430 protein-coding genes, 6 tRNA genes and 1 riboswitch (2 of these 437 cut by a window edge) are annotated in these 461,373 nt (G+C 68.6%); of the genes, 215 read left to right on the forward strand and 221 right to left on the reverse strand.

Annotated elements, in window-relative coordinates; translation table 11 throughout:
• On the reverse strand, positions 1-537 hold the 5' end (the start) of the coding sequence (locus tag R8G01_06285; GenBank protein ID MDW3213582.1) for a hypothetical protein. 780 nt of this gene lie to the left of the window's left edge; only the first 537 of its 1,317 coding nucleotides appear in the window; the start codon lies at positions 535-537; the stop codon falls past the left edge of the window.
• Positions 534-1,145: a nicotinate-nucleotide adenylyltransferase gene (gene nadD, locus R8G01_06290; protein ID MDW3213583.1), complete on the reverse strand. Its 612-nt coding sequence runs from the start codon at positions 1,143-1,145 to the stop codon at positions 534-536. Before nadD ends, R8G01_06285 begins: the two co-directional genes overlap by 4 nt.
• A gap of 284 nt (positions 1,146-1,429) precedes the next feature.
• On the opposite strand from nadD, the gene R8G01_06295 reads away from it, so the two are divergent.
• From R8G01_06295 to R8G01_06310, 4 genes are all read left to right on the forward strand, one after another.
• Entirely contained in the window at positions 1,430-2,257 is an 828-nt protein-coding gene (locus tag R8G01_06295; GenBank protein MDW3213584.1) for a sigma-70 family RNA polymerase sigma factor, read from the forward strand.
• A 106-nt stretch (positions 2,258-2,363) separates the two neighbouring features.
• On the forward strand, positions 2,364-3,716 hold the full coding sequence (locus R8G01_06300) for a 3-deoxy-7-phosphoheptulonate synthase class II (GenBank protein ID MDW3213585.1): 1,353 nt from the start codon (positions 2,364-2,366) through the stop codon (positions 3,714-3,716).
• Positions 3,717-3,724: 8 nt separating this feature from the next.
• Entirely contained in the window at positions 3,725-4,561 is an 837-nt protein-coding gene (locus tag R8G01_06305; protein MDW3213586.1) for a serine hydrolase domain-containing protein, read from the forward strand.
• Positions 4,561-5,016 carry a hypothetical protein gene (locus R8G01_06310; GenBank protein ID MDW3213587.1) on the forward strand — a complete coding sequence of 152 codons (456 nt, stop codon included), beginning with the start codon at positions 4,561-4,563 and terminating at the stop codon, positions 5,014-5,016. The genes R8G01_06305 and R8G01_06310 overlap by 1 nt, the downstream gene beginning before the upstream one ends.
• 45 nt (positions 5,017-5,061) lie before the next feature.
• On the opposite strand, the gene R8G01_06315 is transcribed toward R8G01_06310, so the two are convergent.
• Positions 5,062-6,264, reverse strand: coding sequence for an acetyl-CoA C-acetyltransferase (locus R8G01_06315; GenBank protein MDW3213588.1), 1,203 nt, complete (start codon positions 6,262-6,264; stop codon positions 5,062-5,064).
• A gap of 101 nt (positions 6,265-6,365) precedes the next feature.
• Positions 6,366-7,082, reverse strand: a complete 717-nt coding sequence (locus tag R8G01_06320; protein MDW3213589.1) for a PIG-L deacetylase family protein — start codon at positions 7,080-7,082, stop codon at positions 6,366-6,368.
• 40 nt (positions 7,083-7,122) lie between these two features.
• On the opposite strand from R8G01_06320, the gene R8G01_06325 reads away from it, so the two are divergent.
• On the forward strand, positions 7,123-7,590 hold the full coding sequence (locus tag R8G01_06325; GenBank protein ID MDW3213590.1) for a hypothetical protein: 468 nt from the start codon (positions 7,123-7,125) through the stop codon (positions 7,588-7,590).
• 2 nt (positions 7,591-7,592) lie between these two features.
• Here the strand turns inward: R8G01_06325 and R8G01_06330 are convergent, their stop codons facing one another.
• Genes R8G01_06330 through R8G01_06340 form a run of 3 tightly spaced genes read right to left on the reverse strand, consistent with a single transcriptional unit; the run spans position 7,593 to position 11,593 of the window.
• The gene (locus R8G01_06330) at positions 7,593-9,389 is read right to left on the reverse strand and encodes a hypothetical protein (protein MDW3213591.1); all 1,797 of its coding nucleotides are present in this window, start codon (positions 9,387-9,389) and stop codon (positions 7,593-7,595) included.
• Positions 9,386-9,988, reverse strand: a complete 603-nt coding sequence (locus tag R8G01_06335) for a thymidine kinase (protein MDW3213592.1) — start codon at positions 9,986-9,988, stop codon at positions 9,386-9,388. Before R8G01_06335 ends, R8G01_06330 begins: the two co-directional genes overlap by 4 nt.
• Positions 9,989-10,042: 54 nt before the next feature.
• Positions 10,043-11,593, reverse strand: a complete 1,551-nt coding sequence (locus R8G01_06340; GenBank protein ID MDW3213593.1) for an ATP-dependent DNA ligase — start codon at positions 11,591-11,593, stop codon at positions 10,043-10,045.
• A gap of 94 nt (positions 11,594-11,687) precedes the next feature.
• Here R8G01_06340 and R8G01_06345 point away from each other — a divergent pair, with 94 nt between their 5' ends.
• On the forward strand, positions 11,688-13,424 hold the full coding sequence (locus R8G01_06345; protein MDW3213594.1) for a DNA polymerase: 1,737 nt from the start codon (positions 11,688-11,690) through the stop codon (positions 13,422-13,424).
• Between the two features lie 3 nt (positions 13,425-13,427).
• On the opposite strand, the gene R8G01_06350 is transcribed toward R8G01_06345, so the two are convergent.
• On the reverse strand, positions 13,428-15,428 hold the full coding sequence (locus R8G01_06350; GenBank protein MDW3213595.1) for a DUF2207 domain-containing protein: 2,001 nt from the start codon (positions 15,426-15,428) through the stop codon (positions 13,428-13,430).
• 26 nt (positions 15,429-15,454) lie between these two features.
• Here R8G01_06350 and R8G01_06355 point away from each other — a divergent pair, with 26 nt between their 5' ends.
• Together R8G01_06355 and R8G01_06360 are read left to right on the forward strand one after the other, a co-directional pair.
• On the forward strand, positions 15,455-17,344 hold the full coding sequence (locus tag R8G01_06355) for a 2-oxoacid:acceptor oxidoreductase subunit alpha (GenBank protein ID MDW3213596.1): 1,890 nt from the start codon (positions 15,455-15,457) through the stop codon (positions 17,342-17,344).
• Positions 17,341-18,366: a 2-oxoacid:ferredoxin oxidoreductase subunit beta gene (locus R8G01_06360; protein ID MDW3213597.1), complete on the forward strand. Its 1,026-nt coding sequence runs from the start codon at positions 17,341-17,343 to the stop codon at positions 18,364-18,366. The genes R8G01_06355 and R8G01_06360 overlap by 4 nt, the downstream gene beginning before the upstream one ends.
• 30 nt (positions 18,367-18,396) lie before the next feature.
• On the opposite strand, the gene R8G01_06365 is transcribed toward R8G01_06360, so the two are convergent.
• The 5 genes from R8G01_06365 to R8G01_06385 are packed head-to-tail and all read right to left on the reverse strand — an operon-like array spanning position 18,397 to position 25,584.
• Positions 18,397-19,563 (reverse strand): DUF3048 domain-containing protein, encoded by a 1,167-nt coding sequence (locus R8G01_06365; GenBank protein ID MDW3213598.1) that lies wholly within the window; start codon positions 19,561-19,563, stop codon positions 18,397-18,399.
• Between the two features lie 16 nt (positions 19,564-19,579).
• Complete coding sequence (locus tag R8G01_06370; GenBank protein ID MDW3213599.1) at positions 19,580-20,494, reverse strand: hypothetical protein; 915 nt, start codon at positions 20,492-20,494, stop codon at positions 19,580-19,582.
• A gap of 10 nt (positions 20,495-20,504) precedes the next feature.
• The gene (locus R8G01_06375) at positions 20,505-21,152 is read right to left on the reverse strand and encodes a hemolysin III family protein (protein MDW3213600.1); all 648 of its coding nucleotides are present in this window, start codon (positions 21,150-21,152) and stop codon (positions 20,505-20,507) included.
• A gap of 52 nt (positions 21,153-21,204) precedes the next feature.
• Positions 21,205-22,497 carry a glycosyltransferase family 39 protein gene (locus tag R8G01_06380; GenBank protein MDW3213601.1) on the reverse strand — a complete coding sequence of 431 codons (1,293 nt, stop codon included), beginning with the start codon at positions 22,495-22,497 and terminating at the stop codon, positions 21,205-21,207.
• Positions 22,498-22,515: 18 nt separating this feature from the next.
• On the reverse strand, positions 22,516-25,584 hold the full coding sequence (locus R8G01_06385) for an ATP-dependent DNA helicase UvrD2 (protein MDW3213602.1): 3,069 nt from the start codon (positions 25,582-25,584) through the stop codon (positions 22,516-22,518).
• A gap of 161 nt (positions 25,585-25,745) precedes the next feature.
• On the opposite strand from R8G01_06385, the gene R8G01_06390 reads away from it, so the two are divergent.
• Entirely contained in the window at positions 25,746-27,695 is a 1,950-nt protein-coding gene (locus R8G01_06390) for a M15 family metallopeptidase (GenBank protein MDW3213603.1), read from the forward strand.
• A gap of 21 nt (positions 27,696-27,716) precedes the next feature.
• Here the strand turns inward: R8G01_06390 and R8G01_06395 are convergent, their stop codons facing one another.
• Entirely contained in the window at positions 27,717-29,369 is a 1,653-nt protein-coding gene (locus R8G01_06395; protein ID MDW3213604.1) for an FAD-dependent oxidoreductase, read from the reverse strand.
• A gap of 126 nt (positions 29,370-29,495) precedes the next feature.
• Between R8G01_06395 and R8G01_06400 the strand changes: the two genes are divergently transcribed.
• Both R8G01_06400 and R8G01_06405 read left to right on the forward strand, forming a co-directional pair.
• Positions 29,496-30,716: a sensor histidine kinase gene (locus tag R8G01_06400; protein MDW3213605.1), complete on the forward strand. Its 1,221-nt coding sequence runs from the start codon at positions 29,496-29,498 to the stop codon at positions 30,714-30,716.
• Positions 30,713-31,384, forward strand: coding sequence for a response regulator transcription factor (locus tag R8G01_06405; protein ID MDW3213606.1), 672 nt, complete (start codon positions 30,713-30,715; stop codon positions 31,382-31,384). The genes R8G01_06400 and R8G01_06405 overlap by 4 nt, the downstream gene beginning before the upstream one ends.
• 40 nt (positions 31,385-31,424) lie before the next feature.
• On the opposite strand, the gene R8G01_06410 is transcribed toward R8G01_06405, so the two are convergent.
• Together R8G01_06410 and R8G01_06415 are read right to left on the reverse strand one after the other, a co-directional pair.
• A complete protein-coding gene (locus R8G01_06410; GenBank protein ID MDW3213607.1) occupies positions 31,425-32,477 on the reverse strand; it encodes an NAD(P)-dependent alcohol dehydrogenase in 1,053 nt (350 codons plus the stop codon).
• A 153-nt stretch (positions 32,478-32,630) separates the two neighbouring features.
• Positions 32,631-35,486, reverse strand: a complete 2,856-nt coding sequence (locus tag R8G01_06415; protein MDW3213608.1) for a vitamin B12-dependent ribonucleotide reductase — start codon at positions 35,484-35,486, stop codon at positions 32,631-32,633.
• A gap of 489 nt (positions 35,487-35,975) precedes the next feature.
• Between R8G01_06415 and R8G01_06420 the strand changes: the two genes are divergently transcribed.
• Positions 35,976-36,689, forward strand: coding sequence for a dihydrofolate reductase family protein (locus tag R8G01_06420; protein ID MDW3213609.1), 714 nt, complete (start codon positions 35,976-35,978; stop codon positions 36,687-36,689).
• Here R8G01_06420 and nrdR read toward each other — a convergent pair.
• Together nrdR and R8G01_06430 are read right to left on the reverse strand one after the other, a co-directional pair.
• Positions 36,664-37,128 carry a transcriptional regulator NrdR gene (nrdR, locus tag R8G01_06425; protein ID MDW3213610.1) on the reverse strand — a complete coding sequence of 155 codons (465 nt, stop codon included), beginning with the start codon at positions 37,126-37,128 and terminating at the stop codon, positions 36,664-36,666. The two genes, R8G01_06420 and nrdR, sit on opposite strands and share 26 nt — an antisense overlap.
• Before the next feature lie 53 nt (positions 37,129-37,181).
• Complete coding sequence (locus R8G01_06430) at positions 37,182-37,556, reverse strand: LysM domain-containing protein (protein ID MDW3213611.1); 375 nt, start codon at positions 37,554-37,556, stop codon at positions 37,182-37,184.
• A gap of 186 nt (positions 37,557-37,742) precedes the next feature.
• On the opposite strand from R8G01_06430, the gene lexA reads away from it, so the two are divergent.
• Positions 37,743-38,375, forward strand: a complete 633-nt coding sequence (gene lexA, locus R8G01_06435; protein MDW3213612.1) for a transcriptional repressor LexA — start codon at positions 37,743-37,745, stop codon at positions 38,373-38,375.
• A gap of 7 nt (positions 38,376-38,382) precedes the next feature.
• Here lexA and R8G01_06440 read toward each other — a convergent pair whose 3' ends face one another.
• The 4 genes from R8G01_06440 to dapF are packed head-to-tail and all read right to left on the reverse strand — an operon-like array spanning position 38,383 to position 42,545.
• Positions 38,383-39,240 (reverse strand): hypothetical protein, encoded by an 858-nt coding sequence (locus R8G01_06440; protein MDW3213613.1) that lies wholly within the window; start codon positions 39,238-39,240, stop codon positions 38,383-38,385.
• 37 nt (positions 39,241-39,277) lie between these two features.
• Complete coding sequence (locus R8G01_06445; GenBank protein ID MDW3213614.1) at positions 39,278-40,414, reverse strand: aminotransferase class I/II-fold pyridoxal phosphate-dependent enzyme; 1,137 nt, start codon at positions 40,412-40,414, stop codon at positions 39,278-39,280.
• A 26-nt stretch (positions 40,415-40,440) separates the two neighbouring features.
• Positions 40,441-41,745 carry a GTPase HflX gene (gene hflX, locus R8G01_06450; GenBank protein MDW3213615.1) on the reverse strand — a complete coding sequence of 435 codons (1,305 nt, stop codon included), beginning with the start codon at positions 41,743-41,745 and terminating at the stop codon, positions 40,441-40,443.
• Positions 41,742-42,545 carry a diaminopimelate epimerase gene (dapF, locus tag R8G01_06455; protein MDW3213616.1) on the reverse strand — a complete coding sequence of 268 codons (804 nt, stop codon included), beginning with the start codon at positions 42,543-42,545 and terminating at the stop codon, positions 41,742-41,744. The genes hflX and dapF overlap by 4 nt, the downstream gene beginning before the upstream one ends.
• Positions 42,546-42,665: 120 nt before the next feature.
• On the opposite strand from dapF, the gene R8G01_06460 reads away from it, so the two are divergent.
• Positions 42,666-44,498, forward strand: a complete 1,833-nt coding sequence (locus R8G01_06460; protein ID MDW3213617.1) for a hypothetical protein — start codon at positions 42,666-42,668, stop codon at positions 44,496-44,498.
• Between the two features lie 15 nt (positions 44,499-44,513).
• Here the strand turns inward: R8G01_06460 and miaA are convergent, their stop codons facing one another.
• Both miaA and miaB read right to left on the reverse strand, forming a co-directional pair.
• Positions 44,514-45,437 carry a tRNA (adenosine(37)-N6)-dimethylallyltransferase MiaA gene (gene miaA, locus R8G01_06465; protein MDW3213618.1) on the reverse strand — a complete coding sequence of 308 codons (924 nt, stop codon included), beginning with the start codon at positions 45,435-45,437 and terminating at the stop codon, positions 44,514-44,516.
• 82 nt (positions 45,438-45,519) lie between these two features.
• Positions 45,520-46,953 (reverse strand): tRNA (N6-isopentenyl adenosine(37)-C2)-methylthiotransferase MiaB, encoded by a 1,434-nt coding sequence (miaB, locus tag R8G01_06470; GenBank protein ID MDW3213619.1) that lies wholly within the window; start codon positions 46,951-46,953, stop codon positions 45,520-45,522.
• Between the two features lie 60 nt (positions 46,954-47,013).
• Here miaB and R8G01_06475 point away from each other — a divergent pair, with 60 nt between their 5' ends.
• Genes R8G01_06475 through R8G01_06490 form a run of 4 tightly spaced genes read left to right on the forward strand, consistent with a single transcriptional unit; the run spans position 47,014 to position 51,181 of the window.
• Entirely contained in the window at positions 47,014-48,393 is a 1,380-nt protein-coding gene (locus tag R8G01_06475) for a mycothione reductase (protein ID MDW3213620.1), read from the forward strand.
• 57 nt (positions 48,394-48,450) lie between these two features.
• Complete coding sequence (locus tag R8G01_06480; protein MDW3213621.1) at positions 48,451-48,867, forward strand: hypothetical protein; 417 nt, start codon at positions 48,451-48,453, stop codon at positions 48,865-48,867.
• Entirely contained in the window at positions 48,867-49,970 is a 1,104-nt protein-coding gene (locus tag R8G01_06485; GenBank protein ID MDW3213622.1) for an alcohol dehydrogenase catalytic domain-containing protein, read from the forward strand. The genes R8G01_06480 and R8G01_06485 overlap by 1 nt, the downstream gene beginning before the upstream one ends.
• A gap of 2 nt (positions 49,971-49,972) precedes the next feature.
• The gene (locus R8G01_06490) at positions 49,973-51,181 is read left to right on the forward strand and encodes a mandelate racemase/muconate lactonizing enzyme family protein (GenBank protein MDW3213623.1); all 1,209 of its coding nucleotides are present in this window, start codon (positions 49,973-49,975) and stop codon (positions 51,179-51,181) included.
• 29 nt (positions 51,182-51,210) lie between these two features.
• On the opposite strand, the gene R8G01_06495 is transcribed toward R8G01_06490, so the two are convergent.
• Positions 51,211-51,618, reverse strand: coding sequence for a VOC family protein (locus R8G01_06495; protein MDW3213624.1), 408 nt, complete (start codon positions 51,616-51,618; stop codon positions 51,211-51,213).
• Positions 51,619-51,653: 35 nt separating this feature from the next.
• The gene (gene recA, locus R8G01_06500) at positions 51,654-52,718 is read right to left on the reverse strand and encodes a recombinase RecA (protein ID MDW3213625.1); all 1,065 of its coding nucleotides are present in this window, start codon (positions 52,716-52,718) and stop codon (positions 51,654-51,656) included.
• A 263-nt stretch (positions 52,719-52,981) separates the two neighbouring features.
• On the opposite strand from recA, the gene R8G01_06505 reads away from it, so the two are divergent.
• The gene (locus R8G01_06505; GenBank protein ID MDW3213626.1) at positions 52,982-55,222 is read left to right on the forward strand and encodes an EAL domain-containing protein; all 2,241 of its coding nucleotides are present in this window, start codon (positions 52,982-52,984) and stop codon (positions 55,220-55,222) included.
• Between the two features lie 20 nt (positions 55,223-55,242).
• Here R8G01_06505 and R8G01_06510 read toward each other — a convergent pair whose 3' ends face one another.
• A complete protein-coding gene (locus tag R8G01_06510; GenBank protein ID MDW3213627.1) occupies positions 55,243-55,662 on the reverse strand; it encodes a hypothetical protein in 420 nt (139 codons plus the stop codon).
• Between the two features lie 40 nt (positions 55,663-55,702).
• Between R8G01_06510 and R8G01_06515 the strand changes: the two genes are divergently transcribed.
• Positions 55,703-56,521 carry a hypothetical protein gene (locus R8G01_06515; protein ID MDW3213628.1) on the forward strand — a complete coding sequence of 273 codons (819 nt, stop codon included), beginning with the start codon at positions 55,703-55,705 and terminating at the stop codon, positions 56,519-56,521.
• Between the two features lie 8 nt (positions 56,522-56,529).
• Here R8G01_06515 and R8G01_06520 read toward each other — a convergent pair whose 3' ends face one another.
• The 6 genes from R8G01_06520 to R8G01_06545 form a co-directional block, all read right to left on the reverse strand.
• Entirely contained in the window at positions 56,530-57,267 is a 738-nt protein-coding gene (locus R8G01_06520; protein ID MDW3213629.1) for a hypothetical protein, read from the reverse strand.
• Entirely contained in the window at positions 57,264-58,235 is a 972-nt protein-coding gene (locus tag R8G01_06525) for an ABC transporter ATP-binding protein (GenBank protein ID MDW3213630.1), read from the reverse strand. Before R8G01_06525 ends, R8G01_06520 begins: the two co-directional genes overlap by 4 nt.
• Positions 58,235-59,095, reverse strand: a complete 861-nt coding sequence (locus R8G01_06530; protein ID MDW3213631.1) for an ABC transporter permease — start codon at positions 59,093-59,095, stop codon at positions 58,235-58,237. The genes R8G01_06525 and R8G01_06530 overlap by 1 nt, the downstream gene beginning before the upstream one ends.
• Complete coding sequence (locus tag R8G01_06535) at positions 59,092-60,021, reverse strand: ABC transporter ATP-binding protein (protein MDW3213632.1); 930 nt, start codon at positions 60,019-60,021, stop codon at positions 59,092-59,094. The genes R8G01_06530 and R8G01_06535 overlap by 4 nt, the downstream gene beginning before the upstream one ends.
• A gap of 118 nt (positions 60,022-60,139) precedes the next feature.
• Positions 60,140-61,498 (reverse strand): aspartate aminotransferase family protein, encoded by a 1,359-nt coding sequence (locus R8G01_06540; protein MDW3213633.1) that lies wholly within the window; start codon positions 61,496-61,498, stop codon positions 60,140-60,142.
• Positions 61,499-61,592: 94 nt separating this feature from the next.
• On the reverse strand, positions 61,593-62,822 hold the full coding sequence (locus tag R8G01_06545; protein MDW3213634.1) for an amidohydrolase family protein: 1,230 nt from the start codon (positions 62,820-62,822) through the stop codon (positions 61,593-61,595).
• A gap of 74 nt (positions 62,823-62,896) precedes the next feature.
• Here R8G01_06545 and R8G01_06550 point away from each other — a divergent pair, with 74 nt between their 5' ends.
• Complete coding sequence (locus tag R8G01_06550; protein ID MDW3213635.1) at positions 62,897-63,445, forward strand: flavin reductase family protein; 549 nt, start codon at positions 62,897-62,899, stop codon at positions 63,443-63,445.
• A 71-nt stretch (positions 63,446-63,516) separates the two neighbouring features.
• Here R8G01_06550 and R8G01_06555 read toward each other — a convergent pair whose 3' ends face one another.
• A complete protein-coding gene (locus R8G01_06555) occupies positions 63,517-63,957 on the reverse strand; it encodes a hypothetical protein (GenBank protein MDW3213636.1) in 441 nt (146 codons plus the stop codon).
• A 166-nt stretch (positions 63,958-64,123) separates the two neighbouring features.
• Entirely contained in the window at positions 64,124-64,858 is a 735-nt protein-coding gene (locus R8G01_06560; protein ID MDW3213637.1) for a hypothetical protein, read from the reverse strand.
• 147 nt (positions 64,859-65,005) lie between these two features.
• Here R8G01_06560 and R8G01_06565 point away from each other — a divergent pair, with 147 nt between their 5' ends.
• The 4 genes from R8G01_06565 to R8G01_06580 all read left to right on the forward strand — a co-directional run bounded on the left by R8G01_06565 (position 65,006) and on the right by R8G01_06580 (position 69,766).
• On the forward strand, positions 65,006-65,374 hold the full coding sequence (locus R8G01_06565; protein ID MDW3213638.1) for a hypothetical protein: 369 nt from the start codon (positions 65,006-65,008) through the stop codon (positions 65,372-65,374).
• Between the two features lie 18 nt (positions 65,375-65,392).
• Positions 65,393-68,380 (forward strand): BTAD domain-containing putative transcriptional regulator, encoded by a 2,988-nt coding sequence (locus R8G01_06570; GenBank protein ID MDW3213639.1) that lies wholly within the window; start codon positions 65,393-65,395, stop codon positions 68,378-68,380.
• Positions 68,381-68,495: 115 nt separating this feature from the next.
• Positions 68,496-69,569, forward strand: a complete 1,074-nt coding sequence (locus R8G01_06575) for an NAD(P)-dependent alcohol dehydrogenase (protein ID MDW3213640.1) — start codon at positions 68,496-68,498, stop codon at positions 69,567-69,569.
• Positions 69,566-69,766 (forward strand): hypothetical protein, encoded by a 201-nt coding sequence (locus R8G01_06580; GenBank protein ID MDW3213641.1) that lies wholly within the window; start codon positions 69,566-69,568, stop codon positions 69,764-69,766. The genes R8G01_06575 and R8G01_06580 overlap by 4 nt, the downstream gene beginning before the upstream one ends.
• A gap of 27 nt (positions 69,767-69,793) precedes the next feature.
• Here the strand turns inward: R8G01_06580 and R8G01_06585 are convergent, their stop codons facing one another.
• Positions 69,794-71,005: an acyl-CoA dehydrogenase family protein gene (locus tag R8G01_06585; protein MDW3213642.1), complete on the reverse strand. Its 1,212-nt coding sequence runs from the start codon at positions 71,003-71,005 to the stop codon at positions 69,794-69,796.
• 88 nt (positions 71,006-71,093) lie between these two features.
• Here R8G01_06585 and R8G01_06590 point away from each other — a divergent pair.
• From R8G01_06590 to R8G01_06615, 6 genes are all read left to right on the forward strand, one after another.
• Positions 71,094-71,170: transfer RNA gene (locus tag R8G01_06590), tRNA-His, on the forward strand.
• A 50-nt stretch (positions 71,171-71,220) separates the two neighbouring features.
• A tRNA-Lys gene (locus tag R8G01_06595) sits at positions 71,221-71,292 on the forward strand.
• A 243-nt stretch (positions 71,293-71,535) separates the two neighbouring features.
• A complete protein-coding gene (locus R8G01_06600; protein MDW3213643.1) occupies positions 71,536-71,814 on the forward strand; it encodes a hypothetical protein in 279 nt (92 codons plus the stop codon).
• A 63-nt stretch (positions 71,815-71,877) separates the two neighbouring features.
• On the forward strand, positions 71,878-72,105 hold the full coding sequence (locus R8G01_06605; GenBank protein MDW3213644.1) for a hypothetical protein: 228 nt from the start codon (positions 71,878-71,880) through the stop codon (positions 72,103-72,105).
• Positions 72,102-73,175 (forward strand): hypothetical protein, encoded by a 1,074-nt coding sequence (locus R8G01_06610; GenBank protein ID MDW3213645.1) that lies wholly within the window; start codon positions 72,102-72,104, stop codon positions 73,173-73,175. The genes R8G01_06605 and R8G01_06610 overlap by 4 nt, the downstream gene beginning before the upstream one ends.
• Before the next feature lie 198 nt (positions 73,176-73,373).
• On the forward strand, positions 73,374-73,598 hold the full coding sequence (locus R8G01_06615) for a hypothetical protein (GenBank protein ID MDW3213646.1): 225 nt from the start codon (positions 73,374-73,376) through the stop codon (positions 73,596-73,598).
• 47 nt (positions 73,599-73,645) lie between these two features.
• Here the strand turns inward: R8G01_06615 and R8G01_06620 are convergent, their stop codons facing one another.
• The 5 genes from R8G01_06620 to R8G01_06640 form a co-directional block, all read right to left on the reverse strand.
• A complete protein-coding gene (locus R8G01_06620) occupies positions 73,646-74,566 on the reverse strand; it encodes a cyclase family protein (GenBank protein MDW3213647.1) in 921 nt (306 codons plus the stop codon).
• A 22-nt stretch (positions 74,567-74,588) separates the two neighbouring features.
• Complete coding sequence (locus R8G01_06625; protein MDW3213648.1) at positions 74,589-74,981, reverse strand: cupin domain-containing protein; 393 nt, start codon at positions 74,979-74,981, stop codon at positions 74,589-74,591.
• Positions 74,982-75,015: 34 nt separating this feature from the next.
• Positions 75,016-75,789: an aldolase/citrate lyase family protein gene (locus tag R8G01_06630; protein ID MDW3213649.1), complete on the reverse strand. Its 774-nt coding sequence runs from the start codon at positions 75,787-75,789 to the stop codon at positions 75,016-75,018.
• A gap of 227 nt (positions 75,790-76,016) precedes the next feature.
• Positions 76,017-76,988 (reverse strand): PfkB family carbohydrate kinase, encoded by a 972-nt coding sequence (locus tag R8G01_06635; protein MDW3213650.1) that lies wholly within the window; start codon positions 76,986-76,988, stop codon positions 76,017-76,019.
• Between the two features lie 321 nt (positions 76,989-77,309).
• Positions 77,310-77,648 carry a hypothetical protein gene (locus R8G01_06640; protein MDW3213651.1) on the reverse strand — a complete coding sequence of 113 codons (339 nt, stop codon included), beginning with the start codon at positions 77,646-77,648 and terminating at the stop codon, positions 77,310-77,312.
• A 178-nt stretch (positions 77,649-77,826) separates the two neighbouring features.
• Between R8G01_06640 and R8G01_06645 the strand changes: the two genes are divergently transcribed.
• Positions 77,827-79,470: a tetratricopeptide repeat-containing diguanylate cyclase gene (locus R8G01_06645; GenBank protein MDW3213652.1), complete on the forward strand. Its 1,644-nt coding sequence runs from the start codon at positions 77,827-77,829 to the stop codon at positions 79,468-79,470.
• A 401-nt stretch (positions 79,471-79,871) separates the two neighbouring features.
• On the opposite strand, the gene R8G01_06650 is transcribed toward R8G01_06645, so the two are convergent.
• Positions 79,872-80,288, reverse strand: a complete 417-nt coding sequence (locus tag R8G01_06650; GenBank protein MDW3213653.1) for a CBS domain-containing protein — start codon at positions 80,286-80,288, stop codon at positions 79,872-79,874.
• Between the two features lie 196 nt (positions 80,289-80,484).
• Between R8G01_06650 and R8G01_06655 the strand changes: the two genes are divergently transcribed.
• On the forward strand, positions 80,485-81,624 hold the full coding sequence (locus tag R8G01_06655) for a glutathione-independent formaldehyde dehydrogenase (GenBank protein MDW3213654.1): 1,140 nt from the start codon (positions 80,485-80,487) through the stop codon (positions 81,622-81,624).
• Positions 81,625-81,952: 328 nt separating this feature from the next.
• Here the strand turns inward: R8G01_06655 and R8G01_06660 are convergent, their stop codons facing one another.
• The 8 genes from R8G01_06660 to R8G01_06695 form a co-directional block, all read right to left on the reverse strand.
• Complete coding sequence (locus tag R8G01_06660; protein ID MDW3213655.1) at positions 81,953-82,384, reverse strand: Hsp20/alpha crystallin family protein; 432 nt, start codon at positions 82,382-82,384, stop codon at positions 81,953-81,955.
• Between the two features lie 207 nt (positions 82,385-82,591).
• Entirely contained in the window at positions 82,592-84,298 is a 1,707-nt protein-coding gene (locus R8G01_06665) for a SpoIIE family protein phosphatase (protein MDW3213656.1), read from the reverse strand.
• 138 nt (positions 84,299-84,436) lie between these two features.
• Positions 84,437-85,486, reverse strand: coding sequence for a hypothetical protein (locus R8G01_06670; GenBank protein ID MDW3213657.1), 1,050 nt, complete (start codon positions 85,484-85,486; stop codon positions 84,437-84,439).
• A gap of 35 nt (positions 85,487-85,521) precedes the next feature.
• On the reverse strand, positions 85,522-85,896 hold the full coding sequence (locus tag R8G01_06675; GenBank protein ID MDW3213658.1) for a hypothetical protein: 375 nt from the start codon (positions 85,894-85,896) through the stop codon (positions 85,522-85,524).
• Positions 85,893-86,468 (reverse strand): vitamin K epoxide reductase family protein, encoded by a 576-nt coding sequence (locus R8G01_06680; GenBank protein MDW3213659.1) that lies wholly within the window; start codon positions 86,466-86,468, stop codon positions 85,893-85,895. Before R8G01_06680 ends, R8G01_06675 begins: the two co-directional genes overlap by 4 nt.
• Positions 86,465-87,604 (reverse strand): NAD(P)-dependent oxidoreductase, encoded by a 1,140-nt coding sequence (locus R8G01_06685; protein ID MDW3213660.1) that lies wholly within the window; start codon positions 87,602-87,604, stop codon positions 86,465-86,467. The genes R8G01_06680 and R8G01_06685 overlap by 4 nt, the downstream gene beginning before the upstream one ends.
• Positions 87,605-87,654: 50 nt before the next feature.
• The gene (locus R8G01_06690; protein MDW3213661.1) at positions 87,655-87,897 is read right to left on the reverse strand and encodes a hypothetical protein; all 243 of its coding nucleotides are present in this window, start codon (positions 87,895-87,897) and stop codon (positions 87,655-87,657) included.
• 97 nt (positions 87,898-87,994) lie between these two features.
• Entirely contained in the window at positions 87,995-89,419 is a 1,425-nt protein-coding gene (locus tag R8G01_06695; protein MDW3213662.1) for a trehalose-6-phosphate synthase, read from the reverse strand.
• A gap of 208 nt (positions 89,420-89,627) precedes the next feature.
• Between R8G01_06695 and R8G01_06700 the strand changes: the two genes are divergently transcribed.
• Positions 89,628-89,897: a Rho termination factor N-terminal domain-containing protein gene (locus tag R8G01_06700; protein ID MDW3213663.1), complete on the forward strand. Its 270-nt coding sequence runs from the start codon at positions 89,628-89,630 to the stop codon at positions 89,895-89,897.
• Positions 89,898-90,007: 110 nt separating this feature from the next.
• Here the strand turns inward: R8G01_06700 and R8G01_06705 are convergent, their stop codons facing one another.
• A complete protein-coding gene (locus R8G01_06705; protein ID MDW3213664.1) occupies positions 90,008-90,244 on the reverse strand; it encodes a hypothetical protein in 237 nt (78 codons plus the stop codon).
• 85 nt (positions 90,245-90,329) lie between these two features.
• On the opposite strand from R8G01_06705, the gene R8G01_06710 reads away from it, so the two are divergent.
• The 3 genes from R8G01_06710 to R8G01_06720 are packed head-to-tail and all read left to right on the forward strand — an operon-like array spanning position 90,330 to position 94,655.
• Entirely contained in the window at positions 90,330-92,732 is a 2,403-nt protein-coding gene (locus tag R8G01_06710; protein ID MDW3213665.1) for a phosphoketolase family protein, read from the forward strand.
• Complete coding sequence (locus R8G01_06715; protein MDW3213666.1) at positions 92,729-93,874, forward strand: acetate/propionate family kinase; 1,146 nt, start codon at positions 92,729-92,731, stop codon at positions 93,872-93,874. The genes R8G01_06710 and R8G01_06715 overlap by 4 nt, the downstream gene beginning before the upstream one ends.
• A gap of 13 nt (positions 93,875-93,887) precedes the next feature.
• The gene (locus tag R8G01_06720; protein ID MDW3213667.1) at positions 93,888-94,655 is read left to right on the forward strand and encodes a hypothetical protein; all 768 of its coding nucleotides are present in this window, start codon (positions 93,888-93,890) and stop codon (positions 94,653-94,655) included.
• Between the two features lie 3 nt (positions 94,656-94,658).
• Here the strand turns inward: R8G01_06720 and R8G01_06725 are convergent, their stop codons facing one another.
• Positions 94,659-95,318 carry a GAF and ANTAR domain-containing protein gene (locus tag R8G01_06725; protein ID MDW3213668.1) on the reverse strand — a complete coding sequence of 220 codons (660 nt, stop codon included), beginning with the start codon at positions 95,316-95,318 and terminating at the stop codon, positions 94,659-94,661.
• Positions 95,319-95,556: 238 nt separating this feature from the next.
• A complete protein-coding gene (locus R8G01_06730; GenBank protein MDW3213669.1) occupies positions 95,557-96,279 on the reverse strand; it encodes a GAF and ANTAR domain-containing protein in 723 nt (240 codons plus the stop codon).
• A gap of 290 nt (positions 96,280-96,569) precedes the next feature.
• Here R8G01_06730 and R8G01_06735 point away from each other — a divergent pair, with 290 nt between their 5' ends.
• On the forward strand, positions 96,570-97,436 hold the full coding sequence (locus R8G01_06735; GenBank protein ID MDW3213670.1) for a sigma-70 family RNA polymerase sigma factor: 867 nt from the start codon (positions 96,570-96,572) through the stop codon (positions 97,434-97,436).
• Between the two features lie 17 nt (positions 97,437-97,453).
• Here the strand turns inward: R8G01_06735 and R8G01_06740 are convergent, their stop codons facing one another.
• On the reverse strand, positions 97,454-98,218 hold the full coding sequence (locus R8G01_06740) for a VIT1/CCC1 transporter family protein (protein ID MDW3213671.1): 765 nt from the start codon (positions 98,216-98,218) through the stop codon (positions 97,454-97,456).
• Positions 98,215-98,679 (reverse strand): peroxiredoxin, encoded by a 465-nt coding sequence (locus R8G01_06745; GenBank protein ID MDW3213672.1) that lies wholly within the window; start codon positions 98,677-98,679, stop codon positions 98,215-98,217. Before R8G01_06745 ends, R8G01_06740 begins: the two co-directional genes overlap by 4 nt.
• Positions 98,680-98,757: 78 nt before the next feature.
• On the opposite strand from R8G01_06745, the gene R8G01_06750 reads away from it, so the two are divergent.
• Positions 98,758-99,759, forward strand: coding sequence for a 2-hydroxyacid dehydrogenase (locus R8G01_06750; protein MDW3213673.1), 1,002 nt, complete (start codon positions 98,758-98,760; stop codon positions 99,757-99,759).
• 7 nt (positions 99,760-99,766) lie between these two features.
• Here the strand turns inward: R8G01_06750 and R8G01_06755 are convergent, their stop codons facing one another.
• The 4 genes from R8G01_06755 to R8G01_06770 all read right to left on the reverse strand — a co-directional run bounded on the left by R8G01_06755 (position 99,767) and on the right by R8G01_06770 (position 105,791).
• Positions 99,767-100,594 (reverse strand): universal stress protein, encoded by an 828-nt coding sequence (locus R8G01_06755; GenBank protein ID MDW3213674.1) that lies wholly within the window; start codon positions 100,592-100,594, stop codon positions 99,767-99,769.
• Between the two features lie 97 nt (positions 100,595-100,691).
• Entirely contained in the window at positions 100,692-101,729 is a 1,038-nt protein-coding gene (locus R8G01_06760) for a dihydroorotate dehydrogenase-like protein (GenBank protein ID MDW3213675.1), read from the reverse strand.
• Position 101,730: 1 nt separating this feature from the next.
• Positions 101,731-105,327 (reverse strand): pyruvate:ferredoxin (flavodoxin) oxidoreductase, encoded by a 3,597-nt coding sequence (gene nifJ / locus R8G01_06765; GenBank protein ID MDW3213676.1) that lies wholly within the window; start codon positions 105,325-105,327, stop codon positions 101,731-101,733.
• 95 nt (positions 105,328-105,422) lie between these two features.
• The gene (locus R8G01_06770; GenBank protein ID MDW3213677.1) at positions 105,423-105,791 is read right to left on the reverse strand and encodes a hypothetical protein; all 369 of its coding nucleotides are present in this window, start codon (positions 105,789-105,791) and stop codon (positions 105,423-105,425) included.
• Positions 105,792-105,954: 163 nt separating this feature from the next.
• On the opposite strand from R8G01_06770, the gene R8G01_06775 reads away from it, so the two are divergent.
• Entirely contained in the window at positions 105,955-106,410 is a 456-nt protein-coding gene (locus tag R8G01_06775; protein ID MDW3213678.1) for a universal stress protein, read from the forward strand.
• Positions 106,411-106,444: 34 nt separating this feature from the next.
• Here R8G01_06775 and R8G01_06780 read toward each other — a convergent pair whose 3' ends face one another.
• Complete coding sequence (locus R8G01_06780; GenBank protein MDW3213679.1) at positions 106,445-106,900, reverse strand: universal stress protein; 456 nt, start codon at positions 106,898-106,900, stop codon at positions 106,445-106,447.
• A 69-nt stretch (positions 106,901-106,969) separates the two neighbouring features.
• The gene (locus R8G01_06785; GenBank protein MDW3213680.1) at positions 106,970-109,792 is read right to left on the reverse strand and encodes a cation-translocating P-type ATPase; all 2,823 of its coding nucleotides are present in this window, start codon (positions 109,790-109,792) and stop codon (positions 106,970-106,972) included.
• 133 nt (positions 109,793-109,925) lie between these two features.
• On the opposite strand from R8G01_06785, the gene R8G01_06790 reads away from it, so the two are divergent.
• The gene (locus tag R8G01_06790) at positions 109,926-110,741 is read left to right on the forward strand and encodes a universal stress protein (GenBank protein ID MDW3213681.1); all 816 of its coding nucleotides are present in this window, start codon (positions 109,926-109,928) and stop codon (positions 110,739-110,741) included.
• Positions 110,742-110,747: 6 nt separating this feature from the next.
• Here R8G01_06790 and R8G01_06795 read toward each other — a convergent pair whose 3' ends face one another.
• The 3 genes from R8G01_06795 to R8G01_06805 all read right to left on the reverse strand — a co-directional run bounded on the left by R8G01_06795 (position 110,748) and on the right by R8G01_06805 (position 113,781).
• Positions 110,748-111,965: a cytochrome P450 gene (locus tag R8G01_06795; protein MDW3213682.1), complete on the reverse strand. Its 1,218-nt coding sequence runs from the start codon at positions 111,963-111,965 to the stop codon at positions 110,748-110,750.
• Positions 111,966-112,077: 112 nt separating this feature from the next.
• Entirely contained in the window at positions 112,078-113,292 is a 1,215-nt protein-coding gene (locus R8G01_06800) for a cation:proton antiporter (GenBank protein MDW3213683.1), read from the reverse strand.
• 6 nt (positions 113,293-113,298) lie between these two features.
• Entirely contained in the window at positions 113,299-113,781 is a 483-nt protein-coding gene (locus R8G01_06805) for a cation:proton antiporter regulatory subunit (protein MDW3213684.1), read from the reverse strand.
• An 81-nt stretch (positions 113,782-113,862) separates the two neighbouring features.
• Here R8G01_06805 and R8G01_06810 point away from each other — a divergent pair, with 81 nt between their 5' ends.
• From R8G01_06810 to R8G01_06825, 4 genes are read left to right on the forward strand one after another with little or no spacing between them, the layout of a single operon-like run.
• A complete protein-coding gene (locus tag R8G01_06810) occupies positions 113,863-115,122 on the forward strand; it encodes an aminotransferase class III-fold pyridoxal phosphate-dependent enzyme (GenBank protein MDW3213685.1) in 1,260 nt (419 codons plus the stop codon).
• Positions 115,123-115,168: 46 nt separating this feature from the next.
• Positions 115,169-115,588 carry a pyridoxamine 5'-phosphate oxidase family protein gene (locus R8G01_06815; protein MDW3213686.1) on the forward strand — a complete coding sequence of 140 codons (420 nt, stop codon included), beginning with the start codon at positions 115,169-115,171 and terminating at the stop codon, positions 115,586-115,588.
• Positions 115,589-115,646: 58 nt separating this feature from the next.
• Positions 115,647-116,192: a pyridoxamine 5'-phosphate oxidase family protein gene (locus tag R8G01_06820; GenBank protein MDW3213687.1), complete on the forward strand. Its 546-nt coding sequence runs from the start codon at positions 115,647-115,649 to the stop codon at positions 116,190-116,192.
• A gap of 38 nt (positions 116,193-116,230) precedes the next feature.
• Complete coding sequence (locus R8G01_06825) at positions 116,231-117,496, forward strand: acetyl-CoA hydrolase/transferase C-terminal domain-containing protein (GenBank protein ID MDW3213688.1); 1,266 nt, start codon at positions 116,231-116,233, stop codon at positions 117,494-117,496.
• Between the two features lie 32 nt (positions 117,497-117,528).
• On the opposite strand, the gene R8G01_06830 is transcribed toward R8G01_06825, so the two are convergent.
• Positions 117,529-118,548 carry a PAS domain S-box protein gene (locus R8G01_06830; GenBank protein ID MDW3213689.1) on the reverse strand — a complete coding sequence of 340 codons (1,020 nt, stop codon included), beginning with the start codon at positions 118,546-118,548 and terminating at the stop codon, positions 117,529-117,531.
• 75 nt (positions 118,549-118,623) lie between these two features.
• Between R8G01_06830 and R8G01_06835 the strand changes: the two genes are divergently transcribed.
• Together R8G01_06835 and R8G01_06840 are read left to right on the forward strand one after the other, a co-directional pair.
• Complete coding sequence (locus tag R8G01_06835; protein ID MDW3213690.1) at positions 118,624-119,286, forward strand: response regulator transcription factor; 663 nt, start codon at positions 118,624-118,626, stop codon at positions 119,284-119,286.
• Between the two features lie 360 nt (positions 119,287-119,646).
• Positions 119,647-120,597 carry a class II glutamine amidotransferase gene (locus R8G01_06840; protein ID MDW3213691.1) on the forward strand — a complete coding sequence of 317 codons (951 nt, stop codon included), beginning with the start codon at positions 119,647-119,649 and terminating at the stop codon, positions 120,595-120,597.
• Positions 120,598-120,631: 34 nt separating this feature from the next.
• Here R8G01_06840 and R8G01_06845 read toward each other — a convergent pair whose 3' ends face one another.
• Together R8G01_06845 and R8G01_06850 are read right to left on the reverse strand one after the other, a co-directional pair.
• Positions 120,632-120,916, reverse strand: coding sequence for a DUF4242 domain-containing protein (locus R8G01_06845; protein ID MDW3213692.1), 285 nt, complete (start codon positions 120,914-120,916; stop codon positions 120,632-120,634).
• Between the two features lie 120 nt (positions 120,917-121,036).
• Complete coding sequence (locus R8G01_06850; GenBank protein MDW3213693.1) at positions 121,037-122,239, reverse strand: hypothetical protein; 1,203 nt, start codon at positions 122,237-122,239, stop codon at positions 121,037-121,039.
• Positions 122,240-122,366: 127 nt separating this feature from the next.
• On the opposite strand from R8G01_06850, the gene R8G01_06855 reads away from it, so the two are divergent.
• A complete protein-coding gene (locus tag R8G01_06855) occupies positions 122,367-124,769 on the forward strand; it encodes a xanthine dehydrogenase family protein molybdopterin-binding subunit (GenBank protein MDW3213694.1) in 2,403 nt (800 codons plus the stop codon).
• 23 nt (positions 124,770-124,792) lie between these two features.
• Here R8G01_06855 and R8G01_06860 read toward each other — a convergent pair whose 3' ends face one another.
• From R8G01_06860 to R8G01_06870, 3 genes are all read right to left on the reverse strand, one after another.
• The gene (locus R8G01_06860) at positions 124,793-126,994 is read right to left on the reverse strand and encodes an EAL domain-containing protein (GenBank protein MDW3213695.1); all 2,202 of its coding nucleotides are present in this window, start codon (positions 126,992-126,994) and stop codon (positions 124,793-124,795) included.
• 464 nt (positions 126,995-127,458) lie between these two features.
• Entirely contained in the window at positions 127,459-128,895 is a 1,437-nt protein-coding gene (locus R8G01_06865; protein MDW3213696.1) for a multicopper oxidase domain-containing protein, read from the reverse strand.
• 115 nt (positions 128,896-129,010) lie between these two features.
• Positions 129,011-129,865, reverse strand: a complete 855-nt coding sequence (locus R8G01_06870; GenBank protein ID MDW3213697.1) for a universal stress protein — start codon at positions 129,863-129,865, stop codon at positions 129,011-129,013.
• 140 nt (positions 129,866-130,005) lie between these two features.
• Here R8G01_06870 and R8G01_06875 point away from each other — a divergent pair, with 140 nt between their 5' ends.
• The gene (locus tag R8G01_06875; GenBank protein ID MDW3213698.1) at positions 130,006-131,175 is read left to right on the forward strand and encodes an ABC transporter ATP-binding protein; all 1,170 of its coding nucleotides are present in this window, start codon (positions 130,006-130,008) and stop codon (positions 131,173-131,175) included.
• Here R8G01_06875 and R8G01_06880 read toward each other — a convergent pair.
• Together R8G01_06880 and R8G01_06885 are read right to left on the reverse strand one after the other, a co-directional pair.
• Positions 131,151-131,807 (reverse strand): class I SAM-dependent methyltransferase, encoded by a 657-nt coding sequence (locus R8G01_06880; protein ID MDW3213699.1) that lies wholly within the window; start codon positions 131,805-131,807, stop codon positions 131,151-131,153. The two genes, R8G01_06875 and R8G01_06880, sit on opposite strands and share 25 nt — an antisense overlap.
• A gap of 25 nt (positions 131,808-131,832) precedes the next feature.
• The gene (locus R8G01_06885) at positions 131,833-132,741 is read right to left on the reverse strand and encodes a cytochrome c biogenesis CcdA family protein (GenBank protein MDW3213700.1); all 909 of its coding nucleotides are present in this window, start codon (positions 132,739-132,741) and stop codon (positions 131,833-131,835) included.
• A 120-nt stretch (positions 132,742-132,861) separates the two neighbouring features.
• On the opposite strand from R8G01_06885, the gene R8G01_06890 reads away from it, so the two are divergent.
• The gene (locus tag R8G01_06890; GenBank protein ID MDW3213701.1) at positions 132,862-134,112 is read left to right on the forward strand and encodes a DUF3179 domain-containing protein; all 1,251 of its coding nucleotides are present in this window, start codon (positions 132,862-132,864) and stop codon (positions 134,110-134,112) included.
• On the forward strand, positions 134,109-134,297 hold the full coding sequence (locus tag R8G01_06895; GenBank protein ID MDW3213702.1) for a hypothetical protein: 189 nt from the start codon (positions 134,109-134,111) through the stop codon (positions 134,295-134,297). The genes R8G01_06890 and R8G01_06895 overlap by 4 nt, the downstream gene beginning before the upstream one ends.
• An 18-nt stretch (positions 134,298-134,315) precedes the next feature.
• Here R8G01_06895 and R8G01_06900 read toward each other — a convergent pair whose 3' ends face one another.
• Positions 134,316-135,485: an aminotransferase class I/II-fold pyridoxal phosphate-dependent enzyme gene (locus R8G01_06900; GenBank protein MDW3213703.1), complete on the reverse strand. Its 1,170-nt coding sequence runs from the start codon at positions 135,483-135,485 to the stop codon at positions 134,316-134,318.
• Positions 135,486-135,560: 75 nt separating this feature from the next.
• Here R8G01_06900 and R8G01_06905 point away from each other — a divergent pair, with 75 nt between their 5' ends.
• From R8G01_06905 to R8G01_06915, 3 genes are read left to right on the forward strand one after another with little or no spacing between them, the layout of a single operon-like run.
• A complete protein-coding gene (locus R8G01_06905; protein MDW3213704.1) occupies positions 135,561-136,175 on the forward strand; it encodes a GNAT family protein in 615 nt (204 codons plus the stop codon).
• Positions 136,172-136,762: an NAD(P)H-dependent oxidoreductase gene (locus tag R8G01_06910; protein ID MDW3213705.1), complete on the forward strand. Its 591-nt coding sequence runs from the start codon at positions 136,172-136,174 to the stop codon at positions 136,760-136,762. Before R8G01_06905 ends, R8G01_06910 begins: the two co-directional genes overlap by 4 nt.
• Positions 136,762-137,346, forward strand: coding sequence for an NAD(P)H-dependent oxidoreductase (locus R8G01_06915; protein ID MDW3213706.1), 585 nt, complete (start codon positions 136,762-136,764; stop codon positions 137,344-137,346). Before R8G01_06910 ends, R8G01_06915 begins: the two co-directional genes overlap by 1 nt.
• Positions 137,347-137,367: 21 nt before the next feature.
• Here R8G01_06915 and R8G01_06920 read toward each other — a convergent pair whose 3' ends face one another.
• On the reverse strand, positions 137,368-138,273 hold the full coding sequence (locus R8G01_06920) for a pseudouridine-5'-phosphate glycosidase (GenBank protein MDW3213707.1): 906 nt from the start codon (positions 138,271-138,273) through the stop codon (positions 137,368-137,370).
• Between the two features lie 19 nt (positions 138,274-138,292).
• A complete protein-coding gene (locus R8G01_06925) occupies positions 138,293-139,489 on the reverse strand; it encodes a TRAM domain-containing protein (protein MDW3213708.1) in 1,197 nt (398 codons plus the stop codon).
• 60 nt (positions 139,490-139,549) lie between these two features.
• Between R8G01_06925 and R8G01_06930 the strand changes: the two genes are divergently transcribed.
• The 8 genes from R8G01_06930 to R8G01_06965 all read left to right on the forward strand — a co-directional run bounded on the left by R8G01_06930 (position 139,550) and on the right by R8G01_06965 (position 153,027).
• Positions 139,550-139,762 (forward strand): hypothetical protein, encoded by a 213-nt coding sequence (locus tag R8G01_06930; protein MDW3213709.1) that lies wholly within the window; start codon positions 139,550-139,552, stop codon positions 139,760-139,762.
• Between the two features lie 11 nt (positions 139,763-139,773).
• Positions 139,774-140,457 (forward strand): ribulose-phosphate 3-epimerase, encoded by a 684-nt coding sequence (gene rpe / locus R8G01_06935; protein ID MDW3213710.1) that lies wholly within the window; start codon positions 139,774-139,776, stop codon positions 140,455-140,457.
• Positions 140,458-140,615: 158 nt separating this feature from the next.
• On the forward strand, positions 140,616-141,608 hold the full coding sequence (locus R8G01_06940) for a hypothetical protein (GenBank protein MDW3213711.1): 993 nt from the start codon (positions 140,616-140,618) through the stop codon (positions 141,606-141,608).
• Between the two features lie 813 nt (positions 141,609-142,421).
• Positions 142,422-143,867, forward strand: a complete 1,446-nt coding sequence (locus tag R8G01_06945) for a hypothetical protein (GenBank protein ID MDW3213712.1) — start codon at positions 142,422-142,424, stop codon at positions 143,865-143,867.
• A gap of 494 nt (positions 143,868-144,361) precedes the next feature.
• Positions 144,362-144,985, forward strand: a complete 624-nt coding sequence (locus R8G01_06950) for a hypothetical protein (protein MDW3213713.1) — start codon at positions 144,362-144,364, stop codon at positions 144,983-144,985.
• A gap of 338 nt (positions 144,986-145,323) precedes the next feature.
• Positions 145,324-146,592: a DUF222 domain-containing protein gene (locus R8G01_06955; GenBank protein MDW3213714.1), complete on the forward strand. Its 1,269-nt coding sequence runs from the start codon at positions 145,324-145,326 to the stop codon at positions 146,590-146,592.
• 94 nt (positions 146,593-146,686) lie between these two features.
• Entirely contained in the window at positions 146,687-149,710 is a 3,024-nt protein-coding gene (locus R8G01_06960) for a PD-(D/E)XK nuclease family protein (protein ID MDW3213715.1), read from the forward strand.
• On the forward strand, positions 149,707-153,027 hold the full coding sequence (locus R8G01_06965) for a UvrD-helicase domain-containing protein (protein ID MDW3213716.1): 3,321 nt from the start codon (positions 149,707-149,709) through the stop codon (positions 153,025-153,027). The genes R8G01_06960 and R8G01_06965 overlap by 4 nt, the downstream gene beginning before the upstream one ends.
• Here R8G01_06965 and R8G01_06970 read toward each other — a convergent pair.
• The 7 genes from R8G01_06970 to rpsP form a co-directional block, all read right to left on the reverse strand.
• Positions 153,024-153,731 (reverse strand): hypothetical protein, encoded by a 708-nt coding sequence (locus R8G01_06970; GenBank protein MDW3213717.1) that lies wholly within the window; start codon positions 153,729-153,731, stop codon positions 153,024-153,026. The genes R8G01_06965 and R8G01_06970 overlap by 4 nt on opposite strands.
• Positions 153,732-153,903: 172 nt before the next feature.
• Positions 153,904-154,263 carry a YraN family protein gene (locus tag R8G01_06975; protein MDW3213718.1) on the reverse strand — a complete coding sequence of 120 codons (360 nt, stop codon included), beginning with the start codon at positions 154,261-154,263 and terminating at the stop codon, positions 153,904-153,906.
• 73 nt (positions 154,264-154,336) lie between these two features.
• The gene (gene rplS, locus R8G01_06980; GenBank protein MDW3213719.1) at positions 154,337-154,684 is read right to left on the reverse strand and encodes a 50S ribosomal protein L19; all 348 of its coding nucleotides are present in this window, start codon (positions 154,682-154,684) and stop codon (positions 154,337-154,339) included.
• Positions 154,685-154,741: 57 nt separating this feature from the next.
• The gene (gene trmD, locus R8G01_06985) at positions 154,742-155,476 is read right to left on the reverse strand and encodes a tRNA (guanosine(37)-N1)-methyltransferase TrmD (protein ID MDW3213720.1); all 735 of its coding nucleotides are present in this window, start codon (positions 155,474-155,476) and stop codon (positions 154,742-154,744) included.
• Between the two features lie 7 nt (positions 155,477-155,483).
• Positions 155,484-155,984, reverse strand: coding sequence for a ribosome maturation factor RimM (gene rimM / locus R8G01_06990; protein MDW3213721.1), 501 nt, complete (start codon positions 155,982-155,984; stop codon positions 155,484-155,486).
• A 205-nt stretch (positions 155,985-156,189) separates the two neighbouring features.
• Entirely contained in the window at positions 156,190-156,447 is a 258-nt protein-coding gene (locus R8G01_06995; protein MDW3213722.1) for a KH domain-containing protein, read from the reverse strand.
• Positions 156,444-156,707, reverse strand: coding sequence for a 30S ribosomal protein S16 (gene rpsP, locus R8G01_07000; protein ID MDW3213723.1), 264 nt, complete (start codon positions 156,705-156,707; stop codon positions 156,444-156,446). Before rpsP ends, R8G01_06995 begins: the two co-directional genes overlap by 4 nt.
• A 210-nt stretch (positions 156,708-156,917) precedes the next feature.
• Here rpsP and R8G01_07005 point away from each other — a divergent pair, with 210 nt between their 5' ends.
• The gene (locus R8G01_07005) at positions 156,918-157,367 is read left to right on the forward strand and encodes a hypothetical protein (GenBank protein MDW3213724.1); all 450 of its coding nucleotides are present in this window, start codon (positions 156,918-156,920) and stop codon (positions 157,365-157,367) included.
• A 44-nt stretch (positions 157,368-157,411) separates the two neighbouring features.
• Here the strand turns inward: R8G01_07005 and ffh are convergent, their stop codons facing one another.
• The 4 genes from ffh to ftsY form a co-directional block, all read right to left on the reverse strand.
• Positions 157,412-158,839 (reverse strand): signal recognition particle protein, encoded by a 1,428-nt coding sequence (gene ffh / locus R8G01_07010; protein MDW3213725.1) that lies wholly within the window; start codon positions 158,837-158,839, stop codon positions 157,412-157,414.
• Positions 158,840-158,905: 66 nt separating this feature from the next.
• Positions 158,906-159,874 (reverse strand): hypothetical protein, encoded by a 969-nt coding sequence (locus R8G01_07015; protein MDW3213726.1) that lies wholly within the window; start codon positions 159,872-159,874, stop codon positions 158,906-158,908.
• 5 nt (positions 159,875-159,879) lie between these two features.
• Positions 159,880-161,481: a hypothetical protein gene (locus R8G01_07020; protein MDW3213727.1), complete on the reverse strand. Its 1,602-nt coding sequence runs from the start codon at positions 161,479-161,481 to the stop codon at positions 159,880-159,882.
• 51 nt (positions 161,482-161,532) lie between these two features.
• Positions 161,533-162,666 carry a signal recognition particle-docking protein FtsY gene (gene ftsY, locus R8G01_07025; protein MDW3213728.1) on the reverse strand — a complete coding sequence of 378 codons (1,134 nt, stop codon included), beginning with the start codon at positions 162,664-162,666 and terminating at the stop codon, positions 161,533-161,535.
• A 57-nt stretch (positions 162,667-162,723) separates the two neighbouring features.
• On the opposite strand from ftsY, the gene R8G01_07030 reads away from it, so the two are divergent.
• Complete coding sequence (locus tag R8G01_07030) at positions 162,724-163,101, forward strand: hypothetical protein (GenBank protein ID MDW3213729.1); 378 nt, start codon at positions 162,724-162,726, stop codon at positions 163,099-163,101.
• 24 nt (positions 163,102-163,125) lie between these two features.
• Here the strand turns inward: R8G01_07030 and smc are convergent, their stop codons facing one another.
• The 4 genes from smc to R8G01_07050 all read right to left on the reverse strand — a co-directional run bounded on the left by smc (position 163,126) and on the right by R8G01_07050 (position 168,600).
• The gene (gene smc, locus R8G01_07035) at positions 163,126-166,605 is read right to left on the reverse strand and encodes a chromosome segregation protein SMC (GenBank protein MDW3213730.1); all 3,480 of its coding nucleotides are present in this window, start codon (positions 166,603-166,605) and stop codon (positions 163,126-163,128) included.
• A gap of 173 nt (positions 166,606-166,778) precedes the next feature.
• Positions 166,779-167,615: a bifunctional DNA-formamidopyrimidine glycosylase/DNA-(apurinic or apyrimidinic site) lyase gene (mutM, locus tag R8G01_07040; GenBank protein MDW3213731.1), complete on the reverse strand. Its 837-nt coding sequence runs from the start codon at positions 167,613-167,615 to the stop codon at positions 166,779-166,781.
• Complete coding sequence (gene rnc / locus R8G01_07045) at positions 167,608-168,303, reverse strand: ribonuclease III (protein MDW3213732.1); 696 nt, start codon at positions 168,301-168,303, stop codon at positions 167,608-167,610. The genes mutM and rnc overlap by 8 nt, the downstream gene beginning before the upstream one ends.
• Before the next feature lie 3 nt (positions 168,304-168,306).
• Positions 168,307-168,600 (reverse strand): phosphopantetheine-binding protein, encoded by a 294-nt coding sequence (locus R8G01_07050; GenBank protein MDW3213733.1) that lies wholly within the window; start codon positions 168,598-168,600, stop codon positions 168,307-168,309.
• An 80-nt stretch (positions 168,601-168,680) separates the two neighbouring features.
• Between R8G01_07050 and R8G01_07055 the strand changes: the two genes are divergently transcribed.
• A complete protein-coding gene (locus R8G01_07055) occupies positions 168,681-169,355 on the forward strand; it encodes a Pr6Pr family membrane protein (protein ID MDW3213734.1) in 675 nt (224 codons plus the stop codon).
• A gap of 72 nt (positions 169,356-169,427) precedes the next feature.
• Complete coding sequence (locus tag R8G01_07060) at positions 169,428-169,841, forward strand: CBS domain-containing protein (protein ID MDW3213735.1); 414 nt, start codon at positions 169,428-169,430, stop codon at positions 169,839-169,841.
• A gap of 20 nt (positions 169,842-169,861) precedes the next feature.
• Here R8G01_07060 and R8G01_07065 read toward each other — a convergent pair whose 3' ends face one another.
• The 3 genes from R8G01_07065 to R8G01_07075 form a co-directional block, all read right to left on the reverse strand.
• Entirely contained in the window at positions 169,862-172,012 is a 2,151-nt protein-coding gene (locus R8G01_07065; protein MDW3213736.1) for a hypothetical protein, read from the reverse strand.
• Positions 172,009-172,494 (reverse strand): sigma factor-like helix-turn-helix DNA-binding protein, encoded by a 486-nt coding sequence (locus R8G01_07070; protein ID MDW3213737.1) that lies wholly within the window; start codon positions 172,492-172,494, stop codon positions 172,009-172,011. The genes R8G01_07065 and R8G01_07070 overlap by 4 nt, the downstream gene beginning before the upstream one ends.
• An 87-nt stretch (positions 172,495-172,581) precedes the next feature.
• A complete protein-coding gene (locus R8G01_07075) occupies positions 172,582-173,151 on the reverse strand; it encodes an XRE family transcriptional regulator (GenBank protein ID MDW3213738.1) in 570 nt (189 codons plus the stop codon).
• A gap of 91 nt (positions 173,152-173,242) precedes the next feature.
• On the opposite strand from R8G01_07075, the gene R8G01_07080 reads away from it, so the two are divergent.
• A complete protein-coding gene (locus R8G01_07080; protein ID MDW3213739.1) occupies positions 173,243-174,838 on the forward strand; it encodes a bifunctional NAD(P)/FAD-dependent oxidoreductase/class I SAM-dependent methyltransferase in 1,596 nt (531 codons plus the stop codon).
• Between the two features lie 20 nt (positions 174,839-174,858).
• Here R8G01_07080 and plsX read toward each other — a convergent pair whose 3' ends face one another.
• The 6 genes from plsX to rsmD form a co-directional block, all read right to left on the reverse strand.
• Complete coding sequence (plsX, locus tag R8G01_07085) at positions 174,859-175,884, reverse strand: phosphate acyltransferase PlsX (protein ID MDW3213740.1); 1,026 nt, start codon at positions 175,882-175,884, stop codon at positions 174,859-174,861.
• A gap of 20 nt (positions 175,885-175,904) precedes the next feature.
• Positions 175,905-176,084: a 50S ribosomal protein L32 gene (gene rpmF, locus R8G01_07090; protein ID MDW3213741.1), complete on the reverse strand. Its 180-nt coding sequence runs from the start codon at positions 176,082-176,084 to the stop codon at positions 175,905-175,907.
• 119 nt (positions 176,085-176,203) lie between these two features.
• Positions 176,204-176,716, reverse strand: a complete 513-nt coding sequence (locus R8G01_07095) for a DUF177 domain-containing protein (protein MDW3213742.1) — start codon at positions 176,714-176,716, stop codon at positions 176,204-176,206.
• 6 nt (positions 176,717-176,722) lie between these two features.
• A complete protein-coding gene (locus R8G01_07100) occupies positions 176,723-177,346 on the reverse strand; it encodes a hypothetical protein (GenBank protein MDW3213743.1) in 624 nt (207 codons plus the stop codon).
• Positions 177,343-177,849, reverse strand: a complete 507-nt coding sequence (gene coaD / locus R8G01_07105; GenBank protein ID MDW3213744.1) for a pantetheine-phosphate adenylyltransferase — start codon at positions 177,847-177,849, stop codon at positions 177,343-177,345. Before coaD ends, R8G01_07100 begins: the two co-directional genes overlap by 4 nt.
• Before the next feature lie 13 nt (positions 177,850-177,862).
• The gene (gene rsmD / locus R8G01_07110; protein MDW3213745.1) at positions 177,863-178,414 is read right to left on the reverse strand and encodes a 16S rRNA (guanine(966)-N(2))-methyltransferase RsmD; all 552 of its coding nucleotides are present in this window, start codon (positions 178,412-178,414) and stop codon (positions 177,863-177,865) included.
• Between the two features lie 43 nt (positions 178,415-178,457).
• On the opposite strand from rsmD, the gene R8G01_07115 reads away from it, so the two are divergent.
• Together R8G01_07115 and R8G01_07120 are read left to right on the forward strand one after the other, a co-directional pair.
• Positions 178,458-178,652, forward strand: coding sequence for a hypothetical protein (locus R8G01_07115; GenBank protein ID MDW3213746.1), 195 nt, complete (start codon positions 178,458-178,460; stop codon positions 178,650-178,652).
• An 89-nt stretch (positions 178,653-178,741) separates the two neighbouring features.
• Positions 178,742-179,629: a CHRD domain-containing protein gene (locus R8G01_07120; GenBank protein MDW3213747.1), complete on the forward strand. Its 888-nt coding sequence runs from the start codon at positions 178,742-178,744 to the stop codon at positions 179,627-179,629.
• Positions 179,630-179,773: 144 nt separating this feature from the next.
• Here the strand turns inward: R8G01_07120 and nth are convergent, their stop codons facing one another.
• The gene (gene nth / locus R8G01_07125; GenBank protein ID MDW3213748.1) at positions 179,774-180,418 is read right to left on the reverse strand and encodes an endonuclease III; all 645 of its coding nucleotides are present in this window, start codon (positions 180,416-180,418) and stop codon (positions 179,774-179,776) included.
• Positions 180,419-180,625: 207 nt separating this feature from the next.
• Here nth and R8G01_07130 point away from each other — a divergent pair, with 207 nt between their 5' ends.
• The gene (locus tag R8G01_07130; protein ID MDW3213749.1) at positions 180,626-181,543 is read left to right on the forward strand and encodes a hypothetical protein; all 918 of its coding nucleotides are present in this window, start codon (positions 180,626-180,628) and stop codon (positions 181,541-181,543) included.
• A gap of 99 nt (positions 181,544-181,642) precedes the next feature.
• Complete coding sequence (locus R8G01_07135; protein ID MDW3213750.1) at positions 181,643-182,611, forward strand: hypothetical protein; 969 nt, start codon at positions 181,643-181,645, stop codon at positions 182,609-182,611.
• 70 nt (positions 182,612-182,681) lie between these two features.
• Here R8G01_07135 and recG read toward each other — a convergent pair whose 3' ends face one another.
• From recG to R8G01_07150, 3 genes are read right to left on the reverse strand one after another with little or no spacing between them, the layout of a single operon-like run.
• Positions 182,682-184,820, reverse strand: coding sequence for an ATP-dependent DNA helicase RecG (gene recG, locus R8G01_07140; GenBank protein ID MDW3213751.1), 2,139 nt, complete (start codon positions 184,818-184,820; stop codon positions 182,682-182,684).
• A 10-nt stretch (positions 184,821-184,830) separates the two neighbouring features.
• A complete protein-coding gene (locus tag R8G01_07145; GenBank protein MDW3213752.1) occupies positions 184,831-186,513 on the reverse strand; it encodes a DAK2 domain-containing protein in 1,683 nt (560 codons plus the stop codon).
• A 10-nt stretch (positions 186,514-186,523) separates the two neighbouring features.
• Positions 186,524-187,279 (reverse strand): DUF6226 family protein, encoded by a 756-nt coding sequence (locus R8G01_07150; GenBank protein ID MDW3213753.1) that lies wholly within the window; start codon positions 187,277-187,279, stop codon positions 186,524-186,526.
• A 120-nt stretch (positions 187,280-187,399) separates the two neighbouring features.
• Between R8G01_07150 and R8G01_07155 the strand changes: the two genes are divergently transcribed.
• The 8 genes from R8G01_07155 to R8G01_07190 all read left to right on the forward strand — a co-directional run bounded on the left by R8G01_07155 (position 187,400) and on the right by R8G01_07190 (position 195,367).
• On the forward strand, positions 187,400-187,996 hold the full coding sequence (locus R8G01_07155; protein MDW3213754.1) for a GNAT family N-acetyltransferase: 597 nt from the start codon (positions 187,400-187,402) through the stop codon (positions 187,994-187,996).
• A gap of 7 nt (positions 187,997-188,003) precedes the next feature.
• On the forward strand, positions 188,004-188,342 hold the full coding sequence (locus tag R8G01_07160) for a hypothetical protein (protein MDW3213755.1): 339 nt from the start codon (positions 188,004-188,006) through the stop codon (positions 188,340-188,342).
• A gap of 156 nt (positions 188,343-188,498) precedes the next feature.
• Positions 188,499-189,875: an HNH endonuclease gene (locus tag R8G01_07165; GenBank protein ID MDW3213756.1), complete on the forward strand. Its 1,377-nt coding sequence runs from the start codon at positions 188,499-188,501 to the stop codon at positions 189,873-189,875.
• A 201-nt stretch (positions 189,876-190,076) separates the two neighbouring features.
• A complete protein-coding gene (locus tag R8G01_07170; protein ID MDW3213757.1) occupies positions 190,077-190,274 on the forward strand; it encodes a hypothetical protein in 198 nt (65 codons plus the stop codon).
• A gap of 82 nt (positions 190,275-190,356) precedes the next feature.
• A complete protein-coding gene (locus R8G01_07175) occupies positions 190,357-192,714 on the forward strand; it encodes a DEAD/DEAH box helicase (protein MDW3213758.1) in 2,358 nt (785 codons plus the stop codon).
• Positions 192,715-192,885: 171 nt separating this feature from the next.
• Positions 192,886-193,077: a 50S ribosomal protein L28 gene (rpmB, locus tag R8G01_07180; GenBank protein ID MDW3213759.1), complete on the forward strand. Its 192-nt coding sequence runs from the start codon at positions 192,886-192,888 to the stop codon at positions 193,075-193,077.
• Positions 193,077-193,301, forward strand: a complete 225-nt coding sequence (locus R8G01_07185; GenBank protein ID MDW3213760.1) for a hypothetical protein — start codon at positions 193,077-193,079, stop codon at positions 193,299-193,301. Before rpmB ends, R8G01_07185 begins: the two co-directional genes overlap by 1 nt.
• Positions 193,302-193,576: 275 nt before the next feature.
• Positions 193,577-195,367 carry a phosphoenolpyruvate carboxykinase (GTP) gene (locus R8G01_07190; GenBank protein ID MDW3213761.1) on the forward strand — a complete coding sequence of 597 codons (1,791 nt, stop codon included), beginning with the start codon at positions 193,577-193,579 and terminating at the stop codon, positions 195,365-195,367.
• A 118-nt stretch (positions 195,368-195,485) separates the two neighbouring features.
• Here R8G01_07190 and R8G01_07195 read toward each other — a convergent pair whose 3' ends face one another.
• The 6 genes from R8G01_07195 to R8G01_07220 all read right to left on the reverse strand — a co-directional run bounded on the left by R8G01_07195 (position 195,486) and on the right by R8G01_07220 (position 200,365).
• On the reverse strand, positions 195,486-195,851 hold the full coding sequence (locus R8G01_07195; protein MDW3213762.1) for a hypothetical protein: 366 nt from the start codon (positions 195,849-195,851) through the stop codon (positions 195,486-195,488).
• A 10-nt stretch (positions 195,852-195,861) separates the two neighbouring features.
• Positions 195,862-196,626: a hypothetical protein gene (locus R8G01_07200; GenBank protein MDW3213763.1), complete on the reverse strand. Its 765-nt coding sequence runs from the start codon at positions 196,624-196,626 to the stop codon at positions 195,862-195,864.
• 88 nt (positions 196,627-196,714) lie between these two features.
• Positions 196,715-197,572 (reverse strand): PIG-L family deacetylase, encoded by an 858-nt coding sequence (locus tag R8G01_07205; GenBank protein MDW3213764.1) that lies wholly within the window; start codon positions 197,570-197,572, stop codon positions 196,715-196,717.
• A gap of 72 nt (positions 197,573-197,644) precedes the next feature.
• The gene (locus R8G01_07210; GenBank protein ID MDW3213765.1) at positions 197,645-198,805 is read right to left on the reverse strand and encodes a CaiB/BaiF CoA-transferase family protein; all 1,161 of its coding nucleotides are present in this window, start codon (positions 198,803-198,805) and stop codon (positions 197,645-197,647) included.
• On the reverse strand, positions 198,802-199,704 hold the full coding sequence (locus tag R8G01_07215; GenBank protein ID MDW3213766.1) for an alpha/beta hydrolase: 903 nt from the start codon (positions 199,702-199,704) through the stop codon (positions 198,802-198,804). The genes R8G01_07210 and R8G01_07215 overlap by 4 nt, the downstream gene beginning before the upstream one ends.
• Before the next feature lie 43 nt (positions 199,705-199,747).
• Positions 199,748-200,365, reverse strand: coding sequence for a PH domain-containing protein (locus tag R8G01_07220; protein ID MDW3213767.1), 618 nt, complete (start codon positions 200,363-200,365; stop codon positions 199,748-199,750).
• 23 nt (positions 200,366-200,388) lie between these two features.
• On the opposite strand from R8G01_07220, the gene R8G01_07225 reads away from it, so the two are divergent.
• Positions 200,389-202,263 (forward strand): ATP-dependent DNA helicase UvrD2, encoded by a 1,875-nt coding sequence (locus R8G01_07225; protein ID MDW3213768.1) that lies wholly within the window; start codon positions 200,389-200,391, stop codon positions 202,261-202,263.
• Here the strand turns inward: R8G01_07225 and R8G01_07230 are convergent.
• Positions 202,253-203,029 (reverse strand): exodeoxyribonuclease III, encoded by a 777-nt coding sequence (locus R8G01_07230; GenBank protein MDW3213769.1) that lies wholly within the window; start codon positions 203,027-203,029, stop codon positions 202,253-202,255. The genes R8G01_07225 and R8G01_07230 overlap by 11 nt on opposite strands.
• Positions 203,029-204,471, reverse strand: coding sequence for a histone H1-like repetitive region-containing protein (locus R8G01_07235; protein ID MDW3213770.1), 1,443 nt, complete (start codon positions 204,469-204,471; stop codon positions 203,029-203,031). The genes R8G01_07230 and R8G01_07235 overlap by 1 nt, the downstream gene beginning before the upstream one ends.
• A gap of 66 nt (positions 204,472-204,537) precedes the next feature.
• Between R8G01_07235 and R8G01_07240 the strand changes: the two genes are divergently transcribed.
• From R8G01_07240 to R8G01_07260, 5 genes are all read left to right on the forward strand, one after another.
• A complete protein-coding gene (locus R8G01_07240; GenBank protein ID MDW3213771.1) occupies positions 204,538-205,188 on the forward strand; it encodes an HAD-IA family hydrolase in 651 nt (216 codons plus the stop codon).
• Between the two features lie 102 nt (positions 205,189-205,290).
• Entirely contained in the window at positions 205,291-205,953 is a 663-nt protein-coding gene (locus tag R8G01_07245) for a hypothetical protein (GenBank protein MDW3213772.1), read from the forward strand.
• On the forward strand, positions 205,950-206,558 hold the full coding sequence (locus R8G01_07250) for a DNA polymerase ligase N-terminal domain-containing protein (protein ID MDW3213773.1): 609 nt from the start codon (positions 205,950-205,952) through the stop codon (positions 206,556-206,558). The genes R8G01_07245 and R8G01_07250 overlap by 4 nt, the downstream gene beginning before the upstream one ends.
• Positions 206,545-207,474, forward strand: coding sequence for a non-homologous end-joining DNA ligase (gene ligD / locus R8G01_07255; GenBank protein MDW3213774.1), 930 nt, complete (start codon positions 206,545-206,547; stop codon positions 207,472-207,474). The genes R8G01_07250 and ligD overlap by 14 nt, the downstream gene beginning before the upstream one ends.
• Positions 207,471-208,379: a hypothetical protein gene (locus tag R8G01_07260; GenBank protein ID MDW3213775.1), complete on the forward strand. Its 909-nt coding sequence runs from the start codon at positions 207,471-207,473 to the stop codon at positions 208,377-208,379. Before ligD ends, R8G01_07260 begins: the two co-directional genes overlap by 4 nt.
• A gap of 6 nt (positions 208,380-208,385) precedes the next feature.
• On the opposite strand, the gene R8G01_07265 is transcribed toward R8G01_07260, so the two are convergent.
• Positions 208,386-212,045, reverse strand: coding sequence for a multifunctional oxoglutarate decarboxylase/oxoglutarate dehydrogenase thiamine pyrophosphate-binding subunit/dihydrolipoyllysine-residue succinyltransferase subunit (locus R8G01_07265; GenBank protein ID MDW3213776.1), 3,660 nt, complete (start codon positions 212,043-212,045; stop codon positions 208,386-208,388).
• A gap of 78 nt (positions 212,046-212,123) precedes the next feature.
• On the opposite strand from R8G01_07265, the gene R8G01_07270 reads away from it, so the two are divergent.
• On the forward strand, positions 212,124-213,128 hold the full coding sequence (locus tag R8G01_07270; GenBank protein ID MDW3213777.1) for a hypothetical protein: 1,005 nt from the start codon (positions 212,124-212,126) through the stop codon (positions 213,126-213,128).
• A 30-nt stretch (positions 213,129-213,158) separates the two neighbouring features.
• Here the strand turns inward: R8G01_07270 and R8G01_07275 are convergent, their stop codons facing one another.
• Complete coding sequence (locus tag R8G01_07275) at positions 213,159-214,037, reverse strand: aldo/keto reductase (GenBank protein MDW3213778.1); 879 nt, start codon at positions 214,035-214,037, stop codon at positions 213,159-213,161.
• A gap of 159 nt (positions 214,038-214,196) precedes the next feature.
• Here R8G01_07275 and R8G01_07280 point away from each other — a divergent pair, with 159 nt between their 5' ends.
• A complete protein-coding gene (locus R8G01_07280) occupies positions 214,197-214,799 on the forward strand; it encodes a hypothetical protein (protein MDW3213779.1) in 603 nt (200 codons plus the stop codon).
• Here R8G01_07280 and R8G01_07285 read toward each other — a convergent pair.
• Positions 214,789-215,706 (reverse strand): DMT family transporter, encoded by a 918-nt coding sequence (locus R8G01_07285; GenBank protein MDW3213780.1) that lies wholly within the window; start codon positions 215,704-215,706, stop codon positions 214,789-214,791. The two genes, R8G01_07280 and R8G01_07285, sit on opposite strands and share 11 nt — an antisense overlap.
• Positions 215,707-215,827: 121 nt before the next feature.
• On the opposite strand from R8G01_07285, the gene R8G01_07290 reads away from it, so the two are divergent.
• Genes R8G01_07290 through R8G01_07310 form a run of 5 tightly spaced genes read left to right on the forward strand, consistent with a single transcriptional unit; the run spans position 215,828 to position 220,078 of the window.
• Positions 215,828-216,562: a class I SAM-dependent methyltransferase gene (locus R8G01_07290; protein ID MDW3213781.1), complete on the forward strand. Its 735-nt coding sequence runs from the start codon at positions 215,828-215,830 to the stop codon at positions 216,560-216,562.
• 40 nt (positions 216,563-216,602) lie between these two features.
• Positions 216,603-217,415 (forward strand): phytanoyl-CoA dioxygenase family protein, encoded by an 813-nt coding sequence (locus tag R8G01_07295; GenBank protein MDW3213782.1) that lies wholly within the window; start codon positions 216,603-216,605, stop codon positions 217,413-217,415.
• 58 nt (positions 217,416-217,473) lie between these two features.
• Entirely contained in the window at positions 217,474-218,943 is a 1,470-nt protein-coding gene (locus R8G01_07300) for a thioredoxin (GenBank protein ID MDW3213783.1), read from the forward strand.
• A 29-nt stretch (positions 218,944-218,972) separates the two neighbouring features.
• On the forward strand, positions 218,973-219,497 hold the full coding sequence (locus tag R8G01_07305; protein MDW3213784.1) for a UGSC family (seleno)protein: 525 nt from the start codon (positions 218,973-218,975) through the stop codon (positions 219,495-219,497).
• A gap of 56 nt (positions 219,498-219,553) precedes the next feature.
• Positions 219,554-220,078 carry a GNAT family protein gene (locus R8G01_07310; protein ID MDW3213785.1) on the forward strand — a complete coding sequence of 175 codons (525 nt, stop codon included), beginning with the start codon at positions 219,554-219,556 and terminating at the stop codon, positions 220,076-220,078.
• 15 nt (positions 220,079-220,093) lie between these two features.
• Here the strand turns inward: R8G01_07310 and R8G01_07315 are convergent, their stop codons facing one another.
• The 4 genes from R8G01_07315 to R8G01_07330 form a co-directional block, all read right to left on the reverse strand.
• Positions 220,094-220,936: an A/G-specific adenine glycosylase gene (locus R8G01_07315; protein ID MDW3213786.1), complete on the reverse strand. Its 843-nt coding sequence runs from the start codon at positions 220,934-220,936 to the stop codon at positions 220,094-220,096.
• Positions 220,933-222,210, reverse strand: a complete 1,278-nt coding sequence (locus R8G01_07320) for a lysylphosphatidylglycerol synthase transmembrane domain-containing protein (GenBank protein ID MDW3213787.1) — start codon at positions 222,208-222,210, stop codon at positions 220,933-220,935. Before R8G01_07320 ends, R8G01_07315 begins: the two co-directional genes overlap by 4 nt.
• A gap of 36 nt (positions 222,211-222,246) precedes the next feature.
• Positions 222,247-223,230: a serine hydrolase gene (locus R8G01_07325; GenBank protein MDW3213788.1), complete on the reverse strand. Its 984-nt coding sequence runs from the start codon at positions 223,228-223,230 to the stop codon at positions 222,247-222,249.
• 190 nt (positions 223,231-223,420) lie between these two features.
• The gene (locus R8G01_07330; protein MDW3213789.1) at positions 223,421-224,257 is read right to left on the reverse strand and encodes a DMT family transporter; all 837 of its coding nucleotides are present in this window, start codon (positions 224,255-224,257) and stop codon (positions 223,421-223,423) included.
• A gap of 86 nt (positions 224,258-224,343) precedes the next feature.
• On the opposite strand from R8G01_07330, the gene R8G01_07335 reads away from it, so the two are divergent.
• Positions 224,344-224,814 carry a sigma-70 family RNA polymerase sigma factor gene (locus R8G01_07335; GenBank protein MDW3213790.1) on the forward strand — a complete coding sequence of 157 codons (471 nt, stop codon included), beginning with the start codon at positions 224,344-224,346 and terminating at the stop codon, positions 224,812-224,814.
• A complete protein-coding gene (locus R8G01_07340) occupies positions 224,807-227,293 on the forward strand; it encodes a hypothetical protein (GenBank protein ID MDW3213791.1) in 2,487 nt (828 codons plus the stop codon). The genes R8G01_07335 and R8G01_07340 overlap by 8 nt, the downstream gene beginning before the upstream one ends.
• A 19-nt stretch (positions 227,294-227,312) precedes the next feature.
• Here the strand turns inward: R8G01_07340 and R8G01_07345 are convergent, their stop codons facing one another.
• Genes R8G01_07345 through R8G01_07355 form a run of 3 tightly spaced genes read right to left on the reverse strand, consistent with a single transcriptional unit; the run spans position 227,313 to position 229,839 of the window.
• Positions 227,313-227,666, reverse strand: coding sequence for a DUF6285 domain-containing protein (locus tag R8G01_07345; GenBank protein MDW3213792.1), 354 nt, complete (start codon positions 227,664-227,666; stop codon positions 227,313-227,315).
• Entirely contained in the window at positions 227,663-228,607 is a 945-nt protein-coding gene (locus R8G01_07350) for a phosphotransferase family protein (GenBank protein ID MDW3213793.1), read from the reverse strand. Before R8G01_07350 ends, R8G01_07345 begins: the two co-directional genes overlap by 4 nt.
• Positions 228,608-228,624: 17 nt before the next feature.
• Positions 228,625-229,839, reverse strand: coding sequence for a peptidoglycan DD-metalloendopeptidase family protein (locus tag R8G01_07355; protein ID MDW3213794.1), 1,215 nt, complete (start codon positions 229,837-229,839; stop codon positions 228,625-228,627).
• A gap of 75 nt (positions 229,840-229,914) precedes the next feature.
• Between R8G01_07355 and R8G01_07360 the strand changes: the two genes are divergently transcribed.
• Positions 229,915-230,706 carry an ABC transporter ATP-binding protein gene (locus R8G01_07360; GenBank protein ID MDW3213795.1) on the forward strand — a complete coding sequence of 264 codons (792 nt, stop codon included), beginning with the start codon at positions 229,915-229,917 and terminating at the stop codon, positions 230,704-230,706.
• Here R8G01_07360 and R8G01_07365 read toward each other — a convergent pair.
• Complete coding sequence (locus tag R8G01_07365; GenBank protein ID MDW3213796.1) at positions 230,684-231,148, reverse strand: SRPBCC family protein; 465 nt, start codon at positions 231,146-231,148, stop codon at positions 230,684-230,686. The genes R8G01_07360 and R8G01_07365 overlap by 23 nt on opposite strands.
• Positions 231,149-231,151: 3 nt before the next feature.
• On the reverse strand, positions 231,152-231,727 hold the full coding sequence (locus R8G01_07370; GenBank protein ID MDW3213797.1) for a DUF3499 family protein: 576 nt from the start codon (positions 231,725-231,727) through the stop codon (positions 231,152-231,154).
• 69 nt (positions 231,728-231,796) lie between these two features.
• Here R8G01_07370 and R8G01_07375 point away from each other — a divergent pair, with 69 nt between their 5' ends.
• A complete protein-coding gene (locus tag R8G01_07375) occupies positions 231,797-235,069 on the forward strand; it encodes a CotH kinase family protein (GenBank protein MDW3213798.1) in 3,273 nt (1,090 codons plus the stop codon).
• A gap of 72 nt (positions 235,070-235,141) precedes the next feature.
• Here the strand turns inward: R8G01_07375 and R8G01_07380 are convergent.
• The 6 genes from R8G01_07380 to R8G01_07405 all read right to left on the reverse strand — a co-directional run bounded on the left by R8G01_07380 (position 235,142) and on the right by R8G01_07405 (position 239,385).
• Positions 235,142-235,215 (reverse strand) — tRNA-Val (locus R8G01_07380).
• Between the two features lie 44 nt (positions 235,216-235,259).
• Positions 235,260-235,706 carry a hypothetical protein gene (locus tag R8G01_07385; GenBank protein ID MDW3213799.1) on the reverse strand — a complete coding sequence of 149 codons (447 nt, stop codon included), beginning with the start codon at positions 235,704-235,706 and terminating at the stop codon, positions 235,260-235,262.
• Complete coding sequence (locus R8G01_07390; GenBank protein ID MDW3213800.1) at positions 235,706-236,308, reverse strand: DnaJ domain-containing protein; 603 nt, start codon at positions 236,306-236,308, stop codon at positions 235,706-235,708. Before R8G01_07390 ends, R8G01_07385 begins: the two co-directional genes overlap by 1 nt.
• A 225-nt stretch (positions 236,309-236,533) precedes the next feature.
• Complete coding sequence (locus tag R8G01_07395) at positions 236,534-237,457, reverse strand: D-isomer specific 2-hydroxyacid dehydrogenase family protein (protein MDW3213801.1); 924 nt, start codon at positions 237,455-237,457, stop codon at positions 236,534-236,536.
• Between the two features lies 1 nt (position 237,458).
• Positions 237,459-238,886 carry a gamma-aminobutyraldehyde dehydrogenase gene (locus R8G01_07400; protein ID MDW3213802.1) on the reverse strand — a complete coding sequence of 476 codons (1,428 nt, stop codon included), beginning with the start codon at positions 238,884-238,886 and terminating at the stop codon, positions 237,459-237,461.
• A gap of 52 nt (positions 238,887-238,938) precedes the next feature.
• Positions 238,939-239,385, reverse strand: a complete 447-nt coding sequence (locus R8G01_07405; GenBank protein ID MDW3213803.1) for an Lrp/AsnC family transcriptional regulator — start codon at positions 239,383-239,385, stop codon at positions 238,939-238,941.
• Positions 239,386-239,446: 61 nt separating this feature from the next.
• Here R8G01_07405 and ald point away from each other — a divergent pair, with 61 nt between their 5' ends.
• Positions 239,447-240,577 carry an alanine dehydrogenase gene (gene ald / locus R8G01_07410; GenBank protein ID MDW3213804.1) on the forward strand — a complete coding sequence of 377 codons (1,131 nt, stop codon included), beginning with the start codon at positions 239,447-239,449 and terminating at the stop codon, positions 240,575-240,577.
• Positions 240,578-240,724: 147 nt separating this feature from the next.
• On the forward strand, positions 240,725-241,957 hold the full coding sequence (locus R8G01_07415; GenBank protein MDW3213805.1) for a cytochrome P450: 1,233 nt from the start codon (positions 240,725-240,727) through the stop codon (positions 241,955-241,957).
• A gap of 28 nt (positions 241,958-241,985) precedes the next feature.
• Here the strand turns inward: R8G01_07415 and arfB are convergent, their stop codons facing one another.
• On the reverse strand, positions 241,986-242,399 hold the full coding sequence (gene arfB, locus R8G01_07420) for an alternative ribosome rescue aminoacyl-tRNA hydrolase ArfB (protein ID MDW3213806.1): 414 nt from the start codon (positions 242,397-242,399) through the stop codon (positions 241,986-241,988).
• Positions 242,400-242,425: 26 nt separating this feature from the next.
• Here arfB and R8G01_07425 point away from each other — a divergent pair, with 26 nt between their 5' ends.
• The gene (locus tag R8G01_07425; GenBank protein ID MDW3213807.1) at positions 242,426-243,469 is read left to right on the forward strand and encodes an LLM class F420-dependent oxidoreductase; all 1,044 of its coding nucleotides are present in this window, start codon (positions 242,426-242,428) and stop codon (positions 243,467-243,469) included.
• A 145-nt stretch (positions 243,470-243,614) separates the two neighbouring features.
• Here the strand turns inward: R8G01_07425 and R8G01_07430 are convergent, their stop codons facing one another.
• A complete protein-coding gene (locus R8G01_07430; protein MDW3213808.1) occupies positions 243,615-244,268 on the reverse strand; it encodes a VOC family protein in 654 nt (217 codons plus the stop codon).
• 12 nt (positions 244,269-244,280) lie between these two features.
• On the reverse strand, positions 244,281-244,460 hold the full coding sequence (locus R8G01_07435) for a hypothetical protein (GenBank protein ID MDW3213809.1): 180 nt from the start codon (positions 244,458-244,460) through the stop codon (positions 244,281-244,283).
• Between the two features lie 78 nt (positions 244,461-244,538).
• Here R8G01_07435 and R8G01_07440 point away from each other — a divergent pair, with 78 nt between their 5' ends.
• Complete coding sequence (locus R8G01_07440) at positions 244,539-245,855, forward strand: MFS transporter (GenBank protein ID MDW3213810.1); 1,317 nt, start codon at positions 244,539-244,541, stop codon at positions 245,853-245,855.
• A gap of 20 nt (positions 245,856-245,875) precedes the next feature.
• Here the strand turns inward: R8G01_07440 and R8G01_07445 are convergent, their stop codons facing one another.
• Positions 245,876-246,850: a methanogen output domain 1-containing protein gene (locus R8G01_07445; protein ID MDW3213811.1), complete on the reverse strand. Its 975-nt coding sequence runs from the start codon at positions 246,848-246,850 to the stop codon at positions 245,876-245,878.
• Positions 246,851-246,875: 25 nt separating this feature from the next.
• Positions 246,876-248,183 carry a UDP-N-acetylmuramoyl-tripeptide--D-alanyl-D-alanine ligase gene (gene murF, locus R8G01_07450; GenBank protein ID MDW3213812.1) on the reverse strand — a complete coding sequence of 436 codons (1,308 nt, stop codon included), beginning with the start codon at positions 248,181-248,183 and terminating at the stop codon, positions 246,876-246,878.
• A gap of 24 nt (positions 248,184-248,207) precedes the next feature.
• Between murF and R8G01_07455 the strand changes: the two genes are divergently transcribed.
• The 3 genes from R8G01_07455 (at position 248,208) to R8G01_07465 (ending at position 251,211) form a co-directional block, all read left to right on the forward strand.
• The gene (locus R8G01_07455) at positions 248,208-249,290 is read left to right on the forward strand and encodes a D-alanine--D-alanine ligase family protein (GenBank protein ID MDW3213813.1); all 1,083 of its coding nucleotides are present in this window, start codon (positions 248,208-248,210) and stop codon (positions 249,288-249,290) included.
• 28 nt (positions 249,291-249,318) lie between these two features.
• The gene (locus tag R8G01_07460; GenBank protein MDW3213814.1) at positions 249,319-249,711 is read left to right on the forward strand and encodes a RidA family protein; all 393 of its coding nucleotides are present in this window, start codon (positions 249,319-249,321) and stop codon (positions 249,709-249,711) included.
• 78 nt (positions 249,712-249,789) lie between these two features.
• Complete coding sequence (locus tag R8G01_07465) at positions 249,790-251,211, forward strand: hypothetical protein (protein ID MDW3213815.1); 1,422 nt, start codon at positions 249,790-249,792, stop codon at positions 251,209-251,211.
• Between the two features lie 30 nt (positions 251,212-251,241).
• On the opposite strand, the gene R8G01_07470 is transcribed toward R8G01_07465, so the two are convergent.
• Positions 251,242-251,763: a tRNA (cytidine(34)-2'-O)-methyltransferase gene (locus R8G01_07470; GenBank protein ID MDW3213816.1), complete on the reverse strand. Its 522-nt coding sequence runs from the start codon at positions 251,761-251,763 to the stop codon at positions 251,242-251,244.
• The gene (locus R8G01_07475) at positions 251,763-252,359 is read right to left on the reverse strand and encodes a TetR/AcrR family transcriptional regulator (GenBank protein ID MDW3213817.1); all 597 of its coding nucleotides are present in this window, start codon (positions 252,357-252,359) and stop codon (positions 251,763-251,765) included. Before R8G01_07475 ends, R8G01_07470 begins: the two co-directional genes overlap by 1 nt.
• A gap of 88 nt (positions 252,360-252,447) precedes the next feature.
• Between R8G01_07475 and R8G01_07480 the strand changes: the two genes are divergently transcribed.
• The 4 genes from R8G01_07480 to R8G01_07495 all read left to right on the forward strand — a co-directional run bounded on the left by R8G01_07480 (position 252,448) and on the right by R8G01_07495 (position 258,842).
• A complete protein-coding gene (locus tag R8G01_07480) occupies positions 252,448-254,811 on the forward strand; it encodes an HAD-IB family phosphatase (GenBank protein ID MDW3213818.1) in 2,364 nt (787 codons plus the stop codon).
• Between the two features lie 172 nt (positions 254,812-254,983).
• Positions 254,984-256,180 (forward strand): medium chain dehydrogenase/reductase family protein, encoded by a 1,197-nt coding sequence (locus tag R8G01_07485; protein MDW3213819.1) that lies wholly within the window; start codon positions 254,984-254,986, stop codon positions 256,178-256,180.
• Between the two features lie 67 nt (positions 256,181-256,247).
• Positions 256,248-257,834, forward strand: coding sequence for a lactate racemase domain-containing protein (locus R8G01_07490; protein MDW3213820.1), 1,587 nt, complete (start codon positions 256,248-256,250; stop codon positions 257,832-257,834).
• Between the two features lie 3 nt (positions 257,835-257,837).
• A complete protein-coding gene (locus tag R8G01_07495) occupies positions 257,838-258,842 on the forward strand; it encodes a lysophospholipid acyltransferase family protein (protein ID MDW3213821.1) in 1,005 nt (334 codons plus the stop codon).
• Between the two features lie 42 nt (positions 258,843-258,884).
• Here R8G01_07495 and R8G01_07500 read toward each other — a convergent pair whose 3' ends face one another.
• The 5 genes from R8G01_07500 to R8G01_07520 form a co-directional block, all read right to left on the reverse strand.
• Positions 258,885-259,541 (reverse strand): LysM peptidoglycan-binding domain-containing protein, encoded by a 657-nt coding sequence (locus R8G01_07500; protein MDW3213822.1) that lies wholly within the window; start codon positions 259,539-259,541, stop codon positions 258,885-258,887.
• Between the two features lie 62 nt (positions 259,542-259,603).
• On the reverse strand, positions 259,604-261,055 hold the full coding sequence (locus R8G01_07505) for a glutamate synthase subunit beta (GenBank protein ID MDW3213823.1): 1,452 nt from the start codon (positions 261,053-261,055) through the stop codon (positions 259,604-259,606).
• 1 nt (position 261,056) lies between these two features.
• Positions 261,057-265,601, reverse strand: a complete 4,545-nt coding sequence (gene gltB / locus R8G01_07510; protein MDW3213824.1) for a glutamate synthase large subunit — start codon at positions 265,599-265,601, stop codon at positions 261,057-261,059.
• 154 nt (positions 265,602-265,755) lie between these two features.
• Positions 265,756-266,559 (reverse strand): crotonase/enoyl-CoA hydratase family protein, encoded by an 804-nt coding sequence (locus R8G01_07515; GenBank protein MDW3213825.1) that lies wholly within the window; start codon positions 266,557-266,559, stop codon positions 265,756-265,758.
• 18 nt (positions 266,560-266,577) lie between these two features.
• Positions 266,578-267,426, reverse strand: coding sequence for a class I SAM-dependent methyltransferase (locus tag R8G01_07520; GenBank protein MDW3213826.1), 849 nt, complete (start codon positions 267,424-267,426; stop codon positions 266,578-266,580).
• Positions 267,427-267,493: 67 nt separating this feature from the next.
• Between R8G01_07520 and R8G01_07525 the strand changes: the two genes are divergently transcribed.
• On the forward strand, positions 267,494-268,144 hold the full coding sequence (locus R8G01_07525; GenBank protein MDW3213827.1) for a nitroreductase family protein: 651 nt from the start codon (positions 267,494-267,496) through the stop codon (positions 268,142-268,144).
• A 100-nt stretch (positions 268,145-268,244) separates the two neighbouring features.
• Here the strand turns inward: R8G01_07525 and R8G01_07530 are convergent, their stop codons facing one another.
• From R8G01_07530 to R8G01_07540, 3 genes are all read right to left on the reverse strand, one after another.
• A complete protein-coding gene (locus tag R8G01_07530; GenBank protein ID MDW3213828.1) occupies positions 268,245-268,535 on the reverse strand; it encodes a PAS domain-containing protein in 291 nt (96 codons plus the stop codon).
• Between the two features lie 129 nt (positions 268,536-268,664).
• A complete protein-coding gene (locus R8G01_07535; GenBank protein ID MDW3213829.1) occupies positions 268,665-269,390 on the reverse strand; it encodes a GntR family transcriptional regulator in 726 nt (241 codons plus the stop codon).
• Between the two features lie 5 nt (positions 269,391-269,395).
• Positions 269,396-269,767 (reverse strand): glyoxalase, encoded by a 372-nt coding sequence (locus R8G01_07540; protein MDW3213830.1) that lies wholly within the window; start codon positions 269,765-269,767, stop codon positions 269,396-269,398.
• Between the two features lie 24 nt (positions 269,768-269,791).
• On the opposite strand from R8G01_07540, the gene R8G01_07545 reads away from it, so the two are divergent.
• Positions 269,792-272,059, forward strand: a complete 2,268-nt coding sequence (locus R8G01_07545) for an aconitate hydratase (protein MDW3213831.1) — start codon at positions 269,792-269,794, stop codon at positions 272,057-272,059.
• Between the two features lie 60 nt (positions 272,060-272,119).
• Here R8G01_07545 and R8G01_07550 read toward each other — a convergent pair whose 3' ends face one another.
• On the reverse strand, positions 272,120-272,971 hold the full coding sequence (locus R8G01_07550) for a phosphatase PAP2 family protein (protein ID MDW3213832.1): 852 nt from the start codon (positions 272,969-272,971) through the stop codon (positions 272,120-272,122).
• A gap of 171 nt (positions 272,972-273,142) precedes the next feature.
• Between R8G01_07550 and R8G01_07555 the strand changes: the two genes are divergently transcribed.
• The 3 genes from R8G01_07555 (at position 273,143) to R8G01_07565 (ending at position 276,246) form a co-directional block, all read left to right on the forward strand.
• Positions 273,143-273,607, forward strand: a complete 465-nt coding sequence (locus R8G01_07555) for a DinB family protein (GenBank protein MDW3213833.1) — start codon at positions 273,143-273,145, stop codon at positions 273,605-273,607.
• A gap of 123 nt (positions 273,608-273,730) precedes the next feature.
• Positions 273,731-274,210 carry a sigma factor-like helix-turn-helix DNA-binding protein gene (locus R8G01_07560; protein MDW3213834.1) on the forward strand — a complete coding sequence of 160 codons (480 nt, stop codon included), beginning with the start codon at positions 273,731-273,733 and terminating at the stop codon, positions 274,208-274,210.
• A complete protein-coding gene (locus R8G01_07565; protein MDW3213835.1) occupies positions 274,207-276,246 on the forward strand; it encodes a hypothetical protein in 2,040 nt (679 codons plus the stop codon). Before R8G01_07560 ends, R8G01_07565 begins: the two co-directional genes overlap by 4 nt.
• A gap of 3 nt (positions 276,247-276,249) precedes the next feature.
• Here the strand turns inward: R8G01_07565 and R8G01_07570 are convergent, their stop codons facing one another.
• Positions 276,250-277,698 (reverse strand): HAD-IB family hydrolase, encoded by a 1,449-nt coding sequence (locus tag R8G01_07570; protein ID MDW3213836.1) that lies wholly within the window; start codon positions 277,696-277,698, stop codon positions 276,250-276,252.
• Between the two features lie 262 nt (positions 277,699-277,960).
• Here R8G01_07570 and R8G01_07575 point away from each other — a divergent pair, with 262 nt between their 5' ends.
• From R8G01_07575 to R8G01_07585, 3 genes are all read left to right on the forward strand, one after another.
• Positions 277,961-278,899 carry a LysR family transcriptional regulator gene (locus R8G01_07575; protein MDW3213837.1) on the forward strand — a complete coding sequence of 313 codons (939 nt, stop codon included), beginning with the start codon at positions 277,961-277,963 and terminating at the stop codon, positions 278,897-278,899.
• 31 nt (positions 278,900-278,930) lie between these two features.
• Positions 278,931-280,280 carry a carboxyl transferase domain-containing protein gene (locus R8G01_07580; GenBank protein ID MDW3213838.1) on the forward strand — a complete coding sequence of 450 codons (1,350 nt, stop codon included), beginning with the start codon at positions 278,931-278,933 and terminating at the stop codon, positions 280,278-280,280.
• A gap of 174 nt (positions 280,281-280,454) precedes the next feature.
• A complete protein-coding gene (locus R8G01_07585) occupies positions 280,455-281,723 on the forward strand; it encodes a citrate synthase (GenBank protein ID MDW3213839.1) in 1,269 nt (422 codons plus the stop codon).
• 108 nt (positions 281,724-281,831) lie between these two features.
• Here the strand turns inward: R8G01_07585 and R8G01_07590 are convergent, their stop codons facing one another.
• Entirely contained in the window at positions 281,832-282,353 is a 522-nt protein-coding gene (locus tag R8G01_07590) for a hypothetical protein (GenBank protein ID MDW3213840.1), read from the reverse strand.
• A gap of 183 nt (positions 282,354-282,536) precedes the next feature.
• Between R8G01_07590 and R8G01_07595 the strand changes: the two genes are divergently transcribed.
• Entirely contained in the window at positions 282,537-283,643 is a 1,107-nt protein-coding gene (locus tag R8G01_07595; GenBank protein MDW3213841.1) for an acyl-CoA dehydrogenase family protein, read from the forward strand.
• A 28-nt stretch (positions 283,644-283,671) separates the two neighbouring features.
• Positions 283,672-284,544 carry an alpha/beta fold hydrolase gene (locus tag R8G01_07600; GenBank protein MDW3213842.1) on the forward strand — a complete coding sequence of 291 codons (873 nt, stop codon included), beginning with the start codon at positions 283,672-283,674 and terminating at the stop codon, positions 284,542-284,544.
• Between the two features lie 3 nt (positions 284,545-284,547).
• On the opposite strand, the gene R8G01_07605 is transcribed toward R8G01_07600, so the two are convergent.
• Positions 284,548-285,384, reverse strand: coding sequence for a DMT family transporter (locus tag R8G01_07605; protein MDW3213843.1), 837 nt, complete (start codon positions 285,382-285,384; stop codon positions 284,548-284,550).
• A 120-nt stretch (positions 285,385-285,504) separates the two neighbouring features.
• On the opposite strand from R8G01_07605, the gene R8G01_07610 reads away from it, so the two are divergent.
• The 4 genes from R8G01_07610 (at position 285,505) to R8G01_07625 (ending at position 291,562) form a co-directional block, all read left to right on the forward strand.
• Positions 285,505-287,292 carry a von Willebrand factor type A domain-containing protein gene (locus R8G01_07610; protein ID MDW3213844.1) on the forward strand — a complete coding sequence of 596 codons (1,788 nt, stop codon included), beginning with the start codon at positions 285,505-285,507 and terminating at the stop codon, positions 287,290-287,292.
• A 62-nt stretch (positions 287,293-287,354) separates the two neighbouring features.
• Positions 287,355-288,353: an aldo/keto reductase gene (locus R8G01_07615; protein ID MDW3213845.1), complete on the forward strand. Its 999-nt coding sequence runs from the start codon at positions 287,355-287,357 to the stop codon at positions 288,351-288,353.
• Positions 288,354-288,431: 78 nt separating this feature from the next.
• The gene (locus R8G01_07620) at positions 288,432-289,781 is read left to right on the forward strand and encodes a hypothetical protein (GenBank protein ID MDW3213846.1); all 1,350 of its coding nucleotides are present in this window, start codon (positions 288,432-288,434) and stop codon (positions 289,779-289,781) included.
• Positions 289,778-291,562 (forward strand): glycoside hydrolase family 15 protein, encoded by a 1,785-nt coding sequence (locus R8G01_07625; GenBank protein MDW3213847.1) that lies wholly within the window; start codon positions 289,778-289,780, stop codon positions 291,560-291,562. Before R8G01_07620 ends, R8G01_07625 begins: the two co-directional genes overlap by 4 nt.
• A gap of 153 nt (positions 291,563-291,715) precedes the next feature.
• Here the strand turns inward: R8G01_07625 and R8G01_07630 are convergent, their stop codons facing one another.
• From R8G01_07630 to R8G01_07650, 5 genes are all read right to left on the reverse strand, one after another.
• The gene (locus tag R8G01_07630) at positions 291,716-292,720 is read right to left on the reverse strand and encodes an ABC transporter ATP-binding protein (protein ID MDW3213848.1); all 1,005 of its coding nucleotides are present in this window, start codon (positions 292,718-292,720) and stop codon (positions 291,716-291,718) included.
• Positions 292,717-294,354 carry an iron ABC transporter permease gene (locus tag R8G01_07635; protein ID MDW3213849.1) on the reverse strand — a complete coding sequence of 546 codons (1,638 nt, stop codon included), beginning with the start codon at positions 294,352-294,354 and terminating at the stop codon, positions 292,717-292,719. Before R8G01_07635 ends, R8G01_07630 begins: the two co-directional genes overlap by 4 nt.
• Positions 294,355-294,361: 7 nt before the next feature.
• Complete coding sequence (locus tag R8G01_07640) at positions 294,362-295,378, reverse strand: extracellular solute-binding protein (protein MDW3213850.1); 1,017 nt, start codon at positions 295,376-295,378, stop codon at positions 294,362-294,364.
• A 9-nt stretch (positions 295,379-295,387) separates the two neighbouring features.
• Positions 295,388-297,973, reverse strand: a complete 2,586-nt coding sequence (locus tag R8G01_07645) for an AMP-binding protein (GenBank protein MDW3213851.1) — start codon at positions 297,971-297,973, stop codon at positions 295,388-295,390.
• Between the two features lie 76 nt (positions 297,974-298,049).
• Positions 298,050-298,427, reverse strand: a complete 378-nt coding sequence (locus R8G01_07650; GenBank protein ID MDW3213852.1) for a GNAT family N-acetyltransferase — start codon at positions 298,425-298,427, stop codon at positions 298,050-298,052.
• Between R8G01_07650 and R8G01_07655 the strand changes: the two genes are divergently transcribed.
• From R8G01_07655 to R8G01_07665, 3 genes are read left to right on the forward strand one after another with little or no spacing between them, the layout of a single operon-like run.
• Positions 298,426-299,526 carry a 4-oxalomesaconate tautomerase gene (locus R8G01_07655; GenBank protein MDW3213853.1) on the forward strand — a complete coding sequence of 367 codons (1,101 nt, stop codon included), beginning with the start codon at positions 298,426-298,428 and terminating at the stop codon, positions 299,524-299,526. The two genes, R8G01_07650 and R8G01_07655, sit on opposite strands and share 2 nt — an antisense overlap.
• A complete protein-coding gene (locus tag R8G01_07660) occupies positions 299,526-300,404 on the forward strand; it encodes an amidohydrolase family protein (protein ID MDW3213854.1) in 879 nt (292 codons plus the stop codon). The genes R8G01_07655 and R8G01_07660 overlap by 1 nt, the downstream gene beginning before the upstream one ends.
• A gap of 31 nt (positions 300,405-300,435) precedes the next feature.
• Positions 300,436-301,392, forward strand: coding sequence for a DUF4432 family protein (locus R8G01_07665; GenBank protein MDW3213855.1), 957 nt, complete (start codon positions 300,436-300,438; stop codon positions 301,390-301,392).
• 30 nt (positions 301,393-301,422) lie between these two features.
• Here the strand turns inward: R8G01_07665 and R8G01_07670 are convergent, their stop codons facing one another.
• The 8 genes from R8G01_07670 to R8G01_07705 all read right to left on the reverse strand — a co-directional run bounded on the left by R8G01_07670 (position 301,423) and on the right by R8G01_07705 (position 309,925).
• The gene (locus tag R8G01_07670) at positions 301,423-302,514 is read right to left on the reverse strand and encodes a Zn-dependent alcohol dehydrogenase (protein ID MDW3213856.1); all 1,092 of its coding nucleotides are present in this window, start codon (positions 302,512-302,514) and stop codon (positions 301,423-301,425) included.
• Between the two features lie 200 nt (positions 302,515-302,714).
• Entirely contained in the window at positions 302,715-303,515 is an 801-nt protein-coding gene (locus tag R8G01_07675; GenBank protein MDW3213857.1) for an SDR family oxidoreductase, read from the reverse strand.
• Positions 303,512-304,564: a class I mannose-6-phosphate isomerase gene (locus tag R8G01_07680; protein MDW3213858.1), complete on the reverse strand. Its 1,053-nt coding sequence runs from the start codon at positions 304,562-304,564 to the stop codon at positions 303,512-303,514. The genes R8G01_07675 and R8G01_07680 overlap by 4 nt, the downstream gene beginning before the upstream one ends.
• Before the next feature lie 50 nt (positions 304,565-304,614).
• Positions 304,615-305,388, reverse strand: coding sequence for a dipeptide/oligopeptide/nickel ABC transporter ATP-binding protein (locus R8G01_07685; GenBank protein MDW3213859.1), 774 nt, complete (start codon positions 305,386-305,388; stop codon positions 304,615-304,617).
• A 2-nt stretch (positions 305,389-305,390) separates the two neighbouring features.
• Complete coding sequence (locus R8G01_07690; protein MDW3213860.1) at positions 305,391-306,359, reverse strand: ABC transporter ATP-binding protein; 969 nt, start codon at positions 306,357-306,359, stop codon at positions 305,391-305,393.
• Positions 306,359-307,237, reverse strand: a complete 879-nt coding sequence (locus R8G01_07695) for an ABC transporter permease (protein ID MDW3213861.1) — start codon at positions 307,235-307,237, stop codon at positions 306,359-306,361. The genes R8G01_07690 and R8G01_07695 overlap by 1 nt, the downstream gene beginning before the upstream one ends.
• A gap of 25 nt (positions 307,238-307,262) precedes the next feature.
• The gene (locus R8G01_07700) at positions 307,263-308,291 is read right to left on the reverse strand and encodes an ABC transporter permease (protein ID MDW3213862.1); all 1,029 of its coding nucleotides are present in this window, start codon (positions 308,289-308,291) and stop codon (positions 307,263-307,265) included.
• A 47-nt stretch (positions 308,292-308,338) separates the two neighbouring features.
• Positions 308,339-309,925 carry an ABC transporter substrate-binding protein gene (locus tag R8G01_07705; GenBank protein ID MDW3213863.1) on the reverse strand — a complete coding sequence of 529 codons (1,587 nt, stop codon included), beginning with the start codon at positions 309,923-309,925 and terminating at the stop codon, positions 308,339-308,341.
• A gap of 194 nt (positions 309,926-310,119) precedes the next feature.
• Between R8G01_07705 and R8G01_07710 the strand changes: the two genes are divergently transcribed.
• The 10 genes from R8G01_07710 to R8G01_07755 all read left to right on the forward strand — a co-directional run bounded on the left by R8G01_07710 (position 310,120) and on the right by R8G01_07755 (position 320,261).
• Positions 310,120-311,094 carry an IS481 family transposase gene (locus R8G01_07710; protein MDW3213864.1) on the forward strand — a complete coding sequence of 325 codons (975 nt, stop codon included), beginning with the start codon at positions 310,120-310,122 and terminating at the stop codon, positions 311,092-311,094.
• A 157-nt stretch (positions 311,095-311,251) separates the two neighbouring features.
• On the forward strand, positions 311,252-312,046 hold the full coding sequence (locus R8G01_07715; GenBank protein ID MDW3213865.1) for an SDR family oxidoreductase: 795 nt from the start codon (positions 311,252-311,254) through the stop codon (positions 312,044-312,046).
• A 37-nt stretch (positions 312,047-312,083) separates the two neighbouring features.
• Positions 312,084-312,854, forward strand: coding sequence for an SDR family oxidoreductase (locus R8G01_07720; GenBank protein MDW3213866.1), 771 nt, complete (start codon positions 312,084-312,086; stop codon positions 312,852-312,854).
• Positions 312,855-312,978: 124 nt separating this feature from the next.
• Complete coding sequence (locus tag R8G01_07725; GenBank protein MDW3213867.1) at positions 312,979-313,782, forward strand: IclR family transcriptional regulator; 804 nt, start codon at positions 312,979-312,981, stop codon at positions 313,780-313,782.
• Between the two features lie 94 nt (positions 313,783-313,876).
• Complete coding sequence (locus R8G01_07730) at positions 313,877-315,610, forward strand: IlvD/Edd family dehydratase (protein MDW3213868.1); 1,734 nt, start codon at positions 313,877-313,879, stop codon at positions 315,608-315,610.
• 35 nt (positions 315,611-315,645) lie between these two features.
• On the forward strand, positions 315,646-316,494 hold the full coding sequence (locus R8G01_07735) for a phytanoyl-CoA dioxygenase family protein (GenBank protein MDW3213869.1): 849 nt from the start codon (positions 315,646-315,648) through the stop codon (positions 316,492-316,494).
• Positions 316,495-316,531: 37 nt separating this feature from the next.
• On the forward strand, positions 316,532-317,407 hold the full coding sequence (locus R8G01_07740) for an SMP-30/gluconolactonase/LRE family protein (protein MDW3213870.1): 876 nt from the start codon (positions 316,532-316,534) through the stop codon (positions 317,405-317,407).
• 397 nt (positions 317,408-317,804) lie between these two features.
• On the forward strand, positions 317,805-318,239 hold the full coding sequence (locus tag R8G01_07745) for a hypothetical protein (GenBank protein ID MDW3213871.1): 435 nt from the start codon (positions 317,805-317,807) through the stop codon (positions 318,237-318,239).
• Positions 318,239-318,472 carry a helix-turn-helix transcriptional regulator gene (locus R8G01_07750; GenBank protein ID MDW3213872.1) on the forward strand — a complete coding sequence of 78 codons (234 nt, stop codon included), beginning with the start codon at positions 318,239-318,241 and terminating at the stop codon, positions 318,470-318,472. Before R8G01_07745 ends, R8G01_07750 begins: the two co-directional genes overlap by 1 nt.
• 217 nt (positions 318,473-318,689) lie before the next feature.
• A complete protein-coding gene (locus tag R8G01_07755) occupies positions 318,690-320,261 on the forward strand; it encodes a glutamate synthase-related protein (GenBank protein ID MDW3213873.1) in 1,572 nt (523 codons plus the stop codon).
• Positions 320,262-320,284: 23 nt separating this feature from the next.
• Here R8G01_07755 and R8G01_07760 read toward each other — a convergent pair.
• Together R8G01_07760 and R8G01_07765 are read right to left on the reverse strand one after the other, a co-directional pair.
• A tRNA-Leu gene (locus R8G01_07760) sits at positions 320,285-320,370 on the reverse strand.
• 36 nt (positions 320,371-320,406) lie between these two features.
• Positions 320,407-320,745, reverse strand: a complete 339-nt coding sequence (locus R8G01_07765; GenBank protein ID MDW3213874.1) for a hypothetical protein — start codon at positions 320,743-320,745, stop codon at positions 320,407-320,409.
• 80 nt (positions 320,746-320,825) lie between these two features.
• Here R8G01_07765 and R8G01_07770 point away from each other — a divergent pair, with 80 nt between their 5' ends.
• Positions 320,826-321,758, forward strand: coding sequence for a PD-(D/E)XK nuclease family protein (locus R8G01_07770; GenBank protein ID MDW3213875.1), 933 nt, complete (start codon positions 320,826-320,828; stop codon positions 321,756-321,758).
• Between the two features lie 33 nt (positions 321,759-321,791).
• Here R8G01_07770 and R8G01_07775 read toward each other — a convergent pair whose 3' ends face one another.
• From R8G01_07775 to R8G01_07785, 3 genes are all read right to left on the reverse strand, one after another.
• Positions 321,792-322,397, reverse strand: coding sequence for a hypothetical protein (locus R8G01_07775; GenBank protein MDW3213876.1), 606 nt, complete (start codon positions 322,395-322,397; stop codon positions 321,792-321,794).
• Positions 322,394-324,433 (reverse strand): prolyl oligopeptidase family serine peptidase, encoded by a 2,040-nt coding sequence (locus R8G01_07780; GenBank protein MDW3213877.1) that lies wholly within the window; start codon positions 324,431-324,433, stop codon positions 322,394-322,396. Before R8G01_07780 ends, R8G01_07775 begins: the two co-directional genes overlap by 4 nt.
• Before the next feature lie 293 nt (positions 324,434-324,726).
• Positions 324,727-325,761, reverse strand: coding sequence for a PHP domain-containing protein (locus R8G01_07785; protein MDW3213878.1), 1,035 nt, complete (start codon positions 325,759-325,761; stop codon positions 324,727-324,729).
• A 108-nt stretch (positions 325,762-325,869) separates the two neighbouring features.
• Between R8G01_07785 and trxA the strand changes: the two genes are divergently transcribed.
• The 7 genes from trxA to R8G01_07820 all read left to right on the forward strand — a co-directional run bounded on the left by trxA (position 325,870) and on the right by R8G01_07820 (position 331,825).
• Positions 325,870-326,253 carry a thioredoxin gene (gene trxA, locus R8G01_07790; GenBank protein MDW3213879.1) on the forward strand — a complete coding sequence of 128 codons (384 nt, stop codon included), beginning with the start codon at positions 325,870-325,872 and terminating at the stop codon, positions 326,251-326,253.
• A gap of 195 nt (positions 326,254-326,448) precedes the next feature.
• Positions 326,449-327,771 carry a UDP-glucose/GDP-mannose dehydrogenase family protein gene (locus R8G01_07795; GenBank protein MDW3213880.1) on the forward strand — a complete coding sequence of 441 codons (1,323 nt, stop codon included), beginning with the start codon at positions 326,449-326,451 and terminating at the stop codon, positions 327,769-327,771.
• Complete coding sequence (locus tag R8G01_07800; GenBank protein MDW3213881.1) at positions 327,768-328,706, forward strand: UDP-glucuronic acid decarboxylase family protein; 939 nt, start codon at positions 327,768-327,770, stop codon at positions 328,704-328,706. Before R8G01_07795 ends, R8G01_07800 begins: the two co-directional genes overlap by 4 nt.
• Positions 328,707-328,719: 13 nt before the next feature.
• Positions 328,720-329,808, forward strand: a complete 1,089-nt coding sequence (gene ychF / locus R8G01_07805; GenBank protein MDW3213882.1) for a redox-regulated ATPase YchF — start codon at positions 328,720-328,722, stop codon at positions 329,806-329,808.
• A gap of 62 nt (positions 329,809-329,870) precedes the next feature.
• Positions 329,871-330,176 carry a DUF192 domain-containing protein gene (locus tag R8G01_07810; protein ID MDW3213883.1) on the forward strand — a complete coding sequence of 102 codons (306 nt, stop codon included), beginning with the start codon at positions 329,871-329,873 and terminating at the stop codon, positions 330,174-330,176.
• A complete protein-coding gene (rsmI, locus tag R8G01_07815) occupies positions 330,173-330,997 on the forward strand; it encodes a 16S rRNA (cytidine(1402)-2'-O)-methyltransferase (GenBank protein ID MDW3213884.1) in 825 nt (274 codons plus the stop codon). The genes R8G01_07810 and rsmI overlap by 4 nt, the downstream gene beginning before the upstream one ends.
• Positions 330,998-331,015: 18 nt before the next feature.
• Positions 331,016-331,825 (forward strand): HAD-IB family hydrolase, encoded by an 810-nt coding sequence (locus tag R8G01_07820; protein ID MDW3213885.1) that lies wholly within the window; start codon positions 331,016-331,018, stop codon positions 331,823-331,825.
• A 2-nt stretch (positions 331,826-331,827) separates the two neighbouring features.
• Here the strand turns inward: R8G01_07820 and R8G01_07825 are convergent, their stop codons facing one another.
• Positions 331,828-332,616, reverse strand: coding sequence for a thioesterase family protein (locus R8G01_07825; GenBank protein MDW3213886.1), 789 nt, complete (start codon positions 332,614-332,616; stop codon positions 331,828-331,830).
• Between the two features lie 79 nt (positions 332,617-332,695).
• Here R8G01_07825 and metG point away from each other — a divergent pair, with 79 nt between their 5' ends.
• The 5 genes from metG (at position 332,696) to R8G01_07850 (ending at position 337,146) form a co-directional block, all read left to right on the forward strand.
• On the forward strand, positions 332,696-334,216 hold the full coding sequence (gene metG, locus R8G01_07830; protein ID MDW3213887.1) for a methionine--tRNA ligase: 1,521 nt from the start codon (positions 332,696-332,698) through the stop codon (positions 334,214-334,216).
• Entirely contained in the window at positions 334,213-334,974 is a 762-nt protein-coding gene (locus tag R8G01_07835) for a TatD family hydrolase (protein MDW3213888.1), read from the forward strand. Before metG ends, R8G01_07835 begins: the two co-directional genes overlap by 4 nt.
• A gap of 62 nt (positions 334,975-335,036) precedes the next feature.
• Positions 335,037-335,588 carry a hypothetical protein gene (locus R8G01_07840; protein ID MDW3213889.1) on the forward strand — a complete coding sequence of 184 codons (552 nt, stop codon included), beginning with the start codon at positions 335,037-335,039 and terminating at the stop codon, positions 335,586-335,588.
• Complete coding sequence (rsmA, locus tag R8G01_07845; protein ID MDW3213890.1) at positions 335,585-336,397, forward strand: 16S rRNA (adenine(1518)-N(6)/adenine(1519)-N(6))-dimethyltransferase RsmA; 813 nt, start codon at positions 335,585-335,587, stop codon at positions 336,395-336,397. The genes R8G01_07840 and rsmA overlap by 4 nt, the downstream gene beginning before the upstream one ends.
• Positions 336,394-337,146, forward strand: coding sequence for a 4-(cytidine 5'-diphospho)-2-C-methyl-D-erythritol kinase (locus R8G01_07850; GenBank protein MDW3213891.1), 753 nt, complete (start codon positions 336,394-336,396; stop codon positions 337,144-337,146). Before rsmA ends, R8G01_07850 begins: the two co-directional genes overlap by 4 nt.
• A 65-nt stretch (positions 337,147-337,211) precedes the next feature.
• Here the strand turns inward: R8G01_07850 and R8G01_07855 are convergent, their stop codons facing one another.
• Complete coding sequence (locus R8G01_07855) at positions 337,212-337,304, reverse strand: AURKAIP1/COX24 domain-containing protein (GenBank protein MDW3213892.1); 93 nt, start codon at positions 337,302-337,304, stop codon at positions 337,212-337,214.
• A 159-nt stretch (positions 337,305-337,463) separates the two neighbouring features.
• Here R8G01_07855 and R8G01_07860 point away from each other — a divergent pair.
• From R8G01_07860 to mazG, 9 genes are all read left to right on the forward strand, one after another.
• Positions 337,464-337,534, forward strand: a tRNA-Gln gene (locus tag R8G01_07860).
• A gap of 52 nt (positions 337,535-337,586) precedes the next feature.
• Entirely contained in the window at positions 337,587-338,675 is a 1,089-nt protein-coding gene (locus R8G01_07865; protein ID MDW3213893.1) for an NTP transferase domain-containing protein, read from the forward strand.
• 30 nt (positions 338,676-338,705) lie between these two features.
• The gene (locus tag R8G01_07870) at positions 338,706-339,698 is read left to right on the forward strand and encodes a ribose-phosphate diphosphokinase (protein MDW3213894.1); all 993 of its coding nucleotides are present in this window, start codon (positions 338,706-338,708) and stop codon (positions 339,696-339,698) included.
• Between the two features lie 151 nt (positions 339,699-339,849).
• Positions 339,850-340,389 (forward strand): hypothetical protein, encoded by a 540-nt coding sequence (locus tag R8G01_07875; GenBank protein MDW3213895.1) that lies wholly within the window; start codon positions 339,850-339,852, stop codon positions 340,387-340,389.
• Between the two features lie 93 nt (positions 340,390-340,482).
• Positions 340,483-341,154: a 50S ribosomal protein L25 gene (locus R8G01_07880; GenBank protein ID MDW3213896.1), complete on the forward strand. Its 672-nt coding sequence runs from the start codon at positions 340,483-340,485 to the stop codon at positions 341,152-341,154.
• Positions 341,155-341,177: 23 nt separating this feature from the next.
• Entirely contained in the window at positions 341,178-341,798 is a 621-nt protein-coding gene (pth, locus tag R8G01_07885) for an aminoacyl-tRNA hydrolase (protein ID MDW3213897.1), read from the forward strand.
• Entirely contained in the window at positions 341,788-345,192 is a 3,405-nt protein-coding gene (mfd, locus tag R8G01_07890) for a transcription-repair coupling factor (GenBank protein MDW3213898.1), read from the forward strand. The genes pth and mfd overlap by 11 nt, the downstream gene beginning before the upstream one ends.
• 24 nt (positions 345,193-345,216) lie before the next feature.
• On the forward strand, positions 345,217-346,044 hold the full coding sequence (locus R8G01_07895; GenBank protein ID MDW3213899.1) for a peptidylprolyl isomerase: 828 nt from the start codon (positions 345,217-345,219) through the stop codon (positions 346,042-346,044).
• A 21-nt stretch (positions 346,045-346,065) separates the two neighbouring features.
• The gene (gene mazG, locus R8G01_07900; GenBank protein ID MDW3213900.1) at positions 346,066-347,529 is read left to right on the forward strand and encodes a nucleoside triphosphate pyrophosphohydrolase; all 1,464 of its coding nucleotides are present in this window, start codon (positions 346,066-346,068) and stop codon (positions 347,527-347,529) included.
• Between the two features lie 3 nt (positions 347,530-347,532).
• Here mazG and R8G01_07905 read toward each other — a convergent pair whose 3' ends face one another.
• A complete protein-coding gene (locus R8G01_07905) occupies positions 347,533-348,456 on the reverse strand; it encodes a hypothetical protein (GenBank protein MDW3213901.1) in 924 nt (307 codons plus the stop codon).
• Positions 348,457-348,571: 115 nt separating this feature from the next.
• Between R8G01_07905 and R8G01_07910 the strand changes: the two genes are divergently transcribed.
• From R8G01_07910 to R8G01_07940, 7 genes are read left to right on the forward strand one after another with little or no spacing between them, the layout of a single operon-like run.
• The gene (locus tag R8G01_07910) at positions 348,572-349,867 is read left to right on the forward strand and encodes a DUF4032 domain-containing protein (protein MDW3213902.1); all 1,296 of its coding nucleotides are present in this window, start codon (positions 348,572-348,574) and stop codon (positions 349,865-349,867) included.
• Complete coding sequence (eno, locus tag R8G01_07915; protein MDW3213903.1) at positions 349,860-351,137, forward strand: phosphopyruvate hydratase; 1,278 nt, start codon at positions 349,860-349,862, stop codon at positions 351,135-351,137. The genes R8G01_07910 and eno overlap by 8 nt, the downstream gene beginning before the upstream one ends.
• Before the next feature lie 57 nt (positions 351,138-351,194).
• Positions 351,195-351,695 carry a septum formation initiator family protein gene (locus R8G01_07920; GenBank protein ID MDW3213904.1) on the forward strand — a complete coding sequence of 167 codons (501 nt, stop codon included), beginning with the start codon at positions 351,195-351,197 and terminating at the stop codon, positions 351,693-351,695.
• 8 nt (positions 351,696-351,703) lie between these two features.
• Positions 351,704-352,279, forward strand: coding sequence for an NUDIX hydrolase (locus R8G01_07925; GenBank protein MDW3213905.1), 576 nt, complete (start codon positions 351,704-351,706; stop codon positions 352,277-352,279).
• Between the two features lie 60 nt (positions 352,280-352,339).
• Positions 352,340-353,332 carry a potassium channel protein gene (locus R8G01_07930; protein MDW3213906.1) on the forward strand — a complete coding sequence of 331 codons (993 nt, stop codon included), beginning with the start codon at positions 352,340-352,342 and terminating at the stop codon, positions 353,330-353,332.
• On the forward strand, positions 353,323-354,012 hold the full coding sequence (locus R8G01_07935) for an HAD hydrolase-like protein (GenBank protein MDW3213907.1): 690 nt from the start codon (positions 353,323-353,325) through the stop codon (positions 354,010-354,012). The genes R8G01_07930 and R8G01_07935 overlap by 10 nt, the downstream gene beginning before the upstream one ends.
• Positions 354,012-354,455 (forward strand): hypothetical protein, encoded by a 444-nt coding sequence (locus R8G01_07940; GenBank protein ID MDW3213908.1) that lies wholly within the window; start codon positions 354,012-354,014, stop codon positions 354,453-354,455. Before R8G01_07935 ends, R8G01_07940 begins: the two co-directional genes overlap by 1 nt.
• A gap of 34 nt (positions 354,456-354,489) precedes the next feature.
• On the opposite strand, the gene R8G01_07945 is transcribed toward R8G01_07940, so the two are convergent.
• Complete coding sequence (locus R8G01_07945) at positions 354,490-355,527, reverse strand: fatty acid desaturase (protein ID MDW3213909.1); 1,038 nt, start codon at positions 355,525-355,527, stop codon at positions 354,490-354,492.
• Between the two features lie 27 nt (positions 355,528-355,554).
• Between R8G01_07945 and R8G01_07950 the strand changes: the two genes are divergently transcribed.
• From R8G01_07950 to R8G01_07960, 3 genes are all read left to right on the forward strand, one after another.
• On the forward strand, positions 355,555-356,346 hold the full coding sequence (locus R8G01_07950; GenBank protein ID MDW3213910.1) for a PaaX family transcriptional regulator C-terminal domain-containing protein: 792 nt from the start codon (positions 355,555-355,557) through the stop codon (positions 356,344-356,346).
• Positions 356,347-356,458: 112 nt separating this feature from the next.
• Complete coding sequence (locus tag R8G01_07955) at positions 356,459-356,923, forward strand: (2Fe-2S)-binding protein (protein MDW3213911.1); 465 nt, start codon at positions 356,459-356,461, stop codon at positions 356,921-356,923.
• The gene (locus R8G01_07960; GenBank protein ID MDW3213912.1) at positions 356,920-357,744 is read left to right on the forward strand and encodes a xanthine dehydrogenase family protein subunit M; all 825 of its coding nucleotides are present in this window, start codon (positions 356,920-356,922) and stop codon (positions 357,742-357,744) included. Before R8G01_07955 ends, R8G01_07960 begins: the two co-directional genes overlap by 4 nt.
• Positions 357,745-357,866: 122 nt before the next feature.
• Here R8G01_07960 and R8G01_07965 read toward each other — a convergent pair whose 3' ends face one another.
• Positions 357,867-358,589, reverse strand: a complete 723-nt coding sequence (locus R8G01_07965; protein ID MDW3213913.1) for an SDR family oxidoreductase — start codon at positions 358,587-358,589, stop codon at positions 357,867-357,869.
• 57 nt (positions 358,590-358,646) lie between these two features.
• Between R8G01_07965 and R8G01_07970 the strand changes: the two genes are divergently transcribed.
• From R8G01_07970 to R8G01_07990, 5 genes are read left to right on the forward strand one after another with little or no spacing between them, the layout of a single operon-like run.
• Entirely contained in the window at positions 358,647-360,086 is a 1,440-nt protein-coding gene (locus R8G01_07970; protein MDW3213914.1) for an FAD-dependent oxidoreductase, read from the forward strand.
• A 19-nt stretch (positions 360,087-360,105) separates the two neighbouring features.
• Positions 360,106-361,005 carry a MoxR family ATPase gene (locus R8G01_07975; protein ID MDW3213915.1) on the forward strand — a complete coding sequence of 300 codons (900 nt, stop codon included), beginning with the start codon at positions 360,106-360,108 and terminating at the stop codon, positions 361,003-361,005.
• Positions 361,002-362,126: a VWA domain-containing protein gene (locus R8G01_07980; protein ID MDW3213916.1), complete on the forward strand. Its 1,125-nt coding sequence runs from the start codon at positions 361,002-361,004 to the stop codon at positions 362,124-362,126. The genes R8G01_07975 and R8G01_07980 overlap by 4 nt, the downstream gene beginning before the upstream one ends.
• A gap of 45 nt (positions 362,127-362,171) precedes the next feature.
• The gene (locus R8G01_07985; GenBank protein ID MDW3213917.1) at positions 362,172-362,489 is read left to right on the forward strand and encodes an XdhC family protein; all 318 of its coding nucleotides are present in this window, start codon (positions 362,172-362,174) and stop codon (positions 362,487-362,489) included.
• On the forward strand, positions 362,486-363,295 hold the full coding sequence (locus R8G01_07990; GenBank protein ID MDW3213918.1) for an XdhC/CoxI family protein: 810 nt from the start codon (positions 362,486-362,488) through the stop codon (positions 363,293-363,295). The genes R8G01_07985 and R8G01_07990 overlap by 4 nt, the downstream gene beginning before the upstream one ends.
• Here the strand turns inward: R8G01_07990 and R8G01_07995 are convergent.
• The gene (locus R8G01_07995) at positions 363,260-363,985 is read right to left on the reverse strand and encodes a C40 family peptidase (protein MDW3213919.1); all 726 of its coding nucleotides are present in this window, start codon (positions 363,983-363,985) and stop codon (positions 363,260-363,262) included. The two genes, R8G01_07990 and R8G01_07995, sit on opposite strands and share 36 nt — an antisense overlap.
• A gap of 182 nt (positions 363,986-364,167) precedes the next feature.
• Between R8G01_07995 and R8G01_08000 the strand changes: the two genes are divergently transcribed.
• Genes R8G01_08000 through R8G01_08015 form a run of 4 tightly spaced genes read left to right on the forward strand, consistent with a single transcriptional unit; the run spans position 364,168 to position 367,028 of the window.
• Positions 364,168-364,794, forward strand: coding sequence for a nucleotidyltransferase family protein (locus tag R8G01_08000; protein MDW3213920.1), 627 nt, complete (start codon positions 364,168-364,170; stop codon positions 364,792-364,794).
• Entirely contained in the window at positions 364,761-365,453 is a 693-nt protein-coding gene (locus tag R8G01_08005; protein ID MDW3213921.1) for an SRPBCC family protein, read from the forward strand. Before R8G01_08000 ends, R8G01_08005 begins: the two co-directional genes overlap by 34 nt.
• Positions 365,450-366,391, forward strand: a complete 942-nt coding sequence (locus R8G01_08010) for a DUF501 domain-containing protein (GenBank protein ID MDW3213922.1) — start codon at positions 365,450-365,452, stop codon at positions 366,389-366,391. Before R8G01_08005 ends, R8G01_08010 begins: the two co-directional genes overlap by 4 nt.
• Before the next feature lie 25 nt (positions 366,392-366,416).
• On the forward strand, positions 366,417-367,028 hold the full coding sequence (locus R8G01_08015) for a GNAT family protein (protein MDW3213923.1): 612 nt from the start codon (positions 366,417-366,419) through the stop codon (positions 367,026-367,028).
• 44 nt (positions 367,029-367,072) lie between these two features.
• Here R8G01_08015 and R8G01_08020 read toward each other — a convergent pair whose 3' ends face one another.
• Entirely contained in the window at positions 367,073-367,393 is a 321-nt protein-coding gene (locus R8G01_08020; GenBank protein MDW3213924.1) for a hypothetical protein, read from the reverse strand.
• A gap of 195 nt (positions 367,394-367,588) precedes the next feature.
• Positions 367,589-368,347, reverse strand: a complete 759-nt coding sequence (locus tag R8G01_08025) for an enoyl-CoA hydratase (protein MDW3213925.1) — start codon at positions 368,345-368,347, stop codon at positions 367,589-367,591.
• Between the two features lie 171 nt (positions 368,348-368,518).
• Here R8G01_08025 and R8G01_08030 point away from each other — a divergent pair, with 171 nt between their 5' ends.
• The 6 genes from R8G01_08030 to R8G01_08055 all read left to right on the forward strand — a co-directional run bounded on the left by R8G01_08030 (position 368,519) and on the right by R8G01_08055 (position 376,594).
• Positions 368,519-369,682: a BMP family ABC transporter substrate-binding protein gene (locus tag R8G01_08030; GenBank protein MDW3213926.1), complete on the forward strand. Its 1,164-nt coding sequence runs from the start codon at positions 368,519-368,521 to the stop codon at positions 369,680-369,682.
• A gap of 141 nt (positions 369,683-369,823) precedes the next feature.
• Entirely contained in the window at positions 369,824-371,368 is a 1,545-nt protein-coding gene (locus R8G01_08035) for an ABC transporter ATP-binding protein (protein MDW3213927.1), read from the forward strand.
• Positions 371,365-372,474 (forward strand): ABC transporter permease, encoded by a 1,110-nt coding sequence (locus R8G01_08040; GenBank protein ID MDW3213928.1) that lies wholly within the window; start codon positions 371,365-371,367, stop codon positions 372,472-372,474. Before R8G01_08035 ends, R8G01_08040 begins: the two co-directional genes overlap by 4 nt.
• Positions 372,471-373,868 (forward strand): ABC transporter permease, encoded by a 1,398-nt coding sequence (locus R8G01_08045; protein ID MDW3213929.1) that lies wholly within the window; start codon positions 372,471-372,473, stop codon positions 373,866-373,868. The genes R8G01_08040 and R8G01_08045 overlap by 4 nt, the downstream gene beginning before the upstream one ends.
• On the forward strand, positions 373,868-374,935 hold the full coding sequence (locus tag R8G01_08050) for an adenosine deaminase (protein MDW3213930.1): 1,068 nt from the start codon (positions 373,868-373,870) through the stop codon (positions 374,933-374,935). The genes R8G01_08045 and R8G01_08050 overlap by 1 nt, the downstream gene beginning before the upstream one ends.
• A gap of 177 nt (positions 374,936-375,112) precedes the next feature.
• On the forward strand, positions 375,113-376,594 hold the full coding sequence (locus R8G01_08055; GenBank protein ID MDW3213931.1) for a SulP family inorganic anion transporter: 1,482 nt from the start codon (positions 375,113-375,115) through the stop codon (positions 376,592-376,594).
• Positions 376,595-376,614: 20 nt separating this feature from the next.
• Here R8G01_08055 and queF read toward each other — a convergent pair whose 3' ends face one another.
• Entirely contained in the window at positions 376,615-377,001 is a 387-nt protein-coding gene (gene queF / locus R8G01_08060; protein MDW3213932.1) for a preQ(1) synthase, read from the reverse strand.
• Between the two features lie 68 nt (positions 377,002-377,069).
• On the opposite strand from queF, the gene R8G01_08065 reads away from it, so the two are divergent.
• The 4 genes from R8G01_08065 to R8G01_08080 are packed head-to-tail and all read left to right on the forward strand — an operon-like array spanning position 377,070 to position 381,241.
• Positions 377,070-377,939: a phytanoyl-CoA dioxygenase family protein gene (locus R8G01_08065; GenBank protein ID MDW3213933.1), complete on the forward strand. Its 870-nt coding sequence runs from the start codon at positions 377,070-377,072 to the stop codon at positions 377,937-377,939.
• Complete coding sequence (locus R8G01_08070; protein MDW3213934.1) at positions 377,936-379,015, forward strand: adenosine deaminase; 1,080 nt, start codon at positions 377,936-377,938, stop codon at positions 379,013-379,015. The genes R8G01_08065 and R8G01_08070 overlap by 4 nt, the downstream gene beginning before the upstream one ends.
• Positions 379,015-379,650, forward strand: a complete 636-nt coding sequence (upp, locus tag R8G01_08075) for a uracil phosphoribosyltransferase (GenBank protein ID MDW3213935.1) — start codon at positions 379,015-379,017, stop codon at positions 379,648-379,650. The genes R8G01_08070 and upp overlap by 1 nt, the downstream gene beginning before the upstream one ends.
• Positions 379,643-381,241 carry a glycosyltransferase family 39 protein gene (locus R8G01_08080; protein MDW3213936.1) on the forward strand — a complete coding sequence of 533 codons (1,599 nt, stop codon included), beginning with the start codon at positions 379,643-379,645 and terminating at the stop codon, positions 381,239-381,241. Before upp ends, R8G01_08080 begins: the two co-directional genes overlap by 8 nt.
• Here the strand turns inward: R8G01_08080 and R8G01_08085 are convergent.
• Genes R8G01_08085 through R8G01_08095 form a run of 3 tightly spaced genes read right to left on the reverse strand, consistent with a single transcriptional unit; the run spans position 381,228 to position 384,291 of the window.
• A complete protein-coding gene (locus R8G01_08085; protein MDW3213937.1) occupies positions 381,228-381,701 on the reverse strand; it encodes a GNAT family N-acetyltransferase in 474 nt (157 codons plus the stop codon). The genes R8G01_08080 and R8G01_08085 overlap by 14 nt on opposite strands.
• A complete protein-coding gene (locus R8G01_08090) occupies positions 381,698-383,293 on the reverse strand; it encodes a phospho-sugar mutase (GenBank protein ID MDW3213938.1) in 1,596 nt (531 codons plus the stop codon). Before R8G01_08090 ends, R8G01_08085 begins: the two co-directional genes overlap by 4 nt.
• A complete protein-coding gene (locus R8G01_08095; GenBank protein MDW3213939.1) occupies positions 383,290-384,291 on the reverse strand; it encodes an adenosine kinase in 1,002 nt (333 codons plus the stop codon). The genes R8G01_08090 and R8G01_08095 overlap by 4 nt, the downstream gene beginning before the upstream one ends.
• A 99-nt stretch (positions 384,292-384,390) precedes the next feature.
• On the opposite strand from R8G01_08095, the gene R8G01_08100 reads away from it, so the two are divergent.
• Together R8G01_08100 and R8G01_08105 are read left to right on the forward strand one after the other, a co-directional pair.
• Entirely contained in the window at positions 384,391-386,922 is a 2,532-nt protein-coding gene (locus R8G01_08100) for a M1 family metallopeptidase (protein MDW3213940.1), read from the forward strand.
• Between the two features lie 12 nt (positions 386,923-386,934).
• Positions 386,935-389,286: a transketolase C-terminal domain-containing protein gene (locus tag R8G01_08105; GenBank protein MDW3213941.1), complete on the forward strand. Its 2,352-nt coding sequence runs from the start codon at positions 386,935-386,937 to the stop codon at positions 389,284-389,286.
• Between the two features lie 5 nt (positions 389,287-389,291).
• On the opposite strand, the gene R8G01_08110 is transcribed toward R8G01_08105, so the two are convergent.
• Both R8G01_08110 and R8G01_08115 read right to left on the reverse strand, forming a co-directional pair.
• Positions 389,292-389,678 (reverse strand): HNH endonuclease signature motif containing protein, encoded by a 387-nt coding sequence (locus R8G01_08110; GenBank protein MDW3213942.1) that lies wholly within the window; start codon positions 389,676-389,678, stop codon positions 389,292-389,294.
• A 209-nt stretch (positions 389,679-389,887) separates the two neighbouring features.
• The gene (locus tag R8G01_08115) at positions 389,888-390,343 is read right to left on the reverse strand and encodes an Lrp/AsnC family transcriptional regulator (protein ID MDW3213943.1); all 456 of its coding nucleotides are present in this window, start codon (positions 390,341-390,343) and stop codon (positions 389,888-389,890) included.
• 100 nt (positions 390,344-390,443) lie between these two features.
• Here R8G01_08115 and R8G01_08120 point away from each other — a divergent pair, with 100 nt between their 5' ends.
• Positions 390,444-393,938, forward strand: coding sequence for an indolepyruvate ferredoxin oxidoreductase family protein (locus R8G01_08120; protein ID MDW3213944.1), 3,495 nt, complete (start codon positions 390,444-390,446; stop codon positions 393,936-393,938).
• Positions 393,939-393,953: 15 nt separating this feature from the next.
• Here the strand turns inward: R8G01_08120 and R8G01_08125 are convergent, their stop codons facing one another.
• The 9 genes from R8G01_08125 to R8G01_08165 form a co-directional block, all read right to left on the reverse strand.
• Positions 393,954-394,520, reverse strand: coding sequence for a dienelactone hydrolase family protein (locus R8G01_08125; GenBank protein MDW3213945.1), 567 nt, complete (start codon positions 394,518-394,520; stop codon positions 393,954-393,956).
• Positions 394,520-394,990 (reverse strand): SRPBCC family protein, encoded by a 471-nt coding sequence (locus tag R8G01_08130; GenBank protein ID MDW3213946.1) that lies wholly within the window; start codon positions 394,988-394,990, stop codon positions 394,520-394,522. Before R8G01_08130 ends, R8G01_08125 begins: the two co-directional genes overlap by 1 nt.
• A 74-nt stretch (positions 394,991-395,064) precedes the next feature.
• Positions 395,065-395,137: transfer RNA gene (locus tag R8G01_08135), tRNA-Ala, on the reverse strand.
• Between the two features lie 49 nt (positions 395,138-395,186).
• The gene (locus R8G01_08140; protein MDW3213947.1) at positions 395,187-395,825 is read right to left on the reverse strand and encodes a hypothetical protein; all 639 of its coding nucleotides are present in this window, start codon (positions 395,823-395,825) and stop codon (positions 395,187-395,189) included.
• Positions 395,826-395,984: 159 nt separating this feature from the next.
• On the reverse strand, positions 395,985-396,467 hold the full coding sequence (gene moaC, locus R8G01_08145) for a cyclic pyranopterin monophosphate synthase MoaC (protein MDW3213948.1): 483 nt from the start codon (positions 396,465-396,467) through the stop codon (positions 395,985-395,987).
• 47 nt (positions 396,468-396,514) lie between these two features.
• Positions 396,515-400,963 carry a PKD domain-containing protein gene (locus tag R8G01_08150; GenBank protein ID MDW3213949.1) on the reverse strand — a complete coding sequence of 1,483 codons (4,449 nt, stop codon included), beginning with the start codon at positions 400,961-400,963 and terminating at the stop codon, positions 396,515-396,517.
• Positions 400,964-401,261: 298 nt separating this feature from the next.
• Positions 401,262-402,239 (reverse strand): hypothetical protein, encoded by a 978-nt coding sequence (locus R8G01_08155; GenBank protein ID MDW3213950.1) that lies wholly within the window; start codon positions 402,237-402,239, stop codon positions 401,262-401,264.
• A gap of 4 nt (positions 402,240-402,243) precedes the next feature.
• Positions 402,244-403,242, reverse strand: a complete 999-nt coding sequence (moaA, locus tag R8G01_08160; protein ID MDW3213951.1) for a GTP 3',8-cyclase MoaA — start codon at positions 403,240-403,242, stop codon at positions 402,244-402,246.
• A gap of 43 nt (positions 403,243-403,285) precedes the next feature.
• A complete protein-coding gene (locus R8G01_08165) occupies positions 403,286-404,503 on the reverse strand; it encodes a molybdopterin molybdotransferase MoeA (GenBank protein ID MDW3213952.1) in 1,218 nt (405 codons plus the stop codon).
• A 46-nt stretch (positions 404,504-404,549) separates the two neighbouring features.
• Between R8G01_08165 and R8G01_08170 the strand changes: the two genes are divergently transcribed.
• Entirely contained in the window at positions 404,550-405,107 is a 558-nt protein-coding gene (locus R8G01_08170; protein MDW3213953.1) for a putative glycolipid-binding domain-containing protein, read from the forward strand.
• 23 nt (positions 405,108-405,130) lie between these two features.
• Here R8G01_08170 and R8G01_08175 read toward each other — a convergent pair whose 3' ends face one another.
• Positions 405,131-405,991 (reverse strand): UTP--glucose-1-phosphate uridylyltransferase, encoded by an 861-nt coding sequence (locus R8G01_08175; GenBank protein MDW3213954.1) that lies wholly within the window; start codon positions 405,989-405,991, stop codon positions 405,131-405,133.
• Between the two features lie 104 nt (positions 405,992-406,095).
• Here R8G01_08175 and R8G01_08180 point away from each other — a divergent pair, with 104 nt between their 5' ends.
• From R8G01_08180 to R8G01_08190, 3 genes are all read left to right on the forward strand, one after another.
• On the forward strand, positions 406,096-406,473 hold the full coding sequence (locus R8G01_08180; protein MDW3213955.1) for an FmdB family transcriptional regulator: 378 nt from the start codon (positions 406,096-406,098) through the stop codon (positions 406,471-406,473).
• 3 nt (positions 406,474-406,476) lie between these two features.
• A complete protein-coding gene (locus tag R8G01_08185) occupies positions 406,477-407,277 on the forward strand; it encodes an S-methyl-5'-thioadenosine phosphorylase (GenBank protein ID MDW3213956.1) in 801 nt (266 codons plus the stop codon).
• 79 nt (positions 407,278-407,356) lie between these two features.
• A complete protein-coding gene (locus R8G01_08190) occupies positions 407,357-407,947 on the forward strand; it encodes a hypothetical protein (protein MDW3213957.1) in 591 nt (196 codons plus the stop codon).
• On the opposite strand, the gene R8G01_08195 is transcribed toward R8G01_08190, so the two are convergent.
• Complete coding sequence (locus R8G01_08195) at positions 407,948-408,775, reverse strand: undecaprenyl-diphosphate phosphatase (GenBank protein MDW3213958.1); 828 nt, start codon at positions 408,773-408,775, stop codon at positions 407,948-407,950. It abuts the gene before it with no gap.
• Between the two features lie 34 nt (positions 408,776-408,809).
• Between R8G01_08195 and R8G01_08200 the strand changes: the two genes are divergently transcribed.
• Positions 408,810-409,619, forward strand: a complete 810-nt coding sequence (locus R8G01_08200; GenBank protein ID MDW3213959.1) for a sugar nucleotide-binding protein — start codon at positions 408,810-408,812, stop codon at positions 409,617-409,619.
• Positions 409,620-409,649: 30 nt separating this feature from the next.
• Here R8G01_08200 and R8G01_08205 read toward each other — a convergent pair whose 3' ends face one another.
• On the reverse strand, positions 409,650-410,993 hold the full coding sequence (locus R8G01_08205; protein MDW3213960.1) for a TldD/PmbA family protein: 1,344 nt from the start codon (positions 410,991-410,993) through the stop codon (positions 409,650-409,652).
• The gene (locus tag R8G01_08210; protein ID MDW3213961.1) at positions 410,993-412,399 is read right to left on the reverse strand and encodes a TldD/PmbA family protein; all 1,407 of its coding nucleotides are present in this window, start codon (positions 412,397-412,399) and stop codon (positions 410,993-410,995) included. The genes R8G01_08205 and R8G01_08210 overlap by 1 nt, the downstream gene beginning before the upstream one ends.
• Positions 412,400-412,498: 99 nt before the next feature.
• Here R8G01_08210 and R8G01_08215 point away from each other — a divergent pair, with 99 nt between their 5' ends.
• Genes R8G01_08215 through R8G01_08230 form a run of 4 tightly spaced genes read left to right on the forward strand, consistent with a single transcriptional unit; the run spans position 412,499 to position 416,708 of the window.
• A complete protein-coding gene (locus R8G01_08215; protein MDW3213962.1) occupies positions 412,499-412,885 on the forward strand; it encodes a hotdog domain-containing protein in 387 nt (128 codons plus the stop codon).
• Positions 412,867-413,934: a hypothetical protein gene (locus R8G01_08220; protein ID MDW3213963.1), complete on the forward strand. Its 1,068-nt coding sequence runs from the start codon at positions 412,867-412,869 to the stop codon at positions 413,932-413,934. The genes R8G01_08215 and R8G01_08220 overlap by 19 nt, the downstream gene beginning before the upstream one ends.
• 51 nt (positions 413,935-413,985) lie before the next feature.
• Positions 413,986-415,929 carry a 1-deoxy-D-xylulose-5-phosphate synthase gene (locus R8G01_08225; GenBank protein ID MDW3213964.1) on the forward strand — a complete coding sequence of 648 codons (1,944 nt, stop codon included), beginning with the start codon at positions 413,986-413,988 and terminating at the stop codon, positions 415,927-415,929.
• Positions 415,926-416,708, forward strand: coding sequence for an inositol monophosphatase family protein (locus R8G01_08230; GenBank protein ID MDW3213965.1), 783 nt, complete (start codon positions 415,926-415,928; stop codon positions 416,706-416,708). The genes R8G01_08225 and R8G01_08230 overlap by 4 nt, the downstream gene beginning before the upstream one ends.
• Positions 416,709-416,717: 9 nt before the next feature.
• Here the strand turns inward: R8G01_08230 and R8G01_08235 are convergent, their stop codons facing one another.
• Together R8G01_08235 and R8G01_08240 are read right to left on the reverse strand one after the other, a co-directional pair.
• Positions 416,718-417,206 (reverse strand): hypothetical protein, encoded by a 489-nt coding sequence (locus tag R8G01_08235; protein ID MDW3213966.1) that lies wholly within the window; start codon positions 417,204-417,206, stop codon positions 416,718-416,720.
• On the reverse strand, positions 417,203-417,553 hold the full coding sequence (locus R8G01_08240) for a VOC family protein (GenBank protein MDW3213967.1): 351 nt from the start codon (positions 417,551-417,553) through the stop codon (positions 417,203-417,205). Before R8G01_08240 ends, R8G01_08235 begins: the two co-directional genes overlap by 4 nt.
• 18 nt (positions 417,554-417,571) lie before the next feature.
• Here R8G01_08240 and R8G01_08245 point away from each other — a divergent pair, with 18 nt between their 5' ends.
• The 3 genes from R8G01_08245 to R8G01_08255 are packed head-to-tail and all read left to right on the forward strand — an operon-like array spanning position 417,572 to position 419,740.
• Positions 417,572-417,982 (forward strand): VOC family protein, encoded by a 411-nt coding sequence (locus R8G01_08245; GenBank protein ID MDW3213968.1) that lies wholly within the window; start codon positions 417,572-417,574, stop codon positions 417,980-417,982.
• Positions 417,972-419,138, forward strand: a complete 1,167-nt coding sequence (locus R8G01_08250) for a PLP-dependent aspartate aminotransferase family protein (GenBank protein MDW3213969.1) — start codon at positions 417,972-417,974, stop codon at positions 419,136-419,138. The genes R8G01_08245 and R8G01_08250 overlap by 11 nt, the downstream gene beginning before the upstream one ends.
• A gap of 5 nt (positions 419,139-419,143) precedes the next feature.
• Positions 419,144-419,740, forward strand: a complete 597-nt coding sequence (locus tag R8G01_08255; protein MDW3213970.1) for a TMEM165/GDT1 family protein — start codon at positions 419,144-419,146, stop codon at positions 419,738-419,740.
• 18 nt (positions 419,741-419,758) lie between these two features.
• Here R8G01_08255 and R8G01_08260 read toward each other — a convergent pair whose 3' ends face one another.
• Entirely contained in the window at positions 419,759-420,421 is a 663-nt protein-coding gene (locus R8G01_08260) for a NifU family protein (GenBank protein ID MDW3213971.1), read from the reverse strand.
• A 25-nt stretch (positions 420,422-420,446) separates the two neighbouring features.
• Here R8G01_08260 and R8G01_08265 point away from each other — a divergent pair, with 25 nt between their 5' ends.
• Together R8G01_08265 and R8G01_08270 are read left to right on the forward strand one after the other, a co-directional pair.
• A complete protein-coding gene (locus R8G01_08265) occupies positions 420,447-421,202 on the forward strand; it encodes a maleylpyruvate isomerase family mycothiol-dependent enzyme (protein ID MDW3213972.1) in 756 nt (251 codons plus the stop codon).
• Between the two features lie 60 nt (positions 421,203-421,262).
• Positions 421,263-422,036: a hypothetical protein gene (locus tag R8G01_08270; GenBank protein MDW3213973.1), complete on the forward strand. Its 774-nt coding sequence runs from the start codon at positions 421,263-421,265 to the stop codon at positions 422,034-422,036.
• Positions 422,037-422,042: 6 nt separating this feature from the next.
• On the opposite strand, the gene R8G01_08275 is transcribed toward R8G01_08270, so the two are convergent.
• A complete protein-coding gene (locus tag R8G01_08275; protein MDW3213974.1) occupies positions 422,043-422,840 on the reverse strand; it encodes an SDR family oxidoreductase in 798 nt (265 codons plus the stop codon).
• Between the two features lie 128 nt (positions 422,841-422,968).
• Between R8G01_08275 and R8G01_08280 the strand changes: the two genes are divergently transcribed.
• Both R8G01_08280 and surE read left to right on the forward strand, forming a co-directional pair.
• On the forward strand, positions 422,969-424,336 hold the full coding sequence (locus tag R8G01_08280) for an amidohydrolase family protein (protein MDW3213975.1): 1,368 nt from the start codon (positions 422,969-422,971) through the stop codon (positions 424,334-424,336).
• A complete protein-coding gene (gene surE / locus R8G01_08285) occupies positions 424,314-425,129 on the forward strand; it encodes a 5'/3'-nucleotidase SurE (GenBank protein MDW3213976.1) in 816 nt (271 codons plus the stop codon). The genes R8G01_08280 and surE overlap by 23 nt, the downstream gene beginning before the upstream one ends.
• A gap of 17 nt (positions 425,130-425,146) precedes the next feature.
• Here the strand turns inward: surE and R8G01_08290 are convergent, their stop codons facing one another.
• Entirely contained in the window at positions 425,147-427,039 is a 1,893-nt protein-coding gene (locus R8G01_08290) for a S9 family peptidase (protein MDW3213977.1), read from the reverse strand.
• A 117-nt stretch (positions 427,040-427,156) separates the two neighbouring features.
• Between R8G01_08290 and R8G01_08295 the strand changes: the two genes are divergently transcribed.
• On the forward strand, positions 427,157-427,687 hold the full coding sequence (locus R8G01_08295) for a VOC family protein (GenBank protein MDW3213978.1): 531 nt from the start codon (positions 427,157-427,159) through the stop codon (positions 427,685-427,687).
• A gap of 110 nt (positions 427,688-427,797) precedes the next feature.
• Here R8G01_08295 and R8G01_08300 read toward each other — a convergent pair whose 3' ends face one another.
• Positions 427,798-428,403, reverse strand: a complete 606-nt coding sequence (locus R8G01_08300) for a hypothetical protein (protein MDW3213979.1) — start codon at positions 428,401-428,403, stop codon at positions 427,798-427,800.
• Between the two features lie 254 nt (positions 428,404-428,657).
• Between R8G01_08300 and R8G01_08305 the strand changes: the two genes are divergently transcribed.
• From R8G01_08305 to R8G01_08315, 3 genes are read left to right on the forward strand one after another with little or no spacing between them, the layout of a single operon-like run.
• Complete coding sequence (locus R8G01_08305; protein MDW3213980.1) at positions 428,658-429,164, forward strand: MarR family transcriptional regulator; 507 nt, start codon at positions 428,658-428,660, stop codon at positions 429,162-429,164.
• Positions 429,165-429,207: 43 nt separating this feature from the next.
• Entirely contained in the window at positions 429,208-429,813 is a 606-nt protein-coding gene (locus R8G01_08310; protein MDW3213981.1) for a sigma-70 family RNA polymerase sigma factor, read from the forward strand.
• Complete coding sequence (locus R8G01_08315) at positions 429,810-430,487, forward strand: hypothetical protein (protein ID MDW3213982.1); 678 nt, start codon at positions 429,810-429,812, stop codon at positions 430,485-430,487. The genes R8G01_08310 and R8G01_08315 overlap by 4 nt, the downstream gene beginning before the upstream one ends.
• A 10-nt stretch (positions 430,488-430,497) precedes the next feature.
• Here the strand turns inward: R8G01_08315 and R8G01_08320 are convergent, their stop codons facing one another.
• From R8G01_08320 to R8G01_08415, 20 genes are all read right to left on the reverse strand, one after another.
• On the reverse strand, positions 430,498-431,886 hold the full coding sequence (locus tag R8G01_08320) for an amidohydrolase family protein (GenBank protein ID MDW3213983.1): 1,389 nt from the start codon (positions 431,884-431,886) through the stop codon (positions 430,498-430,500).
• Positions 431,886-432,980 carry a methyltransferase gene (locus R8G01_08325; protein MDW3213984.1) on the reverse strand — a complete coding sequence of 365 codons (1,095 nt, stop codon included), beginning with the start codon at positions 432,978-432,980 and terminating at the stop codon, positions 431,886-431,888. Before R8G01_08325 ends, R8G01_08320 begins: the two co-directional genes overlap by 1 nt.
• 50 nt (positions 432,981-433,030) lie before the next feature.
• Positions 433,031-434,065, reverse strand: a complete 1,035-nt coding sequence (locus R8G01_08330) for a zinc-binding dehydrogenase (GenBank protein ID MDW3213985.1) — start codon at positions 434,063-434,065, stop codon at positions 433,031-433,033.
• Positions 434,062-435,084, reverse strand: coding sequence for an aldo/keto reductase (locus tag R8G01_08335; protein MDW3213986.1), 1,023 nt, complete (start codon positions 435,082-435,084; stop codon positions 434,062-434,064). The genes R8G01_08330 and R8G01_08335 overlap by 4 nt, the downstream gene beginning before the upstream one ends.
• A gap of 28 nt (positions 435,085-435,112) precedes the next feature.
• Complete coding sequence (locus R8G01_08340) at positions 435,113-436,531, reverse strand: amidohydrolase family protein (protein MDW3213987.1); 1,419 nt, start codon at positions 436,529-436,531, stop codon at positions 435,113-435,115.
• 2 nt (positions 436,532-436,533) lie between these two features.
• A complete protein-coding gene (locus R8G01_08345) occupies positions 436,534-437,178 on the reverse strand; it encodes an HD domain-containing protein (GenBank protein ID MDW3213988.1) in 645 nt (214 codons plus the stop codon).
• Positions 437,179-437,211: 33 nt separating this feature from the next.
• Complete coding sequence (locus tag R8G01_08350; protein MDW3213989.1) at positions 437,212-438,402, reverse strand: mandelate racemase/muconate lactonizing enzyme family protein; 1,191 nt, start codon at positions 438,400-438,402, stop codon at positions 437,212-437,214.
• Positions 438,399-438,875, reverse strand: coding sequence for a VOC family protein (locus R8G01_08355; protein ID MDW3213990.1), 477 nt, complete (start codon positions 438,873-438,875; stop codon positions 438,399-438,401). Before R8G01_08355 ends, R8G01_08350 begins: the two co-directional genes overlap by 4 nt.
• Before the next feature lie 10 nt (positions 438,876-438,885).
• Positions 438,886-439,821, reverse strand: coding sequence for an ABC transporter permease (locus R8G01_08360; protein MDW3213991.1), 936 nt, complete (start codon positions 439,819-439,821; stop codon positions 438,886-438,888).
• Positions 439,818-441,068 carry a hypothetical protein gene (locus R8G01_08365; GenBank protein ID MDW3213992.1) on the reverse strand — a complete coding sequence of 417 codons (1,251 nt, stop codon included), beginning with the start codon at positions 441,066-441,068 and terminating at the stop codon, positions 439,818-439,820. The genes R8G01_08360 and R8G01_08365 overlap by 4 nt, the downstream gene beginning before the upstream one ends.
• The gene (locus R8G01_08370; protein ID MDW3213993.1) at positions 441,065-442,672 is read right to left on the reverse strand and encodes an ABC transporter ATP-binding protein; all 1,608 of its coding nucleotides are present in this window, start codon (positions 442,670-442,672) and stop codon (positions 441,065-441,067) included. Before R8G01_08370 ends, R8G01_08365 begins: the two co-directional genes overlap by 4 nt.
• Positions 442,665-443,903 (reverse strand): BMP family ABC transporter substrate-binding protein, encoded by a 1,239-nt coding sequence (locus tag R8G01_08375; GenBank protein ID MDW3213994.1) that lies wholly within the window; start codon positions 443,901-443,903, stop codon positions 442,665-442,667. Before R8G01_08375 ends, R8G01_08370 begins: the two co-directional genes overlap by 8 nt.
• Positions 443,904-443,947: 44 nt before the next feature.
• Complete coding sequence (locus tag R8G01_08380) at positions 443,948-445,156, reverse strand: aromatic ring-hydroxylating dioxygenase subunit alpha (protein MDW3213995.1); 1,209 nt, start codon at positions 445,154-445,156, stop codon at positions 443,948-443,950.
• Positions 445,153-446,673, reverse strand: coding sequence for an AMP-binding protein (locus R8G01_08385; GenBank protein MDW3213996.1), 1,521 nt, complete (start codon positions 446,671-446,673; stop codon positions 445,153-445,155). The genes R8G01_08380 and R8G01_08385 overlap by 4 nt, the downstream gene beginning before the upstream one ends.
• A gap of 3 nt (positions 446,674-446,676) precedes the next feature.
• Complete coding sequence (locus tag R8G01_08390; protein ID MDW3213997.1) at positions 446,677-448,272, reverse strand: hydantoinase B/oxoprolinase family protein; 1,596 nt, start codon at positions 448,270-448,272, stop codon at positions 446,677-446,679.
• Positions 448,269-450,368 (reverse strand): hydantoinase/oxoprolinase family protein, encoded by a 2,100-nt coding sequence (locus R8G01_08395; GenBank protein MDW3213998.1) that lies wholly within the window; start codon positions 450,366-450,368, stop codon positions 448,269-448,271. Before R8G01_08395 ends, R8G01_08390 begins: the two co-directional genes overlap by 4 nt.
• Positions 450,368-450,748 (reverse strand): cupin domain-containing protein, encoded by a 381-nt coding sequence (locus R8G01_08400; protein MDW3213999.1) that lies wholly within the window; start codon positions 450,746-450,748, stop codon positions 450,368-450,370. The genes R8G01_08395 and R8G01_08400 overlap by 1 nt, the downstream gene beginning before the upstream one ends.
• Positions 450,745-451,257, reverse strand: coding sequence for a VOC family protein (locus R8G01_08405; GenBank protein ID MDW3214000.1), 513 nt, complete (start codon positions 451,255-451,257; stop codon positions 450,745-450,747). The genes R8G01_08400 and R8G01_08405 overlap by 4 nt, the downstream gene beginning before the upstream one ends.
• A gap of 52 nt (positions 451,258-451,309) precedes the next feature.
• Positions 451,310-452,320: an aromatic ring-hydroxylating dioxygenase subunit alpha gene (locus tag R8G01_08410; protein MDW3214001.1), complete on the reverse strand. Its 1,011-nt coding sequence runs from the start codon at positions 452,318-452,320 to the stop codon at positions 451,310-451,312.
• Positions 452,321-452,484: 164 nt separating this feature from the next.
• A complete protein-coding gene (locus R8G01_08415; GenBank protein ID MDW3214002.1) occupies positions 452,485-453,174 on the reverse strand; it encodes an FCD domain-containing protein in 690 nt (229 codons plus the stop codon).
• 199 nt (positions 453,175-453,373) lie between these two features.
• Between R8G01_08415 and R8G01_08420 the strand changes: the two genes are divergently transcribed.
• Positions 453,374-453,874 (forward strand): VOC family protein, encoded by a 501-nt coding sequence (locus tag R8G01_08420; GenBank protein ID MDW3214003.1) that lies wholly within the window; start codon positions 453,374-453,376, stop codon positions 453,872-453,874.
• A gap of 10 nt (positions 453,875-453,884) precedes the next feature.
• On the opposite strand, the gene R8G01_08425 is transcribed toward R8G01_08420, so the two are convergent.
• Both R8G01_08425 and R8G01_08430 read right to left on the reverse strand, forming a co-directional pair.
• Positions 453,885-455,102 carry a hypothetical protein gene (locus R8G01_08425; GenBank protein ID MDW3214004.1) on the reverse strand — a complete coding sequence of 406 codons (1,218 nt, stop codon included), beginning with the start codon at positions 455,100-455,102 and terminating at the stop codon, positions 453,885-453,887.
• A 128-nt stretch (positions 455,103-455,230) separates the two neighbouring features.
• Positions 455,231-456,604 (reverse strand): hypothetical protein, encoded by a 1,374-nt coding sequence (locus R8G01_08430; GenBank protein MDW3214005.1) that lies wholly within the window; start codon positions 456,602-456,604, stop codon positions 455,231-455,233.
• A 55-nt stretch (positions 456,605-456,659) separates the two neighbouring features.
• On the opposite strand from R8G01_08430, the gene R8G01_08435 reads away from it, so the two are divergent.
• The 6 genes from R8G01_08435 to R8G01_08460 all read left to right on the forward strand — a co-directional run.
• A complete protein-coding gene (locus tag R8G01_08435; protein MDW3214006.1) occupies positions 456,660-457,046 on the forward strand; it encodes a nuclear transport factor 2 family protein in 387 nt (128 codons plus the stop codon).
• An 8-nt stretch (positions 457,047-457,054) separates the two neighbouring features.
• A riboswitch (TPP riboswitch) is annotated at positions 457,055-457,163 on the forward strand.
• Positions 457,151-457,843, forward strand: a complete 693-nt coding sequence (locus tag R8G01_08440) for a thiamine diphosphokinase (GenBank protein ID MDW3214007.1) — start codon at positions 457,151-457,153, stop codon at positions 457,841-457,843. Its footprint overlaps the riboswitch before it by 13 nt.
• On the forward strand, positions 457,840-458,883 hold the full coding sequence (locus tag R8G01_08445) for a thiamine ABC transporter substrate-binding protein (protein ID MDW3214008.1): 1,044 nt from the start codon (positions 457,840-457,842) through the stop codon (positions 458,881-458,883). Before R8G01_08440 ends, R8G01_08445 begins: the two co-directional genes overlap by 4 nt.
• A 47-nt stretch (positions 458,884-458,930) precedes the next feature.
• The gene (locus tag R8G01_08450; protein MDW3214009.1) at positions 458,931-460,472 is read left to right on the forward strand and encodes an iron ABC transporter permease; all 1,542 of its coding nucleotides are present in this window, start codon (positions 458,931-458,933) and stop codon (positions 460,470-460,472) included.
• Positions 460,456-461,082 carry an ABC transporter ATP-binding protein gene (locus R8G01_08455; GenBank protein ID MDW3214010.1) on the forward strand — a complete coding sequence of 209 codons (627 nt, stop codon included), beginning with the start codon at positions 460,456-460,458 and terminating at the stop codon, positions 461,080-461,082. The genes R8G01_08450 and R8G01_08455 overlap by 17 nt, the downstream gene beginning before the upstream one ends.
• Before the next feature lie 28 nt (positions 461,083-461,110).
• A protein-coding gene (locus R8G01_08460; protein ID MDW3214011.1) for a GNAT family N-acetyltransferase crosses the window boundary here: on the forward strand, positions 461,111-461,373 show its 5' portion. The gene runs 187 nt beyond the window's last position; 263 of the gene's 450 nt are visible here — the first part of the coding sequence; its start codon is at positions 461,111-461,113; its stop codon lies off the right edge, out of view.

Raw genomic sequence — 461,373 nt, forward strand, 5'->3', positions numbered from 1 at the left:
CGTCTGCCCCGACGTCCACTGCTCATCGGACGACGCGTCACCGAACGACACCGGCAGGACGGCAGGCAGATCGCCCAGCGGAGCGACCAACTGAGCGAACCGTGGCGGGTCGACGATTTCGACCACGTCGAACGACAGACCGGTCAACCGCTCGGAGGCGGTGAGGAACTCCTGCACACCACCGACCTCGTACACCGCCGCCAGCGGCGAGAGCGTGTCGAACGTGCCCGACGCGGCGTCGGCCGTCGCTGCCAACCCCACGATGCTGCCACCGACCCCGTTCGGTTCGAGGATCCACACGGCAGCCGACGTGAGCCGCTCGTCGTCGTCGATCACACCGACCAGCGCCGTCGACGTGAACGGCAGTCGTTGCGAACGCCGCGCCTCGCGCTGTCCGTCGGCCTGCCTCCCCGCCGTCGAATCGCTGAGCGACCGCACGCCGGACACCCCGAGGACCGCGGCGGCACCGAGCCCGAACACGGCCGCGGCGAACGCCAACGCCGTGCTCCGGGTTCGGCGCTGCTTGACCGCGGTCATGAGACGGGATCCTCGCCGTAGAGACCTCGCTCGCGGATCACATCGAGCACATCGTCGGTCACCAGGTAGTCGAGCGGCCGACCGTCGACCCACCGAGACCGCAGATCGGTGCTCGACACCTCGAGACGTGGCACCTCGACACGGATCCAGTCGATCTCCGGGTCGAGTTCGACCGGCTCGCCGGGTCGATCGACGACCACGAGCCGGGAGCGTTCGACCACCTCGTCGGCACGGGTCCAGGTTCGGATGCCGGCCGCGGCGTCGTCGCCGAGCACGACGAACAGTTCGGCGCCCGGATAGTCGACGGCGAGCGTGGCGATCGTGTCGGCGGTGTACGAGTGTCCACCCGCCCTGATCTCGTGGTCGCCGGCCACGAGGCGTGGCACATCCGCCACCGCCGCTTCGACCATCGCCAACCGGTCGACGGCCGGGGTGATCTCACGGGTACCGAGCTTCTGCCACGGCTCGTTGTTGACCATCAGGATCACGCGGTCGAGGTCGAGCGCGTGCCCGACGTTGATCGCCGTGACGAGGTGGCCGACGTGCGGCGGGTCGAACGTGCCACCGAAGACCCCGATACGCAGGGGTTTCGCGGAGGCTTGCTGCACGATCGCCAGTGTAGGCCGCACGAGGGGCGTGCGATCGAACCTCCCGCTACCACCATGCTTGACAGCTTTGTTACAGTGGAAAGCCGGTCAAAGCCCGCACGGCCACGAGACGATTGAAATCTCGCCGGAACGGGAACACTTTGTTCGGACGATGCGTTCTTCTATGCATCGCACGAGCCATGTGGGCCCGTAAGTACTCCTAACCCCCCAAGATCCGAGTCTGTGTCATGAGACACGTCTGCGCTCGGAAGAATCCACCACGACGAACGGTTGTAACGAACATCATGAATGACTCCATCGGTCTGTACCTGAACGATATCGGCAAAGTCCCGCTTCTCACCGCCGAGGACGAGCGTGAACTCTCGCGCATCATCGAAACGGGTCGCGAGGCCGCCGAACTCCTCGAGAACGGCAAGCGCAGCGCCGACCTCAAGGCGAAGGTCGCCGCTGCGGCCGACGCCAAGGATCGCTTCATCCGAGCGAACCTCCGCTTGGTGGTGTCGATCGCGCGCCGCTACCCGCTGCCGCAGGGCATGGATCTGCTCGACCTCATCCAGGAGGGCAACCTCGGCCTCGAGCACGCCGTCGACAAGTTCGACTGGCGCCGCGGCTTCAAGTTCTCGACGTACGCGACGTTCTGGATCCGCCAGGCGATCGGTCGTGCGCTCGACCAGAAGGCCAGCCTCATCCGCATCCCGGGCGACCGCTCGGCGAGCCTCCGTGCCGCCCTGCGTCAGGCGTCCGGCGACGGCGAGACCCTCGACCAGACCAACGCCGAGCTGCACCGCCTCACCACGCCGGTCAGCCTCGACAAGACGGTCGGCGACGACGGCGACGCCACCCTCGGCGACCTGATGGCCAACGGTGACGGCACCCCCGAGGATCACGTCATGACGCTGGTCGACTCCGACCTGCTCGACGAGCTCCTCGGCACGCTCGACGCCCGTGCCCGGTACGCGGTCGAGGCTCGCTTCGGCCTGCTCGACGGCGAGCGCAAGAGCTTCCGTGAAGTCGGCGAGAGCCTCGGCGTGACCGCCGAAGCCGCCCGCCGCCTCGTCAGCCGGGCCGTGGCCGGGCTGCGCGACGACGCCGAACGCATCCTCGCCGTCTGATCACGAGTTGTGCCTGGAGGATCGCACAACTCGTGACTCGCGATGACGAACACCGGCCCGGAAACGGGCCGGTGTTCGCAATTCTCCCCCCGATAGGCTGCGAGCCATGGCGAAGGACTGGTCCCCCGATTCATGGCGTGACCGCCCGATCAAGCAGCAGCCGGCCTGGCCGGACCCCGCTGACCTCGATCGGGCACTGAAGCAGATCTCGTCCTATCCGCCGCTGGTGTTCGCCGGCGAGGCACGCTCGCTCCAGTCCGGGCTTGCCAAGGTGGCGGCGGGCAACGCCTTCCTGCTCCAGGCCGGCGACTGCGCCGAGAGCTTCGAAGACTTCTCCGCCGACAACATTCGCGAGAAGCTGCGCGTGATCCTCCAGATGGCGATCGTGCTGACCTACTCCATGGGCGTGCCCGTCGTGAAGGTCGGTCGGATGGCCGGTCAGTTCGCCAAGCCGCGCTCCGCTGATTTCGAGCGGATCGGCGACGACGAGATCCCGTCGTTCCGCGGGCACATCGTCAATGCCGAGGGGCCGACCGCCGCCGCTCGCGTCCCCACGCCGGAGCGCCTCGTGCAGGCCTACCACCAATCGGCATCCACGCTGAACCTCGTTCGGGCGTTCACCAAGGGCGGCTTCGCTGCGCTCGATCGTGTCCACGCCTGGAACCAGGAGTTCGTCGCATCGAGCCCGGCCGGCCAGCGCTACGAACAGCTCGCGAGTGAGATCGACCGGGCGCTGCGTTTCATGCGGGCGACCGGCATGGAGACCGACACCAACGCCAACCTGCGCGAGGTCGACGTCTACACCAGCCACGAGGCACTGTTGCTCTCGTACGAAGAAGCGCTCACACGTCGCGACTCCACGACCGGCGCCTGGTACGACTGCTCGGCGCACATGCTGTGGATCGGCGAGCGCACCCGTGAACTCGACGGTGCCCACCTCGAGTTCCTCCGCGGTGTCGGCAACCCCATCGGCTGCAAGGTCGGGCCGAGCATGACCGGCGACGAGCTGATCCAGCTCTGCGAGCTCGCCAACCCGGCGCGCATCCCGGGACGACTCACGTTGATCAGCCGGATGGGCGCCGACAAGATCGAAGAGGGCATCCGCCCGCTCCTGCGAGCCGTCAAGGACAGCGGCCACCCGGTGGTGTGGGCCTGCGACCCGATGCACGGCAACACCTACACCAGCGAGAACGGTCGCAAGACCCGCGACTTCGAGTCGATCATCGCCGAGATCGAAGGCTTCGTGCGAGCCCACCGCGCCGAAGGCACCTGGCCCGGCGGCATCCACGTCGAACTCACCGGCGAAGACGTCACCGAGTGCATCGGCGGTGCCGACCGACTGATCGACGCCGATCTCGGCAACCGGTACGAGACGGTGTGCGACCCACGCCTCAACGGTCGCCAATCGCTCGAGCTGGCGTTCCGCACGGCCGAGCTCATCCGCAACCTGCAGGGCTGATCCGGCCGATGTCGGCGCTGCATCAGGTGGTCGACTGGCCGGTCGACCACGTCGCAGCGGCGATCATCACCGACTCCGGGGTCGACCACGTCGGCGAACTCGACCGTCGCTACGAGCTGGCGTCGCTCTCCAAGCCGATCACTGCATGGGCGATCATGGTGGCGGTCGAAGAGGGCGTGATCGACCTCGATCGGCCGCTCCGTCACGTCGATGCCCCCGCCGGCGCCACCATGCGGCACCTGCTCAGCCACGCCGCAGGGTTCGGCTTCGACGGCGACCAACCGATCGCCGAGATCGAGCGCACCCGCACCTATTCAAACACCGGGATCGAGCGTGCCGCCGACGAACTGGCCGCCGAGTCGACGCTGCCGTTCGAGGTCTACCTCGACGAAGCCGTCCTCGCTTCCCTCGGGATGACGTCGACCACCCTCGACGGCTCACCTGCGCACGGCATCACCAGCACGCTCACCGACACGATCGCGTTCGCATCCGAATTGCGACGCCCGACGCTGCTCGCGAGGACGACGGTCGACGAGATGATTCGACCGCAGTATCCGACTCTCGGAGGTATCGTTCCGGGCGTGGGCCGATTCGATCGTTGCCCCTGGGGACTGGGGGTCGAGCTGCACGGCGACAAGTCGCCGCACTGGATGGGGCGCGCCAACTCGGCGGCCACGTTCGGTCACTTCGGCGGGGCCGGCACGATGATGTGGGTCGACCCGCTGGCCGACGTCGCCGTCGTCGCGCTGACCGACCGCCGGTTCGAGCAGTGGAGCGACCAAGCCCTGCAGCTCTGGCCGGAGTTCTCCGATGCAGCTCTCGCCGAGGCACGGAGCGCCGCCTGATGTTCCAGCCCGGCGATCGTGTGCGTTGGGCCTCGATCGGCGACGACGGCTTCCCGATCGTGCGGTACGGATTCGTGCGCGGCGCCAACGGCGACCGCCGGCGCGTCGCTGTCATGCTCGACGGTGACCTCAAGGGCGACACGGTCGTCGACCTCGACCAACTCGAAGCGGTGACGATCACCAACATCGAACTCCACCTGAGCGGCACCGACCTGCTCGACGACGCATCGCTGCGGCAGGGCATCGTCAACCTCTGGACCGCCGAGGCCGATCAGGCCGGACTCGAAGTCCGCAGTCTCGAGTATCTCGGCCACAAGGGATGGGGATCATCCGACGACGGCTGCGCCCTCGCCGAACTCCGCGCCGGGGGCGCCCAGTACATCCTGCGTGCGATTCCCCGCACCGACGACTCGATCTGCGTCAAGGCCGACCTCCCCCTCCCCGGCGAAACCTGACCAGCCGCCGGGCGGTCCGGACCGCCAGCCAGGGCGGAAACCGGCTCAGCTGAGGCGTTCGATGATCATGGCCATGCCTTGCCCGCCACCGACACACATCGTCTCGATGCCGTACTGCTTGTCGGCGGCCTGCAGACCGTGGATCAGGGTCGTCATGATGCGGGCGCCGGTCATGCCGAACGGGTGACCGAGGGCGATCGATCCGCCGTTGACGTTCAGCTTGTCCATCGGGATGTCGAGGTGCTTGGCCGACGGGATCACCTGGGCGGCGAACGCTTCGTTGATCTCGACGAGATCGATGTCGGCCATCGTCATACCGGCGCGGGCGAGCGCCTGACGCACGGCTTCGATCGGGCCCAGCCCCATGATCTCAGGGTTCAGACCGGTGACGCCCGACGACACGATGCGGGCCAGCGGCGTGATGCCGAGCTGGCGGGCCTTGGTGTCGCTCATGACCATCACGGACGCCGCACCGTCGTTGAGCGGGCAGGCGTTGCCGGCGGTGACGGAACCGTCGGGGCGGAACACCGGCTTGAGTCCGGCCAGCGCCTCGGCCGTGGTGCCGGCGCGGGGGCCGTCGTCCTTCGACACGACGGTGCCGTCGGGCAGCGTGAGCGGAGAGATCTCGTGCTCCCAGAAGCCGTTCTCCTGGTTGGCGACAGCGAGCTGCTGACTGCGAGCGGCGAACTCGTCCATCTCCTCGCGGCTGACGTTCTCGTACTGCACGACGTTCTCGGCGGTCTGGCCCATCGCGATGTACATGTCGGGCAACCCCTCGGCCGGGGCCCAGGTGGGCGCGCCACCCTGCGAACGCTCGGCGGTGCGGGCGCCGGCCTCGGCGAAGATCGAGTTGGGAGCGGTGTCGGCGGCACCGTTGCCATAGCGGCTGACCGCCTCGACCCCGGCGGCGATGAAGCAGTCGCCCTCCCCCGCCTTGATGGCGTGCGCCGCCATGCGGATCGTCTGGAGGCTCGACGAGCAGTACCGGTTGACGGTGACGCCGGGGACGTCGTCGAGACCGGCGAGCAGTGCTGCGGCGCGGCCGATGTTGAACCCGGCCTCGCCCGCAGGCTGACCCGAACCCATGATGACGTCTTCGATGTCGTCGGCGCCGACCTGCGGCACCATCTCCATCAACGACCGGAGGTTCTGCGCCGCCATGTCGTCGGGGCGCAGGTCGACGAGCGAGCCCTTGACGGCCCGACCGATCGGGCTCCGGGTGGCGGCAACGATCACAGCTTCAGTCATGACCCCATCGTAGTTACCCATCGGTAGGAACGTCCGAATCGAGTCCGCGTTGCTCGCGATGCACCGACCGGTTGGCCGTCCGACCGGAGCGACAGGACGGATCAGCGCGAGTCGGCGACGAAGAAGCGCTCGGCGGAGCGCCCCTCGGCGAGACCGCCCTGACGCCCGAGTTCGAGGTACCACTCCCTGACACGCTGCTCCATGCCGGCGGGGTCGCGGTGCTGACTCTCGTGGCATCGCAGCGCGCGGATCTTCCGGTCGAGCTGATCGGTGATGTCGACGGTCTCGTCGGCGTCGACACTCAGCATGATCCAGATCTCGTCGACCGCCCACGGCTCGAGCCCCTCCTGGAGGAGTTCCGGGAAGGCGAACGGGTTACGGGCATCGGGATACACCGCCGCCCACACACCCTGACCGGTCGCGACGTGATCGGCGTGACTGCCGTACACCGAGCCGACGTCGATCACCGGCGACTGGGTGATCACCACCTGGGGACGAACCTGACGGATCACGCGTGAGAGCTGGCGTCGCAGGTCGAGACCGAACTCGACAGCGCCGTCCATGATCCCGAGGAAGACCAGATCGACGACGCCGACCTCGGCCGCCGCCCTGGTCTGCTCCTCACGACGGATTTCGGCCATGCGTGGCCGAGCGATCGTCTGGTCGAATCCGCCTGCCTGGCCATCGGTCACCAGGCAGTACGTGACCCCAACGCCCGCGTCGGTGAGGTTGGCGACCGTACCGGCCGCCCCGAAGTCGACGTCGTCGGGATGGGCGGTGACGACGAGGGCTCGTTCGATGTCGGAAGGCTGCAACACGAACCGCAGGCTACGTGCGATCGCCTGGTAGACACACGACGTGAGCGACCTCGAACGAGTGCGGTGGGCGAGGACACTCGCCCTGGCCGGCTGGTTGTTCGTGCTCGCCTACGTCGGGTTCATCATGTGGCAGGTGCGGCTCGCGTTCCGGATCTCCGAGGGCAGCTTCGAGGACGGCCTCTGGTGGCAGCGCATCGAGCAGATCTCGTTCCTCTCGCTCCCCCAGAACCTGGTGGTGCTCGCGCTCGCTGCGGCGTGCGCTGCGGTGGGGACGGTCCTCGTCCGCAGCCTCGTCGACCATTCCGTCGTCAATCTCTCGCAGCTCACGCGGATCGTCGCCGGCATCGCGTCGGTCGTGATCCTCATCGCCGTGCTCGGCATCGTCGGCATCTTCTTCCGCAACGCGGACAGCGTCGGCGACCTCGCCGCGTTCGTGCTCCGACTCGGCGGTATCGCGATGGCCATCGCGATCATCCGGATCTGTCTCGAAGCGGAACGGACCGCCTGAGATCAGCCCGGATCGACCCGCTGGGACCGACGATGTTCGCCCAGCGTTCGCTCGAGCGTCCGCATCGCCCCGAAGCCGATCACCCCGCCTGCCGTGATCAAGGCGCCCTGGATCACCGACAGCGTGGCGTACAGGCCGAGCTGCGCCGCCGCCCGGGCGAACAGGAAGTTGAGCACGACCCCCGCCAGGTACGTGAGCGTGATGCACAACGACCAACGGCTGAAGCCCGACAGATCGCCGCCGAGTCGGGCCGACAGCGCCATCAGCATCTGGTTGACCAGGATCAGGGCGAAGAACGCGACGGTCAGCGCGACGACGACCAGCCAGTACCCGAGCCGGCCACCGACCAGGGCGCCGGCGACGAGCAACACCGGTGTCGGCGCGAAGGCGATCGCGAACGTGCCGGGGTTCGGCGAGTGCACGGTGATGCGCCGGGCATTGATCGCGGCGAGGACCGCCCAGATCCCGTGGGCGACGATCGCGGCGACGTAGGCGATGCCGACCACGGTGCCGACGAGTTCGACCAGGTCGGCGTCGTCGCCGCTCAGCGCCAGGTCGTCGCCGAGGAACACCGGCAGGTCGGAGTAGTCGAACGCGAGCTTCGCGACCACGAGACCGAAGCCGACGAGGCCGACACCCCATGCCACGTGCAACCCGGCCACGGCCGCGCTGAGGGCGCGGGTACCGATCAGTGGTCGCCGCTGCGCCGGGGTGAACGTCGCACCTGATGCGGGTCCGGCGACCCCCGCCTGGAACCATTCCGGTTGCGGTGTCTCGTCGCCACGCCGCCGCGCCTCGAGCCGTCCGAGCCGCTCGAAGACCACCTCGCTGCCGCGCTGGGCGAGCCGGGCGAACACCAGAGCGTTCACCGCCAGCGCCGCCGCCGCACCGAACGCGACGTTCGACGTCAGCCGCGCCACCTCCCAATCGGAACCGCCGGCGGGCCACCCGGTCAGCCGCCACCAGACCAGCCCGATCGCGATCACGTCGATCGGGAACGCCAGCACCCAGACGATCGGAGGCCTGCGGGACAGGCCGCGAAACACACCCTGCAACCGGCCGTATGCGACCGCCATGACGATCACCCACCCGACGGCGGCGACGCCCGGCAACGGGTCGAGGTCGCCGTCGACCTCGATGCGCAGGTAGGTCAGGCAGGACACTCCGACCCACGCCACGACGGCGAGCCAGCTCCACACCATCGAACGGGGCGTGGCGGTGCGGGTGCGGAGGCGCCGCGCGTTGGCGGCCAGCTGGGCGCACCAGAAGGTCAGGCCGGCGACACCCACGGCGGCGAAGACCGCGGCCGACCACACGGTCGGCCAGAAACCTTCGGCGCGCTCGGTGCCGCCGACGCCGATCGCCCGGCGGGCGGCGATACCGATGACGAGCGCCGCCACGGCGAGCAGGACCCGCCCGACGAGGAGCGCGACGGTGGCATCACCAAGTGGGATCAGCTCGGGTCGCACGAACTCGGTCACCGGGTCGGCGCCGGGCACCGTCGATGATCCCGAGAAACGTGCCCCTGATCGTGCTGACGGTCGTGCCGGCGATGGGGCCGACGGCAGACCCAGGTCGAGCGGCTTGCGCGGTGCGGTCGGGACGTGACGCGTGGCGACCCGGTCGGCCGGCAGCATCCCCGCCCGTTCGGGTTCATCGGCCGCGGCGGCGGGCTGATCCGGCTCCGTCGCCGCCGGAACCGGCGGAACCGCCGGGAGCGTCGGGCCCGTCGGCACGGGGAGCGACGGCGCCGCCGGGAGTCGTGGCTCCGTGTCGTCGTCGCCCTCGTCCACCGTCAACCCCCGAGCTCTCCCAGGTTGTAGTGCCGGCGACACAGCAGCTCGTACCTCACGATGTCACCGAACATCTTCTGCGCGCCCGGGTCGGCCGTGTCGCCGACGACGACCGTCTCGCCCTCGAACACGACGAGGTCATTCACCACACGGGCGTTGTGCGTGGCATGCGCGCCGCACCAGCACCGCGCCTCGACCTGCAGGGGCACCCGCTCGTCGGCGATCTCGAGCAGGCGTTTCGTGCCGTCGAAGAGCAGGCCCCGGAAGTCGGTGATCAGCCCGAACGCGTAGACGTCGACCTCCATGTCGTCGACGACACGGGCGAGCTGATCGCACTGTTCGACCGTGTAGAACTGCGCCTCGTCGCACACGAGATAGTGCAGCGGCCAGTGTTCGACCGCGAGCTTGTGGATGTCGAGGTCGGCGTCGACCTGGATCGCCGGGGCGGCGACCCCGAGCCGGCTGGTGACCTGCATGCCCTCTCGGTCGAGCCGGGTCAGCAGGAGTCCGTAGAGATGGCGGGTGGACAGGTTGTGGTGGATCTGGAGAGCGAGGGTGCTCTTGCCGGAACCCATCGTGCCGAAGCTGAATCGGAGTGTCGCCATGTCGGAGTGCGACCCTACCCGCGCGGCACCTGGGCGACCGCGGACGTCCCGGCGTCAGCGATCGGACGACCCGGGACGCCTGAGCAGCGCTCGGACCTGGTCGATGCTGTCGGCATCGAAGGCCGTCTTGTCGTCCCGGTACCGGCGGACACGGGCGAAACGGAGCGCGACGCCGCCGGGGTATCGGGTCGACACCTGCACGCCGTCGACCGCGATCTCGACGACCTGTTCGGGGCGGACGTGCACCACGTGGGCGTCCCGCCCGGTGCAACGGCCGATCTCGAGGCGGAGGAACCGTTCGGTCTGCCAACGCAACAGCTCGTCGGTCAGCCCCTTGAACGTCTTGCCGACCATTACGAACGAGCCGTCGCCACCACGGGCGGCGAGATGCAGGTTCGACAGCCACCCCTGGCGACGACCGTGCCCCCACTCGACGGCGATCACGACGAGATCGAGGGTGTGTACCGGCTTGACCTTGCGCCACGCCCCGCCGCGCCGCCCGGCTTCGTACATCGAGTCGATCGCCTTGACCATCACGCCTTCATGCCCCGCCGCGATCGACCGTTCGAGGAATGTCTGGGCGGTGTCGGCGTCATCGGTCTCGATCGACGGCAGACGGTTGGCCGCCGGCACGATGTCGGCGAGCAACCGCCGGCGCTCGCCCAGCGGGTGATCGATCACCGATGTGCCGGCATGGAGCACATCGAAGAAGAACGCCTCCAACCCGCTCCCCCGGGCAGCCGGTCCACCGGAGGCGTCGGCACCGAAGTCGCTCATCGTGTCCTGGAACATCCGCGGAGCTCCGGCGTCGTCGACGCCGAGCACTTCCCCGTCGAGCACCAGATCACCTCCTGGCAGGCCGGCGACCACCTCGACCACACCTTCGAGCCGGTCGGTCACCTCGTTGAGGTTGCGGGTGAACAGACGCACCGACCCGTCGAGGCGATGCGCCTGGACGCGAGCCCCGTCGAGTTTCCATTCGACCGACGCGGGGCCGACGTCCGCCAGGGCTTCGGCAACATCGGTGGCGGCAGACGCCAGCATCGGCTGCACCGCGGTCGACGGGCGCAGTCCGACCCGTGCGAGGGCCTCCCCGCCGCCGGTCACCGCGATATGAGCGGCGATCGGCAACGATCCGGTCAACATCGCCGCCCGACGCACCTCCGCCACCGACACTCCCGCCGCTGCCGCTACCGACGCCGTCACCACGCCGGCGAGCGCACCTTGACGGAGTTCGCCGCCGAGGATCGCGATGAGCAGGTGCTGCTCGTTCTCGGTGGCGCGTGCGAGCACACCGTGGAGCAGTTCGCGCCGACGGGCGACCGAACCGGGGCCCGAGACCGCCGCGAGCTCGGCGATCACGAGCGCCACGTCGAGCACCGACAGCGTCGCCTCGGGCGCCGGCACCGGGCGGACGTCGCGGAGCGTCGCCCATCCCACCCCCAGTCTGCCCTCGAGGGTTTCGCCGGTTGCGAACGCGACGGCCGCGCCGATCTCGTCCGGGTCACAGCGCCGGATGACGTCGGCGAACAGGGCGACCTTCTCCGTACGTTTGGACGTGGCGGCGCTGGACGCCGACGCTTCGGCGAGATCGGCGAACAACATGACTCCAGTCTGCTGCCGGAGCCCTACCATGCGACGAGGCAGCGAGGGAGGGCCGGTTGACACAGGACGAACCAACGGCGGCTGCCGGAGCGCCGTGACGACCACGGGCGACATCGGTGGCTGGTTGCGTGAGCAACGGGTCGCACCGGGCGACCGGGTCGGTGTCGCGCTCCGACCCGGCGTCGGCCTCGGACTCGCCGTTGCCGACGCCCGGCGCGGCGTCGCCGACGCCGATCCGGTCGCGACCATCGCCGAACTCGACACGAGATTCCATCCCCGATGGGTGTGGTGGGACCGGGCGACCTCCGACGCCATCGCCGCCCGCGGCGTACAGATCGGCCGGTGCTGGGACGTGCTCACCGTGCATCGAATGCTGCACGGCGGGTGGCGGACGTCGATCGCCCTCTGCTGGGCGTGGATGCACGGGTTGCCGAGCGACAGCCTGCCCACCATGGGCCAACTCGACCTGCTCGGCTCCCACGCCGACGAGGGCGGCGACCCCGACGACCCGGTCCGCACCGACGGGCACCTTCGGCCGGAGTGGGTCAGCGAGGGTTGGGCACGGGACCCCGAACGTCTGGCGCGCTGGGCAGCACTCGCGTTGGGCACGGCGCTTCGGCAACAGGAGCGGTTGGGCGACCGCCCCGATCCCGAACGGGCGATCTCGACGGCGCACAGCGAGTCGGCCGCCGAACTGCTGTGCGCCGAGCTGGAGGTGCACGGACTCCCGATCGACCAACCCGAGGCGATCCGGATCATCAGCGAGGCCGTCGGACCCCGCCCCACCGACCTCGCCCACGACGACCGCCTCCGAGAACAGCGTGACCAGGAGGTGCTCCGACACCTCGACCCAGGCCCACGGGTCGACCTCCGCAACCCCGCCGAGGTCAAGTCGATGCTTCGTCGCATCGCGGTCGACGTGCCCGACACCCGGGCATGGCGGCTCGAACAGCATCGAGACACGCATCCGCTCGTGCCGGCACTGCTGACGTGGCGCAAGGCCGAACGCATCGCGACGACCTACGGCTACCGCTGGCTCGACGAGCACGTCCGCGACGGACGATTGATCGGCACGTGGAGCAGCAGCGACGGCGCCGCCGGACGCATGACGGCGTCGGCCGGTCTGCACAACCTGCCCGCCGAGATGCGTCCCGCCATCGCCGCCGAGCCGGGGCACCGGTTCGTGCGTGCCGACCTCGGCCAGATCGAGCCGCGAGTGCTCGCCGCCGTGTCCGGCGACCGGGCGCTGATCGCCGCGACCGCCGACGACGACCTGTATCAGCCGGTCGCCCGCCGGCTCCGGGTCGAACGGCCGATCGCGAAGGTCGCGGTGCTCGGAGCGATGTACGGAGCGACGACCGGCGAGTCGGCCCACGCGCTGCGTGGACTCGAGCGCGAGTACCCCGGTGCGATGGGACTCCTCTCCGACGCTGCCGCGGCCGGGCAGCGGGGCGACGATGTCTTCACGATCGGCGGCCGCCGGGTCCGCATGTGGGTCGACGACTCGATCGACGGCGACATCGACCGGGCGCGGCGCGTCGCAGCCGCCCGCGGTCGGTTCGCCCGCAACGCGCTGATCCAGGGGGCGGCGGCGGAGTTCTTCAAGGTGTGGGCGATCCTCGTCCGGGCTCGGGGTGCGGCGATCGGTGCCCGCGTGGTCCTGTGCCTGCACGACGAACTCATCGTGCAGGTGCCCGATGCTCACGTCGACGCCGCCGCCGCGCTCCTCACCGACGCCCTCGGCGAGGCCGCCTACCGCTGGTCGCCGGAACCCGACGTGCGGTTCGTCGCCGACGTCAGCGTGATCCGACGCTGGTCCGAGGCGAAGTAGCCGTCACCGGTCGACGTCGTCGGAGTCCGGTTCGTCGTCGGCCGAGCCGGCGGCCGAGTCGTCGGCAGCCGCCTCCGTGAACTGCTCCATCGCCTCGCTGAGCCCGCCGAGCAGACCGCCGATCAGCGAACCGCCGGCCGAGTCCTTGATCGCCGACGTCCCGCCCATCCGCTGCATCTGCCGTCTCGCCTCGTCGAGCCGCTCGCGCTGTGTGCGCCCGTCCTCGTCGCGTTCCTCCAGCGCCTCCTGCATCGCGGCACGCACCTCGGGGCGCTGCTCGCCGACGTCGGCCAGTTGCCCGAGGACCGCCCCGATCGCGGCACCACCCTTGCCGGTCAGGTCCTCGACCAGTTCGTGCGCGACGGGCGCCTCGGCGGAACGTGGAGGCGGCGACAACATCTCGATCTCGCTGACGTAGCCGAGCAGCGGACTCACCTTCATCCGCACGCGAGCACCCTGGGGCGCCTCGGCGTAGATCTTCGACCGAACCTGATGGGCGACGATCGAGTCGCGAGTGCCGTCGTCGACGGCGAGGTGATAGCGGGTGCGACGCCGATGGTCCCGCCGCATCCCGCTCTGGTCACGTCGCGACCAGATCAACCATTGGACCACCTTCGGGAGCCGGTGCCCCGTCCGCAGCGTGCGGCGGCGGACGACCTCGCCCTCCACGACCCGACGACGGAACAGGTCGGCCACACCGAGCACGACCTTGACGAGCGCGAACGTGGTCCCGATCGCAGCGACCGCCGCCACCCCGAGTGCGAGCAGTCGGATCGTGCGCTGACTCGAATCCGGTAGCGCCGACAGGTCGAACTCGTTGTCGGCCACCAAGAACGCACCGACGGTGAAGAACCCCATCACTGCCGCCTGGATCAGCCCGCCGAGTGCGGTCGACCAGGGCGCCTGACCCCACGCCGGTCGCAGCGCCAGGTAGCGGACCTTCACCCGCCGCCAACGGCCCGTGACGTGGCTCCAGGCCTGACGATCGTGCTCGGTCTCGAACGGCAACTGTCGCAGCACCCCCGGCGCAAGACCCATCGCCGTCGCGTACGCCAGGTTCCGTTCCCAGATCGCGACCGAGGCCGCCGGCGCCTGCTCGAACGAACCGCTGGCAGCCAGGTGGTCTCGGACACCGAGCCACCGAGCGGCGGCTGCGAGGCCGGCCTCGGTCTCCGCCTGCGCATCGGAACGGGTGAGACGCCCTGCGACGTACGACAGCCCGAGCACACCGATGCCGGCGACGGTGGTGACGAATCCGACCGCGCTGTCCAACGCCCGTTCCTCGTCCCACCCTCGCCACCGGAACCCGATGACGGCGGCGCCGAGCCAGCCGAAGGCCACCGCCGCCCACATCGTGACGATGTGGCGCACGTGGTAGCGGCGACGGCAGAGTCCCAGGTCACGACCGTGCCGATTGACCTCGCGGACGAAACCCTTCCACCAGCGTTCCGAAGCTCCTTCCGGGCCGAGCGTCAGCACCGCCGCCGGGGCGACACCCTCGCTCGCCTTGGACTCGATGTGCCGCAGCACGCGCTGCTCATAGGTGGTGAGTTCGTCGCGCCCGGTCCGGAGCCGGATGCGGACGTCGCCGCCGGTCTCCTCGATGTCGAGCCACCGTCGTGCCGCCAGATCGACCGCGGTCGCCGGCACTGCGTCGTCCTCGACGGCGAACCCGCCGGTGAGCAGATCGACGATGGCGGGCGGCTCGGGACCGAGGTCGATCGACGACGGTCCGACGGACGGCGTCGGTGGTCGAGTCGTGAGCCAGACGTACGCGATGGCGGCGGCCGGTACACCGACCGCGACCAGTCCGACGACGAGGGCGACGGCGAAGTTCATCCGCCGAGATTGCCACGAACGACGCCGGCGTTCGGCGAATACCCCGGCCGGGCGAATCCGTCGGGCGCGATCAGGGTCGAAGGACCCGGCGATGCGGGACGCTTGACCGGGATGATCCGCGACACGGTGACTAGGGTGACCTTCGACACACGCAACATCCGGCAATGTCGCCGGATGAGGGGGTAGATGACATGACCGACACGATCGACCGGTCGGGAGCGGACGAGGCAGAAGTCCTCGATCGGCTCGTGGTTCGTTTCGCCGGCGACTCCGGCGACGGGATGCAGCTCACCGGGGACCGATTCACCTCGGTCAGCGCCGCGTTCGGGAACGACCTCTCGACGTTTCCCGATTTCCCTGCCGAGATCCGGGCCCCGCAGGGCACCGTCAACGGCGTGTCGGCGTTCCAGGTGCAGATCTCCGATCACGACATCACGACACCGGGTGACGAACCCAACGTGCTCGTCGCGATGAACCCCGCCGCGCTGAAAGCCGATCTCCATCGGCTCGAGATGGGCGGCACGCTGATCGTCAACGAGGACGCGTTCGACGAACGCAATCTCGAGAAGGCCGACTACGACGCCAACCCGCTCGACGACGGCACGGTCGCCAACTACCGGGTGCTCCGGGTGCCGATGACCTCGATCACCAAGCAGGTCTGCAGCGAGCTCGGCGTGAAACCACGCGATGCCGAACGCTCCAAGAACTTCTTCGCCCTCGGCCTCGTCTCCTGGATGTACACCCGCCCGACCGAGCCCACCATGGAGTGGATCGCCGGCAAGTTCAAGAAGAACGAACTCGTGGTCGCCGCCAACCAGGCAGCGTTCAAGGCCGGGTTCGCGTTCGGTGAGACCACCGAGGCCGTCGGACACCGCTACGAGGTCCGTCCCGCCCAGATGCCGCCGGGCGAGTACACGAGCATCAGCGGCAACACCGCGCTCGCGTGGGGCCTGATCGCCGCCGGCCAGCTGTCGAAACTCCCGGTCACGCTCGGTTCGTACCCGATCACGCCGGCGAGCGACATCCTGCACGAGCTGTCCAAGCACAAGCACTTCGGGGTCCGCACCGTTCAGGCCGAAGACGAGATCGCCGCCGTCGGCGTCGCCCTGGGCGCCGCGTTCAGCGGCCACCTCGGGGTGACCACCACCTCCGGGCCCGGCGTGGCGCTCAAGAGCGAGACGATCTCGCTCGCGATCGCGATCGAACTCCCGCTGCTGATCATCGACATCCAACGTGGAGGCCCATCGACCGGCCTGCCCACCAAGACCGAGGCATCCGACCTCAACCTCGCGATGTACGGACGACACGGCGAGTCACCGCTGCCGATCGTCGCCAGCCACAGCCCCGCCCAGTGTTTCTACGCTGCGATCGAGGCGGCCCGCATCGCGCTCAAGTACCGCACACCGGTGATCCTGCTGAGCGACGGCTACGTGGCCAACGGCACCGAGCCCTGGCTGCTGCCCGACATCTCCACGCTGCCCGACATCTCCGTCCCGTTCGCGACCGAGTTCAACCACACCGACGACGACGGCGAGCCCGACTTCTGGCCCTACCTCCGTGACGAGAACCTGGCCAGGCCCTGGGCGATCCCCGGCACGCCCGGCCTGATGCACCGCGTCGGCGGCATCGAGAAGCTCGACGGTTCCGGGAACATCAACTACGGGCCCGAAAACCACGCCAAGATGACCGAGCTCCGCCAGGCCAAGGTCGACAAGGTCGCCGACGACTACACCGAGCTCGAGATCCACGGTGACCCCGACGCCGACATCTGTCTGCTCGGCTGGGGGTCGACCTGGGCGGCGATCGACTCGGCGATGCAGCGTCAGCGTCGAACCGGCAACAAGCTGGCCTGGATCCACCTCACCAACGTCAACCCGCTCCCCCACGACCTCGGCGAGAAGCTCGAACAGTTCCGAACCGTGATCGTTCCCGAACTCAACAGCGGGCAACTCTGCAACATCATCCGTGGCAAGTACCTGATCGACGCGATCTCGGTCGGCAAGGTCGCCGGCCTCCCGTTCACGGCTCGGGAGATCGAAGCCGCCATCGACGACGCACGCCAAGGAGGCGCAACATCATGAGCGACGCAGCGGTCACCCTGACCACCAAGAAGGACTGGGCGAGCGACCAGGAGGTGCGCTGGTGCCCGGGGTGCGGCGACTACGGCATCCTGCAGGCGGTCCAGCAGTTGATGCCCGATCTGGGCGTCGACCCGCACAACACGGTGTTCGTGTCGGGCATCGGGTGTTCGAGCCGTTTCCCGTACTACATGAACACGTACGGCATGCACTCGATCCACGGCCGCGCGCCGGCGATCGCCACCGGCGTCGCCGTCGCCCGACCCGACCTCGACGTCTGGGTGATCACCGGCGACGGTGACGGCCTGTCGATCGGCGGCAACCACCTGATCCACGCGCTCCGCCGCAATGTCAACCTGACGATCCTGATGTTCAACAACCGGATCTACGGGCTCACCAAGGGCCAGTACTCACCGACCTCCGAGGTCGGCAAGGTCACCAAGTCGACGCCGTTCGGTTCGATCGACCAACCGTTCAACCCGCTGTCGGTCGCACTCGGTGCCGAGGCGACGTTCGTCGCCCGCACGCACGACCTCGACCGCAAGCACATGATGGAGACGTTCCGCGCCGCCCACGATCACCAGGGCGCCGCGTTCGTCGAGATCTACCAGAACTGCAACGTGTTCAACGACGGCCAGTTCAACGACATCACCAAGCGCAGCGTGCGCGACGAGATGATGATCGATCTGGTGCACGGCGAGCCGATCCTGTTCGGCGAAGACCACCGCCGCGGCGTGATGATGGCCGAAGACGGCCATCTCCGTCTCGTCGACGTCGCCGATGTCGGCATCGAGCGGATCCTCGTCCACGACGTCCACCACCCGTACCCGTCATTGGCATTCGCACTCGCCCGCCTCAACAGCGACGACCACTCCCCCACACCGTTCGGCGTGTTCCGGCAGGTCGAACGGCCCGAGTTCGCCGGTTCGGTCGGCGCACAGCTGGCCGCCGCATCCGAGGCCAAGGGCCCCGGCGACCTCGAGGCGTTGCTGCGCAGCAACGGCACCTGGACCGTCGACGGCTGACCCACACCATCGGTGCCATCGGTACCGCCGTCAGTCGGCCGGGTGCACGATGAGCTCGACGTCCGGGTTGGCGACGTCGTCCGAGGCAACGGCCTCGGCGAGCTCGATCCACGTGTTGCCCGGGGTCAGCCCGAACGTCTTGCCGTTCTCGTTGAGCAGGCGAATCGGGTTCGCGCTGTCGTCGCGCACCCAGCGTGCCCGGCGCACGGCACCGTTGCTGAACACGTAGGCCGGGCCGTTGCCGACCGTCTGCGCCTCGGGGCTCCGGGCGTCGATCTGGCTCGGCAGGTACTCGACGACCATCACGATCACGTTGGTGGCGCCGATTCGGCCATGCAGCACGTCGTCGTGGGGTGCGCCCTCCTGTGATCGGAGGAACCGGGCCGCATCCGCGTCCCACGTCCACTCGACGTCGATGCCGCGCATCGCCAGGTCGAACGACGAGACCGGGTCGCCCTGGAAGCTCTTCGTCGGTCGGAGGTACTCGAACTGCTGCTGGGGAGCGACGCCGAGGAGATCGTCCGGCGTCTGCGACCACAGGGTCTCGGTGCCGTTGTAGAGGTTGTGCGGTGCAGAACCGGGGCCCCGGTAGTAGCCCTGGCCACCCTTCTGCCAGTTCAGGTCGGTCAGCGCCGACTCGGCGATCAGCCGCTCGACGCCCGGGTTGCCGCCACTCCAGGCGAACAGCGGGTGGTCGAACGACGTGAGCAGGTCGACGTCTTGCGAACGTCCCGATCTGATCGGGCCGACCTGCTCGGATCCCTGACTGTGGAACACCGCTGCGAAGCGCGTGATGTCACCTTCGACGATCTCCTCGAACACGATGTCGGCGACCGCGAGCCCGCGATGGTTGCGACGTGCCGGGGACTGGTTGTCGATCTTGACCGCGAGCGCCGGCCGACCGATCGGTTCCTCGCCGTCGGCGAGCGGCGCACCGGTGAGCGGCTGACGTGGGATCGGCGGCAAGGTCGTGGTCGGCGCGACCGTCGTGGTGGTGGACCGCACGGTCGTCGTCGTGGTCGACGCCGTGGTCGTCGGATCGGGAAGCGTCGTCGACGCCGTGGTGGTCGGGTCGACGGTGGTGCTCGGAGCGGCGTCCTCACCGCCGCTGCACGCCGCCAACAGCAGCGTCGCGGTGAGGGCCCCGACGATCGTTCGACGGCGCGCGTGTTGACGGAGATTTCGAGGTTCGATCATGTGATGTCCAGCGTGCTCAGCCGCCCGAGCCGCAGTATCGCACTCGCCGACCGGCGATGTGCGGCGGCCCGAGGATCCATCCCTCTTCGCCGACGACCGCGCTCGTCCCCGGCCCGTCCACATCGATCTCGAACCACCCGTTGAGTTCGCCGTCGTGGTCGGCGTCACGGAGCGCAACGCTCACCGCTGCGACCTGGGCCGCATCGCGAACCGTGCCGACCGGCACGTCGACCGCGAACATCGTGGGCCAGGTCTCGGCAACGAGCAGTTCACCGGGTGCGATCGGTCGCGCCGTCGGTCCGGTCGTGAACGGCCACACCTCGACGCCACCGCCGGCGAGCAGGGCGTCGAGCACCGGCAGCAACGTCAGGGTCTGCGAACCGACGCTGCCCGCGCCGAGCAACTGCCATCCGCTCGCCGGGCGCAGTCCGCGATCGCGCATCATCGACTCACAGGCGCGGAACTCGCCGACCGGGAACGAGTCCGGCTTGGTCGGCGCCAGGTGGGCGAGGTCGCGGCTGGCGGGGCGCCCCCAGAACGGTCCGGCGACGGTGCTGTCACGACCGACGTCGCCGACACCGCCGAGCCGATTGAGCGCCTCGGCCACCTCGAAGCGGTTGTTGCGGTTGTCGTCACCGTCGATCAGCAACTGCGAGATGATCCCCCACATCGCCCGCCAGGGCGGCCGCCCGTCGAGGCCGAACCACGCCGCGGAGCCGGTCGGGTACCCCAGGGACGCATCGACGGCGAGCAGGGTCCGGCGATCGGGGTCACGCACCAGCAGGGTTCGAGCCGCCGACCGGGTCGGCGGGTTCACCAGTTCGGGCGACCCGGCCCCGTCGAGCACGGCCACCCAGATCGAGTCGGCGCCGGTCGTGGGGCGCGACGCCGCGCTCCAGTCGACGACCACGTAGCGGTCGAACAGCGTCACGGGTGGCGGGTCAGGCGACCACGCTGGCGACCGCGCCGAAGTGCAACATCGCGGCCAGCACCGTGAAGCCGTGCCAGACCTCGTGGTACCCGAACGAGCGCGGCCAGGGATCGGGTCGCTTGAGCAGCAGCACCGGGAAACCGACCGTGTAGGCGATGCCGCCGCCCACGATCAGCGCAAGCTGGAGGCCGGTGAGCGAGTCCGCGAGCGCCGGCGCCGCGACGACGGCCGCCCAGCCCATGATCGGGTAGAGGGCGTAGCCGAGCCCCTGTAGGCGTCGAATCCCGGCGATCTTGATGACGATCCCCGTGATCCCGATCGCGGTCACCGCCGCCAACAGCGGGATGCCCCAGGCCAACGGCAGGGCGACGAGGCACAGTGGCGCATAGGTGCCGGCGATCAGCAGGTAGATCATCGAGTGGTCGAGCCGCTGCATGATCCGGCGAGCCCGCAGCGATTGCGCGAGCCGGTGGTACGAGGCCGAGGTGCCGAACACGAGGAGCAACGTCGCGGTGTAGATCGACGCAGCTGCCCGTCCGGCTGCACTGCTCGCGAACACGATCAGGAGCACTCCGGCGGGTATCGACGCGAAGAACGCCCAGCTGTGCAACACGCCACGCCACGACGGGCGCTCGAGCAACAGGTAGTCGGAGTTCACGTCATTGACCGTACCTGGACCGCGGGCCGCGCGCAGGTCGTTCCGGCAACGTTCAGACAGTTGTCGCCGAGACGACCCGGCGCGCCGTCCAGACGCGGGTGAGGAACGTCGATGCGACGAGGACCATCAGCGGTTCGTAGGGCAATCGGTACCGATAGTTGCCGTAGTACAGGAAGCCGTAGAGGAACAACGCGGTCAGGAACGTCGCGGCGAACACGCGGCCGATGCGCGTCGCCCAGAAACGCCGGCCGAGCACGATCGCGCCCAGCACGAAGAGGGTCAGCAGTCCGTAGTACCCGGTGTCGGCGAGCACGCCGATCCGCTCGACGTTGATCGGGGCGATCGGCGCCTCCCGCGGCGCGTCGTTGACCCAGTCGAGCGCGAACGAATCGCCGCGGTTCAGGTGGATCAGCTTGAGGGGGATCAACTGGAGTTCGTGCACCGGGTGCGTGAACATGTACTCGATCGCGTCGTTGCGCAATGCCTTGCCGGACTGCAACTCGCGCAGCGGCGGCTCCTGGTCGAACTGCTGGTAGTACGACTCGGGCGGGTAGGTCTGCCCACCCGTGGCCCCCGCATGGTGGCCCGACCACAGCGTGGCGCTGGCGTTGGTGGCGACCGGGACGAACGCGTCCATCACGATCGCGTTGCGGATCGTCCAGGGCGCGAGGCAGGCGGCGGCGACCACGCCGGAGATCACCAGCTTCTTGAAGAGTTCGAACTTGGGCAGATCACGCCAGAACAGCACGATCGGCAGCAGCGCCCACGTGAGCGCCTCGCCGCGCACGAGCGCACCGAGACCGATCACCGCACCGATCGCGACCATCCACCGCCACGTGGGCGTGGCGTGCGCGAGCACGAGCAGGAGCAGTACGAACATCGCCGTGTAGAGCGTCTCGGTCACCAGCAGATCGGTCCACAGGATCGGCCCCGGCAGCACGGCGAGCATCAACCCGCCCACGATCGCCGCTCGTCGGTCGACGACCCGCTCGATCAGCAGCATCAGCAGGACGACCGTGGCCGCGCCGACCACGGCGTTGAAGAGCTCACCCCAGAACGGGTTGATCCCGAACAGCCAGTAGAGGCCGGCGAGGATCGTCGAGTACCCCGGAGGCCACTGCGCCGACGGGCCACCCTGCGGCGGACGGAAGCCCAGGCCCTCGTTGATCGCCACGGCGTTCGCGTTGTAGAGCATCGCGTCGTTGAGCACGAAGCCGTCGCGATCGACCCACCACACCCACAGGACACGAAGCACCAGACCGAGCAGCCCGCACGCGGCGTACGCGAACCACGGACGCGCCGCGACGCCAACCACCGAGCGAGGGAGTCGATCCTGGACGGACATCACTGGCATTGTCGCAGGTCAGGTGGCTGACAGAACGTCTGCCACCAGCGCGATCACGTCGTCGCCGTACTGCTCGAGCTTGGCGGGGCCGACGCCCTTGACCCGGCCGAGGTCGGCGAGGTCGACCGGCAGCGCGGTCGCGATCCCGACGAGGGTCTTGTCGTCGAACACGGTGTAGGCCGGCTTGCCATCGCGGGCCCGGTCGCGGAACGACCGCAATCGATCGAACACGAGGGCGCTCGCTTCGGCCACGTCACCGGGTCGAGCACCCAGCTTGCCGCGCTGCTTGCCCGCCGTCTCGACCTTGCTCCCGAGACGAAAGCGACGAACGGAGCCGTCGCGGACGGCGACCGCCGACTCGGGTTCGAGTTCGGTCACGACCCATTCGTGTCCCTGGTCGACCAGCACGGTGCCGGGGACCGCCATGACCAGCGTCCGATCGAGCAGCGGATGATCGGGCGCGTCACGCTTGGTCGCCGAACTCGAAGAACGAACCGGTGTGCGTGGCGGCGGTTCGGGCGGGTGTTCGGGCGGCTCGGTCGTGAACTCGGCGACGAACGGACTCGGTGTCCGGCCACTGACGACGGTGACGAACTCCCGGCAGCGCGTGATCGCCACGTGCAGCAACCGCCGCTCCTCCTCGACGTCGTCGGCCAACCGGTGGGGATACTGGTCGACGTCGGCCAGGTGAGCGACGACGTGGGGCCACTCCTGGCCCTTGACCCGGTGCACCGTGCTCAACACGACACCCGCCGGGTCACGACGGACCATCAGGTGATCGCGGAGCCACCGCTCGAACGAGGCGACCTCGGGCTGCAGCAGGGCGAGTTGGCGGAGTGCGAGCAGATCGTCGCCCTGCGCTGACCGGTTCATGCCCTGCCGACCCTGGTCGAGGGTAGCGACGGCACCGCCGAGGCCGAGCCGGTCGATGAGCACGTCGAGGACCTCGCTCGTCGACGCCTTGCGCCGGACGAGGCCCGCCATCCGAGACAGGTCGACGGTGAAGTCGGTGATCTTGGTGGCGTCGCGCTCGTTGGTCAGCCGGGCGGCGAGACGTTCGAGCCCCGCGAGATCGGTCTGCTCACCCGCCCAGTCGCGCAGCCGCGGGCTCAGGCCCCGCGACGGGCGACGGAGCGCCTCGCCGATGTCGGACGCCGAGAACCCCGTGCCGCGTGCCAGGCGCAGCCAGGCCAACGCCGCTCGCACCGCCGTGCGCTCGACGTAGTCGCCACCCACGCCTCCCGAGATCGGCACCCCGGCCGCGCTGAGCGCGACCTGGACGGGGACGAGCGTGGCGTTGACCCGGGCGAGCACGGCGATGTCGCCCGGCGCCGCCCCGCCGTCGATCGCCGAACGGACGGCGTCGACCGACGCCGAGACCGGGTCGTCGGACGACACCGCGTTCCACCCGCCGGCGAGCGACGACGCCGCCCGGATCGTCTTGTCGACACGGCGGCGATTGTGGCGGAGGAGCCGGTCGGCGATCTCGACGACGCCGGCCGGGCAGCGGTAGTTGACCTCGAGCGGGTGCGACTCGGCTCCCGGGAACCAACGGTCGAACTCGATCAACCAGGCGGGGTCGGCGCCGTTGTAGCCGTAGATGGTCTGGTCGTCGTCGCCCACGCCGAAGACCGCACCGCCGGGCGCACCGAGCAACCGGATCAGCAGCAGGTGCGCGGGCGTCAGATCCTGGAACTCGTCGACCAGCAGCACCCGGCAGGCCCGCTGTGCGGCGCGCCGAGCTTCGGGCTGCGTGAGCAGCACCTCGATCGCGCGGTAGATCTGATCGTCGAAGTCGACGGCGCCGTCGCGCTCGAGCGCCGCCCGATACCCGGGCCACACCTCGGCCAGGCCGTCGACGTCGCCGCCGTAGCGGGCTTCGGCCTCGAACGGGGCGACGAGCCCGAGCCGGACCAGGCTCAGGGCGTCGATCCACGGTGCGAGCGGGTCGATGTTGAGCTTGCGGGGCGACTGCACGAGCTTGCCGAGGATGCGACGCACGTCGGGCTCGTCGATGGTGCGCCAGCGACGTTGCTGTGCGGCGAACGGTGCCGAGCCGTTGACGATGGCCAGCGCGATCGCGTTGAGGGTTCGCACGTGGAGGCCCGGCAGATCGGTCGTGCGCGCCTGCATCTCTTCTTGTGCCCGTTTGTTGAAGGCGACGAGCGTCAGCGAGGTGGGCGGGACGTTCCAGCGGGTGAGCAGGTGTCGTGCGCGCTCGGTCAGCACCCGTGTCTTGCCCGAGCCGGCCGGTGCGATGATGCGGGCCGCCCCACCGGAGTGGGTGACGGCGGCGAGCTGGTCGGGTGCGAGTTCGGCGTCGCTGTCGTTGTCGATCGGCGAGGCGAACCCACCGTGCTCGACCTGCACCCCCGGCACCACGTCGACGGCGTCGACCGGGGCGGTGAACCGCACCGGACCACCGTCGAGCCACACCGTTCGCCCGTCGGGTGTCAGCACGTCGCCGACTCCACCGTGGGCGACGACCGAGGCGCCCAACGCGCAGGCCCGGTCGATCAGGCGCCACCGACCATGCTGCCCGTGGCGGGCGTCGATCGAGTTCGACCACAGCAGATGGTGGAGTGTTTCGGCCATGAACTCATGGCCGACCCCGACCGCATGCGGCTCACGATCGTCGACGGATGCCGGCATCTCGTCGAATGCCGGATCGTCGGAGATCGAGATGACCAGGCTCTCGCGCCCGCCGACGGCCGCACGCAGTGTGTCGATCAGCGACGAATCGGGCGCCGTGGCATCGATCCGGCGGCAGTCGGCCCAATCGGCCGGCGGCTCCTGCCCGGCCGGCACCACGACATGGCGGCCCAGCGCGGCCGGGCCCCGGCGCAGCGGCACCTCGACCGCAGCGGGCTCGGCGGCGGCCGCCGGCACGCGCTGCGGCCGAGACGACGCCCGAGAGCCGGATGACGGCGACCCGGATGCCGGCGCTGGACCGGCCGCGGAGGTGCCGCTCCGTGGTGCCGACTCCTCGGCACGTGCCGCCGTCGGCGCGTCCTGGTGATCGGCCCAGCACTGCTTGACGTCGGCGGGGCGCTCGTGCTCTCCCCCGCAGTACACACATGCGATCACGGCGCCGACCCTACCGATGGGGTGCGCGATCACCGGCGCTGTGACCAGCACGACGTCGGATCTCAAGCCGGAGCCGCGATCTGCCGAGACAGTAGTGACGCCGTTGATGTTACGGTTACGTTACGGACCGCCGGCGGCGATGCGAGGAAACCCACAGAACCATGATCCGATCACTGCTGATCACTGCTGTCGTACTCGGCTCGACGGTCGTCGCCACCGCGGCGACCCCCGCCGCCCAGGCGCTCGACGACACGCCCTGGGCGCTGCCGTCGACGCCGGAGCGTTGCACCCAGGACGAGGCCGACTCGGGCGACGTCGCCCACTGCCTGATCGCCTTCTACCACGACCCGGCGGAGACCGGCTGGGGTCAGCCCCCGGCGCCCGGAGTCGGCGAGGGATGGTCGTGGAACGGCTACCGCTACAACGGTTCGGAAGCGCTCGAACAGTGGGAAGCCGAACGCATCACCGACAACAGCGAACCCGTGGCGACGCTCGCGGCCGGCCGCCTCGAGACCCACGTCGAGGCCCAGGTCTTGTTCGAGGGATTTCTCCGTGACATCGCCGCCAACGGTTACCGCGTCCGGGATGCGAGCGGCTACGGGTTCCGCTGCACCAGTGGCAACGGCGGCTGGAGCTGCCCGTCCGGTGATCCCGGCGACCTCTCCAACCACGCGTGGGGTCTGGCGATCGACATGAACGCCGGCACGAACCCGATCCGCAGTTACTCACGCCAGGACGGGGTGACCGCCTGCCAGACCCCCATGGTCACCGACCTGCCGAAGTGGGTCATCGAGACCGGCGAGAAGTGGGGTCTGTACTGGGGCGGATACGGCTGGAACAGCGGGTGCGCCGACACCGACACCGAACGCGACAACGTCTACCGCGACCCGCCGCACTTCGAGTTCCGGGGCACGGTCGAGCAGGCACGAGCGATCGCCGAGTTCAATCTCCGCAACGACCCCCGGTCGAGCTGCTTCCTCGTGATCGACGACGACGGCGAGGAACAGGAGGTCTGCAACCGGTCAGGCCGCCCCGAAGCCGACTGGCGCCTGCCGATCGACACCGGTGCACCCGAGGGCGCCACCGCCGTCATGGTCAACCTGACGGCGACCGAGGCGGCCGGACCGGGGTTCCTGACCACCGAGGACTGCGAGGCCCGTTCGGGCGATCGGACCACCTCGGCGCTCACCTTCGCGGCCGGCGACTCCCGAGCCGTGATGGCCGTCGTTCCCGTCGACGAGGCCGGACGCTTCTGCGTGTACCGCTCGACCGACGTGCACAGCATCGTCGACGTGCTCGGCTCCATCGGGGCCGACGGTGAGCCGCTCTGGTTCGAACCCTCGTCCCCGACCCGCCTCACCGATACCCGCACCGACGGCAGCTGTCAGCCGCTCCAGGAATGCGTCACCGGACCGGTGCCCGACGGCTCGGTCCATGCGGTGCCCACCGAGGACGACCGGCCACGGATCGCCAACCTCGCGGTCGTCGACGGCAGCGGGCCCGGGTTCCTCCAGGCCGGCGCCTGTGACGGCATCGGCGACGGCGCCACGTTCTCCAACCTCAACTACCTCGACGACGCCGCCCGTTCGAACCTCGCCCTGATCGCCGGGAGCGACTTCGGCAGTTGCGTCTACGCGCTCACCGAGGCGCACGTGCTCGTCGACGAGCTCGGCGCGCTCGATCCCGAGACCGGGTACGGGTGGGCCCTCGACCAACCACGGCGGGTACTCGACACACGCGAGTGCACCGACACCTGGTGCGATGATCGCCCCGAAGCTCACACCGTCATCGAGGTCGACCTCGGCACGGAGGCCCCCGGTGCAGCGATCGCCATCACCGCCACCGAGACCGCAGCCCCGGGCTTCGTGACCGTCGGATCGTGCGACGACTTCGACGACGTCGACAACATCCCGACGTCGAACCTCAACCACCTCGAGGGGCAGACGGCGACGAACCTCGCGCTCGTCGACCTCGACGAGGGGCGCATGTGCATCTACACGCTCGCCGCAGCGCAACTGATCATCGACGTGCAGGCCGAACTGACCGAGGAGCACGACGCCGGTCTGACCCCGACGGCGCCGGAACGGGTGCACGACAGCCGGGACGACTGATGCGGTTCGAGTGGCTCAGGATCAGACGACCGGGCCGCCGACCCGCGGCTTGTTCGCGACGTAGTCGGCGAGGCGTCGTTCGGCATCGTCGCCGAACAGGATCTGGGCGACCTCACGCAGCCCGGGACCGTCGTGAATGTCGTCGTCGTGCACCACGAGGTCGATCTTCGAGCGACGGCGCATGAAGTCGTCGAGCGTCACGATCATCTCGTGCTCGGCGGCCGTGTACAGCTCGGCGCGCAGATAGTCGGCCGACCCCATGATGTCCTCACCCATGGCCGGATCGGCCCGGATCGACTCCAACAGGTCGAACGCCCGCCGACCGTAACGACGCCACAGTCGGTCGGACAGCGGCTCGGTGTCGGGCTTGGTGCGCAACAGGTCGAGCTTCATCAGCTTCGCCTGTCGGAAGAACTCGGCGCGCGTTGCCGCGGCCGGCTCGCCGAACCAGTTCTCGAGATCCTTCTCGAGCGGGATGCCGAGGTGCTCGATCTCGGCGGCGACCTCTTCGCCGACGTTCAGGCAGTCGGTGAGCTTGCCGCCGAAGATCGTGACGATCCCGAGGTCGTCGTCGCATTCGATCTCGTGCTTGCGGCTGAGCGACGTCCAGTCGGTGTCGGTCTGATCACCACCGGACGTCTTGACCACGAGCGGCCGGACTCCTGACCGCTCGGCGATGATGTCGGAGGTGGTCAGCGGCGTGTCGAGGTCGAGACGGGCGTTGATCTGCTCGAGCAGGAAGGTCCGATCGTCGTCGTCGACGGCGGTGAAGGGTGTGTCGATCCGCGTGTCGGTGGTTCCGATCACCGATCGACGCCCCATCGGGATCACGTAGAACAGGCGCCCGGTGTCGTCGAAGAAGGCGAGCACCCGCTCGTGTTCGGTCGTGGTCAGCCTGGGCACGACGAGATGGATGCCCTTGGAGTACACGATCCGATGGTCGGTGCGGTTGCCCCACCGGTCGTTGAGGCCGTCGACGAACGGACCGGCCGCGTTGACGATCGTGCGCGCCGACGTGGTGAACTCCTCGCCCGAGTCGACGTCGCGCAGGTGCGCGACCCAACGGGTCCCCTGCGAGGTGACCACCCGCTCGGCCGACACCAACTCGACGTAGTTCGCGACGGCGGCGCCGGCCTCGATCGCCGAACGGACGAACGAGAAGACGAAGCGTGAGTCGTTGTCGATCAGGTAGCCGTCCTGGTACTGGATCCCGCCACGGACCGTCGTGGTGTCGATCGCCGGCTCCTCGGCTTTGATCGCCTCGGCATCGAACAACTTCGGCGGCTTGGTGCCGAACAGTCCGATCGCCCAGTAGGCGGCTGCGCCCAGTGCGGCGAACCACGGCCGGTACGGTGCCGATCGGTCGAGCGCGGCGAGGAAGCCGATCTCCTTGATGTTGTCGGGGTACGCCTTCATGAGGCGGTTGCGTGAACGGCAGAGCCCGAACACCAGCGGCAACTCGTAGTTCTCGAGGTACTTGAAGCCACCCCAGACCAGGTTCGACGACTCCTGACTCGTGAAGCTGCCGAAGTCGCCTCGGTCGACGAGCGCCACCGACGCACCGCGACCGGCGAGTGCCGCCGACGACACCGCACCGTTGATGCCGGCACCGACGACGAGCACGTCGAACAGTCCGTCACGCATTCGCTCGATGTTCGTGTCGCGCAGCGCCATGCCCACAGCGTCGCACCGGAGGGGCCCGTCGACAACAACACCCGGCCGATTTTCGTCCTCGCGGACGACGACCGATCATCCCTGCGATCGATCCTCCGCCGACGCGCTCGGGATACCGTGAGCCCCGTGACGTTCGCGATGCCAGCACGGCTCGGCCGTTGGGGCGCCGAGCACCCCTTCCGGGTCGACGTCGTCATCGCCGTCGTCGTCGGCCTGTTCACCGTGCTGGGCCTGGTCGCCGCCGAGCCGCAGGGATCCGAGCGAGCGGCCGATCCGCTCGCGGTGATGCTCGTCGCCGGACAGACCGTGTCGTTCGCGTACCGCCGCCGGGCCCCGCTCCTGAGCGTCGTCGCGGTCTCGGTGTTCACGGTCGCGTTCTGGGTCGCCGACTACGCCACCAACTTCGACGTGTTCACGCTGCTCGCCGTGTACGCGGCGACCGCACACGGCGGGGGCGACCGGCGGAAGGTCTGGAGGGTCGTCGGGGCGGTCGTCGGTTTCGTCTCGGTGATCGCAGTGCTCGGGGTCCTGAGCCCGAACGATGATCTGCCGGCGGCCGCCGTGCTCGGCATCGCGGCGCTGCACATCACCGCCGCGATCGCCGGCGAGGTCGTCCACGATCGGCGGCTGCGCCTCGCCGAACTCGAGCAGCGGGCGGTACGTGCCGAGACCGAGCGGAGCCTAATGGCCCGCGAGGCGATCCGCGAGGAACGAGCCCGGATCGCTCGCGATCTCCATGACGTCGTCGCTCACGGGATGAGCGTGATGGTGGTGCAGGCGGGCGCAGCCGAACGCATCGTGGATGCCGACCCCGACGGCGCCCGCAAGGCGCTCCAGCACATCCAGAGCGCCGGTCGCGAGGCCCTGACCGAGATGCGGCGCATGCTCGATCTGCTCCGAGAAGCGCACCCGGCTGCACTCGACCTCGCACCCCAGCCGACCGTGCACGACCTCCACCACGTCGTACAGCAATGCAGCGACTCGGGGATCCCGACCGAACTGAGGATCGACGGCGAACCGTCGAGCCAGTCGGTCGGCCAGGAGATGGCCGCCTACCGAATCGCTCAGGAGGCGCTCACCAACGTCATCAAACACGCAGGCGGATCCGCCCGGGCCATGGTGCGAGTGCAGTACCGGTCGGACGACATCCGCCTCGAGGTGACCGACGACGGCATCGGCGCCAGCGAGCGCGACCTCAGCCATGCCACCGGCCACGGACTCGTCGGCATGCGTGAACGTGTCGAGCTCTACGGCGGCGACTTCCGTGTCGGCCCGCGGCCCGGCGGCGGCTTCCGCGTCGCCGCCACCATCCCGTACGACCATCAGCCGAGCCGGACACGTCGATGAACCTCCGAGTCGCGATCGCCGACGACCAAGAGCTGGTCCGCACGGGCTTCGCCCTCATCCTCGGGTCGGAAGACGACATCGATGTCGTCGGCGCCGCAGCGGACGGTCGCGAGGCGGTCGAGCTGTGCCGCCGCGTCCGCCCGGACGTGATCCTGATGGACATCCGGATGCCGGAGATGGACGGCATCGCGGCCACACGCGAGTTGCTCGACGACGTCGATTGCCGCACACGGGTCCTGATCCTCACCACGTTCGACCTCGACGAGTACGTGTACGACGCCGTGACGGCCGGCGCCAGCGGGTTCCTCCTGAAGGACACGCCCGCTGACGACCTGATCAAGGCGGTCCGGGTCGTGGCGAGCGGCGACGCCCTGCTGGCGCCGTCGGTCACCCGCAGTCTCATCGAGCGTTTCACCAGCGAGACGACGTCGTACACGCCGACGCCGGGGCTCGACGACCTCACCGAACGCGAGACCGAGGTGCTGTCACTGATGGCCCGAGGTCACTCCAACCAGGAGATCGCCACCGCCCTCTTCCTCGGCGAGACCACCGTGAAGACCCATGTCAGCCGCGTCCTGATGAAGCTGGGAGTCCGCGACCGGGTGCAAGCGGTCATCGCCGCCTACGAATCGGGCCTCGTTCGCCCGGGCGGCGACACCCGCCCCTGAGCTGCACCGGCGGCGCTCACGGGCAGGTGGCCGGGTTCGGTCACGACTCGGGGACGATGACGGCGCGACCCAGCACCCGTCCGGCGGCGAGATCGCGGTACGCCTGTGCGCCGTCGTCGAGGGAATACGTCGTCGACTCGACACTCACCAGGCCGCGAGCCGCCAGGTTCAGCAACTCCACCAACTCGGGACGTGTTCCCCAGTAGGTGGTCTGCATGCTCACCTCGTACGGCTGCGAGAAGAACGAGAACGGCACCGCTCCACCGGCGATCCCCACCAGGGTGATGTCGCCGAGCGGGCGCGAGGCCGCCTGGGCGAGTTCGAGGGTCGATTGGGCACCGACGAAATCGAGGATGACGTCGGCACCGAGGCCACCGGTGATCTCCCGGATCGTCTCGGCGGCGTGCTCATCCGACATGACCGCGTGATCGGCGCCGTGCTGCGTGGCGAGCTCCAACGCATCCGCCTTGAGGTCGACGGCGATCACCGTCGCCGAGGTCGTCGCCCTCACGAGCTGCACCCCGAGGTGGCCCAGGCCGCCGACACCGATCACGACGACGTGCGAGTCGGGCGTCATCTTCGGCCACGACCGACGCACCGCGTGGTACGGCGTCAGGCCGGCGTCGGTCAGCGGCGCCGCGACAGCCGGTGAGAGCCCCGTCGGCAACGGGACGAGCAGTCGCTCGGCCGGAACGAGGAGATAGTCGGCCATACCGCCATCGAGTCCGAGCCCGCCGCCGCCTCCCGGTACCGGGGCGTCGGCCGGGTTCTCGCAGTAGATCTCGATGCCCAACCGGCAGCGCGGGCACGTGCCGCACCCCCACGGGCCGTAGACGGCGACGGCGTCACCCTCCGCGACCATCGTGACGCCGTCGCCGATCGAATCGACCCACCCGGCGTTCTCGTGGCCCAGTGTGAACGGTGGTGACCAGGGCAGCATCCCACCTTCGAAGTCGTGCATCAGGTGCAGGTCGGAGTGACAGGCGCCCGCACCGCCGACCTTGACCACCACCTCGCCCGGGCCGGGCGTCGGTTTGTCGACCTCGACCAGTTCGGGTTCCGACTTCCAGTCCATGAGTCGCAACGCGCGCATCTCAGTACCTCCCTCGGTTGGATCGACGACACCTCGCCGACACGTCCAACGGTACGGACCGACGTGTTCGGCGACCAGGGGAATTCGTCCCGCGCCCGGACGCGCAACGGCCCCGGGGCGAACCCCGGGGCCGTCGTCAGCGTGGGTGACGGGTCAGCTGCAGCCGCTGGTGCTGCCGCACGACGGGCAGGCGTGGCAGCTGCCGGCCCGCACCATGTGCACGCCGCACTGCATGCACATCGGCGCGTCGATCGGCTTCGAACCGGTGATGCCGCGGGCCGGGGTGTTGTCCTCGACCGTGGGCGCCAGGGCTCCCGACTCCATGCCGGCCACGAGCTCGTCGACCGACGGGATGCTGGCCGGATCGGGAATGATCTCGGAACCGTTGGTCGTCTCCGTCACCTGCTCCTCGACTCCGGGCAGGGTCGGCTGCGTGCGCTCGGCGATGGTGAAGATGCCGAGTTCGGCGCGCTCGTCGTAGCTCATGTACTCGAGCGCCATGCGACGCACCAGGTAGTCGACGATCGATCCGGCGAACCGGACGTCGGGATCGTCGGTCATACCGGCCGGCTCGAACTTCATGTTCGTGAACGCCTCGACGTAGGCCCGCAGGGGCACGCCGTACTGGAGGCCGTGGCTGATCGACTTGGCGAGCGCATCCATGATGCCCGACAGGGTCGAGCCCTGCTTCGACACCGTCAACCACACCTCGCCCGGCTGACCGTTCTCGTACTCACCGATGGTGGCGAAGCCCTTGAGGTCGGCGACCCGGAACTCGAACGTCTTCGACGTGCGCGTCCGCGGCAGCTTCTGGCGGATCGGCTTGTGGACGATCTTCTCGACGATCTTCTCGACGACTTCGGTGGTGGCGGCGACACCGTCGCTCGCACCCTCCTTCTTGGCGGTCGAGAGCGGCTGGCCGACCTTGCAGTTGTCGCGGTAGACGGCGACGGCCTTGAGCCCGAGTTCCCAGCTGAGCTGGTGCAGCTCCTCGACGTCTTCGATCGACGCCTCTTCGGGCATGTTGACCGTCTTGGAGATGGCGCCCGACAGGAACGGCTGCACCGCACCCATCATCCGGACGTGGCCCTCGTAGTGGATCGTGTTGTCGCCCATGGAGCAGGCGAACACCGACACGTGCTCGGCAGCGAGGTGCGGTGCACCCAGGATCGACTTCTGCTCGTCGATGTAGGCGATGATGTCGTCGACCTGCTGGGCGTCGTAGCCCAGCCGGCGCAGCGCCCGCGGGATCGTCTGGTTGACGATCGACATCGTGCCGCCGCCGACCAACTTCTTCATCTTGACCAGGCCGAGGTCGGGCTCGATGCCGGTCGTGTCGCAGTCCATCATCAGACCGATCGTGCCGGTCGGCGCCAGGACCGAGGCCTGGCTGTTGCGGACGCCGTGCTCCTGGCCGTCGCGCACGGCGTTCTCCCATGCCCGCTGACCGGCAGAGAGCAGGTCGTCGGGTACGACATCGTCGTTGTCGATCTGGTAGCTGGCGTCACGGTGCATGCCGAGCACTCGGAGCATGTGCTCCTCGTTGGCCTCGAAGCCCTCGAACGGACCGAGGCGGGCCGCGGTCTTGGCGCTGGTGGCATAGGCGTGGCCGGTCATGAGCGACGTGAGCGCACCGGCCCAGGCCCGGCCCTCGGCCGAGTCGTAGGCGTGACCGAGCGCCATGAGCAGTGCGCCGAGGTTGGCGTACCCGATGCCGAGCTGACGGAACTTGCGGCTCGTCTCGCCGATCTCGGGCGTCGGGTAGTCGGCGCGACCGACCAGGATCTCCTGGGCGGTGAAGACGGTCTCGATCGTGTGCATGTAGCCGTCGACGTCGAAGCTGTCGGAACCGTTGTCGGCGTTGAGGTCGAGGTACTTCAGCAGGTTGATCGACGCCAGGTTGCACGCCGAGTTGTCGAGGTGCATGTACTCCGAGCACGGGTTCGAACCGTTGATGCGGCCCGTGTTGTGGGCGGTGTGCCACTTGTTGATCGTCGTGTCGAACTGGAGGCCGGGGTCGGCGCACTCCCACGAGGCCTGGGCGATCTGACGCCAGAGGTCACGGGCACGGACGGTCTTGACGACCTCGCCGGTGGTGACGGCCTTCATGCCCCAATCGGCGTCGTCGACGACGGCCTGCATGAACTCGTCGGTGACCCGCACCGAGTTGTTGGCGTTCTGGTACTGGATCGAGTACGAGTCGGCGCCGTCGAGGTCCATGTCGAAGCCGTTGTCGCGCAGCACACGAGCCTTGCGCTCCTCTTTGACCTTGCACCAGATGAACTCTTCGACATCGGGGTGGTCGACGTCGAGGATGACCATCTTGGCCGCACGGCGGGTCTTGCCACCCGACTTGATGGTGCCGGCCGACGAGTCGGCGCCGCGCATGAAGCTGACCGGACCCGACGCGGTGCCGCCGCCCTCGAGCAGCTCGACGCTGGACCGGATCTTCGACAGGTTCACACCCGAGCCCGAACCACCCTTGAAGATGACGCCCTCTTCGCGGTACCAGTTCAGGATCGAACTCATCTTGTCGTCGACCGACAGGATGAAGCAGGCGCTCGCCTGCTGGGGGACGTCCTTGACGCCGATGTTGAACCACACCGGGCTGTTGAACGCTGCCCGCTGCGTCACCAGGATGTACTTCAGCTCGTCGCTGAAGGCCTGCTCTTCGTCGGCGTCGGCGAAGTAGTCGCCCTCGCGGCCCCAGGTGACGATCGTGTCGACGACCCGATCGATGACCTGCCGCAACGAGCTCTCGCGCTCGGGCGTGCCGAGCGTGCCCCGGAAGTACTTCTGGGTGACGATGTTCGTGGCGTTGACCGACCACGACGCCGGGAACTCGACGTCGAGCTGTTCGAAGGCGACCGTGCCGTCTTTCCAGTTGGTGATCCGTGCGTCACGGCGCTCCCACACGACCTCGTCGTACGGGTCGACACCAGGCGAGGTGAAGAGCCGACGGAGACCGATCCGACCGGTGGCGGACAGCCGTTCAGGCGCCAGAGACATAAGTGATTCCTTCCGAAGTGACGAGCAACCGTGGCGCCGGCGACGGCGACACAAGATGTTGTTGGGTTTCCCCCGTACCCGCCCCGGGAGCCACAACAGGTTGTGTGCACTCGGGGAGGGCTGCGTATTACACCACTGTAGTTACAGCGATGTCAACGGTTGGCGGCCGTTGGATCGAAACAATCCCCTGACCAGCCGCGACGCGAGCCTCACGGCATCCATTTCGATTCGCACCGTGGGCAGCGCGACACACAGGTTCAGAGCTCCGAGCTCCAGGTGGTCGGTTGCCGGTTCGCCCCCAACGCGTCCAACTTCCGGCCGTCTTCCACATGTTCGTCCGTGTGTCGCGCCACCTCCCGGCACGGACGCCCACCATACGGACACCTCCTTGTGGAACGGAAGGGGACAACCGTGTGAATTCGAAGGAGTTTCTGTGACTTGCCCTGTGGACATCGGTCGACTTACCCACAACCTGCCAAGATCGACGCCATGACGGCGCCGACGACCGCACCACCGACGCTGCGGCGTCTGCTCCCCCATCCGGCGGCCGCGATCTCGGTCCGAGCCGCCTACGACGTCGAACGCCCCGAACGGTCCGACCGCCCCTGGGTCGGGCTCTGCATGGTGACCAGCCTCGACGGGTCGATCGCCGTCGGCGGCACCTCGGGCACGCTCGGGAACGCGAACGACCTCGAGATCCTGCTCACGCTCCGGAGCCTGGCCGACCTGCTGTTGGTCGGCGCCGGCACGGTGAGCGGTGAGGGGTACGGCCCCCCGAAGAAGCCCGGCCAACGGATCGGCGTGGTCACCAATCGCGGCAGCGTCGATCTCGACAGCGCACTGTTCACGAGTGGCGCCGGCTTCGTGATCACCAGCGAGCGGACCGAGATCGACGACTCTCGGGTCGACGTGCTGCGCGCCGGCCGCGACCAGGTCGACATCGCGACCGCACTCGGCCGACTCGACGAGGTGACGCCGGGCGTCCGCTACGTCCAGGCCGAAGGCGGCGCCCGGTTCAACGCCAGCCTGCTCGACGCCGACGTCATCGACGAACTCGACCTCACCCTGTCGCCGCATCTGGTTGGCGGCGTGGGGCCCCGGCTCACGGCCGGGGCCGACGAGGCGATGCGCGACTACGCCCTCGCCCATCTCCTCGCCGACGACGAAGGATTCGTGTTCAGCCGTTGGCTCCGAGCTTGCTGAGCAGCTCGAGTTCGCTCTGGAAGTCGGACGCGGCGTCGAAGTTCTTGTAGACCGAGGCGAACCGCAGATACGCGACCTCATCGAGTCCACGAAGACGTTCGAGCACGGCGAGGCCGACCCGACTCGACGAGACCTCTCCCCCACCGGCCAGACGGATCTCGTCTTCGACCTCGACCGCCAACCGTTCGATCGCCTCGTCGTCGACCGAACGACCCTTGGCCGCCGAGCGAACCCCGTGGACGATCTTGGACCGGTCGAACAGTTCGGTCGCTCCGGTCGACTTCACGATGACGAGCGGCACTTCCTCGACCCGCTCGAACGTCGTGAACCGATGGGTACACGACACACACTGCCGGCGTCGGCGGACCGACGCACCTTCCTGGGCGAGCCGCGAATCGACCACCTTGGTGTCGTCGGCACGACAGACGGGACAATGCACGGCGCCAGGCTACTGAGTCGCCGGCCGGCGACGCGAACGGCACCGGAGCCGACTCAGGGCAACACGACCTGCTGGCCGGCCTGGATCGAGGCGCCGCCATTGAGATCGACCAGCTTGTCGACGTACCGGTGGACCGACACGTCACCCCGATGGGCCTGTGCGATCGACCACAACGTGTCGCCCGGCTGCGCCGTGACGGTCGATCGAGCCGGTGTTGGCCGACTCGCGGCGGCGGAGGCAGGTTCGCCACCGGAGCCGGCCAACACGTCGTGGGTGACCACGAGCCCGACGGCGACCACGACGGCCAGCAGGCCGCCGACGACGGCCCGCCGCCGCTGATAGGTGCGGGCGGTCGCCGGACGCCTCGGGGCGGTCTGCGCCCCGAACGTCGGCTCCACGTTCATCGCCGTGGTCATCGTTGTGGTCATCGTTGCGTTCATCTCGAAGGAACTCCCAACTCATTCGACGAGGTCGGCGCCCGGTGGATCGACCACCCGAACACCTGTACGGAGAACAGTTGTACCCGAACAATCGTTCGACGTCAACCCGAAGATCGAACAGATGTCCCCGAACAGGTGTTTGACTCTCCGACCGAACAGCCGTACGATGTCGGTATGGCCGACAAGAAGATCAGCGCTCGCCAACAACAGATCCTCGAGTTCATCTCCGAGCAGATGCGCGACCGCGGGTATCCCCCGTCGGTTCGTGAGATCGGCGAGGCCGTCGGCCTGACGTCGCCGTCCACGGTGCACAGCCATCTGAACACGCTGTCCCGCCTGGGGTACCTGCGCCGCGACCCGACCAAGCCCCGCGCGATCGAGGTTCGGTGGGATCCGAACTCCGGCGTGGTGATGGACCGCCGTCCGGTGCAGCACGTGCCGCTGGTCGGCGACGTCGCGGCCGGCACCGACGTGCTGGCACAGGAGAACGTCGAAGAGCTCTACCCGATGCCGTCCGACTTCACCGGTTCCGGTGATCTCTTCATGCTCCGGGTTCGAGGCGACTCGATGGTCGACGTCGGCATCCTCGACGGCGACTTCGTGATCGCCGCCCAGCAGAACACGGCCAACCAGGGTGACATCGTCGTCGCCGGGATCCCCGGCGACGAGGCCACGGTCAAGACCTATCGGGTCGAGGGAACCGAGATCGTGCTCGTGCCCGCCAACCCGACGATGGAACCGATGCGATTCTCTCCCGACGACGTGACCGTCTTCGGTCGTGTCGTCACCGTGATGCGACGCCTCTGACGTCGGGTCAGGTGCCCGAGGTACGTCCGGGGGTGTCCGGCAGCACCGGCGCATCCGAACCCGGCGGAGCAGATTCGCCCGCCGACTTCGGCGGCGCGGCCCGTGTGGGCAACTCCGGCGCCTCGGGGCCGTCCGACGCGTGACCCGACGGCGGCTCCCACGCCGCCACCTCGTCGGGCGTCGGTGGTGCGTGCGGGTTCACCGGTACCTGGCCGGTCGTGGGGCCACCCGACTCGGGGGCCGCGCCCTGCGCCCGTTGCGCCGGTCCCCAGCCGGGGCCCGAGGGTGTGGTCACCGCGGCAGCACGCTTGGAGCGGCGCCCCGAGAGGGTCAGCAACACCAGACCGAGCAACACCCCAACGACCGCCAAGATCAACGCTGCTCGCCGGAGGCCGTCGACGCCCTCGTCCGGATCACGGCCGATCGCCGCGGCCACCGTCAGGTCGTCGCCGGTCACGGCGATCGTGTACTGCCCCGGCTCGATGATCTCGACCTGCTGCACCGAGCGGCCGTCGAACCCGTCGACGTCGTAGCTGACGTCGTCGCCGTCGCTCGCGACCACCGCCGGTCGGAGTTCGCCCGTGAACTCGACGGTGAACCGTGCGTTCGGGTCGGCCACCGGTTCGCAGCCGTTGCCGATCTCGGTCGCGTCGGCACCGACCTCTTCGAACACGTAGAACGTGCCGGTCTCGGCGAACTCGAGCGTGGTGCTGCAACCGACGGGTGCCCGGGCGAAACCGTCGACGGTCTGGGCCGGTCGGCGCTGGGCGACGACGTACAGCACCGCACCACCGACGAGTCCGGCGAACAGGCAGAACAGCCCGAGCGTGGCGACGGTGCCGCGCCCTCGTGATTTCACAGCCATGTGTGGTCCTCGGTCATCGTGTGGCGATTCGTGGCGGTCATTCGTGTGGTCGGGGGCTCGTGGTGCCGACGCCCAACCGGCCGGCGACCAGATCGATTTGTGTATCCGGTTGTACCACGGCGACCCGCACGTACTCGGCACCGGCCTCGCCGTAGAAGTCGCCGGGGCTGACCAGTGCGCCGCCCTCGGTCGCCAGACGCTCGGTGAACTCCCAGGCGTCGCCCACATGGAACCAGAGATAGAAGCCGCCCTCGGGCAAGGGGATCTCGATGCCGCTCCACCTGCTGAGCACCGTCGCCATCCGTTCGAGACGGGCGAGGTAGCGGCCGCGCTGCACCTCGACGTGCTGGTCGTCGTCGAGCGCCACCACACCCGCGGCCTGCGCCGGCCCCGGCACCATCATCCCGACGTGCTTCCGGACCTCTTGGAGGTAGTGGACGAGCTCGGCGTCGCCGGCATAGAAGCCGACGCGCGTGCCCGCGAGGTTCGAGCGCTTCGACAGCGAATGCACGGCGACCACACCCTCGGTGCCGTGTTCGAGGATCGTGCGCCCCCGCCCCGTCCAGGTGAACTCCACGTAGCACTCGTCGGAGAAGACGGGGACCCCGTGCGAGCGTCCCCAACCGGCGGCGGCCTCGAGGTCGTCGAGCACGCCGTTGGGATTCCCGGGGCTGTTCACCCACAACGCGAGCGCACGTGCGGCATCGGCGGGATCGATCGAATCGAGTTGCAGACCACCGGTCGGCGACATCGCGACGGGCACCGCCCGACATCCGGCCAAGGTGGCACCCATCTCATAGGTCGGGTACGAAATGGCCGGGTACAGGATCGTGTCGAGATCGGGACGCCGTAACCGCAACCACTGCGGCAAGGTGCCGACGAACTCCTTCGTACCGATGCACGCGCCGATCTGGATCGGCGGCACGTCGAGCCCGAACCGGCGACCCATCCAGCGGTGAACCGCATCGCGCAGATCGGCGGTGCCGATGCTCGGCGGATAGCCGCGCTCGAGGCCCGAGTCCGCGAGGCGGGCGATCACCGCACCCGGTGGCGGGTCGAAGGGGGTCCCGATCGAGAAATCCACGAGACCGCCCTCGAAGCCCGCACCGAGCGGCTTGAAGCGATCGATGCGCTCGTAGGGATACGGAGGGGGGACGAAACCGGTCTGGTCCATGCGCCCCGGATGCTACCGAGGTGCGGTCACCCGGGCGCGACGACGAAGTCGGAGAGCCGCCCGGCGGACGCGTCGGACAACCTCGCCCTGACCCGGAATCCGTCCGCGTCCTCGGTCGTGGAGACCACTTCGCCCTCTCGATGGACCGACGCCAACACGTCGCCACGCTCGTACGGGATGAGCAGGTCGAGCACGGTCGTCAAGGCCCGGAGGCGATCGGCCAGTGTTCGCAGGAACAGTTCGATGCCCTGACCGGTGACGGCGCTGACCCCGACCGAGCCCACGTGTTCGTCCTCGAGGTCGCGAGCGGCGTCGGGCGCCAGGTCGACCTTGTTGAACACGAGCAGTTCGGGCACCTCGGCGGCGTCGATCTCGGACAGCACCTCGCGCACGGCGGCGATCTGGCCGTCGGGGTCGGGCGCGCTCGCATCGACCACGTGGACGAGATAGTCGGCGAGTGCGGCGACTTCGAGCGTGCCCTTGAACGCCTCGACCAACCCGTGCGGCAGGCTGCGCACGAAGCCGACCGTGTCGGACAACAGGACCGGCTCACCACCGGGCAGCGCGAGACGACGGGTGGTCGGGTCGAGGGTGGCGAACAGCCGGTTCTCGGTCAGGACGCCGGCATCGGTCAGCTTGTTCAGCAGCGTCGACTTCCCGGCGTTCGTGTACCCGACGATCGCCACGCTCGCCAGGCCGCTGGCCCGACGTGATTTTCGCTGGAGATCACGGGTGGCGGCGAGCGATTGCAGATCCGCCTCGAGTTTGGTGATGCGTCGCATGATGCGACGACGATCGACCTCGGTCTTGGTCTCGCCGCCGCCGAAGCGTGCACCGACGCCACCTCGCTGCTGGGAGAGGTTGGCCGACTTGCCTCGGCGGAGGCGGGGCAGCCGGTAGCGCAGCAGGGCGAGTTCGACCTGGGCCTTGCCCTCGAGCGTGTGGGCGTTCTGACCGAAGATGTCGAGGATCACCGCCGTCCGATCGATCGCCGTCCGGCCGAGGACCTTCTCCAGGTTGAACTGCTGGGCCGGAGCGAGCTCGTTGTCGAACACGACGGTGTCGGCGTCGACGGCGAGACAGATCTCTTTCAGCTCATCGACCTTGCCCTTGCCGATGTACCAGGTGTGGTCGGGCGCGTCACGGCGCTGCACCAGACGTTCGACCACGTCGGCACCCGCGGTGTCGACCAGCAACTCCAACTCGTCGAGGCTCGCATCGACCATCTCCTCGGTCGAACCCGGCAGCTGGACACCGACGATGACGATCTTCTCCCGGATCGACCGGTCGATGAGTGTGGCACCGAGTGCCTCCTGGTACGGCGTGTTCACGTGGTGCTGATCTCGATCGTCGCGATGTGGGTGGCCGGGCCGATCAGCGTCACGCTGCCGGGCTCCGGCCGGTCGAGTTCCACCGTGGCACGCCCGCCGTCCATGTGCACCACCAGTTTCCCGTCGAGCGGGGTGGCAAGGCCCCACTTCGCGGCGGCGTGCGCAGCCGCACACGCACCCGTGCCGCACGCCTCGGTGATGCCGGCACCGCGTTCGTGAACCCGCATCCGGATCTCGTCCTGTCGTTCGCCCGGGGCGACGATCTCGAGGTTCACCTGGGCGACCTTGGCCCCGAGGACCGCGAGGTCGACCTCGTCGACGTCGTCGACCCCGACCACACTGTGCGGATTGCCGAGGCTGACGTGGGCGACCGGGCGGTCGGGATGGCAGCCGAGATCGTCCCACCCGGCGGGTTGGGCGATCGGGTCGATCGAGCCCATCGACACCGACGCCATGATCGTGCGCGGATCGTCGGTCGCGTGGAGTTCGACGACACGGTCACCGGCGTCGGTCAGGATGTTCTGTCGGGTCAGCACACCGCGTCGCGCTGCCAGCGCCTGCGCAAAACAGCGGATGCCGTTCCCGCTCATCTCGGCGCGGCTGCCGTCGGCGTTGAAGAGTTCCATCCGGGCGGCGTATCCGTCGGCCGCCGTTGCGACGAGCAGTCCGTCGGCACCGATGCCACGCCGACGATCGCACAGCTCACGGGCCAGCGCCGGCAGGTCGTCGACGTCGGGATGGAACACGACGAGGAAGTCGTTGCCGAGGCCGTGGTGCTTGGTCAATGTGAGTGTGCTCATGCGCACTCCCAGCGTACGTGTTCGCCGGGGCGATGACGCTGCGCGTTCGATGCCCTTCCGACATCCGGACCGGTCCGGTGCCTCGGCACCGTCGACTCCGGCTGGTTAGGGTCACTCCACGTGCCACAACACCTCCCCGCCCATCGGGTCCTCGTCACCGTGGGCACCCCCTGCACCCTGTCGGCGGTCGGGAGCACCGAGACCGCGAGAGCACTCATGGAGGGCGCCCCCGAAGCCGTCGCACTCTCCGCGTTCGACGCCGGGCTCGTCGATCTGCGCGTCGACGAGCGCGGCTCGATCGTCGCCACCTGGCCGAACGGGTCTCCGGCATCGTTCGAACAGATCGCGGCCCGACACGGCGCCCGCCTCGCGGCCGAGCGGGGCATCCGGGCCGTCCCAGAACTCCTCGACCGAGGCGCGCCGGTCGACGTGGCCGCATCGCTCCCCCACGATCTCGCCACCGGCGGGTTGCGTCGTCTCGCCGGGCTGACCTACGGCGAGGTGCGCGCGTCCGGGTTCCGCGACATGCACGGTCTGTTCAGCGACGACCCCGGTCTCGGACCATCGCTGCAGGCCCAGATGTTCGCGTACGCCGGGCTCGGTGCGCTGGCGGCACTGCCCCGGCCGCTGGCGGAGATGATCGACGAGCCCGCCGACTTCCGCGTGGTCGCCGCAGCGACCTTCTCGGGTCTCGACTCGTGGGACGCGCTCGAATCGCCCGGTGGCGAGGGCACCCGCGACAAGTTCGCAGCTCGGCTCGCGAGTTCACTCCTCTCGCACGGTTCGGCGCTCGTGTCGACGATGCTCGCGCCGTCGTACCCGCTCTCCAAGGCGACCAAGCAACCCGACCTGTTGGCCTCGCTCCGCTCGCCGTCGGGGCTCATGCGCGTTCCGCAGGCACCGATGAACTCGGTCGGCGCGTGCGCGTCGAGCCTGATCTCCCTGGCCGATGTCGCACCGCAGATGCTGACCGACTACCCCGGATCGCGGCCGCCGCGCCTCATCATCTGGACCGCAGCGGACTCCAGCACCTTGCCGTCATGGGAGGTCCTGGAAGGATTCGGTCCGGCTGCACTGGTCACGACCGACAAGGTCGCGTCGCTCAACGCCGACCGCACGAGCGCCGAGCACCGGACCGTGGCCGAATCGCTCGCTCCCTTCGACGTCGACGCATGCGGCACGGTCGTCGGCGACGGCGCTTCGGGTCTCGTCGTGACCACGCTCGACGTCGCACTCCGCCACCGGCTCGACATCACCTCGATCATCGCCGGGTGGGGGCAGAGTGGGGAGACCGGCGGCAAAGCACACTTCGCCGGGGTCGGCTTCGGTGGCGAGAACGCCCTCGTCAACGCGTTCGGGATCGCCCGCGAGGCCCACGGCTACGGCGTCTCCGACTTCGCCTACCTCGCTGCGCACGCCACCGGGACCCGCACGAACTCGCGCACCGACCTCACGTCGGTCGGCACCGCGCGATCGATCGCCGCCGAGCTCGGCGGCGGCTCGGCGGTCCCGACGATGCGGGTCGGTACACCCAAGGCGCTCGGCGACGGCCACACGATGGGCGACGCCGGGCTGAAAGAGGTCGTCCACGCGCTGCGGTACGTCATGGGCGACACCGCGGTCGGGCTGCCGACCCTGCGCCACGTCGATCCCGACCTCGGACCGTTCGTCGATCAGTACGAGTTGAGCGGCGCCACGGTGCCCGGTGACGCCGATGGCGGCGCGATCTGCGCCACGCAGGGGTTCGGCGGCTACGACGGCGCCGTCGCACTGCGTGCCGCCAACCCCGACTCGATCGCCCGTTACGACTGCGATCGGGCTGATCTCGCGGCGTACCTGGAGCAATGGCCCGAGATCCGTCGGGAGCGCGAGCGGCGCGAGTTGGTCAGCCGCACCACCAGCGGCGACACGTTGCGGCTCGGGCTCGAACACCGTTGGCCCGGCGCCGAGTGAGCAGGCGTTCGACGCTCACGAGCTCAGTGCGGCAACCACCGTCGGCGTGGCTTCGGCCACCGGGTCGTGCTCGACGTCGACCCACCGGACGCGAGGGTCGCGCCCGAACCACCTGAGTTGGCGAACTGCGAACTGGCGGGTGCGAACCACGATCTGATCGACCGCCTCGTCGAGCGAGCACTCGGCGCCGAGGTGAGCGAGGAGTTCCTTGTAGCCGAGCGCCTGCCGGGCGGTCCGCGACAGGCCACGACCGGCGAGCGCCTCGACCTCGGCGAGCAATCCGTCGGCCATCATGCGGTGCACCCGGGTCTCGATGCGGTCGGCGAGCACCGACCGATCCCACCGGAGGCCGATCTGAGCGATCGGTGTCGGCGGGTAGGCGTCGAGGCCGGGCCCGAAGGAGCTGAACGGACGCCCGCTCCCCTCGCAGACCTCCAACGCCCGCACGATCCGCCGCTCGTTGGTCGGTTCCATCCGGGCGGCCGCCACCGGGTCGAGTTCGGCCAGCCGGGCGTGCAACGCGGTCGCGCCCCGGTCGGCGACCTCCTCGAGGAGACGGGCGCGCACGTCGGGCCACTCTCCCGGCAGGTCCAGGTCGTCGATCACGGCCCGGTGGTAGAGACCGGTTCCACCCACGAGCAGTGCCGAGCCGCGCCGGACGGCGATCTCGTCGACCGCGTCGCGGTACGCACGTTGGAACTCGGCGACCGTGAAGTCGGCGTCGGGGTCGACGAGGTCGATCAGGTGGTGCCGCACCGCCGCCCGCTCCGACGCCGACGGCTTGGCCGTGCCGATGTCCATCCCCCGGTACACCTGCATCGAGTCGACCGACACGAGGTCGACCCCTGGCACCTGGGACGCGGCGGCCATCGCCACCGACGACTTGCCCGAGGCCGTCGGACCCACCACCGCGACGCGCATCGGCCGGGGAGGACTCATCGCAGCGAGCGCTCGGTCGACCCGGTAGGTCGCGGCATCGCCCCCGACCCGACGAGCGGGCTGGAGGCGAGCACGATCGGGTTCACGACGCGTTGACCGGGATCCGGATCTTGTGGGTCGGCTCGGCCAGCAGTTCGACGAACCGCCCTTCGAGGAAGTGGGGGGCGCCGCGGGTGATCTCGACCGTCGCGTAGCTGCCGGTGCGAATCGGGAACGGCGGCGTGAAGTGCACCAGCTTGTTCTGGCGCGTCCTGCCCGAGATGACGTCGGGGTTCCGCTTGGACGGTCCCTCGATCAGGACCTCCTCGAGACGACCGACCCGGGCTTCGTGCTTGGCCAGGGCGGAGCGCTCGATCACGACTTTGAGCCGGTCGAACCGCTCGCGCGACACGGCCGGGTCGACGAAGTCGGCTTCCATGTCGGCGGCCTCGGTGCCCGGTCGCGGCGAGAAGATGAACATGTAGGCGAAGTCGTACTCGGCTGCGGCGGCTACCTCGAGGGTTCGTTCGAAGTCGGCGTCGGTCTCGCCGGGGAACCCGACGATGATGTCGGTCGACACCGCGAGGTCCGGAACGACCCGGCGGGCCTCGGTGAGCCGTTCGAGGTACCGCTCACCGGTGTAGCCGCGATGCATGAGGGCGAGCACACGGTCGCTGCCCGACTGCAACGGGTAGTGGAGGTGCTCGCACACGGCGTCGGTCTCGGCCATCGCAGCGAACGTCTCGGGCCGCATGTCCTTCGGGTGCGGGCTGGTGTAGCGGACCCGACGGATGCCGTCGACCGCACCGACGTCACGGAGCAGGTCACCGAACAGCGGGCGGAGCTTCGCCTCGTTGTCGCCGGCCTGGCGAGCCGCCAGCTGCAGGTCGCGGCCGTAGGAGTTGACGTTCTGGCCCAACAGCGTGACCTCGGTGACGCCGGCATCGGCGAGGTGATGCACCTCGTCGAGGATGTCGGCGTACGGCCGGCTGATCTCGACGCCGCGAACCGCCGGCACGATGCAGAACGCGCAGTTGTTGTCGCAGCCGATCTGGATCGTCACCCAGGCGTTGTAGCTGGTCTCGCGTCGGGCGGGCAGCGCCGACGGGAACAGGGCGTGGTCGTCGATGACCGCAGCTTCGAGGATCTCGGTGAGCGGGCCGCTCGCGTCGGCAGCCTCGTGCAGCAGTTCGGCCGCTCGATGGACATTGTGGGTGCCCATCACGACGTCGACGTGCTTGGCCTTCTGCGCGACGAGCTCCCGGTCCTTCTGGGCCAGGCAACCCGAGACGACGATCTGGCGGCCTTCTTTGGCGTCCTTCCACGGCTTGAGGTGACCGAGGTTGCCGTACAGCTTGTTGTCGGCGTTCTCACGGATGCAGCACGTGTTCAGCACGACGACATCGGCATCGTCCTCGGAGTCGGCGAGCACCATGCCGTCGGCCTCGAGCAGCCCGGCGATGCGTTCGGAGTCGTGTTCGTTCATCTGGCACCCGTACGTGCGCAGGGCGTAACGACGCGGGGCATCCGTCTCCATCCCGACCAGGCTAACGGGGGCATCGGAACAGAAGCTGCCGTCGCGGTGTTCACTGTCCCCGTGACCCACATCGACGCCACGACGGAGCAGTACGACCTCATCATCATCGGAAGCGGTTCGGGGAACTCGATCCCCGAGTACCTCTCCGACCGCAAGATCGCGATCGTCGAGCGCGGCACGTTCGGCGGCACCTGCCTCAACGTCGGGTGCATCCCGTCCAAGATGTTCGTGCTCCCGGCCGACAAGGCGGTGGAGGCCGCCGACGGGGCGAAGCTCGGCATCGACACCCAGTTCAACGGTGCCGACTGGCCGGCGATCCGCGACCGGATCTTCGGCCGGATCGATGCAATCGCCGAGGGGGGCCGGCGCTACCGCGACACCGGGTCCGAGAACGTGACGCTGATCCAGGGCACGGCCCGGTTCATCGGCGACAAGGTGTTCGACGTCGAGGGCCGGACGATCAGCGCCCCCAACGTGCTGGTTGCGGCCGGCTCCCGCCCGGTGATCCCCCAGATCCCCGGTCTGGTCGAGACCGGCTTCCACACGTCGGACTCGATCATGCGTCTCGACGAACTGCCCGCACGACTGGGCATCATCGGCGGCGGCTACATCGCGGTGGAGATGGGCCACGTGTTCTCGGCGCTGGGTTCGAGCGTCACGTTGATCAACCGTTCACCGCGGCTGCTGACCGCACAGGACGACGACATCTCCGAACGGTTCACCGAGGTGTTCGGCGAGCGTGTCGATCTGCGACTCGGTCACGTGCCGACGAAGGTCGAGCGTCGCGGCGGCGCGATCGTGATCCACAACGACGGCGTCGACATCGAGGTCGACGAGTTGCTCGTCGCCACCGGACGGGAGCCCAACAGCGACCTCCTCGATGTGGAGGCCGGCGGTCTCGAGTGCCGCCATCACGGCACCGTCCTCGTCGACGAGTACCTGCGAGCAGGCGTCGAGGGCGTCTGGGCGATCGGCGACATCGCCAACGAGTTCCAGCTCAAGCACGTCGCGAACCACGAGGCCGCGACGGCGTTCTGGAACATCGCTCACCCCGGCGACCAGCGCAAGGTCAACCATCGTGCGGTGCCGGCTGCGGTGTTCAGCAACCCGCAGGTGGCCTCGGTCGGACTGACCGAGCGGGCCGCGGTCGCCGCCGGGCACGACTTCGTCGTCGGGCGTCGCGACTACGCGGGCACGGCGTACGGCTGGGCGCTGGTCGACGAGACGTCGTTCGCCAAGGTGCTCGTCGACACCGACTCCGGGCTGATCATCGGTGCGCACATCCTGGGACCACAGGCCGCGACCCTGATCCAACCGCTGATACAGGCCATGCAGTTCGGCCAAACGGCCGCGGCGATCGCGGAAGAGCCGTACTGGATCCATCCGGCACTCACCGAAGTCGTCGAGAACGCGCTGCTCGAGGCCATCGAGCAGCTCTGAGCGGCCGCCGGCACGCGGCACGGGGAGTTGAACGGCTCCAGCGCTACCCTGCCGGACGTGATTGCCATCCTGCTCCAGACGACCCCCTACCGCATCATGGCGATGGTGCACATCCTGGCCGCCGTCGTCGCCTTCGGCCCGCTGTTCCTCTATCCGGGGCTGCGCAAGTCGGGTGAGACGCAGACGATGGCCGCCACCCACATGCGCCTCACCTTCCCGGCGCTCGTCGTGCTCTGGGTGGTCGGCATGGGCCTCGCCGGCATGTCGGAGGACGCCTACAAGATGTCGCAGCTCTGGCTGACCCTGTCGATCCTCAACTGGGTCGTGCTCGTGGCGGTCAGCTGGTTCCTGATCCGACCGGCGATCACCGACACGAGCGAGTCGGCATCGTCGAAGCTCGCCGCCGGCACCGGGATCACCCACCTCGGCTTGGTCATCGGTCTCGTGCTCATGATCTGGAAGCCCGGCCTCTGATGCCCACGACCGTCCGAGCCGCCGTGTGTCGCGAGTTCGACTCGCCGCTCCTCATCGAGGAGCTCACCCTGGCGGATCCCGGACCCGGCGAAGTCCTCGTTCGCGTCGATGCCGTCGCCATCTGTCACAGCGACGTCTCGTACGCCGACGGCGAGTGGGGCGGCGAGCTGCCGGCCGTGTGGGGCCACGAGGCCGCCGGTGAGATCATCGGCGTCGGCCCTGGCGTCGGTTTCGAGACCGGGGAACGTGTCGTCGTGACGCTCATCCGATCGTGTGGCGAATGCCCCCGCTGCCAGCGCGGCGCCGAGGTCGCGTGCGGTGAGACGTTCGCGCTCGACACCGTGACGCCGCTCAGTGATCGAGACGGTGCACCGATCGCGCACGGCATGCGCACGGCCGCGTTCGCCGATCACGTGGTCGTGCACGCGTCACAGATCGTCCCGATCGACGGCGAGGTCGCCGCGGCATCGGCGTCACTCCTCGCGTGCGGGGTCATCACCGGCGTCGGCGCCGTGCTCAACACGGCAGCGGTCGTCCCGGGCTCGACCGTGGTCGTACTCGGGTGCGGCGGCGTCGGCCTCAACGTCGTACAGGGCGCTGCGATCGCCAAAGCAGCAACCGTGATCGCCTCCGATCTCCAATCCGCCAAGCTCGATCTCGCGATTCATCTCGGGGCGACGCACGCCGTCGACCCGTCGTCCGAGGATCTGGCAGCGGTCGTGGCCGAGCTGACCGACGGCCAGATGGCCGACTACGTCTTCATCGCCACCGGGGCGCCGGCGGCACTCGCGAGCGCGGAGCACCTGGTCGGCACGATGGGAGCCATCGTGGTGGTCGGCATGCCGGCCACCGGCGTGGCGGGCCATTTCGACCCCGGTGCGCTCGCCGCCCGCAACCAGCGCATCCTCGGCAGCAAGATGGGCACGTCGGTCATCGCCCGCGACATCCCTGAGCTCGTCGCCAAGTACCACGACGGACGACTCGAACTCGACGGCCTCGTCAGTCGAACATTCCCGCTCGAGGACATCAACGACGCGATGGACGAAGTGCGCTCCGGCGCTGCGCTCCGCAACGTGATCGTGTTCGATCACGAAGGAGCGTGACGATGCGGATCGACGCCGTCGAGACCTTCGTGGTCGGCAACCCACCACCGTCGTTCGGCGGGCAGTACTTCGTGTTCGTCAAGCTGACCACCGACGATGGCATCGTCGGGTACGGCGAGGCGTACGGCGCCACGTTCCGACCCCAGGTGGTCGCGGCTGCGATCGAGGATCTCGCCGACCACTTCCTGGTCGGCGAGGACCCGCACCACATCGAACGGTTCTGGCGGCGCGCCTACAGCCGCGGTTTCACCCAACGTCCCGACGTGACCCTGTCGGGGTGCGTGAGCGCGTTGGAGATGGCGTGCTGGGACATCATCGGCAAGGCAGCCGATCGCCCGGTGTACGAGCTGTTGGGCGGCCGTGTGCACGAGTCGCTCCGGTCGTACACCTATCTGTATCCCCGGCCCGACGACACGGCGGACGTCTACGCCGACGCCACCGCTGCCGCCGCCCGCGCGGTCGACGAAGTCGAGCGCGGCTTCGACGCCGTCAAGTTCGACCCGTCGGGCCCATACACCGCGATGGGTGGCCATCAGCCGCGACTGGTCGACGTCGAGCGCACGGTGGCGTTCGTCCGTGAGATCCGAGCGGCCGTCGGGAACCGCGCCGACCTGTTGGTCGGCACCCACGGACAGTTCACCGCCGGTGGCGCTCTCCGGATCGCTCGCGAGATCGCTCCGTACGACCCGCTGTGGTTCGAAGAGCCGGTACCGCCCGACGACGTGGGGGCCATGGCCCAGGTCGCCGCCCAGAGTTCGGTGCCGATCGCGACCGGGGAGCGGCTCACGACGAAATACGAGTTCGCCCGCGTGCTCGAAGCTCGCGCGGCTTCGATCATCCAGCTCAACCTCGGTCGTGCCGGCGGGTTGCTGGAGGGCAAGAAGATCGCCGCCCTCGCCGAAGCCTTCGGCGCCCAGATCGCTCCGCACTGTTACAACGGACCGATCGGACTCGCCGCCAACATGCAGTTGGCGACGTGCTCGCCGAACTTCTTGATCATCGAATCGATCATGGACAACAGCGGCTTCCATGCCGACCTGCTGACGTCGCCGATCCAGTGGGAGGCCGGACGCCTCATCCCGTCGACGGCGCCAGGCATCGGCGTCGAACTCGACGAGTCGTTCGCCCGCGCTCACCCGTACACCGGCGATCGCACGCACTTGAGCATGTGGAACGACCCGATCGACACCGCCGGCGACGTCGTTCGCTGACCACGCTCGGGGTCGGTCAGCGACCGGGTTCAGTCGGGCAGCGGCATGAGCCCGTCGGCGTCGTTGGGTGCGTACGGATTGTGCGCGATCTCCCACAGGTGGCCGTCGGGGTCGGCGACGTACGACGAGTAGCCGCCCCAGAACACCGGCTCGGGAGGTTTGACCGGAACGGCGCCGGCGGCGACCCATTCGCCGAACACCGCATCGACCTCGTCGCGGTCGGCGCAATTGAGGCTCACCGTGACGCCGCGGAAACCGGTGCCCTCCGGATCGACACCGGCATCCTCCGCCAGGGCGGCGCGCTGGAAGAGACCCAACGCGCTGCCCTGCATGCGGAAGAACGTCACCGTCTCCTGCGATGCCGACGAGCGACGCCAACCGAGCGATTCGTAGAACGCCGTCGACCGGTCGAGGTCGACGACGCCCAACGTCACCATGGTCAGCCGTTGCGGGACCGACATCTCGATGGCCCTCAGTCGAGGCTGATCGGCTCGTCGTCGGCCTCGCTGAAGGCCTCGGCGTCGCCCTCGACCGGAGCGTTCGGGTCGACCTTCAGACCGCAGGCGATCATCACCTTGTCGCTGATCTCCATCATCACCTCGGGGTTCTCGGTGAGGAAGTTCTTGGAGTTCTCGCGGCCCTGCCCGAGCTGTTCGCCCTCGTACGTGAACCATGCCCCCGACTTGTTGACGACACCCAGGTCGACCGACATGTCGAGCAGCGCACCCTCGCGGCTGATGCCCTTGCCGTACATGATGTCGAACTCGGCCTGGCGGAACGGCGGCGACACCTTGTTCTTGACGACCTTGACCCTGGTCCGGTTGCCGACCACCTCGGCACCGTCTTTGAGCGACTCGATGCGGCGGATGTCGAGCCGGACCGACGAGTAGAACTTCAGCGCACGACCACCGGGGGTGGTCTCGGGCGAGCCGAACATCACGCCGATCTTCTCGCGCAGCTGGTTGATGAAGATCGCGATGGTCTTGGTCTTGCTCAGGTTGCCGGTGAGCTTGCGCAGCGCCTGGCTCATCAGGCGGGCCTGCAGACCGACGTGGCTGTCGCCCATGTCGCCCTCGATCTCGGCTCGCGGCGTCAATGCCGCCACGGAGTCGATCACGACGACGTCGATCGCACCCGAGCGCACCAACATGTCGACGATCTCGAGCGCCTGCTCGCCGGTGTCGGGCTGGCTGATGAGCAACTGGTCGATGTCGACCCCGATCGCCTTGGCGTACACCGGGTCCATCGCGTGCTCGGCGTCGATGTAGGCGCACACGCCACCGTTGCGCTGGGCCTCGGCGACCACGTGCATGGCCAGCGTGGACTTACCCGACGACTCCGGGCCGTAGATCTCGGTCACGCGTCCACGGGGCAACCCACCGACGCCGAGGGCGAGGTCGAGCGGCAGCGCGCCGGTCGAGATGGCCTCGATGCCCATCGTGGTCTTGTCGCCCATCTTCATGATGGAGCCCTTGCCGAACTGCTTGTCGATCTGGGCGAGTGCCATGTCGAGTGACTTTTCGCGGTCGTTGGGCATGTGATTTCGTCTCCCTGTTCTTGCTGCTGGTTGTTCGGGGCGAGTGACCCGATCCGTTGGAGTCAACGTGAGATGCACCGTACGGACGGGGTGTGACAGTGTTCCGAGACCCGCTCGCGTCGAGTGCTCCGGCGAATGACATCAGTGTAACCATCGAACAACCGTTCGGGCAAGCAACCCGCCGCGATCCGGTGTCGGTGACGGCCCGAACAAATACGCGCGTACTCCGTCAAGGCGACCGAACCGCCGTCCGATGAAGCGTGGTGCTCCAGCTCCGCCGTTCCCGCGCACGATTGGTCGTCGCATCGGTTTCCGCCCTCTTCCTCGTCGTCTACTTCGCACTCGACGGGCTCGCGGCGGAAGTCGTCTGGGACATCGCGGTCTTCACCCAACTCGTCGTGGCGTTCGGGGTCATCAGCGGCTTCCGGCGGCAACGCCGGGCCTGGTTGGCGATCCTCGGCGCGCAGTGCTGCTTCCTCGCCGGAGACGTCGGGTTCGCGCTCCTCGAATACGTGGTGAGGAGCGACGCGTACCCGAGCGTCGCCGATGCGCTGTACCTCGCCGGCTACCCGCTCCTCGCGGCAGGCCTCATCCCGATCGCCCGCACGCGACGCGGACGGCGCGATGTCGGCGGATTGATCGATGCGTCGATCGTGACGATCGCGAGTGCGGCGGTCCTCTGGGTGTTCATCATGGATCCGACCGTCGGCGACTCGTCCACGTCGGTCATCGCTCGCGTCGTGGCAGTCGCCTACACCGCCGGCGACGTGCTGGCGCTCGGTGTCCTCGCGCTGATGCTGACCCGCCGGACCGGCAACGAACGGCCGTTCTGGTACATCACCGCCGGCGTCGCCGCCATGTTCGTCGGGGACGTCGCCTTCTCGTTCATGGCCCTGCAGGACAGCTACCAACTCGGTGGCCCGATCGACGCGCTCTGGTATCTGAACTACACCTGCTTCGTCCTCGCCGTGATGCACCCCGGGTGCGAACATCTCGGCGACGGAGCCACCGGAGGCCACACGCGCCTCACCCCGTCACGCCTCGCCTCGTTGGCGGTCGCAGCGCTCGCAGCACCGACGGTGCTGATCATCCGGATCGAATCGGCCTCGACCTCCCAGGCATCGGTGCTGCTGGCAGGCACGTTGGTCATGTTCGTGCTCGTGATCGTGCGCCTCCAACTGATCGCGCACGACCTCGACGACAGCCGACGACAACTGTCGTACGACGCGTCCCACGACGCACTGACCGGGCTCGCCAACCGGACCTTGCTCGCCGACCGCGCCGGCGAGTTGCTCGCTCGCCCGGGCACGACCGGCACGACGGCGGTCCTGTGCCTCGACCTCGACGACTTCAAACCGGTCAACGACCTCCTCGGACACTCCACCGGGGACGAACTGCTGAGAGTGATCGCCAGGAGGTTGACGGATCTCGCCGGAGAGCGCGACGTCGTCGCTCGTCTGGGTGGCGACGAGTTCGCGATCCTGCTCGCCGACACCGACACCGATGGTGCCGTCGCCGTGGCACAGGCGGCCATCGAGGCGGTCCGGCACTCGGCCGACATCGGTGGACCGGTCGAGGTCTATCCCAATGTCTCGATCGGGATCACCATCGGCCGAACGGGTGATCCCGTCGAGGATCTCCTCCGCGACGCCGACATCGCGATGTACAGCGCCAAGCGGCGGGGCAAGGGCCAGTGGGCGCTCTTCGAACCGAACATCGCACAGCACGCGATGGATTGGCTCGAACTCCGCGCCGACCTGACCGAGGCACTCGCCGACGGCCAGTTGTTCGTCGAGTTCCAACCCGTCGTTCGACTCGACGACCGACGCGTCGTCGGCGCCGAAGCCCTGGTCCGATGGCAGCACCCGACCCTCGGACTGGTCCGCCCCGATCGGTTCATCCCCGTCGCGGAGGATTCGGGGCTCATCGTGCCGATCGGAGCCTGGGTGCTCGAACAGGCATGTCGCGCCGCCCAGTCGTGGAGCACCGACGCATCCGGCCTCGACATCTCGGTGAACGTCAGCCCGAATCAGTTCCTGGACTCGTCCTTCGTCGACACCGTCCGGTCCACCCTCGACGCCACCGGGCTCGCGCCGGGCCGGCTCGTCCTCGAGATCACCGAGACGACCCAGCTCGCCGACGAGGCTGCAGCGATCGGCATGCTGCGGGCGCTGCGCTCGCTCGGAGTCAGGATCGCGCTCGACGACATGGGGGCGGGGTTCGCGTCGTTGCGCTACCTTCGCTCGTTGCCGATCGACATCGTCAAACTCGACCGCTCGTTCATGACCAATCTGGACGATGACAGCGGCCTGCTCTCGGGTCTGATCGGGCTGCTCCGCTCACTCGACCTCAGCGTCATCGTCGAAGGTGTCGAACTCGAGATCCACGAGCGCACCGCTCGTGAGCTCGGAGCGCTCTACGCCCAGGGCTTCCGCTACTCGACGTCGATCGACAGCGAAGCCTTCCGCCGGTTCATCGACGCGCCGGCGCGCAGCGCCAGCTGAACGAGCCGCCACCACCTCGCTCAGAGCGTGGCGTCGCCCTCGCCCGCGAGTTCCTCGGGCGTCGGGCGCCGCATCCACAGGTCGACCGCTTGCCACAGCGTGAACGACACCGGGTAGAACAGCGCCGGCCCGAGGATCCCGATCGCCGCGGTCACGATCGTGACGGTGCCGATCGGTACGTCGGGCGCGGTGAACGCCACGAGCAGGAGGATCGTGAGCAGGATCGAGCCGAACGTGAGGATGATGTTGGCGGTCGTGGCGCCGAGCTCGAACGCCGAGTCGCCCCGGCGGTACCCGTGTCCACAATTCGCACAGACCTCCTGGCGCCGGAACCACCCCGTGAAGTACGCCCGCTGGTCGCCACACCACGCACACCGGCGGGTCAGACCACGGAACAACAGACGCGGTCGCGAAGGAAAGTCGTCGATCGGCTTCGCCACACTCGCAACTTATCGCCCGCGTTTGCCAGACTCTGCAGCAATGGAGCGATCTCTCGCCGGTGTCCTGTTCCTCGTGGCCGCCGTGGCTTTCAGTTTGTCCGCCGGCGGGTGGTGGATGCAGCGGATCGCGTTCACGCCCGACGAGGCCACCGACACCACGGCCGCGATCCTCGAAGCGCCCGACATCCGACTCGAGCTCAACACCGTGATCACCGGCGCCGCGGCACCGTCGCTCGACCAGCCGGCGACCGATCTGTCGTCGATGCTCGAGCGTGACATCCTGTCGACCCGACTCGGCGCCACCGTGATGATCCCGCTGATCCACCAGGCCCACGACCGCATCATCGGCCTGCGCGACGACGAGCCGATCCGACTCACCGGCAACGAGTTGATCCCGATCGTGCGCGACCAGCGAGCCGCCGACGTGTCGACGATCACCATGCCGATCCAGCCGATCGGCGTGCTCAAGACGACTCGGTCCGTGCTCGGATGGATGATTCCGATCAGTGCAGGTCTCGGCCTGCTCGCACTGGTGCTCGGCGTGTTCGCCCGACCCGACCGACGCGACCTCCTGCGCGGCCTCGGCGAGTTCTTCACCGCGCTCGCCGCATCGATGCTCGTCTTCGGCTACCTGATCCCGGTCCAGTTCCTCACCGCGATCGACAACCGGACCTGGACCCACGCGATCCCCCGGCTCGCGCTGCGCACGCTGCCGGTCGTGCTCGGCGCAGCGGCGATCTTCGCCGGGGTGGGCATCGCCCTCGTGCTGTCATCGCGTGCCGGTGGCAAGCGCCGACAGTGGTCGACCCCGCTCTCGGTCGCCCGCTACCGCGGTGGCGACAACCCCGGCTGGGGCTGAGCGGCCGCTCAGTCGACGTCCATCGAGCGCAGCCGGACGGCTGCCATCGCCAACGCCACCACGGCGGCGAGCAGCGGCATGACCACGCCGACGGCGAGCCCCAGGTCGCCGAGATCGAGATCGACATCGGTGATCGACGTGAGGATCGAACGGGTGTAGCCGCGGATCGCGAGCTTCGCGGCGAAGCTGCCGAACGCTGCCACGATGCCTTCCCAGATCAGGATGTATCCGAGCCCCCACACGATCGCGTTCTTGAGCATCAGCCCGGCGAGCACGAAGATCGCGGAGTAGGCGATCACCCCGACGACCGCTGCGAGCAACGTCGCCACGACCAGGTCGCTGCCACCGTCGACGACGATCGACGACACGGTCAGCGGCACGAGCGTGAGCGGCAGGCTGACCGTGACCGACGCGAGCCATCCGCCGACCACGACCGGCCAGCGGTCCATCGGACGCAGCCAGAGGTAGACCAGCGTCGAGTCCTCGCGCAGGTCGCCGAGCGCCGCCGATGCGAACACGAGTGCCACGATCGGCACCAGCGTCGTGAACCCGAGGTCGGAGATCAACCGCACACCGGTCTCGACCGGATCGGATGACGCGTCGGCGGCTCCGACGGCCACCGCGACGACGGTGACGACGACGCCGACGAGCATCAGGGCGGCCACACGGCCGCGTGTGATCAGCTGGCGGAGCACCACGCCGTAGGTCAGCCGGATCGCCGAAGCGACTCCCACCGTGCCGCTCATCGCCGCTCCACCAGGTATCGGAACACGGATTCGAGATCGTCGTCGGTGGGTTCGACCTCGCGCAGCCGCACCCCGCACTCGCGAGCGACCGTCGCGATGTTGCGGCCGAACCCGTCGACGTCGCTGGTGTCGATCATCAACGAATCGGCCGCGATCGACACACCGTCGACGACACCCAGGTCGACGAGTGCGGCAGCGAGCCGCCGCGGGGCATCGGTCGCGACGCGGATGCGGTGCGGACGGTCGTCCATCAGGTTGCGCAGGTCTCGGTAGTCGCCGCTCGCGGCGAGTCGTCCCTGCGCGATCACGAGCACGCGCGAACCGAGCCGGGCCACCTCGTCGAGCACGTGGCTCGACACGAGCACACACGTGCCGGCGTCACCGAGATCGTGGAAGAGGCGGATCATCCGGTTGCGCTGCACGGGGTCGAGACCCGTGAGCGGCTCGTCGAGGATGAGGAGTTCTGGCTCGTTCACGAGCGCTGCCGCGAGCTTCACCCGCTGCCGCATCCCCTTCGAGTAGGCGCCGACCGGTTTGCCGTCGTCGGCGTCGAGGTCGACCAGGCCCAGGACCTGGCGCGCCGCCGGGCCCGCTTGCTCGACGCCATGGGTCTGCGCCGCCATCTCGACGAACCGACGCGCCGACAGCCGATCGAACAGCGCATCCTGCTGCGGCGAGAGCCCGATCCGACCGCGGACGTCGCGATCGGCGCGGGCGTCGGCGCCCAGGACCCGAACGGTGCCGCGCGTCGGTGCGGTCAAGCCGCACATCACACGGAACAGGGTGGACTTGCCGGCACCGTTGGGGCCGAGCAGCGCGGTGACGCCGGCGCCGACGGTGAACGACACGTCGGACACGGCGACGACGTCACCGTACGACTTGGTGACGTTGACGACTTCGACGATCGCGTCGGCGATCGGCGTCGCAGCACCCGGTGCGGCCGGCGGTGGCGGGGCCCAGTTCGACATCAGACCGCCGCCAACTTCCGGTAGCGGCCGACCAACATTCCGGCGCCGAAGCCGGTCCACCCGAGGCAGCCGACGACGACGAGCCACGAGTCGAGTCGCCGCATGTCGTCGCCACGCTCGCCGAACAGCCGCGGTGCGACCTCGAGCGCCACCCCGAGCGGGTCGAGTACGCGCCACTGCTCGGCCAGCCCGCCCGCGTCGACCAGCAGGTTCGCGACGATCGTCGCTCCGAGCATGACGAACACGACGGCGATGCTCGCGAAGGCACGACGGTCGGTCATGCTCGCGACGCCGAGGCTGACCGACGTGTAGACGACGCAGACCACCAGCCCGGCCAGCAGCAGGCGGCCGACCACGCCGACCCAGTCGACGAGACCATCGGGCCCCTGGCTCTGGAACGTGTAGCCGAACACCCACAGCAGCGGCGGGCCGAGCACGATCAGGGCCATCGTGCCCAGCACCGCCAGCACCTTGGCGACCACGTACGTCGTCCGCGACAGGGGCGTCGACAGGTACAGCGCGAACATGCCGTCGCGCCGGTCGCGGACGATCGCCTCGGGCGCGACCAGCGCCACGAACACGATCGTCGCCACGAACGAGAAGCCGAAGAACTCCCAGTACTCGGGGCGGACTTCGTCACCGAAGTCGCCGAGCAGCACCGAGATCGCCAGGAACGCCACCGCCGGCACGAACGCGACCACCAGCACGATCACCGGGAACACCTTGTGGCGAGCCGAACGGCCGAGACCGAGAATGCTGCGTACCGTGTGCCAGGCGACCGAACGCACGGCGCCGACGACGCCGGACCGGTCGCCGTCGAAGCGCCGGTACCCACGGTCGTGGATGCGTGCGTCGCTCATCGCTCGACCCCGCCGAAGAGATCCTCGAGTCGGCGGCGGCGGCGGACGATCCGACCGACCCTGGCGCCGGCCTCGGCGACCGCGTCGCGCACCTGGTCGGCGACGACATCGGCATCGGCACCGAACACCTCGATCCGGGTGCTCGACCGATCACGCCGTACCTCGGCGCCGGCCTCGGTGAGCGCGTGGACGACCCGGCCGAGCGCGTCGGGGATGTCGGCCACCTCGACCAGTTCGACGACGAGCCCGTCGTCCTGACCCACCAGATCGTCGAGCCGGCCTGATGCGATGAGCCGGCCGGCATCGAGGGCGACGACGTGGTCACAGATCCGCTCGACCTCTTCGAGCAGGTGCGACGACAGGAGGACGTCGATCCCGTAGTCGGTGCTGATCTGTCGGATGAGCGCCAGCATCTCGTCGCGCTGCACCGGGTCGAGACCGTCGGTCGGCTCGTCGAGGAGGACCAGCGACGGGTCGGCGGCGAGCGCCTGTGCCAGCTTGACCCGCTGTCGCTGACCGGTCGACATCGTGCCGAGCGGGCGGAACCGCTCCTCCCCCAGCCCGACCAGCCAGAGGGCATCGCTCGCACGGCCCCGCGCCTCGGCACGTGGCATGCCGCGCACCTCGGCCAGGTGCTTCACGAAGTCGGAGGCCGGCATCTCGTCGGGGAACAGGTTGCGCTCGGGCCCGTAGCCGACCAACGATCGGAGCTCGGCGCCACGCTCGACCGGGTTCATCCCGAGCACCTCGGCGGTACCGGACGTCGGAAACCGCAGTCCGAGCAGGATGCTCATGAACGTCGTCTTCCCGGCACCGTTGGCCCCGACGAGCCCCGTGACGCCGCGCTCGACGGCGACGTCGAGCCCGTCGAGGGCGCGGTGTGACCCGAACTGCATCGTGAGCCCGCTGGCGGAGATGACCGGCACGGTTCAGATCATCGCAGGTGACGGACGCTCGCGCATCGGTCGCCCGGCCGATCGAGGGTCGTCCGAACGGCGGAGCGCAGCACGGAGCGTCGAGCGGACGACCCGGGCGAAGCGTCGATCAGCCGGTGAGTTCGTCGACGAACTCCTGGAACACGTCGGCGTACATCATGGCGGCGGTCTCGTCGTGCATGACCGAGATCAACCACTGTTCGTCGAGACCCGGCGGCAGCAGGACCCCGCGGTTGATGCCGTGGATCCACTGGGCGAACGCCAGATCGAAGTCGGTCGCCTTGTAGTCGCGGTAGTTGCGCACCCGCTGCTCGGACCAGGTGATGCACCCCTTGGCGCCGAACTGCACCGTGTGTGCCGGCAGACCGGACTCGTCGATGATGCCCTGCACCGCTTCGACGAGACGGGTGTTGCGGCCGATCGCCTCGTCGACGATCGGGCGCGTGCACGCCTCGGTCAGCGTCGCCTTGACGGCAGCCATCACGAGCGGGTTGCCGTTGTACGTGCCGAGGTGCAGCACGGTGCCCTGTGTGATGAGATCCATGTACTCGGCCTTGCCGCCGAACGCGCCGACCGGGAAGCCGCCACCGATCGACTTGGCGAGCGTCACGAGATCGGGCTCGACGCCGAATTTCCGGGTCGCGCCGCCGTACCCGGCGGTGATGCCCGTCTTGACCTCGTCGAAGATCAGCAGGGTGCCGTGCTTGTCGCAGATCTCGCGGACGGCCTGGAGGTAGCCCTCGTCGGGCAGGCAGATGCCGATGTTCTCCATCACCGGCTCGACGATGAACGCCGCGACCGTGCCGCCGGCGAGCGCGCGGTCGAGCGCCTCGGGGTCGTTGTACGGGATCACGACGACGTCGTCGAGCGTGCCCTTGGTGAGGCCTGCCGACTGCGGCACCGAATTGGGTGCGTCGGCAGGTCCCGCATCTTCGAGCGACGGCTTGTTGGACACCATCACCTCGTCGTGGTGGCCGTGGTAGCCGCCCTCGACCTTGACGAGCTTCTCGCGGCCAGTGGCGCCCCGGGCGAGCCGGATCGCGTCCATCGTCGCCTCGGTCCCCGAGTTGGTCGGGCGCCACATCGGCAGGCCGTACCGCTCGGCGAGCAACTCGCCCACGTCGGCGTTCAGCTCACAGGGGGTGACGTACAGCGTGCCGTCGTCGAGCTGCTTCATGACCGCGGCGCGAACGGCCGGGTTCATGTGCCCGGCGAAGAGCGCCCCGAACCCCATGTCGTAGTCGACGTACTCGTTGTCGTCGACATCGATCATCTTCGACCCGGATGCGTGCTTCACCACGACCGGCCAGGGGTCGTACGCCTGGAAGCTGGACGGCACACCGGCCGGCATGACCTTGCGCGCCCGCTCGGTCGCGATCTGCGAGTGATGGGTGCGCTGCGAGTACAGCTCCATCTCCCGCTTCGTGATGTCTTTCGCCTTGGCAACGAGATCGTCGTGGCTCGACACGGTTATCAGTGCTTTCTGTGAGTTGGGTGTCGCCACACTAGTCCGTGGGATCGACGCCCATCTCGTGCCTCCCCCGCGGCCCGGGCGGGCCTCGTCAGTCGCCCTTGCGGCGCAGGCCTCGCTGCCAGACCCCGGTGACCCGGTCGGGGTCGCCCCAGACGCTGCGATCGTCGAGGGGATTCGCATCCATCGTGATGACGTCGGCGTCGTAGCCCTCACGGAGCTGACCGGTGTGCGGCGCCTGGGGTCCGAGGGTCTCCGGACCGTTCGCCGTCGCGGCCTCGATCGCCTCGAGGTCGGTCATCCCGGCGTTGATCAGGTGCATCACTTCGAGACTGCCGGTGCCGTACATCTGCCCCGACACGAAGATGTCGCAGCCGGCGGCGATCTTGACGCCCTTGGCGATCGCGATCTTCATCGCCTGCTCGTGGACGGCGCTGACCATCTGACCCTTCTCGTACACATACCGGGGCAGCTGGTCCTCCTGCCGCAGCAGCGCCTCGCAGACGTAGCGGGTCGGCACGAGCCAGGTGCCCTGCTCGACCATCAGGTCGGCGGCCTCCTCGTCGAGGTAGCTGCCGTGCTCGATCGAGTGCACCCCGGCGCGGAGTGCCGCCATGATGCCGGCCTTGCCGTGGCAGTGCGCGGCGACGATCCGCTCGGCGCGGGCCGCCTCGGCGACGATCGCCGCCAGCTCCTCGTCGGAGAACTGCTGGTGCATCGGATGGTCGATCTCCGACATCACCCCACCGGAGGCGCAGATCTTGATGAGCTTGGCATTGGACCGCAGGTTGGTCCGCACGGCCTTGAGCACCTCGGGAACACCGTCGCAGAGGATCGAGAACCCGGCGTTGCAGGTGAGTTCGTGGGCGAAGTCGAGCGGCAGCGAGTGGATGTCGCCGTGGCCGCCGGTGGTCGACAGGATCCGGCCGGCGCCGTAGATGTGCGGACCGCGCATCCGGCCCTCGGCGACCACGGACGCGAGCCGGAGACCGATGCCGCCGACGTCGCGAACGCTGGTGATGCCGCCGTCGAGGACCTTGCCGGCGTCCTCGACCGCCCTGGCTGCGGCGGCGACGAGATCGAGCGTGGCGAGCGCCTCGAGGTTCGACAGCGCCATCCCGACGAAGTGGGTATGGCAATCCCACAGCCCGGGCAGCACGGCCGGCACCTCGAAGGTCTCGTCACCCGGCTCCGCTCCCGGTGCGCCATCGGTGGGGCCGGCGTAGATGATCGCGCCGTGTTCCATGACGACCGTGCCCCGCTCGATCGGATCACCTCGGCCGGGGATCAGGACATCGGCGACGACTCGGGTTGCGACCATGACGGCACGTTACGCGAGCGCAGCGCTCGCTCGACGACCCCGGTTCGTCGCCGCCCACCCCTAGTGTCGAACCCATGGCTGTCCACGACGATCTGAACAACGACGATCTGAACAACGACGAACCGATCAACGACGAACTGGTCAACAAGGTGACGTGGAAGATCCCGAATGCGCTCGCGCTCGTCGGATCGCGGGCCGGCGACGAATGGAACGCGATGACGACGAGTTGGATCACCCAACTCTCGATGGAGCCGGTGCTGATCGGCATCGGTGTCGACAACGACGCCGTCACGCATCGTCTGATCACCGACGGCGGCTCGTTCACGGTCAACCTGTGGTCGTCGGACGACACCCGGGTCTTCGTGAAGTTCTCCAAGCCGGCGACCTTCGACGCGAGCGAGATGACCCTCAACGGACGGGCGGTCCGTGAAGGTGCCAACGGCGCGCCGGTGTTCGAGGAAGCGATCGCTCACCTCGACTGCGCCGTGCGTCGGTCGCTCGATCTCGGCACGCACACGCTGTTCATCGGCGAGGTCGTCGACGCGGGGGTCCGTGACGACGACGCCACGTCGGCCGCCATGAGTGACACGCGGATGAAATACGGCGGCGTCAAACGCCACTGAGTTCTCGGGTCGGCACCCGACCACCGTGGACTCGGGTGGGGCTCCGACCGGGCACCCCACTCGAGCACGGTTCACGACGGTGTCAGCTCGTACGTCTCGGTTCCGTCGGGGACCTCGACGACGACCTCGACGACGCGCGGTCCGCTGCCGTCGGTGTCCTCGATGGCGACGGTCAGACGACCGACACGATGATCCTCGGTGAGGGGCTGGCGGGTGTCGCCGATCCGGCCGATGCGGACGTCGGCAGGAACCTCGGCCTCGGCGGCGCCGAGCAGGCCGGCGGCTCGAGCCCGCGCCACCTCGATGTCGACGACGGCCTCGTCGTCGACGGTGTCGATGCAGTCGGTCACGTCGGGCGGACACATGCCCTGCGACGGATCGTCCGCACAGTCGGGGTCGCCGACCAGACAGGCGTCGCTGCCCGGGCCGTCGTCGACGATGTCCGACGAGCCGCACGCACCCGTTCCGAGGGCGAGCAGTCCGGCGACGAACATGGCGAGTGGGAGTTTCATGGTGTTTCCTTTCGGCCCGGTCGGGCGTGATGACCAACCGGTACGGACGGTCGGTCGGTTGGTGTGTGCGTCGGTGCAGTGCCGACCCGGATCGGCGCTGCGCTGCTCGCAGCGCGGCGGGCGTCGACGAAGCGACGGGCGTGGTCGGCGCTGAGTGGCACGGCCGTCACCCCGCCCGGCGCGTCAGGACGACGCCGAACGCGATCAGCCAGACCGGCATCGTCAGCCCGGGGAGTCCGGGCAGCCCGGTCGCGGCTGCGGCGAGCGCCGGGAGGGCGACGAGCACGATCGTGACCACGCCGAGCCATCGGGGCAACACGCGCCGCTCCCCCATCGTCATCGGCAGGATGCAGATCGCTGCGAGCATCGCCCCCCACCACCCGATCAGTGCGCCGAAGTCGAGGTAGTAGTACGCGGCAGCGAGTCCCTCGATCCACATCGTGCCGTCGTCGACGCCACCGGGCAGGTAGAGGGCCAGCGAACCGGCCATGCACGCCGCGATCACGGCGAGCGTGGCGGTGATCGACAGCGCCGGGGGCACGACCGCGGCCGACAACCTGCCGCCGCCGCGCTGCTCGATCCAGGGCCGGAGCGCAGCGATCGCGACGACGAGCGATGCGGCGCAGGCGAGCCCGAGGACGAACGAGACGTGGTACTGCAGACGTGGCAGGTTCTCGACGACCTCGAGCGGGTCGGGATCCCGGTCGGCAGTGGTGGCGCCCATGCTGGTGAGGTTCGCGGCGAGTCCCGTGACGCCGGCGACGACGGCCCACCAGGGCCAGCGAGCGGCACGGGGCCCCATCGGTGTCGTCGGTGTCGTCGGGTCGGCGAGATCCGGCAACGCGCCGATGCCGCCGGCCGGTTGATCGGACCACGACGGCGTGTCGGACAGGGTGGTCATCTTCGGTTCCTCCTGGTTCGGGGCCGCTCGGGCGGCCGGTCGGGTTCATGCTGCGGACACGTGCTTGGCGTCGACTTGGCGGGGCGTTCCGATGTCGGGAGCCGCGTGCCATGTCGATGCCAAGCGGTCGGGATGACGCTGTGGTCGATGGACGACCCTGTCGAACCGGACGCCGACGCCTGGCCACCGGCCGTGTTCCGCCCGGCCGGCCCGTCGCCGACGAACCCGCCACGTCTCGTGGCCCGTCGCTTCGAACTCGTCGACGTCGGCGCCGATGCCGCCGATCGGACGGCGTCGATCGACATCGTCGTGCTCGGTCGGGTCTGGGTCGTGGTCGGGTGCGTCGGTCCCTCCGCCGAATGGATCTCGCGCCTCGTCGCCGAGGTCGCCGTCGACGCGGTCCGGCACGGGGCGGCCCGATTGACGGTCGGCCCCGGATGCCCACCCGAAGTGGAGGCGGTGGTCCTCGACCTGGGCGGCCACACCGACGAGTTCGGTGTCGTCATCGACCTGTGAACTGCGCGACGATGTGCGATGCACTTCGGTGTGCTCGGCCCTCTCGAGGTTGATGTCGGCACCGGCGGGGCGGCGCTCGGCCGTCGCAAGCAGCGTGGGCTCCTCGCCGTCCTGCTCACCGCCCGCAACACCACGGTGCCGATCGATCGGCTGATCGATCTGCTGTGGGACGACGAGCCTCCCCCGCAGGCCATGGCGTCGGTCCAGGCCTATGTCTCCAATCTGCGTCGGCTGCTCGAACCCGATCGCCGACTGCGCGCGCCGGCCACTCGGCTCGTGAGCCGACCGCCGGGGTATTCGCTGGTCGTCGCGCCCGGCGAACTCGACGCCGACCGCTTCGCATCGCTCGTCGAGGCCGGCGCTCGGGCACGTGACGCGAACGAACTGGCCCAGGCCCGACGACTCGTCGCGGAGGGCCTGCAACTGTGGCGAGGCCCGGCGTACGGCGAGTTCGCCCACCACTCGTTCGCGGTCGCCGAGGCGACCCGGCTCGAAGCGCTCCGGCACTCGGCGATCGAGGACCTCCTCGACATCCGGCTGGCCGAGGGCGACCACCACGCGGTCGCCGCCGATGCCGAGGTGCTCGTGGCCGAACACCCCCTTCGTGAGCGTGGCTGGGAGCTGCTCATGGTCGCGCTGTACCGGGCCGGACGCCAGGGTGACGCGCTCCGGGCGTTCCAGCGGGCGCGGGAGGTGCTCGGTGAAGAGCTCGGGGTCGACCCGTCGCCGCGGCTCCGCTCGCTCGAGGCCGACGTCCTCGCCCAATCCCCGATCCTCGACGTCCCCGCGCGGCCCGTGGCGGCGCGTTCCGTCACCGCGTCGACGCCCCCTGACGGCCTCGTCGGCGACGCCGATCGGCCGCCGATCGTGGGGCGCGACCTCGAGTTGGGACGCCTCACCGCGGCGCTCGACCGGGCCCGGACCGGGTCGGGGGCGGTGATCGTGATCGACGGCGAAGCCGGTGTGGGCAAGTCGGCGTTGGCGCTGACGCTCGCGAATGCCGCGGCCGCGAGCGGCATGTCCGTCGGCATCGGCCACAGCCCCGAGACCCGAGATGCACCGGCGCTCTGGCCGTGGGCCCAGGTGCTGCGCCAACTCGGCGGCGAGCGGGACGCCGGGGAGGATGCGGGCATCATCGGTTCGACCGGCATGATCGGTGACGACGACGCGGCGCCGGCCGCGCGCCGGACCCGAGTCGTGCGTCGGATCGTCGACCACGCGAAGGCGGCTCCGACGCTCGTCGTCATCGACGACGTCCAGTGGTCGGACGGGCCGTCGCACCACGTGCTGCGCCTGCTCGCCGACGAGGCGGCATCAGCGGCCCTCCTCGTCATCGCCACCCGACGGGTTCCGGCCGACGACGAGGACCCGGCGCTCGTGGAGACCATGGCCCATCTCGTGCGGGCGAGGGCGAGCGATCGGATCCATCTCCGCCCGCTCGATGCCGATGCCGGCACCCGCCTCGTCCGCGACATCGCCGGTCCGCTGTCCGATGAACTCGCCGCCACGATCCACGAGCGGTCGGGGGGCAACCCCTTCTACGCGGTCGAATTGGCACGGTTGGTCACGGCCGAGGGGCCGGCAGCCAGCGGCGGCGTTCCGGCTACGGTCCGCGACGTCGTCCGACGTCGACTCGCCCGGCTGCCCGAGCAGGCCGTTGCGGTCATCTCGATCGCGGCGGTGCTCGGCACCGACGTCGAGCCGAGGGTCGTCGCCCATGTCGCCGGCCTCGACCTCGACCCCGTGCTCGACCTGCTCGACCTCGCCGTCGTCGTCGGTCTCCTGACCGAGGGCGGCACGGCGACCACGTTCCGATTCACCCACGACCTGCTGCGCACCACGGTCGAAGCGACGCTCCCCGCCGCACGGCGGGCCCGTCTCCATGCCGCTGCCGTCGGCGCGATCGAGGCGATCCACGGCGACGCCCCGTCCCACGTGCACGCCCTCGCCCGACACGCGCTCGCGGCGGTCGTCGTCACCGGACCACAGGCGGCGATCGACCACGTCATCGCGAGCGGCCGTGCGGCGCAGTGGGCACTCGACCTCGACACGGCTGCGAAGCAGTATCAATCGGCATCCGAGCTCGTGTCGGCGCAACCTCGCCACGACGCTGCGCTCGCGTCGCGGCTGTCGATCATCGGCGCCCAGACCGGATTCCTCATCCACGGCCGGACCGCGGCGGTCGAAGCGAGTTTCCGGTCCGTCAGGTCCCACCACGAGGGGCGCGGCGGCGACCGTGAACTCTGGGCCGCGCTCGGGTGGGGCAGCTATGCGCCGCTCTGGGGCGACTTCGAGGCCGCGGCCGAATGCGCCGGGTGGCTCCGCAGCCTCGACGACGGCCGGGTGGACGTCCAGCGTGCGATCAGCGCGGCGCGGTATCTGGAGGCCTTCGGGGCCTGGACCGGATCGATCGAGACCGCCCGCCCCGGGCTCGACGCCTCGATCGGCGAACCGAACTTCGGTGTCGGCCCGGCGATCCGCCGCGGCCTGCTCGCCGTCCTCGACGTGATCGCCGGTCAGGGCGATGAGGCGTTCGGCACGGCGGCGATCGCGATGCGGGACGCGACGCTCGGCGGCGCCTGGTCGGGACGGGCGGCCGAGCCGCCGGGTACCGGACCGTGGGTCGCAGCGTGGACCGGCGCGTTCGCTGCGCTCGCGCTCGCACTGGTCTCCGACGAGGGCCTCCCGATCCGCGACGTGGTCCAGTCGGCCCGGACGACGGGCGCCGGCATCCGATTCACCGACCTGGTACTCGCCGCCGCGGCCCACGCCGCCGACGCCCTCGACGGAGACGACGGGGCGATCGAGCAGCTGGCCGACGCCCGGGCGGCGCTCGCCGCCGGCGACGACGGGTTGTTCGGCCTCCCTCTGAGCATCGTCGAGCTCCGGGTTCGACAATGCCACCGGCGGGCGGGCACCCGATTCGGGTCCGAGATCAGCGCCGAGATCCGACGCACCGGGCAGACCGGATGGCAGCCCGTCCTCGACGCCGTCCAGGGCGGGTGACCGCGCCCGCTCGCCATCACGGGTTGATGACCGTACATTGTACGGGTACAGTGTCCGAGTGAACCGTACTTAGTACGATCATGCCATCGACACCCACGACACCAGGACGCCAGCCATGACGATCATCAGCCACGACCTCCCGACCACCACCGACACCGACAGCAGCCGCACCACGAGCGATGCCGGAGCCACGACCATGCGTGCCGTCGTCCAGGACCGCTACGGATCGGCCGACGCGCTCGAACTGCGGACCGTCGATCGTCCCGTCGTCGCTCCGTCACAGGTCCTGATCGAGGTCCATGCCGCCGGCGTCGACCGTGGGGTCGAACATCTGATGACCGGCCGGCCGTACGCGGTCCGACTCGGCTTCGGGCTGACGAAGCCGAAGCAACCGGTTCCGGGCCTCGACGTCGCCGGACGCGTCGTCGCCGTCGGCGACGAGGTCACCCGGTTCCGCGTCGGAGACCGAGTGTTCGGCATCGCGATCGGCGCCTACGCCGAATACGCCGCCGCCGAGGAAGCCAAGCTCTCCACGATTCCCGACGGCATCACGATGGAGCAGGCAGGTGTCGCCACGGTCTCCGGCATCACGGCTCTCCAGGCCCTCACCGACGTCGGCCGGGTCGAAGCCGGTCAGCACGTCCTCGTGCTCGGCGCGTCGGGCGGCGTCGGCACCTACGCCGTGCAGATCGCGAAGGCGTTGGGTGCCGAGGTCACCGGCGTCGCCGGCACCGCCAAGGTCGAGTTGGTCCGTTCACTCGGCGCCGACCACGTCATCGACTACACCACCGACGACTTCGTCGACGGGCCCACCCGCTACGACCTCATCATCGACATCGGCGGCCGCAACAGCATCCGCCGCCTGCGTCGGGTGCTGACCCCGGCCGGCACCCTCGTGATCGTCGGTGGTGAGGAAGGCGGCACGTGGACCGGCGGCATCGGCCGTCAGATCCGAGCCACGCTGCTCTCGCCGTTGCTCCGGCAGCGCCTCACGATGTTCCTCAGCACGGAGCACCACTCGTTCATCGACCGTCTCGCCGATCACCTGGCCTCGGGCGAGGTCGTGCCGGCGATCGGCGATCGGTTCCCCCTCGACCGGACCGCCGACGCGCTCCGCCGACTCGGTTCCGGTGGCACGATGGGCAAGTCCGTCATCGTCGTCCGCGACGCCGCCCCGGCGACGTCGTGAACGCGGGCAACTCCGGGCGGTCCCGCCTGGCGCGGATCCTCCCCTTCCTCTGGCTCGGACTCTCGGTCGTCTGGGCGGCCGTGATCGTCGTGACCGACCACATCGCCTGGCCGTTGGCGCTGTGGATCGCGACCACCGTCGGGCCGTTGACGGCTCTCCAGTCCCGCACCGACAACTGTTCGCCGCCGTCGACCTGAGTTCGTGGACGACGGCGAGCGACCGATTCAGCTGCGCGGCACCTCGACCCAGGGGACGTCCTTGTCGACCCGAGGCTCGCCCGGCAGACCGAGCACCTGCTCACCGAGGATGTTCCGGAGAATCTCGGACGTACCGCCCTCGATCGAGTTGGCCCGCACCCGCAGGAACGCGTGCTGCATGCCCTTGCCCGCACCGCTCGCGTCGAGGTCGGTCGGACGCCGGAACGTGTAGTCGTAACCGATCTGACCGTCCATACCCAGCAGGTCGACGCAGAAGTTGTAGAGCCGCTTGTTGAACTCGGAGAACTCGAGCTTCGCCACCGACATCTCGGGGCCCGGGTTGCCCGCCTTGGCTGCTTCGGCCGCCCGCAGGTTGGTCAACCGGCCGACCTCGCCGCGCACCCACAGGCGCATCAGCTCATCTTTCCGGGCACCGGTGCGTTCGGACTCGTCGAGCTGTTCCCAGATCGCGACCGCGTCGGTCGCCGCTCCCCCGCGGCGCGGCTTGCTGCCGCCCGCCGAGCCGCCACCGATCGCCGACCGTTCGTTCATCAACGTGGTGAGCGATGCACGCCAGCCCTCGCCCTCGGCGCCGATCCGGTTGAAGTCGGGCACCCGCACGTCGGTCATGTAGACCTCGTTGAACTCGGCCTCACCGGTGATCTGCCTCAGCGGTCGCACCTCGACGCCCTCCGACTTCATGTCGAGGGCGAAGTAGGTCATGCCCTTGTGCTTGGGCAGATCGGGGTTGCTCCGGGTCACGAGCATGCCGAAGTCGGCCAGGTGGGCCAGCGTGTTCCACACCTTCTGTCCGTTGACGATCCACTCGTCGCCGTCGCGGACCGCCTTGGTCGCGAGCCCGGCGAAATCGGAACCGGCGCCGGGCTCGGAGAAGAGCTGGCACCACTTCTCCTCGCCGGTGAACATCGGGCGCAGGAAGCGCTCCTTCTGCTCGTCGCCGGCGTGGGTCACGATCGTCGGGCCGGCCAGCGCCATGAAGAACGTGGTCGGATCGGTCGGCGCCGCGCCCGCTTCACGCACCCGTTGCTCGACCACCTTGTTGAGCTCGGGGCGCAACCCGAGCCCGCCGAAGCCGACCGGGAAGTGCACCCAGGCCAGACCGGCGTCGTAGCGAGCGCCGCGGAACTCGATGTCGCTCATCGTCGTGGGATCGTTGGCCGCGAGGAGTGCGTCGAGCGCGGCCTCGACCTGTTCGAGGGGGGTCTGTGTCGTCGTCACCCCCAGAGTCTCGCAAACCGAGGGGTGTCGAATGCGATTCGAGATGGCAGAATGTGCGGCGCACGCGGGTCCTCGGTCCCGCGACATGGTGGCCGTAGCTCAGCTGGTGGTAGCGCCAGGTTGTGATCCTGGAGGTCGGGGGTTCAAGTCCCCTCGGTCACCCCAACGATCGGCGGTGTGGGGGTCGGAAACGACCCCTACACTGTTCGATCCAACCGTCTCTAGCTCAATGGCAGAGCAGTGGACTCTTAATCCATTGGTTCTGGGTTCGAATCCCAGGGGACGGACACCAAGACCCCAGCGCTCGCGCTGGGGTCTTGTCCTTTCTGGTGAAGAGCCCAGATGATTCGGTTCCGCCGATGTCGCTCCCCTGATGCTGTGCCGCACTCCGTCGCGGTCGGGACGGAACGCCCGTCTCCCCGCCAGCGTGGCCCGACCGTCGACGGCGGAGCGAGGCGACGGCGTCCGTTCTCAGGCCGCTCCGACGAGGAGTTTCGACGCACCGAACACGCCCCGGTACGGTGGGTGACATGCAGCAGACCCTTCGCATCGTTGTTCCCACCGGCGCCGCGCCCGCAGCGCAGGAGCAGGCCGGCAACGCGTCCGCGAATCGACGCGAAACGGTCTGGCTGCTCCACAACGGCAAGGCGCACGGCGACGTGATCCTGCGCACGGCTGGTCGGATCCTGGAGCGGGCGGGCTGGACGACGACGTCGGTGAGCAAGGAGCTTCCGTCCTCGCCGTGCCCGGATGACCTCGCTGCGGTGGGGCTCACACACGCAGGGGCGATCACCGCTCTTTCGGATTGAGGCTCGTGCACGTCGTGGAGTGTCCACGACTCCGTACGACTCGCTCGCAAAGGACTTCCGACGATGGTCGTGTGCACCGAACCGTTCGAGCCGCTCGCGCGCTCACTGCTCGGTGACGAGACCGCCGTCACGCTGCTCGTGCTGCCGCATCCCCTCCTCCCCCTCACCGCAGCGCAGGTCGCGGAGCTCGTCGAGAGCCACGCCGACGACATCGATCAGTGGGCACGATCGATCGCCGACGGGGTCGCTGACCGAGCCCAGCCCGGCGACGACGGTGTCAGCACTGGATGAGGTACGACGATCTTCCCGCCGACCTGGATGGTTTCCAGCGCGAGATCGAGCGTCGCGATTGGGGCGACGGGCTTCCGGTGATCCCGCCCACGCCAGAACGTGTCGAGGCCATGTTGGACGGTGCCGACCCCGACGTCGCCCTCGGGGTGATGCCGCCGAGCGGGCACGAGGTGCTCCTGGGAACGGTCGCCACGAATGCCGTGATGGCCGGTTGCCGACCCGGGATGCTCCCGGTGCTGAGGGCGGCGGTGACGGCGGTCATCGTGCCGCGTTTCAATCTGTTGGGGGTGCAGACGACGACACATCCCGCCGCGCCGCTCACGATCGTCAGCGGCGCCGGTCACCTCGGGGTCAACGCCGGTGCCGGCACGCTCGGGCCGGGCTGGGCCGCCAACGCGACGCTCGGCAGGGCGATCCGGCTCGTGCTGATGAACATCGGCGGGGCACGACCGGGAGGCACGGATCAAGCGACCATCGGACACCCTGGGAAGTATTCGTTCATCGTCGGGGAGAACGTCGACGAGTCACCGTGGGGTGAGTACATCGCCCCGGCGCACCTGCGCGTCCCGAGTGACGATCCCGACGCGGCCGAGGCGTTCCGCTCGGTGACGCTGGTCGCCGGCGAGGGTCCGCACAACATCTCGGATCACCACAGCTCGACCGCGAGCGAGATGATGACCAGCATTCTCGGGACCGTGAACCAGCCGGGGATGAACAACTGGCATTACCCGACGGCGCCGTTCGTGGTGTTGCTGTGCCCCGAACACGCCCACCTGTTCGCTCGTGAGGGGCTCCGGCGCGAGGACGTCGCGGACTGGCTCCGGCGCGAGGCCGGGCTCGAGATCGAGCGATTCTCGGCGGGGTTCGTCCCGATCCTCACCGAACGACGGTTCGGCGCACGCGACGAGTTGCCGCCGGGGACGGTGATCCCTGCACTGGCCACCGCCGAACAGGTGATCATCGTGGTCACGGGAGGCCCCGGTCGCCACTCCATGGTGATCCCGACGTTCGGCAACAGCCAGCCCGTCCAGATCGTCTCACCGTCGATGACCACGCAGTCGACGAGCTGACCTCGGCGTCGAGGGGGACCGCGTCGATGTCCGAGCGAGCGGACCTGCGAGCTAGCCTCGTCGACAACGCAGCGCCCCGGTCGCTCTACACCCGACGGCGAGTCGTTGACACCATCGGGGTCGACCCACGGTCGACCCGCTCGGACAGGAGGACGCATCACGACACAGGTGCAGGCCATCGAGACAGCGCTGGAGAGTATGCGACAAATGTTGGAGATCGACGGGTACACACTCACCGTCGGCGCCGATGAGTCGGTCGTCACCCTCACCGTCGCCGCAACCGAGGCAGCCTGCAGCGAGTGTCTGATCCCGAAGGATCTGTTCGCCACCATGGCCTCCGACTCCATCGTGAAGGGCGACATCGAGTTCGACGAATCACAGCTCCGGATCGTCTACCCCGTCGACCTCGAACGGGACGCGTAGCCCCCGAACCGCCGGCCACGATCCGCTCGGTGGGCGATCCGGGCCGGTTACCTGATCGCGTAGGGATTGACCGGCGAGCCCACGCCGCCCGAGACAGGCAGCGCCGGCGCGACGAACAGGAAGTCGTAGACGCCGTCGGCGGCGCAGTCCGACGCGAGTTCCTCCAGGTCGAAGATCTCTCCGAGCAGCAGTCCCATGTAGACCAGCCCCACGACGTGAAACGGGTTGGCGACCTCCGCGACCTGGTACGGCTTGACCTCCACCGCATAGGTGTCGGTCGCGACGGCAGCGACCTCGTGGTCGTGCAGCCATTCGAGCACGGACATCCCGAGACCCGGGGCGTCGCCGCTGAACCCGACCCAATTGCGCGCCCGGCAATCGGCCAGGAAGCCCGTGCGGACGAGCAGTGCGTCACCGGTGCCGACCGTCGTGCCCGTCCCATCGAGCAGGCGCACGATCTCATCGGCCTCGATCGATTCACCGGGCGACAACGTTTCGACACCACGAGCACGAGCGACATCGATCAACACACCTCGGGTGGCGAGACGCCCGCTGAAGTTGCGCACATCGTTGACTTCCGCACCGCGTGAGTCGACGAGTGACACCGGCCGGCCGCCGTACATGACGCCTCGATGCGAGACATGGGCGAGCGAGTCCCACTGGGTAGCGCCCTGTAGCGAGAGCAGCAGAACGTCGTCAGCGATTCCCACTTCACCGACGCGAACCCGCTCCTGGTGGAGAATCGTCATGTAGTGACGTGGATTGGCGCGGAAATCGACGTCGATCGCCGGACCATCCGAATCGAGCGGGACGGCGAGCGGGTGCACCCTCCCCGATCGCACCAGCGTCGCGGCCGCCATGGTGACGGCGGGCGTGATGAAGTTGGGCGTGCCGACTTCGTCAGCGGGGCCCCATCGGTCCCAGTTGCAGAGCCGTGACGCCAGCTCATCGACGTCGCGCGAGGTCATGCGCACCGGAGATCGTCCCGGCTCAGCGACGCAGTTCGACGGGTGGATCGATCTCGACGGTGCCCATCGTGCCCGGGCTCGAGATGACGAGGACCTCCATGTCATCGGAGTATCCGAGTTCGACGTGACCGTACCCCGGTGGGATGTTCACACACGACCCGGGTTCGAGCCGAACGACCCGGCCGTCCTCGAAGCCGAGGTCCTCCCAGCCGTTCAGGCAGTAGACGATCTGCAGGTCGCAGGTGTGATAGTGCCATCCGGTCACCTGATGCTCGCCGGAGCGGGCACGCACGACCTGCATGTTGTAGGCACCGTGGGTCGCTTCGCGAATTCCGACATCCCGATACTCGAAGAACGGCCGCCTACCGCTCGCACCGAATGCGTCGTCGGTGAGGTGGGAGACGGAGGGGTCCATGGGGGGTCTCACAGTTCCGCTCATGACAGCAGGCTTAGTCGATGAAGTCGGCAAGGTCCGAGACGAACGACCGATACTCGCCGAGCAGGATGGCCTTGTCGGTGCGCCACGTGATCATCCGAGCGCCCGAAGCGACGCAGTCGCCGATCTGCTCGCGCGACGACGCGGACAGGAACACGACGATGTCGCGTGCGGCACATGCGTCGACGACACGCCGAGCAGCGTCGACGACACGGGGATGCGATCGCTCGCCGGGGACGCCGAGTGAGATGGAGAGGTCTTGCTTACCGACCTCGACCGCCGTGATGCCTTCCACGTCGAGAATCTCATCGAGGTGCTCCAGGCCGATCGCGCTCTCGATCTGGGCGACGACGACGACGCGCTCGTTGCACTGCTCGAGGAACTCCGTGTCGATCGGCTCGGCCCGGTAGTCGGCTCCCGGCCCGCCGAGGGCGATGCCGCGCCCTCCGTGTGGCGGATAGCGAGTCATCGAGATCGATCGACGGAGCTGTTCGGCCGAACAGACGTCGTGCAGCACGATCCCGTCCGCTCCCGCGTCGAGGATCCGGTTGATCGAGTCCTGCGAGACATCGTTCGGCCGGACCAGTACCGAAATGCCGGCGGCCCGGCCGACCTCGCACATGTCGGCAACGGTCTCGAATCCGAAGCCCGAGTGTTGGAGGTCGACGACCACGAAATCGAGCCCCGCCGCCTTCGCCAGTCGGACGAACCCGGGCGTGCGCACGTACATCACGAACGTGCCGCAGGCGACGCCGCCACTCGCCAGACGATCCATCAGGGGATTCATCGTGGGGGTGGTTCCACTCGTCGACGCCAACGCCATGGACCGAGACAGTAGCTCCGCCGACGGCCACCGCCGGCTCTCGCCCGTGTCGACATCCGACGGCGCCGATGTCGCGTCGGACTCGTCGATGAGCCGGTCGGAGATGCCTCGGGACTCGTGCTGTCCGGCCGCGGATTCGGATCAGCGCGGCACAGGCCAAGTAGGCGTGCGCGTCATCGCACGTCAGACGATCAGCCGGGAGCGCAGTCGGAGTGCGCCAGGCGACGCAACGCCACCGAATCGGCGATCGAGTCGATCACCCGGGCTTCGGCGTTGCCCAGTCCGTGCCGGGTCACCGTCGCCGCTCCCGCTGCACACGCGAGCCGCAGCATGGTCGACACGTCGTCGCGTCGACACGTCGACACGCACAACGCAGCGGTCATCGCATCACCCGCTCCGCGATGGTCGACGGGTTCGAGCAGAGGGGGTTCGGCGTACCAGATGTCGCCCGAGTCACGGACCAGCAGCGCGCCCACAGGGTCGGACACGACGGCGGTCGAGACGCCGCGACCACACAATTGTCTCGCGACCTCAATCCGGGCGTCGACGTCGTGCTGTTCCGAGAGTCTCCCGTCATCGATCAGGTCGTCGTGGCTCACCTTCAACACATCGATCGCGCCGCCGTCGACGAACGCATCCAGTTCGGGGCCGTGGAGGTCCGCCACGACGACGACCCCGAGAGCATGGAGATCGTGTCCGAGACGGCGATAGAAGTCGTCGCCGAGGGCGTCTCCCGAGGCCGAACCCGTCACCACACAGCAACCCGCTGCAGCTCCCGTCTCGATGACCCGTCCGTACAGGTCGTCGATCTCGTGGCGGCTGAGCGTGCCGCCCGGCGACGACGCGACCTCGCGTCGACGTCCCCCGCGTCGATCGTGCACGTAGGCCGCCGACTCGTCGCTGGTCCGAGCGGCGATCAGGTCGACGTCCCACGTCGACATCAGTGAACTCAGCACGACGCCGGACTCACCGCCGATCGGGCCGACCAGCACCGACCGTGCGCCCAACCGGTTGATCGCCCGCGCGATCCAGAACGCCTGGCCTCCCGGATGGAAGTGGACGGCCGACGCACCGCCTGCTGTTCCCTCGATCGTGACGGTCGCGCACAGCGTCGGCCCGAAGACGCAGACCCGCTCATCGAGTCTCGGCCCGGAGTCGCTCATCGCACCTCCCACGACCAGACGTCAACCCTCGACGTCGGGACCTTCGACACGTGATCGTGCAGCGTCGACCCGGTCGGTGAACCTCGCGTCACCGGCACGATCGGCGCAGTGTGCACAGCAGAAGATTCCATCGTCGGATTCCACTCCGTGGCCGAGAATCCGTACACCGCACGCCGAGCACGACGGGGCCAACCAATCGGCGGCGCACTCGATCGAGTCGAACATGCTCGAAGCCCCGTCGTGCAAGGTCACGGAGAATGCCTTGTCATAGAAGTTCCCACACGTCGCACACGTGCCACCACCGGGTTCCATCAGCAGCTCCTACCAACCGAACGCGTCGTAGTACGCGTAGGGCTCCCGGTCCCAGTCGTCCCGGTCACGCTCGAGCGACTCATCGAGGTCGGGTGCCTGCTTGATCTGGTCCTTGTCCATGTTCACGAACACCTTTTCGGCGTCGTAGTCGATGCTGGTCACGACCCCTGCCGGCAGGAGCCGCTTCTTGCCGAAGATCCAGAAACCGGTGTCGACCACGAGGTGGTCGCGGTCGACGGTGTCTTCGTCGACCGAGCCGATGCTGCCGTCGGTCGCCTCCACGTCGAAACCGGCCAGGTTGCTGTTGGGGCGGTAGATGTCATCGCGGTAGGTCCAGATCGTGTCCATTGTCGAGATCCCTTCGTCGTCGTGGCTGATGCCGTTCTCCTACCCGGTCGAGGCCGCCCCGATACCTGGGGCGACACTCGATCCGTGCGGAGATCGGGCCGTTCCGCCGAGATCCGGATCCAGTGCGCATTTCGGGTCGAGACGAACGGCGAACTTGCCGATAGAACACAGACCGAAGATGTCGACTCCGATGCAGCACGCCGACCCCACCATCCACCTCGACGAACTCGCCGCCGCGGCGGCGTCGTCCTCGAACGGTGATCCTGCGGCTTCGGAACGTGCTGCTCGTGAACTCGCCGAGATCGCCACGACCATGGGCGACGAGACGCTGGCGCTCGAGGCGAACGTGTGGGCGTGTGTCCACCTGCTTCGTCGCGGCGAACTTCGCCAGGCTGTCGAGGAGTCGAACACGGTGCGCGTCCGCCTGCGTCGTGAACGGCCGGGGACGCGGCTGGGATCGGCGCGCATGGAACTGCTCCGCACGATCGCGCTGGCGGCCAGCGAGACCGGCCAGTTCGCCATCGCGCTCGACGCGGCGCAGGAGTTGGCCGGTGATCCGGCCGTGCACGCGGACGCCGGCGCTGCGTTCGACGCAGCATTCTCCCTTGCCGTCTGTCTCGAACGCATGGGCGACAGCTGGCAGGCGATGCGCATCCTCACCGAGGTCATCGACCGCCACGGTGACGCCGCTCCCTCGTTTCCGATGCTCTACGCGCTCAACGCCGTCACGGCAACAGCGATCGGCGCGTTCCATCGCACCAGCGACGAAGCCGATCCGAGCGGCGCATCCGAACTCCTCGACATCGCGCGGTCGGCTGCCGAACGAGCGCTGCTCCTCCTCGACGACTTCGCGAACCCGATCTATCGTGTGGCGGTCGAAGGCAACCTCGGCGAGGTGCTGGCCTATCAGGGTGATCTCGACGGAGCCGAACGGCTGTTGCGGGCCGCACTCCACGATGCCGAGGAGATCGGCGCGGCGGCCCACCGCGACCGCGTCCGGGCGTCGATCGGCGAGTGGCTCGTCTTGTCGCAACGTCACGGCGAGGCACTCGAGTTGCTCGACCGGCTGATCGTCGAACTCGACGCCGACGGTCCGCACAGCACTCGCATCCGAGCGCATCACGCCGCATATCTGGCTGCCAAGGCACTGGGACGGTCCGACACTGCACTCGCACACCTGGAGACGTACGAGCAGCTCGAACGTCACCGTACGACCGGGCAGCTCCGGTCACAGTCCGAGATGTTCGTCACCAAGTCGGAGGCCAAGGCGGAAGCCGACCGGCACCGCACGACCTCCGAGCGAGATCCGCTGACCGGACTCGGCAACCGCCGTCACCTGTCGCGCCTCCTCCGACATCTGCTGTCACCCGGGGACCCGACCCGTCCGGTCGCGCTCGCGATGATCGACGTCGACCACTTCAAGTCGATCAACGACGAACTCGGTCATGCGACCGGCGACACGGTGCTCGTCGAGTTGGCCCAGTTGCTCCGTGACGAAGTCCGCGACGACGACTCCGTCGTGCGCTACGGAGGCGAGGAGATCGTGGTGGTCATGCCGAACACCGGCGTCGACGAGGCATCCGACCGGAGCAACCGGCTTCGCGAACGGGTCGAACAGCACGTCTGGCCGGGACTCGACCCGAGTTGGCGTATCACGTTGAGCATCGGCGTCGCCGTCGCACCACCCTGCGACCCCGATGTGGTGGTGAGCGCTGCCGACCGAGCGATGTACCAGGCGAAACGGGACGGCCGCAATCTCGTGCGCACCGCCTCTGCCCACGACATCCGCGACGCCACCCCCACGGCGATCCTGCGACCCTGACCGACGCACGCGACCGCCGAGCAGCGGCGTGACGCACGAAGCCTGTCGCCATCCGATCGGCTCATTCGACCGGCGGAAGCCGCTGAGACGAACGACCGTGCTGTCGAGCACGGTCCGGGTGGTGTGATGCCTGGTGCGCTCAGCGGTCGCGGCGGTCGGGCACCGGGCCGCCGAGGGAGTCGAGCGTGATCAACAGCACCACGAGTCCCGCCGCTGCGAGGAGACCGAGCCGACGGCGGCGACGATCGGTGGTCACCACGCCCGAGGCGGGTCGGGGACCGCATCGGGTTCGGGCCCGCCGGGGCCGGGTTCGATCGGCTCCGGCACGATGGGCGTGGGGGGTTCGTCGGGGGGCATCGGCCGATGCGGCGGAGGCACCTCCGGCTGTACCGCCATCGGGTTCATCGATCGGGTGACGCACTGCTGATCGTGCCGAGCGCCGAATCCGAGTCGAGCCGCGAAGCCAGATCGCCGAGTGAGACGATCCCCACCAGACGCCTGTCGTCCAACACCGGCACCCGCCGCAGCGCACGGTCCTGCATCAACGAGATCACGTCCGAGATGTCGTCGCTCACCTGCACGCTGTGGAGTTCGCCCTCACAGATGTCACGGAGTCGAAGCGACCCGATGTCGCCGTCGTCGGCGAGGCCGCGGATGACGATGTCGCGATCGGTGACGATGCCGAACGGTCGACCGTCGGCGTCGTTCACCACGACATCGCCGATGTCGCGGTCCCGCATGACCGCTGCCGCGTCCTTGATGCTGCTGTCCATCGCGCAGACCACCGGGTCTGCCGTCATGACGTCGCGAATGTCCATGTCGATTCCTCCATGTGTCGTGAGTCCGGTGCGGCGAGGATCGTCCTCGCCGATGGACTCGTACCCGAGTTCCCGATGACGCATACGGGCGGTCGTCGCCGACCCGGCGCCCAGGAATGACTCCTCCGCAGCGCGGGTAGGGACGACATCACAACCCAACCGTCCGTCGTACCAACCCTTCCGAAGGAGATCCAGCATGCGAGCAGTCGTGTATCAAGAGCCCCATCACGTCAGCGTCGAGGAGGTGGACGACGCTCGGGTCGAGGACCCGACCGACGTCGTGATCAAGGTCACGTCGTCCGCGATCTGCGGTTCCGACCTCCACATGTACGAGGGACGGACCGGCGCGGAGCCCGGCATGGTGTTCGGTCACGAGACGATGGGCGTCGTGGAGGAGGTCGGCGACGGCGTGACGACGCTTCAGGCCGGCGACCGGGTCGTCCTCCCGTTCAACGTCGCCTGCGGATTCTGCAAGAACTGCGAGGCGGGCAACACGGGTTTCTGCCTGACGGTCAACGAGGACTTCGCCGGCGGCGCCTACGGGTACGTCGAGATGGGCCCGTACCGCGGTGGTCAGGCCGAGTACCTCCGCGTCCCGTTCGCCGACTTCAATGCGCTGCAACTCCCCTCGGGGGACGAGCACGAACTCGACTTCGCGATGCTGGCCGACGTCTTCCCCACCGGCTACCACGCCGCTGCGATGGCGGAGGTGAGTCCCGGGGAGTCCGTCGCCGTCTTCGGTGCCGGGCCCGTCGGGCTCATGGCCGCGTACTCATCGATGCTCCGTGGCGCCGCCGAGGTGTTCGTGGTCGACAAGGTGCCGGGCCGTCTCCAACTGGCGGACGACATCGGGGCGATTCCGGTCAACATGGACGATGTCGACCCCGTGGAACACATCGTCGACCAGACCCATGGTGACGGAACCGACAAGGGCATCGACGCCGTCGGCTATCAGGCGACGGCCTCCGACGGCGAGGAGCAACCGGCGATCGTGCTGAACCAACTCGTCCACACCGTCCGTGCAACCGGCCGACTCGGCGTCGTCGGCCTGTACGTGCCGTCCGATCCGGGCGCGCCGAACGACGACGCCGCTGAGGGGCGACTGCTGTTCGAGATCGGCAAGTTCTTCGAGAAGGGTCAACGGATGGGGACCGGTCAGGCGAACGTCAAGGCGTACAACCGGCAGCTTCGCGACCTGATCATCGCCGGCCGTGCCGAACCGAGCTTCGTCGTCTCCAAGACGCTGCCGCTCGACGACGCGCCGGACGCCTACGAACGATTCGATCGACGCGAGGACGGCTACACCAAGGTCGTGCTCCAACCCCACGCGGCATGACCGCAGGAAGTGGTTCGATGAGCGAACGGACCATCAGGAGGTCAACATGTTGACGGTGCTCGCCATCGCAGCGGTCCTGGGTGCGGCGCTGGTGATACTGGTCCGGATCGCCCTGGCGGGCAGGCGCCCGCCCGGTTCGAACGACCGCGAACGCCAACACCGAGTTCCCGGTGCTCACTCCGATCCACCCCCACCGGGTGGCGGACCGGGGTCCTGACCCCCGCCGTCGGCGTTCGGCCGACGACGCGACGAGCGATGCCTCGCGCACGACCGATGCTGCACGTGTCCCGGCACCAGGCGGTGCCGGGACACGGAGCCGGAGGGACCGTTACTCGTTGTCCGAGGTGGACGTGGCCTCGATCGCTTCCGACCGCGAGCCATCGCTCACGTCGATGCGCCTCGGCTTCGATCGTTCGGCGACCGGGATCGACAGCGTCAGAACGCCGTTCTCGGTCTTGGCCTTCAGCTCTTCGAGGTCGAGCGCATCGTTGAGGATGAACCGCCTCGAGAAGGTGCCCTGTGGACGTTCTCGAGCCAGCACCTCCTTGTCGTCGTCGTTCCAGACCCGATCGACCGACACCGTGAGTTCGTTCCGTTCGATCGACACGTCGATGTCGTCGGTGGTCGCTCCCGGCGCATCGATGTAGATCGTGATCTCATCATCCGCGCGCACCGCGTCCATCGCCAACATCGACCGCGATCCCCTGGTGATCTGCTCGGTCATCCGGTCGAGATCTCGGAAGGGATCGAATCGCAGCATGGGCATCTCCTTGTTGATGGCGGCGCCCCAGGCGCCGCAGCGTCTGATGACGAACTGCTACCCACCGAGGCGTCGGCTCATACACGCGCACCCGGACCGGATCTCGGAGCGATGCTCGCGGGAGGTCGACCTCGTGTCGATCCGGCAGCGGGCAGCGATGGCACCCGGCTCCGGCACCGTTCGGCGCGAACGGGGGCGAGCCACCCCTCAGACGGTCGCCGACCTGAGCACTACGTGGAGGAGGATCGTGTCGTCGGTCTGCCCGGCGAAGGATTCGAGTCCTGCGACCGTGAACCCGCCCGACGTGGACCGCAGCGCCTCGATGGCGGACGCGATCTCGGCGAGTTGGCCGTCGACGACCGTTCCGTCACGCCGATCGATCAGGCCGTCGGTGTAGAGCAGTACCGAACTCTCACGTCCGATGTGGACCGTCGTCTCCGGCTTCGGGGCATCTGGGACCACGGTCAAGGGGGCCGAGACCCGCCCGTCGAGCAGCGAGACGCCGTCGCACGACAGCAGGAACCCTGGCGGATGCCCGGCTGATGCGTACGTGAGACATCCGGTCGGCGGATCGAAGAATCCGACCCACACCGTCGAGCACGACGCGCCCGGGATCGTCGCGGCGATCTCGTCGGCCTGCGACAGCAGGGCGGACGGTCCCTCGACGTGCCGCGCGGTGACCGACATCGCCACGCGGAGCTGGTTCATCGTGACCGCTGCCTCGGCGCCGTGCCCGACCACGTCACCGACGCAGATGTAGACCCGTCCGTCCGGGAGTTCGGCGACGTCGTACCAGTCACCACCGATGCCGAGGCCGGACGCCGCCGCCATGTAGCACCCCTCGGCCGTGAACGCCGACCCGGCGAGCTGCTCGGGCGGCAGACTGAGTCGCTGGAACCGGGTGACCAGCCGGTGCTCCTCTGCAGCGGCGATCTGGAGGCGGGCCCGCTCGAGGGCGAGCAGGTCGCGCTCGTACATCTCTGCCGCCACCACGAGTCCGCCAGTCGTGAACACCAGGAACTTCAGCTTGATGACGACGAGACCCGTGGCGTCGGAGACACCGACCATGATCGCCCCGTCGCCGATCACGAACGCTGCGGCCGCGGTCAGCGCGACGATGGCCGACACGAACGCCACCGCACGGACACCGAACCAGGCTCCGGCCACCACGACCCCGGTCAGCACGATGAACATCAGCGGCAGGTCGGAGGTGGTGAGCACGGTCGCGGTCAGGACGACGGCACCGATGATCACCACGGCGCCGGGGCCCGACCAGAGGGACCGACGATCCGGCCCGGACCCCGCCGCCAGGAGCGGACCGCCGACCAGCAACACACCGAGGACGTCTCCCAGCCACCACTGCCAGAAGGTGGTGACGACCGAGTCGCCGCCGAAACCGCGATCCACGAGCGCTCCGATGGCGGCGCCGACGGCAGGGCCGGCGACGACACCACCGACGACGAACCACCGGACGTGCCACAGCCGCGACAGGTCGAGGCGGCCGCGAACCCTGGCGAGCACGATCGCTGCGCCGACCAGGGGTTCGGCCACGTTCGCTGCAGCGAAACCGACCGACTGGGCGACGGAGAGGCCGGCTCGGAGGTCTTGACCGAACTCGGCCACCGCGACGGCGAGCAGCACGACCCACCAATCCGCTCGACGCGACCGCACGAGGGCGGCGAACGTGATGCCCGACGGGATGAAGAAGACGGCCTGGAGATCGGTCGCTTCGGCGAAGCGAAAGGCGGCCTCCGATCCGAGCACGTAGCCGACGGCGACGAGCGAGCCGACCAACCAGGGTGACGACCGCGCCGAGCCCTTCTCGTCGCCCACGACGGGCGGAGCACCGAACAGCTTCATGTCGTTGGCATCATCCTGGTCGTCGCCGAGCGCTTTCGTTGTCAGATCGGTCACGGCGCCGGGGACCGGGGCGCTCGACGGCACCATGTTGGCAGATCGGACACGCGAAGACATGCGCCGAGGCCGCGTCGGGCCGGCGGGAACGATGCCGGGCGTTCGGACCAGGATTCAGACCAGGATTCAGACCAGGATTCAGACCAGTATGACGACGACGGCGACGACCCAGATCGTGATGATCGACCAACTCTCGGTGTCGGTGTTCCGAGCTCCGGTGCCCTGCCGGACCAGACCTGCGAGGAGCACGCCGTTGAGCAGCACCGCCAGGCCGGTCACGCCGGCCGCATCGACGCCGGCGCCGCCGAACACCGAGTCCGCCGAGACCAGATCGGCAGCGGCGACGAAGAGGGTGTCGAAGGTGTTCCCGCCGATGATGTCGCCGGCCGCCAGGCCGATGGCGCCGCGGCGCGCTGCCGCGACCGCCGTGACCAGTTCCGGCGTCGACGTCGCGACCGAGGTGAACACGACACCGACCGCGCCGGCGGACAACGACGTCGTGGCCGTCAACTCGCTCCCCGCCCATGCCAGCGCGAAGCCGGCGAGCCCGAGCACGACGGCGAAGGTGGCGAATCGCGACCAGAGCTGCGACCAGGGGCGCTGCTCCTCTTCCTCGACTTCCGGACTGTCCTCGAGCCCGCCCAGCTTGCCGCGCTGGCCACTCCGGCCACCTTCGACGTCGGACGCATCCGGTTCCGGACCGATCGCGGCCGAAGCGGAGATGTCGATCCGGCGCGAGAGCAGCAGCCCGACGACGTATGCCCCCACGATCGCCGGCGTGAGCGGATGGATGCGACCCACGACGACGTCCGGCGACGCCAGACCGATGCTGACGATCGACAGGAGGATCATCAACACGGCCGCCTGATAGGCGACCTGACGGGTCGGGACGAAGCTCGAGAGCGTTCCCGATCGGAAGGCGATGTCCGCGATCGCGAGGAACAGCGTCTGCGCGGCGACGCCACCGATCGCGTTCGAGACCGCCAACTCGGTCTCACCGCGCGAGGCAGCGGTGACCGTCAGGACGAGACCCGGCAACGAGGTCACCACCCCGAGCAGCACGGCGCCGACGAGGACCTGGCCGAGGTCGAGGCGGTTGGAGATCGCCTCGGCGACCCGCGCGAGTCGAGGCCCGACCGTGGCGACGACGGCGGTCGCACCGACGAGGACGACGATCAGCAGCGTCATTCAGCACCACCGCCGATCCGCCCGACGATGCGGCCTCAGGCTGCTTCCGATCGCCAGGCCGCCGGCCGTACCGAACGCCAGCCACCGCCGAACGACCCGCTCGTGTCCTGGCCGATCCACGCGGCCCCCGCGATCACGACCCCCGAGGCCAGGCTCGAACACCACGCGGCCGTCGCGCCGTACCCCAGCACCGCCGGCGCGGCGATCAGCCACACCCCCAGTGGCACGGTGGCCCACCGCAACGCTGCGAGGACCTCCCAACAGGCGACGAACGCGAACGCACCGGCGATCGGCCCGATGATGCGGTCGTTGTCGGCCGCCACCCCGCCGTAGTCGAGCACCGCGGGCGCGGCGATCAACCACACGCCGACAGCGGCCGCGACGAGTCGGGCGAGGAGACCTGCGCTCACGCGTCGAGCCCCCAGAACGCCCGCCAGACCGATCCGCCAGCAACCCGCTCACGGCGCAGGTGCTGCAGGCTCGCCAGCACTTCGTCGACGCCGGGACCGATCATCGCCAACGAGACGACGCCGGAGAACAGGCAGAGCGTGCAGAAGCTCCCGTACAGGACCGGTTGGAAGACGGTGAGCATCACGCTCATCGCGCCGAACGGCCCCACGAAGACGCCGAAGACGATGACGATCCACGGCATCTTCTCCCAACGGTCGGTGCCTCCGATCAATCCGGTGACGGCATCGGCCAGATATCCGAGCGCTCCGAGTGCGGCATCGCCGATCGGGAATCGTTCGAACGCCTTGGAGAACCCCGATTCCCGAACGATGTCGGTCGTCCCGTCACCGAAGAACGGTTCGAAGACGGTGTCGACGTACTCCTGCTGGTAGAGCGCCAGCCACGCGGCAGCGAATCCACCGAGCACGGCGAGCACCACGATCGGGACACGCTGCGACCACGCCGAGGGGTTGACCTCCCAACCCGGCGGCACGTGGGGGTCGGACCCGTCGTGATCGACCGCTCGCCTCATACCGGGAGCAACCGTCGAGGAGGAGTGAGACCGTTGCGCTCGTACCAGCCGTCCCGGTCCTCCTGCAGGCGGGCGATCATCTGACGAACCGTGTCGGTCACGTCGTGCCGTGGCACCCAGTCCAGCTCCTCGCGTGCGGTCGAGATGTCGATGTCGTAGTGGTCGGACGCCCGGTCCACCATCCAGGATCGGATGAACGGGTCTTCACCGATGGGATTCTTCTCGCGGACCCACGCCCCCACCTTGGCGACCAGCGGCGGGATGCGCAGGGTCGGCCAGTCGCGTCCGTACAGTTCGTTGCCGATGACGTCCTGCAGCTCGCCGTAGCCGACGGTCCGAGGCTCGGCGATCAGGATCGGCGTGATCCCGGTGAGCAGCGACCGGCGTTCGACGATGCGGATCAGCGCGTCGACCGCATCGTCGAGGTGCACGAACGCCTGCCCGCTGGCGGCGTCGGCGGGGTAGAAGTGACTGGTCGGCCAACGCCCGTCGATCCGCTTGATCTGATTGGTGATCGGCGGCGAGTTGCCGTCCTCGTCGTAGATGCCAGCGAGGCGAGCGATCACGGTCGACATCGACGACGACGACGGGTGTTCCCGAATCAGGCGTTCGGTGTCGACCTTCGACTCCGGATACGGCCACGACGCGTCGACCGGGTCGGATTCGTCGATCTCCTCACCGGGATCCACCGGTTCGTGGACCAACATCGTCGACGAGAAGACGAACTGCTCGATGGAGAAGTCGTGCAGCGCATCGAGGATCCGGCGCGTGCCCTCGACGGTGACCCGTTCGTACATGGGGCTGTCGCGACCGGCGAAGTCGTAGAACGCCGCCAGATGGACGAGCGACGCGATGTCCGTACCGAACTGGTCGCGGATCCGCTGGAACGCGCGGCCGACCGACGCATCGTCGGTCAGGTCGGTGCAGATGAACTCGACGTCTGCCGGAGATCGAGGGTCTCCCTCGAGGTCGAGGGAGACGACCCGATGGGAGCCGAGCAGTCGGTCGATCAGGGCCGAACCGATCATGCCCGACCCGCCCGTGACGACGACGACGGGGCGCTCACGCTCCGTTCCGTCTGCGGATGGCCGATCGAGGGCGTCGGGGGCGAGGTGGTGTTGACTCGTCGCTTCCATGGTCGTCTCCTACCCGTCTGTCACGGTCGCTACACGTGCCGGTTCGTCCGTCATGCCGTCGTCGCATGCTTGCCCGACGCGACGGTCAGTTCGCCGAGCAGGTCGTGACAACGGCGCGCCCGCTCGAGATCTTGGTCGCGGCAGAGCCTGATGAACTCGGTGACCGCTCCGAGATCCGGGTTGCGGGCGTCGTCCAGGTAGCGCCGGTACGACTCGACCGCCTGGAGTGCGTGGTACTGGATGCTGACGAGGTCGTAGACGACGTCGTCGGTCACTTCGCGTGTGCCTGCCATGGTGATGCTCCTCCGAGATCGTTGGGGTTCTGGGCACCGTGCTCCTACCCCACTCGCGCTCGGCGCAGACGCGCCCGTTCGCTGCGCGAACGGAGGGTCAGGAACCTGCGATCCGGATCGGGTCCACCGCTCCGGCGCGAGCAGGGAGATGCTCGACGAACGTCCGCGACCAGCGATCTGCCGTGAGCCGTGCCGCTGCAGCAGCGCGACGACGCGATCGGTCTGCCGAACTCGCGGACGCGCACGTCGGAACGACCGACGCCAGGGCTCCGGCGATGGCGTTCACGTCGATTCCGTCGACCAGTTCGCACCAGGGGCCGATGTGTTCGGCCGCGCCGGCACCACGCGAGAGCACGACCTCGCAGGGCCGATCGCCGTTGAGCACCGCGTACTCGAGCGCGACGAGATTCATCCCGTCACGCGCCGGCGTGATCAGCGCGATGTCGCCGGCGCGCATCAAACCCGCGACCTCGCGCGGTGACTGTTGCTCGTCGACCAACGTCACGACGGGACGGCCGTCGCTCCGAGGGAAATCGGCATTGATGCGCTCAGCCGCGCCCTTCATCTGCTGTGCCAGGTACGCGTACACGGGAATCGAGGTCCGGCTCGGCACGGCGACCTGGACGAACCGAATGTCGTCGGGACCGACGTCGCCACGCCCGAGGATCACCTCGATCGCGTGCAGCTTGTGCAACAGGCCCTTGGTGTAGTCGATTCGGTCGACACCGACGACCAGGACGCCCGACGGTTGCCGATGGCGTTCGGCGAGCGAGCGCACGACCTCGTCGTCGCGCCGCGCCTGCCATGCGGCGACGTCGAACCCGACCGGGTTGGCGATGATCGTCGGTCGGGGGCGGCCCGTGGGACGCTCGAGGTCGAGGAATCGAGTCAGCTCGGCCCGATCCGACTCGGTCTGGACCCCGATGAGCGAGAAGCCGGCCAGGCGTTTGGCCAGGTCGCGGGCACGCGGCAGCCCGGCGAGGACGTCGGCGACGACGGGCGTGTGGCACGACAGCCCCACGCGCAGGTCCGGACGATGACGACGAAGGATCGCGCCCAGCGCGAAATAGTGGTAGTCGTGCGCCCAGACGGCCCCGCCGGCGATCGCGGTCCCGGCGACCAACTCGGCCACACGAAGGTTGTGACGCTCCCAGGCATCCCACCAGGTGTCCGACGATTCGACGTTGCCGTCGAGCCCGTGCAGTGCCGGCCAGAGCGTGCGGTTGCAGAACCCGTCGTGAGCGGACGCGTGGTCGGCCGACGTCATCGGGATCTCGACCAAGCGGCAACGCCCGAATGTCGCCGGCGGGGGCGGCTGCCCGGGACGCGTCTGACCGAACCACGCAGTGACCGAGTCCAGCACCGGTTCGAGCGCGCTCACCAGCCCGCCGGGCGATCGCCGCCAGCCCTCGATCGGGTGATGATCGACCGGCAGTCGGGCGGCGACCAGGTACAGCGGCTGTGGGTCGGCATCGTCGCTGCCATCCGATCCGCCTGCATCGAGGTCGTTCAGTTCCGGCACCCGGGTTCCTCCTGCGATCGAACAGATGCCGCGGGGACCGGGCGAGCACCAGCCAGGGTATGGGCCCTCGATCCGGAACTCCAACCCATCGAGCCGAACGACCCGCCCGATGCGCTCCGTGACACGTTCGAGGCATGGCCGGTCCGGAGTTCGGGTAATCGAACCGTACGAGCGGTGCCAGCGACCGCCCCGATGAGGAGGAACCACGATGCCGAGACGATCGCCCGGACCGTCGGTGAAGGACGACGAGCAGTACGAGGCTCTCCGCGACGATGGCATGAGCAAGGAGAAGGCCGCCCGCATCGCGAACGCCTCCGCGAACGAGGGGCGGTCGAAGGTCGGTCGTCGTGGCGGTGAAGCCGACGAGTACGAGGACCGGACCAAGGACGAACTGCTCGACCGAGCTCGCGAGATCGGGATCGACGGGCGCTCGAAGATGACCAAGGGCGAGCTGATCGACGCCCTCCGCAACCATTGATCAGGGGTCTGATCACGCGTGAGTACGTGCGGGTGCCCGTGGCGCGGACGCCATCTTCAAGACGGTGAGCGCCAGAACCGTGAGCGCCAGAACCGTGAGGTCGCACCGGATCAGGAGGACCGTGGAGAGCGCTGGTCACCGCCGAGGTCGCCCGGACGCATCGTCTCGGCGTCGGGTCCCGCCGGGCGATCGACGCCACCGTACAACTCGTCGGACGGTGTGGTCGATGATGTGTCGTCGTGCGACGCCGTTCGTTCGGGGTGGCGCCGAACCAGCAGGAACCACGCCACGCAGGCCACCGTCGCCACGCAGGCAGCGACGATCACGATGATCGATCCGATGTTCATGTCCGACACCTACCCAGAAGATGTCGCTTCGATCCGTTCTCTCGGCCGTTGCGATGTGCGATCTCGAAAGCAGCGGTGAACCACCTTGACGGCTTCGAACCAACCCATCTCCGGACCCACGGCGATCGATGTCGCCACGCTCGACCGGCACTTCCGAGCGTCGAACTACCTGTCCGTCGGTCAGATCTACCTGGTCGACAACCCGCTGCTCGACCGGCCGCTCGAGCCGGACGACATCAAACGCAGACTCCTCGGGCACTGGGGAACCACCCCGGGCATCAACTTCGTCCTCACCCATCTCCAACGTGCGATCGTGACGCACGACCTCGACCTGCTCCCGATCATCGGGCCCGGGCACGGCGGGCCGTCGATGCTCGCCAACACCTGGCTCGACGGGTCGTACAGCGAGCTCTACCCCGAGGTTCCGATCTCCGCCGTGGGGATGCGCCGGCTGTTCCGTCAGTTCTCGTTCCCCCGGGGCGTCCCGAGCCACGTCTCACCGCACACGCCGGGCTCGATCCACGAAGGCGGCGAACTCGGCTATTCGCTCGCGCACGCCGTCGGGGCCGTGCTCGACAACCCCGACCTGATCGCGGCGTGCATCGTCGGCGACGGCGAGGCGGAGACCGGACCGCTGGCGGCGAGTTGGCAGAGCACCGCATTCATCGACCCCGTGGTCGACGGGGCCGTCTTGCCGATCCTGCACCTGAACGACTGGAAGATCGCGAACCCCACCGTGCTCGCTCGGCGGACCGAGGCCGAGGTGGTCGACTACTTCGGCTCGATGGGTTGGGACCCGCGCATCGTCACGGTGGGAGAAACAGCTGCCCGCCTCGATGACCATCGTTCGTTCGCGTCGGTGCTCGATCGTGCGGTCACGGACATCGAGCGGATCCACGCCATCGCCCGGGCCGACGATCGGTCATCCACCGGATCGGCACGTTGGCCGATGATCGTGCTGCGTTCGCCCAAGGGTTGGACCGGGCCGGACCTGGTCGACGGCGAGGCGGTCGAGGGCACCTGGCGGTCGCACCAGGTACCGATCGATCAGGTTCGCGACGAACCCGATCGACGCGAGGCGCTGGAGCGGTGGATGAGGTCGTACGACCCCGAGGAGTTGTTCGATCGGGATGGTCGGCCACATCCCGACGTCGTCGCCTGGTTGCCGACCGGCGAACGTCGGATCGGCTCGAACCCGCACGCGAACGGGGGGCGACTGCTGGCCGACCTGCCCCTCCCCGACCACCGGGACCACGCGGTGAGCTGCTCCCGGCCGGGCGAATCGACGAGCGAACCGACCAGCGTGCTCGCCGGGTACCTGCGCGAGGTGATGAGCATGACCGCCGACTCGCGCAACTTCCGACTGATGGTGCCCGACGAAACCGCCTCCAACCGGCTCGACGAGGTGTTCGAGACCACGGGCAAGCAGTGGCAGCTCATGCGCCGGCCGGTCGACGAGGGCGCCCACCTGCAATCGGGTGGTCGCGTCATGGAGGTGCTGTCGGAGCACCTGTGCCAAGGCTGGCTCGAGGGCTACCTCCTGACGGGCCGACACGGACTGTTCTCGTGCTACGAGGCCTTCGTCCACATCGTGGACTCGATGTTCAACCAGCACGCCAAATGGCTCGAGGTCCACCGACTGCTCGACTGGCGCGAGCCGATCGCATCGCTGAACTACCTGTTGACGTCACACGTGTGGCGGCAGGACCACAACGGGTTCTCGCACCAGGATCCGGGCTTCATCGACCTCGTCGCCAACAAGTCGAGCGAGGTGGTCCGCGTCTACCTCCCACCGGATACGAACACCCTGCTCGTCACCATGGACCGCTGCCTCGCCAGCCGCGACCTCGTGAACGTCGTGGTGTCGGGGAAGCACCCGACCCCCGACTGGTTCGACGCCGACGAGGCAGAGCGTCACTGCGAACGAGGCGTCGGCCGGCTCGACTTCGCTTGCAGCGACCACGACGGCGAGCCCGACGTCGTACTGGCGTGCGCTGGCGACGTGCCGACGGTCGAGACGCTCGCGGCCGCCGGCATCCTGCGCGATCGGCTCCCCGACCTCCGGGTCCGGGTGGTGAACGTGGTCGACCTGATGCGCCTGCAGCCGTCGGACGTGCATCCGCACGGACTCCCGGACGACGAGTTCGACCAGATCTTCACGACGGATGCACCCGTGATCTTCGCGTTCCACGGGTACCCGTGGTCGATCCATCGGCTGTCGTACCGACGCACCAACCACCACAACTTCCACGTGCACGGCTACCAGGAGAACGGGTCGACCACGACCCCGTTCGACATGGTCGTCCGCAACGACGTCGATCGGTTCCGGCTGGTGATCGACGCCATCGAACGTACACCGGCACCGGCGGGAGGGGCAGCCGACCTGCGCGCCGACATGGTCGACGCACGCGAGCGCCACGTGCGACACATCACCGAGTACGGCATCGACCTTCCCGAGGTCCGCGACTGGCGTTGGGCGTCGCCGTGAACGTGCTGACCGTCAACGTCGGCGCCGTGACCCTCAAGCTCTCGGTGGTCGACGACCACGACGAGGAGATCGCATCGACGCATGCCGATCCGTGGGAGGCAGGCGACCAGGGTCCGCTCCACGACCTCCGCGCACGTCTCGACACCGACGAGGTCACGGTCGACGCGGTCGCACATCGCATCGTGCACGGCGGCCCCTACGAACAGGCCGAGGTGGTCGACGATCGCGTCGAGGCGACGTTGCGAGCCCTCGCGCCGTTGGCCCCCATGCACCAGGATCGGACGCTCGACGCGATCGCCACCGTCCGGACCATGTTCGCCTCGGTCCCTCACATCGCCTGCTTCGACACGACCTTCCACCGGACGATGCCACCGGTCGTCACCACCTATCCCCTCCCTGCGGAGTGGCGCGATCGATGGGATCTTCGGCGCCACGGCTTTCACGGCCTCTCGCACGCCCATGTCGCTCGCGCTGCCCCGACCATCGCCCGGGTCGACCCCGGCGCTCGGATCATCAGCTGCCATCTCGGCTCCGGCGTATCGGTCTGTGCCATCCGCGACGGCCGATCGGTCGACACGACCATGGGCGCGACCCCGCTGGAAGGGCCGGCCATGGCGACCCGCAGCGGCTCGGTCGACCCGGGACTCCTCACCTGGTTGATCGAACACGGCGGGCTCGAACCGGCGAATGTGTCGAACGCGCTGCGACGACGCAGCGGTCTCGCCGCCCTGTCCGGCACCAGCGGCGACATGCGCGACGTCCTCGAGCAGAAGCGCCTGGGCGACGACCGAGCCACCCTCGCTCTCGGGGTCTACGTGCACCGTCTCCGATCGGCGATCGGGGCGATGGCAGCTGCCCTCGACGGGCTGGACGTCCTCGCGTTCACCGGAGGCGTCGGTCAGAACCTGAGTGAGCTGCGCAGAGCGGTGACCGATCGACTGACCCACCTCGGCATCCGTGTCGACCCGCTCCTCGACAAGGAGGCGCGAGAGGACGCCGACATCTCGGCACCGGCCGCGGCGAGCTCGACGGTCGTCGTCGCGACCGCCGAACATCTGACGATGGCCCGTGAGGCCCGAGCGCGAGTCAACGGCACGCAGAGCGCCGCCTCGATCCTGCGGCCACCGAGCCGCGTGGAATGATGGAGACGGCAGCGTGGACGAAGGGCACGCCAGGGAGCACATGGAGCAGGATCCGACACATCGCCGCGGCGATATCGATGCCGACAGCCGAACGGGTGGTCGGTCGGGCGAGTCGACCGAGCATTTCATGCTCCAGCTCCTGGTCTCGCTGGGCACCGACCTCCTGACCGCCCGACCGGGGATCAGCTTCACGTCGAGCGGGCCACGCCGGAGCATCCACGCGTCGTCGCCATCGGTCGAAGCGCTCGACCGAACCCAGGTGACCGAAGGCGGGCCGAGCGTCGACGCGTCGACGCTCGGGAACAACCAATCCATGAGCTTCTCGACACGGGCAGGAGCCGGCACGCTGGCCCGCCTGGTCGGCGAAGCGGGATACTCCTCGATCCACGCCTTCCCGCTCGGCGACACGGGCGACCCACTCGGAGCGCTGACGATCTACGCCCGATCGGCCCGGCTCTCATCCGCCGACGCGACCGTCGTCGAGGCACTCACGCGAGCCGCGTCGGCGGTGATGGCTCGACTCGGCCCCGGCGCTCCGGCCCTCGCCACCGACCGGACGCCACGCCCGATCGCCGACCTCGCTGCGATGCTCGGCTCGATCGGAGCGGGCAACGACGAACTGTTCCTCCGCTACTTCGCGACCGGCGGCACCAGTGGCCGAACGCACGTCGACGCCGTCATGGCCGGACAGGTAGAGGGCTCCGCCGACGACATGGACACGATCGAACATGCGGTCGACGAACTGGTGTCCGAGCACCGGCGGCCGCCCTCCGCCGGTTGACCGTCACTCGCCGTTCGGTAGGCGAAGCGTCCCGGCGACGATCCGCTCGGCGACATCGCGGAGATGGGAATTGGTGGACCGTGCGTGCCGCCGGAGCATCTCGAAGGCCCGATCGACCGTGACGGCGTGATCGCGACTGAGCATGCCCTTCGCCTGCTCGATGATCACACGACTGTCGAGCGCGTCCTGGAGCTGCGTGCTCAACTGCCGGGCCTCGGCGAGGTGCCCGGCGTGGAGCAGGTAGGCCCCGGCGATGTCGGCCAACACCTGCGCGCTCCCGAGGTCGTCGTCGCTCCACGTTCGCGTCACGTCGTACACGTTGACCGAGCCGATCCGGTCACCGTCGACCGTCAGCGGGATGCCGACGACCGTCGCGAGGTCCGCCTGCTCGATGGCCTTGCGATAGTGCGGCCAACGATCCAACTCGCCCGGCGACGAGGCGATGACGACGTCTCCGGTGCGGTACGCCTCGACGCACGCCCCAGCCTGGTGTTGATCCTGTATTCGTTCGATCGCCGTGATCCGCTCGCTCGTGGCCGTCACGAACCGCAGTTCGTCCGAGTCCGTGCGCACCGAGACACCGGCGCCGACCGCTCCGAGAATTGAGCACGCGTGGTCGGTGAGCTCGTGGAGGACTTCGTCGACCTCGAACTGGCGAGCCATCGTCCTCGCGAATCGCCGCAGCACGGTGAAGAGTTGTTCGGAATCCAAATGTCGTCGACCTCTCGAGATGGCATCACGCGCCCTGGTGGGTACGTGTGCTCCTCGACCCTGCGGATCGGGAGCGATGACCGTCCGAGGTCTGGGGACGACGGACCGCACGAGGCGGTCCAGCAGCCGAGCAAGCTACCAGACGACGCGTGGACGACCACATCCGGCTCGCGAGAGCACGAACACACCGTCACGGACCGCCCTCGGGGATCGGGATCGTCAGACCCGAGTCGACCACCCCGTGAGCGACGTCGCGCAGACCGAGGTTGTTGCTGCGCGCGTACTTGCGCAGGACCCGGAAGGCGGCATCGACGGAGATGGAGTGATCGCGGCTGAGCATCCCCTTTGCCTGCTCGATCACGATTCGACTGTCGAGGGCGTACTGCAACTGCTCGGTGAGCTCGCGGGCCTTGGCGAGTTCGCCGGCGTGCACGAGGTACGCCGTGGCCACGTCGGCGAGGACGGATGCCGAGGCCATCTCCCCCTCCGTCCAGGTCCTGATCTTGGTGTCGTAGACGTTGAGTGACCCGATGTGGTGGTCGTCGAGCACCAGGGGGAGTCCGACCACCGACGACAACCCGCTTCGGCGGGCCGCCTCGCGGTAGTGGGGCCATTGGTCGAGTTGTTCGATGTCGCTGATCGGCACCGTTTCGCCGCGACGGAACGCCTCGACACACGGCCCCGCCTGGTGCTCGGTCTGGACGTGCTCGATGTCGACGAGGAACTGACTCGTCGACGTGATGAAGACGAGTTCGCCGACGTCGTTGACGACCGAGACACCCGCACCGGCCGCGTCGAGAATGGCCATCGCTCCGTCCCCGAGTTCGTACAGGACGTCGCTGACGTCGAATTGTCTGGTCATCGTGGCGGCGAACCGCCGCAACAGGTCGAACAGCGGAGCTACGGACTCCATCGGATGTCTCCCACCAACGCGAACACAGCGGCGAATGCCGCCGCAGGGCGCGATTACGAGCCGACCTGGCCGGCTGTCCGGGGTCTGGGGACAGTAGAGCGTCGATGGTGCCTACCACGACAATCTCATCCGATTGTGATCCACACTACGCCGCTCACCCGACGCTCGAACGTCTTCACATCCGCCGGCGTGTGTTTGACGAGGATTTCACGAAGTACCAGGTTTCGGCTGCCCTGCGTCGGTGAACCGTGGAGGCGACCGACCGATTCCGGACCCCGATCGAGTCGTCGATGCGACAGCAGCGATGGCACGACGCTCGCTTCGCCCAATCCGCCGCCCAACCCCGTGCCGGAGACATCGTGGTCCTCGACACCCCTCCCGACACCCGACCCGACACCCGACCCGCAGGCCGAGCGTCGTCCTTCGACGTCGACCGCCTCGCTCGCCGGTATCGACGCACCGGCGCCGTTGCAGCCCGAAACCTGATCGTCGAAGAGTACTGCTGGCTCGCAGATCGCTGTGCCCGCCAGTTCGCTCACCGTGGCGAGCCGCTCCCCGACCTGATCCAGGTCGCACGCCTCGGACTGGTCAAGGCCGCCGAACGCTTCGACCCCGACCGCGGCTCGAAGTTCGAGAGCTTCGCCCGGCCGACGATCACCGGCGAGCTGCGACGGCATTTCCGAGATCGTGCGTGGAGCGTCTCGGTGCCACGTCGGTGCAAGGATCTCCGACCGCTCGTACGGAGCGCACGCGAACACCTCGAGCAGGAGCTCGGCCGACCGGCGACCGTCGACGAGATCGCCGACCTCGTCGACCGTGACCGCGACGAGATCGCAGCGACGATCACGGCCAACGCCGCCTACCGGACGCGACCACTCGATCGGCCGAACGATGACGACACTGGCGGCGGATGGCGACAGCGCCTCGCATCGGACGACACCTGGCCCGGCGACCGTCTCGAAGTGCTCGCCATGGTCAAGCGGCTCGACGACCGCTCTCGCATGATCGTCTACTGGCACTTCTTCGAGGATCGAACCCAGCGCGACATCGGAACCGAGCTCGGCATCGGCCAGGTCCAGGTGTCCCGGTTGCTCAAGGCGGCGCTCTCACAGCTCCGATCGACGCTCGAGCCGGCTGTGCCGGCGCCCGCTGCCTGAGCACCCACCTCGGCCGATCAGCCGATCGCGGTGCCGAACAGCGAACCGATGCCGTAGGTGACGATCGACGCGACGATCACGATCGCCAGCTGCCGCGACGCACCCTGGATCATCGGGCGACCGGACGACCGGCTCACCCAGCCTCCGACGACCAGACTCGCGAACGCTGTCGACGTCACCGAGGCGACGATCGCGGTGTTGCCGCTGGTGATGAACCACGGCGCGAGCGGCACGATCGCCCCGGCAACGAACAGCGCGAACGACGACATCGCGGCGACCACCGGTGAGCCGACCTCGCCGGGATCGAACCCGAACACGGTGCGAGCGGTGAAGTCGACGAACCGTTTCCCTTCGAGTGGCAGCTCGGTCGACACCCGCTGCGCGGTGTCGGTCGCCAGTCCGCTCGCTTCGAGCTTCGACGTGAGCTCGTCGAGCAGCAACTTCGGGTTACGGCGGGCGAGCCGGTGGAGTTCGTCCACGATGCCGTCGAACAGCTCGACCTGGCTGCGGACCGAGATCCACTCCCCCGCCGCCATCGAGAACGCGCCGGCGATCAAGCTCGCGAGACCGGCGATCCGCACCTCGTCGACCCCGGAGCTGGCTCCGGCGACGGCGAGGATCAAACAGACGTTGGTGACCAGCCCGTCGTTGACGCCGAGCACCGCAGCGCGAGCCCCGCCCCGCGTGACCGTCGCGACGCGCTCCTGGAGCTGCCGTGCATCACTCCCCGGGTCGGCCGCTTCGCGCTCGGAGACCGCCGTGTACGGCTGCGCGGCGGTCATGAACGGGCCGCCTGCTCGACGTCGGCGATGACGTGGTCGGCGTGTCCGGCGACGTCGGTGACGTCGTACGACCGATGGATCACACCGTCGGGGTCGATCAGGAAGCTGAACCGACGCGCGAACCCGGCGAACTTGTCGCCGGGGTCACGGGCGACGCCGTACGCACGGGCCACCTGCCGATCGGTGTCGCTCAGGAGCCGGAACGGGAACGCCTGCGCCTCGGCGAACGCGAGGTTCTCGGCGGGCGAGTCGAACGACGCTCCGAGGACGGTCACATCGAGTTCGGCGAGTCGATCGGCCCTGTCACGCAGGGCCTGGCCTTCGACGGTTCAACCAGGGGTTGCAGCCTTGGGGTACCACCACAGCAGCACCCAACCCCCGCGGAGGTCGGCCAGATCGACGACGTCGCCGTGCTGATCGGGCAGCGCAAAGGCGGGTGCGGGGCGTCCAGGCGTCAGCATGGGACGATTCTGCCACCAACCTCCCGCCGAGCGGCCGGGCCGATTGCGAACGCCCCGGTCGCGCGGCGAGACTGCCGCATGGCCGAGATTCGGATGTTCTCGTCGAAACCATACGACCGGGCTGCGTTCGAGCGGGCCAACGAATCGTTCGGCTTCGACCTCACGTTCCTGAGCGACCGACTGTCCGGTGAGACCGCGCAGCTCGCCAACGGCGCCGAGGCGGTGTGCGCGTTCGTCAACGACGTCGTGTCGAACGACGTGCTCGAACAGTTCGCGGCCGCCGGGACGCGATGCGTGGCGTTGCGGTGCGCCGGGTTCAACAACGTCGACCTCGACGCCGCCGACCGACTCGGGATCGAGGTGGTGCGGGTGCCGGCGTACTCGCCCAATGCCGTCGCCGAGCACACGCTGGCGTTGATCCTCTCGTTGAACCGGGGCATCCATCGGGCGCACGCCCGCGTGCGCGACGGCAACTTCTCGCTCGACGGTCTCGTGGGGTTCGATCTCGCCGGCAAGACCGCGGCCGTCATCGGAACCGGTCGCATCGGTGCGATCGTGGCCCGGTTGCTCTGGCACCTCCGGTGCGATGTCATCGCCGTCGACGACTACCGCGACGACCATCTCGTCGAACTCGGCGTCGAGTACACCGACCTCGACACGGCACTCGGCCGCGCCGATCTGGTCACCCTCAACTGTCCGCTGACCGCCGACACCCACCATCTGATCGACCACGACGCGATCGAGCGCATGCGGCCGGGAGCGATGCTGGTCAACACCGGCCGAGGAGCCCTGATCGACACCGCTGCCGCGATCGACGGGCTCAAGTCGGGACAGATCGGTTCGCTCGCGATCGACGTGTACGAAGAGGAGGGCGACCTGTTCTTCGAGGACCGCAGCGCCGAGGTGATCGGCGACGACGTGTTCGCCCGACTGCTGACGTTCCCGAACGTGCTCGTGACCGCACATCAGGCGTTCCTCACCCACGAGGCGTTGGCGTCGATCGCCACGACGACGTTGGAGAACGTCGCAGCGGTCCTGGGCGGCGACGAGTGCGCGAATCGGGTGTCGGCCGCCGGCTGACGGTCCGTCAGCTCGCCGGAAACGTGGGCGGCCGATGGAGGACCACCGGGCAGGTCGCAGTGCGCACCACGGACGACGCCACGCTGCCCGCCGTGAACCGCCGCAGCCCGGTTCGGCCGTGCGTGCTCATCACGATCATCCGGGCGTCCATCCGATGAGCGAAATCGGAGATCTCACTACCGGGGTGCCCACTGTGCAAGACCTCGAACTCGACCTCGTGGTGCGTCTGTTCCCGCAATCGCCGGGCGAGGCGCTGGGCGTAGGAACTCTCGAAGACATCGACGTCGACCGTCACCGGCTCGGTGATCACCTCGACGATCCATGGCCGGGCACCCAGTGCGATGCCCCATGCGCCGGCCAGCGGCAGGATGGTCTCCGCGAAGTCCGAGCCGTCGACGGGGACCACCAGGTCGCCGGAGAACGACTCGAGTTCGACCGCCCGCGGCCCGAGCACGATGATCGGGCCGAACATGCACCGCAGCACGTCGTCGGCGACGCTGCCGAGCACGGCAGCCGACCGTCCGCGACCCGTCGAGCTCATGACGACCATGGCGCCGCTGACCGATTCGGCGTGGGCCGCGATGGTGGAACCGACCGTCGTACCGTTCGCCTCCGAGGCGATCAGCGGAACGACGGTGACACCGGTGGCGAGGGGAAGTTCGGAGTCGAGCGCCTCGGCGATCTCGGCACCGACTTCGTCGGCTTGCCGTTGGTCGGCGACGACGCTGATGAGCTGCATCTCGGCGGCGCACGCGTCGGCGATGACGGCACCGGCCCGGGCGGCCGACCACGACCGTTCCGACCCGTCGACGGGAACGATGATCTGCTGGAACATGTGACTTCCTCCATGGTCGAGAACACCGCCATCGTGCGCAGGCCAACCGGTCGGCGACCAGAGCCCATGGTCACGAGTCGGGTGGGTCGCCGACCCGTCAGGCGTCGTGCAACACGAGTGGGTGAGCGTGCAGGAACGAACTCGTGTACGTCGCCAGGTTGCCGATGTAGTTCGCACGTTCGTACGCGGAGGGATCGGCTGCCGCCTCGCGGCTGACCGCACCGCGCATCTGCTCGACCGACTCGTACTCGTGCCGTTCCATCCAGTCGACGAGCTGCTCCTCCATCACCGTCAGATGCTGCGGGCCGTTGCGGAGCAGGGCCGAGGTCGTCATCGCGACGTCCGCTCCGGCGAGCACCACCTTGGCGACGTCCTCACCCCGGTGGACCCCCGTCGACGCCGCGATCGACATCGTCAGATGGTCGCGCAGGATGCCGGTCCACCGCAGTGGGAGCAGCAGTTCGTCGGGTGAGCTGAGCGAGATCTTCGGTGCGAGGTCGAGCGAGTCGAGATCGAGGTCCGGCAGATAGAACCGGTTGAACATGACCACGCCGGCCGCGCCGACCTGCTCGAGCCCGACCACGAACGCCGACAGCGACGAGTAGTACGGGGAGATCTTCACCGCGACCGGGATCGTGACCTCGCTCGCGACCACGGAGACGAGTTCCGAGTGTTCGCTCTCGAGCGTCCAACTGGTGACGGCGGGGTCGGCGGCCACGGAGTAGAGATTGAGTTCGATCGCGTCGGCGCCCGCCTCCTGGATCGATCGGGCGTAGCGGAGCCATGCGCCGATGTGCGTGCCGTTCAGGCTGGCGATCACCGGGATGTCGACGGCCTGTTTGGCTGCTGCGATCAGCTCGAGGTAACGGTCGTCGGCGGCGACGTCGTCGACGTCGAGCTCCGGCATCATCGAGGTCGCCTCGCCGAAGCTGTCCTGGTGGAGCGAGTACAGGCGGTCGATCTCGTTGGTGTCGTGCTCGATCTGTTCCTCGAACAGCGACGGCAGCACGACGGCACCGGCACCGGCACGTTCGAGTTCGGCGATCCGTCCGGGGTCACCGGTCAACGGACCGGCCGACGCCACGATCGGGCTTCGAAGCGGCATACCCAGGTACCGGGTGTGGAGGTCGGTCATGTCAGTGTTCCTCTCCGGGCCGTCGGATCTCAACGGCGATCTCGTCATCGTCGGCCCCGTACGTCGTCAGCGTGCGTTCGACCGAGCCCAACTGCTCGTAGTAGTGCCACCGTTCATCGATCTCGGCCTGGGCCATCGCCATCAGGTGCTGCGACCGCTCCGGGTTGCTCCGGGTGAGCATCGCGAAGCGTGCTTCCTCCATGGCGAACTCCCGGAACGGGATGCTCGGCGCCGACGAATCGAGGTGGAACGGGTGCTCGTGCTCGGCCGCCGTGGGCCGGTAGCGGTACAGCGGCCAGTAGCCGGACTTCACGGCGGCCTTCTGATGGGTCATCGACGTGCGCATGTCGATGCCGTGGGCGATGCACGTCGAGTAGGCGATCACCAACGACGGGCCGTCCCAGGCGTCGGCCTCCTGCAGTGCCTTGACGGTCTGGATCTCGCTGCCGCCGATCGCGACCTGGGCCACGTACACGTCGCCGTAGCGGCGGGCGATCGCACCGAGATCCTTCTTCCCCATGCCCTTGCCCGCCATCGCGAACTTCGCCACGGCACCGAGCGGCGTGGCCTTCGAGGCCTGCCCGCCGGTGTTCGAGTACACCTCGGTGTCGAGCACGAGCACGTTGACGTTGCGGCCGCTGGCGAGCACGTGGTCGAGACCGCCGAACCCGATGTCGTACGCCCACCCGTCGCCGCCGACGAGCCACGTGCTCGATCTGGTCAGTTCGTCGGCGATCGCATCGAGATGCCGTGCTCGCGGATCGTCGATCGAGCCGAGCGCCCGTCGCAGCTCCTCCACGCGGTCGCGCTGCTCGAAGATCGCTGCTTCGACGGGTTGCGTGTTGGTGACCAGCGCCTCGGCGAGTTCGGGTCCGATGGGGTCGGCGAGCTCGGTCACCAGGCGGCGGGCGTCGCGCTGGTGCTGCTCGACACCGAGCCGGATGCCGAGCCCGAACTCGGCGTTGTCCTCGAAGAGGGAGTTGGCCCAGGCCGGACCGCGCCCATCGGCGTTCGATGCCCACGGCGTGGTCGGCAGGTTGCCACCGTAGATCGACGAGCAGCCGGTGGCGTTGGCGACGACCAGACGATCGCCGAACAACTGGGTGAGCAGCTTCAGGTACGGCGTCTCACCGCACCCGGAGCAGGCACCGGAGAACTCGAAGAGCGGTTCGAGCAGCTGTGAGTTCTTGACCGAGTCGTGGCTCACGAGGGTTCGGTCGAGCTGCGGGATCTCCGTGAAGAAGTCCCATCGATCGCGCTCGACGGCGGCGTGTTCGACCGCCGGTCGCATGTTGATCGACTTGCGCTTGTGCTCCGACTTGTCGCGTGCCGGGCACACGTCGACGCACACGCCGCAACCCGTGCAATCGTCGGGGGCGACCTGAACGGTCAGCTGGTAACCGCCCAGTTCGCGGGACCTGAACGACTTGGTCGGGAACGTCGCCGGTGCCGACCCGAGCTCGTCGGGCTCGTAGACCTTCATCCGGATCGCGGCGTGCGGGCAGACGATCGCACACTTGCCGCAATCGATGCAGAGGTCGGGCTCCCAGATCGGGATCTCGCCGGCCAGCTTGCGCTTCTCGATGCGTGAGGTGCCGGTGGGGAACGTGCCGTCGACGGGCAACGCCGACACCGGCAGGAGGTCACCCCGTCCGGCGATCAGAGCCGCCGTCACCCGCTCCTCGAGCGACGCCGCCTCGTCGATGTCGGCCGGGGCGGACGCCTCGACCAACTCGTCGGCGCTCAGACGGTCGGGCACCTCGAGGCGGGACATCGCGGTCAGGGCTCGGTCGATGGCGGCGTGGTTGCGTTCGACGACCGATCGTCCACGTTTGCCGTATACGTCCTCGATCGACTGCTTCATCGCCCCGACGGCTTCGTCCATCGGAATCACGTCGGCCAGCGCGAAGAAGCACGCCTGCATGACCGTGTTGATGCGGCCACCGATCCCGAGTTCGTCGGCGATCGTCGCGGCGTCGATGACGTGCACCTCCAGTCCGCGATCGACGATCTCCCGACGAGCGGTCAGCGGCAGGTGATCCCACACCTGGTCGGGCGGATACGGCGAGTTCAGGAGCAGCGTCGCACCCGGGCGCGCCGTGGACAGCACGTCGAAGCGGTCGAGGAGCCCGAACTGGTGGCAGGCCACGAGATCGGCGTCGTCGACCAGGTAGGTGGAACGGATCGGGTCCGGTCCGTAGCGCAGGTGCGACACCGTCATCGATCCCGACTTCTTCGAGTCGTACACGAAGTAGCCCTGTGCGTGGTACCCCTCGTGCGATCCGATGATCTTCACCGACGCCTTGTTCGCTCCGACCGTGCCGTCGCTCCCCAGCGCCGAGAACACGGCCGAGCGGTTCCGCGATCCCATCCGGAACGACGGGTCGACCGTCAGGCTCGACCGGCTGACGTCGTCGACGATGCCGACGGTGAAGCGCCGCCGGGGTGACTCCGCCGCCAACTCGTCGAAGATCGCCTTGACCATGGCCGGGGTGAACTCCTTCGAGCCCAGGCCGTACCGCCCGCCGATCACCTGCACGTCGCCGCGACCGGCCTCGGCCAGCACCGTGACGACGTCCTGGAACAGCGGCTCGCCCACCGAACCGGGCTCTTTCGTGCGGTCGAGTACGGCCACCGACCGGACGGATGGCGGGATCGCAGCGAGCAACGCCTCGGCGGGGAACGGGCGGAACAGCCGAACGGTCACCACGCCGACCCGCTCCCCCTCCGCGGCGAGCCGGGCGACGGCTTCGCCGGCGGCACCGGTGCCCGATCCCATCAGCACCACGATGCGTTCGGGTTCGGCGTGGCCCTCGTAGTCGACGAGCGAGTACCGGCGCCCCGTCGCCTCGGCGAGTTCGTCGAAGACGTCGGACACGACGGCGGGGACACGTGCGTGCCACGGCGTCGCCGCCTCACGAGCCTGGAAGAACACGTCGGGGTTCTGGGCGGTACCGCGGATCACCGGAGCCGTCGGACGGAGCCGGCGCAACCGGTGGTCGTCGATCGCCTCGGCCGACATCATCGACCGGATCGTGTCGTCGTCGAGCAGTTCGACCCGGTTGATCTCGTGCGAGGTCCGGAAGCCGTCGAAGAAGTGCAGGAACGGAACGCGCGTCCGCAGTGTCGCTGCATGCGAGACAGCGGCGAAGTCGTGGGCCTCCTGCACCGACCCGGCGCACAGCATCGCGAAGCCCGTGGTGCGGGCGGCCATCACGTCGCTGTGATCGCCGAAGATCGAGAGCGCATGCGTCGCGAGCGCCCGCGCCGCCACGTGGATCACCGTCGGCGAGAGTTCACCGGCGATCTTGAACATGTTGGGCAGCATGAGCAGCAGCCCCTGTGACGCGGTGAACGTCGTCGCCAGCGAGCCGGCCTGCAGTGCGCCGTGGAGGGTTCCGGCGGCACCTGCCTCGGACTGCATCTCGATCACGTCGGGAACCGCGCCGAACAGGTTCGTCCGACCGGCGGCGGCCCAGGCGTCGGCCGCTTCGCCCATCGACGACGCCGGCGTGATCGGATAGATCGCAATCACCTCCGACATCCCGTACGCGACCCGTGCCGCGGCTTCGTTGCCATCGATGTATGCAGTGGGCATGTGTCCATCCTCGACCGGGGTCGAACGGGCCGGGGATGGTACAAAGTCCTGGATCCGTCGGCCGCGCGGCCACTTTCTCGCCGTCGTCGCCGCCCTCAGCGGTGCCGGCGCGGGCTGTGCCGCTCCTTGGCGTCGGTGAGCAACCGGATCATCTCGTCGCGGACGACGTTCAGTCCGTGGCCGAGATCGACCTCCGACGCTGAGGCGATCAGTACCGGCCATCGGTCGACGGTGGCCTCGAGCGTCAGGTGCTGACTCGGCTTGTCGCGATCCTTGATGTACAGATCGAGGACCACGGCCCCGCTGTCGAAGGATCGCAGCCGAGCGTCGAGCTTCGACCAGTGGTCGATCAATGCGTCGATCTCGTGCGGGTAGAGCTCGCCGTGCACCGTCAGGCACTCCTGAACGGTGGCGTGTCGAGCCGGGTCGGACGGTTCGTCGTGGACGGTTCGTGGTGTCGCCATGGGGTCATCGAACCGCGCCGCGAGGTCCGCCACCAGGGCCATCGGTCGCATGTTCGCACCGACCGGTCCGGGACCTCGGGCCCTACCACCGACAGACAGCGGTGACGTAGCGTCAGGACATGGACGCAGCACGTCTCCGCCCCCACCGCGATCGGACGATGCGATGAACGACCGGGTCGAACGTCCGATCGTCGTCGGCATCGACGGTTCCGCCGACGCCCGCCGAGCGCTGTTCGTCGCCGGCGACCTCGCCAGGTCTCGCGGCGCCCGGCTCGTCATCGTGCACGCCGTGGGACTGACCGATGTCGTCGAGGGACGGCACGTCATCGCCGAGCGCCACCCCGCCGAGATCTCCGAGCAGTTCGACGAGTGGTGTCGGACGGTGCGATCGGTGGGTGTCGACGAGTGGACGCCGATCCTCCGCCAGGGCAGTCCCGTCGACACGATGCTCGGCGCCGCTCGTGAGCACGACGCAGGACTGATCGTCGTGGGTCGTCACGGGTCGGGTCAACGGCCGGCGCTCCTGCTCGGCAGCACCGCCCACCAGGTCGCCGAACGGGCCGAGTGCCCCGTCTTGATCGTGCCGCCGGTCGGTCGCACGACCACACCGGCCGACTGAGGCCCGGCGACCGGACCTCGGCCGGTCGCGCCGTTCAGGCGGCGGCTTCGTCGTGATGGATCATCATCAGGCTCGTGCGAGCGTGATTGGCGATCCTCGCGGAGACACTCCCCCGGAGGAACCGGTCGACGCGGCCGAGGCCGCGTGTTCCGATCACGATCAGGTCGGCGCCGACGGCGTCGGCGACATCGAGAATGGCTGCCGCCGGATGCCCGTCGACGAAGTGGCCTTCGTGACGTATCCCCGCGCGTTCGAGTTGCGCCTCGGCGTCACGGAGGTACCCACGAGGGGTTTCTTCCAAGCTGGCCGAGTTCTGGAACTCGGGCGGGAGCTTCCGCAGCACCCGGTCGAGTTCCGCACGACTCGGAGGGTCGAACGCGGTCACGACGTGCACGATGCCGTCGTCCGAGACGTGGGCCATCGCGGCGTCCAGTGCCCTGCGGGCATCGTTCGAACCGTCGTAGCCAACCACCAGTGTCTGAGCTCTCATGGCCGCTCCTTCCTGATCGGACCTACCTACATCATCCGACTCGAACCGCCGGCGCACCAGAGCAGAAGGTCATCGACGCCGATCGGCGTCTCCCCGGCGGACCAGCCACTTCGATGCCTCGGCCGGCACCAGAACGGCGACCGCGAGCAGCGAGCACACCGCCCACTCGTTCCAGGACAGTGGTTCGGTCGCGAACGCCGATGACAGGAACGGCACGTGGACGACCGCCACCTGAGCCGCCACGGTCACCGCCGCCGCCAACCAGAGCAGACGGTTCGTGAACAGACCCACGACGAAGCTGACGCTGTCGGAGCGCGAGCAGAACGCGTTGACCACCTGTGCGAGGACCACGGTGGTGAACGCCATCGTTCGTGCGGTCTCGATGTCGCCGGAGCCACCCAACCAGCCGCCGGCCAATCGGAGGTCGAGCGCCACCAGCCCGACGATCGCCGTCGACGTACCGATCACCGCGATCGACCGGATCATCGACCGGTCGATGATCCGGGCCCCGACCGCGCGTGGCGGCTCCGACATCACGTCCTCGACCGCGGGGTCGACGCCCAGCGCCAGCGCCAGCGCACCGTCGGTCACGAGGTTGATCCACAGGATCTGCGTCGCGAGCAGTGGGACGGCGAGTCCCCCCTGGTCGAGGCCGAGCTGCGTCGCGAGCACCACGCCGAGGAAGACCACGAGCACCTCACCGGTGTTCGATGCGAGCAGGTATCGGAGGAACTTGCGGATGTCGGAGAAGATCTCCCGCCCTTCCCGCACCGCACCGAGGATCGTGGCGAAATCGTCGTCGGCCAGGATCATGTCGGCGGCCTCTTTCGACACCTCGGTGCCGTTGATGCCCATCGCGACGCCGATGTCCGCCTGCTTCAGCGCCGGGGCGTCGTTCACGCCGTCGCCCGTCATCGCCGTCACGTGACCGTGGCGCTGCAGGCTGCGGACGATGCGCAGCTTGTGCTCGGGGTCGACCCGGGCGTAGACGTCGACCTCGGTGACGACCGTCGAGAGCCGCTCGTCGTCCATCGCGTCGAGTTCGACCCCGGTGACGACCGACCCGGTCCCGCCGGCGCTGTCGCCGAGTCCGAGTTGACCGCCGATGCTCGACGCCGTGCGCGGGTGGTCGCCCGTGATCATCACGACGCGGATGCCGCCGGCGTGCGCCTGGCGGATCGCCTCGAGCGCCTCGGCCCGTGGCGGGTCGGCGATCCCGACGACCCCGAGCAGGATCAGTTCCGACTCCGATGGCGTCGGGTCCGCCTCGTCGCCGTCGACGGGGCGATACGCGACCGCCAGCGGCCGCAACGCTTCGTCGGCGAGCGCATCGACCGCCGCAGCGATCTCCTCGCGTCGTTGCGAGTCCAGCGGCTGCACGACACCCGCGACCCGTTCGGCGACACACCGGTCGACCAACACGTCGGGCGCCCCCTTCGTGAACATGACGAGCCGCGACGCGGCGTCGAGGAACTCACCGGCTTCACCGTCGTTCACGGTCGACATCAACTTGCGGTCGGCGTCGAACGGGATCTCGCCGACACGGCGTGGATCGCTGCGTGGATCGGTCGTCTCCAGCTTCTGTTCGGCGACGAGCAGGGCGATCTCGGTCGGGTCGCCCCGCACCTCCCACGTGCCGTCCGGTGCCAGATGGAGGGACGCGTCGTTGGCGATGCTGCCGGCGCGGAGGACGGCGACGACCTCGTCGTGCACCTGATGTGGGACGTCGCCGCCGTCCGCGCCGACGAGCCGCCCGATCGGTACATAGCCGACCCCGGTCAGCTGCACCCGACCGCCGGGCACGACCACGGCGACGACCGACATCTCGTTCCGCGTGAGCGTGCCGGTCTTGTCGGTGCAGATCACCGACGCCGCTCCCAGCGTCTCCACCGAGGACAACTGCTTGACGATCGCCCGCTGGCCCGCCATCCGTTGCACGCCGAGGGCCAGCACGATCGTGAGGATCGCCGGGAGGCCCTCGGGTACCGCAGCGACGGCCAGGGAGACACCGACCAGGGTCGCATCGACGTAGTCGCGGAACGACGTGACCTCGGAGGTCAGCATGATCGTGGCGACGACGATCGCCGCGAGCACCACGACGACGAGGCCGAGCATCTTGCCGAGCCAGTCGATCTGCACCTCGAGTGGTGTCGGTTCGGTGTCGGCCGCATCGATCAGGGAGGCGACTCGCCCGAGTTCCGACCGCATGCCCGTCGCGACGACGATCCCGATCCCACGGCCCGATGCCACGGCGGTCCCCTGGTAGGCCATGTCGGTGCGGTCGGCGAGCACGGTGTCGGCAGGCAGCGGTTCGGCCGATTTGGCGACCGGCGTGCTCTCACCGGTGAGCGGCGCCTCGGCGATCACCAACGACGCCGTCTCGATCAGTCGACAGTCAGCGCCGACCGCATCGCCCTGGGCCAGCACCAGGAGGTCACCCGGCACCAACTCGGTCCGCGACACCACCTGCGTCCGACCGTCACGGATGACCGTCGCATGGATGCCGGCGAGACGACGCAGTGCGGCGACGGCGCGGACGGCCCGTTCCTCCTGCCACGCCCCGATCGCAGCGTTGGCGACCACGATCGCGGCGATGACGATCGCTTCGATCGGGACGCCGTCCGCGCCGTCCACCGCCCAAGCCAGGGTGGAGATGCCGATCGCGGCGACCAGCAGTCCGACCAGCGGGTCGACGAACTGGCGCGCGACACGCCGCCAGATCGGCACCGGCGCCGACGAGTCGAGTTCGTTCGGGCCGACGGCCGACAACCGTTCGACGGCCGACTCGCTCGACAAGCCGCCGGCCGTGTCGGTCTCGAACGTCGCCGCGACCGACGCGGCAGGCTCCGCCCAGACTTCGAGCGAGCGGGCGGTTCCCGGTCGGTCGTCCATCGATGCCCATCTGACCCGATGCGGGGCTCGCTGTCCAGGGCCGTTCGGCCGTCGTGTCCGAGCCGGCGCCAACCGCCGAGCGATTTGACCAACGGCCCTGGCGCCGCCCGGATCATCGGTGCACGATCGAGGCATGAGTGAGCGTTGGATCGTCGGAACGGACGGCTCTGACCAGTCGCTGGCTGCGCTCCGGTGGGCCGTCCGACAGTCATCCGGCCGGCAGGTTCGGATCGAGTCGGTCCACGCCGAATCGAGCACCGTCGGCGACCGGCTCATGAGGGCCGTCAGGCGTCTGTGGCGTCGGGGTGCCCACGAGCCCGACGGGTACCGGGCCGACCGCGACGTGCTCGACGTGTCGGCCGACGGCCCGGCAGGTCCCGCTCTCGTCCGGGCGGCATCAGGGGCGGCGCTCCTGGTGACGGGGCGGCACGGAGCCGGGGGCGGATGGCGGAACGCCCTCGGTTCGGTGAGCCGCTACTGCGTCACCCATGCGACGACGCCCACCGTCGTGGTGCCTCCCGGCGTGTCCGACGTTCCGGTCGGCCGGATCGTCGTGGGCTTCGACGGGAGCGCCAACTCCCGTGCCGCGCTCGCGTGGGCGCTGCACTTCGCCGGAGCCGGGGTCGACGTCAGCGCACTGATCGCGATCGAGATCGCACCGTGGCTGCAGGAGGACATCGTGCACGTCAGGTTGAGCGACGAGCTGGAGGCCGAGCGCGAACGACTGCTCGGCCTGCTGGCCGCCGCCGACCCCGACGGACGCGCCCGTCCCGACGTGGTGGTCCGGGGAGCGAAGCCGGCCCTGGCGCGCTCGGCCGAATCGGCCGATCTCGTGGTCGTCGGTGCCCGGGGCACCGGTCTCCTGTCGGGTATGGGATCCGTGAGCACCTGGTTGCTCGAGGCCTCACCGTGCCCGATCGCCGTCGTGCCGCACCCGGCCGGGAACTGAGCCGCCTCAGAGCTGGTGCCGGACCGGGAAGCGCACCGGGATGGTGCGCGGACCCCTGACCTGCCCACCCGCCCAGGTGACCTTCGACGCGTCGACGACGTCGAACTCCGGGATCAGTTGCAGGAACTCCTCGATCGCGACGTTCATCTCCATCCGGGCGAGGTTCGACCCCAGACAGCGGTGGATCCCGGCACCGAACGCGACGTGCCGGTTCACGGCCCGGTCGATGATGACCTCCTCGGGATCGTCGAACACGGCGGGGTCACGGTTGGCTGCGGGGAACGTGAGCATCACCCGCTCCCCGGCTTTGACCTCACGATCACCCAAGGTCGTGTCCTCGGTGGCGATGCGCGCCATCGTCACCGGCGAGTAGGCCCGGAGGAACTCCTCGACCGCGGTGGGGATCAGTTCGGGTTCGGCGACGAGGCGTCGGCGGTCCTCGGGGTGCGTGGCGAGGTGCCAGAGGGCCGAGCCGATGGAACTCCACGTCGTGTCAATGCCGGCGATCAGCATGAGCCCGACGTTGCCGCGTATGACGTGCATCCCGACCGGGCGCCCGTCGATCTCGGCACCGAGCAGGAACGAGATGAGGTCGTCGCCGGGATGCTCCATGCGGTCCTTGATCTCACCGACGAAGAAGTTCCGGATGATCTCGGCGTAGTGCTCGCGGACGTCGTCGTCCTGCAACCCGAGTTCGAGCACACCCTGCACCCAGGTGGTGAACTCGTCGGCCATCTCCGGGTCGATGCCGAGGATCGCCGCGATGATCCGCGGCGGGATCTGGCGCGCGTACTGCTCGGCGAGATCGGCCTCGCCGTCTTCGACGAACTCGAGGATCAGCCGCCGACACAGCTCTTGCGTGTGCTCCCGGTAACGCTCGACCGACTTCGGCGAGAAGAACGGCAGCATGAGGCGACGTTCGGGTGTGTGATCGGGTGGGTCGGTGGTGATGACCGACCGCAACCGGTTGCCGTCGTCGTCGTAGACGGTCGGCGTCGGCGCGACGGTCACCGAGAACGACGACCAGTGATCGACGTCATTGGCGACCCCACGCACCCCTTCGAACGTGGTCGGCATGTAGGTGACGTCGCGTCGCTCGGTGCGCGCGAACGGGCAGCCCCGGTCACGCAGGTCCTTCCAGACCGGGTACGGATCCCTGACGAACGCGTCATCGAAGATCTCGAAGTCCTCGGCCCAATCGTCGACCGGGTCGGTCACACTCATCCCCCACCACCCCCATGGTGTCGGACCCCTACGGGCCACCGACCGCGAAGTTAGCGGCGGGTCACCCCGAGGTCGCTGTCGGAGCGCGTCTCGCGACGATCGACCGCTCTGGTCACACGGTCGTGACCGGCCGCTCGGAGCGGGACCGGTTCGCTGTGGAAAGTGCCGCAGAGATGCGGTCGGCGAACTTGGCGAGCACCGGCCCGGCCAGCGCCGTCGTCAGCACGTAGCAGGCCACGAGCGCTCCGAGTTCGTTGCCGTCGGCGAGCGTCACGCCGAGCGCGGCGATGACGATCGAGAACTCGCCTCGGGCGACGAGGGTCGCTCCGGCCCGGATCCGGCCACCGCGGCTGACACCGAGGCGTCGGGCCGCATACCAGCCGGACCCGAACTTGGTGAACGTCGTCACGACCGCGAGCACGACGGCGGGGACGATGACCGACGTGAGGTCGGCCGGGTCGACCTGGAACGAGAAGAAGACGAAGAACACTGCGGCGAAGAGGTCGCGGAGCGGGGCGATCAGCTCGGACGCCCGATGCTCGGCACGCCCCGACAGGGCGAGTCCGACGAGGAACGCCCCGATCGCTCCCGACACCTCGAGGCGCTGGGCGATGCCGGCGACGAGCAGGATCACGCCGAAGATCGCGAGCAGGAACGACTCGTCGCTGCCGCCGGCGAGCATGTTGCTGAGCCGAGGGCCGAACGTCAGCGCCACGACCATGATCACGGCGACCACACCGAGCGCCACGAACACGCTCGTGATCGTGGCCAGCAGCGTGCCACCCACGATCAACGCCGCGACGACCGGCAGGTACACGGCCATCGCCAGGTCTTCGATGACGAGGAGGTTGAGGACGGCCGGTGTCTCACGGAAACCCAGACGGCCCAGGTCGCTGAGCACCTTCGACACGACACCGGACGACGAGATCCAGGTGGCACCACCGAGCAGCACCGCCGCGAGCGGCGACCAGCCGAGCAGCAAGCCCATCGCGAACCCGGGCAGCGCGTTGAGGACCATGTCGACGACGCCGGACGACCACCCGGTCCGGAGGCCGTCGCGCAGTTCGGTGTCGGAGTACTCGAGGCCGAGCGCGAACAGCAGCAGCAGGACGCCGATCTCCGCCATGAGCGCGACGAACGACTCGCTCACGTCGAGCTGCACCAGTCCACCCTCGCCGAACGCGAGACCGGCGACCAGGTAGAGCGGTACCGCCGTCATGCCGATCCGGCCGGCGAGCCGGGCGAGCAACGACAGTCCGAACACGATCGCCCCGACCTCGACGAACGCGAGTGCGACCTCGGTACTGCCCGCGGCCAGCATGCCCATCTGCACCTATCCGGTCATCAAGCCGCGCAGCAGGGCGAGGCCATCGGTGGTCCCGACGGCCACGACGGTGTCACCCGTGTCGAACCGGTAGTCGGGTGTCGGTGCCGGGACGGTGGTGTCGCCGCGGACGACCGCCACGATTGAGGCGCCGGTCCTGGTCCGGTAGGTGCCGTCCTGGATGGTGGCTCCGACGGCCGACGACGTGTCCGGCAGCTGGATCCACTCGATCGCGAGTCCGTCGATCTCGTGCTGCACGGCCCCGACCGCCTCCACGACCTGACTGGATCCGAGCAGTTCGCCGAGGATCCGGGTGTCGGACGATGTCAGATCGAGCATCGGCGAACACGCGTCGGGGTCCTCGGAGTCGTACACGACGATCTCGCGTCGGCCCGAGCGGTGCACGATCACCCCGACCCGATCACCGTCTTCGGTGACGAAGTCGTGGCGGACACCGACACCGGGGAGTTTGGTCTCATACACCTCGGCCATGGCGACATTCTTCCACCCGCGGCCCCGATCCCCACCTCCCGGCTGCGATGGGCCCTCGACCGGTGCCGTAGTCTGGCGGCCGTGACGATCGATGCGATCCGCGATCTGGACGCCCGAGTCGCCTCCGCCCACGGGCGCTACGCGGCCGCACGACCACGCAGCGCGACGATGGACGCGAGGTCACGGCGGGTGCTCCCTGGTGGCAACACCCGCTCGGTCCTCGACTTCGCACCGTTCCCGTTCCGGGTCGTGTCGGCGGCGGGTGGCGAACTCGTCGACGTCGACGGCCATCGCTACGTCGACCTCTGCGGCAACTACACCGCCGGGTTGCTCGGGCACTCGCCCACAGCGGTCCGGGATGCCGTGGTGGCAGCACTCGATCGCGGTTGGGCGCTGGGCGCGGTCCACGAAGCCGAGGTCGACCTGGCCGAGCTCGTCTGCGACCGATTCCCCACGATCGAGCAGGTTCGCTTCACCAACTCCGGCACCGAGGCCAATCTGATGGCGATCGGCACCGCGCTCCACCACACCGGACGTCGAGGGGTCGGCGTGTTCGACCGCGCCTATCACGGCGGGGTGCTCGGTTTCGGCAGCGATGTGGCCGGGCCCCACCATCCCCTCAACGTGCCCCACCCGTTCCACGTGGCACCGTTCGACGACGTCGACGGACTCGACGACCTGTTCGCCGACGACGACCTCGGTTGCGTGCTCGTCGAAGCGGTCCAGGGATCGGGTGGCTGTCGGCCGGCGAGCAGCGCGTTCCTCCACGAACTGCGCCGACGCTGCGACGACCACGGTGTCGTGCTCGTGTTCGACGAGGTGATGACGTCCCGGCTCGCTCCCGGCGGCGCTCAGGAGCGGTTCGGGGTCCGGGCCGACATGACGACCCTGGGCAAGTATCTCGGTGGCGGCTTCACGTTCGGGGCGTTCGGCGGACGGCGCGACATCATGTCGGCGTTCGATCCGAGCGCCGGCGGCGCGCTGACGCAGGCGGGCACGTTCAACAACAACGTCGCATCGATGTCGGCCGCGGTCGCGACGTTGCGTCACGAGCTCACCGCCGACCGGATCGTCACCGTCAACGAACGGGGCGACCGGCTTCGGTCCGACCTGCACGCTGCGCTCGACACGCCACGCCTGTGGGTCACCGGGCTCGGCTCGATGAACAGTTTCCACGCCGACGACGACCGAGTGCTCGACCTGCTGTTCCACCACCTGCTCGCGGACGGCCTCTACATGGCGCGACGCGGCTTCATGGCCCTGTCGATGGAGATCACCGACGAGCACTGTGAGCGGCTGGTCTCGTCGACGCGACGCTTCGTCGATTCGCTCACCGCGTGACCGAAAGGCCCTGGCGCATCGGCCCGACGCCCGCGATGATGTCGACATGGGGAGCCAGATGGCCGAGACCCAATTGTCCGAACGCGAGTGCTGGGAGCACCTCCGGAACGAAGCGTACGGCCGCCTCGCGGTCGTCGGCGAAGACGGGCCCGTCATCTTCCCGATCAACGCGATCGTCGACCACGGATCCGTGGTGTTCCGGACCGCTGCCGGCGCCAAGCTCACAGCGATGCGGGCCGACCCACGGGTGGCGTTCGAGGTCGACGGCTGGAACACCACCGACGGTGTCGCCTGGAGTGTCCTGGTGACCGGACTCGCCCGTGAGGTCGTCGGGATGCTCGAGGGTGCCGACGTCACCGAACTCGGCGTGACGCCGTGGCAGTCGGGCCCGAAGCCGACGTACATCCGGATCGTCACCGCATCGATCACGGGCCGCACCTTTCGGCGCTCCGATCGCACGAACTGACTTCGGTCCGGGTCGATGGACCCTGGTCCCGAGCCGAGCGAGGCGGTTGAGTGGACGTATGAGCACTCCGGGCACCGTGTACCTGACCGAAGCAGAATGCTGGACGCTGCTGCATCGGCACGTCGTGGCGCGGCTGGCGGTCGACATCGCAGGTCGACCCGACATCTTCCCGATCAACTACGTCGTGGACGACGGCACGATCGTGTTCCGCAGCGGCGCCGGCACGAAGCTCGCCGGAGCGGTCCTCGGACGGCACGTCGCCATCGAGATCGACGGCCTCGAGATCGACGGCTCGGTCTGGAGTGTCGTCGTGAAGGGCATCGCCCACGAGGTGACCGAGATGACCGAACGGTTCGAGATCGACGAACTGCCGCTGTACCCCTGGGTGGCCTCGCAGAAGCCGAACTTCGTCAGGATCGAGCCCCACCTGACCACCGGCCGGCGGTTCCACGTCGTCGAGCGGGACCCGGTGAAGGAGTACGAGCTCGGGCTCCGAGCCGACGAAGCCGACCAGGCCGACGGGGCCGACCAGGCCGACCGGGCCGAAGAGCTCGAGCATCACGGCGAGCACCACCCCGGCGCCCCTCGCCTCCGCCCGGGCTGAGCGACGACCTCCGACACCGATCGCTAGGTTGCACCAGCATGCAGGCACCGAACGCACCGGCCGACGTCCTCGAACACATCGGCCCCAACACGCAGATCGTCACCCCGCTCGCCAACGGCGAACCGACCGCGGTGATCGACGCGATCGAAGCTGCCGCCGACGGGCTCGACGGGGTTCGGATCCATCAGATGCACGCGCTGCACGATCGCCCGTACCTTCGGGGCGAGTTCGGCGACCGCCTCCGGCACATCTCCTACTTCCTGTCGCACGTCACGAGACCGTATTTCGCTGCTGGTTCGGTCGGCCTGGTTCCGGCCCACTTCTCCGAGGTGTACCAGATCATGAAGTCGCGGATGGACGACCCGCTGGTCGTCGCCGCGGCGGCCCCGCCCGACCGACACGGCTATTTCTCGCTCGGGGTGTCGGCCGACTACACGTCGAGTTTCCTCGGGCGCGCTCGCTTCTTCCTCGAGGTCACCGAGCACATGCCGCGCACGTTCGGACGCAACCAGCTCCACGTGAGCCAGGTCGAAGGGTGGTGTCGATCCGACCGACCCCTCGTCACCGTGCCGCCCGCCGCCGCAACCGAGATCGACGACACGATCGCCGGGCTGGTCGCCGAGCGGATCCCGAACGGCGCCACGATCCAGACCGGCATCGGCGCGATCCCCAATGCGATCATGGCCGCGCTGCGCGATCACCGCGACCTCGGGGTGCACACCGAGCTGCTGTCCGATGGGGTCGTCGACCTGATCGAGCACGGCGTCGTGAACGGCGTCAAGAAGAACCTCAACCGGACCAAGACCGTCGGCACGTTCGCGCTGGGCACCGAACGGCTGCACGAGTTCCTCGCCGACAATCCGGCGGTCGAGCTGTGGCCCGTTCGGTACGTCAACAACCCCGCCATGATCGGCCGCGAGCGGGACTTCGTATCGATCAACGCCACGCTCTCCGTCGACTTCCTCGGACAGTGCGCGTCGGAGACGATCGACGGCAGCTACTACTCGTCGTCGGGCGGGCAGAACGACTTCGCCCGCGGGGCGATGAACTCGGAGGGCGGACAGGGTTTCGTCGTGCTCCACTCGACAACGAGTTCCGGTCGGAGCCGCATCGTGCCGCGCCTCGCCCCCGGAGACGTCGTCACCACACCCAAGAACACGGTCGACAAGGTGGTCACCGAGTTCGGGGTCGCCGAGCTCCGCGGCCACTCGATTCGCGAACGCACCAGGGCGCTGATCGAGATCGCCCATCCCGACCATCGGGCCGAACTCAGCGAGCAGGCCCATCGGATGAACTACCTCTGACACTCGGATCCCTCGCTCGGGACAGCGTCAGATCAGTACGGCACGCTCCACGTGAGGACTGCGCCCGCCCCGTCGCCCGGCGTCAGGGTGCACTCACCACCGAGCGCCGCAGCGCGAGCTTGCATGTTGATCAGTCCGTTGCCGCCGGTCGGCCGCCCGAGGTGCTCGGGAGGCCCGACGCCGTCGTCGACGACCCGCATGACGACGCGGTCACCGTCGACCGCGACGGTCACGTCGGCCTTGCCGGCGTCCGCATGCCGGGCCACGTTGCCGAGCGCTTCGCGCATCGACGCCACCATCTCGACGCTCATCTCGTCGCTGAGCACCGACTCGACCGGACCGTTGAGCCGAAGCGTCGGGGTGAATCCGAGCACCCGGTTCGCCTGCGCGACGACGTCGGCGAGGTCTTGCCCGAGCGCTCCCCGGTGCGCACTGTTGCCGAGCGTGAACACGATCGTGCGTACTTCGGTGATCACGCGGTCGATCTCGTCGATCACCGAATCGAGCCCGGCGCTGGTCGACGGATCGGCGCCGGCGCCGATCGCCTGCACCGTCAGCCCGGTCCCGTACAGCCGTTGCAGCACGACATCGTGCAGGTCGCGTCCGATCCGTTCACGCTCGTCGAGCAGGGCCAGCTGCTGTGTCGCCGCGACGAGACGTTTGGCGTCGCGTCGCCGTTCGGTGACGTCGCGGACGGTCGCGACCACGTAGGTGTCGTCGTCGTCGTCGAACGGGCTGAGCGCGATCTCGACCGGGACCTCGACGCCGTCGAGTCGCTCCAGCGACAGCTCGAGTCCGCTCCCCATCGGTCGGGTGGAGGGCGCCGAGAAGTACGAGTTCCGGAGTCGATGGTGGTGCCCCCGTACGCCGGACGGGACCAGGGCGTCGACGTTCGACCCGACCAATGTGCCGTCGCATCCCGCCAACGCACGAGCGGCCGCGTTGTCGTAGACGATCGTGCCGTCCTTCGAGACGACGAGCACGCCGTCGGGTGAGAACTCGACGGCGTGGGATGCCCACCGGCTGACGACATTCGGCACATCTGAAGACACGATCGAACGGTACCTCACGTCTCCTGGGCCGAAGGTCCCTTGCGCCGACACCTATCGAAGTGCTCGACTCGTGTGATGACCTCCCCGATCACCGTCTTCCTGATGGACGACCACGAAGTCGTCCGTCAGGGCGTTCGCGCCCTGCTCGAGTCGTCCGGCGAGATCGACGTGGTCGGCGAGGCCTCGAACGCCGGCGAAGCACTGGCGCGGATCCCGGCGGTGCAACCCGACGTCGCCGTGCTCGACGTTCGTGTGCCCGACGGGAACGGGATCGAGGTGTGCCGCGATGTCCGGAGCGCTCACGGCACGAAGTGTCTGATCCTCACCTCCTACAGCGACGACGAGGCCCTGTTCGAGGCGATCATGGCGGGGGCTTCGGGGTACGTGCTCAAGCAGGTACGCGGCTCGGAGTTGATCTCCGCGGTGAAGCGGGTGGCGGCGGGAGAGTCGCTGCTCGACCCGTCGGTCACCGGCAAGGTGCTGCAACGCCTCCGCGAACCGGCCCCGGTCGACGATCGGTTGCAGTCGCTGACACCTCAGGAGCGCCGGATCCTCCATCTGATCGCGGACGGCATGACCAATCGGCAGATCGCCGGCGAGATGTTCCTCGCCGAGAAGACGATCAAGAACTACGTGTCGAACCTCCTGTCGAAGCTGGGCATGCAGCGCCGGACCGAAGCGGCCGTGTTCGCGACCAAGCTCGAACTCTCCGGCCAGTCCATCGACCCCGAAGACTGACACCGCCGGCGCGACCTTCGTGCCGAGCAGTTCGATCGAGTGCTGCATCGCCTCGGTCTCGAGTGCGGCAGAACTCATCTTGAAAGTGAGACGCGAGATGCCACCGAGCACGTCGTCGGTGGCGAGGATCTCGTCGGCAACCGTCGGTGGGCTGCCGATCGGGAACGCACCGTGCAGGCTGCACATCGCGTCGACCTGCGCTCGCGATCCGGGCGCGAACCCTCGTTCTCGGCCGAAATCGGAGTCACCGATCGGGGTTGAGGATGTCACGCTCGAATCAGGGTTGAGTGGGTCTCGATGGTGGTACACCGGCACCGCACGCCGGAACCACCCGCGCGCATGACGACCGAGGAGCCCACCATGTGCAGAGTGCTCGCCTACACCGGGCCGGAAGTCTCGTGCGAGAGCTTGCTCCTGGCGCCGGAGAACAGTCTGATCAACCAGGCCTTGGATCCGGAGATGCATCCGCTCCTGCAGTTGGCGGGATGGGGTTTCGGCGCCTGGAGCGAACATCTGCTCAAGTCGGGGGAACCGTTGCGGTACCGGCGTCCGATGGCGGCGTTCTACGACGACAACGCCGAGGGCATCATTCCGAGCCTGCAGGCGAGCACGATGCTCGCCCACGTGCGAGCCGCCGCGTACGACGCCGGCACGGTGCTCGCCGACGAGAACTGCCATCCGTTCTCGTTCCGCGGGACACCCTTCATCATGGCGCAGAACGGATCGCTCCCCCAGTGGCAGTTGCTCCAGCGTGAACTGCTGGCGCATTGCAGGGACGAGCACCTCGAACAGATGCGAGGCACGACCGACACCGAGTTCCTGTACGTCCTGCTCCTCTCGCTCCTCGACGGAGACAGCGACGACGAGGTGCAACGCGGCTTCGAGGAGATGCTGCGCGTCGTCCGCGCCGCGATGCGGGAACTCGGGCTCGCCGCACTGACCAAGCTGAAGGTGGCGCTCGTCGCGCGGGATCGCATCATCGGGGTCAACTACGGCCTCGGCCACCAGGGTGAGGCCCACCCTGTCGGCGACTGGCGCGAGCTGCGCCACGCCGAGTCGGGCACCGACGACCACGCGCTGTCGATGCTCCTCGAACCGATGTACGTGATGACGGGACGGAACTTCGAGGAGTACGAGCAGTCCTACGACGTCGACGTGACACCGCCCGACGAGGCGACCTCGGCGATCTTCGCCTCCGAACCGCTGACCGAGGACACCGACGACTGGTCGGAGGTCGACTTCGGTCAGATGGTGGTGCTCGAACGCGTCGGCGGCGGCATCTCGAAACGGATCATCGACCTGGACACCTGAGATCCGACCCGGTCGGCCGCGCGCCGTCCGGCGATCAGCCGTTGGCGGTGGTCGGGTCGATCACCTTGCCGATCTCGGTCACGGTGGTCGCCGGGAACCCGCTGCGCTCCGCATGCTCCTCGATGTAGGCCACGCTGTCGGCGACGTACACGCAGACGGTCTTGTCGCTCGCGACGTAGCTGTGCTCCCACTGGATGCCCTTCCCCTCCGACTGCATGGCGCTGAGGACGCCATTCGATTGGGCCGCCGCCCCCTTCAGCGCTTCTCGGTCGGCGGAACCGATCTCGGGAATCGCACGCTCGATGAGGTACCGGTTCATGGTTGCTCCTTTGATGATGGGGACGCCAACACTAGTGCATTTGTGAAACTCCGAATACCTGCGAGTCGTCGGGCGGTGGGTGCGGTCAGCCCACCGGTGACACCCCTCGATGTTCCTCCGTCACACCACGATCCGTCGGCGACCGGGTGCTTCGTCGATCGGCGCGGCGTACTGCCGATAGATCTCGAAGTACGCAGGATCGAGGTCCGGCGAGACGTAGTCATGGACATAGTCGATCCAGTCCGCATCCCATTCGGGCGGAACCCGGCCGCGCACAGCGCCGAACGCCGGTTCGTCACGGTGACGCCAGATGATCGCACGCATCTCGCGGCTGATCGTCTCGCGAGCGTTTCGATACCCGAAGTCGGACGGATTCGCCTCCTGCGCGGCGACGAAACGGACCAACAACGTCTCCAGCAGTTCCTCGTCACAATGGTCGTCGTGGGCGATCCCGTGTTCCCGTTTCAGCAGCGCGACGTGGAGGTTCTTGTCAGACCGAGCGCCGGGCCGAACACTGGCTTGGCCGGAAGCCAGTTCGGGGTACCGCTCACAGAGAATCCGCTGCGTGATGTTGTACGGGAGCACGGAGCACGGAGCATGCATGTGGATGGTCGCTCCGAGTTCGCGGAACATCGCCGACCATTCGGCGAGCGCACGAGGCGATGCCATGTCGTAGTACTGCTGCCATGGAGTTTCGCGGTGCGCCTCACCGAGTCCACCTCCGAAATACAGGTGTCGGGGCACGTGCATCAGGCTCGGCATGATCCGGTCGGCGAGCATGCCCTCGGGCCGCGGAATCGAATGGGTGACCAACGCCATCGGCAGATCCGCCGGTGATGCTCCGGCCGTGACGAGTCGGGGCTCCGAACCCAGCTCGCGGGCCAACCCGAGGAGCAACCGGGAGTCCTTGCCACCGCCGAACGCGAGCACCGCTTCGTCACCGCCGGTCGACAGTTCCAGGTCGATCGACCGGGCGCGGACATCGATGTCGATGCCGAACTGCGCTGCCCGCCGAACATAGAAGTCCGCAACGACCTTCGAGACCGGGTAGTCGAAACGGATACGCGCTCGGTCGTGCTCGCGCTGGAAGAGCGGTCCGCCGTTCCGAGTGAGGTAGAGCAGCGGATACACGCTGTCCCAGACCGGATGGTGTCGTATCGCGAAGTTCGTCGCGACGAACCCGAAACGGATCTCGTGCGCTTCGGGCTCTCCGGGCTGAGCACCCGCCAGGCGGGAGCGCCACCGACGCACCGGGGAGACCGTGCAGCGAAACTCGTACCGTTCCGGCGTTCGAACCGGTTCACTCACGGCGATGTCGATCATTCGCGAGACGCTAAACGATCGACGGTCGCGACCCGGGTGAGTCCGCCACCGGTCAGCACGGCGACCGTGTCGGCACCTGCTCGCGGGGTGCGGCCCGGCCGACTCCGTCGCCGTAGAGTCGGCCGGGATGGACTCCCACGACTCCCCCACCGAGGCCCCGCACGGATCGATACTGGGCAACCGGGTCACCCGCACCGAAGACCCCGGTCTGCTCACCGGCTCACGGCGCTACGTGGGCGACCTCGAACTCGACCGCCCGCTCCACGCCGTGTTCGTGCGATCCGACATCGCTCACGGCACGATCAACTCGATCGACGTCGACGAGGCCCGGTCGATGCCCGGCGTCGTCGCCGTGTGGACCGCGACCGATCTCGACGTGGCCCCGCATCACGGTTTCGCGAAGATCGACGATGCGTTCGTCCGGCCCCCGCTCGCCACCGACAAGGTGCGGTTCGTCGGCGAGGCGTACGCGGTCGTGTTCGCCGAGACACAGCGGGCGGGCGTCGACGCGGCGCAGACCGTCTGGGCCGACATCGACCCGTTGCCCGCGGTCACCGACGCCGAACAAGCGCTCGCCGACGACGCCCCGGTGCTGTTCGAGGCGCACGGGTCCAACCTCGCGGTCGGCGACAGCCCCGATGCCCCGCTCGACCTCGATGCGATCTCCGACGTCGTCGTCCGCGGGCGCTACGTCAATCAGCGCGTCGCCGTGGCGCCGATGGAACCCCACGGCATCGCCGCGGCACCGGCGGCCGACGGTCGCATCACGGTCTGGACCTCGAACCAGTTCCCGCACTACGTCCGCGCCGGTATCGCCGGCGCCACCGGCATCCCCGGTGAGCGGCTCCACCTCGTGACGCCGCAGGTCGGCGGCGGTTTCGGCGGCAAGGCCGGGATGCAGCACGAGTACACCGTCGTCGTCGCCGCCGCCGATCGGCTGGCCCGCGCCGTGAGCTGGATCCCCAGCCGGAGCGAGGATCTGATGGCGAAGGATCACAGCCGCGGCCAGGTGCAGTACGCCGAGGTCGGGTGTCGACGTGACGGCACGTTCACCGGCCTCCGGGTCCGGCTCGTCGGGGACGGCGGCGCCTATCCAGGTATCGGCGCAGCGCTGCCCGGCGGCACCCGGCGCATGTCGCACGGCACCTATGACTTCCCGGCGATCGACTTCGACGTGGCGGTCGCCACCACCAACACGCCGCCGACCGGCGCCTATCGCGGGGCGGGCCGGCCGGAGGCCACGGCGCTGCTCGAACGGCTCGTCGACCAGGCGGCTCGCGAGCTCGACATCGACCCGATCGAACTCCGCGAACGGAACCTGCTCGCCGACGACGTGTTCCCGTTCACGACACTCACCGGCAACGTGTACGACAGCGGCGACTACCGACTCCCGCTCCGCACTGCCGCCGAGGCGATCGGTTACGACGCACTCCGAGGTGAGCAGGCGGATCGCCGGGAGCGCGGCGACACGGTCCAGATGGGCATCGGCGTGGCCTCGTACGTGGAGATCACCGCCGGCGGCGGCGCTTCGGAGTGGGGCAAGCTGGAGATCCACGACGACGGATCCGCCACGATGTACTGCGGAACCCTGTCGCACGGCCAGGGCCATCAAACCGCCTACGCGATGCTGGTCAACGCACAGACCGGCATCCCGGTCGACCGCATCACGCTGGTCGACGGCGACACCGACCTCGTGCCACAGGGTGGTGGCACCGGAGGCTCACGCTCGCTGCAACTCGGTGGCTCGGCCGTGAACGAGGCGACGACCGCCGTCGTCGAGCGGGCGAAGGAGCTCGCCGCTCACGTCCTCGAGGCGGACCCCGCCGACATCGTCGTCGACACGACGACCGGCACGGTGGGCGTCGCGGGGGTCCCCGCCAACGCGCTGACGTGGGCCGACCTCGCCACCAAGGCTGCCGAGACCGACGACGGGGCACTGGTCGCCGAGACCGTGTTCGAGGGCAAGGGCGCGTCGTTCCCGTTCGGTGCCCACATCGCCGTCGCCGAAGTCGACACCGAGACCGGCGAGGCCCGACTCGTCCGACACGTCGCCGTCGACGACTGCGGCACCATCATCAACCGGTTGCTCGTCGAGGGCCAGCAGCACGGCGGCATCGCCTCGGGCGTCGGTCAGGCGCTCTACGAAGAGGTGCGGTACGACGACGACGGCAACCCGATCACGTCGAACTTCGCCGACTACGCCCTACCCTCCGCGGCCGAGATGCCGAGCTTCGAGGTCCACTCGACCGTCACCCCGTCACCGAACAACCCGCTCGGGGCCAAGGGCATCGGCGAGGCATCGACGATCGGTTCGACCCCGGCCATCCAGAACGCGGTGATCGACGCCGTCGCGCACCTCGGGGTGCGCCACATCGACATGCCGTGCACCGCCGAACGAGTGTGGCGAGCCATCGAGGAGGCCCGAGCAGGATCGCACGAACCGTGGCGTAAGCCTCCGCCGGTCTTCGCGACGTTGCCGAAGGGCCTCGAGGCAGACGCCGACGCGGCCGAAGCCGCCGACGGCATCTGATCGGTCGCCGAGCGGCTCCCTGTTCAGTGCCGAGCGCGGCAGGCCCGGTCGGAGACCGGAAAGCCGACTGGCGGGCGCCAGGAGTCGGAGTCAACCGACACGCCTCGACATGAGCCCATCCCGCCGATCTGGCACCGGCCGGTGAACGGTGGATCGCTGAGCATCGCCGTCGCCTCGGCGAACGGTACGGCCGGACTCCACAGGAACCCCTGGCCGATATCGCAACCGGCGGCCATGAGGTGTTCGAGTTGCTCGGTGGTCTCGATTCCTTCGGCGGTCGTCTGGATCCCGAGAGCGTGCGCGAGGTCGATCACCATCTGCACGATGACCGAGCTCGCCGGTTCCGTCGCGAGGCTGGCGACGAAGCTGCGGTCGATCTTCAGGTAGTCCAGCGGGAACTGACTGATCCGGCTGAGTGACGAGTACCCCGTCCCGAAGTCGTCGATCGCGATGGCGACGCCGATCGCATCGAGACGGTTCAGAGCCTGCGAGGCCACGTCGGCGTCGATGAGCGCCGTCTCGGTGATCTCGAGGCACAGGTGTCGGGTCGGCACCTCCCACTTCTTCGCCAGTCGATCGACGGCGTCGGGGAAGTCGTGATCGAGCAGCTGCCGGGTCGAGATGTTCACCGCGACGGTCAGCCCGTCACCGAGACCGAGATCGAGCCAGGAGCGCATGGCCCGGCACGACTCGTCGAGCACCATGTGTCCGAGCCGGTGGATCAGACCACTCTCCTCGGCCATCGGCACGAATCCACTCGGAGGAATCAGGCCTCGCTGAGGATGGTTCCATCGCGTGAGCGCTTCGAAGAACGTCACCTTGCCGTCATGCAACGACACCTCGGGCTGGAAGTGGACCGTCAGTTCGTCGTCGTCGAGTGCCCGGACGAGCTCATCGATCATCGCTCGACGGTGACGCTTCCGTCGTCCGACCTCGTTGTCGAACACCTCGATGCGATTCTTTCCGACGTCCTTTGCCGCATACATGGCCAGGTCCGAACGACGCAGGAGTTCCTCGGCCAGTACCCCGGGACTCGACAGCGCGACCCCGGCGCTCGCAGACACCATCACGGTCTCGGCGCCGAGATCGATGGGCTGGGCGAGTGCGTTGAGGAGTCGCTGAGCGAACGCGATCCCGGAGTCCTCGTCATCGATGTCGGGGCAGTAGACGACAAACTCGTCTCCGCCGAAGCGTGCCGCCACGCACTCGGTCGACATGACCGTCCGAAGCCTGACGCCCACGGCCGCCAGCAGGGCGTCACCACCCGCGTGTCCGATGCGGTCGTTCACGGACTTGAAGTCGTCGAGGTCGATGAACACGACCCCGATCCGGCTGCCGGACCTTTCGGCTCCGGTCAGCGCGTGCTCGAAGAGGGGCACGAAGCGTTGCCGGTTGTACAGACCGGTCAGGGAGTCGTGCCCGGCCTGGAACGCGAGGTCCTCTTCCAGCTTGCGCCGATCGGCGATGTCGAACGAGATGCCGATCGTGCCGCGGAAACCGATCTCTTCGTCGTGGATGCGTTCGAGGATCAGCTGGACCGGCACCATGCGGCCGTCCTTGTGTTGCAGCTCGACGTCGCCCTCCCAACGTCCGCTCGTCTGGGCGGCGACTCGGATTGCCTCGATCGTCGCCGCCTCGATCGGCAGGAGATGTGCCTCACTGATCGCGCGCCCGACGATCTCCGCAGGGGTTCGGCCGAGTGTCGCCTCCGAACGGGGGCTGCAGTAGACGATCGTGCCGACGTCATCAGCGACGGTGACGACCGCCGGGAGCAGATCGAGCAGTCGATCACGCAGGCGGCTGACGATCAGTTGCGCACTCACGTTCGACACATCGGCGCCGGTGACCGAGATCGCGCCGACCGAGGGATCGTCGAACAGGTTCGCGATCGACAGCTCCAGCGTGTGGCGCAGCCCGTCTTCGTCGGCGAGTCGCACGGTCACCAGCTCCCGCGCTCCCGGGGTGGTGCTCACGCGCTGGTAGGCCGAAACCAGTGCCTCCCCCTCGACCGGGTCGAGGTAGGCGGCGGGATCGAGAACGATGGAGTCACCCGTGCGCAGACCGGTCATCCGCTGCATCGGCTCGGATGCCTCGAGGACGCGGTCCTGCTCGTCGACGAGCAGCAGCAGCGGCTCGGGACCGTTGAGTTCCTGCATGGAGCGGCTGGTCTGCTCGAACCGATCGGGTCCGGTGGGCTCTCCGTCGGTGACGTCAGCGTGGGCCATGATCGCTCGACCAGCCGCCGCGTGAGCGGCATCGGCCGCGAGCACAGCCCGATCCCGTGCCGAGTTCGTCGCGCCGATCACCGGAGCATCAGGCGTGGCCGGCGCCACCTGCCCGGTCAGCAGACGCTCACTGGACGAGCGGGCGGATGTGGCGGAATCATGCGGTTCACACAGACTTCATCGGCATTTTCGGGCCCGTTCTTGAGAGGGAGACGCCGGCGTCCGACCGCCGATTCCTGCTCGCGCCGGCCCGTGATCAGGCAGTGTCGATCGCACCGTCGACGGTGTCGTCGACCCGCCGGATCGTCGTCGATCGAGCAGAACGCACGTGATTGCATCGCTGTCCCTTCCAGGGCGCTGCGACAGATCGAGGCGGACGTCATCGACGCGATCGCCGTGCCGAAGTACCGAGCCGGTCAGCTCGATTCGACGGCACGGCACCACCGCACGGCTCGGACCCGACCTCAGCCTGTCGGCTCGGTGACGACCACCGCAGTCACCATGCCGAACATGCCTTCTTCCCGTTCGACGTGGGTGAGGATGTGGCAGTGCCAGACCCAGGTCCCGATGTCTTCGGCCTTGAACAGCACGGAGTAGCGCTCGCCGGCGGCGACGTTGATCGTGTCGGCCCAGTACGGGTGGTCGAGCGGGATGCCGTCCTTGGCGTAGACGAGCTGCGGCATCTGGTGCAGGTGCATCGGATGGTCGGTCAGCCCCTCGTTGTAATAGTGCACCGCCGCCCACTGACCCTGCTCGAGCACGAGCGGCTCGGTCGCCGGGAAGCTCTTGCCGTTGAGCGACAGACCGATCACACCGGCATCGTTGAGCACCATCGGCATGTCGATCGCCGGCTCGAGATCCATCGGGATCTCCACGCCGGAGATCGTCTCCCCGTACGGGAACGGACTGTCGCCGATGATGAACGACCCGAACATGCCGTTCGGCACCGAGATCTGACTGTGGAGATGGGCGTGGTACATCCCGATCGCCGGATCGTCGGCGACGAACTCGTACGTGTACGACGTCCCCGACGAGATCGGGTCCTGCGTGAACGGCGTCACACCGTCCTGGTCGTTCGGGGTGTGGATGCCGTGCCAGTGCACGTCGGTGCCCAACGGCGTCTCGTTGTTCACGATGATCTGCACCTTGTCGCCGAGGTCGACCCGGATCTGCGGCCCGGGAACCTGGCCGTTGTACGCCCAGGCGTCGACGACGTCGCCGGGTGCCCGCTCCCACGGGACGACGGCCGCGGTCAGTTCGAACTGCTTGGTGCCGTCCGGCAGCAGCACGAAGTCGAGCGGCTGGTTGCCGCGACCTTCGGTGTCGGCGGGGAACGCCAGCATCGAGTCGATCATCATCTGATCCATCGCGGCCGCGTCCATCTCGTCGCCGTGCCCACCGGCCGAGTCGCCGTCGTGTCCGCCGGCCGAGTCGCCACCGGCTCCTTCGGTGACCGTCAACTCGACGACCATTCCCGCCGATTCGTGCCCGGCGATGTCGCAGTAGAGCTCGTAGGTGCCCGGGGAGAGTGGGCCGAGGTCCAGTGTCTCGGTGTCGCCGACACTCAGGTTGCTCGTCCGCATGGACGAGCCGCGCATGACGACGTTGTGCTCCATGGTGCCGTCGTTGGAGACCACCAGGACGACGTTGCCGGCCGGTGCGGTGAAGTTGCCGTCGATCGCGAACTCGGTCAAGCTCACGTCGATCTGGGTCGTCGGAATCGCATCGGCGGAAGCGAATCCGCCGTCATCGTTCAACACCGCGGCGATCGCCACGGCTCCGATGATCGCCACGATCGCGAAGACGATGGCCGCCAACGCGATCACGACGAAGTTGCCGACCGGCGACTCTTTCGACTCGGGAGGTGCCGGCGGCTGCGGGGCGGGTTCGGTGACGGTCATGCTCGGTACTCGCGGATGGACATGCGCACCATCCAAGGCGAACCCGGTCGGCGTTCGGAGGGCCGAAAGTCCCGAACTCGACGCCGAGGGTCCCGACGCTCACCGCTTCGTCCGTCTAGCGGATCACGGCGACCGGAGCGTGGCTGTGCGCTGCCGTCTCGGCACTCGTCGAGCCGAGAAGAAGCTCGGAGAACCCTCCCCGTCCACGACGGCCGACCACGACCAGGTCGGTGTCACGAGACGCCTCGATCATGGCGAACCCACCCGTCCCCCTCGCGACGTCGGCGGTGATCGTCACACCATCGGGGATCGGGCCGACGGCAGCGACCACGCGGTCCGCCACCCGCTGAGCAGCCTCGTCCATCGCGGTGAGATCGGCCGACGCCGGGTGGTACATCCCGACCGCGAGCGGCGGAAGGTACCAGGCATGGACGGCACGCACCTCCTCGACGCCCGGCAGGTTCGCGGCCCACTGCAGGGCTCGAACCGACGGGCTGTCTTCGGGGTCGTCGAAGTCGTCGACGCCGACCACCACGCGACGTGGCGGTGCGGTCGGTTCGTCTCCCCGAACCACCACGACCGGTTGCTCGGTGTGGTGCAGCACGTAGTTCGCCGTGGAGCCGAGCATCAGCGACAGCCGACTGTTACCACGGTGGCCGACGACGATCAGATCGGCGTCCTCGCCCTCGTCGACCAGGGCGCGTCCGGCGTGACCACGGCGGGCGACCCCGACCAGCCGAGGGTCGTCCAGCTTGACGACCAGCTCGTCGAGTCCCTGCTTCGACAGCTGCTCGATCTCGTCGATGTCGACGGCGAGCACCATGTCGTATCCCGTCATCAGCGGGATCTCCCAGGCGTGGACGACGACGATGCGGTCGTCGGGCCCGGCGATCGACCTCGCCCAGGTGAGCGCCTGTTGGGATTCTTGACTGGCGTCGACGCCGACCACCACGGTACGGGGGTCACTCATCATGGACTCCTTTCACTCCACTTCGATGGTGCGCACGAACCGTGGCCCTGGTGAAGTGCCGAAGGTCCGTTTTCACCGTGCTGGTTGACGCACGGCTCGTCGACGGCGAGAGTGAATGCACCGGGGGCACGATGGCAACGGTGCAGACCAGGCATCTCACGAAGCGGTACGGCAGCGAGGAGGTGGTGCGCGACGTCGACCTCGACATCGCCACCGGCGAACTGTTCGTGCTCGTCGGCCCGTCGGGCTGCGGCAAGACCTCGCTGCTTCGCATCATCGCCGGCCTGGAGGCACCCTCGAGCGGCGTCGTCCTGGTCGACGGTGTCGAGGTCGCCGACGACCACCGGAACACCCCGGTGGTCGCGATGATGTTCCAGGAGGCGGCGCTCTATCCACATCTCGACGTTCGGGCGAACATCGGATTCCCCCTGAAGATCGCGGGCGAGCGGTCATCGGTCATCGACCGATCGGTGCGCTCGATCGCTTCGATGTTGGGGATTCGGTCACTCCTGACACGCCGCCCCGCTCAGATCTCGGGTGGACAGCGACAGCGGGTCGCGATGGCCCGGTCGTTGATCCGACGTCCCGAGGTCCTGCTCATGGACGAACCGATGTCCAACCTCGACGCGAAGCTGCGCGGCGAACTCCGAGCGACGATCGGTCATCTCCACGGGGCCAGCGAGATGACGATGGTCTACGTGACCCACGACCAGGTCGAGGCGATGGCGCTCGCCGACCGGTTGGCGGTGATGCGCCGTGGCCGGCTCATCCAGATCGGCACGCCGAGCGAGGTCTTCGACCGTCCCGTCGACGCGTTCGTGGCCACCTTCATCGGGGTCCCGTCGATGAACCTGTTCCACGGTCGGCTGGCGGGCGACGCTGACGGTCCGTTCCTCCGGGTCGGCGACGACCGGCTCGGTCTCGCCCGTTCGCGCTGGGCTGCGCTCGACATCGCCGAGGAACGGGACGTGGTCGTCGGCGTGCGACCGCGGTCGTTCCGATTCTCCGACGACGGACTCATCGTCGATGTGGAACGCGTCGAGACGGTCGCCGAGCGGTGCACCGTCACCGCCACGTTGCTCGCCCGACCGGTGACGATCGCCGATGACGGTGTCGTGACCGGCGCCGGGCGGAGCACGGTCACGATCGACGCCAAGGTGACCGACGACGTCGGCCGGGGTCGCTGGCAGGCGTCGCGGCTCACCGTGGATGCCGACGACATCCACCTCTTCGACCACCTGACCGGTCGGTCGCTCGCTGCAACCGTCGACCGGGGCATGGACCGTCAGATCGCTCGCGCGACGACGTAGTGGACGCCGATCGCGTCGGAGTACTGGTCGTTGCCCGGCAGGTAGGGCTGGGCCTCGGTCACCTCGATCGGTGTCCACACCCCCTCGTCCGACAGCGTGTCGATGACCGACCGACACTCGCGCTCGTCCCACAGGTCTTCGCGCTGGGTCACGACGACCACGCCTCCGGGGGCGACGACTCGGGCGAACTCGCGCCACGCCGCCTCCACGCCGGGCACGTAGGTCATCACGCCCACACAGATCAGACCGGCGAACGAGCCGTCGTCGAACCCGAGCGGCTGTTGGAGGTCGGCGGCCCGGGTCGCGCTGTACGCGCCGGTGCGATCGGCCAGCTCCAGCGAGGCTGCCGACACGTCGATGCCGACGAGTTCGCCCTCGTGACCCGCTCGCCGGAGCGCACGACCGACGAGGCCGGTGCCGCACCCGGCATCGAGCACGCGGGACGGGTTCGGCCCGTGCTCCAAGAGCATGCGAGCGGCGACGTCCGGTGCCTCGTAGGACCAATCGACCAGGTCGTCGTCGTAGCGACCCGCCCAGTCGTCGTAGAAACGTGTGACGTCGTCGACGTCGGCGCTGCCGCGCAGCAACCAGTCGCCGTCGTCGTCTCGGGTGTCGGCTCCTGGCTCGTTCATGCCATCCGTTGTAGCAGGATGCGACTCAGGATTCGACGGCGACCTCGGGCGCGACCTCGTCGTCGGCCTCGGCGGTCGATGCCGCCCCGCCCCTCCGGCGATACGCCCATGCGCCGACCGCTGCCAGCAGCAGGCCGACCACCAGCCCGAATCGCGGTGCGCTGTCGACGGTGGGGATCTGGTTCTGCATCCAGTTCTGGATGCGGATCGCGTTGTCGTACACGGGGTCGTCGCCGACAACGCCGTTGAGCACCCGGATCTCGAACCAGCCGTAGTAGGCGACGTAGGCACCGGCGATCACGAGCAGCACCCCGGCGATCTTGTTCACGCGGGGCAGCAGCGACCGGAACTTGGCGACGACGCCCTGCTTTGCGAGCGCGACGGCCAAGGTCAGGATGCCGATGATGATGCCCATGCCGAGGCCGTACAGCACGAACACGAACACCCCCGACACGTAGCTGCCCTTGCCGAACGTCTGCGACGTGACGACGAGGAACGGGCCGATCGTGCACGACAGCGAGGCCACGGCGTACGACACGCCGAACAAGTACATCGAGAACATCGTGCCGTCGGCCCCGCCCTTGTTGAGCTTGGGGATGTTGAGGATCAACTGTCGACCGGTCAGCAGATAGATGCCGAGCCCGATCAAACCGAACCCGATGACGATCGTCGCCCACGGCAGGTGCTCCTCGATTCCGTCGAACACCTTGGTGATGACGGCGCCGAACAGCGCGAACACGGTGACGAACCCGGCGGTGAGCACGGCGGACACCTTGAGTGCCTGCATGATCGCCTTGGCCGGGCTGGGACGCTCGTCACCGTCGTCGAGACCGACGAACGCCGACAGGTACGCCGGGAGCAGCGCGAAGCCACACGGGTTGACGGTCGCCACCATGCCGGTGGTGAGTGCGAGGGCGAAAGGTCCACTGAACACGTTGGGAGAACACGCTACGTCGGCGGCCGCATTCCGGGGCCGCGTCAGCGCGAAACAACCCGTGAACTCCGACGGGAGCGGATCGGGAAGCAGTTGCCGCCCAACCGGGTTCCGGCGGGTATGCGCCACTCCCTGATCGGTCTCGCCGGCATCTTCGTGGTCGCCGCGTGCGGCGCCGGCGACGACACCGTCGCCCCTCCCCCCACCGCGACGAACGAGGCACCGGGCGTCACATCGGAGCCGACCGCCGACGACGAGTCGCCCGAACCGGAGATCGTGCCGTTCGAGATCGTGCCGTCGTCGCCGGTCGACGTCACCGTGAGCGGTCTGACGATGCACCGAGAGCGGACCGTGCCCGATGGCGCACCGACCCCGCTGGTCGAGTTCGACGAGATCCGCAGCGGTGGCCCGCCACCCGACGGTATCCCCCCGGTCGACGAGCCGAAGTTCCTGAACGTCGGCGATGTCGACTTCCTCGCCGACAACGAACCGGTGCTCGCACTCGAGATCGACGGTGATGCCAGGGCCTACCCGGTGCAGATCATGACCTGGCACGAGATCGCCAACGACACCGTCGGCGGCGTGCCGGTCGCCGTCTCGTACTGCCCGCTCTGCAACTCGGCGGTCGCCTACGACCGACGGCTCGACGACCGGGTCCTCGATTTCGGCACCTCCGGGCTGCTGTACAACTCGGCGCTGGTGATGTACGACCGACAGACCGAGACGCTGTGGAGCCACTTCACCGGCGAGGGCATCATCGGCGAGTTGACGGGCACCGACCTCGACGTGTTCCCGCTCGCGACCGTCTCGTGGCAGACGTTCCGCGAGGCGAACCCGGACGGACTCGTACTCAGTCGCGACACCGGCTTCTCGCGCGACTACGGACGCAACCCCTACCCCGGCTACGACGACGTCGACGGCGTGCCGTTCCTGTTCGAGGGGGAGGTCGACGGTCGGTACACCGCGCTGACCCGCATCGTCGGCGTGGAAGACGGCGCGGCCGCGGTCGGCATCCCGCTCGCCGACCTGCGCGATGCGGAGGTGGTCACCGGGTCGATCGACGGACGCCCGCTCATGGCGTGGTGGGCCTCCGGCACCGCATCGGCGTTGGAGAGCTCGGCGATCGTCGACGGCGTCGACGTCGGGGCGACCGGCGTGTTCGTTCCGGTGGTCGACGGGACCCCGCTGACGTTCTCGGCGGTGGGCGACGGCACCTTCACCGATGCCGAGACCGGTTCGACGTGGAACCTGCTCGGCGAGGCCGTCGCCGGTGACCTGTCCGGTTCACGGCTCGAGCCCTACGTCCACGTCGACACGTTCTGGTTCGCCTGGTCGACGTTCCGCCCCGACACCGAGATCGTCACGGGATGAGGATCGTCACCGTCCGCGACCTGCTGCCCGCCTCCGACCGCGCAGCGGCACTTCAGGTGGCCGTGATGCTCGCGGCCACCGCCGGTGCGGCGTGGCTGCCCCGGCGCGAGCGAGCGCTCGTGCTGCTCGCGGTCGGTGTCGGGATGGTCGTGCTCGGCCTGATGGCGATGCGCACGCTGCACTGACGCGGATCACCGGGTCGGTCAGCCGGCCATCGCAGCGACGGTCTCGGCGAGAATGTCCGGGCTGGTCGCGAGGTTGATGCGGGCGTGTCCGAGACCTTGCGGGCCGAACTGCGGACCGGGGCTCAGCGCGACGCCGCGCGCCGCGAACGTCTCGGCCGGGTCGTCGCCGAGGCCGAGGGGGCGGCAATCGAGCCATGCCAGGTACGTGGCCGGGGGCGGTTCGTACACGACGCCGGGTAGGTGCTGCGCGAGCAGGTCGGTCAACGAACGGCGGTTCTCGTCGACGACCCCGACCACGGAGTCGAGCCAGTCGCCGCCGTCGGTCCACGCGGCCACGGTCGCCGTGACCGCCATCACGTTCGGGGCTCCGAGGTAGTGGCCGGGAAGTGATCGCAGCGCGGCGTGCATGCGGTCGCTGCCGGCGTGCAGCACCGCCCACCGCAACCCGGCGAGGTTGAACGCCTTCGACGCCGACGTGACGGTGACCGTGCGGACCGACACCTCGCCGCCGAGCGACTCGAACGGGATGTGCGTCTCCCCCGGCATGGTCAGGTCGGCATGGATCTCGTCGGAGATCACCGTCAGGTCGAAGCGCGCCGCGATCTCCGCGATCCGTTCGAGCTCGGCACGTTCGAACACGTGGCCGAGCGGGTTGTGCGGGTGGCACAGGATCCACATCGTCGCGCCCGTGTCGGTCGAGGCCAGCCGTCGTTCGAGGTCGTCGTAGTCGAATGCACCGTCGTGCCGGGTCACCGACACCAGCCGACGCTCCATCTCGCCGATCGTGTCGATGAACGGGTGGTAGGCCGGCATGTGCAGCACCACGCCGTCGCCGGGTGCCGAGAGGTGGTGCACCGCGCTGCGGACGCCCTGGATGACGTCGATCATGTCGTGCACCCGGTCGGGGCGCGCCTCCCACCCGAAGCGTTCGGCCATGCGAGGCACGAACAACTTCGCGGCCGGCGACTTCGCGAACGGGCCGCCCCAGTTCGGGTAGCCGAACTCGTTGCCGTCGAGCACCTGCTGGAGCGCCGCGGTGATCGCCGGAGCGACGGGGAAGTCCATGTCGGCGACCCACGCCGCGAAGCGGACGTCGTGTGCGCCCCACTTGGCTCCACGTTTGGTGCGGAGCCGTTCGACGTCGAGAGAACGAAGCCCGAAGCGGTCGTCGTCGGCCGAGCCGGTCATCGGCTCGACCCCGAGGATGCCCCGAACGGAAAGTGACGCATCGACCGATCATGCCAGGCGGCTACCTTGGCGTGCGTGCCCGAGCCCCTCGCCCCCGTCACGCTGACCGGAGCGCACGTGCGACTCGAGCCGCTGTCGCTCGATCACGCCGAACCACTGGCGGCGGCTGCTGCCGTCGATCGTTCGACGTTCGAGCTGACGTGGGTTCCCGACAGCGGCGATGCCGCCCGCAGCTACATCGCCGGGCTGCTCGACGATCACGCCGCCGCCCGTGTGCTGCCGTTCGCCCAGCGGCGACTCGACACGGACGAAGTCGTCGGCTGCACCCGGTATCTCGATCCACACTGGTGGCGGGGCCGACCCGAGCCCGACGAGATCGAGATCGGGGGCACGTGGCTCGGAGCGAACGCGCAACGGACGGCCGTCAACACCGAGGCCAAGTTCCTGCTGCTCGAGTACGCGTTCGAAGAACTCGACGTGTGGCGGGTCGCGATCTGCACCGACGCCCGCAACCAGCGCAGTCGCGACGCGATTCTCCGGATCGGTGCATCGTTCGAGGGGCTGCTGCGCAACCACCGGCTGCGGGCCGACACCGACGCACCGTCGCCGCGGCAGACGGCGGTGTACTCGATCGTCGGCGACGAGTGGCCCGACGTGAAGCGGTCGCTCGAACGGCGGTTGGGCCGATGAAGGCGCTGGTGGTGATCGCCCACCCGTGCGACGACAGCTTCTCCCACGCCGCGGCCGAGCGTGCCGTGACCGGCTTGACCGCCGCCGGACACCAGGTCGACACGATCGACCTGTACGCCGAGGGGTACCGCACGGCGATGTCGTACGAGGAGCGGGTGGCGTACCACGGTGACGACCCCGTCCTCGATCCACAGGTCGCCCGGCACATCGAACTCCTGCAGGGCTCACAGATCCTCGTGTTCGTGTACCCCACGTGGTGGAGCGGCCTGCCGGCGATCCTCAAGGGGTGGCTCGAACGGACGATGGTGCCCGGCGTCGGGTTCCGGTTCGACGAGAAGTCGGGCAAGGTGAAGCCGGGGTTGACGCACGTGAAGCGCATCGTCGGGATCAGCACGTACGGGTCGCCGCGCGTTGCGGTGCGGCTCGTCAACGACAACGGCCGACGCACGCTCACCCGCACGGTGCGGTTGTCGAGCGGCATCCGCACCCGCACGGAGTGGTTCGGGTTGTACGGCATGGACACCGCGAGCGCCGGCGACCGCACCGCGTTCCTGGCCCGCATCGAACAGCGATTGGCGGGCGTCTGATGCGCGTCCTCGCGGTCTACTGCCATCCGGACCCCGAGTCGTTCGTCGCCGCGGCACGCGACCGTGCGCTCGCCGGTCTCCGGTCGGCCGGACACGACGTCCGGTTCACCGACCTGTACGCCGACGGATTCGACCCGACGATGACCGCCGACGAACGCCGCACCCACAAGGAACCGGGCGTCGCTCCGGAATTGCAGCAGTACGCCGACGACCTCGCGTGGGCGGAGGCCCTGGTGCTGATCTATCCGACCTGGATGAGCGGCCAGCCGGCGATGCTCAAGGGCTGGATCGACCGGGTGTGGGTGGCGGGCGTGGCGTGGGAGATGCGCGACGGCGACCGGACGCCGACCCCGAAACTGCGCAACCTCCGGCGACTCGTGGTGGTCACCACGCACGGTTCGTCGAAGCTGATCAACTCGCTGCAGGGCGAGAGCGGCAAACGGACGGTCACCCGATCGATCCGGGCGATGTGTGCACGGCGGGCCCGCACCACCTGGTGCGCTTTCTACGGCGTCGACACTCGCGACGAGGCCGACAGGTCGGAGTTCCTCGACCGAGTCGAGTCGACGCTCGCCGGCCTCTGACCGACGGCGACCAGGCCGGCGTCAGGCGGCGGACGACACGGCGACGGCGATCTCCGTCGCGACGCGGGCGTTGTTCTCCGCGAGCGCCAGGTTCGCGGGCACGCTCCGGCCGTCGGTCGCCTCGGCGATGCGGCCGAGCACGAACGGGGTGACCTTCGCGCCGGTGATCCCGGCGGTGTCGCAGTCGATCAGGGCTTCGTCGAGCACACGGTCGAGCTCGACCGGGTCGAGTTCGTCGGCGACCGGGATCGGCACGCCGACGAGCACGCCGGCGCGGTCGCGGGTGCGGTTCACCAGGACACCGGCGACCTCGTCGGCGGTCTCCACGCGGTGCGGCACGGGGAGGCCGGACGACCTGGTGTAGAACGCGGGGAAGTCGTCGTGCTGCCAGCCGAGCACGGGAACGCCGACCGTCTCGAGATACTCGAGCGTGCGAGCCAGGTCGAGGAAGGCCTTGGCCCCTGCGCAGACGGTGATCACGGCGTGGTGCGCCATCGCATCGAGATCGGCGCTGATGTCGCCGGTCGTCTCCGATCCACGGTGCACGCCGCCGATGCCGCCGGTGGCGAAGACCGACACGCCGACCGCGGCCGACAGGGCGAGCGAGGCGGAGACGGTCGTCGCACCGAACTCCCACCGCTGCGCGACCGCCACGGCGAGGTCGCGTTCGGCGACCTTGCGGGCGGCCCCGAGGATCCGCTCGTGCTCGTTCGGGTCGAGCCCGACGCGGGCCACACCGTCGAGGACGGCGGTGATCGCCGGTACCGCTCCCCCGTCGCGGATGACGCCGATGCACCGGTCGAGCGCCTCGGCGTTGGCGGGCGACGGCAGGCCGAGGTTCGAGAAGATGGTCGATTCGAGGGCGACGACCGGACGGCCGTCGGCGAGGGCGGCGGCGACCTCGTCGGACACCTGAGGAGTGATCATGAGGCCAGTCTGCCAGCGGTCAGGCCCGGACGAACCGGGTGACGCATTCGACGTGATGTGTGTGCGGGAACAGGTCGAGGACCTCGGTGCCGTCGTGTCGGTAGCCCTGCCGGGCGAGCAGGTCGGCGTCGCGTGCGAGCGCAACGGGGTCGCAGCTGACGAGCACCAACACGTCGGGGTCGGCGGCGACCATCGCTGCGGTGCCGGGTCGGCCCAGACCGGACCGAGCCGGATCGGCGATCGCGACGTCGATCGTCAGACCGTGCCCCGGTCGCCAGGTGCTGACCTCGCTCTGTTCGATCCGGGCGTCGCGTCCCTCCAGGTTCACCCTGCAGTCCTCGACCGCGGCGCGGGAGGTCTCGACCGTGATCACCTTCGCCGTGGGCGGTGCGCAGGTCACGGCGAACAGTCCGACGCCGGCATAGGCGTCGAGCACGGTCGCGGCCGTCGCCAGCTCGGGAGCGGCGCGCCCGACGGCGTCGACCAACAGTTCGGCGGCAGCCGGGCCGCTCTGGAAGAACGAGCCGGCCGACACCTGCAGGTCGTGGCCGGCGACCCGCTCGACGAGGAAGGCGTTGGCGCCGGTGTAGACCGTCCGGGCCAGCCCGTGCACCTCGCCCTTGCGCTTGTCCCAGCGGGCGGTGATCTGACCGGTCGCTTCCGACACCCGGAGCGAGACCTCGAGTTCGGGGGTGATGCGGATCGCCTCGATCACCCGCTCCAAGGTGGGGTGGGCGATGAGGCATCCGGAGGCCGGGACCGTGTCGTGGGAGCGATCCTGGCGGTACGACGCCCGCCCGTCGGGGCCACCGACGACCCGGATGGTCGTGCGGTACCCGTCGGCCGGGACCGAGCGACCGAGGGTGAGCGTCGGCGAGTCGAGCTTGCCGGTACGGCGGAGTGCGTCGCGCACGATCTCCATCTTCGCCGGGAGCTGGGCCGCGACGGCGAGGTGTTGCCAGTCGCAGCCGCCGCAGCCTTCCCGCCGGCGCACGCACGGCGGTTCGACGCGGTCGGGCGAGGGGGCGTGCACCTCGGTGACGACACCTCGCGACCACTCGCCCTTCTGTTCGACGATCTGCACCGACACGTCGTCGCCCGGCGCACCGCCCCGGACGAACACGACGCGGCCGGTGTCGTCGTGGCCGAGCACCTCGCCGCCGGCGATGAACCGCTCCGGCGAGACGCGCAAGGTCGGGAACTGGTCGTCGGGCACGGCTGGAGGCTAGCGAGAGTTCGCGGACGAGTCCGGCAGCCGCCCGTTTAGAGTGGGGGCATGGAACCCACCGAGTGGTACTGGGATCTCGAGCGCAACGTCGCCGTGCCCGCCGAGCAGCGCGGACCGGGCGACCACATGCTCGGGCCGTACCGCACCAAGGGCGAGGCCGAGAACTGGAAGGCCACGTCCGAGGCGCGCAACGACGCCTGGGACGATGCCGACGAGGAGTGGGAGCAAGCGGGCACCGACCCCGACGACCGACGCGGTTAGGTTCTGGTCTCGTGGCCCGACCGATCCAGATCGCACCTTCCGTCCTGCCAGCCGACTTCTCCAAACTGGGTGAGGAGGTCGCCGCGCTCGAAGCAGCGGGCGTCGATCTGATCCAGTGGGACGTGATGGACGGCCAGTTCGTGCCGAACCTCACGTTCGGTCCCGACGTGATCAAGTCGGCCCGCCAGCACTGCACCGTGCCGTTCGAGGCGCACCTGATGGTGTACACCCCCGACGTGATGGCGCAGGAGTACGTCGACGCCGGCTGTTCCCGTCTGATCGTGCACGCCGAGGCCTGCACGCATCTCCATCGCACGCTCGGCAACATCAACTCGATGGGTGCCAGGGCCGCGGTCGCGCTGAACCCGGCCACGCCCGCCTCGGCGGTCGAGCACGTGCTCGATCTCGTCGATCTGGTGCTCGTGATGACCGTCAACCCGGGCTTCGGCGGCCAGGCCTACATCCCGACGATGGAACCGAAAATCGCCGAGATCAGGGCGATGATCGACGCCGCCGGCCTCGCCGACGAGGTCAATCTCGAAGTCGACGGTGGGATCGGCCCATCGACGATCGAGGGAGCTGCTGCGGCCGGCGCCAACATCCTGATCGCCGGGAGCGCGCTCTACCGCGACCCCGAGGGCCTGGAGCACGCCGTGACCGAGCTGCGCGCCCTCGCCGAAGCCGCCGCCCCCTGACGCTCGGCGCCGCTCGGTCGCGGCTCCCATTTGAGCCGGCCGAACGCTGCATCACCGCCGTCTGCACGGCCGCATCGAGAGCCGTCACCGCTGCCGTTGGTACTCTCACGGGTTCGAATGGTCGGACCGACGCGGTCGGGGAAGCAGGTTACGGAACGATGGACTCGACGGGTGGCGCACTCGAGGCAACGCTGAATCTCCAGCGAAGGGCGGCCATCGTGGAGGGCGGCGCCGTCGATCATGCCGGCAAGGTCCGCGTGGGCCGCATGGCCGACTTCGACATGGGGCGGACGATCTTCGGCGGCCTCACGGGCGTCGCACGCAAGTTCATGTTCGAGAAGCTCGTCAGGGAGCCGGTGTGGTCCGACGCGTCGGCCGCTGCGATCGAGGCGGCCTACGCGGCCCTCGAATCGGATCAACCGGCGCCGCCGGTCGACCAGCGGTTGATCGACTTCATGATCGAGGAGTGCGACTTCAGCATGGAGCACGCCGACGGCACGTTCCTCGAGCACCTGCTGTTCTGCCACGACTACGCGGCTCGTCACTATCCCGAGCATTCGCCGAACGTGGCATTGCTCCATTCGATCCTGGGCACCGCGACGAACACGTTCGCGATGGACGCCGCCAAGATCCCGAAGCTGAAGGCATTGCTCACCGAGTTCGAAGCGCTCCACGTCGAGACGTTCCCGTCGATCCTCCGGCTCCTGTACGACAACAGCCTGCTCGACGACCTCGAGGCGAACGCACATCGACTCGACCGACTCGAGGCTCTCCATTGCCACCGCGTGATCGACAACGAACCGCTCACGATCGCCGCCGACGACGTCTGGATCAACTTGAACTATCACCTGATGCACTTCGTCGATTTCATGCCGGCGGCGAACTGGTCGACACATCGGGCCGACCCGCTCCTCCAGATGTTCGAGCGGCTCTCCGAACTGTTGGACCGAGCCGGGCAACGCCAAGCTCACGTCGAGGTCTCGTTCCCCGATGCGAAGACCGCACCGGTCGACGAGGACCGCACGCTGTTCGGTCGGATCACCGACCTCCTCCCGGCAGCCGTCACGCTCAAGCTCGCCCGCAAGTCGATCCAGGACTACTCCGAGCTGGCCGGCCACGACCTGAGCTACCGACTCGACTGGACCACCTGACGCGGGCGTGCACCATGCCGCCGCGTCAGGTGGCCCAGTCCGATCGATGCCCCGGAGTCCGACCCCAACGGGTGGACGAACTCCACTAATTCTCAGTACGACCCTCGTCTGCTGCCATCACGTGGCCCCTTGGGGAGCCTCCATCCCGAACTCTTCGCCGGATCTCGAGTGGGCGCCGCCACGAATCGCGTGAGCGAAGTGTGCGACCCAGATCCGGCGTTCGGGGACGCGGCTCGCCAGAGAGCGACGAGCATTATGGGACGGTTCGCCGATCGCGTACGTGCCGATCACGCGCGGGTGGCACCTTCGCCGCCGACGCGCGATATGTGCTTCTCCGGGTTGTCATCAGCAGCCTCGGCTTTCCTCGGGCCCTTCTGTGGGCGATGCCATGGCTACCGTGTCCGGTGTGAGCGTTGCTGCCGCTGGACCGGGAACTGATGACCGCTGCGGAGCGTCCAACCCGCTGTGAGAAGGTCGGTTGGGCTTGTTGCGGTCGTCCTGGCGACGGCTTCGTGTGGGAGCAGCCCTGACTTGGGTCTGTCGACGGTGCCGGAGTCGTCGGTCGCCCAGGTGACTTCAAGCACGACGGCGCCTTCGACGGTGCCGGAGGTCGGCGAGCCAGCGAGTTCGACCACGGTGGCAGAGGTCGAGGGCCTTGCGCCAGGAGTTGAGTGTGATCCCGATCTCAGCGAGTTCGTCGATGCGCAGTTCGCGTTCGTCGGAACGGTGATTGATGTTCGCGGCGAGGTGCAGCCCTGGGACGTAGATCCGGAGAATCCGGACCGGCCCGACGATCCACAGCTAACGCGTTGGGTGACCTTCGATGTCACCGGCTGGTACACCGTCGATTGGGGAACCGAGTTCAGTGTGTGGATGCCGGTCCACGATGCCGAACCGGGTGATCGTCTTGCCGTGGGCGGCGATGCGCGGTACGTGTCCATCGACGGCTTCAGCGGGCAGTCAGGCGAGGTCGAGTTCTGCACCCCTGCTCCGGAGCCGACAGCGGAGTCGCTGGCAGCCTGGAACGAGTTCTTCGGGCCGCCGATCGAGGCGGGGGCTGCGATGCCGGAAGGCGATCCGGACCCGGCCCACCTCGCAGCGATCGACGAGGCGGAGGCAGCGTGGAACGCCGTGGCGGGAGACTCGTACTCGTACGTGTTCTCGATGTTCGACCGCAACCGGTCTGCCTGCGCAACGCCGACGCAGCGCGTCGTAGTCACGGCTGCTGGCGTCGAGGCGACCAGTCTCGATGCACCGAAGTTCTCATGTGAGTCGGCTGCACGTGCGGTTCCGACGATTCCTGAGCTGTTTGCGCTGGCCCGCCAAGTCGCTGGAGCCACCGATTTCGACTTCCGGAGCAATCTCGACAGCGGCATCGTCATGAGCTTCTACGCCTCGGACCGCAGCGTTGAGGTTCAGGTCAACGTCCGCCGGTATTCCGCGTCGACCGCACCGACGGTCGCGGGCTGGGAGGCGGTCGGCGTCGCGGCTGACGCAGCGGCCGCGACCTGGGCAACCGCTCCCGATGATCGGATCACGCGGATCCAGATCGGCGGAGGTGAGCGCGCCAGGTACGACCTGACGACGACCGAGGTCGGCGGCCGCGTGGTCGAGGTCCGTAACGGTGCCGAGCCGATCGACCCCACCACTCTCGATCAGCCGTGGAGCCCCTACACGATCGACGGTGTCTTCGCTCTGCTCGACGAACTCGACGGACAGGGTCACGTCGTCGCTGTCTTCGACCCGGTCACAGGTGCTCCCTCGGATCTCTACTTCGACCCGATGCCCGACGCCATCGACGACGAACTGAGCCTCCAAGTCGCCGTGGCAAGTCTCGGTGCGTCCGACACCTCACCTGTCGTCTCCCCGGCGGAACAAGCATTGCTCGAGGCAGGGGCTGACATCACCGTGTTCCCTGGCGACCTGTCCGATCCGCGGCTGGGCAACCTCTGTGGCGTCGACGTCGTCAACTTCGACGCTGACACGTCCAACCTCGCTTCGATCATCGACTGCCTTTCCGAACATGCCGATCGCAGCGTCGGTGCATCGGCGGTGCTCACCACCTACACGATCGAAGGCGACCCGATCGTGTCGCTGTGGCTCGTCGACACGGACGAGGCATCCATCTTCACCGACAGCTCGCAGGACAGCTTCGCCGGAGGCCCGTTCGCATGGTCACGGCTCGACTGCGCCATCAACCTCCCCCTCCCGAGACCTGTCTCCGAGTTCCCAGACCCATACGCCACCTTCGACTGCTGAGCGACACGCATGACGGCGACGAAGTAGACGCCGTTCGTGTCCGGCGGCAGCGGGTACCCGACCGCTCAGAACAACGCCCTGCGAGGCCCCGAAACCCACGCGCTATCCGGCAAACTGCTCACGGTCGGGTGTCCCATATCGCTCCGACAGGTTGCTCGGACGACCGTGGCCTATGTGCCGGTGGTGGGCACCCCATTATCGCCGCCCGGGAATCACTATCGGATTGAAGGAGCCGCGTCACAACACGGCCCAAGCGCGACACGCGATAGTCCGCGTCAGCGACTGACTCCCACGGGCTCTGCCTCGCAGACCCGACTACGCGGACTGAGGCGACGCCCAGCGCGTCGGCCCTGCCGAGCGGTCGGTCGACGTCGAGCGGTTGGGCACGTTGGTCGAGTTCGTCAGCGGTCAGGTCGTCGACGTGGTCGTCCATGTCGGCGAACATGACTGAGGGATGTCGCAGCGGCGACGCACCGCGCGCGAGCCTGAAACGTATGAGCGACGAACTACCGGGCCAGGAGCTGCTCTTCATCTCGGCTCGCGTGCAGTCGGTCGGCGAGCTGTACGCACGCATCATGGCGAAGTTCGAACTCGGGGCACTCATCGACGGACCGACCCTGAGAGCATGGCTGATGACCGCCTGGGCCGACGCTCGAGTGGTGATTGCATTCCTCACGAACCGCAGTTCGGGCGGCAAGTACAAGAACCAGCGGGTCGCGATCTTCATGGCGGGGTGGAAGCCACCGGACAAGCAGCTCAGAAGGCGACTGGACGACCACCACGAGACGGCTACGCACCACGTCGCTCACCTGTTCCAGCAGACCGATGTGTCGGGGGGCTTCGACTACCAGATGCCCTACGACATCGTCGACGCCGTTGATTCGCTCGTCGCCGAGATGGATGAGCGAGGCGACGATCTCGCAGATCAGGCCGCGTCGCTACGAAGCGCTGCGATCCGTGCGCGAGCATGTCTCGACGACCCGATTCAGTGGGCGCAGCTTGCGGACATCGTCTCGCTGGAGTCGCTCGCCGAGCAGCTCGGGCTCGACCGGTCCGCTGGGTCGCACCCGCAGCTGCGTCGGGCGCTCGCACTTCGGTCGATCCCCCGGAGCAGCTGATCTCCGTCGAGGCTCAGCTACGCAAGTCCACACATCGCCATTGCTGACGATCGAATGCGAAGGGTCTACCTTCCACTCCCAGGATCACGCCACCCAATCGGCCGGCCACCGGCACCTGCACATTTCGGCGCACAGAATCTCGATCGCCACGTCTGCAACCGCGCCACAGAACGGCCCAAGTCGCGCACCGCACTTTCACCGGCATAACGATCCAGCCGAGCACCCGATATTCACGTGAGCGAGACGGCAGCACCTCGGCTGACAACCTCAGTCTGCTCTATCTCATCTGCCCGACGAGATCGGAAACCCTGTCACACCCTTTCGTCAGGATGGGTGGCATGAAGGATCCGGTGCTCTCCCAGGCGTTGGCGGCGCTCGATGGCGCCGACATCGCGGCGAGCGACGACGCCGGGTGCGCTGCGCTGCTGGCGTCGATCACCAAGGTGCAGGGGTGGCTCTCGTCGACCGAGGCCCGGGTGACGTCCCGCATGCGAGAGCTGCACGCCACCTCGGGGTGCATGCCTGCTTCCGATCGGCACACGATCGAAGGTGGGGTGTCGTCGGCAGAGGGCAAGCGCAAGGAGCGTCGTTCCGAGGCGATCGACGACGTCCCGTCGTTCGGCGAGGCGCTGGCCGACGGCCAGATCGGCGCCGAGCACGTCGACGCGCTGGCCAACGCCTCGGCCAAGCTCGACGACGAGGTGAAGGCGCGGCTGTTCGAGGACGAAGACGAACTGCTGGCCGAGGCGGCGTCGATGTCGCCCGAACGGTTCGGTCGCTCCGTTCGTGAGCGGGCACGCCGGCTCGAACGCGATCAGGGCCTCGAGCGCAACCGCCGCCAGCGACGCGACACCTACCTCTCCCGCAAGCTCAACGGCGCGACCGGCATGATCGAAGGGCGGTTCGCCTTCCACCCCGAGCTCGCCAACCAGATCTTCGGCGCGGTCGACCTCGAGGTCGCTGCCATGGTGGCCGAGGGCGAGCAGCGGGCCGATCCCGAGTTCGCCGACCGTCGTGTCGATCGCAACCGGCTCGCCGCCGAGGCGCTCGGGCGCTTGGTCGGCGGCGGCCACCAGCAGATTCGACCAGCCGAAGCCGACATCACGGCGATCGTCGACGTCACCACCGCCGAAACCGGCGAGCTCCACGACCACAGCGTCTGCGAAACCGACGATGGCGCCGCACTGCCGCCGGCCAGCGTGCTCCGGCTCCTGTGCAACGGGCGGGTCACCCCGATCTACGTCGATGCCGACGGCAACCCGCTCGCCGTCGGCCACACCACTCGACACGCCAACCGAGCCCAACGCCAAGCACTGCGAGCGTTGTACCGCACGTGCGGCTTCGGCGAGTGCGACACGCCGTTCGCACGATGCGAGATCCACCACGTCCTGCCGTGGCAGCTCGGCGGGCCGACCGATCTGGCGAATCTGATCCCGGTCTGCAGTCGCCACCACCACGTCATCCACGATCACGGATTGATCCTCGATCTGCTCCCCGACCGAACGTTGACCGTGGCTCGCCCGGATGGCACGGCGGTCTTCACGTCCGAACCCGACGTGCCATCGCGACGATCCACTCGATCGCGGCGACGAAGGACCGCAGCGTGATGCGCGCTCACCGCTCCGGTTCCGACCGTCAACGCACCATCCGTATCGTCCTGCCCGCGCGTGCGCACGGCCGACCTGCCTACGATCCAGAGCAATGACCGTCCGGTGTACCGCTGTTCACGCCACCGAGGCGCTCCCCGCCTTGGCGGCCGCCGTCGCTGCGGCGAAGGGCGGCGACCCGCTCGCACCGGTCACGGTGATCGTGCCGACCAACGCCGTCGGTGTGACCGCACGTCGGTGGCTCGGCGCCAACGGCGGCATCGCGGCGATCGAGCTCGTGACACCCAGCCGCCTGGCCGAGCGCATCGCCGGCGCCGAGCTGGCCGCTGCCGGTCGCCGTCCGGTGTCCACTCCCCTGATCGACCTCACCGTGCGCGAGGTGCTGCGGGCGATGCCCGGCGACTACGAGCCGGTGGCCGAACACCCGTCCACCGTCACGAGTCTGCGAGACCTGCACCGTGAGCTGCGCGCCGCCGGCCCGCTCGCGGGCGCGGCGCTGCGGGGCGCTTCCCGACGCGGCCGCGAAGCCGCTCGGGTCTCGTCGATGGTCGCCGAGCGACTGGCCACCGGCTGGTACGACGAGGCCGACCTGTTCACGCTGGCCATCTCCCGGATCCGCGATGACTGCGAACTGTTCGAGCGAGCGGTCGCATTCCTCCCCCGTCCCGACCGAGGGCTGGCCACCGACCTCTTCCGGGCGATCGGTGACCGGTGCGATCTCCACGTGTTGGCCGACTGGACCGGCGTCGAGGTGGTCGATGCCGAGACGCACGCGTTCGCCGCTGCCATCCGCACCGAGATCACCGCACCGGCCGTTCCCGCACCCGCCACCTCGCCCTCGGCGCTGATCGTGTCGACCACTGACGCCGACGAGGAGGTCCGCCACACCGTGCGCCGCCTGGTCGACGCCGCCCGGTCGGGCACGCCGTTCGCTCGCATGGCCGTCGTCTGGCCGACCGACCGCCCCTACGCCCGCCTGGTCGAGCACCACCTCGATGCGGCAGGTCTGCCGTGGAACGGCCGCCCCGGCACGCTGGTCACCGAGCGCCTCGTCCCCCGATTCCTCCTCGACCTCCTGCAGATCGACCGCCGCGGACTCCGCCGCAACGACCTGTTCGACCTGCTCGCCGACGTACCGATCCACGCGTCCGACGGTCGCCGTGTCTCGGTGGCCCGATGGGAGCGCCTGGCGCGTGCGGCCGGCATCAGCCGCGACGACCACTGGCAGCCGCGGCTCGCCCGCCTGGCAGCGTCATACCGGGCACGAGGCGACGACCGTGAAGCAGACGCGCTCGAGGTCGAGCGCTTCAGTGCGTTCGTCGACGACCTCCGCAAGGATCTCGGCGATCGCCGTCGCACACGCACCTGGGCCGACTGGGCGGCGTGGTGCGAACGGCAGGTCCTGTACCGACTCGGCCGATCGGTCCTCGATCAACTCGACGAGGCCGAACGCCTGGCGTCCGATCACGCGAGCCGGGTCCTCGACCGCCTGCGTCATCTCGACGGCGTGAGCCGCCCGGTCACCCGCGGCGAGTTCCGGGCTGCGTTCGCTGCGGAGTTCGAGGTCGCTCCGGGGCGTCTCGGCCGCCTCGGCGACGGCGTCACGATCGGGTCGTTGGCCGGCACCGTCGGCCTCGACGCCGACCTCACGGTGGTCCTGGGCGCGGCCGAGGGGTTGCTGCCACCGACCCCGACCACCGACCCGCTCGTGTCCGACAGCGACCGCCGCGCCGCGGGGCTCCCCACATCCGACGCCCGCACCCACCGCGTGCACCGCAGCTTCCTCGGCCACATCGCCACGTCGAGCCAGGTGATCGTCAGCGCACCACGCGGCGATCTCCGAGCCACCACCGACCGGCTCGAGTCCCGCTGGATCGAGCAGCACCTCCCCGACGCCACGCGTGAAGTGGTCAGCAGCCACCACGCCGGTCTCATCGCCTGCGGGTTCCCCGCCGCCCACCACGAACACCGGTTGCGACGCCGGGCCTCGATCGCGGCCCAGGGGCCAGAGGCGCTCGGCGCGCTGTGCGCCGACGACACGGCCGCAGCCCGATCACTCCGTCTGCGCACCGCCCGTCGGGCCGCGGTACTCACCGAGTACGACGGCGACCTCACCGCGAGCGAGATCCAGCACTTCGTCAGACCGGTGTCGGCGTCGCAGCTCGAGTCCTGGCCGAGCTGCCCCCACGGCTACTTCATGCGGCACCTGCTCGGCGTGAAACCCCTCGACGACCCGTCCGACGAACTCGGTCTCTCACCGATGGAGCGCGGCAACGTCATCCACGAGACCCTCGACCGGTTCCACCAACTGGTGCTCGAGGGCGAGATCCCGCAGCCGGGGCCCAACGGCTGGTCGCCCGCCGCGACCACCAAACTCCTCGAACTGTTCGAGCGAACGGCCGACGAGTTCGAAACCTCCGGACGCACAGGTCGCGCCGCCAACTGGTTCCTCCAGCGGCAAGCGGTGCGGCGCGAGTTGCTGAACTGGTTCGCGGCCGATGGCCGCACGGCGGCGGGCCGTCGCGCCAGCGTGTTCCGGTCCGAGCTCCGCTTCGGGTACGACGACGAGGTCAGCCTGCCGTTGGCCGACGGGCGGCGCCTCCCCGTCTCGGGCTATGCCGACCGCATCGACCGGACCGCCGACGGCCAGTTGGTGATCATGGATCACAAGAGCGGCAAAGCCGACACGTTCAAGAAGATCAACCGTGACGACCCGACCGAGGGCGGCCACAAGTTCCAGCTCCCGATCTACGCGGCAGCAGCGCTGGCCGCGGTCGGCGAACGCGCGGGCGAGTCCACGACTCCGGTGATCGCCGAGTACGACTTCTTCGAGCGCGGCGACTACGACCGGTACGGCTACGCCTTCGACGCCGACGTGTGGGCCCAGGTCGCCACCGATCTCCAACAGGTCGTCGACGGCATCGAATCGGGCCTGTTCCCCGCCGTCACCGAGCCGCCCCAGTACCGGCACTACATCGGCTGCTGGTACTGCCAGCCCGATGGCCTCGGTGTCGACGAGCGCTACGCGGAGTGGAGCCGCAAGCAGACCGATCCTCGCCTCGCCCCCTGGTTCGCCGACGACGACGATGACGCCGCAGAGCAGGGAGCCGCCGCATGAGCACCCGTCCCCCGGCTCCCGACCAGGCCGCCCGCGACCGGATCGCGACCGAACTCGACCGAAACCTCTTCGTCGAGGCCGGTGCCGGCGCCGGCAAGACGTCGAGCCTCGTCGGACGCATCGTGGCCCTCGTCCGGAGCGGCGTCGACATCGGCTCGATCGCAGCGATCACCTTCACCGAGAAGGCCGCGGCCGAGTTGCGACACCGCCTCCGGTCAGAACTGGCAGCGGCCGGCGAACAGGCTGCGGTGGCCGGGCTCGATCATGCCCCGATCGGCACGCTGCACGCCTTCGCCCGACGCCTGCTCAACGACTATCCGGTGCCCGCCGGGCTGCCGCCCGGGTTCACCGTGCTCGACGAACTCGAGAGCCACCTCGCCTTCGAGGAGCGGTGGGAGACGCTCCTCGACCGCGTCCTCGACGAACCGCATCCGGCCGGAGGGGTGATCGACGGCGGCAGCGAACTCGTCGAGTTGTGCGAACTCGACAACTTCCGGATCGAGGTCGGCGGCCGCCGCGTCGCGACCTCGTTCCACGACAACTGGGACCTCGTCGACGGCAGGGTCGATCGCTCCGATCCCGGTCCGTGGACCTTCGAGACCGCACCGTTCGCCCAGCGGGTTCTCCAGCTGTGCGACACGCCGGTGCCCGACGACGACAAGCAGGCCGAACGCCTCGGCGAGCTCCGAAAGCTGGCCGACCAACTGGCCGGCGAGACGTCGCTCGGCAGCCGGGTCTCGCTGCTGTTCGCGCTCGAACACAAGTGCCGGACCGTCAAGAAGACCGGGTCCAAGACGAAGTGGAAGCAGGCCGGGTTCGACCCGGAGGGCCTCGAAACCCTCCGGGGCGAGCAACTCGCACTCGCCGCCGACGCGATCGGGCTCCTCGACCAGGTGCGCGAGCGGCGCGTGCGCGTCCTCGGCGCCCTGTTCGGGCGGTGGGTGCTCGAGTCGGCAACCGAACGAGCCGAACTCGGCACCCTCGAGTTCCACGACCTGCTCGTCCTCGCCCGACGCCTCGTCGCCACGCACCCGGGTATCCGACGCTCGCTCCACGACCGCTATCAGCGCATCCTGCTCGACGAGTTCCAGGACACCGACCCGATCCAGCTCGAGATCGCCGTGCGCCTCACCGCAGCCCCTGACGATCCGGCCCAAGACACCGACTGGCTCGATCTGCGTCCGCTCCCCGGGCGGCTGTTCATCGTCGGCGACCCGAAACAGTCGATCTACCGGTTCCGTCGTGCCGACATCGCCCAGTACATGCAGGCCGCCGATCAGATCGGTGCCGACGTGGCGACCCTGTCGGCCAACTTCCGCTCGTCCGCAGCGGTGCTCGGCTGGGTCAACGCGGTGTTCGGCAACCTGATCACCGAGCGGGTCGACGCCCAACCGCCGTACCAGCCGCTGATCGCCGGCCGCCCCCACCATCGCGAGCACGGGTCGGTCACGGTGTTCGGCGTCGACGAACACGAGGGCCTCGGAAGCCGCCGGGCCGAAGAGATCCGCTGGCGCGAAGCCGCCGACGCCGCCGACGCGGTCGACACCGCACTCGCCGACGGCTGGCAGGTGACCGATACCGACGACGATGGCGAGGCGATCCTGCGCCCGTGCCGACCTGGCGACATCACGGTGCTGCTCCCCGCCCGCACCTCGCTGCCCGCGCTCGAAGCCGCACTGCGCGAGCGGAGCGTGCCGTACCGGGCCGAGAACAGCTCGGTCGTGTACGCGACCACCGAAATCCGCCACCTCATGCTCGCCCTGCGCGCGGCCGCCGATCCGACCGACGAGTTGGCATGCGTCGCCGCACTCCGGTCACCGCTGTACGGCTGCAGCGACGTCGAACTGTACGACTGGCGGCGCCACGGTGGTCGCTGGTCGATCTGGTTCGAGGCCGACGACGACACTCCCGCCGCCCTCCGCGACCACCCGGTGGGCGAAGCCCTCCAGCACCTGGGGTCGCTCGCTCGCCGGGCGAGCCGGATCGGCCCGGCCGACCTGCTCGCCGCCCTGGTCGACGAACGCCGCACGCTCGACGTCGCGCTCGACGGCCCCGACGCCCGCGACGTGTGGCGTCGGATCCGCTACGTGATCGATCAGGCTCGGGCCTGGAGCGATGCCGGCGGCCACGGGCTGCGGCGCTACCTGGCATGGGTCCACCTGCTCGCCAGCGAGAGCCGCAACGCCGACACGATCCTGCCCGAGCACGACGACGATGCCGTGCGCATCATGACGATCCACGCCGCCAAGGGTCTCGAGTTCCCCATCACCGTCCTGTCCGGTATGACCACCAAACCGCGCGGTGCCACCTCCAACTCCGTGATCTGGCACCGCGACACCTGGACCATCTCCAACAAGCAGAGCCCCGACCCCGTCTTCGAAGACTTCATCCCGCTCGACGAACAGATGAGCGACGCCGAGCGACGCCGCCTGCTCTACGTGGCCTGCACCCGTGCCGTCGATCATCTCGTCGTCTCGCTGCACCGCTATCCCGACAGCGCCGCCACCTCCAAGGCGGAGTCGGGCATCCTGCTGCTCGACGCCGGGGCTGCGGATCCCGCCAACGGTGCCGCCGTGCTCTCGCCCACCACCGACCATTTCGTGATGCCGACCGCCGGTTCGACGACCCTCGAATGGGACGACGCCGACGAGTGGGACCGCGAGCGCCGTCGTGCGTTCACTGCGGCTCGCGTTCGGCCGAGCGTGAGCGCGACCTACCTCGCCGGTGAGGCCGACACCGACCCCGGCCTCGACAAGGGCGCCGTCGACCTCGATCTGCCACCGTGGCAACGCGGCCGGTACGGCACGGCCGTCGGGCGGGCGGTGCACGCCGTGCTCCAGTACGCCGATTTCCGCACCGGCGCCAACGTCGCATCCGAGGCGGCGGCGCAATGTGCGGCCGAGGGCATCATCGGCATGGACGACACCGTGGCCAGCCTGGCACGATCCGCACTCGCCGCTCCGATCGTGCAGCACGCCATCGATGCATCACACCACCGCGAACTGTTCGTCGCGGCACCGGTCGGCGGCCGCACCGTCGAGGGGTACATCGACCTGTTCGTCGAGACCGACGGCGGTGGCGTGATCGTCGACTACAAGACCGATCAGTGGCCCGACGACGGCGAGCGAGCCACCCGGGTCGCCAAGTACCGGCGCCAGCTCGCTGCGTACGGGGTGGTGCTCGAACGCATCCTCGGGCGCCCCGTCGAACGGGCGTTGCTCGTTCGGTGCCGCCCCGACGGGCCCGCCGAAGAGATCGAGATCACCAACTGGTCCGAAGCGCTCGACGAGGCCCGAGCACTCGCCGCCGCCGGTTAGCTGTAGCGCCGACGTCCGGTGCCGGTCACGCTGCGATACAGGCCCGAGAGGCTCAGCCGGAACGTGGCCAGCAGGAAGATCGCGGCGAACGCCACCCCGAACGGCAACAGGACCGCACTCAGAATCCGGATCCTGGCGTCGAAGAACGGCTTGATCACGCTGGTGGGGATCGCAGTCCCATCGAGTCGCAGGGTCCGCATCGGGTCCTCGTACGCCGGACAGTCCACGTCGGTCTCGGACACGCCGATCACCTCGTCACCGCCGAAGTTCTCCACGGGGTCGGACACCCGCGAGACGAGCAGACCGAGATCGGGGTCGACCACGGCGCCCACGAGGTACGACTCACCATCGTCGAGGTACTGGGCGTCCAGTCCGAAGCGCACGTCGATCAGATCACCCAGCGCGAACGGGTCGGACCGGCCGCTGCGGATGCGTTCGATCTCGAACCGGATCGTCCGGTAGTCGCGCTCGACCACCTCGCCCACGAACACGATGTGCGGCATCCGTGGTGCCGTACACCCGGTCGGAACCGGGACGAGCGGGAGGGCCGGCGGCGGGCCGGCAGGTACCTCGTCGCCGCCGGTCACGTCGCCGAGCGGGTCGTCGGGCACCGAGTCGGGCGGCGGTTCCTCCTGCGCGGCAGCCGGCGCAGCGGTCAGCACGGTCGCCAACACGACCAGACAGGCTCCGACGCGTCCTCGCACGCAGCGAGGGTACCGCTCGATGACGGTGGGCGAACGGCAGCCCGTCGGCGATACTGGTGTCGTGGGATACAGCCCCTACCGCAAGTTCCAGGTTCGCACCGCCGACTACGTCATGTTGGCGGCCACTGCGCTCATCGGCGCGGGCCTGGTCGCCTGGGCGTTCTTCGGCTGATCAGAACGCCGCTTCGAGGTGTGTCAGATGCACACCCTCGATGGCGATCACATCGAACCGGACCCGTTCGACGGCGTCACCGTGGAGACGCAGCCAACTCTCGGCCAGCGACCGGATCTGCTGCTGCTTGCGGTCGTCGACCGCCGCGGCCGCCCCGCCGAAGCCGTGGCGGCGACGGGCCTTGACCTCGACGAACACGACCACGTCACCGACGAACGAGACGATGTCGAGTTCACCGCGGACACCACGTTCGGGCGATCGCCAGTTGCGATCGACGATCCGGTGACCGACGCGTCGAAGGTGACGGTCGGCGAGGGCTTCGCCCCACCGCCCGCGGGCGACGTTGGAGTGATCGGGCATCGACGGGTACCTCCGACAACCTGGTGATGTCGGGGCCGCACGGCCCGATCGAGCCGCAGCGCGGCTCAGGAGCTCAGAACTCGCGCTTCTCGCGGACCTTGGCGGCCTTGCCGATGCGGTCGCGCAGGTAGTAGAGCTTGGCGCGACGGACGTCACCACGCTTGGTGACTTCGATCTTCTGCACGGTCGGGGCGTGGATCGGGAAGGTGCGCTCGACACCGACGCCGTAGCTGAGCTTGCGGACCGTGTAGGTCTCGTGCAGGCCGCTGCCCTGACGACGGATCACGTTGCCCTGGAACACCTGGACACGCTCCTTGCCGCCCTCGACGACGCGCACGTGCACCTTGAGTTCGTCGCCCGGGAAGAACTCGGGGATGTCGTCCCGGAGGGAGTCGTTGTCGATGAGGTCGGTCGTCTTCATGATGTCTCTCTCAAAAAGGGCCCCGAGTCGTCGGTGGGATGATCCCGTGGGGGCGGATCAAGGATACGGGACGGGTGGGAACTCTTCCAACAGCGCGCGCTCATCATCTGTGATTCCCCCGCGGGCTTCGATGAGGTCAGGGCGAGCGGCGATCGTGCGGTGGAGGGCCTGGGCGTGGCGCCAGCGAGCGACACGGCCGTGGTCACCGCCACGGAGCACCTCGGGCACGTCCCAGCCCCGGTAGCTGGCAGGGCGGGTGTAGTGCGGCTCCTCGAGCAGACCGGTCGGTCCGAAGCTCTCGGTGACCGGGCTGTCGGCGTTGCCCATCGCACCCGGCAGCAGACGGGTCACGGCCTCGATGACCAGGCACGCAGCGACTTCGCCGCCGTTCAGAACGACGTCACCGACGCTGAGTTCGCCGTCGACGAGATGCTCGCGCACCCGATGATCGACACCTTCGTACCGGCCGCACACGAGGCTGAACCCGTCGGATGCGGCGAGTTCGACGGCCATCGATTGATCGAATCGGGGTCCACCGGGGCTCAGGAGGTAGAGCGGCCGGGGCGGGTCGGCTGCTTCGACGGCCTCGAACAACGGCTCGGGCTTCATCAACATGCCGGCGCCGCCACCGAACGGGGCGTCGTCGACCGTGCCGTGGACGTCGGAGGTCTGGGCTCGCGGATCGTGCAGCCGGAGGTCGAGCAAGCCGTTCTGGCGAGCCTTGCCCAGCAGACTGTCGGCACAGAACCCGTCGACGAGCCCGGGGAACAGCGTGAAGACGTCGATCCGCATGGCCCGCTCAGTCGTTCAGGTCGAACAGACCGTCCGGCGGATCGATGGTGATCAGCGGAACGCCACCCGACACGTCGACGGACGTGACGAACGCGACCGGGACGAGGGCGCCGGACTCGAGTTCGAGCAGATCGGAGGCGGGGTTTGCGACGACCGACACGCACCGACCCCGGTCGATGCCGTTGGCTTCGATGACGGTCGCGCCGATCAGATGGTGCACCCACAGTGCGTCCGCGTCGTCGAGCGGTTCGGCATGGACCTTGACGCCGGCCAGCGCTTCGGCGGCGTTACGGTCGTCGACACCTTCGAGGTGGACCCGCCACTTGCCGCTCGCGTTGGAGGAGGCGGTCACCGTCATCCAGCGATCACGGACCCAGAGTCTCGACCCGACGGCCGCACGCTCGTCGCGATCGGTCGACAGCACGAAGAAGATGTCGCCACGGATCCCGTGGGCCCGCCCGAAATGCCCGACCTCCAACAACCCGTCAGGTTGCGTCGCCCTGCTCATCGCACCCTCCTCATGGTCTCACTCCGCAACGTAACCGCCTCGATCACGACGTATCCGCCGCAGCATGTCCGACGTCGAGCGCTCGCGTCCGATATCGATCCGATCGGAGTCAGATCGTTCGAGTGCAAGGCGCGACGAACCCGAGTTGTCTTGGGACAACGAGCGGTGAGGCGGAACGCAGCAATCGGGCGATCTGGCCCGGTCGTCAGTCGAGGAATTCGATGTCGAGGTCGATGCCGTCTTTGGACGCTGCGGCCCGGGTGACGGTGCGGATGCTCGCTGCGGTCCGGCCACGACGGCCGATCACACGACCGAGGTCGCCGTCGCCGACGCGCACGTCGAGGCGATGCTTGCCCTCGTCGGTGACCTCATCGACCGTGACCTCGTCGGGAGCGTCGACGATCGACTTGACGATGTGCTCGAGGACCGCGACTGCGGTCGGGGCCGAAGCGTTGTCGCTCACTTGCCGGCCTTGAACTGATCCATGGCGCCGGACACGGTGAGCAGCTTGGCCACCCGCTCGGTCGGCTGGGCGCCTTCCTGCAACCACTTGACGGCCTTGTCGTTGTCGACCGTGAGCGCCGAGGGATCCTGCAGCGGGTCGTAGTGACCGAGGATCTCGATGAAGCGACCGTCGCGCGGCGACCGCGCGTCAGCAGCGACGATGCGGTACTGCGGTTGCTTCTTCTTGCCGATGCGGGTGAGGCGCAGCTTGACTGCCATGTTTCATTGACTCCTGGACGTCGTATTCGAGAACCCCGAAAGGTTAACGGACCGGAGACCGAATCCCGACCGTTCGTCGGATACCCGCCGATCGCGGTCTGGGTGTGACCGACGTCTCCACGGCAGCGGACGGCGGTCATCTTCCATTCATCGTGCCGATACACGGCATCTCTACCGTGATCCGTCTCCCCCGATCACGAAGGAGTTCTGATGCACCGATCGTGCGATCACCCCACCGGCACCCGCTCGACCACGGTCGTGCTCGTCGACCCGACCAGCCCCGACGGCCACACCTCGCTCAGCGAACTCTGCGACCACGACACCGACGTGCTCGTCGTGGTGCTGCTCAGCGGGCGGGCGAGCAATGCGCTCCGCTCGTTCGCCCATCACGAGGACACCAGTGTCGCAGAGGCCGGCTGGATCTACCTCGATCAGGTCGCGGTCGGACTGGATCGCCCCGGCCGCACGGTGGGGACGATCGCCGCAGACGGCCCTGACGCCGCCGCGACCCTGGCCGACATCGCGATCGAGAACGACGCCGACCGCGTGGCACTGCCGTCGTCGATCCTGCGCCTCGACCGCGAGGCGCCGACGAGGTTGGCCCGGCTCGCTCCGGTCACGATCGCCCTCCCCCGGTTCCCGGCGCTGTCCGTCGGCTGAATCACGCCGGCGACGAACTCGAGCGACCGCGAGCCAACGGCGCGTCAGCGGGGTGGGTTGAAGCCGCCGGGGCCATCCTGGCCGGCCTGGCCGCCCATCAGCGACTCGAGTTCGCTCATGTCGGGCATGCCGCCGCCCATGCCGGGCAGACCGGGGAAGCCACCGCGCTTCTTGCCCTTCTTGCCGCCGCCGCCCATGCCCATCTTCTTCATCATCTTCTGCATGTCGCCGAACTGCTTGACGAGGCGGCTGACCTCGGCGGTCTCGGTGCCGGAGCCCTTCGCGATGCGGGCGCGACGGCTGCCGTTGATCAGCTGCGGGCGAGCCCGCTCCTCGGCGGTCATCGAGCGGATGATGGCTTCGATCGGCTTGAGGTCGTCGTCGTCGATCTTGGCGTTCTTCAACTCCTTGGGCATCCCGGGCATCATCCCGAGCACGCCCGACAGCGGCCCCATCTTCTTGAGCGCCTGCATCTGCTCGAGAAAATCGTCGAGCGTGAACTGGCCCTCCATCATGCGGGCGGCGGCCTGTTCGGCCTGGTCGGCGTTGAACGCCTGCTCGGCCTGCTCGATCAGCGTGAGCATGTCGCCCATGCCGAGGATGCGGCCGGCCATGCGGTCGGGGTGGAACTGCTCGAACGCGTCGAGCTTCTCACCGGTCGACGCGAACGCGATCGGGCGACCGATGACCTCCTTGACCGAGAGTGCCGCACCGCCGCGGGCGTCGCCGTCGAGCTTGGAGAGGATGACACCGTCGATCTGGAGCGTCTGGTGGAACGCCTCGGCGGTCTGCACCGCATCTTGACCGGTCATCGCGTCGATGACGAGGAACGTGTAGTCGGGCGACACGGCGCCGGAGATCAGTCGGACCTGCTCCATCATCTCGGCGTCGATCGACAGGCGGCCGGCGGTGTCGACGATCACGACGTCGCGACCCAGTCGCTTCGCCTCTTCGACACCTTCGAAGGCGGTGAGGATCGGATCTTCCGGGTCGGAGTAGACCGGCACGTCGACCTGCTTGCCGAGGGTGCGGAGCTGCTCGACGGCGGCGGGGCGCTGGAGATCGGCGCCGACCAGGAGGGGCTGACGGCCCTGCGATTTGAACCACAGCGCCAACTTGCCGGTGGCCGTGGTCTTACCCGAGCCCTGCAGACCGGCCATGAGGATGACGGTCGGCGGCTTGGACGCGTACTTGATCGAGAGCGTTTCTCCGCCCAGGATGCGGGTGAGCTCGTCGTTGACCGCCTTGACCACCTGCTGGCCGGGGTCGAGCGCCTGTGAGCGGGTCGCGCCGATCGCGTGCTCGCGGATGCGATTGCAGACCGACCGGACGACGGTGACGTTCACATCGGCCTCGAGGAGCGCCGAGCGGATCTCCTTCATGACCTCATCGACATCACCTTCGGTGAGTCGACCCTTGCTGCGGAGGCGTTTGACGATGCCGTCGAGACGGTTGGAGAGATTGTCGAACATCAGGCCGCCCAGGTTACCCGGCGCTCCCCCGGCGACTCGTGAGACACGAGTTGAGATCACTCGTGATCAGCAGTCCCAGTCGTAGGTGATCTCGTCGTCGACCATCCACGTGTCGAGGTCGCCGCTGTCGGAGACCCACCGGCCGACGCCGTCGGCCCAGATCACGAGCGTGCCGGTGTCGTCACCGGGGCCCGGCTCGACGACCGCCGGCGCGAACCCGCGCCAACCGGCGACGGGAGATGCTTCCCGGTCGGCGTCGGCGAAGGTCTCATAGATCTCGGCGTACTCGTCGTCGTACCCGTCGAACTGGTTCAGCTGGTACCAGGTCACGCCCTCGAACGTGAGCGTCTCATTGCCGCACGCCGGGTAGAACGCGACGTCCTCGTGGACAGCGACGATCGGCACCGGGGCCGCAGCCATTGTCGACGGTGTCACCTCGGGAGCGAGCGTGCTGTCGACAGGGAGGCTGTCTGGCGTCGTGGTATCCGGCGGCGCAGCCACCGCCGTTTCGGCGTCGACGGTGATCTCGGCGCAGAAGTTGTCGAGCGCGTTCTCGGTGCAGATCCGGGACGCTCCGGCGAACGCGTCGTCGGGGAGCACCAGACGGTCCGGACCCGGGCCACCGATCCCGATGTCATCCCAGCCGTATCCCTCGGCCGCATCGACCGACACGGCGGACGGCTCGCCGCCGTATCCATCGGTCGACGATGTCAGGTAGTGGGTCGTGCTCCACGTGTCGCCGGCGGCCACTTCGAGCACGTACGCGACGCCGCGTGCAGTCTCTTCGGGGAAGGTGAGTTCGATCGCGGCACCGGGCGCTGCGACCGCCGGCGTGACGGTCATGAGATCCGGTCGGGTACGAGCAGCAGCGTCGCTCGGCCGACCGAGACCCGGCACGTCGGTCGATGACGGAACCACCGAGTCGACGGTGTCGGACGACGACGGTGCCGGTAGCCCCTCGCCGGTCGGCTCGGTCGCGCCGCACGCCGTCAGGGCGAACCCTGCGACGGCGGCGACGACCGAGACGGAACGCATCACCATCACCCGATCGACTCGATCGCAACGACCACATCACCGTCGACGGCGACGTTGACCCGATCGGTGCGGTAGTCCATCGTGATGGCGAGCGGCTCACCGTCCTGCATGACGACCCGGGTCTCGAAACCGAGCCCCTTCGCTTCGGCGCTGAACTCCTCGACCGACAGGCCGATGAGGGCTTCGAACGGCTCGATGTCGACGGGGTCACCGTCGATCGGTTCGCCGGTCTCGCCGGGTACGGTCTCGGCCGGGGGCAGCGACTCGGGCGGAGCCACCGGCTCGGCGCCGTCGCCGATACCGCCGTCACCCTCGACCGGCATCGGCGGATCGACCAGTTCGGTCGGCTCCGCCTGGATCAGGAGCTCGTCGGTCACGGCAGGGGCGGTGTGCCAGCCACCGTCGCTGTCGATGAACCGGTACGCCGGGAGCAACCACACGGTGCCGTCGGCGTCCCACGCCCACCACAGGTCGGGCTGCACGTCGACGAGCGTCACGACGACCGGCTCGGTCGGTGTCATCGGGTCGACCGGCATTGGCTCGTCGACCGGCATCGGCTCGTCCGACGGCGGTGCCTCGTCGGCCGGCGGCTCCTCGGCCCCACCGGTGTCGTCGGCGAACGACTCGGCGGGGTCGGTGGCGTCGGCGGGCTCGGGCTCCGCCGCGACCTCGCTGACCGCGATGTCGGTCTCGGCGATCGCCACGTCGCTACCGAAGCCGCCGTAGAAGCCATCGCCCAGGCGGGCAACGGCCGTCTCGATGTCGACGAGCGGGTACGGCCCGACGGCCTGCGTCGGGGCGAGCGTGCCGCCGGCGTACTGGAGGACACCTTCGGCACCGAAGCCGAAGTGCCACGAGCGGGTGGCCGCCCGCTCGTCGGTCCGATCGGACACGTCGATGCTGGCGAACCAGTCGTCGGCGTACGTGTCGAACCGGAGCCCGTCAGTGTCGACGCCGAGCGCTGTCAGCAGGTCGCGCACACGCTGTTCGGCCTCGTCGCCGGTCAGCACGCCGGTGGGCGGCGTCGGCTCGGGGCAGTCGCTGGTCTCGTTGCCATCGGCGTCGACCGACACGGCACACGGCTCGTCGTAGACCGCGTCACCCCAGGCGGCGCTGTAGTTCCAGTTCTGCTGGGCGTCCTCGTAGACCCACACGCTCGGAGCGGACCCGTCGTCAGGCCCCACTCGCCAGCTGACGCCGTAGCCCTCGTCGATCTTCACGACCTCACCGGTCACACCGAGCGCCGCAGCGATCCCTGCGACCTGGTCCTCGGTGACCGCAACGCCGGTGTCGAACACGTAGCCGACGTCGTTGGTGGGCAGCGCCGGCATGCCGTCGCCGATCACGAACTCCGCGATCCACTGTGCCATCCGGATCTCACCGGCGGGGACGTCTCCTGCCGCCGACGCGTCGGCGGTGGCGACGGCACCACCCCCGCCGCCGTTGACGACCTGGATCGGCGTCGGTGCTCGCATGCCGTCGGCCACGGGATCGGACGTGTCGGTCGGGGCACCGACGGGCGAGCTGTCGCCGCCGTCAGCACCACAAGCTGCCAGGATCAGGACGGCCGCGAGAGCGGGCGCCCAGCGTGAGGGATGTCGCTTCATGCGTTTTGGACGCCTCGCCGATCGAATCGGTTCCCGTTCCGGGAAGAAAATTCAGCTGCGGTCGAACAGGGCGGAGACGAACTCGTTCGGGTCGAACGGGATCAGGTCACCCACCTGCTCACCCAACCCGACGAGCTTGACCGGAATGCCCATCTCGGTCTCGATCGCGAACACGATGCCGCCCTTGGCCGAGCCGTCGAGCTTGGTGAGCACGACACCGGTGACGTCGGTCGCCTCACGGAACTCGCGAGCCTGCGCCAGACCGTTCTGGCCGGTCGTGGCATCGATGACCAGGAGGGTCTCGGTCACGACGCCGGAGCCCTTCTCGGCCACTCGCCGCACCTTCTTCAGCTCTTCCATGAGGTTCGTCTTGGTGTGCAGACGTCCCGCCGTGTCGGCCAGGACGAGGTCGATCTGCTTCGACGCCGCCCGCTGCACACCGTCGAAGATCACCGACGAGGGATCGCTGCCCTCGGCGCCGCGTACGAACTCGGTGTTCGACCGCTCGGCCCAGGTGGCGAGCTGCTCGGCAGCGGCAGCACGGAACGTGTCGCCGGCAGCCAGGAGCAGCGTGCGGCCCGCGTCGGTCTGCTGCCGAGCGACCTTGCCGATCGTCGTCGTCTTGCCGACGCCGTTCACGCCCACGAACATCCAGATGTTGGGTGCGCCCGGCTCGAGCTCGTCGAACCGGAGGGTCCGGTCGGAGCCCTGCAGCCGCTCGACCATGTCGGCCTGCAGCGCGTCGAGCAGGGCGGACGGCTCGTCGATCTCACCGCTCTTCACACGGGCCTTGAGGTCGTCGAGCAGCGAGTCGGTCACGCCGAGACCCACGTCGGCTCGCAGCAGCGCCTCTTCGAGTTCGTCCCAGGTCTCGTCGGTGATCGACGTCCGGCCGAGCACCCCGGCGAAGGCCCCGGAGAAGGCCGATCGGGCCTTCGCGAGCCGGTCGCGCAACGACGCCGGCTTGACCGGTTCCGGCTGCGGCTCGGGTTCGGGCTCGACCCGCGGCTCGGCCTCGACCGTGGTCGTGTCGACCGCGGTGTCACGGGTCGGCGGTGGAACCGTCGGAGTCGGCCGTGGCGGCGCCTCGACCCCCTGCGATTGCCGACGCCCCAGGACGACGACGCCGATGCCGAACACCATGACGGCGACGGCGAGGATGAGAAAGATCCAGTACCACTCCATATCGACGACGACGCTATCTGGCGCTCAGCAGGCCCGACGTTGGCCTAGTCTCACGATGTGGGAGCCGTACCGAAGACCTCGAACGCGCAGGACCCGCGTTATACGTGGGATCCCGACGTCGAGACCTCGGCCCTCGCCCGGGCGTTGCGTGCACCGCTGCGGGTCTTCGGTGTCGGGGTCAACCGGCACGAGGGCGTCGTCACTCGCAAGGTCCGGCAACCGTTCAAGCAGCTCGTCCCCGATGCCGGTGTCGTGCCCGGTTTCGGGAGTCCACCGACGAATGCCACGTGGGTCTACCTCGACGATGCCGAACTGCCGGTCGGATGGGCCGGCCGGCCCCCGCCCAAGGCCCCGAACGTCGGTGACCGGGTCCGGCTCCACGTCAGCCCGATGACCGGCGCGCTCGTGCGCACCAAGGTCCTGAAGTCCGGCTGACCACGCCGGCCGGTCGACGTCGTCTCAGGCGCGTCCGGTGGCGGTGGCGGCCTTCTCGGTGACCACCTTGGACGAACCACCCGGCTGCATCGACACGCCGAGCAGCGAGTCGCCGGCTTCCATCGTGCGCTTCTGGTGCGACACGACCAACAGCTGTGCATCCTTGCGGAACTCGGCGATCAGGCCGAGGAATCGGTGCAGGTTGACATCGTCGAGCGCCGCCTCGACCTCGTCCATCACGTAGAACGGCGACGGGCGACTGCGGAACACGGCGAACAGGAACGCGAGCGCGGTGAGGCTGCGCTCGCCACCCGACAGCAACGACAGCTTCTTGACGTTCTTGCCGCTCGGCTTGGCTTCGACCTCGATGCCCGTGTTGAGCAGGTCGTCGGGAACGGTCAGTTTGAGCGCACCGGCACCACCGGGGAACAGCGTGCCGAACAGCGCCGTGAAGTTCATGCTCACATCGGCGAACGCACCGGCGAACACGTTCTGGATCTCCTGGTCGACGGCCTTGATGACCCGACTGAGATCCCGACGCGTGGATCGCACGTCTTCGAGTTGCTCCTCGAGGAACGTGTGTCGCTGCTGCAGCTCGTTGAACTCCTCGAGTGCGAGCGGGTTGATCGGCCCCAGCAGGCGGAGCTCACGGTCGAGTTCCCGGACACGACCCGCCGCCGACGCACCCTCGGGGAGTTCCGGCTGCTCGGCCTGCTCGGCGACCTGCGGCTCGATGTCGAGGTCTCGACGCAACGTCTCGATGGCGGTCTCGAGCCGGAGCTTGGCCTCGGCCTCTTCGATCTCGGAGCGGTGCGACTTCTGGCGGGTCTCGTCGAGCCGACGTTCGGATTCGCCGCGCGTGCGTCGCGCCGTCTCGAGCGCCGTGGTCAGCCCGCGAACCTGGTCGCTCTGCCGGCGCCGCTGCTCGACCAACTGGTCGTGTTCGACCTCGATCACCGCACGGTGTGCCTGCACCAACCCGTCGAGGCGTCCGATCGCGGTCAGCGACCGTTGGATCTGCTCACGCCGGTCGGCGGCCTGGGCACGAGCCTCCTGGTCGGCTTCGAGGCGGCGCTCGTTCTCCGCGATGCGTGACTCGAGGAACTGTTGCCGTTCGTTGAGCCCGGCGTTGCGAACCTCCAGCTCACGGCGGCGACCGGCCAGCGCACCGGCTCGCGCTTCGAGTTCGGCCCGGGCTTCTCCCCGTGCCTTCGCCGCTTCGGCTTCGGCTTGCTCGTCGGCGTCGAGCGAGGGCAGCATCGCTTCGAGCTCGGCGATCCGTGCCCGCTCCTGCTCGATGTGCCCGGAGAGTTCGGCGACCGACCGGTCGAGCCCCTCGAGTTCGGCCTGGAACTCGCGCCGTTGCCCGAGCGCCCTCGACAAGCCCTCGGATGCCGCGGTGAACCGGGCGTCGTTCTGGTCGAGTTGACGGGTCAGGTCGCGCTCGGTCGACCGACACTGTTCGAGCTCGGCTTTCGCGGCGGCCAACGCCGACTGCGCTTCGGCGAGCCGGGTCGTCGCCGCCTCGGCCTGCTCGGTGGCATCGGTCAGGGCCGACGCCGTGGCACCGCCGGAGGCGGCACCGACCCGCCACCCCGTGGCGGCGAACCGGTCGCCGCTCGGCGTGACGACGATGGCATCGGGGTGTGCGAGCGCCGCATCGACGGCGGCGCCGACATTCGGGACCCGCACGGCCCGACCGACGAGCGCGGCGAGCAGGCCGCCCAGGTCGGCTCGTGTGGATCGCACGTGCGGGAGGACCGCTTCGCCGACCGGCGGCGGGTTCTGCGTGCCGGCGGCGGCACCGGCGGCCAACACCGCCCCGCTCGTGTTGGACTCGTCGAGCGCGGCGAGTGCCCGCTGGGCCGATGCCGAGCCGTCGACGACCACGGCGGTCAGCGCTTCACCCAGCGCCGCCTCGACCGACTCCTGCCAGCCGTCGTCGATGTCGACGAGTTCGAGCAGCGTGCCGAGCACACCCTCGACGTCGGCGAGCCGCTCGGCGCCGGCGCGCTCGCGGGCCGCATCGAGTGCGAGTTGCAGCGCTTCGACCCGCGCCGCACTCCTCGACGCCTGCTCGGAGGCATCCTGTCGCTCGGTGGTGCACCGCTCGAGCGCCGCCTCGGTGGTTATGCGAGCCTGCTCGGCGGCCTCGATCCGGGTGACGAGTGGCGTCTCGACCGCTTCGGCCTCGGCGCACGTCGCCCGCAAGCGCTCCGACTCGGCGGTCAACGCCTCGAGCTTGGTGCGCAGGTCGTCGGCGCGGGTGGTGGTGCGCTGGAAGTCCTGTTCGTTGCGCTGGAGCCCGCCGCGAACCGACCGCAGCTCGCCCCGGACCTCGGCTGCGGCACTGGCCGCCTTCGCCCCGCCGTCGTCGGCCGAGAGCGCCTCGGTGACGCGCCGGCGCTCGATTCGGAATGCTTCTTCGTCGGCTGCCAACGCCTCGCCGTCGGGAGCGACCTGCTCGAGCGCGGCGAGGACCTCTTCGAGTTCGGCTCGGAAGCGGGCGCCGTCGGCCTCGAGGTTCGCGACGACACCGGCATCGATCAACTGGCCGTGATCACGTTCGAGCGACCGCTTGCGTTCGGCGAGCATGCCCGACAATCCGCGAGCCCGCTCACGGAGCTGCTCGACCTGCATCAAGCGGTCGCCGAGGTCGCTGGCGCCACGGGCCGACAGGTCGGCTTCGAGCGACATGATCTCGGTGTCGAGCTTGGCCAGCTGCGACTTGAGCTCGGCGTCGATCCGGACCGCTTCGACACGATCGGTGGCGATCGCTTCGAGCTTGCGGCGCAACGCGGTGATGTCTCGTCCGGCGACGTACACCTTGAGGGCGTGCAGCTCGACGACGAGTTCTTCGTGGCGGCGGGCCGCTTCGGCCTGACGTTCGAGCGGACGCAGCTGGCGTCGCACCTCGCGCAACAGGTCTTGCAAGCGGAGCAGGTTGGCCTCGGTGGCGTCGAGGCGACGCTCGGCCTTCTCCTTGCGCTTGCGGTACTTGAGGACGCCGGCCGCCTCCTCGATGATGCCGCGACGGTCTTCTGGCCGGGCGTTGAGCACGGCGTCGATCTGTCCCTGGCTGACGATCACGTGCTGCTGACGCCCGACACCGGCGTCGGAGAGCAACTCCTGGATGTCGAGCAGGCGGCACGGCACGCCATTGATGGCGTACTCGCTGTCGCCGCTCCGGAACAGGATGCGCGTGATCGTCACCTCGTTGAACTCGACGGGCAACAGCCCGGCGGAGTTGTCGAGGGTGAGGCTCACCTCGGCTCGACCGAGGGCGGGGCGCTTCTCGGTACCGGCGAAGATGACGTCGTCCATCTTCTGGGAGCGGACCGACTTCGGTGCCTGCGCGCCGAGGACCCAGGCGATCGCATCGACGACGTTCGACTTGCCCGAACCGTTCGGGCCGACGACGACGGTGACCCCCGGTTCGAGGGACATGACCGTCGAATCGGCGAACGACTTGAAGCCTTTGAGGGTGAGACTCTTCAGGAACACGGTGGCCCAGAAACTACTCCGCTCGCCGCCACTCCCCCACCATCTCGCGAGATCCCCCCGAGCGTCGACATCGCTCCCCGAACCGCCGGACCACCCCACTCCACCACCCACATGCTCGAACCGCGTCACCGAGGCGTGCACCAGAGAGCCGCGCAACAAGCCCGCTGAGCGGGTCAGCGCTGGCAGCGGGGGCAGAAGTGGGTGGACCGCTGAGCGGAGACGGTCTGGCGGATCCAACCCACGCCGCAGGTGCGGCAACGTTCGCCGGCGCGCCCGTACACGTGATGCGCGTCCTGGTACGAGCCGCGCTCACCCAGCAGATCGACGTACTGGGCGTCGCCGAGCGTCGAACCTCCGGCGGCGATCGCCTCGTCGAGGATGCGGTGGATGGCGGCGTGGAGTCGCCGCTCGGACGTGAGCGACAGTTCGTCGGAGATCCGGTCGGGCCGGAGCCGGGCCTCGTGGAGGATCTCGTCGGCATAGATGTTGCCGATGCCGGCGATGACGTGCTGGTCGAGCAGCAGCGGTTTCAGCAGGCGCCGGCGGGAACGCAGCACCTGCCGGAGGTCACGCAGCGTCAACCCATCGGAGATCGGATCGGGACCGAGTCGGGCGAGATCGGGGATCTCGACGGCGACGTTGGTCGGGTCGAACACCACGACCTCACCGAACGTGCGGGGATCGACGAACCACAGTTCGTTGCCGTCGTCGAGGTGCATCACGACGTGGGTGTGTGCCGGACGTTCGGTGCCGGCCGCTGCGACCAGCACCTGACCGCTCATCCGGAGGTGGATCATCACCTCGTCGCCCGAATCGAGCGGCAGCAGCAGGTACTTGCCGCGTCGGTTGGCGGCGATGATCGTGGTGCCGGTCAACCCGTGGATCACCGCTTCGCGCGACGTGCGTCGCACGGTGCGTTCGCGGCCCACGTCGACGCCGTTCACCCGGCGGCCGACGGCGAAACGTTCGAGCCCGCGTCGTACGGTCTCGACCTCGGGGAGTTCAGGCATCGCGGTCGGCAGCAGCGAGGAGCGACTCGAACGCCGCGCTCGCGGCCGCCTGCTCGGCCGCCTTCTTGGAGCGACCTTCGCCCTCGCCGATCAGCTCCTTCGCGACGAGCACCCGGGCGAAAAACCGCTTGTCGTGATCGGGGCCGGTCGATCGCACCTTGTAGTCGGGCGGCATCCGTCCTTCGTGGGCGAGCCGTTCTTGGAGTGCCGACTTGTAGTCGAGGGTGTCGAGGGTGTCGATGGCGGCGTCGAGTCGCGGCACGAACAACCGGCGCACCAGCTCGAACGCCGCCTCGGTCCCCGCGTCGAGGTACACCGCGCCGAGCACGGCCTCCATCGCATCGGACAGGATCGAGACCTTCTTGCGTCCCCCGGCTGCGTCTTCGCCGCGCCCGAGGAGCAGATGTGCGCCGAGGTCGAGTTCGAGCGCGACCTCGGCGAGCGCGTGTGCGTTGACCACGCTCTTGCGCAGGTCGGTCAACGCTCCTTCGGCGAGGTCGGCGTACTGCCGGAAGACCAGATCGGCGATGACCCAGCCGAGGACGGCGTCACCGAGGAACTCGAGCCGTTCGTTGCTGTGGAGGTCGCCGGACTCGGCCACCCATGATCGGTGGCACATCGCCCGCCGGAGCAATTCGGGGTCGTTGAACTCGTGACCCAAGCGCTGTTCCAGCGCAGCGAGACTCACGTATCAGCTGCCCGTGCGTTCGTGGACGTAGTCGACGGCATCGCGCACCGTCTTGAGGTCTTCGAGGTCTTCGTCCTCGATGCGGAACCCGACCGTGCGGTCGCTGAGCTCTTCTTCGAGCGACTCGACGAGTTCGATCAGCGCGAGCGAGTCGGCTTCGAGGTCGTCGGCGAAGGACTGTCCCTCGGAGATGGTCGACGGGTCGATCTCGAGGATGTCGGCCAGACGGTCGCGGACGATCTCGAAGATCTCGTCGCGCTCGATCGGGCCCTGGTTCACATGAGTTTCTGCAGGCACCCCATCAGGTTACCCGGCCGCCGCCGGGGCGGGTGGGGAACGCTCTCACCGATGCGGCCGCAGGGCTATGGTCACCCCCGATGAACGAGCAGGAACCGACGGGCACCTCGCTGATACGGCCCGAGCTGAGGTCGATCGTGCGGCTCGCTGTCTCGATGGCGGTCGTCGCCGCGATCGCCGCCCAACTCCAGTTCCTCGCCGACAACGACCTCTTGCGAACGGTCAACTTCTTCAGCTTCTTCACGATCGACAGCAACATCCTGGCGGCGCTGGTGTTCGTGGGGCTCGAGTTCGACCGCTCGTCACCGATCGGCCGGGTGGCTCGCCGATGCCGCGGTGCCGCCACGCTCTACATGACGATGACGGGCATCATCTACGCCGTCCTGCTGGCGCCGATCGCGGCCGACGTCAGCACGCAGCTCGACTGGGTGAACGCCGTGCTGCACATCATCGTGCCGATCTGGGCGATCGCCGATTGGGTGACCAATCCCCCGGCGCCGGCTCCCGATCGTCGCACGGTGCTCTGGTGGCTGTCGTTCCCGGTCGCCTGGCTGACATACACGGTGATCCGCGGCAACATCGTCGACTGGTATCCGTATCCGTTCCTCGACCCACGCGAGGACGTCGAGCACGCCGCCGGAAGCTGGCCGGTCGTGATCATCACGACGCTGGTCCTGACGGCCGCCGTGGTCGGCCTCGGCCTCGGCCTCGCCTGGATCGCCCGCCGACGCGTCGCGTCGATCGCCGCCGGCTGATCGTCAACACGCGGCGCCGAGATGCCGGGCCGCCAGTTGCACGCGGCGGTCGGGGCCGGTGAGAATCGGGTCGTGCGCACCGAGCCCATCTCCACCGTCATGACCACCTCGATCGTCTCGATCGACCGTGACCAACCCCTGTCCGAGGCATACCACGCCCTCCAGGGTGCGTCGTACCACCACATCCCGGTCCTCGAGAACGATCGTCCCGTCGGCATGCTGTCGTCGACCGACATTCTCCGACTCGTGTACGACGTCGAAGGCTCGAGCGACAAAATGCTCACCTCGATGCTCGATCATCAGTTCACCATCGATGATGCGATGTCCGACGATCTCGTCACGCTGACCGAGTCGGCCACGGTGCACGACGCCGCCGAGGCACTCGCCGATGGCAAGCGTCACTCCGTGCTCGTGCTCGGAGCCGACGGCGCGCTGGTGGGCATCGTGACGACCACCGACCTCGTGCGCTTCCTCCGAGACCTCTGAGGTGACGGACCGGCGACCGGTCAGTCGGCCAGTCCGACGCTGATCGTCACCGACGAGCGGCCTTGCGGGTACCAGACCCGGACGTGGTCCTGGTTCACGGCGAACACGACGCCGCCATCGCGGCGGACCCAGATGAATTCGCCGGCGCCGCAGCACTCCTGCGCGAACGTCTCGATGCCGGGCCACTGTTGCGACTCGTCGACCAACTCACCGGTGAGCGTGTCGATCAGCTCCCAGCCGTCGCTCGTGTCGTTGGTGATGATGGCGAAGCCGTCGCCGACCGCCGAGGCACCCCGCAGGCCCGACCGCTGCCAGAGCGTCTCGCCGGTCGCCGAGTCGATGCCGAACAGGTTGCCGTCGACGCATCCTGAGTCCGACTGCTCCCGGCAAGCGTTCATCACCGTCACCGCGCCGCTGACGTCGGAGAGGAACCCTTCCCGGCGGATGTCGAGCAGGTCGGGCCGTGACCAGACCACCTCGCCGAGGGCGTTGTGGCCCTCCCAGCCCCGCTCGTCGAACGCGGGCACGGCCCGAACCGGAATCGACGCGAGGATCGTCGCGTCGTCGGACTGCCAGGCGCCGTCGATCCAGACGCCGCGGACGGCCGACTGCCGTCCGTCGATTCGCTGCAGGATCCGGAACGCTCCACGCCCCTCGTCGATCACCTCGAAGACGTGCTGGAACGCCGGGATGCCGAGGTTCGGTGGGAACTCGATCTCTGCGATCGTCCCGGTCCGGAGGTCGAGCACAGCCAACCGGTCGTCGGCCGTGGTGATCCGATCATCGCTCGGGCCGAACACCGTGAACGGGCCGTCGACGATGAATGCGTCGAGGCCGGCTGGAACACCGATCGAGTCGCGGTCGAGTCCCGTGTCCAGAGCGAACGTGTGCCAGGTCGGCGCGGCGTCACCGCTGCTGGGCGCGTACTCACCGATCGTCACCTCGTCGGCGCCGGGTGCGGTCAGCATCGATCCGGCGAAGTTGCCGTCGAAACAGCGACGCCAGCGGACGGATCCGTCGTCGTCGACGACCGAGAGGATGTAGGCGTTCGTGTTCTCGCCGTCGTACGGCCGGGCCAGCACGGCGGTGCCGCCGTCGACTCGACCGACGGCGACGTTCACGGCCGCGGGCGCAGCCTGGTCGTTCGCTTGGAACGCCGGCAGGACGATGTCGAGCCCGGGAACCGCTCCGAGTGGCCCGAACCGGTCGAGGCCGGCATCGGCGGCCGGGGCATCGCCGCTGCCGATTCGATCGACACAGGTCGGCGTCCAACGGTCGTCCACCGCAGCTTCCGGCACGGTGCCGTCGGGATCGGTGGTCGGTGGCGCGGTCGGCGACGTCGTGGTCGGTGACGAGGTGTCGGTCGGCGCCGGCTCGGTCGTGTCGGGGTTGTCGGGTTCGACACCGGTGATCTGCGACTCCAGCACGTCGAGCGACGACAGGTCGAGGAAGGTCGGCGTCTCGATCACACCCCTGGCCGGACCACCACCGCAGGCGACGAACCATCCCTCGATGTCCGGTGTCCAGCCCGACGGAACGCCGTCATGCTCCGTCAGGAAGGCGATCACCTCGAGCCCGTCGAACCTGACCGGATCGGCGAGCGGGTCGTCTTCTCCGCGAACCGCCCACTGCGATGCTGTCTCGAACCAGGCGACGACAGCTGACGGGTCGCCGGAGAGCACGCGTGCCGACGACAGCGTGACGGTGGTGAGCCCGAGATCACCCAGGTCGGCGGGCGCCGAGCCGTCGGCCCGAACAGCGCTGCTGAGTTCGGCACGGACGAGCACGTCGTTCCTGGCGACGAGCTCCTCCAGATCGGCGGCGGGCTGGTAGTCGTAGGTCGGCAGACCGCTGCGCAGGAGATCGACGATCGCGTCGAGGTCCGACGCGTCGGCACACTCCGTGGCGACGGCGTCGGTCGCCGGTTGATCGATCGGGGTGACGCCGTCGTCGTCGCGGAGTTGCGTGACGACGACCAGCCCGCCGACCAGCGCGACGAACGAGGCCGCGGCAGCCAGGTACCAGCCGCGACCGCGGCGCATGGCCACCACGTTCGAACCGGCGCTGCCGCCGGTCTCGGCGCGGCGGACGATGTCGGCCCACTGATCGGGGGCGTCGACGGCATCGAACCGCTCAAGGCCGAGTCGGTCGTTCTGATCGGACGTGCTCATGACTGGTCCTCGCCTTCGAGAATCTCCCGTGCCCGGGCGGTCGCCCGGTGCAGCCTGACCCGCAACGTGCCGGCAGGGATGCCGAGCACCGGGGCCAACTCCCGCGGCTTCCAACCGCCCACGTGGCACAGCACGATCAGTTCACGATCGTCGTGTGACAGCGCGGAGAGCCGTTGCAGGAGGAGTTGGATGTCCTCGTCGTCACCGCCGCCGGCGGCGGATCGCCGGTCGTCCAGCGGGTCGCCGCTCGTTCGTCCTCGCTGCTTCAGCTCGCCACGAGCGATCGCGAAGGCGCTCTTCCACACCCACGCCGCCACGTCGTCGATCCGGTCGCCACGACGGAGGGCCTGGGCGAACGCTTCGGCGACCGCGTCGTCGGCCAGCGGTCGTGAGCCAGTCAAGGCGAACACCGAGCGCCAGAGGCGTGCGTGATCGGCTTCGTACACACGACGTACCCGTTCGACCGCGAGGTCCACCTGCATGACATCTGAGTCCATCACCGGTCAAGGGAGCGACGACGGCAATTCGTTACCGGTTCGAGCAAAGTTTCTCGGACGGCGATGTGCCGTTCAGTCGGACTCGTGGTGGACGTGGGCGCGCTGACCGTCGCGGTCGCAGATCATGATGAGTTCGGCCGGCCGGTCGATGGCGGTCATCGCATGGGGCGTCATCGTGCCGAACTCGGCCGCCTCACCGGTCTCGATCACCACCTCACGGTCGCCGAGGTACAGCAGAACGCGGCCCTCGATGACCACGAACCAGTCGTGGCCGGTGTGCACCCGCTGCTCGGGCGGATCCGTCCGGGGCTCGAGCCGCATCTTCATCGCGATCGTGTTGCCGGTCGGGCGGCTGAGCATCCACGTGGTGATGCCCTGGCCGACGGCGTTGGGTGAGGGGCGGATCACGACGTCGTGATCGCCGTCGTCGTCGAGCAGCGCGTCGAGATCGATCTGGAGCGCACGCGCGAGGGGGATGAGCACGTCGAGGCTGATCGTGCGGTTCCCGGTCTCGATCCGGCTGATCGTCGACGCGCTCAGATGGGTCCGGTGCGCGACCTCGTCGAGCGACAGACCCAGCGTGGTACGCAGACTGCGCAATCTCGTGCGCACGACCTGCTCGATGTCGGTGGTCTCGGCCATGGGTCCTCCTCGTTCGGGGCGCATGCAGCTGCATCTTGCGAATACTGCAAGTGCTCTTGCAAACGTTGGAAATCACTCTAACGTCGCCGACATGAGCACCCACACCTCACACAGCCGGTCCGTCGAGCGGGTCTGCGACGTCGCCGTCGTCGGCGGGTCGGCGGCCGGACTCGCGGCCGCCCTCCAACTGGGTCGACAGCGCCGGTCGGTGATCGTGATCGACGCCGGCGAGCCGCGCAACGCCCCCGCCGACCACATGCACAGCTACCTCGGCCACGAGGGCATCCCGCCGGCGGAGTTCGCGGCGATCACCCGTGAGGAGGTCCGCAGCTACGGCGTCGAGGTCCTCCCGGCACGCGCGACCGACGTCACCCGGCTGCCCGACGGAGACTTCCGGGTAGAGCTCACGGGCGGCCACGCGGTGATCGCCCGCCGGGTCCTGGCGGCGACCGGCCTGATCGACGAGCTGCCCGACATCGACGGGCTCGCCGAACACTGGGGCCGCGACGTGATCCACTGCCCGTTCTGCCACGGCTACGAGGTGCGCGACCGACGCATCGTCCAGATCGTGACGCACCCGATGGGGCTGCACACCGCCGGCCTGTACCACCACCTCACCGACCGGCTGACCGTCGTGCTACACGCCGAGGTCGCCCCCGACGCGCCCGAGCTCGCACCGCTGCGGGCGGCGGGCGTTCGGGTCGTCGCAGAACGTGTCGAGCGCATCGTGACCGGCGACGACGGCCGCCTCGCATCGGTCCAGCTCGTCGGCGGCGAGCGAATCGAGGCAGACGCCGTGGCCGTCGGCCCGCGGTTCCGACCCCGGGCCGACGTGTTCGCGTCGATCGGCATCGTGCCGGCGATGCACGTCTCCCGACTCGGGGAGTTCGTCGAGACGTCGCCGGCCGGGCTGACGTCGGTGCCGGGGCTCTACGCCGCCGGGAACGTCACCGACCCCAGTCAGCAGGTGCTCGCGGCAGCGGCCAACGGCAGTTGGGTCGGCGCCATGATCGGCTTCAGCCTGGTCGAGGACGACCTCGCCGCCGCCCGTCGGCCAACGGCGAACCAGGCCGACTGGGATCGACGCTACGGCGGTGAGCGGATGTGGAGCGGGAACGCCAACGGCTCACTCGTCCACGAGGTGACCGGCATGGCCCCGGGGCGAGCGCTCGACATCGGCGCCGGCGAGGGCGGCGACGCGCTCTGGCTCGATGGTCAGGGCTGGCAGGTCACCGCGTCGGACATCTCGCAGCACGGGCTCGACCAGGTCGCCGCCGAGGCGGCCCGTCGGGGTGTGCTCGTCGAGTGTCGCCACGCCGACGCGAATGGCCTCGCCCCGTTCGGTGGCGACACGTTCGACCTCGTGACCGCCCACTACGCCTCGATCCCCCTGACACCGGATGGTCGGGCGATCGACAACATCCTCGGCGCGGTCGCTCCCGGCGGGACGTTGCTCGTCGTCGGACACGACCTCGAACCGATGCGGCGTCCGGTCGACACGAGCCGGCACAGCCGGATGTACGACGCCGACGCCTACGTCACCGTCGACGACGTCGCCGCGGTGATCGTCGATGCGTCGGGCTGGCTCATCGAGGTGCACGAGCGGCGGAGTCGTCCTCCCGGGCACGCTGCTGCGTCACACCACGTCGACGACGTCGTGCTCCGAGCGCGTCGGATCAGCAGCTGACCGGGGGCGGGGCGGGCGACTCAGCCGCCGTCGGCGTCGAGACCGTCGGCGGTCTCGTCGGCCGGCGGGCGGATCGCCGTGGTGATCTCGCCGACCACGTCGGCCTCGACCATCTCACGGGCGACACTGATCGCGTTGACGATCGCCCGTTCGCTCGACGAACCGTGCGAGATGATGCAGACGCCGTCGACGCCGAGCAGCATCGCGCCACCGTAGGTCTCGGGGTCGAGCATCTCGTACAGCGGGAGCAGCGCCGGCATGAGTGCGTCGGCGTGCGGCTTGTACGACGGGTCGGAACCGAACGCGCCGAGCAGTGCGTTGACGATCGTCTTCAAGCCGCCCTCGAGCGTCTTGAGCACGACGTTGCCGGTGAACCCGTCGGTGACGATCACGTCGGCGGTGTCGGACATGACGTCACGACCCTCGACGTTGCCGATGAAGTTCATGGCACCGGCCTCGGCGGCCTCGACGAGCAGCGGGTACGCCTCCTTGCGGAGGGTGTCGCCCTTGCCGGGCTCCTCGCCGATCGACAACAGCCCGATCTTCGGCGAATCGAGACCGAAACGATGCCGGGAGAAGATCGAGCCCATCTGGGCGAATTGCACGAGCAACTCGGCCTGGACCTCGGCGTTGGCTCCCGCGTCGAGCAGCACGGTCGGTGCGCCGTCGGGCACCGGGATGATCGTGGCGATCGCCGGACGCTTGACGCCCTTGATGCGACCCATTCGCAACAGCGCGGATGCCATCGTGGCGCCCGTGTTGCCGGCCGAGATCATGGCCGAGGCCTCGCCGTCGCGCACGGCTTCGGCCGCGCGGACGAGGGTGGAGTCCTTCTTGCGACGGACGGCCTTACCGCCGTCTTCGTCCATCTCGATCACCTCGGACGCGACGATCATCGGCAGATCGCCGATGTCGACGCGTTCAGCGAGGTCGGCAGGCCCGACGAGAACGACGGGCGTACCGGATGCAGCGGCGGCTCGCGCCCCGGCGACGATCGCGTCGGGGGCGTGGTCGCCACCCATTGCGTCGACCGCAATGGGCAACATGCTCAGCGACGTGCTCCGGGTCAGCCGACGTCGATGACGACGCGGCCCTTGTACGTGCCACAGGACGGACACACCACGTGCGGCAACTTGGCGTTGCCGCAGCGGGGGCAGAGGCTGCGGGACGGAGCATCGAGCTTCCAGGCGGACGCCCGGGTGCTACGGCTCTTCGACTTCGACTTCTTCTTCTTGGGAACAGCCACGATGGGACTCCAGCTATCGAGAGATCAAAACGAGTTCGTACGATCGCACGAACGGCTGCGCCAGACTATCGGCGCTTGGCCGCAGAACGAACGTCGCCGACAATCGAGAAGTTCGCGCCCTACTCGTCGAGACGCAGGTCGTCGAGCGCCGCCCAGCGGTCGTCGCGCACCGTGGTGTCGCATTCACAGGTCGCTCGGTTGCGGTCGATCCCACACACCGGACAGATCCCGCCGCAGTCTTCGCGGCACAGCGGACCGTCGGGCAGCTCGATGAGCACGTACTCGCGGACCGGGGGCGCCAGATCGATCTGGTCGCCTTCGATCGGGAAGGCCTCGTCGTCGGAGACATCGTCCTGGTAGATCTCGTCGACGTCGACGATCGCGGTGCCGGTCACGTCGGTGAGGCACCGTCGACACGATGTGGTCCACGGGATCGTGATGTCGCCGCTGACGACGATGCCGTCGATGCTCGACACCGCGTCGAGCGCGACGCCGATCGGACCGGTGATCCGTGGATCGGGCACCCCCAGGTCGGACGCGTCGACCTGCTCGTCGATCCGCCGGGACGAGCCCGGCACACGCAGGAGTTCGCGCGCATTGACGCGCAACGCGTGCAGGGGGTTGGCGGGCATGACGGCTCAGCGATCCTGGTCGAAGAACCCCTTGGTGGGGTCGTCGGCATCTTCGATCTCGTCCATGGAGAGTGCTTCGCTCGCGTTGCCGATCGACAGCTTCTGGCGGCCGGCTCCGACCGTCTTGCCGAGCTTGTCGAGCAGGATCTCGAAGCTCGCGAGGCGCTGGTCGAGGAAGTCCTCGGTCTCGAGTTTGAGGCGGCGGGAATCGGACTCGGCGGTTTCGATGACCTGACGGGCGCGCGATTCGGCGGCGCGGACGACCTCGGTGCGCTGCACCATGCGCTCGGCCTGCACGCGAGCGGCTTCGAGCATCTCGTTGGCCTCGCGCCGCGTCTTGTTGACGAACTCCTGGCGCTCCTTGAGCATCCAGCGGGCCTGCCGGAGTTCGTCGGGCATGCTCGCGAGCGCCCGGTCGAGCAGTTCGACGACCTCGTCACGGTCGATGCGGGGCGACGACGACAGCGGCATGGTGGGCGCGTTGGCGACGATGTCGATGGAGCGACGCAGCCAGGTCTCGGCGTCGCCGACGTAGCCGGTGCCCTCGTTGGGGTCCGGGTACTCGTCGTCGATCTCCTCGTACGCCTCGGGCTCGTCGTAGTGGTCGTCGTATCGGTCGTCGTAGCTCATGGGTTCTGCCTCGCTCGATCGGCGGGAGGGGCGAATCTATCGGCGAGCGCATCGGCAACGGGTGCGGCCACCAGATGACTGATGTCTTCGCCGTGGGCGGCGATCTCGCGGATGAACCGGCTCGACACGTACCCGAGCGCGCTGCGGCAGGGCAGGAACACGGTCCGGATGCCGGTGACCGAATGGTTCATGTGCGCCATCTGCTGCTCGATGTCGAAGTCGTTGGGGTTCCGGAGACCCTTCACCATGAAATCGGCACCGACCTCGGCGGCAGCCTGCACCGCGAGGCCACCGAACGTCCGGACCCGGACCGCCGGTCGGCCCGCGAGGCTGGCCTCGGCCAGCGCGAGGCGCTCATCGGGCGAGAACAGGCCGGATGGTTTCTCGAAGTTGACCAGGACCCCGACGACGACATCGCCGAACAGATCCACCGCCTGATCGACGACGTCGATGTGGCCGAGGTGGAGTGGATCGAAACTGCCGGGGATCAGCACCGTTGCCATGGGTGAGAACACGCTACTGCTGTGAATCGCCCGGTGGGATGATGCCCGGGTCGTCGGCCCGCTCGAAGAACGTCACCCAGCTCCGGCCGTAGCGCTTAGCTCGCTGGGTCACCCAGCCGTCGATCGGCGGGAGTTCCCGACCCGACTCGGCCACGACGAACGGAGCCGCCGTTCGCTCGAGCAGGTCCGGCCACTGGTCGAACCCGTAGGGCGGATCGGCGAGCACGAGATCGGCCTCGATACCGCGGCCGAGCACCATCGCGTCGCCGGGAACAACCCGCGCACGATCGCCCAGATCGAGCGATTCGATGTTGTCGCGCAACGTCCGGAGCGCCGTGCGATCGCGTTCGATGAACGTGCAGTGGGCGGCCCCACGCGACAGCGCCTCGATGCCGAGCGCACCGCTGCCGGCGTACAGGTCGACCACGAGCGCGTCGCGGACGACGTCGAGGCTGCCCAGCGCGTTGAAGGTCGCCTCACGCACCTTGTCGGTCGTGGGCCGTGTGTCGGTGCCCGGAGGCGCTTCGATCCGACGTCCACGCAGTTCACCCGAAACGACTCGCATCCCCGCAGGCTACGGGAGGCTCGGGCGTGGGCATACTGGACACATGCTCGAACCCGCAGCTCAGATCACGTGCATCGACTGTGGCGGCCGGTGCTTCCTGCTCACACCACCTCGCGAAGACGGCGTGTGGCTCGAGGGCGACATGGTCGCCTACCGCTGCGAAGACTGCCTCGACCGGTGGGACCTCGTGCTCGAGGACGACGACGACGCTGCGCGCGGCGACGAAGCCCGACCGTGAACTTCTCGGACTGACGCATAGTTCGCGCCCGGAACGGGCACCCCCCTCGGGACCGGCTCGCATCCTGCGAGCCCTCGAGGAGGAAATTCATGAACCGACGAACCACCACCATCGGCGCATTCGCAGCGGTTGCGAGCGTCATCGCGATCCCGTCGATCGCCATGGGCAACGCCCGACGCGAGTCCGGCAGTCTGAGCGCCATGCAGGCAGCGGAGAATCCGTACATCGCGCAGCTCTCCGGCGCCAACGAAGTACCGGCCGACAGTGGCGACCCCGACGGTTCGGGCGCCGCCACCGTGTCGATCGCCGTGCTCAGCGACACCGAGGCCGAGGCGTGTTGGGATCTGTCGTACAGGGACATCGCCGACCCGTCGGCAGCACACATCCACGAGGAGGCCGCCGGTTCGAACGGCCCCGTCGTCGTCGACCTGGGCACGCCCGGAGCGACGTCGCACACCGGGTGCACCGACCTCGACGTCGATCTCGCCAACCGCATCGTCGCCGGACCCGCCGGGTTCTACGTCAATGTCCACAACAGCGAGTTCCCCGACGGCGCGATCCGCGGCCAGCTCGCCGACGGACCCGACGCAGCCGGATCGGCACACTTCCTGCCGACCTCGCTCCGTGCGTACGACTCCCGCAACGAGACGGCCGCGGCGCTGGCCTCGGGTGAGACCCGCATGGTCAGCCTGGCCGAGGGTGTCGACGGTGACGAGAACGTCGCCATCGCCGTACCGCCGGGCGCCACGGCTGCCATCGTGACCCTGACCGCCACCGAGACCGCCGGTCCCGGGTTCCTGTCGATCTTCAGCGCCGACAGCCCGGAGCCACTGACGAGCAGCTTGAACTACTCGACCGACGGCCTGTCCGTCGCCGTGACCACGCAGGTCGCCGTCGACTCGTCCGGTTCGATCAACGTGCTCGCCGGTGCCGCCGGAACCCACTTCATCGTCGACGTGATCGGCTTCTACTACTGATCACCGACGAGTAGTGATCACCGACGAGTAGTGATCACCGACGAGTAGTGATCACCGACGAGTAGTCACCGACGAGCGGACGATCGTTCGTTCGGTCGCCACATCACACCCGGTCGGGCCTCGTGTCCGACCGGGTGTGCCGCGTCAGCGTGTCTCGGCGGTGATCCGCTTCTTGGTGGCCGCCCAGCCGCAGATCGGGCACCCCCGGAGGTCGTGTCGCAGCGCCGGGCAGTACTCACGGCCGAAGAAGATAATCTGGAGGTGACGGTCGTTCCACGTTTCACGCGGGAACACCGCTTTCAGGTCGCGCTCGGTGCGCTCGACGGTGGTGCCGTTGGAGAGCCCCCACCTGGCGGCGAGACGGTGGATGTGGGTGTCGACCGGGAAGGCCGGCACGCCGAACGCCTGCGACATCACGACGCTCGCCGTCTTGTGACCGACCCCGGCCAACGATTCGAGGAACTCCCAGTCGGGCAGCACCTCTCCCCCGGCGTCGATGATCTGATTGGCGGCCGTCCACAGGTTCTTCGCCTTGGTGGGAGCCAGGCCGACCTCGCGGATCAGCTCGAGGATCCGATCCGGGTCGAGGGACGCCATCTTCTCGGGTGTGCCGGCGACCCGGAACAGCTCGGGCGTGATCTGGTTGACCTTCTTGTCGGTGGTCTGCGCCGACAGCGCGACCGCGACGAGCAGCGTGTACGGGTCGGTGTGATCGAGCGGGATCGGCACCTCCGGATAGATCTCGTCGAGGATCTCCCCGATGCGGTCGGCTTTGTCCTGGCGGCGCATGGCGAACAACCTACGGCGGGGGTGCGGCATCGAGACCACCGTTCGGCGAGCCGGCGTGCAATCTGCCGCGGACGTCGATCACGACTCGGCTCCGGCATCCACCGGACACCGTCGCCGGGTGTGCCAGCCTGGCCCGGCTGGCGACACGAAGTCGATCGGCGCGACCCAGGAGGAACAATGTCGGGTATTCGATCTCGTTGGGCAGCGGTGGGCGCCGCTGTCGCCATCACACTCGGGGCCGGAGGCATCGGCCTCGTCTCGGCCACGAACCCCGGCGACGCCGTCGCCTTCGTGCCGATCACGCCGTGCAGGGTCATGGACACCCGCACCGAATTCAACGTCGGGCCGAAGACCTCTCCCGTCGGGCCGGGCGAGGTCTACACCGTCAACACCACGACCGGCAACACCGGCGATTGTTCGGGGATCCCGACCACAGCGACCGGCGTGTCGCTCAACGTCACCGCCCTCGACGCGACCCTCCCCACCTTTCTCACCGTGTGGGCCACCGGCGAACCACAACCTGATGCATCGAGCCTCAACCCCGTCCCCGGAGCGCCACCGACACCCAACGCCGTGACCACCGGCATCAGCGCCGGCCAGTTCGACCTGTACAACCTGCAAGGCAACGTCCAGGTCATCGCCGACATCAACGGCTACTACACCGACCACGACCACGACGACCGCTACTACACCAAGAACCAGGTCGACCAGATCTCGATCCGACCGTTCGCCGTCGAGAGTGACCCGTCGACGATCCGTGTCGAAGCAGGACTGTTCGACGACCCCGATCTCGCCAACACACTCACGGTCACCGCGCCGGGCCCTGGCCAGTTGCTGGTGACCGTGTCCGGCAACTATTCCGCGATCATGTCCGGTGGCCTCCATCCGGATGTCGAGTGCTCCCTCAGCGACGACGGCGTGTTCGACGCCTCGTACCGGTCGCAGTACGAGGTGTGGAACGACGACGGGGCGACCGGTTCCGACCGGAGCGAGACCGACCTCTCGATCGTGCGGGTCGTCGAAGTCGACGCGGCGGGCGACCTGACGTTCGAACTCCTGTGTCGAGAGCGTTCGAGCGCGAACGTGCTCGTCGTGTCGCGGATCATCGCTCAGTACTTCCCATAGTCCGCCGGCGGTATTCGCCGAACGTCGTCGTCCGGATGTGCCAATCTTGGACCGGCCGGGCGGCACGGGTCGATCGGCGAGATCGGGGAAACCATGTCGATGATCAGAACTCGCTGGGCCGCGTTCGGCGCTGCGGTGGCCATCACGCTCGGCGCCGGGGGCATCGGGCTCGTCTCGGCGACCGATCCGGCCGACGCGGTCACGTTCGTGCCGATCACGCCGTGCCGGTTGTTCGACACACGACCGGACTTCCAGGTGGGTGACCGGAGTGCCCCGCTCGGGCCGGGCGACGTCCACACCGTCGAGGCCACCGGGAACAACGGCGACTGCACCGGCATCCCCGCCGACGCCACGGCGGTCTCGATGAACATGACGTCGACCGACGCCGCCGCGCCGACGTTCCTCACCGTCTGGGCGGCCGGCGAGGCACGACCCGAGGCATCGAGCATGAACCCGGTCCCCGGCGCGCCGGCCGTTCCGAACGGGGTCATCTCCGCACTCAACGGGGACGGGGAGTTCAGCGTGTACAACCTGGCCGGCAGCGTCCACGTGCTCGCCGACATCAACGGCTACTACGTCGACCACGACCACGACGACCGCTACTACACCGAATCCGAAGTCGACGCTGCGATCCAGAAGCGGAAGTTCGTGAACATCAACACGATGAAGGACGCCGGCGGCCGGGAGGCCAATGTGCCGATCGGTGGACCGCTGAGGTTCGACGCCAGCCTGGTCGTTCCCCCGGACTACACCGGAGGCGATCTCACACTCGTGCTGAATGTCATGAAATTGGACTTCTCGCCCCAAGTGAGCTGCACGGTCACCTTGACGAGCAACTACCTCTACGCGATGCGCCCATCGACCGGAGCGTCGGTGACACCGGCCCAACTCACCGGCAGTGGAACGGTCTCACTCGACGCGGTGTTCCGCGACATCGACACCTTGCAGCTCGCGATCACAGGTCAGTTCGAGCCGGGCGACAGCATGACCTTCGGAGTCTTCTCTGACGGGTCGACATGTTCGAGCACCGACGTCGGAATCCACAGCGCGGCCGTGTACTACGACTGATCCAGTCATCCACACCACTCGTTCGTGTCGCTCAGTCCCCGATACGGGACTGAGCGCGACATGAACGAGTTCAACTCTTGGCGAGGAAGCCTTCGTCTTCTTCGGTGAAGATGAGGTCGAGCTCGTCGAGCAGAATCGGGTGGTTCGCCAGGCCGGGGTCGGCGTCGACGATCTCGAACGCGGCCTCGCGGGCGAGCGCCACCAACTCCCGATCCCTCCGCAGGGAGGCGAGCTTCAGGTCGCTTCGGCCCTTCTGCGCGGTGGACATCAGCGTGCCCTCGCCGCGCAGGTCGAGGTCGACCTCGGCCAGCTCGAAACCGTCGGTCGAGGCAACCAACGCCTCGACTCGCGGGTTGCCGCCGTCGGCCGGGTCGTGCTCCTGGGTGACGAGCCAACACGTCGAGGCGTGCCGGCCGCGACCGACGCGTCCACGCAACTGATGGAGCTGGGCGATACCGAACCGGTCGGCGTCGAGGATCACCATCATGGTGGCGTTCGGCACGTCGACGCCGACCTCGATCACGGTGGTGGCCACGAGCACGTCGAGGTCGCCCTCGCGGAACCGGTCCATCGTCTCCTGCTTCTCCGCCGACGACAGACGGCCGTGCAGAAGACCGATGCGCAGGCCCTGGAGCTCCTGGTGCACGAGCCGTTCGAACGTCTCCTCGGCCGACGCCACCTCGAGCTTCTCGCTCTCGTCGATCAGCGGGCACACGACGTAGGCCTGACGCCCCTCCCCCACTTCATGGCGTACGTCGGCCCACACCTCGACCTCGAGCAGCGGACCGTTCGCCCACTTGGTGACGATCGGCGTGCGGCCCGGCGGCAACTCGTCGAGCACGCTCACGTCGAGGTCGCCGTAGACCGTCATCGCCGCCGTGCGCGGGATCGGGGTGGCCGTCATCACGAGCACGTCGGGCACGTGACCGGCCGACTTGTCGCGCAGCGCCGCCCGCTGCTCGACACCGAAACGGTGCTGCTCGTCGACGACGACCGCTCCGAGACTGGCGAAGTCGACGCTCTCCTGGATCAGCGCGTGGGTGCCGATCGCGATATCGACCGTGCCGTCGGCGAGGCCGGCGAGCACGTCCTTGCGCTCGCTGCCGGTCACTCGGTTGGTGAGCAACTCGACCCGTAGCGGCCGGTCGCCGAACAGGTTGCCGGGGTCCGGCACCTTGAGGTCGCCCAGCATCTCGCGGACACCGGTCGCGTGCTGTTCGGCCAGTACCTCGGTCGGCGCCATGAGGGCACCCTGGTGGCCGCCCTGCACCGCGGCGAGCAGGGTCGACACGGCGACGACGGTCTTGCCGGCACCGACGTCGCCCTGCAGGAGGCGGTGCATCGGGTGCGGCGAGGCGAGGTCGGCCTCGATCTCGCCGATCGCACGGGCCTGCGCCGTCGTGAGCGGATACGGGAGCGCGTCGTGGAAGCGACGGACCAGCTCGCCGCCGATGTCGTGCGACAGGCCTTGCGAGGAACGCTCGAGTTCACGCTTGCGCAACACGAGCGAGAGCTGGACCCGCAGCAGCTCGTCGAACGCGAGCCGGCGGCGGGCCTGCTCCTTCTCGCGGATCGACTCGGGTCCGTGGATCGACCACAGCGCCGCACCCCGGTCGATGAGCGACAACCGCCGGACGACCTCGGCCGGGACCGGGTCGGCGATGCCTCGCTCCTGGGATCGGCGCAGCGCCTCTTCGATCCACCCGGCGAGTTCCCAGGTGTTGAGCTGCGCCTTCTCGCTCTGTGGGTAGATCGGCACGATCTTGCCGGTGCGATCGCCGATCAGGTCGACGATCGGGTTCGCCATCTGCAGACCACCGCGGTACGTGTCGGGCTTGCCGAACAGGGCGACCTGGAGGCCCTCTTTGAGCTGCCGCTCGCGCCACGGCTGGTTGAAGAACACGAGGTCCATCCGCCCGGACCCATCCCCCACGTTGACGTTGACCATCGTGCGTCGGTTGCGGGTCGTGCGCTTGGTCACCGAACGGACGGTGACGAGCACGAGCGCTTCCTCACCGGGCACGAGGTCGGCGATGCGGGCCTCGTTGGTGCGGTCGACCCAACGGCGCGGATACGTCGTGACCAGGTCGAGCACCGTGTCGACGCCGACCGCCGCCAACGACGCATGCTTCTTCTCACCGACACCCTTGAGCTGACCGACGTCGATCGCCTGCCAGTCGCGGAACGTGATCGGTGGGCGTTCGTGCACGCCGACGTTTCTACTCGACGCCGAACAGGTATGGGTAGAGCGGCTGACCGCCGTAATGCACTTCGACCTGCACGTCGGCGTGCTCGTCGTCGAGCCAGGCCTCGAGGTCGGCGGTGACCGAACGGTCGGCGTCGGCGCCCGTGATCACCGTCAGGAGCTCACCGTCGTCGCCGAGCAGCAACTCGAGCAGCGAGCGAGACGTCGAACCCACGTCGTCGCCGACCGCGACGATGCCGTCGCCCTTGACGATGCCGATCCAGTCGCCGGTCGCGATCGCGCCGGCGTCGCTCTTCGAGTCGCGCACGGCCTGCGTGACCTCGCCCGTCGCCACGGACTCAGCGGCCTCGCGCATCTCGTCGACGTTGACCTCGCACTCGGCCTCGGGGTCGTAGACGACGAGCGCCGCGAGCGCCTCGGGCATCGTGCGCGTCGGGACGACACCGACCGACTTCGAGGTCAGGCCCGCGATCTGTTCAGCGACCGGGATGATGTTCTTGTTGTTCGGCAGGATCACGACACTGTCGGCGTTGACGTGCTCGACCACGTCGAGGAGCTCGGCTGTGGACGGGTTGAGCGTCTGACCACCGGCGACGATGCCCTGCACACCGAGGTTGTGGAACAGCTCGGCGAGGCCGTCGCCACTGCACACCGCCACCACGGCGGTGGTGACCCGTGGCAAACCGGCTCCGGCGCGGGTCGGGACGTGGTCACCGGTGATCGCCGCTTCGCGGTTGGCATGCTCCTCGGCGACCTCTTCGAACAGGTCGGTGACGCGGATCTGCTTGGGACGCCCGTCGAGTTCGAGGGCGACCTCGATGGCGGCGCCGATGTCGTTGGTGTGCACGTGACAGTTCCAGATGCCGTCGCCCCCGACGACGACGATCGAGTCACCGATCGCTCCCCACCCCTGCTTGAAGTCGTCGATCCGGTCGTCGAGCAGGTCCATGAAGTACATCACCTCGTAGCGCTGCTCGCTCACGTCGAGCTCGCCGTCGGCGCCCGACGAACGCGCCGCGACCGCCTCGAGCTGCTCGCTCGACGGGCCGTCGGACTCGTCGGGTTCCGGCAGCGGCTCGCCGTCGATGATGTGCAGCGCCGAGTCGAGGAAGAGCAGGTAGCCGGCGCCGCCGGCGTCGACCACGCCGGCGTCCTTGAGCACGGGGAGCAGTTCCGGCGTGTTGTCGAGCGCCGCCTTGCCGGCGGCGCGAGCGGCTCGCACGGTGTCGATGAGCGAGGCGTCGTCGGCGGATGCCGCCTTGGCGGCCTCGGCGCTCTCGCGCACCACCGTGAGGATCGTCCCCTCGATCGGCTTCAGCACCGCCTGGTAGGCCCCGGCCGACGCCGCGGTCAACGCATCGGCGACCTTCTGACCCGAACCCTCCGCCTGCTCCTTGAGGGTGGAGGCCAACCCGCGCAGGATCTGGCTGAGGATCACGCCGCTGTTGCCGCGGGCACCCATGAGCGAACCGTGACTGATCGCATCGCAGGTCGCAGCGAGGTCGTCTGCGTCGGCGGTCTCCATCTCGGCGACGACCGCGTCGAGCGTGCGTGACATGTTGGTGCCGGTGTCGCCGTCGGGCACCGGGTAGACGTTGAGCTTGTTCAGGCCGGCAGCGTGTTGGCGCACGGTGTCGCGGAACGTCGTCATCACGTCGCGGAGGGCGTGGACATCCAGCCGTTCGAGAGTTGGCACGGGCCACAGGTTAGTGGCGCATGTCACCGGGCGGTCCGGCGAGCCACGACGGCCCGGAACGTTCGTTCCACCCGGACGGGTCGGCGAGGATCTCGTCGACGACCTCCCTGGTTCGACGGCGGCGACGTGGCGCCGGGCCCGGGTCGAGGAACCGACGGTTCGACGGGGCGACGGAGAACCGGATCCCGGCGGGCAGCTCCCCCATTCCGATGTTGCGCGCCTGACGCCGACCGTCGTCGAGCACCGTGATCGACTGCCGACCCCGCCACAGGTGACGGAACTCGCCCGTCACGATCGGGCGCAGGTAGGAGTCCAGGTGGTCGATGACGTCCTGCGAACCGCTGTCGCACGCGTCGCAGCCGCAGTCGGGGATGAAGGCGATCCGGACCGCCGGGTCGCCCACGCCGAGCGTGACCCCGGCGTCGGGAACGTCCTCGATCCGACTCCGGCACACGACCAGCGAGAGCCCGCCACCGACCGAAGGCGTGACGAGACCCATCCGGGTGACCGCGGTCGCGGGCTGCTCGACCCACCGAGGTGCGGCGTCTCGATCGACGGTCGCGAGACCGAGCCCGACCAGGGCATCGATCCAGGCGTCGGCGCGGGCGCCGATGATCCGCCACTTCGCCGGGTTCGTCAGTCGCGAGTACTCGTCGTCGGCCACGGTCCGGTCGGGCGGCGGGTGCGGATCGTCCCAGCGCTCCAGCCCGGTGGCCGAGCGCGTGAACGCCGCCTCCACCTCGGCCACCAGATCGGTCATGTCCATCTGGTCCATCGTGACGCGCCGATCCGGCCGGCTCGCGTCGGGTTTCCGCGTCGACCGTCCGCTCTCACACCGGACGAAACGCCCGATGCCCGCACCGACACGGGATGAGAGCATGCCGTCATGGGCTTCCGGGACCGAGGGATCGAACCAGCGGACGGATTCGCCCGTCCGGGGTTCGTCGTTCGGCCGCTGGTACCCGGCGACGTGGTGCTCGACCACGAGGCCGTGATGTCGACGCGCACGTTCCTCTACCACTGGGAGCAGGACCCGCCGTACCCACCCGATGACTTCTCGGTGGACGACAACCTCGAGGACCTCCGGAAAATGGACGCGGCGCACCGCGACGGGACCCGCTACACGTACACCGTCATGAACGCCGACGAGACCGAGTGCCTCGGCTGCATCTACCTCCTGCCCAACGACGATCGCCTGTACCGGACCGCGGTCGTGACGTCGGTCGACGGCACCGATCTGTCGTCGGTCGACGCGACGGTTGCGTTCTGGGTGCGCGCCTCGACGTGGGACGACGGATTCGAACGCCTCCTCCTCGAGGCGGTCCTCGGGTGGCTCCGCGACGATTGGCCACTGGTGCGATTCGTGATCATGACGAACGAGCATCTCGACCACCAGATCGCGACGATCGAGTCGCTGGGCCTGACGCGTCGCTTCACCTACGCCCGCGACCGCGACATGTACACGTCGTACGCCTACGCCTGAGACCGGGTTGCTCGCCATCCTGCCCGGCGACCTGAGCTTCGGGCGCGGCGAACTGCCGCGCTACCGACCGAACGCTTTGCTGATCGGGTTCTCGATACGAGACATCCGTCGGCCGCCCAGCGCCCGGTTCTCCGAAGCGCTCGACACCAACCCAGTGCTGCTGTACCTGCTCGGCGCCCGCGTGCACATCGACATCCGGGAGGACGGCATGAACCTCGTCGACCAACACGGTTCGGCGATCGACGTCTTGACGTGGGCCGATCCGGAACGGCGACTCGTGCTGTCCCGGCGCTGGGCCGACGACGGTCCGAGGCTGGGTCTGTTCTTCACGAACGGGCAACGCTGACGATCAGCCCTCCATGTGGCACGGCCCTGGGCCACCTGCTGTGTCGACCTGCTGTACCGGCGTGGCCTCGTGCCGGCATGGCGAATGGCGGCAAGACCCCGGCAACATCGAACGTCAGTTCGAAACTCTGTCACACCCCTTCATCATGATGGGGGCATGAACGACGCAGAGGTGCGCACGGCGGTGGAGGCGCTGGTCCAGACCGACCTGTCGGTCGCCGGCCATGCCGAGCTGTCCGACGCCGGGCGGGCGGTGGCTCGGCTGCAGTCGTTCGTCGATCACGCCAAGGTGCAGATCGCCCGACGTGGCCGGCAGCTCGCCGCCGAGGGCGACACGTCGTCGGCCCACACCCTGATCGACGAGGGGCGGTGCACCGGCTCCGACGCCAAGCACACCGACGGCCGCGACCGGGTGTGCGGCGACCTGCCCGAGTTCGAGGACGCACTGGCCTCCGGCGCCGTGACCGGGGCCCACCTCGATGCACTGGCACACCACACGAAGTCGCTGACCGACGAAGAGCGCTCCGATCTCGCGGCGATCACCGACGAGCTGATCGCCGACGCCACCGACCAGCCACCGGCGCTGTTCGACCGGACGGTCAAGGGGCGTATCGACGCGATCCGCAACCAGCACCGCCCCGACGACGCCGCCGAAGAGCTCGACCGGCAACGCGCCGCCTCGTGCGTGAAGCGGTGGACCGATCGCGACACGGGCATGAAGAACACGATGCTGTCGCTCGACCCGATCCGAGACGCGTCGCTGTGGAACGTGATCGACCACCACCTGGCTCGCTTGCGGCACGATCCTGCCAACGCCGATCGGCCGTTCGCCCAGCTCCAGGTCGAGGCCGTGCTCGCATCGGTCGACGCGACGGCGGGCGCTCAGCGGATCCCCGAGATCGTCGCCCACGTCGACCACCGGTCGCTGTGCCATGGCCGCCACGCCGACACGCTCGCCGAAACCGCCGACGGCACTGGGCTTCCCGTGGCGACGGTCCAACGACTCTGCTGCGAGGCGATCATCCAAGCGGTCGTCGTACGACCCGACGGCACCGTCGATCGGCTGTGCGCCGAGCAGCGGACGGCCGATCGCCGTCAACGTCGGATGCTCGAGGCGATGTACTCGTCGTGCGCTCATCCGCACTGCGCGGTGTCGTTCACCGCGTGCCGCATGCACCACGTGACGTGGTGGACCAAGGGCGGCAAGACGGTGCTCTCGAATCTGCTGCCGTTGTGCGAGACGCATCACCACCTCGTCCACGAGGGTCGGTGGAGCCTCGAGATCGCCAACGACCGTGCGGTCACCTGGCTCCGGCCCGACGGCAGCGTCTGGCTCACCGACGCCGGCCCCGATCGCACGATGACGCCACGGGCCGGGCCACCGGCCAGGGCCTCGGCCGACCGGTGCGAGCGACCGCCCGGCCGGCCACCCCCTGCCGCCACCCACGACGAACCCGTCGGCGACGGTGGCCGCGAACCCGGCGAGCCGACCGGAAACAGACCGGCACCGGACGGACAGACGAGCCTCCTCTGAGGTGGCCGTTCCGAGGACCCGAACCACGACCCGACCGGCCCGACGCCGGCCGGGTTGTCCGGCTGCCCTCGAGCCGCCGGAGCCGCGAACTGCTCGGTTTCGGGTTGTCCCCACCATGAGACGGGGGGCGGCCGGGCTGCGGCGACGCCGACCGATCCCTACCGTGGAGACCGTCCCAGCCACTTGTGAAACGGACTCGTCATGACCATCGTGCTCTGGCTCATCCTCCTCGTCATCTCCTGGCCGCTGGCGCTGCTGGCACTGCTCGCCTATCCGATTGCGTGGGTGGTGTTGCTCCCCTTCCGGATCGTGGGCATCTCCGTCTCGGGGGTGCTCGAGTTCCTGCGCGCGGCCGTGATGCTCCCGGCACGCCTGCTCGGCGGCGGCCGACGTCGCTGACACGCCGAGCTCGACGGTCTGTCGCCGATTCCGCCGTAGGGTGGTGCGTTCCCGTTTTCCGGGACCGGTACAGAACGAGAGCATGATGGAACACTCCCCCGAACACGACGCCCCCGACGGGGACCAGCACCACGACATCGACGACGTGATCAACAACGCCGACGTGACAAACGAGCACGACGCGATCGACGACACGGCGAACCACGACACACCCGACGACACCAGCGTCAGCAACCCAGACAGCCACGACGACCCAGACAGCCACGGCGACCACTCCGTCCATGCCACCAGCGATGACAACGCTGACAGCCACGCTGGCGACGACGACCGCACCGACCCTGCCGCCGCCCGCCACGACAACGGGATCGACGCACCGTCGATTCAGAACGCGCCCGGCGGCACCAGCCCCAGCGCCGCCACCGACGACACCGACATGGACACCACCGATACCTCGGCCGGCTCGGCGACCGCGCCGGACGACAGCTCCCACCAGGCCGTCAACGACAACGACAACGACAACGACAACGACAACGACGACGTGACCGATACAGGGACTGCGCCGCACGACCACGCCTCGGGCACCGACACCACGGACACCGACACCACGGACACCGACACCACGGACACCGACACCATGGACACCGACACCACGGGCACCGATGCCACGGGCAGCGACGCACCGAGTACCGATGCTCCGGCGGGCAACCAGCCGGCAGAGCAGCAGCCGGCCGACGAACCCGCTGCGAACAGCGGGCCGGTCTTCGCCGACCTCGGGCTGCGGGCCGAGATCCTCGCTGCGCTCGACGACCTCGGGTACGAGGAACCGACCCCGATCCAGGCTGCGGCCATCCCGCCGATGCTCGACGGCGGCGATCTCCTCGGCCAGGCGGCGACCGGCACCGGCAAGACCGCTGCCTTCGCGCTCCCGATCCTCAACCTCCTCGAGTCCAACCGGGGGCGCTCCAAGGCACCATCGGCGCTCGTGCTGGTCCCCACTCGCGAGCTCGCGATGCAGGTCAGCGAGGCGATCTTCAAGTACGGCAAGCACCTCGGCGTCAAGGTCGTCCCGATCTACGGCGGCCAGCCGATCTACCGCCAGCTCCAGCAGCTCGACCGTGGCGTCGACGTCGTCGTCGCCACGCCGGGCCGAGCGGTCGACCACGTCGGGCGCGGCTCACTGCCCCTCGACGACGTGCGCATCGTCGTGCTCGACGAAGCCGACGAGATGCTCGACATGGGCTTCGCCGACGACCTCGAGACCATCCTCGATGCCACCCCGGAAGAGCGTCAGACGGTGCTGTTCTCGGCGACGATGCCGTCGCGCATCAACGCGATCGCGAAGCGCTACCAGCGCAACCCGGTCCGCATCCAGATCGGCAAGGGCGACAGCAAGCCGGGCAAGGCCCTGATCCGCCAGCGTGCGTACGTGGTGCAGCGGGCACACAAGGCGGCGGCGCTCGGCCGGATCCTCGACGTCGAATCACCGACCGCGGCGATCGTGTTCTGCCGCACCCGCGGCGAAGTCGACACGCTCACCGTCACGATGAACGGCCGGGGCTACCGCGCCGAGGCCCTGCACGGGGGCATGGACCAGATGCAACGCGACCGGGTGATGGGTCGCCTGCGTGACGGCACCGCGGAACTCCTGATCGCCACCGACGTCGCTGCCCGCGGCCTCGACGTCGACACGCTGACCCATGTCGTCAACTACGACGTCCCCTCCGCGGCCGAGAGCTACGTGCACCGCATCGGACGCGTCGGCCGCGCCGGACGCGAGGGCGTGGCGATCACGCTCGCCGAGCCGCGCGAGCAACGCCTGCTCGGCAACATCGAGCGACTCACCAAGCAGCAGATCAGCATCGAGACGGTCCCGACCGTCGCCGACCTCCGCGCCCGGCGCATGGCGGCCACCACCGACTCGATCCGTGAGGCGCTCGAAGCCGACGACCTCGAAGAACTCGGTTCGATCGTCGACGAACTGACCGACGAGGGCCACGAACTCCGGTCGATCGCACTGGCTGCGATCAAGCTCGCTCACGACAGCGCCGCCGATGACGACGACCTCGAGATCCCTGACGCCCGCCGCTTCGACCGAAAGGACGCCAAGCGCGACAAGGGGCGCCATCGCGACCGGGACAAGAAGCCGCATCGGGGCAAGGGCCAGAACGGTTCGTTCGACGAGCGCGGCAACGACAATGCGCAGCCCACCGGCTACCTGTACGTCGCCATGGGCCGATCGGCCGGGATGCGCCCCGGCGACCTCGTCGGTGCGATCGCGAACGAGTCAGGGCTCGAGGGCCGTGAGATCGGCCCCATCAGGATCGCCGACCACTACAGCGTCGTCGGCGTCCCCGAACGCGACGCCGACCGGGTCATCGGGATCATGAACGGCTCGACGATCCGGGGCAAGGCCACCAAGGTCCGCCGCTACAACGACTGAGCGATCGCGAGTTGTGCCAGGGCGCCCCGTGACGACTGGTCGCAGTTCGCCTGTCGGCTCACGCTCCTGGCACAACTCGTGATGGGGCCGGTTGGCGGGCGCACTTTCGCTGTTAGCATTCGATGGCTGTGTGGACGGACTACGTCCACGATCGTCTTTCAGGAGTATCAGATGGCATCGGTTTGTGAAGTGTGTGGCAAGGGCCCCTCGTGGGGCATGTCGGTGTCGCACTCGCACCGTCGGACCAAGCGTCGCTGGAACCCGAACATCCAGCGTGTTCGTGCGCAGGTCAAGGGCGCGACCAAGCGCGTCAACGTGTGCACCAGCTGCATCAAGGCCGGCAAGATCGTCAAGGCTGGCTGATGCAGGGCGTCGTCAAAGCGTTCGACCCGGAATCGGGTCTCGGCGTCGTCATGTGCGATACCGATCTCGCTGACTACGACCTCGCCGGCGACGCGCTCGAGGGTTCCATCTTCCGGATGGTTCGCCAGGGTCAGCGCGTCGTGTTCGATCTCGACGATGCCGGGATGGCGACCCACCTCCGCCTCGGCTCCGAGATCGACATGGGGACCCCCGGGACCCACTGAGCCTGCGCCCGGCGAACCGCCAGGCCGCTCGAACGCCCGTTTCCGTCCCATGGCTGGGATACCGGTAGCGGCGCACCGCCACGGTCACCCTTCCGGTGGATCGGGAGCCTCCAGCCGCTGCAAACGCTTTCACCGTTAGTTCAGCCGGAATCCATCTGTTTTTCAGATATTCACATCTGCACAAACTCGCCCCATGTCCTCCCGGTGGAGGTGTGCTCGCGCCCGTCCGATTTGTCACACTGGCATCAGTGGCAACCGATGAGGGAGGGCCCGACATGGCCGGAACGACGACGAATCAGCGCCTGCGAGAGTGGGTCGACGAGTGGGCCGAGGTGCTGCAACCCGACGCGATCCACTGGTGCGACGGCAGCGCCGAGGAGTACGACCGCTTCGCCGCCGAACTCGTCGCCTCCGGTACCTTCACGAAGCTCGACGAGGCGAAACGCCCCAACAGCTACTGGGCGCACTCGGATCCCGGCGACGTCGCCCGTGTCGAGAGCCGCACCTTCATCTGCTCGCCGACCGAGGCAGAGGCCGGCCCCAACAACAACTGGCGCGACCCGGCGGAGATGCGCGCCGAGCTGAACGGTCTCTACACCGGTGCCATGAAGGGCCGCACGATGTACGTGGTCCCGTTCTCGATGGGTCCGCTCGGTTCACCGATCGCGCACATCGGTGTCCAGCTCACCGACTCGGCCTACGTCGCGACCAACATGCGAATCATGACCCGCATGGGCCAGGGCGCGCTCGATGTGCTGGGCGACGGTGAATGGGTTCGTTGTGTGCACTCGGTCGGCGCGCCACTCGCCGACGGTGAGCAGGACGTGCCGTGGCCGTGCGACGCCGAGAACAAGTACATCGTCCACTTCCCCGAGACCCGCGAGATCATGTCGTACGGCTCGGGCTACGGCGGCAACGCCCTGCTCGGCAAGAAGTGCTTCGCGCTGCGGATCGCCTCCGTCATGGCCCGCGACGACGGTTGGCTCGCCGAGCACATGCTGATCCTCAAGCTCACCAACCCCGAGGGCGAATCGAAGTACATCGCCGCCGCGTTCCCGTCGGCGTGCGGCAAGACGAACCTGGCGATGCTCGTGCCGACGATCCCGGGCTGGACCGCCGAGACGATCGGCGACGACATCTGCTGGATGAAGTTCGGTGACGACGGCCGGCTCTACGCGATCAACCCCGAGGCCGGGTTCTTCGGCGTGGCCCCCGGCACCTCACACCAGACGAACCACAACGCGATGGAGACCCTCCACGCCAACTGCATCTACACGAACACCGCGCTCACCGACGACGGCGACGTGTGGTGGGAGGAGATGACCGACACTCCCCCGGCCCACGCCACCGACTGGCTCGGCAACCCGTGGACCCCCGAGTCCGACGGCCCGGCCGCGCATCCCAACGCCCGCTTCACGGCGCCCGCCTCGCAGTGCCCGTCGATCGGCGCCGAGTGGGAGGACCCCAAGGGTGTGCCGATCTCGGCGATCCTCTTCGGCGGTCGCCGGCGCACCACGGTGCCGCTGGTGACCGAGGCGTTCGACTGGGAACACGGCGTGTTCCTCGGCTCGATCATGGCGTCCGAGAAGACCGCGGCAGCGGAGGGAACGAAGGGCGAGCTGCGGTTCGACCCGATGGCGATGCTGCCGTTCTGCGGCTACCACTACGCCGACTACTTCGCCCACTGGCTCACCATGGGCAAGGCGACCGACCCGAACAACCTGCCGAAGATCTTCTTCGTGAACTGGTTCCGTCGGGACGACGACGGCCGGTTCCTCTGGCCCGGGTTCGGTGAGAACAGCCGCGTGCTCAAATGGGTCTTCGAGCGGGTCCAGGGCGACAGCGAGGTCGTCGACACCCCGATCGGGCGGCTGCCCGCCGCCGGCGCACTCGACACCGACGGACTCGACATCGACCCGGCCGACCTCGAGACGCTCCTCGCGGTCGACGGTGACGGATGGCGAGCTGCGATCCCCCAGATCCGTGAGCACTACGCCGCGTTCGGCGAGAAGCTCCCGGCGCAGCTCCAGATGGCCGTCGACACCCTCGAAGCCCAGCTCGGCTGACGCCCGCCCTCGCGACACCCTCCGAGCCCGAACCGCCGACGGCGGTGCCGGCTGGTGGGCCCGCCTCGTCGTGCCGCTGCGACGGTCGCTGCGCCGGGGCGGGTCTCCCGGTCGGCGGTCAGAGCACGAGGTTGCGGAGGCCGAGCCCCATCACGAACAGGCTCCCGCCGCCGTACAGCAACAGCTCCTTGCCCTTCAGGAACGGGCTCGTCCGGTAGCTGTACATGATCGCCACGGCGATGATCGCCGAGAAGCCGTAGAGAGCGTGCATGTCGTCGAGTTCGACGCCGTCACGGTTGGCCAGGAGCGCTCCGATCACCGCCTGCGTGAACGCCGTCAACTGGGCGATCGCGACGAAGATCCAGACGGCACGCCCGCGGACGGCTGCGAACCGGTAGGCGGCGAGGCACCACACGCCGGCGAGTGCGTTGAGTCCGATCAGCAACCACCCGTTGATCTCGTGGGCGTCGTGGAGACCGCTCATCGACATCCGCTCAGGCGCCGCAGCCGAAGCCACCGAAGATCACGGTCACGACGTCTTCGGGGTCGGTGCCGGTCAGCAGTCCGTAGAAGTTGTTGCTGACGTAGAAGTTGTCGGGGATGTCGATGTCGGCCTCGCCCGGGTTGACGGAGGCGTCGGGGAAGTCGGCGAGCAGGTCGACCACCCGACTGCCCAGCGTCGTCCCGCCGGCCGTCCGGAGACCGATCGGTTCGTCGCCGACCTGGCCGTCGCGTCCGTATTCGTACCCCATGAAGTGGCGTCGGCCGTCGGCGACGTCGGACAGGTCGCTGAACAGCAGCGAGAGCACGCCCCAATCGACGCGGCGGGCGACGGTGCCGTCGCACACGGCGAACGTCAGTGGATCGACCCACCCGGTGTCACCCGTGTTGCCTCCGAGGATCGACGTGACGTACTCGATGACGCCCTCGGGTGCGGCGCCGAACCTGGCCGACCCGATCCCGTCGCCGCGCAGGAGCAGTTCTTGCACCGCGACCGGTTCGGTGGTCGTGGTGGGCGCCACCGTGGTCGCCACGGTCGTCGGCGCCGTTTCCGGCACCGTCGTCTCGGCGGCCCCCTCGGTCGTCGGCACCGTCGACGAGGGTGGCGCGGTGGTCGTGGCAACCGTGGTGGTGACGTCGAAGGTCGGGATCGGGACCGTCGAGGCGCTCGTTCCGTCGTCGCGACCGCTGCAGGCGGTGACGACGACCATCGAGACCGCGATCAGCGCCGCGATGCGCACACGGGGGGACGAGGGCATGCCAGACATTGTGGTGGACGATGCCACGAAACGCGCGCATGTTGGGTGCACCCACCGGACGAACCGGATCGGCCCGGCGTCCGACGGATCAGTCGAACAACCAACCGATGCGCGGCCCGGCCGGTTCGGGAGTCCGATCGTGTTCGATGAACCACTCGCGCCCGAACGCCTGGGCGAACATGTCGGTCGGCATCCGGAGGAAGAAGCTCTGATCACTCACCTGGCTGCGATGTGCGGTGAGAGCCGCCCGCTTGTGCTCGACGAACCCGGTGACGTCGACACACAGCGTGATCTCGGCCTCGGGCGTCCCCATCGGGTTGCCGTCGTCCATCGGACCGTCCGGATCGAAGGTGTCGCCGTCGTCACCCTCTGGACCGAAGTCAGCGCCCATGGCCTCGGCCATCTCCAGACCGCGCCGCATCTCGTCGCGGTTCATCGTGCTCTCGAGCACTCGCAGGTCCGGGAGATCGTCCGCCACCAGTTCGGCCGCACGCTTGCCGACGCGATGGACCTGGATGTGATCCGGGTGCCCGTAGCCACCGTGCCAGTCATAGATCGTCACGACGTCGGCACCTTCGTCGCGGAGGATGTCGGCGAGCCGACCGGCGGCCAGGTCGAGGTCGGCCCGCCAGAACGAGTCGGGGTCGCCGTTGCCCTCCCAGCCGGTCATACCGGAGTCGCGATAGCCGAGGAACTCGACGCGGTCGATGCCCAGCGCCGCTGCAGAGCCTGCCGTCTCGGTGCGCCGCCGGTCGGCCAGGTTCTCGCCGTCCGCCAGATCGTCGGGAACTTCGCCGTGCGCGCCGTCGGTCGCCACGACCAACACGACACGATGCCCCTCGGCGTGGGCACGAGCCATCGTGCCGCCGGTGGCGATCGCCTCGTCGTCGGGATGGGCGTGGAAGAACACGGCACACTTCGCAGCACCGGAGAGAGCGGTCGTCATGCGCTCGAGTCTGTCGGAGCCGTGCCGAGACCGGTCACGAGGCCGTGGCTGATGTCGGGCGCCGCTGCGAACTCACTCGGCCTGCTTGACGGCGCCGGCGTCGACCAGCGCGTCGATGCGTTCGGGGTCGAACCCCCAGTCGGCGAGCACCTCGCAGGTGTGCTGGCCGTCGTGGGCCGGCGCCCGGTCGATCGTGGCAGGGGTACGACTGAACCGCGGTGCCGGTGCCGGCTGGGTCATGCCCCCGACCTCGACGAAGGTGCCACGCTCCACGTTGTGCGGGTGCTTCGCCGCCTCGTCCATCCGGAGCACCGGGGCGAAGCACACGTCGGTGTGCTCCATGATGTCGCACCACTCGTCGCGGGTCTTCGTCCGGAAGGTCTCGCCCAATCGCTCCTTGAGCGCCGGCCAGCGGGAGCGGTCCATCTGCTCGGCGAACTCAGGATCGTCACCGAGCCCGGTCAGGCGCAGCAACTCGGCGTAGAACTGCGGCTCGATCGAGCCGATCGACACGTATTCGCCGTCGGCGCACTCGTACACGTCGTAGAAGTGGGCACCGGTGTCGAGCAGGTTGACGCCGCGTTGCGACGCGTCGTGGAGCCCGGTCTGGCTCATCGTCCAGAACATCGACATCAGGGTGGCGGTGCCATCGACCATCGCCGTGTCGACGACCTGTCCCTCGCCGCTCCGGCCCGCTTCGAGCAGCGCGCACACGACCCCGAACGCCAGGAACATGCCGCCGCCGCCGAAGTCGCCGACCATGTTCATCGGTGGGGTGGGTGGCTGATCGGCTCGGCCGAAGTGAGCCAGGGCACCGGCGAGCGCGATGTAGTTGATGTCGTGGCCGGCCGCCGGCGCGTAGGGACCCTCCTGCCCCCACCCCGTCATGCGACCGAACACCAGCTTCGGGTTGCGGTCGAGACACACGTCGGGCCCGACGCCCAGTCGTTCCATGACGCCGGGGCGGAATCCCTCGATCAGCGCGTCGGCCCGCTCGACGAGATCGAGCAGGGTCGCGACACCGTCGGGATGCTTGAGGTCGATCGCGATGTTGCGGCGACCGCGCCGGAGGACGTCGGGATGCGCTGTGTCGGGCGTCGGGCCGCGCACGGCGCCGGTGCGCTCGACGCGGATGACCTCGGCACCCATGTCGGCCAGGAGCATCGCGGCGAACGGTCCGGGGCCGATCCCTGCGATCTCGATGATCCGGTAGCCGGACAGTGGGCCGCTCACGCCGACACCGCCACGTCGGCCGACGCGATGTCACCGACACCGATGATCGCAGCGGTCACCAACGGCCACAGCGGTTCGGGGAGATCGTGGCCCATGTCGGACACCAGCAGCAGGTGCGCGCCCGGCACGAGGTCGGCCGTGCGCTGCCCGCCGCTCGGATCGATGAGCCGATCGTCGAGCCCGTGGACGACGAGGAACGGCAGGTCGACCTGGGCGAGGGACTCGGACCGATCACCGCTTGCGAAGATCGCCGCGAGCTGTCGGGGCGCCCCCTCCGGATAGAACGAGCGGTCGTAGTTGGCGGCGGCGAGTTCACGGGCCAGGTCGGCATCGAAGTACTTCTTCGACGACCACACCGCGAAGTCGGCGGCGCCGGCGACGATCGCGTCGCGGTCGGCCGCAGGCGGACGCAGCAGCACCTCCATGGCCTCGGGTGACGCTGCACCGTACGCCGGGTCGCCCACCGTCGACATGATCGACGTGACCGACAGCAACCGGGCGGGGTGCTCGATCGCCATCGTCTGCACGATCATGCCGCCCATCGAGGCCCCGGCCACGTGCGCCCGGTCGATGCCGAGATGGTCGAGCAGACCGATGCCGTCGGCGGCCATGTCGGACAGGGTGTACGGCACCGCCGGCAGCTCGGCGCCGCTCATCGCGGCCAGCATCACGGCCCCACCGTCGACCTCGACGCCGTCGAGCTTGCTCGACAGACCGCAATCCCGGTTGTCGAAGCGGATCACATGACGTCCGCCGCTCGCCAACCGCTCGCAGAACGCCGGCGACCACGCCGTCATCTGCGCGGTGAACCCCATCACCAACAGGAGTGCCGGGTCGTCGGGCGACCCGAAGGTGTCGTACTCCAGCTCGATTCCGGACGGCAGTGTGGCTCGACTCATCGCACGAGTGTGACACGCGATGCCGCCGGGTGAGGAATGGGACTCAGCCGTCGAGCAGACGCCGCTTCTGCGCGTCGAATTCCTCTTGCGAGAGCGTGCCGCGCTCGAGCAGCCCCTCGAGCTTCTCGAGCTGTGTTGCCACATCGGTCCCCGCCGCAGCCCCACCGAATCGACGCGACTCGTTGACCTCCATCTGGGCGTGGATCAGGTTCTGCACCCGCTCGGGTCGCCGCACGTCGGTGAAGCGCTGCTGTCCCGCCTCGCCCCCCGACTCGATGAGGAGGTCGCCGGCTCCCAACACCCGCTCGAACACGCTCTGGTTGAACAGGACGTTGTTGACGCGCTCGAGCGGGATCTCGATGCCGTTCTTGGCGACGACGCCACTGCGGAAGATGATGCGGTCGCTGGTGATCACGAAGTTCGTGTTGGCCCACTTGGCGTAGCGGAGCGCCAACCAGATCGCCGATCCGATGATCAGCACGATCGCCACCCACGTCAGGACCTTCTCGGCGTCGCCACCGTCGAGGAGCACGCGCACGACGATGCCGAACACGATCGACCCGACGAGCGCGAGCACCGGCTCGGCGAAGTACCACCAGTGGGGATGGAGGTCGAGCGCCACGGTCTCGTAGTCGTTGAGCAGCTTCTTCGGGTATGGCATGAGATGAACAGTACCGTGGCGGGGTGGACCCGGACGCAGTGTTGGCTGACCTCGACGCCGACCAGCGGCGCGCGGTCACCACCGAGTCGGAACTGGTGGCCGTGATCGCCGGGGCCGGCTCGGGCAAGACCCGCGTGCTGACCCGTCGCGTCGCCTACCGGGTGGCGTCCGGCACCGCCGATCTCGCGCACACGGTCGTCCTCACCTTCACGCGCGAGGCCGCCGGCGAACTCCGACGACGGCTGCCCCGTCTCGGCCTCACCGAGCGGGTCACGGCGGGCACGTTCCACTCGGTCGCCCAGCAGCTGCTCCGGCAACGGTGGCTCGATCTCGACCAGACGCCACGGACGATCATCACCGACCGGAAGCGGATCGTCGGCGACATCATGGGCCCGCTCGACCTCGACGAGTTGGTCGCCGAACTCGACTGGGCGACGGCGCGCGGCATCGACGCGTCGGCCTACGAGTCGGCGGTCCGTCACGGCGAACGCCGGTCCGCCGTCGATGCGGGGCGCGTCGCCGAAGCCCTCGCGGCGTATCCCCGGGAGAAGCGCAGCCGGGGGGTGGTCGATCTCGACGACCTGCTGCAGCTCACGATCGACGGCCTCGAATCCGACGCCGAGTTCGCGGCGGCGACCCGCTGGCGGTTCCGACACGTGCTCGTCGACGAGGCACAGGACCTCAACCCGCTCCAGTACCGCCTCGTCGACCTGCTCCGGCAGGGCGTCGACGACCTCTTCCTGGTCGGCGACCCCGCCCAGGCGATCTACGGCTTCAACGGCTCCGATCCGACGATCCTGCGCGACGTGTCCGTCCGGTTCCCCGGTGTCGAAGTCATCCGCCTGCCGGTCAACCACCGGTGCACACCCCAGATCGTCCAGATCGGCGCACAGGCACTCCGATCCGACGAACACCAGTCGACCATCGAATCCGCCCGCCCCGACGGCGACACGGTCACGGTCGTTCGACACGACGACGACACCGCCGAGGCCAAGTGGATCGCGTCCGCGATCTCCCGGCTCGACCCGACGCTGGCTCGCACCGCTCGTGTCGCCGTGCTCGCACGCACCCACGCAGCACTCGCTCCCACGAGGGCGGCGCTCGCCGAGGCCGGCGTGACCACTCGTCGTACGGTCGACGGCGCCGGGTCACTCCTGACACCGTTCATGACCGAGGCCTACCGCATGAACGACAACAACCGGCTCCGGCGCTGGGCGTTCGATCAGGTCGACGCGGCCGAGGCCGACGACGACCCCGGACGCGAGGTCGCCCAGGCGGCACTCGATTTCCTCCGCGAGCACCCGACCGGTGACGGCACCGCCTTTCGCACCTGGGTGCTGTCGAACGACCCGTTCGGCCGCGACGCCCCGGGCGTCGAGTTGCTGACGTTCCACGCAGCGAAGGGTCGCGAGTGGCACACCGTGTACCTGGTCGGCTGCGAGAGCAGCCTGGTCCCGCATCGCTCGGCCACCACCAAGGCCGACAAGGCCGAGGAGGCTCGGTTGCTCTACGTGGCGCTGACCAGGGCGACCGATCAGCTCACGGTCAACTGGGCGGCACGCCGACACGGCTACCAGCGCAAACTGACGCCGTTCCTCGACGGGTTCGCGAGCGAAGCACCGGCGCTGCTCCCGCCTCCCGAGTCGTTGGTCGGCATGACCCGCTCCGACCGGGCGATGACGCTCGAACGCCTACACGAGTGGCGCGACGCCACGGCCCGCGCCGCCGGCATCCTGCCCGACGCGATCTGTACCGATCAGATGCTCGGCCTGATCGCCGAGCGGCGACCGGCGTCGGCCGACGAACTCGACGAGTTGACGGGGCTCGGCGCGCTCACGTCACGACGGCTGTTCGACCGCATCGACGCGGCGTTGTCGGACGTGTCGATCAGTTCGTGAGGTCGACCATCACGGGTGCGTGATCGCTCGGGCTCTTGCCCTTGCGCGCGTTCCGGTCGACCGCGCTCCACTCGCACCGCTCGGCCACGCTCGCCGAACCGAGCACGAGGTCGATCCGTAGACCGCGCCCCTGATGGAAGTCGCCGCCCCGGTAGTCCCACCACGAGAAGACCTTGTCGGCGTCGGGATGTTGCTGTCGGAACAGATCGGTGAGACCCCACGCCTCGAGCGCGGCGAGTCGCTCGCGCTCCGGTGCGCTGACGTGGGTCGCGTTCTGCATCTTGGCGATGTCGTGCACGTCACGGTCCTCGGGTGCGATGTTGAAGTCACCGGTGACGATGACGTCGTCGCCCGGGTCGGTGTCGCGGCCGAGGTGGTCGAGCAGGCGGTCGAGCCAGCTCAGCTTGTAGGCGTAGTGCGGGTCGTCGAGAGCGCGCCCGTTCGGCACGTAGCAGCACGAGACACGCACGCCACCACAGGTGGCGGTGATGATCCGGGCGTCGGGGTCGGGTTCGATGCCGTCGGCGAAGTTGGTGACGACATCGTCGAGACCGACCTTCGAGAGGATCGCCACGCCGTTCCACTGACCCTGCCCGTAGTGCGCCGTCTCGTAGCCGAGCGACTCGAACGCCAGCGCGGGGAACGCGTCGTCGGCGAGCTTGGTCTCCTGGAGGCACAGCACGTCTGGCTGCACCTCGGCGATCCACTCCTCGACACGTTCGAGGCGGGCTCGGAGCGAATTGACGTTCCAGGTGACGACGCGCATCAGTCGGAGGTCTTCTTGGCCGGCGCCTTCTTGGCGGTCGTCTTCTTGGCCGGAGCTTTCTTGGCGGCCGTCTTCTTGGCCGGAGCCTTCGTCGCCGGAGCTTTCTTGGCGGCTGTCTTCTTCGCAGCGGTCTGCTTGGCCGGCGCCTTCTTGGCGGCCGTCTTCTTGGCCGGGGTCTTCTTGGCCGCCGTCTTCTTGGCCGGGGTCTTCTTCGCCGGTGTCTTCTTGGCGGGCGTCTTCTTCGCCGCCGTCTGCTCGGCGGGGGCCCCCTCGGCAGCAGCCGTCTGCTTCGCCGCGGTCTTCTTGGCAGCGGTCTTCTTGGCAGCCGTCTTCTTCGCCGGGGACTTCTTGGCAGCCGTCTTCTTCGCTGCGGTCTTCTTGGCGGCCGTCTTCTTGGTGGGGCGCTTCGGCCGCTCGGTCGTGTCGGCGGCATCGCCGGAACCGGTGGCGGGCTCGGAGTCCGACACGTGCTCGGACGCCATGTGTGGGAGCGCAGCGTCGATGCTGCGCCGATCAGGCGTGAAGCCGACGATCACGACGGCGACCGCGTCGCCGATGTTCAGCGCCGAGCGCGCGCTGCGCGGTGCCGGATCGTCCATCAACCGCAGCGGGATGTAGATCAGCACGTCGCCGGTGCGGGCGTACGCACCGTGCGACGCGTAGCTCTCGACTTGAGCCGTGCAGCTCGTGCCGACCGGGTGGTTCTCGACGAACTCGAGGAACGGCATGAGGTCGTTGACCTGGTCGCGCGACGGCGCCGAGCCACCGGTCGACCCTGCATCGGACGAGGTCGACGCTGCCGACGCCTCGACCGGAGCCTCCGAACGCTTGCGTCGACCGCGGCCCGACGACCGCTTCGAGCCCTCACGGGACGACGAGCTCGCCGAGTCGTCTGCTGGTTCGTCGGCGGTCTCCTCGTCGGCGGCCTTGGCGCGCACCCGGCGATTCGCCTTCTGCTTGGCTTCGGTGTGGTCGGCCTTGGCGTCCTTGACCGCCTGACGACTCTTGGGGCCGCGCACGGGGGTACGGGCCACGAACACCCACCCGACGTGCGGGACCGGCTTGCCGCCGATCAGGCGTCCTTCGTCGAAGAGCCAGTCGTACTCGCCGTGGAACTCTTGGAACGAGTCGTTGGAGAGCACGCCGGCCTTGGCCTTGTTGGCGATCGACAGGACGAACGCGTCACCGCGACCGATGGCGCCGGCGGGCGGCGTCACCAACTCGTTGTTGGCCACGGCTTCGTCGAACGCCTTGGTCTCCTTCTTCGCGATTCGGTGTCCGAACGTGGCGTCGACGACCACGGTGATCTCGACGCCGGGGTGCTCGTCCATGAAGGCCAGAACCGCTTCGTTGAGCTGTTCGAGGCTGGGCTGGGAGCGACCCTCGGTGGCGATGTTGGATCCGTCGACCACGAAGAGTTGAGGTTGCTGATGTTTGGGCATGTGTGTTGTTTCTCGATTCAGGCTCGCAGAGGGCGACGCCAGTCGTCCATCGTAGGGTGTCGAACCATGCCCCCCACGGAAGCGACGACAACGATCCGCGCCGTCTTCTGGGACTTCGGCGGAGTGATCCTGTCGAGCCCCTTCGACGCGTTCAACAGGTACGAGGCCGAACACGACCTCCCGACCGACTTCATCCGGTCGGTCAACGCGCGGAATCCACACACCAACGCCTGGGCGTTGATCGAGCGCCACGAGGTCGATGCCGCCACGTTCGACGGGCTGTTCGCCGCCGAATCCGAAGCGCTCGGCCATCGCGTTCCGGGACGCGATGTCCTCGCCATGCTGAGCGGCGGTGTCCGGGACGAGATGGTGACCGCGCTCGACCGGGTGATCGAAGCCGGGTACCTGACCGCCTGCCTCACCAACAACGTTCGCAGCGGCGATGGCAGCGCCGATCGACCGGAGGTCGACGCCGTCATGGACCGGTTCGACCACATCGTCGAGTCGAGCAAGGTCGGTTGCCGCAAGCCCGAGCCACGCTTCTACGAGATCGCCTGCGACCTCGCCGGCGTCGAGCCGGCCGAATGCGTGTTCCTCGACGACCTCGGCATCAACCTGAAACCCGCCAGGGCGATGGGCATGACGACGATCAAGGTGCTCGCCGCCGACCAGGCGATCACCGACCTCGAACAGGTGCTCGGCATCGATCTCCGCTGACATCGGCGACGACCCCACCGCCGCTCGGACGTGCATGAGGAGGTCGGCGAACGGGTACGGCTCCGGCACAGCCGTCCGGTTCGCGACCCGCAGGAGGTCTCCATGTCCCAGCCCCCGACCGAGCAGGTCGTCGAGGTGCTCCTGAGCCGTCACGGCCGCACCTACGCCTCCCAGGCCGGCATCCGTCTCGACCGGAACACGCCGGCACCGCTCTTCCGACTCCTGGTGATGTCGCTGCTGATCAGCGCTCGGATCTCGTCCGACATCGCGACCGACGCGACCCGTGCGCTCGCCGATGCCGGCTGGACGACGCCGTCGTCGATGCTCGACTCCAGCTGGGAACAGCGCACGCGTGTCCTGAACCGAGCGGGATACGCCCGGTACGACGAGAGCACGTCGCGGTACCTCGAACGTACGACCGCCCGGCTCACGGATCGTTACGACGGCGACCTCCGTCGCCTCCGTGACGAGGCCGGGCGCGATCCGTCCACCGAACACCGCCTCCTCACCGAGTTCACGGGGATCGGCGCCGTGGGCGCGCACGTGTTCCTGCGTGAGGTCCAGGTGCTGTGGGACGAACTCGACCCCTACGTCGACGACCGCACCTTGGAGACGGCCGGCCGCCTCGGTCTCCCCTCGACGGCCACCGGCCTGCGGCGTACGGTTCCGGACGTGCGCACGTTCGGGCGCCTCGTCGCCGCCGTCGTCCGGTCAGGTCTCGCCTCCGACGGCGACGCGATCCTCGACGCGGCGGGGCGGCGATGAACGGTCGACTCGACGACTACCGCTCGAAGCGCGACTTCGATCGCACGGACGAACCCAGCGGATCCGCATCGGTACCGTCGGCCGACGGTCCGCCGAGGTTCGTGATCCAACACCATGACGCGTCGAGCGAGCACTACGACTTCCGACTCGAAGACGACGGCGTGCTGCTCTCGTGGGCGGTACCGAAGGGCCCGTCGACCGATCCGAGCGACAAACGACTCGCCGTGCGCACCGAGGACCATCCACTCGACTACATCGACTTCGAGGGCACCATCCCCGCCGGCGAGTACGGCGGGGGCGCCGTCATCGTGTGGGACGTCGGCACCTGGGAGCACCTGACCACCGACGACGACGGCGAGCCCCTGTCCGTCGGCGACGCGATCGAACGCGGACACCTCACCTTCTGGCTGACCGGGCAGAAGCTCTCCGGCGGCTACACCCTGCAACGGTTCCGACCCGACGAGGGACAGTGGTTGCTGATCAAGCGTGACGACGACGGTGCCGACGCCCGCCGGCGGCCCACGTCGACCCAACCCGAGTCCGTGCTCAGCGGCTACACCGTCGAGCAGGTCGCCGAACTGATGGCCGACGATGAGCGATCCTGACTTCGTCGCACCGACGCTCGCCACCCTCGTCGACGCACCGGTCGACGGACCCGAGTGGATCTTCGAACGCAAACTCGACGGCATCCGGCTGATCGTCGTCCGCGACGGCGACCGGGTCCGGCTCTGGTCGCGCAACCACAAGGACCGGACCGATCACTATCCCGAGATCGTCGCCGCGGCGCACTCCCAGACCTGTCACCGCTTCGTCCTCGACGGCGAGGTCGTCGCGTTCGACGGCGACGTCACCAGTTTCGCCCGACTCCAAACGGGCGAAGGGCGACGGTTCCTCTACGTGTTCGACGCATTGCGACTCGGCGACGCCGACCTCCGATCGTTGCCGCTCCGGGATCGCAAGACGCGCCTGCGGGACACGATCGACTCCGAGGACCCGATCCGCTTCTGCCGACACCGCAACGGCGGCGACGGGGTCGGAACCTCCTGGCTCGCCGAGGCCTGCCGAAAGGGGTGGGAAGGACTGATCGCCAAGCGTGCCGACGGGACCTACCGCTCCGGGCGCAGCCGCGACTGGCTGAAACTGAAGTGCATCGCCCGACAGGAACTCGTGATCGGCGGCTTCACCGACCCCAGGGGCTCACGCACCGGTTTCGGGGCGCTCCTCGTCGGCTACCACGCCGAGGGTTCGCTCCGGTTCGCCGGACGTGTCGGCACGGGGTTCGACGACGGCACGCTCGAGCGCCTCACCTCGTTGCTGACGTCGCGAGAGCAGGCGTCGTCGCCGTTCGACGACGCACCGGACGGACGGGATGTCCACTGGGTCTCGCCCGACCTGGTGTGCGAGGTCGGGTTCACCGAGTGGACGGCCGCCGGTCGGCTCCGTCACCCGCGGTTCCTCGGCCTGCGCGACGACAAGCCGGCCCGGGACGTGGTCCGCGAACGCCCGGGAGCCGCACCGTGAGCCGCCGCACCGTCGCCGGTCGCGATCTGTCGCTGTCACACCTCGACAAGATCTACTTCCCCGGCGACGACCCGATCACGAAGGGCGACGTCGTCGACTACTACGAGCGAATCGCCGATCGGATGCTGCCCCACATCGCCGGGCGGCCACTCGTGATCCAGCGGTTCCCCGACGGCATCGAGGAGTTCGGCTTCTACCAGAAGAACACCCCCGACCACGTGCCCGACTGGATCGAGCGGATCGAGATCGACACCGCCGACGGCGGCGTCACCCGCTACCCGGTCATCGACGACGCCGCCGGGCTCACGTACTTCGCCAACCAGGGCGCCATCGTGTTCCACACACTGCTCGCCACGGCGGCGGCACCGTCTCGGCCCCTCGAGGTGATCTTCGACCTCGACCCGTCGAGCGACGACCTCGATCCGGTGCGTGCCGCTGCCGCCGAGTTGCGATCCCTGCTCGACGGCCTCGGCCTCGCGCCGCGCGTCAAGTCGTCGGGATCGCGTGGGCTCCACATCGTGGTCGACGTAATCGACGAGGGCGCCGTCGATTTCGATCTCACGAGCGGGTTCGCCCGGAGCGTCGCCGAACTCGTGAGCGAGCGCGGCGAGTTCACGCTGGAGTTCCGCAAGAACCAGCGGCGGGGCCGGTTGTTCCTCGACATCTTCCGCAACGGTCCTGCGAGCCACGCCGTGGCGCCCTACTCGCTGCGACCGATCGCCGGCGCACCGATCGCCGCGCCACTCGACTGGGACGAGGCCTTGGCCACCTCGTTCCACCCGCGTCGGATCACCCTGACGAACGTGTTCCGCCGACTCGCCCAGAAGCCCGACCCGTGGGCCGATGCGGCGAGACCGTCGACGACGATCGCCGACGCGGTCGCGATGCTCGACGACCGTGCGTGAGCGGGCTCAGTGGCCCTCGAAGGTCTTGTCCATGAGCTCGGCGAGCTCCTGGTCGTGAACGGCCTTGGAACCGGTCGCCGGGCTACCGGACTCGTGCCGTGCGATGTGCCGCAGGTCGTAGCCGAGGTCCTTGACCCGCCAGACGTGGTGCTCGATGAAGTTCCAGGCGCCCATGTTGGCCGGCTCCTCCTGCAACCAACGCAGTTCCTTGGCGTTCGGGTACTGCTCCTGGACGACGCGGAGCATCTCGGTCGTCGGCAACGGGTAGAGCTGCTCGACACGAACGATCGCGACCGGGGCATCGCGTTCGTCGCGAGCCGCCATCGCATCCCACGCCACCTTGCCGGAGCAGAACACCACCCGCTCGACGGCGGCGGGATCGGCGACGTTCGGGTCGTCGAGCACCTCTTCGAACGAGCCCGTGGTGAGCTCGTCGATGTGGGAGCGGGTCTGCTTCATGCGCAAGCCCTGCTTGGGAGTGAAGAGGATCAGCGGCGTGTGCCGCTCGCTGTGCACCTGGCGACGGAGCAGGTGGAAGTACTGCGCCGCCGTCGTGGCGTTGCACACCTGCATGTTGTCTTCGGCCGCGAGCGTGAGGAAACGTTCGATCCGGGCCGACGAGTGCTCGGGCCCCTGCCCCTCGTAACCGTGCGGGAGGAGCAGCACGACGCCATTGCGCTGGCCCCACTTGTCTTCGGCGGCGACGATGTACTGGTCGATGATGACCTGTGCGCCGTTGATGAAGTCGCCGAACTGCGCTTCCCACATGACGAGCGCTTCGGTGTTGGAGTGGGCATAGCCGTACTCGTAGCCGAGCGCCGCGTATTCGCTGAGCAGGGAGTCGTAGACCCAGTAGTTCGCCTCGGCACCCTCGAGCCCGGCGAGGGGGATCCAGGGGACTCCGGTCTCGAAGTCGACCAGGGCGGCGTGGCGCTGGCTGAACGTCCCGCGCCGGGAGTCTTCGCCGGAGAGCCGGACCGGATGGCCCTCGAGGATCAGCGAACCGATCGCGAGCGACTCGGCCGTCGCCCAGTCGAGATCGTGGTCGGCGTCGAACTGCTGGTTGCGCAGCTCGAACTGTTTCGCCAGCTTCGGGTGCGGCGTGAACCCGTCGGGGTACGCCGTGAGCTGCGCGAAGATGCGTTCGAGCGTGTCGCGGTCGACGCCGGTCTGGATGTGCGGCAGCACGCCGGCCGGTTTGGGCGGCGGCGGCACCTTGTGGACCTCGGACGCCTTCGAGCGGGTCTCCTCGAGCGCGACCTGGAGCTTGCTCTGGAAGTCGCTCAGCGCCTGCTCGGCCTCGTCGACGGTGATGTCACCGCGCTTGACCAGCGTCTCGACGTAGAGCTTGCGCACGCTGCGTCGCTCGGCGATCGCCTGGTACATCAGCGGCTGCGTGTAGCTCGGGTCGTCGCCCTCGTTGTGACCGTGGCGGCGGTAGCACACCATGTCGATCACGACGTCCTTGTGGAACTTCTGGCGGTACTCCCAGGCGAGCCGGGCGACCCGAACGCACGCCTCGGGATCGTCGCCGTTGACATGGAAGATCGGCGCCTGCACGGTCTTGGCGACGTCGGAGCAGTACAGCGACGAGCGGCTCATCTCCGGTGCCGTGGTGAAACCGATCTGGTTGTTGATGATCAGGTGGATCGTGCCACCGACCCGGTAGCCCGCGATGTCGCTCATCGCGAGGCACTCGGCGACGACGCCCTGGCCGGCGAACGCCGCGTCGCCGTGGATCAGCAGCGGGAGGACCGAGAACGCACCGATCGGCTCGATCTGGTCCTGTCGGGCCCTGACCATGCCCATGACGATCGGATCGACGGTCTCGAGATGGCTCGGGTTGGCCGCGAGTTCGATCGGGATGTCGGCGCCGGTCGGGCTCTCGTACTTGCCGGAGGCGCCCAGGTGGTACTTGACGTCGCCGGAGCCCTGGACGGTGTTGGGGTCGACGTGGCCCTCGAACTCGGAGAAGATCGCCTCGTAGCTCTTGCCCATGATGTTGGACAGCACGTTGAGTCGGCCGCGATGCGCCATGCCGAGCACCGCGCCCTCGAGGCCCTCGTCGGCGGCGCCGGACAGGATCTCGTCGAGGATCGGGATCGCCGACTCGGCACCCTCGATGCCGAACCGCTTGGTCCCGACGTACTTGGTGGCGAGGAACTTCTCGAAGGCCTCGGCGGCGTTGAGGCGCTCGAGGATGCGGTCCTTCTGCGCCTTGGCGAAGGGTGGCGGCTTGACCTCGACGTGCTCCTGGATCCACTTCTGCTCTTCGGTGTTCTGGATGTGCATGTACTCCACACCGATGGTGCGGCAGTACGCATCGCGCAGGACGCCGAGCAGATCGCCGAGCGTCAGCTTGTGGGTTCCGCCGACGTCGTCGGTGAGGAACTCACGGTCGAGGTCCCAGATGGTGAGGCCGTAGGTGGCCGGGTCGAGCTCGACCGGCATGTGCGGTTGCTTCCAGTGGAGCGGGTCGAGGTCGGCGATGAGGTGACCGCGCACGCGGTGGACGCGGATCAGCTTCGCGACGGCCATCTGCTTGGCCAGCATCGCCTCTTCACGATCGAGCGGGTTGAGGTCGGGACGCCATTTGACCGCCTCGTACGGCATGTCGAGGTCGGTGAAGATGTCTTCGTAGAAGCCGTGCTCACCGAGCAGCAGCTCGTGCATCCGCTTCAGGAAGAGCCCGGACTCGGCGCCCTGGATGATGCGGTGGTCGTAGGTCGAGGTGATCGTGATCACCTTCGACACGCCCATCGCCGACAGGTTGCGACGGTCGGCGCCTTCGAACTCGGCCGGGTAGTCGATGCTGCCGACCCCGACGATGACGCCCTGACCGGGCATCAGCCGCGGTACCGACTGGACGGTGCCGATGGTTCCGGGGTTGGTCAGCGTGACGTTCGCACCGGCGTAGTCGTCGATGGTGAGCTTGTTGTTCTTGACCTTGCGGATGATCTCCTCGTACGCGGCGAGGAACCCGTTGAAGTCGAGTTGATCGGCGTTCTTCAGCACGGGGACGATCAGGCTGCGGGTGCCGTCGCCGTTGTCGACGTCGACCGCGAGGCCCATGTTGACGTGCTCGTTGCGGACGACGCGCGGCTTGCCGTCGGAGCCGGTCGCGAAGCCGTTCTTCATGTTCGGGACGGACTCGGAGATCGACCGGATGATCGCATAGCCGATCAGGTGGGTGAAGCTGACCTTGCCGAGGCCCGAGCGGGCGCGGTAGCCGTTGATCACCCTGCGGTTGACCTCGAGCAACTTGGCCGGGATGTTCCGGAAGCTGGTGGCGGTCGGCACCTCGAGGCTGGCCGTCATGTTGCGCACGATCGCGGCGCCGACACCCTTGATCGGCTCGCCCGGCTCGTCGGCGGGTTCGGCCTTGGCCTTCGGCGTCGCCTCCGGGGCGGGTGCCGCAGCGGGTGCAGGTGCCGGCGCGGCGGCCGTCTCCGAGGCAGGGGCGTCGGCCGCCGGCGCCTCATCGGCGGGTGGAGCCGTGGTCGTCTGTTGTGAGTGCGCCGGGGCGCTCACCGACCGGTAGTCCTCGAAGAACTCCTGCCAGGAGTCGCCCACCGAGTCGGGGTCGGCACGGTATTGCTCGTACATTTCCTCGACGAGCCAGGAGTTGGCCCCGAATCCCGAGCCGTTGGAGTCTGATGCAGCCATCGGTTCCGATGGTATCCCGCCTCCCCCTCCACCACCCGAAACAGCGCCAAGACTCCTCCGATCTGGCAGCATGTGCGGATGCAAGCGGGCCAAGACGACCACTCGGGAGACGACCTCACCTCCCCACCGAGTGACGACACACCGATCGCACCCCCGCCGACCGAACCCGCCGGTCCGGTCCTCCCCCGGTCCGAGGTGACCGCTCCACCGTCGATGATGGCGACGGTCGCCACACCCACCCGGGGCGGCGACACGTGGTACCGCAGCGACCAGGACCGGTTCCGCAGCGTGCATCGGCGGGCGAACCCGTGGTATCGCCGGCTCGCCCGCGGGGTGATCGGCCTGGCGTTCCTCGCCGCCGCCGGGATCGGCCTGTTCTTCGCCGCACGGCTCGTCCAGGACTTCCTCGACCGTGACCGGCTCCCGGCGCAGGGCGTCGACCTGCCCGAGATCCGGTCGACCAGCTTCGAACTGCGTTCGACCGCGCCGGCGCCGCAACTCGACGGCACCCTCACGCTCGACGCGGCGACCAAGGCATTCGAGTTCATCGGTCGCGGCACCGGTTCGCAGGCCGGGATCCAGGTCGTCAGCCCCGACGGCGCCACCGTCTACATGCGCGTCGGGGCCGGCAACTGGGAGCGGCCCGTCGGCGGCGAACAGATCGTGACCGACGTGACGACGGCCGTCGCATACCTCGCCGACGACGACAGCGCCGACGACATCCTCACCTCACAGCTGCGGCGTGGGTACGTGGATCTCCTCGACCGCACCGAGATCGGCACCGACGACGAGGTGCGTCAGTACGAACTCCGCCTCGACACCCGCTCGTTCGAAGACGACTTCCCGCTGCAGTACTCGCAGTTCGAGCAGCGGGCGATCCCCGGCGTCCAGTCGGTTCGCGGGCTCCTGGTCACGATCACGCTCGACGACGACGACGTCCTGGTCGGCGTCGACGACGCCGGCACGAACTGGTCGTGGCAGCGGCTCGCCTACAGCGATCAGCCGTTCGCCCCGATCGACCCGGCCGACGACCTGTTGGGCAACACGATCGAGATCACCGACGGCACCGTCGGCGACGGCTGAACGCCGGTCCCGGCGACGTCCGACGGAGCGTCAGATCCGTTCGAGAGCACCCTCGGCGAACAGCGGGGTGATCGCGTAGCGCTCGGCGTCGGCACGCATCTCGTCGTCGGACGGCACACGCAACTCCCCCTCGGCGGCAGCGATCGCGAGCGGGAGCAGCCGAGCGTCGCTGCTCGTGTTGAGGAACAGGTCGTCGTTGCCCAGTACGTAGCGAACCGCCCGATCGACCGCGTCGGCGTCGGTGAGCGGTTCGTACCAGCTGAAGTGCGGCTGGTCCGGCCGCGCCCAGCGGCCGCGAGCGATCGCCTTGATGGTCTGCACGGCGACGTTGCGCTCGGCGCACATCGTTCGGAGCGACCCGACGTCGGACCGATACGCGTCGCTCTGCATCAGCGAGAAGTTGTAGGGAAGGAGCACACTGTCGAAGTCGAACTCGGCGAGGCTCCGTGCGTGCATCCCGGCGATGCGCAGGCCGTGGCCCGTCACCCCGATGCCTCGGGTCAGGCCTTCGTCGCGGGCGGCCGCCAGCGCGTCGACCGCGCCGTCGGGCGCGAATGCAGCAGCCCATTCGTCGGCTTCGACCAGGTTGTGGAGTTGGATCAAGTCGACGTGGTCGACGCCGAGACGCTCGAGCGAGCGCTCGAGTTCGGCCCGGGCGTCGCTGCCCGATCGGGCACCGGTCTTGGTGGCGAGGAAGAACCGGTCGCGATGGTCGGAGAGGAACGGTGCCAGCCGCAACTCGGAATCGCCGTACGACGCCGCGGTGTCGAGATGATTGATGCCGGCGCGATCCACGATCTCGAGCGTCGCGTCGGCGCGCTGCTGGCTCATGGCGCCGAGCGCCGCTGCGCCGAAGATGACACGGGTCGACGAGTGGCCGGTGCGGCCGAACGGCGTGGTGGGGATCACGCTCCGCACCGTACCACCGCGTTATCACCACTCTTCGTAGTACGTTCGCTACTTGAAGCGAAATTCTTGACATTCGGGGGTGGATTCGCGGGGACATTCACCTTAATGTGTGGTTGTTGACACGTTCTTGACATTCGCCCGACTCACGAGGACCGCCCCATGATCACCACGGAGACCACCCGAATCCACGAAGGATCACCACGGTCGTCCGGCGCCACCACTCGACCGGGTGCCACGGCGAGTGCGATCGCGCAGTTCGATCGCCTGACCGATCGGGCGACGGTCGCCGCGGTGGGCGTCGCCCTCCATCACTTCATCGATCCGCTGGCAGCAGCCCCGGATCTGTCGCTCCACCGGGCCACGACCGTCCTGACCAAACAGGCGCGTCCGCTGATCGACCGCCCCGACGGGCTCGACGCACTCCGCGAACTCGTGATCGACCCGCGGCGGGTGGCGATGCCCGACGGCCGCACCGCCGCCGAAGTCTGCGGCGACGCCTGGGATGACGTCCGTGCCGTCGCCCTCGACCGGGCGAACTCGGCCTGTGAGGGGGCCGAGACGTTCGGCCAGATGGCGCTCCTCAACCTGGCCGTGATCCGGGGCGTGAACGCCCGCCACCCGTGGTGGGGCACCGCGGCCTGGGGACGCCACGTCGACATCTGGGCGTTCAGCCGGGAGCCGTCGCGCCGTCAACGCGCCAGCGTGCTCGCCGACCCCGAGCTCGCACCCGACGACGTGCTGCTCGACGTGCTCAGCGCCTGAGTCTCGTCGCCGGCGCCGACGTGTTCACGAGGTACGCCCCGGACACGGCGATCGAACTGCCGATCACCGCCAGTGCCTCGACCGACTCACCCCGGAACACGACGCCGAGGAACAGCGAGACCGCCGGGATCAGGTAGGTGGTCGATGCCGCACGGGTGCCCCCGTAGCGACCGGCGTTCGACGCCATCTGGACGAAGGCCAGCCCGGTGCCGAGCGCCCCGAGCACTGCGACCGCCACCGCACTCCGCCAGACGAACTCGGATTCGCCGATGCCGGCCAGACCGAGTGGAGCGGTCAGCACGAACGCGACCGCGAGGCCACGCATGATCACCGGCAGCGAACCCAGACGACGCTGGACCGGGCCGGCCAGGTTGAGGGCGATGCCGTAGCAGCCGAGCGCCCCGAGGATCATCAACACACCGCCGGCACTCGAGCCGCCGTCCGACCAGGACGGCAGCGCGATCAACACGATGCCGGCCAGTCCGACGAGCAGACCGATCTGCTGGCGTCGCGGTGGGAACGCTGCCACGACGACCGCAGCGACGGCCGCAGTGAAGATCGGGTTGGCTCCGTTCAGCATCCCGGTCACGCTCGACGAGACCCGCTGCTCGGCGAGCGAGAACAACGTCAACGGCAGCGCCATCCACACGAGGCCGAGCGTCGCGATCATCGGCCACGCATCACGCGGCACCGGCCGCCTGGCAGCCGGAACCGCCGCCAACACCGTGAGGCCGAACGCGATCCGCATCCACGTGACGAGGTACGGCGAGAACGCGTCGAGTCCTTCGGCGATGAGGAAGAAGCTCGATCCCCAGATCAAGCCGGGAATCGCGATCGCGACCCAGTCCATCGGTCCGAGCTCGACGTCTTCCGGGGCGACCGGAGGGCTGGTGGACGGTGCGCTCATCGTGCCCGGCACGCTATGTCCGGAACCCGACCGGTGCCTGGAGGGTTTCGGACCTCGTGTCCGGCCCGACCCGCCGCGAACTCCTCCCCGTCCGATACGACCGGTGTGCCAACGTGACGTCATGCCCGACCAGCACCTCGACCCGACGGTCGCCGCCACGTACGACGCCCGCGTGGCCGACCGATTCGACCCTGACCTGCTCGCGGCCACCACCGGCCGCCTCGCCGAACTGGCCGGTGGCGGCGCAGCGCTCGAATTCGCGATCGGTACGGGCCGGGTCGCGCTGCCGCTGACGGAGCGCGGCGTGGAGGTGCACGGCATCGAGCTCTCCGAACCGATGCTCGCCGAGCTCCGGGCCAAGCCGGGCGGCGACTCGATCCCGGTCACGGTCGGCGACATGACATCGACGCCGGTCCCCGGCACGTTCTCGCTGGTGTACCTCGTGTTCAACACGATCGGGAACCTGACCACGCAGGGGGCCCAGGTCGCCTGCTTCCGGAACGCTGCGGCCCACCTCGAGCCGGGCGGACACTTCGTGATCGAGGTCGGCGTGCCCGACCCGCCGCGGCGCCACGAGCCCAGCCGCTTCCGTCCGTTCTCGGTCACCGACGATCACATCGGGATCGACGAGTACGTCGACCCCGTCGACCAGGTGTTCGTCTCGCACCACTACCGACCGAACGACGAGGAGGGGGCGCGGGTCTCCGGGCGCTTCCGCTACGTGTGGCCGTCCGAGCTCGATCTCATGGCGCAGCTCGCCGGTATGCGCTTGCGGCACCGGTGGGGCGGTTGGGACGGCGACGTGTTCACCCACTCGTCGCCGAGCCACGTCTCGGTCTGGCAGCTCTCGGCCTGACCGGCGTCACCTCCTCGGCCGGTCGTGCGAGACTTCCCACGTGGCCCTGATCAGCGAGACCGACGTGGAGACGTTCGAACGCGACGGCGCCGCCGTGCTCCGGGGCGCGCTCTCGCCCGACTTCATCGAACAGCTCGCGGCCGGCGTCGAGTACAACCGCACCCATCCCAGCGAGTGGTCGCACCGGTACACCAATCCCGACGAGTCGGTGGGGTTCTGGACCGACTACGTGACCTGGCCGAACGTGCCCGAGTACCGAGCGGTCGTGTTCGAGAGCGGACTGGCACGTGTGGCCGCCCGGTTGATGCGATCCGACACGGTGCGGTTCTTCCACGAACACGTCCTCGTCAAGGAACCGGGCGCGTCCGAGCGGACGCCGTGGCACCACGACCAGCCGTACTACTCGGTCGACGGCGACCAGAACGTCAGCATGTGGATCGGGCTCGACCCCGTCCCCCACGATCGGGCCGTGCGCTTCCTGGCGGGTTCGCATCGCTGGAACCGGTGGTTCATCCCTCGCAAGTTCATCGACCACACCCCGTACGCGCCCGAGAGCGACCGCTACGAACTGCTCCCCGACATCGACCGGATGATCGCCGACGAGCCCGACACCTACCGGACGGTCTCGTTCGACACCGAGCCCGGCGACGTCGTCGTGTTCCACTACCGCACGTTGCACGATGCGCCGGGCAACGCGTCGACGGCACGACGCCGCCGTGCGGTCAGCCTGCGGTGGGTCGGTGACGACGCCCGGTGGGCCGAGCGCCCGTGGCAGGTCTCACCGCCCTACGAGGCCGACGGGCTGTCGGTCGGTGACGAACTCGACGACGCCCGATTTCCGCTCGTCGTCTGAGCCGGCCGGCCGCCACCCGCTGACGGCCTCGATCGCGATGAGCGATACGGTCGCGGACATGAGCAAGCCGGTGCTGCCCGATGGTCTCGTCGTCGTCGTCAAGCGCGACTGCGAGACCTGCCAGACCGTCGTGCCGGTGCTGCAACAGCTCGCCGGGCTGACCCAGCTCACCGTCTACTCGCAGGACGACCCCGACTTCCCCGGCGACCCGGCGGCGATCCACGACGAGGACCTGGCGGTCAGTTGGCACCACGAGATCGAGACCGTGCCGACGTTGATCCGGGTCGACGGCGGCGCCGAGGTCGACCGCACGTTCGGGTGGCTGCGAACCGCCTGGGAGGAGTTCACCGGGTTCGACGGACTCGGTCAGGGTCTCCCGCCGATGCGACCGGGGTGCGGGTCGAAGAGCGTCGACCCCGACCTCGTCGACGAGCTCGCCGTCCGGCACGGCGGCAGCATCCTGCGCTCGCGTCGGATCGAGGTCGCGGAGGCCGAGGACGACATCGAGATGATGTTCACCCGCGGATGGAGCGACGGGCTCCCCGTGGTGCCGCCGACCGAGGAGCGCGTGATCAAGATGCTCGGGGGCACGACACGTCCGCCCGACGAGGTCGTCGCGAACGTGCCGCCCGACCTGATCGACGCGACGGTCGAGAAGGTCGCGATCGCTGCCGTGATGGCCGGCTGCCTCCCCGAGTACCTGCCATGGGTCATCACCGCGGTCGAAGCCGTGTGCAACGACGAGTTCAACATGCACGGGCTGCTCGCGACCACGATGCCGGTCGGCCCGGTGCTGGTCTGCAGCGGGCCGGGCACCCGCAAGATCGGCATGAACTCGGGCATCAACGCCCTCGGTCAGGGCAACCGCGCGAACTCCACGATCGGGAGGGCACTCCAACTCGTCGTCCGCAACATCGGCGGTGGACGCCCCGGTGAGGTCGACCGTGCCGCCCACGGCAACCCGGGCAAGATCGGCTTCTGTTTCGCCGAGGCCGATCACGAGTCCCCGTACGGCACGCTCGCGGCCCAGCGCGGGCTCGACGGCGACGTCGACGCGATCACGGTGTTCGCCGGGGAAGGGCCGCGCGGCATCGTCGACCAGATCTCGCGCACACCCGAGAGCCTCGCCAACACCCTCGCCCACCAGTTGCAGGCGATGCACCATCACAAGCTCGTGATGGCGTTCGACGCGATCCTGGTCATGGGCCCCGAGCACGCCAGGGTGTTCGCCGATGCGGGCTGGGATCGCGACCGCATCGTCTTCGAACTGCACGTGCGGCTCACTCAACCCTTCGACGAACTGGTGCGCGGGGCCGGCGGCATCGAGGAGGGCATTCCGGCCCAGGCGGCCGCCGGTTTCCTCGCGCCCGACACGTCGGCCGGGCCGACCTCGCTCCCGAAGTTCCGACCCGACGGACTCATGCTCGCCTACGCCGGGGGCGGTGCCGGCCTGTTCTCGTCGATCATCCCCGGATGGGTCAACGGCGAGACCGGCTCGAAGCCCGTCACCCGAGCAGTGCAATACTGACCTGCAGCACCGAACGTGAGGATCCCACCATGAGCACCCGCACCATCCTCGACCCCACCGGCGAACAGTCCGTCGCCGAGCGGGCGCGACTCGCCCGGCCGGCATCGCTCGACGGGCTCACGGTCGGACTGCTCGACATCTCCAAACCGCGCGGCAACGTGTTCCTCGACCGGATCGAGCAGCGGTTGGTCGGGATCGGAGCCAGCGTCAAGCGCTACAAGAAGCCGACCTTCGCCAAGCCGGCGCCGGTCGATCTCCGCCACGAGATCGCCACCGAGTGCCAGGTCGTGATCGAGGCACTCGCCGATTGAGGCAGTTGCACGTCGTGCAGTGTGCACGACATCAGTGATCTCGAACTCCGCGGTCTGCCCGGGGTGTTCGTCGCCTCCGACCAGTTCGTCACCGCAGCCGAGTCCCAGTCCAAGTCGCTCGGCTACTCGGCGATGGCGCGGGTGTTCACACCCCACCCGATCCAAGACCGGACCGACGACGAGATGATCGCCTACGCCGACGCCGCGTTCGACCAGATCGTGAGTCAGATCACGGCCGGTTGACGGCGGTGTGTGCGGACCTCGTACACGCTCGGGTCGGTCGTCGGATCATCGCCGTCGTGAACGAGCGTGTCGTGCTGCACGGTGAGCAGGTAGCACTTCGAACGACGACGCACGACGACCGGGGTGCGCTCGTCGCGATCAGGTCGACCGACGAGGTGTATCGGCGGTGGCGGGGCGACGACCTCGAGGCCGAGTTCGATGCCGATCTCACGGACGGCGACGTCCACCGTTTCACGATCGTCGCGTCGAACGGCCGGATCATCGGCCTGATCCAGTACACCGAGGAGACCGACCCGGAGTACCGCCACGCGTCGATCGACATCTACATCGACCCGGCCGTCCATCGTCGAGGCCATGCGACCGACGCCGTCCGCACACTGGTCGACCACCTCTTCGATGAACGAGGACATCACCGGCTGACCATCGACCCTGCGGCCGACAATCGAGCGGCGATCGGCTGCTACTCGAAGGTCGGTTTCCGTCCGGTCGGCATCCTGCGCTCGTACGAGCTGCGAAGCGACGGAACGTGGGCTGACGGGCTCCTGATGGACATGCTGGCGAGCGACCGCAGCTCGCGGTGATCCGTCAGGCCCGGCTCACGGCAGGGTCAGACCGGTGGGTCCGGAGACACACAGCCCGTCGGCGACGAGGTCGTCGACGAGACGGGCCGCAACGCTCGCGTCGCGCTGCATGATCGTGGCGACCCGGTCCTGCCCGACGGGCCCATCGGACAGTGCTTTCATCAGTCGGCCCCTGGCCTGACGATCGCTCCCCTCGAACCGGGCCTGTTTGCCGCTCACGCCGCTCGAGCCCACCGCGGGGTCGGGGCCGGCGCCGCCCGCCCACGCGCACATCGCCCGGACCGGGCACTCGTCGCAGGCCGGGTTCGTCGGTCGGCACAGCACCGCACCCAGATCCATCAGGCACTGGTTCCATGCCCAGGCGTCGCCGCTGGGGCAGGCGTCGTCGGCCATCGCCTGGACCCGTTTCGGCGTCAGCCGCTCCCCCGCCACCCGGGCGTACACGCGGGCGATGTTGGTGTCGACGACGGCCGCGTCCAGCTCGAACGCGAACGCCATGACCGCCCGCGCCGTGTACCGCCCGATGCCGGGCAAGGCCAACAATCCGGGGAGGTCGCGGGGGAAGCCACCGAGCTCGGTCACCTGCTGCGCCGTGGCGTGCAGGTTGCGGGCCCGGCGCGGATAGCCGAGCCCCTGCCACTCGCGCAGGACGTCGCCGAGCGCCGCACCGGCGCACACGGCCGGCGTCGGGAACCGCACCAAGAACGCCTCCCAGCGAGGGATGACCCGGGTGACCTGGGTCTGCTGCAGCATCACCTCGCTGACCAACACCTCCCACGGGTCGCGAGTTCGGCGCCACGGCAGATCGCGCAGGCGGGGTGCGCCCCAAGAGAGCACCGTTCCGGTGAAGTCGTTCACCGCTTGCGGTTGCGGCGCCACCGCTCGAACCGCTCCTGCTGACGCTGGATCGGCGTGGTCGGCGGCCGCCGGATGAGTTCACCGGTGTCGTCGCGGGTCGGGAACCGCAGCTGGAAGTCGATCTTCGACTCGCCGCGCCTCGTCTCCTCCTCGGCGAGGTCGCGCAGCCGGATCAGACGGTCGCGCCGCTCGATCGACCACGGGCCCACGCGCAGCGACAGGTAGAGCAGACCGCCGAGCAGGATCGGGAAGAAGAACTGGGCGAACCGGTACGACGCGACGCCGAGCGTCGCCCGTCGAGCCCCGGCACCGAAGCCGGTCAGCATCGCGACGTAGCCGGCGTCGACGTACCCGAGTCCGCCCGGGGTGATCGGGATCGCGGCCACCACGTTGGCGATGCCGAACGCGATGATCAGCGCGTCGACGTCCATCGTGATGTTGAACGCTCGGAGGAACACCCACAGCGCTGCGGCGTCGAACAGCCAGTTGAGCGCCGCCCAGAACGCCACCCGGCCGAGCAGCGTCTTGTCGCTGATCAGCTGTTCGAGCCGCTCGGCGACACGGTGCAGCACCACGGCCGCCTTGTCGTCGTCCATCCGCAGCTTTCGGGCGATCCAGCGGATGATCCGTTCGGATCGACCCTGCCCCTCCATCAAGCCGAAGACGAGTGCAGCAGCGAGCCCCATCACGATCACCCCGGCGAGCGCCGCCGAGCCGTAGAACGCGTTGACCCCGCGGATCGGGATCGACACGATCAGCGAGAACCACAGGATCATGTTGAGCACGACGGCCGATCCGAGGCCGACGGTGGCGAGCGCGAACCCGGCGTCGGGTCCCGACACGCCCGACAGCGTCATCAGGCGGTAGCCGAGCGCCGAACTCGCCGCACTCCCGCCCGGCACGATGCTCGACAGCGCACGGGTGCTCATCTGGATCCGGAACAGGCGCCAGTGCGAGAGCGGCTCACCGGCGTCGCCGAGCGCAGCCTTCATGAGCGGTGCGTAGCAGTAGAGCGCGACGAACTCGAGGCCGAGTCCGAGCACCAGCAGGAACGGTTCGACCCGGCCCAGCTCCGACCATGCGTTCGTGAACTTCGGGATCATCGGGATCACGAAGTAGTAGATGACTGCGGCGAACGCGAGCAGCTTCAGCGTGAACCGGAAGCGCCGCGGACTGGTCGACTTGCCGCCCGAGTCGACCAGGGGCAGCTCACCGGTCAGCAGCACACGCTCGCTGGATGGGTCGTTACCCGGAGAGGCGGAGGAGTTGGTCATCGGCACACGGTCGCTGGGCACGGCGACCGGATCAGCCTATGCGGTGATCGGAACGGCGGCGATGAGGGCGTCGAGTTGTTCGACGAGATGACGTCGGACGCCCACGTCGGTCTTGCCGAGGTGTACCACGGTGAGTTCTCGGTCGGGGACGACCACGATGAACTGGCCCTCGTACCCGTGGGCGGCGATCGACCCGGCGTACTGCGGCCACATCCACCACTGGCGGCCGTAGTCGAACCCCTTGGTGAGGTCGTCGGTCGGGTCGTGTGCGACGAAGGTGCGCCCGTGGTCGGCCCACCCCTCGGGGAGGATCCGTCGACCGGTGCGCGTGACCCCGTCGTGGCGGTAGAGCTCACCGAACCGGGCGAAGTCGCGAGCGGTCGCGTAGACGAACGACGAACCCACGAAGGTGCCGGCGTCGTCGAACTTCGGGATCGCCGACGACATGCCGACCGGCTCGAACAGCCGCTCGCTCAGGAACCGCTCCATCCCATCCCGACCGCCACCGACGATGTCGCCGATGATCCTCGTGATGATGTTGGTCGTGCCCGACGAGTAGTTCCAGACGGTGCCCGGCTCGTGGACGAGCGGCAGCGCCGCGGCGTAGCCGGCGTGGTCGGCCGCACCCTCGCCGAACAGCATGGCGATGCAGTGCGAGGTCTCGCCGTCGACGTAGTCCTCCACGAACTCGAGCCCCGGACGCATCTCGAGCAGATCGATGATCCTGATCTTCGCCTTGTCGGTGCCCTGCCATTCCGCGATCGGAGCCGGGGCCTCGAGGTCGATGCGACCGTCGGCGACGAGCACGCCGACCGCGGCGTGCGTGATCGACTTCGCCATGCTCCACGAGATGAGGGTCGATTCGGCGTCGAGGTCGACGGCCGGCCCGAAGTCGTTCGGCGGTTGCGTGCCGTACCGCTCCGCGGCCACCTCGCCGCGGTGCATCACCACCGCCGCGAGGCTGATCCCCTGCTCCTCCGGACGGGCGAAGATCTCGTCGATGCGGCGCTGCAGCGTCATACCCGGAAGCTAGACGTTCGCAAACGGACGGTTGGTGCCGGCCATCACGAGTTGTGCCAGGAGGTCGAGCGGATAGGTGAGGCTCTGCAAAACCTGGCCGCTCGACACTCCCAATGGATACGGGGAGGAATCAGCGGAATCAAAAGGAGCGGAGCGACCTATCCGCTGATCCTCCAGGCACAACTCGTGATCAGTCGGCGGCGATGAGCGCGACACCGACCAGTGCTGCCACGAGTCCGACGCCCTGGCGTCGCGTGAGCCGCTGCCGCATGAACAGCCAGGCCAGGCCGACCGCAACGGCCGGGTACATCGAGCCGGCGACGATCACCGGCGCAACCGGTCCCCGTTGTCCGCCGTACACGGTCGACGCGACACCACAGGCGCCGAACACACCGGCCAGCAGGCTCCAGCGGACCGATGCGAGATCGGCGAACGGTCGACGACCGGTCGACAGCCCGAAGCCGACGGCGAGCACGAACGCCGTCACGCGTTGCGCGGCGACCGGCCAGGTGCCCGATTCCTCCGACGTGGAGATCGCGACCACGAACATGACGGCGAACGCCACGCCCGCCACCGAGCCGAGCACGACCCCCGCCCGAACCTCGTCGCCGGTGTCGCTGCGACGCCGGTTCCACGAGGTGAGGACCAGGGCGACGATGCCCACGACGAGGCCGGCCCATCCGAGACCGCCAGGGGCGTCGCCGCGCAGCGCCTCGTAGATGACCGGCAGCCCGGTCGAGAACACGGCGGCGACGGGCGCGGCGACGCCGATGCTCGACCGGGCGTACCCCTGCCAGAGTGCCGTCAGCGCCACGGCGGCGGCGACGCCGGAGATCGCACCCAGCCAGAGGTCACGCGCCACGAGGGTTCCCAGCGCCGGCGAGAAGGCGGCCACCGCGACCGCACCGCCGAGGAACGCCGCTGTCGTGGTCTGCAACGCCGTCGTCCGACCCGCCGACCGTGCACCCAGGAAGTCGGACGATCCGATCAGCAGGGCCGCCAGCAGGCCGTAGACGACGACAGGCACCGGCGGAACCTACCGCGACCGGGCAAGATGAGCGTCGGTCGGCGGTGACCCAACCGAACGCACCGCCGGCGGGTGTAGTGAACGACATGACCGACGTCACCGAACTCTTCGAGCGCGAATACGAGCGGCTCGTTCGCTCGCTCGGCGTCGCGTTCGGGGCCGAGGCCGCCGCCGACGCAGTGCAGGAAGCGTTCATCCAGGCCGACCACGACTGGTCACGGGTGGCGGCACTGGACCATCCGGCGGCATGGGTCCGCCGGGTCTCGATCAACCGGCTCCTGAACGGGAAGCGGAACCGCGCGCGCCGACGCGAGATCCTCGCCACGATCCGGCCCGTCGCCGACGCCGGGTTGACGGAGGACCTGCTCGACCTGCGGCGGGCGATCGCCGAACTCCCCGACAAGATGCGGGCTGCCGTCTGCCTCCACTACCTCGCCGACCTCTCGGTCGACGCCGTCGCGGCCGCGCTCGAGATCGCACCCGGCACGGTCAAGTCGAATCTCCACGACGCCCGCCGGCGTCTCCGCGAACAACTCGGGGAGGTCTCCGATGCCTGAACACGATCCGCTCACCGCTCGTCTCACGGCGCTGGCCCCGACCGTCGACATGACCGCGAGTCGACTGATGTTCGAGCGACATCGTTCGCACGACGTGCCGGCGAAACGGCGATGGCTCCTCCCGGCTGCCGTCGCGACCCTCCTGATCGCCGGCGTGGTCGGTGTCTGGGCGATTGCGCGACCCGACCAACGAAGCGTCGCTCCGGTCAACTCGGTCGACGACGGGAGTGGCGACGGGTCGGACCCAGAACCGAGTGAGCCCGATCTGACCGCGACCGACGTCGTCCTCCCTCTGCCTGCCGTCGGTGAGCCTCGACTGCACACGGGAACGTTCGGGGCCGTGTGGGTGGTGCACCACGATGACGGCACCGTGTCGGTGCTGAACGCGGTCAGACCTCGCTCGGAGGCCGACGACGGAGATCCGGTCGAGGGTCTCGGACATCTCGTGCAGCCGACCGAGGGAGGTCGGTCGTTCGTCGGCCGCGAGTACGTCTGGGACGCGCACGGCCGCACGTTGAACGGGCCGCGCACGGCGGACCTCGTCGGCTTCGCCGGCGTCGTCGACGCCGGCGAAGTGCAGCTGTTCGTCTCCACCGCGAAGCAGTTCGACGGCGAGCCCGATGACCCACCGGTCGTGCTCGTCGACCCACCGGATCTGTCCGGGGTCCCCCTGCTCGACCTGCACGAGTTGGCGACCCTGTCGTTCAGCGGACCGATCTGGCGGCTGCTCGATGCCACGTTGGTCGTGCGGGACGGCGTCGGCACGCTGTGCTCGATCGTGCCGAACACTTCGGTCACGCCACTTCCGGAGCTCGCCACCTGCAACAGCAGCGGGGTGTCCACGGCCGTGCGGTCGACGCAGCCGGACATCACGAGGTGGTTCTTCGGGCCGCTGTTGGCCGAGTTCGACGAGTTCGGCCAGATCGTCACCGTCGCCCCGTTGGGCGGCGAGACGAGCCGTGACGACGGACCGGATGACAGCGCCTCCGAGGCACCGGCCGGCGACGGATGGCGAGAACTGGCCCGCGTCGAGGGCGGCGGTTTCGAGGGCTTCCCCACTCTGGTGGTCGACGACGCCCGCTACGCCGAACTCGGTGAGACGATCGGGACCTCCACGTTGGCTCCCGTCGACTTCGACACCTCGGTGGTGATCGCGTTCGTCACGACGTCGAGCCCGTGCCTGACGCCGTTGGCGACGCCCTTCTCCCCGACCGGGGGTTGGATCGAGCCCCGGTTCGAGCCGGCCACCGAGACGGGCTGCCGTCTGAGCCTCGTCTCGTACGCGTTCGTGATCGAGATCGATCGCGGCCGCCTCGGGGAGACCGTCAGGTTGGTCGTTCCCGAGCGCGTCGACTCACTCGACAGCAGCCGCGACCGCACGGTCGACGACATCACGTACCGCGTCGAGGACGGAGCACTCGTCGCCGGAGGCCTCCGCATCGGTGACGGCATCTCGGCGGACTGCCGTGATCCGGGCGGCCCCGTACTCAGCGTGCCCGTGACTTCCGTCGACTCGCGCAGCTTCAGCCTGGAGTTCCGCATCGACGGCCGAGTCGTCTGGGAGGTGGGCGGCTCCGGCGCACCGCTCACCGTCGGCGGAGGACTGGACCTGTCCCTCCTCTCCGCCGAGCCGGGCGAGATCGTCGCGTCGTCCACCGATCCTCCCGCCGAGTTCAGACGGCCGTTCGAACTGAGCCAGGAGGAGATCGACCGCCTGGTCGCCGAGTGCGGACCAACCGCGCAGACCGGAGTCGATGCGGGCCCGGGATGGCGGCTGCTGTCGGAGTCCTGGAACACAGAACTCACCGGGCTGCCACACCTCGCCGTCGACGCCGGTTCGTTGGCCGAACTCGAGAACGACGCCGGACCGCTCGACGTCGACCTGGAGGAGCAGTTCGTCGTGGCGGTGTCGGTGTTCGGCAACTCGTGTCCACCGGTGGTCGCCGGCGTGGACGTCGAGGCAGGCCAGGTCGCCGTCAGGTTCAAGCGATCACCCGCTGTGACGTGCGACGAGGTCGGCATCGTCTACGGGTTCGTCGTCGCTGTCGACCGAGTCGCCACCGGTGACGTCGTACAGGTGTCCGCCACCGATCCAGCGGGTCTCCCGGCTGCGCACGAGACGACGTTCGATGTCAGGTCGGGGGACCTGCTCGAAGGCGGACTGGCATTCCAACAGTTCGAGCCGGTGTTCGTCGACTGCAGTGAGGTCGCGGGTGGACTCGATCTCATCGTCCCGTTCGAGACGGTGATCGAACGCGAGGTGGTCGTCGTGGTTCATGACACCGACGGGGCGCCACTCGCAACCCGGAGCATCGCGCTCACGACCGGCCGCAGCGAGGTACGGGTCCCGGTCCCGGGTGACCTCGCCGGTGATCTCGTCATCGGCGTCACGTCGATCGACCCGGCGGCACAGCTCGAACGAACGGTCACCCTGACAGCGACCGACATCGCCGACACCACCCGTCGCTGCGCCGGCTGACGGCTGGCGTCGCGGTAGGTCACGTGTCGGGGCGGTCGAGGTACTTCGGGTTGGCGACGGCGAGTTTGTCTCGGACGCTCGCCCACACGAGCTCGCGGACCTCGTCGGCGCGGTGGTCGAGCTCGCCCGACCGGATCGCTGCTGCCAGCTCGGCATCATCCGCGACGCCCAGTTGTTCGAGCCGAGCGGTGTGAGCGCGAGCCTGGGCCGCCCCCAGAGCGAGTTCTCGCTCCACGATCACCAGCATGTTCGCCGCGACCCGGGCGTGGAAGCGGTTGGGCTCGATCTCGCCGTCGATCTGACTGCGACGGATCCACTCCCCCACGGCCTCCACCAGCTCGGCGGCGGTCGGACGATCGTGCGGGGCGCTCACCAGCGACCCTCCAGCGCCAGGAACAGATCGTGCTCGTTCTCGCAGACCCGCCGCCCGATCGCGGCCAGCTCGTGGCTGCGGGTCGAGCCGGACAGGTGCCGTTGCGCCTGGGTGATGCACATCACACCCCAGCGCAGGATGCCGAACACCTCCCACCACCGGAGGTCATCGAGGGTGAACGACGTGCCGGCCTCGGCGTTGTAGGCGTCGAGCAGCTGTTCACGGGTACCGACACCGGCCGCCGGGAGCGGCGACCCGAAGCGCCACGCCGGCACACAGGCCCAGCCGAGGTCCTGGAGCGGGCTGCCGATGTGGGCGAGCTCCCAGTCGATCACCGCTGCGAGCCCGTCGTGGTCGACGATGACGTTCCCGAGCCGGAGGTCGCCGTGGACGATGCACTCACGGTCGCCGGAGGGACGTCGCTCCTCGAGCCAACGCAGCGCCAACTCGAACGTCGGGTGCGGCTCGCCGTGCTCGTCGAGCTGTTCCCGGTACAGGGCGAACTCGTCGACCCGTTCCAGCTCCGGCGTCTCGGCCACGTCGATCCGGTGCAGGCGCGCCATGGTGCGACCGACCTGCTCCGTCAGCCGGCTGCGTGCATTCGCGTACTCGTCGTCGCGCAGCAGTCGTCGGGCGATCGTCTCGCCGCCGACGAAATCGGTGACGAGCGTGACCACCCCGTCGGTCGCCTCGACGCACGCGAGTACTCGGGGCGCCGCGACCCCGCCGCGTTCGGCCGCGCGGAGCACCTCGGCCTCGACCCGCATGTCGCGCTCGGATTCGGGCTGCTGCCGCTGTGCGATCACGGTTCGGCCGTCGACGACGGCCCGCCACGTCTGCCGGGACGCTCCGCCGGTCAGACGAGCGACATCGGCGACGTCGTCGGTGCCGAGTGCGGCCGCGAGCGTGTCGCGGACGATCTCGCGGTCCGACGGCTCCATGCCGACAGATTCGCGTGTCAGCAGCCGGCGCCTCGAACCGAGGGGTACGGGTTGACGGGTACGCCACCGCCGGGTCGGATCTCGAAGTGCAGGTGCGGTGTGCCCGTCGCGTTGCCGGTGTCGCCGATGTAGCCGATCACCTGGCCCTGTTCGACCCGGCCCGGGAGGCCCTCGTAGCCGACGAGGTGGGCGTAGTAGTAACGGTTGCCGTTGTCGCCGCGCAGCGAGATCGTGATCCCACCGAGCCTGTTGCTGCGATGGTCGACGAAGCCCGACACCACGGCCTGCAGCGGGGTGCCGGTCGGGGCGAGCATGTCGACGCCCTGATGACGACGGCCGCCGCTGCGGGGTGCACCCCACGTGTTGCCGTAGGCCGACCCACCCAGGACGGGACAGATGATCGCGTCGATGTAGCCGTCACCGGCCGCTCGTGGATTGGTGCCGGCACCGCCACCGCCGGTGCGGCCACCGGCTTCGCCGCCGCTCGCACCGAGGTTGCCGGCCGTCGTGCCGTCGGAGGTCGCGGCCGAGAACACCGCAGCAGCGGCGCCGGAGGCGGGCGATGCGCCGCGGGCCGCCTCGGCCTGGCGGCGCTGCAACTCCTCGAGTTGACGCTGCTCGTCGCGGGCCTGCGCCGCCAGCGCGATCGCGACCGCCTCGATCTCCAGGCGCTGGGACTCGATCTCGCGAAGCCGGACCACCTCGGCCTCGGCGTCGGCCTGCAGCTGCTTCAGTTCGATCTGCTGTGCGATGACCGCTGCCTGGGAGTCTTCGAGCTGCGCCTGCTTCTCGTCGAGTGCGTCACGGGCCGCGTCGTAGTCGTCGAGCGTGGTGGCTCCGGACTCGGCGACCACCGTGGCGAGCACGTCGCCGTGCAACTGTTCGGTCGGCTGACGGAGATCGGTGAGGATCGGGATGCCCGACGCGCCGCTCGACACGAACCGGTTGACGGCAACGAGTTCGACCGCACGACGGAGTTCTTCGACCAACTCACCCAGGTCTTCCAGTTCGAGCACGAGTCGTTCCTGGTCGAGTTGCAGCAACTGAAGTCGTGTCTCGGCGGCGAAGAAGTCTTCGGCGGCCTGGTTCGCCCGGTCGCGGGCTTCGGAGATCTCACGAGCCGCCTGTTCGGCCGCGTCGTCGTCGGTCTGCGCGATCGCAGGCGCGGCTCCACCGATGAGGAGCAGGGCGCTCAGCGTGAGCGCGAGGCATCGGCGGGCGGCCGGGTTCATCGCGGGGCAGCGTATCTCGCATTGCAGTTCCGTTACGGGCATGCCGCGGCGCAGCCGGTCCGCTACACAGCACGTATGTCCATCGGCCGACCGGCACTCGAACTGAACGACATCGTGTTCGAGCGCTCGGGTCGACGGATCCTCGACGACGTCACCCTCCACGTCCGCAGCGACGAGCGCTGGCTGGTCCTGGGTGCGAACGGGAGCGGCAAGACCTCGCTGCTGCGGATCGCGGCGATGTACGAGCACCCGTCGGCGGGCGACGTCAGCGTGCTCGGCGAAACGCTCGGACGCACCGATGTGCGACAGCTCCGGCGTCGGATCGGTTACGCGTCCGCCGCCCTGGCGACCCAGTTCCGTCAGCAGTTGACGGCGCTCGACGTGGTGATGACGGCGAAGCACGCAGCGCTCGAACCGTGGTGGCATCGGTACGACGACGCCGATCGGGCCCAGGCCCACTCCTGTCTCGACCGGATGCAGGTCGGTTCGTTCGCCGACCGGGCGCTGGCGACACTGTCGTCGGGCGAGCAACAGCGGGTGCTGCTCGCCCGCACGTTGATGAACGATCCCGAGGTGATCCTGCTCGACGAGCCGTCGGCACGGCTCGATCTCGGCGGTCGGGAGCAGTTGGTGCACGCGCTCGCCGACCTCGCCGCCGATGGGCCACCATTCGTGATGGTGACCCATCACGTCGACGAGGTCCCCGCCGGCGTGACGCATGCCCTGCTGCTCCGCGATGGTCACGTGGTCGCGCAGGGCGAACTCGACGACGCCTTGACCGCGTCGACCCTGAGCGACTGCTTCGGCATGGATCTGGCGCTCGAACGCCGGGCCGACGGCCGGCTCAGTGCGTGGGCTCGCCGCTGACCAGCGCGGTCAACCCCGCCCTGCCCCGACGGATCTCCTCGTCGAGGACCCGGTCGAGCAGCCCGCCGGTCCAGAGTGCGCCGTCGTAGGCCAGGTGCATCGTCACGATCGAGGCGCTGTCGGCGGTCTCTTCGATGTCGACGCTCAGCGCCCAGCGGGCGTGCTGGCGACCGTCGATCTCCGCCCGCTCGAATTCGACGTGGCGGTCGGGCTCGTGTGCACGACGGACCATCCGGAGCTGCTTCGAACGGGCGAACGGCCCGACCTGGGCACGGAGTTCGACCGTCCATGCGGGGCCCTGGTCCGGCTCGGCATCGTGCGTCGGTTCGGCCTCGTGCACGAGGCGGAGCCACGGCGGGTACCGGTCGAGCGTCGCGACGTGGGGGAACACCTCGGCCGGGGGCGCCGGGACGAGGACCGACTCGGTGGTTCGGAAGCTCACGGATCAGCCACGCGGGCGGTCGGTACCGCGGAACGCACGAGCGAGCAGCGGGCTGGACACTTCGAGCAGACCGTCGAGGTCGTTGTCCTGGTCGAACGACGGACGCCACGGGCCACCGCCTGCGGACGCTTCGTCCGGTGTCGAATCCGGCGACTCCCTAGGCGCGGCGGTCTCGGGCGGGGGTTCCGCCTCGGCGACCGGTGACGGTTCGCCGGCGTCGGTCGGCAGCGTCGGCCGCTCGATCTCGCCGGTGCCGTCGATGATCAACTGCTCGACCGGTTCGGGCCGACGCGCTCGTTTCGGACGGGCCGGCCGGGCCGGGCGAACCACTCGGGCCGGCGGGGCCGTGGTCCGGGCCGACCGCGGCATGAACAACCGCGGCACCTCCTCGCGACGATCGTCGAGCGTCCATCCACGTGGCACGCTCATCGCGTCGGCGTGTCGCAGGCAGAGCACGTTCTGGTCGTCGTGGGGTGTACCCGCCATCGGAGCGATCCAGAACAGCAGATCTTCGGGCACCATGCCGTATTCCGCGGCTCCGACCTCGGAGCATCCGGGACGCTCACACAGCTTGGACACAGGACAAATGTACCTCGGAGACCCCGCCGACTCGGGATCCGTCGCGATGGGTTGGATTACCTTGGACCGATGCGGCGACGGATCCACATCACCTTGACAGCACTGCTCGCGACCTCGGGAGCGATCGTCGCCACACCGGTGGCGCCGGCGCAGGCGGCGACGCCACGGGTCGTGATCAACGAGCTGTACTACAACCCGCTCGACGACAACCCGGCGAGCGAGTACCTCGAACTGTTCAACGCGAGCGGGTCGAACGTCGACCTGAGCGGCTGGTGCATCGACGGCATCGACTTCTGCTTTCCCGGCGGCGGTTCGATCGCTGCCAACGGCTACCTGATCGTCACCGGCGACCGGTACGAGGGTGCGCTCTCGAACGGCGGCGAGGACATCACGCTGCTCGACAGTTCGGGGACCACCGTCGACTTCGTCGAGTACGACGACAAGGAGGAGTGGCCGGCGAGCGCTGACGGCGAGGGCGACTCGCTGCAGCGTCGAGACCCGAATGCCGAGTCGAACACGCCGGGCAACTGGGAATCGCGCGGGCCGACGCCGGGCACCCCGAACGCCTCGCTCGCGGCCGGCCTGCTCCCGTCGTTCTCCGACGTCGAGCACACCGAACTCCCGGCAGCCGGCGCCCCGATCCAGGTGACCGCCGAGTTGAAGTACGCGTCGGGAGCGAACCTGCGCTACCGCCTCGGGTTCGGCCCGGAGATCGTGGTTCCGATGACCGTGACCGGCGGGGTGGCGACCGGGACGATCCCCGGTCAATCGGCCGGGTCGCTCGTCAGGTACCGCCTCACGTCGTCGAAGGGCGGCCGGACCGGCAGCTGGCCCCGTCAGGGCGACGGGTCGACCTACCGGGGCACGACCGTTGCCAGGAGCGTCGACACCGAGCTCCCCCTGTTCGAGATCTTCATGCCCGACGACGACTTCGAGACGATGGCCGCCGACATCACCCTCTCCGGCGACGACGGCTATCCGATGGTGTTCGCCTACGAGGGCCAGGTGTTCGACAACGCCAGGATCCGGGTCAAGGGGCAGGTGTCACGCACGTTCCCGAAGAAGAAGTTCAAGATCATCCTGCCGTTCGGCTACGACCTGGAGGACGACGAACTCTTCCCCGACGACGTCGACGAGTGGGGCATGCACTCGGCGTGGGCCGACAAGTCGTTCCTTCGCGAGACCCTCGCATCGGAGTTCATGACGGCGGCGGGCGCAGCGGCACAGCAGGCGTTCCCGGTCCGGTTCGAGCGGAACAACCAGTTCCTCGGCTTGTACACCTACGTCGAGCAGCCCGACGGCACCTACCGCGACCGGTACGGGCTCGACGACTCCGAGGTGTACGAGGTCGGCCCCGACAACCTGTACGGCCTCCTCGCCGCCAACGACGCGAACCGGTCCCAGGACAGCCTGCGAGCGCGCTACGACAAGGAGACCTTCGAGTACCTCGACGACGACGAGCTGCGTCGCTTCATCGCCTCGGTGAACAGCCTGAGCGGGGTGTCCGAGCGGACCTGGATCTACGACAACGTCGACGTCCCCTCGGTCGTGAACATCCTGGCGGCCAGCATGGTCATCCAGAACCAGGACTACGGCCACAAGAACTACCGCCTGGTGTTCGACCAGTACGGACGGGTGGGTGTCGAACAGAACGACTACGACCTCACGTTCGGCCGGCGATGGTCGAACGTCTTCGGCGCGCTCGACAGCAGGGTGTACGTCGGCGGCTACTTCGAGCACCCGGGCGGACCGTTCTTCGAGACGTTCTTCTTCGACACCGAACTGTCGGCGATGGTCCGGCGACGGGTCCGCACGCTGACCGAGGAGCAGCTGAACCCGTCCACCCTCAGCGATCGGGTCAACGAGCTGTCGGCGATGATCCGGCCAGAGGCCGTCGCCGACCGGGCAGTGTGGGGCACGTACGGCGGCGCCGCCGACCCGACCGCCGAGGGCAGGCGCATCATCGACTCGTTCGTGGTGCCGCAGCACCGGCGGATCCTCGTCGAGCTGGCCGCGAGTGGTCGCGTCGCCCCGAACCCACAGCCGGCCGTCCCCGCGGTCATCATCGACGACGTGCGATACGACGGGGTCGAGCACGTGTCGATCCGCAACGTGTCGGGTGACTCGGTCGACCTCTCCGGGTTCGAGATCCCCGAGCTCGACCTGACGATCCCCGGCGGCACGGTGCTCCTCGCGGGACGGTCGGCGATCTTCGCCCACGAGGACGTGCCCTGGTTGCGCGACGCGTACCGCGGCGTCCTGGTCGCCGGTGTGTTCGAGGAGTCGGTGCGCGATGCCGAGGAGGGCCTCACGCTCCGCAACCGGGCCGGCGACCTCGTCACCGCCTGGACGAAGCTGCCGCCTGGTGTCCTGAGCGAGATCTCGGGCGAGCCCGACCGGTCGGGCTTCGTGTCGCTGGTCGCGACCGAGACGGCCGCTCCGGGCTACCTCCAGATGCTCCCGTGCGACGACGATCCGGGCGCGACCTCCAACCTCAACGTCGACGCCGCCGGTCAGACCCGTTCGACGCTGGCGCTCACCCGGTTCGCCGACGACGGAACGGCCTGCGTGTTCAACCTCGCCGCAACGCACGTCGTCGCCGACGTCCAGGGCTACTTCCGCGACGGCGCCCTCGACGACGTCGACGACCATCGGCTGATCGACTCCCGCACCGGTCGGATGCTCGCCGACGGTGCCGTCACCACCATCTCGGGCGGGCGTCCGAACGAGACGGGCATCGTGAGCCTCGTGGCGACCGAGACGTCGGCACCCGGGTTCGTGGCGATCATCCCGTGCGACGCGAAGGCGCCCACCACCTCGAACCTCAATTTCGACCGGCCGGGCATGACCGTGTCGGCGTTGGCGTTCGTGGAGTTCGACGACCGGGGTGCCGCGTGCGTGTTCACGAGCGCCGCCACCCACGTCGTCGCCGACGTGCAGGGCTACCTCGCTGCCGACGCGTTCGACGACGTCGACGACGAACGCCTCGTCGACACGCGAGACGGCGGTGGGCCCGCCCCCGCCGCCCGCTCGCTCACGGTGTTGCGTGGACGACCCGAATCGGTCGGCATCGTCTCGCTCGTCGCGACGCAGACCCAGGCTCCCGGCTACCTCCAGGTGCTCCCGTGCGACGGCACGCCAGGGGCGACGTCGAACGTCAACTACGACCGCCCCGGAGCGACCGGCAACGGGCTCACGACGGTCGAGTTCGGGCCCGAGGGGAGCGCGTGCGTGTACACGCTGGCACCGGCGCACATCGTCGCCGACCTGCAGGGCTACTTCGTCGGCGACGCCTTCGAGGACGTGCCCGACCAGCGTCTCCTCGACAGTCGTCTGCGCTGAGCTCGCGGGCGGCGACACCACCGGAGAACGACGAGTCCCCGGTGAGCGTGCTCACCGGGGACTCGTTCCACGTGGGCGATATTGGACTCGAACCAACGACCCCTGCCGTGTGAAGGCAGTGCTCTAGCCATCTGAGCTAATCGCCCTTGCGGGGACCGCAGGATATCAGCGAGCCGCGAACTTCGCTCGGTCAACCGGCGACGATCGACCCGGTGACCGGCTCGCCACCGAACGGGATCGCGACACAGACGTACCTGCCCTCGAACAACTCCCACAGCTCGACCGACGGGGCGATCGGGAGGAGCCCGAACGCATCCGACTCGACCACGCCCGCTGCCCGGCAGTTCCGTTCGACCAGGTCGAACAGCTCGTCGTCGTCGGGGTACGGCGCGTCGTCGGTGTTGAGCGCGCCGTCGGAGACGACCTCGGCGAGGTGCGGTGAGCTGCAATCGACGACCTCGACCGTTTCCAGTTGGTCCGCGCCGGACGCGTCGTCGGGCAGGTCGAAGCAGTCGCCGACGTCCAGGTCGACGATCGCCGTCCGCTCGTTCGACGCCGTCGCCGCGACCACGATCGCCACACCGACGGCGACGACGACCAGCGCAGCGCCGATCAGCCCCACGACCCAACCGCGCATCAGTCGACCTCGATGCAGACGGTTCCGAGTCCCAAACGGTCACGGAACGTACCGAGTCCGACCGGACAGGTGGCGTCGATCGGAATGACGAGGTCGACGACCAGGTCGTCGTCGCCGGTGCAGCTCACTTCGCGCACGTCGACGTTCTGCTCGACGACCACGCACGAACCGACCCGAAGGATCCCGTCGGGCACCTCGGTCGAGGGCGAATCGTTGAACGACGCGGCGAACAGGATCACGGCCGAACCGACGACCGCCATCACCGCCATCGGCTTCCACGGGATCCTGGCCGGACCAGCGGGCATCAACCGGGACGGCGTCACCGGCGGCGTCGGGACGACGAAGTCGTCGTCGCCGTCGAATCGGTCGGGGCCGGGGCCGACCGCGCTGCCGTTCCGGTGCAGCGTCCGGTCGTACTCGAAACGGCGCACCGGGTCACCCAGCACGCGATACGCCTCGTTGACCGATGCCATCACGTCGTCGGTCGCGGAGCGGTCCCGATCGGGATGATGCCGGCGCGCCCGTTCGCGGTAGGCCGCACGGATCCGATCGGGCGGTGCGGACGGATCGACGCCGAGGGTCTCGTAGTGGGTGGCGATCAGGTCAGCGTACGGCCGAGCATCCCGTCGTCGACCGACGCCGGGAAACCGACCGGAAAATCAGCCGTGGTCGGAGGACACCGCCAGTTAGCGCGTCCTCCGACCACGTAGCGTCGCACGGGTTCCCGCAGGCAGACGGGACCACAACCGCTGCCCACACCGTGGTCGCTGCGGCACATGGTAGGCAGACTTACCATCCGTTGTGACGCCAGACGCCGGATTATTTTCTCAGTATCCCGCTCGCACGTCGACGAGGCCGAGCAGTGGCAGGCCGTTGGCGAAGCGCTGCACGTTCTCACGAACCCGCTCGGCGAGCAGCGGAATCGCCATCTCGCGGGTCGTCGAGGTGTGCGGCGTGATGATGCAATTGTCCAGCGTCCACAGCGGATGACCGTCGGGAAGTGGTTCGGGGTCGGTGACCTCGAGACCGGCTCCGCCGATGGTGCCAGCCCGCAACGCGTCGACGAGGTCGTCCGTCACGATGTGTCGCCCACGGGCGACGTTGACGATCCAGGCGTGCGGTTCCATCAACGACAACTCGTCGGCACCGATGATGCCGACGGTCTCGGGGGTCAACGCCAGGGCGAGCACCACGAGGTCGGCGCCCGGCAGCGCGTCGGCGAGATGGTCGGCGTCGACGACGTCGTCGACGCCGTCCATGTGTTCGACGTTGGCCCGCACCACGGTGATGTGGCAGTCGAACGGTTGCAGGAGTCGGATCAACGACTCGGCGATGCCACCACCGCCGACGATGGTGACCCGTGAGCGGAAGAGCGTGCGACCGCTCTGACCCGACCACGAGGTCGCCGCCGCGTAGGTGGGGATGTTGCGCAGCCCGGCGAGCCCGAGCGACAGCGCCATCTCGGCGACGGGGTCGGCGTACACACCCTTGCCGCACGTCCAGATGTGATCCTGGTCGAACAGCCCCGAGAACTGTTCGACGCCGGCGAACGGCAGCTGGATCCAGGTGGCGCTCGGGGCGTCGGCCACGACGCTCGACAACTCGTCGACCGACGACACGTTCGCCCAGACGATCGCGTCGGCGTCGGCCGGTTCGACGATCATCCCGCCACCGTCGACGACGGCCTCGCCCAGCCACGGCGGCGCCGGGTCCGGTCCGACGGCGACCTTCGGGGAGTGAGGGGTCGACACGTCAGTACTCGAGATTGATCATCACGTGCTTGAGGCGTGTGTAGTCCTCGAGGGAATAGGCGGACAGGTCCTTGCCGTAGCCCGACTTCTTGAAGCCGCCGTGCGGCATCTCCGAGACGAACGGGATGTGCGTGTTGACCCACACACAGCCGAAGTCGAGCGCCTTGGACATGCGCATCGCCCGGGCGACGTCACGGGTCCACACGCTCGACGACAGTCCGTACTCGACCGAGTTGGCCCACTCGATCGCCTCGGACTCCTCGTCGAACTCCTGGACGGTGATCACCGGGCCGAAGATCTCCTTGAAGCTCATCTCGTCGCCCTGACGCAGGCCGGACACGACGGTGGGCTCGAAGAAGTAGCCACGATCGCCGATGCGGTTGCCGCCGGCGGTGACGGAGGCATGCGACGGGACCCGGTCGATGAACCCACTGACGTGCGCGAGTTGGTTGGCGTTGTTGACCGGGCCGAACAGGACGTCGGTGGCATCCGGCCCGCCGACACCGGTGCCCTTGGCCTGCTCGGTGAGCGCGGCGACGAAGTCGCCGGCGATCTTCGAGCTGACCAGCACGCGCGTCGCGGCCGTGCAGTCCTGGCCGGCGTTGAAGTACCCGGCGACGGCGATGTCCTCGGCTGCCCGTGCGATGTCGGCGTCGTCGAACACGACGACGGGCGCCTTGCCGCCCAGTTCGAGGTGCACCTTCTTGAGGGTCTTCGACGCCGCCTCGGCGACCTGCATCCCCGCTCGGACGGATCCGGTGACCGACACCATCGCCGGCGTGTCGTGATCGACCATCTTGCGACCGGTGTCGCGATCGCCGTTGACCACGTTGAACACACCCGGCGGCAGGAACTCGGCGGCGATCTCGGCCATCAGGCCCGTCGTGGCCGGAGTGGTGTCGCTCGGCTTGAGCACGACGGTGTTGCCGGCCGCGATCGCCGGCGCGAACTTCCACACCGCCATCATCATCGGGTAGTTCCAGGGAGCGACCTGGGCGCAGACGCCAATCGGCTCGCGTCGCACGAACGACGTCATGCCGGCCATGTACTCTCCCGCCGCCTTGCCTTCGAGATGACGCGCAGCCCCCGCGAAGAACCGCACGTTGTCGACGGCCGGCCCCATCTCCTCGTCGCGGTGGACCTCGTACGGCTTGCCGGTGTTCTCGCACTCGAGGTGCATGATCTCGTCGCCGCGCGCTTCCATCGCGTCCGCGAGTTTGAGCATCGCGAGCGAGCGCTCGGCCGGCGTGGTGTTCTTCCACGACTCGAACGCCGTGGCGGCTGCGGACATCGCGGCATCGATGTCCGCATCACCGGAGAGCGCCGCGGTGGCGTACGCCTCACCGGTGGTCGGATCGATGATGTCGGTGGTCGAGCCGTCGGCGGCATCGACCCACTCACCGTTGACAAAGTTCCTGAAGGCCTTCATGTCGCAAGGTGTAGCAGATTCTCCGACCGCGCGGTGGCGCGCACGCGACCGTTCAGTCGGCGACGATCCGGAGGAGCATCTTCGTCTCGGTCCGACTCACGCCGGCCTCGGCCCTCAGCCACCGGACGAACGCGTCGAGCCCGTCGGCACCGGGGCACGCGACGACGATCGAGTAGTCGGCGGTTCCGGTCACGTACGCGGCGAACGACACCTCGTCACGCTCGGCCAACCGCCGCTCGAACTCCTCGACCTCGATGCCCGCCCCGAGGCCCACGTCGATCACCGCGCGGACGGTTCGGCCGAGTGCCGCCTCGGCGATGCGCACGGTGTAGCCCTCGATGACGCCGTCTCGCTCCATGCGACGCACCCGGTCGGCGGCCGAGGTCGGTGAGAGGTGCACCGCCTCGCCGAGTTCACGCCAACTGATTCGTGCGTCGCGCCGCAGCTCACCGAGGATTCGACGGTCGACGTCGTCGAGCGCACTCGAATCAAGGGCCATGAACCGATTCTTCCACGAATGTCCCCCACACCGTGTGCACGCCCGGCGCGAGACTGTTCGGATGAGCGCACCCGTGATCACGACCGTCGGCGTCCCGAAGGAAGTCAAGACCGCCGAACACCGTGTGGCGATGACACCCGACGGCGTCCGCGAACTCGAACGACGCGGCATCGACGTGTTCGTCGAGACCGGCGCCGGTGAGGGTGCCTCGATCTCCGACGCCGACTACGTCGCGGCCGGCGCCGACATCGTGCCGACGGCCGCCGACGCCTGGTCGCAGCAGATGGTGATCAAGGTCAAGGAGCCGAAGGAGGAGGAGTTCGGCTTCCTGCGGCCCGACCTGACGCTGTTCACGTACCTGCACCTCGCCGCCTACCCGGCGGTCGCCCAGGCACTGATCGACCACGGCACCACCGGGATCGCGTACGAGACGGTCGAGACCGCCGACGGCGCGCTGCCGCTGCTCGCCCCCATGAGCGAGGTCGCAGGTCGCCTCGCCCCCCAGATGGGTGCGCACTGCCTCGAACGCCACAACGGCGGCCGCGGCGTCCTGATGGGCGGCGCTCCCGGCGTGCGCCCGGCCAAGGTCGTCGTGCTCGGCGCCGGCAACGTCGGGTGGAACGCTGCGTGGATCGCCGCCGGCATGGAAGCCGAGGTCGTCCTGATCGACAAGAACCTCGACCGACTCCGGTACGTCGACCAGATCCACCGCGGCCGCATCATGACCCTCGCCTCGAACCGCGGCGCGGTCGAGCGGTCGGTGCTCGAAGCCGACCTCGTCATCGGCGCCGTGCTCGTGGCCGGTGGTCGCGCCCCGATCGTCGTCGACGAGGAGATGGTCAAGGCGATGAAGCCCCGCGCCGTCATCGTCGACGTCGCCGTCGACCAGGGTGGGTGCATCGAGACCGTGCGCGAGACCACGCACGACGACCCGACCTACGAGATGCACGGTGTCGTCCACTACGCCGTCGGCAACATGCCCGGAGCCGTGCCGCACACGTCGACGTACGCCCTGACCAATGCGACGCTCCCCTACATCACCGAGGTCGCCGTCCACGGCGCCGGTGGTGCCGCCCGTCGCGACGCCGCGCTCGCCCACGGCCTCAACACGCACGCCGGTCACGTCACCAACGCCCCGGTGGCCGAGTTCCTCGGTGTCGACACGGTCGAGCCGCTCGACGCCCTCGCCTGACACGAGCGTCCTACCTGCCGAACCCGGCGGTCGGCCCCGACGAGGAGACACCACGCCCACCGAATCCGGGCACGATCCTGACCCGCCACCCCCGTTCTCGGACGACTCACGGTGGCCCTCCGTTCGCACCCGTGCCTACTGTGGCGTATGGCGACGAACGTGTCCGACCTCGACCTGCCCGAGCTCGACGGGCTCGACGATCCGGATCTGACGATCGACCAGCGCCGCGAGGCGAGCGCCGCGGCAGCGGCGGAACACTGGATCGGCCGGAATCTCTTCGGCTACTCGATCCTCCGATACGACGACGTCGTGGCGATGCTGCGCGACAAGCGGTGGCACAGCGCGTCCGGGAAGATCATCGAGATGTCCGGGGTCGACGACCCGGAGTGGCTCGAACGCTCGCGGCAGCGGCCTTCGATCCTGGCGGCGGAGGGTGACGAGCACACACGGCTCCGCCGTGTGGCGGGCCCGGCCTTCTCGCCTCGGCACGCCGACGCGCTGCGACCGTTCATGCGAGCGGTGGTCGACGACCTCATCGACCCGTTCGCCGCCCGCGGCGAGGTCGACATCGCCACCGAGTTCTGCGAGCCCTACCCGATCCCGATCATCTGCGAACTGTTCGGTGCACCACAGGAGGACCTCCAACTGTTCTCCGACTGGGCGACCGACATCTTCCGGATCTTCAACGGGAACCTCGCCGAGGACAAGCCGGCGATCATCAAGGCCCAGGACGAACTCGACGAGTACATCGGCGAACTGATCGAACGTCGCCGCTCCACACCGTCCGACGACCTGATCTCGGCGATGATCGCCGCCGAGTCCGACGGCGACCGTCTCTCGCACGACGAACTGGTGATGATGTGCGAGGCGGTGTTGATGGCCGGGACCGACACCACCCGGAACCAACTCGGATGCTCGCTCTCACTGTTCGCCGCCCACCCCGACCAGTGGCGCCTGTTGGCCGAACACCCGGAGCTCGCACCGCGCGCCGTCGAGGAGACCATGCGCTACTTCGGCACCGTGCGCGGCACCGCCCGTTTCGCGAGCGAGGACATCGAGTACCGCGACGTCGTGTTCCCGGCGGGGACCTTCATCGGGTTGTCGCTCGCCCAGGCCAACCGCGACCCGGCCGTGTTCGACGATCCGGCCGACTTCGACATCACGCGTGACCCGCCGAGCAGACCACAACTCACGTTCGGTTCCGGTATCCACTACTGCCTCGGAGCCGCACTGGCGCGTGCCGAGCAGCAGGAGGCGCTGACGATCATGGCGCAGCGCATGCCCGACCTCGAACTGGCCGGCGACATCACCTGGAAGCCGTCATCGGTCGGCATCTTCGGTCCGGAACACCTTCCCGTTCGATTCACGCCGACCGCCTGATCCGGGTCGCCTGATCCGGGTCGACCGGTCAGTCGTCGCGCGACGGGCGCCGGCGCTGCCGCTTGACCTCGCTGCGTCCCTTCTTCGCCTTGAGACGGCGCTCCTTCGAGCCCCGGGTCGGCCTGGTGGACCGGCGACTGCGCTGTACGTGCAGCGCCGATTGCAGCCGGGCGACGAGGCGTTCCTCGGCGAGGGCCCGGTTCCGGAGCTGACTCCGCTCGTCGTCCGCGACCACGCGGATCTCGTCACCGAGACGCTCGACGACCCGTGCTCGCTGCGCCCGACTGAAGGCCGTCGACGTCGTCAGGTCGAGTCGCAGCTCGACGCGTGTGGCGGCCTTGTTGGCGTGTTGGCCACCCGGGCCGCCGGACGCGCTGAACGACATCTCGATCTCGTGCCGTGGAATCCGCACCGAACCGGTGACGACCAAATCGTCGCTCATCGGGCCAGGATGCCACGCTGGGCCTCATGGCAGACCTCAAACTCGGGCTTTCCACCGGCTACTGGTCGTCGGGCCCACCCACCGGAGCGCTCGAAGCGATCCAGGAGGCCGACCGTCTCGGCTTCGATTCGTTCTGGACCGCAGAGGCGTACGGCAGCGATTGCCTGACGCCGCTCGCGTGGTGGGGCGCCCAGACGCAGAACATCAAACTCGGCACGTCGATCGTGCAGATGTCGGCCCGCACCCCTGCTGCGACCGCCATGTCGGCGATCACGATCGACCACCTCTCGGGCGGCCGGTTCATCCTCGGCCTCGGCGCTTCCGGCCCGCAGGTCGTCGAGGGCTGGTACGGCGAGCCGTATCCGCGGCCGCTCGAACGGACCCGCGAGTACGTGCAGATCGTTCGTGAGATCGTGCGACGTGAGGGCACCGTCGAGTTCCACGGCAAGCACTACGACCTGCCCTACACCGGCGACGACGGCGCCGGCCTCGGCAAGCCGCTCAAGTCGACCGTGCATCCGCTCCGCAACGAGATCCCGATCTACCTCGCGGCCGAGGGACCCAAGAACGTGTCGCTGTCGGCCGAGATCGCCGACGGGTGGCTGCCGCTGTTCTTCTCGCCCAAGGAAGACGCCTGGTACCGCGAACGACTCCGGATCGGGTTCGACGCGAGCGGCGAAGCCGACAAGGCCGAGCGGTTCGAGGTGGCGTCGATGCTCACGATCATCCCCGGCGACGACGCCGAGCAGTGCGCCGACCTGATGCGGCCGATGCTCGCCCTGTACGCCGGCGGCATGGGCGCGAAAGGCGCCAACTTCCACTTCGACGTGTTCGCACGCATGGGGTGGGAGCACGTCGCGAACCAGGTGCAGGAGCTCTACCTGCAGGGCAAGAAGCAGGAGGCCGCGGCCGCGATCCCGCTCGAGATGGTCGAGGACGTCGCACTGGTCGGACCACCCGACAAGATCCGCGACGACCTGGCGAAGTGGCGCGAAACGTGCCTCACCACCGTGCTGCTCAACGGGCGCGCCGATCAACTCGAGATGCTCGCCGACCTCGTCAACGGCTGATCGCGAGTTGTGCCTGGAGGATCAGCGGATAGGTCGCTCCGCTCCTTTTCATTCCGCTGATTCCTCCCCGTATCCATTGGGGTGTCGAGCGGCCAGGTTCGGCAGAGCCTCACCTATCCGCTCGACCTCCTGGCACAAGTCGCGATCAGCGGTCTTGCCAGGTGCAGATGCAGGCCTCGTTGCCGTCGGCGTCGGCCAGGATCCAGAACGCCTTCGCGCGCTCGTCACTGACCATCCGGCCACCGGCGGCGATCGCTGCGGCGATGCGCTCCTCGGCCAGGTCGTGCGGCACGGAGACGTCGAGATGGATCCGATTGCGGTCTGTGCGCGGCTCGTCCATCTGCTGGAACCAGACCGGCCAGCCTCGGCGCCGTGGGTCGACCAACGAGCCGTCGGCCGCCACGTCGTAGTCGAGGACCGCCGCCCAGAACGGCCGGATCGCCGTCTCGTCGAGCGTGTCGATGCACAGCTCGGTCATCTGGATCGACGGTCCGCCGGTCGTGACGCCGGCCGACGCCGCGAGCCGTGAGATCTCGCGGGCGAGGTCGACGTCGAGCGTCGTCAACCCACCGACCGCATGCGTCGTGATCGTGACGTGAACGGTGCCGGGATACCGGATGTCGATGTCGGGATGGTGCACGAGGCGCTCGGCAGCGTCGGTGACCGCCCCGACGAACTCGGCTGCCGCGGGGTACGAGCCGGTCGTGAACGCGGCATGGATCGCGCCGAGCGCGAACCGCCAGTCGCCGAGACCGGGCAATCCGGCGAATTCATCGGACGAGACGTCGGTGTAGTCCATGACGCCAGTTGATCAGTCGCAGCAGCTGTCGCGCCACCCGCAACCCGAACACTTGAAGTGAGCGTGTTCGGGGAACAGTCCCCCACCGCACAGCGGACACTCGGGGTAGGTGCCGAGCGTCGATCGACAACTCCCCGTGGTGTCGCTCGCCGTCATGCCGGTGCCGATCGTGGTCTGGTGCTGCTGTGACATGAGACCACCACGATCGCGCGCGGCCCACCTGCGACGCGCGGACCCTTCGCGGATATCTTGACCGGCGGGTCAAGACCGATGACGACGCCTCCCGCCACTGCGACACCGCTCCGACATCACCACACGCCCGGCACCGCTCGGGCGGCCCTGTCGTACCGAGACTTCCGGGTGCTGTTCATCGGCATGTCGCTGTCGAGCATCGGCACCTGGATGCAGAACTTCACGCTGCCGGCGTACGTCGACGGCCGGACCGGCTCAGCCACACTCGTCGGGCTCCTCATCTTCGCCCAGCTCGGCCCCCTCCTGCTGCTCTCGATCCCGTCGGGGATCCTCGCCGACCGGTTCGACCGGACCCGGCTCGTCATCTCGATGCAAGCGGTGATGATGGCGATGTCGATCGTGCTCGCGCTGCTCGTGTCCGGCGACGCGCCACTCTGGACGATCTTCGGGGCGCAGCTCACGATCGGGGTCGCCAACACCCTCAACGCCCCGGCGTTCAGCGCCAGCATCCCGATGCTCGTCGATCGTCGCGACCTGTCGGGTGCGATCAGCCTGAACTCGGCGATGATCAACGGGACCCGCATCGCCGGCCCTGCGTTGGCCGCGCTCCTCGCCGCCGTCGGCTTCTCGCTGTCGCAGCTGTTCATCGTGAATGCGGCCACCTACGTGTTCCTCATCGTGCCGCTCGTGCTGTTCGTCCGGCTCCCGATGCCGGCCGGCGCGCTCCACGATCGCGGCTGGCGCAAGCTCGGCAGCGGCATTCGCATCGTCCGGCAGCGCGGCGTCCTCCTCCGCACGCTGACCACGATGTTCCTGTTCTCGCTGTTCTGTCTCCCGTACGTCGGTCTGTTCCCGTCGGTCGCCCGGCTCAACCTCGGTCTCGACCCGGAGGGCGGCTCGTACAAGTTGCTCTACATCGTGTGGGGCCTCGGCGCGTTCCTCGGTGCCCTGGCCGTCGGCACGTTGTTCGCCCGGCGCGACACCCGGCGCCTGATCCCGCTCGGCATGCTGCTGTTCGCCGGCGCTCTGGGAACGTTCGCGATGCTCGACAACTGGGTCCTCGCGTTACCGGTCGCCGGAGCGCTCGGGTTCGTCTACTTCATGACTGCGACCGCGCTCGCGAGCGTGTTGCAGCGCAACCTGGCCGACGAGGAACGCAGCGTCACCATGCCCCTGTGGTTCATGGCGTTCGGCGGGACGGTGCCCGTCGGCAACGTGGCGTTCGGGCCGCTCATGGACATCATCGGCGCTCGCTGGGTGCTCGCGATCGGAGCCCTCAGTGCGCTCGCCCTCGCGTGGTGGAGCGACCTGAAGCGACTCGACGAGGACGACTTCCTCCCCGAAGAGGTCGGCGGCGAGCCGTTCCGGCCCGTCAACGCCAACCGGTTGTTCTGACCGACACTTCGAGCTCGTCGTCAGCGGCGGCCGACCACGTCGACCGGGGTCTCGAACTCGCCGTACGTGTGGACGAACGCCTCGCGGTCGTCACCGGGTGGCGTCAGCCAGACCGTGACGCGGCATTCGGGATCACCCACCGCGATCCGTTGCTCGAGGTCGACCGCGGCAGCGCCGCGGTTGCGTCGGGCGATCCCGCCGAACACGCTCGACGTCATCCGGCAGAGCGAAGGGGCCCGCGTCACCGCCTCGCCGAAGGGACACCGCGTGTTGGCGAGCACGATGCGATCGGCGTCGGCCTCGACCACCGAGAACTCACCGCCGATCGCCGCCTTCAGTTCGACGAACAGCTCCGCCATCTCCGAATTCGCGAGATCTCCCTCGATCTGGCGCGCCTCGCGGAACGCGTCTTCCATCCGGCCACCGACATCGGTCCCGACCTGGGCGACCAACGTCTCGGCCGCGTCGGGTCCGGTTGCCAACTCGGCCGTCTGTGCCAGTTGCACCACCAGGGCCCGGAGGAACGATTCGCGCCCGAACGTCCCGTTCGGGCCCACCTCGTCGGCGGCGGGAAGCGACGCCAGCGGTGAGGGCGGCAGGTCGATGTCGAGCGTCGCGGCGCGGTCGACGGGGAGTTCGGCGACCACCACCGAGCCCCGCCCCTGCTTGGCCGTGACCGTCAGCTGCGAGGCCAGCGCGCCGGAGATCATGAGGCCGCGCCCGCGTACCGAGGTCGGGTCGGGCGTCGGGAGCTCGTCGAGTTCGAACCCCTCGCCCAGATCGTGAACGGTCAGCACCGGGTGCGACCGTCCCCAGTCGAGCGACACCCAGATCGGACCGTCGCTGTTCTGGATCGCGTTGGTCAGCAGCTCGGACGCGACGATGAGGGCTCCGCCCACGTCGGCATCGACAGCTGCGTGCCGTTCGAGATGTTTCCCGAGCGCTTGTCGGAACGATCGCACGTGCGCCGGGTCGTTCGGCATGTACCAGTCCACGAGTCCTCCGTTGTCGACGCGAACCTTAACCAGCGGGGTCGGCGAGCAAACCTTCGACCGCCCGTTCGAGGCGCGCAGCGCGGCTGGCCTTGACGAGCACGACGTCGCCGTGTCCGATCGATCCGAGGGCCTCGCCCACGGCGTCGGGACCGTCGACGCCCTCGACGCCGTAGAGGTCGGTGCCGACCGGCACGATCTCGATGCCCAGCGCCGCGGCGTCATCGGCGACCCGCCGGTGGCCGGCGACCGGATCGTCGAGCTCACCCATCGCTCCGAGCACGGCGATGCGACGCGTGGCCGTCATCCGGCTGACGGCGGTGAGCGCGGCGCGCATCGAGTCGGGGTTCGCGTTGTACGCGTCGTTGATCACGATCGCTCCGGTCGCCGTCCGCTCGACCTGCATACGCATGCCGGACACCGACGCGGTGCGCAGTGCGTCGACGGCCGGTTCGATCCGGCCGTCGATCACACCGGCGACGGCGATCGCCGCGGCCGCGTTCGATGCCATGTGCGCCCCGCTCGCAGCGAGCTCCACCTCGGCCGACCCCCACGGGGTGCCGATTCGGAACCGTGGGCGAGCGAGTTCGTCGAGTTCCAGACCGGAGATGCGGACCTCGCCGGCGACGCCGAACGTGACGACGCTCCCCCGACTGCTCGACCACATCGCCGCCACCCGCGGATCGTCGGCGTTCAACACGGCGGTGCCGCCAGGCGGCAGCGCCTCGACCAGTTCGCGCTTGGCCCGTGCCACCCCGTCGATGCCGCCGACCCGCTCGGTGTGCGACGCAGCGACGGCGGTGACGACCCCGATCGTCGGCAGGGCGACGTCACACAGGCGGGTGATCTCACCGAAGCCACGCATGCCCATCTCCACCACGAGCGCCTCCGTGCCGTCGGGCGCTCCGAGGATCGTCACCGGCAACCCCTGCTCGTTGTTGAAGCTCCTGACGTTGGCGGTGACCTGGCGGGTGGCTCCGAGGGCCGCCAGTGTGAAGTCTTTCGTGGTGGTCTTGCCGACGCTGCCGGTCACGCCGACGACGGGAATGTCCCAACGTCGCCGCGCCCAGGCCGCCAGCGACATCAGCGCGGCCGCGGTGTCGTCGACCCGGATCGCGGTACCCCCGATCGGCTCGCCGGCGGTGAGGTAGGCGCCCGCCCCTGCGTCGAGCGCACCCTGGACGAACTCGTGGCCGTCGCGCTCCGCGACGATCGGCACGAAGAGCTGACCCGGTTCGATCGAGCGTGAGTCGAACGAGGCGCCATCGATCTCGACGTCGGGGCCGACGAGACGACCACCGGTCGCTTCGGCCACCTGGGATGACAGCAACCTCATGCCGGGGAACGGTACCGTCGTGGGGTGAGCGGTGAGCGCATCAACCTGGTCGTCCTGTTCGGTGGGCAATCGGCCGAACACGACGTGAGTCGCACCACGGCGGCCCACGTGCTGGCGGCGGCCGACCCGGCCAAGTACCGGGTCACACCGATCGGGATCTCGACCGACGGCGAGTGGGCGATCGCCACCGAGGCAGCGGCCGCACTGGCCGCCGGCCCGCATGCACTGCCGGCCAAGCTCGACCCGACCGGCGAGCGCCTCTCGCCCACGACCCTGCTCGGCGAGGCGGCCGAGAGTGTCGAGCGGACAGTCGTCCTGCCGCTGCTGCACGGCCCCATGGGTGAGGACGGCACCGTGCAGGGCCTGCTCGAGTTGGCCAACGTCGCCTACGTCGGCGCGGGCGTGCTCGGTTCGGCTGTCGCCATGGACAAGGCGATGGCCAAGCAGGTGCTGACCGCAGCCGGCATCGCCCAGGCGCGTTTCCGATCCTTCGCCGAACACCAGATCACCCCATCGCTCCCCGCCGAACTCGCCGCCGAACTCGGCCTGCCCTGCTTCGTCAAGCCCGCCAACATGGGGTCCTCGGTCGGCGTCAGCAAGGCGACCACCGTCGAATCGCTCCGCGATGCGATCGACCTCGCACTGACCTACGACGAGTGGATCGTCGTCGAGGAGGCGATCGTCGGGCGCGAGATCGAGATCGCCGTGATCGGCAACCAGGATCCGTTCGTGTCGGTGCCCGGAGAGATCGTCCCGGGCGACGAGTTCTACAGCTACGACGACAAGTACGTGAACGACGCGAGCACCGGCATCATCCCGGCGCCGATCACCGCCGACCAGACCGCGGAGATCACCGCCATGGCGTTGGACGTCTACCGCGCACTGCGCTGCGACGGCCTCGCTCGGTGCGACTTCTTCCTCGAGGAATCCGGCGACGCTCGAGGGTTCCTGTGCAACGAGGTCAACACGATGCCGGGGTTCACCCCGATCTCGATGTTCCCGAAGATGCTGATCGCGAGCGGCATGACGTATCCCGAGATCATCGACCGCCTGGTCGAACTCGCGATCGAACGCCACCAGCGGCGCCGTCGGAACACCAAGCACTGACCGCAGCCCGCCGACCTACGATCGGCGGATGAGCGAACGACGACACATCAGCCACGGCAGCCCGCTCGAGGAACAGATCGGGTACTCACGAGCCGTGGTCGACGGTCGCTGGGTGTTCGTGGCCGGCACCACCGGGTTCGACTACTCGACGATGACGATCTCCGACGACATCGTGGAGCAGGCCGACCAGACGCTCGCCAACATCGCCGACGCACTCGAACGCGCCGGTTCGTCACCCGACGACGTCGTCCGCGTCACCTACATCCTGCCCGACGCCGACGACTTCGAGCCGTGCTGGCCGGCACTCCGCCGCTTCTTCCTCCGAGCGAAGCCGGCCGCGACGATGACCGTCGCCGGCCTCGCCGACCCGCGCATCAAGATCGAGATCGAGGTCACGGCGCTGAAGCCCGGCACGGTCTGACCGGCCCCGTCCGCCGCCGCGGCCCGGTCGCAGACGAAATCGCCGAACGTGACTCGTCGAACGATCTAGGTTGCCCGCATGTCGCATCTCCGAACCAGATGGTCCGCGATCGGAGCCGCTGTCGCGGTGACGCTGGGAGCCGGAGGGATCGGTCTCGTCTCCGCGACGACACCGGCCGACGCCGTCGCTTTCGTGCCGATCACGCCGTGTCGCGTTGCCGACACGCGTCCCGAGTTCAACACCGGTCCGCGCGACACACCGCTCGGACCCGACAGCATCCACACGATCGCGGCTCACGGAGACAACGGCGATTGCGTCGGCATCCCAGCGACGGCAACCGGGCTCTCGCTCAACGTCACTGCCCTCGGTGCGACCTCACCGACGTTCCTCACGGTGTGGGCAGAGGACGCTACGCAGCCGACCGCGTCCAGCCTGAACCCGGTTCCCGGACAACCCCCGACTCCCAATGCGGTGACGACCGGCATCTCGGCGGCCGGCGAGTTCAACATCTACAACCTCGCCGGAACCGTCGATGTGATCGTCGACATCAACGGGTACTACACGGATCATGGCCACGACGACCGGTACTACACCAAGGCGCAGATCGACGAGCAGATCACCGGGTTCACCCGGACGGTCGTCGTGAACGCGAGCGACGATCGGGCCGCCAACGGCGCCGCGCTCGTCGCGGCCGTTGCCGAGGTGAACGCGCAGCACCCCTCGGCCGCCGGTCCCTGGGCGATCTTCCTGGAGCCCGGCGACTTCGAGCTCACCACCGCGTTGTACATTCCGGACTTCGTCGCGGTCACGGGCTCGGGGATCGGGGCCACGCGGATCACCAGCCCGGCCGGCGACCCCGGCGATCCGGTCCTGCTCGACTTCGGCGTCGGCGAGCTGCGCGACCTCACGGTGTCCGGGACGGACCAGTTCACGCTCGCACGATCGAACGACGAGCTTCGGGTCGAGAACGTCAGGTTCATCTCCGACGGCGGCCAGCCGGTTCTGCTGCGGTTGACGGGAGGGACGCACTCGATCGTCGACAGTGAGTTCATCATCTCGGCGTCGACGAACGCCGTCGCCGTGTCGCCGACGAACGCGGCCGTGACGATCCGGGGAACGACGATGAACGCCCTCTCGGGCACCTCGGTCGAACTCGTCTACATGGACGGTGGCACGGTCGAGATCGAGAACTCCCGACTCGAAGGCTTCGCCATCGGCATCTTCTCGTGCTGCACCAACGCCGGCGGTTCGGTCCACGTCCGCAACTCGAGCATCGATGTGACCCGCACGTCGATGGCGGCCAACACCGTGGCGCTGACGGCGACGGTCGAGAACTCGACCATCGCGACGGCAGCCACCTCGGTCTTCAGTAGCAGTTCCGTCGGCACCTCGTTCACATCTCGAAACTCGGTCCTTCGAGGCGGCACCGTCACCGCGCCGACCGAGTCGTGCTACGGCACCACGACGGCAGCGTCGTTCCTCACCAACACCTGCCCGTGATCCCGGTCGGCCACGGCGCCGGAGGGTGACTCAGACCTGACCGTCCGCTGCGTCTGCGAGGGCTTCGATCGCCAGCGGAGACGGCGTGGCACGCGGGCCCGACCCCGCGAAATCGAGTTGGCGCCACGCCTCGTAGACGACGACCGACACGGCGTTGGCGAGGTTGATGCTGCGACTCGATGGGCGCATCGGGATGGTGAGCGTGCCGTCGTTCCTCGTGTCGCCGAGGACATCGGCCGACAACCCGGTGCGCTCGGTGCCGAACACGAAGACGTCGTCGACTCGGTACTCGACGTCGGTGAACCGCTGCGTGCCGGCCGCCGAGAAGGCGAACCAGCGACCGGCGAGCATCGCCCTGGCCGCCTCCACGTCGGGGTGGATGGTCACGGACGCGAACTCGTGATAGTCGAGTCCACCGCGTCGGAGCCGGGCGTCGTCGGAACGGAACCCGAGCGGCTCGACCAGGTGCAGCGCCGCTCCGGTGTTCGCGCACAGTCGGATGATGCTGCCCGTGTTGGGTGCGATCTGCGGTTCGACGAGGACGACGTGCATCAGATCGGGGCGAGCGCAGCTCGGAGGAACGCCCGGAGCTCGTCGCGCAGGTGGCGCAGCCCGACCGCGCTCGCCTTCCAGCCGACGGCCCGCAGAGCTTCCGGTTCGGTGGCGATGCCGGTCACCGTCGCGTACGCCAGTGAGGTGATCAGCCCCGGGTCGGCGCGTCGCAGATTGCCCTTGTCCATCTCCAGCGACATGTACTCGACGCACCGTTCCACGAGTGGTTGCACATGGTGGCGGAGTCGATCGGCCTGCGCCGCCGGCAGGCGACTCACCTCACGGACCAGACCGAGCAGTGCCGGTCGGCGGACGGCCGGGCGGAACACGGCTCTGACCACGGCATCGATGCGTTCGAGCGGATCATCGGAGGCCGAGCGGACCGCGGCATCGATGACCACGACGAGCTCGGCCGCCACCGACTCGAGCACGGCATCGACCAACTCGTCCTTCGACGGAAACCAGTACAGCACCGTCTGCTTGCGGACACCGACGAGACGAGCGATCTCGTCGAGCGAGACCGCGTCGACCCCGCGCACCCCGAACTGATCGATGGCCACATCGAGGATGCGCTGTCGTGTCGGCTTGTCGATCATGAGGGTCGGAGCTCGCTCTCGATCGTGGCGACGGAGGACGGGACGTGCTCCGCGCAGGGATTGATCATCTCTCTACCAAATGGTAGACATGTCCATTGTGATCGCTGCATCGCTCGCTGGCAAGCGGATTGCCATCACCGGCTCGACCGGGTTCGTGGGCACCGCCCTGGTGGAGCGCCTGCTCCGTGGCGTGCCCGACTGCGAACTGATCCTGCTCGTTCGCGACGGTCAGCGCACGCCGGCGCCCCGACGCGTCGAGAAGGAACTCCTCAAGAACGACGCCTTCGACCGGCTCCGCGAGCAACACGCCGCGCCCGATGCGACCGAGACGTTCGCCGAGATGACCGCCCGCCGGATCACGACCGTCGCCGGCGACGTCAGCTCCGACGGGCTCGGACTGAACGACGAGCACCGGGCGATCTGGGCCACGGCCGACGTGATCATCCACTCGGCGGCGACCGTGTCGTTCGACTCGCCGCTCGACCGGGCCGTGGAGATCAACCTGCTCGGCCCGACCCGGATCGCCCAGCTGTGTCACGAACTCGGGGTCACGCCGCACCTGGTCGCCGTCAGCACCTGCTACGTCGCCGGCAACCGCCGCGGCAACGCACCGGAAGAACTCGTCAGCGAGGGCCCGTTCGACATGGGGTCGAGCTGGCAGGCCGAGGTCGCCGCCGCACGTCGCCTCAAGGGCGACACCGAGGCCCTGAGCCGTCAGCCCGACGAGCTCACGCGATTCCGCAAGGAGGCGCGCGCCGAACTCGGTGCCGCCGGCGCACCCGCTCTCGCCGCCAAGACCGAACAGCTCCGCGAGCGGTGGGTGAAGGACCAGCTCATCCGGGCCGGCATCGCCCGGGCCGGAAGCCTCGGCTGGCCCGATGCCTATGCGTACACGAAGGCGCTCGGCGAGCAGGCGCTGACGGATTCCAAGGGTGACGTGCCGGTGTCGATCGTGCGGCCGTCGATCATCGAGTCGGCGTGGGCCGAGCCGAAGCCCGGCTGGATCCGTGGGTTCCGCATGGCCGAGCCGGTCATCATCTCCTACGCACGTGGGCTGCTCAAGGAGTTCCCCGGGGTGCCAGAGGGCACCGTCGACGTCATCCCGGTCGACATCGTCGTCGCCGCGATCATCGGCGTCGCCGCGGCCGGACCCGAGCGGGCACCGGCGATCACGCAGGTCGCCTCCGGCGGCGTCAACCCGCTCAAGTACCGGGCAATGATCGACTACATCAGCGGCTGGTTCACCGAGCATCCGCTGTACGACGCGGCCGGTCAGCCGATCCTCGTGCCCGAGTGGAACTTCCCCGGCCGCGGCAAGGTCGAGAGCCAGCTCAACCGGGCCATGGCCGTGCTCACCCGCACCGAGAAGGTCCTCAACGCACTCCCCCTGCGCGGCAGGCAGGCCGAGTTCACGGCGACACTCGAAGACAAGCGCAGTGAGATCGAGACCGCCAAGCAGTACGTCGAGCTGTACGGCCTCTACACCGAGTGCGAGGCGATCTACCAGGTCGACAACCTGCTCGCACTCTGGGACACGCTCGACGCCGACACGCAGGCGACCTTCAACTTCGACCCGCGGGTCGTCGACTGGGAGTACTACGTCACCCAGATCCACCTGCCGTCGATCGTGCAGCACGCACGCGTCAAGACGACACCCGGCAAGTCGCGCAGCACCGACCGAGCGACCCGGCTCCGCAAGCAGGTGCTCGACCCTCGACGCCAGGTCGTGGCCTTCGACCTCGAGAACACACTGATCGCGTCGAACGTGGTCGAGAGTTACTCGTTCCTCGCCACTCGCCGCCTCAACGGTCCGGAACGTGCCCGCTACGTGATGCGCACGCTCACCGAAGCCCCTGGGCTGCTGAAGATGGACCGCCGTGACCGCACCGACTTCCTGCGCCACTTCTACCGCCGCTACGAAGATGCACCGGTCGAGCAGATCGAGGCCGACGCCAGGGCGATGATGCACCAGCTGATCCTCACGAAGAGCTTCCCCGAGGGTCTCCGCCGGGTGCGTGAGCACCGGGAGCTCGGCCACCGCACCGTGCTGATCACCGGCGCCCTCAGCTTCGCGGTCGAGAACCTGCGGCCGCTGTTCGACGAGATCTTCGCCGCCGAGATGAGCATCCGGCCCGACGGCACGTACTCGGGCGAGATGAGCACCGTGCCGCCCACCGGCGAGGCCCGCGCCCAGCTGCTGTCCGACTACTGCGACGCCGAGGGGTTCCGGCTCGACGAGTGCGTGGCGTACGCCGACTCGTCGTCCGACCTGCCGCTGTTCGAGGCGGTCGGGTTCCCGGTCGCCGTCAACCCCGAGACCCGCCTGGCCAACATCGCCCGCAAGCGCGGCTGGCTGGTCGAGAACTGGTCGAAGGCCAAGGGCGCACCGAAGCCGCTGCTGCCGATCGGCGACATGCTCGCCGAGTCCGAGCGCCGGAAGGTGTTCTCATGAATCGCGACTTGAGTTGCGAGTTGTGCCGGGAGGTCGAGCGGATAGGTGAGGCTCTGCCGAACCTGGCCGCTCGACACTCCCAATGGATACGGGGAGGAATCAGCGGAATGAAAAGGAGCGGAGCGACCTATCCGCTGATCCTCCAGGCACAACTCGTGATGGGGGGTTTCCGATGAGGGCGTTGCAGATCCGCCGTTCGGCCGGCAAGTTCGGCATGGCCCGGATCGCGTCGGCGGTCGCTCCAGCCACCGCTGCCCGCATCGGTCCACTCGAACTCCGCACGATCGACGACCCCGAGTGCCCCGGCGACGGCTGGCACCGGGTCAACACCCGGCTCGCCGGCATCTGCGGGTCCGACCTGTCGTTGGTCGAAGGACACGCCTCCACGTACTTCGACGACTACGTCAGCTTCCCGTTCGTGCCCGGCCACGAGGTCGTCGGCGAACTCGACGACGGCACACGAGTGATCCTCGAACCGGTGCTCGGCCACGAAGCTCGTGGGCACACTCCCCCGTTCGAGGGCGCTGCACCCGGCGACGGCGACGACTACGCCCACGTGGCCACCGTCTCGGTGAACGGCATGGTCGACGCCGGAATCCAGACCGGGTTCTGCTGCTCGACCGGCGGCGGTTGGGCACCCTGGTTCTGGGCCCACGAGTCACAGCTCCACCGGATCGACGACTCGATGCCCGACGAGCGCGCCGTGCTCGTGGAGCCGCTCGCCGGCGGCATCCACGCCGCGCTGCTCGCCTGGCCGACCGTGCGGGGCGCCGAGAAACCGATCGTCGCCGTGCTCGGCGCCGGCACGATGGGCCTCGCCGCGATCGCCGGCCTGCGCCGCTACGTGCCCGGTGTCCGGATCGTCGTCGGTGCCCGCTACCCACACCAGATGGCACTCGCCACGGCGATCGGCGCCGACATCGTGGTCCAGGCGGCCAAGCTCGACCGTGCGGTCCGTCGTGAGGCCGGCTGCCACCTGATCGGCGACACGCTGTCGTCGGGCGCGCACGTCACGATCGACGCCGTCGGGAACAGCGACTCGATCACCGACTGCCTCCGCATCACCCGCCCCCGTGGCCGGGTCGTGTTGATGGGCATGCCGGCCGAGGTCCGGCTCGACCTCACGGGGCTCTGGCACCGGGAAACCGAACTCAAGGGTGCGTACACGTACGGCACCGAGACGATGCCCGACGGCACCACCGCCCGCACGTTCGATCTCGCGATCGACACTGTGAACCACTACGAGGCCGAGCGTCTGCTCTCGGCCACCTACACGCTCGACGATCACGTCGACGCCGTCGCCCATGCTGCCGCAGCGGGCCGACGCGGCGCCGTCAAGATCGCCTTCGACCTGAGGAGCAACGCCTGATGATCGTGTCCAGCACCGATCGCGAGTTGTGCCTGGCACAACTCGCGATGACCGAGGGTGAGCGCTGATGCCCCGTCCCGGATTCGTCCTCGACGTCGATCGTTCGACGCCGCCCATCCTGTTCTGGCGCGGCGAGAACTTCAGCCTCGAGAAGCTGCCCGCCGACCGCAGCCGTGTGATCTACCCGGCCGAGCCGCTGCCAGGCCTCGACGACGTCGACGGCGCGATCCGCAACGCGCTGCTCAACCCGATCGACATGGACCCGTTGCCGGCGCTGCTCAAGCCCGACATGAAGCTCACGATCTGCTTCGACGACGCCAGCCTGTCACTGCCCAAGATGCGGCGACCCGACAACCGCCAGCGCATCATCGAAGCCGTGCTCGACCTGGCCGCTGCGGCCGGCGTCGACGACATCCACCTGATCGCCGCGCTCGGCCTGCACCGTCGCATGCACGACTACGAACTGCGTCACGTGCTCGGCGACCGCATCTTCGATGCGTTCCACCCGCGCGGCATGCTGTACCAGCACGACGCCGAGGACTACGACAACCTGACCGTGATCGGCGAGACCGACCAGGGTGAGGTGCTCGAGATCAACAAGCGGGTCGCCGACTCCGACCTCGTCGTGTACGCCAACCTCAACCAGGTCGCGATGGACGGCGGCTGGAAGTCGATCACGACCGGTGTGGCCAGCTACCGCTGCCTCAGCTTCCACCACAACCCACAGACACTGCAGAACACCCGCAGCCTCATGGACCGCCACAAGAGCGACCTCCACAAGAGCGTCTGGCGGCTCGGCAAGGTCCTGCAAGATCACGGCCCGCAGATCTTCACGGTCGAAACCACGATCAACAACGACGCGTTCCCGTCGCCGTTCGACTTCCTCTCCAAGCGCGAATGGGAGTGGACGGCGAAGGACCGCGCGTTGTTCCTCGGCACGCAGAAGTCGCTGAACCGCACCCCGAACCGCCTCGCCCGCAAGATCTTCCACGGCATCGAGGCGCCATACGCGATGACCAGCGTGCAGGCCGGGTTCACGCCCTCGGTGCACGAGCACACGCTCGAACACGTCCACGCCCAGCACATCGTGCCGGTCGAGGGGCAGACCGACATCCTCACCATGGGCATCCCGTTCATCAGCCCGTACAACCCCGAGGGCATCATGAACCCGATCCTCGTGATGTGCATGGGGCTCGGCTACCTGTTCAACATGTACCGCAACAAGCCGCTGGTGCGCGAGGGCGGGGTCGTGATCATGACCCACCCGACGTACCGCGAGTTCAACCCGGTGCACCACCCGAGCTACATCGACTTCTTCGACGAGGTGCTCGCCGACACCACCGACCCGGTCGTGATGAGCGAGAAGTGGGAGCAGAAGTACGCCGAAGACGAGTGGTACCGCCACCTGTACCGCACCGGCAACGCCTACCACGGCGTGCACCCGTTCTACGCCTGGTACTGGGGTGCACACGGTCAGCAGTGGGCCGGCAAAGTGATCATCGTCGGCGGCGACCCGTCGACGGTGCGCCGCCTCGGCTTCACGCCGGCCAGCACGATGGACGACGCGTTCGAGATCGCCAGCGACGTCGTCGGCCGCACCCCGACCATCTCCCACCTCCACGTGCCGAGCGTGCTCGTTGCCGACGTCGTCTGACCCATGGCTGCCGTCGACCGATACCTGAAGAGCGGGCAGCGCGCCGTCGGCAAGGTCGAGCGCGCCGTGCAGAAGGCCGCCAGGCCGCTGCGCTCGTGCGGGTTCCCGTACCGGGCCCCGAACGTGCCGAAGGGTGTCGAGGTGCCGGTCGAAGAATCGAAGCTCGGCGCCAACTACGACACCGAATGGGCACGCAAGCCGATCTCGCGTGCGGTGCGTGGCGTGTTCACCGAGGGCCCGTTGCGGCTGGCGGTCAAGGGCATCGCCAATTCGGAGGTCAAGGGCGTCGACCGGCTCGCCGACCTGATGCGGCTCGACGACCCGCCGCCGGTGATCTTCGCCCCCAACCACCACAGCCACGTCGACACCGGGTTGATGATCCGGTCGATCCCGATGTGCTGGCGCCGCGAACTCGTCGTGGCCGCCGCCGCCGACTACTTCTTCGACAAGCAGTGGAAGGCTGCCGTTTCGGCGCTGACGCTCAACGCGATCCCGATCGACCGCGAGGTCACCGGGCGCAAGTCGAGCGACATGTTCCGCGACCTCGTCGCCGACGGCCACAGCCTGCTGATCTACCCGGAGGGCGGCCGCTCCCCCGACGGCTGGGGTCAGGAGTTCAAGGGCGGCGCGGCCTACCTGTCGTCACGCACGGGCGCACCGGTGGTGCCGGTGTTCATCGACGGCACCGGCGCGATCTTCGGCAAGGGCATGAAGCGCCCCAAGCCCGGCCGCACGAAGGTGATCTTCGGCGCTCCGCTGCGCCCGGCCGAGGGCGAGAACACCCGCCGGTTCAACGCCCGCATCGAGGCCGCGGTCACGCGACTCGGCGACGAGGCGATCACCGACTACTGGACGGCCACCAAGCGGGCAGCGAACGGCACGAACCCGAAGCTGACGGGCCCGGAGTACAACGGTTGGCGTCGAGAGTGGGAACTCAGCGAGCGCCGCAAGCTCGGCGCCGCCGGCCTGCGTCGGCGCCAGAAGCGTCGCTGGCCCGACCTCGGCTGACGTCGGCACGCATCACGAGTTGCGCCTGGCACAACTCGTGATTCAGTCGCAGGAGCCGCCGGCGGGGATGTTGAGCGTGGCCCCGACCAGGAAGGTGTCCATGACACCGCCCGGGTTCGCGGCGTAGAGGTCGTCGGTGCTGATGTCGTACTGGTTGGCGACCTTGGTCGGATTCTCGCCCGCCACGATCTCATGTGTGCAGGCAACGCCGTCGGTGCCGGTGTCACCGTCGTCATCACCGTCGTCATCACCATCGTCGCCACCGGAATCCGTGCCCGGGTCGGTGTCGCCACCCGTGTCGGTGTCGGTGGCCGTGCCGGGCACCAGCGCATCGGGCGGGATCTTGATCGTCTGGCCCGGCAGGATCAGCTGGTTGGCACCGTCGGCGAACTGGTTGTAGTTGATCAGCTGTTCGAGCGTGATGTCGTACAGCGCCGCGATCCGGCCGAGGCTGTCGCCACCCTGGATCTCGTAGGACTGCTCCGACGGCGAGCGGGTGCCGGCCACGAGGTCTTCGGGCGGCAACGTCGTCGTGGTCGTCGTAGTCGTGGCTGGAGCGACCTCGACGAAGCTGGTCGGCTGGATGTTCGCGATCGTCGCGCCGGCCCCGGTCGGGGTCGACCCGCCGCAACCTGAAGCCAGCAGCAACGGTCCGACGCCGAAAGCGGCGAGAGCGACGGCGCGCGGCGTGATCTGCATACGGCCCAGCGTAGGCGGTACGGCCGGTGAGACGGCAGCACCCGGCCGTCGGCCGAGGCGTCTCACATCAACGGGCGGTCGGTCGGCGCGATCGGCACGGGCAGCTTGGTCTCGCCCATCAGGTACCGGTCGGCACCAGCGGCAGCCGCCCGTCCCTCGGCGATCGCCCACACGATCAGACTCTGGCCGCGGCCCATGTCGCCCGCCACGAACACGCCGGGAACCTTGCTCATGTACTCGGCGCTGCGCTTGACGTTGCCGCGCTCGTCGTACTCCACGCCGAGCTGTTCGAGCCACGAACCCTGCTCGGGACCGACGAAGCCGAGCGCGAGGAACACGTAGTCGGCGGGCAGTTCGCGGTCGGTGCCCTCGACCTGCTGGAAGCGACCGTCGACCATCTCGACCTCGTGGATCGACAGGGCGCGGACGTTGCCCTCACCGTCGTCGAGGAACTCGGCGGTGTTCACGGCGTAGATCCGCTCGCCGCCCTCGTCGTGGGCCGACGTGACCTTGTAGACGAACGCGAACTGCGGCCACGGATTGGTCCCGGCCCGCTCCTCGGGTGGCCGCGGCATGATCTCGAGCTGGGTGACCGACGCAGCGCCCTGGCGGTGCGCCGTACCCAGACAGTCGGCGCCGGTGTCGCCACCACCGATGATCACCACGTGCTTGCCCTCGACGTCGATCGGCGAAGCCTCCATGTCGCCGAGCTGCACCCGGTTGGCGAGGGGCAGGTACTCCATCGCCTGGTGGATGTTGTTCAGCTCACGGCCGGGGACCGGCAGGTCACGCCACTTGGTCGCACCGCACGCCAACACGATCGCGTCGTACGACGCGTAGAGCACGTTGATGTCGACGTTCTCACCCACCACCGCGTTGGTGCGGAACTCGGTCCCCTCGGCCGACATCTGCTCGAGGCGTCGGTCGATGTGACGCTTCTCCATCTTGAACTCGGGGATGCCGTAGCGCAGCAGGCCACCGATCCGGTCGGCGCGCTCGAGCACCACGACCTCGTGGCCGGCGCGGGTGAGCTGCTGGGCGGCCGCCAATCCGGCAGGGCCCGACCCGATCACCGCAACGCGCTTGCCGGTCCTGACCGACGGCACCTGCGGGATGACCCAACCCTCGTCGAACGCCTTGTCGATGATCTCGACCTCGACCTGCTTGATCGCCACGGGCGGCTGGTTGATGCCGAGCACGCACGACGACTCGCACGGTGCCGGGCACAGCCGACCCGTGAACTCGGGGAAGTTGTTGGTGGCGTGCAGCCGATCGATCGCCTCGCGCCAGTGGTCGCGATAGACGAGGTCGTTCCAGTCGGGGATGAGGTTGCCGAGCGGGCAGCCGTTGTTGCAGAACGGGATGCCGCAGTCCATGCAGCGCCCGGCCTGGGTCTTCAGCTTGTCTTCGGGGAAGTCTTCGTAGACCTCCTTCCAGTCCTTCAACCGGACCGGAACCGGTCGATACTGCGGAACCTCGCGGTCCCACTTCAGAAAGCCAGTCGTCTCGCCCATCTCAGACCCTCGCAGATTCCATGATTCGGGTGGTCGTCTCGTCGTCGCTCAGGCCGGCCGCCTCGGCGTCGGCCATCACGGCCAGCACCCGCTTGTAGTCGGTCGGCATCACCTTGCGGAACTTGCTGACCTCGACGTTGAAGGCCTTCAACATCCGCCGCGCGACCGCCGAACCGGTGTACTCGAGATGACGCCCGAGGGTCTGGTGCAGGAAGTCGCGATCCGATTCGTCGAGCTGCTCGATCTCGACCATCTCGTAGTTGACCTTGCGATCGAAGTCGTTGTTCCGGTCGTACACGTAGGCGATGCCGCCCGACATGCCCGCACCGAAGTTGCGTCCGGTCGGGCCCAGCACGACGACGCGACCGCCGGTCATGTATTCGCACCCGTGGTCGCCGACGCCTTCGACGACGGCGGTGGCACCGGAGTTGCGGACGCAGAACCGCTCACCGACCATGCCACGCAGGTAGATCTCGCCGCTGGTCGCGCCGTAGCCGATCACGTTGCCGGCGATCACCTGGTCTTCGGCGACGAACGGGGCCGCCTCGGACGGGCGCACGATCAGCTTGCCGCCCGAGAGTCCCTTGCCGAGGTAGTCGTTGGTGTCGCCGACCAGTCGCATGGTGATGCCCTTGGGCACGAACGCACCGAAGCTCTGCCCGGCCGAACCGGTGAACTCGATCTTGATCGTGTCGTCGGGCAGCCCTGCGCCCTTCCAGACCTTGGTGACCTCGTGGCCGAGCAGCGTGCCGACCGTGCGGTTGACGTTGCGGATCGGCAGCTCGATCTCGACGGGGGTGCCCTCGGTGATCGCCGGCTGTGCCCGACGGATCAGCTCCTGGTCGAGCGCCTCGTCGAGCCCGTGATCCTGGCCGACCGTCTGGCGGAACGCCTGGTCGTACGGGTTCTCGACGATCTGGAGGATCGGGCTGATGTCGAGACCGCTCGCCTTCCAGTGATCGACGGCCGGCTGCACGTCGAGCGCCTCGACATGACCGATCATCTCGTCCATCGTGCGGAACCCGAGCTGCGCCATGTACTCACGGATCTCCTCCGCGATGTACTCGAAGAAGTTCACGACGAACTCGGGCTTGCCCGTGAACCGCTTGCGGAGTTCGGGGTTCTGCGTGGCGACGCCCACCGGACACGTGTCGAGGTGGCAGACACGCATCATCACGCAGCCCGACACCACGAGCGGCGCGGTGGCGAAGCCGAACTCCTCGGCTCCGAGCAGCGCGGCGACGACGACGTCACGGCCCGTCTTCAGCTGACCGTCGGCCTGGACGACGATGCGGTCGCGCAGCCCGTTGAGGATCAGCGTCTGCTGCGTCTCGGCGAGGCCCAGTTCCCACGGGCCGCCGGCGTGCTTCAGGGATGTGAGCGGTGATGCACCCGTTCCACCGTCGTGACCGGAGATCAGCACCACGTCGGCCTTCGCCTTGGAGACACCGGCGGCGACGGTGCCGACCCCCATCTCGGCGACGAGCTTGACGTGGATGCGCGCCTCGGGGCTCGCGTTCTTGAGGTCGTGGATCAGCTGCTTGAGATCCTCGATCGAATAGATGTCGTGGTGCGGCGGCGGGCTGATCAGCCCGACACCCGGCGTGGAGTGCCGGGTCTTGGCGATCCACGGGTACACCTTGTGGCCGGGCAGCTGCCCACCCTCGCCGGGCTTGGCACCCTGCGCCATCTTGATCTGGATGTCGTCGGAGTTGGTGAGGTACTCGCTGGTGACGCCGAACCGGCCGGAGGCGACCTGCTTGATCGACGAGCGGCGGGTCGGGTCGTAGAGCCGATCGGCGTCTTCGCCACCCTCACCCGTGTTCGACTTGGCGCCGAGCTGGTTCATCGCCACCGCGAGCGTCTCGTGGGCCTCGGCCGAGATCGACCCGTACGACATCGCCCCGGTCGAGAACCGCTTCACGATCTCGCTGACCGGCTCGACCTCGTCGATCGAGATCGGCGTGCGGCCGTCGGCGAACTTGAACAGGCCACGCAGCGTCGCCAGGTTGGTCGACTGGTCGTCGACCCGCGACGTGTACTCCTTGAAGATGTCGTACCGCTTCGACCGTGTGGCGTGCTGCAGCTTGAACACGGTCTCGGGGTTGAACAGGTGGTACTCGCCCTCGCGACGCCACTGGTACTCGCCGCCGAGCTCGAGCTTGCGGTGGGCGCGCTCCTCGGGACGCTTCGGGTTGGCGACGGAGTGGCGCATCTGGATCGCGGTCGCGATCTGATCGAGGCCGATGCCGCCGAGTCGGCTGACCGTGCCGGTGAAGTACTTGTCGACGAGTTCGTCGCCGAGTCCGATCGCCTCGAAGATCTGCGCACCGGTGTACGACGCGACCGTCGACACGCCCATCTTCGACATGACCTTGAGCACGCCCTTGCCGCAGGCCTTGATGTAGTTCTTGATCGCGACGTGCGGGTCGATCCCGCCGAGACCGTGCAGGCCTTCGGAGATCAGGTCCTCGATCGACTCGAACGCGAGGTACGGGTTGATCGCCCCGGCGCCGTACCCGATCAGGAGCGCCATGTGGTGCACCTCCCGGGCATCGCCGCACTCGACCACCAGACCGACCTGCGTGCGCTGCTTGGTGCGGACGAGGTGATGGTGCACGGCAGCGGTCAGCAGCAGCGACGGGATCGGCGCCTCGACCGAGTCGGCGTTGCGATCGCTCAGGACGATCACGCGGGCGCCACGTTCGATCGCGGAGGTGACCTCTTCGAAGATCGCGTCGAGCGACGTGCGCAACGACTCGCCACCGCCGGCCACGCGATACAGGCCCTTGACCACGTGCGCCGCGAGGCCGGGGAACTGTCCGCCGGCGTTGGCGTGGATGATCTTGGCCAGCTCGTCGTTGTCGATGATCGGGAACGGCAACGCCAACTGGCGGCAGCTCTCGGCACTCGGGGCGAGCACGTTGGCCTCGGGGCCGATCGACGACGCCACCGAGGTGACGACCTCTTCGCGGATCGCATCGAGCGGCGGGTTCGTCACCTGGGCGAACAGCTGGGCGAAGTAGTCGAACAGCAGCCGGGGACGCTGCGACAGCACCGCGATCGGGGTGTCGGTACCCATCGAGCCGAGTGGCTCCTTGCCGGTGAGGGCGGTCGGGGCGATGATCAGCTTGAGCTCTTCGTGCGTGTAGCCGAACATCTGCTGCCGACGCAGCACGCTGTCGTGGCTGAACACGATGTGCTCGCGCTCGGGAAGGTCGACCAGTTCGACCATGCCGTCGGCGAGCCACTGCTGGTACGGGTGCTCGCTCGCGAGCTGCTTCTTGATCTCCTCGTCGTCGACGATCCGTCCCTCGCGGGTGTCGATCAGGAACATCTTGCCCGGCTGCAGCCGTCCCTTGTTGACCACCTTGGCCGGGTCGATGTCGATCACGCCGACCTCCGACGCCATCACGACGAGATCGTCGTCGGTGACCCAGTATCGGCTCGGGCGCAGGCCGTTGCGGTCGAGCACGGCACCGATGATCTCGCCGTCGGTGAACGTGACGCTCGCGGGTCCGTCCCACGGCTCCATCACGCTGGCGTGGAAGCGGTAGAACGCCCGACGATCGGCGTCCATGTCGTCGTTGTTCTCCCACGCCTCGGGGATCATCATCAGCACGGCGTGGTGGAGGGGGCGTCCACCGAGGTGGAGGAGCTCGAGCGCCTCGTCGAAGCGAGCCGTGTCGGACGCGCCGGGGGTGCAGATCGGGAACGCCTGGTCGAGACCGGGCAGGTGCTCGCTCGCCGCCATCGCCTCGCGTGCCCGCATCCAGTTCTGGTTGCCCTGCACGGTGTTGATCTCACCGTTGTGCGCCACGTAGCGGTAGGGGTGGGCCAGCGGCCACGACGGGAAGGTGTTGGTCGAGAACCGCGAGTGCACGAGCAGCAGTGCACTCTCGATCCGAGGGTCGGTCAGGTCGGCGAAGAACTGGCCGAGCTGCGGCGTGGTCAGCATCCCCTTGTAGACCATCGTGCGGGCCGACAACGACGCGAAGTACATCTCCTCGTCACCGGTCGCGTGCTCGTGTTCGACCCGTTTGCGGGCGACGTACGTCCGCCGATCGAGCGCCACGCCGGCCTCGCCGTCGGGCGACGACACGAACAGCTGACGGAAACTCGGCATCGCAGCGCGGGCCGTCTTGCCGAGGCAGTCGGGGTTGACCGGCAGGTCGCGCCACCCGTGAACGGTCAGGCCCTCTTCGCCCATGATCGCCTCGATCCGCGCGATCACCTTGTCGCGGACGCTGTCGACGGCCGGCAGGAAGGCGATCCCGGCCGCGTACGAGCCGGCGGCGGGCAGTTCGAAATCGACCGAGTCCCGCAACAGCTTGTCGGGGACCTGGATCAGGATGCCCGCGCCGTCACCGGTGTCGGGCTCGGCACCGGTGGCGCCACGGTGTTCGAGATTCGTCAGGGCGAGCAGACCCGTCTGGACGAGCTCGTTGGAGCGCTCGCCCTTCATGTTCGCGACGAACGAAACGCCACATGCGTCGTGTTCGAACCGCGGGTCGTACAGGCCCGTGGGCCCAGGAGTCGTCAACATCAATACTCCACGTAAGTCGGGGGTTGGCTTGCAGGAGTCGGGACGACGTTGGCCCGAAGGAAAGTCAATACTACGCCACCGGAGGTCGAAACCGAAAACGCTTCCATCGCGACCGGACGGAAGGTGCGCCCGGATGACGGACCACCCGCTCCGCTCAGTCGTCGAAGTCGGCGGGTCGTCGCTCCATGTTGGACATGATCGCCTCGACCTGGTTCGGCGAGCCGATCTGCTCACCGATCAGCTGACGTTCGAGCGCGAACTGCTCCGCGGCGCCCTCGGTGAACATGTGGTTGAACGCCACCTTCGAGCCGCGCACGGCGCCGGGGCTGCGGGCGGCGATCTCGCGGGCGAGCGCCATGGCGTCGTCGTACGGCGTGTCGCTCAGCCGGGTGCACAGGCCGATGTCGAACGCCTCGCGGCCGTCGACCATCCGTGCGGTGTAGGTGAGTTCCCGTGCGATGTCGGAGCGGATCAACCGGCTGAGCATGAACGTGCCGGTCATGTCGGGCACGAGGCCCCAGTGCACCTCGCGGACGGACCACGTGGTGTCAGGGTGGGCAATGCGGATGTCGGCACCCATCGCGATCTGGAAGCCGCCACCGAGGGCATGACCGTGCACCGCTGCGATCACCGGCATCGGCAGCTCCTGCCACACCCAGCAGATCTGCTGGGCGCGGTGCGTGATCCGACCGTCGGGGAGGTCACCCGGGTTGCCTTGGGTGTCGCGCTCGCCCCCACCGGCCATGCCGGAGAACATCGAGAAGTCGAGCCCGGCACAGAACGACTCACCCTCGCCGGAGAGCACCACGACCCGGACGCCCTCGGCCGACTTCAGCGATTCACCGACCGCCTCGATCGCGGCGAACTGCTCGCCGTCGAGTGCGTTGCGTTTGTCGGCACGGTTGAAACGGACATCGGCGATGCCGTCGGCGATGGTGACGGTGACACGTTCGGACATGGCCCCGATTGTCGCAGGTCACCGCTTGCGAGCACGCAGCGTGTACGAGCACGGCAGCCGCTCGGGACGGTCGACGAGGCGGAACTCGCCGCCGCCCACGTCACGCATCGCGTCGCCCATCGGATTCCACGGCACGGTGTCGTGCTCGTCGAACATCGTGATGTCGAGCCCAGCCGACCACAGCGCGTTGAAGATCTCGGCGAGCCCGTGATTGAAGTGCATGATGTCGGGCGATTCGAGCGGTACGTCGTGGTCGACGTACGTCTCCTCCTCGGTGAACCGGATGCCCTCGGTCTCGAAATAGGGAAAGGCGAGCACGGGCAGGCCGTCGGGGCGCGGGTCGTCGAGTGCCCACAGCACGGGATGCCCCTCGCGGATGAACAGTTCACCACCCGGCTTCAACAGCGCGGCGACGGTGTCGGCCCAGCGGGCGACCGACGGCAACCAGCACAGCGCCCCGATGCCGGTGTAGACCAGGTCGAACCGTTCCCGCCCGAGCACGTCGGCAGCGTCGTAGACGTCGGCCTCGACGTACTCGACGTGCGGTCCGCCCTGCGCCGAGACCCGGCGCGCCTCGGCGAGTGCGGCGGCGCTGAAGTCGAGCCCCGTGACCGTCGCCCCGAGCCGGGCCAGCGACAGCGAGTCGTTGCCCATGTGGCACTGGAGGTGGACGACGTCGAGTCCGGTGACGTCGCCCAAGCGGGCACGATCGAACTCGACCACCTCGCTCAACAGCTCGGGTTCGGCGACGTACCGGTCGAGCCGGTACGCCGCGCTGGCCGCGTGAACCGGCACGCGCGACTCCCAGTTCGCGTGGTTGATCGACCGGGGGTCGACATCGTGTTCGTCGGAGTTCTCCTCGGTCATGCGCCCATGGTCACACATCACGGGCCCGAATCCGTCCGACGTCGCGGGGAGCTGCCACAATCGCCGGATGCGTCTCAATCTGTCAGCCGACGAAGTCCTCGCCACCACCCGTTCGGTCCGCAAGCGACTTGATTTCGACCGTCCCGTGGAGCGCGAAGTCGTCATGGAGTGCCTCGATCTCGCGTTGCAGGCGCCGACCGGATCCAACCGCCAGGGCTGGCAGTGGGTGTTCGTCGAGGACCAGGCCAAGAAGGACCGCCTCGCCGAGATCTACCGGGGGGCCTTCGAGCTCTACCGCCAGTTGCCTCGCGCCGAGTACGAGGCGGGCGACACCCGCGCCGACCGGATGGACGCGGTGGTCGACTCGGCGAGCTATCTCGCCGACAACTTCGAGAAGTCGCCGATCATGATGATCCCGTGCATCCAGGGTCGCGTCGACCCGCAGGGCGGCTCGGCGTCCGGCGCCGGCATGTGGGGATCGATCCTCCCCGCGGTGTGGAGCATGATGCTCGCGCTTCGAGAACGAGGGATCGGGTCGGCCTGGACCACGTTGCACCTGCTCGGCGACGGCGAGCGTGAGGCCGCCGAGCTGCTCGGCATCCCGTACGAGACCCACACGCAAGCGGGTCTGTTCCCGATCGCGTACACGCAGGGCACCGACTTCAAGCCGGCCAAGCGCCTGCCGGCCGAGGACGTCACGCACTGGGACGGGTGGTGAGCGCGGACGAGTTCCTCCAGCGGCCTTCGCAGACCGCTACGTCCGGGGTCTGCCGCCCGCTGCCGAGTTCGAGGTGGCGACGGTTCGGCCGCGTCGGAACTCAGTCCGTCACAGCGACGTGGAGGAGCACAGCGGCGACCGCCGGGTCCTCCAACCGATTGTCGGGCACGACGTCGACGTCGATCAGGCCGTCGTCGCCCCGCAGCCGGATGCCCAGCCGTCGGTGACGTCCGGCACTGCGGCCGATGCCGGTGAACGCCTCGACCGCCTGCTCGACGTCGTCGCCGTGGACGAACTCCAGGAACGACCGGCCGATCAGGGTCCCGGGTTCGAGCCCGAGCAGGTCGTCGAGTTCGTCATCGACGTAGTGGATCGCGCCGAGTTCGCTCATGGCGACGAGCCCGCCGTACCCCGGCAGGCGGCACGCGGCGATCGCCTCGCGGTTCAGAACACTCGTTATCGGCACCCATGGTGATCGGCACGCCGACCCGCCGACTTGACCGGATCGATGATCCGGGCGTCATTCGACGAGACGGAGACCGGCGGGGGTGATCGACGGTTCGTCGTGTGGCAGGTCGACGACGAACTCGGTCCGGTGTGCCGGGAAGTAGTGCTCGCTGACCAGGACCGGGTTGCCGTCGAGGTCGGCCGTGACCCGCTGGCACTTGAGCAGCGGCGCGCCGACGGGTACGGCGAGCAGACCGGCGAGGTCTGCATCCGCCGAGTCCGCGCCGATCGTCTGCGTCGCGCCGCGCAGTTCGACGTCGAGCAACTCGGAGAACGGGCGTCGCTCGACGTCGTCCAGCGAGAGTCGCTGCCCCATGACGGCCGGACACCACACGGTGACGACGGCGAACGGCTCCCCGTCGGCCAGGCTCACCCGCTTGACGCGCAGCACCTTGGCCGGCCCCAGCAGCTTGCGAACGTGGACCGGCGGCGACTCGAACGAGAAGTCGATCACGCGCCGCGCCGGGTCGCGGCCGCTCGTCTCCAGCTGCGACTCGATCGTTCCGAGTCGCTCGAGGCTCTGGCGAACCGGCTCGGTCGACACGAACCAACCGAACCCCTGCCGGGCCGCGATCAGTCCGTCTTCGCGCACGACTTCGAGGGCGCGCCGGATGGTCACGCGGCTCGCCGAGAACTCACGCGACAACTCGGCCTCGCTGGGCAGGAGCGAGCCGGGGGCCGCGCTCCGCACCCTGGTGCGGAGTTCGTCGGCGATCTCCTGATACCTGACGTGCCGCATCGTCGTCAGCCGCCCGCGTCGATCAGTTCGATCCGGTTGCCGAACGGGTCGTCGACATGGCAGCGGACACTCTGGTCGATCTCATCGCTCCACCGCACGTCGAGCCCGGTGCCGGCGACGACCTCGCGCAGGTCGACCACCAACAGTGCAGGGTGGGCCTTGCGGGCCGGCACGAAATCGGCCTCGACACCGACGTGGATCTCGGTCGGACCCGCCCGGAACCATGCACCGCCGCGGGCCGCCATCGCCGGCGGTTTGGGTATCTCGACCATGCCGAGCACCCCGACGTAGAACTCCCGCGCGGTGTCTTCTCGGCCCTCCGGGATCGCCAGTTGCACGTGGTCGATACCGAGCCATCTGATCTTTGCCGATCCCATGAAACTTGTATTATAGTTGTCTACATGTCTGTGACTGCCACCACCCCGATCGAGCTCGTCGAGGCCGTGTACTCGAAGCTGTCCGCCAACGCTCAACTCGGCCGCGAACGGCTCGGCCGTCCACTCACCCTCGCCGAGAAGATCCTGATCAACCACCTCGTCGATCCCGAGGGGCAGGACATCGAGCGAGGCGTCACCTACAACGACTTCAGCCCCGACCGCGTCGCGATGCAGGACGCGACCGCACAGATGGCGCTGCTCCAGTTCATGACGGCCGGGCTCGACGAGGCGGCGGTGCCGTCGACGGTGCACTGCGACCACCTCATCCAGGCCAAGGTCGGCGCCTCGATCGACCTCGGTGTGGCGATCGACACGAACAAGGAGGTCTACGACTTCCTGAAGAGCGTGTCGGCCAAGTACTCGATCGGCTTCTGGGGCCCCGGCTCGGGCATCATCCACCAGGTCGTGCTCGAGAACTACGCGTTCCCCGGCGGCATGATGATCGGCACCGACAGCCACACCCCGAACGCCGGAGGTCTCGGCATGGTGGCGATCGGTGTCGGCGGCGCCGACGCGGTCGACGTGATGACCGGCTTCCCGTGGAACGTGCGCTGGCCGAAGGTCATCGGCGTCAAGCTGACCGGCACCCTCAGCGACTGGTCGAGCCCCAAGGACGTCATTCTCGAGGTCGCCCGCCAGCTCACGGTCAAGGGCGGCACCGGCGCGATCGTCGAGTACCACGGCCCCGGCGCCGACTCGATCTCCGCCACCGGCAAGGGCACCATCTGCAACATGGGCGCCGAGATCGGCGCCACCACGTCACTGTTCGGCTACGACCACAACATGGCGATGTACCTCAAGGCCACCGGCCGCGAAGCGATCGCCGACGCCGCCGAACAGGTCGCCGACGACCTCCGTCCCGACGAGGGCGCGCTCTACGACCAGTTGATCGAGATCGACCTCGACGAGTTGAAGCCGCTCATCAACGGCCCGCACTCCCCCGACCGGGCCCACAAAGTCGGCGCGTCCGGCGTCGGCGCCGCGGCCCAGGAGCACGAGTGGCCGATGGTCCCGTCGGCAGCGCTGATCGGGTCGTGCACGAACTCGTCGTACGAGGACATCACGCGCGCCGCCTCGATCGCCCGCCAGGCAGCTGCAGCCGGTCTCACCGCCAAGGTGCCGCTGCTGATCACGCCGGGCTCCGAGCAGACCCGTGCCACCATCGAGCGCGACGGGCTCCTCGCCGACCTCGAGGCGATCGGCGCGACCGTGCTCGCCAACGCCTGCGGTCCGTGCATCGGCCAGTGGAGCCGCCCCGAAGCCATCACCGGCGAGACCAACACGATCGTCACGTCGTACAACCGCAACTTCCCGAAGCGCAACGACGGGTCCGCCAACACGCTCGCGTTCGTGACCTCACCCGACACGGTGATGGCGATCGCGCTCGCCGGCCGACTCGACTTCGACCCGACGACCGACACCATCACCGCCCCCGACGGCACCGAGGTCACGCTCGACGCGCCGGTCGGCCAGGTGTTGCCCGACGCCGGCTACGACCCGGGCGACGACACGTTCACCGCGCCGCCCGCCGACGGCAGTTCGGTCGAGGTCGCGGTCAGCCCCGACAGCGACCGGCTGCAGCTGCTCGAGCCGTTCCCCGCATGGAACGGCGATGACTACCAGGCGCTCCCGGTCCTCGTGAAGGCCCAGGGCAAGTTCACCACCGACCACATCTCGATGGCCGGTCCGTGGCTCAAGTACCGGGGCCACCTCGAGAACATCTCGGGCAACCTCTACCTCGGCGCCGTCAACGCGTACGACGGCTACGAGGTCGGACACGGCAAGAACCAGCTGACCGGCGAGACCCAGACCTTCCCCGACATGGCCAAGGCGTACCACGAGGCCGGCCAGCCCTGGGTCGTCATCGGCGACGAGAACATGGGCGAGGGCTCCAGCCGTGAACACGCGGCGATGGAGCCCCGGTTCCGACTCGGGCTGGTCGCGATCGCACGCAGCTTCGCCCGCATCCACGAGACCAACCTGAAGAAGCAGGGCATGGTGCCGCTCACGTTCGCCGATCCGGCGACCTACGACCAGATCGACGAGGACGACCGCATCAGTGTGCTCGGCCTCCCGCCGGTTCCCGGTCAGAACGTCCGCTGCCAGATCGTGAAGCCCGACGGCACCACGATCGACTTCGAGGCAGTGCACACCTTCAGCCCCGAACAGGTCGAGTGGTTCAAGGCCGGTTCGGCGTTGAACATCATCCGCCAGAAGTCGAACCAGGGCTGACGAGCGAGGCGGCCCGGGCGACGGCGCCCCGGCCGCCGAGCAGACCCCGGACGGTCGGCGTCAGCAGTCGGCAGACTCGGGGCGCGGCTCGTTGGCGAGGTCTTCGAGCTTCTTGATCCCGTCGCCCGCCTGGAAACGCATCGAGGTCCACGACCAACGCCGGTCGCCGACCCACGCCGTGAGGACCCGCCACAAGGCGATACCGGTCACGACCAGGAACGCCGCGGCCGCTGCGTCGATCCACCAGTGGTTCGCGGTGGCGATGATCGCCAGCGTCATGAGCACCGGGTGGATGACCACGACCCATCGCCATCGCGACGTCAACACCGACACGACCGCGATGGCTTCGATCATCGCCCATGCGAAGTGCAGCGACGGCATCGCCGCGATCTGGTTGGCCGCACCCTCGAGCGGGTTGGCCGGGTAGATCGCCGGACCGTACCGGGCCATGGTGTCGACGAATCCGTCCATCATGCGCGGCGGCGCGAGCGGGAACAGCAGGTGGATGATCAGACCGGTGAACGTCGAGAACGCCATCAGGTTGCGGAACGACCGGTACGCCTCGGAGTGGCGGAGGTACAGCCACAGCAAGAGCGCGATCGCCGCCGGGAAATGGAACCAGATGTAGTAGTGGTTCAACATCTTGATGAAGTTCGGGTGGTCGAGGAGGAACCCCTGGAGGTTGTCTTCGAACGGCAGCCCGAGCCAGCTCTCGAAGCGGATGATGTCACGCGAGTTCGAGAATGCGGTCTGGAGATCGGTCCGGTTCAGCGTCCGGATCGATCGGTAGATCATCAACAGGCCGGCGACGATGCTGATCTCGACCAGCATCTGGGCTCCGTAGCGGCTCCGCCACCAGGTCGCGAGAGGGCGACGCGTGCCCCCATCCTGCGACTCCGTTGCCGTCTCCATCGAACGCTCCCTGTCTGCCAACAGTACCCTCGTAACAACATCGACATACAGCACATTTCTTCCGGGATCGAGGTGCCAGTGGTCACAATGAGCGCGAATTCAGGCAACAACGACGTTCTTCACACTCCTGGCGCGCCGGTTGACCCCGATCGGACCGGCTCCGAACATGACATGCTCATGTCATTCCTCGACTACTTCCGGGTCGTCCTGGTCAGGAAATGTGCCGGATTGAACGCCGAACAGCTCCGAACGACCGTCGGCGAATCGACGCTCACACTCGGCCGACTGCTGCGCCACATGGCCTTCGTCGAGGACCACTGGTTCACGTACACGCTGCTCGGCGACGAACTCCCCGAACCCTGGCTCGGGGCCGACTGGGATGCGCAGCCCGATTGGGAGATGGACACCGCTGACGACTGCACCCCCGTCGACCTGGCCGAGCGGTTCGACGAGGCCGTGGCCCGCAGCCGCGACGCGATCACCGGACTGGACCCCGACCACCCGGCCTCGCGCGAGAGCCCCTCCGGACCGACCAGCCTCCGGTGGATCCTCATCCACATGATCGAGGAGTACGCCCGCCACTGCGGCCATGCCGACCTCATCCGCGAGGCGATCGACGGCAACGTCGGCGACTGACGCCGCGAAGAAATTCAGACCGACGCGGAACGAAACCGACGAGGTGTGCGTCTGGAGGGCGTGACCATGGTCGAACCGACATCGATCGACGGCGGCGCAAGCCGCGCGAGGACGAGTACCGACGTGCGCGATGTCCCGACCGTGCGCAGCTTCGAGGCGTTCTGCACCAACGAAGCAGACCGATTGGCCCGCGCACTCGCGATCGCCCTCAACAACCGCGAACTCGGACGTGACGCCGCCGCCGAAGCGCTCACCCGAGCGTGGCCCCGATGGGCCGAGATCTCCGAGTACGACAATCCGGCCGGCTGGGTCTACCGGGTCGGACTCAACTGGGGGCGCTCACGCCTCCGGCGCTGGCGACGCGAGACCATCACCGAAGTGTTCGCCGAAGTGACGGAACCGGCACCCGACCCGGACGGCGCCATCGCCGACGCGTTGCGGAAGCTGTCGACCGAACACCGTGCCGTGGTGGTCGGCCGGATCTACCTCGACTGGTCGGAGGCCGACCTCGCGATCGCGCTCGGCATCCCCACCGGCACCGTCAAGAGCCGCCTCAGCAGGGCGCTCGCACAACTCGAACAGCACCTGGGAGCATCATCATGAGCGATCCGAGCCGATCCACCGGCCGCCTCCACGACGCGCTGCACGCCGCCGCCGACGAACTCGCACTCGACCCGATCGAGCCGACGGCCATCCGTGGCCGTGCGGCAACCCGCCGTCGCCGACGCCGGGCCGCCGTCGGCGGAGGCATCACCGTCGTCGCGATCGCGCTGGTCGGCGCCGTCGTCGCCAACCGCGACCTGGGCGACGACACCATCGAGTTCGCCAACCCGCCCGAGACCACCCAACCCGAGACCACCCAGCCCGATGGGTCCGGCGACCAGTCCGCTCCCGCCCCGGTCACGACGCCGATCACGACGCCGCCGACGTTGCCGCCGGCCGACACCGACCCCGTCTTCGACGGTGGTACCGACGCAACCGCTCCCGCCGGCGATCTCGTGCAACTCCTGCCGTGGCGCGACGGGTTCCTGCGGATCGCCGTGCTCACCGAACCGCAGCCACTCGGGCCGATCCCCGAGGAGATCAGTGCGCTCTTCCCCGACGAGGTGCTCGCCCTGTTCCCCGACGGGCTCCCCCCGACCATCGAGGAGGCCACCGCCATCCTGAGCGAGGCCGGTCTGCTCGACGAGGTCACGGCCATCCTGTCCGAACACCCCGAGGCATCGGAGGCGATCTACGCGACCGAGGCACCGCCGTCCACCCTCGTCGCCGGCTTCACGACCGACGGGGCGTCGTGGACCACGTCGGAGATGACGATGCCCGGCGGGTACCCGGGAACCTTCACGGTCAGCGGCGACCGGTTGGTCACGTCGTCGACCGGGCCCGTCGGCGACGACGGCCAACTGGAGGTCACCGTCGCCTGGACCGACGACCTGGTCACCTGGAACGAGACGTCGATCGATGTCGTGGCCACGGAATCCGAGGTGACCCCGCCGTTCCACCAGGAGACGTACGTCAACTCGATCGCCGTCGCCGGCGACCGATGGGTCGCACGGGTCGAGCGACACGTGTGGGTCGACTACGAATCGCTCCTTCCGGCCGACGTCCGCGCCGAGTTGAACGACAGCCAGTTCGGCTACGGGATGTCGACGTCCGACACCGGCCTCACCATCGACATCGAACGGGCGGACGGGCCACCACAGTCGTATGTCTTCACCTGGGTCGAACTCGGGTACGAGGACGACCCAGGTGTCGGCGTCGCCGACATCGACTCGTCCCAGACGCTGCTCGTCGGCACGCTCGACGGAGGTGCCGAGGAGATCCCCGCCCCGGCCGGCGGGAACGCGTACGGCAACGTGATCGCCGGTGCGTCCGAGTTCTACCTCGTCGGCGAACACCTGTCGGCCAGCGCCGACGGACGCACGTGGAGCCGTGTCGACGGCGTGCCGTCCGACCGGTACGTCGCCTCGGTCGTGCCCCTGACGAACGGCGACCTGTTCATCATGGAAGCGTCGACGGGCAACGAAGCCTGGTTCCGGAGCGACGGCTCGTTCACCCAGGTCCAACTACCCGACCTGGGGCTCCCCTACGGACTCTGGAACTCGAACCCGACCGGTGCCTGGGTCGTCGACCTCGGCGACCAGGGCTACTTCGAGGAACCGGCCGAACCCATCACGGTGGTCGTCGAGTACGAGGGCTACGAACTCGCTGTCACCGACGGACCGGACGGCAGCACGTACGAACTGGCCGACGCCACGACCGGCGAGATGATCGTCGACGGTGTGGTCGGACCGGGCGGCGACGACCGGGACTCGATCTGGGAGTTCGACGAGGAGACGGGCACGACGACCGTCGTCATCCGCGACGCCGCCGGCGCCGAGGTCGTGCGCATCCCGGGCGCGCTGCTCACCGACGCCTACAACGCTGCGTACGAATCCAACTCCGGCTCCTCGGCCGGACCCGCCGACGAGTGGACGCCCGACTTCTGGCTCATCGCGACGGCGGACGGGGTCGACTGGCTCACGCTCGACCTCGCCGAGCCGACCCCTGACGGCGGCTCCTGGCCGACATCGGCCGCCCGGAACGGGCGGACGGTGCTCTACCAGACCCCCGGCGGCTGGGCCACCGTCGAGCTCTGAGGCTCAGTCGGTACCCGGGCGACGCTCGGCCTCGCGGTCGGGGTCGCCCCGGTACCCGGGCGGGTACGTGGCAGCGAGTTCTTCGGGGGTCGGGTCGCGCCGCACCTGCGACTCGGGCGGCAACAGCGCCGAGATTGCCTTCATGATGCGCTTGGTGTCCTTGTCGAGGCTCTTGCCCTTCAGTTCGACCGGGTCGCCGACGGCCGCGAGCACGGTCGGCGCATCGGTGACGTTGAACACCTTCGGTACCCGGGAGGAGCGTGGCCAGACCTCTTCGGTGCCCCACAGGCCGATGGGGATGACCGGCGCACCGGTCATCTGCGCGAGTCGGGCGGCACCCCACCGTCCCTTGAGCTTCGGCTCGAAGAACGCCGGACCGCGGGGGATGGTGCCCTCGGGCATGATCGCGACCATCTCACCGGCACCGAGCGCCTCAGCGGCCAGTTGGAGCGGCTCGTCCGACCCGGTGCCGCGCTCGACGCGGATGCCGCCCATGGCGGAGGCGAGCGACCCGACGACGGGCACGTCGAAGACCTCCTTCTTGCCGAGCGACCTGACCGTGCGTCCGGTCTTGGCGACGACCATCGAGATCACCATCGGATCGAAGTACGAGCGGTGGTTGGCGACGAGGATGACGGGACCGGATGACGGGATCTTGGAGGTGCCCGTGATGCGGATGTCGGCGTAGGGCACCATCGAGGGACGGGAGAACGCGAGCGCGAGGCGTTGGAGCTCCATGCCGACGAGCGGCATCTTCTTCGCCCCGGGCGAGACCCCGAGGTCGATCGTCGGCCAACGTCGAGCGGCGGCCATGACCACCATCCGGGGGTCGGGGTTGACCACGACCGGGTGACCGACGGCGGCGAGGAGTGGCGTGTCGTACACGCTGTCGGAGTAGGCGTAGCTCTCGGCCAGGTCGATCCCGTGCTCGTCGGCCCACTCGCGTACCGCCGCCAGCTTGCCGGCCGACCAGACGAACGGCCCGACGAGGTCGCCGCTGTACGTGTCGTCGTCGTCGGTGACGCCGTACCTGGTCGCGACGACGCCGTCGAGACCGAGACGATCGGCGAACGGCTTGACGAGGTCGTACGGGGTGGTGGTGGCGAGCACGATCGGCCGGCCCTCGTCGCGGTGCATCGCGAACACCGACTCGGCGAAGGGCTGCACCAGGTCGACGAGGCGGTCGGCGACGCTGTCGGCCGCCTCGTGCACCGCAGCCCTCGAGCGACCCTTGGCGAAGTTGACCGCCTGCCGGGCGAGCGCCATCGACGGGAGCGTCTCGCCGACCGTGTTGAACAGCTGGTAGAGCAACTTCTCGCCGGGGATGTTGCGGCTGACCAGCCCGGCGGCCCGCATCGCGTCGGAGAACACCTCACCGCTCGCGCCCCGCAGCAGCGTGCGGTCGAGGTCGAAGAACGCTGCGCCGGTCGGGTCGGTCGATCGCTGGGCCACATCGGCAGACTAGGCCAAGGGTGTCGCCGACCGATACCGTCGAACGTCACCCGAAAACGGGAAACGCCCCGATGGGGGATCGGGGCGTCTCAACCTGGAAATCCCGTTCGGTGGGGGACCGAACATGTTGGGATCTCCTCGAAGCGGAACATGGGGGGTGTTCTCGCGTCGTTCTGTTTGTGAAAGTATGCACGCACTTCCAAGCATCTGACAAGTAGAACTCTCCGATACTTCACATCTGTTTTCGTGATACCCTCGGCGTGTGGATGTTCGACAGCTCTCGGCCATCGTGGCGGTCGCCGATCACGGCACCTTCTCCGCAGCGGCGCGGGCGCTCTACACCGTCCAGTCCAACGTCTCCGGCCACGTCGCCAAGCTCGAACGTGAACTGGGAGTCACGCTCGTCGACCGCGCCCACGGCGGCCTGACCGACGAGGGCGAGCGGGTCGTCGAGCGGGCCCGACGGGTGCTCCACGAGATCGACGACATCTCCGCCGACATCGCCTCGCTCGACTCCGACGTCTCGGGCGATGCCCGCATCGGCGTGATCGGCACCACCGCCCGCTGGCTGATGCCCCAGCTGCTCGGGGCCGTCGCCGACCGACACCCCCGCGTCCATCCGATCGTCAGCGAGGGCAGCACGACGACGATCGTTCCCGGCGTGCTCTCCGGGCAACTCAACGCGGCGATCATCCACCTCCCCATCGACGACCCGGAGTTGATCGTCGAGCCACTCTTCGCGGAAGACCTGATCCTCCTGGTCCATTCGTCGCACCCGCTCGCCGAACGCGACCACATGTCGCTGCGCGAACTCGAAGAGGTACCGCTCCTGCTCCCACCCAAGGGCGCCGCACTGCGTCGCGTGCTCGATCGGGCCGCCGGCAGCGTCGACGTGACGCTGCGCGCCCAAGCCGAGATCGACGGTGTCCGGCTGCTGGCATCGCTCGCGTTCGATGCGTACGGCGCCGCCATCGTGCCCGCCACCGCAGCCCCCAAGCAGATCGAGGGCGACTTCAAGCGGGTGATGGTGCCCGAACTCCCCCGCCGTGTCGTTGCATGGACCCGTCGACGTCGGCCGGGCCCGAGCGCCGCGACCAATGCAGTCGCCCTGATCCTGAACGAGGTCGTGCACGCTCACGCCGACGACCAACCCGGCGTCCACCTCACCACCGACACGTTCCCGCTGCACCGCAACGCGTGAGCGCCCACGCGAGCGTCTAGTGTCCGCGACGATGTCGCTCGATGAACTGAACGTTGCGGCCGGGCTTCCCGGGCCGATCTCCGCACAGGTCCGCGTGATCGACGATCGCCGGGTGTCATGGGTCGAGTTCGACGCCGTCGAACCCGCTGCGCCGCTCACACAGGCGATGACCCAGACCTGGGAACGCGCCGCGATGACCGCCCTCGAGGAACAGATCCCCTTCGTCATGGTGATCAACTCCGCCGGCGCCGACATCGGCGAGGGCATCGCCGCACTCGACGGCTGGGGACGCGTCGCTCGAGCCCTCACCCGCTGTTCCGGCAGGGTGCCGACGTTCGCGATCGTCGACGGCCCGGCCGTGTCGGGCCCCGCGCTCCTCCTCGGCCTCGTCGACTTCACGATCATGACGAACACCGCGTACGCGTTCGTCAACGGCCCGGTCATGGTGAAGCAGATCACCGGCATCGAGATCTCGAAGGACGAGCTCGGCTCCGCAGCCTCGCTCGAACGCAACGCCGGTCTGCCGATCGCGATCGTGGCCGACCGCGAGGCCGGCGCCGAGCTGATCGAACAACTCCTGACCTACGTGCCCGATCACGCCGACGAGGAACCACCGTTCTCCCCCACCTCCGACCCGATCGAACGTCGCTGCCCCGAGGCCGGCGAACTGATCCCCGAATCGTCGACCGGCAGCTACGACGTTCGTCAGGTGGCCGAGGCGATCGTCGACGAGGACTCGCTGCTCGAACTCCGCTCACGATGGGCCGGCAACGTCGTCACCGCGTTCGCGACGGTGGCCGGGCAACCGGTCGGCATCGTCGCCAACCAGCCGATGAACCTGGCGGGGACGCTCGACATCCCCGCCTCGCAGAAGGCGGCTCGATTTGTCGCGTTCTGCGACGCCTTCAACCTCCCGCTGATCACGCTGGTGGACACCCCCGGCTTCTACCCGGGCAAGGACCTCGAGTGGCGGGGCATGATCCGCCACGGGGCGCAGCTCGTCTACGCATACGGCCGAGCGACCGTGCCCCGTGTGTGCGTGATCCTGCGCAAGAGCTACGGCGGCGCGTTCATCGTCATGGACTCCAAGACGATGGGGAACGACGTGTGCCTCGCGTGGCCGTGGGCCGAACTCGCCGTGATGGGCGCCGGCCAGGCCGCCGCCATCCTCCAGCGGCGGGCCACCGACGAGGAGCGCGCCGCGTTCGAGGTCGACTACGCCGAACGGCTCCTCAACCCCTACGTCGCCGCCGAGCGCGGCTACGTCGACGCGGTCATCGACCCGGCCGACACGCGACGCGAGATCGCCGGCGCACTCGAGATGCTCGCCAACAAGCGCGAGCGCCTCCCCCGCCGCAAACACGGCAACACGCCGCTGTGACAGCGCGGCGCCGTGGGGTGCTGCGCACGGGTTCGGGCGGCACGTCGGACGGTCGGCGACGTTGATCCGATCAACGTCGTCCGTCTCGTTGAAGGCGGAGGTGGTCCGACCGATACATTGGATCCTCGGGGAGCAAGCCCCTGTCCCATTCGAGCGTGACACGAAGGAAGCAACGTGCCCGAGACCATTACCATCACCGACGACCGGACCGGGAAGACGGTCACCGTCCCGATCGAGGGCGGGGTGTTCCCCTCCAGCGCGCTGCGCGAGCTCGACCCGTCACTGTTCATGTACGACCCGGCCTACATGTCGACGGCGGCGTGCAAGTCCGAGATCACGTATCTCGACGGCGCCAACGGCGTACTCCGCTATCGCGGCTACCCGATCGAGCAGCTCGCCGAGAAGTCGACCTACCTCGAAGTGGCGTACCTCCTCGTCAACGGCGAGCTGCCGACGACCGAGCAGCTCGACGCGTGGACCCACGAGATCACCCATCACACGTTCATCCACGAGAACATGCGCAAGCGGTTCGTCGACGGTTTCCACTACGACGCCCACCCGATGGGCATGTTCGTCTCGTCGCTGGCGGCGCTCGGCACGTTCTACGAAGGCGCCAAAGACGTCCACGACCCCGACGCCCGGCATCGCCAGATCGTCCGCCTGATCGGCAAGACTCCGACGCTCGCCGCGATGGCGTACCGCTTCTCGGTCGGCCTGCCGTTCAACTACCCGGACAACGACTTGTCCTACCCGGCGAACTTCCTCAACATGATGTGGAAGATCGGTCCGCGTTACGAGGTCGACCCTCGACTCGAGCGGGCGATGGACATCCTGTTCATCCTCCACGCCGACCACGAGCAGAACTGCGGCACCACCGCGATGCGCGTCGTCGGTTCCAGCCAGACCGATCCCTACTCGTCCGCTGCCGCGGCGGCGAGCGCGCTCTACGGCCCGCTGCACGGTGGCGCCAACGAGGCGGTCGTGCGGATGCTGGCCGACATCGGCCACAAGGACAACGTGCCCGCCTTCATCGAATCGGTGAAGAACGGCGAGGGCCGCCTCATGGGCTTCGGCCACCGCGTGTACAAGAACTACGACCCGCGCGCCACCATCATCAAGAAGGCCGCCTACGACGTCTTCGAGGTCACCGGCAAGAACCCGCTGCTCGACATCGCGTTGGCCCTCGAAGAGGTCGCGCTGCAAGACCCGTACTTCGTCGACCGCAAGCTGTACCCGAACGTCGACTTCTACTCGGGCCTCATCTACCAGGCCCTCGGCTTCCCCGTCGACATGTTCACGGTGCTGTTCGCCATCCCGCGCACCGTCGGCTGGCTGGCGCACTGGCAGGAACTGCTCAACGACCCGGCACAGAAGATCTCTCGTCCCCGGCAGTGGTACGCCGGCGTCGACGAACGAGATTACGTCGCGATCGACGCTCGCTGAGTCGAGACGCTCGCTGCGTCATCAGCGCCGTTCCATCACCACCGAGCGCCGTCGGGTCGATGTTCGACCCGGCGGCGTTTGCCGTTCGGAACCGATCGACGGCTCGGGTCAGAGGCAGTCGGCGACCAGGTCGAGCGCCGCGCTGACCGTTTCGAGCAGGGCGGCGGGCGGCACCGGGGGTTGCGCGACGGCGACCTGGGGCCTGGCCGGCGCAGCGGGCACCGGCGGCGATCCCACGGCGACCTCGGGCTCCTGGGCCGTGGGCGGCACCGGGGGCTGACCGACCGCGACCTCGGGCTCCTGGGCCGCCGGCGGCACCGGGGGCTGCCCGACCGCGACCTCGGGCTCCTGGGCCGTGGGCGGCACCGGGGGCTGACCGACCGCGACCTCGGGCTCGGCGGGAGCGGGGGGCGGCGGCGGGGCACCGACGGCGACGGTCGTTCCGTCGACCTCACCGGTCTCGGGGGCCGGCTCGTCGGCCGGCTCGGACGGTGCGACCTCGTCGTCGGACGTGGTCGGCTCGTCGGCCGGTTCGTCGGCCCAGACGGAACCTGCGGGGACGACGCCGCACATCGCGACGGCGATCGCCAACGCCCCGTACCGCTTCCGAGCAGAGTTCCGCCGTGTCATGGAGAACAGCGTACGAACGCCCGCCACCTGCGTCCGGTCGAAATTCAAGATCACCATAGGGTTCCCCTCAAGAACGAATGCTCACCGTACCCGTTCGCCACCCCAGTCGTCAATACGACCACTCTGAGTGACTTCAGGTGCGGGTTGCACTCGGTGGTGTGGCAGCCCGTACGATCGTCGACGATGGATTTCAGCTGGACCGACGAACAGATCGAGCTCCGCGAGCAGGCGTGTGAGGTGGCCCGATCGGCCGTCGAGCGCTTCGGCCGCCACAACGACTCGTGGATCAACGGCTTCAGCAAGGAGTTCGCCGTCGAGATGGCCGAACTGGGTTGGATCGGCCTCACCTGGCCGGTCGAGTTCGGCGGTGGCGGCCGTCCACCGATCGATCGCCTCATCATCGGAGAAGAACTCATCGCCGCCGGCGCGCCGATCGCCGCGATGTGGTTCGCCGACCGCCAGATGGGGCCGTCGCTGATCTCGTACGGTCGCCCCGACCAACAGGAGGCGTTCCTGCCGGGCATGTTGGCGGGCGAGACCACCTGGTGCATCGGCATGTCCGAACCCAATGCCGGCAGCGACCTCGCCGGCCTCACGACGCAAGCGGTGCGCGACGGTGACGAGTACGTCATCAACGGTCAGAAGATCTGGACCAGCTTCGGGCTCGTCGCCGACTACTGCTACGTGATCTGTCGCACCACGAACGAGGGCCCGCCGCACCAGGGCATCAGCGAGATCATCGTGCCGATGGACACCCCCGGTGTCGAGGCACGACCGATCAAGGACATGACCACGAACCAGCACTTCTCCGAGGTCTTCTTCACCGACGTGCGGGTCCCGGTCACCAACCTGGTCGGCGTCGAGGGCAACGCCTTCAAGCAGACCATGACGCAGCTCGAGCACGAGCGCGGCGGCATCGACCGGCTCGTCAGCAACGAGGCGCTGTTCCGCATGGCGGTGGAGCGGGCCGACACCGCCGACCCGCGCATCCGTCAGGAGATCGCTGCGCTCGAAACCGGCTACCGGCTCGGCCGGATCCTCGTCACCCGGGAGGTTCTCAAGCAGGCACCCCGCGGGTTCTCCGCCGCGACCAAGTGTTTCTGCACCGAACACGAGTGGCGGGTCGCCGAGTTCGTCGGACGCGTCTTCGGCGCCGAGGCAACGGTCTGGAGCGACGTCGTGCACGGCCTGCTCTACGCACCGGGCTACACGATCATGGGCGGCACGTCCGACATCATGCGCAACATCCTCGGCGAGCGCGTCCTCGGTCTCCCCCGAGAGCCCCGCTGAAGCGATACCGTGCCCACATGGGGGCACGGTGAGTTCGTTCCCGCCCGAGGTGGTGAACATCGACGTGGGCGACGCCGCACTCGGCGTCGTTCGTTGGCACACGCGCCCGGGCGCACCGGTCGTGTTCGCCGTGCACGACTTCAGCGGCAACGCCTGGAGCTGGGCGGCGGTCGCCCGTCATCTCGAAGGTCGAGCCGCGCTCGTCGCCGTCGACCTGCGCGGACGCGGCTTCAGCCACCACATCGACGGTCCCTTCGGGGTACGGCAGCATGCCGACGACGTAGCGGCGATCATCCGCCGCCTCAATGCGTCGCCGGCCGTCATCGCGGGCCACGGCCTCGGTGCCTTCGTGGCGCTGGCCGCGGCGGAGCGACATCCTGCCGACGTCCGTGACGTCGTGCTGGTCGACGGCGGCAGCCCGATCCCCGCACCCGACGGCGGCGACCCCGAGGAACGTCTGCGCGAGCTGCTCGGCCCGGCGCTCGGACGACTCGGTCGGGTCTGGACCGACCGGGTCGCCTACCGCTCCCGATGGACCGAACACCCCGCCTTCGCCGACATGATGAACCCGGAGGTCGAGCGCTACGCCCTGAGCGATCTCGTCGAGTGCGACGGCGGCTTCCGCAGCCGGGTCAGCGAGACCGGGGTCCGCACCGACGGCGTCGAGCTGCTCGTCGACACCGAGCTCCGCACGATGCTCGAACGACGGCGTCGCACCCGGATCGTCGTGGCCGAGACCGGCCTCGACAACGGTCCGCCGCCCCTGGTCGACGACGACGTCGTCGCCCGCCTCGAACAACACCGGTGGCGCAGGGTGCCCGCCACCAACCACTACTCGATCCTGCTCGGCGAGGCCGGCGCCGCGACGGTCGCCGACGAACTCGTCGCCTGCCTGGGCTGACCGTCACGCTCCGACGGTGATCATGGTGACGGCCCCGACCGCGAGCGCCATTCCGAACAGCTGCGAGCGGCTCGCACGTTCGCCGTCGAGGACCGACGCCAGCACCACGGTGCTCGCCGGATAGAGCGAGACGAGCACGGCGACCACGGTCAGCATGCCGCGCTGCGCCGCGAGCAGGTACAACCCGTTGGCGAGCCCGACGAGCAGACCGATGATCGCCCCCGGCGCCAGCGCCGACCGCTGCAGGCGGATGCTCGGGTCGCGACGCCGCATCGTCGCCAGTGCGACGATCAGCAGCGGGGTGGCAGCGAACCGACTGGTCAGCAGCGGCCACAGCCCGGCCTCGTCCCCGGCCCGGGAGTACGCCACGAACAGCATGCCGAACGCAGCGCCGACCACTGCGGCGAGCAGCACGGTGGCCGGCTCGACGTTCGACGCGGCGCCGATGCCGCCGATCAGCAGGACGGCGACGAGCGCAGCCACGATCCCGACGCTCGCCAGAACACTCGGGCGCTCACCGAGACCGAGACCGACCAGCACCGGGACGGCTGCGGCCACGACGCCCGTGATCGGAGCGACCACCGTCATGTTGCCGCGGGACAGCGCCAGGTACAGACCCAGCACACCCGAACTCCCCGCCAAGCCGCCGACCACACCCCACCACACCGCGGCCGATGTCGGTCCCGCCGACTCGGCCAACGGAACCACCACGATCATGATGCCGAACAGGCTGAGCTCCGCGATCAACGTGACGACGATCGGCGCGAAACGTCGGCTGACCCGCCCACCGACGTAGTCGGAGACGCCGTACACCAGACCTGATCCGAGCGCCAACAGCATCGCCACCGCGCCGTGTGTAGCAGCCCGGACGCCCGAACGACGACGCCGTTTGCGAGGGCCCGTCACCAGGTCGACACATCCGTCGGGGAACTGCATCCCTGCGCCGGGCGTCAGACCCGCATGAAGCGCAGCAACGTGAACAGGTCGATGGCCGCCCTGGCGGCCGTGGGGGTGCTCCTCACCGGATGCAGTGGAGGGGACGACGACGCCGGTCCGCCCGGATCGGCCGGCGAGCAGTCGAGCGATGTGGGAGGCATCTTCGACACGAACGACGAGGGTCGCGACGACCGGGACGGCGGCGACGACACCGTGGAGGAAGGGGGCGGCGACGACGAGTCGGAGTTCGCCGACAAGTCGACGGCCGAAGCACCGGTGAGCAGCGACGACGCAGGTGACGCGAATGACGAGACCACCTTCGAGCCGGCGAACGGGGACACGTCCTCCGACGGTGCTGCCACGGCAGGTGCCCCGGAGCGGGGCAGCCGGGACGCGGAGGGAGGCCTGTTCGGTGCAGCGGAGCCCGCAGACGATCTGGATGCCGACCGCACCGAGGGCAACACCTTCGAGGACTACGGGTACCGCGACTTCGTCGACGCAGCCGACGACCCCGAATCGACGTTCGCGCTCGACGTCGACACCGGATCGTTCTCGATCGCTCGCCGCTGGCTGGCCGAGGGCACGCTCCCGCCGCGTGAGTCGGTCCGGCCCGAGGAGTACGTCAATGCGTTCGAGTACGACTACGACGCACCTCGCGACGGCCTCGAGCTGACCGTCGACGGTGGCCCCTCCCCCTTCGACGACGACAACGTCCTGGTCCGCATCGGCGTGCAGGGCGAGATCGTCGACGACCGCGACCGCGGTGCCGCCGCACTCACGTTCGTCATCGACACGTCGGGCTCGATGGACCGTGACGACCGCCTCGGCCTCGTCAAGGAGTCGCTCTCGATCCTCGTCGACGAACTCGACGACGACGACACGGTCGCGATCGTCACCTACGACGACAATTCGGGCGTCGTCCTCGAACCGACGAGCGTTCGTGATCGCGGCGAGATCCTCGATGCCATCGAACGACTTCGCCCGGGTGGTTCGACCAACCTCGAGGCCGGGCTCCGCCAAGGATACGCACTGGCCGACGACGCGTTCCGCCGGGGCGGTATCAACCGCGTGGTCCTCGCGTCCGACGGCGTCGCCAACGTCGGTGTGACCGACCCCGACCAACTCGCCCGAATGATCCGGGACGACGCCGACCGCGGCATCAACCTGGTCACCGTCGGCTTCGGCATGGGCAACTTCAACGACGTGACGATGGAGCAGCTGGCCGACCAGGGCGACGGCTTCTACGCCTATGTCGACACCGAGGACGAGGCGGAGCGTCTGTTCGAGGACGAGCTGACCTCGACACTGCTGACGATCGCCAAGGACGCCAAGATCCAGGTCGTCTTCGACCCGGAGATCGTCGACTCGTACCGGCTGATCGGATTCGAGAACCGGGGCGTGCTCGACCGCGACTTCCGCAACGACGACATCGACGCCGGCGAACTCGGTTCGGGGCACCAGGTCACCGCCCTCTACGACGTCGAGCTCCGGCGTGGCGTGACGCTCGACGACCGCGGCGACATCGGCGAGGTCTTCCTGCGGTGGGAGGACCCCGACGACGGCGAGGTCGTCGAGATCGACGAGGACATCGATCTCCGTGACATCGAGGAGCGTTGGGGCGACACCGAGCTCGACTTCCAGCTCGCCACCGTCGTGGCCGTGTTCGCCGAGATCATGCGCGAGAACCCGTACGCCGGCGATGTCGACATCGACGACCTGGTCGACGAGGTCGACCGTCTCGCCGACGACCTGGACGACCGCGAGATCGACGATCTCGCCGACCTGATCGAGCGGGCCGCCGAACTCCGCTGACATCGTGACCGTGCGGGCGATCCGATGTCCGGGTCGCCCGCACGGACTTGTACGGTCGAAGCATGGAGCATGTTCGATTCGGCCGTACCGGCCTGCACGTGTCGAGACTCTGCCTCGGCACCATGACATTCGGTTTCCAGTGCGACGACGACACCTCGTTCGCCATCATGGACGCCGCCTACGACGCCGGCATCACGTTCTTCGACACGGCCGACGTCTACCCGATCGGTGGCCCGAGCGAGATTATCGGTCGCACCGAGGAGATCATGGGCCGCTGGATGTCCCGGGGCGAGCGCACCCGTGACGACATCGTGCTCGGCACCAAGTGCTTCGGTCACAGCGGCCCGCAACCGTGGGACCGCGGCAACGGCCGGAAGAACATCATGCGGGCGGTCGATGCCTCACTGCGCCGACTCGACACCGACTACATCGACCTCTACCAGATCCACTTCTACGATCCCGACGTCCACATCGACGAGACCCTCCGGGCGATGGACGACCTCGTGCGATCGGGCAAGGTTCGATACATCGGGTGCTCCAACACGTTGGCGTACCAGCTCGCCAGGGCGATCGGGCGCAGCGAACTCCACGACATCGTGCGGTTCGAGAGCGTGCAACCCCGCTACAACATGCTGTTCCGGGAGAACGAGCGCGAGCTGTTCCCGCTCTGCTCCGAGGAAGGCATCGCGGTCATTCCGTACAACCCGCTCGCCGCAGGCATGCTCACCGGCAAGCATCGCCCGGGCGCTCCGACCGAGGGCACCCGGTTCACGCTCGGGCGGTCGCAAGATCTCTACCAGGGCCGCTACTGGCACGACCGCATGTTCGAGTCGGTCGAAGCGATCCGCGCCGTCGCCGAAGACGCCGCCACCCCGATGACCACACTGGCGATCCAATGGGTGCTGGCCAACCCGACGATCACCGCGCCGATCGTCGGCGCCAGCCGACCCGAACAGCTCGCCGCGTCGGTCGCCGCCGTGGAGACGCCGATCGATCCGGAGGTCAAGCGACAGCTCGACGAGCTGACGGCGGTCTACCGCCAGGGTGACCACGACCGCTGACCCACGCACCGACCGGTGTCGATCGGTCTCGATCGGGGCGTTTGATTGAGCACGCACGCAACCGGGTACCGGTCGCCCGTGCCCGATCACACCGAACGAACCGAACGATCCGACGCGCTGGTGATGCTCGGCCTGACCGGCGACCTGGGTCGCAAGAAGTTGTTCCCTGCGATCTACGAACTGGCCGCCGACGACCGCCTCGATGGCCCCGTGATCGGCGTCGGACGGTCCGACCACACCGACGGCGAGCTCCGCGAGATGTTCGAGGACGTACTCGACGACCACGAGCCGGCGGGCGGAGGCGACGTCGACCCGGACGTCGCCCGGTCCGTCGACCTCACCTATCTCGCCGGCGACTCCACCGAACAGGCGGTGTACGACGAGATGGCCGAGCGGCTGGAAGGACGGCGGCGTCCCCTCGTGTACGCCGCCCTGCCGCCGGATCTGTTCGGCTCGGTCGCCTCGGGGATCGCCGCCGCCGATCTGCCGGACACCACCCGCCTGGTCGTCGAGAAGCCGTTCGGCGACGGGGCCGACGCCGCCCGCGCCCTCTACGCCGAGATCACGAACTCGATCGCGCCCGACCGGCTGTTCATCGTCGACCACTTCCTCGCCAAGGCCGCGATCGAGAACATGTTGATCGTGCGAGCGGTGAACCCGCTGCTCCACAACTCGCTCGACGCGACCCACGTCGACGCGATCGACGTCATCATGCACGAGTCGGGCGGCGTCGACGGCCGAGGCTCGTTCTACGAAGGTGTCGGCGCCATCCAGGACGTCGTCCAGAACCACCTCCTGCAGATGCTGGCGATGGTCACGATGGAACCCCCGGTCGACGACAGCGACGAGGCACATCATCGTGCCCGTCGCGATCTGCTCGCCGCCATCGAGCCGGTCCGGCCGACCGACGCCGTGCTCGGCCAATACCTCGGATATCGCGATCTCGACGATGTCGCCGACGACTCCGACGTCGAGACCTTCGTCTGGCTGTCGTTGTCGATCGACAACGACCGCTGGCGAGGTGTCCCCGTCTCGGTACGAACGGGCAAGCGTCTGCGAGAAGACCGAACCGAGGCGATCTTCCACCTCCGGAACACGTCGCCTCATCACTCGAACCACGGCAATCGCGTCAGGTTCTCGGTCAAGCCTGCGGCCTCGCTGTCGATCGATCTCGACGTCATGGACTCCGAGACACACGAACCGAAGCCGACCAGCGTGATCGCCTGCGGACCCGCCGATCACGGCGAACTCGGCGACTACGCGGTCATGTTCGACAATGCGATGCGCGGCGAGACCCGGCACTTCGCCCAGATCGACGGCATCGTCGAAGCGTGGCGCGTGCTCGACCCACTGCTCGCCGACCCGCCTCCACTGCGCGAGTACGAACCGGGCTCGTCCGGGCCGTCCGCGTCTCCGTTCGACGCATGAGCACCGACCTCGAGCGGTACGCCGCGATCGGCGACATGCGCACACTCGGCCTGGTCGACGACGGCGGGAGCCTCGACTGGTGGTGCTGGCCCCGATTCGACTCCCCGTCGGTGTTCGGCCGGCTACTCGACGACGACGGCGGACACTGGCAGATCGAGCCGACCGAGACCGTGGTCGCTCATCGGCACGTGTACCTGTCGGGCACGAACGTCCTCGTCACCCGGATGCACACCGAAACCGGCGTCTTGGAAATCGACGACCTGATGGCGGTCGGCGACACACGGTTGGTCATCCGCAGAGCACGCTGTGTTCGCGGCACCGTCGCTCTCCGGAGCACGATGATCGTCCGGCCCGACTACGGCCGGGCCGACGCACGCTTCTCCGAACGCGACGGCGAGATCCGGATCGACGTCGGCGAGGTACCACCGCTGGTCGCCACCGCTTCCGTGGAGCTCGCGATCGACGGCGACACCGTGCGAGGCGAGTGCGAGTTGGGTGAGGGCGAGAGCGCCTGGTTCACGCTGGGTGCCGACGGTCACACGGCACTCGACGTCGGCACCGTCATCGACGACACCGTCGACTACTGGCAACTCTGGACCGCCCAGAGCACATACCGCGGCCGCTGGCGCGAAGCGGTCGAACGCTCGGCGCTCGTCTTGAAGCTCCTCACGTCGATCGAGACCGGTGGGCTGATCGCGGCCGGGACCACCAGCCTGCCCGAGGTGGCCGGCGGCGAGCGCAACTGGGACTACCGGTACGTCTGGATCCGCGACGCTGCGTTCACCCTGTACGCCTTCCTCGAGCTCGGCTACACGTCGGAAGCAGCGGCGTTCACCGAGTGGCTCACCGACCGCCTCGAGGCCTGCGCCGACCGATGTACAGCGACCGACCGCCCGCCGCTCTCGCCGCTCTACGACCTCGACGGCAACGACGACCTGGGCGAGACGAATCTCGACCATTGGAGCGGCTACGCCGACAGCCGCCCGGTCCGCATCGGCAACGCCGCCAGCAGCCAGGCACAGCTCGACATCTACGGCGAACTGATCGACTCGGTGTACATCGCCGACAAGCAGAGCGACGGCGTCAGCATCGCGACCTGGCGTCACGTGCGCACCCTCGTCGACTGGGTGGTCGATCACTGGGACGAGCCCGACGACGGCATGTGGGAGGCTCGCAGTGGCCCCCGTCGTTACACGTCGTCACTCCTCATGTGCTGGGTCGCCGTCGAACGGGCGATGCGCATGGCCCGTCGCCGCGGCAGACCCGGTGATCTGGTCACCTGGCAACGCGCCCGCGACGAGATGCACGCCACGCTCGTCGACCGAGGCTTCTCCGACGACCTGCAGGCCTTCACCCAGACGCTCGACGGCGAGACCCTCGACGCCTCGATCCTGCTGATGCCGCTGGTCAAGTTCATCGCCCCCACCGATCCGATGTGGCGCACCACGCTCGACGCCATCGGCAACGGGTTGGCGCACGGCCCGCTGGTCGACCGGTACGACCCGTCCGTCACCGACGACGGGCTCGACGGGGACGAAGGCTCGTTCACGATCTGCTCGTTCTGGTACGTCGAGGCGATGAGCCGGAGCGGTCGGGTCGAGGAGGCCCGCCGCCACTTCGACCGACTCCTGACGTACGCCACGCCGACCGGTCTGTTCTCCGAGGAGATCGGGCCGAACGGCCGGCTGCTCGGCAACTTCCCCCAGGCATTCACCCACCTGGCGCTGATCAGTGCCGCCGTCAGCCTGAACGAGACGCTCGAAGCAGGGAGCACGACATGATCGTCACGACCGTCGGGACCAGGTCGTCGTCGTGACCCGAGCGGCCGAGCACGCGCTCGATGGTGCCGGCATCGGCATCCCGTTCCCGATCCGAACGCTCGACGTGCCTCCCGGCTCGCCGCTCGCCCGGCTGGCGCACGGGAGACCTGAGACTCAGTCGTCGGCGACGACGACGGGCACGTGTCCGGCCCGCATCGACGGCACGACGCGCGACCCGATCGCGATCCGGTCGAGATGCGACTGGAGCGACCGCACGGTGCCACCGGAGGGCAGACCCAACGTGTAGCACCAGCTCGAACCACGGAACTCGGCGGCATCGACCGTCGCTGCCCCGTCGGGCTCGACCGAGAACGTCACGTCGTCGGGCCGGACCATCGCCATCGCCGACGGATCGGAGATGGCGGCGATGCCCGAGATCTCGGCGGCCGCGACGCCCCACGGCAGGAAGCTCGCCTCGCCCATGAACGCCGCCACGAATCGATTGACCGGCTCGTGGAAGACGTGCTCCGGCGTGTCGATCTGCACGATCCGGCCGGCCTGCATCACCGCGACGCGGTCACCGACGGCCAGCGCCTCGTTCTGGTCGTGGGTCACCATGATCGCCGGCGTCGCGGTGGAGCGCAGGATGGCCGCGACGTCGTCGCGCACCCGCGCCCGAAGGTTCGGATCGAGGCTCGCGAAGGGCTCGTCCAGCAGCAGGAGCGCCGGGCGCGGGGCGAGTGCCCTGGCCAGCGCCACCCGCTGGCGTTCCCCACCCGACAGCTCGTGCGGGTACCGCTCGTCGTAGCCGGCCAGCCCGACGAGATCGAGCATCTCGGCGACGCGGGCCGTCCGGCCGCCGTCGCGGACGCCGAACCCGATGTTGCCGGCGACCGTCAGGTGCGGGAACAAGGCGTGCTCCTGGAAGACGAGTCCGACACGGCGCCCCTCGGGAGGCACCGGACGACGTCCGTCGTCGACCACCCGACCACCGAGTTCGACGGTGCCGGTCTCGGTCGGTTGCAGACCGGCGAGGATCCGCAGCAGGGTCGACTTGCCACAACCGCTCGGCCCGACGAGGGCCAGCAGTTCGTGATCGCCGAGCTCGAACGACACCTCGTCGACGGCGACCACGCCGTCGAAGCGCTTGGAGACACCGTGGACACGCAGCGACGTCATCGCGCGGCTCCGTCGAGTCGACGGGACAGCAGGAACACCGGGATCAGCGCGACCACGATGATCGACAGGGCCGGGAGTGCCGCCTGCTCGTAGCGGGATTCCGACGCCAGGTTGAACACCCAGACCGGCAGCGTGTCGAAGCCGAGCGGACGGAGCAGCAGCACGATCGGCAGTTCCTTGAGCGCGTCGACGCCGACCAGGACGGCCGCCGAGAACAGCGACGCCTTCGCGAGTGGCACGTGCACGCGACGGGCCGTCTCGAGCGGGGCAGCGCCGAGCGTCCGCGCCGAGGCGGTCATCTCCTCGGGAACCTGTCCGACCCCCGATTCGACCGCGCTCAGACCTGGTGCCAAGAACCGGACGGTATAGGCGTAGACAAGCACCAGCAACGATCCGGTGGCCACGAAGCCCGGCAGGTCGAGGCCGATCGATTCGAGCCCGCCGTCGACGGCGACCATCGTGAGGATCACGCCGATGCCGACCACCGGGCCGGGAACCGCGTACCCGACGGCGATCGCCCGGCTCGCCAACGAGGTGGCGCGGCGGCCACCGAAGCGGCGCGCGTTGGCGACGGTCACCGCGACCACGGTGCAGATCAGCACCGTGTAGAAGACCAGTTGGAGACTGTGCCAGAGGTAGCCCGGGTACTGGTCGAGCAGCGGTGTGCCCCGATCGCCGGCCTGTTCTCGGATGGCCCAGACCGACAGCTGCACGACCGGACCGACGAACGCAGCCACGACGATCGCTCCGCACACGGCGGTCGCAGCCCAGGACCGCCAGCCGGTGAGCGTTCGGCGTTCGATCCCGCCCGCTGCCCCACCCGACTGGCCGAAGCGGGCACGCCCGCGACCGACCCGCTCGAGTCCGATCGCGAGCAGCGCGAACCCCAGGACCAGTGTCGCGATCTCGCTGGCGGCGTTGCGGTCGTAGGTCCCGTTCCAGATCCGGAACACGCCGACCGACACCGTGTCGACGCCGAAGTACTGCACGGTGGCGAAATCGGTCAGCGTCTCCATCATCACGACCGCGCCGCCGGCGGCGATCGCCGGCCGCACCAGCGGGAGCACGACCCGGCGCGCTGCTTCGGTCGGTCCGGCACCGAGTGTGCGGGCCGCGTGGTACGCACCGGCGGCCTGGTCGCGCAGCGCGGCCCGAGCGAGCAGGTAGACGTACGGGTACAGCACGAGCGTGAATGCAACGATGGCACCGGTGAGCGATTCGACCTCGGGGAACCAGGCATCGCGACCGAACCACGACCGCCAGGTGTCCTGGATCGGCCCGGTCCGCCCGAACGTCGACAACGTGAGGAACCCGAGGATGTAGCTCGGCATCGCGAACGGGAGGATCAGCATCCAACCGAACGTGCGAACACCGCGGAACTCGTAGGCGCTCACCAGCCAGGCGAGCCCGGTGCCGAGCACGACCGTGCCGACCGCGACTCCGACCAGCAGGATCGCCGTCGTGACGAGTTCACCCGGCAGGCGGGTCCGCCACTGCTGTGACCAGACATCGGGGCTGGGTCGCAGGATGCTCGCGGCGAGCATCGCGACCGGCACGACGACCAGGAGAGCCGCGACGATCGAGGACAGCGACCAGCCCGCGGTTCCCGAGCGTCTCCCGAACGTCGATGCCACGACGGGATCAGCCGTAGCCGGCTTCGTCCATCAGGCGAACGGCGTCGGCGTTCAAGGCACCGAAGACCGAGGCATCGAGCGGGTCGCGCACGAAGTCGGTACCGAACTCACGCGTGATCAGCGGCTCGGGTGGGACCGACGGGTTGGCCGGGTACTCGTGGTTCGCACTGACGAGCACGTCCTGGCCCTCGGTGGCCAACCATTCGAGGAACTCCCGTGCGAGCTCTGGCTGCTTCGAGTACTTCGTCACGCCGCCGCCGGAGATGTTGACGTGGACACCGCGCCCGTCCTGGTCGGCCCAGACGAGTCCGACCGGGAAGTCAGGGTCTTCTTCGAGCATGCGGCCGAGGTAGTAGTGGTTGGTCACACCCACTTCGCAGAGCCCGTCGGCCAGCGACTCGAGGATCAACACGTCGTTGCTCAGGATCTCGGCGTTGTCGGACCAGCCCTCGACGACCCGGAGCGCTTCGTCGGGACCGAGGTTGGCGATCAGGCTGGCCACCAGTGACTGCTGGTACACGTTGGTGGAGTTCCGGAGACAGATCCGGTCCTTCCACTCGGGTTCGGCGAGTTCTTCGTACGTGGTGGGGACGTCGCTCTCGTCGAGGAGTTCGGTGTTGTAGACGATCGTGCGAGCCCGGATCGTCAGGGCGTACCAGTAGCCGTCGGGGTCGCTCAGCTCGGCCGGGATCGCACTCTGCAGGATCTCGGAGTCGAGCGGCTGGAACAGGCCGTCGGCTGCCGCCGTCGCGAGGTTGCCGGCGTCGACCGTGATGTAGGCGTCGGCCTCGGTGTCTTCTCCCTCGGCCTCGATGCGCTCGCGGAGCGCACCGTCGTTCCCGGTCAGGAACTCGATGTTGACCCCGGTCTCGTCCTCGTAGAGCTCGAACGCCTTCTCGATGTTGTAGTGACGACCGCTGTACACGTAGAGCGTGTCGCCGTCGCTCCCCGAACACGCCGTGATCGTCATCACCGCGCCGACGGCCACGGCACCGAGTCGAAGGGGACGACGGATCCTGTTCACGTGGCTACCTCAATGCTGCAATCGGGGGGTGGTGCTGGCGACTCGGGCGACGGGCTCGGGAGTGGCACGCCGCCACGACCATGCTTGTCGCCAGTTGTTCAGGGAGCCTAACGAACGCTCCGCGACGAACCACACGAGCACACCCGACACGATCGTCAGCACGTACGAGACCTCGCGGATGAAGACCAGGCGATAGAGCGGCCAGATCGTGAAGTGCGACACGTAGATCCACATGCTGGCGGCGGCGAGCGTGCCGACGATCCGCACCGACCAGCGAGGCACGGGCAACTCACGCACCCACACCAGCACGACGAGCAACACCAGGATTCGCCACTCGCGGGCTGCGGTGTGGAAGTAGCCGAGCACGGTGGCGAGGGCGACGATCGACGTCAGCGACCGCTGCCACCACGTCGTCGACCGCTGGATCAGCCAGCCGAGCGCGAAGAACCAGGCGACCCCGTGGGTGCGGAACCGGAGGTTGTACCACTCCCCCATGTACGCCCACTCCATGCGAAACACGAGGGCGAGACCGAGGGCGGCCAGCGGGACCAGGTAGGCGAACCGCCGATCCATGCGCCGGACGGCCGGAACGATCGTCAGCAGCGACGCCAGCAGCACCAGGTGGACGAACACCTCGATGAACCAGAAGTGCCAGTGGTCGTCGGCGTGTGACGAGGGTCCGACGTAGTTGTTGACCAGCAGCAACGTGCCGACGCTGTACGAACCGAACACGGTCATCCCGACCGCGACCCAGACCATCGTGGGGACCGCCGCCCGCCCGGCCGTGCGGAGCCCGGCGCGGATTCGCTCGCCGGGCGACGGCAGCGGGGCCATGAACCGGGCGAGGTTGTATCCGGCGACCGCCAGCAGGGTGTGGGCACCCCCGGGAACGTGGCGGACACGCATGTGCGTGGCCACCACGAGGCAGATGCCGATCGCCCGCAACGCGACCGTCGTGTCGAGTCGGGCCCACCTGCGGCGCGGCACCGCTGCGGCTGCGAGCGTCGAGATCGGTTGGAGGTGCCAGTCGGACGGCAGCTGACCGAGGGTCGCTTCCAGGCGGATCGAACACTCGACGTAGCTCAGCGAGTCGCCGCCGAGGGAGACGAACGTGTCGGTGTCGTCGACCCGAGCGACGCCGAGGACCGCCGCGAAGATCGCCGCGACGGACCCGTCGGAACCGGTCGATGTGGAGGGCTGCTCGTCCGCTGCGGCGACGTCGATGCCGGCGTCGGTCGCCAACATCGTGGCCTGGTCGACCTTGTCGGACGCCGTCCGCGGGATGGGGCGGTCGTGGACCCGGCAGCAGTGTCCGGGCAGCCCGGTCACCGCCGAGAGCCGTTCGGCGACCTCGGCGGGGTCGGACCCCGGGGCGAAGACCACCACCCGGTCGTCGTCCCCGGCGACCGCCAACGCGCCGGCGGTGTGAGGTGCGAGCTGCGACTCGACCTCGTCGAGATCGATCCGGAGCCCGAACGGCTTCACGAAGCGGGATCGCCGGCCGACGATCTCGTAGACGTCGTCCTCGGCGTGATACCTGGCGAGGTCGCCGGTCGCCAGTTCGTCGAGCGTGTGGCCGAGCGCCAGGTCGTCGAGTTCGCCCGCGTAGCCCATCATCACGTTGGCGCCGCGGTACACGAGTTCACCGACATCGCCGGGTTGCCCGTCGACCGGGCGCAGCTCGAGCGACCCGCCGGGGATCGGTCGCCCGATCGCCGAGGGCCGACGCAGGGTCAGCTCCGGCGGCAGATAGGCGATGCGCGCGGTCGCCTCGGTCTGCCCGTACATCACCACGAACTCGGCGCCCCACCCGGCGACCCGCTCGGCCCACCTCGTCACGGCCTCGGGTGCCATGCGGCCGCCCGCCTGGGTGAGCAGTCGCAGCGACGAGGCGGCCAGCTCGTCGGGTGACGCCCGGTCGAGCATCTCGTAGGTGTGTGGCACGCCGGCGAGGTTGGTGACGCCGTGCTCGAACAGGGCGGTGCGGAAACAGGGGTCGACGACGGATGTGTCGGTGAGCACGACGCTCGCTCCCACCAGCAGATGCGAATGCAGCACCGACAGGCCGTAGCAATAGTGGAGCGGCAGCGAGGTGATGCCGCGGTCGTCGGGCGTCAGCCGCAGGTAGTCGGCGATCGACTCGGCGTTGCTGAGCAGGTTGCGATGCGAGAGTCGGGCGAGCTTGGGGCTCCCGGTCGACCCGGATGTGCTCACCAGGATCGCGAGATCAGGGTGCAGTTCGACCTGCGCCGTCTCGCACTGTGTGATCTCGACCACCTCGTCGGTGGCGACGACGACGGCCCCCACCGGCCAGGCCTCGGACAGCCGGTCGCCGTGGGACCCGGCGAGCAGCGGGACGTGACCCGACTCGATGAGCGCGAGGTAGGTGACGACGAACTCGATCGAGTGGTCACCGGTCAGGGTCACGATCGACCGTGCGGGCAGGGCCACGTCGGCTCGTCGAGCGTCGACCAGCGCCGCCAGCTCGGAGAAGGTGACGTGTCGATCACCCGACACGAGGGCAGGTCGATGCGGCGAGCCAGCGCCGGCGAGCAGTATGCCGGACAGCGTGGCGGTCGACGTCGAGGCGCGCATCGCGCTGAATGTTAGGACGGCCTAACGCAAATTCCAAACTGTGCCATACGTCGGATTCGACGCGCGCCCCGAGGCGTCATTCGCGGTGGACGACGTCGGCGTCGTCCGGGTGTTCGCGGAAGTACCGGGCAGCGAACGAACAGTGCGGCACGACCGTCCGACCGTCATCCCGGACGATCTCGACGACGCCGGCCATCAGTCGAGCCCCGAACCCCTGCCCGCGATGCTGCGCCAAGGTCTCGACGTGCGGCACGACGACCGTCTCCCCACGCTGGTGGTAGGTCGCGAACCCGACGAGCTCGCCGGCGCGCCGGAGTTCGAATCGCCCGGAGTCGGTCGCGTCGGTCACCTGGAAGTCATCAGCCACCCGACCATCTTCGCCGATGATCCCGTCGTCGACCCGATCGGCGGACGATGCGATCTCGACCGGTGCGTCCCGCGAGAATGTCAGCATGCCGATCGACCTGGTGACGAACGACGGGGTGAGGTGCATGCTGATGCGCGGCGGCACCTCGAAGGGGGCGTACTTCCTCGCCGATGATCTGCCCGTCGAGAAGGCCGACCGCGACGACCTCCTCCTCCGGCTCATGGGGTCACCCGACGACCGGCAGATCGACGGTCTCGGCGGAGCCCATCCGCTCACCAGCAAGGTGGCGGTGGTCCGGCGGTCCGAACGCGACGATGCCGACGTCGACTATCTCTTCCTGCAGGTGAGCGTCGATGAACCGAGCGTGAGCGACCGGCAGAACTGCGGCAACCTGCTGGCGGGCGTCGGACCCTTCGCCGTCGAGCGTGGCCTCGTCGCCGGCGTCCCCGGCGAGGCGACCACGTCGGTGCGAGTGTTCATGGTCAACACCGACTCGATCGCCACCGCCTCGTTCCCGACCCTCGACGGCGTGCCGATCTACCACGGGTCGACCGCGATCGACGGCGTTCCGGGAACGGCCGCTGCGATCCAGCTCGATTTCGAAGGTATCGCCGGGGGTTCGTGCGGCGCGCTGCTCCCGACCGGCAACGTCGTCGACGTCATCGACGACGTCGAGGTGACGCTGATCGACAACGGCATGCCGGTCGTCGTGCTCCGCGGGCGGGATCTCGGGATCGAGGGCACGGAGTCCCCCGCCGAGCTCGAAGCCGACCAGACCCTGCGGCGGCGCCTCGAGTCGATCCGGCTCGAGGCCGGTCCGTTGATGAACCTGGGTGACGTCACCGACACGACCGTGCCGAAGCTGACGATGGTGTCGCCACCGACGGCCGGGGGCGACATCTCCACGCGCACCTTCATCCCCCACCGCTGCCACGACGCCATCGGCGTGTTGGGAGCCGTCTCGGTCGCGACCGCGGCACTGCTTCCCGGATCGCCTGCGGGCGAGCTGCTCCGCCCCGGCGCCGGCGACGACGGCGTGTTGATCTGCGAACATCCGACCGGCGCCTTCACCGCGACGGTCGAGGTCGACACGACGGGCGAGATCCCGCTCGTCCGGCGCGCCGGGATCATCCGCACCGCCCGCAAGCTGATGGACGGCACCGCCTTCCCGAGGAGCTCCACGTGATGTCCGAGCCGAAGCGCATCGCCGGTCCGCACCCGGACCCGCATCCACCCCGTCGCTGGACGCCGCCGCCGAACGCCACCGACGCGCACTGCCACGTGTTCGGTCCGGCCGCTCGGTTCCCGTTCTCGCCCGACCGGTCGTACACCCCGTCCGACTCCGGCATCGACGACTTCGAGGTGCTCCAAGCGCGGCTCGGACTGTCGCGGGCGGTGTTCGTTCAGGCGTCGTGCCACGGCACCGACAACGCCGCAATGGTCGATGCGCTCGAACGGGGTCGCGGTCGGTACGCCGGCGTGGCGATGATCGACGAGTCGTTCGCCGACGCCGACATCGCACGCCTGCACGAATCCGGCGTCCGCGGCACCCGATTCAACTTCGTGCAGCATCTCGGCGGGGCTCCCGCGCTCGACGTCTTCTGGCGTCTCGTCGACCGAGTGCAGCCGTACGGTTGGCACATCGTGTTGCACTTCGACGCCAAGGACCTGCCGGCCCACGCCGAACTGCTCGACCGGATGCCGTGCCCCTACGTGATCGACCACATGGCCCGCGTGCCGACGGCCGACGGGATCGAGCAGGCACCGTTCCAGGCGTTGCTCGAGCTGATGCGCGACGAGCGCTGCTGGGTCAAGATCTCGGGTGCCGAACGGCTCACGGCCGACGGTCCGCCGCCGTATGACGACGTGGTGCCGTACGCTCGAGCACTCGTCGCCGCCGCACCCGATCGGGTCCTGTGGGGAACCGACTGGCCACATCCCAATGTGCGCCACATGCCCGACGACGGCGACCTCGTCGACCTGCTGGTCGACCTGATCCCCGACGAGGCGACGCGCGAGCGCGTGCTCGTCACCAACCCCGAGACCCTCTACGACTTCGACTGAACATCGTGGACGCCGAGACGGAGCACGCCGGATGATCACGTTGCACGCAGGTGCGCTCACCGCGACGATCGACGAGTCGATGGGCGGCGAACTGCGTCAGATCGAGCTCGACGGCACTCCCCTCCTCGCCGAGTACGAGTGGGATTCGCCGGTGGCCGCGTCCCGGAGCCGGAGTTACGGCGACCAGCGGCTCGACTGGCTCTCGGAATACCGAGGCGGCTGGCAGTTCCTCGTTCCGAACGCGGGCGCGGCGTGCGTGGTCGACGGCGTGCCGCTGCCGTTCCACGGCGAGTGGTCGCGCACGGCGGTCGACATCGACACCGTGTCGCAGTCGGAGGTCTCGATGCGGGCCGGCACCCGCTTGCCGTTCGTCGCGCACCGGACCATCGCTCTGGTCGACGCCCCCGACCGGGTCCGCATCACGACGACGATCGAGAACGTCAGCGGCGAACGTCAGCCGTTCGTCTGGGGCGAGCACCCCGCGTTCGTCGCCGGGCCCGGTGACCGCATCGATCTGCCCGCCGGCCCTGTCGTCGACCGCGACGACGAGACCGCGTCGTCGGTGGCGTGGCCGTGCCGACGCCAGGGCCAGATCGGGCTCGACGTCGTGCCGGACACACGTCCGCTCGAAAGCGTCCACTACCTGCCGGATCGGCCGGACGGATGGGCCGCCCTGCGATGCCCCGCGGTCGGTGTCGCGATCGTGTGGGAGATCGAGGACTTCCCGCACATGTGGCTCTGGCGAGAGCTCGGCAGCCCAGGGTTCCCGTTCCACGGCCGGACCTCGCTGGTCGCCCTGGAGCCGGCCAGTTCGTGGCCCGGCGACGGGCTCGCCGCCGCGATCGAGCGCGGTCAGGCGCACTGGTTGATCCCCGGCGAACACAGGACCACGACGGTGACCGTCATCCCGTTCCGACCGGACGGCCGAGCCGTCACGGGTGCCGACCACACCGGAGCGATCAGCTTCAAAAACGCGGCGACCGGTTGACGACCGAATGCGCCGGTCCACCGCTTGGGGTCAGAAGACGATCAGGCCGCGAGCCTGTTCCCCGGCGGCCAAGGCGCGGAAGGCTTCGTCAGCTTCGTCGAGGTCGTATCGCTTCGTCACCAACTCATCGAGCTTGAGACGGCCGGCCATCGCCAGCTCGACCATCTTGGGGAACTCGACCATCGGGTTGCTGCTGCCGTAGCGAGAACCGACGATCCGACGCTCGCCCGACATCAGCAATGCAGGATCGACAGGGAACGTCTGGCCGGTCCCTGGAAGTCCGAGCACGACTTCCACACCCTGCCTGGCGAGGATGTCGAGACCTTGCTGCATGGCGATCGTCGCGCCGACGGCGACGATGCTCGCGTCGACACCTTGGCCGGTGATGCGTAAGACCTCTGCCTGGAGATCGTGCCGGGTGGGGTTGATCGTGTGTGTCGCACCGAACTCACGCGCCAGGTCGAGCTTGCTGTCGAGCACGTCGACCCCGATGATCGGGTACGCGCCGGTCGCCACGGCACCCTGGATCGCGTTGAGGCCGACGCCACCGCAGCCGAACACGGCGACGCTCTGGCCGGCCCGGAGCGCTGCCGAGTTGACGACCGAGCCGAAGCCGGTCGTGACGGAACAGCCGATCAGCGCCGCGAGCTCCAGGGGAAAGTCGGGTCGCACCCATACTGCGCCGGCCTCTGGCACCACGATGTACGGGCCGTATGTCGCCGGCCCGTAGTGGTGGACATCGTTGCCCTGGTGATGGAAGCGGGTGGTGCCGCCGGTCATCTTGCCGATGGGCGGCGTGTTCAGACACAGCGAGGGAAAGCCGAGGGCGCAGTACTTGCAGGCGCCACAGTCGGGCGCCCATGAGATGATGACGTGATCACCGGGCTTGAGGCTGTTGCAGCCTTCGCCGACGGCATCGACGATGCCCGACCCCTCGTCGCCGAGGACGATCGGCATCGGGATACCCGTGTGCGAACCGTCGTACGCATGCAAGCAACTGTGACAGACGCCGCTCGCCACCATCTTGACCCGCACTTCGCCGAAGCCCGGCTCGTCGAGCTCGACGTCCATCATCTGCATCGGCTCGTTCGGTTTGAGGAGAACTGGAGCTGTGATCTGCATGGCATGCATCCCTTGTTGAGTCTTCGGGAAACCGACGGATGCGGTCCCCACTCCGGCTGGTCGTCGTGGGAGCCATCACGGTCGGTTGACCAAGAAACGCCCCCACATTTCGTTTATTCTGAGCGAACAGTAACATAAACCAAGTTTGCGCGACAAGCTCGCACCGATCGATTCAGCCTGCATCCCATGGTCGGTCGGGCTCAGTGCATGACCCAACCGCCGTCGACCGTGATTGCCTGCCCCGTGATGAACGACGCTCGATTCGACGCGAGGAACGACACCATCTGAGCGATGTCGTCGGGTGTACCCCGCCGCTCCAGCGCTTGCACGGTGGAGAGGTACCGAGCGAGTTCATCGGGGTCGCCGTAAACGGCCTCCGATGGGGTCTCGATCGCGCCGATGACGATCGCGTTCACCCGGATGCGATGCACACCCAACTCTCGGGCCAGAGAGCGGGTGAAGCCGAGTTGCGCCGCCTTCGACGTGACGTAGTGCAGATTGCCGGTCGCGCCGAGTAGCGCCGTGACCGACGACATGTTGATGATGCTCCCGCGGCCGCACGCAATCATCGACGGTGCAACTGCTCGGGCGCAGATGGCCCCACCGACCACGTTGACAGCCATCACCCTCGTCCACTCCTCGGCGGTGATCTCCTGCCAGGGCCGCGACGAGGCAACCGATGCCGCGGCGTTGTTGACGAGCACCGAAATCGGACCGAACTCCAGCTGCACCTTGCGCACCATCTCGGTGACGTCACGCTCCGAGGACACGTCCGCTCGGACTGCGATCGCGACGCCTCCCGCATCGCGGATTCGGTCGACGACCGCGCCGGCTTCATCGGCGGAGGCTTCGTCGAGATGGTTGACCGCCACCGAGGCTCCGGCAGCTGCCAACTCGGTAGCGACGGCCGCCCCGATGTTGCGACAAGCGCCGGTGACGATCGCGACCCCGTGGGGGCCAGACGCTCCGAACGTGGCACCGTCGGTGGCCTCAGCGTTCACGACGTGGTCCGATCAGTGCTCGGAGGCAGGCACACGATGGCTTCGACGTCGCCACGAAAGCTGGCGGGTCCGACACCATGCGGAACGACCCAGGTCTCACCACGCCTGATGGGGTCGGCGCCAGCGTCGCAACACAGCGAGCCGACTCCGCCGGTGACCACCACTACGGCGAAGCTCGGCCAGGGAAGATCGACATCACGGAAGCACTGGACCAAGCGAGCGGAGAAGAACTGCTCGGCGGCCGTCGGAAACAGATTGGACACGATGCCACCAGTCGACGCGGCCAGTTCGACGGGCTCGGCGAAGAGCGCCGCCAAGCGCTCCCCGCCATACCCGCTGAGGTCGAAACAGTCGATTGCGACGTCCCAACCGAGACCGAGCGTGGCCTGGTCTGCACCGACACCGAACGCCGCATGCTCTGCGAGAACCGAGAACGCCGTCGGTTCCTGCAACTCCGTCAGCAGGATCCCTGGACCGATGGCGTGCGGGACCCCGGCCGGTACGTACACGACCTGACCGGCTCCGACCTCGACCTCGTTCATCGCCGCCAGCATCGACATCGCGTCCTGGTGATCGATCCATCGGCGAAGCGTCGCTCGATCGATGTCGTCGCTCAGACCGAGCCACACTCGAGAACCGGGCTCTGCATCCAGAATGATCCACCCCTCCGTCTTGCCGAACAGGCTCCCCAGGTGGTCGGCGCCGAACGTCCGCGTCGGATGACAATGGACGGGGAGACGCTCTCCCGCGTCGAGCAGTTTCACCAGTAGACCGGAATCGTCGCCGAACCTCTCGGCCAATCCTTCGCCGAGCCAGCCGACCGGGTCGGCAGCGATGAGGTCCGCCAGAACCACTCCGTCGGCCGTCACCGACAGACCGGCGTCGCCGGAGTCCGTCGCCCCGACCCTCGGCGGCAACGTGCACAGCGACGCGACCCAGTCCTCCGGACCTCGACGCTCGCCGGGCACCGCACGGAAGCGGTCGATGCCCTCGCCCCCCTGGTAGTAGACAGGAACCCGATTGTCGGGCAGCAGGATCGGGCGCGGCACTTATCGACGCCCGATCGACCGGCGGATCATCGTTGAACCTTCACGTCGCGCTACAGGCTGGCGACCCGCGCCGCGGCAAGCAGCGCCGCGGTGTACGACGACTGCGGATTGGCGAGCACGGCATCGGTTCGACCCGACTCGACGACCCGACCGTCTCGCATGACGACGATGTCCTCACACATCCGACTCACGACACCCAGATCGTGCGACACCATCACGAGCGTGAGCCCTAGCTCATCGCGAAGGTCCATCAGCAGGTTGAGAACCTGCGCCTGAACCGAGACGTCCAGCGCGCTGACCGGTTCATCAGCGTAGAGGATCGTCGGGTCGACCGAGAGCGAGCGCGCGATGCCGACCCGCTGCAACTGACCTCCGGAGAGCTGATGCGGGAATCGTGGCAGCACCTCACGACCGAGGCCGACTCGCTCCAGCGATGTGATCAACTCGTCGTCGTCGGGCTTGCGGCCCTGCAATGCCCGCACCGGTTCGCTCAGCGATCGGCGGATCGTCATGCGCGGGTCGAGCGACCGGCGCGGGTTCTGGAAGACGATCTGGTTCTTCCGACGCAGCTCGTTGGCGCCGTCCCGGCGGTAGTCGCCGATGTCACGGCCCTCGAACCGAACCGTTCCGCGTTGATGCCGGAGCAACCCGCACATCACGCGGATCAGGGTGGACTTACCGGAGCCCGACTCTCCGACGATGCCGATGGTCGAACCCTCACCAATGGCAACCGAGACGCCGCGCAGCGTCCAACCCTCGTCGTCGGGCCCGAGCCGGGCTCTCGGGTAGTGGAAGTACAGGTCATCGACGTCGACGATCGCCATCTCTATGTGTCCTCCTCGGCCGGATGCCAGCAGGAGTACCGGTGGCCGCTCGCCGACGTGACCGCCGGCGGGGCGCCGGCGCACGAACCCGTCACGTGTTCACACCGATTCCGGAACCGGCAGCCGCTCGGGAATCTGCCGACGGCCGGGACAGATCCCTGGATCGTCTGCAGCCGCTGGCCGATGAACGACGAATAGTCGTCGGCCTGGGGCATGCCCGGGTTCGCAGCGAGCAGCGCTGTCGTGTACCGGTGCCGGGGTTGCCCGATGACCTGTTCGACGGCGCCAGCCTCGACGACGTGCCCGCCGTAGATCACCGCGACGCGGTCGCACACGAACCGGATGACTCCGAGGTCGTGGCTGACGAAGAGCAAGCTCATGTTCCGTTGCTCGCTCAACGAGATCAGCAGCCGCAGGATCTCTTCCTGGACGGTGACATCGAGAGCCGTGGTGGGTTCGTCGGCGATCAGGAGTTCGGGGTCAGCGGCGATCGCAGCGGCGATCATCACCCGTTGTTGCTGGCCACCCGAGAGTTGATGCGGGTACCGGCGAACGAGTGCGGCCGGCTCAGGGAGTTGCACCAGCTCGAGCAGTTCGACCACCCGTTCAGTGACGGCACGGCCTCTGAGACCGGTGTGCAGACGGATCGCCTCGGACACCTGGCGCCCGATCCGCATCATCGGATTCAGTGAACGCGCCGGATCCTGGAAGACGAAACCGATCTTGTCACCTCGTATCTTGGCGAACTCGGCGTCGGACAGCGACAGGAGGTCGTCGTCGCCGAAGCGAACGGCACCAGACGCCTTGGCCTCGTCGGGCAACAGCCCGGCGATGGCCTTGGCGGTCATCGTCTTACCGGATCCGGACTCACCGACGAGCCCCAACCGGGCCCCGACGGGCACGTCGAGTTCGTCGATGTGCACGATCTGATGTCCGTCGATGTGGACACTGAGGTCACGGATCTCGAGCATCAGGACAACCCACTCCTGGTCTGCTGAGGATCGAGGATGGTGCGCAGACCGTCACCGAGCAGATTGAATCCGAGCGCCGTGAAGACGATCGCGAGTCCGGGGAAGAACATCAGGTACGGCGCCGCCTCAAGCAGCGACTGCGTCTCGTTGAGGAATCTCCCCCACGACGAGGTCGGAGGCTGGACGCCGACGCCGAGGTACGCGAGCGAGGCCTCGATCAAGATCGCCGCAGCGAACATGACGGAGCCCAGCACGATCAGCAGAGGACTGATGTTCGGTAGGACGTGGCGAACCAGGACGTACGACTTGCGGCGGCCGTACCCGTACGCCGCCTCGACGAAGTCGAGCGCCAAGACCTGCCGCGCCGGTCCGATCGTGACACGAGCCGCCACCGGGATCTGCCAGGTGATGATCGCGATCGTGGCCGTCGTGTTGCCAGGCCCCAACTTCGCCGCCAGGACCAGGGCAGTGAGGATGCCGGGCAGCGCCAAGCCGGCATCGACGAGCCGGGTGAGTGGCCCTTGAAAGGTACGGTTCGCGCCGGCGATCGAGAGTCCGATCGCCGCACCGATGACCATCGCTGCGATCGTCGACACGACGCTGACGTACAGCGAGTTCCGGGCGCCGAGCATGAGTTCGGTGGTGACGTCCCGCCCGGCGCGGTCGGTGCCGAGAAGGAATCCCGGCGACCCGGGCGGCGCGAGCCGGTTCGTCATGTTCAGCTGATTCGGCGGGTAGGGAGTCCAGATGAACGAGAGCAGCGCTACGAACACGAACGACGCGACGAGGGTGCCGCCGAGATAGAGCGTCAGCGGCAGTCGGCGAAGCCGCCGCCACCTGGAGGGCTGCGCCGGGATCGCCGTGTCGTCGTCGAACATGTCGTCAACGGTCGTTGTCGTGTTGTCAGACATCAGCGTCCGCCTTGTCGCGAATTCGTGGGTCGAGGAAGCCATAGGCGATGTCGACAAAAAAGTTCAGGATCAGGATCACGAGCATGATCACGAGGGCGAGCGACTGCACCACGATCACCTCGCGCCCGAGCGTCGCCGTGACGATGAGGCGCCCGATCCCCGGGAGCACGAACACGTTCTCGACCACCACGGCGCCGGCGATCAACTGGCCGAATTGGAGCGCCGCCACCGTCACGAGCGGAATGGAGGCGTTGCGGACGCCATGGACGAGAGCCGCACCTCGCCGGCTCCGGCCCCGCGCCATCGCAGATCGGACGAAGTCTTCGTTCATCACGTCGATCATCGAGGTGCGGACGTATCGCGTGAAGACGGACGTCACGCCGAGACTCAGGGCCAGGACGGGCAGGGTGATCGAGCGGAGGCACGCCAGGGGATCCTCCGTGAGCGGCACGTAGCCGCCCGTCGGCAACCACCCGAGGCGAACAGCGAAGAACAACACGAGGAGCAGCCCAGCCCAGAACGTCGGGATGGCGATCCCGATCTGGGTGACGACGTCGACGACGGCGCCTCGAACCTTCTTGGAGTTGATGGCGGAGTAGGTTCCGAGTGCCAGCGACAACGGCACGGAAACGATCAACGCACCGATGGTGATCATGAGTGTGGGCTCGATACGTCTGACGATCTCGTCGAAAATGTCGTAGCCCATGCCATACGAGGTGCCCAGGTCTCCGGTCACCACACCCCAGAGCCAGTCGAAGTACTGGACGAAGAGCGAACGGTCGAGCCCGAGTTCCTCGCGCATGAACTGCACGTCGACGGGCGCTGCTTCTTGGCCGAGCAGGACGGTGACGATGTCGCCACCGAGCAGGTTCACGAGCGAGAAGACGGCAACAGATCCGACGAAGGCAGCGAACAGAAGGTTCAGGAGCAAACGAAGTGTGTAACGAATCATGTGTTCAGAGAGTGTCAGATGGACCGAGGGTCGTCCGGTAGCGGATGCCACCGGACGACCCATCGACATCGGTGAACTGGTCGGGCCGAGGCACCGACCAGTTCACCGTGGAGCTGTCAGTCGGACCACCGAGCCGACCGTACGTCGACTGCGTTGTTGATCCGAACTTCCTGGATGCCGTCGAGGCCGGCCGTCATGACCTGGGGCACCCGCGGTGCAGCGATCACCGTGACCCAGGCCAAGTCGGCCAAGGTCTTGACCAAATCGGACATCGCAGCGAGGTACTCGTCGTTGTCCGTATACGAGTCGGCGAGGGCCAACTGGTCCTCGAACTCGGGGATGCACAGCTGGGAACTCTTACCCAGCGGCTCACGCCCACCCTCGCAGCCGTACTGCAGGATGTTCGCCGAGTCGCGGATCTCACTCATGCCGTAGTTGCCCTGCGCCCAGGTCTTGTCGAGCCAGGTGGTGAGGTCCTCCGAACGACTGTTGACCTTGATGCCGACTGCCCCTAGCTGCTGGGTCAGCACCTCCATGGTGAAGGGGTGCGATGCGACCGCAGCGAACGGGTAGTCGACCTCGAGATCCTCGTAGCCGGCCTCGGCGAGCAACGACATGGACGTGTCGGGGTCGTACGGGTACGGGCAATAGTCGCTGTTGTACGGCTCGGCGTACGGGACAACCATCAGGCACGTCGGATCGGCGTAGCCGTCGTAGACGGCAATCGCTTCTTCGCGATTGACGGCGTGGGCGATCGCCTGCCGGACACGGATGTCCTGGAACGCCTCCTCGTTGACGTTGAGCCACAGGTACGAGACCTCGCCGGCACTCTCGAACAACACCTTGTACTCAGCGTCATCGGAGAACGTGGCGACCCGCTCGATACCTTCGGCGAGCACCGCGGTGACGAAGTCGTACTCACCGGCGAGCAGACCGTTGAGGGCCGCCGTCTCGTCGTCGACGAAGCGCCAGTCGATGACCTCGAAGTACGGCAGGTCCCCCCAGTAGTCCTCGAATCGAGTGAGGGTCAGGCTCGTGTCGGGCTTGTAGTCGCTGAACACGAAGGGCCCGGTACCGATCATCGTGCTACCGGCGTCGTTGTCCTCGAGGAAGTTCTCGGGAACGACGTAGCCGGCCGAGTTGCCGAGTTCCTTGAGGAACGTGGCGCTCGGTTGGCTGAGCACGATCTCCACTGTGGTGTCGTCCAGCGCCTCGACGCTCGAAACGATGAGGTGCGGAGCGCTCAACTTGCTGAGCGGCGACTCGGCGTTCTTGAGCATCGAATACACCACGTCGGCCGAATCGAGCTCCGAACCATCGTGGAACATTGCTTCCCGGATCGTGAAGGTGTAGCTCAGGCCGTCGTCGCTGATCGACCAATCCTCCGCGAGCATCGGCACGATGCTCCCATCGGGCTTGACCTCGACCAACGTCTCTTGGACGTTGTAGAAGGTCGGAACACGCAGAGCGTTGGCGCCGACTTCCCAGTAGTTCCAGCTCGCCGGCTCCTGCGGGAGTGTGGCGATGAGGGTCGTGGACTTGCCGTCATCCGACGATTCCGAATCGTCGCCTCCGCTCGGTTCTGCTGCTGGCTCGGAGGCCTCGCCGTCGTCCGCAGTGTCGGTCGCCTCCTCGGCGGTATCCGGCTCGTCGGCGGCGTCGTCGTCGCCTCCGCACGATGCGGCAATGAGCGCCACGCTCATCAGCAGCGCGACGGATCTTCCCCGACGCACTCCTGTTCCGTACCTCAATGTTTGCAACACGATCTTGCCCCCTAGATGTGATGACCGGGAACGTTGTCCCTGGCGGGATGGGATTGTTGGTCCGCTGAATAGGTGAGCCCTCCGAGCGAGGCTGTGTGTCTTCGACAACGCACACCACTCGCAAGGAGAGCTCGATGGGACACGCTAGAACCCAACACCCGAACGCGTCACTGACACCGCTCGGTCGCCGCAAGATGATTGCCTGTGTGATCGATCGGGGCTGGACGATCGAAGCCACTGCGGAACGGTTCCAGGTCGACGCGAAGACAGTTCGGAAGTGGCGGGACCGGTTCGTCGCCGAAGGGTCGTCGGGTTTGTTGGATCGTTCGTCGCGGCCGCACCGTTCTCCGAGCGCAACACCTGATGATTGTCGGCGGCGGATCATCGAGCTGCGTCAACAGCATCGGTGGGGTGCTGCCCACATCGGGTTCGAGGTTGGTCGGGCCAGTTCCACGGTGCAGAAGATCCTCATCGCCGAGGGTCTTGGCCGGCTCGACTCCGGTGATCGTGCCACCAAGGACTCGGTCGTGCGCTATCAGCGCGATCGGCCCGGTGAGCTGGTCCACGTCGACGTCAAGAAACTCGCTGGCATCCCCGACGGTGGCGGTTGGCGAATCCACGGCAAAGGCAACGCCCCCACGGCGAAACGGTCAACTACCGGTTACAGGTTCCTGCACTCGGCGCTCGATGACCGCACCCGCCTCGTCTACTCCGAGATCCACGCCAACGAACAAGCCGTCACCGCCGTCGCCTTCTGGCACCGAGCGAACACCTGGTTCAACGCTCACGGCATCACCGTCGAACGAGTGCTGACCGACAACGGGTCCTGCTACAAGAGTCACCTGTGGCGAGACACGCTGCTCGCTGCCGGGATCACCCCGAAACGGACACGACCGTTCCGACCCCAGACCAACGGCAAGATCGAACGCTTTCACCGAATCCTGCTCGAGGAATGGGCCTACATCCGCGACTGGCACAGCGACGACGAACGCTCAGTCGAGTACGACCACTTCGTGCACTTCTACAATCACCACCGAGCACACGGCGCACTCGGATGGTCAACACCAATCGACACGCTCAAGGACAACGTCCCCGTCATGCACACCTAGACGTTGTTGTGTGGCACATAGATTTCGTCTATGCTGAGCGGATGTTAGCATATCCAGAGTCGGGGGAGCAAGGCTCGGACGTGTGAACACCGCGTTTCAGTGCCGCCGAACCATCGGCCGCACTCGCTCAGACACATTCTCAAACGGGGGTTGATACATGGATTCGAACGACGCTGGAATCAGGGACGGGTCGAACCTGTTCGACCTCAGCGGCATGACCGCTCTCGTCACAGGCGCCGGGTACGGCCTGGGCCGAGGATTGGTCCACGGGCTGGTCGATCACGGGGCGACCGTCATCGGCCTCGCGCGCAGCGCCGATGCGCTGGCCGAGACGTTCTCCTCACTGGAGGCGCCGCATCGATACCTCGTGGGTGACCTCACCGAAGATGCGCTCTACGAAGAACTCGACGACATTCCCGAGCACATCGACGTCCTCGTGAACAACGCCGGCGGCGACCCACACACCAAGCCGTGGGGTGAGCAGTCCGCGCAGGAGTGGCGTGACACCTACGAGATCAACGTCATCGCGATCGAGCGGCTCTGCCGGCTGCTCACCCCGAAGATGATCGACCGCGGATTCGGTCGCGTGATCAACGTGTCGTCGATCTACGGTTCCATCGGTCAGGACCCTCGGAACACCGGCTCGCGCGGCGGAGCGGGCGCCTATACGGCGGCGAAGCACGGTCTGATCGGTCTCTCGCATTACCTGGCGTGCCAGATCGGTGCCACCGGCGTCACGGTCAACACCCTGAGCCCGGGCATGATCACCTGGCAGAAGGACCCGGACGAGGAGACCCAGCGTGTCTGGGACCACCTTGCGGACCAGACGCCGGTCAAGCGAACGAGCTTGCCCGAGGACTACGTGACCGCCACGGTGTTCCTGGCCGCCCGCGCCTCGGGATTCGTCCACGGGCACAACCTCGTTGTCGACGGCGGATGGAGCATCTGGTGAACTCCCGCACCCATATCACAACGAGCAAAGGCAGGACATGACAGGACGACTCGAGAATCGCGTAGCGATCGTCACTGGTGCATCGTGGGGCATCGGAGCCGCTGCGGCCGAGGCGTTCGCCCGTGAAGGCGCATGCGTCGTCGTCAACACGTTGCCCGAAGAGCGAATGGATGCGCTGGCACAAGGCGTCGTCGACCGCATCAACGAGTCGGGCGGCCGAGCGATCAAGATCCCTGGCGACATCAGCGTTCCGGCCGACGTCGATCACCTCATCGACGTCGCCGAGGGCACGTTCGGCGACATCGACATCATGGTGGCCAACGCTGCATACTCGGAGCGCGGCGTGTGGAACGAGATCCCGATCGAACAGTGGGACCGCACGATGGCGGTCAACCTGCGCGGCACGTATCTCTGCGCCCGCGCCGTGTACCCCAGCATGCTTCGTCTCGGTCGGGGCAGCATCATCACGCTGACGAGCGTCACGGTCGAACTCGGCATGGCCGGCTTCGTCGACTACGTCACGACCAAAGCGGGCATTATCGGACTCACACGCTCACTGGCTCGCGAGGTGGGCGGTGACGGCATCCGCGTGAACAGCGTGATGCCCGGAGCGATCCGCACCGAGCAGGAGGTCGAGCTCAATTTCGACGAACACGAACTCGCTATCCTCTCGGCCGAACGTCAGTCGATTCCTCGTCGCGGCTACGCCGATGATCTGGCCGGCACGTTCGTCTATCTCGCCTCGGACGACAGTGCCTTCGTGACTGGACAGGTGATCACCGTCGACGGGGGCTGGGTCCACCACTAGTTTACGTTCTCACCTCACACAGCCAGAGGAAGGTAGAAGCGTCCTGAAAACTCCGTCGACTCGATCGAAGAAGAAGAGCAAGAAGCCCGACGCGGGCGCCTCACGGTCGGCACCAAGTGGGACGTTGCTGACCCTCGAGCGAGGCATTCGGGTCCTCGAGGAGATCGCTCGGGGGAACGGGCTCGGTACCGCACGGTCGATCGGGGCGTCGCTCAGCATCAACCAGGGCACCGTCTACCAGATCCTCCGGACGCTCCAGAACAGCGGGTACGTGCATCGCCTCGCAGGTGGGCGCTACCAGCTGGGGGCACGCGTCGCCTATCTCATCGACGGTTACCAGATCCAAGCGGCCCCGCCTCAGGTCATCATCGATCACCTGCATGCGCTCCACATGGCGACCGACGAAACCGTCTACGCATCGCTTGCGTTGGGCTCGACGATCGCCATCGTCGCCTCGCACGAGAGCACCAAGCGACTTCGAGTGGGCAGCTTCGAGGTCGGGTTTGCCGACGATCCGCACTCGACGGCGTCGGGAAAGGCCTTTCTGGCGTTCTGCGACGCAGAGGAACTCGAGACGTACCTGCCCGGCCGCGAACTCGAGGCGGTAACCGGGCGCACCATCGTCGACTGGGACCAGCTCCTCACCGAATTCGAGCAAGTGCGTCTCAACGGTGTGGCATTCGATCGCGAGGAGTCCGACGTCGGGATCGCCGGGATCGGCACCGTGATCATCGGAAGCCACGGCGAACCGGTCGGTTCCTTCGCCGCGGCGATGCCGATCGCTCGCTTCGACGAGGCCAAGGATGACGTCACCACTGCCCTCCTCAAGGCTGCTGACGATGCGTCGCGGGCGCTCAGATATCGCGGCGAGTACCCGCCGAAGAAGCCGCAGGCCCGAAATCCGAAGAAGCCGTACGTTTCCCGCTGAGGTGGGCGTCGCACCACCCAGACCGACCCGGAGGACATGACATGAACACCCGACCACACGAGGTCGCGACGCTGACGACGGGATTCGATCGCCGATGACCGAACACGAGCAGGAGACTCCGGTCCGACTCCGGACCGGTCGGTGGTACGAGGGCACCAGCCGTGACAATTACATCCATCGGAGCTGGATGAAGCGAGGCCTTCCGGACGACGCCTTCAGCGGCAAGCCGATGATCGGCATCTGCAACTCGGCGTCGGAACTCACACCGTGCAACCAGCACCTCAGCGCATTGGCCGAACACGTCAAGCGAGGCGTGTGGGAGGCGGGCGGGGTGCCGCTCGAGTTCCCGGTCATGTCGCTCGGCGAGACGCAGATCCAGCCGACGACGATGCTGCTCCGCAACTTGATGGCGATGGACGTCGAGGAGTCGATCCGAGGCAATCCGATCGACGGGGTCGTCCTCCTGTCCGGATGCGACAAGACGACGCCGGCGATGATCATGGGGGCGGCATCTGTCGACCTTCCGGCGATCATGATGACCGGCGGGCCGATGCTGACCGGCCGGCACGAGGGCCGCCCGCTCGGGTCGGCGACCGACATGTGGAAGATGAGCGAAGCCGTTCGCGCCGGCACGATGAGCGTCGAGGACTTCGTGGCGACCGAGTCGGTGATGACCCGGAGCGCCGGTCACTGCAACCCGATGGGGACGGCGTCGACGATGGCGACGATGGCCGAAGCGCTCGGCTTCACACTGCCGGACAATGCCGCCATCCCGGCACCCGATGCGCGACGCAACCGACTGGCCCACATGACCGGACGCCGGATCGTCGCCATGGTGAGCGAAGACCTCCGGCCCGCGTCGGTCCTCACCCGGCCGGCCTTCGAGAACGCCATCCGCGTGCTGTCTGCGGTCGGCGGCTCGACCAACGCCGTCATCCACCTCCTGGCGATCGCCGGGCGATTGGGGATCGAGCTGTCGCTCGACGACTTCGATCGGATCGGTTCGCACCTCCCCCTCATCACCAACGTCATGCCGGCCGGCCAGTACCTGATGGACGATGTCTTCGAAGCGGGTGGCATCCCGGCGGTGATGGCCGAACTCGACACACTGCTCGACGGCGACGCGCTCGCCGTCACCGGGCATCCGATCCGAGACAACTGGGCCGGACGAACGACCTGGAACCGCGAAGTCATCCGACCGCTGGACGACCCGCTGATCCCCGAGGCCGGCATCGCGGTCCTGCGCGGCAACCTCTGCCCGCAGGGCGCGGTCATCAAACCGTCGGCCGCGTCACCCGAGCTGTTGACACACACCGGTCCCGCTCTGGTGTTCGACACGATCGAGGAGTTCCACGAACGCATCGACGATCCCGACCTCGACGTGACCGCCGACACGGTCATGGTGCTGCGGGGCTGCGGCCCGACCGGCTACCCGGGCATGCCCGAAGTCGGCAACATGCCGCTCCCGACGAAACTCCTCACGCAGGGCGTCACCGACATGGTCCGGATCAGCGACGCCCGCATGAGCGGCACCGCGTTCGGCACGGTCGTGCTCCACACCGCGCCCGAGTCGGCGGTCGGCGGCCCGCTCGCCCTCGTGCGCACGGGCGACTCGATCACGCTCGACGTACCGAACCGAAGCCTCACGCTCCACGTCGACGAGGCCGAACTCGAGCACCGCCGAGCCGACTGGGAGGCGCCACCACCCGTAGCGGTCCGCGGGTGGTATCGCCTCTACATCGATCACGTCACACAGGCCGACACCGGCTGCGACCTCGGCTTCCTCGTCGGCGGCAGCGGCTCGACCATCACCCGCGAGAGTCACTGACGTCGCGCTCGACCATGGCCGATACCTACACCTCCGTGGACGTCGCCGCGTATCGCCAGCAGGGTTACGTCGTCGTGACCGATGTGCTCACCACCTCGGAGCTCGGCGCCATCCGTCGGGAACTCGCCGACGTGGTGGCCAAGGCGGCAGGGCTCACCGAGAACGACGACGTGTACGACCTCGAGGACAGCCACTCCCCCGCCTCACCACGCGTCAGGCGCATCAAAGAGCCGCACGCAGTGATGCCGACGGTGGCCGCGCTCGTCCGCCACCCGCGCATGATCGAGATCCTCACCCAACTGATCGGACCGGACATCCGGTTCCAGACCAGCAAGTTGAACATGAAGTCGGCCGGCGACGGCGCCGCCGTCGAGTGGCATCAGGACTGGGCGTTCTACCCGCACACGAACGACGATCTCGTCGCGGTCGGGATCATGCTCGACGACGTCGACGAATCGAACGGTCCGCTGTGCGTACTCCCCGGTAGTCACCGTGGTCCCACCCACGATCACCACGCCAACGGCTTCTTCTGCGGAGCGATCGACCCCGTGGCCACCCCGATCGACTTCGGATCAGCAGCCAAGCTGACCGGGACGGCCGGATCGATGACGTTCCATCACGTGCGTGCCGTGCACGGTTCGGCGCCGAACCGGTCCGATCGCTCACGGAACCTCTTGCTGTTCCAGTTCGCCGCGGTCGACGCGTTTCCGCTCGCGACACCGGTCGACGATCTCGCCCGGTTCGACGAGATGATCGTCGCCGGCGAACCGACGATCGAGCCGCGAGTCACCGTCACTCCGATCAGGATGCCGCTGCCGCCGGCTCCCAGCCAGGGCTCGATCTACGAGAACCAACGCGCGATGACGAACCGGTTCTTCCGATGACCCGAACTCGCGTGACGTACACGAGGAGCGATCACCCATGACACCTGACATCGTCGTCGACACCGCCTCGCTGCTCGGCGAGGGACCGACGTGGGATGCCCGACGCGGGCGGCTGCTGTGGCTCGACGTCGACGGCCAGATCTTCCATCAGCTGGACGCCGCCGGCTCACACACCGAGATCCCCCTCGACCGGCGGGTCAGCGCCGTCGTCCCCGCCATCGACGACGGATTGATCGCCGTCGCCGGTATCGACGTGGTGCGGATCGACGAGTCCGGACGGGTCGGCGAGACCATCGCACCGTTGCCGCCCGATGGTGACGGCCTGGCGAACGACGCCCGATGCGACCCGATGGGCCGCCTGTGGGTGGGCACGGTCGACCGTTCCGGCGACCAACGCGGTGGGTTGTTCTGCGTCGCCGACGACGGCTCGACCGTCCAGGTTCGCGACGGGATCGCCCTGTCGAACGGCATCGATTGGAGTCCCGACGGTCGGACGTGCCACTACGTCGACTCGCTCGCCCACCGCGTCGAGACGATCCATCTCGATGCCGATGGCCTTCCCACGCACTCGGAACCGCTCGCCCACATCGACGCCATCCCCGATGGTCTCAGCGTCGACGCAGAAGGCGCTGTGTGGGTGGCCCTCTGGGACGGCGGTGCCATCCACCGGTACACCCCGGACGGCCGGCTCGACCGTGTGGTCGAGGTGCCGGGCGGATTCATCACGAGCTGCGCGTTCGGCGGGCCCGACCTCACCACACTCTTCATCACGTCGGCACGCGGCGGACTGCCCGACGAACAACTCCGGGAACAACCGCACGCCGGCGCCCTGTTCGCGCTCGACGTCGGCATCGCCGGCCGCGGATACACGCCGTTCGGCAGGCACGACCAGGGCGCAGCGTCGACCACCTGACGGGGTCGGCGCCACACCCGGCCGGGCGTGCCGAGTGCGTCAGCGACGACCACCGCGACCCGTCCAGGGGACGGCGATGCCGAATGTCGTCGACGGACTCGGATGCTGACGAACAGTGTCCGACTATCCGGCGAGAAGGTCGCACCGGCGAACTCGTTGTCACCCATCGCGTTGCGGGCGAAGGCCCGCAACTGACCGGATGCCGGACCGAGGCCGATCAGATACTGCTCGCCGTCACCGTCCTCGCACAGAATGAGCCGGCCGTACGGGGCCAAGGTGATGTTGTCCGGGCGGTCGAACGTCGGCTCACTCGGCGGTGCCGCGCAGCCGCATGGTCACGGAGCCTTTCCGGAAAGTCTCCTTGACATTTAGACAAGTGTCCTTTACTCTTTGAATCATGAACGACACCCGGCACACCCCTCCCGACGTCGCGGCCCGAGGCCCCCGGCTGAGCGCCGCGGACAGGCAGCAGCGCAACAGCTACCTCCGCGAGTTCATCCCGGCGATCGTCGCGTTCTGGGTCATGCTCGCAGTCGTGTCCACCACCGTGGATGCGAACACGTCAGGAGCACGCCTCTGGGTCCTCGTTCCGGTGATCCCGATGATCGGCGTCGCCGTCGCCCTCTATCGAGCCGTCCAGCGGGCCGACGAGTACGGACGCATCGTCATGCTCGAGTGCATGGCGCTCGGGTTCGGCGCCGCGATGCTCGCATCGATGGCGCTCGGGTTCCTGGGCGGGATCGGCGTTGCCTGGACCTTCGGCGGATGGCTCGTCTTCGGCATCGGCATGACCGCATGGAGCGGCACGCTGCTCGTTCGCGGGATCCGCTGATGGAGAACCGCCTGAGGGAACGCCGCGCCGTCAACGGCTGGAGCCAGGCCCACCTGGCCGACCTGCTGGGCGTGAGCCGGCAGACGGTCAACGCGCTCGAGAAGGGACGCTACGACCCGAGCCTCCCGCTCGCCTTCCGCCTGGCCCGAGTCTTCGCCACCACGATCGAAGACCTGTTCAGCCCCAGCGCCGACGAACTCGGTCCCACCGAAGCGCCGGTCGACGCGGGCTGACCCGAGGTGCCCGGACCAGTGGGAACCGGGTCGTTCAGCAGCCCCAACAGGCGCACCGGCGAACGCCGGGACGGCCTGCGACGGGGCTCCACGTCGAAATGTGGCCCGACCTGGCACGCTCCTTCCGTCACCGACCAGACTGGCTGCCGGCGGTCGGACGCGTGAGCGTGACGGCTAGTCGATCGCACCCCTACGTCTCGCCGAGGAGCACGCCGTCATGCCCGATCCGATCATCGCCGACAACCAGCCGGTCGCCGTCCAACTGAACGCCGGCGAGGAGCAGTTCTGGTGCGCCTGTGGCCGATCAGCGAATCAGCCGTTCTGCGACGGCTCTCACGTCGGCACCACGTTCTCGCCGGTGCCGTTCACCGCCGAGTCGGATGGCGAGGCCTACCTGTGCGCCTGCAAATGCACCGGGACGGCTCCGTACTGCGACGGCAGCCATGCACAGTTCACCGATGAGTCGGTCGGGACCGACGGCAGCACGACCACGCCGAAGGATGACGGGACACCGGTGGCGGTGAGTGAGGCCGGCGGCGCTCCCGCCGCACGACCGACGCCGGAGGAACCGACCGTCGCGTTCATCCACGAACTGGCTCGCGACGGTTTGTCGAAGCTCGGCCATCACGGCCGAATGACCTCGATGGGCGTTCCCCGCAAGGACCTCCCCCAGTGGGACGATCTCCAGCTCATGGTGGCGCAGATGGCGACCAAGCCGCTGCTCGACGACGTTGCGGTCGGCACCGACTTGGTGATCGGCCCGCAGGCTGCCAAGCCGTTGCAGCTCGAGATTCCGGTGTTCGTCTCGGACATGAGCTTCGGTGCGTTGTCCGAGGAAGCCAAGGTGGCGCTGGCCACCGGCGCCGAACTCGCCGGGACCGGCATCTGTTCGGGCGAGGGCGGCATGTTGCGCGAAGAACAGCAGGCCAACAGCCGTTACCTCTACGAACTCGCGAGCGCCAAGTTCGGCTACCGCGAAGAGCTGCTCCCGCTGGTGCAGGCATTCCACTTCAAAGGCGGCCAGGGCGCGAAGACCGGGACCGGCGGTCACCTCCCCGGCGCGAAGAACCACGGCAAGATCTCCGAGGTCCGCCAGATTCCCGAAGGTGAGGACGCCATCTCACCTTCGACGTTCACCGACCTGCACACCGCCGACGACTTCCGGGCGTTCGGGGATCGGGTCCGCGAGGTGACGGGCGGTATCCCGATCGGCATGAAACTCAGCGCCAACCACATCGAAGCCGACATGGGCTTCGCGCTCGAATCAGGCGTCGACTACATCATTCTCGATGGTCGCGGCGGCGGCACCGGCGCCGCTCCGGAGATCTTCCGCGACCACATCAGCGTCCCGACCATCCCGGCGCTGGCTCGCGCTCGTCGGTTCCTCGACGAACAGGGGGCGTCGGGCCGCGTCACCCTGATCGCGACCGGTGGACTACGGATGCCGATCGACTTCGTGAAGGCCCTTGCGTTGGGCGCGGACGGCGTGGCGATCTCGAACTCGGCCATGCAGGCGGTCGGTTGCGTCGCGGCGCGGATGTGCAACACCAACAACTGCCCAGCCGGTATCGCCACGCAGAAGCCAGAGCTGCGCTCCCGGCTCGATGTCGAGGCTGCAAGCCGACGTCTGGCCACGTTCTTCGGCGCCGCGACCGAGCTGATGGAGGTGATGGCGCGGGCCTGTGGCCACGACCATCTCGACCAGTTCACCAAGTCGGATCTCGCGACCTGGGACCACGACATGGCGAAGCTGACCGGCGTTCGCTACTCCGGCTTCGGAGCGCCGTGACCGAACGCCCGTTTCGACTGCGGTGCCCGGGACGGGATTTGAACCCGTACTCACCTTGCGGTGAAGGGGGGTTTAAGCCCCCCGCGTCTGCCAGTTTCGCCACCCGGGCCTGGTGGGGCACGCTACCCGGCGGTGCACGACCGGTTCAGGCGACGCGCGCGACCGACGCCTCGGGCACCTGGTCGGCGCCGCACAGCACCCAGAGGTCGGCCCGCAAACGGTCGGCCTGCGGTGCCACCAGACGGTTGGCGGCGATCACGCCCTCGATCATGTCGGCGAGCACGGCAACCCACGGGCGACCTCGCAAGCGGACCGAGACGATCGCTCCATCGCCACGCCGACGAATCGAACGATCGACACCGACGAGCCGGGGCGGGCACCGGAAACTCGGCCCGACCAGCCCGCGCCGACGCGCTTCGCGGGTCAGCGACCGCGCTGCCGAGGCGAAGTCGACCGTGCTGGCCGAGGTGGGCGATGTGGACATGGCGACATCATGCGCATGAGGGTGTGACAGCGGCCGGGAGAGCCTGGCGTCGTCACACCGGCTCGGTAGTGTCGGTGCCGATGACCGACGCCGCTGCGACCGAGCTGAGTCCGCTGCAGCACAAGACGTTGGGGCTCCTCCGCCGAGCTGCCGATCCCGTCGTGTTCGACACCGCGTTCATCGCCTCACTCCGCGCCGACGTCGACGAGGCGTTCGAGGGGTTCCGCGAGCGCCTCGGCGACGAGTCGATCTTCCTCAGCAAGCATCGCGTGTCGAGCGTGCTCGGCTGCGAGGTGCAGCACCTGCACGACGACGAGTTCAGTTGGTCGCCGGCCGTCGCCGGCGGCCAGGTCGCCCACCGTGCGGTCCAGCTGATGATCAACTGGCGAGGCGACCCGGTGCCGGCCGACGTCGTCGACGAAGCACTCGCCCGACTCGCCGACGACGATTCGAGCATCGGCGACTGGATCGAAGGCCTCAGCGAGGCCGACCTCGCCGACCTGCGCGGCTTCGCGGTCGACAAGTTGATCAAGTTCCAAGAGTGCTTCCCGCCGCTCGACCGTCGAGCAGCACCGACGGTCGAGTCGAGCGTGCGATGGCCAGTCGACGGTCCGATCGTGCTGTCGGGCAAGGTCGACCTCACCCTCGGGCGTCCGGCGGGCGCCGAGAGCCGCAAGGTGATCATCGACCTCAAGACCGGGTGGGTCTCCCCCAAACATCGCGAAGACCTCCGGTTCTACGCACTCGTCGAGACGCTCCGCACCCAGATCCCGCCCCGCAAGATCGCATCGTTCTACCTCGATGCCGGCGAACCCGTCGTCGAAGACGTGACCGAGCGGGTCCTGCTCACGGCGAGCCGACGCATGCTCGATGCGGCCAACGCGGAGATCGAACTCCGTGTCGAAGGCCGTGCACCGGTCAAACGCCCAGGGGTCTCGTGCAAGTGGTGCCCGCTGCAGGACGACTGTGTCGAGGGGCAGGCCTACCTCGCCGGTGGCGACGAACGCGACTGATCGGTCTGGACCCGGTCGGCCCACGGCGCGCCATCAACGCGACATGAGCGCCACGGCGAGCGGCAGGCCCGCCGACCGCGACACGGTGGCGATCCGCCGCCCCGGCTGCACCGCCGGCTTCGGTGCGCCGACGAGACCGTCGGACGCCGCGACGGCCAGGTCGAGGTCGGCGACGATGACCACCAGACCCCAGATGTCGACCGAGGTGAGACCCGGGCGCTCGACGACCTCGATGATGCAACCTCGCGTCCCATCGGGTTCGTCGGCGAAGCGGTGGAACGCCTGCCTCACCTGTGGCGTCTCGCGGACTCGACGCTGTGCGAGTCCCAGCGTCTGAGTGATCGCCGCCGAGGTGCGATCGATCGAGTCGGTCACCACGACCACGTGATCGAGTTCGACGGCCCCGTTGGGATGCGTCGCCGTCGGCGTGGCCCCACCGGTGCCGTGGCGGATCGGGATGCCCTCCACCGAGTCATCGCCCCGCCCCGGAGGCTCCAGTTCGATCGAGTGGACGGCGGCCCCCGGCCTGATCGCTCCGTTGGACAGGGCCACCGAGCCGTGATCGATCGTGAAGCCGAGCGACCGCCACGCTTCGGCGTCACCGGGCACGCACACCGCAGCGAGACGGACGCCGGTCATCGCGGCTCGTGCCCGAGCTGCCAGGCGAAGAACGCCAGCGAATCCGCGTGCTCGTCAGCGCTCTTCGCGACCGGCTTCCCGACTCCGTGGCCCGCCCGGTTCTCCTGGTGGAGCAACATCGGTCGTTCGTGCTGATCGACCGCCGCGGCCTGCAACCGAGCGGCCATCTTGCGGGCGTGCAGCGGGTCGACGCGACTGTCGCCCTCGGCGGTCGTGAGGAGCACCGCCGGGTACCGCTCGCCATCGCGGACGTGATGGTACGGCGAGTAGTTCATCAGCCACTCGAACTCCTCGGCCACATCGGGGTCGCCGTACTCGTCGGTCCAGAGTCGAGCGATGAGGAACTGCGGGAAGCGCACCATGTCGAGGAGCGGAACCGCGCACCACACCGCTCGGCAGAGGTCGGGACGCTGCGTGAGTGCGGCACCCACCAGCAGGCCGCCGTTCGACCCGCCGGCGATCCCGAGGCGGTCGCGTGACGTGCGGCCGGTCTCGACGAGCCAGTCGGCCGCGGCGTGGAAGTCGTCGAACACGTTCTGCTTGTTGCCACGCCGGCCGGCCTGGTGCCAGCTGTCCCCGTGCTCGGAGCCACCACGGAGCCCGGCGATCGCGTACTGCCCGCCCGCCTCACACCATGCTGCGATCAGGGCCGACCAGGTGGGTGTCTTGGTGATCGCGAACCCGCCGTAGGCGGTGAGGATCGTGGCCGTGTCGGGGGTTGGTACCAAATCGGCACGATGGATCAGGAACATGCCGACGAGCGTGCCGTCGAACGACGGGTACTCGACGTGGGTGACCGCCAGGTCGGGGACGTCGGGTGGCGGCTTCGCCGGCTGGACCCGTTCCAACCCCTGCCTCCCGACGAGGAACACGGCGTTCGGCTGGTCGAACCCGGTGCAGACGGCGTACGCACTCATCTCGGCGCGATCGACGTCCAACTGGACCACCGTGCTGCCGTCGAGCCCGTTGAGCGTGTCGGTGACGCTCCCGTCGACCGACCACCGCTCGACGGCATCGACGCCGTTCCGCGACGTTGCCACCACGAGTCCGTGACGGTCGGCACGAACGCCGGTGACGACCGTGTCGCGTTCGGGTACCACCTCGTCCCACGTCTCGGGACCGAGATCGTCCCCCTCGAGGTCGATCGTCACCACCCGCCCGCGCGGCGCGTCGAGCGTGGTGAGGCCGACGAGTGTCCCGTCGTCGACGAACGTCATCGAAGCGGTCGCGTCGGCACCGAGCAGGACCGACCTCCACGTATCGTCCCGGCGATCGAGGAGCTGCACGTCGGTGCGGCTCCAGCCGACCGAGGACTGCACCAGCAACCATCGGCCGTCCGACGACGTCGTGACACTCGGCCACGTCTCGGGTGTCGGATGTTCGGCCCAGACGACCGGATCGTCGGCCGGGTCGTCGCCGATCGTGTGGTGGAAGACGGTCCGGTGGTAGGCATCGCCCGCCGGATACCGCGTGTAGAAGAAACCGGAACCGTCGGGCTCCCACGCGACACTGCTCGCCCGGCAATCCGGAATCCGCACGTCGAGCAACGTGCCGTCGGCCGTCCGAGCGATGCGCAGCTCCGAGTTCTCCGTCCCACCCTCGCTGATACCGAACGCCACCTGCGAACCGTCGGGCGACGGCGAGAACCAATCGATCGCGGCGACGCCGTCGGCGGCATCGACGGTCGGATCGACCAGGATCACGAACGCATCGGGGTCGTCGACCCGGCGGACGACGAGGCTCGCCTGGGGCGCACCCTCGGCCCGTTCGAGCAGGAACATGCGACCATCGACGCACCGGACCGACTGCACGATCGGCAGCCGGAGCAGCCGAGAGACGCGACGGTGCCAGTCGGCTCTGCTCGGCTCGGCGTCGAGCGCCGCCCTCGTCACGCTGTTCTGCGACGCCACCCACTCCCGGACCTCGCCGGCGTCTCCCTGCTCGAGCCATCGATAGGGATCGGAGACGAAGACCCCGTGATACAGGTCGCCGTCATCGGTGCGTCGTGTCTCGCCCTGCGGGCGCCCGCCGGTCATGGCGGCAGGCTAGTCGGGCGGCATCGGCCGCCCGGGTGCACCGGACGGGTGATTCGGCGCGGCCGGCCCGCGCCCACACAGCATGAAGCCGTCGGCCTGGGCCGACGGCTTCATCGAGATCTTCGCGCGCTCGAAGCGCGCCGGTGTGTCAGGGCGTTGCTCAGCCGCGACCCATGTTGGGGCGCTTGCCGTGGTTCGCCTTGCTCCGGCGCAGCTTGGCCTTTTTGCGACTCGTCTTCTTCGACATAGGTTCGACATCCTACGGCGCCGGAACGTCGCCACCAACCGGCCGATCAGTGCGATGACGCCCATTCGACGAGTTCGTCGGCCGACCACGTGTTGACGATCCGCTCGATCGGTACGTCGCGTTCGGCCGCCCGATTGCAGCCGTACGGCTGGAACTCGAGCTGGCCGGTCGCATGGGCGTCGGAGTCGATCGAGAACCAACACCCGTACTCGATGGCCAGGTCGATCAATTCCCGAGGCGGGTCGAGGCGCTCCGGACGGCAGTTGATCTCGACCGCCGTGTCGAACCGAGCGCACGCGGCGAACACGTAGTCGGCGTCGAAGGTCGACTCGGGTCGCTTGCCGACCTTGCGGCCCGTGAGATGTCCGAGGATGTCGACGTGCGGGTTGGCGATCGCCGTCACCATGCGCTCGGTCATCTGCTTCGACTCCATCCGCAGTTTGGAGTGCACGCTCGCCACGACGACGTCCAACCGGCCGAGCATCTCGTCGGACAGGTCGAGCGTCCCGTCCTCGAGGATGTCGACCTCCATGCCGGTCAGGATCCGGAAGTCGTGCCCGGCCGCGGCGATCTCATCGTTGACGCGTTCGATCTCGACGAGCTGGTCGGCGAGGCGTTCCTCGTTCAACCCGTGAGCGACGGTCAACCGGGCCGAGTGGTCGGTGAGCACCATGTAGTCGTGCTCGAGGGCGATCGCGGTGGCGGCCATCGCCTCGATCTCGGCCCCGCCGTCGCTCCAGGTCGAGTGCAGATGGCAGTCACCCCGGAGCGCGGCCCGGTACGGAGCACCGGCCTCGGTCAGTTCGACCTCGGACTCGGCCTCGATCTTGCGAAGATATGCGGGCACGACGCCGGCGAGCGCCTCGGTGATCACACCGGCGGTGGCGTCGCCGATGCCGTCGAGTTCGACCAGCCGTTGGTCGCGGGCACGTTCGGCCAACTCGACCGGGTCGGTCGTGCGGACCACGCCGAGCGCGCCGACGAACGCACGTGTCTTGTAGGGCGACGCGAGGGATCGATCGAGGCAGTGGATGATCCGCTCGAGCGCGGCTTCCGGTGACATCGGAGCGGTCGTCGGCACGACCACCAACGTACCGAACCACCCGTGACGACCGACACACGGGGCGACGGAATACCGCGCCGACCCACTGCGTTCCACATGACGTACACGATTTTGAAGGAGTCGCACGTGGCAACCAGCACACTCAACATGGAGAATTTCGAATCCACGATCTCGTCCGACGGCATCACGCTCGTCGACTTCTGGGCCGAGTGGTGCGGGCCGTGTCGCCAGTTCGGACCGATCTTCGAGCAGACCGCCGAGGAGAACCCCGACGCCGTCTTCGCCAAGGTCGACACCGAGGCCGAGCAGGAGCTCGCCGGGTCGCTGGGCATCATGTCGATCCCGACCCTCATGATCTTCCGCGACGGCATCCAGCTCTTCAGCCAGCCCGGGGCGCTCCCGAAGTCGGCGCTCGACGACCTGCTGCGCCAGGTCCGCGAACTCGACATGGACGCCGTCCGGCAGGAACTCGACGGCGAGACCAGCGAGGCAACGGCCGACAACGGCTGACCACATCCGACGTCCGACGAACTTCCTCCTCTCGTCGGACGCCAGGCAAACCGATTCGGAATCCCCCCGTTCCGATCGGGCGACGAGCCGGGCAGCGATGCTGCCCGGCTCGTGAAGTTTTCGGGGTACTGCGGGCCGACCGCAGCTTGCTCCTAAAGTGGCGGCGATTCGCCCCCTCCCCAGCCGAGGTCACCCGTGAGCAATGAACCCGTCAAGCAGATCGCCGTCATCGGCACCGGATACGTCGGGTTGACGACCGGTGCGACCCTGGCGCATTTCGGCTTCCGGGTGTCGTGCTGCGACGTCGACCCCCGCAAGGTCGACCTCCTCGACCAGGGCGTCATCCCGATCGTCGAGCACGGCCTCGACCAACTCGTCAACGACAACCGCGCCGCCGGGCGTCTGACGTTCCACCTCGGCTCCGACCCTGCGGTCCGGACCGCCGACGTGGTCTTCCTGTGCGTTCCCACGCCGCAGGACGACGACGGATCGGCCGATCTCACGTACGTCCGTGCCGCCGCCGCCGAGATCGGTCCGATGCTCAAGCCGGGCGCGGTCGTCGTCAACAAGTCGACGGTTCCCGTCGGATCGTTCCACGTCGTCGTTGGCGCGCTGGGCCGCGACGACGTCGACGTGGCCTCCAACCCCGAGTTCCTCCGCGAAGGATCGGCGGTTCACGACTGCCTGAACCCCGACCGGGTCGTCATCGGGGCGGACAACGAGCGTGCGGCGGCCGTCGTGCGCTCGCTGTACGAGTCGCTCGACACCGAGTTCATCGTCACCGACCCGGCGTCGGCCGAGACGATCAAGTACGCGGCGAACGGGTTCCTCGCCATGAAGATCTCGTTCATCAACAGTGTGGCCGCCATGTGCGAACAGGTCGGCGCCGATGTCGCGGCGGTCGTCGCCGGCATCGGCAGCGATCACCGTATCGGGAACCAGTTCCTCAATCCGGGCCCCGGCTGGGGCGGCAGCTGCTTTCCCAAGGATTCGCGAGCGCTCGTCAGCATCGCCCGCGAGCACGGCTACGACTTCTCGCTCATGCGAGGCGTGATCGACATCAACGAGCAACAGTACGACCGCATCGCGAACAAGATCGCACGCGGTGCCAACCGGTTCGAACACGACCGACTCGAGGGGGTGGTGATCGGCGCACTCGGGCTCACGTTCAAGGCCGGAACCGACGACCTTCGCGAATCACCGGCGCTCCGGATCCTCCACGACCTGCGTCGGCGGGGCGCCGAGATCCGCGCCTACGACCCGACGGCCACGGGCGAACTCGACCCGATCCAGACCGACCGGTTGGCCGGCATCACACTGTGCGACTCGATGGCCGACGCGACCGCAGACGCCGATGTCCTGACGATCCTGACCGAGTGGCCGGAGTTCCGCGAGCTCGACCTCGACGCCGCCGCCGTGGCGATGCGCGGCAACGCGGTGGTCGACGCCCGCAACCTGCTCGAACCCGCCGTGGTCAAGTCCGCCGGCCTGACCTACGACGGGGTCGGGCGCTCATGATCCGGCCCGGTCACGTCGTCGTCGCCGGGGGCGCAGGATTCCTCGGTTCGCACGTGTGTGACCGGTTGATCGAGCGCGGCGACACGGTCACCTGCCTCGACGACCTGTCGACCGGGCACATCGACAACGTGCGCCACCTCGATGCGTCCGGGCGATTCCGACTCGTGCGCGGCGACGTGGTCGACGCCGCATCACTCGACATCGCCGACGTGACCGCCGTGATGCACCTCGCGAGCCCTGCGTCGCCACCCGAGTACCTCAGGCGACCGCTCGACACGTTGATGGCCAACAGCGTCGGAACCCACCAACTGCTCGAAGTCGCCCGTCGGCACGACGCGCGGTTCTTCCTCGCATCGACCAGCGAGGTGTACGGGGACCCGCTGGTGCATCCCCAGCCCGAGAGCTACTGGGGCAACGTCAACCCGAACGGCGAGCGTTCGGTCTACGACGAAGCGAAGCGGTTCTCCGAGTCGATCACGATGACCTACCACCGCACGTACGGCGTCGACGTGCGAATCGCCCGGATCTTCAACACGTACGGGCCGCGCATGCAGCCCGACGACGGTCGCGTCGTGACGAACTTCATCCACCAGGCGCTCGCCGGGCGACCGATCACGATCTACGGCGACGGCAGCCAGACGCGCAGCTTCTGCTACGTCGACGACGAGGTCGACGGGTTCATCTCACTGCTCGACAGTGAGTACGTCGGCCCGGTCAACATCGGCAATCCCGACGAGTTCACGATGCACGAACTCGCCCGGGTCGTCATGGAGCTCATCGACACCACGTCGGAGATCGTGTTCGAACCCCTCCCCAGCGACGACCCTCGAGTCCGCAAACCCGACATCTCGCTGGCGGCCGAGACCCTGGGCTGGACCCCCACGATCGGTCTCCGCGACGGTCTGACGAAGACGATCGAGTGGTTCCGCTCGTAGCCTGACCCACCTCATGGAACGGTTCGGTCTCGTCGGACTGCCCAATGCGGGCAAGTCATCTCTGTACAACGCGCTCACCGGGGGCGGCGCGCTCGCTGCGCCGTACCCCTTCGCCACCAAGGATCCCAACATCGGGGTCGCCAAGGTCCCCGACGAACGGGTCGATCGACTGGCCGAGATGTCGGCGTCGAAGAACGTGATCCACGCCCAGGTCGAGGTCGTCGACATCGGCGGCCTCGTCGAAGGCGCGTCCAAGGGCGAAGGACTCGGCAACAAGTTCCTCGCCAACATCCGTGAGGTCGACGCCATCGTGTTCGTACTTCGGGCCTTCGAGGACGACGACGTCGTCGGGTCCCCCGACCCGCTCGAACACCTCCGTGTCGTCGAGCTGGAGTTGGCGCTCGCCGACCTCGAAGCCGTGGAGAAGCGCCTCACCCAGGCGACGCGGCAGTCCAAACTCGACAAGACCCTCGGCGACGAGATCGCCGCCCTGCAGTCCGCCTACGACGCCTTGAGCGAGGGGCTCCCGCTCTATCGGGCCGGCCTCTCGGCCGACGCGAAGGAGCAGCTCGCGCCGTACTTCCTCCTCACCAACCGTCGGGTGCTCGCGGTCGTCAACGTCGGCGAAGACGCGATCGACGACATTCCGGCGGCCGAGGCCCTGGTGGCCGCCGAGTTCAACAGCGCCGGCGACAACGTCGAGGTGATCGGCATGTGCGTGCAGTTGGAGGCCGAGGCAGCCACCATCACCGATCCGACCGAACGGGCCGAGATGCTCGAAGGATTCGGGCTCGGCGAGGGCGCACTGTTCCGGATGGTCCGCTCCGCCTACCACCTGCTCGGGATGCGCACCTACTTCACGACCGGTGAGAAGGAGACCAGGGCCTGGACGTTCTACGAGGGTTCGACCGCTCCCGTGTGCGCCGGTCGGATCCACACCGACTTCCAGCGCGGCTTCATCCGCGCCGAGGTCATCCAGTGGGACGAGCTGCTGACCCTGGGGTCGTGGAACAAGGCCAAAGAGGCCGGCAAGCTGCGGGTCGAGGGCAAGGACTACATCGGCCAGGACGGCGACGTGATGGAGTTCCGCTTCAACGTGTAGGTCGGCGACACGCGAGCTGGCACACTGCGTGCGTGCCGTGGTTGGTGACTGAGGACGCTCGTGTGCTCGCTTCCGTCGAGATGGCCGACGCGCGTTCGGCGCGCCGCAAGGGTCTCCTGGGTCGCGACGGCCTCGAGGGGGCTCTCGTCCTGCGCCCGTGCCGCTGGGTCCACACGATCGGCATGCGATTTCCCATCGATGTCGCCTTCGTGAGCGACGACGGCGTCGTCGTCAAGACGATGCAGATGCACCGACGCCGTGTCGGCGTGCCGGTGTGGCGCGCGAGCACGGTCATCGAGGCCGAGGCCGGCGCGTTCTCACGGTGGGGTCTGCGCGTCGGCGACACCGTCGAGATCAGGGAGCCATGACCGGCGGCACGCTCTGGCTGGTGGCCACGCCGATCGGCAACCTGGGCGACCTGCCGCCGCGGGCTGTCGAGGTCCTCGGCAACGCCGGCCTGGTCTGCTGCGAAGACACCCGTCGCACCGGACGACTGCTCCAACACGCCGGTATCCGGGTCGAGCGGCTGGCGGTGGCCAACGACCACACCGAGTACCACCGGATCGACGACGTGCTCGCCGAACTGGGCGCCGGCAACGACGTCGCCGTCGTCAGCGACGCGGGCACGCCGGGCGTGTCCGACCCCGGCGAGCGGCTCGTCCGGGCCGCGATCGACGCCGGCTACACGGTCTCGGCCGTTCCCGGTCCGGTCGCCGCCGTCACGGCCTTGACGATCAGCGGGCTCCCGACCGATCGGTTCGTCGTCGAGGGTTTCCTCCCCCGCAGCGGACGCGAACGTCAGCGCCGACTCGGCGAACTCGTGACCGAGCGTCGCACCACCGTGTTGTACGAGGCGCCGCACCGCATCGAGCGGACACTCGCCGATCTCCGATCGGCCTGCGACGACGACCGGCCGGTCGTCGTCTGTCGTGAGCTCACCAAGCTCTACGAGACGGTCCTGCGCGGCACACTCCGAACGCTCGACGTCGGCACGCCGAAGGGTGAGTACGTGATCGTGCTGGGCGGCGCACCGGTCGACGACACACCGGTCGACGATGCCACCCTCATCGAAGCGATCCAGGCGGAGCTCGACGGTGGAGCGTCGACGCGCGATGCGGCCGCGACCGTGGCGCAGCGCTTCGGCGTCGCCAAACGAACCGCGTACGCGCTCGCGATCACCCCCCGCTGAGTCGGTACTGTCGGGGACATGACCGCTTACGTGTCGGCGTCCGGCCCGAGCGCTGCGTTCTTCGATCTCGACCGGACCCTGATCGCCGGGTCGTCGGCGTTCGCGCTCGCCATCGCCGCCCGCTCGACCGGCATGATGCCCACCAGGGAGCTGCTGCGCGATGCGGTCTCGGCGGCGACGTTCAAGATGCGCGGCGACCACGACACGGGCGCCAGCGATGCCGCTCGCGATCGCATCCTCGGCTTCGTGCGCGGGCACCGACAAGACGACCTCCTCGCACTCAACGAGCAGGTGCTGCCGGTCCTGCTCGGCAAGATCCGACCCGAGGCACGCCGTCTCGTCGACATCCACCGTCATGCGGGCCGGTCCACGTACATCGTGTCGGCGGCGCCGAAAGAGATCGTCGAGCCACTCGCCGTGTCGCTGGGCATGACCGGCGGGATCGGCACCGTCGGCGAGGTCGTCGACGGCGTCTACACCGGGCGACTCGACGGGCCCTTCTGCTACGGCACCGGCAAGGTCGACGCCATCGTCGCGCTCGCCCGCTGGGACGGCCTCGACCTCACCCAGTGCTACGCGTACAGCGACTCGGCGAGCGACCTCCCGATGCTGAGCGCGGTGGGCCACCCGGTCGCGGTCAACCCCGACAACAAGCTCGAGCGTCACGCCCGCGAGCACGGCTGGCCGGTCGTCATCTTCAGCCAGCGCACCAAGACCGTCATCCGCCGCACCGCCGCCGGTGTCGCATCGGCCGGGCTCGCGGCCGGCACGTTCGCGGCCGGGATCGAGATGGGCACCCGACGGGCGCGACGGGCCTGGTTCCGCTGACCTCAGCCGCGCGGCACCAGCGCGAGCTGACGCGAGTGGGCGACCAACCGGCCCGCGGAGTCCCAGAGTTCGCCCGACTCGTCGAACATGCCGTCGGCCATGAAGCGGCTGGAGAACCGACCGCGCAGCGCACCGGGGGCGGGGACGCCCCTGACGTGCACGGTGAGTTCGAGTGTCGGCGACCAGCCGAGCGGGAACTCCGCTCGGTTGAACACGACCGGAGCGAACGCATCGGTCGCCATCAGGAGCGCGAACACGTCGATCCGGTCGGTGTCGGGCAGCGCGAACCAGCCGTGGGCCTCCGCGGTGCCGCTCGGCCGCCCGTCGCGGAAGCCGGCGTCGATCGGACGCACGCTCGACACGATCCGGTCGTGGAATCCCGAATCGACGGGCGGCGACGCGGACACGCACTCCTCGACGGGCGGCAGGTCCGGAGGTTCGCCGACGATCACGGACGGGCCGCCGGGCTCCTGCTCGGCGAAGGTGCCCAACAGGGCCAGCACCTCGGTCTCGCCGGCCCGGACCCGGGCGGCGACCGTGGCCGTCCGACGGCCGGAACGGATCACGTCGACGTCGATGACGACCGGTCCGGGGCGACCGGGGGCGAGGTAGTGCGCCGTCAGCGACAGCGGTGGTCGTCCGACGGCGTCGCTCATCGCCCGAGCCGCCAGCGCGATCACGTAGCCGCCGTTCGCGTTCCCGCCGATGTCCCACCCTGGAGCGATCCGGGCGTCGTACCCCCCGTCGGCTCGACGGCGGACGGCGGTGGCAGCTTCGAACTCGGTCGACACGGCCGGAAGACTATGAGCTGTACCCGCCGCGGCCGAACTCGGCCGTCGTTCGCGGGGCGCGATCGGTAGCGTCAGGGGCGTGAGCAGGTTCTACGTCACCACGCCGATCTACTACGTCAACGCGGAACCCCACCTGGGGCATGCGTACACGACGATCGTCGGCGACGCGCTCGCCCGCTGGCACCGTCTGCTCGGTGACGACGTCAAGTTCCTCACGGGCACCGACGAGCACGGCCTGAAGATCCAGCAGGCGGCCGAGGCGGCCGGCAAGTCACCACAGGCGTTCACCGACGAGATCGCGCCCAAGTTCGAGCACGCGTGGGAGCGCCTGAACATCGCCAACGACGACTTCATCCGCACGACCGAACCGCGCCACAAAGCAGCGGTCGCCGAGCTGCTGCAGCGCTGCTACGACGCCGGCGACATCGAACTCGACACCTACAGCGGGAAGTACTGCGTCGGATGCGAGCTCTACTACGCGGACGACGAGCTGGTCGAGGTCGACGGCGTCGCCGAGTGCTGTCCGATCCACAAGCGACCGGTCGAGACGCTCGAGGAGGAGAACTACTTCTTCCGACTGAGCCGGTTCGAGGACCGACTGCTCGATTGGTACACGCAGCACCCGGGAGCGATGAAGCCCGACAACCGGGCCAACGAGGCGATCGGCCTGATCAAGGGCGGTCTGCGCGACTTCTCGATCAGCCGGACCAGTCTCGAATGGGGCATTCCGCTGCCGTGGGACCCCGGGCACGTCACCTACGTCTGGTTCGACGCGCTGACGAACTACCTGGCCGCGACCGGTTTCGGCGACGATCAGCAGGACTACACCGACTGGTGGCCCGCCGACTTCCACCTGATCGGCAAGGACATCGTCCGTCAGCACTGCGTGTACTGGCCGGCGATGCTGATGTCCGCCGGGGTCGAGCTCCCGAAGGGTTGGGGCATCGGCGGATGGCTGCTCGTCGACGGTGAGAAGATGGCCAAGTCCGGCGGCAACGTCGTCAACCCGCTCGATCTCATCGACACGGTCGGCGTCGACGGGTTCCGCTACTACGTGCTCGCCGAGACGCCGTACGGCAGCGACGGCGACTTCAGCTACGAAGGTCTGGTCGGCAGGTACAACAGCGACCTCGCGAACAATCTGGGCAACCTGGCCGCGCGAGTCGCCACGGTCGTCGCCAAGAAGTGCGACGGCATCGGGCCGGCACCCAGCGCCGACAGCCCGCTCGCCGCCGCGGCGGTCAGCGCCTACGCCGAGACCGCGCAGGGGTGGGACGACGTCGCCCCGTCGAAGGCCCTCGACGCCACCTGGTCGCTGATCCGCGCCACGAACGGTTACCTCGAGGCCAACGAACCGTGGAAGTCCGAGCCCGGCGCCGAGGTCGACGCCGTGATGGGCGACGCGCTCGAGGCGTTGCGGATCGTGGCGATCCTGGCGTTCCCGGCTGTGCCCGAGACCGCGCAGGCGGTGTGGGAGCGGATCGGCTTCGAGTCCGACATCGTCGACCAGCGGCTGCCGGACGCCGCGGCGTGGGGCGGGTATCCCGGCGGGCTGACGGTGACCAAGGGCGACTCCCTCTTCCCCCGCATCAAGCTGTGAACCTGTTCGACAGCCACTGCCACGTCCACGACGAGCGGATGCCCGGCGGTGTCGACGGCGCGGTCGAAGCCGCCCGAGCGGCCGGGGTCACGACGATGGTCACGGTCGGTTGCGACCGCGAGACATCGCTGGCGGCCATCGCCGCGGCCGAGCGGCACCCCGATGTGTGGGCCACCGTCGGCCTCCACCCCCACGAAGCGCTGCACACGGTCGACACGATCACCGACCTCTTCGACCACCCGCGCGTGGTCGCCGTCGGCGAGGCGGGGCTCGACCACTACTACGACCATTCGCCGCGGGCCGAACAGGCGGAGGCGTTCGCGGCGCAGATCCGCCTGGCCCACGAGCTCGCACTCCCGCTGGTCATCCACACGCGCGACGCGTGGGACGAGACGTTCGAGATCCTCGACGCGGAGGGCATGCCCGAGCGCACGATCTTCCACTGCTTCACGGGCGGTCCCGCCGAGGCGGCCGGGTGCCTCGAGCGCGACGCGTACGTGAGCTTCTCGGGCATCGTCACGTTCAAGAGCGCGGCCGACGTCCAGGCCGCCGCCACGATCGTGCCGATCGACCGCATGCTCGTCGAGACCGACGCGCCGTACCTGGCGCCCGTGCCCCATCGCGGCAAGACCAACCAGCCCGCCTGGGTGGCCCACACCACGCAGTTCCTCGCCGACCTCCGTGACGAACCGGTCACGGCCATCGCCGACGCGACGTCCGCGAACGGCCGGGCGGCGTTCCCGAAGATCGGAAGCTGACCGGCCGCAGTAGCCTGGAAGCCGCTGCCCGCCCTGCCCCACCCGGCGGCGTACGACCCACGATGCACGAAGATTTTGCGCAACGACGACGAGTCGCCCTCGCCCTGGCGATCACGGTGATCCTGGTGCCGGCGGCGTTCCTGCTCAACCGGGGCGGTACCGACGCCGCCGACGAACCCGACAGCACGCTCGTCGGCCCCGCGATCATCCCGGGGGCGAGCACGCCGCCCACGCTCGACGAGGCGTCCGACGGTCCGAACGCCACCACCGATCCGATGGGCACCACGCCCCCCGATTACATCCAGGGCACGGTTCCGCCACAGGCCGACGATCCGGCGACGATCGCGATCCCGCGGGTCGGCCGCTCGATCCGTGGCGCGGCCAGCTTCAGCCGCAGCATCACCGACCCCGCCGCGTGCCAGATCCGTGACGTGGCCACCATCCCGTTCGACACGGCGATCACGGTCACCAACCTCGACAACAGCCAGAGCATCCGCTGCATCGTGAGCGTCGGCGGCGCGGTGCCCGATCAGGCGGTCATCCTGAGCGCCGACGCGTTCCTCCAGATCGGTGATCTCACCGACGCCCCCCTGTCGGTCGAGATCTCCTGGTGACGCACTCCCGCACCCGAATCCACGATCTGCTGGGCGCCGGCGGCCTGGCACCGCGACGCGACCTCGGTCAGAACTTCGTCGCGGACCCGAACACCGTGCGGCGGATCGCTTCGCTCGCCGCCATCGGCTCCGGCGACCACGTGGTCGAGATCGGTGCCGGCCTCGGTTCGCTCACCCTCGCACTGGCGGAGACCGGCGCCGCCGTCACGGCGATCGAGGTCGATCACGGCATCGTCCCGGCGCTCCGCAACGTGGTCGCCGACCTCGACAACGTCCACGTCGTCGAAGGTGACGCCACCCGACTCGACTGGACCGAACTCCTCGCCGGCGCCGATCGGTGGACCCTGGTCGCCAACCTGCCCTACAACGTCGCCACGCCGCTCGTGTGCGACCTCCTCGACGACGTCCCCCAGGTCGAGTCCCTGCTCGTCATGGTGCAGCGGGAAGTCGCCGAGCGGATGGCCGCCGGCCCCGGATCGAAGCAGTACGGCGCAGTCAGCCTCAAGGTCGCCTACTGGGCGAGCGCCCGCGTGGTCGGACTCGTTCCGGCATCGGTCTTCGTCCCGCGACCCAACGTCGAGTCGGCGCTCGTCCGGATCGACCGGCGTCCGCCGCCCGACGTGGCGCCCGGCGTACTCTTCACGCTGGTCAAGGCGGCGTTCGGGCAGCGCCGCAAGATGCTGCGCAAGTCGCTCCGCGACCGCGTGTCCGCCGAACAGTTCGAGTCCGCCGGTGTGTCGCCGGAGGCGCGCCCCGAGGAGTTGGGCCTCGACGCCTGGTGCCGGCTCGCGACGGCGGTGGCGCCGTGATCACGCCGGCTCCCGCCAAGCTCACGTTGTCGCTGCAGGTCACCGGCACCCGTGACGACGGCTACCACCTGATCGACGCCGAGATGGTCAGCCTGTCGTTGGCCGACGAACTCGAGTTCGTGGCCACGGCCGAGCCCACCAGTCTCCGAGTCGGTGGCCCCTTCGCCGACGGGGTCCCGACCGACGAGTCGAATCTCGTCGCTGCGGCACTGCGACGGGCCGGACGATCGGCGAGCGTCGAGATCCGCAAGAACATCCCGCACGGCGGCGGGCTCGGCGGCGGGTCGACCGATGCCGCCGCGGCGCTCCGATGGGCCGGTTGGTCGGCGACGCCCGACGACCTGATCCGGGCGAGCGAGATCGGTGCCGACGTCGCGTTCTGCCTCGTCGGTGGACGCGCCCGGGTGAGCGGTATCGGCGAGATCGTCGAACCGCTCCCCCACGTCGACCGCACCGTCACCCTCGTGATCCCGCCGCTCCACGTCAGCACGCCGGCCGTGTATCGGGCGTGGGACGAGCTCGGCGGGCCGACCGGCGACGGTCCCAACGATCTCGAGGCCGCGGCGATCGCGGTCGAGCCAGAACTGGCGCGTTGGCGAGATCTGATCGAGGCGGCGTGTGGCCGGACCCCGATCCTCGCCGGCAGCGGCGCGACCTGGTTCGTGCACGGGGAGCACGACAACGCCCTCGCTGCCGTGGGCAACGAGGGCGCAGAAATCTTGGTCGCGACGACGACCCGAGCATCCTGACCTGGCATCGGCGACAACCGGGACCACGTCGGATCGGGACGGCCGCGACGGCCGGACGGATGGAGTTATTTACGACGCTGATGACGCGTGCGGCGAAGCATCTTCTTGTGCTTCTTCTTGCGCATGCGCTTGCGGCGCTTCTTGACGAGCGATCCCATAAGGCTCGCCACGCTATCGGGAAGGCCGCCAACCCGGACACCCGACTGCGGTCGAGTGCGTCCGGCACGGTGGTCGGCGACTTGGCGAACGGAGGTCGGCGACCGGCCGGCCGGGCGCTACCGTGGTGGCGTCGGCCGGCACGTCCGGTTCGGTGACCGTCCGGGGTCGTTCAATGGTAGGACAGCGGTTTTTGGTGCCGTCGATGGGGGTTCGAATCCTCTCCCCGGAACGATGACTTCCCGCATTGCCGACGACCGCCCGTGTTCGGCCACGCTGCCGCGATGACCGTCTCCGCGATCGTCCTCGCCGCCGGTGCCGGCACCCGGATGCGTTCCGAGCGGCCCAAGCCGCTGCACCGCATCTGCGGGCGTCCGATGGTGCTCCACGTCATCCACGCGCTCGAGCGGCTCGAACCGGCACGGACCGCGGTGGTCGTGGGCCACGGTGCCGAGCAGGTCACCAAGCGTGTCCAGGCGTCGGCACCCGACTGGGCCAACGTCGTGTTCGCCGAGCAGGTCGAGCAGAACGGCACGGGCGACGCTGCGGCGATCGGTATGGCCTCGCTCGGTGGCGACGACTACGACGACGATGCGACGGTCATCGTCCTGCCCGGCGACACGCCGCTGCTCGACGCCGACACGCTCGACGAGTTGGTCGCCACCCACGTCGCGAACTCCAACGCCGCCACGATGCTCACGAGCGTCATGCCCGACCCGACCGGCTACGGCCGCGTGCTGCGCGCGTCCGACGGCCGGGTCCTGCGCATCGTCGAACAGCGCGACGCCTCCCCCGAAGAGCTCGACGTCACCGAGGTGTGCACGAGCATCTACGCGTTCCGACGCGATCTCCTCGGCCCGGCGTTGCGCAACCTCAACACCGACAACTCCCAGGGCGAGTTCTACCTCACCGACGTCATCGCCGGTCTGGCCGGCATGGGCCACCGTGTCGGCGCGGTGCAGGCGCCTCCCACCGAGACACAGGGTGTCAACGACCGCTGGCAGCTCGCCCTCGCCGAACGCGAGCTCCGCAATCGCACGAACCGGCGGTGGCTGCTCAACGGCGTGACGATGCTCGACCCGCGCCAGACCTTCATCGACGTCTCGGTCCGACTCGGTCGCGATGTCACGATCTACCCGGGCACGATCCTGCAGGGCGACACCGTCGTCGGAGACGGCACCGACCTCGGCCCCGACACCCAGCTCGACAGCTGTCGAGTGGGCGACGATTGCGTGGTCAGCCACACCGTCGCGGTCGACGCATCGATCGGCGACGGGGCCACGGTCGGCCCCTACGCCCACCTGCCGGCCGGCGCTTCCGTCGTTGCCGGGTCCACGACCGGCGCGTTCTACACTGCACCTGTTCCCGACTGACCGATCATCGCCCCGGGGAGGGGCCCCCTCATGGAAAAGGTCACCACCAAGAAGCTTGCGCTCTATTCGGGTCGCACCCATCCCGAGCTCGCGCAGGAAGTGGCACAGCACCTGGCGCAGCCGGTCGGAGACGCCAACATCGTCGAGTTCGCGAACGGCGAGATCCGGCCCCGATTCGCCGAGAGCGTGCGCGGTTCCGACGTGTTCATCATGCAGAGCCACTACGGCGTCGACGGCCACTCGGTCAACGATTCGCTGATGGAGCAGCTCGTCATGATCGACGCGGCGTACCGGGCGTCGGCCAAGCGCATCACCGCCGTGTGCCCGTTCTACGGGTACGCACGCCAAGACCGCAAGGCCGAAGGGCGCGAGCCGATCACCGCCCGGCTCGTCGCCGACATGTTCAAGGCCGCCGGCGCCAAGCGGATGATCTCGATCGACCTGCACTCCGGCCAGATCCAGGGTTTCTTCGACGGACCGGTCGACCATCTCACGGCCGGGCCGGTCCTCGAGAACTACATCCGTGCCCAGGCACCCGATGCGCCGGTCATCGTGTCGCCCGACTCGGGCCGCATCAAGGTCGCCGAGCGCATGGCCCAGCACCTCCACGACTGCGACGCCGACATCGCGTTCATCTACAAGCGCCGCCCCAAGGGCCAGGCCAACGTGGTCGAGGCCAAAGAGGTCATCGGCGACGTCAAGGGTCGGCTGTGCATCCTGACGGACGACATGATCGACACCGGCGGCACGATCGTGTCGGCGGCCGAGATCCTGCTCGAACGAGGCGCCACCGAGGTCTGGGCGATGGCCACGCACGGCGTGCTGTCCGGTCCGGCGGTCGATCGTCTCAAGAACGCACCGCTCGAGCGCCTGATCCTCACCAACACGCTGCCGCTGCCGCCCGAGAAGCAGCTGCCGCAGATCGAGGTCCTGTCGGTCGCCGAGATCATCGCCGAAGCGCTGAGCGCCGTGTTCGACGACACCAGCGTCAGCGAGATCTTCGGCGGCGAGAACCTCGCCTGAGGCGCCGTCTCCGGGCCGACGCGCCGACACCCCGACGCAACCTGGCGGTTGGTACCGAACCGGCGCGGTTCTGTCACCGTTCTGTCACCGAGCGCCCGCAAGCTCGTTCCATCGCCGCACGCCGGTGGCGACACGAACCTGGAGGGCACGCATGGCATCCCAGCAGGGCTCCCTGGAGGTCATCTCCGACGCCGACGACCGCCCGGCCGACGTCACGATCCAGATGCGCGGCCCCAACGTGGTCGTCCGCTCGTCGATGCACATCGATCGAGCCGCGACCGACAGCGTCGCCCATCTGGTGAACGCATCGGTCACCAGCGAGGTCGTCGTCGTCATCGATCCCGAACAGATCGAATGCAGCGATGCGTTCGCGTCGACGCCCGCCGCGGTCGCCGAGCTCCGCTGCTGCGAACGCCGCCGCTGCCGGGCCCGCGACGTCGAGACCGCCGGCGACGGGGTGCTGCGGGTCGCCGGTGAACAGTCGTGGTGGACGATCGACATCGCCACGGGGCGATTCCTCCGCAGCGACCAGCCGCTCGACGTGCACTTCATCGGCGACGATGCCTGGATCCCGCTGCAGGGCGTCTGGATCTCGGACGTCAAACTGTCGGTGATGACGGCCGACGGAGCCCTCATCACGGGCTACCGAGCCCGCACCGACGAACGGTGCACCCGCCGACTGGCGAGCTGAACCGCGATTGCCCGGCGTTGCCGGTGTGGCCGCCGGAACCCTCCGGTAGCATGGCTCGCTGCTCGTATCACTGCTCATTGAGGCTGATCAACCATGTCTGAGACCGTTCTGACCGCAACTTCCGGCCGCTCCACCGGGAGCGCCAACGCTCGTCGCCAATTGGCGACCGATTCGATCCCCGCGGTCGTCTACGGCATGGGCATGGACCCGATCAGCATCTCGGTGCCCCGGCGTGACCTGCGCAAAGCGCTCTCGGGCAGCGCCGCGATGAACACGATCCTCGACCTCGACGTCGACGGCACCGTCTACCCGGCGATCGTCAAGGACATGCAGCGCGACCCGGTCCGCCGCACGGTCCGCCACGTCGACTTCATCCAGATCGACCTGAGCGCCGAGATCACCGTCTCCGTGCCGGTCCATCTCACGGGTCACGCCAAGGCCGTCAGCGACGAGGGCGGCCTCGTCGACCTCAACCGCAACGAGCTCGAGATCTCGACCACACCGCGGAACATCCCCGACGAGATCGTCGTCGACGTGACCGACATGGACATGGACACGACGATCACCATCGGCGACCTCGACCTGCCGGACGGCGTCACCGCCACCGGCGAAGACGACTGGGCCGTCGTGACCGTCCTCACCATGCGCACTCCGGTGCTCGACGACGAAGACGCCGCGGCCGCCGAGGCTGCCGAGGACGCGGCCGCCGACGCCGAAGGTGGCGACGCCGCGGCCGATGCCGGCGGCGACGACGCCGCCGAGTGACGCCCCCTGGCGTCCGCTGACCCATGGGCCTCTTCGACCGGCGTGCCGGAAAGGGCGCGCCGTTCGACTGGCTCGTGGTCGGACTCGGCAACCCGGGCCCCAAGTACGAGCGGACGCGCCACAACGTCGGTGAGGAAGTCGTCCGACTGCTCGCCGAACGCCACGACGCCCCGCTCAAGGCCGGCCGCGACAACTCGCTGATCGGCGAGGCCCGTTTCACCGCCGATGGCGACACCGTCCGTGCAGCGCTGGCGTTCCCGCTGACCTTCATGAACGAGTCGGGCCGTGCCGTCTCGTCGCTGGTGCGCCGCTACCGGATCGAGTCGCCCGAGCAGATCATCGTCGTCCAGGACGAACTCGACCTCGAACCGGGTGTCGTCAAGCTCAAGAACGGTGGCGGGCTCGCCGGGCACAACGGCCTGCGCAGCATCGCGCAGCACCTCAGGTCACAGGACTTCCTCCGCGTCCGGATCGGCGTCGGCAAACCGCCGAACAAGGAACGCGGCGCCGGACACGTGCTCAACAAGGTCCCCCGGCGGGAGCGCGAGGTGCTCGACGTCGCCGTCCAGATCGCCGCCGATGCCGTCGAACTGATCATCGCGGATGGCATCGATGCCGCGATGCAAGACATCCATGGCCGGTGAGCTTGCGGCACTCCCGCCGCTCCTTCGTGACGAATCCGGACTGACTCGGGCGCTGTCGGACCCCCAGGCGCGCCTGGCGATCGTCGAGGTGGCGCGTCCGATCTCGATCGCCGCGCTCGCTCACCTGTCCGACCGCCGACCGCTCGTGGTCGCCTGCCCGACCGGGGCCATGGCCGGACAGCTGTACGACGACCTGTGCCAGTACGTCGGCGACGACGCGGTCGCTCACTTCCCGGCGTGGGAGACGCTGCCGTTCGAGCGGGTGAGCCCCGCCGTCGAGACGATGGGCGCCCGTCTCGAGGTGCTGTGGCGACTCCGCAGCAGCGACCGCCGACCGAAGATCATCGTGGCGGGGGTTCGGGCACTGCTGCAGAAGCTCGGACCGGGCGCCACCGACGTCGAGCCGATCGCCGTCCGACAGAACGCCATCATCGATCCCGATCAGCTCGGGGCCCAGCTCGTGGAGTTCGGCTACCGCCGTGAAGAACTCGTCGAGCACCGTGGCGAGTTCGCCCGACGCGGCGCCATCGTCGACGTCTATCCGTCGACCGCCGACGCGCCGATCCGCATCGACCTGTGGGGCGACGAGGTCGACCGTCTCACCACGTTCGGCGTCAACGACCAGCGCTCGATCGCCGACCTCGACGAGGCGCTGATCTTCCCCGCCCGCGAGCTGATGCCGTCCGACGACGTGCGCGAGCGGGCTGCCTCGCTCGTCGGCACCGAGCCGTGGGGTCGCGAACAGTGGGAGCGGCTCGCCGAGGGGACGCACTTCGAGGGCATGGAGTCGTGGGTGCCGTGGCTCGTCGACGAGCACGTGCTGCTGACCGACGTCCTGCCGTCGGAGGCCAAGACGATCCTGATCGAACCGCGCCGCATGCGCGACCGGGCCGCCGATCTCCTCGCCGAGGAAGACGACCTCGCGAAGGCGCTCGCCTCCACGTGGGCCCGCGATCCCGACAAGGAGTTCCCGCGGCTGCACGCCGACCCCGATCAGCTGCTCGCCGGTGGCGACGCCGGATTCTGGACGATCGACTCCACCCCCGAGTCACCCGACACCCCGCTCGTCGAGGCATCCGGCTGGGGCCCGATCGGTGGCGACGGCTCGGGGCTCACCGACCGGCTCCGGCAGATGCTCGCGGACGGGTTCGCCATCTCGGTCGCGGCCGACGGCACCGGCTCGGCCGAACGACTTCGCCAGATCCTGCTCGACCAGGACCTCGAGTTCGTCGTCGCCGGGGACGACACCGACGTGAGTCGGCCCGGCGGCTACATCGTGGTCGCTCCGCTCCATCGCGGCTGCACCCTGCCAAACGCCAAACTCGCCGTCATCGCCGAGTCCGATCTGACCGGTCGACGCAGGGCTCACCGCAAGGCCCGGACCCGCAAACGTGAGGGCACGGCCACCTTCGAAGACCTCAAGGCGGGCAACTACGTCGTGCACCACCAGCACGGGGTCGGCAAGTACGAGGGCATGGTCAAGCGCACGATCGGCGGCGTCGAGCGCGACTACCTGCTCGTCGCCTACAAGGGCGGCGACAAGCTGTACGTGCCGTCCGATCAGATCGACACCCTCCGGCAGTACGTCGGCGGCGAGGCGCCCGCGCTGCACCGCCTCGGCGGCAGCGACTTCGCCAAGGCCAAGGGCAAGGTCCGTTCGGCCGTGCGCGAGATCGCCCAGGAGCTCGTCGTGCTCTACCAGAAGCGGGTCAACGCCGAAGGGCACGCCTTCGGTCAGGACACCCCCTGGCAGCAGGAGATGGAAGACGCGTTCCCGTTCGTCGAGACGCCCGACCAGCGCACCGCGATCGACGAACTCAAGAGCGACATGGAGCGCCCGTTCCCGATGGACCGCCTCGTCTGCGGCGACGTCGGCTTCGGCAAGACCGAGATCGCGATCCGGGCGGCGTTCAAGGCGATCCAGGACGGCAAGCAGGTCGCCGTGCTGGCCCCGACCACGCTGCTCGCGAACCAGCACGGCAACACGTTCGCCGACCGCTTCGCCGGCTATCCGATCCGGGTCGAGGTGCTGTCACGCTTCTTGACCGCCGGTCAGGCCAAACAGGTCATGCAGGACCTCCGGGCCGGCGAGGTCGACTGCATCATCGGCACGCACCGCCTGCTCGCCGCCGACGTCACCTTCAAGGACCTCGGGCTCCTGATCGTCGACGAGGAACAGCGCTTCGGCGTGCAGCACAAAGAGCAGATGAAGAAGCTCAAGACCAACGTCGATGTGCTGACGCTCTCCGCCACCCCGATCCCGCGCACGTTGGAGATGAGCCTGGTCGGCATCCGTGACCTGTCGCTGCTCCAGACCCCGCCGGCCGACCGCCAGCCGATCCTCACCTACGTCGGCGAGTACGACGAGCGGGTCGCGATCGAGGCGATCCGGCGCGAACTGCTCCGCGAGGGCCAGGTCTTCTGGGTCCACAACCGGGTCCAGTCGATCGACACGGCGGCGGCCCGCCTGCGTCAGCTGGTCCCCGAGGCCCGCATCGCGGTGGCACACGGTCGCATGGACGAAGGCACACTCGAACAGGTCGTCGTCGACTTCTGGGAGGGCCGCTACGACGTCCTCGTCTGCACGACGATCATCGAGTCGGGGATCGACATGCCGACGGTGAACACGCTCGTGGTCGAGCGCGCCGACCTGCTCGGGCTCGGTCAGATGCACCAGCTGCGCGGTCGCGTCGGCCGCAGTGGATCACGGGCGTACGCCTACCTGTTCCATCCGCAGGACAAGGTGCTGACCGAGGAGGCGTACGAGCGCCTCAAGACGATCGGCGAGGCGACCGAACTCGGCTCCGGGTTCAAGATCGCGATGCGCGACCTCGAGATCCGGGGCGCCGGCAACCTGCTCGGACAGGCCCAGTCCGGTCACATCGCCGCCGTCGGCTACGACCTGTACTGCCAGATGGTCACCGAGGCGGTGGCCGAGATGAAGGGGGAGCCGGTCAAGCAGCCTGCCGAGATCAAACTCGACGTGCCGTCCGACGCGTTCCTGCCCGCCGAATACGTCGCCAAGGAGGAGCTGCGGCTCGAGGCGTACCGGCGGCTCGCCGGCGTGACCACGCACGCCGAGGTCGACGACATCCGAGCCGAGTGGGAGGACCGCTACGGCCCGCTCCCCGACCCGGCCGAAGCCTTGCTGATGGTCGGTCGCATGCGCGCCGAGTGTCACCGTCTGGGCATCACCGACCTCCAGATCACCAGCACCGACGCTCGGCTGGGACCGATCGAGTTGAAGCTGTCGTCGGCGACCCGCCTCAAGCGTCTGTCGAAGGGCGCGATCTACAAGGAGGATCTGCGACAACTGGTCGTCCCGATCCCGCACCGGCAGGACCCGGCCACCTATCTCGTCGGTTTCCTGCAGGAGCTGATCCCCGTCGCCTGACGGTCGGCCGATAGGTTGTCCGCCGTGAAGCGCTCGTTCCCCGCCCTGATCGCCGCGGCCGCCATCGCCCTGAGCGGTTGCGCCACGTTCACCGACGCCGACGTCGCCGCTCGGGTCGGCGACGACGAGATCACGGTCGATCAACTGTCGTCGATCGCCCGCGAGCAACTCGGTGACGACGACGCCGGCCGCTCCGACATGCAGACCATCGTCGGCATCCTCAACAACTGGGTACTCGACCGGGTACTGCGCGCCGACCTCGCCGCCGCCGGCATGCCGCTCGACGAGGTCGAGGGTGAACTCTCCGATGCCGTCCTCGGCGAATCGATCGACGCCTCGTTCGGGACCTGGCAGCAGTCGCCACCCACCGCGATTCCCGACGACGAGCTGCGTGACTGGTACGAGCGCGGCCCGACCGAATCGAACCTGACGTGCACGGCGCACATCCTCGTCGACGACGAGTCCACCGCCGACGAGGTGCTCGAACGCCTCGATGACGGCGACGCCTTCGGCGAGCTCGCAGCCGAGTACTCCACCGACACCTCCGCCGAGAACGGCGGAGCACTGCCCTGTTCGACCACGACCGACTTCGCAGAGCGGTACATCCCCGAGTACGTCGAGGCGGCGCTCGATGCCGACATCGGCGATCCGGTCGGCCCGGTCGAGTCGCAGTTCGGCTACCACGTCATCCTCGTGCGCCCGTACGACGACGTCGCGGCCGACGAACTGCTCGGTGTCATCTCGTCGTCGCCGCAGGTCCGGTTCGAGGTCGCCGCCGACGAACTCGACGTGTACGTCAACCCTCGGTACGGCGAGTTCGACCCGGCAAGCGGCGTCACGCCGCTCGGCTGACCCGATCGTGATCCCGACGTCGTGACCAGGCCACGCATCGTCGTCGCCGGACTCGGCCCGGGCGGCGTCGAACACGTCACCGCCGAGACCATCGCGGCCATCGAACGGATCCCGCACCGGTACCTCCGCACCGCGATCCATCCCTCGGCCGGGCTCGTCGGTGAGAGCGAGTCGTTCGACGAGCTCTACGAGTCGGCCGACCGATTCGAGGACGTGTACGCCGAGATCGTCGAACGCCTCGTGCGCGCGGCGTCCGAGCACGGTGAGATCCTCTATCTCGTCCCCGGCTCCCCGCTGGTGCTCGAACGGTCGGTGCGCACGCTCCGCGACGACGATCGCGTCGAGTCGACCATCCTGCCGGCAATGTCATTCCTCGACGTCGTGTGGGCCCGTCTCCGGATCGACCCGGTCGAGGCGGGGGTCCGTCTGATCGACGGCCACGAGTTCGCGACGGCCGCCGCCGGGCTCACCGGCCCGTTGCTCGTCGCCCACACGCACGCCAACTGGGTGCTGTCCGACATCAAGCTCGCGCTCGACGACCCCGACGGCGCGCTCGACGACACCCCTGTCGTCCTCCTCCAGGCGCTCGGCACACCGGACGAGCAGATCGTCGAGACCACCTGGGCCGCGATGGACCACACGATCGACGCGGACCACCTGACCTCGCTGTACGTGCCAGAACTGGGCGTCGGCGTCGGCGCCGGGTACGTACGCTTCCACCAACTCGCCCGCACGCTGCGCGAGCAGTGCCCGTGGGACATCGAGCAGACGCACCGGAGCTTGGTGCCGTACCTGATCGAGGAGTCGTACGAGGTCGTCGACGCGATCCAGGCACTCGGCGACGACCCCTCGTCCGACGACCTGCTGATCGAAGAACTCGGCGACCTGCTGTACCAGATCGAGTTCCACGCCACGATCGCCGAGCAGGAGGGCAGGTTCACGATCGCCGACGTGACCCAGGGCATCCACGACAAGCTCGTCCGCCGCCACCCCCACGTGTTCGGCGACGAGCACGGTGTCACCGCCGACGTCGACGGAACCGAGCAGGTGCTCGCCAACTGGGAGGACATCAAGCGGGCCGAGAAGGGTCGCACGTCGGTGTTCGACGGTGTCCCCAACTCGCTGCCGTCACTGGCCTACGCCCACAAGGTGCAGAAGAAGGCGGCCAAGGTCGGCTTCGACTGGCCCGACGTGGCCGGCGCCCTCCCGAAGATCGCCGAGGAGGCTGCCGAACTCACGATCGCAGCCGACGACGGTGACACCGCGGCGACCGCCGACGAGCTGGGCGACCTGCTGTTCGCCGTGGTCAACGTCGCGCGACACCTCCGCGTCGACCCCGAGTCGGCCTTGCGGGCAGCGGCCAACAAGTTCCGTCGCCGCTTCGAGGCGCTCGAGCAGATCGCCACGGCACGCGGCATCGTGGTCCACACCGCCGGACTCGACGCGCTCGACTCGCTGTGGGACGAGGTCAAGCGGGGCGAGTGAGCTTCAGCCGCGGGCCGAGCCACGCTCGGCCTGGGCGAGCAACGACTCGCCGAACCGATTGCGCAACTCGTACCGGTGCGCCGTAGCGGTCTCGATCGACCGGGCGGCCTCGTTGACCGAGAGTGCACCGAGCACCTGGAGCAGCCCACCGATGATCAGATAGGCGCCGAGGCGACCCCACTCGTCGGGCGGGCTCGTCTGGTCGATCGTCGAAAGACCACCGAGGAACTGCAGCTGTGCGAGGTAGCCGGCGGCGACGAGATAGGTCGCACGCAGCGGCCGATTGCGGGACTCCGCGGCTTGGGCGACGCGGAGCAGCGCGAGCAGCGGGACAGCGAGGAAGACGCACTGGAGCACGTACCCGGAGACCTGACCGACCCAGTCGTCGGCGCCACCGACGAGTTCGCGCCCCACGAACCAGGCGCCGATCACACCGATCGGCAGGCTCAGCGCGGCGACGATCGGGTTGCGTCGTACGCCGGTCGCTCGCCGCGCGTTGATCGCGGCGACGGCGATCCATGCCGTGGCCACGGGGATGACGGCGAACGCCAACCATCGCTCGACGACGCGAAGTCCGTCGAACAGGTTCCACGTGCGTTCGAGTTGGTCGGTGAGGACGCCGGAGTCGCGATCCTGCTGCCAGAGGAGCAGCACGAGGATCGCACCACCGATGGTGAGGATCCAGAGCCCGGTCATCATGACCGCCATCGCGATCCGCAGCGTGCTCGCCGCCGCGAACGGCTCTTCGGCCGACGACAACTCGCCATGGGTTCGGGACTTCACACGGTCGAAGACACCACGTTTCGCCGCGGGGGCCTCGACGACCTCGCTCCCGGGAGCCGGGGTGATCGTCGTGCGGGTGATCGTGGCACGCGCCTCGTCGAGTCGCTGCGTCGAGCCGACGCGCGGATCGTCCTCACGGGTCATGACCGACTCCACTCCCACACCTCACCATCGTCGCGCAATGTCCACGGCTTGAGCGGTTTCTTCCCCGGCCTCGTGATCGCTCGGAATCGGCGGGGCGAGCTGCGATGATGGAACCATGCGCGTGCACGTCGCTCACCCCTCCGAGCACCAGGCGATCGTGTCCCTCCCGTACCGTCTGCCGCTCGACGACTGGGACATGGACAACGTCCAACAGGTGCTCGGTCTCCACCGCCACGTCGTGAAGTTGCTGGAGTACGAGCACATCTCCTACGTCGTCAAAGAGCTGCCCGATGCGCTCGCGCTGCGCGAGTACCGGCTGCTGCGCGAACTCGACGAACACGGGCTCCCGACGGCCGAGGTGGTCGCAGCGGTCACGGGGCGGCCCAGCGGTGAGGGCCTGATCATCACCCGCCACCTCGACTATTCGTTGCCGTATCGGTCGTTGCTCATGGGCCGCGGTCTCAAGATCCCGTACCTCGGCGAACGGTTGCTCGATGCGCTCGTGGTCCTGCTGGTGCGCATCCACCTCGGCGGCTTCTTCTGGGGCGACTGCTCGCTGTCGAACACCCTGTTCCGACGCGACGCCGGTGCGTTGCAGGCATACATCATCGACATGGAGACCGCCGAGCGCCACGTCCGGCTCACCGACGGCCAGCGGGCGTTCGACCTGGAGATCGCCACGCAGAACGTCGCCGGTGGCCTGCTCGACCTCCAGGCGGCCGGTCGACTCGCCGACGACATCGATCCGATCGAGGTGGCACTCGCCATCGAAGAGCGCTACCACGCGCTGTGGGCCGAGCTGGTCTCCGAGCAGACCGCGCTGATCGGCGATGCCGTACCGATGCAGCGGCGCCTCGAGCGGCTGCACGAACTCGGCTTCGACGTCGAGGAACTCGAGGTCAACACCAACGCCGACGACGTCACCGTCAGCTTCGTCCCGCGCGTGGTCGAACACGGGTTCAGCGCCGAGCGGCTCGCCAACCTGACCGGCCTCGTCGCCGGCGAGAACCAGGCCCGTCGGATGCTCCAGGACATCATGAGTTACGGCGCATGGCTGCAGCATCAGTCCGACCGACCGGTGCCGCCGAACGTCGCCGCCGTCCGCTGGCTCGACCGTGTGTTCGAACCGGTGATGGCTGCGATCCCGCCGGAGATGTTCGAACGGCTCGAGGCGGCCGAGATCTTCCACCAGCTGCTCGAACACCGCTGGTACGTGTCGGAGCAGACCGGCACCGACGTCACCCTGATGGACGTGCTCGACGACTATCTCGCCGTGTTGGCCGACGCGCCGCCCGAGAAGCTGCAACTCGACGACGACCTCGCCGAACCCCTCGACGATCAGGACGACGATCCGGACGACGAGCCACCGGCAACCCCCGACGATCCGGATACGGTGTCGGGCCATGAGTGAGATCGTCCACATCGCCGGCCGTGAAATTCTCGATTCACGGGGCAACCCGACCGTCGAGGTCGACGTCGTGTTGGCGTCCGGCGCCATGGGCCGCGCCGCGGTGCCGAGCGGCGCCTCGACCGGCGAACACGAAGCGGTCGAACTCCGCGACGGCGGCGACCGGTATCTGGGCAAGGGCGTGCAGACCGCGGTCGGATTCGTGAACGACGAGGTCGCCGGCGTGCTCGAGGGCTTCGACGCCCTCGACCAGCGCGGCATCGACCGTGAGCTCCTCGATCTCGACGGCACCGAGAACAAGGGCCGCATCGGGGCCAACGCGATCCTCGGCACGAGCCTCGCGGTCGCCAAGGCAGCGGCCGACCACCTCGACATCCCGCTGTACCGCCACGTCGGCGGTGCCAACGCCCACGTCCTGCCGGTGCCGATGATGAACGTGCTCAACGGCGGTGTGCACGCCGACAACTCCGTCGACTTCCAGGAGTTCATGATCATGCCGGTCGGCGCCCCGTCGTTCAGCGAGGCGCTCCGCTGGGGCACGCAGACCTACCACGTGCTCAAGGGCGTGCTGCACGACAAGGGACTTGCCACCGCGGTCGGCGACGAGGGCGGTTTCGCCCCCGATCTCGACTCCAACGAAGACGCGATCAAGCTCCTGATGGAGGCGATCGAGGCGGCGGGGTTCACCCCCGGCGACGAGATCGCGATCGCCCTCGACCCCGCCGTCAGCGAGATCTACCGCGACGGCGCCTACCACCTCGACGGGGAGGGCAAGGTCCTCTCCCCCACCGAACTCGCCGACTACTGGACGCGCCTCGTCGACACCTACCCGATCGTGTCGATCGAGGACGGCATGCAGGAGGACGACTGGGCGGGTTGGGCGGCGCTCACCGCCGCCGTCGGCGACCGCTGCCAGCTCGTGGGCGACGACCTGTTCGTGACCAATAGCAAGCGGCTGCAGATGGGCATCGACCAGACGGTGGCCAACTCGATCCTCGTCAAGGTGAACCAGATCGGCTCGCTGACCGAGACGCTCGACACGGTCGAGCTCGCGACCCGTCACGGCTACACCGCCGTGATGTCGCATCGCTCCGGCGAGACCGAGGACTCCACGATCGCCGACCTCGCCGTCGCGACCAACTGCGGTCAGATCAAGACCGGTGCGCCGGCCCGTTCCGACCGGGTCGCGAAGTACAACCAGCTGCTGCGGATCGAGGCCGAGCTCGGCGAGACCGCAGCGTTCCGCGGTCGATCGGCGCTCGCGCCGCGTTGATCCAGCGGCGACGCGCGATGACCCCGCTCCACCGTGTCCACCTGACAGACTGATCGCGTGAGCGGCAAGAGCACTTCCACGATCGCGCGCCCCGACAGCCGTCGGCGGGCATCCGACCGTGGCCGGTCCCGGCTCGGCGACATCACGCGTCCGATCCACATCGATCGGCGGATCACCAAGCAGCGCCGCAGCACGGCGCTCCTCGCGCTGGTCGCCCTCGCGATCGCCGGGGCGCTCGCCGCCGCCCTCTTCGTGCTGCCCGTCCAGACCTACTTCGGTCAGAACGACCGCCTCGATCAGCGGCGCGATCAGTTGGCGCAGCTCGAACAGGTCAACGACGATCTCCGATCGGAGGTCGATCGTCTCCGCACCGACGACGGCGTCCGCGAAGCCGCGCGGGTCGAACTCGGCATGGTCGAGGCCGGCGAGCGGCGCCAGTCGGTCCTCGCGCTCCCCGACGTGCCGACCGAACTCCCCGACGGCTGGCCGTACTCGCTGGTCTCGGGCATCGCGGAGATGCGACGTCAACCCCCGCCGCCCGCGGCGGCGCAGCCTTGACGTCGGCGATGCCGGCTCGACGTCGGGGTGAATGGCTCCACCGGGGCGAGCAGGCGATCTACGAGAGCGAGTGGGTCAACCTGCACATCGCCGACGTCCTGATGCCCGACGGCACGCAGGTCGATCACCACCTGGTCAGGATGCACCGACCGGCGGTCGGCACGATCATCACCGCGGAGGCCGGCGTCCTGCTCCTGCACCGACACCGGTTCATCACCGACACCTGGGGTTGGGAGGTGCCCGCCGGCGGCGTCGACGCCGGGGAGTCGGCCGAACAGGCGGCCATCCGCGAGGCCCACGAGGAGAGCGGCTGGGAACCGGTCACCGTGCGGCGCTTGTGCTCGTTCTACCCGGCCAACGGCCTCCTCGATCAGGCATTCGTCATCTACGTGAGCGACGACGCGGTGCACCGCGGGCCGCCGGTCGACGTCAACGAGGCCGAACGGGTCGAGTGGGTGTCGGTCGGCGACGTGCGAGAACTCCTGCTCGGCGGCAAGATCAGCGACGGCCTGTCGTTCGCTGCGATCTCGTACTGGCTCGCCTCCGGCGCCGCCGACGGCACCGACGGTTCACGACCGTCCTGAGCGCTCGGCGAGGCTCGACGCCTCAGGCCGCGACGGGCACGGGCTACTACGGTGGCAGCGGTGACATCGACGATCGGGAGACTACGCCTGGCTCTGGCCCTGGTCCTCAGCGTCTTCGTGATCGGAACGATCGGGTTCTGGGCGTTCGGGCTCGGATTCGTCGACGCGATGTACATGACGATCACCACGATCACGACCGTCGGGTACCGCGAGCTCAACGGACCCGACATCACCGATGTCGAGAAGATCTTCACGATGGGGATCATCGTGACGGGTGTGAGCACCGTGCTCTACACGTTCACGCTCGTCGTCCAGACGATCGTCGAGGGGCAGCTGCGAGAGTTCGTCGGGAGGCGCAGGATGGACAGGAAGATCTCCGAGATGCACGATCACGTGATCGTGTGCGGTTGGGGCCGGGTCGGCCGAGCCGCTGCTCGCGACATGGCCCGCGACGGCACCGACGTCGTGGTCATCGACGAGGACCCCGACCGCGTGGTCGGGATCGAGCTCCCGACCATCGTCGGTGATGCCACCCACGACGCCACCTTGCGTGCTGCCGGGATCGAGCGGGCGCGGGCCCTGATCGCCGCCCTCGAAGGTGACGCCGAGAACCTGTTCGTGACGCTCTCGAGCCGGGCGATCAAGGCCGATCTGTTCATCGTCGCTCGCGCCCGCCAGGACGAGAGCGTCGAGAAGCTGAGTCGTGCCGGCGCCGACCGTGTCGTGAATCCGCAAGAACTCGGCGCCGCCCGGATGGCCTCGTTCGTGCTGCAGCCGAACGTCGCGGAGTTCGTCGACGTCGTGATGCACGAGCGCTCGATGGACTTCCGGATGCGCGAGGTCGAGATCCCCGAGGGCTCACAGATCGCCGGAAGTACGCTGCGCTCCGCCGATCTGCGCCAGCGCGCCGGCGCACTCGTCCTCGCACTGCGTGGCGACGACGGCACGTTCACGACCAACCCCGACCCCGACACCGTGCTCCATCCCCGAAACATCATCGTGGCGGTCGGGACCGACGAAGCCCTCCAGGAGTTGGTGAAGGCATGCCAGTGACCGAACCCCGAACCCATGTGCTGCTCGATCTCGACGGCACGCTGTCCGATTCCGAACCGGGCATCCTGCGCTCACTCCAGTGGGCGTGCGAGCAGGAGGGCTTCCCGGTACCGACCGAGGCCGAGGTGCGGTCGGTCATCGGGCCGCCGTTCGAGATCGGCCTCCCGTCGATCGGGATCCCGGACGACGCGCTCGAACGGGTCATCAACCGGTACCGCGAACGGTACGAGACGATCGGGGCGTTCGAGAACACGCTGTACTCCGGGATCATCGAGATGCTCGACGAACTGGCCGGCCTCGATCTGTCGCTCTCGATCGCCACCGCCAAGCCGGAGCAGACCGCCCATCCGATCCTCGACTACTTCGAGATCAGCGAGCGTTTCGACGTCAGGGCGGGAGCTTCGATGACCCCCGATCGACGGACGAAGGCCCAGGTCATCGACCACGCACTGCACGGCCTCGAGATCCATGCCGATCCCGACCTGAGCGATCACGTGATCATGATCGGCGATCGCGATCACGACGTCCTCGGCGCGATGCATCACGGCATCGTGTGCATCGGTGTGACGTGGGGCTACGGCACGCCGGAGGAACTGCTGCGGGCGGGTGCGATCGCACTCGCCGACTCCCCCGCCGAAGTTGCAGAGCTCGTCATGCAGCCGTACCGTTTGCGCCACTGATGACGACGCAACCGATCGACGCCCAGGGCGCCGCCGCACCAGACGAGTACACGCTCTGCGACCCGCCGCCGCTCGGCCCGGCTCGGTCCGACGCGGATCGCTTCATGCGTCGGCTCCTCCGGCTCCCCGTCGACGGCCCGCAGGCCAGCGCCGGCGACGCCCAGAAGGCGTTCCAGACCTCGATCCTGGTCGCGACCGTCCGGTGCCTGCTCATGTACATCGTCTTCCCGTTCGTGCTCCCGGCGATCGGCGTGGCGAGCGGTGTCGGCCCGTGGATCGGCCTGCCGATCAGCCTCGTGGCGATCGTCGCCATCACGATGAGCATCCGCCGGTTCTGGCGGGCCGACCACTCGAAGCGCTGGCACTACACGGTGCTCGGTACCACCGTGATCGGGTTCCTGATCTACCTCGTGGCGAAGGACGTCGTCGAACTGATCGGCTGACCGGTTGCGGCCAGGCGGCAGTCGTCGCGAGGCGTCAGTCGTCGAAGGCGAGGAAGCTGACGCCGTCGGCGCGGTCGCTCCGCCCGTGCCCCGCCGACGCCGCCCGCCAGAACGCCCGGTACGACGGGTACTCGATGTCGGCGGTGACCCATCCGCTCCGCACCAGTTCGGTGTGGAGGGCGGGGAGGTTGCGCCACGGCACGCCCATGTCGACGTGGTGCGCCAGGTGCCAGCCGGTGTGGTACGGCACCATCCAGTACCGAGCGAGCAGCGACTGATGGATCACGTGCGTGGTCTCCCGCCGATCCTTCGACCGCATCATGCCGCCGTGTTCGGCGATCGAGCGCAGCCGGTTGGAGACACGCCAGAGCGTCGACCACGAGAGGATCCAGACCACGTACGCGAACGGCCGGAGGAACACGACGGACGCACCGATCAGCACGAGGTGCAGCGCAGCGATCTGCAACGCCTCCGACCGGCGCTTCCGGATCGCGCCGAACAGCACGCGGAAGTTCTTGTAGGCGCTGATGCCGAACGCATCACGCCGGAGCTTGCGCCGCCACGAGTCGGCCGGGATCGGGTAGCCCGCGTACAGCGAGGCATCGGGCTCGTCGGGCCCCATCTCGTCGCGGTGGTGGGCGAAGTGGGCCCGCCGGTAGGCGAGCATCGCCTGGTACGACGAGTAGGCGAGGAACCGACCGACCCAGTCGTTGGCCCGGCGGTTGCTGAACAGCAGGCGGTGGGCCGCCTCGTGCCCGAGGATGTTGAGACAGACGTGACCGCGGGCCATCAGCACGAACGCGAGGAGATACGACCACCAGGTGTCGACCACCGCTGCGGCGACGACCACGCCATACGACTGCAGCAACGTGGCGACGACCGCCACGACGTTGCGGGCGTCGGGGATCTGCCGCAGTCGATCGCGCAGTTCGCGGGTGGGCTTGCCGCGTGCGTTGAGGCGTTCGGTCGGCAGGACGTCGGGCAGCGCCGGCGGCACCATGCCGCTCCGGGCAGGTTCGGCCGTCGGGTCGACAACGCCATCGACGACGCCGGTGTCGGGAACGACGCTCATGGGTGAATGTTACACTCGGCGATCACGATGAGCAAGGTGCGTAACAGTCGACGGGCGGCGGCACCGAGTTCCGGCGCGCTCCGGCCGCTCAACGCTCGATCGGTCGCGCTGTCGATCCTGCTCGGCAGCCACCCGCCGGAACTCCCGTCCCGGGCGTTCGTGGCGATGGCCGAGTTGTTCGGGATCTCGGGCGGCACCATGCGGACGGCACTGTCGCGGATGGTCGCCGTCGGGGACGTGACGTCGAACGACGGACGGTATCGACTCGCCGGCCGCCAGGTCGACCGTCAGGACGCACAAGACATCGGACGCCGGGCACCGTCAGCCACGTGGGACGGTCGCTGGCACACGATCGTCGCCGTCGACGACCAGCGCGACCTGGCCGAGCGACGCCGCTTCCGGGCGACGATGGCCAACCGGCGGTACGGCGAACTCCGTCCCGACATCTGGATCCGTCCGTCGAACCTCGGCGACGCACCCACCGACCCGAATTGGCTCGTGACGACCGGGACGATCGACGGCATCGCTCCGACAGCGCTCGTCGGGCGGCTCTGGGATCTCGACACGATCGCCGCCGAGGCGCACCGACTGCTCGCGGAGATGGCCGACCGCCGCACCCGGTTCGATTGGGACGACGACACCTCGATCCCTGCGCTCTTCACGACGTCGGCGGCGGTGGTGCGATTCCTCCGCCACGAACCGCTCCTCCCCGACGCACTCACCCCGCACGACTGGTCGGTCGCCACGCTGCGCTCGACCTACGACGAGTTCGAGACCGATCACCAACGGTTGCTCCGGCGGTTCCTCCGCCACGCGTGAGCCCGTCGACCCCGGACGCGCCACCCGACGGCGCTCGATGCACGACGGCGAGCGACGGGCGGCTAGCGTCTGGATCGGTATCCATCCACGTCTCAGACCGAGGGGAGTCACAGTGGAGATCAGCGTCACCGTCAACGGGGTCGTGCACACCGCAGACGTCGAGCCGCGCACCCTGCTCGTCCAATACGTCCGCGAGCACGTCGGCCTCACCGGCACCAACATCGGGTGCGACACGTCCTCGTGCGGCGCGTGCAGCCTCCACCTGAACGGCGAGGCGGTGAAGAGTTGCACCGTCCTGGCGGTCCAGGCCGACGGCCAGGAACTGACCACGATCGAAGGTCTCGCCGACGCCGACGGCACGCTGCACCCGATGCAGCAGGCGTTCCAGGACAACCACGGCCTCCAGTGCGGGTACTGCACCCCCGGCATGGTCATGGCCGCCACCAGCCTGCTCAAGGAGAATCCCGACCCCACCGAGCGTGAGGTCCGGATCGGCCTCGAGGGCAACCTCTGCCGCTGCACCGGCTACCACAACATCGTCCAGTCCGTTCTCGCCGCCGCCGGAGGTGCCAAGTGATCCCCGCCGCATTCGACTACGTCCGGGCCGGGTCGGCCGACGAGGCGATCAGCCTCATCGGCGAGCACGGCGAGGATGCCAAGTTCCTGGCCGGGGGCCACAGCCTGCTGCCGCTCATGAAGCTGCGGCTCGCCCAACCGACCGTGCTGGTCGACATCGGTCGGGTGACCGACCTGTCGTACATCAACGACGGCGGCGACCACGTCGCGATCGGCGCGCTCACCCGTCACATGGACGTCGAGAACAGCGACCTGCTCCGCGAGCACGTCCCGCTGCTCGCCCATGCCGCCGGCCACGTCGGTGATCCGCAGGTGCGCCACCGCGGCACGATCGGCGGCACGATCGCCCACGCCGACCCCGCATCCGACATCCCCGCCACGACGCTGGCGCTCGGCGCCACGTACGTCGCTCAGGGACCCAACGGCACCCGCGAGATCGCGGCCGCCGACTTCTACCACGGGTTCCTCACGTCGGCCCTCGAGCCCGACGAGATGATCACCGAGATCCGCGTCCCGAAGATGAACGGTGCCGGTTGGAGTTTCCAGAAGTTCAACCGCCGGGCCCAGGACTGGGCGATCGTCGGCGTGGCCGCCTGGAGCGGCGCTGCCGGCTCGGGCGTCGGGCTCGTGAACATGGGATCGGTGCCGATCCTCGCGACCGGCGTGTCCGAGGCACTCGCCGGCGGCGCATCGATCGACGACGCGGCCGAGCAGGCCAACGCTCAGACCGACCCGCAGTCCGACATCAACGCCAGCGTCGAGTACCGCCAGCATCTGGCTCGCGTGCTCGTCAAGCGGGCGCTCACCGAAGCCGCCGGCTGACCCGACGGTTGGTGCCTGGAGCGTGAGCCGATAGGCGAACTGCGACCAATCGTCACGGGGGCAGCTCAGCGGAATGAAAAGGAGCGCAGCGACCTATCCGCTGAGCGCCCTGGCACCGACCGTCACTGCAAGCCGGCGTACGCTCCGCCGTCGACGTGCAACTGCACGCCGGTGGTGAACCGCGCCGCCTCACCGCACAGGAACGCCACGACCTGACCGAAGTCGTCGGGCTCGCCCATGGGGCTGCTCGGCATCGTCCCGTCGGGTCGCGCCACACGCGGGGTGCGGTGCAGACCGGGCTGCACGCTGTTGACGGTGACGCCGTCGGCGGCGACCTCGCGGGCGAGGGTCTTCAAGAACGCGGTGGCTCCCGCCCTGGCCGTGTTCGACAGGATCAGGTTGGGGATCGGCTGACGAACCGACACCGACGTGATGGCCACCACCCGACCCCAGCCGCGCTCCTGCATCGCCGGGACGGCGGCGGTGCACATCGCGACGACCGACATCAGGTTCAGGTCGAGTGCTGCCGGATACGCGTCGATCGACGTCGAGGCGAAGTTGCCCGCCGGCGGCCCGCCGGCGTTCGGCACCAGGATGTCCACACCACCGAGCGCCTCGGTGGCCGCGGCGACGAATCCCGCCGCCCCGGCGGGGGTCGACACGTCGGCGACCAGCGGGATCACCGACCCCTCGATCGACGCAGCGGCGTCGTCGACGCGCGCCCGGTCACGGCTGCAGATCGCCACCGTGACGCCCTCGGCGGCCAGCGCCCGCGCAGATCCGAGTCCGAGTCCCGACGACGCCGCAGCGACGGCGGCCCGCTTTCCAGTGATTCCGAGGTCCATGCGGGACGACGGTACACAGCGGTCCTACACTCGGCGGCACCCAGCGGCAGGTGAGGCATGTCCAGCGAAGACGATCCATCATTCGACCAGATCGACCGGCGCCATCTCGACGCGATCGCCGACGCCGATCAGTACGCGTACTGGTACGACGGCGCGAACGAACCCGATTCCAATCCGACCCTGGTGCGGACCGAGAGCTGCGACCTCTGCGTGGTCGGCGGCGGCTACACCGGCCTCTGGACCGCGATCATCGCGAAAGAGCGCGACCCGTCGCGCGACGTCGTGCTGATCGAGGCCGCGACCGTCGGCTCGGCCGCGAGCGGCCGCAATGGCGGGTTCATGGACGCCAGCCTGACCCACGGCATCGCCAACGCCCGCGCACGCTGGCCCGACGAGGTCGAACTCCTCGAAGAACTCGGCCTCCGCAACCTCGACGACATCGAGCGGGCGATCACCAGGTACGGCATCGAGTGCGACTATCAGCGGACCGGGGTGATCGAGGTCGCGAACTCCACCCACCCTCCCTCGTACTTCGAGGAGATCCGCGACGACTACGAGCTGATGGTCCAGCTCGGCCACGATGTCGAGTGGCTCGACGCCGACGCCATGCAGGAACAGGTCCACTCCCCGATCTACACCGGTGGCGTGTGGGACAAGAACGGCTGTGCGATCGTCGACCCGGCCAAGCTCGTCTGGGGGCTGAAGAGCGCGGCCGAATCGCTGGGTGTGCGCATCTACGAGGACACCAGGGCGACCGACCTGAAACGCGACGGCATCGGCGTGATGGTCACCACACCGTTGGGCACGATCCGGGCCGGCAAGGTCGCCCTGTGCACCAACGCGTTCAAGCCGGTGCTCAAGCGCCTGGGCAACTACATCGCGCCGGTCTACGACTACTGCATGGTCACCGAGCCACTCACCGACGAGCAGATGGCATCGATCGGGTGGGAGAACCGGCAGGGTCTCTCCGATCTCGCCAACCAGTTCCACTACTACCGACTCACCGCGGACAACCGGATCCTGTGGGGCGGGTACGACGCCGTCTACTACTGGGGCGGCAAGGTCTCGGCCGAGTTCGAGAGCCGACCGGAGACGTGGGCCAAACTCAGCCGGCACTTCTTCGAGACGTTCCCGCAGCTCGAGGGAGTCCGGTTCACCCACATCTGGGGCGGCGCGATCGACACGTCGAGCCGCTTCAGCGTGTTCTGGGGCCGAGCGATGGGCGGACGGGTCGGGTACGCACTCGGCTACACCGGGCTCGGCGTCGCCGCCTCACGTTTCGGGGCGGCCGTGATGCTCGACCTGCTCCACGGTCGACGGTCGATCGCGACACAGACCGAGTTCGTCCAGTCGCGGCCGCTGCCGTTCCCGCCCGAGCCGTTCCGGTTCGTCGGCATCCAGGCGACCCGGTGGTCGCTCGGCCGCGAAGACAAGACCGGCAAACGCAACCTGTGGCTCAAGGGGCTCGACAAGATGGGCCTCGGGTTCGACAGCTGACAACGGGTAGGTTCGCATCGTGACTCCTGCCGACGTCAGCGCCGCACTCACACAGCACGGCTATCTCCCCGACGACGGCCTGTCCACGGCGGTCTTCCTCGCCATGGAGCTCCGCCGGCCGTTGCTGCTCGAAGGCGAGGCCGGCGTCGGCAAGACCGAGCTGGCCAAGGTGCTCTCGACCTGGACGGGCGGTGAGCTCATCCGGCTCCAGTGCTACGAGGGCATCGACGCGGCGCAGGCCGTCTACGACTGGGACTACGCCCGACAGCTCCTCCACCTGCGTGCCGCCGAGGCGACGGGCGAGACCGCCGGGCGATCGTCCGATGCCGTCGAGGCCGACCTCTACCAGGAGCGGTTCCTGATCAAGCGAGCGCTGCTCCGGGCGATCGGCCACGGCGACGGCCCACCGCCCGTGCTGCTGATCGACGAGGTCGACCGGGCCGACGACGAGTTCGAGGCGTACCTGCTCGAAGTGCTCTCCGACTTCCAGATCACCGTGCCCGAGATCGGGGTCTATCGTGCCGAGACGCCGCCGCTGGTGGTGTTGACCTCGAACCGCACCCGTGACGTGCACGACGCCCTCAAGCGTCGCTGCCTCTACCACTGGGTCGAGCATCCCGGGTTCGACCGCGAGGTCGCGATCGTGCGGCTGCGCGTGCCCGGCTGCACCGAGTCGCTGGCGCGCGAGGTGGCCGCTGCGGTCGAGACCATGCGCGACCTCAACCTCTACAAGCCGCCGGGCGTCGCGGAGACGATCGACTGGGCCGCGGCGCTCGGCAGGCTCGGGGTGACGACCCTCGACGAGCACAGTGTCGCCACGACGCTGGGCACGGTGCTGAAGTACCGCGAGGACCACCATCGTGTCGAGCAGCACGGACTCGCGGCGATCATCCGGCAGGCGGCCGAGCGAAGCCGGTGACGGCCACACGCGACGCCGGGGAGATCGCCGTCGCGTTCAGCCGCGTGCTGCGCGGCGCCGGTCTGACCGTGCCGACGTCGTCGACGATCGCGTTCGCCGAGGCGTTGATGCACACCGGACTCGACGACCGCGACACGACCTACTGGGCCGGCCGGGCGACACTCGTCAGACGACCCGAAGACCACGAGCTGTTCGACCGCGCCTTCGCGGTGTTCTGGGAGCATGCCGCCGCCGGGGCGATCGAGAGCCCCGACGAGGAGCCGATCGGCATCACGTTGGCGATCGACGACGACAGCCTCGACGGCGACGACGCCGAGGCGGCCGAGGCGTCCGACGACCCCGTCATCGAACTCCGCTTCAGTACCACCGAGGTACTGCGGCAGAAGGACTTCGCCGACTACACCGCCGACGAGCTGCACGAGGCCCAGGCGCTGATGGCCCGCCTACGGCTCGTCGGGTCGCCACGGCGGTCGTTGCGGCTCACCTCGTCGAGCACCCGCACGTCACGCCCCGACCTCCGACGCACCGTCCGGTCGGCGATGCGATCCGGTGGCGAACCGATACGGCGACACCACCTCCGCCCCGGCACGCGCAACCGCCGCCTCGTGCTGCTGCTCGACGTGAGCGGTTCGATGGAGCCGTACGCCAGGGCACTGATCCGCTTCGTCCACGCGGCGGTCGCCGGCCGGCAGAAGGTCGAAGCGTTCGCGCTCGGAACCCGCCTCACCCGGTTGACCCGCGAACTGTCGTCGCGCGACCCGGACGAGGCACTGCGGCGTTCCGCACGGCGCGTCAGCGACTACGGCGGCGGCACCCGCCTCGGCGACGGTCTCCGCGTGTTCAACGACGACTGGGGACAGCGGGGTATGGCCCGCGGGGCGATCGTCGTCGTCCTGTCCGACGGCTGGGACCGCGGCGACCCCGAGGTGCTCGGCGAACAGATGCAACGGCTCCATCGCGTGGCCCACAAGGTCATCTGGGTCAACCCGCTCAAGGTGACCCCCGGGTACGCGCCGCTCGCCCGCGGCATGGCGGCCGCGCTCCCCCACATCGACGCGTTCGTCGAGGGCCATTCGCTCGACGCGATCGAGCGGCTCGCGAGCGAGATCGCCACCGCGTGACCGTCGGAGTCGGGATCCGAGCCCGGCGAGAGGCAGACTGACGTCATGAAGGACCTGCTGGACGACATCGACCGCTGGCGACGCGACGGCAAGCGGGTCGCGCTCGCCCGCGTCGTCGACATCGAGGGGTCCGGCCCGCGAGATCCCGGTGCGGCGATGGCCGTCAACGAGGTCGGCGAGGTCGTCGGCAGCGTGAGCGGCGGGTGCGTCGAAGGCGCGGTCGTCAGCGAGTCGTTGTCGGTCCTGCAGGGCGATCGTGATGCGGGGATCATCACGTTCGGCTACAGCGACGACGAGGCCTTCGCCGTTGGCCTCACCTGCGGCGGCACGATCCGACTGTTCATCGAGGAGCTCGACTGGTGAGCGACCCGATCTACCCAGCGCTCGCTGCCGCGATCCGCGACGAGGAACCGGTCGCTCTGGTGACCGTGATCGACGGCGGCGCCGTCGGCGCCAAGCTGCTCGTGCAGCCGGGCGGTTCGCCGCTCGGTTCGCTGGGCAACGACGAACTCGACCGGGTCGCCCACCGCGACGCACTCGCGGAACTCGAGGCCGGCCGGTCGGGTGTCCGCCACTACGGACCGGGCGGCGAGACCACGCCGGAAGACCTCGTCGACACTCCGATCGTGCGAGTGTTCGTCGAGAGCTGGGCGCCACCGCCGCAGATGTGGATCTTCGGAGCGGTCGACTTCACGGCCGCCCTCGCGAAGGTCGCGAAGGTGCTCGGCTACCGGGTGACGGTATGTGATGCACGCGAGGTGTTCGCGACCCGGCGCCGGTTCCCGATGGCCGACGAGGTCCGCGTCACGTGGCCGACCCCCATGTTCGACGATCGGGGTGATCAGCTCGGCACCCGAGATGCCGTGTGCATCCTCACGCACGACCCGAAGTTCGACGTCCCTGCAGTCCAGGGGGCGCTCGCGACCGAGGTCGGCTACATCGGCGTGATGGGCAGCCGCACCACCCACGCGCGCCGCATGGAACGGCTCGCCGAGGCCGGGGTCGACGACCCGATCCAGCTCGATCGGCTCATGTCGCCCGTCGGCATCGACATCGGAGCGCGCACGCCCGAGGAGACCGCGGTGTCGATCTGCGCCGAGATCATCGCCCGGCGGACCGGACGGGTGACCCCGTCACTCCGTGACGGCGAGGGTCCCATCCACCAGTGAACCGCCGTCGGCCGCAGCACCGAGCTGTGCTGCCTCGGCGTCACCGAACCGCAACGACTTGTCGGGCAGCCCGGCGATCTCGACGTGGCTCCCCGTGTTCGGCGAGTGGATCATGGTCGACGCACCGAGGTAGATCGAGATGTGACCGGGGTAGTAGACGAGGTCACCGGCTTCGGCGTCGTCACGCTCGATCGCCGTCGCATCGTTGATCTGATCCCGGCTGACGCGAGGAAGCTCGACACCGGCGGAGCCGAACGCCCAGATCGTGAGCCCGGAGCAGTCGAAACCGACGCCCGGTTCGGAGGCGAGGTACTCGTACGGCACGCCGAGCTGGCTGATGGCGCTCAGCACCGCGTGCTGCTTGGCCACCGAGACGCCGGCCCACTCGTCGCGCAGCGAGCCGCGCTCGAGTTCGACGTCGCGTTCGGTCAGCGAGGCCGCCTGGTCGCGGTGCTGCACGAAGCGTACGTAGTCGATCGGGCGGGAAGTCTGCTGCCAGCGATCGAGTGCGGCGACGGCCTGCCCGGCGGCGTCGGCGATCACCGTCGACTTGGTCCGGGGGGCGGCATCGGCGCCGTGGTCGGCCGTTGCTGCGAGGCCGGCGAAGCTCAGCACGCTCGCGACCGCGACGGTGGCGAGCTGCCGCGCGCTCCGCCGCAGGGAGATCTTCGGGGGGTGTACTCGAGTCATGCTCTGGCTCTCTTCCGTGTGACAGGCCCAACACCTCGCCACGGGGACGAGGTGAAGCTATCGTCACGAGACCGTAATAAAACGTCGTTGTCGCAACTTCTTCGTCACAATCGACATCTGTTCGTCGGCCGGTCGACCTCCCGGCTCGAATCAAGAAAGCCTCAGCGCTGCATACTCGGACCATGACGATCGACGGCGACGCAGGCGCGGGCGGTGCCGAACGCACCCTGATCGTGCTGTTGGCAGCAGGCGGCGGGTCCCGCTTCGGCGGGCCGACGCACAAGCTCCTCGCCGATCTCGGCGACGGCAGCACCGTGGCCGCCGCCGCGATCGACCACGCCGTCGCTGCCGATGTCGGCGACGTGATCGTCGTCACCGGGGCGGTCGATCTCACTCACCTCGGTGCGGCGCATCCCACCGTGACGATCCTCCGTCACGCCGGTTGGGCCGACGGGCAGGCCTCCTCCTTGCAGGTCGCGATCGCCGAGGCCGAGCGACGCGCCGTCAACGCCGTCGTCGTCGGGCTCGCCGACCAGCCGTTCATCGACCCCGACGCATGGCGGCGCGTCGCGGCGGGCACGGCACCGATCTCGGTGGCCACCTACGCCGGTCGGCGTCGCAACCCGGTGCGTCTCGATCGTTCGATCTGGCCGCTGCTCCCCGCGACCGGCGACGAGGGGGCACGTTCCCTCCTGCAGATGCGCCCCGACCTCGTGGAGGAGGTACCCTGCCCGGGGTCGCCCGCCGATATCGACACCCTGGAGGACCTGGAGTCATGGCAGAACAGATCGTCAACGAATTCACCGTGAACCGCCCCATCGAGGAGGCATGGCCGATCATCTGCGACGTCGAGCGCATCGCTCCCTGTCTGCCGGGCGCACAGCTCGAAGAGATCGAGGGCGAGGTCTACCGCGGCCGAGTCAAGGTCAAGCTCGGCGCCGTCACGGCCCAGTTCAAGGGCGAGGCCAAGTTCGTCGAGCGCGACGACGCCGCGCACACCGCGAAGTTGCACGGCAAGGGCCGGGACACCGGCGGCCGCGGCAACGCCGAGGCCGACATCTACGCCGTGGCCGAGTCGTTGTCACCGACGAGCACCAAGTGCACCGTGACCGCCGACCTCCACATCACCGGCAAGGTCGCCCAGTTCGGGCGCGGCATCATGGGCGATGTCAGCAAGAAGCTGATGGACCAGTTCGCCGGCAACCTCAACACGATGCTCGACGAAGAGGGCACCGAGCCCGCCCCGGCCACCGAGGCACCGGCAGCCGACGCTCCGGCCGCCGAGGCACCGGCGGCCGACGCCCCGGCCCCCGCCGCACCCGCCGAACCGTCGGTCCGCAAGATCAACGGCCCCGCCGCCGAGCCGATCGACATGGCCGACATGGCCGGGCCGGCGTTGCTCAAGCGGGCCGCTCCGGTGGCGCTCATCGCGCTGCTCCTGCTGCTCCTGCTGCGCCGCAAGCGGTGACCACCGGCGCCGACGATCACGAGCGCGTGCGAGCGCTGCTCGGGCGCGAACCGCGAGGCCGGTACGAGATCGTCGTCCGAGACGACCAGGGCGACCCGGTCGTGTTGCGCAACGCACCACTCCTCGACGACGGCACACCGATGCCGACCCGCTACTGGCTGATCGGACCGGCCGAGATCAAGCGCATCGGTCGGCTCGAATCGATGGGTGGCGTCGACGCGGCCGAGGCGGCCGTCGACCCCGACCAACTGGCCGCCGCCCACGACCGCTATGCGGCCGAACGCGACGCTGCGATCCCCGACGACCACGAGGGCCCGCGCCCGAGCGGCGGCGTCGGCGGCACCCGCGTCGGCGTCAAGTGCCTGCACGCCCACTGGGGCTGGTACCTCGCCGGTGGCGACGACCCGATCGGCCGTTGGATCGAACAGCAATTGGCCGGACCATCCGGGCCGTCAGGCGAGGTCGAGGTCGAGGTCGCGATCCGGGCCGACCGCACGGTCGTCGCCGTGTCGGACGCCACCCACGAGATCCCGTGGGGCCACCGCAACCTGACCGACCGCTGGTTCACCGACGACGATCCTCCGCGACCGGATGCGCTCACCAATGCGCTCGGCACGATCGACGATCATCTCGACGACCTGCTCCGCCTCCACCCCGACGTCGCCGCCGCCGTCGGGTGGACGTTCACCGGCCCGATGATCGATGCGCTGGCGGCCCTCGAAGCTGGTCGCCGACTCGACGCAGGCGATCACGACTACCCGCGCGACGACGCGGAGGAAGTGTTCCGGCTCGTCGCCACCGAGCCGGCGCGTGACCGCGCCGACAATCCCGGGCTACCGTCGGACGCCGTGGAGACGATCATCGCCACCAGCTGCATCGTGCAGGCGTGTATGCGCCGGTTTCACCTCGACGCCGTTCGGCTGCGAGTCACCCACTGAGTCCGACGTGCGACATCCCGCCTCGATGCTCCGTCGACACTCCCCACTGCGACTCTTCGGCCGGCGGGTGATGCTGCGGCCCCTGGCACCCGGCGACTTCGCCGCCTGGAGCGAGGTCCGTCTCCGCAACGAGGCCTGGCTCGTCCCGTGGGAGCCGCAGCGCTCGACCACGCTCCCCGATCCAACGCGCGACCGGTCGGCGTTCGAGGCTCGCTGCTCGGCTCGCGATCGCGAACGAGCGGCCGACCATGCGTACCCGTTCGGGCTGTTCATCGACCAGCAGTTCGCCGGCGAGGTCAACCTCAACAACGTCACCCGCGGTGCACTGCAGAGCGGCACGATCGGCTACTGGATCGACCAGGCGCGCGCCGGTCACAGCTACACGTCGGAGGCGGTCGCCGTCGTGACGAAGTTCGCGTTCGACGAACTCCAGCTCCATCGCCTCGAGATCTGCATCGTGCCGCGCAACGCCAACAGCCGGCGGGTCGTCGAGAAGCTCCGACTGCGCAACGAAGGCGTGGCCGAGCGCTACCTCGAGATCAACGGCACGTGGGAGGACCACGTGCGGTACGCGATCACCGCAGAGGAATGGGCCGTCCGCTCGGACGAGTTGACGGCCGCCTGGATCGCCGGCTGACCCTCGCGGGCCCTCCGGCGATCAGGCGACGGATTCCCGGAAGTTCAGAGGTCGCCGGCGAGGCGGAAGGCCTCGGCGCGCTCCTGGCGCATCTTGGTGCGCCGCTTCCACATCTTCGTCTTCCAGTGTCGCCGGTTCCGACTCGCCTTCGCCACCTTGGTCTTGGCGACCTCGGCGTCGTGATGGTGCGTCGGCTTCCATGCGGCACCCGGCTCGTGGAGATCCTCGGCGTCGAGGCCCCCACTCACCTCCTGTGCGACCTGGTTGAGTTCCACATGGATCCGGTGCCGCTCGCTGTGGGCGTGGGCACGCAGTTCCTGCTTGGGCGGCAACGGCACTTCTGCAGTGCGGTGACGCTGACTCATTGGCTACCTCCTGGTGGTGGTTGCTTGTGTCTCCCCTTGAGCAACAGTAGCCCACCGTTCAGACCCTGGTTCCAGGGTCTTTGGTAACAGTTCTGCGCGAATTCATCGCGCTGACCGGGCAGCGTGCGATCACGATGTCAGATCTCACGCTGCGCGGTCCGACCCGGGCGCACGGATGGTGCCCGGATCCGACCGTCAGCGCTTGCGGCTGGAGATCTTGGCCTTGAGCGCGGCGATCCGCTCCTCGAACCACGGCTGCTGCACGGTCCACAGTTGGGGTTCGAACTCACGCTCAACCGCATCCGGATGGGTCGCGATGTCGGCCATGTCGCGGATCGTCTGCTTGGTCATGATCGCGAGCTCGCGGGGTGCGGTGGCTGCACCGCGGGCGAACTCGTGGGCGGCCGCCAACAGTTCGTCGTCGGGCACCGACTTGTAGGCGAGGCCGACCCGCTCGGCCTCCTGGCCGTCGAGGACCTGGCCGAACACGACGGCCGCCATCGCGTTCTGCTGCCCGACGATCCGGCGCTGCATCCAGGTGTGCCCGCCGCCTGGGTGCAGACCGATCTGCAGGAACCGAGTGTCGAACCTGGCCCGGTGTGCAGCGATCCGCACGTCACAGCCGAGCGCCAGGTTCATCCCGGCACCGACGGCGGGCCCGTTGACCGCTGCGAGCGTCGGCAGCGGACTGCGGGCGATGCGGAGGAACCCCTCGTAGACCTTGCTGAGACTCTCTCGGGTGGCTGTCTGCAGGTTGCCGAGATCGGCGCCGGCGCAGAAGGCCGATCCGGCTCCGGTGACGACGATCGCACCGACGTGCTCGTCGGCCTCGAAGGCGTCGACCGCCGCCACGATCTCGTCGACCATCGGCGACGTCATCGTGTTGCGTTCATCCGGATTGTCGAGGGTGAGCAGGGCGACGCCGTCGCGGATCTCGGTCAGTACCAAAGCCATGCCGGCAGTCTGCCAAACCGCCGCGCCGCGGTCCTGATCGGCATCGACCGCGCCGGCCGGATCGGAACCCTTCAGCCACCGTCACACGTGGAACGGAACGCCCGCTACCACGCGGTAGCCTTTGCGTGTTCACGTGAACACCAACACATTTGTCCCATTGAAGGGGGAGACATGATCAAGAGCAAGCGACTGCTTGCAGCAGGTCTCGCCGCATCGCTGGTCCTCGCGGCCTGCGGCGGCGACGACGATGCGGCACCTGCCGACGAGCCCACCGAAGACGAGAGCACCGCCGACACCGGCGAGGCACCCGAGCCGACCGAAGCGCCCGAAGAGACCGGTGAGCCGGCCGGTGAGGCGTTCAACGTCGGCCTGACCTACGACATCGGTGGTCGTGGTGACCAGTCGTTCAACGACTCGGCCGCCGAGGGCATCGACCGCGCCGCGTCCGACCTGGGCATCACGTTCAGCGAGGCCGAGCCGAACGCCGACGGCTCCGACCGTGCCGAGCTGCTGCAGCTCCAGGCCGATCAGAGTGCGCTGGTCATCGGCGTCGGGTTCCTCTTCGCCGACGACGTCGCGAACGTCGCCGCCGAGAACCCCGACACGAACTTCGCGGTCGTCGACGACGCGATGCTCGACTTCGAGGCCGAGGGCGGCCCCGCCCCGCGTTGCGACAACTGCGCCGGGCTGACCTTCGCCGAAGAGCAGGGCTCGTTCCTGGTCGGTGTCGCCGCTGCGCTCAACACGCAGACCGACACGGTCGGCTTCATCGGCGGTGTCGGTGGCTTCGGTCTGATCGAGAAGTTCGAGGCAGGCTTCGAGGCCGGCGTGCACGCCGTCAACCCCGACATCACGATCATCCCGCAGTACATCACGCAGGCGCCCGACTTCGACGGCTTCGTCGCCCCGGACCGTGCGCGTGAGATCGCTCTCGCCATGTACGAGCAGGGTGCCGACGTGATCTACCACGCCGCCGGCGGTTCGGGTGCCGGCCTCTTCGAGGCCGCCGCCGAGCAGTCCGAGAGCTCCGGCTCGAAGGTCTGGGCGATCGGTGTCGACTCCGACCAGTACCTGACCGCGGCTCCCGAGGTCCAGGAGTTCATCCTGACGTCGATGCTCAAGCAGGTCGGCAACGCCGTCTACGAGATCACGGCCGATCAGGCCGAGGGCTCGTTCACCAGCGGCAACGTCGTGTACGACCTCGCGGTCGACGGCGTCGGCTACTCGACGTCGGGTGACTTCCTCACCGATGAGCAGATCACCACGATCGAGGACTACAAGCAGCAGATCATCGACGGCGCCATCGAGGTGCCGACGACGCCAGAGGGCGCCTGATCAGCACCCGACCCGCTCCCGGGTCGGGTTCGAAGTAACCGATGGAGCGGAGGTCGACTAAGTTCGGCCTCCGCTTCGTCGTTTCCACGACGAAGCACCCTGAAGATCATCCCTGGAAACCATCTCGGAAAAGGTGTGTGCATGACGGCAGCGATCGAACTGGTCGGCATCACGAAGCGGTTCCCCGGCGTCATCGCCAATGACAACGTGAACCTGCGGGTCGAGCCCGGCGAGATCCACGCGATCTGCGGCGAGAACGGTGCCGGCAAGTCCACCCTGATGAAGATCCTGTACGGGATGCAGGCGGCGGACGAGGGCACGATGCAGATCAACGGCGAGGAGGTGCACTTCTCGTCGCCGACCGACGCGATCGCGGCGGGGATCGGCATGGTGCACCAGCACTTCATGCTCGCCGACCAGATGACCGTGCTCGAGAACGTCATCCTCGGTTCCGAGCCGACCACGCCGCAGGGCCTGATCGACTTCGGTGAGGCCGAACGCCACCTCCGCGAGGTCGGCGACGCCTATGGGCTCACGATCGACCCGAACGACCTGGTCGAGACACTCGAGGTCGGTGAGAAGCAGCGGGTCGAGATCATCAAGGTGCTGTTCCGCGGTGCCAAGATCCTGATCCTCGACGAGCCGACCGCCGTGCTGGTGCCCCAGGAGGTCGAGGAACTGTTCCGCAATCTCCGCGAACTGCAGGCCGACGGTGCCACGATCGTGTTCATCGATCACAAGCTCCAGGAGGTGTTGGAGATCGCCGATCGCATCACCGTGATCCGCCGGGGCAAGACCGTCACCACCGTCGACGCCGACTCGGTCACCGCGGCCGATCTCGCCGAACTGATGGTCGGCTCCGAACTGCCGTCCCCCGAGACCACCGATTCCACGGTCACCGATGAGGTCGTGCTCGAACTCCACAGTCTCACGGTCGCCGACGACGACGGACGCGCCGCGGTCGACGACGTCTCGCTGCGGGTCCACCGAGGCGAAGTGCTCGGCGTCGCCGGGATCGAGGGCAACGGTCAGGCCGAGCTCATCGATGCGATCATCGGTATCACCGACCCCAGCCGGGGCCGCGTCGTGCTCGAAGGCCGTGACATCACGCACGATTCGGTCCGCCACCGGCGCGAGGCCGGGGTCGGCTTCGTGCCGCAGGATCGGCACGAGGAAGGACTCCTGCTCGACGCGACGCTCTGGGAGAACGCGGCGCTGGGCCACCAGACACAGGTGCCGTACTCCAAGGGGTTCTGGCTCGATCGGGCCGGCGCGCGCGAGCGCACCGAGTCGATCCGCCACGACTACGACGTCCGCTCACCGGGCGTCGACGTCAGCGCCCGCGCCCTGTCCGGCGGCAACCAGCAGAAACTGATCATCGGGCGCGAGATGATGTCCGAGCCCCGGCTGCTCGTGGCCGCACACCCCACGCGGGGCATCGACGTCGGCGCCCAGGCCGACGTGTGGAGCGCGATCCGGGCCGCTCGCGCCGACGGGCTCGCCACACTGCTGATCTCGGCCGACCTCGACGAACTCATCGGCTTGTCCGACACGATCGTCGTGATGTTCCACGGCAAGCTCGTGGCGACGCTCGACCCGGCCGAGGTCACGCCACGAACCCTGGGGAGTTACATGACGGGCGCTGCGCTCGAATCCGTCGGCACCGACGAAGGGGGTGCCGAATGAACAACGGGACGGTACGTCGAATCGGCCTCGCGGTCGCCGCCCCGGCGGTCAGCGCGGTCGTCGCGATCCTGATCTCGTCGATCGTGCTCGAGATCTCGGGCTCCGACTCCATCGAGACCTTCCGCACCATGATCGACAACGGCACGAAGCTCGAGTCGGTCATCGACATGCTCAACCGGGCGACACCGCTCTACCTGTCGGCGGTGGCTGCCGCGATCGGGTTCCGGATGAACCTGTTCAACATCGGCGTCGAGGGTCAGTACATCCTGGCTGCGTTCCTCGCCGCCGTCGTCGGCGCCAAGATCGATCTCTGGGGCCCGCTGCACATCGCCGTCATCATGCTCACCGCGATGCTCGTCGGCGCCGCCTGGTCCGGCCTCGCCGGGCTCTTGAAGGTGACTCGAGGCGTCAACGAGGTCATCAGCACGATCATGTTGAACTTCATCGCGGTGGGCGGTCTCGTCGCCGGTCTGCTCCCGTCGTTCATCGACGACCCGACCGCGACCAACCAGGGCACCGCACCGATCGGCGAGTCCGGTCGGCTCCCCGACCTCAACAGCTGGGTCGAGGTGTTCACCCGCGAGATCGTCAAGGGACGCCGCCTGACCGGCGTGTTCCTGGTCGCCGTCATCGTCGGCATCATCTACCACGTGGTCATCAACCGCAGTCGGTTCGGCTACGACATCCGGGCCAGCGGGATGAACCCGACGGCCGCCCGGGTCGGCGGGGTCCCACCCAAGCGCATGATCCTGTTCGCGATGATCGGCGGCGGCGTCGTCGCCGGCCTCGTCGGCATGCCCGAGATCCTGTCCGACAACCATGCCTACGACCAGGGCTTCGTGCAAGGACTCGGCTTCGCCGGCATCGCCGTGGCGCTGCTCGGTCGCAACACGGCGCCCGGCATGGCCCTCGCCGCCCTGCTGTTCGGGTTCCTCGACTCCTCGGCAGCGGTCCTGCAGGTGAGTTCGTTGGCGTCTCGTGAGATCGTCGTGATCATGCAGGCGACCATCCTGCTGGTCGCCGTGATCGCCTACGAGGTCGTCAACCGCATCCGCCAACGCGACGAGGTCAAACGCGCTGCCCAAGCCGTGGAGGTCGCATCATGAGCAACACCGCACCCGTCGACGTCCTCGATGCGCAGCATCCGATCGACGAGGAACCCAACGGACTGGGGGCCATGATCCGGGCACTGCCGGCATGGGCGCGCTGGTCGCTCGCCGCCACGCTGGGCATCCTCGTCCTCACGATCGTCCAGGAGATCAGCGGCACCTCGTTGCTCACCTCCGAAGGCACGTCGAGCGCGATGCTCCGCTGGTCGATCCCGATCCTGCTCGCCGGTCTCGGTGGCCTCTTCTCCGAACGATCCGGTGTGGTCAACATCGGCCTCGAGGGCATGATGATCCTCGGCACCTGGTGTGGCGCCTGGGGCGCCCTCGAGTTCGGTTCGCCGTGGTGGGGGCTGGTCACCGGCTTCGTCGGCGGCGCGCTCGGCGGTCTCCTGCACGCGATCGCGACGGTCAACTTCGGCGTCGACCAGATCGTCTCGGGCGTCGCCATCAACATCCTCGCTCCCGGGCTCGCCCGCTACCTGTCCGAACGTGTCTTCGGTGGCATGCAGGGCGGTTCGGTCTCGCAGTCGCCGCGCGTGCGCAGCGCCGGCGACTTCACGGTGCCCGTCGTCTCCGACCTGCTCGACACGATCCGTGACTGGAACGTGTTCTTCATCTCCGACATCGCCGGATTCCTCCGCGGCTTCGTCACCGACATGCGGTGGTTCACCCTGATCGCCCTGCTCGTCGTGCCGCTGTCCGCCTTCATCCTCGGACGTACACGGTTCGGGCTCCGCGTCCGGATCTGTGGCGAGAACCCGTCCGCCGGCGAATCGCTCGGCATCAACGTGATCCGCCACAAGTACATCGCCGTGATGATCAGCGGTGCGCTCGCCGGCCTCGCCGGCGCGTACATCGTGATCGAACTGTCGGGCCTCTACCGAGGCGGGCAGACGGTCGGCCGCGGGTTCATCGGTCTCGCGGCGTTGATCTTCGGCAACTGGCGAGCGCTCGGCATCCTGATGGGTTCGCTCCTGTTCAGCTATCCCTTCGGCTTGGCGCTGATCGACTTCGACGCCCAGGGCAGCGGCGTCGCGACACGAGCGCTGCTGCTCGTGATCGCGATCGGGCTGTTCACCACCGCGGTGGTGCTGTGGCGTGGCTCCAACCAGCACGAACCACCCGAACTCGATGCCGCCGACCTCGACACACCGACCGGCTCGTACATGCGCATGATGCAGACGCTCGGTGGTTCGAGCGGCGGGCTCACCGTGCTCGCCGCCGTGCTCGGCATGATCGCACTGGTCTGGTACCTGTCGATCGACGCGGCCGCGTCGTGGCTGCCCAACACGATGCCGTACGTGCTCGTGCTGCTCGTGCTGGTGTTCGCCGCCCAACGACTGCGGCCGCCGAAGGCCGCCGGGCAGCCGTTCCGGCGAGGTGATCACTGATCGACGCGGCCACCGCGCGGGCGATTCCCAAGTCGCTCCTCCACGACCATCTCGACGGCGGGCTGCGCGTCGCCACGATCATCGAGCTCGCCGATGAGATCGGCCACGAACTCCCCGACGCTCCCGATCGGCTCCAGTCGTGGTTCACGTCCGGCGCAGCGACGAACGACCTGCGGCGGTACCTCGCCACGTTCGAACACACGCTGGCCGTGATGCAGCGGGCCGAGTCGATCGAGCGGGTCGCGTACGAGGCGACGCTCGACCTCGCGGCCGACGGTGTCGTCTACGCCGAGGTCAGGTTCGCCCCGGAGCTGCACACCACAGGGGGACTCTCGCTCGACGAGGTCGTCGAGGCGGTCACCAGCGGGTTCCGGCGCGGTGAACGGGCTGCAGCCGCCGCCGAACGCACGATCGTCGTCAACGCGATCTGCTGCGCGATGCGCACCGAGCAACGGTCGATGGAGATCGCGCGGCTGGTCGACCACGCACGCGAGCGCGACGACAAGGTCGTCGGCTTCGATCTGGCCGGCGCCGAGACCGGGTTCCCACCGTCGCTCCATGCCGAGGCGCTCGCGTTCGCGCGCGAGCGGCACCTCAACGTCACGATCCACGCCTCCGAGCCTCCCGACCTCGAACTCATCGACGACGCACTGCGGCACGGCGCCCATCGGATCGGCCACGGCGTCCGACTGCAGCGCGACCTCACGATCGACCACCACGGCGAGATCGTCGCCATGGGCCCCCTGGCGAGGTACGTCCTCGACCATCGGATCCACCTCGAGATGGCGCCGACCTGCCACGTCCATGTGGGTGCGGTACCCGACCTGGCGTCGCACCCGATCGGCCCGATGCTGCGCGCCGGTTTCAACGTGGGGATCAACACCGACAACCGATTGATGAGCGACGTGTCGCCGTCGTCGGAGCTGCATACCGTCGCGACGACGTTCGATCTGAACCACGCCGAGGTCGAACAGGTCGTCGTCAACGGGCTGATGGCCGGCTTCGCCCCGCTCAAGGTGCGGACCGACCTGGTCGATCAACAGGTACACCCCTGGTTCCATTCCTGACGTCACTGTGACGTGAGTCCTCCCCACGATCGGGAGGAACATGCCGTAGGGTGGAGAGTTCGGACGTCGTTGACCACTCGGGTCGCAGGGCGTCACAACCCTCGAATCCCCCGAATCCCCCCGAAAGTTCCGATGTCCTCACCCAGTTCTGTCCTGTCGGCCGCGCGTTCCCACGGCGTGCTCCAGCGTGATCAGTGGATCCGCTCGCCACGCACCGACCTGTTGTCGGGCCTCGTGGTGGCCCTCGCGCTGATCCCCGAGGCGATCTCGTTCTCGATCATCGCCGGCGTCGACCCCAAGGTCGGCCTGTACGCGTCGTTCTCGATCGCGATCATCATCGCCTTCTCCGGTGGCCGGCCCGGCATGATCTCGGCGGCGACGGGCGCCATGGCGCTCGTGCTCGTGCCGCTCGTCGAGGACTACGGCATCGAGTACCTGTTCGCGGCGACGATCCTCGCCGGCATCCTGCAGGTCGGACTCGGATATCTGGGCGTCGGTGAACTCATGCGGTTCGTCCCGCGCAGCGTGATGCTCGGGTTCGTCAATGCGCTCGCGATCCTGATCTTCCTCGCCCAGGTCCCGCACATCCTGCTCAGCGACGACGCCTCACGGTCCGACCGGATCGTCGCCAACAGCATCGCGATCGTCGTCGGGCTGATGATCATCTACGGACTGCCCCGCATCACCAAGGTCGTGCCGTCACCGCTCGTCGCGATCGTGGCGATCACGAGTGCGGCCCTCATCTGGAGCGTCGACCTGCCGACCGTCGGCGACATGGGCGACCTGCCCGACAGCCTCCCGTTCGTGGCGCTGCCCGATCTGCCGGTCTCGCTCGGCACGCTCGGCATCATTTTCCCCTACGCCATGACGCTCGCGCTCGTCGGCCTGCTCGAGTCGCTCCTGACCGCACAGCTCCTCGACGACCTGACCGACACCAACTCCGACAAGAACACCGAAGCCCGGGGTCAGGGCGTCGCCAACGTGGCGACCGGCTTCCTCGGCGGCATGGCCGGCTGCGCCATGATCGGCCAGTCGATGATCAACTTCCGCTCCGGCGGCCGCACCCGCCTCTCGACGCTCGCGTCGGGCGTGTTCCTCCTCGTCCTCATCCTCGCCCTCGGCGACCTGGTCGCCCGGATCCCGATGGCCGCCCTCGTCGCCGTCATGATCATGGTGTCGATCGGCACGTTCGACTGGCGCAGCATCAAGCCGACGACGATCAAGGCCCACCCGCTGGCCGAGACGGCGATCATGGCCGCGACGGTCGCGATCGTCGTGTACACCCACAACCTGGCCTACGGCGTGGGCGCCGGTGTGGTGCTGTCGGTGCTGTTCTTCGCCCGGCACGTCAGCGGCCTCGTCAAGGTCACCAGCGTCGTCGACCCCGACAACGTCGAACGTCTCTACGCCGTGACCGGCGAGCTGTTCTTCGCATCGACGCACGACATCGTGCACGCCTTCGACTACGACAACGTGCAGGTCAAGCGGGTCGAGATCGACCTCACCGACGCCCGGATCTGGGACACCTCGGCCGTCGCAGCGCTCGACACCGTGGTCGAGAAATTCGCGCAGCGCGACATCGAGGCGATCTTGGTCGGGATGAACCGCCACGCCGAAGCGCTGCACACCAACACGACCGGCAACGTCAGCGCCCACTGAGGCGCCGCCGACCGCCGTGCTCAGCGGCTGAGTTCGCTGACGGCCTGCACTTCGATCCCACCGCGGGGCCGCTGCGTCAAGGTGACGACGACCCGCTTCGGTGCGGCCGTCGCCATGATCTCGCCGGCGATCTCTGCCGCCAGCGCCTCGGCGAACACCGCCCGGTCACGGAAGCCCCACAGGTACAGCTTGAGGCTCTTCGACTCGACGCACCACCGATCGGGCACGTACTCGATCACGACCGTCGACAGATCGGGCTGTTCGGTGACGGGGCACATGGAGTTGAGCTCGTCGTTGGTGAATCGGACGATCGAGATGTCGGCGGGCGCCGGGAAGACCTCGACGTGGTCGATGGCGTGGCGCACGGTGGCGCCGAGCACCGTCAGGCGCTCGGTGGGATCGGTCATGGCGCCCATGCTGCCGACACGAACGACGTGGCGCAACGTCGCCGACCTCGCCGCTCTACGCTGTCGACGTGCTGACCGCCGAACAGATCGAACGGTTCGACCGCGACGGGTTCCTCGTCGTGCCCGATTTCGTGACGGGCGAGGCCTGCGGAGCGCTCCGGCGACGCGCCGAACAGCTCGTCGACGAGTGGGAGCCCGGCGTCGACCGCACCGTGTTCACGACCGACACCCAGGAGCGGGTAAGCAACCGCGAGTTCCTGGCCAGCGGCAGCTCGAGCTGGTGCTTCTTCGAGGAGGCAGCGTTCGGCGCCGACGGCGAGCTCACCCGGCCGAAGCCGCTCTGCATCAACAAGATCGGGCACGCGATGCACGACCTCGACCCCGTCTTCGAACGCTTCACCTTCACACCGGCGCTGGCCGCGCTGGCCGCTGACATCGGACTCGTCGACCCCCTGGTGCTGCAGAGCATGTACATCTTCAAACAGCCGGACATCGGCGGTGAGGTCGGGTGCCACCAGGACGCCACGTTCCTCTACACCGACCCGATCACGGTGAGGGGATTCTGGTTCGCACTCGAAGACGCCACGTTGGAGAACGGGTGCCTGTGGGCGGCCCCTGGCGGGCATCGTGCCGGCCTCCGTGAGGTGTTCAAGCGGGCCGGGGCCATGACCGACGACGACGGCACGGAGTTCGACGTGCTCGACCCGACTCCCCTGCCGACTCCACCCGACGAGCTGGTGCCGCTCGAGGTGCCGGCCGGGACCCTCGTCGTCCTCGACGGACAGCTGCCGCACTGGAGCGACGCCAACCGGTCGGACCGCAGCCGGCACGCCTACACCGTGCACTGCATCTCGGCGGCCGCCGAGTACCCGGCATGGAACTGGCTCCAGCGACCGGCGGAACTTCCGCTGCGACGGCTCGATACGGTGGCGGCATGATGAACGAGCTGATCCGGCGCGCCCCCAAGGTCCTGCTGCACGATCACCTCGACGGCGGCCTGCGACCGTCGTCGGTGGTCGAACTCGCCGCCGAGTACGGCTATGACGGGTTGCCGACGACCGACGTCGACGAACTGTCGACCTGGTTCAACCGAGGCGCGAAGCGCAACGACCTCGTGCTGTACCTCGAGACGTTCGCCCACACCGTGGGCGTGATGCAGCACCGCGACGCGATCGAACGCGTGGCGTTCGAGTGCGCTCAGGATCTCGCCACCGACGGCGTCGTGTACGCCGAGGTCCGGTTCGCCCCCGAACTCCACATCGAAGCCGGCCTCACCTTGCAGGAGGTGCTCGACGCCGTGCTCGCCGGGTTCGAGCGCGGGTCCGCCGGCACCGACCTCACGATCTACACGATCTGCTCGGCGATGCGCACCGCGGCGCTGAGTCTGGAGATCGCGCAGCTCGCGATCACCAACCGTGACCGCGGCGTCGTCGGGTTCGACATCGCCGGCGCCGAGGCCGGCTACCCGCCGTCGCGCCACCTCGACGCCTTCCAGTTCGTCATGCGTGAGAACTTCCACTCGACGATCCACGCGGGCGAGGCATTCGGCCTCCCGTCGATCTGGGAAGCCGTCCAGTACTGCGGTGCCGCCCGCCTCGGACACGGCGTCCGGATCACCGACGACATCACGGGCGAGCCCGGCGACGAACAACTCGGCCGGCTGGCGTCGTTCGTCCGCGACCGTCGGATCTGCCTCGAGCTGTGCCCGACGTCCAACGTCAACACCGGCGTGTGCGCCTCGATCGGCGACCACCCGATCGGGTTGCTGCGCCGGCTGCGGTTCCGGGTCACCGTCAACACCGACAACCGTCTGATGAGCGACACGTCGATGACCAACGAGATGGCGCAGTTGCACGATGCGTTCGGTTGGGGTCTCCCCGACTTCGAGTGGTTGACGATCAACGCCATGAAGTCGGCCTTCGCACCCTTCCCCGAACGTCTGAAGATCATCAACGGGCTGATCAAGCCCCGATACGCCCTCTTGAACGCCGAACAATCGATGGGAGCACTCTGATGGCCGTCGAGGTCACCTTGGTCGAACACCCCCTGGTCGCCGACTCGCTCGCGCGGATCCGCGACCGCGACACCCCGAACCCGCTGTTCCGGACGAACCTCGAACGGATCGGCACGCTGCTGCTCGCCGAGGCGACCAAGGAACTCCCGACGGTCGAAGGCACGGTCGAGACACCGATCACCACGGCCGTGGTCCACCGGCTGGCCGTCCAGCCGGTGATCGTCCCGGTGCTGCGGGCCGGGCTGGGCTTCGTCCACGCGGCCCAGGAGCTGATGCCGATCGCCGACGTCGGGTTCATCGGGATCGCCCGCGACGAAGAGACGTTCGAGCCCAAGCCGTACGTCAACAAGCTGCCCGAGTCGCTCGCCGGACGACCGGTCATCGTGATCGATCCGATGCTGGCGACGGGCGGCTCGCTCGTCCGCACGATCGAACTGCTGGTCGAGCGTGGTGCGCCGACACCGATCACCGTGGTGTGCGCGCTCGCCGCGCCCGAAGGTCTGCAGCGGCTGAGCGACGAGGGCCTCGACCTCCACGTGTACACCGGTGCGATCGACGACCACCTCAACGAGAACGCCTACATCGTGCCCGGGTTGGGTGATGCAGGAGACCGCCAGTTCGGCAGCGGTGTCTGAGTCGTCGGTCGCCGTCCGCGGCGACCGAGCATGGGTGTCGACGCTCACGTCGGCCGCGCTCGCGCTGACGCTCGGGGCCATGGCAGCTGCGATGTTCGCGTCGCATCGATCCGGGCACTGGTGGGGCGACGACTGGGCGCTCTACATCCGCCAGGCGAAGGGGTTGCTCGACGGCGATGCCGGACGGGTCATCGACGAGAACCGGTTCACCGTCGAGATGTCGCGCGGCGCCGCGTTCAGCCCGCCGCTGTACCCGTGGGGGTTCCCGATCATCCTGGCGCCCTTCGTGGCGGTCGTGGGCGCCGACGTCGATCGCCTGGCGATCGTGCCCGTCCTCTGCTCCATGGTGTTCGCCGTCGGCTGGTACACGCTCGCGAAGCGACGCCTGGGTGCGCTGCCGGCGCTGGTCGGCGTCGTCGCCGTCACGCTGACGCCGCTGCTCGTCGGCTGGACCGAGTTGATCCAGTCCGAGTGGCCGTTCCTCGCGACCACGGCGGTCGTGTTGGTGGGGCTCGACCGGCTCGCCGAGGCGGGGGCGCTGACCGACCGGGCGGCGCCCCTCTGGCCCGTACTCCTCGTGGGGTTCGGCGCCGCGGCTGCGTTCTCGGTCCGGCGCGAGGGCCTCGCCGTGGTGGGCGCGATCGCCGTGGCCCAGTTCGTGGGTCTCGCCACCGATCGCGGTTGGTGGCACGATCGCTCGATGTGGACGACCCTGGCGGCGCGCCTGCTCGCCCCGCACACCATGGCCCTCGCCGTCGTCGGCGTCCTGCAGGTGGTGCTCCCCAGCACCCTGGTACCGCAGTACAGCGGCACGAGCGTCGCCAACGTGTGGAGGTTCCGACGCGACCACGTCGACCACCTGGCCGAGGTGTCGGGCCTCAAACGCTCCTGGCAGGACGCACCCGACGTGCTCGGCAGCACCACACTCGGGTGGGTCGCCGTCGTCGCCTACCTGACCGCTGCGACCGCCGGCATCGTCCTCGCCGCCGTCTGCTTCCGCCGTCGCGACCTCCACCTCGTCGCGTACGTGGTCGGTGCGCTCCTGATCGGCGGCAGCTTCCGCTCACCGATCAACCGGTACGTCTGCACGATCGCACCCATCCTGCTGCTGCTCGGTGCCGTAGCGGTCGTGTCGGCAGCCCGGTTCGTGCCGTGGCGACACGCCGGCACCGCCATCGTCACCGTCGTGCTCGCCCTCCCGGCCATCGGCAACGTCGTCCAGGCCGACACCCGGATCGACCAGGCCGAACGGGTCGCAGCCACCGGCGCGATCGAGTGGGGCCCGACCCACCCGCTCGCGATCGAGATGTTCGAGGAGGTGATCGAGCGCACCGATCCGGGCGCCGTCATCGCCGCCCCCAAGGCCCGGGCGATGACCTTGGAGACCGGACGCCTGTCGGTACAGGTCGACGACTACCGGCCGATCCCCGACACCCTGCCGCTCGATCTCGTGGTCGTCGAACACGACAGCGATCTCGCAGCCGAACTGGCCGCCGCCGACGTCGCCGACGCCGACGATCGGCCACGGTTCCACCGCGTCTGGACGAACGCGCGGTTCGCGATCTACGCGCCGGCGATCACCGCCGGCTGAGGTCGAGCGACATGCAGGTGCTGTACGCGTTGACCGTGTACGGGGCGAAGGGATCACAGGTCGCGAACCCGAAGCTCCGGTAGAGCGCCCTGGCCGCCTCGAACTCGGGCTGCGTGCCGGTCTCGAGACCCAGCCACACGATGCCGCGCTCCCGGGCGATCCCGATGATGTGATCGACCAGACCGCGCCCGACACCCCGGCCCCGGGCGATCGCCGCGGTGTGCATCGACTTGATCTCGGCACGTTCGCCGTCGAGTTGCTTGAGCGCACCGACACCGAGCAGGTCGCCGTCGGTGCGGGCCGTCAGGAACGTGACGTCGGGCGCCGTGAGGCCGTCGAGGTCGAGGGCGTGCACGTGGTCGGGCGGCGAGATGTGACGCATCGAGGTGAGATGCACCTGGAGCAAGGCGACCACGTCGCCGGCTCGCGGATCGCCTTCGGCGATCAGGACCTCGCTCACGCCAGGAGTGAGGCCAAGGCGTCGACGAACGGCGCCGGGTCCTCGTCGACCGCCTCGCCGTAGAGCTTCACCTTGGGTTCGGTGCCGCTCGGACGGATCTGCACCCGCACGCCGCCCTCGAGCTCGAAGCGGAGCAGGTTCGCCTCGGGATACTCCTCGGTGCTCAGGACGTCGCGGCCGCCGATCGATGCCGGCGGGTCGGCGCGCAGGGCGGCGACCTTGGCCGCGGCCTCGTCGGGGGTCATCCGCACCGCTGCGTCGGCGAGCACGTGTCGGCCGAAACGCTCCGCGATGTCATCGAGCCACTGCTGCATCGTGCGGCCGTCGGCCGCCGCGGCCCCGGCCATCTCGGCGAACAGGACCGCCGCCGAGATGCCGTCCTTGTCGAGCGGCCGCTGGGCGACGAGGTAGCCGAGCGCCTGCTCGTACCCCAGCACGAAGCGCTGGTCGGGCCGGTCGAGCACCTCGCGGGCGATCCACTTGAAACCCGTGAACGTCTCGGCCGAGTGCACGCCGTGCGATGCCGCGATCTTGGCGAGGAGTGCCGACGACACGAGCGTGGTGATCACGAGTCGGTCGTCGCCGTCGCCGTGTTCGAGCAGGTAGTCGGCGAACAACCAGCCGATCTCGTCGCCGCCGAGGCGTCGCCACGAACCGTCGGGCTGCGGGATGGCCGCTGCCAGTCGGTCGGCGTCGGGATCGTTGGCGATCGCGACATCGGCGTTCGCGGCGCGCGCCGTCTCCATCAGCAGATCCATCGCGCCGGGCTCTTCGGGGTTCGGGAACGACACGGTCGGGAAGGTGCCGTCGGGCTCGAACTGGGCCTCGACCGGGACCGGTGCAGGGAGCCCGGCGGACTCGAACGCCCGCATGATCGTGGCGCCGCCGACACCGTGCATCGCCGAGTACGCGACCTTCGGTCCGGCGACGTCGGGGCGTCGACGAACGGCGGGGATCGCGGCGACGTAGCCGTCGAACAGTTCGTCGCCGACCGTCGAGATCAGCTCGTGGCCATCTGCGGCGAGCGTGACATCGGTCGGGTCGACGGCGTCGATGCAGGCGGCGATGCCGGCGTCGTGCGGCGGCACGATCTGTGCACCGTCGCCGAGGTACACCTTGTACCCGTTGTCGGCCGGCGGGTTGTGCGACGCGGTCACGACCACGCCGGCGGCTGCGTCGAGTTCGGTGATCGACCATGCCAGTACCGGCGTGGGCACGTACTGGTCGAACAGCATCGACCGGATCCCGTACGCCGCCATGACGCGCGCCGTGTCCGACGCGAAGACGTCGCTCTTGCGTCGGGCGTCGTAGCCGATCACGACGCCGCGCTCGGCAGCTCGGGGGTCGGTGTCGAGCAGGTACTGCGCGAGTCCGGCGGCCGCCTGCTGCACGACGAGGCGATTCATGCGGAGCGGTCCGGCGCCGACGGCGGCGCGGAGCCCCGCCGTGCCGAATTGCAGCCGCCCGTCGAACCGGTCGGCGAGCTCGGCCGGATCGCCGGCGATCAGCGCCTGGAGCTCGTCACGGATGTCGGCATCGGGTTCGGCCGCCAGCCAACGCTGTGCAGCCTCGAGGAGGTCGGTGTCGGTCACCCCACCAGGGTACGCAACTCGACGAGCGGCCGCGGGCCGACGTGCGAGATGACCTCGGAGGCGGCGATCGAACCCAAACGGCCGCATTCGGGGAGCGACCGCCCTGACGTCACGCCGTACATGAACCCGGCTGCGTACAGGTCACCGGCACCGGTGGTGTCGACGACACGCCGGACCGGATGCGCCTGGACGCGGATGACCTCGTCGCCGGTGATGATCACCGACCCGTCGGCACCGGTCGTGATCGCCGCGAACTGGCAGTGGCGACGCAGTTCGGCGACCGCCTCGTCGAACGTGTCGGTCTCGTAGAGCGAGATCAGCTCGGCGTCGTTGCCGAACAGCAGATCGACCTCGTCGGACACGAGCGCCCGGAAGTCGTCACGGTGGCGGTCGACGCAGAACGAGTCGGACAGCGTCAGCGACACCATGCCGCCGACACCGTGTGCGACGCCGGCGGCGTGGCGGAAGGCCGACTTCGCCTCGTCGCGATCGAACAGGTAGCCCTCCATGTAGAGCAACTTGCCCGACGCGATGGCTGCGTCGTCGACGTCGCCGACACCGAGCAGGCTCGACGCTCCGAGGTACGTGTTCATGGTCCGCTCGGCGTCGGGGGTGACCACGATGATGCAGCGTCCCGTCGGCACCTCGTTGCGGTGCCCACCCGGCCGGAACTGGACCCCGACCGCGAGGAGGTCGTGACCGAACACCTGGCCGAGATCGTCGTCGGTCACCTTGCCGATGTAGGCGGCTCGACCACCGAAGCTGGCCACGCCACACATCGTGTTGGCGGCCGATCCACCGCTCATCTCCACGGCAGAACCGAGCGCCTGGTAGAGCTCGACGGCGCGATCGGTGTCGACGAGGTTCATCGACCCCTTGGCGAGGCCGTGTGCGTCGACGAACGTGTCGGGTGCGTGCGCGATCACGTCGACGAGTGCATTGCCGATGCCGACGACGTCGTACTGGGCGTCGCGGGCCACCATCTGGTCGAGGTTCACAGGTCGGCACGCTACCGGAGGGGGCTTCCGGTGGCTCGAACCCGGTTCGGCCGCGGAACCGGCGGCATGGCGGTGGCGATGCCCGGTACCATCCGCGAGGTGACCGTCATCTCCAGCGACACCCTCGACCCCTACCGTCTGCCGCGCCACACGACGCCCGACCGGTACGACCTCACCCTCGAACCCGACCTCGACGCCGGCACCTTCGCCGGATCGGTGTCGATCACCGTCACCTCGCACGAGGCCACCGACGAGCTGGTGCTGAATGCGATCGAGCTCGACATCGACCGTTGCACGGTCGACGGCGAGCCGGCCGCCACCGAACTGGACGAATCCACCGAGCGACTGTTCGTGCGGCCGACGGACGGTGTCGCGGCCGGAGCCCACACGCTCGTGGTCGAGTTCCGCGGGATCCTCAACGACAAGCTCCGCGGCTTCTACCGCAGCACGTACCGTGACGACGAGGGCGTCGAGCGGGTGATCGCGACCACCCAGATGCAGTCGACCGATTGCCGGCGGGCGTTCCCGTGCTGGGACGAGCCCGACTTCAAGGCGATCTTCGCGGTCACGCTCCGTGTCGAGCCGGAGATGATGGCGGTCTCCAACGGATCGATCCTCTCCGAGGAGGAGTCCGACGGCAAGCGAGTGGTCCGGTTCGCCGACACGATGGTGATGAGTTCCTACCTGGTGGCGTTCGTCGTCGGCCCGCTCGAGGCGACCGACTGGCACGACGCCGACGGCATCCCGGTTCGGATCGTGCACGTGCCCGGCAAGGGAGACCTGACGGCGTTCGGGCTCGACGTGGCCACGTTCTGCCTCGCGTGGTTCCAGGACTACTACGGCATCCCCTACCCCAGTGACAAGGTCGACCTGCTCGCGCTGCCCGACTTCGCCGCCGGGGCGATGGAGAACCTCGGCTGCATCACGTTCCGGGAGAACCTGCTGCTGGTCCACCCGACCGCCGGCACGCAGAGCGAGCGGCAGCTCGTCGCCGACGTGGTCGCCCACGAGTTGGCCCACATGTGGTTCGGCGACCTCGTCACGATGTCGTGGTGGAACGGGATCTGGTTGAACGAGGCGTTCGCGACGTTCATGGAGATCGCCGCCTGCGACGCGTTCCGACCCGAGTGGGAGCGCTGGACCTACTTCGGTCTCGAGCGCAGCGTGGCGTTCGAGACCGATGCACTGGGCTCGACCCGCTCGGTCGAGTTCAAGGTGCGGTCACCGGCCGACTGCGAGGGCATGTTCGACGTCCTCACGTACCAGAAGGGCGGTGCGCTCCTGCGCATGCTCGAGCAGTACCTCGGCGCCGAGCGGTTCCGGGAGGGCGTGAGTCACTACCTCCGCACCCACTCGTACGCGAACACCGAGACGGGCGACCTGTGGGACGCGATCGAGCACACCTCGGGAGAACCCGTCCGCCGCATCATGGACTCGTGGATCTGGCAGCCGGGATTCCCGCTGGTCGAGGTCACGGCCGCCGGCGACGAGCTGGTGTTGACCCAGCGGCGGTTCTCGTTCGATCCCGACGATGCCTCCACGTCGCGCTGGGCGATCCCGGTCGCGGTGCAGCAGGGTGATCACGTCGACACGGTGCTGCTCGACGGCGACGAGCTGCGGTTGCCGCTCGGCGACGGCCCGGTCATCGTCAATGCGGGCGGTCACGGCTTCTTCCGGGTGTCGTACTCCGATGACCTGCGGGCGCGCCTGACCCCCGAGGTCGTCGCGTCGATGACCACGCTCGAGCGGTACAACCTGGTCGACGACGCCTGGAACGCCGTCACGGCGCAGACGCTCGACGCCGCCGACTTCCTCGACCTCGCCGAACTCTTCGGCGGCGAACGCGAGTACGGCGTGTGGCAGGTGATCGCGATCGGTCTGCGTGGTCTCCGACGCCTGATCGTCGACGACGCCGCGGCGCTCGCCGCGTTCGAACGCCGTGTCGTCGCGCTGTGCGCGCCGGCGCTCGACGACCTCGGCGAGCCGACGGCCGAAGACACCGACCTCACCGCGAAGCTGCGTGGGCTGCTGCTCTCGGTGGTCGCGGTCACCGGTGGTGATGCCGATGCCCAGGCGCGAGCGCGACGGATCTACGACGACTGGTCGAGCGACCCCGACTCGGTCGATGCCGAACTCGCTGCGGCATCGACGGCTGTCGTGGCGGCGACCGGCGATGCCGCCGACTACGACCGGATGCTCGAGCAATACCGGAGTGGGGCGACACCGCAGATTCAGCTCCGGCACCTGCACCTGTTGCCCGAGTTCCGGGGCGACGAGCTGATGGCCCGCACGCTCGGCCTCGCGATGAGCGACGAGGTGAAGACCCAGAACGCGCCCTTCGTGTTGCGGACGGCGATCGGCAACCTCCACCACGGTCGCACGGCGTGGGAGTTCGTCCGCCAGAATTGGGCCGACATCAACGACGCCTTCCCCCGCAACACGATCTCGCGCATCGTCGAGACCGTGAAGTCCCTCGACCGGCCCGCCGACGTGGCGCAGACCGCTGCGTTCTTCGCCGAACATCCGATCGAGCAAGCGGCCAAGACGCTCGATCAGATCCTCGAACGTCAACGCGTCAATGCCGAGGTCCGCGAGCGCAACGAGCAGCCGTTCCGCGACGCGCTGCGCTGACGGGATCCAGGTATGACCGCCGACGCGCCTCAACTCGACCTCGAGCTGCTGCGGCAGATCGAGCGGCGTGTGCTGTGGCTCGCCGCCCGGATCATCGACCACGCCAACCGCCGCGGCACGACCGACGTCAAGGTCGGTGGCCACCAGGCGTCGAGCGCGTCGATGGCATCGATCATGACGGCGCTGTGGTTCGGCCACATCGGCGGCGAGGACAAGGTGGCCGTCAAGCCGCACGCCTCGCCGGTGTACCACGCGATCAAGTACCTCACCGGCGAACTCGACCGCTCGTACCTCACCACGTTGCGGCAGCGTGGCGGGCTGCAGGCGTACCCGTCACGCACGAAGGACCCCGACGTGTCGGACTTCTCGACCGGTTCGGTGGGGCTGGGTGCCGTCGCTCCCCTGTTCTCGGCGCTGACCCGTCGGTACACCGACTCGCACTTCGGCGAGCAGCCAGCGGCGCGATTCGTCGCGCTGGTCGGGGATGCAGAACTCGACGAGGGCAACGTCTGGGAGGCGATCGCCGACCCGGCCACCCAGGAACTCGGCAACTTCACGATGGTGGTCGACCTCAACCGACAGTCGCTCGACCGTGTGATCCCCGACATCGCCGCGGTACGGCTCAAGCGGTTCTTCGCCGACGCCGGATGGCACGTGGCAGAGGCCAAGTACGGGCGACGCCTGACCGCGGCGTTCGAGGAGCCCGGCGGCGATGCACTCGAGGCGCACATCGACACGATGTCGAACGAGGCGTACCAGCACCTGTTCACGCTCGACGGCGCCGACTTCCGCCGCAAGTTCCTCACCGCCGCCGACCCGGAGGTACGCGCACACGTGGACGGTCTCGACGACGACGCCCTCAAGCATCTCGTGACCGATCTGGGTGGTCACGACCTCGGGTTGCTGCTCGACACGTTCCAGGCCTGTGACGCAGAACCCGAGCGCCCGTCGGTGGTGTTCGCCTACACGATCAAGGGGTTCGGGCTTCCGATGGCGGGCGACCCGATGAACCACGCAGCGCTGCTGTCGCCCGAGCAGATCGACGCCTTCCGCGACGAGCTCGGACTCGACGAGACCACCGAGTGGGACCGCTTCGACCCCGACTCCGACGCGGGCCGCTGGTGTCGGCGTGTCGGTGGCGACATCAACAACGCTCCCCCGACGCCGCGACCCGTTCCGCCGGTACCGCGGGCAGCCCGGTCGCTGACCACCAACGGCTCGGTGTCGACCCAGGAGGCATTCGGGCGCGTGCTGGCCAGCCTCGCCGACGTCGACGGAGTCGGCGACCGCATCGTGACCACGGCACCCGACGTCTCGATCTCGACCAACCTCGGCGGCTTCATCAACAAGCGTGGCGTGTACGCGCACACCGAACGCGACGATCACGGCGGTGCCGAGCGGCTGCTCAAGTGGGCCCCGGGGCCGACGGGGCAGCACATCGAACTCGGCATCAGCGAGATGAACCTGTTCATGCTGCTCGGCCAGCTCGGTCTGGCTCACGAGCACCACGACCGCCACCTGCTCCCGGTCGGTACCGTCTACGACCCCTTTGTGCTGCGCGGCCTCGACGCACTCATCTACGGGGTCTACAACGCATCACGGTTCGTCGTGGCGGGCACGCCGGCGGGCGTGACGCTGGCGCCCGAGGGTGGTGCCCACCAGTCGACGATCACGGCGTCGGTCGGCGCCGAGCTCCCGAACCTCACCTACTCCGAGCCGGCCTTCGCGACCGAGGTCGACTGGTTGCTGTGCGACGCGCTCGATCAGCTGTCGCAGCCCGACGGCACCAGCAGCTACCTGCGATTGTCGACCCGACCGATCGACCAGGCTCCCTTCGCCGCCGCCGTCGAGCGGTACGGCGAAGACCGACTGCGGGCCCAGGTGTTGGCCGGCGGGTACCGGCTGCACGACGCACCACCCGACGGCCGCCCAGGGGTCACGCTGGTCACCACCGGCGTCATGGCTCCCGAGGCACTCGCAGCTGCCGCCGAGCTCGACGACGAGGGTGTGCAGGCGTCGGTGGTCCATCTCACGAGCCCCGACCGTGTGTACCGCAGCTGGCGAGACGGGTTCACCCGCACCGCGGCAACGGCCCGGGTCGTGCGGGCGCCCAGCCAGCTGCACCGGATCGTGCCGGCCGCCGAGCGGCGACGCCCGATCGTGAGCGTGCACGATGCGGCCAGCCATAGCCTGGCGTGGATCGGATCGGCGCTCGGCACCCGCCAGTACACGCTGGGAGTCGACCGGTTCGGTGAGTCGGGCACGATCGCCGATCTCCACGAGATCACCGGCATCGACGCCGGCAGCATCGTCAACGCTGCGCTGATCGCCGTGAGCGAAGTCGACATCATCGACGACGACTGATCCGCTCAGCCGGCCGGTTGGAGCGGCACCAGGTCAGCGACCAGCGCTCGTGCGATGCGGGTGAGTTCGTCGGAGGTGAGATCGGGCTCGCGTTCACCGACCGGCAGCACGATCGTGCCGTCGGGTCGGATCGAGGAGCTGCGGCCGTTCCGGTCACGTCGGGTTCGCCATCGTTGTCGGTGTTCGAACCGGTTGTGCCCACCGCATCGGACATCGGCGTTGTGCTGATCGGTCGCGCCGGAGCCACCTGCCCATTCGTCGATGTGATCGACCTCGGCGAACCGGGACGGCACTCGACAATCCGGGTGCGTGCAGGTTCGGGTCAGCAGCTTCGCCGCTTCTCGGGCGCTGCCGGTGAACAACCGTTGCCGGCGTCCCAGATCGGTCGCCACCCCCGCCGAATCGACGACCACCCGACGGACATGACCCGTCAGGAGGGCTCGCAACAACAACGTCGGATGGATCGGTGTGCTCGACGATTGGCAGACCCTGTCGCGTTCTTGAGCCTCCCAGCCCCGGAATCGCGACACCGCCCGTGGATACTGCTCACGTCGGAGGACCGTCCTGGATCCCCACGATTCGGCTGAGTGCTGGATGCGTCTCAGTCGAGCGCGCCGAGGACCTTCTTGGCTCGGTGTTCGAACACGATGGAGGTCTGTTCGTCGCTGACGTGCGGGGCGTTGGCGACGGCGGTCAACACGGTCTCGCTCAGCGCCTTCACGTCACGCACGCTGACGTGCACCAGCACGTCATAGGCGCCCGTCAGCATCGTGACCGCAATCGTCTCGTCGAGCGACCAGATCGCATCCATGAACTCCTCGACGGCGGCCGGCGTCTTCGGCTGGAGCCGCACCGACACCAACGCCTCCACATGTCGCCCGAGCGCCTCGGGAGCGATGTCGGCGTGATACCCACGGATCACCCCGTCGGCCTCGAGCGCCCGCATTCGGTGCAGCATCGTCGACGGTGAGACCCCACACGCCAGAGCGAGGTCCTTGTTCGAGCGCCGCGCGTCGATCTGCAATTCGGCGAGAATCCGGCGATCGATGTCGTTCATGTTCGGCAGATTACCCAATTGCGTCGCAGATATTTCGGTCCGATACGGATGCTTGCCACATCAGCGCAGCTCTGGTGAGATGGATCGCCAGGAGGCCACCGTGACCGACACCCCGATCCATCATCCGCCGACCGAGAGCTACACGCTCGCCGACCGGTACCGGCGCGAGCGGGGCGAGGTGTTCCTGACCGGTATCCAGGCGCTCGCCCGCATCCCGGTCGAGCAGCTGCGACGCGACCGAGCTGCTGGGTTGAACACTGCGGCGTTCCTGTCCGGCTACCCAGGCTCGCCGCTCGGCGGCTTCGACCTCGAGATCGCCCGCGTCCGCAAGCTCGTCCCCGACCTCCCGATCGTCCACCAACCAGCGGTCAACGAAGAGTTGGGCGCCACCTCGGTGATGGGGTCGCAGCTCGCCCAGGGCCGGCCCGACGCCACCCGCGACGGCGTCGTCGGGTTCTGGTACGGCAAGGCACCCGGTCTCGACCGCGCCGGCGACGCACTGCGCCACGGCGTGTTCGCCGGGTCGAGCTCGAACGGCGGCGCCGTCGTGCTGGTCGGCGACGACCCCGCCTGCAAGTCGTCGACGATGCCGTCGTCGTCCGACGCGTCGCTCGTCGACCTCCACATGCCGATCCTCTATCCGGGCACGATGAGCGAGTGCATCGAACTCGGCCTGCACGCGGTCGCGATGTCCCGGGCGTCGGGTCTGTGGTCGTCGATGAAGATCGTCACCCCGGTCGCCGACGGGTCGGGCACCGTCACGCTGCCGGTGCTCGACACCGATCCGATCATCCCCACGATCGAGATCGACGGCGAACGGTGGGTGAGCCACCCGACCGCCAAGTTCCTCGGCCGGCGGATGCTCGACGTCGAGCGCGAGTTCCGCGAGGTGCGTCTGCCCCTCGCCCAGCGCTACGGCGTCGACAACGGTCTCAACCGCATCAGCATCGACCCGCCCGACGCGTGGATCGGGTTGGTCGCCACCGGTTTCACCTACCACGAGATGCTCGACGCCCTCCGCCGGCTCGGCCTCGACGGCCCCGAGCAGTTGGCCGCCGCCGGCGTGCGCGTGCTCCAGCTCCGGATGCCGGTGCCGTTCGACGCCGACCTGGTGCGCACGTTCGCCCGCGGGCTCGATGAGATCGTCGTGGTCGAGGAGAAGAACCCGACGCTCGAATGGCTGATCAAGGACGCGCTGTACGGGCGAGGGCCCCAGCCGCTGGTCGTCGGCAAGACGCACGAGGACGGGCGCACCCTGATGCAGTCCTGGGGTCGACTCGACGCCGATGCGATGATGCCCGGTCTCCGCGAACGCCTCGCTCCCCGCCTGGCCGACCGCCTCGCGCCACCGCCACAACCCGCCCGCGAGCGCGCCCTGATCCCACTCGCCGTCAACCGGACCCCGTTCTTCTGCTCGGGGTGCCCCCACAACTGGGGCACCAAGGTGCCCGACGGCGCACTCGTCGGAGCCGGTACCGGCTGCCACGGCATGTCGCTCCTGATGGACGAGGATCGGGTCGGCGAGACGATCGGCATCACGGCGATGGGCAACGAGGGCGCCCAGTGGGTCGGCATGGCCCCCTTCGTGGAGACCGACCACATCTTCCAGAACTACGGCGACGGCACGTTCTTCCACTCGGCACAGCTCGCACTGCAGTACTGCATCGGTGCCGGCATGAACATCACGTTCAAGATCCTCTACAACGGCACCGTCGCGATGACCGGCGGCCAGGACTCCACCTCACCGATCGCAGTGCCCGAGTTGGTGACCATCCTCCTGGCACACGGCGTCAGCAAGGTGGCCGTCACCGCCGACGACACCGCCCGCTACGACGACATCACCCTGCCACGGGGCGTCGAGGTGCACGACCGCACCGACATCGTGGCCGTCCAGGCCGAACTCGCCGCCACCCCCGGCGTGACCGTCCTGATCCACGACCAGTTCTGCGCCGCCGAACTCCGCCGCGACCGCAAGCGCGGCAGGCTCGAGATGCCGACCCGGCGGGTCGTGATCAACCACCGGATCTGCGAGGGGTGCGGCGACTGTGGCGACGTCAGCAACTGTCTGTCGGTGCAGCCGATCGACACACCGCTCGGCCGGAAGACCACGATCGACCAGGCGTCGTGCAACTTCGACGAGAGCTGCCTCCAGGGCGACTGTCCTGCGTTCATGACCGTCGAGGTCGGCCCGGGCCCCGACGCGCCAGGCCATTCGACGCCGGCCGGCGACGTGCCCGACCCGGAGTTCGACACCGAGACCGACCTCGTGCGGATACGACTGGCCGGCATCGGTGGCACCGGTGTCGTCACCGTCGCCCAGGTCCTGTCCACCGCCGCCATGTTCGACGGTTGGGAGGTGCGTGGGCTCGACCAGACCGGCCTCAGTCAGAAGGCCGGGCCGGTCATCAGCGACGTCGTGCTGGCCCACGACCACCACGGTTCCTCGAACCTGGTCGGCGACGGCCAAGCCGAACTGATCCTCGCGTTCGACGCGATGGTCGCCGCCGACGACGGCGCCCTCGCCGCCGCCGACCCCGACCGCACCGTCGTGATCGCCTCGACCGCCGAGACACCGACCGGTCGCATGATCTCGCACCCCGACATCCCCTATCCGATCGAGTCGATCACCGATCGACTCACGGCGAGCACCCGATCGCACCAACTCCTCGATGCGACACGCCTGTCGGCTGCGTTGACGGGCAACGAGGCCCAAGCCAACGTGCTCCTGCTCGGCGTCGCCGTGCAGCTGGGCCACGTGCCGGTCTCGGTGACGTCGATCGAGACCGCGATCGAGCTCAACGGCGTCGCGGTCGACGCCAACCTCGCCGCGTTCGACTGGGGACGCCGCTGGGCACACGACCACACGGCGGTCGAGTCGCTGGTTCCCCGGCACACCGGTCACACCACGACGATCACGGTCCCCGATCTCCCCGACCGTCTCGGGGCCCGGATGGCGGCGATCACGCCGGCGGGCGCCTTCCGCGACCTCGTGACCATGCTCGCCGCCGACCTCGTCGCCTACCAGGACGAGGCGTACGCCGACCGATTCCTCGATGCCGTGACCGCCGCCGCCGAGCACGAGCGTGCAGCGGTGCCGAACTCGTCACGATTGACCGAAGCCGTCGCCCGCAGCCTCCACAAACTGATGGCGTACAAGGACGAGTACGAGGTCGCCCGCCTCATGCTGCTGCCCGAGGGCGAAGAGGCGGCTCAGGCCGTCGGGGGCCCCGGTGCCGCGGTCACCTGGCGGCTCCACCCACCGATGCTGAAGGCGTTCGGTATGGAGTCGAAGCTGTCGATCGGCACCTGGGCCAAGCCGGTGTTCGGCGCGCTCCGACGCGGCAAACGACTGCGGAGCACCCGACTCGACCCGTTCGGCCGCACCGAGATGCGACGCACCGAAGCCGCGCTCCCCGACGAGTACCTCGCCACGATGTCCGTCGTCTACGCGTCGCTCACCCCCGACCGGCTCGACCGCGCCGTCGACATCGCCGGTCTCCCCGACATGATCCGCGGCTACGAAGACCTCAAGCTGCGCCGCGTCGCCGAGTACCGCTCCGCCGTCGAGGCAGCGCTCACGGAGTACCGCGCCTGAGATCCACCAGGACGGTCAGGAGACGGTCGCAAGCAGCATGAGCGTGCGGTCGATGATCTGCTCGGCGATGTCGGCGTCGTAGTCGTCGACGCTCGAGTCGGCGACGAGGTGACGCGCCGTGTCGTACCGGAACAGCTCGGCGCCCGGTACCGCCGCGGCCAGGGCCTGCGCCTCGTCGAGGTCGCCCCACGAGTCGTCGGGTGCGTTGTGCAACTGGAGCGCCACACCCTCGGGCCAGTCGTCGGCGAACGTGCCGAGCGGGATCGCGGCATGGCACAGCACCGCGCCGACCGCCCGCCGGTGCGTCTGCGCGAGGCTCTGCGCCGGGAGCACCCCGAGCGAGAACCCGATCGTCACGAACGGTTCGTCGGTCGCCGTGACGACCGCCACGCCCCGGTCGATGATCGTGTCGAATCCGATCGCCTCCGCGTGGCCGACACCGGCTTCGATGGTGTCCAACGTCTCGCCGTCGTAGAGGTCGGGCACCATCACCCGATGACCGGCGGCCATCAGGCGGTCGGCGAACGCGCGCACACCCGCCGTCACCCCCAGGGCGTGGTGGAACACGATGACGTCCACCATCAGGCCTCCGCCATGGTCTTCAGGTTCGCGAGCGTGGTGGCGCAGGCTCGTTCGAGGTGGTCGCGCCGTCCCTCGATCTTGCCCGGATACACCTCGGGCAGCGCCAGCATCGGCGCCTCGAACGACTCGGTCACGATGCAGCCGTCGCCGTGCGACTCGACGACGTACCGCCACGTGGTGGCGTGTTCGAACTGCGGCGGGACCTCGTAGGCGAACGACCGACCCGGCTCGAGTTCGGTGACGACGCAGTCGGCGTGCCACTCGTAGTCGCGGACCCGGTTGTAGCCACGGAACCTCGCTCCGATCTCCACGATGGTCGAGTCGCCGAGGAACTCACACCGCTCGTTCTCCGGGCTCAGTAGGGGGAGCCGGTCGAGGTCGGTCAGGATCGCGAAGACCGCCTCGGGGCAAGCCGAGATCTCGATCGTGGCGGAACCGCTCGTGGGGCTCGTGCTCGACGTGTCGCTCATCCGCCCACGATGTCACAGCGCACGAGCGGGGCCCGAACGCGAAGAAACCCCAGGCCGGAGCCTGGGGTTTCGTGTGGAGCTGAGGGGAATTGAACCCCTGACCTCGTCATTGCGAACGACGCGCTCTGCCAACTGAGCTACAGCCCCGTAGTGCGGACGGCAGTGTATCGGCCGGTTCCGCGAGCAGCGACCCGACTCAGTGCTGCATCCAGTCGTTCGGCCAATTGCCGGTCTCACGCTGACGGAGCTGGGCGAGCATGTACATGTAGCCGCACAGACCGAGGAAGGCGATGGCGAACAGGTACAGCATCACCGTCTCCTTGGTGGTCGCGGCGAGGAACAGCGTGCTGCCGGCGGCGAGCACCAACATGAACAGCACGTTCGAGCGACGGCGGCGCACCTGGTCGGCAGCCGAGGTGGCGTGACGGGCGGGCGCCTGACGCTGCTGCTCTGCCCGGCTCGGACGAGGCTGACCACCGGTGGGATCGCCGTGGCTGCGGCGTCGCGGTGCGGCCTCACGAACCGGTGCGGCGGCCGCGGCCGTCGCCCGTCCGCCGTGGGCACGGGTGCCGCCACGACGCAGCTGCGCCGCCTGCACACCCGGGCGGCCGGCGGCTGCGGGACGGTGCAGCGGGCTCTGCGCCAACGGGCGAGCCATGCCGCCACGCATCGGACCTGCAGCTCGGTTGGGCACCGTGCTCTGCAGCCGGTTGAGCTGGCGACGGAAATCGGTCACCGACGAGTTCGGACGGTTTTCGATCCGGGAACGGAGCAGTGGTGGAATCAGCACGGCTGCCCAAGCAGCTGCGACGACCAGGAGGACGAGTTCGCCCATGTGTGACACGTTCCTTTGTGATGAGGATTCGAGACTTGTCGCCGAGATCGGAGCGGCCCCGCCGCAGCAGGATCGGTCAGGTCCGACGTTTCATTACGATTCTACGACATTCGTAACACACACGGCAACGTCAGGGGCCGATGGGGCGATCGTGCCGACTCACTCCTCGGGCCGCCGATAGGTGCCGGAACGACCACCGGTCTTCTCCCACAGGGCCAGATCGCCGATGGTCATGCCACGATCGGCCGACTTGCACATGTCGTAGATCGTGAGTGCCGCGGTCGAGCACGCGTGCAATGCCTCCATCTCGACACCCGTGCGGTCGACGGTGTCGACGAACGCCTCGACCGCCACGTGATCGTCGCCGATGTCGAAGCTGATCGACACCGCACCGACCAGGAGCGGGTGGCAGAGCGGGATCAGGTCGGACGTGCGCTTGGCCGCCTGGATGCCGGCGACCCGGGCCACGGCGAGCACGTCGCCCTTCTTGACCTCACGGTTGGCGATCGCCGCGGTCGTCTCGGGCTTCATGAACACCTTGCACCGGGCGACCGCTCGGCGGTGCGTCGGCTCTTTCGGGGTCACGTCGACCATACGGGCGTGACCCATCGGATCCAGGTGGGTGAATTCGAGATCGCTCATGCCCCGCCCACCGTAACCCGTGGCCGACGGTCGACGAGCCCTCGCGGTCAGGCTGCGACGACGGTCACGGTCCGCGTGACGGTCGCAGCCTTGCCCCACCCGTCGGTGGTCGTCAGCGTCACCGTGTACGTACCCGGCGCCGGGAAGGTCCGAGCCGGCGCCGTCGACGACGACGTCGAACCGCCGTCGCCGAAGTCCCAGCGGTACGAGAACGTGTCACCGGGGTTCGGGTCGGCCGAACCCACACCCGAGAAGTTGCAGACCAGCCCGACACACGACGGGGTGCCGATCGTGGGGACGGGCGGCAGGTTGCCGGTCGGCTCGGTGATCGGCGGCAACGTGAGCGAGAAGGTCGCCGTGGCGTTGTACTCGTCGCGCACCGTCAGGACGGCCGTGTACGTCCCTGGCGCCGTGTACGTGCGCGTCGGCACCGGACCACTGGCAGACCCCTGGCCGAACGACCACGAGTAGACGAGGGTCGTGACGTTCTCGTCGGTCGAACTCCGCCCGTCGAAGGAGCACACGTTCTCGGTGCAGCTGTACGTGAAGTTCGCGACCGGCGGCTGGTTCGCCGGCGCCGCCACCGTGATCCCGGTGCGCTGGTACGACGGTGAGGTCATGAACCCGTGCTGGTCGACGCCTCGAGCGAGCACCGTGTACACCCCGGCCGGGATGACCGGCGACGTGTACGAGAAGTTCGATCCGGGCGACCCCGGGCTGTTGAGGAACGCGCTGCGGTAGCTCGCGGTCGTGCTCGTGAACGCCCCGCTGCTGTTCATGTAGCGGCCGGCGCCGTCGACGATCGCGATCTGCACCTGGGCGATCTGCTGGTCGTCCTCGACCCGACCGCTCACAACGATCTTGCCGTCGTCGAACGAGGCGCCGTCGCTCGGCGAGAACAACGTCTCGTTGAAGACCGGTGGCTGGTCGCCCGGGTAGAAGCGGTAGCGAGCCGTCGCGCCGGACGTCGACGGGTCCTGCTGTCCACTCGTGTCGAACGCGAACGCAGTCACGTCGTAGTCACCCTGTGCGAGCAGCGTGGTCGAGTACGACCAGGTCGTGCTCGTCGCACCGGGGTTCGCCAGCACCGTCGGCAGCAGGTGGAACGCAGCAGACAGCGAGCCGTTCGCCTGCACGTACCGGCCGCTCTCGCGTTCACGAAGCGTGACCATCACCGACGCCACCCCGATGTCGTCCGTCGCCGTACCCGTGAGATCGAGCTGCAGCGACGGCTGGTTGGGTTGGGTGCCGGTGATGTCGAGGCGGCCGTCGGGCGGGAGGTCGTCGGGCACCTGCACGTTGATCGTGAGGTTGCCGCGGTTGGCCGACGTGGTCGTGAGGTCGAGATCGTCCGTGGCCCGCACCGAGAAGACATAACTCCCGGGCGCCAGGTCGAACGGGGTGGTGTACGACCAGTTGTAGGTCGTGCCCGACAGGTTGAGCGGCGAAATCCGGAACACGCCGGCCAACGAGTCGACGCCCCAGCTGCCATCGTTGGCGAGGTTCTCGCGGGTCACCGTGTTCCGAAGGGTGATCTCCACGTTCTTGAGTCCCTCGTCATCGATCGCGGTCCCGGAGAACGTCACCGCGGCACCGGGCAGCATCGTGATCGGTGCCGTCGCCGTCGGCGGGTTCACAGCCGCCGGGGCGGTGATCGTGACCGTCGGCGCGATGGCCGTTGCACTCACGATCCACGTGCGAGCGGCGCCGCGGAGGTCGGCCTGGCCGGCGGTGTCGACGGCGATCGCCTCCACGCTCCACTGGCTCTCGTAGGGCACCGTGACCTCGGCGGACCACGTCGCGCTCGTCGCCCCGATCACATCCGGTTGGACTCGGAACGTGTTGTAGGTCCCGCTCACGCTGCCGTCGTCCTGGAGATACCGGTTCTGGACGTCGCGGACCGAGTAGTTGATCGCGTTGACCCCGAAGTCGTCGCCCGCGGTTCCGGTCAACGTGAAGACCAACGTCGGAATGACGGATCCCGACGGGCCGTTGATCGACGTCGCCGGCGTCTCGTCGGCGAGACCGAACGTCTCGAACGTCTTGATCGCCTTCGACGCATCCTGACTGTTGTTGAGTCCGACCGTTCGCGCTCGCAGGATGATCCGGCGGTTCCCCGAGAGCGTGACGGGCTGCGACCACGTCGTCGACGTGGCGTTCGGCGACGCGAGCGGCACGTAGATCGTGTTGAACGCACCCCAGGTGGTGAGATCGTCCTGCAGATACAGGTTGCGGTCGCGGTCCTGGATCTCGAGCTGCACCCGCCGAACCCCACTGGTCGCGGTCGCCGTGCCTTCGATCACGAACTCCTCGTCGGCTCGGGCGACACGCCCCTCGATCGGCAGTGTGATCGCCGTCTCGTTCTGGCCGACCGCCGGCACCGCGGCGAAGTCGTACACCGCGATTCGACCGACGTTCGCCGACCCCTGCGTCAACGCGTCGCCGCCGGTGATGACGCCGCGGGGATGCACGAGCATCGCCTTGTTCCCCTCGAACGAGTTCGATCCGGGGTTCCACTCGAGCGACTTGCCGTCGGCCGGGTCGAGGGCGCCGATGTGGTTCCGGATGACGATGTCGTCGCCGAGGCCGTAGCCGGCGAGCCCCTGCCCGCGGCCGTAGCCGACGTTGGTGAGCCCGGGCCACGGGTCGGGTGCCGATGGGGATTCGGCGTAGTTGAAGTGTCCGCCGACGTAGACGGCATCGGCGCTGATCGCGACGGAATACACGCTGTCGAACAACCGCGAGATCCACAGCGGTTCGGCGAAGTCTCCGCCGGTCAGCGAGAACGCGATGGCCGTGTCGTTGATCGGCGGGCGGTCGCCGCCCGACCCGCTGGTCACCACGAAGTACTGACCGTCCGGGGAGATCGCGCCCGCGTACGCACGCTGGATGCCGCCGACGAACTGCAGGTTGTCCTCCCAGAGCCGGGTGCGCCACGGCAGCAGTTGGTTGCTCCGGGTGTCGATGAGGCCGACGCCGTAGCGGTCCTGCCCTGCGATCCGGCGACCGGTGTGGACGACCAGCAACGTGTTCAGGTCGGGCGAGAGCACGAGCGCCTGGACGGTCAACAATCCGTTGACGCCGATGCCACCGGACAGGTCGTTGGCAAAACCGTTGACGACCGCTCCGGTCGTGGCGTCGAGCGCCGCCAGCCCGGTCCGGGGCGTTCCGTTGACCGCCGAGAACTGGCCGCCCACGTACACCGTCGAGTTCGTGGCCTCGACCGCCGTACCGGCGGCGTTGGCGTGGGCGGTGAATCCGGGGATGACCGCACCGGTCACCGGATCGAGCGCCGCGATCTTGCGCTTCGTCACGCCGTTCACCGTGTTGAAGCGACCGACCACGTAGAGACGTCTGCCGTCGGGCGACGCCTCGATCTCCTGGACCGTGGAGTCGAATGTCGGGCGGAAGCCGGCATCGACCAAACCGGTGTCGAGGTTGAACGAAGCAAGATAGCGCTGGTTGTACGAGGTCGTGTTGCCACCTCGATTGTTGGCGATCGACGAGAAGGTCCCGGCGATGAAGACCCGGTTGCCGATGTACTCCAGGTCGGTGATCTCACCGGTGGTGATCCGTGGCATGTCGGTGCGTGTGGTCGACGGCGGCAGGGCTCCCCCACCCATCGGTGGGGCGGTCGTCGTGACCGACCGGGTGGCGACGCCGATGCCCCCACGATCGTCGGTGACCGCGAGCGCCACCGTGTCGGTCCCGGCGGCGCTGTACGTCTTGCTCACGTTGAGGCCGCTCGCCGACGACCCGTCCCCGAAGTTCCAGGTGTACGCGACGATCGAGCCGTCGGGGTCGGTCGAGCCCGACGCATCGAAGCTGCAGGTGAGGTGGACGCACGACGACGTGAACGTCGCCGTCGGCAGCTGGTTCGTGGGAACACTCGACGCGGGGATGACGACGGTCCAGCCGATCCCCTTGCCGCTGGTGACGCTCGATGTGGCAGTGGCCCCCGGCCAGTTGCCCGCGCCGACGACGGCGTCGCCGATCGCTGCGGTGATCCGACCGGATCCGCTGCCGAGGGAACTCGCCCGGTTGGTGACACCGGCCGGCAACACCCATCCGGTGTTGCCCGAGGTCTTGTTGGCCCAGTAGCTGACGACCACCGTGTCGGCAGCGGCGATCGATGCCGCAGGTGTCGTGAGCGCCACCGTATTCCCGGGGATCACCGACGACGTGGCGGTCACCGTCGGTGCGCCACCCGCGTAGGCGAGGAGCATCCGCGAGGACTTCGCCGAACCGCCGAGCGGCGTCACGACCGTGGTGCCGGCGGTGTTGGCCGCCGCGGTGCGGGCGAAGACCCACGACGTGACATCGGGGCCGCCGTCCTGGCGAGTGCCGAGCAGCGTCCAGCCGGCAGGCGTGCCGGCCGTGGTCGACGTGTTCGCGGTGACGATCAGCAACAGTTGGTCACCGCCCTGCACCGTCGCAGGTACGACGATCGCCGGGTTCGCACCACTGGAGTTCGCGGTGACCGATGCTCGGAACATCGGCGGGACCGCCAGTGCGGTGGACGCCGGAATGGTTCCGACTCCGACCACGAACGAGAACAACACGAACAGGGCAATCTTCCGCCACATTTTCGATTCCGCCTTGGAACTCGACCGCCTAGGGTGGCGATAAGAATCGTCACTCTACGCGTTCAGCTCTCGAAAAGTCGAGCAGTATCTGACGTTCTTGACCGAATGTTTCCCCAGCGTTCGACGGATTTCCACGGCAGCGTTCGCGTGAACACAGAGAGTGCCCAAACTGGGTCGGGCGCCGGATTCGGCAGCGCCGAGCGGTTCTTCAGCGCCGGATCGGCCCGGTGTCGACCACCTCGAACCAGTCGCCGCTGACCCCTGTGAGCCGGCCGAGATCGTCGTCGTCCCACGTGGGACTCGGCGCGCCCTGGAAGAACCAGTTGGATCCGTTGTCGGCGACGATCACCCCGTATCGCTGCATCGCCACGGCGATCACCTTCGCCTGGCCGGTCAGCGAGTCGACGTCGAACTCGGCCTTCAGGCGGAGGCGCAGACCCATCGGCGGCAACGTGGGATCGGACCGGTTCGACGCCGCATGGGTCGCCGGCAGGATGTAGCCGTCCTGCGTGCGAGCGAACGTGATGCGGATCGCGTGGTCGATCGAACCGGCGGCGACCTCGTCGTACCGCACGAGCCCGGGGAGGATGGGCAGGCCTGCGGCGTCGGCGCTGGTCCAACCGAGCGGGCGCAGGTCGTTCGACCCCAGATCGAAGCGGGCCCCACTGTCGGCCGCCCAGCCCGCACCCGAACGGAACGCCCGATACAACTCGAACAACTCGCAGGTGCCCGACCGGACCACCAGCACGTGGCGGTCGCCCGTCGCACCGCTGCCACCCTCGACCGGTGCGTCGAGCGGCACGGGGAACGGGCCGGGGTCGCTCTCGTCGCCGTACGCCCGATACTCGATCGGGACCTCCGCCTGATCGGCACCCACGACGACGTACGGGATGCCGTAGTCGGGGTTCTCGCCGAAGTCGGGGTGCAGCCGCGTCCCACCGTTGGCCTGGATCGTGGCGATGATCGCGTCGGAATCAGCGCGGAGCGGGTCGGTGTCGACCCGACGATTCCAGGCGTTGTCGGCCGGGAACACGTGGCAGCCGCCGACCGACGGACGGGCATCGCGGATGCGTTCGGCCTGCTCGCCGACGGTCGCCGCCTCGTCGATACGAGTGATCGCGGCCAGCGCGACGCCACCGATCGAGGCGGCGGCGACGGCGATCCACAGCGCGGCGCTGCGGCGCACGCGTTCAGCCGCCGATCTGGCTCATCGTCCGGGTCGGACGGATGAAGTTGACCTGGTTGATCTGATGACCGGCCCATTTGGTGCCGACCGCCGCATGGATCCGGGCCGCGATCTGTTCGTCGGTCTCGCCGTTGCGCAGCGCGGCCCGCAGATCGAACTCGTCGGTGGCGAAGAGGCAGGTGCGGAACTGGCCGTCGGCGGTGAGCCGGACCCGGTCGCAGTCGCCGCAGAACGGCTTGGTGACGGTCGGGATCACACCGACGGTCCCGCCACCGTCGAGGTAGCGCCAGCGATCGGCCGGTGCGGCGCCGCGGGCGGGGACGAGCTCGAGCGGCCACACCTCGGCGAGCTGCTCGACGATCTCGTCCTGCCCGACCACCTTGCTGCGCTGCCACTCGTCGCTCGCGTCGAGCGGCATGAACTCGATGAACCGGACCTCGACGCCCTCGTCGCGGCCGAAGCGGGCCAGGTCGACGATCTCGTCGTCGTTGGCACCCCGCTCGACGACGGCATTGATCTTGACCGGATCGAACCCGGCGCTCTTGGCCGCTTCGATGCCGAGCAACACGTTGTCGAGTTCGTCGCGACGTGTCATCCGGGCGAACTTCTCGCGATCGAGGGTGTCGAGGCTGATGTTGATCCGGTTGAGGCCGGCCTGACGCAGATCGTGGGCGCAGTTGCGCAACGTCGCTCCGTTGGTCGTCATCGCGACGTCGACGCCGAGCGCCGCCAGCTTGGCGACGAGGGTGGTGATGTGCGCACGGATCGTCGGCTCGCCACCGGTGAGCCGGATGCCGTCGAAGCCGTAGCGCTCGACGCAGATGCGAGCGAGGCGCTCGATCTCCTCGAACGTCAGGATCTCCGAGCGCGGCATCCACTGCATGCCCTCTTCCGGCATGCAGTAGGTGCAGCGGAAGTTGCACCGGTCGGTGACGGAGATCCTCAGGTCGCGCACGACGCGGCCGAACGGATCGACCAGATCGCGTGCCCCGTGCTCCGACATGGGTCCAGCCTACGTGCCGAGCGGTCGTGTCGCTGTTCGTAGCTCAGGCGCCGAGCGCTGAGCCCTGGAGCAGCACGACGGCCACCTCGGCGCCCGGGGCGAGCCCGTCGCCGTCGGGGACGACCGCGATCGCATTGGCGAGTGCCGTCGCGGCGAGTTGGTGGCTGCCCTGGGCCCGCGCCGACCGCACGTGGCATCGGCCGTCGTCGCGGAACGTTGCGAGCACACGCATCAGGTGCACCTTGCCATCGGGTCGACGTTCGAGCCCGTCGTCGGTGATCGCGACGAGGCTCTGACGTGCCAGCTTGCCGTGTCCCATCATCCGGCGCAGCGCCGGGCGTGCGAGCATCTCGAAGCTCACGATCGAACTGACCGGATTGCCGGGGAGCCCGAAGATCGGCGTGCCGTCGAGTGTGCCGAAGGCGAACGGCTTGGCCGGCTTGATCGCGATCTGCATCCAGTTCATGTCGGCGATACGACCGAGCACGGCCTTGACGACGTCGTAGTCGCCCATGCTCACGCCGCCGCTGCTGACGATCGCGTCGCACCTCCCCGCAGCGTCACGCAGCACGGACTCGAGCGCAGCCTCGTCATCGAGCACGTTGCCCAGGTCGACGACCTCGCAGCCCGACTCGCGGAGCATGCCGGCGAGCATCTTGCGGTTGCTCTCGCGGATCTGCCCCGGGGCGAGCGGACCGCCGTCTTCGACCAGTTCGTCGCCGGTCGACAGCACGGCGACCGTGGCGCGTGGCACCACGGACACGGTGCGCGCGTTGATGCTCGCGAGCACGCCGACGATCGCCGGCGTCACGACCGTGCCCGCCGGGAACAACCGATCGCCGGGACGCACGTCGTCGCCCGCCCGTCGGACGGCGGCTCCGGCGGTGACCGCGGTGTTGATCCGAACCCGTTCGCCGTCGAGCCGCTCGGTCTCCTCGACCATCACGACCGCGTCGGCCCCTGCCGGCATCGGCGCACCGGTCATGATCCGGATCGCCTCACCGGGTGCGAGTTCGCGATCGGTCGCGGCGCCGGCCGCGACCTCGTCGACCACGGGCAGTTCGATCGGGGCCGCAGCGGTGTCGGCAGCCTGTACCGCGTAGCCGTCGACGGCGGTGTTGTCGAACGGAGGCACCTCCTCGGCCGCGACGACGTCGTCGGCCAACACACAGCCCTCGGCCTCGACGAACGACACGGTGACCGGGGCGAGCCTGGGGCAGGCTCCGATCACGAACGACTGGGCATCCTCGAGCGGGGTCACATCGGGCACGGTACCGCTCCCCAGGGTGGCACGGCAGACTGGACCGATGAGCAGCGACGTCACCGGCCACCTCGCACTGCCCGCCGACGGACTCGCAGCACGCTGGGAATCCGCAGAGCACGGCCATGACGTCTCCCTGCGATGGGAGAACGAGGGGTGGACCGCCACGGGGCACGACGCGGCTCACCAGGTCGACTACGTGGTGCGTCTCACCGCGCAGTGGCAGGTCAGCCAGTTCCTGCTGTTCCGCGACCTGGAGGAGGCCGACCTCTGGCTGGGCACCGACGGGCACGGCCGGTGGGGCGAGGTCAACGGGGCACATCGTCCCGACCTCGACGGTGCCACCGATCTCGCGCTCGCCTCCTCGCCGTTCATGCACACGATCCCGATCCGGCGGCTCCCGCTGCTCGTCGGGCACACCGCCGAGATCTCGGTCCTGCACGTCGACGTCGAGACGCTGGGTGTGGTCCCCTCGCTCGTCCGCTACGAACGGCTCACCGAGCGCGGCTGGCGTCACACCCACGCCGGTGCGGTCGCCGAGTTCGACGTCGACGAGTACGGGCTACCGCACGACGTCGGCGACCGCTTCCGCCGTATCCGCTGACGGTCGCTCACCCGGCGACGTCGTCAGAGCGTGGCGAGGTGCGTGCGGATCGGCTCGGACATCTCCGGGTTCTTGAGTGCGAATGCGATCGCCGCCTCGAGGAACCCGACCGGGTTGCCGGTGTCGTAGCGGTCGACGTCGGAGAGCACGCCGGAGAACGGCGAGCGGGCAGCCTGCGCCCGGAGCGCGTCGGTCAGTTGGAGTTCGCCACCGCTGCCGGGGGTCAGCTGCTCGATCTCGTCGAACACGTCGGGCGTCAACACGTAGCGGCCGATGATGATGTACTCGCTCGGCGCCTCGTCGACCGGCGGCTTCTCCACCAGGTCGCGCACCGGGATCACGCCGTCGTCGTCGATCGGCCCCGATGGAGCGAGCACGCCGTACGAGCTGACCTGCTCGCGCGGCACCTGTTTCACACCCACGACGCTGCCACCGGTGCTCGCACACACGCCGTTCATCTGCGCGAGCAGCGACGAGTCGCCCATCAGCTCGTCGGGGAGCAGCACCGCGAACGGTTCGTCGCCCACCGCCTCGCGGGCACACCCGACCGCGTGGCCGAGCCCTCGCGGATCGTCCTGATAGGCGATCGTCACGCGCCAGTCGCGACCGATGCTCGCGAGACGTTCGGCGACGTCGTCCTTCCCCTTCTCCTTGAGCGCCTCGATCAGCGCGTCGTCCGGGGCGAAGTACGCCTCGATCGCCGGCTTGCTCCGACTGCTGACGGCGACGATGTGGTCGATCCCGGCACCGAGCGCCTCGTCGATGATGATCTGGATCGCGGGCGTGTCGCCGATCGGCATCAGTTCCTTCGGCACGGCCTTGGTGGCCGGCAGGAACCTGGTTCCCATTCCGGCGGCGGGGATCACGGCACTACGGACCTGCATGGCCCGGACATTACCGGCACTCGTCACAGGAGACGGGGAGCCTCACGGCGATCACCCGTTCGGGCGTGATGTCGGGCCGACCGGCCGATATCTTGTCCCTCGCCATGCCGACCTACGTGTACAAGTTCATCGACACCGACGAGACCGTCGAGATCCAGCAGTCGTTCACCGACGACACCCTGACCGAATACGCACACCCGGAGACCGGCGAGACCATGCCGGTCAAGAAGGTCTTCCTCCCGGTCGGCGTCACGTTCAAGGGCGACGGTTTCTACAAGACCGACAACCGGTCCGGCGCGAAGAAGTCGGACGGCGCCACCGGCGGCGACAGCGGCTCGAGTTCCTCCGACTCGTCGAAGGGTTCCGACTCCTCGACCTCGTCCGATTCGTCCAAGTCGTCGGATTCCTCCTCGTCGTCGACGTCGTCCGAGTCCACGAAGTCGACCAAGTCGACGAGTTCGTCGAGCACCTCGAGCGACTGACACGTGCTCATCCCACTCAGCGATCGGGCGTCCGAGCTGGGTGCGGAGATCGGGATCATCGGCGGCTCGGGGTTCTACGACTTCGTCGACGACGCCGTCGACGTCACGATCGAGACACCGTTCGGCGACACCGCGGCCCCGATCCGGGTCGGTGACGTCGCAGGACGCCGCGTGGCGTTCCTCCCCCGGCACGGGCGACGACACGAGTTCGCGGCCCACCGGGTGCCCTACCGGGCAAACGTGTGGGCGATGGCCTCGCTCGGGGTCCGCTCGCTGATCGGCCCGTGCTCGTGCGGGTCGCTGCAACCCGATCTGCACCCCGGCGATTTCGTCGTCGTCGACCAACTCGTCGACCGCACATACGGGCGCGCCGACACGTTCCACGACGTCGGTGCGCCGGCGGGGACACCGGGGTCGGAGGGTGCCGTCCACCACCAGGCGTTCGCCGAACCGTACGACGCAGACCTGCGCGCCCACCTGGTCCGGGCTGCCCGCACCACCGGCCGGTCGGTGCACGACGGCGGCACGATGGTGATCATCAACGGTCCCCGCTTCTCGACCCGTGCCGAGAGCAGCTGGTTCCGGCAGATGGGGTGGTCGGTGGTCAACATGACCGGATACCCCGAATCGGTGCTCGCCGCCGAGGCGGGCCTGCCCTACGCCACCGTGGCGCTCGTCACCGACTACGACGCCGGCGTCGACGGCCACGAACCCGTCACGATGTCCGCGGTGTTGCGGGTCATGAACTCCAACATCGAGCGGCTCGGTGCGCTCCTCCACACCGCGATCCCAGCGATCGACTGAGCCGCGGAACCGGCGGGGTGCCGGATAGCGTTCCGGTACCGACTTCCCCTGCTGCATCTCACCGATCAGGAGGGTTCGAATGTCTTCTCCCGCTGTCGTGTCGGCCGCCGCGGTGACGCTGCGCCGACTCCTCGTCAAACACCCGTGGATCTATTGGGCGGTGGTCGGCCTGGCTGCGCTCGGCGCCGGGGCCTCCATGCTCGAACGATCCGATCGCGTCGACGACCGTCGGGCGGCCTGGGGCGAGACCCGGAGCGTCTGGGTGGCGACCGCCGACCTCGCACCCGGCGACCCCGTGTCGGCCGAGCGTCGCGATCTCCCCCGTGCCATGGTGCCCGACGGCGCGACCTCCGACGTCGACGGGCTCACCGCCCGACAGCACGTGGCGGTCGGCGAGATCGTGCACACGGTCGACGTCGTCGCTCCCTCCGGCCCGCAGGCGCTGACGCCCCGTGGGTGGGTGGCGGTTCCGGTCAACGAGTCACCCGTGTCGGGTGCGGCGGTCGGCGACCGGGTGCGCGTGGCGGGTGACGGCGTGGTGCTGAGCACCGACGCCATCGTCGTCGGCCACCACGACGGATCGTCGCTGGTCGCCGTGCCGACCGACGAGGCAGCGGCGATCGCTGCGCTCGCCGACCACGTCGGCGTCACGTTGCTCCTGGTCCCCTGATCAGCGCCAGCCGGCGGCGGCGACGCCGAGCACGACGACGCCGAGGGCGACGCGATACACCACGAACGGCGTGAAACTCCGGGTGCGCACGAGCCGGAGCGTGCCCCACACCGCGGCCAGGCCGGCCACGAAACTCGTCACCACGCCGACGATCATCGGCGTGACCAAACCCTCGGGCACACCGTCGACGATCAGGCCGCCGACCTTCAGCACGACGGCACCGGCGATCACCGGGAGACTCATCAGGAAGCTGATCCGAACCGCCGCGTCGCGATCGAACCCGATCTGCCGGGCGGCCGTCATCGTGATGCCCGAGCGCGACGTGCCGGGATTCAGCGCGAGCGCCTGCGCCGCGCCGACGAGCAGCGCATCCCGGGTGTGGAACTCGTCGACCGGCCGTCGACCGGCGGCACGGTCGGCCCACCAGAGCAGCAGGCCGAAGACGATCAGCGAGATCGCGATGATGTTCGGCGTGCCGAACCGCTCGTCGATCCAGTCCTCGAACAGCGCGCCGACCAACGCGGCCGGGATCGTGGCGACCACCAGCAACCAGGCGATCCGACCGTCGGCATCGACCGGACGTTCCCGGCTCCAGATCAGGCGCACGCCCTCCCGCACGTAGCGGACGAGGTCGTGTCGGAAGTAGAGGACCACGGCGACGAACGTGCCGAAGTGGAGGGCGACGTCGAAGGCCTTGGTGACATCGTCGGGTTGCTCGTCCCACCCGAAGAACCAGCGCGTGAGCACGAGATGACCGCTGGACGAGATCGGGAGGAACTCCGAGAGACCCTGGACGAGCCCGAGGACGATGGCGTGGAGGATCGGCATCGCCGCAGGACCGTATCGTCCTACGATCCCGAACATGACGATCCGACCACGACGCACCCGTCGCATGTTCGTCACCGGCGGCTCGGGGTTCCTCGGTCGCCACATCGTCAACGGACCGGCGAGCCAGTCGTGGGAGGTGATCGCCCCCGGCTCCGGATCGGCCGATCTCCGACATCGCGACACGATCCACGCGTTGATGCGCGACTGGAAGCCGGCCGTGGTCGTCCACACCGCCTACCGCAAGGGGGATCGGGCGACGATCGTCGACGCGTCGGCGAACGTCGCCTGGGCCGCGCGCTCGGTCGGCGCCCGACTGGTCCACGTGTCGAGCGATGCCGTCTTCGCCGGGCAGATCGCCGCGTACACCGAACTCGATCCGCCGGACCCGGTCACCGACTACGGGGCCGACAAGGCCGACGCCGAATCCGCCGTCGCCCAGATCGACCCCGGCGCGGTGCTCGTCCGGACCTCGCTGATCTGCGGGAACGACGAGCTGTCGGTGCACGAACGCGCAGTCCACGATGCGATCGCCGGACGCACGTCACCGGCGTTCTTCATCGACGAGATCCGCAGCCCGGTGATGGTCGGCGACCTCGCAGCGTCGCTCGTCGACCTGGCGACGATGCCCGAGTTGTGCGGTCCGCTGCACCTCGGCGGCCCCGACCCGCTCAGCCGTGCCGAGCTCGCGGTGATGGCGGCCCGACGACACGGCTGGGACGAGTCGCGCCTGCGGTTCTCGACGATCGCCGAGTCGGGCCTCACCAGGTCGTCGAGGGTGGTGTTGGACTCGAGCCGGGCGGCGTCGCACGGCATCGCCGTGCGCGGCCCCGCCGACGTGTGGTGAACACGGCCGATCGAGGCGGAGCGGCCGGACTCAGGCGCCCGACATGGTCACGTCGCCGATCACGAGGCTCACGCCGGCGGCCCGCATCGGCAACCAGTCGATGTCGCCACCGACCTCGACGATGTCGAGCAGCATGCGCTGCAACGTGGACGCGATCGTGAACTCACGAACGGGCTCGGCGACCTCGCCGTTCCGGATCATCAGCCCGGCGGCTCCGGTCGAGAAGTCGCCGCTGATCGGGTTGACGCCCGAGTGGATGCCGGTCACGCTCTGCACCAGCAGCCCGTGGTCGATGCCCGCGACGATCTCGGCCTGCGAGCGGGAGCCCGGCTCGAGCGAGAGCGCCAGGGCACCGACGCCCGGCGTCCCACCGAAGCCGCCCCGCGTCGCATTCCCGGTCGACACGGTGCCGGCCCGGCGGGCCGAATACGAGTTGTGCGTGAACATCTCGAGTCGCCCGTCGGAGATCAGCGCGTTGCGGCGTGCCGCGAGCCCCTCGCCGTCGACGTCGGTCGCCGTGTAGGCGAGCGGGTTCGTCGGGTCGTCGACCAGGTGCACGAACGAGGGGGCGACCTCGTCGCCGAGCCGGTCCTTGAAGAGGCTCCGACCCTTGACCACGGCCTCGCCGTTGAGCGTCGACGAGATGATGCCCAGGAACTGCGCCGTGACGAAGGGATCGAGCACGACCGTGATGCGCTCCGATGCGGGCTTGGTCGCACCGAGCAGCCGGGTCGCCCGCTCGGCCGCCTCGGCGGCGGCCCGATCGAGGTCGAGCGCGGTCGGTGCGCGACCGACGCTGAACCCGAACCCGGTCTGGGTCTCGTCGCCGTCGTCGGCGAGCGTGGAGATGCTGACGTAGCAGCCGTTCTCGCGACCCCACTGCCGGATCCCGGTCGTGGTCGCGACCGCGGTCTCGCCGTAGGCATCGGCGTAGTTGGAGTCATCGATGCGGACCCGGGTGTCGGCTCCGGTGGTCAGGCGCTCGAGTTCCTTGGCGAGCTCGATCTTGCGATCGGTCGGGTAGTCGGCGAGCTCGTCGTTCCAGAGCGGCTGATCGGTGACGGCGACGCCATCGGGCTCGGCGAGTCCGGCCCACTCGTCGACCGTGCCGAACTGCACGTTGTCGCGGGCCTCGGCCAACACCTCGGCGACGGCGGCCGGCTCGAGCGTGCCGGCGTACGCGAAGCCGGTCCGGCCCTCGCTGATGACCCGGACGCCGATGCCTTCGGCCTGGGCGGCCACGAAGTGTTCGACCTCGCCCTCGTACACCCGCACCTCGGTCTCGCCGCCTCGCGACACGAACGCCTCGACGTGTTCGTTCGGGCCGGCCTGGGCGACGACACCGTCGACGATGTCGAGCAGATCGTTCCGCATCACGCTGCCGTCCCGCCGATGGTGAGCGACTTGACCCGCAGCGTCGGTTGGCCGTCGCCGACCGGCACACCCTGGCCGTCCTTGCCGCACGTGCCGGGGTTCCCCATGGCGAAGTCATTCGCGAGCATGTCGATGTCGCGCAGCACCTGCGGACCGTTGCCGATCAGGTTGCCCTCACGCAGCGGCTCGGTGATCTCGCCGTTCTCGATGAGATACGCCTCGTTCATGCCGAACACGAAGTCGCCGGTCGCGGTGTTGACGCTGCCACCGCCCAGGTGGCTCACGTACACGCCCTGCTCGGTCGAGGCGACGATCTCGTCGGGGTCGTCGGGGCCGTCCATCACGAACGTGTTGGTCATCCGCACCATCGGCAGGTGCATGTAACTCTGCCGTCGGCCGTTGCCCGACGGGCCGCGACCGGCCTTGCGCGACCGGATGTGGTCCCACATGTAGTCGGTCAGCACGCCGTCTTCGATCAGCACGTTGCGTCGGGTCGCGTGGCCCTCGTCGTCGACGGCGAGCGTGCCCCACTCCCCCGCCATCGTGCCGTCGTCGACCAGCGTGACGAGCGGTGACGCGACCAGTTCGCCGACCTTGCCGGCGTAGACCGATGCGCCCTTCTGGATGTGGTCGGCTTCGAGGCCGTGGCCGCACGCCTCGTGGAAGAGCACGCCACCCGTGCCGTTCTTGATGACGACGGGCATCGCACCCGACGGAGCGGGTCGGGCATTCAGCTTGACGATCGCCTGGCGGGCGGCGTCGCGGGCGAGCGCGTCGAGGTCGACGTACATCTCGTGCTCGGGGTCGAAGACCTCCCACCCGATCGTGTGGCCCATCGATTGGAAGCCGGTCTGCATGCCGGCGTCGCCGTCGGCGACCGCGCTGATCCGGGCGAGGACCCGGACGATGTCGTCGGTGACGAACACGCCGTCGCTGTTCGCGATCAGTACCCGCTTCCGGCTGTCGCCGTAGCCGGCCGACACCTGCACGATCTCGCCGCCTGCGCTGCGGGCCGCGTCGTCGAGGCGCTGCACCATGGCGACCTTGGTGGCCTTGGGGATCGACTCGGGGTACTGGTCGACGACGTTGACCGGCGTCGGAGCGCTCGGGCTGAGCGCCACCGTGCGCGTCCCGCCGTCGCCGACGCTCGCTGCGGCCGCAGCGGCCCGCGCTGCTTCGGCGAGACCTTGCTCGCTCAGGTCGCTGGAGTGTGCGAACCCCGTGGTCTCGCCCTTGATCACCCGGATCCCGGCCCCACGATCGCGACCGGAGGTGACCTGTTCGATGCGCCCGTCGTCGAGCGACACGGAGGTGTTGCGTTTGTCCTCGGCGTAGATCTCGGCGAAGTCGGCACCCGTCCGGAGTGCGACCCCCAGCGTGCGTTCAATGACGTCCTGATCGATCACGACGATGAAGCCTACGGGCCGTCGGCCGGGTGAACGTCACACGACCGTCACCTGTCCTGTTCGTGTCTCGCAGCCGACCGGGCGTTAACGTGGCGATCCGTGAATGCAGCGGTCGGACTCAAAGGCGAGGCACGCCTGGTCGTCGGTGACACCGACACGGCCATCGCGCTGGGCTCGGGCGACGTGGAGGTGCTCGGCACCCCTCGTCTCGTGGCGCTGTTCGAGCAGGCCACGATCGACGCCCTGCGCGGCGTCCTCGACGACGGGCAGTCCTCGGTCGGCATGCGCGTCCAGGTCGATCACCTGCAGCCGACCCCGGTCGGCGCGGAGATCGTCGTGGAAGCCTCACTCGACAAGATCGAGGGTCGTCGCATCACCTTCACGGTGACGGCGTCCGATTCCGGCGGCCTCGTCGCCGCCGGCAAGGTGACCCGCGTCATGATCGACGTCGACAAGTTCATGTCGAAGTGCTGCAGCGCCGACTGATCACCGGCCTGCTGGCCGCTGCCGCCGTCGTCAGCGGATGCGCGCAGGCCGACGGCACCGAGAACGGTGCCATCCGCGAGAACGTCATCGAACCGGGCCTCGATGCGATCGACGAGTCCCGAATGCTGGCGTGCGGTTCGGAGGCATCGAGCTTCCGCACCGTGCTGGAGGTCTACGAAGTCCGAGAGGGCGAGCCCGCGCCCGACGAGGCAGCCCTGATCGCGGGCGACTACGTGCGCGCCGAGTCCGAGTTGTGGGACGTGGTCGACGGTGAACTGGTGCCCCAGGACCCCGCGTGCGGCGACGTCCCGACCACGATTCCCGCCGCCGAGATCGTGACCGACGCCGGGGCCGGCGAGGCGCTCACCGTCGACAGCGTGTTGGCCGACTTCACCGACGACGACATCGCATCGTTCGGCGGGCCCGACTGCGCACGCCAGCTCGCCGTCGTCTTCGCCGGCGCCTCGCAGTACGCCGCGATCGAGGGCGTCGAGCCCGACACGATCGCCCAGGTCGAAGCCGCCGGCCTCTTCGCCGAACCCGTCACGATGTGGGAGGTCGTCGACGACACGCTCCGCCCCACGGCCGACTCGGCGTGCCTCGACTTCGTCGCCGCGGACGTCGACGAGCTGCAGGCGCAGCGGTGTCGGGTCGAGGCGAAGACGCTGACGGTCGCCCGCGAGGCCTATGTCGCCCAGTTCGGCACCGAGCCGACCTGGCAGGACCTCGTCGACGAGTCGCTCGTGCGCGAGCCGGACCCCGGGGCGGAGCTCGCCGTCGAACTGGTCGACGGCATGGTCCGCCCGGTCGCCGGTGGTTCGTGCGACGGCATCGACCTCACCGCCCCTCCTCCGCCGAGCGCGGACGATTGTGCGACACAGCGACGCACGCTGGAGGTCGCGATCGAGGCGTTCTTCGCCCAGAACGGCGTGCTGCCCGCGACCCAGGGCGATCTCGTGACGAGCGGGCTGCTCCGCATCGAGTTCGAGCAGTTCGACCTGGGCGACGGCGCCGAGGTCGTCGCCGTGCCCGACGGCGTCTGCGGCTGACCCCGACCCGACTACCGGAGGCCCTGCCACCGGCGGTAGCGTCGACCCGAGATGTATCTCGAACACATCAACGAGCCGGCAGACCTGCGCGGCCTGTCGATCGACGAGCTGGGCGCGCTCGCCGGGGAGATCCGCGACTTCGTCGTCGAGGCCGTCTCCAAGACCAGTGGCCACCTCGGCTCGAACCTCGGAGCGGTCGAGCTCTCGCTGGCGCTGCACCGGGTGTTCGACTCGCCGACCGACGCGATCCTCTGGGACACCGGGCATCAGGCGTACGTCCACAAGATCGTGACCGGACGTCGCCATCGGTTCGAGTCGCTCCGCCAGGGCGATGGCCTGTCCGGCTACCCGAGCCGCGAAGAGAGCCGGCACGACCACATCGAGAACAGCCACGCCTCCACGGTGCTGAGCTACGCGTACGGCATGGCCGTCGCCCGCGACGCCGGGGTCGACGACCACCGTCACATCGTCGCCGTGATCGGTGACGGCGCCATGACCGGCGGCATGGCCTACGAGGCCATCAACAACCTCGGTCACAGCAAGCGGCGCGTCATCATCGTGCTCAACGACAACGGCCGGAGCTACGCACCGACCGTGTCGAACCTCTCGGCGAACAGCCAGGGCACCGACGCCCGCTCGAACCATCCGAGCATCCCGGCCAAGCTGACCGACAAGCTCGCTCACGCACTCACCGACATCCGCCTCAACCCGGTGTACGTCCGCCGGCAACGCCGGATCGAGGACTTCCTCGCCAACCTGCCGGCGATCGGCCCGCAGGCCGAGAAGGCGATGGAGGGCTTCAAGGCCGGCGTTCGAGAGTTCCTGCAACCGCCGGCCTTCTTCGAGTCGCTCGGGGTGCGGTACGTCGGCCCGTTCAACGGTCACGACATCGCCGAGATGGAGGCCGCGTTCCGCAACGCCGAGCAACTGTCCGAAGAGGGCCCCATCGTCGTCCACGTTCTCACGCAGAAGGGTCGCGGTTACTCGCCGGCCGAGGACGACGACGAGAAACACCTCCACGACGCACCGGTGTTCGACCCGGTCGTCGGGCCGCCCAAAGCCGTGCCGACCGGCTACACGCAGGCTTTCGCCGAGGGGGTGATCAAGGTCGCCGAGCGTGATCCGCGCATCGTCGCGATCACGGCAGCGATGCCGGGTCCGACCGGCCTCATTCCGTTCCAGGAGCACTTCCCCGACCGGTTCTTCGACGTCGGCATCGCCGAGCAGCACGCCGTCGCCGGTGCCGCCGGCATGGCCATGTCCGGCCTGCGACCGGTCGTCGCGATCTACTCCACGTTCCTGTCGCGGGCCTGGGATCAGGTCGTCTACGACGTGTCGATGCATCGCCTGCCGGTCATCTTCTGCCTCGACCGTGCGGGCATCACCGGACCCGACGGCGCCAGCCATCACGGGTTGTACGACATGGCACTGCTCTCCAAGGTGCCGGGCATGCGCGTGCTGGCCCCGTCGAGCGCGCAAGAGCTCCAGCAGATGCTCGACGACGCCGCCGGTCTGGCCGACGCCGGTCCGGTCATGATCCGGTACCCGCGAGGCGCCGCGCGGCAGGTCCCCGAGCACGAGGTCGGCACCGGCCTCCACGCCCGCCGCAACCGTCAGGGCACCGACGTCTGCATCCTGGCCGTCGGCCGCATGCTCGAGCACAGCCTCAAGGCGGCCGAAGCGCTCGCCGCCGACGGCATCGACGCCACCGTCTGGGACGTCCGCTCGTGCGCACCGCTCGACCCCGACATGATCGCCGACGCCGCCTCCCACCCTGCTGTCGTCACCGTCGAAGACGGGATCCGCGCCGGCGGTATCGGCATGGCGATGCTCGACCAGATCGGCACGATCGCCGCGGCGGTGCCGGTCACCGTGCTCGGCGTGCCGACCCAGTTCGTGAACCACGGCGACCCCAAGCAGATCATGGCTCGACTCGGGCTCGACGCCGCCGGCATCGCCGGCGCGGCTCGCGACCTGCTCGACCGGTCGGCATGACCGACGGCATCGCCGCCGAACTCGGCTTCGCGCTCTCGCTCGCCGACACCGCCGACGCGTTCACGCTCCCGCGTTTCGAGCAGGCCGACTTCACCCTCGGCTGGAAGGACGACCGGTCGGAGGTCACCGAGGCCGACCGTGGCGCCGAGGCGCTGCTGGCCGAGCGTGTCCTGGCCGAACGGCCCGACCACGGGTTCTTCGGCGAAGAGCATGGCGCCCAGGGCTCCGCCGAGTCGCCGTGGCGATGGGTCGTCGACCCGATCGACGGCACGTCCGGGTTCGTCCGCGGTCTCCCCGTCTGGGCCACGCTGATCGCCCTCACGCACGCCGAACGAGGCGTGGTCGTCGGTGTCGTGTCGGCGCCGGCCCTCGGACACCGCTGGTGGGCCGGCCTCGGCCTCGGAGCGTTCGCCGATGGCTCGCGGTGCCACGTGTCCGACGTCGCCGACCTGGCGGACGCACAGGTCAGCGTGACGTTCAACGACGGGTGGGACGATCTCGGGCTCAGCGGTGAACTCGTCGCGATCGCTCGGGCAGCGCGACGAGCGCGCGGGTTCGGTGACTTCTGGCAGCACTGCCTCGTCGCCGAAGGCGCCCTCGACCTCGGGATCGATGCGGTGGGTGTCGCCCCCTACGACATCGCCGCCGTGCGGATCATCGTCGAAGAAGCCGGTGGCGTGCTCACCGACCGGTTCGGCAACGCGACCCACGAGCACCCGACGGCGATCAGCAGCAACGGCCGATTGCACGAGCAGGTCGTCGCCCGCCTGAACCGCTGATCGCGCCGCTCACCCGTCGTCGATCGACACGACCGTGGTCGTCGTGATCACCTCGTCGGCCGCAGCGGTCATCACCACGGGCATGCCCGGGTGTTCGACCGCGAACCAGCAGGTCATCGCCTCGGTGTCATAGCGGAGGCACTCGAGCTCACCGAGCGGTGTCTCGATGGTCTCCCACGAGCGCTCCGCGGCCGCAACGGGGAACGAGGCGTGCGACTGCAGGTCGACCCATGCGGTGCGGAACGTCATGGGCTCGCCGGCGGCGTTGCCGTCGGCGTCGAACGTGTCGAGCCGCATGGTCACGCCGGCCTCGTCGCCGTCGAGGAACGTGGTCCGCCGGCGTGACGTGACGGCGTCGTCGTCGGTGGTGGTGGTGGTCACGGTCTCGACGGTGTGACCGTCGGGTGTTGCGTCGCGGATCTCGTCGGCGCTGAACGGCGTCGGCAGGTCGGTGTCGGCGAGGCGGCGGGCGTCGTCGCCCGGTCGTCGGAGCGTCACGACAAGATGAAGCAGAACTCGTTGCCGCCCGGGTCGGCCATCACCTGGAACGACCCGTCGCCTTCGTCGACCACGGGTCCGATCTTGCGGGCGCCGAGCTGCTCGGCCTCGTCGACCGCCGTGGTGAGATCGTCGACCTCGACGTCGATGTGGATGCGGTTCTTGCCCGACTTCGGTTCCGGCACACGCTGGAACCCGAAGTAGAACCCCTCGTCGTCGCCGTCGAGCACGACCCAGTCCCGGCTCTCGATCTCGACCTCACCCCCGATGAGCGCCTGCCAGAACCGCGCGAGCGCCTCCGGGTTGGAGCAATCGATGACGATCTCGTGCAGCGAGCCGATGGCCATGGCGGTACCGTACGCCGGATGGGCACGCCGTTCCAGGTCACGATCGATTGTGCCGACGCCGATGCCATGAGTCGGTTCTGGTCGATCGCGCTCGACTACGTCGAGGAGCCACCGCCCGCCGGCTACCTGTCATGGGAGGATTTCCTGCGCGCGAGCGGGATCCCGACGCCGGCGGCCGGTTCGATCAGCGCGATCGTCGACCCCGACGACATCGGTCCTCGCATCCTGTTCCTGCGGGTGCCCGAACCGAAGACCGTGAAGAACCGTGTCCACCTCGACATCCGCGCCGGTCGCAGCGACGACGCCAAGCACACCAAGATCGAGCAACTCGTCGAGGCCGGCGCCACGGCCGTGCGCCGCGTCGACGAGCACGGCGGATGGTGGATGGTGATGACCGACCCCGAAGGCAACGAGTTCTGTGTCACCTGATCGCGATCTCCGACCGGCCAGTCGCGCCATCCGGTCCGGCCGTGGGGCCAGCGGGGCGTCGCTCGCTCCGGCACTGTGGGCGTCGAGCGTCTGGGAGTCGTCGTGCCTCGACGACGCCAACCGACGCGCCGTCGCCACCCGCGCCGACGAGTTCTACGGCCGCTACGGCAACCCGACCGTGCGGTCGTTCGAGCAGGCGATCGCCGAACTCGAAGCCGCGGAGGACGCGCTCGCCTTCGCGAGCGGGATGGGCGCCATCGCGTCGACCGTGCTCGCGCTCTGCTCCTCCGGCGATCACATCGTCGCCGCGAAACAGTTGTATGCCGGGACACTCGCCTTCCTCCAGGGCCCGTGCGCTCGCTTCGGCATCGAGACCACCCTGGTCGACGGCACCGAACCCGGAGCCTTCGCCGCTGCCGTGCAACCCGGCCGCACGACGATGGTGATCGCCGAGACACCGTCGAATCCACGGCTCGAGCTGTGCGATCTCGACGAGCTCGGCTCGATCATGGGCCCGTTCACCGTGGTCGACTCCACGTTCGGCACACCGCTCGGTCAGCAGCCGCTGGCTCACGGCATCGACCTCGTCCTGCACTCGGCGACCAAGGGCATCGCCGGGCACAACGACGCGACGTTGGGGGTGATCGCCGGCGAACGCGAACTCGTCGATGCCGTCTGGGCCTACGCGGTGCTGCACGGCGCGATGGCGTCGCCGTTCGACTCGCTCAACGCACTGCGCGGCGTTCGGACGTTGGCGGTACGCACCGCACACCAGTCGGCGTCGGCGGGCCGTCTCGCCGCGTGGCTCGAAACCCACACCGACGTCGCTGCGGTCCACTATCCGGGCCTGGCGTCGCACCCGCAGCACGAGCTCGCGGCTCGACAGATGCGCCAGTTCGGCACCGTGCTCGCGTTCGAGCACGCCGGCGGGCGCGATGCCGTCTCCAAACTATTCGACGGGCTCGAACTCGCGCGCTGTGCCACATCGCTCGGTGGGCCGGAAACGCTCGTGTGCCATCCGATGACCACCACCCACGCCAGCCTCTCGCTCGACGAGCAGCGGTCGATGGGCATCACCGACGGGCTGGTGCGGGTCAGCGTCGGCCTCGAAGACACCGACGATCTGCTCGCCGACTTCGAACGCTCGCTGGTCTGATTCCGATGTGGAGTCTGGTGGTTGCCGTCGCGTCCGCGTTCGGGGTCGTGTTCATCGCCGAACTCGGCGACAAGACCCAGCTCCTCGCGCTCGGGTACGGCGCACGCCACGGCCTTCGCACCGTGGCGCTCGGACTCACGCTCGGATACGCGGCAGCAGGGGCGATCGCCGCGCTCGTGGGCGGGCTGCTGGGGGCCACTTTGCCGGAGCGCCCGGTCGGTCTGGCGGCCGGCGCCCTGTTCCTGGTCTTCGCGGTCTTGGCATGGCGTGATCTCGACCACGACGACGAGGAATCGGGCGGCGAGGACGACGGGCAGCCGACCCGGCGGCTCGGTGCCCGCAGCGTCGTCGCTTCGATCGCCCTCACGATCGCGATCGCGGAGTTCGGTGACAAGACGCAGCTCGCGACCGCCGCCCTCGCCGCTCAGGCCAACCCGTTCGCGACGTGGCTCGGCGCCACCGGGGGCGTGGTCACCGCCGGGATGCTGGGAGCGGTCGCCGGGAGCCGGATCGGTCAGCGGATCGAACCGCGCAAGATCCAGATCGCTTCCGCGGTGCTGTTCGCCGGATTCGGCGTGGCGTTGATCGCTGCCGCCTGGTGACGCCGATCAGCGGGCGCGTCAGCTGTAGAAGGGGTTCTCGCCGGTCGAGTGGTCGGTGAGGTCCTTGACCCGCTCGATCGCCGGGATCTGCTCGCTGAGCATCGTCTGGACACCCTCGAGCATGGTCATCTTGCTCATCGAGCAACCGTGGCACCCGCCGCCCATGGTCATGAACGCGGTGCCCTCGCCGTCGTGCCCCATGTAGGTGACGAACCCGCCGTGCGCGGCGAGCGCCGGGTTGACCTCGGAGGACACCAACGCCTCGATCTCGGCCGAGAGTTCGTCATCGCGGGTCAGGCCCTCGATCGACGGCGCCTGCGGTCGGTTGGGGTTGCGGATGACGAGACCCTGCGTGTCGGTGTAGTCGAGCGTGGCATCTTGCAGCAGCTCGACGTCGTCGCCCGGCACGATGATCTTGATCGATTCGTCGTTGGCACCTTCGTGCGTGCGGACCTCGTCGGTGAAGGCTGCCTTGAGGTACTCGTCGAAGCTCAGGTCGTAGCGAAAATCCTCGCCGGGCTCGGACGCGATCGAGAGCCGGAGGCCGAGCTGGTCGGCGTCGGATTCGTCGGCCCGGAGCTCGATCAGTTTGCCGAGGGCGGCCTCGGTGATCGAGATGATCGGGCGGCTGGCCGTCTGGCCGTCGCCGCCACCGGACGCCAATGCTTCGAGCGGACTCATGTGGTTGAGGCTACCGTCGGACCTGATGAACGCCGAGCCGACCCGCACCACCGACTGGTACCTCGACCACCTCGCCGCCGACACCGAACGGTTCGCAGCGCTGTTGGAGACCGCATCGACCGATGTGCCGATCGCGGCGTGTCCGGGCTGGGACGTCCTCCGCCTGGCCGAGCACGTGGGGCAGATCCATCGCTGGGCCGAGTTCTGTGCGACCAACGGCCGACCACCGACCGCCGACGATCCGCCGCTCGAGGCGTTCGAACCCGAGCGCGCCGCCGGCTGGCTGCGTGACGGGGCGGCCGGACTCGCCGCGACCCTGCGCGGCCTCGACCCGGCGGGCCCGACCTGGCATCCGTTCCCGACCGACCAGGTCGGGGCGGTGTGGCCACGCCGCCAGGCCCACGAGACGGCCGTCCACCGCTGGGACGCCGAGCGCGCGGTCGGTCTCGACGCCGAGTTCGACGCCGATCTGGCGAGCGATGGCATCGACGAGTACTTCGAGCTGGCGATCCCGCGGCTGATCACCGGACGCGGCATCACGGTGCCGGCCGGCTCGTTGCACGTCCACTGCACCGATGTCGACGGTGAATGGCTCGTGTGGTCGGAAGCCGGCGACTACCACATGATCCGAGCCCATCAGAAGGGCGATGCAGCGCTCCGTGGACCGGCCGCACCGATCCTGCTGCGGTTGTGGGGTCGCGAGAGCGGGCGCGACGACGAACTCAGTCCGGTGGGCGATGAGTCGGTACTGGCCGACTGGCTCGCCATCGCCGGCATGTGACCCACGGGAAACAGCCCAGCGCCGGCTCGCATCACCGAACGCGCCGATACATTCCCGGGCGTGAGTGTCTGGGACGAATCTCCGTTGCCGCCGCCACTCGCCGGAACCCCTGCCGAACCGCCACCGGAAGGGCCCCCTCCGACGCTCCCCGATCGCGACCCGGGCGACGAGCCGACCTCGCGGCGCATCCTGGGGTTGCCCTGGGGCGTCGCGGCCGTGTTCGGTGTGGTGATCTGCCTCCTGATCGGTGGCGTCATCGCGTTGACGGGCGGCTCGACACCCGACGATGTCACCCCGGCCGGCGCCCCGTCCACCATCGGGATCGCCGACGACACCTCGACCACGGCGGCGCCGAACACCGCGGCCCCGGTCACCGCGGCCCCGGTCACCACGGCACCGGTCACCACGGCTCCGGTGGCAGCGGCGACGACGGTCGCGCCGAGTACCACCGCAGCCTCCACCAGCTCGACGACCAGCACCAGCACCACAACCAGCACCAGCACCACGACGGTCCCGCCGACGTCCGTCGCCACCACCGACCCGTCGGGCCTCGATCCGGTCACGGTCACCGCGGCCGATGGACGGTCGCTGACGGTGACACCGAGGCTCGACTCGTGCAGCGGCGGCGACGAGTGCCTGGTGGTGGCATTCGCCATCGAGGGCTTCGCCACCCGTCCCCGGATCTTCGTGTGCGAGTTCGCCAGCGGCAACCGCTATGAGTTCCGGTTCGACAGCGACCGCGTCGGCACCGCGTGCTCGACCGGCGACGTCCCCGATTCGATCGTGGTCGAGGTCGACGGCCTGCGGAGCGACCCGATCACGATCTCCGACTGATCGCGCTCAGCGGGTCCGCATGCTGTCGGCGCCCCCGTCGACGACGATCCGCTGTCCGGTGAGGTACCCGGCACCGTCGCTGCACAGGTACGACACCACGTCGGCGACATCCGACGGTTGGCACACCCGGCCGAACGGGAAGCTGGAGTCCAGCTCACGCAGATCGTCCATCTCCCGCTTCGCGTAGATCGCGCGAGCGAGCCGGACGCCCATGTCGGTCTCGACCAGTCCGGGAGCGACGATGTTCACGTGGATGCCGTGCGCGAGTTCCTCCTTGGCGAGCGTGAACGCCAGCGACTCGATCGCGGCCTTCCCCATGCTGTACGGCGCCCCGTTGGCGCCGTGGCTGTGGGCGGCGACCGACGAGATCATCACGATGTCGCCCCGGTCGCCCTCACGCATCCCGGGCAGCACGAGCCGGCACGCGTGGTGCGCCCCCACCGCGTGGGTGTGCAGCACCCGAAGCAGTTCGTCCGGGTCGGTGTCGGCGACCGATCGGCCCCGTGAGGCGATCCCGGCGTTACAGACGAGCAGGTCCACCGGTCCCAGGTCGGCGGTGATCTGCCCGATCATCGTCGACATCGCATCCGCATCGTCGACCGAGGCGCCATAGGCGCGAGCCACACCGCCGGACGACTCGATCGCCCCGACCGTGGTCGCAGCGGCTTCGGCGTCACGTCGATAGTTCACCGCGACGGCGGCCCCCTCGGCCGCGAGTCGTTCGCTGATCGCGCGTCCGATGCCCCGACCTCCGCCGGTCACGAGGGCGATCCTGTCGGAGAGGGGTCTGTCGCGGCCGGCCATGTGACCACCTTGTCAGGTGATCGACGACCGGAGGAAGGCGGCCGTCACTGGTTTCGACGAGCCGCCGACACCCGGCGCGACCGAGCACTGACCAGGCCATGCAGGCACCGACGACGTACGGTTCAGCCGTGAGCGAATCCGTTGACCTGATCATCCTGGGCGACGTCGTCGTGACGATGGCGACCGACGGCGACGATGTTCGAGATGGTGCCGTCGCCGTCCGGGGCGGGCGGATCGTCGCCGTCACCACCGCCGCCGAGGCCGCCGAACGCTTCGTGGCCGCCGACACGATCGGCGGACCCGGCACGGTCGTGCTGCCCGGACTCGTCAACGCTCATCAGCATCTGACGGGCGACCGGTTGATCAGCTCGACGATCCCCGACGACCTCGGTCTCGGCGATGCGCTCGAACAGTGGGCACTTCCCTCCCACGAAGCGCACACCGGTGATCTCGACCAGATGTCGGCGACGCTGTCGCTCATCGAGTCCGTGACGAACGGCATCACGTTCACCGTCGAAGCCGGAACGGTCGCACATCCCGGCCGTGTGCTCGCCGCGTTCGACGCCGTCGGTGTCGGCGGGACCCTGGGCTCGTGGGGGTGGGACGTCGAGGGCGGCACCCACGCCGGCTCGGTCGACCAGGTCCTCGACCGCCAGCGGCACGTGATCGACCTCACCGCCGGCCACCCCAGGGTCGATGGTTGGGTCACGCTGGTCGGACACGACCTGATGAGCGACGATCTGGTCAGCGCAGCGGGCGAACTCGCCCGTTCGAGCGGCACGGGCTTCACGTTCCACATGTCGCCGAGCGGCTCCGACGCGATCGCCTACCGCAAGCGCGTCCACCGCCGCCCGCTCCAACACCTCGCCGACCTCGGTGTCCTCGGCGATCATCTGCTCGTCGCCCACGCGGTCCACATCGACGACGCCGAACTCGACCTCGTCCTCGACCACGACGTCGCCGTCGCATCGTGCCCGTGGGCCTATCTCCGACTCGGGCAGGGCATCAGTGGCTCGTTCCACCACCCCCGCCTCATCCACCACGGCGGCCGCGTCGCGCTCGGTTGCGACAGCGAGAACGCCGGCGACGCGATCGACATCTTCGCCGCGGCACGCCTGTTCGCAGGGCTCGCCAAGGACACGCGCGGCGAGCCGACCGCCTTCTCGGCCCGACAGGCCCTGCGCCTGGCGACGATCGACGGCGCCCGTGCGCTCCACCTCGACCACGAACTGGGATCGCTCGAGGCAGGCAAGCGGGCCGACGTGGTCGTCGTCGACACCACCGGACCGGCGTGGACGCCGCACGCCGACGATCCGACGCTGGCCGTGGTGTGGGGCAGCGACGGACGAGCGGTCCGCGATGTGGTCGCGTCGGGCCGGGTCGTCGTTCGGGACGGGGCCTGCGTGACGGTCGATCACCGTTCGCTGGCCGCCGAAGCGCAAGAAATGCACCGGCTGCTGGTATCCAAGTGTGGTGCGCATCCTCGTAACGAATGACGACGGCGTCCTCGCGCCGGGCATCCTCCCCCTCGCCCAGGCGATGACCGAACACGGTGACGTCACCGTCGTTGCCCCCGACTCGGAATACTCGGGTGCCGGGGCCGCGATCGGCGCGATCTGGGAGCGGGTGCCACACGTCACCCGCCACCGACTCGACGGGGTTCCGGCAGCGTGGGCGGTCAACGGCCCGCCGGCCCTCGCCGTCATGTACGCCCGGCTGGGTGCGTTCGGCGGCCAGTTCGACCTCGTGGTCTCGGGCATCAACCCGGGAGCGAACGTGGGCCGGTCGGTGTACCACTCCGGCACCGTCGGCGCGTGCCTGTCAGGCCGCAACGGCGGCTGGTCGGGCATCGCCGTGAGCCAGGCGTCGACCGGTTGGGGTGTCGAGGGTCAGGCCTGGGACGCGTCGCACCAGAAGTGGGAGACGGCGGCGACCGTCGCCTCCGAGTTCGTACGCGGCTACCTGGAGGAACCACCGACCGACGTGGTGATCGCGAACATCAACGTGCCGAACCTCGAACTGTCGGAGATCGACGGCTGGGCGATGACCGAGGTCGGTGGTCTGCCACCCCGGTCCATGTCGCAGGCCACGCTGGTCCCCCGCGAGGGTCAGCCCGACGAGTTCGACGTCGATGTCAGTTGGGGTGAGCCGGTCGAGCTGCCCGAGCACACCGACGGCGGCACGATCGAACGCGGCAAGGTGTCGGTGACGTACCTGACCCGGCTCCAGGCCGAACCCCGGAGCGATCTCGGCTCGGCCGAGGCGGCGCTCGACCAGCTCCTGAACTGAACCTTCGACCGAGCCCCTTACCCGACCGGGACGGGTTCGATCTCGTCGGCCGGTTCGAAGCCGAGCACGTGGCCGTAGAACCACAGTTCGGCTTCGACCGATCGCACGATGTTCTCCGCCCGTCGGAAGCCGTGCCCTTCGCCGTCGAACACGATCGATCCGACCGGGATGCCATTCCGCTGCATCGCCTCGACGATCTTCTCCGAATGGGCGGGTGGAACCACCGGATCCTCCGAACCCTGCAGCACGAGCAGCGGCCGGGAGATGGCGTCGACGTGGTTGATCGGTGACCGCTCGGCGTAGACGTCGGCAGCCTCCGGCCACGGTCCGACGAGCGACACGGCGTACTGCGACTCGAACTTGTGGTCGTCGGTCAGGAGCGCTTCGAGGTCGGCCACGCCGAACAGGTTGGTCCCGGTCGCGAACACGTCATGGTGCGCCAACGCCAGCAGCGTCGTCGTCCCCCCGGCGCTGCCGCCACGGATCACGAGGCGACCACCGTCGACGTCGCCGCGATCGGCCAGGTACCGGGCGGCCGCCACGGCGTCGTCGACGTCGGTCTTGCACCAGTTGCCACGGAGGAGGTTGCGGTAGCGGCGGCCGTAGCTCGTGCTGCCGCGGTAGTCGACGTCGACGACCGCGAATCCACGGCTCGTCCAGAAGCGCTGTCCGAGCCGGAGCGCTCGGTCGGCCGACGATGTGGGCCCGCCGTGGATGAACACGACCAGCGGCGGACGCTCACCGGCCGGGAGTTCGTGATCGGGGTGCGCCGGCGCCGAGAACAGGCCGTATGCCGTGCCGCCATCGGTCGTCGGGTACTCGATGAACTCGGGGGTCGGGAAGAAGACGTCGTCGAGGCCCAGGTCGCGAGCCGGTCGCAGCACCTCGACCTCGGCACCGACGAGTCGCACGACCTCGGACTCGTGGGAGAACGAGGCCCCGACGAACACGAGGGCATCACCCGAGCGGCGGAGCGAGGTGATCGACGAGTACGGCACCTCGACGCCGTTGCTCAACCGGTCGCCGGTCGGGCCGGCGATGACGTGGATGTCGCCCACGTACCTGGAACCGCCGAACACCCAGTGCGGTTCGACGATGTCGTACTCGCCACCGGCCCGGTGCGTGAGCTCACCGGATTCGAGATCGACGGAGTACAGATTCCACCAGTCGGTGCGATCGGTCGCGACCGTCAGCGAGCCGTCGGCCCCCCAGTTCGGCTCCTGGAGCGCCTCGTCGCCGTTGCCGGCGAGTCGGCGATGGTTCGTCGCCTCGCCGTCGACGAGGTCGGCGATCCAGAGTTCGGTCGCGTCCCACGGCATGTTCGGGTGCATCCACTGGATCCACACCAGGCGAGTTCCGTCGGGCGACACCCGGGGGGCGGCGTAGAAGTCGGCGCCGGTGGCCAGGGTCACAATGCGCTGCGAGCCATCGGTCGCGACCGCCACCAGTTCGTTCACGGCTTCGCGACGATCGACGTGTTCGAGATCGCCGTGGCGTTCGTGGACGCACCCGTACCAGGCACCGTCGGGCGTCACGCGTCCGTCGGCGTACCGCAGGGCACGGGGCGCCGCTGGCTCGGGCGAGAGCATCTCGGGCTCGCCGCCCGGCTCGATCCGACGCAGGCGCTGATCGTCGAACTCGACGTAGTACGCAGCGCCGCGATCGACCCACCAGGCACCACCGCCGTACTCGTGCACACGGGTGCGGACGTTCGCCCCCGGCGGGGTGACCTCGATCGTCTCGCCGGCGCGCCACCGGACGAGCGCGGTGCGGCCTGCCTCCTCGGGGCGCTGTTCGGCCCACCAGACGTCGTCGCCGTCGGCCACGACTTCGCCGATCCCGATCGCACCCCCCACCAGGGTGGCAGCGGTGATCGGTGACGGCCAGGTTCCGGCGGGCAGCGGTTGCATGTCCGCCATCCTCGCAGGCGGACCGCCGGCACGTGTCGCTGGTTCGTTCGCCGCGGATGGTCTGACCAGCAGACCAAGTGCTACGGTATCGGCGACCAGCTCAGGAGGACCCTCACCATGAACTACCCCAACATTCTCGTCTTCGTGGACTTCCCCGTCGGCGATGTCGACGAAGCCAACCGCTTCTACACCGAGGTGTTCGGGTGGGAGATCGAGGAGCGCATCCCCGGTGTGTTCCACCGGATCATCCCCGGCCAGAACTTCAAGATCGACGACGGCTCGCAGGGCCCGACCGGCAATCTCCACATGGGGCTGTCGTACGCCGGCGACCCCCGCCCCGATCCGCGACCCGAGGCCGAACGCGGCGAGCGTCGGATGTTCTCCGGTGGCCGCACGACCAGGGCATGGATCCTGGTCTCCGACGACGACGACATGGACGCGATCATGGATCGTGCGGTCGCGAACGGCGGCACCGAGCAGTGGCGCCACCACTTCTGGACCGAGTTCGGCGGCGCCAACGCCTCCTTCGTCGACCCGTGGGGCAACGTGATCATGCTCTGGGAACACCTCGACGGCATCGAGCAGGACCCCGATACCCACGAACTCGTCGGCGACGCCAAGCTCCCCGACGGCTGGACCATCGAGTAACACCGCCCGGGATCAACACGTGTGCGAGCCGTCGAGCTGCATCCGCCAGGCGCGGGTCGGCCACGGTGATCAAGCCGCGGCGATCAGGCCGCGGCGATCAGCGCGTCTCGTCAGCCACAGTCGATCTCGAAGTCGACGACGGTGGGCTCCTGGCTCGAGTTCTTCATCACGATCGTTCCGGTGACGCGACTGCCGTCGATCTGGTACGCGGTCTGGCCGCTGTCGTCGCCCCGGTATCGGGTGTCGATCCCCATCGGCCCGTAGTCGAACGAGCCGTCGACATCCATCAATTCGGTGTCGTCCATGTCGTTGGGCAGCTGGAGGTCGACGATGCCGTCGATGTCACCGTTCTCGGCGAGCACCAGGTCGCCGTTGTCGTCGACCGGATACCCGATGACACGAAACCCTGCACCGAAGAAGCTCGGATCACAATCCTCGAGGGTGATGTCGTCGACGCCCTCGATCTGCGAGTACTCGAGGCCCGACATCGCGTATCTCAGCTCCTCGCCATCGACCGTGAAGATGCCGAACGCGTCGCCACCGCCACCATCGCCATCGCCATCGGCGTCACCATCGCCGTCGGCGTCACCGTCACCGCCGTCGGGTGCTGCGACGTCCTCGCCTGCGTCCCCGGGCGTCGCGTCGTCGTCACCCCCGCAGGCAGCGAACACCAGCGCCATTCCCGCCGCTACGCACATGATCTGCTTCACTCGCATGTCGACCTCCGATCGGATCGGTAGCCCACTGTACGACAGCACGACGACCACGTCGGACGATTTTCCGCTGGGCCGGACCCTGCCGCCGGCGCCGCCGCCCCGTGAACCACCTCGTCGGCCGGGCGCCGAGACCGGCTCGCGCTCCTCGCCGAGCGATCGCCCCGGGGTGACACGAGTCGATCAGCCTGACCTCGTTCTCGGGGCGCAGCCATCGGCACCTCCGGCCGACCAGGGCCTCGTTAGCATCGTCGATCGTGGATGACGACGCCGTTCGCTGGCTCACCGACGACGAGGAGCTGGCATGGCTCTCACTGATCAGCGTCCTGATGCAGCTGCAACCCGCACTCGACGCTCAACTCCAGCGAGACTCCGGGCTGTCGTTCTACGAGTACGGCGTGTTGGCCTCGCTCTCCCAGGTGGACGACACCGTCGGGCTGCGGATGAGCGACCTCGCGGCCGTGACGAACGGACAGCTCCCCCGCCTCTCACAGGTGATCACGCGCATGGAGAAGCGAGCGTGGGTCGAGCGCTGCGCCGACCCCGACGACGGACGCGCGACCAGGGTGGTGCTGCTGCCGGCCGGCACCGAGGTACTCGACGCTGCTGCACCGGGCCACGTCGACCAGGTGCGCGAGCTGGTGTTCGACCAGCTCACCGAGACGCAGGTCCGCCGGCTCCACGGCATCTGTCGAACGATCTCCCAGGCACTCGGCACACCGCCACTCCTGCTCGATATCGAACGGCAGCGATCGAGCGACTGAACTTCGGTGACAGGATGCGGTCGGTGCCGGACAGGAACCGGGAATGAGCACGCGCGCAGCCCCGAGCGATGCTGATCGGCGCGCCCGCTTCGAGGTCGTCGCAGCCGAGATCTACGAGCCACTGCAGCGATACCTGCGGCGTCGCGCCCGCTCCGACGACGCCGCCGACGTGCTCGCGGACACGTTGCTCGTGGTCTGGCGGCGCCTCGACGACGTGCCGCCAGAACCGCTCCCCTGGTGCATCGGAGTAGCGCTGCGCAACCTCGCCAACCACCGGCGTGGCGACGATCGACGTCTGCGGCTCGTCGAACGGACCGCCGCCCAGCCGCGCCCCGAGACGAACGACGATCCCCAACTCGCGATCGAGCGGGGCGACCCCGAACTCGCCGCAGCGATCGGAACGCTGTCGGAGAGCGAGGCCGAGATCGTGCGGCTCTGGGCCTGGGAACGGCTCGAACCGAGAGAGATCGCCACCGCACTCGACGTGACCCCGAACGCCGTCAGCGTGGCGCTCAGCCGAGCGAAGCGCAAGCTCGGCTCGCAGCTGGGCGACCACCGCGCGACCGACAGGATCGGTCGGCAGGCGGACACTCCAGGAGCAGAGGTGCCGCCGGGACCGACGAGCCGGCGAGGAGGAGCCGAACGATGAACGACGATCAGCTGCGCGATCGCATCGGACGGACCGACCCGCTCGCCCACTCCGACCCCGGCGGCACCTCCATCGATCCGATCACGAGCCACGAGGCTCGCTCACTCCTGGAGGCCGTCATGAACACGCCGTTGACCGAAGACACCACCGAACGTCCCGTCGCACCCGTCGACGACGCTCGTGCGACCGCGTCGGGCTCCCGACGCTGGCTCGCTCTCGCTGGGGCAGCCGCTGCGGTCGCCGTGCTCGCCGTCGGTGCCGTCGCGATGACGGGCGGCGACGACGAACCCGAGGTGGCCGACCCGGTGCCGACGCAGCCCGACGAGTCGAGCGTGCTCGAACTGTCGAGCGGCAACGACGACAGCATGGCGAGTTGCATGGTGGTCGACGCCACGATGATCGCCCAGAACCCGATCGCCTTCAAGGGCACGGTCACCATGGCCGACGCCGGCGTCGTGCGATTGACGGTCGACGAGGCCTACGCGGGCGTCACCGAGCAGGCGGTCACCCTCAACGCCCCCGAGGGCATGGAAGCCCTGATCGGAGGCGTCGCCTGGGAAATCGGTGCCCAGTACCTCGTCAGTGCGTGGGACGGCACCGTCAACTACTGCGGCCAGACCGGCCCGGCGACCCCGGAGCTCCAGGCGATCTACGACGACGCCTTCGGCCGCTGACCGCGAGTGATCAGCGCATCGGGTACTTGGCCTTGTCGGGCAGACCCGACCGGGCCGTGATCATCTCGCCGGCGATCTGGGACGCGGCGTACAGCTCGGACTCGTCGAGCGTGGTCATCGAGTAGTTCTCGACGACCACGTCGCCGCCGACGAGCACGGTGTGGACGCCGCGGCCGTCGGCCGACCACACGAGCTGGTTCATCACGTTGAGGAGCGGCCGCCACTCGGGTCGATCGGTGTCGTGCAACACGATGTCGGCGTGCTTGCCGACATCGAGCGACCCGATGTGGTCGGTGAGCCGCATCGCCTCGGCCCCGCCGAGCGTCGCCATCTCGTACGCCTTCTCGGCCGGGAACATCTGCGGGTCCTGGCGGGCGTCCTTGAACAGGCCGGCGACCAGGTAGGCGGCCCGCATCATGTCGGAGTAGTTGGCGGCGTTGTTGCCGTCGGTGCCGATCGCCAGGTTGATCCCAGCCATCGCCATCTCGGGCATCTTGCCGACCTGCGTGACGCCGTAGCTCACCTTGAGCGCAGTGGTCGGGCAGTGAGCGACCTGGGCGCCGGTCTCTGCGATGATCGCCACCTCCCGGTCGTCGACCTGCACGCAATGCGTCATCACCACGTCGGGGCCGAGCACGCCGAGTTCGGCGAGATGGACCATCGGTCGGTGCCCGAACTCCTCGATGAACCCGTCGGGGTCGAGCATCGCCGGCGACATGTGGAAGCTCATGCCCGTGCCGTGCTTCGTCGCCAGTTCGCGGGCGGCGAGCCAGAGCGGGTCGGAACACGTCGTGTGTCCGACCAGGGTCGACCAGGCCCCGATGCGATCGTCCGGCCCGGCCGGGTACCGGTCGAGCTGGTGCTCGAGGTGGGCGATCGCCTCGTCGGTGGCCTGCCGGTACACCGACGGCTCCGGCGGCAGGTCCCACACCCAGCGACCGACGCGGCCACGGATACCGACCTCGGTGAGGCCGTCGACGACCTCGTCGAGGAACCGCGTCGTGCCGGCCTCGAGGAACGACGTGGTGCCCGACTTCAGCATCTCGACCGACGCCAACTGCGCCGACAGGCGTTCCTCCTCGGCGGTGAACACCGAGTACAGCGGGCACAACCACATGAACACGTTCTCGACGAACGGGGTGTCGTCGGGGACGTAGCCCCTGGTCAGCGGCTCGCCGGTGATGTGGATGTGGCTGTTCACGAGGCCGGGTGTCACCACGAATCGGTCGCCGCCGATTATGCGGTCGGCCTCGTAGTCGGCATCGATGATGCTGGCTTTGTCGACCGCGACGATGCGACCGTCGCGCACGGCGACCGCGCCGTCGCGGATGATGTCGCGGGTCGCGTTCATGGTCACGACCTGCCAACCGCGGATGATGGTGTCGACGCGTTCAGGCATCAGGTGTCCTCTCGTCGTCGTGGTTTCGTGGCCACGAACTGCTGTTGGAATCCGATCGGCTCGATCAGGCGGATCGACTCGAAGCGGGCGGCACGGATCCACTCCGAGTACTGCTGGGCGGTGAAGGCGTTGCCGTGGAGCGTGCTCGCCATCATCGTCGCACCCATCAGCACCCCGTGCGGGTTGAGCTTGCGGTCGATGTCGCAGAAGTAGTCGGCCAGGATCAGGGTTCCCTCGGGCCGCAGCGACGCCATCGCACGATCGATCAGCCGCTTCGTGCCGGCCTCGCCCTCGGTCCGGCAGATGTGGCCGAGCACGACGATGTCGTAGCCCTCGTCGTCGATCGGCACCGTGTGGAAATCGCCGGGCAGCCACTCGACACGATCGCCGACCTCGAACTCAGCGGCCTTCGTTTCGGCCACCGGCAGCACACCGGGCAGGTCGTTCACGGTGGCGGTCGCACCGGGATTGCCGGCCAGGATGGCGATCGCCCAGGGTGCGCCGCCGGCGCCGAGATCGAGCACCCGTGGCGAACGCAGCGCCGAGTAGCGGAGTTTGAGGTCAGCGCGCGTCGCGCAGCGGAACATCGTGGTGAACGTGCCCTCGACGAGCGGCACGTAGAACGCCGCCGGGTCGTCCTCGATCGGGGACGAGGGACGGCCGTGGCGAACGGTGTCGGCCAGCCGGGTCCAGTTGTCGTGCGGGCCCGGCGCCACGGGGATCAGCGCCGCCATCGTCGCCGGGCCGTCGGAGACCAGGTATCGCTTCGCCGTGTCGTTGAGTTCGTACACGCCGTCGACCTGGTCGAGCATGCCGAGCACGACGACGGAGTCGAGCAGCGTGCGGAGATGTTCGAGCGATGCTCGGACCTCGGCGTTGATCGCCTCGATCCGTGCCGGCCCGAGCCGCTGCATCGTGTCGAAGAGATCGAGCTCCAGCGCGGCGACGAGCACGTGGTAGCGGGCAAGCCCCTCGATCGCGGCCCAGACGGGGGCGGCTGCCGGCGGCTTGTAGTCGGTGTACGGGCGCCCGACGTGCGCCATCGTGTGCGTCTTCTTCAGCTCCGGATACGGCGCGTCGCGTGGCTCGAACACGTCAGTTCACCGCGTGCGCGAGTTGTGCCTGGCACAACTCGTGATGGTGGTCATGGCCGGAGGATGATCTTGCCGAAGACGTCGTTGCTCAGCAGCTTGTGTTGGGCGTCCGCTGCAGCTTCGAGCGGGAAGACCGAGTCGACCACGACCTGGAAGTCGCCGTCGCAGAACCGCTGCCAGACCGGACCGAACTCCTCGGGCCGGTACGGGTCGGAGCCGAGGATCTTGATCCCGGAGTGGAACAGGTAACCGAGCGACGGGATCGTCGCCTCGTCACCCGACGAGTTGCCACAGTTGACGAGCCGTCCGTGGACACCGAGCGCGAACAGCGAGGGGCCGAACAGTGCGGTGCCGACATGGTCGAACACCATGTTGACGCCCGCGCCGGCCGTCAGCTCGCGAGCCCACGCGGCGACGTCGCCGGTGCGATTGTTGAGCGTCGCCGCGGCGCCGAGTTCGAGCGCCCGCGCGCACTTGTCGTCGGTACCGGCCGTCGCATAGACCGTCGCGCCGGCGGCGACGGCGAGTTGGATCGCCGCCGTCGAGACACCCGAACCGGCGGCGTGGATCAGCACCGTCTCCCCCGCCGTCAGATCGCCGACGTCGAACAGCGCATGCGCTGCGGTGAGGAAGCACGTGGGGAAGGTGGCCGCATGCTCGAACGTCATCCCGTCGGGGATCGCATACACGTGCGAGGCGGGCACGAGGCACCGCTCGGCGTAGCCGCCGTCGACGTTCGCACCGATGATCCCCAGTTCACCGAACAGGTCGCCCATGCCACCGAGCTTCGACCGGTCGTCGACGCCGGCGAGCGAGGGGTCGACCACGACACGGTCGCCGACCGCGACATCGGTCACCTCCGAGCCGACGGCCGCCACCGTTCCGGCGACGTCCATGCCGGCGATGTGCGGTAACCGGAAGCCGTCCATCTGGAACCACCCGTTGCGCTGGATGACGTCGAGCCGGTTCAGCGCGGCGGCGGCCACGTCGACGACGACGTCGACCGGACCGGGTTCGGGGTCGGGCACCTCGACGTACTCGAGCACCTCGGGCCCACCGGGCCGTTCGTAGCGGACTGCTTTCATCGGGCTCTCCTTCGCTGCGAGACGTCGAGCCCGTCGGGCGTCCAACCGGCGTCGGCGGCGTTCAGGTTGCGTCCCGGCGCGACGACCTGGTCGATCGCGTCGAGGGTCGACGCATCGAGCCGGAGATCGATGGCACCGAGCAGATCGTGCAACTGCGCCGGAGTGCGCGGACCGATCAGTGCCGCCGTCACCGCCGGGTGCTCGACCACCCACGCCAGCGCAAGATGCGTGAGGCTGACTCCGGCCTCGGCCGCGATCGCCGCCAGCCGTTCGGCCGCGTCGAACTTGGCCTCGTTGCCCACGTCGAAGTGATCGGGGTTCGTCTCGGCTCGGCTCCCCGCGGGCGCCGACTCGCCACGGCGGTACTTGCCGGTCAGCCAGCCACCGGCGAGCGGGCTCCACACCACGACGCCCATGCCGTGCCGGCGGGCGGTCGGCAGCACGGCGTTCTCGATGCCGCGACCGAAGATCGAGTAGGGCGGCTGCTCGGTGTGCGGGCCGGCGAGCCCGCGTCGTTCGGCCGCCCAGTGGGCTTCGACGATCTGCTCGGCCGGGAACGTGGAGGTGCCCCACGCCCGGATCTTGCCCGCCGTCACCAGGTCGTTCAGCGCCGCCACGGTCTCCTCGATCGCGGTGTCGGGGTCGGGGCGGTGCACCTGGTACAGGTCGATGTGATCGACGCCGAGCCGGCGCAGGCTGTCGTCGATCGCCCTCATGATCCAGCGGCGCGAGTTGCCGCGCCGGTTCGGGTCGTCGTGGTCGCCGACCGGGTGGTGGAACTTGGTGCACAGCACGATGTCGTCACGGCGGGATGCGATCGCCTCGCCGACGATCTGTTCGTTCTCGCCGTCGGCGTACATGTCGGCAGTGTCGACCAGGTTGATGCCCGCGTCGAGCGCCTCGTCGATGATTCGGCGGCACTCGTCTCGGTCGGTGTTGCCCCACGCGCCCAGCACCATCGTGCCGAGCCCGAAGCGGCTGACGTGCATGCCGGTGCGGCCGAGGGTCCTGTGTTCCAACTTCATCGTCCTTTCGAGCGGGTCGTCATCAGCCGGCATCGATGTGGGGCCACGCGTGGGGCACGGTCAGGCCGGCACGCTCGAGCACGCGGGCCTGGTGGTGCTGCGCCATCGCGGCGAGCTCGTCCCGATCCACCGCGGTCGGACAGCCGTCCGCCACCACTTGGCGACCGGCGACCCAGACGTCACGGACGCTTCGGCCATCGGTACCCCAGACGAGCTGCAGGGCGACGTCGCCGCGCGGCGTCCAGCCGGGAGTGTCGGTGCGGTGCACCACGAGGTCGGCCTGCTTGCCCGGCTCGAGGGAACCGACGCGGTCGTCCATCCCGATCGCGGCGGCACCGTCGATCGTCGCGAGCGCGAACGCATCATGTGCTCCGAATCGGGTCGGGTCGATGCGCGTGTCGCGTGCGAGTCCGGCAGCGACCGCCGCGGTACGGAGGATGTCGATCGAATCCCCGGCGTTCGTCGCGTCACATCCCAGAGCGACACGGCCACCGCGCTCCATGATCTCGGCGTGTCGTCCGTGTGCGCACACTCCCTGCCCGAGACGTAGGTAGGCCCACGGGCAGTATGCGATCGCGGTCCGGCTCCGGAGCACGAGCTCGATCTCCGCATCGTCGAGCCAGACGCCGTGCCCGATGAGCAGGTGCTCACCGAGTACGTCGAGCGCATCGAGGTGCGCCACCGGTCGCCGTCCGGTGCGGGCGAGGTACCGCTCGGGATCGGACGACGTGGGCGACAGGTGCATCGTCATGTTGGTGCCCCGCTGCCGGGCGAGGTCGGCCGCGCCTGCGAGCAACTCGTCGGAGGCAAGGTCGTGGCCGACCAACGTCACCCAACCCTCGACCAGACCGCCGGCCGGGAACGCGTCGACGACCGCCGCCTGACGCTCGAGCACCTCGTCGGCGGGCGCCGCGAACGGTCCCTCCTCGATATCCCATCCCCACACGCCCAGCGTGGCGCGGAGCCCGATCCGGGTCAGGCCCGCCGCGACCCGGTCGGCGTGTGCGACGGTGCCGGCCTCCACGACGGTGGTCACACCCGCACAGAGTGCTTCGACGGCGGAGAGCACGGCGGAAGCCTCGTCGTCGTCGGGCTGGTGCGCAGCGTGTACGGGGACCGACCACTCGAAGATGGAGGCTCCGGGCGGGAGGAGATCAGGAATGCAGCTGCGGATCAGCGGGTCTCCGGTCAGGTGTTGGTGGGCGTCGATCATGCCCGGCGTGAGCACACAACCCCGCAGGTCGATCTCGCGCGCGTCCGGATGGTCGGCGCGCAGCTGTGACGTTGCCCCGACGGCGACGATCCGATCACCAGCGATCGCGACCGCGCCGCTGACGAGTACCTCGCGTCGCGGGTTCATGGTCACGACGTCGGCTTCGACGAGCAACGTGATCTCGTCGGATCGCGCCGAGGCGGAGGACGAGGCGGTCGGAGTGGTCACGGTCAGCCGCGGCGGGGTGGGCGAGAGAAGACCTTGCGCACGAGCGGCTCGAAGTGGTCGAGGGATTCGGAGGGGTACTTCGGGTCGAACGCCGTCTGGTCCCAGACATCGGCGAACCGTTCGGCCATCTCGTAGTGCTCGTGACCGAGGTGCTTGCGACGCATCTCGGGGTCCATCCCGATGCGGGCGTAATAGTGGCGACCCTGGAAGTCCTGGTGGTACTTGACCACCCAGTACGCCTCGTCGCTGACCCACGGCCGGAGCATCTCGGCTGCGATCGCGGGGTGGTTCATGTTCGAGAATGTCTTGCCGATGTCGTGGCACAACGAGGCGATGACCATGTCCTCGTCGGCACCGTCGCGCTCGGCCCGCGTCGCGGTCTGGAGCGCGTGATCGAGTTGGCTGACCGCGAACCCCTGATGCAGTTCGTCCATCGACCGGAGCATGTCCATCACCCGGTCGGCCACGAGTACCAGGTCGGCATCGAGGTAGTCCTCGATGTAGGTCATGTACTCGCCGGAGAACTCGGCCATGCTGCCGCCGATCTCCCCATCGAATCCGGGCGAGCCGGGCTGGGCCACACGCTCGCGAGCAGCTGTGACGCGGTCGGCCGAGGTGCTCGTGCTGGTGTTGTCGGTGTCGGTCATGTCATCCTCCGGGTGGTTGGTTGGTGCTCGGCGTCAACGGTCGCCGACGAAACGATCGGGGAGGCCGGTGGTCGTGCCGGCGACGCGGGCGCCGGGTGCCTCGTACGGATGTGCTGCGCAGGCATCTTCGTCGATCGCCACGCCGAGGCCCGGCGCGTCGGGTATGGGCAGATGGCCGTCGTCGATGGCGTCGAGGCCGAGCGCTGCGCCGGTACCGAACGTCTTCCAGACGGGCAGCAGGGTGGGCGGGTACTCGACGAGACGAATCCCGGGCACGCTCGCCGCGAGATGGAGATTCGCAGCCAGGGCTACGGGTCCGGAACACACGTGCGGCACGACCCGAACGCCGAACGCCGGAGCGGCCATCGCCATCTTGCGGGCCTCGCTGATACCGCCTGCGGTGGCGGCGTCGGGCTGCAGCACGTCGAGCTGGCGGCGGCGGAGCGCATCGAGTGCATCGTCGAGACCGAAGAGGTGCTCGCCGTACGCCACGGGTATCGGCGAGTGGCCGACGAGGGCCTCGATGCCGGCCTTCTCCGACTGTGGAAGCGGCTCCTCGATCCAACGCACGTCGAACTCGGTGAGCGCTTCGGCGAGCGCGCGTGCCGTCGGCAGGGTGTACGTCTCGCTGGCGTCGACCATCAACTCGACGTCGGCGCCGAGCATCGGCCGCAGCTTGCGCAGGGTGTCGAGGTCGGACCGCCATTCGGGTCCGGTACGCACCTTGATCTTGCGGACACCACGTTCGAGCAGTGGGCGCAGCCCATCGAAGTGGTGTTCGGCCGACCCTTCTTCCAGGAATCCGGACGAGGCGTACACCTCGACGCGGTCGGCTGTGCGACCGAGCACGCTCGAGATCGACCGGCCCGTCGCCTGGCCGACCAGATCCCAGAGCGCGATCTCGATGCCGGAGCGGGCCTGGGGTGCGATCCAGGTGTCACCGAGCCGGCGGCGGGTGAACAGTCGCATCCGGTCGGCGAGCAGGTCGACCGACGTCAGCGGTTGGTCGATGATCAGGGGGGCGAACACCTCGTCGATCAAGTGGGCGAGCACGCCGGCATACGAGCACCCGTAACTGTCGCACGCTTCTCCCCATCCGACGGTGCCGTCGGAGGCGGTGACGCGGACGTACAGGAACGACATCCGTTCGCGGTCGGTGCCGTACGTGCACGGGAAGGTGTCGATCCGCTCGATCGTCAGGGACGGCGCAGCCACATCGATCACCCGAGCACCTGCTCGACGGAGAACTCGAGGTTGTTGCCGTCAGGGTCGGTGACGATGCAGATGTAACCGACGACCTCGTTGCGGTACATCGGGCCGAGCAGCAGGCAGCCGTCCTCACGGGCCATCTCGGCGATCCGGTCGACCTCCTCACGACGCTCGAGCGAGAGTCCGAGGTGGCTGATCGAGGTGAGGAACCCGTACTGCTCCTGGATGTCACCCGTGATCTTGGTGGGCAGCTTGCCCTCGATCAACACGATCACGAACCGTGCCGCCTCGTCGGTGGTGCGGTCGCGTTCGTTGGCGAGCCACGCCGTGCGCAGATCGGTTTCGGGGTCGTGCCGCTGGTGGATCACTGCCAGGTCGGTGTACTTGTCGTAGAACGCGAGTGTCGCGGCGAGGTTGCGCACGGGCAACGCGATGTGCGTGAGCAGCGTGGTCGTCTTGGCACCGGTGGGCGTGTCGATATCGGTCATGGAAACCCTCCTACTTGAGTCCGCGGATGAACGGTTGCGCCAACGCCACGGGCGGCCGCACGCGGCCGGCGAACAGCGACATGGCGACGATGGTGACCACGAACGGCAGCGACGTCAGCAGGTCACCGTTCAGTTCGTAGCCCAGCGCCGGGAGCGACAACCGGAACGACAGGACCGCGCCGAACAGGAGACAACCCGCGAGAGTGCCGCGCAGTGTCCAGCCACCGAAGATCACGGCGATCAGGGCGATGAAGCCGCGTCCTCCGACGATCGAGTCCTCGAACTGGCCGACGGCTCCGAGCATCAGGTATGCCCCACCGATGCCCGAGGTGACGCCGGTGACATAGATGCCTTGGCGGCGCCGCTTGTTGACGTCGATACCGCTCACGTCGGCGGATTGCGGGTTCTCGCCGGTCGCCCGCAGTTCGAGGCCCCAGCGCGTGCGGAACACGATCCACCAGCAGATCGGCACGACCGCGTAGATGAGATAGAACATCCACGTCCGGTCGAAGAGCGCCTGGCCCACGAGCGGGATGTCGGCCAGCAGCGGGATCCGTTGGGTTCCGGCCTTGCGCGTGACGGGGTCGAGGACCGACGCGAGATAGCTGGTCAGCCCCAGCACCAGAATGTTGAGCGTCAGACCCACGACGAACTGGTTGGCGACGAGGCGATGGCTCATGTTGGCCTGGACCGAAGCGACCAGGACACCGGCCAGAATCGCGCATCCCACGGCGGCGAGCTCGCTGCCGGTCCGGTCCATGCCGATCGCGGCCGCGAAGGCGCCGCCGAGGAACATCGCCTCGATCGAGATGTTGAGGGTGCCCGATCGCTCGGCGACCCACTCGCCCGTGGCGCCGAAGGCGAGGAACACGGCGAACGTGAAGGCGTTGATGTAGGCGGCTTCCGACGTCAGGACGTCGCCGATCGCGGTGAGGACGTCGATCATGTGCGGTCACCCCCACTGTTCATGGCCCGACGTCGCTGTCGCAGGAACAGCAATGCCGGCGGGATCAGGAGTGCCAGCACCAGGAGACCCTGCACGACGTCGGTGATCCGACGCTCGACGCCGGTGGCGGCGAGGAAGCCCGACCCGGTGCGGAGGGCGGCGAACACGAACGCGATGACGATCGCGACCGATGCCCGCTGTCTCGACACGAGAGCGACGAGGAGGCCCGTCCAACCGATCGTGGCCGGGAAGCCCGGGACGAGGGTGTAGTTGCCGAAGTCGCCGCCGGCGAGCATCATGCCGCCGGCGAGGCCGGCGAACCCGCCGGAGACGAGGAGTGCGCCACCACCGTAGCGGGACGCCGCGACCCCGGCTCGCTGGGCGGTGCGCGGGTTGTGGCCCAGCATCCGGAGCCGCAGGCCCCAGACGGTGCGGGCGAGCGCGGCGGCGATCAGGAACGCCAGCAGGATCGCGGCGAAGGCCGAGATCGGGAACTCGTTGCCGAACCAGGTGATCCGCGGAATGCGCGTCTCGTCGGGCAACTGTCGGCTGATCTGCTGGCGGCTGGCGCGACCCTCGGCAGGGGCGAGCAGCAGCCATTGGTTCTTGAGTCCGAAACCGACCAGTTGGGCGGCGACCGTGACCAGCAACAAGGTGGTCAGGACCTCGGGCACGTTGCGCGTGTAGCGCAGCACCGCGGCGATGCCGGCCCACAGTGCTCCCCCGAGCACGCTGGCCGCGAGGAGGAGGAGCACGACCCACGGCCCGGACCAGCCGAGCTTGGTGCCGAAGTAGGCGCCGAACGCGGCGCCGAGGTAGAGCTGGCCCTCCTGCCCGATGTTGACCAGTCCGGCTCGGTTCGACGCGATCGTGCCGATGGCGACGAGCAGGAGCGGAATAGCGACGCCGATGGTGGCTCCGATCCGACCCGGACCTCGGATGCTGCCGTCGAGGAGCGCGGCGAACACTTCCGACGACGACCCGCCGGTGAGCTCGACGAGCAGCGCCGACAAACCGAGTGCCGCGGCGATGCAGATCGCGTACAGCCCGGCCACCTCGGCGATCGCCTTGACCCGGTCGACGTGCGGCGTCGAGGGATTGGGGTGCTGGGGCTCCTCGGTCAGCGTGCCGTCGGTCCCCATCTCGGGCTTGAAGTCGTCGGCGTCGTGACCGTGGTGCTGTTCGCGAGAGCCTGTTGTGTTGTCGGCCGCGTGCTGCGACGTGAGATGTCCTGGTTCGACCGTCACGCGACCTGCCCTCCCATCATGAGACCGATCCGCTCCAGGTCGGCGTCGTTCCGGTCCATCTCGCCGATGATGCGCCCGTCGGAGATGACGATGATCCGGTGAGCGAGATCGAGGATTTCTTCGAGTTCGCTCGAGATCAGCAGGACGCCGACCCCGTCTTCGGCGGCGCGGCGGATTCGGTCGGTCATGTACTCGATCGCGCCGACATCGAGCCCGCGGGTGGGCTGGGCAGCGACGAGCACCTTGGGCTGGATCGAGAGTTCGCGCGCCAACACGACTCGCTGTTGGTTGCCGCCCGACAGTGAGAACAGCGGGGCGTCGGGGCCGGAGCAACTGATCTCGAACTCGTCGATCAGCTGGGCGGCGGTTCGTCTCATGTGGCGGTGGTCGAGCACGCCGGCGTGCGACACGGTGCTGGTGTCGACGAGCCAGAGGTTCTCGGCAACCGACATTTCGAGGACCACGCCGGAGTCGTGGCGATCTTCGGGGATGACCCCCACCCCGGCTCGGGCCATCGCTCCCGCCTTGCCGGTGGGAATCGGTTGGCCGGCCACGCAGACGTTGCCGTCGTCGATGTCGGTGAGGCTCGAGAGCACATCGGCGAGCGGCCGCTGACCGTTGCCTTCGACCCCGGCGACGCCGACGATCTCACCGGCTCGCACACACAGGTCGAGTCGGTCGAGCACCGTGCGGCCGTCTCGGTTGCGCACGGTGACACCATCGAGTCGGAGCACCTCGGGGGCCGCCTCGTGGTCGTTCTGAGGAACCTCGGAGCCGTCGAGATCCGTGTCGACGACACCGAGCGCCACCCGCTCCGAGCGGAGCGAGACGGGCCGGCCGACCATTGCCGAGGCCAGGCCGGCCGCGTCGACTGCGTCCGTGTCGACGTGTTCGACGACCCGACCTTGACGCATGATCGTGACCTCGTCGGTCGCTTTCAGGATCTCGTCGAGCTTGTGGCTGACGAGCGCGACGGCTCGTCCTTCGTCGACGACGACATGGTGGAGCGTCTCGAAGAGTTGCTCGCTCTCGGCCGGCGTCAGCACCGACGTCGGTTCGTCGAAGATGATGATCGACGGGTCGCGACGAAGGCACTTGATGATCTCGACCCGCTGGCGCATGCCGACGGGGAGATCGCCGACCACGGCGTCGGGGTCGACGTCGAGACCGTAGCGATCGGAGATCTCGACGATGCGGTCGCGTACATCGGACGGACGAAGCTGCCCATCCTCGCCGAGTGCGACGTTCTCCCACACACGGAGGGGTTCCACCAGGCTGAAGTGCTGGTGCACCATCCCGATCCCGCGTTCGGCGGCATCGAGCGGGTCGCGCAGCCGAACACGCTCACCATTGATCCACACCGACCCCGAGTCGGGGATGACCAGGCCGATCAGGATCTTCATCAGGGTCGATTTGCCGGCCCCGTTCTCGCCGAGCAGGCCATGCACACGCCCGCGACGGAGTTCGAGCGCGACATGATCGCACGCTTGAACGCTGCCGTAGCGCTTGCAGATCTGTTCGAGCCGAACGGCGGCGGCACCGCCGGGTGCCGGGCCCGAAGGCCCGGCACCCGCAAGGATGTCACCCGTGGGGTGATCAGCCACCGAACGCCTCAGCGGCGATTTCGCCGAAGGTCGCGTCGAGCTCGCCGCTCGCCATGAGGGCGTAGACGTCGTCCATCTCGGCTTGCTGCTCGGGCGTCGCATCACAGATCACCGCGCCGGCCACGTCGGGCTCTTCGCCGGGTGCGTAGACGATGATGTCGCCTTCCTGTGCACTGCCGTCGACGATCTGCGGGAAGATCTCACGGACGTAGTCGCCGCCGTCGAAGCGCACCGCGATGTCCCAGGACAGGTCGCCCTCACGGGTGCACACGTCGGACGCACCTGCGCTCAGGACGATCTGGCCACCCTCGTTGGCGAGCTGGACGACGGGCTCGTGCGAGCCGCCCAGGTACGGGTAGATCGCGTCCGCACCCTCGGCGACGGCATTCTCGTAGGCGGCCGTGGCGTTCTGGATGTTGTCGAAGTCGAACGGGAAGTCGCCCGCGGGCACATAGGTGAACTGGAGCGCCTCGTCGACGGCCTTCAGACCCAGCTCGTACGACAGGTAGTGCTGGATCTCGAACCCGAGATCGCAGCAGCCGATCATCGTCACCGCGTCGCCACCGCTGTCGCGGAGCAGGATGCCCGTGGCGTAACCGGCGGTGTAGGCGATCTCGGCGCCCACATCCTGGCTCTGGAGGTAGAACTCGCTCTCGGGGAACCCCGCGCCGCAGTTGCAGTACCAGAAGATGTCGCTGTACTGCTCGGCGAGGTCGGGCATCGGCTCGGCGATCTCGCTGGCTCCGACGATCATGATGTCGATCGGCTGCTGAGCGAGGTTGGCGAGTTCGGTGGCTGCATCGGCGGCCTGGATGTTGTCGACGACGATCACCTCGCCCCAACCCTGCTCGGCCGAGAACGCCTCGGCGGCGTCGACAACGGCCTGGTAGTAGGCGCCGTCGTCGCGCGGCCCGGCGGCGGCGATACCGATCCGCACTTCACCGTCCCCGTTGGTGTCGAACTCGAGGGCTTCGCCCGCGGGCTCATCGGACGTCTCGGCGGCGGATTCCTCGGTCGGCTCTGCGGCGGATTCCTCGGTCGGCTCTGCGGCGGATTCCTCGGTCGGTTCGGCCGTCGGTTCCTCGGTCGGCTCGGCGGTCGATTCGTCGGCAGTCGGCTCGGCGGCCGGTGTGTCGTCGTCGTCGCCACCGCATGCAGCGACGGCAAGCGCCGAGCAGACCACGAAGGCGCTCAGCTTCTTGGACCTCGTGAACCTGGATTGGTTGGACATGGTTGGGCTCCCCACTTGGTTCGCTGATGTGGTGTGGACGGTCCTCACGAGGAGGCCATCTCTGCGTCGCTCAGCTGCGACGAAGACGTTGCGCCCGGCCAGGCCGAGCGGTAGCGCTGGACGAGCCAGCGGTTGAACTGGACGTGGCTCTCTTCCTGCCACGAGTAACGACCCCGCGGTGCGAACCGCGAGTTGAGACCGTTCTGCACCTTGGTGGTGGCGTCCTGGTCCTGGCGGACGAACACCTGCACGCCGGCGTCGGACAGGGCGATCTTCTCCTCGAAGAGCGGATCGTCGAGCGCGCTCGGATGGAAGATGTAGCCGATCTCCAGGTCGATCGTCTGCGGGCCGGTCGGCCGCACGAGGAAGAAGAAGCACTGGTCGGGTGCCGTACCGAAGCACAGTGTCGGCGGCACCAGCGCGAACGTCGACCGCGAGCGTTCCTCCTCGGTGAGGTTCGGGAACACGTCCATGATCACCCGGTGCGTGGCGTTGAAACCACCGTCGATGTGGGTGTAACCGGAGGTGCGGAAGATCACGTTCGAATCGTCGTCCCACGGCTCGGGGAACTCCGACATGTTCGACGGACAGAAGTCCTGCACGTACTGGTGCAGCCGGTTGGCGTGGTACCCGTCGTTGAAGTTCTCGAACATCACCTTCCAGTTCCACGGCATGTTCTCGAGCGTGAACGTGCCGGTGCAGACGGCGTTCTCGAGGTCGTAGTTCTGCAGGTACGGCGAGTACCGATCGAGGGTCGGGGCCAGCGACGTGGCGTCGGGGTCGAAGTTGACGAACACGAAGCCCATCCACTCCTCGACCCGCAGCTGCGGAAGACCCCACTCCGACTTGTCGAAGTCTTCGGTGCGCTCCATCGCGGGAGCGCCGAGCAGTCGCCCGTCGAGCGCATAGTTCCAGTGGTGGTACGGGCACTTGAACGTCGAGTTGTTGCCGGAGCCTTCGCACACCTGCATCGCCCGGTGCTGGCACACCGCGGACATCGCGCGGACCTGTGCCTCCTTGTCGCGGACGATGATCAGCGGCTCGTCCATGATCGTGACGGTGAACCAGTCACCGACCTCGGGGATGCGCTCGGCGCGACCGACACAGAGCCAGTCGCGCATGAACAACGCTTCCTTCTCGAACGCGAGCACCTCGTCGGAGGTGTAGAGCACGGGCGGCATCGTGGACGCCGTCGACACGTTCTCGATCGAGTCGTCGAGCGACTTCAACAGGGCATCGGTGAGATCGGTCATCGGGTGGCTTCCTCCTGCAACATGAACTTCCTGATCTTGCCAACGCTCGTGCGCGGCAGCTCTTCGAGAATCGTGAACGCTGTGGGAACTCTCGCCTTGCCGAGACGTTCGACGCACCACGCACGCAGCTCGTCGATGGTCGGCGGTGTGCTCGGGTCGACCGGCACGACGAACGCGACGGGCACCTCGTCGCGAATCGGGTCGGGAGCACCGACGACCGATGCCTCGAGGACCTGCGGGTGGGCGCCGACGACGGCCTCGACCTCCACGGTCGACACGTTCTCGCCGGCCACCTTCAACACATCGGAGCGTCGGCCGTCGAAGGAGAACCGACCGGCGGCGTCGACGGTGGCACGGTCGCCGGTGCGGAACCAGCCGTCGCGGAAACTCGCCTCGGTCGTGGCCTCGTCGTCGAGGTAGCCGTCGAACAGCGTGATGCCACGGTCGCCGCGCACGACGATCTCGCCGACCTCACCGACGGGGACCTGCTCGCCGTGTTCGTCGTGGAGTTCGACCTCGCAGCCGGCGGTGACGTACCCCATCGAACCCGGGTCGGGTGCGGCCGCCTCGTCGGTGAGCACGGCCGCGATCGTCTCGGTCATGCCGTACAGCTGGCGCGGGCGGCAGCCGAGCCAGGTGCTGAGCGTCTCGTACTGATCGCCGGCGATGTTCTGGGCGAACCAACAGTGTCGGAGTCGCAGCCCGTCGACCGGGCCGCCGCGGGCGAGGATCATGCGCATCGGTGCCGCGAACAGGCTCGCGCAGGTGACCTCGTGGCGAGCGGCCTGCGGCAGGAACCCACCGGCCGAGAACGTGTGCATCAGGGCGACCGACGCGCCGGACCGGATCGCCGAGGCGAACGAGTAGTACTGCGCGTTGGCGTGGAACAGCGGGAGCACGACGAACTGCCGATCGTCGGCGGTCAGATCGGCGGCCTCGGCCATCGTCTTGCCGACGAACGCATAGTTGGCCTGCGCGATCTCGACGCCCTTCGGGCGCCCGGTCGTACCGCTCGTGAACATCACGGCCGCACGGTCGCGCAGGCCGGGTGTCGGCCAGTCGGTGAAGGGGTGTTTCGGCAACCACGCGAGCCGTGCGTCGGTCTCGTCGATGCGGAACACCGGACGGGCACCGAGCGCAGGTTCGTACACGTCGGATCGGCTGCGAGCACAGAAGCCGACGGCCGGCTGCGTCCGCTCGATGTGATCGGCGAACTCGGGCGTGCGGCCCTGCGGGTCACTCGGGACGATCCACCCGCCCAGGCGCACGGTGGCGATCCACACGGCGACGAACGTCGGACAGTTCGTGAGCGCCAGATGCACCGCCCGGCCGGGGCCGACATCGTGGCTCGCCAACTCGGTCGCCATCCGAGCGACCACCTGATCGAACTCGGCGTAGGTCCACTCGGTGACGGTGCCGTCGGGCGCCTCGAACACCAGGAAGGTCGCGTCGGCCCGCGTCGCGACCGCGTCAGCCCAGCACTGGGCGAACGTCACGGCGTCGGGCCAGGCGGCCATCGCTCAGTCGGCCCCCTCGGCAGGCGCCCCGTAACCGCCGCCACCGGGCAGCTCCAGGCGGACGACGTCGGTCGGCTTCAGATTGAGTCGAGCCTGGGTGACGACCGCCTCGCCGTTGACCTGGAAACTGCCGGCCTCGCCGGGCTCGCCACCGAACACACCCTGGGGCGCCTCGGCGAGTCGGCTGGTGACGGCGTTGAGCTGCCATGCCTTGTTCGTGTCGACGGAGAACTCGACGACCTGGCCGAGCCCACCGGTCTGGCGACCGGCACCGCCCGAGCCGCGTCGCAGCGACTTCTCGTGGAACCGGATCGGCGCCGAGGCCTCGACGACCTCGATCGGCACGGCCGACACGCCGGTCGGGTACGAGCACGCGTCGAGTCCGGGTTTGCCGGCGCGGGCACCGACGCCGCCTGCGTAGGTGAACATCGCCGTGATGAACGGCGAGCCGTCGTCGTGGTTGCCGTTGACCTGCATGGTCCAGACGGCGCCCGACCCTTCGGCCATGGCGTCGTCGGGCCGCACCTGAGCCAGCGCCTTGAGCAGGGCGTTCGGGAGGAACATGCCGACCACGTGGCGAGCGGTGCCCGGCTGCGGCAGCACGGCGTTGACGATCGTGCCCTCGGGGGCGACGACCTTGATCGGGCCGAGGCTGCCGTGGTTGTTCGGGATGTCGGGGTTGAGCACCGACCGCACCGTGAACGTGGTGTAGGCGTGGGTGTAGTTCTTGACCACGTTGATGCCCCACGGGCTGGCGGGCGAGGTGCCCTCGTAGTCGACGGTGATCTCGCCGGCCTCGGGGTCGACGGTGATCGCACACACGATGTCGATCCGGTCGCCGTCGGCCAGGTCGAGGATCGCCGACGCCTCGTACGTGCCGGCGGGGAGCTGACGGATGCTGTCGCGGGTGGCGGTCTCGGAGCGGTCGATGATCTCGTCGGCGAGGCCCTCGATGTCGTCGAGGCCGAACGTGTCGCACAGCGCGGAGAGTCGCTGCGCTCCGACCTCGCCCGAGGCGAGCTGTGCGTGCAGGTCGCCGGCCATGTGGTCGGGCTGGCGGACGTTGGACAGGACGAACTTCCAGACGTCCTCGTTGCGCTCGCCGCGCTTCATCAGCTTGCAGATCGGGATCCAGAGACCCTCTTCGAAGCAGTCGCGACCGCCGGCGCCGATGCCGTAGCCACCCACGTCGGTGTGGTGGATCGTCGAGCCGAAGAACGCGATGACCTTGCCGTTGCGCCAGGCCGGCACCAGCACGGTCACGTCGAGCAGCTGGCCCGCGGTCTTGTACGGGTCGTTGGTGACGAGCACGTCGCCGGGCTCGAGCGACTCGAGCGGGTACTCCTCGAGCATGTTCGCGGCGCCGATCGCGAGGGAGTTGATGTGACCGGGCGTGCCGGTGACGGCCTGCGCGACCATGCGGCCGCGACGATCGAACACCGCGTTCGCGAGGTCGCCCGCCTCACGCACGATCGGTGAGAACGCGGCGCGCTGCAGCGCCCGTGCCTGCTCGTTGACGGTCGCGATCAGCGACTGCCACAGGATCTCGAGTTCGACCGCGTCGAACGTGCGGGTCTGCGTCGGTTCGGCGAGCGTCATGACGACTCCTCTGTTCGGCGGGTGGCGATCAGGCTGCCGTCGGCAGCGACCTCGACCGACCATCCGGGGCGGATGACCGATGTGGTCTCGCGTTCTTCGACGACCGCGGGGCCCTCGAAGGTGGCGCCGGCACCGAGATCGGCGCGGCGGTAGACGGGGGCGTCGACGGCATCGACGCCGCGGTTGAAGATCATCGGCCGATGGCCGATCGGCTTCGGCGCCCCCTCGGCGGCCGCGAGCTCGTTGGACGGCTCGACGATGTTGGTGTCGGCCGAGGCCGACAGGCGCCAGGTGACCGCCTGAACGGCGACATCGGGGATCGTCATGCCGTAGATCCGCCGGTACTCCGCCTCGAACGCGGCGGTGACCTGCTCGGGCGTGGCCGGCCACGACTCGCCCTCGCCGACCCAGATCGTGATCTCGTTGCCCTGCCCGGCGTACCGGGCGTCGATGCCGTACCGGAACCGGACCGCATCGTCGGGAACACCGGCGGCCGACAGGACGCGGCGGCCCTCGGTGCGGAGCTCGTCGAGGAGTCCGTCGCGCTCGGCGGGGTCGACCGTGTCGATCATGCGGGGCAGCGACTGTGCGAGGTCGATGCGGACCGGCGAGACCAGTGTGCCGAACGCCGACAGGACGCTGGCGTTGACCGGGAAGATCACCCGGTCGGACTCGAGCAGGTCGGCCACACCGCACGCGTGTACCGGGCCGGCACCGCCGAACGCGATCACGGTGACGCCTCGGAGGTCGACGCCCATCTCCACGCTGTGCATGCGGGCGGCGGCCGCCATGTTCTGGTTGACGATCTCGTGCATGCCGGCGGCGGTGTCGATCATGGACAGACCGAGCTGGTCGGCGACGCGACCGACGGCGGCCTCCGCCAGCGAGCGGTCGAGCTGCATGTCGCCGCCGAGGAACGCGTCGGGATCGAGGAGGCCGAGCAGCACGTCGGTGTCGGTGACGGCCGGCTCGGTGCCGCCGCGTGCGTAGCTGGCGGGACCCGGTTCGGCGCCGGCCGACTCGGGGCCGACCTTGAGGAGACCGAACTGGTCGACGCGGCCGAGGCTGCCGCCTCCGGCGCCGATCTCGACCAGGTCGACCGACGGGACGGACACCGGGAACCCGGAGCCCTTCTTGAACCGATAGGCGCGGGCGACCTCGAAGGTGTTGGTGAGTTCGGGTTCGCCGTGATCGATGAGACACGCCTTGGCGGTGGTGCCGCCCATGTCGAAGCAGAGCAGGCGTTCTTCACCGAGACGGTTGGCGAACCAACTGCCCGCGAGGGCGCCGGCGGCCGGACCCGACTCGACGAGACGGATCGGGGCCTGCGCCGCGTCGTCGGCGGACACGACGCCGCCGTTCGACAGCATCATCAGCACCGAGCCGCCGAAGCCCTCGGACGACAGCCACTTCTGCAATTCGTCGAGGTACGGCCCGATGACCGGCATCGTGGCGGCGTTGCACGCGGTGGTGATCATGCGCGGGTACTCGCGGATCTGCGGTGAGATCTCGGCGGAGATGCACACCGGCACGCCGAGTTCGGCACGCAGGTGTTCGGCGACCTTGCGCTCGTTGGCGCGGTTGACATAGCTGTTGAGGAGACAGATCGCGACCGAGTCGACGTCGGCCTCGCGCAGCTCGTCGGTCAGGGCGGCGAGCGCCTCCGGCGTCGGATCGACGATGATCTCGCCCTCGGCGCTGACCCGCTCGTCGAGTTCGAACGTGCGATCGCGCGGGATCGGCGGCGCCGGGAACTCGATCTGGAGGTCGTACATGTCGTAGCGATGCTCGTCGCGGATGAGCAACGTGTCGCCGAACCCCTTCGTGGTGACGAGGCCGCTGCGCCCGAGCTTGCCCTCGATCAACGCGTTGGTGATCAGGGTGGTCGCGTGGACGATCGGCGCCGTGATCTCGTGGGGGCGGACGCCCGCCTTGTCGAGCAACTGCGTGACGCCGGTGCGGACCCCGTCGAGCGGGGCGCTCGGCGTGGTGAGCGTCTTGTCCACGACGATGCGGCCGCTGGCCGCGTCGAGCAGGACGACATCGGTGAACGTCCCGCCGATGTCGACGGCGAGTCGCCAGTCGGTCGTGGCCATCAGCCCTCCCTCAGGTCGTCGCGCGGTGGCGCGAACACGTCGAGAATCCAGCATTCGTCGAACTCGTCGTCGCCGATGAACACACTGTCACCGTGCCAGATCGAGCGGGGCGCGAGATAGGCCTCGTGTTCGTTGAGCACGACCCGGTCGGACGGCTCGTCGTCGCCGATCCGGAAGTCGAGCGCCCCGCGCACGATGATGCCGAGCTGCTCGTGGTCGTCGTGCTTGTGCAGGAACGAACCGGTGGCGCCGCCGGCGATCCGCCAGAAGCAGAGCTGCAGGTGTTCGCCGGTGATGACGCGTCGACGGAAGCCCGCCCGGTCGGTCTCGCGAAACTCGGTTTCGTCGAAGAAGTGGCAGTACTGGTCGGTCAGATTCATGATGCGTCCCCTCCGGTGGCATCGGCGAACACGCTGGCGGATCCGCCGTAGCGAGCGAGGTCCCCTGGCAGGTCGAGGGGAGCGACGATCGCGTCGTGTTCCTTCGACCCCCAGTTCTCGGGCGGGTTGAGCCACATCACCTCGAACTCGAGCCCGTCCGGATCACGGCAGTAGAGGCTCTTGTTCACGTGGTGGTCGGAGGCTCCCATGAGCGCCCCGGCCTCGGTCAGCCGCACGCGCATGTCGTCGAGTTCGTCGAGCGTCGCGACCTCCCACGCCAGGTGGTACATGCCCACCGTGCCGCGGCCGGCATCGGACGCTTGCGCCTCGTCGCCGATCGAGAAGAACGCGATGTCGTGATGGTTGTTCGAACCCGGCGCCCGCATGAACACGAACGGTCCGGGACCGTCGATGATCGTGCGGAATCCGAGCACGTCTTCGTAGAACGTGCGGTGGCGCTGCGCATCGCGGACGTACAGCACCGCGTGATTGAGCTGGCGAATGGTCACTTCATCCCCTTTGGACTGATGGTCAGACCATAATCGGCCACGGACCCGCCCGTCAACTTTCCGCCGCCTCGACCGGACCGGCCACCAGGTCGGCGAAACGCCGCCGCCATTCGACCGAGCAGCGGTCGGACTGGACGCTGACGAGATCGGTGCGACCGAGCGGCATCGTGCCGCTGACCTGCTCGAGCATCCGCTTGTCTTCGGCGCCGATCGCCCGATCGAACGCGATCGTCTCCTCGGGGTCGGCGCTGTGATCGTCGTTGCGCCACACCACGAAGGTGAACAGGGACGTCTCGTCGTCGACGGGGGTCGAACAGAGCAGCAGGATGTGGTGCAGACCGGTCTCGTACTCGATCGTGCTCCGCACGCTGAGCGGCAGGTGGAACCCGGTGCTCATCCGCCGGTGCACGACCGCCTCGTCGGTGCCGGTGGTGGCGGCCGCGAGATCGGGGTTGTTCGCGTCGACCTCGTAGGCGTAGCCGTACCAGCCGTGGTCGAGTTCGCCGAGTTCGATCCGGGGCACCCTGGCGGTCTGGCCGCCGCCGAACGTGCCGACGTGCACCCACGGGAAGTGGCTGATGTCGCAGAAGTTGTCGACCATGCGGGGCGCGGACACCTGCCACGACTGCATCCCACTGTTGATCCGACGGAACGCCGGGTCGTCCTCGTGGGCGATGACCGGGATCTCGGTGGTCGGTTCCTCGAGGCTCACCCAGACGAGGCCGTATCGCTCCTCGACCCATCGGGTCGCGAGGTGTGCGGCCGGCGGGACCGTGGCGTCCTCGCCCGACGAGGGCACGAGCACGCAACGTCCGGCCTCACCGAACGCCCACCCGTGGTAGGCGCACACCAGGCGGCCGTCGTCGACGGTGCCGATCGACAGCGGAGCCTCACGGTGCGGACACCGGTCGTGAGCGACGACCAGTTCGTCGACGCCCGCCCGCCAGACGACCAGATCCTCACCGAGGAGCCGGAATCCGAGGGGGCCGTCGCCGACATCGGCGGACTCGGCGACCGGATGCCAGGCGGATCGTACGGCTGCACTGTGGACGAAGGTCGTCATCTTCTCCCCGATCGATCGTGGGTGTGGAGCGCATGGAAGCGATCACCACTTGGTCTGACCATCTGACCATACTCCACGGTTCGTGTCACGTCGAATCACGCTTGAGCACGTCGATCGACCTCCGGCGGGCGTCGCTGGAGGGGTGGAGCAGTCGAGGTGACGCGTCAGCGCAGGTCGTCGACCATCGAGTGTTCGATGCCGTCGATGTGATGCGTCGTCGCCGCGGTGATGGCGTTGCCATCACCGCAGGCGAACGCCGCTGCGATGCTGCGATGGTCGGCGATCGCGCGAGCGACGATCCGCTCCACTTCCGGGCGGTTGTGCTCGTCGCTGAGCAACGCATCGAAGTCGTGCGACCGGAAGAGTTGGTCCAGCACCTTGCCGTACAGCTCGATCAGGAGCGGGTTGCCGCACTGCGCAGCGATCGTGGTGTGGAACTCCCGGTCGAGCTGACGGAAACCATCGAGTTCGAGGTCGTCCTCGAACCGGGTCATGATCGCCGCGACCGACGCGCGAGCAACGTCGTCGGCCCGCTCCGCCGCCATCGCGAAGATCGGAGCCTCCAACACCCGGCGGGTCTCGAACAACTCCTTGACGAAGGTCTTGCGGTGGTCGCCGCCGTCGACGGAGACGTCGGGCAGATGTTCGGCGACACAGGTGCGGTTGCCGCGACGCTCGATGACGCCGATCGACAGCAGGCCCTGGATCGCTTCGCGCACCGACGTGCGGGCGACCTCGAACTGGTCGCTGAGCTCGCGCTCGGACGGGATCCGCTCACCGGGTGACAACTCGCCCGTCGTGATGCGATGGAGCAGTTGCTCTCGGATCTGCGTGCTGACCGTGCGTCGCGACACCGGCTCGAACTTCAGCTGGTCGGTCAGGGTGCGCTCCTCATCTCGTCTGGGCCGATGGTCGGACCATGCACCCAGACAATACCCCACCTCGGACATCGCGGGCCGAGTTTCGCGGAGGGTGGCGTGGTCAGACCATCGGACCGTCGACTACAGTGCCCGCAGCGGGCAGCCGTTGCCCAACAGGACGGGAGGGACACCCATGGACACATCGACCGAGACACCGACGTACGACATCCACCCCAGCGAGCCCCGGTGGACGCACGTCGCACTGCGCGTCGACGACATCGACGCCACCATCGAGTTCTACACGTCGATGACGCCGCTCGAGCTGATCGACCGCCGCGAGGACGAGATGGGTTACGGCGCGTGGCTCGGCATGCCCGGTGCGACCAACAACCCGTTCATCCTCGTCGTCGCCCAGTTCTTCGAGGGCTGCGACCCGTTCGCCGATGCCCCGAAGGAAGTCCTCGCACCGTTCGCTCACTTCGGCATCGAGGTGCCCACGAAGGAGGCGGTCGACGAGATCGCCGCCAAGGCCGAGGCCGCCGGATGCCTCGGCATGCCGGCCACGACGATGCCGCCACCGATCGGCTACATCTGCATGGTCAAGGACCCCGACGGCAACACGCTCGAGTTCTCGTGGGACCAGGGCGTCTACGCCACGCTGCGCGAGCGCTACGGCCCGCCGCCCGCCGGCTGACCCTCGTCGCTCACTCCCCCGTCGCTCGCACCCCGAACGCATCGATCGCCACCAGTTCGTCCGCGACGACGGAGACGAGCATCGCCTCAATGTCGTACGCGACCACACGACCGCCGGCGATGAAGAGCAGGAAGCGACCGTCGGGGGTCCACGCGACCTGATCGACGTCCTGCGTCGGTCCGATGTCGTCGACGGCGCCGGTGACGAGGTCGACCACCCCGAGCGAGCGCTGCGTCGATGCCCGATCGTCCGGGTCGAGCACCTCGACCACCGCCGAGCGACCGCCTGGCGCGACCGACGAGCCGCCGACGAGGGCGTACCGCACCGGCCCGGTGTACTCGTCTGGCTCGATCGCGCGCCGCTCGCCCGTCGCCCGATCGACCACGATGCGGGCACAGACGAGTCGATCATCGCACTCCTCCACCAGCGCCAGCCCGGCGCTGATCGCCAGCAGACGGCCCGAGGTGATCGACGCCACGGCCGGGGCGACGACCCTCGCCGCGCCGGACTCGGGATCGGTGACGGCCCGCTGCGGCTCGACACCGAACCAACCGTCGGCGAGCTCCAGCAGGACACCCCCGGCCGGGTCGACTCCGGACGGAGCCACCGGCACCCCGGCGATCACCTCGTCGAACTCGCCCTGCACCGTGCGCCGCTGGACGATCACACCCGCTCGCAGGTCCGGCGCCGGAACGACCCACCACAGCGCACCGCCGTCGGCGACCCCGAGGATCTGGTCGGACGTGCCGGCCTCGACGGCTGCGGCACGGCCGTCGTCCCACACGATCGTGGACGACAGGTCGGCGTCGTTGCTCGGGAACAACGCCCACGTCGGACCGACGAGCAGTCGGGCCCGCCCGAAGGGTTGCGCAGTCACCCGCTGCGAGCGGAGGGTCACCGCACCGAGGTCGAGGTGGAACAGCTGTCGCCCGTTGCCGTAGGCGACGATCTCGATCGGCTGCCCGAGCAGTGCCGCCGGTACGTCGACGTCGGTCTCGATCATGGGCGGACGCGCCGGTTCGGTCGTGGCCGCCGGCGAGGCGGGCTGCGGTGCGCCGGTCGTCGCCGGCGCCGTCGTCGGCACCGGATCGATCGTCGCCACCGGGTCGCCGACCGCGATCGTCGAGGCGACGACGGGTGCAACGCTCGGCGAGGTATCGGGCCCGCTGCGGCCCAGCATCCAGCCGACACCGAGCGCGATGATCCCGACCACGACCGGCACCAACATCCCACGGGGTTCGGGGCCCACATCAGCCGGGGGCGAATCCGGCGACGACTCTCGATTCGGCGACGCGACACCATCGCTCGGGAGCAGTTCGATCTCGATGGGCTCCGGTCCGTCGGGGCTCGACATGGTCAGCGGGCGACGAACGGTCGGATATCGAGGGCGACCACCCGATCGAGATCGTCCGAGAACGGCACCGACTCGCCCGTCGACCGGTCGAACACCATGATCCGGCCGGCCTCCAGCCAGTAGAGGTGCCGACCGCCCGGACCCCACGCCGCATGCGGCTCGTTCTCGAAGCGACCGAGCTCCACGTACGAGCCGGTCGTCAGGTCGAGCACGCCCATCGCCGGCCCGCGGTCGCCGAACGTGACCACCACCAGCGCATCCTCGTCCGGGCTCAGGGGCGCCCCGAGGCTCCACCAGCCGAAGCCCCCGAACTCGATCCGCTCGACGCTGTCCGGGTCGAGCGCCAGCCGCTCACGGGTGCCCGACGCCCGATCGACCACGAAGTACCCGCAGTCGAGCCGGACGTCGCACTCGTGCACCACCGCGGTTCGTTCACCCAGCGCGAGGAGCATGCCGTCGGTCACTCGTTCGCGCGCATCGGGCCTCACGGCGTAGAAGCCGCCGGGCGCCTGCACGATGACGCCGCCCAGCGGATCGATCGCCTGCGGGTAGTACCCGTCGACGTCGATCACCGCTCCGGTCTCGATCCCGTCGAACGACACCTCGACCAAACCGGTCACCTGTCCCGTTCCTTGGTCGATCTCGGCTCGCCAGACGGTCGACGTGGACGTCAGCGGCGGCCACCAGCCTCCGAGGTCGACCGACGTCCGCGACCCGTCGTCGGCGATGAAGACGAAGCCACCGCGATCGTCGGGAACGATCACGCCGTCGGCACTCACCGTCACGAACGGTTGCCCGAACCCCGCACCGGTGCCGGTGCTGTGCGTCGCCCCGGTGATCGCATCGATCCGGACCAGCACGCCCGATCCGGTCATCGCGACGATCTCGATCTTCTCCCGGGCGACCCCGGGGTTGATCGCGACCGAGCCGGCGACCAGGTCGTCGACACCGATCGTGGTCGTGGTCGTTCGCACGGGTCGCGTCGTCGTCGGCGCCAGGACCGTCGGCGCTCGAGGCAGTGTGTCGCCGGTGCTCGCAGGGCGGGTGGTCGTCGTGGCCTCGTCGGTCGTCACCTCGTCGGTCGTCACCGCGCCGTCGCCGCCGGACGACTCGACCTCACCCGAACCGATCCGACCCAGCAGCACCCCGACGAGCAGGGCGATCATCGCTGCGACCGCGCCGACCGTCACGAGACGTCCCCGTTCGGTCCCGAGGAACCCCGGTTCAACCGGTACGCCCGTCTCGCCCGGGTCGGTGGCGTCACCCTCACCGCCGACCGGTACGGACCGCATGCGGCGGGCGCGGGCCGCCGCCCCCGCAGGGTCGTGCGAGGTCAGTTCGATCTCGATGCGCTCCGACTCGTGCCCCTCGTCCACCGTCCTCCATCAGACCACATCGTCGAACCGGGGCCGGCGCGGTACCGTGCCTCACATGGACCCACGCACGACGGCAGAGCAGTATCTGGCCGCGCTCTCGGCCGCCGACGTCGACGCGATCGTCGCGCTCGTCACCGAGGATTTCGTCAACGAACACACGAGCGAACTCGGCTCCGGGCTGAACGGCCGCGCCGCCTACGGCGAGCGATTGCCCGGTTTCCTCGCCCAGTTCGCCGCCCTCCAGTACGAGGTCGTCGAGACCATCGCCGAGGGCAACAGCGTCGCCGCCCGCTACCGGATGACCGCCAACTTCGACGGGCACCCGATCGACATCCCCGGCGTGATGCTGTTCGAGATCCGCGACGGTCTCATCGCACGCCGCACCGATGTCTGGGACAGCCTCACCTTCCTGCGCCAGACGGGAGCCGTCGAAGACCGCTAAGGTGGCCGACACAACCGACGGGGAGCTTGCGCCAGGCGGGCTGAGAGGGTGGTCCCACCACCGACCCGAGAACCTGATCCGGATAATGCCGGCGGAGGGAACGCATGAACGACATCGTCATCGTGGTCACCGGTGCTGCACCGCTGCCAGCCCGCGCCGTCGACGCCATCCCGTCCGGTGCGATCGTGCTCGCGGCGGACGGCGCCCTCGACCACGCGCTCGCCGCGGGCCTGGAGCCGGCCGCGCTCGTCGGCGACCTCGACTCGGTCTCCGCTGACGGTCTCGCCTGGGCCGAGGCCCACGCGACCGTCGAACGCCACTCACCCGACAAGAACCACACCGACACCGAACTCGCCCTCGCGACCGCGGCCGACCTGAACCCGCGACGCCTGATGCTGATCTCCGGCGGCGGCGACCGCCTCGACCACACGTTCGCGGCGATCGGGGCGCTCGGGGCGAGCTCCCTGACGAGCATCCCGGTGATCGACGGATGGTGGGGCGACCAGCGGATCGCCGTGCTCCACGGCCCGGGCCGGACCCGGATCGACACCGCACCCGGCACCCCGATCTCATTGCTGGCCCTGCACGGCACCTGCACGGGCGTCTCGGTCGACGGCGTTCGGTGGCCGCTCGACCGTGCGGATCTCGGCCCGCTCGTCGGGCTCGGCGTGAGCAACGAGGCGACCAACGACGCGGTCGGCGTCTCCGTCCTCGCCGGCGTCCTGACCATCTTCGTCAACCCCCACCCCACCACTCCCGTCAACCCCCACCACACCACTCCCACGGAGGCAACGTGAAACGCCCACTCCTACTCGCCGCGACCGCTGCGCTGGCCATCGGTGCCTGCAGCAGCGACGAACCCGACTCGCTGCGCCTGCTGACCTACGAATCGTTCCCCGACGACCCCGAGGGACCGATCGCGATCGCGCTCGACGAGTTCACCGAGGAGACCGGCATCGAGGTCGAGGTCGTGATCGCCGGCGACACCGGCACGATGGTCTCGGCCGCGGCGCTGACCGCCGGCAACCCCGAGGCCGACGTCATCTGGGGCATCGACAACACGTTCCTGTCGCGGGCGATCGAAGCCGACGTGTTCGAGCCCTACGAGGCCGAGGGGCTCGATGCGATCCCGAGCGACCTGACCGATCTCGTGCCCGACCACCACGCGACCCCGGTCGACTTCGGCGACGTGTGCCTCAACTACGACATCGGCGCACTCGATCGACTCGACCTCGCTCCACCGACATCGTTCGCCGACCTGCTGCTGCCCGAGTACGAGGGCAAACTCGTCGTCGAGAACCCCGGCACGTCGTCGCCCGGGCTCGCGTTCCTGCTCGCCACCATCGCCACGTACGGCGAGGACGGCTGGGAGGAGTACTGGCGAGGCCTGCGCGCCAACGACGTCAAGGTCGCGAACGGCTGGTCGGAGGCGTACTACGGCGACTTCACCCGCGCCGGCGGTGACCGTCCGCTGGTCGTGAGCTATGGCTCGAGCCCACCGTTCGAGGTGCTGTACGCCGAGGAGCCGCTCGACGAGGCCGCCAGCGGCGTGGTCGAGTCGACCTGCTTCCGTCAGGTCGAGTTCGCCGGGATCCTGCGCGGCACCGATGCACCGGAGAACGCCGGCAAGCTGATCGACTTCCTCATCAGCGAGCGGTTCCAGCGCGAGATCGCACTCAACCTGTTCGTGTTCCCGGCCAACGACGACGTCGAGCTCGAAACCGAGTTCGAGCTCTACGCGGCGATCCCCGACTCGTCGATCACGATCGACCCGAGCCTGATCGACGCCAACCGCACCGACTGGATCGAGCGCTGGAACGCCGCCGTCCTTCGCTGAACCGGCTCCCACGGCGGTTCGTCGACGCCGTCGGCCTCCCGCCGGCGGTGTTCCTCGCGGTCTTCTACCTCTGGCCGTTCGGGACACTGCTGGCGCGCGGCCTCGACGGCACGGCGCTGCGCGAGACCCTCGACCGGCCCGACACGTGGCGGGTGCTCTGGTTCACGACCTGGCAGGCGTGCGCGAGCACGGCACTCACGGTCGTGATCGGACTCGCGCCTGCGTGGGCCGTGTCACGGTTCGAGTTCCCGGGTCGGCGGGCACTCACGAGCACGCTGACCGCCGTCTTCGTGCTGCCGACCGTCGTGGTCGGCGCGGCGTTCGTGGCGCTGCTCCCCGACTCGCTCGATCGCAGCGTCTGGGCGATCCTCGGCGCGCACGTGGCGTTCAACCTCGCGGTCGTCGTCCGCACGGTCGGCGCAGCGTGGGAACGGATCCCCGTCGACCTCGAACACGCCGGAGCGACGCTGGGCGCGACCCGGCTCACCACGTTCCGAACGGTGACACTCCCGCTGCTCCGTTCGTCGATCGCCGCCGCCGCGGCGATCGTGTTCTTGTTCACGTTCACGTCGTTCGGCGTGATCCGGGTGCTCGGTACCGCGAACCGCACCACGATCGAGGTCGAGGTGTGGCGCCGGGCGACCCAGCTCGGCGACATCGGGGGTGCGGCGGTCCTGTCGATCATCCAGCTGGTGGCGCTGGGGATCATGGTGGCGTGGTCGTCCCGACAGCAGCGGCGACACACGCATCGGTTCGTCACGTCGCATGCCGATCGTCGCCGCCGCCCCGTCGGCCGAGAAAGGATCTCGGTCGCATCCGCCGTCGGCCTCACCGCCGCGATCGTCGTAGCCCCGCTCGTCGCGCTGGTCGAACGATCGATGCGGTTCGAGGGCGGCTACTCGCTCACGGCATGGCGTGCGCTCGGCAACAACGAGATCCGGCCGGGCCTCCGCCTCGGCATCGACCCGCTCGGCGCGCTCCAACGCTCCGCCACCACCGCGATCTGGGCGACGCTGTTCGCGCTCGTCATCGGAGCGACGGCGGTCGCCGCGATCAGCGCGCTCGGCCGGAGCGGACGGGTACTCGACGTCGGCCTGATGCTGCCGCTGGGCACGTCGGCGATCACGATCGGGTTCGGCATGCTCATCACGTTCGACACGCCACCGGTCGACTGGCGGGCCGAATGGTGGCTCGTCCCGGTCGGTCACGCCCTCGTCGCAGCGCCGTTCGTCGTCCGCACCGCGATGGCGGTCGTGCGCTCGATCCCGTCCGACCAGGCGGCGGCCGCGTCGACGCTGGGAGCGTCGCCGGTCCGGGCGTGGGCGCACACGACGCTCCCGGCCCTGCGTCGACCGTTCGCTGCCGCAGCTGGTTTCGCGGCCGCGATCTCGCTCGGGGAGTTCGGTGCCACCAGCTTCCTCGCCCGATCGGGCGGCGAGACGTTGCCGATCGCGATCGAGCGACTGCTCGGGCGGACCGGCAGCCTGTTCCAGGCGCAGGCGTTCGCGTTGTCGACGATCCTCGCGGCGGCCACGATCACGATCGTGATGCTCGTCGATCGGGGAGGTGACCGTGCTCACGGTTCGTGACGTCGCCGTGTCGTTCGACGGGACCGTCGTCCTCGACGGGGTCACGCTCGACGTGGCCGACGGCGAGACGGTCGCACTCCTCGGCCCCTCCGGGAGCGGCAAGAGCACACTCCTCCGCGTGGTCGCCGGCATCGTCCGACCCGACCGCGGTTCGGTGACGATCGACGGCACCGACGTCACCGAGGTGGCGACCCACCGTCGCGGCGTCGGGATGGTGTTCCAGGACGAGCAACTGTTCCCGCACCTCGACGTCGGCGCCAACGTGGCGTTCGGGCTCCGGATGGCGGGCGTCCCGAAGGCCGAACGCCGGGAGCGCGTCGCTCGGTTGCTCGGCCTCGTCGGTCTCGACGGGTTCGCCGGACGGTCGATCGAGCGCCTCTCGGGCGGCGAGGCCAAGCGCGTGGCGCTCGCTCGATCGCTCGCGCCGACGCCGGCCGTTCTGCTCCTCGACGAACCGCTGTCCGGACTCGACCAGGACCTGCGCATCCGGCTCGCCGGCGAGTTGGGTGCCGTGCTGCGCTCGACGCGCACGACCTCGATCTGGGTCACCCACGACGTCGAGGAGGCCGAACTCGTCGCCGACCGGGTCGTGCGGCTCGGCGATCTCTGACCGGCGACCGCTCGCTAACGTCGACACCATGACCCGGGCCGTCGAGATCGTCGAGATCGACACCGTCGACACCCACGACCTCCGGCGATCGTTGCTGCGCGACGGCACACTGACCGACCAGGTCGTGTTCGACGGCGACGACGACGACTCCACGTTCCATCTCGGCGCCACCGCCGACGGCACGCTCGTGGCGATCTCGACCTGGATGAACCGCCGCTACCCCGACCTGCCCGGACACCCCGGCCATCAGTTGCGTGGTATGGCGACCGCACCCGCCGCGCGCGGGACCGG

Source organism: Ilumatobacteraceae bacterium (genome assembly GCA_033344875.1).
GTDB lineage: Bacteria > Actinomycetota > Acidimicrobiia > Acidimicrobiales > Ilumatobacteraceae > Ilumatobacter.

Bases quoted from the DNA above. Each gene is read 5' to 3' on its own strand.
- R8G01_06295 (MDW3213584.1), top strand. From the start codon at position 1,430: ATGAATGACTCCATCGGTCTGTACCTGAACGATATCGGCAAAGTCCCG.
- R8G01_06300 (MDW3213585.1), top strand. From the start codon at position 2,364: ATGGCGAAGGACTGGTCCCCCGATTCATGGCGTGACCGCCCGATCAAG.
- R8G01_06305 (MDW3213586.1), top strand. From the start codon at position 3,725: ATGTCGGCGCTGCATCAGGTGGTCGACTGGCCGGTCGACCACGTCGCA.
- R8G01_06310 (MDW3213587.1), top strand. From the start codon at position 4,561: ATGTTCCAGCCCGGCGATCGTGTGCGTTGGGCCTCGATCGGCGACGAC.
- R8G01_06315 (MDW3213588.1), bottom strand. From the start codon at position 6,264: ATGACTGAAGCTGTGATCGTTGCCGCCACCCGGAGCCCGATCGGTCGG.
- R8G01_06335 (MDW3213592.1), bottom strand. From the start codon at position 9,988: ATGGCGACACTCCGATTCAGCTTCGGCACGATGGGTTCCGGCAAGAGC.
- R8G01_06340 (MDW3213593.1), bottom strand. From the start codon at position 11,593: ATGTTGTTCGCCGATCTCGCCGAAGCGTCGGCGTCCAGCGCCGCCACG.
- R8G01_06355 (MDW3213596.1), top strand. From the start codon at position 15,455: ATGACCGACACGATCGACCGGTCGGGAGCGGACGAGGCAGAAGTCCTC.
- R8G01_06360 (MDW3213597.1), top strand. From the start codon at position 17,341: ATGAGCGACGCAGCGGTCACCCTGACCACCAAGAAGGACTGGGCGAGC.
- R8G01_06365 (MDW3213598.1), bottom strand. From the start codon at position 19,563: ATGATCGAACCTCGAAATCTCCGTCAACACGCGCGCCGTCGAACGATC.
- R8G01_06380 (MDW3213601.1), bottom strand. From the start codon at position 22,497: ATGTCCGTCCAGGATCGACTCCCTCGCTCGGTGGTTGGCGTCGCGGCG.
- R8G01_06390 (MDW3213603.1), top strand. From the start codon at position 25,746: ATGATCCGATCACTGCTGATCACTGCTGTCGTACTCGGCTCGACGGTC.
- R8G01_06395 (MDW3213604.1), bottom strand. From the start codon at position 29,369: ATGGCGCTGCGCGACACGAACATCGAGCGAATGCGTGACGGACTGTTC.
- R8G01_06405 (MDW3213606.1), top strand. From the start codon at position 30,713: ATGAACCTCCGAGTCGCGATCGCCGACGACCAAGAGCTGGTCCGCACG.
- R8G01_06410 (MDW3213607.1), bottom strand. From the start codon at position 32,477: ATGCGCGCGTTGCGACTCATGGACTGGAAGTCGGAACCCGAACTGGTC.
- R8G01_06415 (MDW3213608.1), bottom strand. From the start codon at position 35,486: ATGTCTCTGGCGCCTGAACGGCTGTCCGCCACCGGTCGGATCGGTCTC.
- R8G01_06420 (MDW3213609.1), top strand. From the start codon at position 35,976: ATGACGGCGCCGACGACCGCACCACCGACGCTGCGGCGTCTGCTCCCC.
- R8G01_06430 (MDW3213611.1), bottom strand. From the start codon at position 37,556: ATGACCACAACGATGACCACGGCGATGAACGTGGAGCCGACGTTCGGG.
- lexA (MDW3213612.1), top strand. From the start codon at position 37,743: ATGGCCGACAAGAAGATCAGCGCTCGCCAACAACAGATCCTCGAGTTC.
- R8G01_06440 (MDW3213613.1), bottom strand. From the start codon at position 39,240: ATGGCTGTGAAATCACGAGGGCGCGGCACCGTCGCCACGCTCGGGCTG.
- R8G01_06445 (MDW3213614.1), bottom strand. From the start codon at position 40,414: ATGGACCAGACCGGTTTCGTCCCCCCTCCGTATCCCTACGAGCGCATC.
- dapF (MDW3213616.1), bottom strand. From the start codon at position 42,545: ATGAGCACACTCACATTGACCAAGCACCACGGCCTCGGCAACGACTTC.
- miaA (MDW3213618.1), bottom strand. From the start codon at position 45,437: ATGAGTCCTCCCCGGCCGATGCGCGTCGCGGTGGTGGGTCCGACGGCC.
- miaB (MDW3213619.1), bottom strand. From the start codon at position 46,953: ATGGAGACGGATGCCCCGCGTCGTTACGCCCTGCGCACGTACGGGTGC.
- R8G01_06485 (MDW3213622.1), top strand. From the start codon at position 48,867: ATGCCCACGACCGTCCGAGCCGCCGTGTGTCGCGAGTTCGACTCGCCG.
- R8G01_06490 (MDW3213623.1), top strand. From the start codon at position 49,973: ATGCGGATCGACGCCGTCGAGACCTTCGTGGTCGGCAACCCACCACCG.
- R8G01_06495 (MDW3213624.1), bottom strand. From the start codon at position 51,618: ATGGTGACGTTGGGCGTCGTCGACCTCGACCGGTCGACGGCGTTCTAC.
- recA (MDW3213625.1), bottom strand. From the start codon at position 52,718: ATGCCCAACGACCGCGAAAAGTCACTCGACATGGCACTCGCCCAGATC.
- R8G01_06515 (MDW3213628.1), top strand. From the start codon at position 55,703: ATGGAGCGATCTCTCGCCGGTGTCCTGTTCCTCGTGGCCGCCGTGGCT.
- R8G01_06520 (MDW3213629.1), bottom strand. From the start codon at position 57,267: ATGAGCGGCACGGTGGGAGTCGCTTCGGCGATCCGGCTGACCTACGGC.
- R8G01_06525 (MDW3213630.1), bottom strand. From the start codon at position 58,235: ATGTCGAACTGGGCCCCGCCACCGCCGGCCGCACCGGGTGCTGCGACG.
- R8G01_06530 (MDW3213631.1), bottom strand. From the start codon at position 59,095: ATGAGCGACGCACGCATCCACGACCGTGGGTACCGGCGCTTCGACGGC.
- R8G01_06545 (MDW3213634.1), bottom strand. From the start codon at position 62,822: ATGGTCGCAACCCGAGTCGTCGCCGATGTCCTGATCCCCGGCCGAGGT.
- R8G01_06550 (MDW3213635.1), top strand. From the start codon at position 62,897: ATGGCTGTCCACGACGATCTGAACAACGACGATCTGAACAACGACGAA.
- R8G01_06555 (MDW3213636.1), bottom strand. From the start codon at position 63,957: ATGAAACTCCCACTCGCCATGTTCGTCGCCGGACTGCTCGCCCTCGGA.
- R8G01_06560 (MDW3213637.1), bottom strand. From the start codon at position 64,858: ATGACCACCCTGTCCGACACGCCGTCGTGGTCCGATCAACCGGCCGGC.
- R8G01_06565 (MDW3213638.1), top strand. From the start codon at position 65,006: ATGGACGACCCTGTCGAACCGGACGCCGACGCCTGGCCACCGGCCGTG.
- R8G01_06570 (MDW3213639.1), top strand. From the start codon at position 65,393: ATGCACTTCGGTGTGCTCGGCCCTCTCGAGGTTGATGTCGGCACCGGC.
- R8G01_06575 (MDW3213640.1), top strand. From the start codon at position 68,496: ATGACGATCATCAGCCACGACCTCCCGACCACCACCGACACCGACAGC.
- R8G01_06600 (MDW3213643.1), top strand. From the start codon at position 71,536: ATGCAGCAGACCCTTCGCATCGTTGTTCCCACCGGCGCCGCGCCCGCA.
- R8G01_06605 (MDW3213644.1), top strand. From the start codon at position 71,878: ATGGTCGTGTGCACCGAACCGTTCGAGCCGCTCGCGCGCTCACTGCTC.
- R8G01_06610 (MDW3213645.1), top strand. From the start codon at position 72,102: ATGAGGTACGACGATCTTCCCGCCGACCTGGATGGTTTCCAGCGCGAG.
- R8G01_06615 (MDW3213646.1), top strand. From the start codon at position 73,374: ATGCGACAAATGTTGGAGATCGACGGGTACACACTCACCGTCGGCGCC.
- R8G01_06620 (MDW3213647.1), bottom strand. From the start codon at position 74,566: ATGACCTCGCGCGACGTCGATGAGCTGGCGTCACGGCTCTGCAACTGG.
- R8G01_06625 (MDW3213648.1), bottom strand. From the start codon at position 74,981: ATGGACCCCTCCGTCTCCCACCTCACCGACGACGCATTCGGTGCGAGC.
- R8G01_06630 (MDW3213649.1), bottom strand. From the start codon at position 75,789: ATGAATCCCCTGATGGATCGTCTGGCGAGTGGCGGCGTCGCCTGCGGC.
- R8G01_06635 (MDW3213650.1), bottom strand. From the start codon at position 76,988: ATGAGCGACTCCGGGCCGAGACTCGATGAGCGGGTCTGCGTCTTCGGG.
- R8G01_06640 (MDW3213651.1), bottom strand. From the start codon at position 77,648: ATGGACACGATCTGGACCTACCGCGATGACATCTACCGCCCCAACAGC.
- R8G01_06645 (MDW3213652.1), top strand. From the start codon at position 77,827: ATGTCGACTCCGATGCAGCACGCCGACCCCACCATCCACCTCGACGAA.
- R8G01_06650 (MDW3213653.1), bottom strand. From the start codon at position 80,288: ATGGACATTCGCGACGTCATGACGGCAGACCCGGTGGTCTGCGCGATG.
- R8G01_06655 (MDW3213654.1), top strand. From the start codon at position 80,485: ATGCGAGCAGTCGTGTATCAAGAGCCCCATCACGTCAGCGTCGAGGAG.
- R8G01_06660 (MDW3213655.1), bottom strand. From the start codon at position 82,384: ATGCTGCGATTCGATCCCTTCCGAGATCTCGACCGGATGACCGAGCAG.
- R8G01_06670 (MDW3213657.1), bottom strand. From the start codon at position 85,486: ATGACGCTGCTGATCGTCGTCCTCGTCGGTGCGACCGCCGTCGTCGCC.
- R8G01_06680 (MDW3213659.1), bottom strand. From the start codon at position 86,468: ATGAGGCGAGCGGTCGATCACGACGGGTCCGACCCCCACGTGCCGCCG.
- R8G01_06685 (MDW3213660.1), bottom strand. From the start codon at position 87,604: ATGGAAGCGACGAGTCAACACCACCTCGCCCCCGACGCCCTCGATCGG.
- R8G01_06690 (MDW3213661.1), bottom strand. From the start codon at position 87,897: ATGGCAGGCACACGCGAAGTGACCGACGACGTCGTCTACGACCTCGTC.
- R8G01_06700 (MDW3213663.1), top strand. From the start codon at position 89,628: ATGCCGAGACGATCGCCCGGACCGTCGGTGAAGGACGACGAGCAGTAC.
- R8G01_06705 (MDW3213664.1), bottom strand. From the start codon at position 90,244: ATGAACATCGGATCGATCATCGTGATCGTCGCTGCCTGCGTGGCGACG.
- R8G01_06725 (MDW3213668.1), bottom strand. From the start codon at position 95,318: ATGGCTCGCCAGTTCGAGGTCGACGAAGTCCTCCACGAGCTCACCGAC.
- R8G01_06730 (MDW3213669.1), bottom strand. From the start codon at position 96,279: ATGGAGTCCGTAGCTCCGCTGTTCGACCTGTTGCGGCGGTTCGCCGCC.
- R8G01_06735 (MDW3213670.1), top strand. From the start codon at position 96,570: ATGCGACAGCAGCGATGGCACGACGCTCGCTTCGCCCAATCCGCCGCC.
- R8G01_06740 (MDW3213671.1), bottom strand. From the start codon at position 98,218: ATGACCGCCGCGCAGCCGTACACGGCGGTCTCCGAGCGCGAAGCGGCC.
- R8G01_06750 (MDW3213673.1), top strand. From the start codon at position 98,758: ATGGCCGAGATTCGGATGTTCTCGTCGAAACCATACGACCGGGCTGCG.
- R8G01_06755 (MDW3213674.1), bottom strand. From the start codon at position 100,594: ATGTTCCAGCAGATCATCGTTCCCGTCGACGGGTCGGAACGGTCGTGG.
- R8G01_06760 (MDW3213675.1), bottom strand. From the start codon at position 101,729: ATGACCGACCTCCACACCCGGTACCTGGGTATGCCGCTTCGAAGCCCG.
- nifJ (MDW3213676.1), bottom strand. From the start codon at position 105,327: ATGCCCACTGCATACATCGATGGCAACGAAGCCGCGGCACGGGTCGCG.
- R8G01_06770 (MDW3213677.1), bottom strand. From the start codon at position 105,791: ATGGCGACACCACGAACCGTCCACGACGAACCGTCCGACCCGGCTCGA.
- R8G01_06775 (MDW3213678.1), top strand. From the start codon at position 105,955: ATGAACGACCGGGTCGAACGTCCGATCGTCGTCGGCATCGACGGTTCC.
- R8G01_06780 (MDW3213679.1), bottom strand. From the start codon at position 106,900: ATGAGAGCTCAGACACTGGTGGTTGGCTACGACGGTTCGAACGATGCC.
- R8G01_06785 (MDW3213680.1), bottom strand. From the start codon at position 109,792: ATGGACGACCGACCGGGAACCGCCCGCTCGCTCGAAGTCTGGGCGGAG.
- R8G01_06790 (MDW3213681.1), top strand. From the start codon at position 109,926: ATGAGTGAGCGTTGGATCGTCGGAACGGACGGCTCTGACCAGTCGCTG.
- R8G01_06795 (MDW3213682.1), bottom strand. From the start codon at position 111,965: ATGAGTGTGACCGACCCGGTCGACGATTGGGCCGAGGACTTCGAGATC.
- R8G01_06800 (MDW3213683.1), bottom strand. From the start codon at position 113,292: ATGGGCATGCTGGCCGCGGGCAGTACCGAGGTCGCACTCGCGTTCGTC.
- R8G01_06805 (MDW3213684.1), bottom strand. From the start codon at position 113,781: ATGGCCGAGGTGTATGAGACCAAACTCCCCGGTGTCGGTGTCCGCCAC.
- R8G01_06815 (MDW3213686.1), top strand. From the start codon at position 115,169: ATGGGGAGCCAGATGGCCGAGACCCAATTGTCCGAACGCGAGTGCTGG.
- R8G01_06820 (MDW3213687.1), top strand. From the start codon at position 115,647: ATGAGCACTCCGGGCACCGTGTACCTGACCGAAGCAGAATGCTGGACG.
- R8G01_06825 (MDW3213688.1), top strand. From the start codon at position 116,231: ATGCAGGCACCGAACGCACCGGCCGACGTCCTCGAACACATCGGCCCC.
- R8G01_06835 (MDW3213690.1), top strand. From the start codon at position 118,624: ATGACCTCCCCGATCACCGTCTTCCTGATGGACGACCACGAAGTCGTC.
- R8G01_06840 (MDW3213691.1), top strand. From the start codon at position 119,647: ATGTGCAGAGTGCTCGCCTACACCGGGCCGGAAGTCTCGTGCGAGAGC.
- R8G01_06845 (MDW3213692.1), bottom strand. From the start codon at position 120,916: ATGAACCGGTACCTCATCGAGCGTGCGATTCCCGAGATCGGTTCCGCC.
- R8G01_06850 (MDW3213693.1), bottom strand. From the start codon at position 122,239: ATGATCGACATCGCCGTGAGTGAACCGGTTCGAACGCCGGAACGGTAC.
- R8G01_06855 (MDW3213694.1), top strand. From the start codon at position 122,367: ATGGACTCCCACGACTCCCCCACCGAGGCCCCGCACGGATCGATACTG.
- R8G01_06860 (MDW3213695.1), bottom strand. From the start codon at position 126,994: ATGGCCCACGCTGACGTCACCGACGGAGAGCCCACCGGACCCGATCGG.
- R8G01_06865 (MDW3213696.1), bottom strand. From the start codon at position 128,895: ATGACCGTCACCGAACCCGCCCCGCAGCCGCCGGCACCTCCCGAGTCG.
- R8G01_06870 (MDW3213697.1), bottom strand. From the start codon at position 129,865: ATGAGTGACCCCCGTACCGTGGTGGTCGGCGTCGACGCCAGTCAAGAA.
- R8G01_06880 (MDW3213699.1), bottom strand. From the start codon at position 131,807: ATGAACGAGCCAGGAGCCGACACCCGAGACGACGACGGCGACTGGTTG.
- R8G01_06890 (MDW3213701.1), top strand. From the start codon at position 132,862: ATGCGCCACTCCCTGATCGGTCTCGCCGGCATCTTCGTGGTCGCCGCG.
- R8G01_06895 (MDW3213702.1), top strand. From the start codon at position 134,109: ATGAGGATCGTCACCGTCCGCGACCTGCTGCCCGCCTCCGACCGCGCA.
- R8G01_06900 (MDW3213703.1), bottom strand. From the start codon at position 135,485: ATGACCGGCTCGGCCGACGACGACCGCTTCGGGCTTCGTTCTCTCGAC.
- R8G01_06910 (MDW3213705.1), top strand. From the start codon at position 136,172: ATGAAGGCGCTGGTGGTGATCGCCCACCCGTGCGACGACAGCTTCTCC.
- R8G01_06915 (MDW3213706.1), top strand. From the start codon at position 136,762: ATGCGCGTCCTCGCGGTCTACTGCCATCCGGACCCCGAGTCGTTCGTC.
- R8G01_06920 (MDW3213707.1), bottom strand. From the start codon at position 138,273: ATGATCACTCCTCAGGTGTCCGACGAGGTCGCCGCCGCCCTCGCCGAC.
- R8G01_06930 (MDW3213709.1), top strand. From the start codon at position 139,550: ATGGAACCCACCGAGTGGTACTGGGATCTCGAGCGCAACGTCGCCGTG.
- R8G01_06940 (MDW3213711.1), top strand. From the start codon at position 140,616: ATGGACTCGACGGGTGGCGCACTCGAGGCAACGCTGAATCTCCAGCGA.
- R8G01_06950 (MDW3213713.1), top strand. From the start codon at position 144,362: ATGAGCGACGAACTACCGGGCCAGGAGCTGCTCTTCATCTCGGCTCGC.
- R8G01_06955 (MDW3213714.1), top strand. From the start codon at position 145,324: ATGAAGGATCCGGTGCTCTCCCAGGCGTTGGCGGCGCTCGATGGCGCC.
- R8G01_06960 (MDW3213715.1), top strand. From the start codon at position 146,687: ATGACCGTCCGGTGTACCGCTGTTCACGCCACCGAGGCGCTCCCCGCC.
- R8G01_06965 (MDW3213716.1), top strand. From the start codon at position 149,707: ATGAGCACCCGTCCCCCGGCTCCCGACCAGGCCGCCCGCGACCGGATC.
- R8G01_06975 (MDW3213718.1), bottom strand. From the start codon at position 154,263: ATGCCCGATCACTCCAACGTCGCCCGCGGGCGGTGGGGCGAAGCCCTC.
- rplS (MDW3213719.1), bottom strand. From the start codon at position 154,684: ATGAAGACGACCGACCTCATCGACAACGACTCCCTCCGGGACGACATC.
- trmD (MDW3213720.1), bottom strand. From the start codon at position 155,476: ATGCGGATCGACGTCTTCACGCTGTTCCCCGGGCTCGTCGACGGGTTC.
- rimM (MDW3213721.1), bottom strand. From the start codon at position 155,984: ATGAGCAGGGCGACGCAACCTGACGGGTTGTTGGAGGTCGGGCATTTC.
- rpsP (MDW3213723.1), bottom strand. From the start codon at position 156,707: ATGGCAGTCAAGCTGCGCCTCACCCGCATCGGCAAGAAGAAGCAACCG.
- R8G01_07005 (MDW3213724.1), top strand. From the start codon at position 156,918: ATGCACCGATCGTGCGATCACCCCACCGGCACCCGCTCGACCACGGTC.
- ffh (MDW3213725.1), bottom strand. From the start codon at position 158,839: ATGTTCGACAATCTCTCCAACCGTCTCGACGGCATCGTCAAACGCCTC.
- R8G01_07015 (MDW3213726.1), bottom strand. From the start codon at position 159,874: ATGCGTTCCGTCTCGGTCGTCGCCGCCGTCGCAGGGTTCGCCCTGACG.
- R8G01_07020 (MDW3213727.1), bottom strand. From the start codon at position 161,481: ATGAAGCGACATCCCTCACGCTGGGCGCCCGCTCTCGCGGCCGTCCTG.
- ftsY (MDW3213728.1), bottom strand. From the start codon at position 162,666: ATGGAGTGGTACTGGATCTTTCTCATCCTCGCCGTCGCCGTCATGGTG.
- mutM (MDW3213731.1), bottom strand. From the start codon at position 167,615: ATGCCTGAACTCCCCGAGGTCGAGACCGTACGACGCGGGCTCGAACGT.
- R8G01_07055 (MDW3213734.1), top strand. From the start codon at position 168,681: ATGAACGAGCAGGAACCGACGGGCACCTCGCTGATACGGCCCGAGCTG.
- R8G01_07065 (MDW3213736.1), bottom strand. From the start codon at position 172,012: ATGAGCACGTCCGATCAGAACGACCGACTCGGCCTTGAGCGGTTCGAT.
- R8G01_07070 (MDW3213737.1), bottom strand. From the start codon at position 172,494: ATGCAGGTGGACCTCGCGGTCGAACGGGTACGTCGTGTGTACGAAGCC.
- R8G01_07075 (MDW3213738.1), bottom strand. From the start codon at position 173,151: ATGGCCGAGACCACCGACATCGAGCAGGTCGTGCGCACGAGATTGCGC.
- R8G01_07080 (MDW3213739.1), top strand. From the start codon at position 173,243: ATGAGCACCCACACCTCACACAGCCGGTCCGTCGAGCGGGTCTGCGAC.
- plsX (MDW3213740.1), bottom strand. From the start codon at position 175,884: ATGTTGCCCATTGCGGTCGACGCAATGGGTGGCGACCACGCCCCCGAC.
- R8G01_07095 (MDW3213742.1), bottom strand. From the start codon at position 176,716: ATGCCCGCCAACCCCCTGCACGCGTTGCGCGTCAATGCGCGCGAACTC.
- R8G01_07100 (MDW3213743.1), bottom strand. From the start codon at position 177,346: ATGAGCTACGACGACCGATACGACGACCACTACGACGAGCCCGAGGCG.
- coaD (MDW3213744.1), bottom strand. From the start codon at position 177,849: ATGGCAACGGTGCTGATCCCCGGCAGTTTCGATCCACTCCACCTCGGC.
- rsmD (MDW3213745.1), bottom strand. From the start codon at position 178,414: ATGCGAGTCGTTTCGGGTGAACTGCGTGGACGTCGGATCGAAGCGCCT.
- R8G01_07115 (MDW3213746.1), top strand. From the start codon at position 178,458: ATGCTCGAACCCGCAGCTCAGATCACGTGCATCGACTGTGGCGGCCGG.
- R8G01_07120 (MDW3213747.1), top strand. From the start codon at position 178,742: ATGAACCGACGAACCACCACCATCGGCGCATTCGCAGCGGTTGCGAGC.
- nth (MDW3213748.1), bottom strand. From the start codon at position 180,418: ATGCGCCGCCAGGACAAAGCCGACCGCATCGGGGAGATCCTCGACGAG.
- R8G01_07135 (MDW3213750.1), top strand. From the start codon at position 181,643: ATGATCAGAACTCGCTGGGCCGCGTTCGGCGCTGCGGTGGCCATCACG.
- R8G01_07150 (MDW3213753.1), bottom strand. From the start codon at position 187,279: ATGGACATGACCGATCTGGTGGCCGAGGTGGAGGCGGCGTTCACGCGC.
- R8G01_07155 (MDW3213754.1), top strand. From the start codon at position 187,400: ATGGGCTTCCGGGACCGAGGGATCGAACCAGCGGACGGATTCGCCCGT.
- R8G01_07165 (MDW3213756.1), top strand. From the start codon at position 188,499: ATGAACGACGCAGAGGTGCGCACGGCGGTGGAGGCGCTGGTCCAGACC.
- R8G01_07170 (MDW3213757.1), top strand. From the start codon at position 190,077: ATGACCATCGTGCTCTGGCTCATCCTCCTCGTCATCTCCTGGCCGCTG.
- R8G01_07175 (MDW3213758.1), top strand. From the start codon at position 190,357: ATGATGGAACACTCCCCCGAACACGACGCCCCCGACGGGGACCAGCAC.
- rpmB (MDW3213759.1), top strand. From the start codon at position 192,886: ATGGCATCGGTTTGTGAAGTGTGTGGCAAGGGCCCCTCGTGGGGCATG.
- R8G01_07185 (MDW3213760.1), top strand. From the start codon at position 193,077: ATGCAGGGCGTCGTCAAAGCGTTCGACCCGGAATCGGGTCTCGGCGTC.
- R8G01_07190 (MDW3213761.1), top strand. From the start codon at position 193,577: ATGGCCGGAACGACGACGAATCAGCGCCTGCGAGAGTGGGTCGACGAG.
- R8G01_07195 (MDW3213762.1), bottom strand. From the start codon at position 195,851: ATGAGCGGTCTCCACGACGCCCACGAGATCAACGGGTGGTTGCTGATC.
- R8G01_07200 (MDW3213763.1), bottom strand. From the start codon at position 196,626: ATGCCCTCGTCCCCCCGTGTGCGCATCGCGGCGCTGATCGCGGTCTCG.
- R8G01_07205 (MDW3213764.1), bottom strand. From the start codon at position 197,572: ATGACGACCGCTCTCTCCGGTGCTGCGAAGTGTGCCGTGTTCTTCCAC.
- R8G01_07215 (MDW3213766.1), bottom strand. From the start codon at position 199,704: ATGAGTCGAGCCACACTGCCGTCCGGAATCGAGCTGGAGTACGACACC.
- R8G01_07220 (MDW3213767.1), bottom strand. From the start codon at position 200,365: ATGCCATACCCGAAGAAGCTGCTCAACGACTACGAGACCGTGGCGCTC.
- R8G01_07230 (MDW3213769.1), bottom strand. From the start codon at position 203,029: ATGCGCGTCGTCACCTGGAACGTCAATTCGCTCCGAGCCCGCCTCGAA.
- R8G01_07235 (MDW3213770.1), bottom strand. From the start codon at position 204,471: ATGCCCAAACATCAGCAACCTCAACTCTTCGTGGTCGACGGATCCAAC.
- R8G01_07240 (MDW3213771.1), top strand. From the start codon at position 204,538: ATGCCCCCCACGGAAGCGACGACAACGATCCGCGCCGTCTTCTGGGAC.
- R8G01_07245 (MDW3213772.1), top strand. From the start codon at position 205,291: ATGTCCCAGCCCCCGACCGAGCAGGTCGTCGAGGTGCTCCTGAGCCGT.
- R8G01_07250 (MDW3213773.1), top strand. From the start codon at position 205,950: ATGAACGGTCGACTCGACGACTACCGCTCGAAGCGCGACTTCGATCGC.
- ligD (MDW3213774.1), top strand. From the start codon at position 206,545: ATGAGCGATCCTGACTTCGTCGCACCGACGCTCGCCACCCTCGTCGAC.
- R8G01_07265 (MDW3213776.1), bottom strand. From the start codon at position 212,045: ATGGCTGCATCAGACTCCAACGGCTCGGGATTCGGGGCCAACTCCTGG.
- R8G01_07270 (MDW3213777.1), top strand. From the start codon at position 212,124: ATGCAAGCGGGCCAAGACGACCACTCGGGAGACGACCTCACCTCCCCA.
- R8G01_07280 (MDW3213779.1), top strand. From the start codon at position 214,197: ATGATCACCACGGAGACCACCCGAATCCACGAAGGATCACCACGGTCG.
- R8G01_07285 (MDW3213780.1), bottom strand. From the start codon at position 215,706: ATGAGCGCACCGTCCACCAGCCCTCCGGTCGCCCCGGAAGACGTCGAG.
- R8G01_07290 (MDW3213781.1), top strand. From the start codon at position 215,828: ATGCCCGACCAGCACCTCGACCCGACGGTCGCCGCCACGTACGACGCC.
- R8G01_07300 (MDW3213783.1), top strand. From the start codon at position 217,474: ATGAGCAAGCCGGTGCTGCCCGATGGTCTCGTCGTCGTCGTCAAGCGC.
- R8G01_07320 (MDW3213787.1), bottom strand. From the start codon at position 222,210: ATGACCAACTCCTCCGCCTCTCCGGGTAACGACCCATCCAGCGAGCGT.
- R8G01_07325 (MDW3213788.1), bottom strand. From the start codon at position 223,230: ATGACGCTGCAGCGCCGCATCGACGAGATCTTCGCCCGTCCGGAGGAG.
- R8G01_07335 (MDW3213790.1), top strand. From the start codon at position 224,344: ATGACCGACGTCACCGAACTCTTCGAGCGCGAATACGAGCGGCTCGTT.
- R8G01_07340 (MDW3213791.1), top strand. From the start codon at position 224,807: ATGCCTGAACACGATCCGCTCACCGCTCGTCTCACGGCGCTGGCCCCG.
- R8G01_07350 (MDW3213793.1), bottom strand. From the start codon at position 228,607: ATGGAGCCGTCGGACCGCGAGATCGTCCGCGACACGCTCGCGGCCGCA.
- R8G01_07355 (MDW3213794.1), bottom strand. From the start codon at position 229,839: ATGAACCCGGCCGCCCGCCGATGCCTCGCGCTCACGCTGAGCGCCCTG.
- R8G01_07360 (MDW3213795.1), top strand. From the start codon at position 229,915: ATGTCCATCGGCCGACCGGCACTCGAACTGAACGACATCGTGTTCGAG.
- R8G01_07375 (MDW3213798.1), top strand. From the start codon at position 231,797: ATGCGGCGACGGATCCACATCACCTTGACAGCACTGCTCGCGACCTCG.
- R8G01_07385 (MDW3213799.1), bottom strand. From the start codon at position 235,706: ATGCGCGGTTGGGTCGTGGGGCTGATCGGCGCTGCGCTGGTCGTCGTC.
- R8G01_07400 (MDW3213802.1), bottom strand. From the start codon at position 238,886: ATGAAGGCCTTCAGGAACTTTGTCAACGGTGAGTGGGTCGATGCCGCC.
- R8G01_07405 (MDW3213803.1), bottom strand. From the start codon at position 239,385: ATGGCCCTTGATTCGAGTGCGCTCGACGACGTCGACCGTCGAATCCTC.
- ald (MDW3213804.1), top strand. From the start codon at position 239,447: ATGAGCGCACCCGTGATCACGACCGTCGGCGTCCCGAAGGAAGTCAAG.
- R8G01_07415 (MDW3213805.1), top strand. From the start codon at position 240,725: ATGGCGACGAACGTGTCCGACCTCGACCTGCCCGAGCTCGACGGGCTC.
- arfB (MDW3213806.1), bottom strand. From the start codon at position 242,399: ATGAGCGACGATTTGGTCGTCACCGGTTCGGTGCGGATTCCACGGCAC.
- R8G01_07425 (MDW3213807.1), top strand. From the start codon at position 242,426: ATGGCAGACCTCAAACTCGGGCTTTCCACCGGCTACTGGTCGTCGGGC.
- R8G01_07430 (MDW3213808.1), bottom strand. From the start codon at position 244,268: ATGGACTACACCGACGTCTCGTCCGATGAATTCGCCGGATTGCCCGGT.
- R8G01_07435 (MDW3213809.1), bottom strand. From the start codon at position 244,460: ATGTCACAGCAGCACCAGACCACGATCGGCACCGGCATGACGGCGAGC.
- R8G01_07440 (MDW3213810.1), top strand. From the start codon at position 244,539: ATGACGACGCCTCCCGCCACTGCGACACCGCTCCGACATCACCACACG.
- murF (MDW3213812.1), bottom strand. From the start codon at position 248,183: ATGAGGTTGCTGTCATCCCAGGTGGCCGAAGCGACCGGTGGTCGTCTC.
- R8G01_07460 (MDW3213814.1), top strand. From the start codon at position 249,319: ATGAGCGAACGACGACACATCAGCCACGGCAGCCCGCTCGAGGAACAG.
- R8G01_07465 (MDW3213815.1), top strand. From the start codon at position 249,790: ATGTCGCATCTCCGAACCAGATGGTCCGCGATCGGAGCCGCTGTCGCG.
- R8G01_07470 (MDW3213816.1), bottom strand. From the start codon at position 251,763: ATGCACGTCGTCCTCGTCGAACCGCAGATCGCACCCAACACGGGCAGC.
- R8G01_07475 (MDW3213817.1), bottom strand. From the start codon at position 252,359: ATGATCGACAAGCCGACACGACAGCGCATCCTCGATGTGGCCATCGAT.
- R8G01_07480 (MDW3213818.1), top strand. From the start codon at position 252,448: ATGTCCATTGTGATCGCTGCATCGCTCGCTGGCAAGCGGATTGCCATC.
- R8G01_07485 (MDW3213819.1), top strand. From the start codon at position 254,984: ATGAGGGCGTTGCAGATCCGCCGTTCGGCCGGCAAGTTCGGCATGGCC.
- R8G01_07490 (MDW3213820.1), top strand. From the start codon at position 256,248: ATGCCCCGTCCCGGATTCGTCCTCGACGTCGATCGTTCGACGCCGCCC.
- R8G01_07495 (MDW3213821.1), top strand. From the start codon at position 257,838: ATGGCTGCCGTCGACCGATACCTGAAGAGCGGGCAGCGCGCCGTCGGC.
- R8G01_07500 (MDW3213822.1), bottom strand. From the start codon at position 259,541: ATGCAGATCACGCCGCGCGCCGTCGCTCTCGCCGCTTTCGGCGTCGGA.
- R8G01_07505 (MDW3213823.1), bottom strand. From the start codon at position 261,055: ATGGGCGAGACGACTGGCTTTCTGAAGTGGGACCGCGAGGTTCCGCAG.
- gltB (MDW3213824.1), bottom strand. From the start codon at position 265,601: ATGTTGACGACTCCTGGGCCCACGGGCCTGTACGACCCGCGGTTCGAA.
- R8G01_07515 (MDW3213825.1), bottom strand. From the start codon at position 266,559: ATGTCCGAACGTGTCACCGTCACCATCGCCGACGGCATCGCCGATGTC.
- R8G01_07520 (MDW3213826.1), bottom strand. From the start codon at position 267,426: ATGACCGAGGAGAACTCCGACGAACACGATGTCGACCCCCGGTCGATC.
- R8G01_07525 (MDW3213827.1), top strand. From the start codon at position 267,494: ATGCGTCTCAATCTGTCAGCCGACGAAGTCCTCGCCACCACCCGTTCG.
- R8G01_07530 (MDW3213828.1), bottom strand. From the start codon at position 268,535: ATGAGCGAACTCGGCGCGATCCACTACGTCGATGACGAACTCGACGAC.
- R8G01_07535 (MDW3213829.1), bottom strand. From the start codon at position 269,390: ATGCGGCACGTCAGGTATCAGGAGATCGCCGACGAACTCCGCACCAGG.
- R8G01_07540 (MDW3213830.1), bottom strand. From the start codon at position 269,767: ATGGGATCGGCAAAGATCAGATGGCTCGGTATCGACCACGTGCAACTG.
- R8G01_07545 (MDW3213831.1), top strand. From the start codon at position 269,792: ATGTCTGTGACTGCCACCACCCCGATCGAGCTCGTCGAGGCCGTGTAC.
- R8G01_07550 (MDW3213832.1), bottom strand. From the start codon at position 272,971: ATGGAGACGGCAACGGAGTCGCAGGATGGGGGCACGCGTCGCCCTCTC.
- R8G01_07555 (MDW3213833.1), top strand. From the start codon at position 273,143: ATGCTCATGTCATTCCTCGACTACTTCCGGGTCGTCCTGGTCAGGAAA.
- R8G01_07565 (MDW3213835.1), top strand. From the start codon at position 274,207: ATGAGCGATCCGAGCCGATCCACCGGCCGCCTCCACGACGCGCTGCAC.
- R8G01_07580 (MDW3213838.1), top strand. From the start codon at position 278,931: ATGTCGCTCGATGAACTGAACGTTGCGGCCGGGCTTCCCGGGCCGATC.
- R8G01_07590 (MDW3213840.1), bottom strand. From the start codon at position 282,353: ATGACACGGCGGAACTCTGCTCGGAAGCGGTACGGGGCGTTGGCGATC.
- R8G01_07595 (MDW3213841.1), top strand. From the start codon at position 282,537: ATGGATTTCAGCTGGACCGACGAACAGATCGAGCTCCGCGAGCAGGCG.
- R8G01_07605 (MDW3213843.1), bottom strand. From the start codon at position 285,384: ATGCTGTTGGCGCTCGGATCAGGTCTGGTGTACGGCGTCTCCGACTAC.
- R8G01_07610 (MDW3213844.1), top strand. From the start codon at position 285,505: ATGAAGCGCAGCAACGTGAACAGGTCGATGGCCGCCCTGGCGGCCGTG.
- R8G01_07615 (MDW3213845.1), top strand. From the start codon at position 287,355: ATGGAGCATGTTCGATTCGGCCGTACCGGCCTGCACGTGTCGAGACTC.
- R8G01_07625 (MDW3213847.1), top strand. From the start codon at position 289,778: ATGAGCACCGACCTCGAGCGGTACGCCGCGATCGGCGACATGCGCACA.
- R8G01_07630 (MDW3213848.1), bottom strand. From the start codon at position 292,720: ATGACGTCGCTGCGTGTCCACGGTGTCTCCAAGCGCTTCGACGGCGTG.
- R8G01_07645 (MDW3213851.1), bottom strand. From the start codon at position 297,973: ATGCGCGCCTCGACGTCGACCGCCACGCTGTCCGGCATACTGCTCGCC.
- R8G01_07655 (MDW3213853.1), top strand. From the start codon at position 298,426: ATGCCGATCGACCTGGTGACGAACGACGGGGTGAGGTGCATGCTGATG.
- R8G01_07650 (MDW3213852.1), bottom strand. From the start codon at position 298,427: ATGCTGACATTCTCGCGGGACGCACCGGTCGAGATCGCATCGTCCGCC.
- R8G01_07660 (MDW3213854.1), top strand. From the start codon at position 299,526: ATGTCCGAGCCGAAGCGCATCGCCGGTCCGCACCCGGACCCGCATCCA.
- R8G01_07665 (MDW3213855.1), top strand. From the start codon at position 300,436: ATGATCACGTTGCACGCAGGTGCGCTCACCGCGACGATCGACGAGTCG.
- R8G01_07670 (MDW3213856.1), bottom strand. From the start codon at position 302,514: ATGCAGATCACAGCTCCAGTTCTCCTCAAACCGAACGAGCCGATGCAG.
- R8G01_07685 (MDW3213859.1), bottom strand. From the start codon at position 305,388: ATGGCGATCGTCGACGTCGATGACCTGTACTTCCACTACCCGAGAGCC.
- R8G01_07690 (MDW3213860.1), bottom strand. From the start codon at position 306,359: ATGCTCGAGATCCGTGACCTCAGTGTCCACATCGACGGACATCAGATC.
- R8G01_07695 (MDW3213861.1), bottom strand. From the start codon at position 307,237: ATGTTCGACGACGACACGGCGATCCCGGCGCAGCCCTCCAGGTGGCGG.
- R8G01_07700 (MDW3213862.1), bottom strand. From the start codon at position 308,291: ATGTCGATGGGTCGTCCGGTGGCATCCGCTACCGGACGACCCTCGGTC.
- R8G01_07705 (MDW3213863.1), bottom strand. From the start codon at position 309,925: ATGAGCGTGGCGCTCATTGCCGCATCGTGCGGAGGCGACGACGACGCC.
- R8G01_07710 (MDW3213864.1), top strand. From the start codon at position 310,120: ATGGGACACGCTAGAACCCAACACCCGAACGCGTCACTGACACCGCTC.
- R8G01_07715 (MDW3213865.1), top strand. From the start codon at position 311,252: ATGGATTCGAACGACGCTGGAATCAGGGACGGGTCGAACCTGTTCGAC.
- R8G01_07720 (MDW3213866.1), top strand. From the start codon at position 312,084: ATGACAGGACGACTCGAGAATCGCGTAGCGATCGTCACTGGTGCATCG.
- R8G01_07730 (MDW3213868.1), top strand. From the start codon at position 313,877: ATGACCGAACACGAGCAGGAGACTCCGGTCCGACTCCGGACCGGTCGG.
- R8G01_07740 (MDW3213870.1), top strand. From the start codon at position 316,532: ATGACACCTGACATCGTCGTCGACACCGCCTCGCTGCTCGGCGAGGGA.
- R8G01_07745 (MDW3213871.1), top strand. From the start codon at position 317,805: ATGAACGACACCCGGCACACCCCTCCCGACGTCGCGGCCCGAGGCCCC.
- R8G01_07750 (MDW3213872.1), top strand. From the start codon at position 318,239: ATGGAGAACCGCCTGAGGGAACGCCGCGCCGTCAACGGCTGGAGCCAG.
- R8G01_07755 (MDW3213873.1), top strand. From the start codon at position 318,690: ATGCCCGATCCGATCATCGCCGACAACCAGCCGGTCGCCGTCCAACTG.
- R8G01_07765 (MDW3213874.1), bottom strand. From the start codon at position 320,745: ATGTCCACATCGCCCACCTCGGCCAGCACGGTCGACTTCGCCTCGGCA.
- R8G01_07770 (MDW3213875.1), top strand. From the start codon at position 320,826: ATGACCGACGCCGCTGCGACCGAGCTGAGTCCGCTGCAGCACAAGACG.
- R8G01_07775 (MDW3213876.1), bottom strand. From the start codon at position 322,397: ATGACCGGCGTCCGTCTCGCTGCGGTGTGCGTGCCCGGTGACGCCGAA.
- R8G01_07780 (MDW3213877.1), bottom strand. From the start codon at position 324,433: ATGACCGGCGGGCGCCCGCAGGGCGAGACACGACGCACCGATGACGGC.
- R8G01_07800 (MDW3213881.1), top strand. From the start codon at position 327,768: ATGATCCGGCCCGGTCACGTCGTCGTCGCCGGGGGCGCAGGATTCCTC.
- ychF (MDW3213882.1), top strand. From the start codon at position 328,720: ATGGAACGGTTCGGTCTCGTCGGACTGCCCAATGCGGGCAAGTCATCT.
- rsmI (MDW3213884.1), top strand. From the start codon at position 330,173: ATGACCGGCGGCACGCTCTGGCTGGTGGCCACGCCGATCGGCAACCTG.
- R8G01_07820 (MDW3213885.1), top strand. From the start codon at position 331,016: ATGACCGCTTACGTGTCGGCGTCCGGCCCGAGCGCTGCGTTCTTCGAT.
- R8G01_07840 (MDW3213889.1), top strand. From the start codon at position 335,037: ATGCACGAAGATTTTGCGCAACGACGACGAGTCGCCCTCGCCCTGGCG.
- R8G01_07855 (MDW3213892.1), bottom strand. From the start codon at position 337,304: ATGGGATCGCTCGTCAAGAAGCGCCGCAAGCGCATGCGCAAGAAGAAG.
- R8G01_07865 (MDW3213893.1), top strand. From the start codon at position 337,587: ATGACCGTCTCCGCGATCGTCCTCGCCGCCGGTGCCGGCACCCGGATG.
- R8G01_07870 (MDW3213894.1), top strand. From the start codon at position 338,706: ATGGAAAAGGTCACCACCAAGAAGCTTGCGCTCTATTCGGGTCGCACC.
- R8G01_07875 (MDW3213895.1), top strand. From the start codon at position 339,850: ATGGCATCCCAGCAGGGCTCCCTGGAGGTCATCTCCGACGCCGACGAC.
- R8G01_07880 (MDW3213896.1), top strand. From the start codon at position 340,483: ATGTCTGAGACCGTTCTGACCGCAACTTCCGGCCGCTCCACCGGGAGC.
- pth (MDW3213897.1), top strand. From the start codon at position 341,178: ATGGGCCTCTTCGACCGGCGTGCCGGAAAGGGCGCGCCGTTCGACTGG.
- mfd (MDW3213898.1), top strand. From the start codon at position 341,788: ATGGCCGGTGAGCTTGCGGCACTCCCGCCGCTCCTTCGTGACGAATCC.
- R8G01_07905 (MDW3213901.1), bottom strand. From the start codon at position 348,456: ATGACCCGTGAGGACGATCCGCGCGTCGGCTCGACGCAGCGACTCGAC.
- R8G01_07910 (MDW3213902.1), top strand. From the start codon at position 348,572: ATGCGCGTGCACGTCGCTCACCCCTCCGAGCACCAGGCGATCGTGTCC.
- eno (MDW3213903.1), top strand. From the start codon at position 349,860: ATGAGTGAGATCGTCCACATCGCCGGCCGTGAAATTCTCGATTCACGG.
- R8G01_07925 (MDW3213905.1), top strand. From the start codon at position 351,704: ATGCCGGCTCGACGTCGGGGTGAATGGCTCCACCGGGGCGAGCAGGCG.
- R8G01_07935 (MDW3213907.1), top strand. From the start codon at position 353,323: ATGCCAGTGACCGAACCCCGAACCCATGTGCTGCTCGATCTCGACGGC.
- R8G01_07940 (MDW3213908.1), top strand. From the start codon at position 354,012: ATGACGACGCAACCGATCGACGCCCAGGGCGCCGCCGCACCAGACGAG.
- R8G01_07945 (MDW3213909.1), bottom strand. From the start codon at position 355,527: ATGAGCGTCGTTCCCGACACCGGCGTCGTCGATGGCGTTGTCGACCCG.
- R8G01_07950 (MDW3213910.1), top strand. From the start codon at position 355,555: ATGAGCAAGGTGCGTAACAGTCGACGGGCGGCGGCACCGAGTTCCGGC.
- R8G01_07965 (MDW3213913.1), bottom strand. From the start codon at position 358,589: ATGGACCTCGGAATCACTGGAAAGCGGGCCGCCGTCGCTGCGGCGTCG.
- R8G01_07970 (MDW3213914.1), top strand. From the start codon at position 358,647: ATGTCCAGCGAAGACGATCCATCATTCGACCAGATCGACCGGCGCCAT.
- R8G01_07985 (MDW3213917.1), top strand. From the start codon at position 362,172: ATGAAGGACCTGCTGGACGACATCGACCGCTGGCGACGCGACGGCAAG.
- R8G01_07995 (MDW3213919.1), bottom strand. From the start codon at position 363,985: ATGACTCGAGTACACCCCCCGAAGATCTCCCTGCGGCGGAGCGCGCGG.
- R8G01_08000 (MDW3213920.1), top strand. From the start codon at position 364,168: ATGACGATCGACGGCGACGCAGGCGCGGGCGGTGCCGAACGCACCCTG.
- R8G01_08005 (MDW3213921.1), top strand. From the start codon at position 364,761: ATGGCAGAACAGATCGTCAACGAATTCACCGTGAACCGCCCCATCGAG.
- R8G01_08015 (MDW3213923.1), top strand. From the start codon at position 366,417: ATGCTCCGTCGACACTCCCCACTGCGACTCTTCGGCCGGCGGGTGATG.
- R8G01_08020 (MDW3213924.1), bottom strand. From the start codon at position 367,393: ATGAGTCAGCGTCACCGCACTGCAGAAGTGCCGTTGCCGCCCAAGCAG.
- R8G01_08025 (MDW3213925.1), bottom strand. From the start codon at position 368,347: ATGGCTTTGGTACTGACCGAGATCCGCGACGGCGTCGCCCTGCTCACC.
- R8G01_08030 (MDW3213926.1), top strand. From the start codon at position 368,519: ATGATCAAGAGCAAGCGACTGCTTGCAGCAGGTCTCGCCGCATCGCTG.
- R8G01_08035 (MDW3213927.1), top strand. From the start codon at position 369,824: ATGACGGCAGCGATCGAACTGGTCGGCATCACGAAGCGGTTCCCCGGC.
- R8G01_08040 (MDW3213928.1), top strand. From the start codon at position 371,365: ATGAACAACGGGACGGTACGTCGAATCGGCCTCGCGGTCGCCGCCCCG.
- R8G01_08045 (MDW3213929.1), top strand. From the start codon at position 372,471: ATGAGCAACACCGCACCCGTCGACGTCCTCGATGCGCAGCATCCGATC.
- queF (MDW3213932.1), bottom strand. From the start codon at position 377,001: ATGACCGATCCCACCGAGCGCCTGACGGTGCTCGGCGCCACCGTGCGC.
- R8G01_08070 (MDW3213934.1), top strand. From the start codon at position 377,936: ATGATGAACGAGCTGATCCGGCGCGCCCCCAAGGTCCTGCTGCACGAT.
- upp (MDW3213935.1), top strand. From the start codon at position 379,015: ATGGCCGTCGAGGTCACCTTGGTCGAACACCCCCTGGTCGCCGACTCG.
- R8G01_08105 (MDW3213941.1), top strand. From the start codon at position 386,935: ATGACCGCCGACGCGCCTCAACTCGACCTCGAGCTGCTGCGGCAGATC.
- R8G01_08115 (MDW3213943.1), bottom strand. From the start codon at position 390,343: ATGAACGACATCGATCGCCGGATTCTCGCCGAATTGCAGATCGACGCG.
- R8G01_08125 (MDW3213945.1), bottom strand. From the start codon at position 394,520: ATGGTGGACGTCATCGTGTTCCACCACGCCCTGGGGGTGACGGCGGGT.
- R8G01_08130 (MDW3213946.1), bottom strand. From the start codon at position 394,990: ATGAGCGACACGTCGAGCACGAGCCCCACGAGCGGTTCCGCCACGATC.
- R8G01_08140 (MDW3213947.1), bottom strand. From the start codon at position 395,825: ATGGGCGAACTCGTCCTCCTGGTCGTCGCAGCTGCTTGGGCAGCCGTG.
- moaC (MDW3213948.1), bottom strand. From the start codon at position 396,467: ATGAGCGATCTCGAATTCACCCACCTGGATCCGATGGGTCACGCCCGT.
- R8G01_08150 (MDW3213949.1), bottom strand. From the start codon at position 400,963: ATGTTCCGAGCATCGGTCACCGCGAACTCCAGTGGTGCGAACCCGGCG.
- moaA (MDW3213951.1), bottom strand. From the start codon at position 403,242: ATGTCGGAGCACGGGGCACGCGATCTGGTCGATCCGTTCGGCCGCGTC.
- R8G01_08170 (MDW3213953.1), top strand. From the start codon at position 404,550: ATGAGCAGCGACGTCACCGGCCACCTCGCACTGCCCGCCGACGGACTC.
- R8G01_08175 (MDW3213954.1), bottom strand. From the start codon at position 405,991: ATGCAGGTCCGTAGTGCCGTGATCCCCGCCGCCGGAATGGGAACCAGG.
- R8G01_08180 (MDW3213955.1), top strand. From the start codon at position 406,096: ATGCCGACCTACGTGTACAAGTTCATCGACACCGACGAGACCGTCGAG.
- R8G01_08190 (MDW3213957.1), top strand. From the start codon at position 407,357: ATGTCTTCTCCCGCTGTCGTGTCGGCCGCCGCGGTGACGCTGCGCCGA.
- R8G01_08195 (MDW3213958.1), bottom strand. From the start codon at position 408,775: ATGCCGATCCTCCACGCCATCGTCCTCGGGCTCGTCCAGGGTCTCTCG.
- R8G01_08200 (MDW3213959.1), top strand. From the start codon at position 408,810: ATGACGATCCGACCACGACGCACCCGTCGCATGTTCGTCACCGGCGGC.
- R8G01_08205 (MDW3213960.1), bottom strand. From the start codon at position 410,993: ATGCGGAACGATCTGCTCGACATCGTCGACGGTGTCGTCGCCCAGGCC.
- R8G01_08225 (MDW3213964.1), top strand. From the start codon at position 413,986: ATGTATCTCGAACACATCAACGAGCCGGCAGACCTGCGCGGCCTGTCG.
- R8G01_08230 (MDW3213965.1), top strand. From the start codon at position 415,926: ATGACCGACGGCATCGCCGCCGAACTCGGCTTCGCGCTCTCGCTCGCC.
- R8G01_08240 (MDW3213967.1), bottom strand. From the start codon at position 417,553: ATGGCCATCGGCTCGCTGCACGAGATCGTCATCGATTGCTCCAACCCG.
- R8G01_08245 (MDW3213968.1), top strand. From the start codon at position 417,572: ATGGGCACGCCGTTCCAGGTCACGATCGATTGTGCCGACGCCGATGCC.
- R8G01_08255 (MDW3213970.1), top strand. From the start codon at position 419,144: ATGTGGAGTCTGGTGGTTGCCGTCGCGTCCGCGTTCGGGGTCGTGTTC.
- R8G01_08260 (MDW3213971.1), bottom strand. From the start codon at position 420,421: ATGAGTCCGCTCGAAGCATTGGCGTCCGGTGGCGGCGACGGCCAGACG.
- R8G01_08265 (MDW3213972.1), top strand. From the start codon at position 420,447: ATGAACGCCGAGCCGACCCGCACCACCGACTGGTACCTCGACCACCTC.
- R8G01_08275 (MDW3213974.1), bottom strand. From the start codon at position 422,840: ATGGCCGGCCGCGACAGACCCCTCTCCGACAGGATCGCCCTCGTGACC.
- R8G01_08290 (MDW3213977.1), bottom strand. From the start codon at position 427,039: ATGCAACCGCTGCCCGCCGGAACCTGGCCGTCACCGATCACCGCTGCC.
- R8G01_08295 (MDW3213978.1), top strand. From the start codon at position 427,157: ATGAACTACCCCAACATTCTCGTCTTCGTGGACTTCCCCGTCGGCGAT.
- R8G01_08300 (MDW3213979.1), bottom strand. From the start codon at position 428,403: ATGCGAGTGAAGCAGATCATGTGCGTAGCGGCGGGAATGGCGCTGGTG.
- R8G01_08310 (MDW3213981.1), top strand. From the start codon at position 429,208: ATGAGCACGCGCGCAGCCCCGAGCGATGCTGATCGGCGCGCCCGCTTC.
- R8G01_08315 (MDW3213982.1), top strand. From the start codon at position 429,810: ATGAACGACGATCAGCTGCGCGATCGCATCGGACGGACCGACCCGCTC.
- R8G01_08320 (MDW3213983.1), bottom strand. From the start codon at position 431,886: ATGCCTGAACGCGTCGACACCATCATCCGCGGTTGGCAGGTCGTGACC.
- R8G01_08330 (MDW3213985.1), bottom strand. From the start codon at position 434,065: ATGAAAGCAGTCCGCTACGAACGGCCCGGTGGGCCCGAGGTGCTCGAG.
- R8G01_08345 (MDW3213988.1), bottom strand. From the start codon at position 437,178: ATGACCGACACCGACAACACCAGCACGAGCACCTCGGCCGACCGCGTC.
- R8G01_08355 (MDW3213990.1), bottom strand. From the start codon at position 438,875: ATGACCGATATCGACACGCCCACCGGTGCCAAGACGACCACGCTGCTC.
- R8G01_08360 (MDW3213991.1), bottom strand. From the start codon at position 439,821: ATGATCGACGTCCTCACCGCGATCGGCGACGTCCTGACGTCGGAAGCC.
- R8G01_08375 (MDW3213994.1), bottom strand. From the start codon at position 443,903: ATGTCCAACCAATCCAGGTTCACGAGGTCCAAGAAGCTGAGCGCCTTC.
- R8G01_08380 (MDW3213995.1), bottom strand. From the start codon at position 445,156: ATGACCGATCTCACCGATGCCCTGTTGAAGTCGCTCGACGACTCGATC.
- R8G01_08385 (MDW3213996.1), bottom strand. From the start codon at position 446,673: ATGGCCGCCTGGCCCGACGCCGTGACGTTCGCCCAGTGCTGGGCTGAC.
- R8G01_08390 (MDW3213997.1), bottom strand. From the start codon at position 448,272: ATGACGCTCGCCGAACCGACGCAGACCCGCACGTTCGACGCGGTCGAA.
- R8G01_08395 (MDW3213998.1), bottom strand. From the start codon at position 450,368: ATGGCCACGACCGACTGGCGACTCGCCGTCGACATCGGCGGGACGTTC.
- R8G01_08400 (MDW3213999.1), bottom strand. From the start codon at position 450,748: ATGAATCTGACCGACCAGTACTGCCACTTCTTCGACGAAACCGAGTTT.
- R8G01_08410 (MDW3214001.1), bottom strand. From the start codon at position 452,320: ATGACGACCTTCGTCCACAGTGCAGCCGTACGATCCGCCTGGCATCCG.
- R8G01_08420 (MDW3214003.1), top strand. From the start codon at position 453,374: ATGGACACATCGACCGAGACACCGACGTACGACATCCACCCCAGCGAG.
- R8G01_08425 (MDW3214004.1), bottom strand. From the start codon at position 455,102: ATGTTGGTGCCGGTCGTGGTCGGGATCATCGCGCTCGGTGTCGGCTGG.
- R8G01_08435 (MDW3214006.1), top strand. From the start codon at position 456,660: ATGGACCCACGCACGACGGCAGAGCAGTATCTGGCCGCGCTCTCGGCC.
- R8G01_08440 (MDW3214007.1), top strand. From the start codon at position 457,151: ATGAACGACATCGTCATCGTGGTCACCGGTGCTGCACCGCTGCCAGCC.